General features: G+C 62.4%; 418 protein-coding genes, 5 tRNA genes, 2 rRNA genes, 1 other RNA gene, 6 pseudogenes and 1 riboswitch (1 of these 433 only partly in view). Of the genes and pseudogenes, 249 read left to right on the forward strand and 183 right to left on the reverse strand.

Annotated elements, in window-relative coordinates; all coding sequences use genetic code 11:
- On the reverse strand, positions 1-71 hold the 5' end (the start) of the coding sequence (locus ACU8HS_RS06805) for a copper homeostasis protein CutC (RefSeq protein WP_447015646.1). It extends 652 nt beyond the left edge of the window; only the first 71 of its 723 coding nucleotides appear in the window; its start codon is at positions 69-71; the stop codon falls past the left edge of the window.
- A 29-nt stretch (positions 72-100) separates the two neighbouring features.
- Positions 101-1,315, reverse strand: coding sequence for a LysR family transcriptional regulator (locus ACU8HS_RS06810; RefSeq protein ID WP_447015647.1), 1,215 nt, complete (start codon positions 1,313-1,315; stop codon positions 101-103).
- A gap of 434 nt (positions 1,316-1,749) precedes the next feature.
- On the opposite strand from ACU8HS_RS06810, the gene osmF reads away from it, so the two are divergent.
- Genes osmF through ACU8HS_RS06840 form a run of 6 tightly spaced genes read left to right on the forward strand, consistent with a single transcriptional unit; the run spans position 1,750 to position 8,498 of the window.
- The gene (gene osmF, locus ACU8HS_RS06815) at positions 1,750-2,658 is read left to right on the forward strand and encodes a glycine betaine ABC transporter substrate-binding protein OsmF (RefSeq protein ID WP_112565536.1); all 909 of its coding nucleotides are present in this window, start codon (positions 1,750-1,752) and stop codon (positions 2,656-2,658) included.
- Positions 2,659-2,714: 56 nt separating this feature from the next.
- Entirely contained in the window at positions 2,715-3,881 is a 1,167-nt protein-coding gene (locus ACU8HS_RS06820) for an ABC transporter permease (RefSeq protein WP_112753871.1), read from the forward strand.
- Positions 3,878-4,822 (forward strand): ABC transporter ATP-binding protein, encoded by a 945-nt coding sequence (locus ACU8HS_RS06825; RefSeq protein ID WP_112705865.1) that lies wholly within the window; start codon positions 3,878-3,880, stop codon positions 4,820-4,822. The genes ACU8HS_RS06820 and ACU8HS_RS06825 overlap by 4 nt, the downstream gene beginning before the upstream one ends.
- Positions 4,819-5,568, forward strand: coding sequence for an ABC transporter permease (locus ACU8HS_RS06830; protein WP_447015648.1), 750 nt, complete (start codon positions 4,819-4,821; stop codon positions 5,566-5,568). Before ACU8HS_RS06825 ends, ACU8HS_RS06830 begins: the two co-directional genes overlap by 4 nt.
- A 44-nt stretch (positions 5,569-5,612) precedes the next feature.
- Positions 5,613-6,008: a VOC family protein gene (locus tag ACU8HS_RS06835; protein WP_113500332.1), complete on the forward strand. Its 396-nt coding sequence runs from the start codon at positions 5,613-5,615 to the stop codon at positions 6,006-6,008.
- A gap of 15 nt (positions 6,009-6,023) precedes the next feature.
- Complete coding sequence (locus ACU8HS_RS06840) at positions 6,024-8,498, forward strand: glycoside hydrolase family 2 protein (RefSeq protein ID WP_447015649.1); 2,475 nt, start codon at positions 6,024-6,026, stop codon at positions 8,496-8,498.
- Between the two features lie 49 nt (positions 8,499-8,547).
- Here the strand turns inward: ACU8HS_RS06840 and ACU8HS_RS06845 are convergent, their stop codons facing one another.
- The 3 genes from ACU8HS_RS06845 to ACU8HS_RS06855 all read right to left on the reverse strand — a co-directional run bounded on the left by ACU8HS_RS06845 (position 8,548) and on the right by ACU8HS_RS06855 (position 9,764).
- The gene (locus ACU8HS_RS06845; RefSeq protein WP_112754605.1) at positions 8,548-8,913 is read right to left on the reverse strand and encodes a type II toxin-antitoxin system RelE/ParE family toxin; all 366 of its coding nucleotides are present in this window, start codon (positions 8,911-8,913) and stop codon (positions 8,548-8,550) included.
- A gap of 2 nt (positions 8,914-8,915) precedes the next feature.
- Positions 8,916-9,167: a transcriptional regulator gene (locus tag ACU8HS_RS06850; protein WP_112565726.1), complete on the reverse strand. Its 252-nt coding sequence runs from the start codon at positions 9,165-9,167 to the stop codon at positions 8,916-8,918.
- Between the two features lie 204 nt (positions 9,168-9,371).
- Positions 9,372-9,764: a PRC-barrel domain-containing protein gene (locus tag ACU8HS_RS06855; RefSeq protein ID WP_112565518.1), complete on the reverse strand. Its 393-nt coding sequence runs from the start codon at positions 9,762-9,764 to the stop codon at positions 9,372-9,374.
- Between the two features lie 251 nt (positions 9,765-10,015).
- Between ACU8HS_RS06855 and ACU8HS_RS06860 the strand changes: the two genes are divergently transcribed.
- The 3 genes from ACU8HS_RS06860 to ACU8HS_RS06870 all read left to right on the forward strand — a co-directional run bounded on the left by ACU8HS_RS06860 (position 10,016) and on the right by ACU8HS_RS06870 (position 14,404).
- The gene (locus ACU8HS_RS06860; RefSeq protein WP_112706401.1) at positions 10,016-11,716 is read left to right on the forward strand and encodes a long-chain fatty acid--CoA ligase; all 1,701 of its coding nucleotides are present in this window, start codon (positions 10,016-10,018) and stop codon (positions 11,714-11,716) included.
- 140 nt (positions 11,717-11,856) lie between these two features.
- Positions 11,857-13,482, forward strand: coding sequence for a glucose-6-phosphate isomerase (gene pgi / locus ACU8HS_RS06865; protein ID WP_447015650.1), 1,626 nt, complete (start codon positions 11,857-11,859; stop codon positions 13,480-13,482).
- 118 nt (positions 13,483-13,600) lie between these two features.
- Complete coding sequence (locus ACU8HS_RS06870; RefSeq protein ID WP_113412508.1) at positions 13,601-14,404, forward strand: alpha/beta fold hydrolase; 804 nt, start codon at positions 13,601-13,603, stop codon at positions 14,402-14,404.
- Positions 14,405-14,407: 3 nt separating this feature from the next.
- Here ACU8HS_RS06870 and ACU8HS_RS06875 read toward each other — a convergent pair whose 3' ends face one another.
- From ACU8HS_RS06875 to ACU8HS_RS06885, 3 genes are all read right to left on the reverse strand, one after another.
- Positions 14,408-15,334: a carbohydrate kinase family protein gene (locus ACU8HS_RS06875; protein WP_112754597.1), complete on the reverse strand. Its 927-nt coding sequence runs from the start codon at positions 15,332-15,334 to the stop codon at positions 14,408-14,410.
- A gap of 62 nt (positions 15,335-15,396) precedes the next feature.
- The gene (locus ACU8HS_RS06880; protein WP_112565504.1) at positions 15,397-16,092 is read right to left on the reverse strand and encodes an orotate phosphoribosyltransferase; all 696 of its coding nucleotides are present in this window, start codon (positions 16,090-16,092) and stop codon (positions 15,397-15,399) included.
- 76 nt (positions 16,093-16,168) lie between these two features.
- Entirely contained in the window at positions 16,169-16,822 is a 654-nt protein-coding gene (locus ACU8HS_RS06885; protein WP_112754220.1) for a TetR/AcrR family transcriptional regulator, read from the reverse strand.
- Positions 16,823-16,921: 99 nt separating this feature from the next.
- Here ACU8HS_RS06885 and ACU8HS_RS06890 point away from each other — a divergent pair, with 99 nt between their 5' ends.
- A complete protein-coding gene (locus tag ACU8HS_RS06890) occupies positions 16,922-17,404 on the forward strand; it encodes an anthrone oxygenase family protein (RefSeq protein WP_112565501.1) in 483 nt (160 codons plus the stop codon).
- A gap of 84 nt (positions 17,405-17,488) precedes the next feature.
- Here ACU8HS_RS06890 and ACU8HS_RS06895 read toward each other — a convergent pair whose 3' ends face one another.
- The 7 genes from ACU8HS_RS06895 to ACU8HS_RS06925 form a co-directional block, all read right to left on the reverse strand.
- Positions 17,489-18,025 carry a glyoxalase superfamily protein gene (locus ACU8HS_RS06895; RefSeq protein WP_112565497.1) on the reverse strand — a complete coding sequence of 179 codons (537 nt, stop codon included), beginning with the start codon at positions 18,023-18,025 and terminating at the stop codon, positions 17,489-17,491.
- Between the two features lie 185 nt (positions 18,026-18,210).
- Positions 18,211-19,389 (reverse strand): GGDEF domain-containing protein, encoded by a 1,179-nt coding sequence (locus ACU8HS_RS06900; RefSeq protein ID WP_112753891.1) that lies wholly within the window; start codon positions 19,387-19,389, stop codon positions 18,211-18,213.
- Positions 19,390-19,623: 234 nt separating this feature from the next.
- Positions 19,624-20,664 carry a dihydroorotase gene (pyrC, locus tag ACU8HS_RS06905; protein WP_112706406.1) on the reverse strand — a complete coding sequence of 347 codons (1,041 nt, stop codon included), beginning with the start codon at positions 20,662-20,664 and terminating at the stop codon, positions 19,624-19,626.
- A gap of 63 nt (positions 20,665-20,727) precedes the next feature.
- On the reverse strand, positions 20,728-21,360 hold the full coding sequence (locus tag ACU8HS_RS06910) for a nucleoside triphosphate hydrolase (RefSeq protein ID WP_112565489.1): 633 nt from the start codon (positions 21,358-21,360) through the stop codon (positions 20,728-20,730).
- Positions 21,357-22,139, reverse strand: coding sequence for an ATP-binding cassette domain-containing protein (locus ACU8HS_RS06915; RefSeq protein WP_112565486.1), 783 nt, complete (start codon positions 22,137-22,139; stop codon positions 21,357-21,359). Before ACU8HS_RS06915 ends, ACU8HS_RS06910 begins: the two co-directional genes overlap by 4 nt.
- Entirely contained in the window at positions 22,139-23,215 is a 1,077-nt protein-coding gene (locus tag ACU8HS_RS06920; RefSeq protein ID WP_112565483.1) for an ABC transporter permease, read from the reverse strand. Before ACU8HS_RS06920 ends, ACU8HS_RS06915 begins: the two co-directional genes overlap by 1 nt.
- A gap of 155 nt (positions 23,216-23,370) precedes the next feature.
- Complete coding sequence (locus ACU8HS_RS06925) at positions 23,371-24,390, reverse strand: sugar ABC transporter substrate-binding protein (protein WP_112565480.1); 1,020 nt, start codon at positions 24,388-24,390, stop codon at positions 23,371-23,373.
- 233 nt (positions 24,391-24,623) lie between these two features.
- Here ACU8HS_RS06925 and ACU8HS_RS06930 point away from each other — a divergent pair, with 233 nt between their 5' ends.
- Positions 24,624-25,871: an ROK family transcriptional regulator gene (locus ACU8HS_RS06930; RefSeq protein ID WP_112754595.1), complete on the forward strand. Its 1,248-nt coding sequence runs from the start codon at positions 24,624-24,626 to the stop codon at positions 25,869-25,871.
- Positions 25,855-26,331 carry an RbsD/FucU domain-containing protein gene (locus ACU8HS_RS06935; protein ID WP_112565474.1) on the forward strand — a complete coding sequence of 159 codons (477 nt, stop codon included), beginning with the start codon at positions 25,855-25,857 and terminating at the stop codon, positions 26,329-26,331. Before ACU8HS_RS06930 ends, ACU8HS_RS06935 begins: the two co-directional genes overlap by 17 nt.
- 9 nt (positions 26,332-26,340) lie before the next feature.
- On the opposite strand, the gene ACU8HS_RS06940 is transcribed toward ACU8HS_RS06935, so the two are convergent.
- The 4 genes from ACU8HS_RS06940 to ACU8HS_RS06955 form a co-directional block, all read right to left on the reverse strand.
- Positions 26,341-27,378, reverse strand: coding sequence for a 4-hydroxyproline epimerase (locus ACU8HS_RS06940; protein WP_112565471.1), 1,038 nt, complete (start codon positions 27,376-27,378; stop codon positions 26,341-26,343).
- Positions 27,379-27,440: 62 nt separating this feature from the next.
- Positions 27,441-28,691 carry an NAD(P)/FAD-dependent oxidoreductase gene (locus ACU8HS_RS06945; RefSeq protein WP_447015651.1) on the reverse strand — a complete coding sequence of 417 codons (1,251 nt, stop codon included), beginning with the start codon at positions 28,689-28,691 and terminating at the stop codon, positions 27,441-27,443.
- A gap of 77 nt (positions 28,692-28,768) precedes the next feature.
- Positions 28,769-30,046 carry an alpha/beta hydrolase gene (locus ACU8HS_RS06950; protein WP_113412509.1) on the reverse strand — a complete coding sequence of 426 codons (1,278 nt, stop codon included), beginning with the start codon at positions 30,044-30,046 and terminating at the stop codon, positions 28,769-28,771.
- Positions 30,047-30,430: 384 nt separating this feature from the next.
- Positions 30,431-31,261: an SDR family oxidoreductase gene (locus ACU8HS_RS06955; protein ID WP_113412676.1), complete on the reverse strand. Its 831-nt coding sequence runs from the start codon at positions 31,259-31,261 to the stop codon at positions 30,431-30,433.
- A gap of 102 nt (positions 31,262-31,363) precedes the next feature.
- Here ACU8HS_RS06955 and ACU8HS_RS06960 point away from each other — a divergent pair, with 102 nt between their 5' ends.
- On the forward strand, positions 31,364-32,275 hold the full coding sequence (locus ACU8HS_RS06960; protein ID WP_447015652.1) for a LysR family transcriptional regulator: 912 nt from the start codon (positions 31,364-31,366) through the stop codon (positions 32,273-32,275).
- A 34-nt stretch (positions 32,276-32,309) separates the two neighbouring features.
- On the opposite strand, the gene ACU8HS_RS06965 is transcribed toward ACU8HS_RS06960, so the two are convergent.
- The 6 genes from ACU8HS_RS06965 to ACU8HS_RS06990 form a co-directional block, all read right to left on the reverse strand.
- Positions 32,310-33,191: an aldo/keto reductase gene (locus ACU8HS_RS06965; RefSeq protein WP_112706411.1), complete on the reverse strand. Its 882-nt coding sequence runs from the start codon at positions 33,189-33,191 to the stop codon at positions 32,310-32,312.
- A gap of 333 nt (positions 33,192-33,524) precedes the next feature.
- Positions 33,525-34,175 carry a TetR family transcriptional regulator gene (locus ACU8HS_RS06970; RefSeq protein WP_377313841.1) on the reverse strand — a complete coding sequence of 217 codons (651 nt, stop codon included), beginning with the start codon at positions 34,173-34,175 and terminating at the stop codon, positions 33,525-33,527.
- A 16-nt stretch (positions 34,176-34,191) separates the two neighbouring features.
- Positions 34,192-34,857: a class I SAM-dependent methyltransferase gene (locus ACU8HS_RS06975; protein WP_447015653.1), complete on the reverse strand. Its 666-nt coding sequence runs from the start codon at positions 34,855-34,857 to the stop codon at positions 34,192-34,194.
- A 372-nt stretch (positions 34,858-35,229) separates the two neighbouring features.
- Positions 35,230-35,502 carry a hypothetical protein gene (locus ACU8HS_RS06980; RefSeq protein WP_447015654.1) on the reverse strand — a complete coding sequence of 91 codons (273 nt, stop codon included), beginning with the start codon at positions 35,500-35,502 and terminating at the stop codon, positions 35,230-35,232.
- A 155-nt stretch (positions 35,503-35,657) separates the two neighbouring features.
- Positions 35,658-36,029, reverse strand: coding sequence for a cell surface protein (locus tag ACU8HS_RS06985; protein ID WP_112565448.1), 372 nt, complete (start codon positions 36,027-36,029; stop codon positions 35,658-35,660).
- A 202-nt stretch (positions 36,030-36,231) separates the two neighbouring features.
- A complete protein-coding gene (locus ACU8HS_RS06990; RefSeq protein ID WP_112565445.1) occupies positions 36,232-36,546 on the reverse strand; it encodes a hypothetical protein in 315 nt (104 codons plus the stop codon).
- Positions 36,547-36,711: 165 nt separating this feature from the next.
- Here ACU8HS_RS06990 and ACU8HS_RS06995 point away from each other — a divergent pair, with 165 nt between their 5' ends.
- On the forward strand, positions 36,712-36,924 hold the full coding sequence (locus ACU8HS_RS06995) for a hypothetical protein (RefSeq protein WP_447015655.1): 213 nt from the start codon (positions 36,712-36,714) through the stop codon (positions 36,922-36,924).
- Here the strand turns inward: ACU8HS_RS06995 and ACU8HS_RS07000 are convergent.
- Both ACU8HS_RS07000 and ACU8HS_RS07005 read right to left on the reverse strand, forming a co-directional pair.
- Positions 36,891-37,079: a hypothetical protein gene (locus ACU8HS_RS07000; RefSeq protein WP_447015656.1), complete on the reverse strand. Its 189-nt coding sequence runs from the start codon at positions 37,077-37,079 to the stop codon at positions 36,891-36,893. The genes ACU8HS_RS06995 and ACU8HS_RS07000 overlap by 34 nt on opposite strands.
- Before the next feature lie 66 nt (positions 37,080-37,145).
- Complete coding sequence (locus tag ACU8HS_RS07005) at positions 37,146-37,625, reverse strand: hypothetical protein (RefSeq protein WP_447015657.1); 480 nt, start codon at positions 37,623-37,625, stop codon at positions 37,146-37,148.
- 449 nt (positions 37,626-38,074) lie between these two features.
- On the opposite strand from ACU8HS_RS07005, the gene ACU8HS_RS07010 reads away from it, so the two are divergent.
- The 10 genes from ACU8HS_RS07010 (at position 38,075) to ACU8HS_RS07055 (ending at position 48,684) form a co-directional block, all read left to right on the forward strand.
- Positions 38,075-38,452, forward strand: coding sequence for a hypothetical protein (locus ACU8HS_RS07010; RefSeq protein WP_447015658.1), 378 nt, complete (start codon positions 38,075-38,077; stop codon positions 38,450-38,452).
- A gap of 306 nt (positions 38,453-38,758) precedes the next feature.
- Positions 38,759-39,382: a recombinase family protein gene (locus ACU8HS_RS07015; RefSeq protein WP_447015659.1), complete on the forward strand. Its 624-nt coding sequence runs from the start codon at positions 38,759-38,761 to the stop codon at positions 39,380-39,382.
- Between the two features lie 468 nt (positions 39,383-39,850).
- Positions 39,851-40,216 carry a hypothetical protein gene (locus ACU8HS_RS07020; RefSeq protein ID WP_447015660.1) on the forward strand — a complete coding sequence of 122 codons (366 nt, stop codon included), beginning with the start codon at positions 39,851-39,853 and terminating at the stop codon, positions 40,214-40,216.
- 730 nt (positions 40,217-40,946) lie between these two features.
- Positions 40,947-41,261, forward strand: coding sequence for a hypothetical protein (locus ACU8HS_RS07025; protein WP_447015661.1), 315 nt, complete (start codon positions 40,947-40,949; stop codon positions 41,259-41,261).
- Positions 41,258-41,917, forward strand: coding sequence for a hypothetical protein (locus tag ACU8HS_RS07030; RefSeq protein WP_447015662.1), 660 nt, complete (start codon positions 41,258-41,260; stop codon positions 41,915-41,917). The genes ACU8HS_RS07025 and ACU8HS_RS07030 overlap by 4 nt, the downstream gene beginning before the upstream one ends.
- Before the next feature lie 2 nt (positions 41,918-41,919).
- Positions 41,920-42,486, forward strand: a complete 567-nt coding sequence (locus ACU8HS_RS07035; RefSeq protein WP_447015663.1) for a hypothetical protein — start codon at positions 41,920-41,922, stop codon at positions 42,484-42,486.
- A gap of 236 nt (positions 42,487-42,722) precedes the next feature.
- Positions 42,723-43,133: a hypothetical protein gene (locus ACU8HS_RS07040; RefSeq protein ID WP_113425273.1), complete on the forward strand. Its 411-nt coding sequence runs from the start codon at positions 42,723-42,725 to the stop codon at positions 43,131-43,133.
- A 465-nt stretch (positions 43,134-43,598) separates the two neighbouring features.
- On the forward strand, positions 43,599-44,108 hold the full coding sequence (locus ACU8HS_RS07045) for a ribonuclease H family protein (RefSeq protein ID WP_447015664.1): 510 nt from the start codon (positions 43,599-43,601) through the stop codon (positions 44,106-44,108).
- A 117-nt stretch (positions 44,109-44,225) separates the two neighbouring features.
- The gene (locus tag ACU8HS_RS07050; protein ID WP_447015665.1) at positions 44,226-44,750 is read left to right on the forward strand and encodes an RNase H family protein; all 525 of its coding nucleotides are present in this window, start codon (positions 44,226-44,228) and stop codon (positions 44,748-44,750) included.
- Between the two features lie 94 nt (positions 44,751-44,844).
- Entirely contained in the window at positions 44,845-48,684 is a 3,840-nt protein-coding gene (locus tag ACU8HS_RS07055) for a phage tail tip lysozyme (RefSeq protein ID WP_447015666.1), read from the forward strand.
- A 55-nt stretch (positions 48,685-48,739) separates the two neighbouring features.
- Here ACU8HS_RS07055 and ACU8HS_RS07060 read toward each other — a convergent pair whose 3' ends face one another.
- The 5 genes from ACU8HS_RS07060 to ACU8HS_RS07080 form a co-directional block, all read right to left on the reverse strand.
- Positions 48,740-49,192, reverse strand: a complete 453-nt coding sequence (locus ACU8HS_RS07060; protein WP_447015667.1) for a hypothetical protein — start codon at positions 49,190-49,192, stop codon at positions 48,740-48,742.
- 17 nt (positions 49,193-49,209) lie between these two features.
- Positions 49,210-50,562, reverse strand: a complete 1,353-nt coding sequence (locus tag ACU8HS_RS07065; RefSeq protein WP_447015668.1) for a tyrosine-type recombinase/integrase — start codon at positions 50,560-50,562, stop codon at positions 49,210-49,212.
- Positions 50,563-50,661: 99 nt separating this feature from the next.
- A tRNA-Arg gene (locus ACU8HS_RS07070) sits at positions 50,662-50,738 on the reverse strand.
- Between the two features lie 123 nt (positions 50,739-50,861).
- Positions 50,862-52,382 carry an ATP-binding protein gene (locus ACU8HS_RS07075; protein WP_447015669.1) on the reverse strand — a complete coding sequence of 507 codons (1,521 nt, stop codon included), beginning with the start codon at positions 52,380-52,382 and terminating at the stop codon, positions 50,862-50,864.
- Between the two features lie 153 nt (positions 52,383-52,535).
- Positions 52,536-54,527: a methyl-accepting chemotaxis protein gene (locus ACU8HS_RS07080; RefSeq protein WP_447015670.1), complete on the reverse strand. Its 1,992-nt coding sequence runs from the start codon at positions 54,525-54,527 to the stop codon at positions 52,536-52,538.
- A gap of 452 nt (positions 54,528-54,979) precedes the next feature.
- Here ACU8HS_RS07080 and rpmH point away from each other — a divergent pair, with 452 nt between their 5' ends.
- From rpmH to yihA, 4 genes are all read left to right on the forward strand, one after another.
- Positions 54,980-55,114 carry a 50S ribosomal protein L34 gene (rpmH, locus tag ACU8HS_RS07085; RefSeq protein WP_016552555.1) on the forward strand — a complete coding sequence of 45 codons (135 nt, stop codon included), beginning with the start codon at positions 54,980-54,982 and terminating at the stop codon, positions 55,112-55,114.
- Positions 55,115-55,136: 22 nt separating this feature from the next.
- Positions 55,137-55,538 carry a ribonuclease P protein component gene (gene rnpA, locus ACU8HS_RS07090; RefSeq protein ID WP_112705064.1) on the forward strand — a complete coding sequence of 134 codons (402 nt, stop codon included), beginning with the start codon at positions 55,137-55,139 and terminating at the stop codon, positions 55,536-55,538.
- Positions 55,538-57,328 carry a membrane protein insertase YidC gene (gene yidC / locus ACU8HS_RS07095; protein ID WP_112705065.1) on the forward strand — a complete coding sequence of 597 codons (1,791 nt, stop codon included), beginning with the start codon at positions 55,538-55,540 and terminating at the stop codon, positions 57,326-57,328. Before rnpA ends, yidC begins: the two co-directional genes overlap by 1 nt.
- Positions 57,329-57,457: 129 nt before the next feature.
- A complete protein-coding gene (yihA, locus tag ACU8HS_RS07100; protein ID WP_447015671.1) occupies positions 57,458-58,111 on the forward strand; it encodes a ribosome biogenesis GTP-binding protein YihA/YsxC in 654 nt (217 codons plus the stop codon).
- Positions 58,112-58,250: 139 nt separating this feature from the next.
- Here the strand turns inward: yihA and ACU8HS_RS07105 are convergent, their stop codons facing one another.
- From ACU8HS_RS07105 to ACU8HS_RS07115, 3 genes are all read right to left on the reverse strand, one after another.
- Entirely contained in the window at positions 58,251-58,808 is a 558-nt protein-coding gene (locus tag ACU8HS_RS07105) for a fasciclin domain-containing protein (protein ID WP_112753913.1), read from the reverse strand.
- A gap of 108 nt (positions 58,809-58,916) precedes the next feature.
- Positions 58,917-59,636: an anti-sigma factor domain-containing protein gene (locus ACU8HS_RS07110; RefSeq protein WP_112705067.1), complete on the reverse strand. Its 720-nt coding sequence runs from the start codon at positions 59,634-59,636 to the stop codon at positions 58,917-58,919.
- On the reverse strand, positions 59,633-60,169 hold the full coding sequence (locus ACU8HS_RS07115; protein ID WP_112758101.1) for a sigma-70 family RNA polymerase sigma factor: 537 nt from the start codon (positions 60,167-60,169) through the stop codon (positions 59,633-59,635). Before ACU8HS_RS07115 ends, ACU8HS_RS07110 begins: the two co-directional genes overlap by 4 nt.
- A gap of 156 nt (positions 60,170-60,325) precedes the next feature.
- Between ACU8HS_RS07115 and argB the strand changes: the two genes are divergently transcribed.
- Complete coding sequence (argB, locus tag ACU8HS_RS07120; RefSeq protein ID WP_037100983.1) at positions 60,326-61,213, forward strand: acetylglutamate kinase; 888 nt, start codon at positions 60,326-60,328, stop codon at positions 61,211-61,213.
- A 26-nt stretch (positions 61,214-61,239) separates the two neighbouring features.
- On the opposite strand, the gene ACU8HS_RS07125 is transcribed toward argB, so the two are convergent.
- On the reverse strand, positions 61,240-62,085 hold the full coding sequence (locus ACU8HS_RS07125; RefSeq protein ID WP_447015672.1) for an oxidoreductase: 846 nt from the start codon (positions 62,083-62,085) through the stop codon (positions 61,240-61,242).
- 121 nt (positions 62,086-62,206) lie between these two features.
- Between ACU8HS_RS07125 and ACU8HS_RS07130 the strand changes: the two genes are divergently transcribed.
- Complete coding sequence (locus ACU8HS_RS07130) at positions 62,207-63,124, forward strand: LysR family transcriptional regulator (RefSeq protein ID WP_447015673.1); 918 nt, start codon at positions 62,207-62,209, stop codon at positions 63,122-63,124.
- Here the strand turns inward: ACU8HS_RS07130 and ACU8HS_RS07135 are convergent.
- Entirely contained in the window at positions 63,109-63,879 is a 771-nt protein-coding gene (locus ACU8HS_RS07135) for an isocitrate lyase/PEP mutase family protein (protein ID WP_377313580.1), read from the reverse strand. The two genes, ACU8HS_RS07130 and ACU8HS_RS07135, sit on opposite strands and share 16 nt — an antisense overlap.
- Positions 63,876-64,946 carry a bifunctional transcriptional activator/DNA repair enzyme AdaA gene (locus ACU8HS_RS07140; RefSeq protein ID WP_447015674.1) on the reverse strand — a complete coding sequence of 357 codons (1,071 nt, stop codon included), beginning with the start codon at positions 64,944-64,946 and terminating at the stop codon, positions 63,876-63,878. The genes ACU8HS_RS07135 and ACU8HS_RS07140 overlap by 4 nt, the downstream gene beginning before the upstream one ends.
- 103 nt (positions 64,947-65,049) lie before the next feature.
- Here ACU8HS_RS07140 and ACU8HS_RS07145 point away from each other — a divergent pair, with 103 nt between their 5' ends.
- Together ACU8HS_RS07145 and ACU8HS_RS07150 are read left to right on the forward strand one after the other, a co-directional pair.
- Positions 65,050-65,757 (forward strand): pyrimidine 5'-nucleotidase, encoded by a 708-nt coding sequence (locus ACU8HS_RS07145; RefSeq protein WP_447015675.1) that lies wholly within the window; start codon positions 65,050-65,052, stop codon positions 65,755-65,757.
- A gap of 102 nt (positions 65,758-65,859) precedes the next feature.
- Positions 65,860-66,474: an EF-hand domain-containing protein gene (locus ACU8HS_RS07150; RefSeq protein ID WP_112565409.1), complete on the forward strand. Its 615-nt coding sequence runs from the start codon at positions 65,860-65,862 to the stop codon at positions 66,472-66,474.
- Positions 66,475-66,568: 94 nt separating this feature from the next.
- On the opposite strand, the gene ACU8HS_RS07155 is transcribed toward ACU8HS_RS07150, so the two are convergent.
- Positions 66,569-67,435, reverse strand: coding sequence for an LOG family protein (locus ACU8HS_RS07155; RefSeq protein ID WP_112565407.1), 867 nt, complete (start codon positions 67,433-67,435; stop codon positions 66,569-66,571).
- Positions 67,436-67,630: 195 nt separating this feature from the next.
- Between ACU8HS_RS07155 and dapD the strand changes: the two genes are divergently transcribed.
- The 3 genes from dapD to ACU8HS_RS07170 all read left to right on the forward strand — a co-directional run bounded on the left by dapD (position 67,631) and on the right by ACU8HS_RS07170 (position 70,383).
- Entirely contained in the window at positions 67,631-68,488 is an 858-nt protein-coding gene (dapD, locus tag ACU8HS_RS07160; RefSeq protein ID WP_112565405.1) for a 2,3,4,5-tetrahydropyridine-2,6-dicarboxylate N-succinyltransferase, read from the forward strand.
- Positions 68,489-68,590: 102 nt separating this feature from the next.
- A complete protein-coding gene (gene dapE / locus ACU8HS_RS07165; protein WP_112565403.1) occupies positions 68,591-69,784 on the forward strand; it encodes a succinyl-diaminopimelate desuccinylase in 1,194 nt (397 codons plus the stop codon).
- Between the two features lie 2 nt (positions 69,785-69,786).
- Positions 69,787-70,383 (forward strand): hypothetical protein, encoded by a 597-nt coding sequence (locus ACU8HS_RS07170; protein WP_112565401.1) that lies wholly within the window; start codon positions 69,787-69,789, stop codon positions 70,381-70,383.
- A gap of 1 nt (position 70,384) precedes the next feature.
- On the opposite strand, the gene truA is transcribed toward ACU8HS_RS07170, so the two are convergent.
- From truA to ACU8HS_RS07190, 4 genes are all read right to left on the reverse strand, one after another.
- Positions 70,385-71,182, reverse strand: a complete 798-nt coding sequence (truA, locus tag ACU8HS_RS07175; RefSeq protein WP_447015676.1) for a tRNA pseudouridine(38-40) synthase TruA — start codon at positions 71,180-71,182, stop codon at positions 70,385-70,387.
- Complete coding sequence (fmt, locus tag ACU8HS_RS07180; protein ID WP_447015677.1) at positions 71,182-72,117, reverse strand: methionyl-tRNA formyltransferase; 936 nt, start codon at positions 72,115-72,117, stop codon at positions 71,182-71,184. Before fmt ends, truA begins: the two co-directional genes overlap by 1 nt.
- A 96-nt stretch (positions 72,118-72,213) precedes the next feature.
- Entirely contained in the window at positions 72,214-72,729 is a 516-nt protein-coding gene (def, locus tag ACU8HS_RS07185) for a peptide deformylase (protein ID WP_112565395.1), read from the reverse strand.
- A gap of 96 nt (positions 72,730-72,825) precedes the next feature.
- Positions 72,826-74,325, reverse strand: a complete 1,500-nt coding sequence (locus ACU8HS_RS07190; RefSeq protein ID WP_112753937.1) for a globin-coupled sensor protein — start codon at positions 74,323-74,325, stop codon at positions 72,826-72,828.
- A gap of 194 nt (positions 74,326-74,519) precedes the next feature.
- Here ACU8HS_RS07190 and ACU8HS_RS07195 point away from each other — a divergent pair, with 194 nt between their 5' ends.
- The 3 genes from ACU8HS_RS07195 (at position 74,520) to ACU8HS_RS07205 (ending at position 79,260) form a co-directional block, all read left to right on the forward strand.
- Positions 74,520-75,740 carry a DNA recombination protein RmuC gene (locus tag ACU8HS_RS07195; RefSeq protein ID WP_112565391.1) on the forward strand — a complete coding sequence of 407 codons (1,221 nt, stop codon included), beginning with the start codon at positions 74,520-74,522 and terminating at the stop codon, positions 75,738-75,740.
- A gap of 43 nt (positions 75,741-75,783) precedes the next feature.
- A complete protein-coding gene (locus ACU8HS_RS07200) occupies positions 75,784-76,683 on the forward strand; it encodes a ribokinase (protein ID WP_112565389.1) in 900 nt (299 codons plus the stop codon).
- A gap of 237 nt (positions 76,684-76,920) precedes the next feature.
- A complete protein-coding gene (locus tag ACU8HS_RS07205) occupies positions 76,921-79,260 on the forward strand; it encodes a methyl-accepting chemotaxis protein (protein ID WP_112753939.1) in 2,340 nt (779 codons plus the stop codon).
- Positions 79,261-79,334: 74 nt separating this feature from the next.
- Here ACU8HS_RS07205 and ptsN read toward each other — a convergent pair whose 3' ends face one another.
- The 6 genes from ptsN to lptC form a co-directional block, all read right to left on the reverse strand.
- Positions 79,335-79,799: a PTS IIA-like nitrogen regulatory protein PtsN gene (ptsN, locus tag ACU8HS_RS07210; RefSeq protein WP_112565385.1), complete on the reverse strand. Its 465-nt coding sequence runs from the start codon at positions 79,797-79,799 to the stop codon at positions 79,335-79,337.
- A gap of 71 nt (positions 79,800-79,870) precedes the next feature.
- On the reverse strand, positions 79,871-80,452 hold the full coding sequence (gene hpf / locus ACU8HS_RS07215) for a ribosome hibernation-promoting factor, HPF/YfiA family (RefSeq protein WP_112565383.1): 582 nt from the start codon (positions 80,450-80,452) through the stop codon (positions 79,871-79,873).
- Between the two features lie 322 nt (positions 80,453-80,774).
- A complete protein-coding gene (gene rpoN / locus ACU8HS_RS07220) occupies positions 80,775-82,322 on the reverse strand; it encodes an RNA polymerase factor sigma-54 (protein ID WP_112753941.1) in 1,548 nt (515 codons plus the stop codon).
- A 156-nt stretch (positions 82,323-82,478) separates the two neighbouring features.
- On the reverse strand, positions 82,479-83,282 hold the full coding sequence (gene lptB / locus ACU8HS_RS07225) for an LPS export ABC transporter ATP-binding protein (RefSeq protein ID WP_112705079.1): 804 nt from the start codon (positions 83,280-83,282) through the stop codon (positions 82,479-82,481).
- A 16-nt stretch (positions 83,283-83,298) separates the two neighbouring features.
- Complete coding sequence (locus tag ACU8HS_RS07230; RefSeq protein WP_112705080.1) at positions 83,299-83,931, reverse strand: LptA/OstA family protein; 633 nt, start codon at positions 83,929-83,931, stop codon at positions 83,299-83,301.
- Positions 83,932-83,944: 13 nt separating this feature from the next.
- Positions 83,945-84,610, reverse strand: a complete 666-nt coding sequence (gene lptC / locus ACU8HS_RS07235) for an LPS export ABC transporter periplasmic protein LptC (protein WP_112565375.1) — start codon at positions 84,608-84,610, stop codon at positions 83,945-83,947.
- Between the two features lie 221 nt (positions 84,611-84,831).
- Between lptC and sppA the strand changes: the two genes are divergently transcribed.
- From sppA to ACU8HS_RS07250, 3 genes are all read left to right on the forward strand, one after another.
- Positions 84,832-85,782 (forward strand): signal peptide peptidase SppA, encoded by a 951-nt coding sequence (gene sppA, locus ACU8HS_RS07240; RefSeq protein WP_112705081.1) that lies wholly within the window; start codon positions 84,832-84,834, stop codon positions 85,780-85,782.
- Positions 85,783-85,812: 30 nt separating this feature from the next.
- Positions 85,813-86,112, forward strand: coding sequence for an integration host factor subunit beta (locus tag ACU8HS_RS07245; protein ID WP_003544934.1), 300 nt, complete (start codon positions 85,813-85,815; stop codon positions 86,110-86,112).
- A gap of 100 nt (positions 86,113-86,212) precedes the next feature.
- Positions 86,213-86,545, forward strand: coding sequence for a LapA family protein (locus tag ACU8HS_RS07250; protein ID WP_112565371.1), 333 nt, complete (start codon positions 86,213-86,215; stop codon positions 86,543-86,545).
- Between the two features lie 6 nt (positions 86,546-86,551).
- Here the strand turns inward: ACU8HS_RS07250 and ACU8HS_RS07255 are convergent, their stop codons facing one another.
- Together ACU8HS_RS07255 and ACU8HS_RS07260 are read right to left on the reverse strand one after the other, a co-directional pair.
- Positions 86,552-86,995 carry an N-acetyltransferase family protein gene (locus ACU8HS_RS07255; RefSeq protein ID WP_447015887.1) on the reverse strand — a complete coding sequence of 148 codons (444 nt, stop codon included), beginning with the start codon at positions 86,993-86,995 and terminating at the stop codon, positions 86,552-86,554.
- Positions 86,996-87,027: 32 nt separating this feature from the next.
- On the reverse strand, positions 87,028-87,480 hold the full coding sequence (locus tag ACU8HS_RS07260) for a CoxG family protein (protein ID WP_447015678.1): 453 nt from the start codon (positions 87,478-87,480) through the stop codon (positions 87,028-87,030).
- A gap of 115 nt (positions 87,481-87,595) precedes the next feature.
- Between ACU8HS_RS07260 and ACU8HS_RS07265 the strand changes: the two genes are divergently transcribed.
- The 5 genes from ACU8HS_RS07265 (at position 87,596) to ACU8HS_RS07285 (ending at position 93,324) form a co-directional block, all read left to right on the forward strand.
- Positions 87,596-88,693 (forward strand): class I SAM-dependent methyltransferase, encoded by a 1,098-nt coding sequence (locus ACU8HS_RS07265; RefSeq protein WP_447015679.1) that lies wholly within the window; start codon positions 87,596-87,598, stop codon positions 88,691-88,693.
- On the forward strand, positions 88,690-89,547 hold the full coding sequence (locus ACU8HS_RS07270) for a TrmH family RNA methyltransferase (RefSeq protein WP_447015680.1): 858 nt from the start codon (positions 88,690-88,692) through the stop codon (positions 89,545-89,547). Before ACU8HS_RS07265 ends, ACU8HS_RS07270 begins: the two co-directional genes overlap by 4 nt.
- Entirely contained in the window at positions 89,544-90,050 is a 507-nt protein-coding gene (gene lspA / locus ACU8HS_RS07275) for a signal peptidase II (RefSeq protein ID WP_112705085.1), read from the forward strand. Before ACU8HS_RS07270 ends, lspA begins: the two co-directional genes overlap by 4 nt.
- A 55-nt stretch (positions 90,051-90,105) precedes the next feature.
- On the forward strand, positions 90,106-92,340 hold the full coding sequence (locus tag ACU8HS_RS07280; protein WP_447015681.1) for an ATP-binding response regulator: 2,235 nt from the start codon (positions 90,106-90,108) through the stop codon (positions 92,338-92,340).
- A 108-nt stretch (positions 92,341-92,448) separates the two neighbouring features.
- Positions 92,449-93,324, forward strand: a complete 876-nt coding sequence (locus ACU8HS_RS07285; RefSeq protein WP_447015682.1) for a GNAT family N-acetyltransferase — start codon at positions 92,449-92,451, stop codon at positions 93,322-93,324.
- A 101-nt stretch (positions 93,325-93,425) separates the two neighbouring features.
- Here ACU8HS_RS07285 and ACU8HS_RS07290 read toward each other — a convergent pair whose 3' ends face one another.
- Entirely contained in the window at positions 93,426-95,711 is a 2,286-nt protein-coding gene (locus ACU8HS_RS07290) for an NADP-dependent malic enzyme (protein ID WP_112565357.1), read from the reverse strand.
- Between the two features lie 113 nt (positions 95,712-95,824).
- On the opposite strand from ACU8HS_RS07290, the gene mutS reads away from it, so the two are divergent.
- From mutS to murJ, 4 genes are all read left to right on the forward strand, one after another.
- Complete coding sequence (gene mutS, locus ACU8HS_RS07295; protein WP_377313604.1) at positions 95,825-98,551, forward strand: DNA mismatch repair protein MutS; 2,727 nt, start codon at positions 95,825-95,827, stop codon at positions 98,549-98,551.
- 13 nt (positions 98,552-98,564) lie between these two features.
- On the forward strand, positions 98,565-98,840 hold the full coding sequence (locus ACU8HS_RS07300) for a hypothetical protein (RefSeq protein ID WP_112565353.1): 276 nt from the start codon (positions 98,565-98,567) through the stop codon (positions 98,838-98,840).
- Positions 98,841-98,954: 114 nt separating this feature from the next.
- A complete protein-coding gene (locus ACU8HS_RS07305; RefSeq protein WP_112565351.1) occupies positions 98,955-101,846 on the forward strand; it encodes a [protein-PII] uridylyltransferase in 2,892 nt (963 codons plus the stop codon).
- Positions 101,843-103,423 (forward strand): murein biosynthesis integral membrane protein MurJ, encoded by a 1,581-nt coding sequence (murJ, locus tag ACU8HS_RS07310; RefSeq protein WP_113412534.1) that lies wholly within the window; start codon positions 101,843-101,845, stop codon positions 103,421-103,423. Before ACU8HS_RS07305 ends, murJ begins: the two co-directional genes overlap by 4 nt.
- 44 nt (positions 103,424-103,467) lie before the next feature.
- Here murJ and ACU8HS_RS07315 read toward each other — a convergent pair whose 3' ends face one another.
- Positions 103,468-103,896 carry a YcbK family protein gene (locus ACU8HS_RS07315; RefSeq protein ID WP_112565347.1) on the reverse strand — a complete coding sequence of 143 codons (429 nt, stop codon included), beginning with the start codon at positions 103,894-103,896 and terminating at the stop codon, positions 103,468-103,470.
- Between the two features lie 186 nt (positions 103,897-104,082).
- On the opposite strand from ACU8HS_RS07315, the gene ACU8HS_RS07320 reads away from it, so the two are divergent.
- From ACU8HS_RS07320 to trmB, 16 genes are all read left to right on the forward strand, one after another.
- Positions 104,083-104,487, forward strand: a complete 405-nt coding sequence (locus tag ACU8HS_RS07320; protein ID WP_112753957.1) for a VOC family protein — start codon at positions 104,083-104,085, stop codon at positions 104,485-104,487.
- A gap of 90 nt (positions 104,488-104,577) precedes the next feature.
- Positions 104,578-105,642, forward strand: coding sequence for a tryptophan--tRNA ligase (gene trpS / locus ACU8HS_RS07325; protein ID WP_112565343.1), 1,065 nt, complete (start codon positions 104,578-104,580; stop codon positions 105,640-105,642).
- Between the two features lie 138 nt (positions 105,643-105,780).
- Complete coding sequence (locus tag ACU8HS_RS07330) at positions 105,781-106,272, forward strand: universal stress protein (protein WP_112565341.1); 492 nt, start codon at positions 105,781-105,783, stop codon at positions 106,270-106,272.
- A gap of 107 nt (positions 106,273-106,379) precedes the next feature.
- Positions 106,380-106,946 (forward strand): NifU family protein, encoded by a 567-nt coding sequence (locus ACU8HS_RS07335; protein WP_112541816.1) that lies wholly within the window; start codon positions 106,380-106,382, stop codon positions 106,944-106,946.
- 88 nt (positions 106,947-107,034) lie between these two features.
- Positions 107,035-107,694: a tRNA (adenosine(37)-N6)-threonylcarbamoyltransferase complex dimerization subunit type 1 TsaB gene (tsaB, locus tag ACU8HS_RS07340; RefSeq protein WP_112565339.1), complete on the forward strand. Its 660-nt coding sequence runs from the start codon at positions 107,035-107,037 to the stop codon at positions 107,692-107,694.
- A complete protein-coding gene (locus tag ACU8HS_RS07345; protein WP_377313612.1) occupies positions 107,691-108,191 on the forward strand; it encodes a GNAT family N-acetyltransferase in 501 nt (166 codons plus the stop codon). The genes tsaB and ACU8HS_RS07345 overlap by 4 nt, the downstream gene beginning before the upstream one ends.
- 34 nt (positions 108,192-108,225) lie before the next feature.
- Positions 108,226-108,654: a Fur family transcriptional regulator gene (locus ACU8HS_RS07350; protein ID WP_112565337.1), complete on the forward strand. Its 429-nt coding sequence runs from the start codon at positions 108,226-108,228 to the stop codon at positions 108,652-108,654.
- A 27-nt stretch (positions 108,655-108,681) separates the two neighbouring features.
- A complete protein-coding gene (locus ACU8HS_RS07355) occupies positions 108,682-109,479 on the forward strand; it encodes a lysophospholipid acyltransferase family protein (RefSeq protein ID WP_112565335.1) in 798 nt (265 codons plus the stop codon).
- A 48-nt stretch (positions 109,480-109,527) separates the two neighbouring features.
- Complete coding sequence (gene miaB, locus ACU8HS_RS07360) at positions 109,528-110,937, forward strand: tRNA (N6-isopentenyl adenosine(37)-C2)-methylthiotransferase MiaB (protein WP_112565333.1); 1,410 nt, start codon at positions 109,528-109,530, stop codon at positions 110,935-110,937.
- 18 nt (positions 110,938-110,955) lie between these two features.
- Positions 110,956-112,008 (forward strand): PhoH family protein, encoded by a 1,053-nt coding sequence (locus ACU8HS_RS07365; RefSeq protein WP_112565331.1) that lies wholly within the window; start codon positions 110,956-110,958, stop codon positions 112,006-112,008.
- On the forward strand, positions 112,008-112,523 hold the full coding sequence (gene ybeY / locus ACU8HS_RS07370; RefSeq protein ID WP_112565330.1) for an rRNA maturation RNase YbeY: 516 nt from the start codon (positions 112,008-112,010) through the stop codon (positions 112,521-112,523). The genes ACU8HS_RS07365 and ybeY overlap by 1 nt, the downstream gene beginning before the upstream one ends.
- Complete coding sequence (locus tag ACU8HS_RS07375) at positions 112,520-113,656, forward strand: hemolysin family protein (RefSeq protein ID WP_112565328.1); 1,137 nt, start codon at positions 112,520-112,522, stop codon at positions 113,654-113,656. The genes ybeY and ACU8HS_RS07375 overlap by 4 nt, the downstream gene beginning before the upstream one ends.
- Before the next feature lie 166 nt (positions 113,657-113,822).
- Positions 113,823-115,427, forward strand: coding sequence for an apolipoprotein N-acyltransferase (gene lnt / locus ACU8HS_RS07380; RefSeq protein WP_113412537.1), 1,605 nt, complete (start codon positions 113,823-113,825; stop codon positions 115,425-115,427).
- A gap of 153 nt (positions 115,428-115,580) precedes the next feature.
- Positions 115,581-116,000, forward strand: coding sequence for a helix-turn-helix domain-containing protein (locus ACU8HS_RS07385; protein WP_007814904.1), 420 nt, complete (start codon positions 115,581-115,583; stop codon positions 115,998-116,000).
- Between the two features lie 180 nt (positions 116,001-116,180).
- Complete coding sequence (gene metK, locus ACU8HS_RS07390) at positions 116,181-117,434, forward strand: methionine adenosyltransferase (RefSeq protein WP_112565326.1); 1,254 nt, start codon at positions 116,181-116,183, stop codon at positions 117,432-117,434.
- Entirely contained in the window at positions 117,431-118,132 is a 702-nt protein-coding gene (gene trmB, locus ACU8HS_RS07395; protein WP_113412538.1) for a tRNA (guanine(46)-N(7))-methyltransferase TrmB, read from the forward strand. Before metK ends, trmB begins: the two co-directional genes overlap by 4 nt.
- Positions 118,133-118,295: 163 nt before the next feature.
- On the opposite strand, the gene ACU8HS_RS07400 is transcribed toward trmB, so the two are convergent.
- Together ACU8HS_RS07400 and ACU8HS_RS07405 are read right to left on the reverse strand one after the other, a co-directional pair.
- Entirely contained in the window at positions 118,296-118,553 is a 258-nt protein-coding gene (locus tag ACU8HS_RS07400) for a BQ00720 family protein (protein WP_112565322.1), read from the reverse strand.
- A gap of 47 nt (positions 118,554-118,600) precedes the next feature.
- Positions 118,601-119,026, reverse strand: coding sequence for an Hsp20 family protein (locus ACU8HS_RS07405; RefSeq protein WP_113412539.1), 426 nt, complete (start codon positions 119,024-119,026; stop codon positions 118,601-118,603).
- A gap of 283 nt (positions 119,027-119,309) precedes the next feature.
- Between ACU8HS_RS07405 and ACU8HS_RS07410 the strand changes: the two genes are divergently transcribed.
- Positions 119,310-120,254 (forward strand): nucleoside hydrolase, encoded by a 945-nt coding sequence (locus ACU8HS_RS07410; RefSeq protein WP_112705098.1) that lies wholly within the window; start codon positions 119,310-119,312, stop codon positions 120,252-120,254.
- Positions 120,255-120,328: 74 nt separating this feature from the next.
- Here the strand turns inward: ACU8HS_RS07410 and grpE are convergent, their stop codons facing one another.
- Together grpE and hrcA are read right to left on the reverse strand one after the other, a co-directional pair.
- Entirely contained in the window at positions 120,329-120,964 is a 636-nt protein-coding gene (gene grpE / locus ACU8HS_RS07415) for a nucleotide exchange factor GrpE (protein WP_112565316.1), read from the reverse strand.
- A gap of 111 nt (positions 120,965-121,075) precedes the next feature.
- The gene (gene hrcA / locus ACU8HS_RS07420; RefSeq protein WP_447015683.1) at positions 121,076-122,164 is read right to left on the reverse strand and encodes a heat-inducible transcriptional repressor HrcA; all 1,089 of its coding nucleotides are present in this window, start codon (positions 122,162-122,164) and stop codon (positions 121,076-121,078) included.
- Between the two features lie 178 nt (positions 122,165-122,342).
- Here hrcA and rph point away from each other — a divergent pair, with 178 nt between their 5' ends.
- The 4 genes from rph to hemW all read left to right on the forward strand — a co-directional run bounded on the left by rph (position 122,343) and on the right by hemW (position 125,416).
- A complete protein-coding gene (rph, locus tag ACU8HS_RS07425) occupies positions 122,343-123,059 on the forward strand; it encodes a ribonuclease PH (RefSeq protein WP_113412678.1) in 717 nt (238 codons plus the stop codon).
- Positions 123,060-123,133: 74 nt separating this feature from the next.
- Positions 123,134-123,550: a VOC family protein gene (locus tag ACU8HS_RS07430; protein ID WP_112565312.1), complete on the forward strand. Its 417-nt coding sequence runs from the start codon at positions 123,134-123,136 to the stop codon at positions 123,548-123,550.
- Between the two features lie 9 nt (positions 123,551-123,559).
- A complete protein-coding gene (gene rdgB, locus ACU8HS_RS07435; RefSeq protein WP_112758259.1) occupies positions 123,560-124,204 on the forward strand; it encodes an RdgB/HAM1 family non-canonical purine NTP pyrophosphatase in 645 nt (214 codons plus the stop codon).
- 15 nt (positions 124,205-124,219) lie between these two features.
- Positions 124,220-125,416, forward strand: coding sequence for a radical SAM family heme chaperone HemW (hemW, locus tag ACU8HS_RS07440; protein ID WP_447015684.1), 1,197 nt, complete (start codon positions 124,220-124,222; stop codon positions 125,414-125,416).
- A 6-nt stretch (positions 125,417-125,422) separates the two neighbouring features.
- On the opposite strand, the pseudogene ACU8HS_RS07445 reads toward hemW, so the two are convergent.
- From ACU8HS_RS07445 to mutM, 6 genes and pseudogenes are all read right to left on the reverse strand, one after another.
- Positions 125,423-125,616: pseudogene (locus ACU8HS_RS07445) on the reverse strand (EamA family transporter); the annotation flags it as partial.
- A 204-nt stretch (positions 125,617-125,820) separates the two neighbouring features.
- On the reverse strand, positions 125,821-126,903 hold the full coding sequence (locus ACU8HS_RS07450; protein ID WP_447015685.1) for a saccharopine dehydrogenase C-terminal domain-containing protein: 1,083 nt from the start codon (positions 126,901-126,903) through the stop codon (positions 125,821-125,823).
- 422 nt (positions 126,904-127,325) lie between these two features.
- Entirely contained in the window at positions 127,326-128,879 is a 1,554-nt protein-coding gene (gene dnaA / locus ACU8HS_RS07455) for a chromosomal replication initiator protein DnaA (RefSeq protein ID WP_377313627.1), read from the reverse strand.
- 860 nt (positions 128,880-129,739) lie between these two features.
- Positions 129,740-130,018 (reverse strand): 30S ribosomal protein S20, encoded by a 279-nt coding sequence (gene rpsT / locus ACU8HS_RS07460; RefSeq protein WP_007814867.1) that lies wholly within the window; start codon positions 130,016-130,018, stop codon positions 129,740-129,742.
- Positions 130,019-130,212: 194 nt separating this feature from the next.
- On the reverse strand, positions 130,213-130,986 hold the full coding sequence (locus ACU8HS_RS07465; protein ID WP_447015686.1) for an enoyl-CoA hydratase: 774 nt from the start codon (positions 130,984-130,986) through the stop codon (positions 130,213-130,215).
- A gap of 9 nt (positions 130,987-130,995) precedes the next feature.
- Positions 130,996-131,886 carry a bifunctional DNA-formamidopyrimidine glycosylase/DNA-(apurinic or apyrimidinic site) lyase gene (gene mutM, locus ACU8HS_RS07470; RefSeq protein WP_447015687.1) on the reverse strand — a complete coding sequence of 297 codons (891 nt, stop codon included), beginning with the start codon at positions 131,884-131,886 and terminating at the stop codon, positions 130,996-130,998.
- A gap of 153 nt (positions 131,887-132,039) precedes the next feature.
- On the opposite strand from mutM, the gene ubiE reads away from it, so the two are divergent.
- The 8 genes from ubiE (at position 132,040) to ACU8HS_RS07510 (ending at position 141,921) form a co-directional block, all read left to right on the forward strand.
- Complete coding sequence (ubiE, locus tag ACU8HS_RS07475) at positions 132,040-132,816, forward strand: bifunctional demethylmenaquinone methyltransferase/2-methoxy-6-polyprenyl-1,4-benzoquinol methylase UbiE (protein ID WP_113412544.1); 777 nt, start codon at positions 132,040-132,042, stop codon at positions 132,814-132,816.
- 5 nt (positions 132,817-132,821) lie between these two features.
- Positions 132,822-134,396 (forward strand): 2-polyprenylphenol 6-hydroxylase, encoded by a 1,575-nt coding sequence (ubiB, locus tag ACU8HS_RS07480; protein WP_112565297.1) that lies wholly within the window; start codon positions 132,822-132,824, stop codon positions 134,394-134,396.
- A gap of 91 nt (positions 134,397-134,487) precedes the next feature.
- The gene (locus tag ACU8HS_RS07485; RefSeq protein ID WP_112565295.1) at positions 134,488-136,071 is read left to right on the forward strand and encodes an aromatic amino acid lyase; all 1,584 of its coding nucleotides are present in this window, start codon (positions 134,488-134,490) and stop codon (positions 136,069-136,071) included.
- 28 nt (positions 136,072-136,099) lie between these two features.
- Positions 136,100-137,467, forward strand: coding sequence for a dihydroorotase (locus ACU8HS_RS07490; RefSeq protein WP_447015688.1), 1,368 nt, complete (start codon positions 136,100-136,102; stop codon positions 137,465-137,467).
- Positions 137,464-138,711, forward strand: coding sequence for a Zn-dependent hydrolase (locus tag ACU8HS_RS07495; RefSeq protein WP_112565291.1), 1,248 nt, complete (start codon positions 137,464-137,466; stop codon positions 138,709-138,711). The genes ACU8HS_RS07490 and ACU8HS_RS07495 overlap by 4 nt, the downstream gene beginning before the upstream one ends.
- Before the next feature lie 70 nt (positions 138,712-138,781).
- A complete protein-coding gene (locus ACU8HS_RS07500; protein ID WP_447015689.1) occupies positions 138,782-139,879 on the forward strand; it encodes a DUF917 domain-containing protein in 1,098 nt (365 codons plus the stop codon).
- A gap of 3 nt (positions 139,880-139,882) precedes the next feature.
- Positions 139,883-140,212, forward strand: coding sequence for a TfoX/Sxy family protein (locus ACU8HS_RS07505; RefSeq protein WP_112565287.1), 330 nt, complete (start codon positions 139,883-139,885; stop codon positions 140,210-140,212).
- Between the two features lie 47 nt (positions 140,213-140,259).
- Positions 140,260-141,921, forward strand: a complete 1,662-nt coding sequence (locus tag ACU8HS_RS07510; RefSeq protein ID WP_447015690.1) for a urocanate hydratase — start codon at positions 140,260-140,262, stop codon at positions 141,919-141,921.
- 9 nt (positions 141,922-141,930) lie between these two features.
- Here ACU8HS_RS07510 and ACU8HS_RS07515 read toward each other — a convergent pair whose 3' ends face one another.
- A complete protein-coding gene (locus ACU8HS_RS07515; protein ID WP_447015691.1) occupies positions 141,931-142,332 on the reverse strand; it encodes a GFA family protein in 402 nt (133 codons plus the stop codon).
- A 58-nt stretch (positions 142,333-142,390) separates the two neighbouring features.
- Entirely contained in the window at positions 142,391-143,644 is a 1,254-nt protein-coding gene (locus tag ACU8HS_RS07520) for an MFS transporter (protein ID WP_447015692.1), read from the reverse strand.
- Between the two features lie 91 nt (positions 143,645-143,735).
- Between ACU8HS_RS07520 and ACU8HS_RS07525 the strand changes: the two genes are divergently transcribed.
- Positions 143,736-144,611 (forward strand): LysR family transcriptional regulator, encoded by an 876-nt coding sequence (locus ACU8HS_RS07525; RefSeq protein WP_447015693.1) that lies wholly within the window; start codon positions 143,736-143,738, stop codon positions 144,609-144,611.
- Here ACU8HS_RS07525 and ACU8HS_RS07530 read toward each other — a convergent pair.
- A complete protein-coding gene (locus ACU8HS_RS07530) occupies positions 144,608-145,513 on the reverse strand; it encodes a LysR family transcriptional regulator (RefSeq protein ID WP_112565279.1) in 906 nt (301 codons plus the stop codon). The genes ACU8HS_RS07525 and ACU8HS_RS07530 overlap by 4 nt on opposite strands.
- A gap of 142 nt (positions 145,514-145,655) precedes the next feature.
- On the opposite strand from ACU8HS_RS07530, the gene ACU8HS_RS07535 reads away from it, so the two are divergent.
- Entirely contained in the window at positions 145,656-146,420 is a 765-nt protein-coding gene (locus ACU8HS_RS07535) for an SDR family oxidoreductase (protein ID WP_447015694.1), read from the forward strand.
- A gap of 46 nt (positions 146,421-146,466) precedes the next feature.
- Here ACU8HS_RS07535 and ACU8HS_RS07540 read toward each other — a convergent pair whose 3' ends face one another.
- A complete protein-coding gene (locus ACU8HS_RS07540) occupies positions 146,467-147,330 on the reverse strand; it encodes an NmrA family NAD(P)-binding protein (protein WP_447015695.1) in 864 nt (287 codons plus the stop codon).
- A 248-nt stretch (positions 147,331-147,578) separates the two neighbouring features.
- On the opposite strand from ACU8HS_RS07540, the gene ACU8HS_RS07545 reads away from it, so the two are divergent.
- Entirely contained in the window at positions 147,579-148,499 is a 921-nt protein-coding gene (locus ACU8HS_RS07545; protein WP_113500290.1) for a DMT family transporter, read from the forward strand.
- 72 nt (positions 148,500-148,571) lie between these two features.
- Complete coding sequence (gene coaBC, locus ACU8HS_RS07550) at positions 148,572-149,783, forward strand: bifunctional phosphopantothenoylcysteine decarboxylase/phosphopantothenate--cysteine ligase CoaBC (RefSeq protein ID WP_447015696.1); 1,212 nt, start codon at positions 148,572-148,574, stop codon at positions 149,781-149,783.
- On the opposite strand, the gene ACU8HS_RS07555 is transcribed toward coaBC, so the two are convergent.
- On the reverse strand, positions 149,770-150,582 hold the full coding sequence (locus tag ACU8HS_RS07555) for a class II glutamine amidotransferase (protein ID WP_447015697.1): 813 nt from the start codon (positions 150,580-150,582) through the stop codon (positions 149,770-149,772). The genes coaBC and ACU8HS_RS07555 overlap by 14 nt on opposite strands.
- 546 nt (positions 150,583-151,128) lie before the next feature.
- Here ACU8HS_RS07555 and ACU8HS_RS07560 point away from each other — a divergent pair.
- The 6 genes from ACU8HS_RS07560 (at position 151,129) to ACU8HS_RS07585 (ending at position 157,261) form a co-directional block, all read left to right on the forward strand.
- Positions 151,129-151,806, forward strand: a complete 678-nt coding sequence (locus tag ACU8HS_RS07560) for a FadR/GntR family transcriptional regulator (protein WP_112565268.1) — start codon at positions 151,129-151,131, stop codon at positions 151,804-151,806.
- Positions 151,803-153,095, forward strand: a complete 1,293-nt coding sequence (locus tag ACU8HS_RS07565) for a CynX/NimT family MFS transporter (RefSeq protein ID WP_447015698.1) — start codon at positions 151,803-151,805, stop codon at positions 153,093-153,095. The genes ACU8HS_RS07560 and ACU8HS_RS07565 overlap by 4 nt, the downstream gene beginning before the upstream one ends.
- A 99-nt stretch (positions 153,096-153,194) precedes the next feature.
- Positions 153,195-154,733, forward strand: coding sequence for a S10 family peptidase (locus tag ACU8HS_RS07570; protein WP_447015699.1), 1,539 nt, complete (start codon positions 153,195-153,197; stop codon positions 154,731-154,733).
- Between the two features lie 48 nt (positions 154,734-154,781).
- A complete protein-coding gene (otsB, locus tag ACU8HS_RS07575) occupies positions 154,782-155,579 on the forward strand; it encodes a trehalose-phosphatase (protein ID WP_447015700.1) in 798 nt (265 codons plus the stop codon).
- Positions 155,580-155,617: 38 nt separating this feature from the next.
- Positions 155,618-156,991, forward strand: a complete 1,374-nt coding sequence (otsA, locus tag ACU8HS_RS07580; protein WP_112755355.1) for an alpha,alpha-trehalose-phosphate synthase (UDP-forming) — start codon at positions 155,618-155,620, stop codon at positions 156,989-156,991.
- Between the two features lie 60 nt (positions 156,992-157,051).
- Complete coding sequence (locus tag ACU8HS_RS07585; RefSeq protein ID WP_112565258.1) at positions 157,052-157,261, forward strand: TOBE domain-containing protein; 210 nt, start codon at positions 157,052-157,054, stop codon at positions 157,259-157,261.
- Positions 157,262-157,264: 3 nt separating this feature from the next.
- Here the strand turns inward: ACU8HS_RS07585 and tsaA are convergent, their stop codons facing one another.
- Positions 157,265-157,774: a tRNA (N6-threonylcarbamoyladenosine(37)-N6)-methyltransferase TrmO gene (gene tsaA / locus ACU8HS_RS07590; RefSeq protein WP_112755353.1), complete on the reverse strand. Its 510-nt coding sequence runs from the start codon at positions 157,772-157,774 to the stop codon at positions 157,265-157,267.
- 217 nt (positions 157,775-157,991) lie between these two features.
- Positions 157,992-158,699 carry a glutathione S-transferase family protein gene (locus ACU8HS_RS07595; protein WP_112755351.1) on the reverse strand — a complete coding sequence of 236 codons (708 nt, stop codon included), beginning with the start codon at positions 158,697-158,699 and terminating at the stop codon, positions 157,992-157,994.
- 113 nt (positions 158,700-158,812) lie between these two features.
- Between ACU8HS_RS07595 and ACU8HS_RS07600 the strand changes: the two genes are divergently transcribed.
- The gene (locus ACU8HS_RS07600) at positions 158,813-159,706 is read left to right on the forward strand and encodes a LysR substrate-binding domain-containing protein (protein ID WP_112755349.1); all 894 of its coding nucleotides are present in this window, start codon (positions 158,813-158,815) and stop codon (positions 159,704-159,706) included.
- On the opposite strand, the gene ACU8HS_RS07605 is transcribed toward ACU8HS_RS07600, so the two are convergent.
- Positions 159,707-161,290 carry a peptide chain release factor 3 gene (locus tag ACU8HS_RS07605; RefSeq protein WP_112565250.1) on the reverse strand — a complete coding sequence of 528 codons (1,584 nt, stop codon included), beginning with the start codon at positions 161,288-161,290 and terminating at the stop codon, positions 159,707-159,709. It abuts the gene before it with no gap.
- A 90-nt stretch (positions 161,291-161,380) separates the two neighbouring features.
- Here ACU8HS_RS07605 and dut point away from each other — a divergent pair, with 90 nt between their 5' ends.
- Complete coding sequence (gene dut, locus ACU8HS_RS07610; protein ID WP_447015701.1) at positions 161,381-161,851, forward strand: dUTP diphosphatase; 471 nt, start codon at positions 161,381-161,383, stop codon at positions 161,849-161,851.
- Between the two features lie 74 nt (positions 161,852-161,925).
- Here dut and ACU8HS_RS07615 read toward each other — a convergent pair whose 3' ends face one another.
- Positions 161,926-162,393, reverse strand: coding sequence for an Lrp/AsnC family transcriptional regulator (locus tag ACU8HS_RS07615; RefSeq protein WP_447015702.1), 468 nt, complete (start codon positions 162,391-162,393; stop codon positions 161,926-161,928).
- A gap of 96 nt (positions 162,394-162,489) precedes the next feature.
- Here ACU8HS_RS07615 and ACU8HS_RS07620 point away from each other — a divergent pair, with 96 nt between their 5' ends.
- Positions 162,490-163,404 (forward strand): DMT family transporter, encoded by a 915-nt coding sequence (locus tag ACU8HS_RS07620; RefSeq protein WP_113412559.1) that lies wholly within the window; start codon positions 162,490-162,492, stop codon positions 163,402-163,404.
- Between the two features lie 3 nt (positions 163,405-163,407).
- Here ACU8HS_RS07620 and ACU8HS_RS07625 read toward each other — a convergent pair whose 3' ends face one another.
- Positions 163,408-163,926, reverse strand: a complete 519-nt coding sequence (locus ACU8HS_RS07625; protein WP_112565243.1) for a Dps family protein — start codon at positions 163,924-163,926, stop codon at positions 163,408-163,410.
- Positions 163,927-164,158: 232 nt separating this feature from the next.
- Here ACU8HS_RS07625 and ACU8HS_RS07630 point away from each other — a divergent pair, with 232 nt between their 5' ends.
- Complete coding sequence (locus ACU8HS_RS07630) at positions 164,159-164,776, forward strand: LysE family translocator (RefSeq protein WP_112705126.1); 618 nt, start codon at positions 164,159-164,161, stop codon at positions 164,774-164,776.
- Positions 164,777-164,918: 142 nt separating this feature from the next.
- Positions 164,919-165,881 (forward strand): cysteine synthase A, encoded by a 963-nt coding sequence (gene cysK, locus ACU8HS_RS07635; protein WP_112565240.1) that lies wholly within the window; start codon positions 164,919-164,921, stop codon positions 165,879-165,881.
- Between the two features lie 179 nt (positions 165,882-166,060).
- Here cysK and ACU8HS_RS07640 read toward each other — a convergent pair whose 3' ends face one another.
- The 5 genes from ACU8HS_RS07640 to rsmI form a co-directional block, all read right to left on the reverse strand.
- Entirely contained in the window at positions 166,061-167,593 is a 1,533-nt protein-coding gene (locus tag ACU8HS_RS07640; RefSeq protein WP_447015703.1) for a YifB family Mg chelatase-like AAA ATPase, read from the reverse strand.
- Between the two features lie 248 nt (positions 167,594-167,841).
- On the reverse strand, positions 167,842-168,789 hold the full coding sequence (gene gshB, locus ACU8HS_RS07645; RefSeq protein WP_112565237.1) for a glutathione synthase: 948 nt from the start codon (positions 168,787-168,789) through the stop codon (positions 167,842-167,844).
- Between the two features lie 96 nt (positions 168,790-168,885).
- Positions 168,886-169,389 carry a cupin domain-containing protein gene (locus ACU8HS_RS07650; protein ID WP_112565235.1) on the reverse strand — a complete coding sequence of 168 codons (504 nt, stop codon included), beginning with the start codon at positions 169,387-169,389 and terminating at the stop codon, positions 168,886-168,888.
- A 134-nt stretch (positions 169,390-169,523) separates the two neighbouring features.
- Positions 169,524-169,892, reverse strand: a complete 369-nt coding sequence (locus ACU8HS_RS07655) for a YraN family protein (RefSeq protein ID WP_112565233.1) — start codon at positions 169,890-169,892, stop codon at positions 169,524-169,526.
- Positions 169,885-170,799: a 16S rRNA (cytidine(1402)-2'-O)-methyltransferase gene (gene rsmI, locus ACU8HS_RS07660; protein WP_112565231.1), complete on the reverse strand. Its 915-nt coding sequence runs from the start codon at positions 170,797-170,799 to the stop codon at positions 169,885-169,887. Before rsmI ends, ACU8HS_RS07655 begins: the two co-directional genes overlap by 8 nt.
- Positions 170,800-171,046: 247 nt before the next feature.
- Between rsmI and dnaN the strand changes: the two genes are divergently transcribed.
- The 7 genes from dnaN to ACU8HS_RS07695 all read left to right on the forward strand — a co-directional run bounded on the left by dnaN (position 171,047) and on the right by ACU8HS_RS07695 (position 176,004).
- Positions 171,047-172,165, forward strand: a complete 1,119-nt coding sequence (gene dnaN, locus ACU8HS_RS07665) for a DNA polymerase III subunit beta (RefSeq protein ID WP_112565229.1) — start codon at positions 171,047-171,049, stop codon at positions 172,163-172,165.
- 111 nt (positions 172,166-172,276) lie between these two features.
- Positions 172,277-172,870, forward strand: a complete 594-nt coding sequence (gene pmtA, locus ACU8HS_RS07670; RefSeq protein ID WP_112565227.1) for a phospholipid N-methyltransferase PmtA — start codon at positions 172,277-172,279, stop codon at positions 172,868-172,870.
- Positions 172,871-173,452, forward strand: a complete 582-nt coding sequence (locus ACU8HS_RS07675) for a histidine phosphatase family protein (RefSeq protein WP_447015704.1) — start codon at positions 172,871-172,873, stop codon at positions 173,450-173,452.
- Between the two features lie 6 nt (positions 173,453-173,458).
- Complete coding sequence (gene pyrF, locus ACU8HS_RS07680; RefSeq protein ID WP_112565223.1) at positions 173,459-174,166, forward strand: orotidine-5'-phosphate decarboxylase; 708 nt, start codon at positions 173,459-173,461, stop codon at positions 174,164-174,166.
- A gap of 23 nt (positions 174,167-174,189) precedes the next feature.
- On the forward strand, positions 174,190-174,477 hold the full coding sequence (locus ACU8HS_RS07685; protein WP_112565691.1) for a DUF1330 domain-containing protein: 288 nt from the start codon (positions 174,190-174,192) through the stop codon (positions 174,475-174,477).
- 110 nt (positions 174,478-174,587) lie between these two features.
- Positions 174,588-175,568: a complex I NDUFA9 subunit family protein gene (locus tag ACU8HS_RS07690; protein WP_112754014.1), complete on the forward strand. Its 981-nt coding sequence runs from the start codon at positions 174,588-174,590 to the stop codon at positions 175,566-175,568.
- 283 nt (positions 175,569-175,851) lie between these two features.
- The gene (locus ACU8HS_RS07695) at positions 175,852-176,004 is read left to right on the forward strand and encodes a hypothetical protein (protein WP_165911864.1); all 153 of its coding nucleotides are present in this window, start codon (positions 175,852-175,854) and stop codon (positions 176,002-176,004) included.
- Positions 176,005-176,090: 86 nt separating this feature from the next.
- On the opposite strand, the gene ACU8HS_RS07700 is transcribed toward ACU8HS_RS07695, so the two are convergent.
- Complete coding sequence (locus tag ACU8HS_RS07700; protein WP_112565219.1) at positions 176,091-176,888, reverse strand: undecaprenyl-diphosphate phosphatase; 798 nt, start codon at positions 176,886-176,888, stop codon at positions 176,091-176,093.
- A gap of 276 nt (positions 176,889-177,164) precedes the next feature.
- On the opposite strand from ACU8HS_RS07700, the gene ACU8HS_RS07705 reads away from it, so the two are divergent.
- The 9 genes from ACU8HS_RS07705 (at position 177,165) to ACU8HS_RS07745 (ending at position 187,415) form a co-directional block, all read left to right on the forward strand.
- A complete protein-coding gene (locus tag ACU8HS_RS07705; RefSeq protein WP_112565217.1) occupies positions 177,165-177,857 on the forward strand; it encodes a glutathione S-transferase family protein in 693 nt (230 codons plus the stop codon).
- Positions 177,858-177,869: 12 nt separating this feature from the next.
- Positions 177,870-179,030 carry a tRNA epoxyqueuosine(34) reductase QueG gene (queG, locus tag ACU8HS_RS07710; protein ID WP_112565215.1) on the forward strand — a complete coding sequence of 387 codons (1,161 nt, stop codon included), beginning with the start codon at positions 177,870-177,872 and terminating at the stop codon, positions 179,028-179,030.
- Complete coding sequence (locus ACU8HS_RS07715) at positions 179,030-179,899, forward strand: SDR family oxidoreductase (protein WP_112565213.1); 870 nt, start codon at positions 179,030-179,032, stop codon at positions 179,897-179,899. Before queG ends, ACU8HS_RS07715 begins: the two co-directional genes overlap by 1 nt.
- Positions 179,900-180,308: 409 nt before the next feature.
- Positions 180,309-180,671, forward strand: coding sequence for a septal ring lytic transglycosylase RlpA family protein (locus tag ACU8HS_RS07720; protein WP_112565211.1), 363 nt, complete (start codon positions 180,309-180,311; stop codon positions 180,669-180,671).
- A gap of 170 nt (positions 180,672-180,841) precedes the next feature.
- Positions 180,842-182,131 carry an RsmB/NOP family class I SAM-dependent RNA methyltransferase gene (locus ACU8HS_RS07725; protein WP_112705747.1) on the forward strand — a complete coding sequence of 430 codons (1,290 nt, stop codon included), beginning with the start codon at positions 180,842-180,844 and terminating at the stop codon, positions 182,129-182,131.
- A gap of 212 nt (positions 182,132-182,343) precedes the next feature.
- Entirely contained in the window at positions 182,344-183,621 is a 1,278-nt protein-coding gene (locus ACU8HS_RS07730) for an imelysin family protein (protein ID WP_112755335.1), read from the forward strand.
- Between the two features lie 47 nt (positions 183,622-183,668).
- Positions 183,669-185,207 carry a di-heme oxidoreductase family protein gene (locus ACU8HS_RS07735; protein ID WP_447015705.1) on the forward strand — a complete coding sequence of 513 codons (1,539 nt, stop codon included), beginning with the start codon at positions 183,669-183,671 and terminating at the stop codon, positions 185,205-185,207.
- Positions 185,207-186,310, forward strand: coding sequence for an imelysin family protein (locus ACU8HS_RS07740; RefSeq protein WP_377313681.1), 1,104 nt, complete (start codon positions 185,207-185,209; stop codon positions 186,308-186,310). The genes ACU8HS_RS07735 and ACU8HS_RS07740 overlap by 1 nt, the downstream gene beginning before the upstream one ends.
- A 4-nt stretch (positions 186,311-186,314) precedes the next feature.
- Positions 186,315-187,415: a DUF1513 domain-containing protein gene (locus ACU8HS_RS07745; protein WP_447015706.1), complete on the forward strand. Its 1,101-nt coding sequence runs from the start codon at positions 186,315-186,317 to the stop codon at positions 187,413-187,415.
- Here the strand turns inward: ACU8HS_RS07745 and ACU8HS_RS07750 are convergent.
- Both ACU8HS_RS07750 and ACU8HS_RS07755 read right to left on the reverse strand, forming a co-directional pair.
- Complete coding sequence (locus tag ACU8HS_RS07750) at positions 187,394-188,473, reverse strand: DUF2252 family protein (RefSeq protein WP_447015707.1); 1,080 nt, start codon at positions 188,471-188,473, stop codon at positions 187,394-187,396. The genes ACU8HS_RS07745 and ACU8HS_RS07750 overlap by 22 nt on opposite strands.
- A 129-nt stretch (positions 188,474-188,602) precedes the next feature.
- A complete protein-coding gene (locus tag ACU8HS_RS07755) occupies positions 188,603-189,649 on the reverse strand; it encodes an aldo/keto reductase (RefSeq protein ID WP_447015708.1) in 1,047 nt (348 codons plus the stop codon).
- Between the two features lie 118 nt (positions 189,650-189,767).
- Here ACU8HS_RS07755 and ACU8HS_RS07760 point away from each other — a divergent pair, with 118 nt between their 5' ends.
- The 11 genes from ACU8HS_RS07760 to ybaK all read left to right on the forward strand — a co-directional run bounded on the left by ACU8HS_RS07760 (position 189,768) and on the right by ybaK (position 199,122).
- Positions 189,768-190,370 carry a TetR/AcrR family transcriptional regulator gene (locus ACU8HS_RS07760; protein ID WP_112754036.1) on the forward strand — a complete coding sequence of 201 codons (603 nt, stop codon included), beginning with the start codon at positions 189,768-189,770 and terminating at the stop codon, positions 190,368-190,370.
- 102 nt (positions 190,371-190,472) lie between these two features.
- A complete protein-coding gene (locus ACU8HS_RS07765; protein ID WP_112565194.1) occupies positions 190,473-190,922 on the forward strand; it encodes a PaaI family thioesterase in 450 nt (149 codons plus the stop codon).
- Positions 190,919-191,557: a 5'-methylthioadenosine/S-adenosylhomocysteine nucleosidase gene (locus tag ACU8HS_RS07770; protein WP_112754038.1), complete on the forward strand. Its 639-nt coding sequence runs from the start codon at positions 190,919-190,921 to the stop codon at positions 191,555-191,557. The genes ACU8HS_RS07765 and ACU8HS_RS07770 overlap by 4 nt, the downstream gene beginning before the upstream one ends.
- Positions 191,558-191,649: 92 nt before the next feature.
- On the forward strand, positions 191,650-193,212 hold the full coding sequence (guaA, locus tag ACU8HS_RS07775; protein WP_112565190.1) for a glutamine-hydrolyzing GMP synthase: 1,563 nt from the start codon (positions 191,650-191,652) through the stop codon (positions 193,210-193,212).
- 377 nt (positions 193,213-193,589) lie between these two features.
- Complete coding sequence (locus tag ACU8HS_RS07780; protein WP_447015709.1) at positions 193,590-194,309, forward strand: AAA family ATPase; 720 nt, start codon at positions 193,590-193,592, stop codon at positions 194,307-194,309.
- Positions 194,310-194,560: 251 nt separating this feature from the next.
- Positions 194,561-195,082 carry a 2'-5' RNA ligase family protein gene (locus tag ACU8HS_RS07785; RefSeq protein WP_447015710.1) on the forward strand — a complete coding sequence of 174 codons (522 nt, stop codon included), beginning with the start codon at positions 194,561-194,563 and terminating at the stop codon, positions 195,080-195,082.
- 69 nt (positions 195,083-195,151) lie between these two features.
- The gene (locus tag ACU8HS_RS07790; RefSeq protein ID WP_447015711.1) at positions 195,152-196,213 is read left to right on the forward strand and encodes a succinylglutamate desuccinylase/aspartoacylase family protein; all 1,062 of its coding nucleotides are present in this window, start codon (positions 195,152-195,154) and stop codon (positions 196,211-196,213) included.
- Between the two features lie 104 nt (positions 196,214-196,317).
- Positions 196,318-197,448: a TIGR03364 family FAD-dependent oxidoreductase gene (locus ACU8HS_RS07795; RefSeq protein ID WP_447015712.1), complete on the forward strand. Its 1,131-nt coding sequence runs from the start codon at positions 196,318-196,320 to the stop codon at positions 197,446-197,448.
- Entirely contained in the window at positions 197,445-198,224 is a 780-nt protein-coding gene (phnX, locus tag ACU8HS_RS07800) for a phosphonoacetaldehyde hydrolase (RefSeq protein ID WP_447015713.1), read from the forward strand. The genes ACU8HS_RS07795 and phnX overlap by 4 nt, the downstream gene beginning before the upstream one ends.
- 70 nt (positions 198,225-198,294) lie before the next feature.
- Positions 198,295-198,645 (forward strand): ArsC family reductase, encoded by a 351-nt coding sequence (locus ACU8HS_RS07805; protein WP_447015714.1) that lies wholly within the window; start codon positions 198,295-198,297, stop codon positions 198,643-198,645.
- Between the two features lie 3 nt (positions 198,646-198,648).
- On the forward strand, positions 198,649-199,122 hold the full coding sequence (gene ybaK / locus ACU8HS_RS07810; RefSeq protein ID WP_112755224.1) for a Cys-tRNA(Pro) deacylase: 474 nt from the start codon (positions 198,649-198,651) through the stop codon (positions 199,120-199,122).
- Here ybaK and ACU8HS_RS07815 read toward each other — a convergent pair whose 3' ends face one another.
- The gene (locus ACU8HS_RS07815) at positions 199,123-199,566 is read right to left on the reverse strand and encodes a MarR family winged helix-turn-helix transcriptional regulator (protein ID WP_112565176.1); all 444 of its coding nucleotides are present in this window, start codon (positions 199,564-199,566) and stop codon (positions 199,123-199,125) included.
- 107 nt (positions 199,567-199,673) lie between these two features.
- Between ACU8HS_RS07815 and ACU8HS_RS07820 the strand changes: the two genes are divergently transcribed.
- A complete protein-coding gene (locus ACU8HS_RS07820) occupies positions 199,674-200,357 on the forward strand; it encodes a glutathione S-transferase family protein (protein ID WP_447015715.1) in 684 nt (227 codons plus the stop codon).
- 132 nt (positions 200,358-200,489) lie between these two features.
- Positions 200,490-201,743, forward strand: a complete 1,254-nt coding sequence (locus ACU8HS_RS07825) for an aminopeptidase (RefSeq protein ID WP_112565172.1) — start codon at positions 200,490-200,492, stop codon at positions 201,741-201,743.
- Here ACU8HS_RS07825 and ACU8HS_RS07830 read toward each other — a convergent pair.
- Positions 201,691-202,614, reverse strand: a complete 924-nt coding sequence (locus ACU8HS_RS07830; protein ID WP_447015716.1) for an EamA family transporter — start codon at positions 202,612-202,614, stop codon at positions 201,691-201,693. The two genes, ACU8HS_RS07825 and ACU8HS_RS07830, sit on opposite strands and share 53 nt — an antisense overlap.
- Positions 202,615-202,695: 81 nt before the next feature.
- Here ACU8HS_RS07830 and ACU8HS_RS07835 point away from each other — a divergent pair, with 81 nt between their 5' ends.
- Positions 202,696-203,193: a MarR family transcriptional regulator gene (locus ACU8HS_RS07835; protein WP_112565168.1), complete on the forward strand. Its 498-nt coding sequence runs from the start codon at positions 202,696-202,698 to the stop codon at positions 203,191-203,193.
- Here ACU8HS_RS07835 and ACU8HS_RS07840 read toward each other — a convergent pair whose 3' ends face one another.
- Both ACU8HS_RS07840 and xseA read right to left on the reverse strand, forming a co-directional pair.
- Positions 203,194-203,784: an NAD(P)H-dependent oxidoreductase gene (locus ACU8HS_RS07840; RefSeq protein ID WP_112705727.1), complete on the reverse strand. Its 591-nt coding sequence runs from the start codon at positions 203,782-203,784 to the stop codon at positions 203,194-203,196.
- 2 nt (positions 203,785-203,786) lie between these two features.
- Positions 203,787-205,367 carry an exodeoxyribonuclease VII large subunit gene (xseA, locus tag ACU8HS_RS07845; protein ID WP_447015717.1) on the reverse strand — a complete coding sequence of 527 codons (1,581 nt, stop codon included), beginning with the start codon at positions 205,365-205,367 and terminating at the stop codon, positions 203,787-203,789.
- A 577-nt stretch (positions 205,368-205,944) separates the two neighbouring features.
- On the opposite strand from xseA, the gene ACU8HS_RS07850 reads away from it, so the two are divergent.
- Positions 205,945-206,187: a hypothetical protein gene (locus tag ACU8HS_RS07850; protein ID WP_112755215.1), complete on the forward strand. Its 243-nt coding sequence runs from the start codon at positions 205,945-205,947 to the stop codon at positions 206,185-206,187.
- 9 nt (positions 206,188-206,196) lie between these two features.
- Here ACU8HS_RS07850 and ACU8HS_RS07855 read toward each other — a convergent pair whose 3' ends face one another.
- Entirely contained in the window at positions 206,197-208,044 is a 1,848-nt protein-coding gene (locus ACU8HS_RS07855; RefSeq protein ID WP_447015888.1) for a hypothetical protein, read from the reverse strand.
- Between the two features lie 156 nt (positions 208,045-208,200).
- Between ACU8HS_RS07855 and ACU8HS_RS07860 the strand changes: the two genes are divergently transcribed.
- Positions 208,201-209,196 carry a glycosyltransferase gene (locus ACU8HS_RS07860; RefSeq protein ID WP_113499006.1) on the forward strand — a complete coding sequence of 332 codons (996 nt, stop codon included), beginning with the start codon at positions 208,201-208,203 and terminating at the stop codon, positions 209,194-209,196.
- The gene (locus tag ACU8HS_RS07865; protein ID WP_112565158.1) at positions 209,193-209,576 is read left to right on the forward strand and encodes a GtrA family protein; all 384 of its coding nucleotides are present in this window, start codon (positions 209,193-209,195) and stop codon (positions 209,574-209,576) included. Before ACU8HS_RS07860 ends, ACU8HS_RS07865 begins: the two co-directional genes overlap by 4 nt.
- Positions 209,577-209,579: 3 nt before the next feature.
- Here the strand turns inward: ACU8HS_RS07865 and ACU8HS_RS07870 are convergent, their stop codons facing one another.
- Positions 209,580-210,566: a Gfo/Idh/MocA family protein gene (locus ACU8HS_RS07870; RefSeq protein WP_112565156.1), complete on the reverse strand. Its 987-nt coding sequence runs from the start codon at positions 210,564-210,566 to the stop codon at positions 209,580-209,582.
- 180 nt (positions 210,567-210,746) lie between these two features.
- Here ACU8HS_RS07870 and ACU8HS_RS07875 point away from each other — a divergent pair, with 180 nt between their 5' ends.
- Together ACU8HS_RS07875 and ACU8HS_RS07880 are read left to right on the forward strand one after the other, a co-directional pair.
- Positions 210,747-211,694: an aldo/keto reductase gene (locus tag ACU8HS_RS07875; RefSeq protein ID WP_447015718.1), complete on the forward strand. Its 948-nt coding sequence runs from the start codon at positions 210,747-210,749 to the stop codon at positions 211,692-211,694.
- A gap of 14 nt (positions 211,695-211,708) precedes the next feature.
- Positions 211,709-212,152: a GNAT family N-acetyltransferase gene (locus tag ACU8HS_RS07880; RefSeq protein ID WP_113412582.1), complete on the forward strand. Its 444-nt coding sequence runs from the start codon at positions 211,709-211,711 to the stop codon at positions 212,150-212,152.
- On the opposite strand, the gene ACU8HS_RS07885 is transcribed toward ACU8HS_RS07880, so the two are convergent.
- Positions 212,142-212,759, reverse strand: coding sequence for a hypothetical protein (locus tag ACU8HS_RS07885; protein ID WP_112565150.1), 618 nt, complete (start codon positions 212,757-212,759; stop codon positions 212,142-212,144). The genes ACU8HS_RS07880 and ACU8HS_RS07885 overlap by 11 nt on opposite strands.
- A gap of 144 nt (positions 212,760-212,903) precedes the next feature.
- On the opposite strand from ACU8HS_RS07885, the gene ACU8HS_RS07890 reads away from it, so the two are divergent.
- Positions 212,904-213,404 carry a YciE/YciF ferroxidase family protein gene (locus ACU8HS_RS07890; protein ID WP_112705720.1) on the forward strand — a complete coding sequence of 167 codons (501 nt, stop codon included), beginning with the start codon at positions 212,904-212,906 and terminating at the stop codon, positions 213,402-213,404.
- A gap of 104 nt (positions 213,405-213,508) precedes the next feature.
- Positions 213,509-213,868 carry a nuclear transport factor 2 family protein gene (locus ACU8HS_RS07895; RefSeq protein ID WP_112565146.1) on the forward strand — a complete coding sequence of 120 codons (360 nt, stop codon included), beginning with the start codon at positions 213,509-213,511 and terminating at the stop codon, positions 213,866-213,868.
- Between the two features lie 63 nt (positions 213,869-213,931).
- Here the strand turns inward: ACU8HS_RS07895 and pheT are convergent, their stop codons facing one another.
- The 5 genes from pheT to infC all read right to left on the reverse strand — a co-directional run bounded on the left by pheT (position 213,932) and on the right by infC (position 219,086).
- Positions 213,932-216,355 (reverse strand): phenylalanine--tRNA ligase subunit beta, encoded by a 2,424-nt coding sequence (gene pheT, locus ACU8HS_RS07900; protein WP_113412584.1) that lies wholly within the window; start codon positions 216,353-216,355, stop codon positions 213,932-213,934.
- Positions 216,356-216,370: 15 nt separating this feature from the next.
- A complete protein-coding gene (gene pheS, locus ACU8HS_RS07905; RefSeq protein WP_112565142.1) occupies positions 216,371-217,453 on the reverse strand; it encodes a phenylalanine--tRNA ligase subunit alpha in 1,083 nt (360 codons plus the stop codon).
- Between the two features lie 147 nt (positions 217,454-217,600).
- Positions 217,601-218,005 carry a 50S ribosomal protein L20 gene (rplT, locus tag ACU8HS_RS07910; protein ID WP_007813309.1) on the reverse strand — a complete coding sequence of 135 codons (405 nt, stop codon included), beginning with the start codon at positions 218,003-218,005 and terminating at the stop codon, positions 217,601-217,603.
- Between the two features lie 39 nt (positions 218,006-218,044).
- A complete protein-coding gene (rpmI, locus tag ACU8HS_RS07915; RefSeq protein ID WP_011423646.1) occupies positions 218,045-218,248 on the reverse strand; it encodes a 50S ribosomal protein L35 in 204 nt (67 codons plus the stop codon).
- 301 nt (positions 218,249-218,549) lie between these two features.
- Positions 218,550-219,086: a translation initiation factor IF-3 gene (infC, locus tag ACU8HS_RS07920; RefSeq protein ID WP_112565682.1), complete on the reverse strand. Its 537-nt coding sequence runs from the start codon at positions 219,084-219,086 to the stop codon at positions 218,550-218,552.
- A 180-nt stretch (positions 219,087-219,266) separates the two neighbouring features.
- Between infC and ACU8HS_RS07925 the strand changes: the two genes are divergently transcribed.
- On the forward strand, positions 219,267-220,064 hold the full coding sequence (locus ACU8HS_RS07925; protein WP_113412585.1) for an alpha/beta fold hydrolase: 798 nt from the start codon (positions 219,267-219,269) through the stop codon (positions 220,062-220,064).
- A 212-nt stretch (positions 220,065-220,276) separates the two neighbouring features.
- The gene (locus ACU8HS_RS07930) at positions 220,277-220,876 is read left to right on the forward strand and encodes a transglutaminase-like cysteine peptidase (protein ID WP_113412586.1); all 600 of its coding nucleotides are present in this window, start codon (positions 220,277-220,279) and stop codon (positions 220,874-220,876) included.
- Positions 220,877-220,969: 93 nt separating this feature from the next.
- On the opposite strand, the gene mbfA is transcribed toward ACU8HS_RS07930, so the two are convergent.
- Positions 220,970-221,953, reverse strand: a complete 984-nt coding sequence (gene mbfA / locus ACU8HS_RS07935; RefSeq protein ID WP_447015719.1) for an iron exporter MbfA — start codon at positions 221,951-221,953, stop codon at positions 220,970-220,972.
- A 188-nt stretch (positions 221,954-222,141) separates the two neighbouring features.
- On the opposite strand from mbfA, the gene ACU8HS_RS07940 reads away from it, so the two are divergent.
- Entirely contained in the window at positions 222,142-222,609 is a 468-nt protein-coding gene (locus ACU8HS_RS07940; RefSeq protein ID WP_112565135.1) for a truncated hemoglobin, read from the forward strand.
- A gap of 3 nt (positions 222,610-222,612) precedes the next feature.
- On the opposite strand, the gene ACU8HS_RS07945 is transcribed toward ACU8HS_RS07940, so the two are convergent.
- From ACU8HS_RS07945 to ACU8HS_RS07955, 3 genes are all read right to left on the reverse strand, one after another.
- Positions 222,613-223,506, reverse strand: coding sequence for an EamA family transporter (locus tag ACU8HS_RS07945; protein WP_447015720.1), 894 nt, complete (start codon positions 223,504-223,506; stop codon positions 222,613-222,615).
- A gap of 93 nt (positions 223,507-223,599) precedes the next feature.
- Positions 223,600-224,154, reverse strand: a complete 555-nt coding sequence (gene recX / locus ACU8HS_RS07950; RefSeq protein ID WP_447015721.1) for a recombination regulator RecX — start codon at positions 224,152-224,154, stop codon at positions 223,600-223,602.
- A gap of 9 nt (positions 224,155-224,163) precedes the next feature.
- Complete coding sequence (locus tag ACU8HS_RS07955; protein ID WP_112565131.1) at positions 224,164-225,189, reverse strand: histone deacetylase family protein; 1,026 nt, start codon at positions 225,187-225,189, stop codon at positions 224,164-224,166.
- A gap of 153 nt (positions 225,190-225,342) precedes the next feature.
- Here ACU8HS_RS07955 and ACU8HS_RS07960 point away from each other — a divergent pair, with 153 nt between their 5' ends.
- The gene (locus ACU8HS_RS07960; protein ID WP_377313730.1) at positions 225,343-225,969 is read left to right on the forward strand and encodes an HAD-IA family hydrolase; all 627 of its coding nucleotides are present in this window, start codon (positions 225,343-225,345) and stop codon (positions 225,967-225,969) included.
- On the opposite strand, the gene ACU8HS_RS07965 is transcribed toward ACU8HS_RS07960, so the two are convergent.
- Positions 225,951-226,469 carry a GNAT family N-acetyltransferase gene (locus ACU8HS_RS07965; RefSeq protein ID WP_112565127.1) on the reverse strand — a complete coding sequence of 173 codons (519 nt, stop codon included), beginning with the start codon at positions 226,467-226,469 and terminating at the stop codon, positions 225,951-225,953. The two genes, ACU8HS_RS07960 and ACU8HS_RS07965, sit on opposite strands and share 19 nt — an antisense overlap.
- Before the next feature lie 132 nt (positions 226,470-226,601).
- Complete coding sequence (locus ACU8HS_RS07970; RefSeq protein ID WP_113412590.1) at positions 226,602-227,171, reverse strand: helix-turn-helix domain-containing protein; 570 nt, start codon at positions 227,169-227,171, stop codon at positions 226,602-226,604.
- 130 nt (positions 227,172-227,301) lie between these two features.
- Here ACU8HS_RS07970 and tenA point away from each other — a divergent pair, with 130 nt between their 5' ends.
- Complete coding sequence (gene tenA, locus ACU8HS_RS07975; protein ID WP_112565123.1) at positions 227,302-228,000, forward strand: thiaminase II; 699 nt, start codon at positions 227,302-227,304, stop codon at positions 227,998-228,000.
- A gap of 76 nt (positions 228,001-228,076) precedes the next feature.
- Positions 228,077-229,909, forward strand: coding sequence for a translation elongation factor 4 (gene lepA, locus ACU8HS_RS07980; RefSeq protein WP_447015722.1), 1,833 nt, complete (start codon positions 228,077-228,079; stop codon positions 229,907-229,909).
- 5 nt (positions 229,910-229,914) lie between these two features.
- Here the strand turns inward: lepA and ACU8HS_RS07985 are convergent, their stop codons facing one another.
- Positions 229,915-230,961: a helix-turn-helix domain-containing protein gene (locus tag ACU8HS_RS07985; protein WP_113412683.1), complete on the reverse strand. Its 1,047-nt coding sequence runs from the start codon at positions 230,959-230,961 to the stop codon at positions 229,915-229,917.
- Between the two features lie 158 nt (positions 230,962-231,119).
- Here ACU8HS_RS07985 and ACU8HS_RS07990 point away from each other — a divergent pair, with 158 nt between their 5' ends.
- The gene (locus tag ACU8HS_RS07990; RefSeq protein WP_113412592.1) at positions 231,120-232,196 is read left to right on the forward strand and encodes a methyltransferase domain-containing protein; all 1,077 of its coding nucleotides are present in this window, start codon (positions 231,120-231,122) and stop codon (positions 232,194-232,196) included.
- Positions 232,197-232,232: 36 nt separating this feature from the next.
- Here the strand turns inward: ACU8HS_RS07990 and ACU8HS_RS07995 are convergent, their stop codons facing one another.
- Positions 232,233-233,282 carry a GH25 family lysozyme gene (locus ACU8HS_RS07995; protein ID WP_113412593.1) on the reverse strand — a complete coding sequence of 350 codons (1,050 nt, stop codon included), beginning with the start codon at positions 233,280-233,282 and terminating at the stop codon, positions 232,233-232,235.
- Between the two features lie 184 nt (positions 233,283-233,466).
- Here ACU8HS_RS07995 and ACU8HS_RS08000 point away from each other — a divergent pair, with 184 nt between their 5' ends.
- On the forward strand, positions 233,467-233,760 hold the full coding sequence (locus ACU8HS_RS08000) for a SelT/SelW/SelH family protein (protein ID WP_112565116.1): 294 nt from the start codon (positions 233,467-233,469) through the stop codon (positions 233,758-233,760).
- Positions 233,761-233,763: 3 nt separating this feature from the next.
- On the opposite strand, the gene ACU8HS_RS08005 is transcribed toward ACU8HS_RS08000, so the two are convergent.
- Positions 233,764-234,171, reverse strand: coding sequence for a BA14K family protein (locus ACU8HS_RS08005; protein ID WP_112565114.1), 408 nt, complete (start codon positions 234,169-234,171; stop codon positions 233,764-233,766).
- 166 nt (positions 234,172-234,337) lie between these two features.
- Here ACU8HS_RS08005 and ACU8HS_RS08010 point away from each other — a divergent pair.
- From ACU8HS_RS08010 to ACU8HS_RS08055, 10 genes are all read left to right on the forward strand, one after another.
- A tRNA-Leu gene (locus ACU8HS_RS08010) sits at positions 234,338-234,422 on the forward strand.
- 113 nt (positions 234,423-234,535) lie between these two features.
- Positions 234,536-234,688, forward strand: coding sequence for a hypothetical protein (locus tag ACU8HS_RS08015; RefSeq protein WP_377313742.1), 153 nt, complete (start codon positions 234,536-234,538; stop codon positions 234,686-234,688).
- 320 nt (positions 234,689-235,008) lie between these two features.
- Entirely contained in the window at positions 235,009-235,782 is a 774-nt protein-coding gene (gene rfbF, locus ACU8HS_RS08020) for a glucose-1-phosphate cytidylyltransferase (RefSeq protein WP_112565673.1), read from the forward strand.
- Positions 235,773-236,837, forward strand: coding sequence for a CDP-glucose 4,6-dehydratase (gene rfbG / locus ACU8HS_RS08025; RefSeq protein ID WP_447015889.1), 1,065 nt, complete (start codon positions 235,773-235,775; stop codon positions 236,835-236,837). The genes rfbF and rfbG overlap by 10 nt, the downstream gene beginning before the upstream one ends.
- Entirely contained in the window at positions 236,834-238,069 is a 1,236-nt protein-coding gene (locus ACU8HS_RS08030) for a methyltransferase domain-containing protein (protein WP_447015723.1), read from the forward strand. The genes rfbG and ACU8HS_RS08030 overlap by 4 nt, the downstream gene beginning before the upstream one ends.
- On the forward strand, positions 238,066-238,617 hold the full coding sequence (gene rfbC, locus ACU8HS_RS08035; RefSeq protein ID WP_113412596.1) for a dTDP-4-dehydrorhamnose 3,5-epimerase: 552 nt from the start codon (positions 238,066-238,068) through the stop codon (positions 238,615-238,617). The genes ACU8HS_RS08030 and rfbC overlap by 4 nt, the downstream gene beginning before the upstream one ends.
- Positions 238,605-239,852 (forward strand): glycosyltransferase family 2 protein, encoded by a 1,248-nt coding sequence (locus tag ACU8HS_RS08040; RefSeq protein ID WP_112565105.1) that lies wholly within the window; start codon positions 238,605-238,607, stop codon positions 239,850-239,852. Before rfbC ends, ACU8HS_RS08040 begins: the two co-directional genes overlap by 13 nt.
- 30 nt (positions 239,853-239,882) lie before the next feature.
- Positions 239,883-240,374 (forward strand): acyltransferase, encoded by a 492-nt coding sequence (locus ACU8HS_RS08045; RefSeq protein WP_112565103.1) that lies wholly within the window; start codon positions 239,883-239,885, stop codon positions 240,372-240,374.
- Positions 240,375-241,211, forward strand: coding sequence for an NAD-dependent epimerase/dehydratase family protein (locus ACU8HS_RS08050; RefSeq protein ID WP_113412597.1), 837 nt, complete (start codon positions 240,375-240,377; stop codon positions 241,209-241,211).
- 10 nt (positions 241,212-241,221) lie between these two features.
- On the forward strand, positions 241,222-241,875 hold the full coding sequence (locus ACU8HS_RS08055; protein WP_377313749.1) for a hypothetical protein: 654 nt from the start codon (positions 241,222-241,224) through the stop codon (positions 241,873-241,875).
- 21 nt (positions 241,876-241,896) lie between these two features.
- Here ACU8HS_RS08055 and ACU8HS_RS08060 read toward each other — a convergent pair whose 3' ends face one another.
- Entirely contained in the window at positions 241,897-242,223 is a 327-nt protein-coding gene (locus ACU8HS_RS08060) for a hypothetical protein (RefSeq protein WP_112565667.1), read from the reverse strand.
- A 69-nt stretch (positions 242,224-242,292) separates the two neighbouring features.
- The gene (locus ACU8HS_RS08065) at positions 242,293-243,909 is read right to left on the reverse strand and encodes a GumC family protein (RefSeq protein WP_113412598.1); all 1,617 of its coding nucleotides are present in this window, start codon (positions 243,907-243,909) and stop codon (positions 242,293-242,295) included.
- Between the two features lie 128 nt (positions 243,910-244,037).
- On the opposite strand from ACU8HS_RS08065, the gene ACU8HS_RS08070 reads away from it, so the two are divergent.
- The 12 genes and pseudogenes from ACU8HS_RS08070 (at position 244,038) to ACU8HS_RS08125 (ending at position 259,357) form a co-directional block, all read left to right on the forward strand.
- Complete coding sequence (locus ACU8HS_RS08070) at positions 244,038-245,093, forward strand: glycoside hydrolase family 5 protein (protein WP_113412684.1); 1,056 nt, start codon at positions 244,038-244,040, stop codon at positions 245,091-245,093.
- A gap of 1 nt (position 245,094) precedes the next feature.
- Entirely contained in the window at positions 245,095-246,366 is a 1,272-nt protein-coding gene (locus ACU8HS_RS08075; RefSeq protein ID WP_113412599.1) for a hypothetical protein, read from the forward strand.
- A gap of 55 nt (positions 246,367-246,421) precedes the next feature.
- A complete protein-coding gene (locus tag ACU8HS_RS08080) occupies positions 246,422-247,447 on the forward strand; it encodes an acyltransferase family protein (protein ID WP_113412600.1) in 1,026 nt (341 codons plus the stop codon).
- 202 nt (positions 247,448-247,649) lie between these two features.
- A complete protein-coding gene (purU, locus tag ACU8HS_RS08085) occupies positions 247,650-248,534 on the forward strand; it encodes a formyltetrahydrofolate deformylase (RefSeq protein WP_112565093.1) in 885 nt (294 codons plus the stop codon).
- 201 nt (positions 248,535-248,735) lie between these two features.
- Positions 248,736-251,600, forward strand: a pseudogene (locus ACU8HS_RS08090) (aminotransferase); the annotation flags it as partial.
- A 519-nt stretch (positions 251,601-252,119) separates the two neighbouring features.
- A complete protein-coding gene (locus ACU8HS_RS08095; protein WP_112565089.1) occupies positions 252,120-252,314 on the forward strand; it encodes a hypothetical protein in 195 nt (64 codons plus the stop codon).
- 141 nt (positions 252,315-252,455) lie between these two features.
- Positions 252,456-253,451 carry a P1 family peptidase gene (locus tag ACU8HS_RS08100; RefSeq protein ID WP_113412602.1) on the forward strand — a complete coding sequence of 332 codons (996 nt, stop codon included), beginning with the start codon at positions 252,456-252,458 and terminating at the stop codon, positions 253,449-253,451.
- Between the two features lie 44 nt (positions 253,452-253,495).
- The gene (locus ACU8HS_RS08105; RefSeq protein WP_113412603.1) at positions 253,496-254,416 is read left to right on the forward strand and encodes a LysR family transcriptional regulator; all 921 of its coding nucleotides are present in this window, start codon (positions 253,496-253,498) and stop codon (positions 254,414-254,416) included.
- A gap of 149 nt (positions 254,417-254,565) precedes the next feature.
- Positions 254,566-256,080 carry an ABC transporter substrate-binding protein gene (locus ACU8HS_RS08110; protein ID WP_447015724.1) on the forward strand — a complete coding sequence of 505 codons (1,515 nt, stop codon included), beginning with the start codon at positions 254,566-254,568 and terminating at the stop codon, positions 256,078-256,080.
- A gap of 42 nt (positions 256,081-256,122) precedes the next feature.
- Positions 256,123-257,070, forward strand: coding sequence for an ABC transporter permease (locus ACU8HS_RS08115; protein ID WP_113412605.1), 948 nt, complete (start codon positions 256,123-256,125; stop codon positions 257,068-257,070).
- Positions 257,070-257,933 (forward strand): ABC transporter permease, encoded by an 864-nt coding sequence (locus ACU8HS_RS08120; RefSeq protein ID WP_113412686.1) that lies wholly within the window; start codon positions 257,070-257,072, stop codon positions 257,931-257,933. Before ACU8HS_RS08115 ends, ACU8HS_RS08120 begins: the two co-directional genes overlap by 1 nt.
- Positions 257,934-257,968: 35 nt before the next feature.
- Positions 257,969-259,357 (forward strand): amidase, encoded by a 1,389-nt coding sequence (locus tag ACU8HS_RS08125; RefSeq protein WP_447015725.1) that lies wholly within the window; start codon positions 257,969-257,971, stop codon positions 259,355-259,357.
- A gap of 15 nt (positions 259,358-259,372) precedes the next feature.
- On the opposite strand, the gene ACU8HS_RS08130 is transcribed toward ACU8HS_RS08125, so the two are convergent.
- The 3 genes from ACU8HS_RS08130 to ACU8HS_RS08140 all read right to left on the reverse strand — a co-directional run bounded on the left by ACU8HS_RS08130 (position 259,373) and on the right by ACU8HS_RS08140 (position 262,170).
- Entirely contained in the window at positions 259,373-260,227 is an 855-nt protein-coding gene (locus ACU8HS_RS08130; RefSeq protein WP_113499039.1) for a C40 family peptidase, read from the reverse strand.
- A gap of 22 nt (positions 260,228-260,249) precedes the next feature.
- A complete protein-coding gene (locus tag ACU8HS_RS08135) occupies positions 260,250-260,600 on the reverse strand; it encodes a MarR family transcriptional regulator (RefSeq protein WP_112565077.1) in 351 nt (116 codons plus the stop codon).
- Between the two features lie 178 nt (positions 260,601-260,778).
- The gene (locus tag ACU8HS_RS08140) at positions 260,779-262,170 is read right to left on the reverse strand and encodes a leucyl aminopeptidase family protein (protein WP_112754111.1); all 1,392 of its coding nucleotides are present in this window, start codon (positions 262,168-262,170) and stop codon (positions 260,779-260,781) included.
- A 140-nt stretch (positions 262,171-262,310) separates the two neighbouring features.
- Here ACU8HS_RS08140 and ACU8HS_RS08145 point away from each other — a divergent pair, with 140 nt between their 5' ends.
- Complete coding sequence (locus ACU8HS_RS08145; protein ID WP_447015726.1) at positions 262,311-263,144, forward strand: tetratricopeptide repeat protein; 834 nt, start codon at positions 262,311-262,313, stop codon at positions 263,142-263,144.
- Position 263,145: 1 nt separating this feature from the next.
- Here the strand turns inward: ACU8HS_RS08145 and ACU8HS_RS08150 are convergent, their stop codons facing one another.
- The 10 genes from ACU8HS_RS08150 to ACU8HS_RS08195 form a co-directional block, all read right to left on the reverse strand.
- A complete protein-coding gene (locus ACU8HS_RS08150; RefSeq protein WP_112565070.1) occupies positions 263,146-263,781 on the reverse strand; it encodes a LysE family translocator in 636 nt (211 codons plus the stop codon).
- A 73-nt stretch (positions 263,782-263,854) separates the two neighbouring features.
- Positions 263,855-263,934, reverse strand: a riboswitch (ZMP/ZTP riboswitch).
- A gap of 32 nt (positions 263,935-263,966) precedes the next feature.
- Positions 263,967-264,950: a type II secretion system F family protein gene (locus ACU8HS_RS08155; RefSeq protein WP_112565068.1), complete on the reverse strand. Its 984-nt coding sequence runs from the start codon at positions 264,948-264,950 to the stop codon at positions 263,967-263,969.
- 15 nt (positions 264,951-264,965) lie between these two features.
- Positions 264,966-265,973, reverse strand: coding sequence for a type II secretion system F family protein (locus tag ACU8HS_RS08160; protein WP_112565066.1), 1,008 nt, complete (start codon positions 265,971-265,973; stop codon positions 264,966-264,968).
- 1 nt (position 265,974) lies between these two features.
- A complete protein-coding gene (locus ACU8HS_RS08165) occupies positions 265,975-267,459 on the reverse strand; it encodes a CpaF family protein (protein ID WP_112565064.1) in 1,485 nt (494 codons plus the stop codon).
- Between the two features lie 23 nt (positions 267,460-267,482).
- Entirely contained in the window at positions 267,483-268,760 is a 1,278-nt protein-coding gene (locus ACU8HS_RS08170; RefSeq protein ID WP_112755160.1) for an AAA family ATPase, read from the reverse strand.
- 17 nt (positions 268,761-268,777) lie between these two features.
- Positions 268,778-269,530, reverse strand: coding sequence for a CpaD family pilus assembly protein (locus ACU8HS_RS08175; RefSeq protein ID WP_113412609.1), 753 nt, complete (start codon positions 269,528-269,530; stop codon positions 268,778-268,780).
- Entirely contained in the window at positions 269,527-271,026 is a 1,500-nt protein-coding gene (locus tag ACU8HS_RS08180) for a type II and III secretion system protein family protein (protein ID WP_447015727.1), read from the reverse strand. The genes ACU8HS_RS08175 and ACU8HS_RS08180 overlap by 4 nt, the downstream gene beginning before the upstream one ends.
- A 5-nt stretch (positions 271,027-271,031) precedes the next feature.
- Positions 271,032-271,847 carry a Flp pilus assembly protein CpaB gene (cpaB, locus tag ACU8HS_RS08185; RefSeq protein ID WP_112705694.1) on the reverse strand — a complete coding sequence of 272 codons (816 nt, stop codon included), beginning with the start codon at positions 271,845-271,847 and terminating at the stop codon, positions 271,032-271,034.
- 110 nt (positions 271,848-271,957) lie between these two features.
- Positions 271,958-272,470, reverse strand: coding sequence for an A24 family peptidase (locus ACU8HS_RS08190; RefSeq protein ID WP_447015728.1), 513 nt, complete (start codon positions 272,468-272,470; stop codon positions 271,958-271,960).
- A 114-nt stretch (positions 272,471-272,584) separates the two neighbouring features.
- Positions 272,585-272,782 carry a Flp family type IVb pilin gene (locus ACU8HS_RS08195; protein WP_447015729.1) on the reverse strand — a complete coding sequence of 66 codons (198 nt, stop codon included), beginning with the start codon at positions 272,780-272,782 and terminating at the stop codon, positions 272,585-272,587.
- Between the two features lie 393 nt (positions 272,783-273,175).
- Between ACU8HS_RS08195 and ACU8HS_RS08200 the strand changes: the two genes are divergently transcribed.
- The 7 genes from ACU8HS_RS08200 (at position 273,176) to ACU8HS_RS08230 (ending at position 278,665) form a co-directional block, all read left to right on the forward strand.
- Positions 273,176-273,577, forward strand: a complete 402-nt coding sequence (locus ACU8HS_RS08200) for a pilus assembly protein N-terminal domain-containing protein (protein ID WP_112705693.1) — start codon at positions 273,176-273,178, stop codon at positions 273,575-273,577.
- A gap of 111 nt (positions 273,578-273,688) precedes the next feature.
- The gene (locus tag ACU8HS_RS08205) at positions 273,689-274,321 is read left to right on the forward strand and encodes a TadE/TadG family type IV pilus assembly protein (RefSeq protein ID WP_112705692.1); all 633 of its coding nucleotides are present in this window, start codon (positions 273,689-273,691) and stop codon (positions 274,319-274,321) included.
- Positions 274,321-274,902 (forward strand): TadE/TadG family type IV pilus assembly protein, encoded by a 582-nt coding sequence (locus ACU8HS_RS08210; protein WP_112565049.1) that lies wholly within the window; start codon positions 274,321-274,323, stop codon positions 274,900-274,902. Before ACU8HS_RS08205 ends, ACU8HS_RS08210 begins: the two co-directional genes overlap by 1 nt.
- Positions 274,903-275,045: 143 nt before the next feature.
- Entirely contained in the window at positions 275,046-276,266 is a 1,221-nt protein-coding gene (locus tag ACU8HS_RS08215) for a phosphopentomutase (protein WP_447015730.1), read from the forward strand.
- Positions 276,263-277,231: an adenosine deaminase gene (locus tag ACU8HS_RS08220; RefSeq protein ID WP_112565045.1), complete on the forward strand. Its 969-nt coding sequence runs from the start codon at positions 276,263-276,265 to the stop codon at positions 277,229-277,231. Before ACU8HS_RS08215 ends, ACU8HS_RS08220 begins: the two co-directional genes overlap by 4 nt.
- Positions 277,232-277,340: 109 nt before the next feature.
- Entirely contained in the window at positions 277,341-277,970 is a 630-nt protein-coding gene (upp, locus tag ACU8HS_RS08225) for a uracil phosphoribosyltransferase (RefSeq protein ID WP_112565653.1), read from the forward strand.
- 125 nt (positions 277,971-278,095) lie between these two features.
- Complete coding sequence (locus ACU8HS_RS08230) at positions 278,096-278,665, forward strand: TIGR02281 family clan AA aspartic protease (protein ID WP_447015731.1); 570 nt, start codon at positions 278,096-278,098, stop codon at positions 278,663-278,665.
- Between the two features lie 5 nt (positions 278,666-278,670).
- On the opposite strand, the gene deoA is transcribed toward ACU8HS_RS08230, so the two are convergent.
- The 9 genes from deoA to ACU8HS_RS08275 form a co-directional block, all read right to left on the reverse strand.
- The gene (gene deoA, locus ACU8HS_RS08235; RefSeq protein ID WP_447015732.1) at positions 278,671-279,978 is read right to left on the reverse strand and encodes a thymidine phosphorylase; all 1,308 of its coding nucleotides are present in this window, start codon (positions 279,976-279,978) and stop codon (positions 278,671-278,673) included.
- 1 nt (position 279,979) lies between these two features.
- Positions 279,980-280,756: a deoxyribose-phosphate aldolase gene (gene deoC, locus ACU8HS_RS08240; RefSeq protein WP_112754245.1), complete on the reverse strand. Its 777-nt coding sequence runs from the start codon at positions 280,754-280,756 to the stop codon at positions 279,980-279,982.
- Positions 280,757-280,777: 21 nt separating this feature from the next.
- On the reverse strand, positions 280,778-281,572 hold the full coding sequence (locus ACU8HS_RS08245) for a purine-nucleoside phosphorylase (RefSeq protein WP_447015733.1): 795 nt from the start codon (positions 281,570-281,572) through the stop codon (positions 280,778-280,780).
- Positions 281,569-281,958: a cytidine deaminase gene (locus ACU8HS_RS08250; protein ID WP_112565037.1), complete on the reverse strand. Its 390-nt coding sequence runs from the start codon at positions 281,956-281,958 to the stop codon at positions 281,569-281,571. Before ACU8HS_RS08250 ends, ACU8HS_RS08245 begins: the two co-directional genes overlap by 4 nt.
- A gap of 1 nt (position 281,959) precedes the next feature.
- On the reverse strand, positions 281,960-282,931 hold the full coding sequence (locus ACU8HS_RS08255; RefSeq protein WP_447015734.1) for an ABC transporter permease: 972 nt from the start codon (positions 282,929-282,931) through the stop codon (positions 281,960-281,962).
- 10 nt (positions 282,932-282,941) lie between these two features.
- Entirely contained in the window at positions 282,942-284,045 is a 1,104-nt protein-coding gene (locus ACU8HS_RS08260) for an ABC transporter permease (protein WP_447015735.1), read from the reverse strand.
- 7 nt (positions 284,046-284,052) lie between these two features.
- Complete coding sequence (locus ACU8HS_RS08265; RefSeq protein WP_447015736.1) at positions 284,053-285,564, reverse strand: ABC transporter ATP-binding protein; 1,512 nt, start codon at positions 285,562-285,564, stop codon at positions 284,053-284,055.
- A gap of 72 nt (positions 285,565-285,636) precedes the next feature.
- Positions 285,637-286,629: a BMP family lipoprotein gene (locus ACU8HS_RS08270; RefSeq protein ID WP_112565032.1), complete on the reverse strand. Its 993-nt coding sequence runs from the start codon at positions 286,627-286,629 to the stop codon at positions 285,637-285,639.
- Positions 286,630-286,946: 317 nt separating this feature from the next.
- Positions 286,947-287,264, reverse strand: a complete 318-nt coding sequence (locus tag ACU8HS_RS08275; protein WP_112705687.1) for a hypothetical protein — start codon at positions 287,262-287,264, stop codon at positions 286,947-286,949.
- Positions 287,265-287,488: 224 nt separating this feature from the next.
- Between ACU8HS_RS08275 and ACU8HS_RS08280 the strand changes: the two genes are divergently transcribed.
- Together ACU8HS_RS08280 and ACU8HS_RS08285 are read left to right on the forward strand one after the other, a co-directional pair.
- Positions 287,489-287,578 (forward strand) — tRNA-Ser (locus ACU8HS_RS08280).
- 241 nt (positions 287,579-287,819) lie between these two features.
- On the forward strand, positions 287,820-288,026 hold the full coding sequence (locus ACU8HS_RS08285; RefSeq protein WP_113412617.1) for a hypothetical protein: 207 nt from the start codon (positions 287,820-287,822) through the stop codon (positions 288,024-288,026).
- Positions 288,027-288,154: 128 nt separating this feature from the next.
- Here the strand turns inward: ACU8HS_RS08285 and pncB are convergent, their stop codons facing one another.
- On the reverse strand, positions 288,155-289,459 hold the full coding sequence (pncB, locus tag ACU8HS_RS08290) for a nicotinate phosphoribosyltransferase (RefSeq protein ID WP_112565023.1): 1,305 nt from the start codon (positions 289,457-289,459) through the stop codon (positions 288,155-288,157).
- A gap of 163 nt (positions 289,460-289,622) precedes the next feature.
- A pseudogene (locus ACU8HS_RS08295) lies at positions 289,623-289,850 on the reverse strand (hypothetical protein); the annotation flags it as partial.
- 251 nt (positions 289,851-290,101) lie between these two features.
- Between ACU8HS_RS08295 and ACU8HS_RS08300 the strand changes: the two are divergent.
- Positions 290,102-290,272, forward strand: a complete 171-nt coding sequence (locus tag ACU8HS_RS08300; protein WP_377313794.1) for a hypothetical protein — start codon at positions 290,102-290,104, stop codon at positions 290,270-290,272.
- A 94-nt stretch (positions 290,273-290,366) separates the two neighbouring features.
- Here the strand turns inward: ACU8HS_RS08300 and ACU8HS_RS08305 are convergent, their stop codons facing one another.
- From ACU8HS_RS08305 to ACU8HS_RS08330, 6 genes are all read right to left on the reverse strand, one after another.
- Complete coding sequence (locus ACU8HS_RS08305; RefSeq protein WP_447015737.1) at positions 290,367-291,326, reverse strand: 2-hydroxyacid dehydrogenase; 960 nt, start codon at positions 291,324-291,326, stop codon at positions 290,367-290,369.
- Between the two features lie 8 nt (positions 291,327-291,334).
- Positions 291,335-292,963 (reverse strand): ABC transporter ATP-binding protein, encoded by a 1,629-nt coding sequence (locus tag ACU8HS_RS08310; protein ID WP_447015738.1) that lies wholly within the window; start codon positions 292,961-292,963, stop codon positions 291,335-291,337.
- A complete protein-coding gene (locus ACU8HS_RS08315; protein ID WP_112565013.1) occupies positions 292,960-294,108 on the reverse strand; it encodes an ABC transporter permease in 1,149 nt (382 codons plus the stop codon). Before ACU8HS_RS08315 ends, ACU8HS_RS08310 begins: the two co-directional genes overlap by 4 nt.
- Complete coding sequence (locus ACU8HS_RS08320) at positions 294,108-295,193, reverse strand: microcin C ABC transporter permease YejB (RefSeq protein ID WP_112565011.1); 1,086 nt, start codon at positions 295,191-295,193, stop codon at positions 294,108-294,110. Before ACU8HS_RS08320 ends, ACU8HS_RS08315 begins: the two co-directional genes overlap by 1 nt.
- Before the next feature lie 242 nt (positions 295,194-295,435).
- Positions 295,436-297,271: an extracellular solute-binding protein gene (locus ACU8HS_RS08325; RefSeq protein WP_447015739.1), complete on the reverse strand. Its 1,836-nt coding sequence runs from the start codon at positions 297,269-297,271 to the stop codon at positions 295,436-295,438.
- A gap of 120 nt (positions 297,272-297,391) precedes the next feature.
- Complete coding sequence (locus ACU8HS_RS08330) at positions 297,392-298,021, reverse strand: TetR/AcrR family transcriptional regulator (protein WP_112565007.1); 630 nt, start codon at positions 298,019-298,021, stop codon at positions 297,392-297,394.
- A 42-nt stretch (positions 298,022-298,063) separates the two neighbouring features.
- Here ACU8HS_RS08330 and ACU8HS_RS08335 point away from each other — a divergent pair, with 42 nt between their 5' ends.
- From ACU8HS_RS08335 to ACU8HS_RS08375, 9 genes are all read left to right on the forward strand, one after another.
- A complete protein-coding gene (locus ACU8HS_RS08335) occupies positions 298,064-298,636 on the forward strand; it encodes a hydrolase (protein ID WP_112565005.1) in 573 nt (190 codons plus the stop codon).
- A gap of 133 nt (positions 298,637-298,769) precedes the next feature.
- Entirely contained in the window at positions 298,770-299,861 is a 1,092-nt protein-coding gene (gene mepA, locus ACU8HS_RS08340) for a penicillin-insensitive murein endopeptidase (protein ID WP_447015740.1), read from the forward strand.
- A gap of 104 nt (positions 299,862-299,965) precedes the next feature.
- Entirely contained in the window at positions 299,966-300,346 is a 381-nt protein-coding gene (locus ACU8HS_RS08345; RefSeq protein ID WP_112565001.1) for a methylglyoxal synthase, read from the forward strand.
- A 27-nt stretch (positions 300,347-300,373) separates the two neighbouring features.
- A complete protein-coding gene (locus ACU8HS_RS08350) occupies positions 300,374-301,390 on the forward strand; it encodes a glucokinase (RefSeq protein ID WP_112564999.1) in 1,017 nt (338 codons plus the stop codon).
- Positions 301,391-301,486: 96 nt separating this feature from the next.
- Entirely contained in the window at positions 301,487-303,274 is a 1,788-nt protein-coding gene (locus ACU8HS_RS08355) for an ABC transporter ATP-binding protein (protein WP_112564997.1), read from the forward strand.
- Positions 303,275-303,292: 18 nt separating this feature from the next.
- Positions 303,293-304,117, forward strand: coding sequence for a 4-hydroxy-tetrahydrodipicolinate reductase (gene dapB / locus ACU8HS_RS08360; RefSeq protein WP_447015741.1), 825 nt, complete (start codon positions 303,293-303,295; stop codon positions 304,115-304,117).
- A gap of 22 nt (positions 304,118-304,139) precedes the next feature.
- A complete protein-coding gene (locus tag ACU8HS_RS08365) occupies positions 304,140-304,775 on the forward strand; it encodes a 2,3-bisphosphoglycerate-dependent phosphoglycerate mutase (RefSeq protein ID WP_112564993.1) in 636 nt (211 codons plus the stop codon).
- Between the two features lie 353 nt (positions 304,776-305,128).
- The gene (locus ACU8HS_RS08370; RefSeq protein ID WP_447015742.1) at positions 305,129-306,958 is read left to right on the forward strand and encodes an ATP-dependent nuclease; all 1,830 of its coding nucleotides are present in this window, start codon (positions 305,129-305,131) and stop codon (positions 306,956-306,958) included.
- Positions 306,951-308,735, forward strand: a complete 1,785-nt coding sequence (locus ACU8HS_RS08375) for an ATP-dependent helicase (RefSeq protein ID WP_447015743.1) — start codon at positions 306,951-306,953, stop codon at positions 308,733-308,735. The genes ACU8HS_RS08370 and ACU8HS_RS08375 overlap by 8 nt, the downstream gene beginning before the upstream one ends.
- A gap of 323 nt (positions 308,736-309,058) precedes the next feature.
- On the opposite strand, the gene phnF is transcribed toward ACU8HS_RS08375, so the two are convergent.
- Positions 309,059-309,796 carry a phosphonate metabolism transcriptional regulator PhnF gene (gene phnF / locus ACU8HS_RS08380; protein ID WP_447015744.1) on the reverse strand — a complete coding sequence of 246 codons (738 nt, stop codon included), beginning with the start codon at positions 309,794-309,796 and terminating at the stop codon, positions 309,059-309,061.
- Positions 309,797-309,931: 135 nt separating this feature from the next.
- On the opposite strand from phnF, the gene phnG reads away from it, so the two are divergent.
- The 15 genes from phnG to ACU8HS_RS08455 all read left to right on the forward strand — a co-directional run bounded on the left by phnG (position 309,932) and on the right by ACU8HS_RS08455 (position 322,649).
- Complete coding sequence (gene phnG / locus ACU8HS_RS08385) at positions 309,932-310,408, forward strand: phosphonate C-P lyase system protein PhnG (protein ID WP_447015745.1); 477 nt, start codon at positions 309,932-309,934, stop codon at positions 310,406-310,408.
- Positions 310,408-311,016 carry a phosphonate C-P lyase system protein PhnH gene (phnH, locus tag ACU8HS_RS08390; protein ID WP_113412625.1) on the forward strand — a complete coding sequence of 203 codons (609 nt, stop codon included), beginning with the start codon at positions 310,408-310,410 and terminating at the stop codon, positions 311,014-311,016. The genes phnG and phnH overlap by 1 nt, the downstream gene beginning before the upstream one ends.
- A gap of 4 nt (positions 311,017-311,020) precedes the next feature.
- A complete protein-coding gene (locus ACU8HS_RS08395) occupies positions 311,021-312,127 on the forward strand; it encodes a carbon-phosphorus lyase complex subunit PhnI (protein WP_112754151.1) in 1,107 nt (368 codons plus the stop codon).
- Positions 312,124-312,999 (forward strand): alpha-D-ribose 1-methylphosphonate 5-phosphate C-P-lyase PhnJ, encoded by an 876-nt coding sequence (locus ACU8HS_RS08400; RefSeq protein ID WP_112564985.1) that lies wholly within the window; start codon positions 312,124-312,126, stop codon positions 312,997-312,999. Before ACU8HS_RS08395 ends, ACU8HS_RS08400 begins: the two co-directional genes overlap by 4 nt.
- Entirely contained in the window at positions 312,996-313,772 is a 777-nt protein-coding gene (gene phnK / locus ACU8HS_RS08405) for a phosphonate C-P lyase system protein PhnK (protein WP_112705677.1), read from the forward strand. Before ACU8HS_RS08400 ends, phnK begins: the two co-directional genes overlap by 4 nt.
- A gap of 4 nt (positions 313,773-313,776) precedes the next feature.
- Positions 313,777-314,487: a phosphonate C-P lyase system protein PhnL gene (phnL, locus tag ACU8HS_RS08410; protein ID WP_112755123.1), complete on the forward strand. Its 711-nt coding sequence runs from the start codon at positions 313,777-313,779 to the stop codon at positions 314,485-314,487.
- Positions 314,484-315,101: a DapH/DapD/GlmU-related protein gene (locus ACU8HS_RS08415; RefSeq protein ID WP_112754157.1), complete on the forward strand. Its 618-nt coding sequence runs from the start codon at positions 314,484-314,486 to the stop codon at positions 315,099-315,101. Before phnL ends, ACU8HS_RS08415 begins: the two co-directional genes overlap by 4 nt.
- Positions 315,102-315,219: 118 nt before the next feature.
- Positions 315,220-316,065 carry a phosphonate ABC transporter ATP-binding protein gene (phnC, locus tag ACU8HS_RS08420; RefSeq protein WP_447015890.1) on the forward strand — a complete coding sequence of 282 codons (846 nt, stop codon included), beginning with the start codon at positions 315,220-315,222 and terminating at the stop codon, positions 316,063-316,065.
- 86 nt (positions 316,066-316,151) lie between these two features.
- Positions 316,152-317,060 (forward strand): phosphonate ABC transporter substrate-binding protein, encoded by a 909-nt coding sequence (gene phnD, locus ACU8HS_RS08425; RefSeq protein ID WP_112564975.1) that lies wholly within the window; start codon positions 316,152-316,154, stop codon positions 317,058-317,060.
- Between the two features lie 164 nt (positions 317,061-317,224).
- A complete protein-coding gene (gene phnE, locus ACU8HS_RS08430; protein ID WP_112564973.1) occupies positions 317,225-318,190 on the forward strand; it encodes a phosphonate ABC transporter, permease protein PhnE in 966 nt (321 codons plus the stop codon).
- Positions 318,191-318,197: 7 nt separating this feature from the next.
- A complete protein-coding gene (phnE, locus tag ACU8HS_RS08435; protein WP_447015746.1) occupies positions 318,198-319,544 on the forward strand; it encodes a phosphonate ABC transporter, permease protein PhnE in 1,347 nt (448 codons plus the stop codon).
- A 138-nt stretch (positions 319,545-319,682) separates the two neighbouring features.
- Positions 319,683-320,378 (forward strand): DUF1045 domain-containing protein, encoded by a 696-nt coding sequence (locus tag ACU8HS_RS08440; protein ID WP_112564969.1) that lies wholly within the window; start codon positions 319,683-319,685, stop codon positions 320,376-320,378.
- Positions 320,379-320,390: 12 nt separating this feature from the next.
- Positions 320,391-321,530, forward strand: coding sequence for an alpha-D-ribose 1-methylphosphonate 5-triphosphate diphosphatase (locus tag ACU8HS_RS08445; RefSeq protein ID WP_112564967.1), 1,140 nt, complete (start codon positions 320,391-320,393; stop codon positions 321,528-321,530).
- A complete protein-coding gene (phnN, locus tag ACU8HS_RS08450; protein ID WP_112755376.1) occupies positions 321,530-322,126 on the forward strand; it encodes a phosphonate metabolism protein/1,5-bisphosphokinase (PRPP-forming) PhnN in 597 nt (198 codons plus the stop codon). The genes ACU8HS_RS08445 and phnN overlap by 1 nt, the downstream gene beginning before the upstream one ends.
- A gap of 19 nt (positions 322,127-322,145) precedes the next feature.
- Positions 322,146-322,649 (forward strand): GrpB family protein, encoded by a 504-nt coding sequence (locus ACU8HS_RS08455; RefSeq protein WP_112755119.1) that lies wholly within the window; start codon positions 322,146-322,148, stop codon positions 322,647-322,649.
- A gap of 18 nt (positions 322,650-322,667) precedes the next feature.
- On the opposite strand, the gene ACU8HS_RS08460 is transcribed toward ACU8HS_RS08455, so the two are convergent.
- Positions 322,668-325,007, reverse strand: a complete 2,340-nt coding sequence (locus tag ACU8HS_RS08460; RefSeq protein ID WP_447015747.1) for a DNA translocase FtsK — start codon at positions 325,005-325,007, stop codon at positions 322,668-322,670.
- A 387-nt stretch (positions 325,008-325,394) separates the two neighbouring features.
- Positions 325,395-328,394, reverse strand: a complete 3,000-nt coding sequence (gene polA / locus ACU8HS_RS08465) for a DNA polymerase I (RefSeq protein WP_447015748.1) — start codon at positions 328,392-328,394, stop codon at positions 325,395-325,397.
- A 425-nt stretch (positions 328,395-328,819) separates the two neighbouring features.
- Between polA and ACU8HS_RS08470 the strand changes: the two genes are divergently transcribed.
- Positions 328,820-329,236 carry a MarR family transcriptional regulator gene (locus tag ACU8HS_RS08470; protein ID WP_112564958.1) on the forward strand — a complete coding sequence of 139 codons (417 nt, stop codon included), beginning with the start codon at positions 328,820-328,822 and terminating at the stop codon, positions 329,234-329,236.
- A 27-nt stretch (positions 329,237-329,263) separates the two neighbouring features.
- Here ACU8HS_RS08470 and ACU8HS_RS08475 read toward each other — a convergent pair whose 3' ends face one another.
- Positions 329,264-330,331, reverse strand: coding sequence for an MHYT domain-containing protein (locus tag ACU8HS_RS08475; protein WP_447015749.1), 1,068 nt, complete (start codon positions 330,329-330,331; stop codon positions 329,264-329,266).
- 186 nt (positions 330,332-330,517) lie between these two features.
- Here ACU8HS_RS08475 and ACU8HS_RS08480 point away from each other — a divergent pair, with 186 nt between their 5' ends.
- The 7 genes and pseudogenes from ACU8HS_RS08480 to ACU8HS_RS08510 all read left to right on the forward strand — a co-directional run bounded on the left by ACU8HS_RS08480 (position 330,518) and on the right by ACU8HS_RS08510 (position 340,727).
- Entirely contained in the window at positions 330,518-331,906 is a 1,389-nt protein-coding gene (locus tag ACU8HS_RS08480; RefSeq protein WP_113412633.1) for a dipeptidase, read from the forward strand.
- A 471-nt stretch (positions 331,907-332,377) separates the two neighbouring features.
- A pseudogene (locus ACU8HS_RS08485) lies at positions 332,378-333,565 on the forward strand (IS3 family transposase).
- A gap of 137 nt (positions 333,566-333,702) precedes the next feature.
- Positions 333,703-334,068: pseudogene (locus ACU8HS_RS08490) on the forward strand (SH3 domain-containing protein); the annotation flags it as partial.
- 470 nt (positions 334,069-334,538) lie between these two features.
- Positions 334,539-336,854, forward strand: a complete 2,316-nt coding sequence (locus tag ACU8HS_RS08495; protein ID WP_447015750.1) for a transglycosylase domain-containing protein — start codon at positions 334,539-334,541, stop codon at positions 336,852-336,854.
- Between the two features lie 312 nt (positions 336,855-337,166).
- Positions 337,167-339,077 carry a molecular chaperone DnaK gene (gene dnaK / locus ACU8HS_RS08500; protein ID WP_112564948.1) on the forward strand — a complete coding sequence of 637 codons (1,911 nt, stop codon included), beginning with the start codon at positions 337,167-337,169 and terminating at the stop codon, positions 339,075-339,077.
- 82 nt (positions 339,078-339,159) lie between these two features.
- On the forward strand, positions 339,160-340,302 hold the full coding sequence (gene dnaJ / locus ACU8HS_RS08505; RefSeq protein WP_112564946.1) for a molecular chaperone DnaJ: 1,143 nt from the start codon (positions 339,160-339,162) through the stop codon (positions 340,300-340,302).
- Positions 340,303-340,520: 218 nt separating this feature from the next.
- The gene (locus ACU8HS_RS08510; protein ID WP_007813896.1) at positions 340,521-340,727 is read left to right on the forward strand and encodes a hypothetical protein; all 207 of its coding nucleotides are present in this window, start codon (positions 340,521-340,523) and stop codon (positions 340,725-340,727) included.
- A gap of 36 nt (positions 340,728-340,763) precedes the next feature.
- Here the strand turns inward: ACU8HS_RS08510 and ACU8HS_RS08515 are convergent, their stop codons facing one another.
- A complete protein-coding gene (locus ACU8HS_RS08515) occupies positions 340,764-341,129 on the reverse strand; it encodes a helix-turn-helix domain-containing protein (RefSeq protein ID WP_112564944.1) in 366 nt (121 codons plus the stop codon).
- Positions 341,130-341,408: 279 nt separating this feature from the next.
- Here ACU8HS_RS08515 and ACU8HS_RS08520 point away from each other — a divergent pair, with 279 nt between their 5' ends.
- The 4 genes from ACU8HS_RS08520 (at position 341,409) to ACU8HS_RS08535 (ending at position 344,101) form a co-directional block, all read left to right on the forward strand.
- Entirely contained in the window at positions 341,409-341,609 is a 201-nt protein-coding gene (locus tag ACU8HS_RS08520) for a hypothetical protein (protein WP_112564942.1), read from the forward strand.
- A gap of 76 nt (positions 341,610-341,685) precedes the next feature.
- Entirely contained in the window at positions 341,686-342,810 is a 1,125-nt protein-coding gene (gene recF, locus ACU8HS_RS08525; RefSeq protein ID WP_112754183.1) for a DNA replication/repair protein RecF, read from the forward strand.
- Positions 342,807-343,631 carry a molybdopterin-synthase adenylyltransferase MoeB gene (locus ACU8HS_RS08530; RefSeq protein ID WP_113412636.1) on the forward strand — a complete coding sequence of 275 codons (825 nt, stop codon included), beginning with the start codon at positions 342,807-342,809 and terminating at the stop codon, positions 343,629-343,631. Before recF ends, ACU8HS_RS08530 begins: the two co-directional genes overlap by 4 nt.
- The gene (locus ACU8HS_RS08535) at positions 343,628-344,101 is read left to right on the forward strand and encodes a GNAT family N-acetyltransferase (RefSeq protein WP_112705660.1); all 474 of its coding nucleotides are present in this window, start codon (positions 343,628-343,630) and stop codon (positions 344,099-344,101) included. Before ACU8HS_RS08530 ends, ACU8HS_RS08535 begins: the two co-directional genes overlap by 4 nt.
- Before the next feature lie 18 nt (positions 344,102-344,119).
- On the opposite strand, the gene ACU8HS_RS08540 is transcribed toward ACU8HS_RS08535, so the two are convergent.
- On the reverse strand, positions 344,120-345,121 hold the full coding sequence (locus ACU8HS_RS08540; protein WP_113412637.1) for a 2-hydroxyacid dehydrogenase: 1,002 nt from the start codon (positions 345,119-345,121) through the stop codon (positions 344,120-344,122).
- A 177-nt stretch (positions 345,122-345,298) separates the two neighbouring features.
- Here ACU8HS_RS08540 and ACU8HS_RS08545 point away from each other — a divergent pair, with 177 nt between their 5' ends.
- On the forward strand, positions 345,299-345,841 hold the full coding sequence (locus ACU8HS_RS08545) for an SH3 domain-containing protein (RefSeq protein WP_112754191.1): 543 nt from the start codon (positions 345,299-345,301) through the stop codon (positions 345,839-345,841).
- Here ACU8HS_RS08545 and ACU8HS_RS08550 read toward each other — a convergent pair.
- Positions 345,834-346,826, reverse strand: a complete 993-nt coding sequence (locus tag ACU8HS_RS08550; RefSeq protein ID WP_112705657.1) for an adenosine kinase — start codon at positions 346,824-346,826, stop codon at positions 345,834-345,836. The genes ACU8HS_RS08545 and ACU8HS_RS08550 overlap by 8 nt on opposite strands.
- Positions 346,827-347,288: 462 nt before the next feature.
- On the opposite strand from ACU8HS_RS08550, the gene ACU8HS_RS08555 reads away from it, so the two are divergent.
- On the forward strand, positions 347,289-348,236 hold the full coding sequence (locus tag ACU8HS_RS08555; protein WP_112754251.1) for an AEC family transporter: 948 nt from the start codon (positions 347,289-347,291) through the stop codon (positions 348,234-348,236).
- 54 nt (positions 348,237-348,290) lie between these two features.
- On the opposite strand, the gene ACU8HS_RS08560 is transcribed toward ACU8HS_RS08555, so the two are convergent.
- Positions 348,291-348,863: a c-type cytochrome gene (locus tag ACU8HS_RS08560; RefSeq protein WP_112754194.1), complete on the reverse strand. Its 573-nt coding sequence runs from the start codon at positions 348,861-348,863 to the stop codon at positions 348,291-348,293.
- Positions 348,864-349,017: 154 nt separating this feature from the next.
- Here ACU8HS_RS08560 and ACU8HS_RS08565 point away from each other — a divergent pair, with 154 nt between their 5' ends.
- Together ACU8HS_RS08565 and ACU8HS_RS08570 are read left to right on the forward strand one after the other, a co-directional pair.
- Positions 349,018-349,773: a 3-deoxy-manno-octulosonate cytidylyltransferase gene (locus tag ACU8HS_RS08565; RefSeq protein WP_113412638.1), complete on the forward strand. Its 756-nt coding sequence runs from the start codon at positions 349,018-349,020 to the stop codon at positions 349,771-349,773.
- Positions 349,774-349,785: 12 nt separating this feature from the next.
- Positions 349,786-350,640, forward strand: a complete 855-nt coding sequence (locus tag ACU8HS_RS08570) for a prephenate dehydratase (protein ID WP_112564921.1) — start codon at positions 349,786-349,788, stop codon at positions 350,638-350,640.
- A gap of 52 nt (positions 350,641-350,692) precedes the next feature.
- Here ACU8HS_RS08570 and ACU8HS_RS08575 read toward each other — a convergent pair whose 3' ends face one another.
- From ACU8HS_RS08575 to ACU8HS_RS08595, 5 genes are all read right to left on the reverse strand, one after another.
- Positions 350,693-351,061, reverse strand: a complete 369-nt coding sequence (locus tag ACU8HS_RS08575) for a VOC family protein (RefSeq protein ID WP_112564919.1) — start codon at positions 351,059-351,061, stop codon at positions 350,693-350,695.
- A gap of 139 nt (positions 351,062-351,200) precedes the next feature.
- Complete coding sequence (locus ACU8HS_RS08580; protein WP_162702879.1) at positions 351,201-351,422, reverse strand: hypothetical protein; 222 nt, start codon at positions 351,420-351,422, stop codon at positions 351,201-351,203.
- A 70-nt stretch (positions 351,423-351,492) separates the two neighbouring features.
- The gene (locus ACU8HS_RS08585) at positions 351,493-352,185 is read right to left on the reverse strand and encodes a helix-turn-helix transcriptional regulator (RefSeq protein WP_112564917.1); all 693 of its coding nucleotides are present in this window, start codon (positions 352,183-352,185) and stop codon (positions 351,493-351,495) included.
- Positions 352,186-352,243: 58 nt separating this feature from the next.
- Positions 352,244-353,203, reverse strand: coding sequence for an NAD(+) diphosphatase (gene nudC / locus ACU8HS_RS08590; RefSeq protein ID WP_112705655.1), 960 nt, complete (start codon positions 353,201-353,203; stop codon positions 352,244-352,246).
- Positions 353,200-353,610 carry an HIT family protein gene (locus tag ACU8HS_RS08595; protein ID WP_112755099.1) on the reverse strand — a complete coding sequence of 137 codons (411 nt, stop codon included), beginning with the start codon at positions 353,608-353,610 and terminating at the stop codon, positions 353,200-353,202. Before ACU8HS_RS08595 ends, nudC begins: the two co-directional genes overlap by 4 nt.
- 89 nt (positions 353,611-353,699) lie before the next feature.
- On the opposite strand from ACU8HS_RS08595, the gene ffs reads away from it, so the two are divergent.
- From ffs to ACU8HS_RS08615, 4 genes are all read left to right on the forward strand, one after another.
- Positions 353,700-353,797, forward strand: an RNA gene (gene ffs / locus ACU8HS_RS08600) — signal recognition particle sRNA small type.
- 43 nt (positions 353,798-353,840) lie between these two features.
- Positions 353,841-355,709, forward strand: coding sequence for a DNA polymerase III subunit gamma/tau (locus tag ACU8HS_RS08605; RefSeq protein ID WP_112755097.1), 1,869 nt, complete (start codon positions 353,841-353,843; stop codon positions 355,707-355,709).
- Positions 355,710-355,728: 19 nt separating this feature from the next.
- Complete coding sequence (locus ACU8HS_RS08610; protein ID WP_112564909.1) at positions 355,729-356,052, forward strand: YbaB/EbfC family nucleoid-associated protein; 324 nt, start codon at positions 355,729-355,731, stop codon at positions 356,050-356,052.
- 51 nt (positions 356,053-356,103) lie between these two features.
- Positions 356,104-356,715: a LysE family translocator gene (locus tag ACU8HS_RS08615; RefSeq protein WP_112565637.1), complete on the forward strand. Its 612-nt coding sequence runs from the start codon at positions 356,104-356,106 to the stop codon at positions 356,713-356,715.
- 3 nt (positions 356,716-356,718) lie between these two features.
- Here the strand turns inward: ACU8HS_RS08615 and ACU8HS_RS08620 are convergent, their stop codons facing one another.
- Entirely contained in the window at positions 356,719-357,336 is a 618-nt protein-coding gene (locus tag ACU8HS_RS08620) for an MOSC domain-containing protein (protein ID WP_447015751.1), read from the reverse strand.
- 57 nt (positions 357,337-357,393) lie between these two features.
- Between ACU8HS_RS08620 and recR the strand changes: the two genes are divergently transcribed.
- Positions 357,394-357,999 carry a recombination mediator RecR gene (gene recR, locus ACU8HS_RS08625; RefSeq protein ID WP_112564905.1) on the forward strand — a complete coding sequence of 202 codons (606 nt, stop codon included), beginning with the start codon at positions 357,394-357,396 and terminating at the stop codon, positions 357,997-357,999.
- A 99-nt stretch (positions 358,000-358,098) separates the two neighbouring features.
- A complete protein-coding gene (locus ACU8HS_RS08630) occupies positions 358,099-359,355 on the forward strand; it encodes a lytic murein transglycosylase (protein ID WP_112755093.1) in 1,257 nt (418 codons plus the stop codon).
- A 27-nt stretch (positions 359,356-359,382) separates the two neighbouring features.
- On the opposite strand, the gene ACU8HS_RS08635 is transcribed toward ACU8HS_RS08630, so the two are convergent.
- Positions 359,383-361,014 carry an MFS transporter gene (locus ACU8HS_RS08635; protein ID WP_447015752.1) on the reverse strand — a complete coding sequence of 544 codons (1,632 nt, stop codon included), beginning with the start codon at positions 361,012-361,014 and terminating at the stop codon, positions 359,383-359,385.
- Between the two features lie 244 nt (positions 361,015-361,258).
- Between ACU8HS_RS08635 and rimP the strand changes: the two genes are divergently transcribed.
- The 10 genes from rimP to ACU8HS_RS08685 all read left to right on the forward strand — a co-directional run bounded on the left by rimP (position 361,259) and on the right by ACU8HS_RS08685 (position 373,505).
- A complete protein-coding gene (rimP, locus tag ACU8HS_RS08640) occupies positions 361,259-361,864 on the forward strand; it encodes a ribosome maturation factor RimP (RefSeq protein ID WP_112564901.1) in 606 nt (201 codons plus the stop codon).
- Positions 361,865-361,924: 60 nt separating this feature from the next.
- Complete coding sequence (gene nusA, locus ACU8HS_RS08645) at positions 361,925-363,529, forward strand: transcription termination factor NusA (RefSeq protein WP_112564898.1); 1,605 nt, start codon at positions 361,925-361,927, stop codon at positions 363,527-363,529.
- Positions 363,529-364,215, forward strand: a complete 687-nt coding sequence (locus ACU8HS_RS08650; protein ID WP_113412643.1) for an RNA-binding protein — start codon at positions 363,529-363,531, stop codon at positions 364,213-364,215. The genes nusA and ACU8HS_RS08650 overlap by 1 nt, the downstream gene beginning before the upstream one ends.
- 102 nt (positions 364,216-364,317) lie before the next feature.
- Positions 364,318-367,089 carry a translation initiation factor IF-2 gene (infB, locus tag ACU8HS_RS08655; protein WP_112564894.1) on the forward strand — a complete coding sequence of 924 codons (2,772 nt, stop codon included), beginning with the start codon at positions 364,318-364,320 and terminating at the stop codon, positions 367,087-367,089.
- Between the two features lie 75 nt (positions 367,090-367,164).
- Positions 367,165-367,566, forward strand: a complete 402-nt coding sequence (gene rbfA / locus ACU8HS_RS08660) for a 30S ribosome-binding factor RbfA (protein WP_112705648.1) — start codon at positions 367,165-367,167, stop codon at positions 367,564-367,566.
- Between the two features lie 12 nt (positions 367,567-367,578).
- Positions 367,579-368,511, forward strand: a complete 933-nt coding sequence (gene truB / locus ACU8HS_RS08665; RefSeq protein WP_112705647.1) for a tRNA pseudouridine(55) synthase TruB — start codon at positions 367,579-367,581, stop codon at positions 368,509-368,511.
- An 85-nt stretch (positions 368,512-368,596) separates the two neighbouring features.
- Complete coding sequence (locus ACU8HS_RS08670) at positions 368,597-369,448, forward strand: alpha/beta fold hydrolase (RefSeq protein WP_113412644.1); 852 nt, start codon at positions 368,597-368,599, stop codon at positions 369,446-369,448.
- A gap of 152 nt (positions 369,449-369,600) precedes the next feature.
- Positions 369,601-369,870, forward strand: coding sequence for a 30S ribosomal protein S15 (gene rpsO / locus ACU8HS_RS08675; protein WP_112564886.1), 270 nt, complete (start codon positions 369,601-369,603; stop codon positions 369,868-369,870).
- Positions 369,871-370,205: 335 nt separating this feature from the next.
- Positions 370,206-372,356 carry a polyribonucleotide nucleotidyltransferase gene (gene pnp, locus ACU8HS_RS08680; protein ID WP_112564884.1) on the forward strand — a complete coding sequence of 717 codons (2,151 nt, stop codon included), beginning with the start codon at positions 370,206-370,208 and terminating at the stop codon, positions 372,354-372,356.
- A 132-nt stretch (positions 372,357-372,488) separates the two neighbouring features.
- Entirely contained in the window at positions 372,489-373,505 is a 1,017-nt protein-coding gene (locus tag ACU8HS_RS08685; RefSeq protein ID WP_112755086.1) for a class I SAM-dependent methyltransferase, read from the forward strand.
- A 45-nt stretch (positions 373,506-373,550) separates the two neighbouring features.
- On the opposite strand, the gene fabI is transcribed toward ACU8HS_RS08685, so the two are convergent.
- Genes fabI through fabA form a run of 3 tightly spaced genes read right to left on the reverse strand, consistent with a single transcriptional unit; the run spans position 373,551 to position 376,156 of the window.
- The gene (fabI, locus tag ACU8HS_RS08690) at positions 373,551-374,357 is read right to left on the reverse strand and encodes an enoyl-ACP reductase FabI (RefSeq protein WP_112564880.1); all 807 of its coding nucleotides are present in this window, start codon (positions 374,355-374,357) and stop codon (positions 373,551-373,553) included.
- 4 nt (positions 374,358-374,361) lie between these two features.
- Positions 374,362-375,594: a beta-ketoacyl-ACP synthase I gene (gene fabB / locus ACU8HS_RS08695; protein WP_112756245.1), complete on the reverse strand. Its 1,233-nt coding sequence runs from the start codon at positions 375,592-375,594 to the stop codon at positions 374,362-374,364.
- Between the two features lie 46 nt (positions 375,595-375,640).
- Positions 375,641-376,156, reverse strand: a complete 516-nt coding sequence (gene fabA, locus ACU8HS_RS08700; RefSeq protein WP_112564876.1) for a 3-hydroxyacyl-[acyl-carrier-protein] dehydratase FabA — start codon at positions 376,154-376,156, stop codon at positions 375,641-375,643.
- A 302-nt stretch (positions 376,157-376,458) separates the two neighbouring features.
- Between fabA and irrA the strand changes: the two genes are divergently transcribed.
- Entirely contained in the window at positions 376,459-376,878 is a 420-nt protein-coding gene (gene irrA / locus ACU8HS_RS08705) for an iron response transcriptional regulator IrrA (protein WP_112705644.1), read from the forward strand.
- 4 nt (positions 376,879-376,882) lie between these two features.
- On the opposite strand, the gene ACU8HS_RS08710 is transcribed toward irrA, so the two are convergent.
- Complete coding sequence (locus tag ACU8HS_RS08710; RefSeq protein WP_112705643.1) at positions 376,883-377,518, reverse strand: trimeric intracellular cation channel family protein; 636 nt, start codon at positions 377,516-377,518, stop codon at positions 376,883-376,885.
- A gap of 113 nt (positions 377,519-377,631) precedes the next feature.
- Here ACU8HS_RS08710 and ACU8HS_RS08715 point away from each other — a divergent pair, with 113 nt between their 5' ends.
- Complete coding sequence (locus ACU8HS_RS08715; RefSeq protein WP_112564871.1) at positions 377,632-378,105, forward strand: hypothetical protein; 474 nt, start codon at positions 377,632-377,634, stop codon at positions 378,103-378,105.
- A gap of 3 nt (positions 378,106-378,108) precedes the next feature.
- Here the strand turns inward: ACU8HS_RS08715 and ACU8HS_RS08720 are convergent, their stop codons facing one another.
- The 4 genes from ACU8HS_RS08720 to ACU8HS_RS08735 all read right to left on the reverse strand — a co-directional run bounded on the left by ACU8HS_RS08720 (position 378,109) and on the right by ACU8HS_RS08735 (position 380,444).
- The gene (locus ACU8HS_RS08720; protein WP_447015753.1) at positions 378,109-378,897 is read right to left on the reverse strand and encodes a YdcF family protein; all 789 of its coding nucleotides are present in this window, start codon (positions 378,895-378,897) and stop codon (positions 378,109-378,111) included.
- Between the two features lie 67 nt (positions 378,898-378,964).
- Positions 378,965-379,687, reverse strand: coding sequence for a YoaK family protein (locus ACU8HS_RS08725; protein WP_112564867.1), 723 nt, complete (start codon positions 379,685-379,687; stop codon positions 378,965-378,967).
- A gap of 152 nt (positions 379,688-379,839) precedes the next feature.
- Positions 379,840-379,915, reverse strand: a tRNA-Ala gene (locus ACU8HS_RS08730).
- A gap of 148 nt (positions 379,916-380,063) precedes the next feature.
- Positions 380,064-380,444, reverse strand: coding sequence for a TIGR02300 family protein (locus ACU8HS_RS08735; protein WP_112564865.1), 381 nt, complete (start codon positions 380,442-380,444; stop codon positions 380,064-380,066).
- Positions 380,445-380,720: 276 nt separating this feature from the next.
- On the opposite strand from ACU8HS_RS08735, the gene aroA reads away from it, so the two are divergent.
- The 4 genes from aroA (at position 380,721) to rpsA (ending at position 385,247) form a co-directional block, all read left to right on the forward strand.
- Complete coding sequence (aroA, locus tag ACU8HS_RS08740; protein ID WP_447015754.1) at positions 380,721-382,073, forward strand: 3-phosphoshikimate 1-carboxyvinyltransferase; 1,353 nt, start codon at positions 380,721-380,723, stop codon at positions 382,071-382,073.
- A gap of 1 nt (position 382,074) precedes the next feature.
- Positions 382,075-382,716, forward strand: coding sequence for an FMN-binding negative transcriptional regulator (locus tag ACU8HS_RS08745; protein WP_447015755.1), 642 nt, complete (start codon positions 382,075-382,077; stop codon positions 382,714-382,716).
- A gap of 4 nt (positions 382,717-382,720) precedes the next feature.
- Complete coding sequence (gene cmk / locus ACU8HS_RS08750) at positions 382,721-383,365, forward strand: (d)CMP kinase (RefSeq protein WP_112565630.1); 645 nt, start codon at positions 382,721-382,723, stop codon at positions 383,363-383,365.
- A 178-nt stretch (positions 383,366-383,543) separates the two neighbouring features.
- Positions 383,544-385,247, forward strand: coding sequence for a 30S ribosomal protein S1 (rpsA, locus tag ACU8HS_RS08755; protein ID WP_112564859.1), 1,704 nt, complete (start codon positions 383,544-383,546; stop codon positions 385,245-385,247).
- A 78-nt stretch (positions 385,248-385,325) separates the two neighbouring features.
- Here rpsA and ACU8HS_RS08760 read toward each other — a convergent pair whose 3' ends face one another.
- The 3 genes from ACU8HS_RS08760 to ACU8HS_RS08770 all read right to left on the reverse strand — a co-directional run bounded on the left by ACU8HS_RS08760 (position 385,326) and on the right by ACU8HS_RS08770 (position 388,031).
- Entirely contained in the window at positions 385,326-386,864 is a 1,539-nt protein-coding gene (locus ACU8HS_RS08760) for a hypothetical protein (RefSeq protein WP_447015756.1), read from the reverse strand.
- Between the two features lie 224 nt (positions 386,865-387,088).
- Positions 387,089-387,715, reverse strand: a complete 627-nt coding sequence (locus ACU8HS_RS08765) for a ribonuclease D (protein WP_112564857.1) — start codon at positions 387,713-387,715, stop codon at positions 387,089-387,091.
- A gap of 109 nt (positions 387,716-387,824) precedes the next feature.
- Positions 387,825-388,031: a SlyX family protein gene (locus ACU8HS_RS08770; RefSeq protein WP_112564855.1), complete on the reverse strand. Its 207-nt coding sequence runs from the start codon at positions 388,029-388,031 to the stop codon at positions 387,825-387,827.
- A gap of 170 nt (positions 388,032-388,201) precedes the next feature.
- Here ACU8HS_RS08770 and uxaC point away from each other — a divergent pair, with 170 nt between their 5' ends.
- On the forward strand, positions 388,202-389,617 hold the full coding sequence (gene uxaC, locus ACU8HS_RS08775; RefSeq protein ID WP_447015757.1) for a glucuronate isomerase: 1,416 nt from the start codon (positions 388,202-388,204) through the stop codon (positions 389,615-389,617).
- Positions 389,614-391,071, forward strand: coding sequence for a mannitol dehydrogenase family protein (locus tag ACU8HS_RS08780; RefSeq protein WP_447015758.1), 1,458 nt, complete (start codon positions 389,614-389,616; stop codon positions 391,069-391,071). The genes uxaC and ACU8HS_RS08780 overlap by 4 nt, the downstream gene beginning before the upstream one ends.
- Before the next feature lie 88 nt (positions 391,072-391,159).
- On the opposite strand, the gene ACU8HS_RS08785 is transcribed toward ACU8HS_RS08780, so the two are convergent.
- The 7 genes from ACU8HS_RS08785 to ACU8HS_RS08815 all read right to left on the reverse strand — a co-directional run bounded on the left by ACU8HS_RS08785 (position 391,160) and on the right by ACU8HS_RS08815 (position 399,891).
- On the reverse strand, positions 391,160-393,610 hold the full coding sequence (locus ACU8HS_RS08785; protein WP_447015759.1) for a GcvT family protein: 2,451 nt from the start codon (positions 393,608-393,610) through the stop codon (positions 391,160-391,162).
- Positions 393,611-394,486: a phosphotransferase gene (locus ACU8HS_RS08790; protein ID WP_447015760.1), complete on the reverse strand. Its 876-nt coding sequence runs from the start codon at positions 394,484-394,486 to the stop codon at positions 393,611-393,613. It lies immediately after the preceding gene.
- Positions 394,487-394,555: 69 nt separating this feature from the next.
- Complete coding sequence (locus ACU8HS_RS08795) at positions 394,556-395,632, reverse strand: ABC transporter ATP-binding protein (protein WP_447015761.1); 1,077 nt, start codon at positions 395,630-395,632, stop codon at positions 394,556-394,558.
- A gap of 16 nt (positions 395,633-395,648) precedes the next feature.
- Positions 395,649-396,722: a Gfo/Idh/MocA family protein gene (locus tag ACU8HS_RS08800; protein ID WP_447015762.1), complete on the reverse strand. Its 1,074-nt coding sequence runs from the start codon at positions 396,720-396,722 to the stop codon at positions 395,649-395,651.
- Positions 396,723-396,758: 36 nt separating this feature from the next.
- Positions 396,759-397,637, reverse strand: coding sequence for a carbohydrate ABC transporter permease (locus ACU8HS_RS08805; protein WP_018114858.1), 879 nt, complete (start codon positions 397,635-397,637; stop codon positions 396,759-396,761).
- 1 nt (position 397,638) lies between these two features.
- Entirely contained in the window at positions 397,639-398,598 is a 960-nt protein-coding gene (locus ACU8HS_RS08810; RefSeq protein ID WP_162703010.1) for a carbohydrate ABC transporter permease, read from the reverse strand.
- 6 nt (positions 398,599-398,604) lie between these two features.
- Positions 398,605-399,891, reverse strand: a complete 1,287-nt coding sequence (locus ACU8HS_RS08815) for an ABC transporter substrate-binding protein (RefSeq protein ID WP_112564841.1) — start codon at positions 399,889-399,891, stop codon at positions 398,605-398,607.
- Positions 399,892-400,098: 207 nt separating this feature from the next.
- Between ACU8HS_RS08815 and ACU8HS_RS08820 the strand changes: the two genes are divergently transcribed.
- The 5 genes from ACU8HS_RS08820 (at position 400,099) to ACU8HS_RS08840 (ending at position 405,402) form a co-directional block, all read left to right on the forward strand.
- A complete protein-coding gene (locus tag ACU8HS_RS08820) occupies positions 400,099-400,773 on the forward strand; it encodes a TetR family transcriptional regulator (RefSeq protein ID WP_112564839.1) in 675 nt (224 codons plus the stop codon).
- A 133-nt stretch (positions 400,774-400,906) separates the two neighbouring features.
- Positions 400,907-402,055, forward strand: a complete 1,149-nt coding sequence (locus tag ACU8HS_RS08825) for a Gfo/Idh/MocA family protein (RefSeq protein ID WP_112564837.1) — start codon at positions 400,907-400,909, stop codon at positions 402,053-402,055.
- Between the two features lie 3 nt (positions 402,056-402,058).
- Positions 402,059-403,222 carry a dihydrodipicolinate synthase family protein gene (locus ACU8HS_RS08830; protein ID WP_447015763.1) on the forward strand — a complete coding sequence of 388 codons (1,164 nt, stop codon included), beginning with the start codon at positions 402,059-402,061 and terminating at the stop codon, positions 403,220-403,222.
- A gap of 29 nt (positions 403,223-403,251) precedes the next feature.
- On the forward strand, positions 403,252-404,082 hold the full coding sequence (locus tag ACU8HS_RS08835) for a sugar phosphate isomerase/epimerase family protein (protein WP_447015764.1): 831 nt from the start codon (positions 403,252-403,254) through the stop codon (positions 404,080-404,082).
- A gap of 45 nt (positions 404,083-404,127) precedes the next feature.
- Entirely contained in the window at positions 404,128-405,402 is a 1,275-nt protein-coding gene (locus ACU8HS_RS08840; RefSeq protein ID WP_447015765.1) for a Gfo/Idh/MocA family protein, read from the forward strand.
- Positions 405,403-405,408: 6 nt separating this feature from the next.
- Here ACU8HS_RS08840 and ACU8HS_RS08845 read toward each other — a convergent pair whose 3' ends face one another.
- Genes ACU8HS_RS08845 through ACU8HS_RS08855 form a run of 3 tightly spaced genes read right to left on the reverse strand, consistent with a single transcriptional unit; the run spans position 405,409 to position 409,310 of the window.
- Positions 405,409-406,419: a hydroxyacid dehydrogenase gene (locus tag ACU8HS_RS08845; protein ID WP_447015766.1), complete on the reverse strand. Its 1,011-nt coding sequence runs from the start codon at positions 406,417-406,419 to the stop codon at positions 405,409-405,411.
- Positions 406,416-408,272, reverse strand: coding sequence for a DUF2264 domain-containing protein (locus tag ACU8HS_RS08850; RefSeq protein WP_447015767.1), 1,857 nt, complete (start codon positions 408,270-408,272; stop codon positions 406,416-406,418). Before ACU8HS_RS08850 ends, ACU8HS_RS08845 begins: the two co-directional genes overlap by 4 nt.
- Before the next feature lie 9 nt (positions 408,273-408,281).
- Positions 408,282-409,310, reverse strand: coding sequence for a LacI family DNA-binding transcriptional regulator (locus ACU8HS_RS08855; protein ID WP_112756247.1), 1,029 nt, complete (start codon positions 409,308-409,310; stop codon positions 408,282-408,284).
- Positions 409,311-409,467: 157 nt separating this feature from the next.
- On the opposite strand from ACU8HS_RS08855, the gene ACU8HS_RS08860 reads away from it, so the two are divergent.
- Positions 409,468-410,751, forward strand: a complete 1,284-nt coding sequence (locus tag ACU8HS_RS08860; RefSeq protein ID WP_447015768.1) for an ABC transporter substrate-binding protein — start codon at positions 409,468-409,470, stop codon at positions 410,749-410,751.
- A gap of 81 nt (positions 410,752-410,832) precedes the next feature.
- Here the strand turns inward: ACU8HS_RS08860 and ACU8HS_RS08865 are convergent, their stop codons facing one another.
- From ACU8HS_RS08865 to ACU8HS_RS08885, 5 genes and pseudogenes are all read right to left on the reverse strand, one after another.
- A complete protein-coding gene (locus ACU8HS_RS08865) occupies positions 410,833-411,792 on the reverse strand; it encodes a glycoside hydrolase family 26 protein (protein WP_447015769.1) in 960 nt (319 codons plus the stop codon).
- Positions 411,793-411,799: 7 nt separating this feature from the next.
- A pseudogene (locus tag ACU8HS_RS08870) lies at positions 411,800-412,323 on the reverse strand (DUF995 domain-containing protein); the annotation flags it as partial.
- A 10-nt stretch (positions 412,324-412,333) separates the two neighbouring features.
- Positions 412,334-414,217: a glycosyltransferase family 2 protein gene (locus ACU8HS_RS08875; protein ID WP_447015770.1), complete on the reverse strand. Its 1,884-nt coding sequence runs from the start codon at positions 414,215-414,217 to the stop codon at positions 412,334-412,336.
- Complete coding sequence (galE, locus tag ACU8HS_RS08880; RefSeq protein WP_112759059.1) at positions 414,214-415,197, reverse strand: UDP-glucose 4-epimerase GalE; 984 nt, start codon at positions 415,195-415,197, stop codon at positions 414,214-414,216. The genes ACU8HS_RS08875 and galE overlap by 4 nt, the downstream gene beginning before the upstream one ends.
- A 1-nt stretch (position 415,198) precedes the next feature.
- A complete protein-coding gene (locus ACU8HS_RS08885) occupies positions 415,199-416,221 on the reverse strand; it encodes a UDP-glucuronic acid decarboxylase family protein (protein ID WP_447015771.1) in 1,023 nt (340 codons plus the stop codon).
- 374 nt (positions 416,222-416,595) lie between these two features.
- Here ACU8HS_RS08885 and ACU8HS_RS08890 point away from each other — a divergent pair, with 374 nt between their 5' ends.
- Positions 416,596-416,916 carry a hypothetical protein gene (locus ACU8HS_RS08890; protein WP_162763326.1) on the forward strand — a complete coding sequence of 107 codons (321 nt, stop codon included), beginning with the start codon at positions 416,596-416,598 and terminating at the stop codon, positions 416,914-416,916.
- Positions 416,917-416,920: 4 nt separating this feature from the next.
- On the opposite strand, the gene ACU8HS_RS08895 is transcribed toward ACU8HS_RS08890, so the two are convergent.
- Positions 416,921-417,703: a response regulator transcription factor gene (locus ACU8HS_RS08895; protein WP_112564816.1), complete on the reverse strand. Its 783-nt coding sequence runs from the start codon at positions 417,701-417,703 to the stop codon at positions 416,921-416,923.
- 858 nt (positions 417,704-418,561) lie between these two features.
- Here ACU8HS_RS08895 and ACU8HS_RS08900 point away from each other — a divergent pair.
- From ACU8HS_RS08900 to ACU8HS_RS08925, 6 genes are all read left to right on the forward strand, one after another.
- Positions 418,562-419,563: a fibrinogen-binding protein gene (locus ACU8HS_RS08900; protein WP_447015772.1), complete on the forward strand. Its 1,002-nt coding sequence runs from the start codon at positions 418,562-418,564 to the stop codon at positions 419,561-419,563.
- A 137-nt stretch (positions 419,564-419,700) separates the two neighbouring features.
- Positions 419,701-421,758 (forward strand): hypothetical protein, encoded by a 2,058-nt coding sequence (locus ACU8HS_RS08905; RefSeq protein ID WP_447015773.1) that lies wholly within the window; start codon positions 419,701-419,703, stop codon positions 421,756-421,758.
- A gap of 25 nt (positions 421,759-421,783) precedes the next feature.
- Positions 421,784-424,066 (forward strand): type I secretion system permease/ATPase, encoded by a 2,283-nt coding sequence (locus ACU8HS_RS08910; protein WP_447015774.1) that lies wholly within the window; start codon positions 421,784-421,786, stop codon positions 424,064-424,066.
- A gap of 5 nt (positions 424,067-424,071) precedes the next feature.
- Entirely contained in the window at positions 424,072-425,418 is a 1,347-nt protein-coding gene (locus tag ACU8HS_RS08915; protein WP_377313911.1) for an HlyD family type I secretion periplasmic adaptor subunit, read from the forward strand.
- An 80-nt stretch (positions 425,419-425,498) separates the two neighbouring features.
- Positions 425,499-425,987: a hypothetical protein gene (locus tag ACU8HS_RS08920; protein WP_112572599.1), complete on the forward strand. Its 489-nt coding sequence runs from the start codon at positions 425,499-425,501 to the stop codon at positions 425,985-425,987.
- A gap of 137 nt (positions 425,988-426,124) precedes the next feature.
- The gene (locus tag ACU8HS_RS08925) at positions 426,125-427,771 is read left to right on the forward strand and encodes a GNAT family N-acetyltransferase (protein ID WP_447015775.1); all 1,647 of its coding nucleotides are present in this window, start codon (positions 426,125-426,127) and stop codon (positions 427,769-427,771) included.
- Between the two features lie 71 nt (positions 427,772-427,842).
- Here the strand turns inward: ACU8HS_RS08925 and ACU8HS_RS08930 are convergent, their stop codons facing one another.
- From ACU8HS_RS08930 to ACU8HS_RS08960, 7 genes are all read right to left on the reverse strand, one after another.
- A complete protein-coding gene (locus ACU8HS_RS08930; protein ID WP_447015776.1) occupies positions 427,843-428,619 on the reverse strand; it encodes an anti-sigma factor family protein in 777 nt (258 codons plus the stop codon).
- Positions 428,616-429,143, reverse strand: a complete 528-nt coding sequence (locus tag ACU8HS_RS08935; protein ID WP_447015777.1) for an RNA polymerase sigma factor — start codon at positions 429,141-429,143, stop codon at positions 428,616-428,618. The genes ACU8HS_RS08930 and ACU8HS_RS08935 overlap by 4 nt, the downstream gene beginning before the upstream one ends.
- A 59-nt stretch (positions 429,144-429,202) precedes the next feature.
- A complete protein-coding gene (locus ACU8HS_RS08940) occupies positions 429,203-430,654 on the reverse strand; it encodes a YVTN family beta-propeller repeat protein (RefSeq protein WP_112572606.1) in 1,452 nt (483 codons plus the stop codon).
- A gap of 12 nt (positions 430,655-430,666) precedes the next feature.
- Positions 430,667-431,152, reverse strand: coding sequence for a DUF305 domain-containing protein (locus ACU8HS_RS08945; RefSeq protein ID WP_112572608.1), 486 nt, complete (start codon positions 431,150-431,152; stop codon positions 430,667-430,669).
- Positions 431,153-431,520: 368 nt separating this feature from the next.
- Positions 431,521-431,597: transfer RNA gene (locus ACU8HS_RS08950), tRNA-Met, on the reverse strand.
- Between the two features lie 286 nt (positions 431,598-431,883).
- Positions 431,884-431,998, reverse strand: a 5S ribosomal RNA gene (gene rrf / locus ACU8HS_RS08955).
- Between the two features lie 219 nt (positions 431,999-432,217).
- Positions 432,218-435,017: ribosomal RNA gene (locus tag ACU8HS_RS08960) — 23S ribosomal RNA — on the reverse strand.
- Between the last annotated feature and the right edge of the window lie 392 nt (positions 435,018-435,409).

The raw sequence follows: 435,409 nt of genomic DNA on the forward strand, positions 1-435,409 counted from the left end.
CCGGCACCGCCCTCGATTGCCGCCGCAAGGCCCTGGGCGTTGTCGACGCATACTTCCAGCAAAACCGTCATGTCCGAATCCTTCCCGTTTCTCCGCCTGTTTAAGCGAAGGCGGAGCTTTGCGCGACAGGGGCCGGGACAATTTTCGCAACGGTCGCGATCAGCAGGTCGCAAGCGTCAGCGGCGGCTTTCCGATGGTTGAAGGCGACGTGGTAGGACATGGGCATCGGTTCCGTGAGTTCGACGATGCGCACCCGGTCGGCGAGCGGCATGGCGCTGACGCGGCCGAGGAAGGAGACGTAACCGTGATTGGCGACGAGATCGACGATGACGGGCAGCGAATCCGCCGCGGTAATGTCGCGGTCGCGGAAGCGGCGGTGCAGGGTGCGGTCGTAACCGAAGGCCATGGCGGCATGGCCGATGCCGGTGCGCGGGCTCGGCGTGCAGATCGGATGGCCGGCGATCAGATCGGCGGCGGTCTCTTCCGTGCTGCCGGGCGGGGCGATCGCCACCATGTCGGTGCGCAGCAATTCGCGGTGGCGGAAGCTTTCCAGGCCGAAGACGGAATCGAGGATGGCGACGTCGATGCGGCCGGACTTCAGCGCCTCGCGCAGGTCGTCGGCGGTCATGGAGACCAGCGACAAGGCGTTCTTGTTGCGGCCGGTATTCCATTCGGCGACAAGGCTGCCGAGGCAGCGCGCCACCCAGCTTTCCGAGCCTGTCGGGATGATGGCGCCGATGCGCAGCGAGCGGGCGGTGCGCTGGTAGCGCTCGTCGGCGGCGGATTTCAGCTCGTTCCAGGCAAGGCTGATGGTCGAAAAGACCGTGTAGGCGAAGCGGCCCTCCTCCGTCAGCGCCGAGCCCTGTGCCTGGCGCTCGAAGAGGCGGTGGCGCAGGAATTTCTCAAGATTGGCGATCTGCAGCGAAAGCTGCGGCTGACCGAGGCGCAGGCGGCGGGCGGCTCTGTTGATGCTGCCCTGGTCGGCGACTTCCAGATAGCGCTCCATCGTCACCAGCTTGACGGGGATGCGCGCGGCCCATCGTCCGTAAGCCTCCGCTTCATGATAGCCAAGCCTGCTAGCGAGCTGTTGCATCGCAGCCAGGATCGGTGCCAGCCCTTCCTCCACCCTGCCGCCGGCCAGCAGGACGACCAGTTCGCCGGAGGAGCGCTCGACGAGTTTCAGGGCAAGCTCCGTCTCCAGGTTGTCGATTGCCGCCGATACGGTCGAGACGGAGATGTCGAAGCGGCGCGCCGTCTGGCGCATGGAGCCGGAAGAGAGGACATGGCTTGCGATGAAGAGGGCGCCGAGATGCAAGTCTTTCTCCGGAAAGGATTGAAAAGGCGCAGGATATGACGTGTTCGCGAAAAAAGATATCCCTGCCCGCGCGGGTGCAGGCTATCGTCCGGTCAACCAAGAAATCCGGACGGCGAAAGAACCGAGAATAAGCAACCGGAACACCGTGGAAACACGCAAGGGGACAAAAACAAATCGCGCCGGCCTTGGAAAAGGGAATGCAATTCCGCGCAACGGTCTGCATCCACAGCCATAATCGCGCCGCGACAGCGAATACTGGAGGGGGCTGCTTCGATTTTCGGGCATCGAATTTTCGGGTACGCACACTATTTCCATGACGCACGTATTTCCGGCATGATGGCCCGACGCCGACCTGCCGGCCATGTTTTCATGCGCGCAGGCTTCGCGTCCGGGGCTTTCGCGACGTTTATCGGTGTTCAACCAAGGGGATAATCATGCTTAAGAAACTCGCACTTGCCGCCTCGCTTGCCGCCTTTGCGGCCGGCGCCGCGCACGCCGCGGACGTCGTCGTTTCGTCGAAGATCGATACCGAAGGCACGCTGCTCGGCAATGTCATCGCGCTCGCGCTCGAAGCCAACGGCATCAAGACGCAGGACCGGATCGCGCTCGGCGCCACACCCGTCGTGCGCAAGGCGATCACCGCAGGCGAAATCGACATCTATCCGGAATATACCGGCAATGCCGGCTTCTTCTTCAACAAGGCCGACGACGCCGCCTGGAAGAACCTCGACCAGGGCTACGAGATGGCCAAGAAGCTGGACTATGACGCCAACAAGATCGTCTGGCTGACGCCCTCGCCCGCCAACAACACCTGGGCGCTTGCGGTGCGCAACGACGTTGCCGGCCCGAACAAGCTGAAAACCATGTCCGATTTCGGCAAGTGGGTTTCGGGCGGCGGTGCCGCCAAGCTTGCGGCCTCGGCCGAATTCGTCAATTCCGCCGGCGCCCTGCCCGCCTTCCAGACGACCTACGGCTTCACGCTGAAGCCGGATCAGGAAGTCGTGCTGTCGGGCGGCGATACGGCGGCCACGATCAAGGCTGCGGCCGACCAGACCAACGGCGTCAACACCGCCATGGTCTACGGCACGGACGGCGCCATCGAAGCGGCCGAACTGACGGTTCTCGAAGACGACAAGAGCGTGCAGCAGGTCTATGCGCCGACGCCGATCATCCGCGAGGCGGTGCTGCAGGCAAACCCGAAAATCCAGGAAATCCTGGCGCCGATCTTCCAGAGCCTGACGGCGGACGAGCTGCGCAAGCTCAACGCCAAGATCCAGGTGGACGGCGAGCCGGCGAAATCGGTTGCCGAAGCCTATCTCAAGGAAAAGGGCTTCCTGAAGTAAGGACCTGATCCCCCGCCCGCTTCACGGGCGGGGCTTTCTCCCACAGGGTTGGATCGATGGAAGAAACCTTAGCGGTCCGCAGGCTGGACCGGCTCGGCGTGGTACTGGTGGCAGGCGGGATTGCGGCAACGGCGCTTCTGCCCTTCATCTATGTCAAGGCAAACCGTATCGCCGCCGGCAAGCCGATGCTGCTGACGCAGCTTCTTCCGCAGCCTTCCGTTCTCATCCTGCTGGTCCTTCTGGCCGTCACGGCGCTGGCAACGCTCTTCCTGCGCAGCGCCCTCGTCCGGCTCGCGCTCGGCACGCTCAGCCTTGCCGCGCTGATTGCGGCCATCGGGCTCACGGCGACCGCCGCGACACCCGCCGGCAGCACCGTGGCGCGCATGACGCCCGGCGGCAGTTTCTGGGTTCTGTTCGGCGTCATCGGCCTCATCATATCGGACGCGCTGGTGAAGATCCGGCTGACGCCGTGGATGCGGGTTGGCGTGCTCGCGGCCTATACGGGCCTGCTCGGCCTCTGCCTTTCCTCCGGCCTGCTCGACAGCCTGTCGATCCTGCGGGAATTTTCCACCCGCTCGGCGCAGTTCTGGACCGAGGCGGCGTCGCATCTGTTGCTGGCCTTCGGCTCGCTTGCCATCGCCATCGTTCTCGGCCTGCCGCTCGGCATCCTGTGTTTCTGGGTGCCGAAGCTGCGCGCCGTCGTGCTGCAGACGCTGAGCCTGATCCAGACCATTCCGAGTCTGGCGCTCTTCGGCATATTGATGCTGCCGCTCGGCTATCTCGCCGCGAACGTGCCGCTGGCTGCCGATATCGGCATTCGCGGCATCGGCACGGCGCCGGCGCTGATTGCGCTCGTGCTCTATTCGCTGCTGCCGATCGTCGCCAACACCGTCGTCGGGCTTGAGGGCGTCGATCCTTCGGTGCGCGATGCGGCGGCCGGCATGGGGCTGACACGCCGGCAGGTGCTGACCGGCATCGACCTGCCGCTCGCCTTCCCGGTCATCCTCACCGGCATCCGCATCGTGCTGGTGCAGGCGATCGGCATGGTGACGATCGCCGCGCTGATCGGCGGCGGCGGCTTCGGCATCTTCATCTTCCAGGGGCTCGGCCAGACGGCCATGGACCTCGTGCTTCTCGGCGCCGTGCCGACCGTTTTCTTCGCCTTCTCCTCGGCCGTCATCCTCGATGCGGTCATCGAAAGCATCCAGGGACCAGCCGCATGAGCATGATCGAGATCAGGAACGTCACCAAGCGCTACGGCCCGGCCACCGTCGTCGACAATGTCTCGATGCGCGTCGAGAAGGGCTCGATCACCGTCATCGTCGGCACGTCGGGTTCGGGCAAATCGACGCTGATGCGGATGATCAACCGGCTGGTGCCGATCACCGAGGGGCAGATCTTCGTCAACGGGCAGGACATCATGGACGTGCCGGCGACGGAGCTTCGCCGCAAGATCGGCTATGCCATCCAGGGCCACGGCCTCTTTCCGCACCGCACGGTGGCGCAGAATATCGCCACCGTGCCGCAGCTGCTCGGCTGGGACGCAGCCCGGACCGACAGACGCGTGACGGAACTGCTCGGCCTCTTCAACCTCGACCCGGCGACTTTCGCGGAGAAATATCCGCACCAGCTTTCGGGCGGCCAGCAGCAGCGCGTCGGCGTCGCCCGGGCGCTGGCGGCCGAACCGGAACTGCTTTTGATGGACGAGCCTTTCGGCGCGCTCGATCCCGTCATCCGCGGCAAGGCGCAGGACGACCTCCTGGCGATCCAGAAACAGTTCGGCACCACCGTCATCCTCGTCACGCACGACATGGACGAGGCTTTCCATCTCGGCAACCAGATCGCGGTGATGAGCGGCGGCAAGCTGTTGCAGTGCTCGACGCCGGAAAAAATCCTGACGGAGCCGGCCGATCCCTTCGTACAGCAATTGACCGGTACATCCGACCGGGCGCTGAAACTGATGTCGCTGACGCCGCTGAAGGACAGTATGCAGCCCGCCAAGCCGGGCCTGCCCTATGCGCTGGCGCAGTCGCTCAGCCTGCGCGACGCGCTTGCCGAAATGATCTGGCAGGGTGTGGAGGAGGCGGCCGTGCAGGATGCCGACAAGGCGCCGGTCGGCTCGATCTCGATGGAGCGGCTGATCGAACTGGGCCGCAAGGCATGAAGTTTCTGCTCGCCAACCTGTTTCGCGCGCTGGCGCTCACGGCGCTGCTCGTCCTGATCTTCAGGACCGAGTGGCTCTCCTTCATGCTGGTGCCGCTGACCAACAACAACGCCCCGCCGGTCTATACGCAGAACAGCCTGGCGTCGCTGGCGCTCGGCCATCTGGAACTGGTCTTCATTTCGATCGTCGGCAGCGCGGTGCTTGCCGTGCTCGGCGGCATCTTCGTCACCCGGCCGAGCGGGGCGGACTTCCTGCCGCTGTCGCGCGCCATTGCCAATGCCGGGCAGACCTTTCCGCCGGTCGCGGTGCTGGCGCTTGCCGTTCCCGCCACCGGTTTCGGCGCCGCACCGACGCTGATCGCGCTCTTCCTCTACGGGCTGCTGCCGATCTTCGAAAATACGGTCGCGGGCCTGAAACAGGTATCGCCGCAGGTGCTGGACGCGGCCGACGGCATGGGCATGAACGGCAGGCAACGCCTCTTCCAGGTGGAACTGCCGCTGGCATTGCCGCTGATCCTCGAAGGGCTGAAGGTGGCGACCGTCATCAATATCGGCACGGCGACGATCGGCTCCACGGTTGCGGCAAAGGGTCTCGGCGAGGTCATTATTGCCGGCCTGATTTCCGACAATACCGCCTTCATCCTGCAGGGCGGGCTGATCGTCGGCCTGATGGCGGTGCTGATCTACGATGTCGTCGGCATGCTCGAAGGCGCGATCACGCGCAGAATGGGCTTGCGTCCGGCTTGAGAGGGCGGCTACCAAGGCAGCGGGAGAAACAACGGGAGACCGCCTTGGCCAAGATGATCCATTCCATGATCCGCGTGCTGGACGAGGCGCGCTCGGTCGATTTCTACGGCAAGGTGTTCGGGCTCAAGGTTGCCGACCGGGTGGATTTCGAGACCTTCACGCTGATCTACATGAGCAACGAGGAGACCGGTTTCGAGCTGGAACTGACGGTCAACAAGGGCCGGACCGAGCCCTACAATCTCGGCGACGCCTACGGGCATCTGGCCGTTTCCGTTCAGGAAGTGCATGTCGAGCACAAGAGGCTGACCGATCTCGGCCTCAACCCCGGCAAGCTCGTGGAACTCAACCGCGACGGCAAACTCTTCGGGCTGTTCTTCTTCATCACCGATCCCGACGGTTACAAGATCGAAGTGCTGCAGCGCCACGGTCGTTTCCAATAAACACAAGAGGTTGAGATGATTGGGAGGAGAGACCTTCACAACGGCTGGACGCTTGCCTGTAACGATACAGGAAGAGACAACCTGCCGGCTTCCATTCCGGCAACGGTGCCCGGCTGCGTGCATCTGGACCTGCTGGCGAACCGGCTGATCCCCGATCCCTATCTCGATATCAACGAGATCACCAATGACTGGATCGGCAAGACGGAATGGGTCTACCGGCTGGATTTCGAGGCCGGGCCAGATGCCCTCCCCGATGCTGGCCCCGATGCCGGCAAAATGCAGGAACTGGTCTTCGACGGGATCGACACGATCGCCACGATCCGCCTGAACGGCGAGGAGATCGGCCGCAGCTTCAACATGCACCGCACCTACCGCTTCGATGTCTCGGCGCTGCTGCGGGCAGGCGCAAACGAGCTCAGCGTCACCTTCCACTCTGCCTATGCCTACGGTGCGGAGATGGAAAAACATTATGGCTACCGGCCCAACAACTATCCGGGGCCGGGCAACCTGATGCGCAAGATGGCCTGCAATTTCGGCTGGGACTGGGGTCCGACGCTGGTGACGGCGGGGCTGTGGAAGCCGGTGCGGCTGGAAAGCTGGGACCGGGCGCGGCTGGCCGAGACCCGTGTTTCGGCGACACTTGCCGGCGGCGACGGGCTCGTCAGGGTGCAGGCGCGGCTGGCAAGACATGGCGAGGCCGTACCGGCAAGAATCACGGCCGAGATCGGCGGCGTGAGGCGCACGGTCACGGTCGACGCGGATGCGGAAGAGGTTTCGTTCGAGGTCCGCGTGCCCTCGCCGCAGCTCTGGTGGCCGCATCATCTCGGCGCCCAGCCGCTTTATCCGCTGGAGATCCGGCTGGAGGACGAGAGCGGCGATGTTCTCGACCGCTATGCGAGAGAGATCGGCTTCCGCTCGCTGCGGCTCGATACTTCGCCGGACGAGCATGGCTCGGCCTTCACCTTCGTCATCAACGACGTGCCGATCTTCGCCTGCGGCGCCAACTGGATCCCGGACGACTGTTTCCCCTCGCGGGTGACGGCGGAGCGTTATGCGGCGCGGATCGACGAGGCGAAGGCTGCCAATATCAACCTGCTGCGCGTCTGGGGCGGCGGCATTTTCGAGCGCGACGAATTCTACGAGACCTGCGACCGGGCCGGCATGCTCGTCTGGCAGGATTTCCTCTTTGCCTGCGCCGCCTATCCGGAAGAGGAGCCGCTGCGCAGCGAGATCGTCGCCGAGGTGCGCGACAATGTCATCAGGCTGATGCCGCACCCGTCGCTCATCATCTGGAACGGCAATAACGAGAATATCTGGGGCTTCGACGAATGGGGCTGGCGGCCGATCATCAAGGCGGGCGTCAGCTGGGGGCTCGGCTATTATCTCGATGTGCTGCCGAAGCTCTGCGCCGAGCTCGATCCCGACCGGCCCTATTATCCCGGCAGCCCCTATTCCGGCTCGATGCAGATCGAGCCGAACGACGACCGGCACGGCTGCAAACATATCTGGGACGTGTGGAACGAGGTCGGCTATGAGGTCTACCGCAACTACATCCCGCGCTTCTGCTCCGAATTCGGCTGGCAGGCGCCGCCGGCTTGGGCGACGCTGCAGGAAAGCGTGCATGACGAACCGCTGACGCCGGAATCGCGCGGCGTCTTCCATCACCAGAAGGCGACGCAGGGCAACGACAAGCTGATCAAGGGGCTTGCCGGCCACCTGCCCGTGCCGCGGACGATGGACGACTGGCATTTCGCCACCCAGCTCAACCAGGCCCGCGCCATCCGCTTCGCCGTCGAGCACATGCGCTCGCACCGCGCCATCTGCAAGGGCGCCGTCGTCTGGCAGTTCAACGATTGCTGGCCTGTTACCTCCTGGGCCGCGCTCGATTCCGCCGGCCGGCGCAAGCCGCTCTGGTATGCGATGCAGCAGGCCTTCCACCCGCGCCTGCTGACGATCCAGCCGCGCGGCGACGGGCTTGCGGCGGTGGCGGTCAACGAGCAGACGCTGTTCTGGCGCTCGAAGATCAGCGGCAGGCGGATGCGGCTCGACGGCACGGTGCTTTCGGAATTCGAATTCTGGCGGCTGCTCTGCGACCGGTTCGAGGCGAAGGAATTCCCGCTGCCGGAGGATATCGCGACGGCCGGCGTGGCGAATGAAGAGGTCGTCGTCGTGCAGATGCTCGACAAGCGCGCCTTTCATTATTTCGTCGAGGATATCGAGCTGAAGCTTCCCGCCCCGTCGCTCGACATTTCGCTGGCGAAATCGGCCGGCGGCTATGACGTGACCGTCAGCGCAAAGAGTTTCCTCAAGGATCTCTGCCTGATGGCGGACCGGCTGGACCCTGCGGCGGTGGTGGATTCCATGCTGGTGACGCTGCTGCCGGGCGAAAGCCATGTTTTCCGCGTGACGACGGAGAAGCAGCTTTCGGCCGAGGATATCGTGGTCGGAACGGTCCTGCGCTGCGCCAACGATCTCGCCGGCAGAAACTGAAAGGCCCCGCTCTGGCGGGGCCTCTGGCGGAATTCAGATATGCGCCTCTTCAGGTCTCGTCGGCCTTTTCCTGCCTGGCCATCAGCGCGGCCAGGTCGTGCTTCAACCGCACCGGCAAATCCATGCGCTCGTGAAGGATGCTCATGATACCAAGATCGCCGTCATCCAACTCGCGAAAGAAGATGTAATGGCGTTCGTAACGGCTGAAATAGGCTTCGCGCCTGATATCCGGCGGAGCAGCAAGCCTCTGCGGCAAACGCCGCCAGAGGAGGCGATTGCCGCAAAGCCGCTCCAGGTGAGCATGGAGGCCAAGAATGTAGGTGTCAGCCTGCGCCTCACTCCATGCGCTGCTGGTATCCTGCCATATCTTATCCTGCGCTGCGTCGGCGCGCGGATAGAACCGATAGCCCGCCATGCTCAGCGGCGTTTGTTGCGGCGAATAACGTCCTCGGCCGACACGGCGACAAATTCGCTGTCATCGGCACGCATGGCGGGGCCGAGCTCCTTTTGCAGGGCCTCCCATGCCTCATCCCGTGTCTGCAAGTCGTTGCGGATCAGGGCGCGAATATACTCGCTGGCGTTTTCATACAGCCCGTCGTCTCCGATCTGCTGTTGAACATGGTCCTGGAGTTGCCCGCTGACCTTCACGTGAATGCTGCCGGATGCCATTGGCATATACCCTTCGTTCGTCTCATACTGTGGGTTGGGTAGCATATATTGTCAATATTCATCACGCGGCGGGCATCCAATCCGGCCCCTCCATGCGGCGCGCGTTCCGCGTCGCGGCCGGGCGCTGCGCCAACGACCTCGTCAGCTCAACCTGAAAGGCCCCGCTCTGGCGGGGCCTCTGCCGGCTCGTCCTAGCGGAAAACGTTACATCCAGTAGGGCGGCACGCCGTAATAGTCATGGACCCGGCGGCCGCTGCCGTTGTACCAGGTGTCGTCGTCATCCGCGTAGCTCGGCGCGCCTTCGATCTGCTCCCTGGTGAGATCGATGCGGTAGCCGTCCAGCTGGGTATCGTAGGTCAGCTTTTCCCACGGTAGCGGATAGTGGTCGCTGCCGATGCCGAGGAAGCCGCCAAAGCTCAGGACCGCATAAGCGACGCGGCCGTCCTGCTTGCCGAGGATGAGGCGTTCGATGGAACCGATATGCCTGCCATCGGCGCCATAGACGCGGGTGCCTTCAACGCGGTCGCTGGCGATCAGCGTCGGCGTATCCTTCACATTCGGGTCACGGCGGGTGGCGTCAGTATCCTGATCGAGCATTGTGCACCTCCTGTTCGTCTTTTCCTCCTGGGTTGATCCACACTGAGGAAACGTGCCCTCCGCTTCAAAGTTCCCTTCTTCCTGCCGGCTTCACGCGGCGGTGGCGATATTGACGTTTACGTCAAGGTTATTGTAGCCTCAATCCGCTTGAACCGATCAAGCAATGGCATAAGCTGCCCTGACGGGGGATGGAGGAATCTTCCGATCGATGCCGGTGCGACCCGGCGCGGCGGCCGAATGGGAGAGAGAATATGAACAGCATTTCCGTCCACCCTGGCGGTGCGACATCGGAAAAACCATGGCTTGCCACCTATCCGGACGTCGTTCCGGCCGAAATTCCCCCACTGGAATATGCGTCGCTGCCGGAACTTCTCGAAAAGAACTGCGCGCGCTTTGCCGAGCGGAAAGCCTTTTCCAGCATGGGCAAATCCATGACCTACCGCGAGCTCGAAAGCCAGACCCGCAAGGTCGCCGCCTGGCTGCAGAGCCTCGGGTTGCAGAAGGGCGATCGTGTCGCCGTGATGATGCCGAACGTGCTGCAGAACCCGGTCGCGGTCTACGGCATCCTGCGCGCCGGGCTCGTGGTGGTGAACGTCAACCCGCTCTATACGCCGCGCGAGCTTGAGCACCAGCTCAACGATTCCGGCGCCAAGGCGATCTTCGTCCTGGAAAATTTCGCGCGCACGGTCGAGCAGGTCATCAACAGGACGGACCTGCGCCATGTCGTCGTCACCTCTCTCGGGGAAATGCTCGGGCTCAAGGGGCATCTCGTCAATTTCATCGTCCGGCGGGTGAAGAAGCTCGTTCCCTCCTGGTCGATCCCGCAGCACAGGAGCTTCCGACAGGTGCTGGCGGAAGGGGCGGGCAAGGTGCTTGCGCCGGTGCCGCTTGCCGGCAGCGACATCGCCTTCCTGCAATATACGGGCGGCACGACGGGGGTCGCCAAGGGCGCGGTGCTGACGCACCAGAACCTGCTTGCCAACAAGATGCAGCTGCAGCTCTGGCTGAAATCCTGCTTCGACAAGAGGAAGCAGCCCGAGGTTCTGAACTTCCTCTGCGCGCTGCCGCTCTACCACATTTTCGCGCTGACGGTGAATTCGCTGATGGGCATGTCGCTCGGCGCCCATAACGTACTGATCGCCAACCCGCGCGACATTCCGGGACTGGTGAAGGAATTCCAGAAGTCCGATATCCATATTTTCCCCGGCCTCAACACGCTGTTCAACGCGCTGCTCAACAATGCCGATTTCGCCAAGACCGATTTCTCCTCGCTGGTCATGTCGCTCGGTGGCGGCATGGCCGTGCAGAGGCCGGTGGCCGAGCGCTGGCTGAAGGTGACGGGCTCGCACATTACCGAAGGGTACGGGCTGTCGGAGACATCGCCCGTTGCCACCGCCAACCGTTTCGATTCGCCCGAATTCACCGGCTCGATCGGCCTTCCCCTTCCCTCGACGGAACTCGACATCCGCGACGAGGCCGGCAATTCGCTGCCGCTGGGCGAGATCGGCGAAATCTGCATCCGCGGCCCGCAGGTCATGGCCGGCTACTGGAACAAGCCGGCGGAGACGGCGCAGGCGATGACATCGGACGGTTATTTCCGCAGCGGCGACATGGGCTTCATGGACGAGCGCGGCTACACCAAGATCGTCGACCGCAAGAAGGACATGATCCTCGTTTCCGGCTTCAACGTCTATCCGAACGAGATCGAGGAAGTGGCCGCCATGCATCCCGGCATTCTCGAAGCGGCAGCGATCGGCGTGCCGGACGGGCATTCCGGCGAGGCGGTGAAGCTCTTCGTCGTGCGCAAGGACCCGGCCCTGACCGAAGCCGACGTGAAGGCCCATTGCGCGGCCAATCTTACCAATTACAAACGGCCGCGCTTCATCGAATTCCGCACCGAACTGCCGAAGACCCCCGTCGGCAAGATCCTGCGCAAGGATCTGCGCGGCTGAATTTGACGGTCTCGTGAAATTGAGGGCCATCCGCTTGTCGCGGGTGGCTTTTTTCATATCTGGACAGGGGGCTGAACTTGATTTGACTGCCGGAAAGAGAATAGTTTCCGCAACCCTCTGCGCCTCCAAAGGAGCCTTCCATGAATGCCATCGTCGAACAACTGAAGAGCACCGCGGCTGCCACCAAGGCCACCGATCTGCGTGCCGCCTTCGCAGCCGATCCGCAGCGCTTCTCGCGCTTTTCCGTATCGCTTGACGACCTTTTGATGGATTATTCCAAGACGGCCGTGAACGACGAAATCCTGAAGCTTCTGGTGAAGCTCGCCGAAGAAGGCGGCGTCGAAAAGAAGCGCGAGGAAATGTTCTCCGGCAAGGCGATCAATTTTACCGAAAACCGCGCCGTGCTGCACACGGCGCTGCGCAACCGTTCCAACACGCCTGTGCTGGTCGACGGCAAGGACGTGATGCCTGACGTCAACGCCGTTCTCGCCGCCATGGGCAAGTTTGCCGACGGTGTGCGCTCGGGCGCGCTGAAGGGCGCCACCGGCAAGACGATCACCGATGTCATCAATATCGGCATCGGCGGCTCGGATCTCGGCCCGGTCATGGCGACACTGGCGCTGGCACCTTTCCATGACGGCCCGCGCGCCCATTTCGTCTCCAATATCGACGGCGCCCACATCGCCGATATCCTGAAGCTGGTAAAGCCGGAAACGACGCTCTTCATCGTCGCCTCCAAGACCTTTACCACCGTCGAGACGATGACCAACGCCCAGACGGCGCGCAAGTTCATTGCCGGCGCGCTGGGCGAAGCGGCCGTCCAGCACCACTTCGCCGCCGTTTCGACCGCGCTCGACAAGGTTGCCGCCTTCGGCATCGAAAGCGAACGCGTCTTCGGCTTCTGGGACTGGGTCGGCGGACGCTACTCGATCTGGTCGGCGATCGGCCTGCCGCTGATGATCGCCGTCGGGCCGGAGAATTTCGGCAAGTTCCTCGATGGCGCCCATGCCGTCGACAACCATTTCCGCAAGGCGCCGATCACCGAAAACCTGCCGATGCTGCTCGGCCTCATCGGCTTCTACCACCGCAATGTGCTGGGCTATCCGACGCGCGCCATCCTGCCCTATGACCAGCGCCTGTCGCGCTTCCCGGCCTACCTGCAGCAGCTCGACATGGAATCGAACGGCAAGGGCGTGACGATCGACGGCACGCCGGTCGAGGGCAATTCCGGCCCGGTTGCCTGGGGCGAACCCGGCACCAACGGCCAGCACGCCTTCTACCAGCTGATCCACCAGGGCACGAGCATCATCCCGGCCGAATTCATGATCGCCGCCAACGGTTTCGAGCCGGAGCTGCGTCATCAGCATCAGCTCTTGATGTCGAACGTTCTCGCCCAGTCGGAAGCGCTCATGAAGGGCCGCACCTTCGCCGAAGCCAAGAAGCAGCTGACCGACAAGGGCATGGACGACAAGCAGGCCGATTTCATAGCCCCGCACCGCGTCTTCACCGGCAACCGCCCGTCGATCACCTTCGTCTACGACAAGCTGACACCCTATGCGCTCGGCCGCCTGATCGCGCTTTACGAGCACCGCGTCTTCGTCGAAGGCGTGCTCTTCCGCATCAACTCCTTCGACCAGTGGGGCGTGGAGCTCGGCAAGGAACTGGCAACCGGCCTGCTGCCGGTCGTCGAAGGCAAGGAAAGCGCTGCCGGCCACGATTCCTCGACGCAAGGGCTGGTCGCGGCGCTGGCAAAGCTCGCCAGGTAATTCCGGCGGTCGCGCCGCTGTCGAAGCCCATCCGTCCTGCGGGTGGGCTTTTTTGTTCGACCCTGTCGAATCGCAGCGCATGTCGTCGTCTACAGAGAGAGTGACAGCGGAGGAGCCGATGACTGCCAAGGATGACGAACTGGTGACATTCGAAGCCGAGGGCGCGCTGCCCCTGCCGGCCCCGGACGAGCAGGGCTTCGTCGAGAACGAAGGCGCGCGCATCTGGTATGCGAGCTATGGCGGCGGCCCTGTCGTGATCCTGCTGCATGGCGGGCTCGGTAATAGCGGCAACTGGGGCTATCAGGTTCCCGACCTCATCGAGGCCGGCCACCGGGTCGTTGTCATCGACAGCCGCGGGCACGGGCGCAGCACGCGTGACGCCCGCCCCTACAGCTATCACCTCATGGCTTCCGACGTGGTGGCCGTGATGGATCATGCCGGGATCGGGGAAGCGGCCCTGGTCGGCTGGAGCGACGGCGCCTGCACGTCGCTGGTGCTTGCCGACCAGCAGCCGGAGCGCGTCTGCTGCGTCTTCTTCTTCGCCTGCAACATGGACCCCGGCGGCACCCGGGAATTCAAGGCGACGCCGGTGATCGACCGCTGCTTCAGCCGCCACAGGAAGGATTATCAGGCGCTGTCGGCGACGCCTGACCAGTTCGAGGCCTTCGTCACCGACGTTTCGAAGATGATGGCGACGGAACCGAATTATACGGCCGAGCAGCTGGCCGGCATCAAGGTGCCTGTCACCATCGCGCTTGGCGAGCATGACGAATTCATCTTGCCCGACCATGCCGATTATCTGGCACGGACGATCCCGGAGGCGGAATTCGTGTCCCTGCCGGGTGTCAGCCATTTCGCGCCGCTGCAGCAACCGGACCTCTTCAATCGCGCGGTCCGGGCCTTTCTCAAGCGGATCGAATAGGGCTCAGAGGCCGATCTCTTTCGCCCAGGGCGGGTTGGCGCCGGCGCGGGAGACGGTGACGGCGGCCGCCTTGGCGCCGAGCGCGAGCGCGTTGCGCAGCGCCTGTTCGTCGAGATTGGCGACCTCAGCCTTGGTCAGCAGATTGTCCATCTTCAGCGAGGCCAGCACGCCGGCGTCGAATGTGTCGCCGGCGCCGACCGTATCGACGACGGTGACGCGCTCGCTCGGGACCGTGACCTTGCGCGCGCTGGTGTAGCCGGTCGCACCTTCCGCACCCTTGGTGATGACGACGAGCTTGGCGCCGTGTTTCAGCCAGTGGGCGGCCAGCGCGTCATGATCGCCCTCAAGGCCGAACCATTCGAGATCCTCGTCGGAGAATTTCACGATGTCGGACTTGGCGGCCATGCGCTCGATGCGGGCCATATGCCGGGCCTTGTCCTTGATGAAGCCGGGGCGGATGTTCGGGTCGAGCGAGATGACGCGGCTTGCGGCCTCGCGGTCGAGCAGGGCTTCGTAGGTTTCGCCGCAGGGGCTCGGGATCAGGCTGATGGCGCCGAAATGCAGGGCCTCGCAATCGTCGCCAAGGACGGGAAGGTCATCGGTGGTAATCATGCGGCCGGCGGTGCCTTCGTCGTAGAAAGCATAGGTCGCCTGACCGTTGACCAGCTTAACGAAGGCGATCGTCGAGGGGCGCTGCGTGATGGCGCAGGGGCTGTAATCGACATTGCTCGCCTTCAGCGTATCGAGCAGGATCTCGCCCATCATGTCATCGGCAATGCCGGTGAAGAAGGCCGTCGGGATGCCGAGACGCCCGAGCGCGATCGCGGTGTTGAAGATCGCGCCGCCGGCATAGGGCGCGAAGCCCTTTTCGCCTGATGTCGTCTCCCTCGGCAGCATGTCGATCAGAGCTTCGCCGCAGCACAAAATCATCGAATTCCTCCCAACAGGACTTGCGCGTTCTTCAATCGATTAAGCGAGCTTTTGTCAATTGGCTAGAGCGAAAGCTCACTTACACCACCATTTCGCGCCGACCAGGCGAGCGGCGCATCGAGGAAGGCCTCGACTTCCTGCAGCGTCTTGTCGTCGAACAGCTTCTTCTCCTTGGCGATCGCCAGAACCTCGCGCCAGGTGGCGATATGATGGAACTGGAGCTTGCCATTGGCAAAGCGCTGATGGGCCTCCGGGAAGATGCCGTAGAAGAACAGCGCCATGCCGTGATCGACGATGCCGCCGGCGGCCCGGATGGCATCGATGAAGGTGAACATGCTGCCGCCGGCCGTCGTCAGGTCCTCGATGACCAGCACACGCGCGCCTTCCTTCATGTCGCCTTCGATCTGCGCATTGCGGCCATGGCCCTTCGGCTTCTTGCGGACATAGATCATCGGCAGCCCGAGACGATCGGCAAGCAGAGCGGCAAAGGGAATGCCCGCCGTCTCGCCGCCGGCGATGCAATCGAACTGCTCGAAGCCGGCATCGCGCAGCAGGGTGCTGGCGGCAAAATCCATCACCGCGGAGCGCACGCGCGGGAAGGAGAGCAGCTTGCGGCAGTCGATATAGACCGGGCTCATGATGCCGGAGGCATATTTATAGGGGCTCTCGGCGTTGAAATGCACCGCCTTGATCTCCCAGAGCATCTTTGCCAGCAGCTCTGCCATGACGGCGCGGTCGGGAAACGTGGTCTGGATCATGCGGGCTCTCTCCTTCGGCTGACGTTCCAGCGGCAATAGCAGCAAGAGCGGCCGGTTTCCAGACTGAAGAGTGCCGTCAGCCGAGCAGGCGGCCGATATCGGCAAGCTGCATCCTGCGGAAGAGCGCGATTGCGCGGGCGCCCTCCTCCTCATCCAGCGAAACCGCGTAACGGACGGCGGCCGCCAGAAGCTGCATCGTCAGCCGGGCAATCGCCAGAAGCGCGGCCTCGCCGCGATCCGGCCAGAGCTTTCTTAGCACCGAAAACAGCGCCTGGGCATGGAATTCCATGTCTTCGGCATCGACCTGCTGCAGCAGCTTGTCCGTATGGGTCGCGTGCCAGATATCGCGCATGACGGGCTCGCGGCGGAAGAAGGCGTAATATTCGTCGGCAATGGCACCGAGAGCCGTGCGCAGACTGTCTTCGTCCGTCACCTTGGCCAGCTCGTCGGCCACGCATTGCCGGCCCTGCTCGTTGAAACGTTCGGCGAGCGTGCGGATGATGGAGGCCTTGTCCGGGAAATACTGGTAGAGGGCACCGAAGGAAAGTTCCGCCTTTTCAACGATCTCGCTCATCTTCAGGGCATCGCTGCCGTTCCTTTCGATGAGATCGGCGGCGACCGACAGAATTTTTTCGAAGCGCTCGCGGCCGCGCTGCTGGCTGGGAATGCGGCGCGGCTGGCCGGCCGCCACCTGCCGGCGCCTGTGCCTTGCAACCGTCTCTTGCGCCATCGTCCCGCCCTGCCTCGCCATTGACAGGGAAAATAAGAGAGTTTATCTCATTTTGCAAATGAGAGAATTTCTCTTGTTTTCTCGGGGAGGAGTTTCGACATGCAGTTCGTTCTCGTCATATGCCTCGTTGCCGCGGCCATCGGCAGCGGCCTTGTCGCCGGCATCTTTTTTGCCTTCTCCACCTTCATCATGACCGCCTTTTCGCGCATCCCGGCCGAACAGGGCATTGCGGCGATGAATTCCATCAACGTCACCATCGTGCGCTCGCCCTTCATGCTGCTCTTCGTGCCGGTGGCGATCCTCTGCATGGCGATATCCGTGCTGGCTTTCATGAACTGGCGCGGCGGCGCCTCCGCGACGATGCTGGCCGGCGCGGCGCTCTATCTCGTCGCCTCCTTCCTCTCCACCATCGTCTTCAACGTGCCGATGAACGATGCGCTGGCGAAAGTGGGCGGCAACGGGCCGGAGGCGGTCCAGCTCTGGACGTCCTATCTGCGGGACTGGACATGGTGGAACCATGTGCGCACGATCGCCTCGCTGCTGGCCTCGGTCGCATTCGTGCGGGCGCTGATGCTGGTTTAAAAAGGGCGGAGGGAATGCCTCCGCCCGTCGCTTTTTCACGCAATTCCCGACGCAAAACCGCGTCGGACTTTTGCGGGAATTGCTTCAGCCCTGCTGGCAGAAGGTGATGCGGTTGTTGAACGGGTCGATCACGCCCATTTCGAGGCCCCAGGGCGCCTCTTCGACGCCCGGCTTCATGTATCGGTAGTCCTTCGCGGCGAGTTCGGCCTGATAGGCCCTGACATCCTTCACCCGCACGAAGGCGCGGGCGCCGGGGCTGGCGTCGCCGGAATGTTCGCTGAGATGCAGCTGCATCCTGTCGCGGGAGACCTGGCAATAAAGCGGGAAGTTCTCGCCGAACCGATGTTCCCAATCGAGCGTGAAGCCGAGGAAGCCGCAATAAAATTCCATCGCTTTCTCGACCGAGAAGATGCGGAAGATCGGTACCGGCGGTTCTATGCCGATTGCGGAGCTTGCGCCTTCGGCCTCATCCAGCTTGGCCGAGAGGATATTCCACTGTTCCAGGCCGAATTGCCGGGCGACGATCTCCAGGGTCTGGCTGTGGGTCAGGGAAATATCGCGGTCGGCAAGCGCCTGCCGCAGGGTTTTTGCCATAAGCTTGGCATCGCGAAAATCGCGCATGGTTCATCCTTCCGTTGGCGGCAAACAGGAAGATCAGTGCCCGCGTCTGCTGACCCGTTCGCCATCGATTGCCAGAAGCAAGGATGTGAAACTGGATTTGGATGCATTCACCATCATGCTTGCGCATCGCGGGGCGGCTGGCCGCATCCGGCCGGATACCAGCTTACGAAAGCTCGGCAGGGGGATCAAGAGGCCGAGCGCACGACGCCCGCCGGCACGGAGTGAAGGTGGCTGGCGAGCTCGACGCGGTTGCGGCCGCCGCGTTTGGCGACATAGAGCGCCTTGTCGGCCTCGTTCAGCATGGCATCGAAATCGAGCGGCTTGGAGCGGCCGGGGGCGACGCCGACACTGACGGTGCATTTCAGCACCTCGTCCTCGATATAGATGTCGCGATCCTCGAAGGCCTTGCGGATGCGCTCGGCGGCAAGCTCGGCGCGGCCCGGCATGATTTCCTTCAGCACCAGCGCGAATTCCTCGCCGCCGAGGCGGGCGGCGGTATCGCCGTTGCGGCAATTGGCCGAGAGTTCGCCGGCGAAGACCTTCAGGACATGGTCGCCGGCGGCGTGGCCGTAACGGTCGTTGACGGATTTGAAATGGTCGATGTCGAAGACGATGACGGCGGTGGAGGCGCCCATGGCGCGGGTGCCGTGCCGGTCGAACAGGGCACGGCGGTTGAGAAGCCCGGTCAGCGGATCGGTGATGGCATCGATGCGATGGCGCGCGGCAAGCCGCCACTGATGCAGCGCCAGAGACAGGGCGCCGATACCGGTCATGCCGGCAATGCACATGGCAAGGCTCAGATCCTCCGCCCAGTTCTTGGGCGCGGCACCCAGCACCAGCCTGCCGTCGGAGATCAGCACGGCGGCGCAGAGCACGAAGGAAATCGCCGTCAGCGTGTAGAGCGCGGTGATGCCGGTCAGGGGCGCCGGCGCCTCGGCCCGGCCGAGCCAATATTGCCGTGCGGTGGCAAAGAGCAGGAAGGCGATGGCGAGGTTATCAGCCATGAAGGCCAGGCCATCCAGCCCGACGATCATCGACGGGACGGCCGAGGCCATGGCGAGAAATGCGCGGATGACGATGCCCCAGAGCGGCAGGCGGTTGGTGCGGAACTGGTAGCCCGCGCCCCAGATGGTGGCGAAACCGCCATGCAGCAGCACGAAATTGGCCGCGCCGAGCAGGCGCCCCGGCTGTTCGACATAGAAGACATAGGTGAAGATGCCGCTGACGACGAGAACGAGGCCGACCGTGCAGGTGAGAAGAAACGTCTCTGCCCGCCGGGCGAGCCAGCTCCCCAGGGCCGTTAAGGTAAGGCATGTCGCTGAAACGCCGAGCGCCAGCAACAGGGAATTGTAATCAAGCATCATGCTTCGAAATCTCCGCGGCTTCTGCCGCGCCGGCAACGTTCTGAAATCTATCTTGTCAGTGCTGACGAATGTCTTACGCATTCCGTTAAAAAATCATCGATTGCGCACCCGGACGTTACAAAACCGACATCCGGGCAGCAACTACAAGCAGTATAATCTTCAGATCCGCAACGTCTCTTCCCGATCAGGCATGTCCTCATCGCAAAACCGCTCGGCAGTTTTGCGCGACATGCCTTAGTCCCTGACCTGCCAATGCAGCGGGAACATGGGATCGAAGACCGTGACCGGGCCGGCGCCGGTTTCGATCCTGGCGGGGAAAACGACAGGTGCGTCCTGCCGGTCCAGCGTGATGCGCTCCTCGTTCGGCTGCAGCCCGTACCAGGCCGGGCCGTTCAGGGAGGCGAAGGCTTCCAGCCTGTCGAGCGCGCCGTCCTGCTCGAAGACATGGGCAAGGCAGCTCATCGTATTGATCGAAGTATAAATGCCGGCGCAGCCGCAGGCGCATTCCTTCAGCGGATCGACATGCGGGGCGGAATCCGTGCCGAGGAAGAACCTGGCATCGCCGCTTGTCGCCGCAGCGCGCAGCGCCAGCCGGTGGTTTTCGCGCTTGGCGACCGGCAGGCAATAATAATGCGGGCGGATGCCGCCGACGAGGATGGCGTTGCGGTTGATGATCAGGTGATGGGTGGTGATGGAGCCGGCGAGATTGGACTTGGCCGACCTGATATAGTCGATGCCGTCAGCCGTCGTGACATGTTCCATCGTCACCTTCAGCTCCGGCAGGCGCTTGCGCAAGGGATCGAGCACGGTTTCGATGAAGACGGCCTCGCGGTCGAAAATATCGACATCGGGCGTCGTCACCTCGCCGTGAACGCAGAGCGGCAGGCCGATCCTTGCCATGCGCTCCAGCACCGGCATGGCCTTTTCCATGTCGCGCACGCCGCCGTGGGAATTGGTGGTGGCGCCGGCCGGATAGAGTTTTACCGCGGTGATGAGGCCGCTCCTGCTGCCCTCTTCCACATCGTCGGCGCTCGTATGCTCGGTGAGATAGAGCGTCATCAGCGGCTGGAAGCGGTGGCCCGACGGCAGCGCCTTCAGGATGCGGTCGCGATAGGCGGCCGCGTCCGCCGTCGTGACGACCGGCGGCACGAGGTTCGGCATGATGATGGCGCGTGCGAAGGTGCGGCTCGTATCGCCGATCACGCCTTCCAGCATGGCGCCGTCGCGCAGATGCAGATGCCAGTCGTCGGGACGGCGGATGGTGATCGATTGCATGGGGGCCTCCGAAGCGATGCGGTTGCGCCTCGATAGCACCAAGAGCCGCCCGGAAACAACTGTTCAGGCGAGCGCGATTTCCAAGGTCATGTCGGCGGGGCGGCGGTTTTCGAGGATCAGGCGGCCGTTCGGCAGGTCGTTGCCGTAGACCTTGGCGCTCGCCTCTTCCTCGGTGAGCTTGTAGCCGCGCCAGCGGTCCCAGAGGCGCTCTTCCAGCACCTCCATCGGCGGGGCGAGCATGATCGTGTAATCGAAGATGCCGTCGAGTTCGGCCCATTTGCCCTGGGTGAACAGCAGATAGTTGCCTTCGATGATGATGAAGCGGTCGTTGGGATCGATCGGCCGGGCAGACGCGATGGCCAGCTCGCGCGAGCGGTCGAAGACGGGGACGAGCACTTCCTGATCGGCCGGTCGCACCGCCCTGACGATATCGAGAAAGCCGCGCACGTCGAAGGTTTCCGGAATGCCCTTGCGGGCGAGCAGCCCGCGTTCGATGAGGATCGCGTTGTCCATGTGGAAACCGTCCATGGGCAGCACGGCAGCGCTCTCTCCCTGCGCCTTCAGGGCATTGGCGACGTTTTCGGCCATGGTGGACTTGCCGGCGCCGGGCGGGCCGGCGATCGCGATCAGGAAGCGGCTGGAGTTGCCGGCGCGGTTCAGGACCTCGCCGACAATATCGTCTATCCTTGCATTCATGCAGCAACGGGCTCCGCAGGGGCCGCCTTGGCACCGGTCATGAAGGCGACCGCATCGGACATGGTGTATTCCTTGGGATTGATGACCGTCAAGCGGCGCCCAAGGCGGTGAATGTGGATGCGGTCGGCCACTTCGAAAACATGCGGCATATTGTGCGAGATCAGCACGATCGGAATGCCGCGGGCACGCACGTCGAGGATGAGTTCCAGCACGCGGCGGCTTTCCTTGACGCCAAGGGCCGCCGTCGGCTCGTCGAGGATGATGACCTTGGAACCGAACGCCGCCGCACGCGCGACCGCCACGCCCTGGCGCTGGCCGCCGGACAGCGTTTCCACCGCCTGGTTGATGTTCTGGATGGTCATCAGGCCGAGGTCCGAGAGCTTCTGGCGGGCGATCTTTTCCATGGCGCCATGGTCGAGCTTGCGGAAGAACTTGCCCATGAAGCCCTGTTTGCGGATCTCGCGGCCGAGGAACATGTTGTCGGCGATCGAGAGCGCCGGCGACAGAGCGAGATTCTGGTAGACCGTCTCGATGCCGGCCTTGCGGGCCTCCATCGGCGAGTGGAAGTGGACCGGCTGGCCTTCCAGCCTGATCTCGCCTTCGTCCGGCCGGATGGCGCCCGAGATCGCCTTGATCAGCGAGGACTTGCCGGCGCCGTTGTCGCCGATGACGGCCAGGATCTCGCCGGGATAGAGGTCGAAATCGGCGTGGTCGAGGGCGGTGACGCGGCCGTAACGCTTGACGATACCACGCGCCATGAGAAGAGGTTCGGTAGCCATCAGCCTGCTGCCTTTCTGATCCACTGGTCGATTGCGACGGCGGCGATGATGAGGACGCCGATCAAGAGATAGGTCCACTGCACGTCCGTGCCGAGCAGGCGAAGCCCGAGCGAGAAGACACCGACGATGAGCGCGCCGAACATCATGCCGAGGATGGAGCCGCGGCCGCCGAACAGCGATATGCCGCCGATCACCACCGCGGTGATGGATTCGATATTGGCGAACTGGCCGGCGGTCGGAGAGACCGAACCGATGCGGCCGATCAGCGCCCAGCCTGCCAGAGCGCAGATGAGGCCGGAAAGCACATAGACCGACTTCAGCATGCGCTTGACGTTGACGCCCGAAAGCTCGGCAGCGTCCGGATCGTCGCCGACGGCATAGAGATGGCGACCCCAGGCGGTGTGGTTCAGCACGTACCAGAGCAGCGCGACCAGCAGCACCATGGCGATGACGCCGTAGGTGAAGACCGCGCCGCCGATGCGGAACGTATTGCCGAAGAACTGCAGCAGCGGCGCCGTCGTCTCGATGTCCTGGGCACGGATCGTCTCGTTGGCCGAATAGAGGAAATTGGTTGCCAGAACGATCTGCCACATGCCGAGCGTGACGATGAAGGGCGGCAGCTTCATGCGGGCGATCAGCCAGCCGTTGATATAGCCGCAGAGCGCGCCGACGGCGAAGCCGCAAAGGATGGCAAGCTCCGCCGGAAAGCCGTAACGGAAGACGAACTGGCCCATGACGACCGACGACAGGACCATGATGGCGCCGACCGAAAGGTCGATACCGGCGGTCATGATGACCAGCGTCTGGGCGGCGCCGACGATGCCGGTAATCGCCACCTGCTGCAGAATGAGCGTCAGCGAGAAGGCAGAGAAAAATTTGGTCCCGAGCAGCACGCCGAAGATGATGAGCGAAAGCAGGAGCACGATCAGCGATACGGCCGAGGGGCTCGAATGCAGGAAATGCCGGAAGCGCTGGACGACACTCTTTTCATCCGTATCGAACGAAGCGACTTCCGTGGAACTGTCCTTGAGGACCTTTTCGAATTCTTGATGCGGTGCGGCTGTTGGCTCGCTCATGGAAACTCCTCCGCGTATCCCCACTCCCGATGGGTGCCCGCCTTCTTCGCGGGCGGACAGGATTAAGCTGCACCCAATCGGGCGCAGTGTCAAAGACCGGCAGGGTGGCGAGGACGACATGCGTCCCCGCCCTTGTTGTCAGGAAATGCGGGGCATCAGCCCCAGCACTTGGCGAGACCGTCCTTGGTGTCGATCGACTTCACGCCGGAAACCGGCTTGTCGGTGACGAGGGTGACGCCGGTGTCGAAGAAGTTCTTGCCTTCGGTCGGCTTCGGCTTTTCGCCGCTGTCGGCGAACTTCTTGATCGCTTCGATGCCGAGGGCGGCCATCTGCAGCGGATATTGCTGCGAGGTCGCACCGATGACGCCGTCCGCAACGTTCTTGACGCCCGGGCAACCGCCGTCAACCGATACGATCAGAACGTCCTTCTCGCGGCCGACGGCCTTGAGCGCTTCATAGGCGCCGGCAGCAGCCGGCTCGTTGATGGTGTGGACGACGTTGATGGTCGGGTCCTTCTGGAGAAGGTTTTCCATCGCGGTGCGACCGCCCTCTTCGTTGCCGTTGGTGACGTCATGGCCGACGACGCGCTTGTCGTCTTCGTCACCGATCTTGTTCGGGTCCTTCGGGTCGATGCCGAAGCCCATCATGAAGCCCTGGTCGCGCAGCACGTCGACGGAAGGCTGCGACGGCGTCAGGTCGAGGAAGGCAACCCTGGCGTCTGCCGCCTTGTCGCCGAGCGTTTCCTTGGCCCACTGGCCGATCAGCTTGCCGGCGAGAAGGTTGTCGGTCGCAAAGGTCATGTCGGCTGCGTCGATCGGCTCGAGCGGGGTGTCGAGAGCGATGACGAGCAGGCCGGCATCACGCGCCTTCTTGATGTTCGGGACGATGCCCTTCGTGTCGGAAGCGGCAATCAGGATGCCCTTGGCGCCGTCGGCGATGCAGGTTTCGATTGCGGCAACCTGGCTTTCGCTGTCACCGTCGATCTTGCCGGCATAGGACTTCAGCGTCACGCCGAGTTCCTTGGCCTTGGCGGTCGCGCCTTCCTTCATCTTCACGAAGAAGGGGTTGGTATCGGTCTTGGTGATCAGGCAGGCGGAAACGTCAGCCGCCATCGCCGGAGCGGAAAAGGCGACACCAAGCGCGAGAGCGCCGAAAGCGAGAACTGATTTCTTCATGAACTCCTCCCAGAGATTGGCCGGCCCGCCCCCAGGCGGCACCGGAATTCATGCACGGCGGGACTTCAGGATGTGCGTTCAGCCTCCTCCCGAAGCCGTCCCGTGCCGTTGACGCTGGCAATTAAGAGCGAAAGAAAACGGCTTGTCAATAAATAAATCCAATTGAATTATTAATTCGATATGGCATGCTGAGACAAAATCGGGCATAGGCCGTTGATTGGGAGGAGTGGCCAATGTCGTCCTTGGAAGGTCCGGGTTCAATGCCGGCCCCACCGCCAATTCTGAATCCGTCGGGAGGCGCGAACCAGATCAGGGTGCGCGCCTATAACGAACGGCTCGTGCTGTCGCTGGTACGCCTTTACGGCGCGCTGTCGAAGGCCGATATCGCGCGCCGCAGCGGGCTTTCGGCCCAGACGGTCTCCGTCATCATGCGGGCGCTTGAAAAGGAGGGCCTGCTGTCGCGCGGCGAGCCGATCCGCGGCCGCGTCGGCCAGCCGTCCATTCCGATGCGGCTCAACCCGGATGCCGTCTATTCCTTCGGCGTGAAGATCGGTCGGCGAAGCGCCGACCTCGTGCTGATGGATTTCGTCGGCCGCATCCGGCTGCAGCTGCACCGCACCTACGCCTATCCGCTGCCCCACGAGATCCTGTCCTTCGTGACCGAGGCGATCCGGGAACTGGAGGGAAAACTCGACGAGCGCGAGCGCAGCCGTATTGCCGGCCTCGGCATCGCCGCCCCCTTCGAACTGTGGAACTGGGCCGACGAGGTGGGCGCGCCGGAAGGGGCCATGGAGGTCTGGCGCGATTTCGACCTGCAGGCGGAGATCGCCGCGCAGGTCTCCTACCAGGTCTTCCTGCAGAACGACGCGACCAGCGCCTGCGGGGCGGAACTGGTCTTCGGCATCGGCCCGTCCTATCCGGATTTCGTCTATTTCTTCATCGGCTCCTTCATCGGCGGCGGCATCGTGCTGAATTCGTCGATCTTTTCCGGCAAGACCGGCACGGCCGGCGCAATCGGCCCCCTGCCGGTGCGCGGCAAGAACGGCGAGACGCTGCAGCTTCTGGAGATCGCCTCGATCTTCGTGCTGGAGAACATGCTGCGCGAGCGCGGCATCGACCCGCAGCCGCTGTGGTATTCGGCCGACGACTGGGTCGATTTCGGCGAGCCGATGGAGGCCTGGATCCAGGATACGGCCAGGGCGCTGGCGCAGGCGATCGTGGCGGCCGCCTCGATCATCGACTTCAGCGCCGCCGTGATCGACGGCGGTTTCCCGGACTGGGTGCGCCGGCGCATCGTGCAGGCAACGATCCACGAGGCCGAAAAGCTCGACCTGCAGGGCGTCGTCATGCCCGATATCGTCGAGGGCGCGGTCGGCGCGCAGGCCCGCGCCATCGGCGGCGCCAGCCTGCCGATCTTCGCGCGTTATCTCACCGACCAGAATGTGCTTTTCAAGGAGATCGACAATGCTGAAAGGGCTTGACCCGCTGCTCGGCCCCGAACTGCTGGCAACCTTGCGCGGCATGGGCCATGGCGACGAGATCGCCATCGTCGACGGCAATTATCCGGGCGTCGAACATGCGCGCCGGCTGATCCGGCTCGACGGACACCATCTCATCCCGGTTCTCGATGCCGTGCTCAGCGTGCTGCCGATCGACGACTTCGTGAACGAGGCGATCTTCCGCTCGACCGTGAAGGCAGAGCGCGACCGGCTCGACCCGGTGCACGAGGAAATGATCGCCTGCTGCGCCAGGCACGAGCCGGAGCGGGAGGTCTTCCCGCTTGTCGGGCAGGATTTCTACGGCCGGGTGCGCGCGGCCCATGCGGTCATCCAGACCGGCGAGCCGCGGCTTTACGCCAATATCATCCTGCGCAAGGGCGTGATCTATCCTTCGGCGGCAGACGAGCCCGCCAAGGCCGAAGTCGATCCCTTCGTCTACTAAAGCCCGTCGTCAGATCTCGCCGGCCGACGGCCCCCAGACATCCGTCAGGGCAAAGCCGAGGGGATGCGGATCGAAGGGGTCGAGGGCGACCTGCGACAGGCCGAAGGTGAAGCCGCGGCCCGTGATCGTCGGGATGACGGCGGGCCGGCCGGCCACTTCCGTTACCGCCTGCAGGCCGACCTCGAATTCCGAGCCGATGATCGATTTCGACTTGAAGACATCGCCGACCCTGGCTTTTCCACGGGCATGGAGCGTCGCAAGGTTGGCCGAATTGCCGGTGCCGCAGGGCGAACGGTCGGCGCGGCCGGGCCACATGGTGGTGCAGGTGCGCACGGTGCCGTCTGCCTCGATATCGCGGAACATGACGTAGGCGACCCCCGAGATCGCCGGAATTTCGGGGTGGACGACGGGAATGCCGCGGTTGATGAGTTCCTTCAGCACCATGCCGGCCTGCACGAGGGCTGCGGCATTGGCCTTCTCGATCGTCAGGCCGATCTGGCCGACATCGACCAGCGCGTAGAAGATGCCGCCATAGCAGATGTCGGCCTTGATCTTGCCCCAGTGCGGCGTGTCGATCTCGACGTCCAGCTCGTGGACGAAGGACGGCACCATGGTGAGCCTGACCTTCTCGCAGCGGCCGTCGCGGCAGGTGGCCGTCGCCTTGACGAGGCCGGCGGCCGTTTCCAGCGTGACGACGGTTTCCGGTTCCTTCATCTCGACGATGCCGGATTCCAGCAGGGCGGTCGTCACACAGATCGAGTTGGAGCCGGAGCTTGCATGCGCCTGATCGGGCTGCAGGATGATGAAGGCGGCGTCGGCATCGGGATGTTTCGGCGGCAGGAGCAGGTTGACCGAGCCGATCGGCGCGCCGCGCGGCTCGAGGCAGAGGAAGCGGCGAAGCTCCTGGCCCTTGGGGTCGGTGTTCAGCCAGTGAAGCTGGGCGGCGACCGTCTCGCCGGGGATCTTCGGCACGCCGCCGATCGCCACCTTGCCGATTTCACCCTCGGCATGAACATCCAGAAGCTGGATCGTACGCTTCCATCTCATCTTTCAAACTCCAAAATCGGACGTGACACGCGAAAGGGACAGAGCACCCGGACATCGGCGCCCTAGAATCTGTCGATGCGGAACGGCTTGATATCAACCGGCGTCCTGTCGCCGGCCACCATATGCGCGATCAGCCGCGCTGTCGTTGCCGAATAGGTCAGGCCAAGGTGGCCGTGGCCGGTGGCATAGAAGACGCCGGGCATTTTCGAGGACGGCGAGATGATCGGGATCGTATCGGGCAGCGCCGGGCGATGGCCCATCCATTCGCTGGTGTCCTGAACCTTGAGACCGGGAAGGATGCGCTGGGCATGGCGCACGAGCACGCGCGGGCGGCGGAAATCGGGGGCGGCGGTCAGGCCGGCGAGCTCGACATTGCCGCCAACACGGATGCCGCCCGCCGTCGGCGTGACCATGAAGGCGCGATGCGGCCAGATGACCGAATAACGCATGGAAATGCCGGGCTGCATGATCTGCGTATGATAGCCGCGCTCGGTTTCGAGCGGGATCGGCTCGCCGAGCCTTTCTGCGAGAAAGCGCGTGTGAACGCCGGCGGCGAGGACGATATTGTCCGCCTCGACGCGGCCGCCATTTTCGAGAAGGACCGATGTCTTGCCGTCAGCCTTGCGCTCCACCGTCTTGGCCTGACCGGAAACGAAGGTCGCACCGGCAGCCCTGGCGGCATCGGCAAGTTTGACGACAAGCCTGTAGGGATCGCGGATCGACTTGTTGTCCGGCAGCAGCACCGCCCTGGCGATTTTCGGCGACAGCGTGGGCTCGTAATGCTGGATCGCGCCGTTGCTCAGCACTTCGAATTCCATGCCGTAGCGCCGCATCAGTTCGAGATGGCCGCGATCGGCGTCGAACTCGGCCTCGGTCTCGTAGATCGCCAGGCAGCCCTCTTCGGTCATCATTTCGGGCGCGCCGGCGGCATCGAGCATCGCGCGGAAATCGGCAAGCGCGATTTTGGAAAGGCTCATGCCCGCATCCTCGATTTCCCGCAGGCGCGCGGGGCGGCCGGCGGCGAGGAAACGCAGGAACCAGGGCAGGATCTTCGGCGCGTAGGACGGGCGCAGCCAGACCGGGCCTTCCGGATCGATCAGCCAGCGCGGCAGCTTCTTCCAGGTCGAAGGACCGGAACCGGCCGCGAAATCGAGCGCGATGCTCGCCACATTGCCGTAGGACGTTCCCCTGCCCGGCTCGCCCTTGTCGATCAGCGTTACCTGAAAACCGCGCCGCTGCAGCTCGAAAGCAATCGAAGCACCGACCACACCGGCGCCGACAACGGCCACCGTCCCATTCGTTTCATTCGCCATGTCTTGCCCACCGCACGGCAGAGTCGATCGCCGTTCACGACGTGATATATCACAACGGGACGAATGCCTATGATTTTTTACTGCGTGTCTTGCGGCAATCCGGCGCCGACGCTGTCGCCCATGGAACCGACGGTATTGTTCATCGACTGGCCGAGGCGGCGAACCTGGCTGTCATAGTTGCGGCGGGTGCGGGGATCGAAGACGGCAATCGGCGTGCTGACGGCGAGGCTGACGGCGCTGCCGGCCGTCTGGGCCGCCCCCATGGCGACCGCGCCGACCGCTTCGCCGAGCCCGACTTCGGAATCGGTAATGGTCTGGCCGGCAATCAGCCGGTCGCCGATGAGCTTCACCACTTCGGGGCTTTCGGCAAACTTGCCGTGGTTCAGGCGGTCGCCAGTCTTCAGCTTGGTGAGGTCGAGCACGGTGATGCCGGCGGCTTCCAGCTTGCTGCGATAGGGCTCGGCGGAGGGATCGATCTGGCCGAGGCGATCGACATTGCCGGATATGCGGCGCGAAAGCGCCAGCGCCCGGTCGTCCTGCGAGACGAAGATGGTGAAATGCGGCTTGTCCTTGCCGAGGCTCTGAAACTGGCGGCCGAAGACGTCGACATCGAGATCCGGAGAGGCAAGGATGACATTGTTGATCTTGGAGGCGACGTGGCCATCGCGGATCGCCATCTGGCGCAGGGCCTCGACCGTCAGCCAGGTGCCCATGGAATGGGCCATGACGGTGATATCGCCGACGGCCGGATTGCTGGCCGTGCGCCGCAGAAGCTCTTCCAGCGCGTCGCGCGAATAGTTGGTGCTTTCCTTGTCGTAGTTATAGTCGAAGATGCTGGCGCGCGAGGGCCAGGTGAAGACGACCGGCGCGACATCGGCATGGGAATCATGGACGATCTGCGCAAAACGGTAGACCGCATCCTCGTAGCGATTGTTGAAGCCATGCACGAAGATGAGGACGCGCCGGCTCTTCGGCATATGCGTTTTCAGCCAGGTCTCGCCGGCCTTCTCCCCCTCCAGCGGATCGACCGCGACGGTGACGAAATCCTTGAGGGGATCGGCAGGCAGGCGGCGGGGCCATTGCACCTGCCCGACCTTGCGGTTGGCATCCGGCGGAATGGAGACATCGACGGCATCGACCATCAGGCCGGTGCCGCGCTCGCCGGAGAACAGCACGGCCGGATTTTCGTCAGCGGCGCGGGTGGTCGCCACCAGGAGGTCGACGCGCGACGTCCCCGGCGGAACCGTGCCGGCGGCCTGCATGACGCCGATCGGCCGCCCGCAGGCAGCCAGGCCGACACACAGGACGAGCAGGGTCGCAAGGGCCTTGCGCGAAACGCCGTATCCGCCGCTCATGACATCTCCGCAGGTTCAGGCGCCTCGCGCCAAGCCACCGATATGCGCCAACCACGCCTCTCCAGATAGGACAGGCCTGCGGAACGAGTCAATTTCACGAAGGTTTCAGGAGAAATATGCCCCGGAAAAGAAAAGAGCCCGACGCGGGAGGAGGTGCGTCGGGCTCTTGATCCTGACTGACAACTGGGAGGAGGAGTGTTGTCAGTCCGATGAAAGGGAGCGCTGGGAGGAGGAGTGCGCTGCCTTCGTGATTATTAATAGCCAATTCATTTGATGGAGAATAGCGAAATTACCGCAATGCAGCAATGCATTGGGCGCAATGCTTGCCTCACTGCCGTCACGCACGCGCCTCATTTTGCGGCATCTTTGATCAATTGATCAAATTTATTCCGCAAATTGCCCGCGCATGAAATCGACATAGGCCTGGTCGTCCATGCTGCGGCGCGCCTTCACGAAGCCGCGCGCGTCGTCGCCGACAAGATAACGCAGCTGGTCCCTACCGTCGGTCGCGGCCTCGTGGATCACCCTGGCGACGTCGGAGGATGTCATCATCCTTGCGGCGATCATTGCGCCGAAGGACCGCTGGGCGCGCTGCAGCAACTCGTTGTAATCGGGAAGGCCTGCCGGATCGACCGCAAAGTCGGCGCCGGCGCGCTCCTGGAAACCGGTCTGCGCGACGCCGCCGTGGGGGATCACCGACTTCACGCCGATGCCAAGCGCCAGAAGTTCGTAGGAAAGAGCCTCGGTGAAGCCCTCCAGCGCGAATTTGGAGGCGCAGTAGATCGACAGGGTCGGCAGCGTGAAGAGGCCGGCGCCGGAGCTGACATTGATGACGAGACCGGCCTTGTTTGCCCGGAAATGCGGCAGGATCGCTCGGGTCACGTCCATGACGCCGAAGACGTTGACGTCAAATTGTTGCTGGATCTTTTCGCGTGACGTCGCCTCGAAGATGCCGCTCTGGCCGTAACCGGCATTGTTGACGAGCAGATCGATGCGCCCGAACCTGTCGATGCCGGCCTTGATCGCGCTGTCGATGCTGTCGCGATCCTGGACATCGAGCCTGACGACGAGGAGATCGGCAAGCGCCGTCAGCTCGGTTTCTTTTTCAGGGCTGCGCATGGTGGCGATGACATTCCAGCCATTGGCATGGAAGAGCCTGGACGCCGCCTTGCCGATGCCTGACGACGCGCCGGTGATGAGAACTGTCTTTTTCATGATGTGCCTCGGGTTGATATTGGTCCCGGAGGCTAGATAGTTGCGGACCATTGTCCTTATAATCCGCATATTTGCGGATGACCTGTTGCAGGGTTTGGGACAATGCAGAAAGCCGGCCTGATGGAACTCAACGCTGTGGTCGCGGTTGCGGCGGCCCGGAATTTTCGGGCAGCAGCGAGCGAACTCGGCATATCGACCTCCGCGCTCAGCCATGCGGTGGCAGCGCTGGAGAGCCGGATCGGCGTGCGGCTCTTCAACCGCACCACCCGCAGCGTTTCACTGACCGAGGCGGGTGAACAATTTCTGGGAAGGATCGGCCCCGCGCTGAAAGATATTTCGGCGGCGATGGAGGCGGCAACACAGGCGCGCGCGACACCGGCCGGCACACTGCGCATCAATACGTCGGAGGGCGGCGCGCGGCAGATCCTGATGCCGATCGTGCTGGAATATGTCAGGCGCTTTCCCGACGTGCATGTCGATATCGTCAGCGAGGGACGCATGGTCGATATCGTCGCCGACAGTTTCGATGTCGGCATAAGGCTGATCGAGACCGTGCCGCAGGACATGATCGCCGTGCCGCTCAGGGCCGAAGAACGATTCCTCGTCGTCGGCGCTCCCTCCTATTTCGCAGGGCACGGAAAGCCGCAGACGCCGCACGACCTTCTCCATCACGCCTGCCTGCGGCTGCGGCTGCCGAGCGGTGCGGTCTATCGCTGGGAATTCGAGCGGCATGGGCAGGAAATCCGCCTCGACGTGAAGGGTCCGATGACGCTGCAGAGCATGGACCTGATGCTGGAAGCGGCCGTCGGCGGCGCCGGGCTTGCCTATATGACGCGACAGAACGTGCAGGCGGAGCTCGCCGCCGGCCGCCTCGTCACCGTGCTGGAAGACTGGACGCCGCCCTTTCCGGGGCTTTGTCTTTATTATTCCGGCCACCGGCACGTGCCGCCGACACTGCGCGCCTTTCTGGACCTTGCGCGGGAAATGACGCGAAAGGAAAACGGCCGCAGCTGAGCCGCGGCCGTCTGCCTGTCTCAGGCTCTGGAGATCAGGCGGCCTTGAAGAGCTTCTTGCCTTCGGCATCGAGGGCTTTGAACTCATCGTCCGACAGGGTGATGTTCACGGCCGCGACGTTTTCTTCCAGATGCTTGACCTTGGACGTGCCAGGGATCGGCAGCATGACCGGGCTGCGCTTCAGAACCCAGTCGAGCGCGATCTGGCTGGGCGCCGCGTTATGTTTCTTGGCGATCGTGTCGAGCAGCGAGCCCGGCTTGGCGAGATCGCCGGCGGCCAGCGGATACCAGGGGATGAAGCCGATATTGTGCTTGGCGCAATAGTCGAGCACATCCTCGCTGGTACGGTCGACGAGGTTGTAGCGGTTCTGGACGGTGGCGACCTTGAAGACCTTGGAGGCGGCCTCGATATCGGCGACCGAGACTTCGCTGAGGCCCGCATGGCGGATCAGGCCGGAATCGAGCAGCGACTTGATCGTGTCGAACTGTTCCTTGGCCGGAACCTTCGGGTCGATGCGGTGCAGCTGCCAGAGATCGATCTGTTCGACGCCGAGATTGCGCAGGCTCTTGTGCACCTGCTGGATCAGATATTCCGGACGGCCGAGCGGCAGCCAGATATTCGGGCCGTGGCGCGTGAGGCCGCCCTTGGTGGCGACGACGAGGCCCTTCTTATAGGGATGGAGCGCTTCCTTGATCAGCCATTCGGAAACGTCGGGACCGTAGGAATCGGCCGTATCGATGAAGTTGATGCCGAGTTCCGGGAGGCGCTTCAGCGTTTTGATCGACTCGGCGTGATCGGCCGGATTGCCCCAGATGCCGTCGCCGGTGACGCGCATGGCGCCGAAACCGAGACGGTTGACCTCCATATCGCCACCAATCTTGAAAGTACCGGATTTCGCTGCATTGTAGTCGGTCATCGTCTTTTCCTCTCTTGGTCAATAAAATCACTCAAAATCGGTGGAGCTGGGGACCCGCTCCCGGGCGTCGCATTCGGTCTGCGAAGAGCAGGGCTTCTCGCGAACGAGGCAGACCGGACCACGCCCGGACAGAAGATGGGCAGGCGGGTTGCCGGATGCAATGAGCTCATGCATGGCCGCGGCCGTCTTTTGATGGTGTCGCCGCCCGTCGAGGCGGCATCGGGACTATGGGTGCTGCGGCCCCTGCGCATATAGGGCATCGCCGCCTGCGTGACAGCTGCGGCTGCGAAAACATTCACCGCGGACTGACGCCGGCGACCAGGGCGCGACCGGCTAGCGGCGGGCCTTCGCCTCTTCGCCGAATTCGGCCAGCATCTTCCAGAGTTCGCCGAAGATCTCGCGGGCGAAGGCTTCCATGGAAACGCCCTCCATCGAAACGGTTCGCGCGCGCTCCTGCCAGAGTTCGCCGCCAAGGCGCAGCGCGCCGATGACGACGGCCGCAAGCAGGCGCATGTGCGTGCGCACCTGCGGGTCGCCGCCCTTGCGGGCGATCAGGGCCTCGGTCAGTTTCTGCTCCAGCTTGGCATATTTGAGCTGGTCTCGGGCCTTGAGGGCCGGCGTGCGATGGATGAGCTCGGCAAGCGCCATCGCCCGCTCGTCGGCAGACGCGGCTGCGGTGGCGATCAAGGCTTCCTCGACCGCCCTGACGGAGGATTCACCTGACGGCCGAGCGGCAATGGCCGCCATCAGGCGGTCGGCGAAAGAATCCTGCCAGGCGAAGACCACTTCTTCCTTCGACGGGAAATAATCGAAGAAGCTGCGCTTCGAGACGTCTGCCGCCTCGGTAATGTCCTCGATCGTGGTCGCCTCGAAGCCGCGCTCCAGGAAGAGGCCCATGGCCGCCTGCTCGATGCGCTCGCGGGTCTGGCGACGCTTGCGCTCGCGCCTGCCCTCGGCGGCTTCAGGCTGTGGCTTCCCGGTCATTTCCATCAGGTGTCATTCAGTCATCCGCTTCGGAGAAAGCGGCGATCTCCATATCCATTGCGCCGGCGCGATATTTGAAGCGCTCGCGCGAGAGTTCCAGCGGCTTGCGCCGCGAAATCCGGTAGACGGAGGCCGGCGGCAGGTTGCGGACCGTGCCGCCGATGCGCGTCGCCTTCAGGCCAAGACGGTCGAGGATCGGACGCGGCACGGGACAGCGCGGGCCATAGGTGAACTGGTAGAAGGCGCCGCCGGCCCGCATATAGACGAAGGCTCCGGCAAGGATCGAGGCGATCTTGCGCGGCGACATCGACAGCAGCGGCAGGCCGCTGATGACGGCACCGACAGGTTCGCCCTCGAAAATATCGGCCTGCGCCAGATGGGCGGCATCCATCTGCAGGACGCGCGCATCGGGGAAACGCTTCTGCAGCGAGCCGATGAATTCGGGACCGTATTCGATAAGGGTCAGATCGCACTCGCTGATGCCGCGCGCCAGCAGCGCACGGGTGAAGACGCCGGTGCCAGGGCCGAGCTCGATGATCGGACCGTCGAGCGCCGCGATCTCGCTTGTCATGATCCGGGCGAGCGAATCGCCTGAGGGCGCAATGGCGGCAACCCTCAGCGGATTGTTCAGCCAGGAGCGGAAAAAATGCAGGAAATCGGAGCATGCGGTCTTTGCGATCATGATTATCCCACCTGTCTGAAATGCGATTGACTATTGATGCGACGATCGCCCGCAGCATGGCAATTCCAAGGCAGACCCGTCAATCCGCCGTCTCTGCGCATCGTTTTCTCCACAGGGATTTCGTGCATTTTTGTATCTAATGCATTTTTGCATTTAGTGCAACATATGTTCCATTCAAGGCTGCGCCGTTCGCAAGGCCGTTCCAGCCGCAAAGGGCGGGGCTGCCTGCGCAAGCTGCGGCAGGCCCGGCAGATGCGACGGGCCTGCCGCTTGCGGCCACACAGAAACATGCCGGAACGAAAAGGCAGCCATCACGGCTGCCCTCTTTCTCGGTAGGGACGCCCGTCCCCTCGCCTGTGCCTGCATGTCGGCTCAGTAGTTGCAGCTCGAGCTGCTGGTCGGATTGAAGCGCAGGCCGCAATCCATGTTGAGCGGCTTCTTGCGGCTATACTGGTAGGATTCGGAGCGGCCGGAGGCGCCATCGACCGAGCCCGTGGTGCGCGGTTCGTTGCGGGCGTTCGTGCTCTTCTGCTGCTTGACGACCTGCTGCTGCGCCGGGGCTGCGTTGGCGGTTGCGAAAGCCGAAACGCTGACGATTGCGCCAAAGGCGACGGCCACGAGGCCATTCTTCACGATATTCTTCATTTCTTGTCTCCTTGGGAGGATGGCTGGAATTTACGCCAAGGAGCTAGGAAGCGGATTTGTCATATTCTACCGCGCTGCAACAGCACTCACGAATACGTGAGTTTGGGTTGCGCACAAGGAAAAGGCGGCTTTTGACCGCCTTTTTCTTTGCCGGCTCAATAGCCGTTATCGCAGGGCATGCTGCCGGGGCCGATCGAACCGCTAAACGTAGGGTTGCACATAGGCTGGGGCTCCGGCCGGTTCACGGGTTGGCGGACAATCGAGCCCGTGGTGCCGGCCTCGACGCCGAACGCGGCAAGCGGATACCAATAGCCGTCGGAGTGGCGGCGGGTCCCGGGACGTTCCGTGCGGAAGCCATGATAGCCATGCCAATAGCCGGCATGTGCCTTATATTGCACCATTTCCACGTTCGGCGGGACCGGAATCCGGACCTGCTGAACGGGCGCCGCCAGCGCGGGAACGGTAGACGAGAGGGCGAGAAGAGCGCTGAGCGCAAAGGCGGACGGGGCTAGATTAAGCATTTTCATGATAAACCCTCCTTACTGGATTTACGTATGAAAAATGCGTTCTATGCGCGCGAAGTTCCACGATCACACGCGATATCCTACACTCGTGATTGCAGGCGATCCGGCGTGACCGAAAGACACAAAAAATCAAAATTTGCGATTTCTGCGCAAGCCGCAGAGGGCAAGGCTGCGACAATTCGGCAGATGTGCGAATTCACCGTTCTCAATTGGCGTACAAAGGACGGTATCCCTGGCCTGCGATGCAGGAGAGATATTGGCGGTGGGCGGCGCCGCTCGCATTCGTCTCCCGCTCCACGGCATCGCGGTGGCCGGTCAGCTGCGCGCGCAGGTCATACTGCTTGTTGGACTCGTTATACATGGCGTTGGCATCGGACACGCAGAGGCCGTGGGCGATGTCGGGCGGATTGACGGGAGAGGCGACCGCCACGAGCACCGGCGCATTGGCACGGTCGATACAGCCGGCAAGGGCCGCCATCATGACAACGAGACCTGCCGCACCCATCATTCCCGTCTTCATGCAATCCTCCGGCTTCCCGCCTGACACATCCATCGCTTCCGCAGATAGACGCCGAAGGTTGCGCGAAACTAGGCACGGGGACGCGAGGCCATGTTATCGTCTTGCCCGGCAGGCCGGCCTCAGCGCGGACGGCCGGCCGCGGCACACTTGCACCGGAGCTTCGCAATGGCAGCTGTTCAGCAAGAAGAGCCTTCGACCGAGATCCCCACCCATCCCGAGGAAATCAAGTCGGTATTCGACCTGCGCGTGGGGAAGAGCATCGCCTTGCACGCCAGTTTCAGAACAACGCCGGCGGGCGTGATCAGCTCTGGAATTGCGCTCGCCGCCATGACGCTCGCCCTGGGCTACCTCGCATCGTCGATGCGGCGCGGCAGGTAAAGCATTTCCGGCGAGGGTTGCCGCGACAGATTGTCCTTGCCAGCCCTGAAAGCGGCTATGTCGGCCTCATACTTGCGCTCGCGCCGCCGCTTGCGCCAGTAGGCCCAAATCTCCAGCACAATAAAGCGAAGCATTTCCCGCCCCATCGCTGCCATTAGAGTTTCCAAGACGCACCCCGAGATGTTGACCATTTTTCGGGCTGCCAGGCCCGACCGCTACCCTCAAACCGGATCAGGTCGGCGCGGGTCATTGCGCTGATGAATGCCTTTGCCGGCTCTAAAAGCCTCCATATCGACCCCATACTTCTCCTCACGCCGCTTCTCGCTCCAGTTCGTCCAAGCGATGTTGACGCCGAGAACGACGAGCCCTTTCACAAGCGCGCCAAGTGCAGCTTTCAACAGGCAATCCAAGACGATACCCAGTGGTCGAAGTGATGCACCCCGACAACTATCTGGGGAATGGATTGCGGCAACACCAGGGTTTGATTGAAAGAAAAAGAATGGGAAGCTGTCGAAGGTAGATACCGGCTTCCCTGCCCAATCGTTGAACGAACCACCAGCCACCTTATTTGATGACGGCAGCCATCGAGACAGGACCGTGATGCGTAGATTGTGCATATGCCCTATGAAGAAGGAACGCTGATCGTCTTCGATCTTGTTAGCCACATGGCAGCCGTCAGTTTTCGTGATCCGCTGCAACAACTAATGCATCGTCGCATGGTCCGGTAACGTGTTTCCGTGAAGGTGAAATGAATGCGCCCTGCCCGCGGAAAAACTCTAGGCAGTTCCCAAGAACTCCGTCCCATTCCAGTATCGAAAGTGGGACCGAATGCGCGGATAGCTGTTTAACTAAGATATCGGCTTTAAACGAAAAGACGAGGGAAGTGGCGCACCCGAAGAGCGCGTCGGGAATGGAATGCGCCCTTCAAGAAACCGATAATATCCCGGATATTTCAATGCCTTACTGCCAATCCGGCCTTCGATCCAATTTGCTCGTGTGGACTTCATACGGCTCCAAATGTGGACCGCAATTCAAAGATAATCCGACAGAGTGATTAGATCAATCTCCACCACCTGTAAGAATCGGCATATATGTGCGTGACGACGCCATGAGGGAAGCCCAAGCAAGCATTTACATCGTAGGAGGGATCATGGGGGAAGCGTCTGACGCATATAAGCTAGCAACGGAAGCCGGACGGGAGGCCACCAAGCAGCTTCTTGTGGTCACGGGCGGGATGCTGGCGGGCTATCTCGCCTTCATGGGACGACCTGAAACCGCCAAAATCCTTGACGTGGCTTGGGCAAAGTTTGTCATAGCGACACTGTTCTTGAGCCTATTCCTTGGGGCATTATCGCTAGGCTTGGGCTATCTGATGCACGCCGCCCGATCTCGGTTTCTCCAGCAAGGAAACTCCAGAGACCAGACCGCAGAGCGTCGTTGGGAGCGGGCCGCTGTCGTGACAACCTTGGGGGCGTTCTTTTTGCTGTTTTTCGCCATCCTGACGATTGTCGTGACAGCATATTGCTAGCCACAAGCACGTTTCTATTTGACGGAAAAATTCGAGGCCCCAACCTCGACAGGTGAGGAAGCGCAATACCCCCCCGTGGCCCCTTCCGTCCCACCGTCCGTAGACCGCATGGTGCCGCCCTTTAGCCCCTGCCGCTCCCGGCCCATCGGTTCCACATTCATTCTACTTTCGCGCCACGATCCTTTGTTCATTTGGGTATACCCATGCGGAACCATTTGCAGACTGGTTCGATATTGCCTCATTGACAACCCATAGCGAACCGAATATCAAAGAACCATCCAAATCGAACCGATGGAGGGTTTCAGCATGTTTGTCCGCGCATATCTTAGAGCCTCGACAGCCGAGCAGGACGCCAGCCGCGCAAGGGCGGACCTTGAGAGGTTTGCCGATGAGAAGGGCTTGAAGATCGCCGCCACCTATATCGAGAATGAGAGCGGGGCCAGCCTCAAGCGCCCTGAACTGTTCCGCCTTCTGGCCGACTGCAAGCCGGGGGACGTGATCTTGACCGAACAAGTTGACCGCTTGAGCCGCCTGAACGCGGAGGACTGGGAACGCCTCAAGGCCGAGATCGCCGCCAAGCGGGTTCGCGTGGTCGCCCTAGACCTACCAACGTCGCACCAGTTGGCGCAGTCCGGGGGCGATGAGTTTTCCGCCCGTATGCTGGACGCCATCAACGGCATGATGCTCGACATGCTGGCCGCTATCGCCCGCAAGGACTATGAGGACCGCCGCAGAAGGCAAAAGCAGGGGATTGCCAAGGCGAAGACGGAAGGCGTCTATCGTGGGCGGCAGGAGGACGTGAAGCGCAACGCGGGTATCGTGAAGATGCTCCAGAACGGGCAAAGCTGGAGCAGCATAGTTGCGGCGACAGGTTGTTCACGCTCGACACTCTCACGGCTGGCGAAGCGGGTTAGCGCGGGGGAGGCATAACCATGACGATTGCGGAAATCATCATGTCCGGCCTTTGCTATGTCACTATCGGCGGAATGACGCTGGCCGGAATATGGGGCGTCTACGACACGTTCTTCCGGTGGCAGGGTCTGGCCCCGCCCATAGCACCCTCCGCACCACCTGTCTCACCCTCTACAGGCTCCGCCCTCGGATCACTTCCGGGGGCTTTTTCATGCCCTCACACTCCCCGAATGTCTTTGTAACAATTCGTGATCGACATAGAAACCGTCCCACTATCGGCACCATCCGTTGTCCGTATGTCGCCCCTTCCGATGCCTCCCTTGGCTTTCCCATTCCCACTATCGGAAGGGTTTCGACAGGGGGTGAAAATCGTCCCATTATCGGGACTAAATAATTGTTTTCAAACATGAAAGTTCCATCCATGCTCCGGCTGTCCAATCGAAACGAACAGGGGAATAGGCCCCTACAGCAAAAGGAACCACGGATATGCAGAACCAGATTTTGAACCACTTCGCCACCATCGCCAGCGGTGCAACCGCCGCTGACCGGGCCTATAATATCTCCACCTTGGCCGAATTTCTGAACACGTCCATCCGCGCCGTATTGGAAGCCGGGGAAGACGAGAACACAACGGCGGAGACGGTGGACGCCCTGGCAACTTCGGTTGAGTTTCTAATGTGCGCCCTTCGGAGCGCCGCTTGGGGCCACAGCGAGGCAGACCGGGAGCTTTCACAGCCGATTGAATGGGCGGCGTCCAAGCTGGAGGAGGCGTTCAAGATCGGCGGGGGACGGTTGCCCGTTCCGAGTGATGTTGTTGAAGGACTGGCTTGCGAGGTTCTGGCGCTGAACTGACACACACCCGCCCGACGCCGTTCAAGGGTCTTGAAGCCTCCGGTTCGCCTCCGGGGGCTTCTCTTTTGTCCTGTGAATGGCCGGAGGGAAGGCGGATGGTCCCGGTATCTTCATTCCCTGAAAATTTTCTGGTCACAGATTTGGTCACAAATTCACGCCTTGTTCGGACGTAACCGTTTGAAAATCAATGCTTCGCAAAAGACATAAATATGAATTTGTATAGCAGAAACAAAGGCTTGATAAAGTTTCCGTATTGACGGATTTCGTATCCGCGTCTATAACCCGGCTCATGAGGTGTTCAGCCTCTCCGGTGCGGCGGCACTCTCCGCCGAAATGAAGCCCGCTGGCGGTAGTCGCAAGGAGGTTCTCCGGCACTATCAGCACCAAGCCAGCATAACCCCCACAGCACCGGCGGCAAGCCGGACGGTCCCCGTGACGTGTTCACGGGCCGGAGACGCATGTTTTCCCTTCGATCCCTGACGAGGCTCCGGGCGGGGAAGACGTGTCTCCAACAGGTTCCCGCGCCGGGGACTTGGGTTCTTTGACATCGTGAATAGGGAAACTCGCCAAGGCCCGAAAGGGGACCGGGCGGGGCCGGGAAAGCTCGCCGGTTAGCAAGGTGTCTTGCGAAGATGAAACAGAGCAGAAATGCACCACAGGCAGCAATGCCTAAGTTTTAATCTTCCCGTCCCTGTGTCCGTAGGGGCGGATACGAGAAAAGGAAAACACCATGTCGAACAATGACACAAACTCCATTGATCGCGATGCCCTTATGCTGATTGCCGGGACTTCAATCGCCCATATCGCAGACGCAATAGAGACGCACAGGTTCACCGATGAGGCCCTACGCTCCGACCCCAATGGAGCCGCGTTCGGCACCCTTCTTGCTCTTGCCGAGGACCTACACCGCGCCGCTCGCGATCTGGCAAACGGCGACGATCTTTCGTCCCCGGAAGTCCTCGCCTCGCTTCAAAACGCGGCGGAAGGTGTCTCCCTGATTTCCAGCTTCGCCACGGCACGGGCCAGAAAGAGGAACCTCCATTGACGGCTCGCATTTGCGCCGCTCCCCATTGCCAGAACCCGACTTCCTCCAAGTTCTCCCCGCATTGCCGACGCCATAAGTCCATGCTCCGCCGACACGGCGCGGTGAACCAAACCGGCATCGGAAAGGGCGAACTTAATCCCTACCTTGCCCGCGTCCGGGAGAGGATCGACAAGAACCCGACAAGCCCCCTATGGCCCGCGCTGGAAAACGCATGGGCCACTATCGTCTCCGACGCGAACGCTGTCGCGGAGAAGCGTGTCGGCAACCGCTATGAACGTTCCGCCGCCCGCGAAATCCTCAACATCAACGCGGACGCTCCGGCTCGGGAGATCGTCGTCACCGCCCTCGCCATGTTCATCATGTGGCGGGAACGCCCCGGACGATTTGCCGACGACAGGGCCTTCCGAATGCAGCTTGCCCGCCGCGTGAGGGCGCTTTCCACGCGCCACCGGGGGAGCCGCTATGTCCACGCCACCGGGCAGCAACAGGCGATCTATCGGGAAATGACGCCGAAAGCGGGAGCGATCCTTGGGCATAAGCTGGCGCTGGCTTTCGGAAGCCCCGGTATTCAGTTGGCCGAATTGGAGGAACGGGAACGCCGAGCCGCCGAGGAGGAGAAACAAACCATCATCAACGCGATAAAGGAACTGAAATAACCATGAATAGGACCGAAATGGCGGCTCCATCCGAAGACATTGTTGCCGCGCTTGCCGCTTCCGATAGCTATTCCTCACCGCTCGCACCGCGCACCTCTCAAAAAGGTCATGCCTTGTTTAATGCCCTCAAGGGCGGCAAGAAGGCAAAGCCGAACGTGACCGCCGCCGTGAAACTGGCCGAGGAACTGGAAGCGCACCTCATAGCCATCCAGCGCCAATGCCCCGCCCAACAGAAGCCATTCGTGGAACCGCAGCACCGGGCTTCTAGAGGAGAAGACGACGACCTCCCCAGTCTCCTCGGGTCCGCGTCACGGGATGCACGTTATCTCAAGCAATTGACCTCCGGCGGATGGGGAATGTCTCGCAACGTTGTCGAGCCCCTACGTGTCGTCCGGGAGCTTCGGCCAAAGCTGGCGACCATCCAAGCCCGTTGGCCGGAATTGCAGGTCGAGGAGGAAGCCATTCGCTTGACGCCCGTTGTCCGGGATAAGGAGGCGGAACAGGCCGCAGAGGAGGCTTTCCGGCGGCTCAAGGATGCTGTGAAGGCAATGCCGGGGGCTGTCCTGTGACGGCCTATCACGACCAACGGGCGGCGGAGGGAAAAGACGTTCCTCCCAAGGAAATCCGGGGTTACTATGCTTTTTTCCGGCCCTTTGAACCAGCGCCGCCATATCCTTCGCCCTTCATTTCCCCGCTCGGGAAACAGGTCATGGGCCTTTTGGAACGCCTTCGGGAAGGCCGCAAGGGATCACCAACGCGACAGGTCAGTGCGCCGCGAAAGGCCCGAACGCGCCGGGAAGGGGAAATGACGCTGACCGAGTTTGGCGCTCATATCGGCGTCGGCCCTCGGGAGCTACGGAAGAAGCTCCTCTCCTTGGGGCTCCTCCAAACGGAAATTGAGGTTCGGGAGCGGACAAACCGAGGACCAGAAATCCGGCATATCTCACGTCTCACCCCGTCAGCCATCAAGGAGGGTTTGGGGAGGCGTCTGGAACCGCGTTCCGGTCCTGCATATGACGTGCTGACCCGCAAGGGACAACAATGGGCGGATGAACGGCTTTGCCGACAGGAAGGACAGAAGTCCAATCAGCGGCACCTAGTCCGTGATCGTGTCTGCCTCCTGTTGGGTCAGGGCATGAAGCAGTCGGAGATTTCCCGCATCATGGGTATCAGCAGACAAGCGATTTCGCGTCACGCCAAGCGGCTTGCGGCGTAATTTGTCAACCAAAGTCGGTCTTCGCTATAATAAGAAAACCACGATTGTTGCTCACGCGGGCTGACACCAAGGATGATGACCTATTAGGGTTATGTCGGATGTTCTGGCTGACCTTGGAACAAGGTCCATCAGAAGCGGAAGACACGGGGACTAATCGCTCTACTTGATCCGACGAGGACGGACGGCGAGAAGCCGAACGGCCAAGACACCCTCTTATTGGCTTCGCCAAGGTGTTCTCGCCAACGTCCTTCATAACCTTGTTGTCTTCGGGCGGAGCGCCGCCCTCCGTCGTCTTTCATTTTCGTGTCGCATCCGCTGGAGGGTCTCGAAACACCTTCCTCCCCATGCTCCGCATCATCGCCCGAAGGTTCCACGAGACATGGCGTTCCGTCCTCATGTCTTCCTTCGCTGTCTTCCGGCCATTGGCTCCGCCCGATGCCGCTTCACTCCAACCGAAAGGCCCCCATGAACAATCCACAGAACCAACCGCATATCCTGATTTACACCGATGGCTCTTGCCACGGAAACCCCGGTCCCGGTGGGTATGCCGCCACCCTCCGCCGCATCACCGCCGAGGGCAACGAATTGAAGTGCCACAAGGTCAGCGGTTTTGACCCGACCGAAACCACCAATGTCCGAATGGAAATGACAGCCGTGGCGTCGGCGCTCGAATACCTGAAACCGGATGAGCCACAGCCCATAATCATCCGCAGCGATAATAGCATGATTCCGGACGGCATGACCAAATGGCTCCCCGGATGGATCGCCAAAGGGTGGCGCAAGGGCGACGGAAAGCCCGTCCTGAACCGGGACCTATGGGAGCGGATCATTGCCGCTGCCGAGGGCAAGGCGATCACTTGGGAATGGGTCCGGGGCCATGCCGGTGATCCGATGAACGAGGAAGTAGACCGGCTTGCCGATCAACAGAAGGAATTGGCGCGGCGGAAAGCTGCCGAAATCATGTTCGCGGATTGATCGGCCCCGACCGCATCCGAACCTTTCTTCCCACCGCCCCTGTTCGTACCACGGCAGGGGCGTTTCATTTCCACATTCTCTAACATCGGCCATCGCGCCGTGAAAGGACACACTGGCATGAATAGCCTTGCGCACTCACCACGCATTACGATCCACACGGGCTCCGCTTGCCTCGACAATCCCGGTCCCGGCGGATGGGGCGCAATTGTCTGCTACTGGCACGGCGACACCCTCTATGAACGGCTTGAGCTATCGGGCGGCGGATATTCCACGACAAACAACCGCATGGAATTGTCGGCGGCGCTTACCGCTCTCGCCTATGTCACCGACATGGCGGCGCTGGCCGGGGCCGCTGGCATAACGGGGGAACGGGGTGCGTTCGACACCGCCGCCCCCATGGTCCTCTACAGCGACAGCGAATATGTCGTCGGCGGCTTCTCCGAGCCGGACGCGGGAGCGGAAAGCCCGGAATTGCCCCGGCACGAACGGGAGGCAGGTGAAAACCGCGACCTATGGGAAGAACTTGACGCCATTGTAGCGGTTGCGCCCATCACATTCCAACGGGTGCGCGGTCATATCGGGGACCTCCAGAACAAAGCGGCGGTTGCCATCGCCCGCGCCGCCATTCCCGCCGCCCCGTGACCCGCACATATCGCCTTCCCAACCTAACCACCATCACGGCCCCTGTTCGTACCACGGCAGGGGCGTTTTCATTTCCAGCATATAGGAGAACTGAATGAACGACCGCGCCCGCTATGCAATGGGCTTCTTCATCAAGCGTGGTTGGTCGCCGCACCAAGCCGCAGGGATCGTTGGAAACCTCATGGCGGAAAGCGGTCTTCGACCAACTGGTGCCGTAGGCGACAAGGGCACCGCTTTCGGAATCGCCCAGTGGCGCAACGAACGCCTCGCCAATCTCAAGAATTTCGCCGCCCGACAGGGCACCGACTGGACGGACTTCGACACCCAGTTGGCTTTCGTGGATCACGAACTCAATAGCTCCGAACGTTCAGCCGGGGATCGCATCCGCGCCGCAGCCACGGTTCAGGAAGCCAATGACGGAATGATTATGTTCGAGCGTCCGCAGGGCTCCAATCGCGGTGCCCGCTTCGCCCACAACTACACAGGCCGTCTGAATTACGCCCATCAGGCCCTCTCGGGGTTCGATGGCGGGACCTATTACTCCCAAACGGCGGCTCAAGACCTTCCCGAAATCAGGACGACCGAGAACGATGTCGTCATGGCACCGTCTCCGCAGACTTATGTGGAGCGGAATGCCAACCCTGAACCACAGGGGTACGGCTTCATGGAGGGCGTCGGGGCCAACCTACAGAGCTTCGGCATCACCTCCCATCTGGATCGCTGGATGGGCGAGAGCGGAGCCGACCCCAACTTCATCATGGGCGAGGACCGGGCTCAACACCTGACCAAGACCTACCCCTCCCAGTACCACGATTTCCTCCTTTCCTCGGGCTCCGAGTTCAACCTTCGCAGCCGGGAGGATTGGGTCAAGGAAGACATGACCCGTCAGGCCCGCATGGGAGCCACAGGAGGGGTCTCTAACGTGGCCCAAGGGCTGACGGCCGGATTGGTCGATCCCGTCCCGCTCGCCATCGGCGTGGCAACAGGCGGTCTAGGAAGTGCGGCAGTCGGCGGAGGCCGGGTGGCCCAAATGCTCTACGGGGCTGTCTCGGGAGCGGCCATGAACGCCACCATAGACTACGCCTCCAAGGGGATCACCGACAATCCCTATGCGGACCCGCTTATGTCCGGTGCCATGGGGGCGGTATTTGGTTCTATCGGGGGCGCACTCACACGCGGTAAGCCCTTCTCCCGCGACTGGGACGCCCTGATTGAGCATCAAGCCGCCATTCGGCAAGCGGCGATAGATGGAAGCACCCCGGAAGAAGTGTTGCGAAAATGGGCGAAGTCCCGCTCCAATTTTCTGGCTTCCGTTCGCGCCGGAGAAGCTGCCGTCCCTATTTCGACAGGGGGCCACGTTGGGGCCGCTCGAAACCCACGGGCCGGAGATGACCTCATCGGAACGGACGCCGCATATGCGATTGAAATGAGGGACGAAAGCGTACCCCGTGGATACGGCGGCATTCTCCGGCAAGATGTTACCGGGCAAATGACCACCTCTAATAACCCTCTGGTGCGTATTATCGGGGCGAACCTCTTTGAAGAAACGGCGGGCTTCACAGACTACAGCGTTGTCCCCGATAGCGTTAACTCTCGGTTTACTTCCACAAACCGAATGATGACCGGAAACTTCAATGCCGAGTACCTTCCGGCCCGGTCTTCTTACATCAAGGAGGGTGGACTGGCAAAACTAAATATTATGGAACAAGCGCGACGGGGGGAGGAGTTCGATGCCGCTGTGACGGACTATATACTTTCAGCCAGTCAGTCCGTCGATGCAAATCCCCATGTGGTCAAAGCCGCCGCCGCGTTCCGAAGGGGCATGGCGGAGTTCGCAAAGCAGATGAACGAAGTGGGGCTTTGGCAGGGACCAGCGGACCCGAATTATGTCCCGTTGATTGCCGACCACAATTTTATCTCGCATCTGGATACGCTCATCGGACCAGAGACGATGGAGAAATTCTTCAAAGCAGCGATCAAAGACCACTCGCCCCACATATCCGATGAAATCGCCGCCAAAATGGCGAAAGGGTATTGGGCCAACATCCGCGCCGCAGGTTATGGGATCGAAGACAACTTTTCGAAATCTCTTCACCTGAATGACAAGGAGGGCTTCAAGAAGGCGTTCCATGAGACTTTGGACGCCCGCAACCTTCTGACTGACAATGAACTTGAAGAGGTGTTTTCCCTCTTGTCCGGGATGATGGACGGGGCGAAGCAATCCGAAGGGGAGGCATCCCACGGAATATCGCGGCTCAAAAGGCGAACCTTGATGAATTACAACTTCAAGGCATCCGTCACACTGGACGATGGCTCTACAATGGAGCTTCGCCCCCGCGACCTATTCGAGAAGAATGCAGGTGTAATCTTCCACCGCTATTCCCGCAGCATGTCGGGCCGGATCGAATTTGCCCGCACCAAGATTTTCAACCCGGATAACGGGGAGATTATCGTGAATGGGATCAAATCCGAAGGGGACCTTGACCGGTTAATCAACATGGTCCGGGAGAGCTATCGGAAAATGCCGGGAACGCTGGCCGACCACAGAGACGATATGAACAACGCGATTGAGAATATCGTGTTCGGCTGGAAGAAGATCAATGGTATTCCGGTTTATGGCTCCGAGAGTGCGGCGGCGCAATGGGTGAGAAGGATCAAGGATAGCCAGTTCATCCGCCTAATGTCCAACATGGGCCTCAATCAGGTTCAGGAAACGTGGAAGCAACTGTCCCTCATCGGGTTCCGTGCTTCTGTATCGCAACTCCCTTCCATTCGGGAAATGGTGCGGGGCGTTGCGTCGGGGCAATATAGTCCCTCGAAGTTGGCTCAAGAAATAGAGGCCATGACAGGCATAGGCATGGACAACCTATGGAGCCGTCATGCGCTTCGCGTGGAAGACGACCGCATAGGCGCAAGTCAGGGCGGGGCCTTCACTCGTGGGCTGGATAATGCGTTGGAAATGGGGAAACAGGTAACTGCCAAGATTTCCTTGCACCAACAAATACAAGCCTTCCAACAGCGATGGACCGCAAAGTCCATCATTCAGAAGATGGCTAACATGGCCCGGAAAGCACGGACGGCGGAGGGGGAGTTTGACCTTGACAGGCTCAACCGTCGCGAACGTGACCGGCTGGCATCAACCGGGATGGGGGATGACGACCTAAAGGCGCTGTTCAAGAACCTCCTTGAACACGGGGAGTTCGACGGGGATAAGGTGGTGGGGATCAACACCACAGCTTGGGACCCCGCCACTGTCAGCAAAACCCGCGTCTTCCTCAACAGGTATACAGACCGCATCATTCAACAGAATGACTTTGGAGCTCTTTCCAAGTGGATGAGCAAACCTGTTCTGTCCCTGTTCACCCAGTTCAGGACATTTGTGTTCGGGGCATGGGCGAAGTCGACGCTTTGGTCAATAAATCACGGGGTGTTTTCCGATCCTCGAATGGTGGTCATGGTGCTTGGGGAGCTTGCTATGGGGGTTGCTACCTACATAGTCCGTCAATCGGGCCAGTTAGCGACGGAAGACGGGGCCGAGAAGTTTTGGGAGGAGTACACGGACCCCTACAACCTCCTCAAGAACGGGTGGTCGCGCACGGCAACAGCCTCGGTTCTCCCAATGTTTGCCGATAGCCTCCTTTTGTTCGGACCCGGACGGGTGGAGATTAGCGGGACCGAGTACAATTTCGGCCCGCAGTTCGGCAACGCCCGTTCTTCGGGGTCCCCGACCGATGCCTTCCTCGGGTCTCCCGCTGTTGACCAGATCAAGAGCCTAGCGCAATTCAGCAAGGGGGCGCTTGGATCGGCGCTTTCGGGGGAACCCATGACACAGGGGGCGATTAAAGCAGGGGTACGCGCCTTGCCACTTCCGGGAAATTGGATGCCGTTGTCAGTGGGCCTTTCGGCGCGGATAGAGGATTTGCCGGAGAAGTGAAAAATGGGGCTCCGCAGGGGCAACTTGCGGAGCCCATAACTACACCGAGAATAGATTATCCATATAGTTCCGCGTTAAGCCGTTGCATGGCACCCGACATAGACTTGTGTTCGCTGATGAAGGCAAACCTCCCGGAAGACATTGAACGATAAAGCCTATAAAATGCCTTTTCTCTTCCGAAAAAGCCCGTACCTTGGAACGTTTTGACAATGCGAAACTCAACACGGGCGTCCGCGCTATACACAGGGACCCACCCGCCCGCCAGCGCCAATCCGAGGTATTCACGCCTCTCGTCTGGACTATGCGGGAAAAACTCAAGGGCGAATGAGGATAGAAATGTCCGTTTCCCCCGTTTCAGCCATAACGAGGCTATCATGTCTTCCACGGCATAGGCTTCAACAATGGTCAGGGGCAGCGCACGTTCCACCTGCATAACGTCATCAAACGACACCGCTTGAGATTGGACGTATGCTTCCAAGTCGTGTGGGATTTGTCCATTAAGCAGCATTTGTTCCTCCGAATTTTCTATATCCCGAGAGCCGCCCTCACGGCCTTCGCCGCCGCTTCTAGCCGCGCATCCGGGCCACCATACCGCTCGCTCATGCCACCCTTGGAATGACCTAGAACGAGATTGCGGTCAAACTCCTCGACCCCTGCCCTGATTAGCCGGTCTTCCATCGTATGCCGCAGGGAATGGACGGTGATCTTAGGATCAGCCGTCACCTTGCGGATATGCTTCATGAGCGCGTTAGAGGCGTGGGTGGCGTCCTTTTTCCCTTTGCCCCTGCCACCCTTGGTTTTCAGGACACCGGCATATTGGACAAAGAGATAGGGGCCTCCGCCCGCAGCCTCTACGGCTTCTCTGGCGGCTTTCAGGGCATCGCCTATCAACGGCACCCGCCGCGCCGACCCTTGGTTCTTGACCCGACGATGCTCCCGGAAGCCTACGTCTAGGAAGGGGATCGGGGCGTCTAGCTTCACGTCCTCGACCAGCAGCGCGGCAACCTCCGCCAACCGGCATCCGGTTCCCTCAAGCATCCGCCATAGTTGCCACAGATCGGCCCCCGCGTGGGTTGATATGGTGCCATTGATCGCCGGAAGCATGTCCTCCGGGATCGGGTGCCGCTCATCCACCGCAAGGGTTTCCATCTTGATCGGAAGACCATTGAAGGGGTTGCCGACATTGCTCATGTCGTTCTCCCGGAGACCGAGGTTCACCATGGACCGGATGTCGGCAATATACCGCTTCACCGTTCCGGGCTTCATATCCAGATCACGGAGCATATGGTCCCGGACCTCACGGGCATCTTCACGGGTCAGCTTGTCGAGCGGCCTACCGGCCTCGACCGCATGGGCCAGAATGTCCATGACACGTTCAAGCCGGAGTGTCCGCTTGCTCTCGTTTATATCGCCCTTGACCTTTTCCTTGAGATAGAGCCGCTTCGCGTCCTCGACAGTCGGGACAGGCCGGGGAAGGTTCCCCCCGTTCGCCACCAGATTGATCGCCCGATGTTCCACAGGATCAGCGACACCCCGCGACAGGGCGCTGTCACGAATCACGTCAGCGGCTTCGGGATCGGCTCCGGTCAACGCACGGCCACCGACATAGACCTTCATGTCAGCCAGTTCAGCGGCCCTTAGTTCGGCCATGCGGTGCAACTCAAGTGGCGTCGGGGTTTCTCCGGCGCTCCGCCCTCTCGCTTCCTCGATCATCCGCTCATAAAGCGCATCGACCTTCATGTAATTTTTGAGGGCTTCGCGTTCCGTCTCGCCCAAGAGACGCTTGAACTCATTCCTTCCGATGATCGCGGCAACGTCTTTCGGCACCCTGCGTCGGTAGTGAAATGTTCCCGCCTTGGTTCTGATAACACGCTTCAAAGTTAACCCCATTGCGTACCTTCCGTGGACCCGAATGTGGACCGGAAAGATTGCGAAAGGCTTGAAACTATTGGGATTTAAGGATTTTCTTGAAGGAAATGGCGCACCCGAAGAGATTCGAACTCCTGACCCCCAGATTCGTAGTCTGGTGCTCTATCCAGCTGAGCTACGGGTGCGCTTGCAGAAGCGGCCGTGCCGCTTGCGTGGGCGGTTCTCTAAAGGGTCCTTTCGGACAATGCAAGAGCAATCTGAAAAAAATCGCGACTTTGGTCCAGCAAAGCTCCCTTGCGGAAATTGCATCACTTTTCGGCGTGGGAACGGCTGCGGTAATCTTCGAGCGAAACCGGGCGATCGGGAATTTCGATGCGGAACTGGGTGCCGACCGACGGCTTTTCCACAAGCGCGATCGTGCCGCCATGCGCCAGCACCAGCTCGCGGGCGATGGTGAGGCCAAGGCCGGTGCCGCCGGAGCGGGCCGAGCCGCGGAAGGCGGCAAACAGGTTCTGGCGCGCCTTCAGCGGCATGCCGGGGCCTGTATCGTCTATCGTGATGCTGACCACGCTGCCGACGCGCTGGGCTGATACGGTGATGCGCCTGACGATGCCGGCCCCCTGCTCGCCCGGCGAGGTGAGCGCCTGCAGGGCGTTGCGGCAGAGGTTGTGGATGATCCGGAACAGCTGTTCGCTGTCGGCATCGACTTCCAGCTCCGGCGCTATCTGCTCGACGAATTCGACGCCGGTCTGCGGGTCGATGGCGAGGATATCCTTCACCTCCTGGATCAGCTCATAGAGGCGGATGCGGCGGCGGCGCGGCGGCGATTCGGTTGCCTTGCCGTAGGAGAGGACTTCGGTCGTATAGCCCACGGCGCGGTCGATCGTGCGCAGGAGCTTCGGCGCGAAGCTCTTGACCATGGGATCGTCGACATCGACGAGGCGGTCGGACATCAGCTGGGCGGAGGCCAGGATATTGCGCATGTCGTGGTTGATCTTGGAGACCGCGAGGCCGAGAGCCGCAAGGTTCTTTTGCTGCTTCAGCGTCTTCTGCAGCTCCAGCTGCATGGAGGTGAGATTGCGGCCGGCAACGGCCAGTTCGTCGCGGCCGCCATCGCCGACATAGACGTTCAGCGGGTTTTCCGGATCGGAGGCAAACTGCTGCATGCTGCCCGTCAGCCTGCGGATCGGGCGGATGAGAATGCGGTTAATGGAGAAGAAGATCAGCGTCGCGGTAAAGAGCGAGATCAGCACCGACAGAAGCAGCACGTTGCGGGCATAGACGAACATCGCCTTGCGCAGGGGCCGGTCCTTCATCACCACCTCGACGCCGGTCCTGGTCTCGCCCACCGCCCCATAGACGCGGATCATGCGGTTGCCGCCGAAGATCATCGTGTCCAGCGCATCGCGCATCGCCGTCAGCGGCGGGATATTGCCGAGATCGTAGGAATCGTCGACCGAGGTCGGCATTTCGCTCATGGCAAGCAGGCGGGAGGTGCCGTCCTTGCGCAGCACGATCGCCTTGGTGCCGGTTGCCTCCAGCGTCTCCTTCTGCAGGGCGCGCGGCAGTTCCACCGGCTGCAGGCCATCGATGACGATTGCGGCAGCCGCGGCCGTATTCAGCCGGTCTTCGAGCCAGCGCACGCGCATGCTGGCGATCGAAGGGAAGAAGATCAGGATTTCCGCCAGCATGATGAAGAAGACGGTGAGCCAGAGCAGCTTGCCGGACAGGCGGCTGAACATGCCGGCACGCGGATAAGAAGCCCTGGCAGCCTCACCGGCCGCGATATTTTCCGCTTTGGAAGTCTCGCCCTGGTCTTGAACCGGCATCTCGTCTTGTCCGTGCGGCGAAAGGCCGCCATCAGAATAAGCTCTTATATTAGACCACAATGCCCCGCTTTCAAATCTTTGCGAGGAGCGGCAAGTCGTCACAAACGAAAACGCCGCCCGCAGGCGGCGTTCCGGATGCGTTCATGACGGCTGTCAGAATTCTTCCCAGCTCTGCTCCGCAACTGCGGCATTGCCGCCGAAGGCGCGGGCGACGCGGCCGATCGCACGGCGCGCCGGAGAGGCGACCGGCTGGTGATGCTGCTGGCGGGCAACGGCAACGGGCGCCTCGTTGGAAAGCTTGAAGCGGGCGATGAGGCGCACGAGGCCATCGGCTTCGGCCGAGAGCTTGTGGGTGGCAGCCGAGGTTTCTTCGACCATCGCTGCGTTCTGCTGGGTCACCTGGTCCATCTGGTTGACGGCGGTGTTGACTTCCTTGAGGCCGGTCGACTGTTCCTTTGCGGCCGTCGCGATCGAATGGATATGGTCGTTGATGGCGATGACCCGTGTCTCGATCTCGGCAAGCGCCTCGCCCGTCGCCTGCACCAGCTTGACGCCGACCTGCACTTCATCGCCGGACTTGGTGATCAGCGCCTTGATGTCCTTGGCGGCGGTCGCCGAGCGCTGGGCAAGCTCGCGCACTTCCTGGGCGACGACGGCAAAGCCCTTGCCGGCCTCGCCGGCGCGGGCCGCCTCGACGCCGGCGTTCAGCGCCAGAAGGTTGGTCTGGAAGGCGATTTCGTCGATGACGTTGATGATCTGGCTGATTTCGCGCGAGGCCTGCTCGATGCGGCCCATGGCATCGACGGCGTTGCGGACCACGACGCCGGAGCGGCCGGCATTTTCCTTCGCCTCGGAAACCATGACGGTCGCTTCCTGGGCGCGTTCGGTCGAATTGTGGACGACGGCCGTGATCTCGTCGAGCGCGGCGGAGGTCTGCTCGAGCGCGGCGGCCTGCTGTTCCGTGCGTTTGGAGAGATCGTCGCTGGCGTTGCGCAGTTCGTTGGTATTGCCGTTGATCGCTTCGGTCGTCTCGCGCACCTCGCGCATGGTCGTCTGCAGCGTGACGAAGGTGCTGTTGACGTTTTTCTGCAGTTCGGCGAAGGCGCCCTGGAACTCGCCGCGCATGGTCTGCGTCAGGTCGCCCTCGGCAAGGCTTGCGATGACGCGGCGGGTTTCGTCGACGCCGGCATCGACGCTCGACAGAAGCGTGTTGATGTTGCCGGCGAACTGATTGAGGCTTTCGTCCTCATAATCCTTGTTGATGCGATGACTGAAATCGCCGGCGGCAGCGGCGGCGACGACGACGGACATGCTGGACTGCAGGTCGTCGCTCTTGGCGCGCATTGCCGCTTCCTGGGCGTTCATGCGCTGGATGGCAAGGCCGTTCTCCTTGAAGACGGCAACGGCGGCGGCCATTTCGCCGATTTCGTCCTTGCGGCCGGCATAGGGAACCTCGACCTGGAAATTGCCGTCCGCGACTTCCTTGATGGCGTGCGTCACCTTCTTGATCGGCCGGCTGAGATGGCTGGTGCCGATATAGAAGCCCATGCCGACGCCGGCTGCGATGCCGATGCCGGTGATGCTGAGCACCAGCATCAGGATCCAGCTGCGGAAATCTTCGATCTCGTCGTTGACCGCCGTCAGTTCGGCCTTGTCGGTGGTGACGATCGCGTCGATCTCGGCCTGGAAGGCCTTGCGGTTGGCGCGGTTGGCGTCGTTGTTGCCCTGTTCGTTGGCGGCCTGGGGACCGACCTGCGTGCCGAGGCGGGCCGTCTCGGTGCGGAAGGTGCGGAATTCCTTGGCGCGGTCCACGAGCTTGACGAAGGACGCCTTCTGGCTGTCGGGAACCAGCGGCGCCCAACCGGCGATGACCTTGTCGATCTCGTCCAGATCGGCCATCAGGCCCTTGGCGAAGGCCGGCGTATCCTCGATCGTCTTTGCCGCATAGATGCCGCGCGATTCCATCACGACGGCCGTGACGAAGCGGTTGAGGCGCTCGCCGGCATAGGCGCGGGCGGCGGCATGTTCGTATGCCGTCAGGTTCTCATTGTATTCGCGCATCGCAGAGAGCGCGGTGGCGCCGATCAGAAGCGCGACGCCGCCCATGACGGAAACCAGAAGATTGATCTTGCCGCGAATTTTCAACGCACGCTCCCTCGCTTTGCACGGGGCCGGAAAGCAAATTCCCAGCCGACAGGCAGAAGATCGGGTAAATTCGTTAATGTTGTATTTCGAATATTAACAATAGCGACTACAAAAAATTACCCATATTTACTGTAGCCGCCGGCCCTTTTCGCCAATGACCGAGCATCTTCAAGGAATAAAAGTTGCGGCTGAAAGCTTTTGCGAACCGCGGGGCGAACTATACAACCAGATAGGGAGAAGGTGCATTCGTTAACACCGGAATGCGAAATCTTGCCATCCCGCTCTGTGAATCATCGAATCTGGCTACGTTAATTGACTTTGGAAAGCTTCATCCGTATAAGCCGCCGCACGTCCGGTCATTCAAGGTCTTTTGCGACCTCGCCCGTTCGAAAAACAACGCTCCTTGCATCATGCAAACTCAAGAAGGGCCGCACTCCGCGGTGTTTAAATAAATGAAGCGTACCTATCAGCCCTCGAAGCTTGTCCGCAAGCGCCGCCACGGTTTCCGTGCGCGTATGGCCACCAAGGGCGGCCGTAAGGTCATCGTTGCCCGCCGCGCACGCGGCCGCAAGCGTCTTTCGGCCTAAGGCCGGAATTGCCCGATAGAATATGACGGGCGGCTTGAAGACCAAAGAAGACAAAAAGATTGTCGGGCGGCTGAAGAGCCGCCCGCAATTTCTTGCAGTCCGCGAAGGCGAAAAGCGCCGCGGCCCCCTCTTCCTTCTCGAGGTCCTGAACCGCAGGCAAGAGGACAGCGAAGCCCGGGTCGGCTTCACCGTTACCAAAAAACATGGCAACTCGGTCGAAAGAAACCGCATGCGGCGGCGCCTGAAAGAGGCGGTGCGGCTTCATGCAGGGTTTGCAATGCAGCCCGGACACGACTATGTGGTTGTCGCCCGCAGGGACGTATTGACGGCGTCCTTCGAAGAACTGGCCGCGGAACTGAAAGCCCGCGTGGAAACCAGGCCGAAACACCGGCGCCCGAAAGACGAGCGCCCCAGGAACGTATGATGGAAAACAACCGCAATTACTTCATTGCGATCGCTCTCTCGGTGCTGATCGTCCTTGGCTGGCAGTTCCTCTACATGAACCCGCGCATCGAGGCCCAGCGCAAGGCTCAGGAAGCCCAGAAGGCACAGCAGCAGACCGAGCAGACGCAGCAGCCGGCAGCCGGCAGCCAGGGCGCCCAGACGAGCGGCGCTGCCCCGACAGGTCAGGCCGCGGCGACCGCCACTCTCGAAGAAGCACTTGCGAAGACGCCGCGCGTTGCCATCGACACGGCCGCGCTTTCCGGCTCCATCAACCTTGCCGGCGCCCGCCTCGACGACCTGAAGCTCAAGGCCTATCACGAGACCGTCGACGACTCGAGCCCGATCATCACGCTCTTCTCGCCGGCTGAGACCAAGGACGGCTATTTTACCGAGCTCGGTTACATCGGCAGCGACACGACAGGCGCCGTTCCCGGCCCGTCCACCGTCTGGACCGCCCCGGAAGGCGCAAAGCTCACCGAAAAGACTCCTGTCACCCTGACCTATACCAACGACAAGGGCATCACCTTCGCCCGCACGATCTCCGTCGACGAACACTACATGTTCACGGTCACGGACAAGATCGAGAATGCCGGCCAGGCGCCTGTCTCGCTCTCCTCCTACGGCCGCGTGACGCGTTACAACAAGCCGACGACGCCCTCCGTCTACGTTCTGCACGAAGGTTTCATCGGCGTGATCGGCGACGACGGCCTGATCGAAAGCAAATATACCGCCGTCGAGAAGGAAGCGGTCACTCCGGCGAAGTCCACCGGCGGCTGGCTCGGCATTACCGACAAATACTGGGCGGCGACGATCATCCCGCCGCAGCAGGCCGCCTATGAGGCACGTTTCTCACACTTTACCGACGGTCAGCCGCGCTACCAGGCCGACTATAAGAACGACGCATTCACGGTGGCGCCCGGCCAGTCCGTCGAAGTGAAGAACATGGTGTTTGCCGGCGCCAAGGAAGTTCCCGTCATCGACGGCTACGAGGCGAGCTACAACATTCCGCGCTTCGACCGCCTGATCGACTGGGGCTGGTTCTATTTCATCACCAAGCCGATGTTCAAGCTGATGGACTTCTTCTTCCGCTACTTCGGCAATTTCGGCGTGGCGATCCTGTGCACGACCATCGTCGTCAAGGCGCTGTTCTTCCCGCTCGCCAGCAAGCAGTACGCCTCGATGGCGAACATGAAGCGCGTGCAGCCGAAGATGGAAGAGCTGAAGGCCAAGTTCGGCGACGACCGCATGGGGCTGCAGCAGGCGATGATGCAGCTCTACAAGGAAGAGAAGATCAACCCGATCGCCGGCTGCTGGCCGGTGGCGCTGCAGATCCCGATCTTCTTCTCGCTCTACAAGGTGATCTACATCACCATCGAGATGCGCCACGCCCCCTTCTTCGGCTGGATCAAGGACCTTTCCGCGCCCGATCCGACGACGATCGTCAACCTGTTCGGCCTGCTGCCCTTCGAGGCGCCGACCCTGCTGCATCTCGGCGTCTGGCCGCTCATCATGGGCATCACCATGTTCGTGCAGATGCGCATGAACCCGACCCCGCCCGACCCGACGCAGGCGATGATCTTCAACTGGATGCCGCTGGTCTTCACCTTCATGCTGGCGAGCTTCCCGGCCGGCCTCGTGATCTACTGGGCCTGGAACAACACGCTCTCGGTGATCCAGCAATCGGTGATCATGAAGCGCCACGGCGTGAAGATCGAGCTCTTCGACAATCTGAAGGGCCTGTTCAAGCGAAAACCGGCGCCATCGAAATAGTCGAAAAGCCCTGCTTCGGCGGGGCTTTTTGTTTCGGGCCGCGCAAACGCGCAGGCGCGCGAACCTTGACATTGCATCCCAAAAACATGAAGCCGGTTTCATCCCGAACCCGGAGATCGCAGAATTCATATGACTGAAATCGCAAAGCCGCTCTTCGGCCACCCCTGGATCTTCATCCGCGGCGTGCCTTCCCTGAAGTTCCTTCCGCCGGAAGGGCCGCTGGAAGTGGCGTTCGCCGGCCGCTCGAATGTCGGCAAATCGTCGCTGATCAACGCGCTGGTCGGTCAGAAGGGCCTGGCGCGCACCTCCAATACGCCGGGACGCACGCAAGAGCTCAACTATTTCGTTCCGGACGGTTATTCCGGCGAAGGCAGCGACCTGCCGCCGATGGCGCTGGTCGACATGCCGGGCTACGGCTATGCGCAGGCGCCCAAGGAGCAGGTGGACAACTGGACGAAGCTCGTCTTCGACTATCTGCGCGGCCGCGCGACGCTGAAGCGCGTCTATGTGCTGATCGACAGCCGTCACGGTATCAAGAAGAACGACGAAGAGGTGCTGACGCTGCTCGACAAGGCGGCCGTCTCCTATCAGATCGTGCTGACCAAGACGGACAAGATCAAGGCCCCGGCCGTGCCGAAACTCGTTGCCGAAACATCGGAGAAGATCCGCAAGCGGCCGGCCGCCTATCCGGCCGTGCTTTCCACCTCCTCGGAAAAGAACGAGGGACTGGACGACCTGCGGCAGGCGATTGCCGAAACGGTCGGAATAGCCAACTGGAAATAAGAGAGGCGCCGCAAGGACGCCTCCCAGAGCATTTCCGGCGAAAACGGAGCGCCTTCAACGCTCCGGCTCATTGTTTTCTCCGCAATTCCGGACGCAAGACCGGTTCGCGCTTTTGCTGGAATTGCTTTAGGCGCCGCCCTTACATCCTGGGCAGCAACACCTCGTCGACGACGTGGATGACGCCGTTCGACTGTTTGACGTCGGCAATGGTGACGTGGGCAACGCCGCCGTTTTCATCCGTCAGCGTGATCTTGCCCATGCTTTCCTTCGCTTTGAGCACGCAGCCGCCGACCGTCTTGATATCATGCTCGCCGCCGTCCTCCTTGATCATCCTGGCGACGGTCTTCGACATGGCGTCGGCGGCAACGACATGGCAGGTCAGGATCTTGACGAGCTTGTCCTTGTTTTCCGGCTTCAGGAGCGTGTCGACAGTGCCTTTCGGCAAGGCGGCGAAGGCCTCGTTGGTCGGGGCAAAGACAGTGAACGGCCCCTTGCCTTCCAGCGTGCCGACCAGGCCGGCGGCCTTCACGGCAGCAACCAGCGTGGTATGATCCTTGGAATTGACGGCATTTTCCACGATGTTCCTGTTCGCATACATCGCGGCACCGCCGACCATCGGGTTCTTTGCCTGAGCGGCGAAAGCGATTGCGGAAAGGGCGGCGGTGAGCGCGGCTGCGCGCAATGCGGACTTGATCATGATCTTCTCCTCTGCACCCGGTCGCAGCCGCCGGCTTCATGCCCTGCGCCGCCCGGATATCAGCAACTACGGAAGAGGCTGCAGAAGAGTTTCAGGAGAATGACCTGTTTACGGCCGGTGGATGGAACCGCTGGCGATGACGGGGCCGCTCGGCTGATGCGTGGGCGAGCCGCCGAAGGGCTCCAAGCTGACGGCCAGCGTCGCGCCATCGGAAATCTGGCCGCGCATGTCGCCCGGTATCAGCAGTTCGCCATTCATGCCCGGCTGGAAAACCCCGAGGGAGCGGGGCGTGCCGCTGCCCGGCACGAGCCAGAGTTCCAGGGATTTCTCCTCCGGCTTGCCGGCCGCGACCGGCACGATCTTCAACCGGCCGCTCTGCATCTCGTAGGAGGCCGCAAGATTGACCTGATTGTTCGGTCCCGAGAGCTCGGCGACCAGCGGCGGCGATGCCGGAGGCTGGGGCACAAGACCGGAGGCAAAGGCGATGACGCCCAGGGTGACGGCAAGCGAGGCAAATGTCAGCGAGCGCCAGAAGCCGGCGGAATTCCAGAGCCCATGCGAAAAGCGCGGCGCAGTTTCCGCATCGGCGAAGAGGCGCGCCTCGATCTGCTTGAAGGTCTCGCGGCTTGGCTGAGCCGCGCCATATTCGTCGTTGAAGCTGGAGAGGTTGACCTCCCAGCGGCTGACGATGGCGGCAAACTGCCGATCGCGGCGCATGCGCTCCTCGACGATCCTGCGATCCTGGAGAGAGAGGACGCCCAGCACATATTCGCCGGCCAGAACCTCGTCGCGGGAGCGGTCTCCCTTGCTTTTGTCGGGCGATGTCATCGTTCCATGCACTCTCTCAGTTTCAGCAGGCTGCGTCTTAGCCATGTCCGCATCGTATTCAGCGGGACACCAAACTGACCGGCCAGTTCCTGATAGCTCAGCCCTTCGACATAAGCTCTTTTCACCGCGACCGCACGATCAGCTTCCAACTCTTCCATGCAGGTGTCAATCCGCCTTCCTTCATCCTTAATCACGACTTGTGCTTCGGGGTCGGGAGCGGCGTCGGCAAGGCCGAGCGCTTCGTCGATTTCGTCGGCGACCGGCTTGCGCGCCCGCAACGCATCGATCGCCTGATTGCGGGCAATGGCCGCAAGCCAGGCGGCCGATGTCGCGGAGCCGGCGGTGAAGGCACCGGCACGCTGCCATATCTTGATGTAGACCTCCTGCAACACTTCTTCCGCCTCGTTCCTGTTTCCAAGGATACGCAGGCAGATCGCCAGAAGTTTCGGACTGGTCTGGTTATAGAGCGCGGCAAAGGCCTTGCGGTCGCCAAGCGCCACGCGGCCGATCAGATCTGCAAAATCCCCAGTCATGTCGCCCTCGAATGAACGATTTCCGGTTCGATAGTTTCAATATGAGCTGGCAGGTTCCCAGGTCGGCCTTAGATACGGAAAACTATTGCGTCCCGGATTATTCCCTCTGTCAAAAACTTGAGATAAAAGGCCGCGATCAATTCCGCGGGGTCCCCCATGAACGAGTCCGAAAGCGAAATCCAGGCACGTCTTCTCGCACAGGCGCTGCCCTTCATGCAGCGCTACGAAAACAAGACCATCGTCGTGAAATACGGCGGCCATGCCATGGGCAATCCCGAACTCGGCAAGGCTTTTGCGAGCGATATCGCGCTGCTCAAGCAGTCGGGCGTCAATCCGATCGTTGTGCATGGCGGCGGCCCGCAGATCGGCGCGATGCTGACGAAGATGGGTATCGAATCCAAGTTCGAGGGCGGGTTGCGCGTCACCGACCAGAAGACGGTCGAGATCGTCGAAATGGTGCTTGCCGGCTCGATCAACAAGGAAATCGTCGCGCTGATCAACCAGACCGGCGAATGGGCGATCGGCCTCTGCGGCAAGGACGGCAACATGGTCTTTGCCGAAAAGGCGCGCAAGACCGTCAAGGATCCCGATTCCAACATCGAGCGCGTGCTCGATCTCGGCTTCGTCGGCGAGGTGGTCGAAGTCGACCGTACGCTGCTCGACCTTCTCGCCCGTTCCGAGATGATCCCGGTCATCGCACCGGTTGCCCCGGGCCGCGACGGCGCGACCTACAATATCAACGCCGACACGTTTGCCGGCGCCATTGCCGGCGCGCTGAACGCCACCCGCCTTCTGTTCCTGACGGACGTGCCCGGCGTGCTCGACAAGCAGGGCAAACTCATCAAGGAACTGTCCGTCGCCGAAGCGCATGCGCTGATTGCCGACGGCACGATTTCCGGCGGCATGATCCCGAAGGTGGAAACCTGCATCGACGCCATCAAGGCGGGCGTGCAGGGCGTCGTCATCCTGAACGGCAAGACGGCCCATTCCGTGCTGCTCGAAATCTTCACCGAGCACGGCGTCGGCACGCTGATCGTTCCCTGACGAAAAGGCGCCCTCCGGCGCCTTTTTTATGCCTCGGCAAAACCAGTCGAAAGCGTCAGACTTTCCCAGGCGTCGATTTCAGCGCTCAAGCCCCTCAGCTTGTCGCGGACAAGGGCCAGCGCGTCGGCGCCGAGCAGCAGATGGACCGGCGGGTTTTCGGCCTCGACAAGCGCCATCACGGCAGCGGCGGCCTTGCGGGGATCGCCGGCCTGCCGGCCGCTCTTTTCCTCGCGCGCCCTGCGGATGGGATCAAAGAGCGCATCGTAATCGGCAATGCTCCTGCCGGTGCGGATCATCGAGCGGCCGGCCCAGTCCGTGCGGAACGAGCCGGGAGCCACCGCCGTCACCGCGATGCCAAAATCCTTGACTTCCTTCGCCAGGACCTCGCTGATGCCTTCCAGCGCAAACTTGCTGCCGCAGTAATAGGCAATGCCCGGCATGGTGATGAAGCCGCCCATCGAGGTGATGTTGATGATGCGGCCTGCCCGCCGCCGGCGCATGAACGGCAGGACGGCCTTCATCATGGCGACGGTGCCGAAGACATTGACCTCGAATTGCCGGCGCATTTCCTCGATCGGCGATTCCTCCAGGGTTCCTTCATGCCCATAGCCGGCATTGTTGATGAGAACGTCCACCGGCCCGACCGTCTTCTCGATGCCGGCAACGGCCGGTTCGATCGCCCCGATATCGGCGACGTCCAGGCGAACCGCCGTTGCCCGCGCCGGCGCCAGGCTCTCGAACGCGGCGGCGGCTTCCTCGTTCCTCACCGTTCCCGCCACGCGGTGGCCCTTCTCCAGTGCGGCCTGCGCAAAGGCACGGCCAAAGCCCGAGCTGACACCGGTAATGAGAAACTGCTTTTCGGTTGAACGCATCGTGCACTCCTGTCCTGATGCGGCCGCGACAGACAGGGCGGCCCGGCCCGTCATGTGGCAGGGGCGGGAGCGCTATTTCCAATATATTGCGCAGGCGAATGCGATATCTTAAAAGTATAGCATGGAGCTTCGTCACCTTCGCTATTTCCTTGCGGTCGCAGAAGAGCTCAATTTCACGCGCGCAGCCCGCAAGGTCGGCATCGGCCAGCCGCCGCTCAGCAATCAGATACGCGATCTTGAAAACGAGATCGGCGCCGCCCTCTTCCGGCGCCTGTCGAACGGTGCGGAACTGACGGCGGCAGGCGAGGCCTTCCTGCCGGAAGCCCGGGCGATCCTGGCTCAGGCCGAACAGGCCAAACAATCCGCCATGCGCGCGGCACGCGGCCAGAGCGGGCGCCTGCGGGTCGGCTTCACCAGTTCGGCGGTGTTCAATCCGGTCGTACCTGCCATCGTCAACGCCTTCCGCGAAAAATATGCGGCCGTTCAATTCGGCCTCGAGGAATCGCCCACCGCACGATTGCTGGAGAGGCTCGAAGGGGAAGAACTCGACGCCGTCTTTATCCGCCCCGGCAGCGGCGACGAACCGCAAGTCCGGTGCCAGCTGCTGGCCGAGGAGCCCATGGTCATCGTGCTGCCGGCAAGGCATCGGCTGTCGGAGGCGCAGACATTGCGCCTTGACGAACTGGCCGGAGAGCGGTTCGTGCTCTTTCCGCGCGAGGCCGGCGCCGGCTTTTTCGACGACATCATCGCCGCGTGCCGGCGGGCCGGATTTGAGCCCGTGCTCGGCCAGTCGGCGCCGCAGATCACCGCCATCGCCAGCCTGGTCGCCGTCGGCCTCGGCGTCTCGGTCGTGCCGAAGGACATGGCGGAGATCAAGGTGCCCGGCGTTCGCTACGTCACGATTTCAGGCGAAGCGCCGACGGCGCGGCTGGCGCTCGCCACAAGACGTGACGAGCGCTCTCCCATCGTGCGCAATTTCCTGGCGCAGGCTTTCGCCACGCAGAAAAGCTTGGCCGGCAACGATCAGTTGGCCGAATAGATCGCCGCGGCGGCTTCCTTCAGCTTTTCCATCATGGCCCGGTAGGGGCCGGGACCATAGCTGATGCGCGAAACGCCGAGCCTTGCAAGCGCAGCCGGATCGGGCGCGCCGGCCTTCATCATGATGTTGACCGGCAGCGCGGATGCGGCGCAGATCCGTTCGATCAATGCCGGTTCGATCAGGCCCGGCACGAAGAAGCCGCTGGCGCCGGCCGCCGCGTAGGCCCTGCCGCGCTCGATCGCCTCATCCACCAATCCGGCATGCCTGGAGCCGTCTCCTTCCTGAAGGAAGAGATCGGTGCGGGCGTTGATGAAGAAATCGATGCCGCGCGCCCTGGCCATTTCCCGGATGGCGCGGATGCGTGCCGCCTGCGCTTCGACAGGATGAAGGCCGGTTTCGCCGACGCGCTGGTCCTCGAAATTGATGCCTACGGCGCCGACCTCGATGAGCTTTGCGACATTGGCCGCCGCACCGGCCGGCTCCGTCGAATAACCGCCTTCGAAATCGACCGAAAGCGGCAGCTCGTTGGCGGCGGTGATCGAGCGGGCCGTCTCGATCAGCACCTCCATCGGCAGCTTCTGGCCGTCGCCATAACCATTGGCGGCGGCGACGGACCAGCTTCCGGTCGCAAGCGCCCTGGCACCGGCCTCCGTCACCGCCCTGGCCGTTCCGGCATCCCAGATATTGTATAGAATGACGGGCGCTCCCTTTCGGTGCAGCGTGCCGAAAAGCTCGGCCTTCTCGTTCTGGTTCATGCTGTCCTCTCCATCTTCTGCGCCATGATCTTTTCCTCGTGCCGAAGCAGCCATTGCTTGCGCCAGAGCCCGCCGCCATAACCGGTCAGCGATCCGTCCGCGCCGAGGATGCGATGGCAGGGCACGATGATGGCGAGCTGGTTGGCGCCGTTGGCCCGGCCGACGGCACGCACGACCTCGGGCCTTTGCATCTCCCTTGCGAGATCGCCATAGGCGCGCGTCTGGCCGGCGGGGATTTCGATGAGCTTTGCCCAGACATGCCTTTCGAAGGGCGTGCCGCCAAGCGCCAGCGGCGTCCTGAAAGTGGTCAGCCGCCCCTCGAAATAGTCCCTGATTTCCGCCTCTACCTGATCGATCGCCGGCGTGCGGCCGATCGCGACCGAGGAGCGGACGCGCTTCTGCAGGGCTTCGAGTTCGGTCGGCAGGGCCTTGCGGTCGTGAAATTCGAGGAGATGCAGATGGGTCCTGTCGGCGACCGCGATCATCGGGCCGAGCGGCGTGTCGAACCAGTCGGCAAAGAGCAGTTCGCGGTTCTGCGAGAGCGCCGGCGCCTTGCCGACAAGGCGCTGGAAGGCCGCCCGGAAGCCGCTCGAGGAACCATAGCCTGCGTCGATCTGCGCATCGATGACGCGCGCGCCGTCGGCCAGTTGCCGGGCAGCCTCGCCGAGCCTGCGGTAGCGGACGATATCGCGGAAGGTCATGCCGAGCGCCCGCTTGAAGGCGCGACGCACGGTCGAGGGATCGTAGCCGCGGCGCACCAGTTCGTCCTCGGTCCAGCGCACATCCGGCTCGCCGTCGAGCCTTGCCAGGAGTTCGTCGACGATCGGCTCGCGGCCCGGCTGCTCCAGCGGCCGGCAGCGCTGGCAGGGACGGAAGCCGGAATGCATGCAGGCGGCGATCGTATCGAAGAAGATGGTGTTTTCCCGCTTCGGCTTGCGCGCCGGGCAGGTCAGGCGGCAGAAGATACCTGTCGTCTTCACGCAGACATAGGCCTGGCCCTCGTAATCGGCGCTGCGGGCGATCAGGGCATCGTAGAGCGTATCATCGTCGGGGCGTTCGAAAAGCATGTTCGCTTTCTAGCACTCCGCGCTTCGGTCGTCCGCCGAAAATCGGGCGTCTATTTTCTCTTCGTGATTTTCTTGGCGCTGCAGCCGTGCCATAAGGTCGGCCATGACAAAGATCGACCGCACGCCCAGCAAGAATGATTTCGAGCATGTGACCGAATGGGTCTTCGACCTCGACAACACGCTCTACCCGCATCACATCAATCTCTTCGCGCAGATCGACAAGAACATGACGGCCTATGTCGCGGCGCTGTTGCAGATGGAGCACGACGAGGCGCGCAAGCTGCAGAAGCAATATTATCTCGAACATGGGACGACGCTGCAGGGCCTGATGATCCATCACGGGATCGATCCCAACGACTTCCTCGAAAAGGCGCATGCGATCGACTATTCGGCGCTGACCCCGCAGCCGGAGCTCGCCGAAGCCATCAAGGCGCTGCCGGGGCGCAAGTTCATCTTCACCAACGGCAGCGTCCAGCATGCGCAGGCAACGGCCGGCGCGCTCGGCATTCTCGACAATTTCGACGATATTTTCGATATCGTCGCGGCCGATTACCTGCCGAAGCCGGCGCAGGCAACCTATGACAAGTTCACGGCGCTGAAGAAGGTCAAGACCGACAAGGCCGCCATGTTCGAGGATCTGCCGCGCAACCTCACGGTGCCGAAGGCGCTCGGCATGCAGACCGTCCTGCTGGTGCCGCGCAACCTGGAGGAAACGGTCGTCGAGTGGTGGGAGAAGACGAGCGGCGAGGACGATCACATCGACTTCGTCACCGACGATCTCGCTGATTTCCTGAAGAAGATTACCGCCTAGCTTACTAAAGTTTCATCCATCTTACAGATGTTTAACTGGGCCGTGGCGCGGTTCGGCCCTACCTTTCGTAGCGAGGGACATCCTACGAAAGGACGCACTGACATGTACCGCAACAAGCTTATCCTGACGGCGCTTTCCTCTGTTCTCCTGCTCGGCGCAGCCGCCGGCGCGAGCTTCGCCGCCCCCGGCGACCGGCCCGACCGTCCGGGGCATCACGGCAGGATGGAGCATGGCATGATGGGCGGACCGCGCGGCGCTGCCTTCCGCGAAATCGCCTTTGTGCGCATGCTGAAACAGTTCGATGCCAACAAGGACGGACAGGTTTCCAAGCAGGAGGCGACCGACGGCATGGAGAAGATCTTTGCCGCTATCGACACCAACCATGACGGTTCCCTCACTCCGGGCGAAATCCGCGATTACCGCCAGGCCCAGTTCAAGGCCCGCCGCGAAGCCGTCTCGGCCCAAAAGGGCGATGCCGATGAGAACGCCGCCGCGGCGACCGCCGACGACAGGGATCACGGCCGCCACGGCCGTCATGGAATGCGCATGCGCATCATGGGCGCTTCGCTGATGATGCATCGCATCGACACCGACGAGAACGGCCAGATCAGCAAGCAGGAGGCGGAAACCGCCTTCAACAAGTTCTTCGACCGGATGGACCGCAACAAGGACGGCGTGATCTCGATCGACGACATGCCGGACCGGCCCTTCCTCTAAGGACCGTCCGGCTTCACCTTCGATATCGCGAGGGTTTGCCCGTCACCCGGAGCCCTCTTCCCGCCCGCGGGGAGAGGGCCTTTCGCTGCGCGCTCTATTCGCGGTGCTCGTAAAAGTCCTGGACGATCTTCCAGGCCTCGTCGGCGGTATCGACAAAGCTGATCAGGTTGACGTCTTCGGGCGCGATCGTTCCGAATTCGGCAAGCGCATCGAAATTGATGATGCTGCGCCAGAATTTCGAGCCGAAGAGCAGCAGCGGGATGCGCTCCATGCGGCCGGTCTGGATCAGCGTCAGGCATTCGAAGAATTCGTCCAGCGTGCCGAAGCCGCCGGGGAAGACCGCAACCGCCTTGGCGCGCACCATGAAATGCATCTTGCGGATTGCGAAATAGTGGAAGTTGAAGCTGAGCTCGGGCGTCACATAGGCATTCGGCGCCTGCTCGTGCGGCAGCACGATATTGAGGCCGATCGAGGGCGCGCCCTCATCCGCTGCCCCCCGGTTTCCCGCCTCCATCACGCCCGGACCGCCGCCGGTGACGACGACATATTCGTGGAAATCGAAGCCGGCCGCATAACGCGAGCACAGGCGGGCGAACTTGCGGGCCTCGTCGTAATAGACCGATGCGGCTTCCAGGTTCGCGCGCTGTGTCTCGTTGCGGGCGGCCCAGGCGCTCTGGCCGGGGGCGGGAATGCGAGCCCCGCCGAACATGACGACCGTCGACTTGATGCCGCGCTCGGCCATCATCATCTCGACTTTCAAGAGTTCGAGCTGCAGGCGGATCGGGCGCAGTTCCTCACGGCAGAGGAAATCCTCGTCCACATAGGCAAGACGATAGGCCGGCGAGAGGGTCTGCGGCGTCTTTGGAACCGCTTCCGCGCGCTGCCTGTCGCTCGAACTGCTCTTCAACGGGTCCCAGACACCGTCCTTGCGCCGCGCGCCGCCGTTTCTTGCCTTTGCCATGTCGAAATGCCTTTCAGTATCACCGGCCACAAGTGACCGGATATGTCGCTATAACGCCTTGAATCCAGATATGATCTTGTCCGAAAAATCATTCCATTTTACGGGCGCATGCTGTAGATCGGGTGACGACCCGCCAACCGCAATTCCGGAGACTCCGCCGTCTCCACGATAAAGATCGAAGTTTAAGGAATTCTCATGAGCGCCACCGACCTCGCATCCCTCGAAAAGACCATCGAAACCGCCTTCGACAATCGCGACAATGTGAACATGTCGACGAAGGGCGAAGTGCGCGATGCGGTCGAGGCAGCGCTCAACCTGCTGGACGCAGGCAAGGCGCGCGTGGCCGAGCGCGGTGCCGACGGCGCCTGGAAGGTCAATCAGTGGCTGAAGAAGGCCGTATTGCTCTCCTTCCGTCTCAACGACATGGAAGTGGTCAAGGGCGGTCCCGGCCAGTCGACGTGGTGGGACAAGGTTCCCTCGAAATTCGAAGGCTGGGGCGAGAGCCAGTTTCGCGCCGCCGGCTTCCGCGCCGTGCCGAACGCGGTGGTGCGCCGCTCGGCCTATATCGCTCCGAACGCCATCCTGATGCCGTCCTTCGTCAATCTCGGCGCCTATGTCGGCGAAGGCACGATGGTCGATACCTGGGCGACGGTCGGCTCCTGCGCGCAGATCGGCAAGCACGTGCATCTTTCCGGCGGCGTCGGCATCGGCGGCGTTCTGGAGCCGATGCAGGCCGGCCCGACGATCATCGAGGACAATTGCTTCATCGGCGCGCGTTCCGAAGTCGTCGAAGGCTGCATCATCCGCGAAGGCTCGGTGCTCGGCATGGGCGTCTTCATCGGCAAGTCGACCAAGATCGTCGACCGCGCCACCGGCGAGATCACCTATGGCGAAGTGCCGCCCTATTCCGTCGTCGTGGCGGGCTCGCTGCCATCCGACAAGACGATGGCAAACGGCCTGGCCGCGCCGAACCTCTATTGCGCCGTGATCGTCAAGCGCGTCGACGAGCAGACCCGTTCCAAGACGGGCATCAACGAGCTGCTCAGAGATTGATGACAGCCCGAATTTGATTCGGTAAACAAGCGGCGTCTTTTGGGCGAGGCGGCGCTGCGCCTTGCCACGCCTTTGCCATTCCCACCGGATAATTCCACCGTCATGACCGCTACGAATCCTGTCGCCAACCTTCAGACCCTGATCCGCTGCCCGTCCGTGACGCCGGCGGAAGGCGGCGCGCTTTCCGCGCTGGAAGCCATGCTTTCGCCGCTCGGTTTCACGGTCGAGCGGATGGTGGCGACGGAAGCCGGCACGCCCGACGTGGAAAATCTCTATGCCCGGCTCGGCACCGAAGGGCCGCACCTGATGTTTGCCGGCCATACCGACGTCGTGCCCGTCGGCGACGAAGCGGCCTGGACGCATCCGCCCTTTGCCGCCGAGATCGCCGGTGGCGAGCTGTTCGGCCGCGGCGCAGTCGACATGAAGGGCGGCATTGCCTGTTTTGCCGCAGCCGTTGCCCGCCATGTCGAAAAGCACGGGCCGCCGAAAGGGTCGATCTCCTTCCTGATCACCGGCGACGAGGAAGGCCCGTCCATCAACGGCACGATCAAGCTCCTGCAATGGGCTGCCGGACGCGGCGAGACCTGGGATGCCTGCGTCGTCGGCGAGCCCACCAATCCGAACAGGCTCGGCGACATGATCAAGATCGGCCGGCGCGGTTCGCTCTCGGGAAAGATCGTCGTGCACGGCGTGCAGGGCCATGCGGCCTATCCGCATCTTGCCGACAATCCCGTGCGCGGCATGCTGCAACTGACCCAGGCGCTCATGGACCCGCCCTTCGATGCCGGCACCGACAATTTCCAGCCGTCCAATCTCGAAGTGACGACGATCGATGTCGGCAACCCGGCAACGAACGTCATTCCGGCCAGGGCTTCGGCAAGCTTCAACATCCGCTTCAACGATACCTGGACGGCCGACACGCTGCGGGCCGAGATCGTCAGGCGCCTCGATGCCGCCGCTGCCGGCGGCACCTTGCGGCCGGGCCGCGCGCCGGTCAGATACGAGATCGTCTGGGCCGACCGGCCAAGCCATGTCTTCCTGACGCGCAACAATGCGCTGATCGCCTCCCTGTCCTCGGCGGTCGAGAGCGTCACGGGCGCAGCGCCGGCGCTATCGACCACCGGCGGCACCTCGGACGCGCGTTTCATCAAGGATTATTGCCCGGTCGTGGAATTCGGCCTTGTCGGCCAGACCATGCACATGGTCGACGAGCGGGTTGCCGTTGCGGATCTGGAAACGCTGACGGCGATCTACGAGACTTTCATCGAACGATGGTTTGAGAGTACCGGGGTTTGAGAATGCCGGGCTTCAGAGAGGTTCAATATTATCTCGCCGGCATCTGGCTGCTGATCAAACTCGATCCGCGCGGCTTCCGCTTCCTCGATATATCCGATCGTGGCGTCAACCGTTCCTTCTGGGCGATCGTCTGGTGCCTGCCGCCGACCGGTATTTACTGGCTGTCGTGGCGCAATGCCTTCCTCCGCTCGATGCCGCCGGAGACGAATGTCGGGTTTCCGTTCTATTTCCGGCTTGGGCTCGTCGAGCTTGCGAACTGGTTCGTGCCGCTCGTCTTTGCAGGGCTCTTGCTGCTCGCCTTCCGCATGGGCGAGCGCTTCGCGCCTGTTGTCGTCAGCGTCAACTGGCTGGGCGTGCCGCTTGCCTATATCAACGGGCTGCTGCTGGCGCTCGCCTTTTTCCTGCCGGGCTCCGTCGGCATCGTATCGCTGCTGCTGCTGGTCTTCATGCTGGCGCAGGTCTTCGTGCTGGCGCGCATTCTCCGGATGATCTGCCACGGCCATGCCCTGATGGTCGGCGCCCTGACGCTGGTGCTGCTGGTGCCCTCGATGATGCTGTCGGAATACCTGCAGAATTTTCTCGGCATCTATCCGGCATGAATCAGGAAAAATCGTCCTCGTCATCGGCAGGCCTGCGGCGATCGGTGATTACATCGGGATAATCGACCTGCATGAAATAGAGCCCGTCCGGCGGCGCCACGGGGCCGCAGGCCTTGCGGTCGCGCGCATCGAGTGCTGCGCGCACATCGGCGGGCGTCCACTTGCCCTCGCCTGCCAGTTTCAACGTTCCGGCAAAAGAGCGGATCTGGTTGTGCAGGAAGCTCTGGGCCGTCGCACGGATCTCGATGAGCTCGCCGTTGCGGGTCACGTCCAGCCGGTCGAGCGTGCGCACCGGGCTGTTGGCCTGACAGTGGGCCGAACGGAAGGTCGAAAAATCGTGCTTGCCGACAAGCGTCTGGGCGGCGGCATGCATCACTTCGTGATCCAGCGCCTTCGGCACCCACCAGGCCTTGCCCGCTTCCAGCGCCAGCGGCGCGCGGCGGCTGACGATGCGGTAGAGATAGTGCCGGCGCAGCGCCGAAAAGCGGGCATCGAAGAACTCGCTCGCCACTTCGACATCGAGGATCGCCACCTTTTCACCGGCAAGCTTCAGATGGGCGTTCAGCGCATTCTGCAGCTTGAAGGGCAGCCAGTCCTTCGAAAGGTCGGCATGGATGACCTGACCCATAGCATGAACGCCGGAATCGGTGCGTCCGGCACCGCGGATGGAAACGGTATCGCCCGATGCCGAAAAGATCGCCTGTTCGATCGCGCCCTGTACCGAGGGTCCGTTGTCCTGCCGCTGCCAGCCGACATAGGGGCCGCCGTCATATTCGACGATCATGCGGTATCGCGGCATCAGGCGAGCCTCGTGCCCGCGGCAAGCGGGGTGCCGCGCAGGAAGTCGGCCGATGCAAGCGGCTTGCCGCCAGCCTTCTGAAGCCTGGTGAGGCGAACGGCACCGGTGCCGCAGGCAACGACGAGATCGTCCGACAGAAGCGTGCCGGCAGCGCCCTCGCCCGGCGCAGGCTCGCAGCCGAGCACCTTGACGCGCTCCGCCCTGCCGTTGCTCTCGAGCTCGAACCAGGCGCCGGGGAAGGGTGCCAGACCGCGAATATGATTGTGGACGTCCCTGGCGTTGCGGCTGAAATCGATGCGGGTTTCGGCCTTGTCGATCTTGGCGGCATAGAGCACGCCTTCCGCCGGCTGCGGCGTCAGCGGCAGATCGCCCATTTCCAGCTTGACCATGGCCTCGGCCATCGCCTTGGCGCCCACATGCATCAGGCGGTCGTGCAATTCGCCTGCCGTCATGTTCGGGCCGATCTCGACTTCGCGGGTCAGCGCCACATCGCCGGTATCGAGGCCCTTGTCCATTTTCATGACCATCATGCCGGTCTTTTCGTCGCCGGCCATGATCGCCCGCTGGATGGGGGCCGCGCCGCGCCAGCGCGGCAGCAGCGAGGCGTGGCCGTTATAGCAGCCGTAACGCGTGCCGGTCAGGATAGCCTCGGGCAGCAGCAGCCCGTAGGCGACGACGACGCCGACATCGGCGCCGAGCGCCCGGAACCGCTCACGCTCATCCGGATCCTTGAAATTGACCGGGGTAAAGACCGGCAGGCCAAGCAGTTCGGCCGCCTGATGCACGGGAGACTTCTGCAGGTCGAGGCCGCGCCGCCCGCCCGGCCGTGGCGGCTGGGTATAGACGGCGACGATCCGATGGCCGGCCTCGACGAGCAGGCGCAGCGTCGGGACGGAAAAGTCGGGCGTTCCCATGAACACGATACGAAGAGACATTCTATCTCGCCAATTGAGGATCAGCCGTCTTCAAACGGGTTTACGAGCCTGAGATCAAGCCCCTCGAATTCTTCCGCAGCGCCGCCGTCGGCCCGTTCAGAGCGCCTTGGATTTGGCCGCCTTGGTGAACTTCTTGATTACCATCTCACGCTTCAGCCGCGAGATATGATCGATGAAGAGCACGCCGTTCAGGTGATCGATCTCGTGCTGGAGACAGGTCGCGAGAAGCCCGTCGGCCTCGACGCTCTGTTCCTTGCCGTCGCGGTCCAGATAGTTGACCGTGACTTTGGCGGGGCGTTCGACCTCCGCATAATAGTCGGGAATGGACAGGCAGCCTTCCTCGTAGACGGAACGTTCGTCGGAGGAGCTGACGATCTCCGGATTGATGAAGACGAGCGGCTGCTTCTCCTCGCCTTCCTTCGAAAGATCGATGACGAGCATGCGGCGGGCAACGCCGATCTGGATCGCGGCAAGGCCGATGCCCGGCGCGTCATACATCGTCTCCAGCATGTCGTCGGACAGGCGCTGGAGATCGGCATCGACCCGCTCGATCGGCTTGGAAACCTGGCGGAGGACGGGATCGGGAAGAATGATGAGTGGCTTGATGGTCATGGCGTTCCCATAACGCATCTTTTCACACTAGGGAATCATCCGCCGGGCAGGGATTGCGGTTTTTTGCAGCCTGCCCAGGGATTTTGGGAGGATTATTCAGGCCGCGCGGCGAGCCGCACCGGTGGCGGGCCGGCTTTCGGCGCGGGCACGGAAACGCTGCAGCAGCTCGATGAGGTTCTCCACCTCGTCCTTCAGCCTGCGGGTCTCGGCCGACGTGCGCTCCACCATGCCGGAATTCTGCTGGGTGATGGTGTCCATGTTGCGGATCGCGACGCTGACCTCGTTCACGCCGGTCGCCTGATCGCGGGCGGCGGCGGCGATATCGGCAACGAAACTGTTGATGATATCGATGCGGCTGATCATGTCGCTCAGCGCCTCGCCGGTGCTGCTGACGATGTTGACGCCTTCGTTCACCTGCGTCGAGCTTTCGGAAATCAGGTTCTTGATCTCCTTGGCCGCATCTGCCGTGCGCTGGGCCAGCTGGCGGACTTCCTGCGCGACGACGGCAAAGCCCTTGCCGGCATCACCGGCGCGTGCCGCCTCGACGCCGGCATTGAGCGCCAGCAGGTTGGTCTGGAAGGCGATCTCATCGATGACGCCGATGATCTTGGCGATCTCGGTGGAGGACTTCTCGATGCCGGCCATCGCCGAAACGGCGCTGGTGACGAGTTCGCCGGAATTCTTGGCCTTCTCCTGCGTTTCGCGCACGGCGCCGGAGGCCTTCTCGGCATTGGCGGCGGTCTGGCTGACGCTGACGGAGAGCTGCTGCAGGGCGGCCGAGCTTTCCTCGACGCCGGCGGCCTGCTGGGCGGTGCGCAGGGCGAGATCGTCGCTGGCCTTGGAGATCACATCGGCGCCGCCGAGAATGTGGCTGGACGTGGTGCGCACGGAGGTGAAGGAATCGCGCAGCGCGCCGACGGCCCTGTTGTAATCCTCGGCCATCGCCTTGAAATCGCCGGGCAGGTCGGAGGGAAGCGTGGCTTCGAGATCGCCGCGCGACAGGGCTTCGAGGCCGCGGCGCAGATGTTCCAGCGCCAGCGCCTGATCGGCTGCCGCGCGGGCACGCTCCTCTTCCAGCACGCGGCGCTTTTCCTCGAGCGCATCGAGATAGACCGAGATCGAATAGTCCATGTCGAGCATCGCCGCCTTGATGACGGCGGTCAGCTTTTCGGCGAGCGCCTTTCCGTGCTGGCGCGCGAAGAGCGAGGGCCACTGCTTCTCCATCAGGCCGCGGACAAGCTCGGACATGACGAGCGCATAACCGCCGATATACCAGCGCGGCTCCAGGCCGATGCGGGCATGGGTGCGGCCGATGGCCGTGACGCCGTTCACATAGCTCTGGTCGAAATTGCCGCCGGACAGATTGCCCCAATGTTCCTGCTGGCGCTTCTTGGCGTGGCTCATATGGGCCTTGTCGGAAAAGAAGCCCGCGACGGCCGGCGTCTTGGCAAGCTTGCCGTAGAACTTGTCCAGGGCGCCTCCGAGCAGTTCCGAGATCGTCGGCCGCAACTCCCGCAGGTTCTTGCGTGCCTCATCGTCAAGCTCAATGAAGTCAAGGCGCTGCCTAAGGGCGTTATCGGTCTGTTGGGAAGTCATGGGGATCTCTTGTCTGGCGCGAATGCGGAGGGAAATTTCCACGCCAGATTTGGCGAATATGGTTTAGCAATCGTTAAGTGCGGCCGCTAATTTTTCTTCCGTTACAGCGAGGTAGCGCGACGGCCTGCAACAGGCCGTGGTGGATTGTTCACGGTTTGATCTGGATATCCGCGCAGTTTTTGTTATGGTGCGGCATGACCACGACAGCCGACTCACTCACCATTTCCCTGCCCATGCTGAGCCCGGGCGTGCTTGCGCTTGCCGGCGGAGCACTTGCCGTCATCATTCTCGCGACGATCGTGTTTGCGCTGCGCAATGCCGGCATTCGCCGCGAGGAGGCGGAAGAGGCCAATCTGCGCGCCGCCGAAAGCGACGCACGCATGGCCGAGCTTCTGAAAATCCAGGCGGAAATGCAGGGGCGCATTTCGACGATGGCGGAGGTTTTCGGCGCGCGGCAGGCCGAGCTCAACCAGGCGATCAACCAGCGGCTCGACGGCATGTCGCAGCGCATGAGCTCGACATTGACCGAGCAGACGAAATCGACGCATGACAACCTGCAGAAGCTGCAGGAGCGCCTGGCCGTCATCGATGCGGCCCAAAGCAATATTCAGACGCTCGCCAAGGATGTCGTCGGGCTGCAGGCGATCCTTTCCAACAAACAGACGCGCGGCGCCTTCGGCCAGTCCCGCATGGAAACGATCGTCGCCGACGGATTGCCGATGGGCGCCTATGCCTTCCAGCAGACGCTTTCGAACGGCTCGCGGCCGGACTGCACGATCCGGATGCCGAACGGCGCCCCGCCGCTGGTGATCGACGCCAAATTTCCGCTGGAGGCCTGGAATGCGATCCGCGACGCCGGCAGCGCCGATGCCGGCAAGCTTGCCGCCCAGCAATTCCGCCGCGACATGGACATCCACATCAAGGATATTTCCGACAAATACCTCATCCAGGGCGAAACGCAGGACACGGCCTTCCTCTTCGTTCCCTCGGAATCGATCTTCGCGGAAATCCACGAGAATTTCGAAGCGATCGTGCAGAAGGCGCACCGCGCGCGCGTCGTCATCGTTTCGCCTTCGCTGCTGATGCTGTCGATCCAGGTGATCCAGGCCGTATTGAAGGACCAGCGCATGCGGGCGCAAGCGCATGTCATTCAGGGCGAGGTCGCCCTTCTGATGGACGACCTTGGCCGGCTCGACGAGCGCGTGCGCAAACTGCAGGGCCATTTCTCGCAGACGCAGCGCGACGTGGACCAGATCATCACTTCGGCGGACAAGCTGACCAAGCGCGGCGCGAAGATCGAGGCGCTGGAATTCGAGGGCGGCGACGGCAGGCCGGCCCGCGAGAACGAGGCCCCGCCTAAATCCGTCGAAAGCCGGACCGGGTTGCTGAAGCTCAGGGTGGTTGACGAAGAGTGATCGCTTCGGCAGTGTCGCGGCCCGAAGCAAGGGACGACATTCCATGATTACAGTTTTCGGCTCCATCAACATGGACCTCATCGCGACCACCGAGCGCCTGCCGAAACCGGGCGAAACGGTTGCCGGCAACAGCTTTGCAACGGCGGCCGGCGGCAAGGGCGCCAATCAGGCGCTCGCCGCGCGGCGGGCAGGCCGCTATGTCCACATGGCGGGTGCTGTCGGCAAGGATGCCTTTGCCGAAGGCGCGCTCGAGCTTCTTGACGGGGCCGGCACCGATCTTTCCCGTGTCAGCCGCGTCGAGGGGCCGACAGGCACGGCTCTCATTCTGGTGGGCGGCGACGGCGAGAACATGATCGCCGTCATTCCGGGCGCGAACGGCAAGGTCAGCGGCGACAATGCCGAGGCAGCCGTCAACGCCATGGACCAAGGCGATATTCTCATGCTGCAACTCGAGGTTCCCGTCGAAGCGGTCGAGCGCGCGCTGGCCGCCTCCCGCGCCAGGGGCATTACCAGCATTCTCAATCTCGCGCCGCTTATCCCGGACGCACCGCGCCTCGGGCGGCTGGCCGATATCGTGATTGCCAACGAGACCGAATTCGAGCGGCTCGCGGGACAGGAGAACATGAGCGCCGGCGATCGCGAAGCGGCACTGGAGCGGCTGCACGCGCAGACAGGCCAGACCTTGATCGTCACGCTCGGCGGCGACGGTGTCATCGCGATTCGCGACGGCCAGATATCCCGCGCACAGGGCCTTGTCATCGAACCTGTCGATACTGTCGGCGCCGGCGATACGTTCTGCGGTTACTTCGCCGCGAGCCTCGACGAGGGACTGGATTTCGGCTCGGCCCTGCGCCGCGCCGCCGTCGCCGGCTCGCTTGCCTGCCTGAAACCGGGCGCGCAACCGTCTATCCCGCTCGCCGCCGAAGTCGCAGACAGAATATAATCCAGTCTAACCGCGAACAGTCCATGAAACACCACCCTTAGCTTTGGGGTGGTGTGCCGGTTTTGCTGCCGAAACATAGCAAATTTCATTCAAATTTAAGAGATTTCCGGCGATCATTCTTGAGATCGCCCTCGTCCATCTTCGAGGCGCCTCAACCCGTGGCTGTTCCATGACGGAACGTGTCTTACCCGCTGTGCCGAAGAATGGCCCTTCGGCGCGTCCCTGCCCGAGGAACACATGTTCATTTTCAGAATGAAATCGCTTGCGGCGAAACTGATTGTCATTACCGGTGCCGCCATCGCGCTGGTGCTTGTTGTTTCGAACCTTTTCCTCATCGACCAGACCCGCAGCCGCGTTCAGACCCTCACGCTGGACCAGGCCAATTCGGAAGCCAAGTCGATCGCCAACGAGATCGCTGCCAATGTGGGCGAGCTTGCGAGCGCAGCCCGCACCATGTCGGGTGTCGTCGGACGAGGACATGAGAGCAAGCTGCTCGACCGCAAGGGCATCATCAACATTCTGAAGGCCAATCTCGAACAGAACGCCTTCGCCTTCGGCAGCTGGTTCTGCGAGCAGCTTGGCGCCTTCGACGGCAAGACCACCGAGATCGCCAACAACAACGACGAGGGCACCAACAAGGTCGGCGCCTTCACGCCCTACTGGTCGAAGACCAAGACCGGCGACATCCAGTTCTCGACCTTCGACAACGACTATACCGCCGAATGGTGGAAGCTCGCCGCCGACAGCGGCAAGGGCGCCATCACCGCGCCTTATCTTGCCGAAGGCACCGATGTGCCGACGCTGTTGACCTCGATCGCCTATCCGGTCATGTCGGGCGGCAAGATGATCGGTGTGGAAGGCGTCGACATTTCGCTGAAATCGCTGACCGACAAGGTTCAGGCGCTGCGTCCCTTCGGTACGGGCCGGGTGACGCTGATCGCCCAGAACGGCAACTGGATCGTCGCTCCGCTTCCGGATCTGATGTCGAAGCCCTATGGCGACAGCCCCGGTGCCGCGGACGTGAAGGCTGCGCTTTCTTCCAAGCAGATCGGCCTCGTCAAGAACCTCAGCTTCGACGGGCTCGATCCGTTCGACCGCGTCATCTATCCCTTCTCGGTTCCCGGCCTGAACGCCACCTGGGTCGTGCTCGTCGACGTCCCGCACGCGGCGATGAACGCGCCGGTTCAGGACCAGACCGCGATGATGATCGTCAACGGCATCATCGTGCTCGGCGCCGTGCTGCTCGCCCTCTACTTCGCCGTCCGTTCGCTGGTTCAGCGCCCGCTCGGCGGCCTCGTTTCCAGCGTCAAGGCGCTCAGCGACGGCAAATATGACGAAGCGGTCGCCGGCCAGAACCGCGCCGACGAAATCGGCTCGGTCGCCAAGGCGCTCGAAGGCTTCCGCTTCGCGCTGGCCGATACGCAGCGCCTCGAAGCCGAAGCCGACAACCAGCGCCTTGCCGCCGAAGCCGAACGCGGCCGTTCGGAATCGGAGCGCCAGCAGTCGGTCAGCCTGCAGCGCCACATCGTCTCGATCGTCGGCGCCGGCCTCTCGGAACTGTCGCAGGGCAATCTCAGCCACCGCATCACCGAGGATTTCCCCGGCGAATACGGCAAGCTGAAGCAGGACTTCAACGCCGCGCTCGCGAGCCTTGAGGAAACGATCAACACGATGAACCTCAGCGTCGCTAACATCGGCTCCGGCACGGGCGAAATCAGCAACAGCGCCTCCGACCTCGCCAAGCGGACCGAGCAGCAGGCGGCGAGCCTGGAAGAAACCGCGGCGGCGCTCAACGAGCTGACCGCACAGGTCAATTCCAGCGCCGAAAACGCCCGCACGGCGGCCGACAACGTCAATCTTGCCTGCGAGGACGCCGAGAAGTCGGGCGAGGTCGTCAAGAAGGCGATCGCCTCCATGCACGGCATCGAACAATCCTCGACCGAGGTGTCGCGCATTATCGGCGTCATCGACGAGATCGCCTTCCAGACCAACCTCTTGGCGCTCAACGCCGGTGTCGAGGCCGCGCGTGCCGGTGAAGCCGGCAAGGGCTTTGCGGTCGTCGCCCAGGAAGTGCGCGAACTCGCCCAGCGTTCGGCCAACGCCGCCAAGGAGATCAAGACGCTCATCAATACCTCGGCCGTGCAGGTCAAGGAAGGCGTCGATCTCGTCGGTCGCGCCGGCGATACGCTGCACAAGATCGCCGAGCAGGTGATGAGCATCAACGGCCTCATCCGCCAGATCTCGGCATCGGCCAGCGAACAGGCCGTCGGGCTGAAGGAAATCAACCAGGCCATGAACCAGATGGATCAGGTCACGCAGCAGAACGCGGCGATGGTGGAAGAAGCCACCGCAGCCAGCGTCACGCTGAATGACGAGGCCCAGACGCTGAAGGCGCTGGTCGCCCGCTTCCGCGTCTCCGGCCAGGGCAGTGCCGCTGCGCTGCGCTCCACCGCGCAGCAGATGCGCGCACCGGCAGCCGCTCCGGCGGCGCGGCCCGCCGCGCCCGCACCGCGCCGGGCCGTTGCCCAGTCGCGCGGCTCGGCCGCCGTCGCTCAGGACAATTGGGAAGAGTTCTGATTGCCGGTCGCATGACATGACAAAGGCGCCTGATCTCCCAGGCACCTTTTTTCATTGCGGACAGCCGCCAAGCCTCAAGCGGCGTTCGACGTCTGCTCCTCGTTGAGGAAGGCGTAGATCGCCGAGGCGGACTCGGTCGCGCGCAGCTTGGCGACCAGATCGTGGTCGCGCAGCACGCGGGCGATGCGCGAAAGCGCCTTCAGGTGATCGGCGCCGGCGCCTTCCGGCGCCAGAAGCAGGAAGACCAGATCGACCGGCTGATCGTCCAGCGCTTCGAAATCGACCGGCTGTTCCAGCCGGGCGAAGATGCCGACGATGGAGTGAATATTGGTGAGCTTGCCGTGGGGGATGGCGATGCCGTTGCCGACGCCGGTCGAACCCAGGCGCTCGCGCTGCAGGATGACGTCGAAGATTTCCCGCTCGGAAAGCCCCGTGATCCTGGAGGCTTTTGCTGCCAATTCCTGAAGCAACTGTTTCTTGGAATTTACCCTGAGGGCGGGAATGATCGCATCCTGGTGCAGCAAATCTGCCAATGCCATTTCTTTTTCCTTCTGTCGCCGAATTCAGGCAGCGGAGGAAGCGGCGGTTGCGCCGCCTCCCCGTTCTGACTTCAGCCTTTGATATTGGCCGAATCGATCCAGCCAATATTTCCGTCGTGACGACGGTAAACGATGTTGAGCTGTTCCTTGCCGGGGCTGCGGAACAGGAGGAGCGGCTCGTCGGTCATGTCGAGCGCCATGACTGCGGTTGCGACGGACATCGTCTTGAGCTGCTTGGTGCTTTCGGCAACGATGGCCGGAGCGAAATCGTCCGGGACCTCGTCTTCGTGATCGGGAACCGCGTCCATGACGGTGTAGGCGACTTCCGCGAAGCCGTTACCGTTCAGGTGATTTCCGGCGTGGTGATCCTTGAGCTTCCGCTTATAGCGGCGCAGGCGCTTCTCGATCCGCTCGGATGCCGCATCGAAGGCAAGCTGCGGGTCCATGGCCTCGCCTGCCGCATGCAGCACGACGCCGCTGTCGAGATGAAGCTTGCAATCGGCGGAAAAGCGAGAACTCGACTTTTCCACGATCACCTGACCGGAATATCCCCCGTCGAAGTATTTCGTGACGGCCAAACCGATTTGGTCCTCGATCTTTTGACGGAAGGAGTCACCAATTTCCATATGTTTACCGGATACACGCACACTCATGGAGTTTCCCTTCTTATGTAGTTTGCGAGTATCAGTTTACGCCAAGCCTCAACCTCATCCAAGCACTTCGCGCAATCTCAAGCAAGATCGGCTGAAGTCCGCGCGTCCCTGGTGCCCTGAGGATGATGGGGATAATGTCCGGACGCCCTTCGCCGCTCCGATTGCGGCGGGCTTCTAGCGACAGCACCCCGGAAAGTCAAGAGCCCGGCGAGGCGACGACAAGCATACGCGGAAAACGTGCAATGAAAATCCCCATAAATTGGGATGTTTAAGCGACCCGCAACTCAAGGCACCGGCCGACGATTCGCGCCTGCGTTGCGCCTCAGAAACCGGCGACCTTGGCCAGCGCACGCTTTTCCCTGCGGCGCTGGACGGAAGAGGCGATGTTCATCGCCTCCCGGTATTTGGCGACGGTGCGACGGGCGAGGTCGATCCCGCCCTGCTTGAGCATATCGACGATGTCGTCGTCGGAAAGCACCGCATCGGGGCTCTCCTGCAGGATGAGCGTGCGGATCTTGTGGCGAACGGCTTCGGCGGAGTGACTGTCGCCACCCTCGACGGCGCTGATCGAAACCGTGAAGAAATATTTCAGCTCGAAAAGGCCGCGCGGCGTCAGCATATATTTGTTCGAGGTGACACGGCTGACGGTCGATTCATGCATCTTGATCGCTTCGGCCACCGTCTTCAGGTTCAGCGGCCGCAGATGATCGACGCCGTGCACGAGAAAGGCATCCTGCTGGCGCACGATCTCGCTTGCGACCTTCATGATGGTCTTGGCCCGCTGGTCCAGGCTGCGCGTCAGCCAGTTGGCGCTCTGCAGGCACTCGGAGAGGAAGGCGTGATCCTCGCCGTTCTTCGCCACGCGCGAAAAATAGGACTGGTTGACGAGCACCCGCGGCAGCGTATCCGGATTGAGTTCGACCAGCCAGGCCCCGTCCGATGAAGGGCGGACCACGACGTCGGGCATGATCGCCTCGGAAACGCCGGCCTCGAAACCGCTGCCCGGCTTCGGATTGAGCTGGCGGATTTCGGCGAGCATGTCGAGAAGGTCTTCCTCATCGACACCGCAGAGGCGCTTCAGGGTGACGAAGTCTCGCCGCGCCAGCAATTCGAGATTTTCCACCAGTGCCCGCATGGCGGGATCGAAACGATCCTTCTGGCGAAGCTGGATCGCCAGGCATTCGGCAAGGCTGCGGGCAAAGACGCCAGGCGGATCGAGGGTCTGCAGCGCCGAGAGCACGCGCTCGACATCCTCCGCATCGGTGCCGAGACGTTCGCCGGCCTCGGCGACATCGGCCTGCAGATAGCCGGCATCGTCGAGCTGATCGACCAGATTCTGGGCAATCAGGCGGTCGGCCATGTCAGGCAATATAAAGGGTATCTGTTGGGCAAGATGGTCGCGCAGCGAGATCTGGCCGGCGACGAAATCATCGAGATCGTAATTGTCGGCGCCTTCGGCGCTGCCCGGCATCGATTTCCACTGGCTGACGAGCTCCGGCGCATCGAGGCGCTGCGGCGCGCCGTCATCGGGAAAGACATTGGTGTAGTTGGCGTCAAGTTCGTCGCTCAGCCGGCTCGGGCTGCCATTGTCGTACCAGTCGCCGGTCAGCGTTTCGCCACGACCCTCGTATTCGCCCTCGCCCGCCTCGTCCGCCTGCTGGGAATACGGTTCTTCCGCAGGCTCGCCGCGCTCGCCGGCCTCGCCCTCGCCCGACGGAAATTCCAGAAGAGGGTTCTTCTCCACTTCCTGGGCAATGAACTGGGCGAGCTCGACATGCGTCATCTGCAGCAACTGAATGGATTGCATCAGTTGCGGTGTCATCACCAGGGACTGGTTCTGTCGCAGGAAAAGATTGGCAGACAGGGCCATGGCGGACGCGAAACTCCCTCGATTCCTCCAGGAGACCGCGTCCGAGCAAGGCTTCAGGCCACGGAAATCCGAGTTGGCCCAAAAATTGCTTTTTTATCCTATTTGGTCAAGCGGAACCTATGCCGCGACAGTAATTTTCTGTCGTCCGGGACTGGTTCAGAGACTGAAATTGTCGCCCAGATAGAGCCGGCGCACTTCCGGATTGTTGACGATATCGTTCGCACGTCCATGGGTCAGCACTTCGCCGGCATGGATAATATAGGCCCGGTCGATCAGCCCCAGCGTCTCGCGCACGTTGTGGTCGGTGACAAGAACGCCGATGCCGCGTGCAGTCAAATGATGCACGAGGTTCTGAATATCGGCAACCGAGATCGGATCGACACCGGCAAAGGGCTCGTCGAGCAGCATGAAAGTCGGGTCGGTCGCCAGCGCGCGAGCGATTTCCAGGCGGCGGCGCTCGCCACCGGAGAGAGCCACGGCCGCGCTCTTGCGCAGCTTGGCGATGTGAAATTCCTCAAGCAGTTCGTCGAGCTTGCGCTCGCGCGTTGCCCTGTCCTTTTCGTGAACCTCGAGGACGGCGCGGATATTCTCCTCGACCGTCAGGCCGCGAAAAATCGAGGCTTCCTGCGGCAGGTAGCCGACACCGAGGCGGGAGCGACGATACATGGGCATCGTCGTCACGTCGTTGCCGTCGATTTCGATCGTTCCCTCGTCAACAGGCACGAGGCCGGTGATCATGTAGAAACAGGTCGTCTTGCCGGCGCCGTTCGGTCCCAGCAGGCCGACCGCCTCACCGCGCCGCACGACGAGCGAAACGCCGTTGACGACACGACGCGTCGCATAGGTCTTGGTCAGACCGCGGGCAATCAGCGTTCCCTGATAACGGGCCTTGTCGACGGGAGCGGCCGCAGCTTCCGTCGCGGCCCCGCCGGACTTGGTTGATAAGGAGAATAATTTCACGTGAAAGGCCGACTTCTCAGTTCTGCTTTGGCTGCTGACTCGGCTGCGATTTCGGATCGAGCTGAATCTGGACACGACCACCGCAGCTTTCAAGCTCTGCCTGGCCGGTCGCCATGTGAACCGTGAGCTGGCAGCCGGTGAAGACGTTGGGGCCATCGGTCAGCACGACCTTCTTGCCCGTGAGGATAAAGACCTGCGAGGTCATATCGAAATTGCCGTCATCGGCCGTTGCCGTCTGGGTGCCGGAGGTCAGGTAGACCTTGTCCGTCACCAGGATCTTGTCGATATCGGCGCTGCCGGAGGCGAGCGAGTTCGATTGCTCGGCCGCCGGCTGGGCGGCAGGTGTCGTGGCGCCGGCCGCTTGCGGCTGCTTTGCCTTGTCCTTGTAATAGACCGTCATCTTGCCGGCCTGCAGGGTGGTCGTGCCCTGGACGACCTTGACGTCGCCGGTAAAGAGCGCGGTATGTTCCTGGTCGTGGATTTCCAGCTTGTTGCTTTCAATCTGGATCGGCTGATCGCTGGAAAGCTTCATGCCAGGCATCGTCGTCGACTGGGCGGCCGCCCCCGCGACCGACAGGACGAAGGCAAGCGCGCCGGTAATGAAAGCTACGCCGTTCTTGCGAGTTGAAATGCGACAATCTTTTGTCATGTGACCCGGCTCTTTAGGTGCCCTGTTTATGGATGGTGGATGAATCAACATTCATGCGAACATTCCCCTCGAATGTGATCACGCGCCCCTTATCCGTTATATTGAGGGTCTGCGCAACAATCGAAGCATTGTCCTTGGTAATTCTGACGGGATCGTCCGTCGACATGTTTCCGCCCTTGATATCGAGATGGGCGGACTGAAAATTCGCAACGAGGCCGCTGCTCAAAACGAGCGTGAAGGGCGCGGTCATGTGCAACTTGTCGGTGGCGCGGTTGAAGTCCGCCGTCGCCGCCGTGACGCGCGCGATCAGGCCGTCATTCATCGGCACGGCAGCCTTGATCGTCTCCAGCGTGATGAAGTCAGGATTGCGGATATCCTGCAGCGCGCGTTCGGCGAGCATCGAATAATTGATGCCATCGGAGTTGCGGCCGGCGATCGCCGGCTTTTCCATCACGACCTTGCCGTTCTCGATCTTGGCGCCTTCGATCTTGATGGTCTCCGGCAGGTAGGTGCGGATCACCGAGACCGCAATGAAGATGAGGGAAATAATCAGGGCTGCGACCGGCAGCAAAAACTTCAGGCGGCGAACACGCGCGGAATGGAACCGGGCAAGGCCATAGGCGCTGTCCTTTGGCCCAGCATATGCGGGCTTCCCGTTGTTCCTGATCGTATCGAGCATATGCCTGGTCCGTGTGTGATGATCGTGCCGCTTATATAGCAATGCCGGGCGCCAATCACAGTTCGTTTCGCATTATTACATTGGCTTGCCAATATGGATTTTTTTCTGCAACAAGCAACTAAACCGAAAATAGCAGGTTTCCGGGCATTTTCCGGAAGGAGCTTGCGCCTTATCTCCCAGCGGCGGAATACCGCCGCCGGGCTTCGTTTCTGGAGGTTGGAATGGACAGCTCGATCATCGCAGACCGTCGGCTGCTGCGCCGCAGGCTGGGCTTCTGGCGCCTTGTCGCGGTCGTTCTGCTCGTTGCGCTCGGCTTTGCGCTTTACAATTTTGCCTTCGACGGAAGCAGCACCGCGCGCCCCCATATCGCCCATGTGACGATATCGGGGCTGATCACCGACGACGACGAGCTGCTCGAGCGGCTGGAAAAGATCAAGGACAACGACCAGGTCAAGGCGGTCGTCATTTCGATCTCCTCGCCCGGCGGAACGACCTATGGCGGCGAAAAGATCTTCAAGGCGATCCGGGCGATCGCGGAAAAGAAACCCGTCGTCTCCGATGTCAGGACGCTTGCGGCATCCGCCGGCTACATGATCGCGACGGCGGGCGATACGATCATCGCCGGCGAAAGCTCGATCACCGGCTCGATCGGCGTCATCTTCCAGTATCCGCAGGTCCAGCCGCTGCTCGACAAGCTGGGCGTCTCGCTGCAGGAGATCAAATCCTCCCCGCTCAAGGCCGAGCCCTCGCCGTTCCACAACACGAGCGAGGAAGCCAAGGCCATGATCCGCAACATGGTTCTCGACAGCTACGACTGGTTCGTCAACCTCGTCGCCGACAGACGCAAGTTGCCGCACGACGAGGTGCTGAAGCTTGCCGACGGCACGATTTACACGGGCCGGCAGGCGCTCAAGGTCAAACTCATCGACGCGATCGGCGGAGAACCGGAAATCCGCGCCTACCTGACGTCGCGAAATGTCGGCGACAAGCTGCCCATGGTCGATTGGGACAAGAAGCGCAACACGTCCTTCCTGCTCGCAGGGGCTGTTTCGCGGTTGATTACGATCCTCGGTTATGGTGATCTTGTCAAAGGCCAGGATCTGAACGGCATCCTACCCCCAAAGTTGCTCCTTGACGGGTTGCTTTCAGTTTGGCAGGTTGGCCAGGATTGAATAAGAAATCAATAATTTAAGGGGGCGACCGTGATCAAGTCCGAACTGGTGCAGATTGTTGCGGCACGCAATCCGCATCTCTACCACCGCGATGTGGAAAATATCGTCAACGCGGTCCTCGACGAGATCACCGATGCGCTTGCCGCCGGCAACCGCGTCGAGCTGCGCGGCTTCGGCGCGTTTTCGGTCAAGAACCGTCCCTCCCGTTCCGGCCGCAACCCGCGCACGGGCGACACCGTCTTCGTCGAGGAGAAGTGGGTTCCCTTCTTCAAGACCGGCAAGGAACTGCGCGAGCGCCTGAACCCCGGACAGGCCGACGAAGAGGATTGATCCTCTCAAACGGGCATCAAGCCGCACTTGAACTTCGCCGCCGCACCTCTATTCTGGCGTCCATGAAGCTTGCCTTCGCCAAACCGGCGCGGAGAACGAAATGGCCAAGAAGATCGTCAACCTTTTGATTTTGCTGCCGCTTGGCGTCATCCTGATCATCTTCTGCGTTGCCAACCGGCAGAGCGTGACACTTGCCTTCAATCCGTTCCGGCCCGAGGACCAGGTTCTTTCGCTGGCCGCACCCTTCTTCGTCTTCCTGCTGATTGCCTTCATCATCGGCATGCTGGTGGGCTCGGCCGTGACCTGGTTCAACCAGGGCAAACACCGCAAACGCGCCCGCGTGGAAGCCCGGGAAGCGATCCGCTGGCAGAGCGAGGCGGACCGCCACAAGACGCGCGCCGAAGAAATCGCCGGACAGCTGCCCTCGCGGTGATTGCCGCTATCGTGCGGTGGCGGACGGAAAACTCAGCTCTTCATAGTCGCCTTCGCTCGACGTGCCTCTGCCGATGACGTGGAAGCCGTGCGCCAGATAGAAGGCTTTGGCGAGGCGATTGTTGACCAGGCATTTCAGCCGATAGGCGTGAAGCGGCCAGCCGGGCAGCGATCGCAGCAAAGCGCTCCCTGCCCCTTTGCCCTGAAATTCGGGCAGGATATAGAGCATGTGGATGAAGTCATCCGCCTCCCAGATCGAGAGAAAGCCGGCTATCTTCCCGTCAGGCGCCTCGCAGACGGAGACGACTTCGCCATTGGTGTGGGCGGCAAAATCCTCCCGATGAAATTTGCCGGGATCGACCCAGATGAAGGTCTGCTGCCGGACGGACAGATAGATTTCCGCAAGCGCCATCGCATCTTCGGCGCGGCTCGGCCGGATCTTCCAGTTCATGGACGTCGCGTGAAAGGAATTGTGCATGGTGCCTAGCCTGCGGCCTTTCCAACAACGGCGGCGTTGAAATTTCCCCAGAAGCGGCGGGCGAGTTTCTCAAGCGTGGCGCGGATCAATCTGCCGCCGATCTCGGCAAGCCGGCCGCCGGTATCGCCGTCGGCCTCATACCGCAGCAGCGTGTGAAGGCCCTCATCCACCAGGGTGACATCGGCCTCGCCCCTGGCAAAGCCGGCAATGCCGCCCCGCCCTTCGGCAGCGATCGTGTAGCTGCGGGGCGCATCGACATTCGAAAGCCGAATCTCGCCTTCGAACGTCACCGAAAACAGGCCGAAACCGACTTTGACGGTTGCCAGGAACTGCGTGGACGACAGCTTTTCGACGCTCTGGCAACCGGGAATGCATTGCCTGACAATATCGGGATCGTTCATGGCAGCCCAGACGACATCGCGCGGCGCGGCGATGCGTTCCTCCCCGATCAGGTCCATCCGCAGTTTCCCATTTCCATAGCCCGACCATATCATGATGGGAAAGCGCTTTGCCAAGGTCGGACGGGATGCTATTTGCACTGGCTCAACCGAATTCAAGACGCGGAAGACCACGTTGAAACAGAGAGAACGCCGGCCCGGCGCGAAGATGGCGGCAGGCCCTTCGGGCGGACGCCGCGCCGATGCGCGGCCGGCAAGGCCGGAAAAGACGGCCGCCAAACCTGCCCCCGCGCGGGAAGCGCGCCCGCCGGCGGCGGTTCCCGCCGCAATCGAGCGCCCGCTCACGGTGCGCAGCGGCGAGCGGCCGGCCGAACGCGTGCCTGTCATCCTGGAATCGACGGGTGCGGGCGATTTCCATCTGATCGACAGCGGCAACGGCCAGAAACTCGAACAATATGGCCCCTATCGCATCGTGCGTCCCGAGGGACAGGCGCTGTGGCAGCCCTCGCTGCCTGCCCATGCCTGGGAAAAGGTCGATGCGGTCTTTACCGGCGATACGGATGAAGAAGGCACCGGCCGCTGGCGCTTTCCCAAGGAAGCGCATGGCGAAAGCTGGCCGCTCAACCTGCTCGGCGTCGATTTCTACGGCCGCTTCACCTCCTTTCGCCATGTCGGCGTCTTCCCGGAGCAGATCGTCCACTGGAGCTGGATGAAGGATCAGGTGGAAAGTGCCGGCCGGCCGCTGAAGGTGCTGAACCTCTTCGGCTACACGGGCGTCGCCTCGCTGGTGGCGGCTGCCGCCGGCGCCGAGGTCACGCATGTGGACGCCTCGAAGAAGGCGATCGGCTGGGCACGCGAAAACCAGGCGCTCGGCCGCATGGAAAAACTGCCGATCCGCTGGATCTGCGAGGATGCGATGAAGTTCATCCTGCGCGAGGAACGCCGCGGCAGCCAATACGACATCATCCTCACCGACCCGCCGAAATTCGGCCGGGGGCCGAACGGCGAGGTCTGGCACCTTTTCGAGCACCTGCCGCTGATGCTGGACATCTGCCGCGAGATCCTGTCGCCGAAGGCGGTCGGCCTCGTGCTGACGGCCTATTCGATCCGGGCGAGTTTCTATTCCATTCACGAGCTGATGCGCGAGACGATGCGCGGGGCCGGCGGCGTGGTCGAATCCGGCGAACTCGTCATCCGCGAGGCTGGCCTCGACGGCAAGACATCGGGCCGGGCGCTCTCCACTTCCCTCTTTTCCCGCTGGGTGCCGAAATGAACGAATTCCACGATCGCGGCCCGCGCAGGGTCGGGCAGGTGAAGGAAGTCACCTCGCTTGCCAACCCGATCATCAAAGACATCAAGGCGCTGACCAACAAGAAGTCGCGCGAGGAGAGCGGCACCTTCATGGCCGAGGGCCTGAAGCTCGTCATCGATGCGATCGAGCTCGGCTGGACGATCCGCACGCTCGTCTACGCCAAGGCCGCCAAGGGCAAGCCGCTCGTCGAACAGATGGCGGCAAAGACCGTCGCCTCCGGCGGCCTCGTGCTCGAAGTCAGCGAGAAGGTGATTTCTTCCATCACCCGGCGCGACAATCCGCAGATGGTGGTCGGCATTTTCGAAACGCGCTGGGCGAAGCTCCGGGATGTCAGGCCGAAGGAGGGCGAGACCTGGGTGGCGCTCGACCGCGTGCGCGATCCCGGCAATCTCGGCACGATCATCCGCACCGCCGATGCCGCCGGCGCCTCCGGCGTCATCCTGGTCGGCGAGACGACGGATCCCTTTTCGCTGGAAACGGTGCGGGCCACCATGGGATCGGTCTTTGCCGTTCCTGTTGCCCACGCGACAGCGGAGGAATTCATCGCCTGGAAAAAACAGGCCGGCGTCTCGATCGTTGCCACCCATCTTGCCGGCTCCGTCGACTATCGCACGATCGACTACAGGAGGAAGCCTATCGTGCTTCTGATGGGCAACGAACAGTCCGGCCTGCCGGAGCAGCTGGCGAAGGAGGCGGATTCGCTTGCCCGCATTCCCCAGCAGGGGCGCGCCGATTCCCTCAATCTCGCCGTCGCCACCGCCGTCATGCTTTTCGAGGCACGCCGCCATCTCCTCTCACTTTCCGAGGGCAAATGACCGACCAGACGACCGCACGCCCGGCGCTCTTCTCGCGACCACTGCCGATCCTGATCTTCATCCTGATCGCCGTTATCCTCGACCAGATCGTCAAGATCGCCGTCGACCGCTACCTGCCGCTGCAGGAAGCCGTTCCCGTCATTCCGATGCTGGCGCTCTACCGCACCTACAATCTCGGCGTGGCTTTCTCGATGCTGTCGGGCATGGACGGCTGGTTCATCGTCGGCATGCGACTGATCATCGTCGCCTTCGTACTCTATCTCTGGCACCGCACGGCCAAGGACCGGTGGCTGGCGCATCTCGGCTACGCGCTGATCATTGCCGGCGCGATCGGCAACCTGATCGACCGTTTCGCCTACGGGCATGTGATCGACTATATCCTCTTCCATACGGAAACCTGGTCATTCGCCGTCTTCAATCTGGCCGACAGTTTCATCACCGTCGGCGCCGGCTGCGTCATTCTCGACGAGATGCTGCAGAAGCCGAAAAAGCCGGATCGCTAAACTTTTAGCGGATTCCTGAAAACATTCGGAACGGGCAATATGTTAGCTGAACTGCATGCAAAGTTTGGCGCAGTTGCAGGAACGATTGTCCGCCGCATTCGGCGGCGCCGCCGTCAGGGCCTATCGCGGCCGGGCGGCGGGTGAACTGTCGTCACCGGCAGCCTTTCGTTTCCAGCATCCCCCGCTCTTCCACTGGCTCGGCGGATCGGGCCTTCTTGCGGCGATCCTGCTGCTGCTGCTTTCCTATTGGGGCGGTCCGCTGATGACCGGCCTCGGCCTCATCCTGATCGCGGCCATCGCAGGTCTTGTCGGCGTTGTTTTCCGCCGCGCAGGCAGGGCCGGCGGGCGCGGCCCGCAGACGCCCGAACGTGTCGATGCGACCGGGCTGCTCGGCACGGTCCATGACGTGCTCGGGGATATCGTCGTCACCCGCATGATGGACCGGCGCATCATCGGCGCCAACGAGACCTTCCGCCAGCTGACCGGACGCGCCAAGCCCGAAGGCCAGACCTGCGAGGAGATCGGCCTTGCTTTCCGCCCCGGCCCGCAGCCGCACCGTTACGATGTGGAGATTTCGACACCGGCCGGACAGCGCATCTTCCTCTGGCACGACGTCGTGACCCGCGATCCGGCAAACGGGCGTTTGCTGCTGCAGAGCATTGCGCGCGATGTGACCGAAGAGCGGCTTGCTGCCGAAAGCCGGGAGGAAGCCCGGCAGAAGGCCGAATATAACAGCGCTGCCAAGTCGCGGCTGCTCGCCACGGTCAGCCATGAAATCCGCACGCCTCTGTCCGGGATTCTCGGCATGGCGCATCTGATCTCGGAAACGAAGCTGACGCAGGAACAGCAGAACTATCTGACCAGCATCCGTCAGTCCGGCCATGCGCTGACGCAGCTGGTGGAGGATCTGCTCGATTTCTCGACCATCGAGGTCGGCCGTTTCCAGCTGCGGCCGCGCTCGGAATCCTTGCGCAAGCTCGTCGAGAGCGTCGTGGAAATGCTGGCTCATCGCGCTCACGAGAAGGGCATCGAGATCGGCGCGACGGTATCCTGCGACGTGCCGGAGCTGATGAGCTTCGATCCGGCACGGCTGCGGCAGGTGCTTTTCAACGTCATCGGCAATGCCGTCAAGTTCACGCAGGTCGGCGGCGTCTTCATCCGCATCTCCAGAGCCGCAGGCGAACTTTTGATATCAGTGACCGATACCGGGCCTGGCATGACGGCGGAGGAGCAGGCGCGCATATTCGGAGAATTCGAACAGGGCGGCTCGCTTGCCCAGAAGAGCAACGGTACCGGCCTCGGCCTGGCGATTTCGGCGCGCATCATGCGCGAATTCGGCGGCTCGCTGAGCGTTGCCAGCGAGAAAGGCAAGGGCAGCCAGTTCACCATCCGCTTCCCCGTCGAATTTGCCGAAGAGGATACGGCCACGCGCAATGCCTTGCTGGCCGGCAACAGCATCGTGCTGCTCGCTCCGGCAGGCGCCGCACGCACGGCGATTGCCGAGACGATCACCACGCTCGGCGGGCGCTGCCATCTCGTCGCCACCGGCGAGGCGGCCCGCGAAAGCCTGCTGTCGCTCGCCCGCAGCGGCGACCGGCCGACCGATATCATCGTCGATCACCGCATGTCCGAGGAATTCTCGCTGCACATCGCCGACCGCACGGAGATCGCCGCACTCGGGCTGCGCAAGGTGCTGCTCGTCAACCCGGAAGAGCGCAACTCCTATTCGCTCGATCTCTTCGATGCGTGGCTGATCCGGCCGCTGCGCGAGCAGTCGCTGATCGACGTGCTGCGCGGGCGCATGCGCGGCATGGAAAAGCGCGACGCGCTGAACGACAATCAGCCGGGTATCGGCCTTTCGGTTGCGGAACGCGCCGCGACAGGCGACGGGCTCTCCATCCTGCTCGGCGAGGACGACCCCATCAATGCCATGCTGGTGCGCGTCATGCTGGAAAAGGGCGGTCATTCGGTCCGGCATGTCGAGGATTTCGAATCTCTGCTGGACAGCGCCCTCGGCGACGACCGGCCGGACATCATCATCAGCGACCTGTCCATGCCCGGCGGCAACGGCAGCGACATGCTCGGACGCCTTCGCGGACACGAACGACGGCTCGATCTTCAGCCGGTCCCGGTCATCGTTCTGACCGCCGACAAGAGCGACGAATCGCGGCGACAGGTCTTGCTCAACGGCGCCAATCGCGTCATGGTGAAACCGGTGGATCCGGTCAGGCTGCTCACCGAAGTACAGGCGGTTGTTGCTCTTTCAGCCCGCCGGGCTCAGGCACGCTGAAGCTGGAAAAATCGGCACGTTTCTTGCGTGCACAAATTTGCTATGTCACTTTCCTGTCGTACATAAGTGTTTTATGGCGTGTGATAGGCCGGAGACGGGAGAATCGCCATGTCTGTTGACATCCTCAATTGTGACGCCGCGGCCGAGGCCGCTCGGCCATCGACGGCTGCCGCGCCGAAGGAAGGCGACGTTCTCGGCCGCATCGGCAATCTGGAAACCCGCCTTGCCCGCAGCGCGCGTGAGATCGACGCCGCGCAGGCCGTGCGCTACCGCGTTTTCGTCGAGGAAATGAAGGCTCAGCTGCCGGCGGACGCCATGCGCCGCGAGCGGGACTTCGATGCCTATGACGCCTTCTGCGACCATCTTCTCGTTCTCGACCGCTCGATCGAAGGCGATGCGGAAGACCAGATCGTCGGCACCTATCGCCTGCTCCGCCAGGACGTGGCCATGGCCAATGGCGGTTTTTACTCGGCTTCTGAATTTGCAATCGACGACCTGATCGCCCGCCATCCCGACAAACGCTTCATGGAACTCGGCCGCTCCTGCGTGCTGCCGGAATACCGCACCAAGCGCATCGTCGAACTGCTCTGGCAGGGCAATTGGGCCTATGCGCTGAAGCACGGCATGAGCGCGATGTTCGGCTGCGCCTCCTTTCCCGGCGTTCAGCCGGAAAGCCATGCGCTGGCACTTTCCTTCCTCTATCACAGCGTGCTCGCCAAGGACGAATGGGCCGTCGGCGCCCTGCCGCATCTGGCGCGCGACATGGACCTGATGCCGGCCGAAGGCGTCAATCCGAAGAAGGCGCTGATGGCCTTGCCGCCGCTCATCAAGGGCTATCTGCGCCTCGGCGCGATGGTCGGCTCCAGCGCCGTCGTCGACCAGGCTTTCAACACGACCGACGTGCTGATCGTGCTGCCGATAGCGAGCATTTCCGACCGGTACCTCAACTACTACGGTGCGGACGCAGGACGGTTCGCAAGCTGATATGGCTGACGCCTCATGCGTGAGGACGTCGAATAGCCGGCTATTAGAATTCGGAGATTTAGGGGGCGGACCACATCGCGGTCCGCCCCCTTATTTATCGATCAGGAACCGGCAGAATAGGCCGCAATCGCAGCCATATTGACGATATCGCTGTCCTTGGCGCCCATCGAGGTGATCTGCACCGCCTTGTCGAGACCGACGAGGATGGGGCCGATGACCGTGGAGCCGCCGAGTTCCTGCAGCATCTTGGTCGAGATCGATGCCGAGTGGAATGCCGGCATGACGAGGACGTTTGCCGGGCCGGACAGGCGGCAGAAGGGATATTGCTCCATCGCCTTGCGGTTCAGGGCGACGTCGGCAGCCATTTCGCCGTCATATTCGAAATCGACGCGGCGCTTGTCGAGGATTTTTACGGCTTCGCGGACACGCTCGGAGCGCTCGCCGGAGGGATGGCCGAAGGTGGAATAGGCAAGCATCGCAACGCGCGGCTGATAGCCCATGCGGCGCGCAAGGCCGGCCGCCTCCTCGGCAATATCGGCAAGCTCCTCGGCCGTCGGCATATCGTGAACCGCCGTGTCGGCAACAAAGACCGTGCGGCCACGGCAAAGCGCAATCGACACGCCGATAACGCGATGGCCGGGCTTTTCGTCGATGCAGCGGCGCACGTCCTCGAGCGCGGTCGAATAGTTGCGGGTAATGCCTGTCACCATGCCGTCGGCATCGCCGAGCGCCACCATGGTGGCCGCGAAATGGTTGCGGTCGTTATGGATCAGGCGCTGCACATCGCGGTGCAGGTAGCCTTTGCGCTGCAGGCGCGCATAGAGATAGTCGATATAGGCATCGACGCGATTGGAGATACGCGCGTTGACGATTTCGAGGCCCGGACGGTTGAGGTCGATGCCGGCGCGCTCCGCCGTTGCGCGGATCAGATCCTCGCGGCCGAGCAGGACGGCGGTGCCGAGCTGCTGGTTGGCGTAGGACATGGCGGCGCGCAGCACCTGTTCCTCTTCGGCCTCGGCGAAGACGACGCGTTTCGGATGACGGCGCACGCGCTCGTAGAGGCTCGCAAGCGTGGAGGCGATCGGATCGCGGCGGGCCGACAGTTCGCGCTTGTAGCCGGCCATGTCGGTGATGATCTTGCGGGCGACGCCGCTTTCGATCGCCGCTTCGGCGACGGCGGCGGGAATGGCGGAGATCAGGCGCGGATCGAAGGGAACCGGAATGATATATTGGGCGCCGAAACGCGGACGGTTGCCCTGGTAGGCGGCCGCGACATCGTCAGGCACGTCTTCGCGCGCCAGGCTTGCCAGTGCCTTGACGGCGGCGATCTTCATCGCGTCGTTGATGGTCGTGGCGCGGACGTCGAGCGCGCCGCGGAAAATATAGGGAAAGCCGAGCACGTTGTTGACCTGGTTCGGATAGTCCGAACGGCCGGTCGCCATGATGGCATCGTCCCGGATGCGGGCCACTTCTTCCGGCGTGATTTCCGGATCGGGATTGGCCATGGCGAAGATGATCGGCCGCTCGGCCATGGAACGGATCATCTCCTCGGAGAAGGCGCCCTTCTGCGACAGGCCGAAAACGACGTCGGCCCCCTTCATCGCCTCTTCCAGCGTGCGCGTATCGGTCTTTGCCGCATGCGCCGATTTCCACTGGTTCATGCCCTCCGTGCGGCCCTGGTAGATGACGCCCTTGGTATCGCAGAGGATGATGTTTTCGGGCGCAAAACCCATCGACTTGATAAGCTCGACGCAGGCGATGGCGGCCGCACCCGCGCCGTTGCAGACGAGCTTGGTGGTCTTGAGATCGCGGCCGGTCAGTTCCAGCGCGTTGATGAGGCCGGCGGCGGCAATGATCGCGGTCCCGTGCTGGTCGTCATGGAAGACCGGGATATCCATCAGCTCGCGCAGGCGGCTTTCGATGACGAAACAGTCCGGCGCCTTGATGTCTTCCAGATTGATGCCGCCGAAGGACGGGCCAAGGAAGCGCACGCAGTTGATGAACTCGTCGACATTTTCCGTATCGACTTCAAGGTCGATGGAATCGACATCGGCAAAACGCTTGAAGAGGACCGACTTGCCTTCCATGACCGGCTTGGAAGCCAGCGCGCCGAGATTGCCGAGACCGAGAATGGCCGTGCCGTTGGAGATGACGGCAACCATGTTGCCCCGGGTCGTATAGTCGTAGGCCGTGGCCGGATCGGTGGCGATGGCCTTGACCGGCACCGCGACACCCGGCGAATAGGCCAGCGAGAGGTCGCGCTGGGTCGCCATCGGCTTGGTCGGGTTGATCTCCAGCTTGCCGGGCCGACCCATCGCGTGAAATTCGAGCGCTTCCGTATCGGTAACAGACGTCGCCGGCCGTTCTTTCTTCTCCATGCGGGACATGCCTCCTCCAAACGTCTGTGGGTGACGTTTTCCTCTTCCCCAATTGCTGTTGTCATCTATAGCGGCGCGCGGATAGGGTTGGCACCTGTTTTTTTGGGAAAAACTGCACCTCCGTGAACGCACGAATAGACAGCAGAAACGAAGCCTTCTCGGCAGCCGAACTCGCGACTGAGGAAAGCCGCGCCTCGGCAACGCCGATGATGGAACAATATATCGAGATCAAGGCGAACAATCCGGATTCGCTGCTCTTCTATCGCATGGGCGATTTTTACGAGCTGTTCTTCGAGGATGCGCTTGAGGCTTCGCGCGCGCTCGGCATCACGCTCACCAGGCGCGGCCAGCATATGGGGCAGGATATCGCCATGTGCGGCGTGCCTGTTCACGCGGCCGACGATTACCTGCAGAAGCTGATCGCGCTCGGCTATCGCGTTGCCGTCTGCGAGCAGGTGGAAGACCCGGCGGAAGCCAAGAAACGCGGATCGAAATCCGTCGTCAAACGCGACGTCATTCGCCTCGTCACGCCGGGCACCATTACCGAGGAGAAGCTGCTTTCGCCTTCGGAATCGAACTACCTGATGACGCTTTCGCGCATCCGCGGCTCTTCGGAACCGGCGCTGGCGCTCGCCTGGATCGATATTTCCACCGGCGTCTTCCGGCTGGCGGAAACCGACGCCTCGCGGCTGCTTGCCGATATCCTGCGCATCGATCCGCGCGAACTCATCGTGCCGGATACGCTGTTTTATGACGGCGAGTTGAAACCGGTCTTCGACGTGCTCGGCCGCACCGCCGTTCCACAGCCGGCTGTACTTTTCGACAGCGCGACCGCAGAAACCCGCATCGCCCGCTATTTCGACGTTTCCACGCTCGACGGTTTCGGAAGTTTTTCGCGCGCCGAGCTGGCGGCAGCGGCGGCGGCCATCGCCTATGTGGAGAAGACGCAGATTGCCGAGCGGCCGCCGCTTGGCCGGCCGGAACGGGAGAGCGGCGCCTCCACGCTGTTCATCGATCCGGCGACACGCGCCAATCTGGAACTCGTGCGCACGCTGTCCGGCGATCGCAACGGCGCTCTTTTGAGGGCGATCGACCGGACGACCACCGGCGGCGGGGCGCGGCTGCTTGCCGAGCGGCTGATGTCGCCGCTCACCGATCCCGCCCGCGTCAACGAGCGGTTGGATTCGATCGGCTTCCTGATGCAGGAGCCGTCGCTCTGCGGCGAGTTGCGCGACGTGCTGAAACATGTGCCGGACATGCCGCGGGCGCTCTCCCGCCTGGCGCTTGACCGCGGCGGCCCGCGCGACCTCTGGGCGATCCGCCAGGGACTTGGCGCTGCCGCGCATATGGCGGATCTTCTGGCGGGCGCGATGCTGCCGGCGGAGCTGGAACAGGCACGCACGGGGCTGCAGGCGCTCCCTTCCGAACTCGAAGCCCTGCTTGCGGAAAACCTTGCCGAGGAATTGCCGCTCCTGAAACGCGATGGCGGTTTCCTGCGCGACGGAGCCAATGCCGACCTCGACGAGGTGCGCGCACTGCGCGACCAGTCGCGCCGCGTCATTGCCGGCCTGCAGCTGCAATATGCCGAAGAGACCGGCATCAAGTCGCTGAAGATCAAGCACAACAATATCCTCGGCTACTTCATCGAAGTCACCGCCGGCAATGCGGGGCCGATGACCGATACGGCCGAGGCCAAGGCCCGCTTCATCCATCGCCAGACGATGGCAAATGCAATGCGTTTCACCACGACGGAGCTTGCCGACCTCGAAAGCCGGATCGCCAACGCCGCCGACCGGGCGCTGCAGATCGAGCTCGAAGCCTTTGACCGGATGAGGGAAGCGATCGTTGCCGAGGCCGAGGCCATCAAGGCCGGCGCGCGCGCGCTCGCCGTCATCGACGTGGCGGCAGGCCTGGCACGTCTTGCCGAAGAGCAGGCCTATTGCCGGCCGCTGGTCGACGGGTCGAAGATGTTTGCGATCGAGGGCGGACGCCACCCTGTCGTCGAGCAGGCGCTGCGACGCCAGTCCATCGGTCCCTTCGTCGCCAACAATTGCGACCTTTCGCCCGTCTCCGACGGCAAGGACGGGGCGATCTGGCTGCTGACCGGCCCCAATATGGGCGGCAAATCGACTTTCCTGCGCCAGAACGCGCTGATCGCCATCCTTGCCCAGATGGGCTCCTTCGTGCCGGCAACATCGGCGCATATCGGCATCGTCGACCGGCTGTTCTCGCGCGTCGGCGCATCGGACGATCTGGCACGCGGGCGGTCCACCTTCATGGTGGAGATGGTCGAAACCGCAGCGATCCTCAATCAGGCGACCGATCGTTCCCTCGTCATCCTGGACGAGATCGGTCGTGGCACGGCGACGTTCGACGGTCTTTCCATCGCCTGGGCGGCCGTCGAGCACCTGCACGAGGCCAACCGCTGCCGCGGGCTCTTCGCGACACATTTCCACGAGCTGACCGTGCTTTCGGAAAAACTTGCGCGGCTATCGAATGCGACGATGCGGGTGAAGGAATGGGACGGGGACGTCATTTTCCTGCACGAGGTCGGACCCGGCGCCGCCGACCGGTCCTACGGCATCCAGGTGGCGCGGCTTGCCGGCCTGCCGGCCTCGGTGGTGGCCCGCGCCCGCGATGTGCTCACGCGCCTTGAAGACGCCGATCGCAAGAACCCGGCAAGCCAGCTGATCGACGATCTGCCGCTGTTCCAGGTCGCGGTGCGCCGCGAAGAAACATCCCGCGGGCCGTCCAAGGTCGAGGAAGCCCTGAAGGCGATGAGCCTCGACGATATGACGCCGCGCGAGGCGCTCGATGCGCTTTACGATCTCAAGAAGAAGATGAAGTAGGAGCAGCAGCCCCGTGTTCATGGAAAAACTGCTTCAGGAAACGCAGCGCCTCTCCGTCATCGTCTCGATGCTCGAGATCATGAAACAGTCGGACGGCAATCTGGAGGCGCGCGGCTGGAATACGCCGATCGGCATGGCCAAGATTACCGGCTCGTGCCTGAAGATCGGAGAGCTCAGCGGTGCTATCATTGACGCCGGATACCGCGAATGCGACAGGGCGACGCTGAACGGGATCATGAGCGAGACGCGGCAGGTTCTCGATACGCTTCTGACGCAGGCCTCTGCCTGAGAACTTGCGGCAAAGCGTCTTTCGCGAGCGGCTTGCCAACACCATTTCGCCAAATTTAAAGGTTCATGCAATATGAACGCCTGGGTCATCAGGCGGGCAAAGAGGCTATAGCGCATGCAGATGAAAACAGAGGTGCGCCACGAGCAGGCGGCCCGGTCCGGACAGGAAACGGGCCAGCCGATGGCGACGCACGGCATCGATTTCTCCGAAATCCTCGATGTGGAACTGCTGCAGGGGCAGTGCGACGCCATTGCCGAAGCCAACCGCAATCGCCCCGACGTGCTGCGCGGCGATCTTCTGGCCGTTCTGAAGAAGGCAAGCGTCGAAGGCCGCCGGAAAGCGCGCGACCTGCTTGACGCGCAAGGCGGCGGGCTTGACTGCGCGCACCGCATTTCCTGGCTTCAGGACCAGATCATCGCCGTTCTCTATCGTTTCGCCACCGCCCACGTCTTCCCGAAGCAGAAGGACAGGTTCGCCGTCACTGCCGTCGGGGGCTACGGGCGCGACACGCTGGCGCCGGGCTCCGATATCGACCTGCTCTTCCTTTTCCTGCCGAGGCCGACGGAAGAGGCCCACAAGGCCGTCGAGTTCATGCTCTATATGCTGTGGGACATGGGCTTCAAGGTCGGTCACGCGACGCGGACCGTCGAGGAATGCATCGCGCTTTCCAAATCCGACATGACGATCCGCACCGCCATCCTGGAAATGCGCTACATCTGCGGCCTGAAATCATTGGAAACGGAGCTGGAAGCCCGCTTCGACAAGGAAATCGTCACCGGCACCGGGCCGGAATTCATCGCGGCCAAGCTTGCCGAACGCGACGAGCGCCACCGCAAGGCCGGCGACACGCGTTACCTTGTCGAACCGAACGTCAAGGAAGGCAAGGGCGGTCTTCGCGACCTGCATACGCTCTTCTGGATTTCGAAATATTACTATCACGTCCGCGACCCGGCCGATCTGGTACCGCTCGGCGTGCTGTCGAAGCAGGAATACCGGCTTCTCGAAAAGGCCGACGACTTTCTCTGGGCCGTGCGCTGCCACATGCATTTCCTGACCGGGAAGGCCGAGGAGCGCCTTTCCTTCGATATCCAGCGCGAGATCGCCGAGGCGCTCGGCTACCATTCGCGCCCAGGCCTTTCGGCCGTCGAACGCTTCATGAAGCACTATTTCCTGGTCGCCAAGGATGTCGGCGATCTCACCCGCATCCTCTGCGCCGCACTGGAGGACCAGCAGGCGAAATCGATCCCCGGCCTGACGGGCGTCATCAGCCGTTTCACGCATCGCAGCCGCAAGATCCCCGGCAGCGTCGAATTCGTCGAAGATCGCGGCCGTATCGCGCTCGCCAATCCCGATGTCTTCAAGCGCGATCCGGTCAGCATTATCAGGCTGTTTCATGTGGCCGACATCAACGGGCTGGAATTCCATCCCGACGCGCTGAAGCGGGTGACGCGCTCGCTCGGCCTCATCAACAACGATCTGCGCGACAATGACGAGGCCAACCGGCTTTTCCTGTCGATCCTGACCTCCAAGCGCGACCCGGCGCTGATCCTGCGCCGCATGAACGAGGCCGGCGTGCTTGGCCGCTTCATTCCCGAATTCGGCAAGATCGTCGCAATGATGCAGTTCAACATGTATCATCACTATACGGTCGACGAGCATCTGATCCGCGCCATCGACGTCCTCTCCGAAATCGACAAGGGCAAGGCGGAGGAACTGCATCCGCTTTCCAACAAGCTGATGCCGCATATCGAGGACCGCGAGGCTCTCTATGTCGCGGTATTGCTGCACGATATCGCCAAGGGCCGGCAGGAAGACCATTCGATCGCCGGCGCACGCGTCGCCCGCAAGCTCTGCGCCCGTTTCGGCCTGTCGCAAAAACAGACCGAAATCGTCGTCTGGCTGATCGAGGAGCACCTGACCATGTCGATGGTCGCCCAGACCCGCGACCTGACGGACCGCAAGACGATCACCGACTTTGCCGACCGCGTTCAATCGCTCGACCGGCTGAAGATGCTGCTGATCCTGACGATCTGCGACATCCGCGCCGTCGGGCCGGGCGTCTGGAACGGCTGGAAGGGCCAGTTGCTGCGCACACTTTATTATGAGACGGAACTGCTGCTTGCCGGCGGCTTCTCCGAAGTGTCGCGCAAGGAGCGCGCTCAGGCTGCCGCCGAGGCGCTGTATGCAGCACTCTCCGACTGGCCGCAGAAGGACCGGCGCACCTACACGAAGCTGCACTACCAGCCTTACCTGCTTTCCGTGCCGCTGGAAGACCAGGTCCGCCACGCGCATTTCATCCGGCAGGCGGACAAGGCCGGCCAGGCGCTGGCAACCTCGGTGCGCACCGACAGCTTTCACGCCATTACCGAAATCACCGTCCTGTCGCCCGACCACCCTCGCCTTCTCGCCGTCATTGCCGGCGCATGTGCGGCGGCCGGCGCCAACATCGTCGATGCACAGATCTTCACGACGTCGGATGGCCGCGCGCTCGATACGATCCATGTCAGCCGTGAATTTCCGAACGACGAGGACGAGCTTCGTCGCGCCGCCACGATCGGCAGGATGATCGAGGACGTGCTGTCCGGCCGCAAGCGGCTGCCCGAGGTGATCGCGACCCGCGCGAAGAACCGCAAGAAGAGCAAGGCCTTCATCATTCCGCCGTCGGTCACGATCACCAACAGCCTGTCGAACAAGTTCACGGTCATCGAGGTGGAATGCCTCGACCGGCCGGGTCTGCTCTCGGAAATGACGGCGGTGCTTTCCGACCTGTCGCTCGACATTCAGTCCGCCCGCATCACCACCTTCGGTGAGAAGGTCATCGATACGTTCTATGTCACCGATCTCGTCGGCCAGAAGATTTCCGGCGACAGCAAGCGTGCCAATATCACCGCCCGCATGAAGGCGGTCATGGCGGAAGAGCAGGACGAACTGCGCGAGCGCATGCCGTCGGGCATCATCGCCCCTGCTGCGACATCAGCCGAAAAGAAAGCCGGTTCCCCCGTATGAGCCTCGTCAAGAAATTCGCCACGGTCGGCGGCGCCACGCTTGGAAGCCGCATCTTCGGTTTTGCCCGCGAAACGCTGATGGCTGCGGCACTCGGCACCGGACCGATGGCCGACGTCTTCTATGCCGCCTTCCGTTTCCCGAACCTCTTCCGCCGGCTCTTTGCCGAAGGCGCCTTCAACGCCGCCTTCGTGCCGCTTTTTGCCAAGGAGATCGAGGCGAACGGCACAGACGGCGCCAAGCGCTTTTCGGAGGAAGTGTTCGGCGTTCTGTTTTCCGTCTTGCTGCTCATCACCATCGTGATGGAATTCAGCATGCCGCTCTTGGTGCGCTTCGTCATCGCGCCGGGCTTTGCCGACGATCCCGAGAAGTTCGGCATCACCATTCGCATGGCGGCGGTGATGTTCCCCTATCTCATGTGCATGTCGCTGACGGCGATGATGAGCGGCATGCTGAACTCGCTGCATCACTTCTTCGCCGCAGCCGTCGCACCCGTCTTTCTCAACGTCGTGATGATCGGCGCGCTGTTCTACGCGCTTTATACCGGCGCCGAACCGCTGGCGACGGCCTGGTATCTTTCCTGGGGCGTGCTGGTCGCCGGTATCCTGCAGCTTGCCGTCGTCTATCTCGGGGTTCTTCATGCCGGCATGAGCATCGGCTTCCGCTTTCCGAAGATGACGCCGAACGTCAAGCGGCTGCTGATCCTTGCGGTTCCGGCCGCCGTTACCGGCGGCATCACGCAGATCAACCAGCTCATCGGCCAGGCGATCGCCTCCTCCCGCGATGGCGCCATTGCCGCCCTGCAATATGCCGACCGCATCTACCAGCTGCCGCTCGGCGTCGTCGGCGTTGCCGTCGGCGTCGTGCTGCTGCCCGAGCTTGCCCGCGCGCTCAAGGGCGGCGCATTGCGCGAGGCGGCCTTCCTGCAGAATCGCTCGATCGAGTTCGTGCTGTTCCTGACGATCCCCGCCGCCTTCGCGCTCTGGATCCTGTCGGACGAGATCATCCGCGTGCTCTACGAGCGCGGCGCCTTCCATCAGGAAAACACTGTCATCGTCGGTTCGATCCTGGCCATTTACGGCATCGGCCTGCCGGCTTTCGTACTGATCAAGGCGCTGCAGCCTGGCTTTTACGCGCGTGAGGACACCAAGACGCCGATGCGTTTTTCGGCAATCGCGGTTGCCGCCAACTGCGCCACCGCGCTGACGCTCTTTCCCCATATGGGCGCGCCCGGCATTGCAGTGGCGGAAGCCACGGCCGGCTGGATCAGCACCGTGCTGCTCTTCACCACGCTGCTGCGTCGCGGCCATCTGACATGGGAATGGGCGCTCGCCAGACGCGCCGCGCTGCTGGTCGTCGCCTCGGCGGTGATGGGGGCGGTCATCATCTATCTCAAGCAGCACTGGGCGCCCTGGCTTGCCTCGGGCGCACCGCTGCTGACCAAGGTCGGCACGATCGGCCTGCTGATTGCGATCTCGATGGTCGTCTATTTCGCAACCGCCTTCCTCATCGGCGGCGCCGATCTCGGCATGATCCGTCGTAACCTCAACCGCAAGCCGGCACCCGCGAAGGACGCGTAACGCCCTTTTCACGCAAAGCCGCTGCGCATTTTGCCGGGATCGTTTCAGCAATCCACCCATCGTCGCTGCGGACCGACATCGACATGGACAATGCCGTTGCAATAGGTGCCGATCCCGCCGATGCCGGGCGCGGTCTTGGCCGCGGCAACGATCGTCCGTTCCGGCACGCCGGGAACCCGGATATCCGCCGCCAGGCATTTTCCATGCATGGAGCCATGGCGGCGGGGATGCGGCCGGAAGCCGGATGTTATCATCGGCAGTCGTCCGGTCTTTGCCGCAATATGCGACAGGACCGCCCGCAATCGCGCCGGGAAGCAGCCGGCGCGAACGCTGACGGTCTGGACCGTATAGGCAAGGCGCGTCTCGTGTTTTGGAAGGTTGTTGATCTGCCGTCGGCCATCTTGACCGACGGCGGTGGTTGCTGATTGTAGGGCAAAAAGGCCTGCCACAGCGAGCAAACTGGCGTTCTGCATGGTCCCTCCGATCGGTTACCCGACGGCTCAATGCGGCCGTCACGCCAGTCGAAGGATTTTCAGTTCAAAGAAAGCTTTTCTGTGAAATTTTATACTCAATTTTAGCTAAACCAGCTGATCAGTTTGACGTAAAACAGGGCATACACCCACAGTAAACCGGAATAAACTTGCTTTCGCGGAGGTTTTATGACGCAATCCCTGTTCCTCGTCACCCTCGTCGTCGACGACTATGACCGCGCCAAAGCCTTTTATTGTGAGGCGCTCGGCTTCGAATGCCTACAAGACGAAGTGCAGCCGGAAGGCAAGCGCTGGGTCGTCGTCAAGCCCAGAGGCGGAGATGGAGCGGCCTTTCTGCTGGCGCAGGCGGCCAATGAGGCGCAGCGCGCTGCCATCGGCAAGCAGACGGGCGGGCGTGTCGGCTTCTTTCTCAAGACCGACGATTTCGCGCGCGACCATGCCGCCATGCTTGCCGCCGGCGTGCGTTTTCTTGAGGAGCCACGGCGCGAAGTTTACGGCACCGTTGCGGTCTTTGCGGATCCTTACGGCAACACCTTCGATCTCATTCAACATGCGGCGCCCGCGGGCTCTTGATTGCGGCCGTGCGCCCGTGCATAAGCGCCCGCGTTAGCAACATGGGCCTTCGGCCCTGAGGCCCTCCACCAGCCTAATCGAGGACACATCATGGGCGAATTCAAGAAGCTCGTATTTTCCGGCGTTCAGCCGACGGGCAACCTGCATCTCGGCAACTATCTTGGCGCGATCCGCCGCTTCGTGCAACTCCAGGACGGCAACGACTGCATCTACTGCGTCGTCGACCTGCATGCGCTGACGGCGCAGCTCGTCCACGAGGACATGCTGTCGCAGACGCGCTCGATCGCCGCCGCCTTCATCGCCTCCGGCATCGATGCCGAAAAGCATATCGTCTTCAATCAGTCCGCCGTGCCGCAGCACGCCGAACTCGCCTGGATCTTCAACTGCGTCGCCCGTATCGGCTGGATGAACCGCATGACGCAGTTCAAGGACAAGGCCGGCAAGGACCGCGAGCAGGCTTCGCTCGGCCTCTACGCCTATCCGAGCCTGATGGCTGCCGATATTCTCGTCTACCGCGCCACGCATGTGCCTGTCGGCGAAGACCAGAAGCAGCACCTCGAGCTGACGCGCGACATCGCGATGAAGTTCAACCTCGATTATGCCTCGCATATCCGCCGGACGAATTACGGGATCGACATTACCGTCGGCGACGAGCCGGTGCATGCCTATTTCCCGATGGTCGAACCGCTGATCGGCGGGCCGGCGCCGCGCGTCATGTCGCTGCGCGACGGCACCAAGAAGATGTCGAAGTCCGATCCGTCTGACCTTTCGCGCATCAACCTGATGGATGACGAGGACGCGATCTCCAAGAAGATCCGCAAGGCCAAGACCGATCCCGACGGTTTGCCGAGCGAAGTGGCAGGCCTGGAAAGCCGGCCGGAGGCCGAAAACCTCGTTTCGATCTATGCGGCGCTTGCCGACAAGACGAAGGAGCAGGTGCTCTCGGAATTCGGCGGCCAGCAGTTCTCTGTCTTCAAGCCGGCTCTGGTCGATCTCGCCGTTCAGGTGCTCTCGCCGATCACGGGCGAAATGCGCCGCCTGATGAACGATACGAGCCATATCGACGCGATCCTGCGCAGCGGCAACGAGCGCGCGAGGGCGCGGGCCGAGGTGACGATGCGCGAACTGCGCGAGATCATCGGCTTCCTCTACTAGACCCATCGACAGGTCAGAGCGCCACGTGTCCAGATGGACGCATGGCGCTCCATCTTTTTGAATCGACGCATCAGGCTTTGGCTCCCGCGCAAAACGGGGGCTTGCAAATTTTCCGCTGCGGGTGTCAGAGTCCGCGCCATGGTATCGAAGCGACTCTCACGGCTCGAAGGTCATCGCCGCAAATTCATGGCGGTGATCGACGGGACACCCGAATGCCAACGCGCCGTCCACTATGCCGGGCGGCGTGCGAAGAATTCCAATGGCGGACTTATCCTTCTCTATGTGATCCCCGAGGGCGATTTCCAGCAATGGCTCGGCGTCGAGGAGATCATGCGGGCGGAGGCCCGCGAGGAGGCGGAAGCCAGCGTCGCCAAGGCGGCCCAGATCGTGCGCGAGACGATCGGCATCGAACCCGAGATCGTCATCCGCGAAGGCAATTCGGCCGAGCAGATCAATGCCGTCATCGAGGAGGACCGGGACGTCGCCATCCTCGTGCTTGCCGCAAGCTCGGCCAAGGAGGGGCCGGGACCGCTGGTTTCTTCCATTGCCGGACGCGCGGCCGCCTTTCCGATTCCCGTCACCGTGCTTCCCGACACGCTGACGAATGAGGAAATCGACGCCCTCTGTTAGGCCATTTCTTGAGTATCAATCTCTTGAATCGGCCGGAGAATGGGCTTATTTTCTTTTGAAGAATTCTAAAGACGGCAGAGGCTGACGCCCGCCGCATGGAGAGCGAGATGTTCATTCAGACCGAAGCCACGCCGAACCCCGCCACGCAGAAGTTCCTTCCCGGCAAGGTGGTGATGGAAAACGGCACGGCCGAATTCCGCAATGCCGACGAAGCCCAGGCTTCGCCGCTCGCTGCCCGCCTGTTTGAAATCCCCGGCGTGACCGGCGTCTATTTCGGCTACGACTTCATCTCCGTCTCCAAGGACAATGCCGAATGGCAGCATCTGAAGCCGGCTATTCTCGGCTCGATCATGGAGCACTTCATGTCCGGCAAGCCGGTCATGGGCGACGCCTCGATCCTCTCGGAAGATGTCGATGCCGGCGACGAGTTCTTCGACGAAGGCGACGAATCGATCGTGCTGACCATCAAGGAACTCTTGGAGACCCGCGTGCGCCCGGCCGTTGCCCAGGATGGCGGCGACATTACCTTCCGCGGCTTCAAGGACGGCAAGGTCTACCTCAACATGAAGGGTTCCTGCTCGGGATGCCCGTCTTCGACGGCAACGCTGAAGCACGGCGTCCAGAACCTGCTGCGCCATTTCGTTCCGGAAGTGCAGGAAGTGATTGCCGCTTAAGAAGCTCTGCGGCGCCGGGCCGTTCATCTCGCGTTCGGCCGGGCGGATTTATGAATAGGCGACAATAGTTTATTCGGAAATTGATGGCATGATCGTTCTGGCGCTCGACACGGCAGGTGTGGATTGCGCTGCCGCCATTTATGATAGCGGCAGGAATACGGTGCTGGGGGAGGCATCGGACATGATCGGCAAGGGGCATGCTGAACATCTGATGGGAATCGTGGACCGCGCGCTGGATCGGGCCGGTGTTACGCTATCGGATGTCGACCGCCTTGCCGTCACCGTCGGCCCCGGCTCTTTCACCGGCATCCGCGTCGGCGTTGCCGCCGCGCGTGGCTTTGCCCTCTCGCTCGGTATTCCCGCTGTCGGCATTTCCACGCTCGAGGTCATGGCGGCGGCCCAGCGCGCAAAGACGCCTGGCCGCGCCGTTCTGGCGGCGATGGATGCCAAGCGGGACGAGATCTACCTCCAGTCTTTCGCGGCCGACGGCACGGCGCTGGATGAGGCGCGTGCCGTCAGCACCGCCGACGCGCAGGCTTTTGCGGCGGATTTCGACGGCGAAATCACCGGCTCGGCAACGCCGATCCTGAAGCCTGCTGCGAGCGGCGAACACGCCAACGCCTTCCCGATCTCCGTCGTGGCGCGTCTCGGTGCCGCCGCAAATCCGGATGCCGGAAAGCCCAAGCCCCTTTATCTGCGCGGACCCGATGCCAAACCGCAGGCCGGGTATGCGGTTGCAAGAGTATGACGATGCTGGAAGCCTATCTGACGCTGAAACCGGAATTTGAAATCGTCGCGATGGAACCGGAGGATTGCCTCGACGTTTCCATCCTGCACGGAGAGCGCTTCGCGCGCCCGTGGGGCGACGGCGAATTCCACAGCCTGCTTTCCCAGAATACGGTCTTCGGCTTCGTTGCCCGCCAGACCAACGCTATTCTGAAAAAGACCCTGCCGGGCTTCATCCTAGCCCGCCAGGTCGCCGGCGAGGCGGAAATCCTGACAATTGCCGTGCAGGCGAAGGTCGCGCGCTCGGGCCTCGGCTGGCGGCTGATGCAGGCCGCCATGCGCGAAGCGCGCCTGCGCGGCGGCGAGAGCATGTTCCTGGAAGTCGACAACGGCAATACGGCCGCCCTCGGCCTCTACCGCAAACTCGGCTTCGAGCAGGCCGGCGAGCGCAAGGGCTATTATAAGGATGCCAACGGGGCTACCTCCACGGCGCTTGTCATGAAGCGCGTTCTTCGGTAGTTCCCTTCCCGGCAGGAATAACGAGAAGGCAGCCATGACTGAGGTAGCCAAGACCCTTGAGGAGCTTTGCGCTGAACGCGGCATGCGCATGACCGAGCAGCGCCGGGTGATTGCGCGTATTCTCGAGGACTCCGAAGACCATCCCGATGTCGAGGAACTCTACCGCCGCTCCGTCAAGGTCGACGCCAAGATCTCGATTTCGACGGTCTATCGGACCGTGAAACTGTTCGAGGATGCCGGCATTATCGCCCGGCACGATTTCCGCGACGGCCGCTCCCGGTACGAGACGGTGCCCGAAGAGCATCACGACCATCTGATCGACCTGAAGAGCGGCGTCGTCATCGAGTTCCGTTCGCCGGAAATCGAAGCGCTGCAGGAGCGGATCGCCAGGGAGCACGGCTTCAAGCTCGTGGATCACCGGCTCGAACTCTACGGCATCCCGCTGAAGAAAGACGAAATCTGATATTATGGCAGTCGGGGAGCGCCGCATTTGATCGTCTGGCTGCGCATCGCCTTCGCCTTTTTCGTCATCGTCGTCACCAGCATCCTGCTCATGCCGCTGCAGGTGCTTGCGCTCACGTTTGACTGGAAGCTGCGTCGCACCCTGCCCCGCCACTGGCATCGCATCATCTGCTACTGCCTCGGCATCCGCATCCGCGTGCGCGGCAGGCTCGAGAACCGCCGGCCGCTGATGCTTTGTTCCAACCATTCCTCTTGGATGGACATCATGGTCATGTCGGCGGTGGCCGACGTCGCCTTCATTGCCAAGATCGAGGTGCGCGACTGGCCGATCTTCGGCACGCTCGCCAAGCTGCAGAAGAGCGTGTTCGTGGTGCGCGAGGAAAAGCGCCGCACCGGCGACCAGGCAAGCGAGATTGCCGGCCGCATGGCCGACGGCGAGATCGTCGTCCTGTTCCCCGAGGGCACGACGTCCGACGGCAACCGGCTGCTGGAGGTCAAATCGTCGCTCTTCGGCGCGGCCGCCATGGCCGTGCCGCACTCGCCGACCGGCGCTGTCATGGTTCAGCCGGTGGCGATCGCCTACACGCGGGTCCACGGCATCGCCATGGGCCGCTACCACCGCCCGCTTGCGGCCTGGCCCGGCGATCTCGAGCTTCTGCCGCATCTGATCGATATCCTGAAATGCGGCGCGATCGACGCCGAAGTCTCCTTCGGCGAAGCTGTGGAATATGGCGAGAAGACCAACCGCAAGGCGGTCAGTTCGACGATTTCGGCCCGTATTCGCAACCTTCTGAACAGCAGCCTGCGCGGCCGCGATATCGGCTGAGCGGAGAGTCCCTTTTCTCTGGCGCCAAAAACCACTAAATAGCGCGCCATGACCCAGGACAGCGCCCTTCTTCAGGCCCCGGAGGCTTCTCTCCGCGATGGCTCCAACAGCCGCAAGGTTTTCATCAAGACCTATGGCTGCCAGATGAACGTCTATGACTCGACGCGCATGAGCGATGCTCTTGCCCGCGACGGCTACGAGCCGACCGAGGACATGGAAGAGGCCGATCTCGTCCTGCTCAATACCTGCCATATCCGCGAGAAGGCGGCCGAGAAGGTCTATTCCGCGCTCGGGCGCCTGCGCGAGATGAAAAAGCGCAAAGCCGCCGACGGTCGCGAAATGATGATCGGTGTCACCGGCTGCGTGGCGCAGGCCGAAGGCGAGGAAATCCTGCGCCGTGCGCCGGCGGTCGATGTCGTCATCGGCCCGCAGACCTATCACCGCCTGCCGGATGCGCTGCGCCGCGCCAAGGAAGGCCATCGGGTCGTCGATACGGAATATGCGCTCGAAGACAAGTTCGAGCACCTGCCGATCGCCGAGGCGCCGAAGATCCGCGCCCGTGGCGTGACCTCGTTCCTGACCGTGCAGGAAGGCTGCGACAAGTTCTGCACGTTCTGCGTCGTGCCCTATACGCGCGGCTCGGAAGTCTCGCGGCCCGTCTCGCAGATCGTCGAGGAGGCGATGAAGCTCGTTGCCGCCGGTGTCCGCGAAATCACGCTGCTCGGCCAGAACGTCAATGCCTGGCACGGCGCCGGCCCGAAGGGCGAAGAGTGGAGCCTTGGCGACCTGCTCTACCGGCTTGCCGAGATACCCGGCCTTGCGCGGCTTCGTTATACGACGAGCCATCCGCGCGACATGGACGACCGGCTGATCGAGGCGCATCGCGACCTTCGCACGCTGATGCCTTATCTGCACCTGCCGGTCCAGGCCGGATCGGACCGCATCCTCAAGGCCATGAACCGGCGTCACACGGCCGGCGAATATCTTTCGCTGATTGAGCGCATCCGCAAGGCCCGTCCCGATATCGCCCTTTCCGGCGACTTCATTACCGGCTTTCCGGGGGAGACAGACCGAGAATTTGAGGATACACTAAAACTCGTTGAGGAGGTGCGGTACGCGCAGGCCTTCTCGTTCAAATATTCGACGCGGCCGGGCACGCCCGGTGCGGAATTGAAGGACCAGGTGCCGGAAGACATCAAGGCAGAACGGCTGGAACGCCTGCAGGCGCTGCTTCTCAAGCAGACGCAGGAATTCAACGAGTCCTGCATCGGCAAGGAAATCGATCTTCTCCTGGAAAAGCCGGGCCGCATGCCGGGCCAGCTCATCGGCCGGTCGCCGTGGCTCCAGTCCGTGAATGTTGATGCAAAAGCATCGCAAATCGGTGACATTATTAAAGTGCGAATCACAGGAACCGGAACCAACAGCCTGTTTGCCGAACGCGCAGAGGCTGAGGTCTAACCCAGGGAGCTCGACCGCTTGAACGGACAGGAATTGGTTTCTTCTTCACCGCGCCACCCACGCATAGCGAGCGACGCCAATCACTTCGTCCTGACGTTCGAGAACAACCGGTTCGCCAGCGAACTTTTCGGACAGTTCGATCAGAATCTGAAGCTTCTGGAACAGCGGCTCCATATCGATGCGCGTGCGCGCGGCAACTCCGTCGTCATCACCGGCGACGTGCTGGCCACCAACCAGGCGCGGCGCACACTCGATTACCTCTATGAAAAACTCCAGAAAGGCGGCAGTGTGGAGCGTTCAGACGTGGAAGGCGCAATTCGCATGGCGGTTGCCGCCGACGACCAGCTCACGCTGCCGACGATGGAGAAAAAAGCCAAGTTGACGATGGCGCAGATTTCAACGCGCAAAAAGACGATCATCGCGCGTACGCCGACACAGGATGCCTATATGCGGGCGCTCGAGCGCTCGGAGATGGTGTTCGGCGTCGGCCCGGCCGGTACCGGCAAGACCTATCTCGCCGTCGCCCACGCCGCCCAGCTTCTGGAGCGCGGCGCGGTCGAGAAGATCATCCTGTCGCGCCCGGCCGTCGAAGCCGGGGAGCGCCTCGGCTTCCTGCCCGGCGACATGAAGGAAAAGGTCGATCCTTACCTGCGCCCGCTTTACGACGCGCTCTACGACATGATCCCCGGCGACAAGGTCGAGCGGGCGATCACCGCCGGCGTCATCGAAATCGCGCCGCTCGCCTTCATGCGCGGCCGTACGCTTGCCAATGCCGCCGTCATCCTCGACGAGGCGCAGAACACCACGTCGATGCAGATGAAGATGTTTCTGACGCGCCTCGGCGAGAATTCGCGCATGATCATCACCGGCGACCCGAGCCAGATCGACCTGCCGCGCGGCGTCAAATCCGGTCTCGTCGAGGCACTGCATCTCCTGAACGACGTCGAGGGCATCTCGATGGTGCGCTTCAAGGATGTCGACGTCGTGCGCCATCCGCTCGTCGGTCGCATCGTCAAGGCTTACGACGCGACCTATGCAGCCGCAGACGAAGAGGCCAGCCGGCAGGACTGATGGCCGAGCTCGACATACAGATCAGTATCGAGGACGCGGGCTGGCCCGCCGAGGACGTCTTGCATGCCCTTGGCGAACGCGTGCTGGGTGCGGCTGCCGTCTACCTGCGGGAAGAGGAAGATCAGCCCTTCCCGAAGATGCCGCCGGAAGTTTCGCTGGTTTTTACCGACGATGCCTCCATTCAGGACATCAACGCGGAATGGCGCGGCAAGGACAAGCCGACCAACGTGCTGTCCTTCCCGGCCTTTCCGGTCAAACCCGGCAAAATGCCCGGCCCGATGCTCGGCGACATCATCATCGCCAGGGAGACGGTGGAACGCGAGGCGCAAGAGCTCGAAAAGAGCTTTGACGACCATCTGACCCATCTTATGGTACATGGTTTCTTGCATCTGCTCGGCTACGACCATATTAATAATGACGAGGCCGAAATTATGGAGGGGCTGGAGACTCGCATTCTGGCAGTACTCGGCCTATCTGACCCCTACGAGGGTCAAGACCTTAAAATGGAACCATGAGCGACTTTTCAACGAAGCCGGCGTCAGACGCCAAGGACTCCGACCAATCCTCCTCTTCCGACGAGGGTGGCAGTAGTCGACACCGACCGCAATCCTTCTGGTCACGCGCCGCGCGCATATTGAGACCGCAACAAGGCTCGCGTCTGCGCGAAGACATAGCCGACGCGCTGATGACCGACCCGGCGGCAGCCGATGCCTTTTCGCCCGACGAGCGGGCGATGCTCCACAACATCCTGCGCTTCCGCGAAGTGCGCGTTGCAGACGTGATGGTGCCGCGCGCCGATATCGAGGCGGTCGACCAGAACATCACGATCGGCGAACTGATGATCCTCTTCGAGGAAAGCGGCCGCTCGCGCATGCCGGTCTATGCCGAAACGCTCGACGATCCGCGCGGCATGGTCCATATCCGCGACCTTCTTTCCTATGTCGCCAAGCAGGCGCGCAACAAGCGCCGCAGCGGCACAAAGCCCGCCGCGGGCGCACCGACCATCGAGGTGTCTCCGGAAAATATCCAGAAGGCGCCGCGCTCGGCCAAGCCGAATTTCGACCTCGGACGCGTCGACCTGCAGAAGACGCTCGCCGAAACCGGCATCATCCGGCAGATCCTCTTCGTGCCGCCTTCCATGCTGGCATCCGATCTTCTGCGCCGCATGCAGGTGAACCGCACGCAGATGGCGCTGGTCATCGACGAATATGGCGGCACGGACGGCCTTGCTTCGCATGAAGACATTGTCGAGATGGTGATCGGCGATATCGACGACGAGCATGACGATGAAGAAGTCATGTTCAAGCGCGTTTCGGAAGACGTTTTCGTTGCCGACGCCCGTGTCGAGCTTGAGGAAATTGCCGAAGCCATCGGCCCGGATTTCGACATCAGCGAGCAGATCGACGAAGTCGATACGCTGGGCGGGCTGATCTTCTCGGCACTGGGGCGTATTCCCGTGCGCGGCGAAGTGGTCCAGGCCCTGCCGGATTTCGAGTTTCACATCCTCGACGCCGATCCGCGCCGCATCAAGCGGCTGCGCATCACCCGCAAGCGCCAGGCAATCCGCCGCCGCGCCAAGGCGGACGGTGACGGGCCGCCCGTCGGCGAGGGAGGCGACGACCGGCCGGCGGAATCGACCGCGAACTGAACCTTTCCGAGACTGCCGTGCGCGCACGGCGTTCCAGCTCTCGAATTGCCGCATCAGCTTTTCCAAACGTCGATTTCGATTTTCGGGCCGATGCTGCAAGACGACAAGCGCGCGCTTTTTTGAAAGACTGCGATTGGATTGATTCGCGGCTTTGATGGGAGTGCGCATGGAGCGGCTTGCGGACAGGATTATCCTCGTCTGGGGTTTCAAACGGGTAGCGCTTGCGATCGCGGCGGGCGCCTTTGGCGTCCTGGCGCTGCCTCCCTTCGGCTTCTTCGCCGCGATGTTCGTTTCCTTCACGCTGCTCGTCTGGCTGATCGACGGGGCGGCCGCCTCGCCGGAAAGCAGCCTTCCCGGCAGGCTCTGGCCGGCATTTGCCACGGGCTGGCTGTTCGGCTTCGGCTATTTCGTTGCCGGGCTCTGGTGGCTTGGGCATGCGCTGCTGATCGATTCGGAGGAATTTGCCTGGGCTTTGCCGCTCGCGATCCTCGGGCTTCCGGCCTGCCTTGCCATATTCTACGGCCTGGCCGCAGCGCTTGCCCGCATCTTCTGGTCCGACGGCATGGGACGGATCGCAGCGCTTGCCGCGAGCTTCGGCCTGCTGGAGTGGACACGCAGCTTCATCCTCACCGGCTTTCCGTGGAACGCCATCGGTTATGCCATGATGCCCGTGCCTGTCATGATGCAGTCCGCGCATGTGATCGGCACGATGGGGGTGACGGCTCTTTCGGTCTTCGTCTTTGCCGCCCCTGCCCTCATCGGAACCCGGCAGGGCGCGAAACTCGGCGTCAGCCTCGCGGCGGTGCTATTTGCGGCACATCTCGGCTACGGCGCCTATATCCTCTATCTCGCGCCGAAGCCCGAGGCCCTGCCCGAGGACAAACGGCCCGTGGTTCGCCTCGTCCAGCCGTCAATCGACCAGACCGCCAAGATGGACAATGATGCGGATCGCGAGGCGATCTTCGAGACACATCTCAAGCTTTCGACCGAACCTCCCAGGGACGGCGGCAGGAAGCCCGATATCATCGTCTGGCCGGAAACCGCGATCCCCTTCATCCTCACCGACAACAAGGATGCGCTGACGCGGATTGCCGATACGCTCGACGACAACCAGATCCTGATCGCGGGTGCCGTGCGCGCTGAAGAACTCGGCCCCGGCTATCCCACCCGCTACTACAATTCGATCTATGTGATCGACGGGCGGGGGCAGATCGTCGCCGCCTCCGACAAGGTGCATCTCGTTCCCTTCGGCGAATATCTTCCCTTCGAAGACATGCTCAACGAGCTCGGAATCCAGAACGTGGTCGAAATGCCAGGCGGCTTTTCGGCTGCCGCCAGCCGTCATCTGCTCGAGCTTCCGAACGGGCTGAAATTCTATCCGCTCGTCTGCTACGAGATCATTTTCCCGGACGAGATGACCGGCGACATCGGCCAGGCAAACGCCATCCTCAACATCACGAATGACAGCTGGTTCGGCTCGACGCCGGGTCCCTACCAGCATTTTCAGCAGGCGCGCGTACGCGCGGTTGAAACCGGTCTGCCGCTGATTCGCGACGCGAATAGCGGAATTTCTGCGGTTGTAGACGCGCGCGGCGAAATCGTTTCAGGTCTTAAATTGGACGAAATTGGCTTTATTGATACAACTCTCGATGGATTTGAAAAAAGCAAAGGAAGCCCATATCCCCGCCAGGCTTACTTCTGGTTGACTGAAACGTTGCTGGTGATTATAGCGCTAATTTCACGCAGGGGTTTTATTTTCAGGTTGAATTGACCAAAAACCCCTAAAATTGCATAGTGGTAGCAATCGGCGTTAGTAACGTATGCTTCAACGTGGGTTCTCGCGACTTGCAACGTAGCGTTACGGAATGAGGTCAGGGCATGCCGGTTAGAACAGAGTTGAATTTTTCTTTGCTAGGGCACGACCATGATTGAAAATAAGAAGAAGCCGAATCCTATCGACATCCATGTCGGTAGCCGCATTCGACTTCGCCGTACCATGTTGGGTATGAGTCAGGAGAAGCTCGGCGAAAGCCTCGGCATCACCTTTCAGCAGATCCAGAAATACGAGAAGGGTACCAACCGCGTTGGAGCCAGCCGCCTCCAGAACATTTCAAGCATCCTCAACGTCCCCGTTTCCTTCTTCTTCGAAGACGCTCCAGGCGAACATTCCGGTGCCTTGACCGGCATGTCGGAAGCCTCGAGTTCGAACTATGTCGTCGATTTCCTTTCTTCCTCCGAAGGACTCCAGCTCAACCGCGCCTTTGTGAAGATCACCGATCCCAAAGTTCGCCGCAAGGTCGTCGAACTGGTGAAGGCACTGGCGGCGGAAGCCGACTCCGACTGAGCGTCCCCCCACGCTCCGAAAGCTTAAGGCGGCTCAAAAGGCCGCCTTTTTGCGTTTTTGGGGCAAAATTTGTCATTTCACCGCAGATATAAAGATATATTTATGTCCTTCTGTGCTTGTCATTCAGGCGCGAACTGAGTACCTACTAGGCTGCTTTTGTTCTTTGAGGGGAATCCCGGAATGCGCGCGAACTATCTCTTTACCAGTGAATCTGTTGCCGAAGGTCACCCGGATAAGGTGTGTGACCGCATCTCCGACGAGATCGTCGATCTGGTCTACCGCGAAGCGGCAAAGACCGGCATCAATCCGTGGGGCGTGCGCATTGCCTGCGAAACCCTCGCGACGACCAACCGCGTCGTCATTGCCGGCGAAGTTCGCCTGCCGCCGAGCCTGATGAAGAAGGACAAGGACGGCAAGGACGTCATCAACCCGTCGAAGTTCAAGGCTGCCGCTCGCCGCGCCATCAAGGATATCGGCTACGAGCAGGACGGCTTCCACTGGAAGAAGGCCAAGATCGACGTGCTCCTGCATTCGCAGTCGGCCGACATCGCCCAGGGCGTGGACAGCGCCGCCGACCAGCAGGGCGACGAAGGTGCCGGCGACCAGGGCATCATGTTCGGCTACGCCTGCAAGGAAACGCCTGACCTCATGCCGGCGCCGATCTACTATTCCCACAAGATCCTGCAGCTGCTCGCTGCCGCCCGCAAGCGGGGCGAAGGCGAAGTCGCCAAGCTCGGCCCCGACGCCAAGAGCCAAGTGACGGTCCGCTATGTCGACGGCAAGCCGGCCGAAGCCACCTCGATCGTTCTTTCCACCCAGCATCTCGACGACAGCTGGGATTCGAAGAAGGTTCGCAGCGTCGTCGAACCCTATATCCGCGAAGCGCTCGGCGACCTGAAGATCGCCGACGATTGCAAGTGGTACATCAACCCCACCGGCAAGTTCGTCATCGGCGGTCCGGACGGTGACGCCGGTCTTACCGGCCGCAAGATCATCGTCGACACCTATGGCGGCGCGGCTCCGCATGGCGGCGGCGCATTCTCCGGCAAGGACACGACCAAGGTCGACCGTTCGGCTGCCTATGCTGCCCGCTATCTCGCCAAGAACGTCGTCGCCGCCGGCCTTGCCGACCGCTGCACGATCCAGCTTTCCTACGCTATCGGCGTTGCCCAGCCGCTGTCGATCTATGTCGACCTGCACGGCACCGGCAAGGGTGTTTCCGAGGACCAGGTCGAAGCCGCGATCCGCCAGAACATGGACCTGTCGCCGTCGGGCATCCGTCGCCACCTCGACCTCAACAAGCCGATCTACGCCAAGACCTCGGCCTACGGCCATTTCGGCCGCAAGGCAGGCCGTGACGGCTCGTTCTCCTGGGAGCGTACGGACCTCGTGAAGGCGCTCAAGGACGCCGTCAAGACCAAGGCTGCTGCATGACGGATATGGAACGCCGGGGCCGGGCGACCGAAGCCTTTTTCGGTCGCCGCAAGGGAAAGGCCCTGCGCGAGCAGCAGGCCGAAAGGCTCGCCACCCTGCTTCCGGCATTCATCGTCGATCTCTCGGCGGCTCCCCCGGAGCCGCTGAAAGCGCTTTTCCCCGATCCGGTCGAAAAGATGCGGCTGGAGATCGGCTTCGGCGGCGGCGAGCATCTCATCCACCGCGCGCTGGAGGCGCCTTCGACAGGTTTTATCGGCGTCGAGCCCTTCATCAATTCCATGCAGAAGCTGCTCGCACGCGTCGACGAGACTGGTGCGCGCAACGTGCGCGTCTATAATGACGACGCCACGCAGCTTCTCGACTGGCTTCCCGATCACTGCCTCGACCAGATCGACCTGCTCTATCCGGATCCATGGCCGAAACGGAAGCACTGGAAGCGGCGCTTCGTCTCCAAGACCAATCTCGACCGTTTTCACCGGGTGCTGAAGCCGGGCGGGCTCTTCTGCTTCGCCTCCGATATCGACACCTATGTGAACTGGACCCTGCTGAAGTGCCGCGATCACGGCGGCTTCGAATGGACGGCACAGAATGCCGCCGACTGGCTGACGCCCTATCAGGGCTGGCCGAGCACCCGCTACGAAGCCAAGGCCCGCCGCGAAGGACGCTCCTCGGCCTATCTCACTTTCACGCGCGTCTGACCCTTCGACAGGGTTGCCGTTGCATGGAATTTTTCGGGAATAGGGAAATGCCGCAAGGCAGCTGACGCATGGGCAAGGGACCGACATCAGTCCCTTGCATTGCCCATTACGATCTTCACACACGCATTCCGGCGGCCGGCCGTGCCCGGCAGGCCGGTTTCGATCAATGGAGGCTGACCGTTTTCAGCTCGTCTTCAGCTGCCTTGAAGAAGGTGCTGGAGCGATTGTCCGTCAGCAGGATCGGCGTACCGTCGGCGCCGAACAATGCCCAGAGATCAACGCTCGGATCGATATCCGGCGCCTCGGGGAAGCACTTGGCAACCTCTTCGGTGCGTATTTTGCGGATATAGGCGACCTCGCCATTGCCGATTCCGGCAAGTTCGGACTTGGTCAAACGCGACGTGGCTTCTTTCATCAACATTCCTGTTCCTCCGAGAGAAGGGACCAACGGTTCAACAAACCGTTGTGCTACTGTGAAACCGAAATGTTAATTTTCTTGACCATGCGCGCCGGTTCCGGGCGAATTAGATCAACCGAGAGCAGGCCGTTCTTGAGGCTTGCGCCCAGAACCTGCATGCCGTCGGCGAGAACGAATGTGCGCTGGAACTGTCTGGCGGCGATGCCGCGGTAGAGGTAGTCGCGCTCGCCGTGATCGACCTGTCGGCCGCGGATGAGAAGCTGGTTCTCCTCGGTTGACACATCGAGCTCTTCTTCGCTGAAACCGGCGACGGCAAGCGTGATGCGAAGCCGCTCGGGCGCGTCGTGGCCTGCGGCGATACGTTCGATATTATAGGGCGGATAACCGTCGCTCGCCTTGGAAATCCGCTCGAGCGTCTTTTCCATGGCATCGAAGCCCAGAAGCAGCGGGCTGGCGAAAGGGGTGATGCGGCTCATCTTCCAAAGTCCTTGATGCAAGCGACCTCTCCGGACCTTACATGCAGCATCCGGGTACCGCTAATATGGGGACGACGGTTGCCTGCTGCAAGGCACAATGGTCGTCGGTCACAGCCCCCCGGCATTTTAGGGTAAATACCGGCGAGGTGACTTCCTTGACAAAGGAAGCAAGGCCCCGCATCAAAACGTGCCCCGACGCGATGTGCTGATTTGCGACGGGAGCATGAAGACAATAAGAAGGTGCATGCGAGAGCGACGCGCACCAGAGGATGGAACTATCGGGATGGCAGAACCGAGAAAGATCATTATCGATACCGACCCCGGCCAGGACGATGCCGCCGCGATCATGCTGGCTTTCGGCAGTCCGCAAGAGCTTGAAATATTGGGCATCACCACTGTCGCCGGGAACGTGCCGCTGTCTCTGACAAGCCGCAATGCGCGCATCATCTGCGAGCTTTGCGGACGGACCGATGTGAAGATCTTTGCCGGGGCCGACCGGCCAATCGCCCGTGCGCTGGTCACCGCCGAGCATGTGCATGGCAAGACAGGTCTCGATGGCCCGACCCTTCCTGAGCCGACGATGCCGCTGCAGGCGCAGCATTCGGTCGACTTCATCATCGAAACGCTGCGGCGCGAGCCGGAAGGCACGGTTACACTCTGCACGCTGGGACCGCTGACCAATATCGGCCTGGCCTTCCAGAAGGCGCCCGACATCGTGGCGCGCATCCGCGAACTCGTCATGATGGGCGGAGGCTTCTTCGAGGGCGGCAACATCACGCCGGCCGCCGAATTCAACATCTACGTCGATCCGGAAGCCGCCGATATCGTGTTCCGCTCGGGCGTCCCCGTTGTCATGATGCCGCTCGACGTGACGCACCAGCTCCTGACCCGGAAAGACCGCGTGAAGCGCATGGCCGATCTCGGCACCGCGCCGGCCAAGGCGATGGTGGAGATGCTGGAATTCTTCGAGCGCTTCGACATCGAAAAATACGGCTCGGACGGCGGTCCGCTGCACGACCCGACGACGGTCGCCTACCTGTTGAAACCCGAACTCTTCAAGGGGCGGGACTGCAACGTGGAGATCGAGGTGAAATCCGAACTCACCGTCGGCATGACGGTGGTCGACTGGTGGCATGTGACCGACCGCAAGCGCAATGCGAAGGTGATGCGCCATGTCGATGCGGACGGCTTCTTCGACCTGCTGATCGAGCGCTTCGCGCGGATATGATCCGCCGGACCATGCAGACCGCATGAAAACGGCCGCTCCCGCGGCCTTTTTCAACTGTTGTGGTCCGTGCCGTCTCAGGCGTCCTTCTCGTCCAGCACCGAATTGGCCTCGGCCTCGACGAGTTTCGGGCCGCCCTTGGCGACGCCGACCATGGCCGGGCGCAGCACGCGCTCGCCGATGGTGAAACCGGCCTGCACGACCTGGACGACCGTGTTGTTCGGCACTTCGGTATTGGGCACCTCGAACATCGCCTGATGGAAGTTCGGATCGAATTTCTGACCGACCGGCTCCAGCTTGCGAACGCCGTGGCGCTCGAGAGCCGACAGCATGGAGCGCTCGGTCATCTCGACACCTTCGATCAGCGTCGTCAGGCCGGCATCGGCCGCAGCCTTGGCTTCGGGCGGAATAGCATCGATCGCGCGGCGCAGGTTGTCCGAGACGGCCAGCATGTCGCGGGCGAAGCCGGCGACGGAATAGGACTTGGCGTCCTTGACCTCACGCTCGGTGCGGCGGCGCAGGTTGTCCATTTCGGCGGCGAGGCGCAAGTAGCGGTCGCGCAGCTCTGCATTTTCGGCCTTCAGAAGCTCAAGCGGATCGGGCTCGCTTGCAGCAGCTTCCTTCACGGCTTCATTTTCGACGTTTGCGGCAGCGTCGGCTGCGGCTTGCGCCACAGTTGCGTCAGGTCCGTTCTGCGTCGTTTCATCGGTCATGACGGTCTCCGGTTGGTGTCTTCTCAGATGCGCCCGATATCGATGTTTGGCCGGAAAAAATCAAGTCTGCGTGACGAAGAAGCGAAAATTCGAGCGGTTTTGCGAAGTATTTCAGAGGCTACTGCGCGAAAGGCGCGAAACGAGCTGGGCGGTATAATCCACCATCGGGACGATCCGGGAATAATTGAGCCGGGTCGGGCCTATGACGCCGACCGCGCCAACGATACGGTCATCCTCATCGCGATAGGGCGCGACGATCAACGAAGAGCCCGACAGCGAGAACAGCTTGTTTTCCGAGCCGATGAAGATGCGCACGCCCGGTCCGCTTTCAGCCAGGTTCAGGAGCTCGATCAGGCTGTCCTTCTTCTCGAGGTCGTCGAACAGCAGGCGCAGCCGGTCGAGATCTTCGGCGCCGCCCACGCCCTCCAGCAGGTTTGCGCGGCCGCGGATGATGAGCTGTGCCGGCTTGGTCTCGTCCGGGCTGCCGGCCCATACGGCAACGCCACGCTCCACGAGGTCGCGCGAGAGCGCATCGAGCTCGTGGCGAACTTCATCCTTCAGCCGGCTCAATTGCAGGCGGAATTCCGGCAGCGTCTGGCCGGCCATATGCGCATTGAGGAAATTGGCGGCCTCGGTGAGCTGCGAAGAGCTGACGCCTGCGGGCAGTTCGATGATGCGGTTTTCCACCTGATCGTGATCGCCGACAAGGACGGCCAGCGCCTTCGTCGGTTCCAGCCGGATGAACTCGACATGTTTGAGAACCGGGTCGCTCTTGGAGGTGATGACGAGGCCGGCACCGCGGGAAATGCCCGAGAGCATGCGGCTTGCCTCGTTCATCATCGATTCCACCGGATTGTCGCGGCTTCCGGCCCGCACCTGGCGATCGATGCTGGCGCGTTCCTCCGCCGAGAGGTCGCCGACCTGCATGAAGGCATCGACGAAGAAGCGCAGCCCGATCTGGGTCGGCAGGCGGCCGGCGCTGACATGCGGAGAATAGATGAGGCCGAGCTCTTCCAGATCGCTCATGACGTTGCGAACGGAGGCGGGCGAAAGGGACATGGGAAGCAGGCGTGACAGATTGCGGGAGCCGAGGGGTTCGCCATGCTCCAGATAGCCTTCGACGATGCGCCGGAAGATTTCCTTCGACCGTTCATCCAGCGCAGCTACAGCATCCGAGATTGATGTCGACCTGTAGCTCATGAACTTTTTGCACCCGCACTGAATGATATACCGGAAATATAGCCAATCTGCCCCCCGTGGCAAAAGGGAATTTGCAAATGCACGCAGCCAATCGTAGAAGCGGGCGACGATACAATACATGCATGATATTGGCCGGAAACCGCTCACGCTTTTCGGCATCATGTTTCAGGAGAAGAGAATGCGGCCCTCAGGCAGAAAAACCGACCAGATGCGCAAGGTCTCCTTCGAGCGCAATTTCTCCAAGCATGCGGAAGGCTCCTGCCTGGTGAAATTCGGCGACACGCACGTGCTCTGCACGGCAAGCCTTGAAGACAAGACCCCGCCATGGCTGCGCAACACCGGCAAAGGCTGGGTCACGGCCGAATACGGCATGCTGCCGCGCGCCACGGGCGAGCGCATGAAGCGCGAGGCGGCTGCCGGCAAGCAGGGCGGCCGCACGCAGGAAATCCAGCGCCTCATCGGCCGCTCGCTGCGCGCCGTGGTCGATCTTGCCGCGCTCGGCGAACGCCAGATTACGCTCGACTGCGATGTCATCCAGGCCGATGGCGGCACGCGCACGGCCTCGATCACCGGCGGCTGGATTGCGCTTTACGACTGCCTGCGCTGGATGGAAACGCGCAACATGATCAAGGCCGACCGCGTGCTCAAGGATCATGTCGCGGCGATCTCCTGCGGCATCTTCGCCAATCAGCCGGTCATCGATCTCGACTATCTGGAGGATTCCTCGGCCGAGACCGATGCCAACTTCGTCATGACGGGCGCCGGCGGCATCGTGGAAATCCAGGGCACTGCGGAAGGCGCGCCTTTCACCGAGGAGGAATTCTCCTCGCTGATGGGTCTTGCCAAGGCAGGCATTGGCGAACTGGTGGACCTGCAGAAGCAGGCGATCGCCTGAGACTTCCATTCGGGCTTGGCCAGTGAATTTCCTTGTCCCTGCTTCCGGGGGCGAGGCCGGACAAGGGGCGGGCAATGGCGCAACCCATCGAAGGCATTCTCGAAACGGCGCTCTACGCAACCGATCTCGACGCGGCCGAAACCTTCTATGGGGCTGTGCTCGGCCTTGAGAAGATCGCGCGCTCGGGCAACCGCCATGTGTTCTTCCGCTGCGGACCGGGCGTGCTCCTGATCTTCAACCCGCAGGAAACGGTGAAGCCGCCGGCGCCTGATAGCCTGCAGGTTCCGCCGCACGGCACGACCGGAAAGGGCCATGCCTGCTTCAGGGTTTCGGGTGACAATCTCGATGCGATGGCGCAAAAGCTGAAAGCTGCCGGTATCGCCGTCGAATCCGAGGTTCACTGGCCGCAGGGCGGCCGATCGATTTATTTCCGCGATCCCGACGGCAACAGCCTGGAATGCGCGGAAGCCAGAATCTGGGGCATGAAGTAAGGATATTTTATGCGTAAGCTCGAAACCAAAACCATCGTCGTCGCCAGTCACAATCAGGGCAAGATCCGCGAAATCCAGGATCTGATCGGGCCGCTCGGCTTTACGGCAAAATCGGCCGCCGAACTCAACTTCATCGAGCCCAAGGAAACCGGAACGACCTTCGAGGAAAATGCCACGATCAAGGCGCTCGCCTCAGCCAAGGCCTCCGGCCTGCCGGCGCTTTCCGACGATTCCGGCCTTGTCGTCGACGCCCTCGGAGGCGATCCGGGCGTCTACACGGCCGACTGGGCGGAAACCGGCAACGGCACGCGCGATTTCAACATGGCGATGGAAAAGGTCGAGAAGGCGCTGGAGAAGGCCGGCGCGGCGAAGCCCCAGCAGCGCACCGCCAGGTTCGTCAGCGTGCTCTGCCTTGCCTGGCCGGATGGCCATACCGAGCTTTTCCGCGGCGAAGTGGAAGGTGCGGTCGTCTGGCCGCCCCGCGGGACGCAGGGTTTCGGTTACGATCCGGTCTTCCAGCCGGAAGGTTATGACGTGACTTTCGGCGAGATGAGCGCTGAAGAAAAGCACGGCTGGACTATCGGCAAGCCGCAGGCCCTGTCGCACCGCGCGCGCGCCTTCAAGCTCTTTGTCGAAACCTGCCTGGAAGCATAGGGCCACGCGTTGAACATGATCAATTCGCCTGCGCTGACGCGCGATGCAAAACTTCTGCCCGATACCGGCGAACCCGGTTTCGGGGTCTATGTGCATTGGCCTTTCTGCGCGGCGAAGTGTCCCTATTGCGATTTCAACAGCCATGTCCGGCATCAGCCGGTCGATCAGGAGCGCTATGTCGCCGCTTTCCTGAAGGAGATCGCGAACGCCCGCCAGATGAGCGGGCCGAAGACGGTGAGCAGCATCTTCCTCGGGGGCGGCACGCCTTCGCTGATGAAGCCGGAAACGGTCGATGCGATCATGAACGGCATTTCGCGGCACTGGCATGTGCCCGACGGTATCGAGATCACCATGGAGGCCAACCCCTCCAGCGTCGAGGCCGAACGCTTCCGCGGCTATCGCGCCGCCGGTGTCAACCGCGTCTCGCTCGGCGTGCAGGCGCTGAACGACCGCGATCTCAAGTTCCTCGGCCGGCTGCATGACGTTGCCGATGCGCTGAAGGCGATCCGGCTGGCGCGCGACATCTTCCCGCGCATGTCCTTCGACCTGATCTATGCCAGGCCGAACCAGACGGTGGAAGAATGGGAGCGCGAACTGAAGGAGGCGATCTCCTATGCCGTCGACCATCTTTCGCTCTACCAGCTCACCATCGAGGAAGGCACGCCCTTCTACGGCCTCCACAAGGCCGGAAAACTGATCGTACCCGACGGCGACCAGTCCGCCGCACTCTATGAGGCGACACAGGAGATCACCGGGCGCGAAAGGCTGCCCGCCTATGAAGTATCCAACCACGCGCGGCCGGGTGCGGAGAGCCGCCACAACCTTACCTACTGGCGCTATGGCGACTATGCCGGCATCGGCCCCGGTGCGCACGGACGCCTGACGCGCGGCGCAGACAAGATCGCGACCGCGACGGAGCGCAAGCCGGAAACGTGGCTGGACCTCGTCGAGCGCGACGGGCACGGTATCATCGAGCAAGAACGCCTCGGCTCCGACGAGCAGGCCGATGAGCTGCTGCTGATGGGGCTGCGCCTGAAGGAAGGCGTCGATCTGGCCCGCTGGCAGCAGCTTTCCGGCCGCGATCCCGATCCGAAGCGCGAGCAATTTTTACTGGAGCACGGTTTCATCGAGCGGATCGGCAATTCTCGCCTGCGCTGCACGCCGGCAGGCATGCTGATCCTCGATTCCGTCGTCGCAGACCTCGCCTGCTGAGCGAGATCAGGCCGCGCACCTTTTTCTGAAATTGACGAGCCTTCCGTCGATCGCCGCAAGGCCGACCGCGACCAATCCCATGCCGATCAGATGCCTGAGCTGCAATTGCCCGCCGAGGCGGCAGCGCCGAGCAGGATGGCATTGACGGGGATCAGGAAGGTCACGAGCGTCAGATTGGTGGCGCCGGCGATCACGGCGACGCTCGGCGCCGATCCTTCGCCTGATCTGCTTGCCGGATATCGGCTCATCCACGACGTCCAGCGGCGCGACTGGCAGCTCTGGCTGGCCGCGGCCGGCGGTCGCCGCCTTCCGGCGCTGGCTGCTTTCGGAAGCGAAAAGCGGACGCCTCTCTTGTCCTGTGCGGCTTCAGACGCAAAGCCGCTTCGTCCTTCGCCGAAATTGCGTCAGTCCCTGCTCGTGGCCCCGGCCTTGAACAGGCTGCCCGTCGGCGTCTTCAGGAACATGTCCAGCGGAATGTGTTCCTGATGCAGGAAGCCATCCGAGGGCAGCAGACCGTCGCGGACCATTTCTATGACCGCAACCACCGATGCCGAAGTGGTCCAGGCGATCGCCGTGCGCCGGGCGCCGGCGATTTCGATCGGATAATAGGCGCGCACGAACTCCTTCCGGCGCAAGGAGCCGTTGACGGTGCCTTCTGCCGCGACATGCACATAAACGACATCGTCGTCGACCGGCGGCTTGGCATTGGTCAGGATCTCGCCGGCAAGCCGGCGGCGGTCGCGCATCAGAAGCTCATGGAAGAAGAAATTCATCAGCTCCATGTGGCCGGGGTAACGCATGGTCTTGTAGTCGAGGTTGTCGACCTTGCCGAGCATGGTATCGCACATGGTGCCGAGGCCGCCCGACGTCGTGAAGGCCTCCAGCTTGACGCCGCCGACATAGATCGTCTCATGCCATTCCATCGGCGAGACCAGCTTGCGCACACCGCCCTCGATGACCTCGCAGTCATTCAGATATTCATTGACCACGCCCTCCGGCGACCAATTGAAGGCATAGCCCAGAAGTCCGGTCGGGTTCTGCGGCAAGGCGCCGACGCGCATGCGGATCGAGCGGCAGCGGTCGAAACCATCGGCGAGGCTGGCACCGACGATGCCGACGAAGCCAGGTGCGAGACCGCATTGCGGCGCCATCAGGCCGCGGGCGGTCCTGGAAAGCTCGATGATGAAATTGGTGGTCGGCACATCCTCGGTCAGATCGAAATAATGGATGCCGGCCAGGTGCGCGGCGCGGGCCAGCTCGATATTCAGATGATAGGGCAGGCAGGACAGGACCGCCTCGACGCTCGACAGCAGTTCGCCGATGACGCTGACGTCGGTGATATCGCCGGCCCGGCATCTGAAGGGCAGGTCGCCCGCGGGCAGTTGCGCATCTACGCCGACGACCTCGAAGCCGCCCTCGTGCAAAAGCGTTGCCGCCAGCCGCCCGACCTTGCCCAGGCCGATCACGGCAATCCGTTTGAAACTCATTGCTGTCCTCCCGAACGCCGGCGTTCCTCGCCGACGCATTTTTCTCACGTGGAGGCTGTATAGAGCCTTTCCTGGTTGGATTGAAGCATTCTGTTGGCTCAAACGGAGGCGGATGGTCGACCGGCCGGCGCGCGTCGTAGCCCAGATCTACGGCCAAGCCGGCCGGTCGATCAGGCGGCCCGTTTCAGCCAACCCCGGTGGTTTGCAAACCAGCCGGGGCCGGGCATCTTTGCGCCAGGATCAAAGGCGATCGGCTCGGACGTACCTTGGGGTATGCCCTTCGCCAATCGCCTTTGCCCTGACACAAACCTGCTCCGGCAGAATGCTGCAATCCAACCAGGAAAGGCTCTGGAATAAAACGCTTATAAAAGAAAACAGCCGGGATTGCTCCCGGCTGCCGGAACGCGGTGACTGTGCACCGCTTATTCGTTGATGAGGCGCTTCAGAAGCTCGATCTCATGCGAAAGCTTCGTATCTCCCGCGATCAGCTCCTCGATCTTGCGCACGGCGTGCAGGACCGTCGTATGGTCGCGTCCGCCGAAGCGGCGGCCGATTTCCGGGAAGGAGCGCGGCGTCAGCGTCTTCGACAGATACATGGCGATCTGGCGAGGCTTGACGATGACGCGCGTGCGGCGGTTCGAAACCAGCTCCTGGCGCGACACGTTGTAGTGACGCGCGACGATGCGCTGGATGTCCTCGATGCGTACGCGGCGCGGCTCGCCGGAGCCGACGAGATGGGCCAGAAGCTCATCCACGCGCTCGATCGAGAGGTTCGGCTCGAAGGAACGGCGGAAGATCAGCTGGTTGAAGGCGCCTTCCAGTTCGCGGCCGCTCGCCGTGATGTTGCGGGCGACATGCTGCAGCAGCTCGGCCGGAATTTCCAGCGACGGATCTTCCAGACGGGCAGCCGCCAGACGGCGCTTGAGGATTTCGAGACGCATCTCGTAATCGGGAGCGTCAAGCTCGATCGCCACGCCGCCCTGCAGACGCGAACGGACGCGCGGGTCGAGGGATTCCAGCTCCCACGGCGCGCGGTCGGCTGCGACGACGACCTGCTTGGCGCTGTCGAGCAGCATGTTCAGCAGGTGGCAGAACTCGTGCTGGATCATCTTGCCCTGCAGGAACTGCATGTCGTCGATGATCAGAAGGTCGATGTTGCGCAGCGAGTCCTTCAGCGTCAGCGCATCATTGTCGCGGATCGCGGTCGCGAAACGCCACATGAAGTATTCGGCCGTCAGATAAACGACGCGCAGGCCACGCGGGTTCTGCACGGCGGCATTCGCGATCGCCTGCAGCAAATGGGTCTTGCCGAGGCCGACGGTCGCGTGGACGAAGAGAGGGTTGAAGCGCACGGCGCCCTGACCGGCTTCCGCAATGGTCTTTGCGGCGGCGAGCGCCACGCGGTTGGAGCTGCCCTCAACGAAAGTGTCGAAGGTGAAGCGGGAATCCAGCGGAGAGCCGAAGAGCGGCGAACCTGCGCTCGCCGGACGGGCCGCGGAGGCGGTCGAAACCGCCTGCTGAACGATCTGCCCCGCCGGCTGGGCCGATGCCGGGCGGCGAAGCTGGGTGGGCTGGGCGACCGGCTCGACGGCGACCGCCTCGTCCAGTGCCTTCGCGCCGGTGCGCGTTGCCGTGCGCACCAGGATCTCGACCTTCAGGATTTCGGGATCTTCCGCCTGGAACAGGCCGACAATGAGATCGAGATAGCGATTGTTGATCCACGACTTCAGAAAGGTCGTGGGAACGGTGAGACGAACGACACTCTTAGAAACCGAATGAAGCTTGAGCCGCGCAAACCAGCTTGCATAGACGTCGGGACCGACTTGTGCCTTCAGACGCGCACTGACGCGATCGAAGAGAACGCCATGCTTCATCTCGCCCTTATCTTCCGTTGCGCTCAGGTGAATGGAACCGAAAGACTGCGATGCAGCTTCCCCGTTATCCAGTGCACCCGTCGTCATCGAATTCATCTGCATAATGCCGCCTTTCATTTCCTCGGGCGGTCATTCGCTGACAGCCGCCCGATCATTCCCCGCTTTGACACTGCCAACGGCATCCTCATGAGCCGCCCGCATGCCGGTTCACTCAAACGCTGTCCCTCAATCGGGACCGACACGAAGAGCCTGCGGTGGCCGCGCTCATGCGACTACCGTCATAAACTCTCCATGTCAGGCTGGCGGCCGATCCTCGTTTTTCGCCCGCAAGCCCGAACGCAATGTTACACTTCCCCCTGCCCTTCTCCTGGCCTCGCGCAATACGTGTGGCTTCGGAGAGCACAAAACGTCCCTTCCCGTGACAGCCACGTCACGGTACAATGCCGTCAAGTGCGTGAGAAAACGGATGCTGTACGCTCCGTAACAAACGACACAGAGCCATCATCCTGCCGACGTGGCAGTTTGGACTGACTTCTGCAGATGATGTCCGCGCCCTTTGCTGGAAGCCATTTAGGCAGGATCAAAAGCCAAGATCAACGATGAATTTTACGCAAAATTAAGAAGCGGCCATTGACTCCGGCGGCCCTTTTTGGGCGTCACACCAGCGTCAAAAAAGAATCGCTTTTGAATCAAGGAGATTCCCCGACTGGGCTATTTTGGACACGCATAAAAAGAAAAAAGAAAAAATCTTCTTGACTCAATTGAGGCTGCAGGCTGCGTGACCAGAGTCGCAAGCTTCAAAAAGATCCTTGCGTAACCTATTGTTTTAAAACAATTTTTCCTGTCATGCCTCTGACACGAAAACGTCGCCCGATTAACCATATCCTGGGCAGGCGGCGGAATCGAAAAAGCCCGGTAAAATTACCGGGCTAATCATAACGAGCAATTCGTTAATGAGATATTTATGCGTTGGCGGACGCCGAAAGAGCCTTCACACGGGCAGCGAGGCGCGAGACCTTGCGGGATGCCGTATTGGCGTGCAGGACGCCCTTGCTTGCGGCGCGTGCCAGTTCCGGCTCGGCGGCGATGAAGGCTTCCTTTGCCTTGGCGGCATCGCCTGCGGCGAGTGCCTCTTCGACCTGGCGAACGTAGGTACGAACGCGCGAACGGCGAGCCTTGTTGACTGCGGTGCGGCGTGCGATCTTGCGGGTCGCCTTTTTCGCCGAAGTTGTATTGGCCATGGATGCCTCTCTCAAGAATTCGAACAAAACTCCGCCATTGCCGCGCTGGCCCTGCGGCCACTCAATTCAGCAATACGGGAGCATTAGCGGAAAACCTGAGCGGCTTTCCGAACCGTGGGCGGGCATATAACGCTAAAGCCGCGCCACGTCAACGCGCATTTTCAAGGAAAAGACCCTTTCCGGATGCCGCCCGCTCACCTGTTCCTGAAGGCCGGTTTGCGCTTCTCGATGAAGGCGGCCATGCCCTCTTTCTGGTCTTCGGTCGCAAACAGGCTCTGGAAGAGCCGGCGCTCGAAACGCAGGCCTTCCTCCAGCGTCGTCTCGAAGGCGCGGCTGACGGCTTCCTTCGCCATCAGGACCGAGGGGCGCGACAGCGATGCAATCCTGGCTGCTGCTTCCAGCGCCTCGTCGAGCAGCCGGTCCGGCGCCACCACACGCGAAACGAGTCCCGCGCGTTCGGCCTCCGCCGCATCCATCATCCGGCCGGTCAGGATCAGGTCCATCGCCTTGGCCTTGCCGACCGCCCGCGTCAGGCGCTGCGAGCCGCCAATGCCGGGAATGACGCCAAGCGTGATTTCCGGCTGGCCGAATTTCGCCGTCTCCGAGGCGATGATGAAATCGCAGAGCATGGCAAGCTCGCATCCGCCGCCGAGCGCAAAGCCGCTGACGGCGGCGATAACAGGCTTGCGGGCCTTGGCGATCTCGTCCCAGCCGCTGATGAAATCGCTCTTATAGACTTCGGCGAAATCGAGCGGCTGCATTTCCTTGATGTCGGCGCCGGCAGCAAAGGCGCGCTCTGAACCGGTCAGCACGATTGCGCCGATCGCTTCATCTTCGTGAAAGGCCGCATAGGCCTGCTTCAATTCCTTGAGCATGGTCGAATTCAGCGCATTCAGCGCCTGCGGCCGGTTCAGCGTGATGAGGCCGACATTGCCGCGGGTTTCGACGAGAAGGGTTTCATAGGCCATGGCGCTCTCCTATTTCTGGCAGGCGGCGCAATAGAAGGTGGACCGGCCAGCCTGCACGATGCGCGAGACCGTACCGCCGCAACCCGGCGTGCGGCAAGCTAGACCTTCGCGATCGTAGACGGAAAAGGAATGCTGGAAGTAGCCGAGCGAGCCATCGGTCTGGATATGGTCGCGCAGCGACGATCCGCCGGCAGCGATCGCATCGGCGATGACATCGCGGATCGAGGTGACAAGCAGGTTCAACGCCTCCTTCGGCCTGCCGGCCTTCGTCACCAGCGTGCCGGCTGCGCGCGCGGGCGAAAGATGCGCCCGCCACAAGGCTTCGCAGACATAGATATTGCCGAGACCGGCGATGTTTTTCTGGTCCAGCAGCGCGCTCTTCAGCGGCTGCGCCTTGCCGTCGAAGCGCGCCGCAAGATAGGCGGCCGAAAGCTCGTTGCCGGTCGGCTCCGGTCCCAGGCCGAACAGAAAGGGGTTGACGTCGAGTTCGGACCGCTCGGCAATATCCATGAAACCGAAGCGGCGCGGGTCATTGTAGATGACGCGGCACGGGCCGCCCTCCCCGTCCAGGTGGAAGACGGCATGATCGTGCTTCTCGTCCTTGGACCGCTGGTGGTGAAAATCGCCGGGCGTGGCCGCAAGCGCTCCCTGCTCGATCCGGAAGGAGCCGGACATGCCGAGATGGGAAATGATCGTCTTGCCGCTGTCCAGATCAATCAGCAGGTACTTGGCCCGCCGCCCGAGGCCGATGATGGTACGGCCGGAAACCTCGCGCTCGAAATCCTGCGGGAAAGGAAAACGCAGGTCGCCGCGGCGCAATTCCAGCCTTTCGATGCGTGCGCCCTCCATTGCCGGCGTCAGGCCGCGCTTCACCGTTTCGACTTCTGGCAATTCCGGCATCTTAACCCATCTATATCTAACGTGTTTCAACCGCCTGCGATGTGCGCTATAGCGCCAACGTGCCGCGGGCGGACCGCGGTCCACAGATAGCGCCGCGCCCTTGCTTTCGCTATGGTCGCCGCGCCGAATTCTTGATGTGAACGGAGTAGCTTGATGTCAGACAGCCGGACTTCCGCCGATGGCGGCATGGAAACGTCCTACGGCTTCCGCGAGGTGCCGACCGGTGAGAAGCAGGGCCTCGTCAACGAGGTCTTCCACAAGGTCGCCAAGCGCTACGACATCATGAACGACGTCATGTCCATGGGCATGCACCGCGCCTGGAAAGACGCGATGATCGCAGCACTGAACCCGCGCAAGGAGCCGGGCTACAAGGTGCTCGACGTTGCCGGCGGCACGGGCGATATCGCCTTCCGCATCGTCGAAGCCTCCAACCGCCAGGCGCATGCGACGGTGCTTGATATCAACGGCTCGATGCTCGCCGTCGGCGCAGAGCGGGCCAGCAAGAAGAAGCTTTCGGACAATCTCACTTTCGTCGAGGCGAATGCCGAGGACCTTCCTTTCGAGGCCGGCAGTTTCGACGCCTATACGATCGCCTTCGGCATCCGCAACGTGCCGCGGATCGAGGTCGCGCTGTCGGAAGCCTACCGCGTGCTGAAGCGCGGCGGCCGGCTGCTCGTTCTGGAATTTTCGGAAGTGGAGCTGCCGCTTCTCGACAAGGTCTACGATGCCTGGTCGTTCAACGCCATTCCGAAATTCGGCAAGGCGATCACCGGCGATGCCGAGCCCTACCAGTATCTCGTGGAATCGATCCGCAAATTCCCGAACCAGGAGAATTTCGCGGCGATGATCCGCACCGCCGGCTTCTCGCGCGTCAGCTACACCAACTATACCGGCGGCATAGCGGCGCTGCATTCCGGCTGGAAGCTCTGATCCGCATGAGTGCTTTCGGGGCATATTTCAGGCTCGTGAGGGTCGGCTGGATCCTGGTGCGCGAAGGCGTCATTTCGGCGCTGCCTTCAGAAGGGCTGCCGCCCTCGGTCAGTCTTGCAAAATCCTTCGTCGGCATCTTTGCGCGCAATCGCAGCAAACATCAGAAGCGCAGCGACCGGCTGGCGAAGGCCGTCGAGCGGCTGGGGCCATCCTATGTGAAGATCGGTCAGTTCCTGGCGACACGCCCCGATGTCGTCGGCGTCGAATTCGCCGACGACCTGTCGCAGCTTCAGGACCGGATGGCCTTCTTTCCGGCCGCCGCCGCCAAGGCCAATATCGAGGGATCGCTCGGGCGGCCGATCACGGATCTCTATGCAAGCTTCGGCGATCCGATTGCGGCAGCTTCCATCGCGCAGGTGCATCCGGCCGAGGTCGATACGCCGCAGGGACGCAAGAGGGTTGCCGTCAAGGTCGTGCGGCCGGGTGTGCGGGCGCGCTTTGCCCATGATATCGAGGCGATGTATCTCGTTGCCCATATGCAGGAACGCTTCATGCCGGCGAGCCGGCGCCTGCGGCCGGTCGAGGTGACGAGGACGCTGGAGCAGACGACCAAGGTGGAGATGGACCTGCGCCTGGAGGCCGCGGCACTTTCGGAGATTGCCGAGAATACCGAAAAGGACCCCGGCTTCCGCGTGCCGAAAGTGGACTGGGAGCGCACCGGCCGCGACGTCATCACCATGGAGTGGATCGACGGCGTCAAAATGTCCGACGTCGAGGGCCTGCGCGCCGCCGGCCACGACCTCAACGAGCTTGCCGATACGCTGATCCAGTCGTTTCTGCGCCACACGCTGCGCGACGGCTTCTTCCATGCGGACATGCATCCGGGCAATCTCTTCGTCGACGCCGAGGGCATGATCGTCGCTGTCGACATGGGCATCGTCGGGCGTCTTGGAAAGAAGGAACGGCGCTTCCTTGCCGAGATCCTCTACGGCTTCATCACCCGTGACTATATCCGGGTGGCGGAGGTGCATTTCGAGGCGGGTTATGTGCCCGGCCACCACAATACCGAGAGCTTCGCCCAGGCGATTCGGGCGATCGGCGAGCCGATCCACGGGCAGCCGGCCGAGACGATTTCCATGGGCAAGCTCTTGACGCTGCTGTTCGAAGTGACCGAACTCTTCGACATGCAGACGCGGCCCGAGCTTGTGATGCTGCAGAAGACCATGGTCGTCGTCGAAGGCGTCTCGCGCATGCTCAATCCGCGCTTCAACATGTGGAAGGCGTCCGAGCCCGTCGTCGGCGACTGGATCAAGAACAATCTCGGCCCCAAACGCATCGTCACCGATCTCAAGGACGGGCTGAAAGCGGCGGTGAAACTTGCCGAGGCAGCGCCCGAAATTGCCGCCCAGACCGAGAGGTTCCACCATCAGCTTGTGCATATGAGCGAACACGGGCTGCGCTTCGACGAGCAGACGGCGGAAGCGATCGGCAAGTCGGAAGCGCGCCACAACCGCTCGGCCAAAGTGGCCCTCTGGATCATCGCGCTCACCCTTCTCTATATTGCCTGGGTAGTGAGCTGACGAGACGCACCAAAAGCATGATGTGTTCGGCATTTGGGATATCCCGCCAGACGTGAGGCTCGCTTAGTCTCGCCTCCATGGAGATGAGCACATGAAGCACGAACGTCCCGGAATCGAACTTAGCGGCCAGCCCTTAAGCTTTGCCGAGATGGTCCGGATCGGCTCCGGCAAGGTCGGGATTTCAGCCTCCGAAATCGGCATGCAGCGTGTGAAGATTGCGCGCACGATCGTCGAAGATGCCATCGAAGCCGGCATGCCGGTTTACGGCTCGACCACCGGTGTCGGCGCCATGAAGGATGTCGAATGGTCGCCTGAAGATCTCGACGCTTTCAACCTCGGCCTCGTGCGTGCGCATCATTTCGGCACCGGCACGCCCTTTTCCTGCAATGTCGTGCGCAATGCGATGGCGATGCGCGTCAACACGGCGCTGACCGGCCAGGTCGGCTGCACGCCGGATCTGATCGACGCCTATATGCGCATGCTGAAGGCGGATCTTATTCCGGTCGTGCGGCGCACCGGTTCCATCGGCTGCGCCGATATCGGCCTGATGGGCCAGATCGGCGCCGTTCTGACCGGTGTCGGCGAGGCGATCTATCGCGGCGAGCGGATGCAGGCGGCGGAGGCTTTCCGGGCGGCCGGCATGGAACCGGTGAAGATGGCGCCGCGCGACAGCCTCGCCTCGCTCAGCGTCAACGCCGTGAGCTTTGCCGCCGCCGCCGAGACGACGCGCAATGCCGCCGCCTCGATCCGCGTGCTGCTGGCAACCGGCATGATGGCTTCCGGCGCGCTTGGCGCATCGCGCGATCCCTGGCGGGCCGTGCGCCATGTCGGTACGGCGCGCGAAGCGCTGATCGGCTCCTGGCTCTGCAACGCGTCGGACGAATGGGAATGGCCGGTCGCCACCCACGTTCAGGATGCGCTCAGCCTGCGCATGATCGCCCAGGTCTTCGGCGCCGTCATCGAGAACCTGCTGTCCACCGGCCACAAGATCCTGGCCGCCACCGGCCGCTCCGACGACAATCCCGTCGTCGTCGAGGGCCGCGTGATGACGTCAGGCGGCTCACTGCCCCTCGACGTGACGATCCTGCTGGAATCGGCGGCGCTGTGCATGGCGCATGCGGCACGCAATGCCTTCAACCGCTGCGTCCTGCTCGGCAACGGCCAGCGGCGCGATCTGCCGGTCAACCTTGTGCCGCCCGGCCGCATCGCCACCGGCTTCGGCCCGATCATCAAGCTTGCCGGCGAGATCTTCTCGCGCGTGCTCTCCATGTCGAACCCGGTTTCGGCGCAGTCGCTGGTCGTTGCGGCCGGGCTTGAGGATGAGGCGGCCTTCCTGCCGCTCGTCATCGAACGGTTCGACCGGCAGATGCGGGCGCTGAAGCGACTGGCGGCCCTTGAGGCCCTGCTTTCGGCACAGGCGATCGATATTATCGGCGATACGCCGAAGGGTGTGGCCGGCATGCTCTATGCGGTCGTTCGCAAACATGCGGCCTTCTACACGGTCGACCGGCCGCTTTCGGCCGAGGTTGAGGCAATCGAGGAGGAACTCGGCTCGGATGAGTTTCTCTCCAGGCTGATCGAGCAGGTGCCGATCGCTTCCTTCGACGATTTCTTCGCGCTCGGTTCGCTGGAGCGCGTCGAGGATCGGCTGACGCAGGAAAGCGTCGTCATCTGAATTTCCGACTTACCGAGGGAGAAGCGGCATGGATTTCGATCTCGTCCTGCAGGGCACGGTGGTGCTGCCGGAGCGTATCGTCGAAGGCGGCTACGTCGCCGTTCGTGACGGAAAGATCGCGGAGATCGGCATCGGCGCGCCGCCGGCGGCCAGGGAACGGCATCTGCTCGGCAAGGCGCTGATCCTGCCGGGCGCGATCGATGCGCAGGTTCATTCGCTTTCGCAGAAGGACCAGGAGGATTTCATCTGGTCCACGCGCTCGGCCGCTGCCGGCGGTGTCACCACCATCGTCGACATGCCCTATGACGAAGGCAATCTCGTCTGCTCGGCCGCAGCCGTGAAGCGGAAGGTCGATCATGCCGGCCCGCAGGCACGGGTCGATTTTGCGCTCTACGGCACCGTCGATCCCGAGGAAGGCGCGGCGCGCATCGCCGAAATGGTGGAGGCCGGTGTGGCCGCCTTCAAATTCTCGACCTTCGGCACCGACCCCAAGCGCTTCCCGCGCATCCCGCCCGCCCTGCTCGACGCCTGCTTTGCGGCGATTGCGCCGACAGGACTGACGGCCGGCGTGCACAACGAGGATGACGAGGCGGTCCGCACCTATATGGAGCAGGTGAAGGCGAGCGGCGTAACCGATTGGCGCGCCCACGGCCTGTCGCGCCCGCCGATCACCGAACTGCTTGCCATGCACACGATCTTCGAAACCGGCGCCAATACGGGCTGCCCGTCCCATGTGGTGCATTGTTCGCTCGGGCGCGGCTACGACATCGCACGGGCCTACCGCCGCGACGGCTTCGAAGCGACGGTCGAATGCTGCATCCATTACCTGACGCTCGACGAGGAAAACGATGTGAAACGCCTTGGCGGCAAGGCGAAGATCAATCCGCCGGTGCGCTCGCGCGCCGAAGTCGAGACGCTGTGGCGCAAGGTTGCGGAAGGCAATGTCTGGCTGGTCTCGACCGATCACGTCAGCTGGTCGGAAAACCGCAAGACCAATCCGGACATGCTGGCCAATGCATCGGGCGTACCCGGTCTCGAAGTCATGGTACCGCTTTTCGTCAAAGGCGCCCTGGAACGTGGCATTCCGCTGACCTGGGCGGCGAAGCTGATGGCGGAAAATCCGGCTAAGCATTTCCGCCTCGACCATATCAAGGGCGCGCTCACACCCGGCAAGGATGCCGATATCGTCGTGCTGGAGCCGAAGGAGACGGTCTATGACGCTTCGGCCAGCGACAACAATGTCGTCGGCTGGAGCCCCTATAACGGCATCCGCCTGCCCTGGACGGTTTCGGCCGTCTGGCTGCGCGGAGACAAGATCACCGAAGGGGCACGAGTGCTGGCCGCGCCCGGCGCCGGCCGCTTCGTGCGCCCGCTTGCGCGACAGGTGCTGGCATGAGCCGCAACCTGCCCGTCAATCCCGGCCGGATATCCGCCGATATCGAAGCGCTCTCGGCCATTACCGAGCCCGGCCATCCCTGGACGCGGCGGGCGTTTTCGCCGCTCTTCCTCGAAGGCCGCGCCTATCTGGAGGCGCGCATGCAGGCGATCGGCCTGGAGACCCGCATCGATGCGTCGGGCAATCTGATCGGCCGGCGCGCGGGCGCAAAACCGGGCAGCGGCATCATCATGCTCGGCTCGCATTCCGACACGGTGCCCGACGGCGGACGCTTCGACGGCATTGCCGGCATTGCCGCGGCCCTCGAAGTTGCGCGGTCGCTGCGCGAACAGGAAATCCACCTCGACCACGATCTGGAAATCGTCGATTTCCTGGCCGAGGAGGTCAGCATTTTCGGCGTTTCCTGCATCGGCAGCCGCGGCATGACGGGACAATTGCCGCAGGCATGGCTCTCCCGCACCGTCGACGGCCGCGAGCTTGGCGAAGCGATATCGGAGGTCGGCGGATCGCCGGGTGTACTGGTGCACGAGAACAGGCCCGATATTGCCGGCTTTCTGGAACTGCATATCGAGCAGGGTCCGGTGCTTGAAAACGAGCGGAAGGATATCGGCATCGTCACTGCGATATCGGGCATTACCCGTATCGAAATCACGATCGAGGGCCGCGCCGATCATGCCGGCACGACACCGATGGATTCACGCTCCGATGCGCTGGTCGCCGCTTCGCAGCTGGTGCTCGATATCCGCAATGCCGCAAGCGAGCTTGCCAAGACGCCCGGCCATTTTGCGGCAACGGTCGGCGAGTTCCGCATCGAGCCGAACGCGGCCAATGTCGTGCCGTCGCGTGTCGTGCTGCTGGTCGACGGACGTGCCGAAATCCGCGCCGATATGGAAGCCTTCTGCCATTGGCTGGATGGACACGCGGAAATGCTCGCCCTGGCCTTCGGCGTGACGATCGCGCCGTTGAACCGCATCTCCGACAATTTCCCGACACCGAGCGACAAGGGGCTGCTCCAGACGCTGGAGCGGGCCTGCGAGACGGTCGGCGCCAAACACCGCTTCATGGCGTCCGGCGCCGGCCACGATACCGCCTGGATCGCCCGCGTGGCGCCGGCCGCGATGATCTTCGTGCCCTGCAAGGAAGGCCGCAGCCATTCGCCGGATGAATGGGCCGAGAATGACGACATAGCGCTCGGCGCCGCCGTGCTTTTCGAGGCGGTGCGCGAGATGGACAAGAGAGTTTAGGTTGGCCGCATGAACTCCTGCGAAAAGCGCTTCACACTTTTCGGGATCATGCAGAGGAAGGAGAAGGGCGATGGGACGCATACTGGTTGAGAAGGACGTGGAAGCCGCCGTCAAGGGCGGCTCCGTCTATGCCGCCGGCGGCGGCGGCTGGGCCGATCACGGCCGTATGCTCGGCTATGCCGCCGTCAATGTCGGCAAGCCGGAGCTCGTCTCCATCGAGGAGCTTGGCGACGACGACTGGATCGCGACGGCGGCGGCGATCGGCGCGCCGGCCTCCACCACACCCTGGGAAATGCAGGGCATCGACTATGTGAAGGCCGTGCAGCTGCTGCAGGAGGCGCTCGGCGACAGGCTCTCCGGCCTCATCATCGGTCAGAACGGCAAGTCCTCGACGCTGAACGGCTGGCTGCCTTCGGCGATCCTCGGCACCAAGGTGGTCGATGCGGTCGGCGATATCCGCGCCCATCCGACCGGCGACATGGGCTCGATCGGCATGGCCGGTTCGCCGGAACAGATGATCCAGACGGCGGTCGGCGGCAATCGCGCCGAGAACCGCTATATCGAGCTGGTCGTGAAGGGTGCGACGGCGAAGATCTCGCCGGTGCTGCGGGCAGCGGCCGACCAGTCCGGCGGCTTCATTGCCAGCTGCCGCAATCCGCTGCGCGCCTCCTATGTCCGCAGGAATGCCGCGCTCGGCGGCATTTCGATGGCCCTGAAGCTCGGCGAGGCGATCATCGAAGCTGAGAAAAGAGGCGGATCGGCCGTTATCGACGCGATCTGCAAGACGACAGGCGGCCATATCCTGGCCGAAGGTACGATCACGAAGAAGGATGTGGTCTATACCAAGGAAGCTTTCGATATCGGCACGATCACGGTCGGCGCCGGCGACAAGGCCGTCACCCTGCATGTGATGAACGAATATATGGCGGTCGACGATGCCGGCGGCACGCGGGTCGCGACCTTCCCGGCCGTCATCACCACGCTTTCCGAGGAGGGCGAGCCGCTGTCCGTCGGCCAGCTCAAGGGCGGCATGCATGTCTTCATCCTGCATGTGCCGAAGGAGATCATACCGCTCTCGGCCAGCGTGCTCGATCCGACCGTCTATCCACCTGTCGAAAAGGCAATGGGCATCGAGATAGCACGCTATGCACTGGAGGCGAGGGCCTGAACCATGGCGCGCGATCGCGGCCTGGAAGAGCTGATGCGCGAGGAACTCGGCGACCGGCCGGGCCTCGGCGAAAAGTCCATGTTCGGCGGCTGGGCCTTCATGCTCAACGGCAACCTGCTCTGCTGCGCACGCCATGACGGCATGCTGCTGCGTCTCGGCAAGGGCAATGACGGCTGGGCGCTGGCGCAGCCGGGCGTGATCCAGATGCTGTCGGGCGAGCGGATCATGCATGGCTGGGTGCGGGCCAATGCCGATGTCTATGGCGACGATGCCCTGCGGCGGCGGCTCATCGATGCCGCACTCGCCTATGTGGGACCGATGCCGGCCAAGTGAATCAACCGGTGCGCCTGCGCCGATGACAAAACGACGAGGAACCCAAGATGCCCAAGGCCAATCCACGCCATCCGAAATTTCCCATTCCCGGCGGGCCGGAGCTGCGCGCCAGGGGCTGGCGGCAGGAAGCGCTGCTGCGGCTTCTGGAAAACGTGCTCTCGGTCGGCGAGGACCCCGACAATCTCGTCGTCTACGCCGCCCTCGGCAAGGCGGCGCGCAACTGGGCGGCGCATCGCGGCATCGTCAAGGCGTTGACCGAAATGGACGAGGACCAGACGCTCATCATCCAGTCCGGCAAGCCGATCGGTCTCGTGAAGACCCATGCCAAGGCACCGCTCGTCATCATGGCGAACTGCAATATCGTCGGGCAATGGGCGAAGGCCGAAGTGTTCTACGAGCTGCAGCGCAAGGGCCTGATCTGCTGGGGCGGACTGACGGCCGGCGCCTGGCAATATATCGGCAGCCAGGGTGTCATCCAGGGCACCTATGAGATCTTCATGCGCATTGCCGAGCGCCGGTTCGGCGGCGATCTCTCCGGCCGTTTCGTGCTGACGGCGGGGCTCGGCGGCATGGGTGGGGCGCAGCCGCTGGCGGGACGGATGGCGGGTGCGGCGATCCTTTGCGTCGATATCGATCCGGAACGCGCCCGCAAGCGCCAGCAGATCGGCTACCTGCAGGAGATCGCGCCCGATCTCGACAGCGCATTGGCGATGATCGATGCCGCGGTCAAGGAAAAGCGGGCGCGCTCCGTCGGTCTCGTCGGCAATGCGGCCGAGGTCTATCCGGAAATTGTCCGGCGCGGCATCGTGCCCGATGTCGTCACCGACCAGACCTCGGCGCATGACCTCGTCTATGGCTATGTGCCGAAGGGCATGAGCATCGATCAGGTGAAGGGCCTGCGCGACGACGGCCAGGGCCAGCTGATGGCGGCCAGCCGCGCCTCGATCGTCGAGCATGTCACCGCGATGCTGGAATTCCAGAAACGGGGCTCCGAGGTCTTCGACAACGGCAATCTCATCCGCACACAGGCCCGCGAGGGCGGCGTTGCCAATGCCTTCGACATTCCGATTTTCACCGAAGCCTATCTGCGCCCGCTCTTTGCCCGCGCCATCGGCCCGTTCCGGTGGATGGCGCTCTCGGGCGAGGAGAGCGATATCGCCCGCATCGACGACCTGCTCATGGACATGTTTCCCGACAACAAGATCATCACCAACTGGATCCGGCTGGCGCGCGAGCATATTCCCTTCGAAGGGCTGCCGGCGCGCATTGCCTGGCTCGGCCACGGCGAGCGCACGGCGCTGGCGCGACGGGTCAACGAACTGGTCGCCAATGGCGAGCTCAAGGGTCCGGTCGCTTTTTCGCGCGACCATCTCGATGCCGGTGCGATGGCGCATCCGAACATCATGACGGAGCGCATGAAGGACGGTTCCGACGCCATTGCCGACTGGCCGCTCCTCGATGCGATGATGCTCTGCTCCTCGATGGCCGATCTCGTGGTCGTCCATTCCGGCGGCGGCGGTTATGCCGGCTACATGACGAGCTGCGGCGTCACCGTCGTTGCCGACGGCTCTGAGGCCGCCGACGAACGGCTCGACCATGCGCTGACCAACGATACGGCGCTCGGCGTCATGCGTTATGCCGACGCCGGTTATGACGAGGCGCTGGACGAGGTGGCGAAGAAGGACGTGCCCTATATCCGGCTTGGCTGAGGGCCGCCGTCACAGATGCCGCGTTTCGGCAGGTGCGGCGTCATACCGATCCTGCATGCCGTCAAAATAGGCGACGGGAGCTGCGGCAAGCTCCTCCGCGCTGGCGTCGTCAAGGCAATTGACGGCGACGGCGATGAAGGGGCCGATCGTCTCGTTGTCGTTGCGTGCAAAGGAAGCCACGCCGCAGCTCCCGCAGAAAAGATGATGGATGGAGCCGGAGCCGAACAGATATTCGCGCAACCCGTCCCTGCCCGACAGCAGCCTGAAATCCTGCGGCTGGACGACCGCGAGCCAGCTGCGTTTCTTGCGGCAGATGGAGCAGTTGCACTTGAACGTGCCCGCCGAAAGATCAAGCCCGGCCTCGTAGGCAACGGCGCCGCAATGGCAGCTTCCATGGTAGGTCTTTTTCACGACGGTCCTCCGGCCTTTATTTAACTCATAGGTTAAATTAATCGACGGAGGCGAGAAGTCAAGCGCGGCGGCGGGCGAGGCGGCGCGCGGTCAACGCGGACAGGAGAGCGAGCGTCATCATGGCCAGCGTGAAGATCACCACCGCCGACCACCCCTCCATCGCCCAGAACCAGCCGCCGGCGGAGCCCATGACGCTGGAGCCGATATAATAGGCGAGCATATAGAGCGAGGAGGCGTGCCCCTTGGTGCCGTCCGCGAGCCTGCCGACGAGGCCGCTTGCCACCGAATGCGTCATGAAGAAGCCGCTGGTCAGCACGACGATACCGAGGATGATGAGCGGCAGCGAGGCAAAGAGCGTCAGCGCGCCGCCTGTGGCGGTGATGACGATGCCGGCGAGGAGCACGGTGAAATGGCCGAGCCGGTCTCCCAGAAGGCCGCCAACCGAGGAAGCGCCGATGCCGAACAGGTAGACGGTAAAGATCAGGCCGAGTTCGGTCTGGTTCAGTTCGTAAGGGGCCGCCACGAGGCGGAAGCCGGCATAATTATAGATCGTCACGAAGGAGCCCATCGCAAAAAAGGCGATGGCGAAGATGAAGGGCAGCGCCGGGTTGCCGAGATGCCCCATCCATGCCTTCAGGTGAAACCGCGGATCGAAGCCGGCGCGGCGGGCGAAGTTGCGCGACGGCGGCAGGAGCGCGATAAAACCGATCGCCGCCGCAAGACCGATGGCGCCGATCAGGAACAAAGCCGGCCGCCAGGAGAGATATTCGGCGAAGATGCCCGTCAGAACCCGGCCTGACATGCCGCCGAAGGCCGTGCCCCCGACATAGAGGCCCATCGTGGCGCCGAGGCCGCGCGGTTCGATTTCCTCCGCGAGATAGGCCATGGCGACGGCCGGAACGCCGCCGAGCACGAAGCCCTGCAGCGCGCGGATGACCAGCAGCAGATGCCAATTCGGCGCAAAGGCGGTGGCAATCGTCAATACGGCCGCACCGACCAGCGAGATCGACATGAGGCTGCGGCGGCCGAGCCCTTCCGAAACGGCGGCGGCGCAGACGATGGCGATCGCCAGAAAACCGGTGGAGAGCGACAAAGCCAGCGAACTTTCGGCGGGGCTGACGGCGAACTCCCGCGAAAAGCTCGGCAGGAGCGGCTGCACGCAGTAGAGCAGCGAGAAAGTGGCAAAACCTGAAAGGAAGAGGGCGAGGCTGGCGCGCCGATAGGCGCCGCTGCCGCGCGTCAGATAGTCTTCGGGCTGTCTTTTGTCGGTCGCCGGCAGGCCGGCAACGTCCTGGATCGCGGAGTCGGACATTTTCAATTCCTTCCTGCCTCCGATCTAGTCAGGACGGCTCCATTTGTCCAATATATGAAACTGGCGATCCTGATAGGTTTTGGAGATGGCGATGGAGCTGCGGCATCTGCGATATTTTCTGGCGGTGGCCGAAGAAGGCAATTTCACGCGGGCGGCCGCGCGCCTCGGCATCGGCCAGCCGCCGCTCAGCCAGCAGATCCGTGATCTGGAGACAGAAATCGGAGCGATGCTTTTCCATCGCGTGCCGCACGGGGCGGAGCTGACGAAAGCCGGCGCGGCCTTCCTGCCTGAAGCGAAAGCGTCGCTTGCGGCGGCGGAGAAGGCGCGGCTGGCGGCGCAGAGCGCCAATCGCGGAGAGACCGGCAGGCTGTCGCTCGGCTTCACAGCCTCTTCCGCCTTCAACCCGATCGTCAGTACGACGATCCGGCGCTTTCAGGCCCGCTGGCCGGATGTGCTGTTGTCGCTGACGGAGATGAATACGCTCGGGCTGGTGCAGAAGCTGGAGCGCGGGGAGCTGGACGCGACCTTCATGCGACCCGGCCTTGACGATCCCGATGGCATCAGGCTGAAGCGCCTGCCCGACGAGCCGATGGTGGTTGCGCTTCCGGCCAGCCATGCGCTGGCAAGGCAGAAGACGTTGCCGCTCGCCTCGCTGGCGAAGGAACCTTTCATCCTCTTCCCGCGTCTCGTCGGCCTCAGCCTCTATGACGACGTGGTGCGCGCCTGCCGCGAGGCGGGCTTCGAACTGACGGTCGCGCAGGAGGCGCCGCAAATCTCCTCGGTCGTCAATCTCGTCGCCGCCGATCTCGGCGTCTCGATCGTGCCGGCCTCGATTTCGCAGATCAAGCTCGCCGGCGTCGCCTACCGGCCGATCCAGGGACCACCGGCGGTGGCGCGTCTGGCACTTGCCGTGCTGCGCAGCCAGCGCTCTCCCGTGACCGAGAATCTCATGGGTCTTCTGAACTAACCCTCCGGATCCCAATAGGGCGGGTCGCCGAACGTCTTTTTCAGATGGTCGGCGATGGCGCGCAGCTTGGCGGAAGGATTTCGGCCTTCGGGATGGGCCATGTAGATGAATTCGGGCTCCGGCCTGGCGCCGACATCGATCTCGACGAGGCGGCCGTCGCGAATGGCGGGACCGGCGATGAAGGTCGGCAGAAGCGCGATGCCGAGGCCTTCGATCGCCGCGTCATGCAGCATGTCGCCGTTGTTGATGCCGAGACCCAGCTTCGCCCGGATGATGACCGTGCCCTCCTGCGCCTGGAAGCGCCAGTCGGCGACGCCGCGATTGGTATAGAAGATGCCGCGATGACCGTTGAGATCGGACAGGGAGCCGGGTTTGCCGTGCCGCTCGATATAGTCGGGCGACGCCACGAGCAGCCGCCGGCTGCGGGCGAGCTTCCAGGCAACAAGCCGCGTATCGGCAATGGCGCCATGGCGGATGATGGCATCGTAACCGTCCGAGGCCGGATCGACACGCCGGTCATCCATATCGAGCGTCAGCGCAATTTGCGGATGCGCCTTCAAAAACGGATAGAGGGCGGGGCCGAGATGCAAGCGGCCAAAGGTAACGGGAGCGGCGATACGCAACGGACCGGAGAGCGTGCCGCGACGCTCGGCCATATCGGCCTGCGCATCCTCCATCTCGCGGACGATGCGCCCGGCGCGCTCCAGAAAGGCAGCTCCATCCTCCGTCAGCGTTAGCTTGCGCGTGGTGCGATGGACGAGCATGGCACCCAGCGTCTTTTCCAGTTCCGCCAGCCTTTCGCTGACGACGGATTTCGACAGCCGCAGCCGCCGGGCGGCCTCGCTGACCGAACCGGCCTCCACCACGGCGACGAAAGCCGCAATCCCCTCAATCTTCATCATGGCCTGGCTTCATCATCGTTCGGCTTTTCCGAATTCGAGCTCCGCAATCAGGACACTAATCCGAACGAAAGAACAATGCCATCTTCCCCTCATCGAAACCGGCCGGCAAGGCCGATCCAACCCAGATCGAGGAGATGAAACAATGAACCGTCTGTCCAACAAGGTCGCAATCGTCACCGGCGCAAGCTCGGGCATCGGTCGCGTGACCGCCAGGCTTTTCGCCGCCGAAGGCGCCAAGGCCGTCGTCGGCGCCCGCCGCCAGGCCGAACTCGATAGCCTGGTTGCCGAAATCAGGGCTGCCGGCGGTGATGCGGTTGCCGTTGCCGGCGACGTCCGCTCGGAAGACTATCACAAGGCGCTGGTCGCGGCCGCCGTTGAACGTTACGGCAAGCTCGACATCGCCTTCAACAATGCCGGCACGATCGGCGAGGCTGGTCCGAGCACGGACGTTTCGGAAACGGGTTTTGCCGACACGCTGGCGATCAACCTGACGGCCTCCTTCCTTGCCGCCAAACATCAGATCGCCGAGATGGCCAGGCATGGCAGCGGCTCGGTGATCTTCACCTCGACCTTTGTCGGCTACAGTTTTTCCTTCCCGGGCGTGGCCGCCTATGCCGCCAGCAAGTCCGGTCTCATCGGGCTCACACAAGCGCTCGCGGCCGAATACGGTCCGCAGAACATCCGCGTCAATGCCGTCCTGCCGGGTGCCGTCGATACGGACATGTATCGCGAAATGAACGACACGCCGGACAAGCAGGCCTTCATCACGAACCTGCATGCGCTGAAGCGTGTCGCGACCCCGGAAGAACTTGCGCGCTCCGTGCTCTATCTCGCATCCGACGATGCAAGCTTCGTCACCGGCACGGCCTTACTGGTCGACGGCGGCATTTCGATCACGCGCACCTGAAAGCAACGCGTATGGGGCCGCGGCTCACTGACTGCGGCCCTCGCATTCACACGCCCGCGACGAGGCGGCGGATTGCCGTCTCGATTGTCGTCGCGCCTTTCAGCGATTTCTCGCGACCGCCCTCGAATTCGATCCAGCCTTCGTTGAAACCGTCGAGCATGCGCATGCGGGGTTGCGGGTTCTTCATGCCCTGGGCACGGAACAGCTCTTCCCAACGTTCCCGCGGCACGACCTCGGCTTTCACCTCCTTGCCGAGCGCCCTGGCGAAGGCGGCGGCAATCATGGCCGGACTGATACGCTCCGGCGCTTCCAGCTCGACCGCGCTTACCCCCTGCCAGTCCTTGCGCAGCATCTGCGCGCCGAGCGCGCCGATATCGTCAACGGCAACCATCGGCACGGCGCGGTCGAGCGGCTGCAGGAAACTCGGTATCACACCGCTTTCGCGCGCCGGCGCCACATCCCAGGCAGCGTTCTCCATGAACCAGGCGGCGCGCAGGAAAGCCACCGGGATAGAAAGAGCTGCAAGCTCTTTCTCGACAATGCCGAGCTGGCTCAGGAGGTTCGGCTGGCTCGCCTGGGCGCCGACCGTCGACAGGCAGACCAGTTTTCCAGGCCGTGCCGTCTCGAGCGCGGTCTTCAGCGTCGCCAGCATGTCCTTCACTTCAGGAAAGCCGGGCGTCGGGTCGAAAAGCGGCGGGATGACGAGGAAGACGGCATCCGCGTCCGTGAAGGCGGCGGTCAGCGATGCGGCGTCGAACATGTCGGCGACGGCGATCTCGCAGCCACGCGCTTTCCAGCCGGCGGCCTTTTCGGGATTTCTGACGACGGCACGGACCTCGGCACCATCCTTCAGCAGATGATCGGCAACGGCCGCGCCGACCTGGCCCGTCACTCCGGTTACAGCAAACATTGAGGCAACTCCTTTGTTGATCGGCCCCACTATGTCGCCGCGGTATCTTTGACTGAAGTGCGCTTTCGTCACTTGATTGATGATCTCAGAGCAACAATGACGTCCTTTGTCCCAAAGCCGCCCCGGCCATGTCGCAGAGAGGCCCTTGTGTCGGCGGCCGATAGGGCATATCGGGCTAGGCAACATCCTTTCGCGGCCGCTCCCATCCCCTTCCTGCCGGAGCGCGGCTCATCTCTTCGGAGCATCACATGCTGATCGGCATCCTCTGCGGTCTCGCCACCTGCGCGCTGTGGGGGCTCAGCTTCGTCGCCCCGCGCGTCGTCGTGCCCTATACGACGATCGATCTGACGGTCGCGCGCTACGGACTCTTTGCCGCCGTCAGCCTGATCCTGATGGTCAATCCGCGCTTCCGCCCGGTGGGCTTGCGGCGCTCGCTGCTCCTGACCGGCATCGCCCTCGGCGGCTTCGGCTATGTCGGTTATTTCATGAGCATTTCCTATGCCGTGCGCTATGCGGGCACGGCCATTCCGCCGCTCGTCATCGGCACGATGCCGGTGCTGCTTGCCATCATCGCCAATTTCAAGGACCGCTCGATCGGATGGAGCGCGCTGGCGCTGCCGCTGATCCTGATTGCCGCCGGCATCGGCTGGGTGAATGTCTCGATCTTCGCCAGCACGCCCGCCGGCGACCAGACCGGCATCCTGCTCGGCATCGCCGCCGCGCTGATCGGGCTGGCGCTGTGGGTTGTCTACGGCCTCATCAGCGCGGCGGTCATGCAGTCTGCGGAGGCTCCGAGCGCCATGCACTGGACTGCCCTGCAGGGGATCGGCGCCGGCATCGGCGCCGTCATCCTCCTGCCCTTCACCTCGATCTGGGAAAATATCAGCTTCACCGGCGAAGAGACCTTTCATTTCGTCCTCTGGGTGGCGGTGATGGGTATTGCCGGCTCCTGGCTTGCCACGCTTTCCTGGATGATTGCCGCGCGCCTTCTGCCGCTGGCGCTCGCCGCTCAGCTTATCGTGGCGGAGACCGTCTTCGGTCTTTTCTACGGCTTCCTGTTCGAGCAGCGCATGCCGACCGTGCCCGAAGCCGGCGGTGCGATCCTGCAGCTGGCCGGCGTCGGCATGGCGATCGCGATCTTCACGCCGAGGCGGGTCAAGGCGACCTGAATGCCGGCGATTGCATGTTTTCCGCCAAAGGCTTAGGGTCCTTCTCGGTCAAAAGAAGCGACGGGAAAGACCATGGCTCTCAGCGGCAAACGCATCCTCCTCCTCATCTCGGGCGGCATCGCGGCCTATAAGAGCCTCGATCTGATCCGCCGCCTGCGCGAACGCGGTGCTTCCGTGCGCCCGGTCATGACAAAGGGGGCGCAGGAATTCGTCACTCCGCTTGCCGTCGGCGCCCTTGCGGCCGACCACGTCTTCACGGATCTCTTCTCCCGGCAGGACGAGCAGGATGTCGGCCATATCCGGCTGGCACGGGATTGCGATCTGGTGCTGATCGCGCCGGCTACCGCCGACCTGATGGCGAAGATGGCGCATGGCCTTGCCGACGACCTGGTTTCCACCGTGCTGCTCGCCACCGACCGCACGGTGCTTGCCGCCCCCGCGATGAACCCGAAAATGTGGGCGCATCCGGCAACGAAACGCAATGTCGAAACGTTGCGGCGCGATGGCATCCGCTTCATCGGCCCCATGGCCGGCGAGATGGCGGAAAGCGGCGAAGCCGGCACCGGCCGCATGGCCGAACCGATCGACATTGTGGCGGCGGCCGAAGCGCTGCTCGACGACGGCCCGAAGCCGCTTGCGGGCAAGCGGGCAATCGTCACGTCAGGCCCGACCCATGAGCCGATCGATCCGGTGCGCTACATTGCCAACCGCTCCTCCGGCCGGCAGGGACACGCCATTGCGAGCGCCCTTGCGCGGCTTGGCGCCAATGTGACGCTGGTGTCCGGTCCGGTAACGATCCCCGATCCCGTCGGCGTCAGGATGGTGCATGTCGAACGGGCCGAAGAGATGCGCGACGCCGTACTGGCCGCCCTTCCCGCCGATGTCGCGGTGATGGTGGCAGCGGTCGCCGACTGGCGTGTCGCCTCGGCCGCCGACCAGAAAATCAAGAAGCATCCCGGCGAATCCATCCCGACACTGGCGCTGACGGAGAACCCCGATATCCTCAAGACCGTCGGCCATCACACGACGCGGCCGACGCTGGTGATCGGCTTTGCGGCGGAGACGCAGGACGTCGAGGCCAATGCCAGGGTGAAACTGGAGCGCAAGGGCGCCGACCTCATCGTTGCCAATGACGTCTCGCCATCAACCGGCATCATGGGGGGCACGCGCAACAGCGTGAAGCTCATCCGCCGCGACGGCATCGAGCAGTGGCCCGATCTTTCCAAGGACGAGGTCGCCGAGCGACTGGCGGCGCTGATCGCCGAGCAGCTTATGCGAGGATAGAAACTGGCTCCGGCCTCTTGGCCGGACGTTTTTCCGGCTGGAAGGCGGCAATCTCGAGGCCGTCGGCGCTGACAGTCACCGCACTGCCGTCAGGGATTTCCTGCCAGGCATCGCCATCATCGTTCAGCGGCTCGGAAACGAGGCAATATCCCTTGGCCAGCGGCGAGGCATAGAGCGTCGGCGCCCGGCGGTCGGTGGCATAGCGGATCGCATAGAGGGACTTGCCGTCCGAGAAGGCGGCCGTGAAACGCAGCAGCGCGGAACCGAGAATTTTCTCCGCCAGACCTTCGACGAAGGCGATCGTCTCGGCGATCGCGGCAATCGGTGCGTCCCGCAGGCCGAACTGGAGGGCGAGCAGGAACATGAGCTCGGAATCCGTCGTGCCGCTGCGGGCGTTGAACAGGTCGTCGCCGAGCATGGATTCCATCGGCCGGCGCAGACGCTCGAAGCCGGAAATCTGTCCGTTGTGCATGAAGGACCAGGTTTCATGCGTGAAAGGATGGCAATTGTCACGCCGCGTACCGCCGCCGGTCGCGGCCCGCACATGGGCGAGGAAGAGCGGCGAGCGGATCTGTCGCGCCAGGCTCTTGAGGTTGCAATCGGACCAGGCCGGCAGGATATCGCGGTAGCGGCCGGGTTCCGGCCGGTCGCCATACCAGGCGATGCCGAAGCCGTCACCGTTCGTTGCCGTCTTGGCGCGGGTGGCGCAATGGGACTGCTCGATCAGGGAATGGGCGGGCGAGGATACCAGCTCCTCCAGGTAGAGGGGTTCTCCGCGATAGGCTGCCCAGCGACACATGCTCTTGCTCCGGCCCGCCGCCTGCTGCGGCAGGAATGCTGAAAACGTCTTCGATTGTCTGACGCTACGGCTAATAACGACTTAACAGCCACCCGATTTGCAAGGCGAAGATGACGAATTCTTGACGATGCTCAAGATCACTTTCCGCAAAAGCGATAGGGATTTGCGTGATCACCGCGGCAGAAAACCAGGCAATTGAACGATTTGGTCAGACGCCGGCTAAAAAACAGCCATGCGATTTTTTCTTGCATCTCAGGGGAAACGGCCTACCTTTAGATCATTATCAACGTAACGAAAGGAAGGTGATCCAATGTCTAATGAGTTTTCGGACCTCGTAACGGGCATGGAAGTGGTGATGAAAGCGAGGCAGCCCTCGCTCTAAACCCCACCTTCCTGGGGCCGCATCAGACGGTCCGGCCGGTTACAGGCCAAACCTCATGGAAAGGGTCGCGAGAGCGGCCCTTTTTTAATGCCGCCTTCACGCGTTGACGATCAGCAGAAATGGCTCTATTCATAAAGTCATCAGATGATTTTATGAATAGAGCCATGCAACCTCTCAGCAAAACCAATCTTGCCGACACGGCCATCGAGGCGATCCGCAGCGAAATCCTGGCCAAGCGCTGGGCCATCGGCGAGAAGCTGCCGAACGAGGCCACGCTTTCGGCCATGCTCTCGGTCAGCCGCGGCACGGTGCGCGAGGCCGTGCGCGTTCTCGTCGCGCAGGGCCTGCTGGAAACGCGGCAGGGCTCGGGCACCTATGTGCTTTCGACCGCCGACAGCAGCCGGCCGCTCACCATGGCGCGCCGCGCCAGCCTCAGAGATCAGTTCGAGGCGCGCTGCGCGCTCGATGTCGAAGGCGCGCGGCTTGCGGCCGTCCGCAAAACGCCGGACACCATCGCCAAACTTCGCGCCTTGCTTGCCGAACGCGGCAATTACGAAGGCGGCGATCCGGCAGGCTTCATCGAACGCGACCTTGCCTTCCACAAGGCGGTCATCGCCGCCTCCGGCAACCGGGCGATGATCGAGATCTACGATTTCTTCTCCGTCTCGATCGCACAAACCATTGCCGCCACACTCGACAAGGCGATTCCCGAGCCTGACATGCAGGCGCATCAGGCGATCGTCGACGCCATAGAGACCGGCAGCCCCGAAAAGGCCGATGCTGCGGTGCGCGGCTTTATGGCACCCATCCTTTCCGCTCTCGACCGGATGCTTCTTTCATGACGATACCCATACAGGATGCCACGCACTCGTTCGACGCGATCGACGAGACGATGATCGATGCCGAAATCGACAGCGTGCCTTTACCTCTGCCGCCGCGCAAGCAGGGTGCTGCGGCGCGCTTCCTGCTCGGTGCAAGCCTCGTGCTGATCGCCTTCAACCTGCGGCCGGTATTTTCCAGCGCTTCCGCCCTGCTGCCGGAGATCCGGGCCGAACTCGGCCTGTCACCGCTCGGCGCCAGTCTGCTGACCACCCTGCCCGTCGTTTGCCTGGGCGCCTTCTCGCCGCTTGCTCCGTGGCTCGCCCAGCGCATCGGTTCCGAGCGGACGCTGCTGGGCGTGCTCCTGCTCTTGACGCTCGGCACGGCGCTGCGCGGCCTTTCCTTCATCCCGCTGCTGTTTTTCGGGACGGCGCTTGCCGGTGCTGCGATCGCCGTCGGCAACGTGTTGTTGCCCGGACTGGTGAAGCGCGACTTCGCCGCGAACGCGGCTCTGATGACCGGTCTCTACACGATGGCGCTCTGCGCGGGCGCTGCCGGCGCCGCCGGCCTGACACTGCCGATCGAACATGCGCTCGGCGGCTCGCTGGAAGGCGCACTCGCCGTCTGGGCGCTGCCTGCCCTCGTTGTCGGGCTGGTCTGGCTGCCGCAGGTTTTTGCAAGCAGCCAACAGGCGCGGCACAGCGGCTTCCGTGTCGAGGGCCTGTGGCGCGACAGGCTCGCCTGGCAGGTCACGCTGTTCATGGGCCTGCAATCGGCGCTTGCCTATTGTGTCTTTGGCTGGCTGGTGCCGATCCTGCGCGAACGCGGTCTCGACGGCGTCGTGGCCGGCGGCATCGTTTCGGTCTCCGTCATGGTGCAGGCCGCCGCCTGTCTCGTCGTGCCGCATGTCGCGGTACGCGGCAGGGATCAGCGCCTCACCAACGCGGCGCTCTGCGCCGTCGCCGTCATCGCGCTTCTCGGCCTGCTCTTTGCGCCCCTTTCCACGGTCTGGCTCTGGGCCGTGCTGCAGGGTATCGGTCAGGGCGGGCTGATTGCCGCGGCGATGACGACCATCGTGCTGCGTTCGCGCGATCCGCATGTCGCCGCTCATCTTTCCGGCATGGCGCAATGCGTGGGCTACCTGCTCGCCGCCATCGGCCCGTTCATCGTCGGCCTGATCCGTGGCTGGACGGGCAGTTTCGCCTGGTGCGCGGTGCTTTTCGTCGCGCTCGGACTTGGCGCGGCCTTCAACGGCTGGCGGGCCGGCCGTGCCCTGTACGTGAACGCCCGCACCATCGAGAAGGGCGAATGAGCCGGGCTCACTTGCCCATCACCATCTCTTGATCTCCATCGAAGGCAGGCGGCTGCTACCCTATCTCAGCCGCATTCCGACCCGCCGGAGGAGATTGACTTGCGCTTGCGATCCCTGCTTTTCATTGCTTCGCTGACTGCCGCACTCGCGCCGGCCCTGGCTTTCGCGCAGGGGGCCGCGGAACGCCGCGCCCCCGCCCAGCAGAGCGCCGTGCGCGAGGGGGTGCTCAAGCTGCTGCCTGCAGATTCCGTGACCGCGCATGAATTGACGACGGCGGAGGGCCGGAGGATCGCCTACACGGCGACCGCGGGCACGCTCGACCTCTTCGGACAGGATGGCGGGCAGAACGCTGCGATCTTCTATACCGCCTACATTGCCAGGGATGCGGGGCCGGACCGACCGATCACCTTCGCTTTCAATGGCGGACCGGGGGCTGCCTCGGCCTTTCTGCATCTCGGCCTCGTCGGCCCCAAAGTTCTGGATTTCGGGCCGGACGGACGCGACGGCGCCAATGCGAAGCTTGTCGACAACCCGCATAGCTGGCTCGATTTTACCGACCTCGTGCTGATCGACCCGATCGGCACCGGCTGGAGCCGTACCGTGAAGGCGGACGACGCCTCGAACTATTACAATGTCGGCTCCGACGCGCAGACGATGGCGAAGGCGATCGCCCTCTATGTCGCCCACAACAACCGCGCCAATTCGCCGAAATACCTGCTCGGCGAAAGCTATGGCGGCTTTCGCGCCGCCAAGGTCGCCTCGGCGCTGCAGCAGAGCCAGGGCATCATCATCGCCGGCACCGTCATGCTTTCGCCGCTGCTTGAAGGTCAGCTGATGTTCAATGCCGACCAGTTCGCCCTCGGTGCCGCATTGGAATTGCCCTCATTGGCAGCCGCCGAAGCCGACCGGCACAAGAGCTTCAGCGAATCCGGCCAGCGCGTTGCCGAGCGTTTCGCGCTTGGCGAATATCTGACGACGCTTGCCGGCCCCGCACCGGCGGGCGATGCGGCAACGGCCTTCTACAACAAGGTCTCCGCTCTGACGGGCATCCCGCAGGACATCGTCACCCGCAATCGCGGTTTTCTCGGCGATGCCTATGCCAAACATTCCGGCAACGAGGCGGGCAAGGTGATGAGCCCTTACGATGCCGCCTTCGCGACGCCCGACCCCTATCCGGAATCCGATTACGACCGGGGCGACGACGCGATCCTTGACGGCTTTACCCGCGCCTATGGCGGCGCTTTTGCCGACTATGCCCGTAACGAGCTCGGGTTCAAGACGGAGATGACCTATACGCTGCTCGAAAGCGATGTCAGCCGTCGCTGGGAATGGGGCAGCGGCCGCGGCGGCGGTTCGCGTTTCCAGGCGAGCGCCACCGACGACATCCGGCAGATGCTCGCCTCCAACCCGTCCTTCCACCTGCTGATCGCGCATGGCTACAGCGATCTCGTGACGCCCTACGGCGTCAGCCGCTATGTGGTCGATCACCTGCCGCCGTCCCTTGCGGAAAATCGCGTGTCGCTGAAGCTCTATCGCGGCGGGCATATGTTCTACACGACCGCTGGCCAGCGCGCCGCTTTCACGGCGGATGCGAAGGCCTTTTATGCCGGGCATCCGGCCGGCACGCCGGCGGATTGAACGCGACGAAGGGTTGCCGGAGGAGCGTGCTGACCTAGTTTCCCCGGCATGACGAACAGCAATCGGCTATCAGAAGCTCCGCTATCCGGCGGCGCTTCCCGACAGGACGAGACCTTCTCCACGCTCTCTTCTTATCTTCCGAACGGTGCCCTCTTCCTCGATATAGACGGCACGCTCCTCGATCTTGCGCCGACGCCGGACGAGATCATCGTGCCGCCATCGCTGCCTGCACAGCTTGACGCGCTGTCGCGCAGGCTCGGTGGCGCGCTGGCTCTGGTGACGGGGCGCGGACTTTCCTATGCCGACCGCCTCTTCGCGCCTTTCCAGTTTCCGACCGCCGGACTGCACGGAGCCGAGCGGCGCAGCCCTGACGGCAGCATCTCCAGGGTGGAGCCGACGGGCGAGTTCGAGAGGCTGAAAACCGAACTGCGGGCAAAAACGGCAGGCTGGGCCGGCATTCTCATCGAGGACAAGGGCGCGGCCGTCGCCGCCCATTTCCGGCTTGCGCCGGCGCGACAGGCGGAACTGATCGAACTGATGCAGCGTTTGGCGGATCGCGCAGGGCCGGAATGGACACTGCAGCACGGCAAGATGGTTCTCGAAATCCGGCCTGCCGGAGCCAACAAGGGGGACGCGCTCGAACGCTTTCTCGAAAACCCGCCCTTTTTCGGCCGCCGCCCGATCGCCATCGGCGACGACCTGACCGATGAGGCGATGTTCGGCACGGCGAACCGGCTTGGCGGCTATTCGATCCGCGTCGGCGCCCCTTCGCGCGAAACCGCCGCGCGCGGCATTCTGCCTTCGGCGGGGGCGGTCCGCGAAATCGTTGCCCGTTTTGCCGGCTGATTGCGTTGCTGCCATTATTTCAGTGAAAGGAATTTGCCATGAGCCGCCTCGTCGTCGTTTCAAACCGGGTGCCTGTTCCGGAAAAGAAAGGGGCTGCGTCTGCCGGCGGGCTTGCCGTGGCGCTGGAGGCAGCCCTTGAGAAGCGCGGTGGCGTCTGGATGGGCTGGTCGGGCAAGGTGGATGACGACGGAGAGCCCGGCCCGCTTGCGATCGAAGAACGCGGCAACATCACCTATGCGCTGACCGACCTGACATCCAGGGATGTCGACGAATATTACTTCGGCTTCGCCAACCGCATGCTCTGGCCGATCTGCCACTACCGCCTGGATCTTGCCGAATATGGGCGCACGGAGATGGCCGGCTATTTCCGCGTCAACCGCTTCTTCGCCCATCGGCTGGCGCCGCTGGTCAAGCCTGACGACCTCATCTGGGTGCACGACTATCACCTGATCCCGCTTGCCGCCGAGCTTCGGCAGATGGGGCTGAAGAACAGGATCGGCTTTTTCCTGCATATTCCCTGGCCGCCGGCCGACGTGCTCTTCGCCATGCCTGTCCACGAGGAGATCATGCGCGGGCTCGCCGCCTACGATCTCGTCGGCTTCCAGACCGATCACGACCTGGAAAATTTCGCGGGCTGCCTGCGACGCGAGGGGATGGGCGACATGGCCGGCGAAGGGCGTTTCACGGCCGGCGAGCGCAGGTTCCGCGGCGGAGCCTATCCGATCGCCATCGAGACGGCCGCGTTTGCGGAATTCGCCCGGAGGGCCGGCAGCCACAGCATGGTGCTGAAGGCACAGCAGAGCATCGAAAACCGCAGCCTCATCATCGGCGTCGACCGGCTGGACTATTCCAAGGGCATTACCCAGCGCATCGACGCGTTCGAACATTTCGTCACCAACAACCCGGCGCATCAGCGCAAAGTCACCTATCTGCAGATCACGCCGAAATCCCGTTCCGAAGTTCCCGAATACGAGGCGATGCAGCGCATGGTCGCCGAACAGGCCGGCCGCGTGAACGGCGCGCTCGGCACGGTCGACTGGGTGCCGATCCGCTATATCAACCGCTCCGTCAGCCGGCCTGTGCTGGCCGGCCTCTATCGGCTCGCCAAGGTTGGGCTCGTGACGCCGCTGCGCGACGGCATGAACCTTGTCGCCAAGGAATATGTCGCCGCGCAGAATCCCGATGATCCGGGCGTGCTGGTCCTTTCCCGCTTTGCCGGAGCGGCGCGCGAACTGAACGGCGCCCTGCTCGTCAATCCCTATGACATTGTCGGCACGTCCAATGCGCTGGCGCGCGGCCTCAATATGCCGCTCGAGGAGCGTCGCGAGCGCTGGCGGCGGATGATGGACCATCTTCTGGCGCACGACGTCTCGCGCTGGTGCGACGACTTCCTCAACGATCTCGCCGCCTGAAGGTTTGACGGACGCGCCCGCCGGCGGATAATCTCGCCGATACGCAAACGGAGGATTTCCATGAAGATCAGTGCACGCAACCGCCTGAAGGGCAGGGTCGTGGATGTGGTGAAGGGCGCGACGACAGCCCATGTCCGCATCGACATCGGCAACGGCGCCATCGTCACCGCCTCGATCACCAACGAGGCCGTGGACGAACTCGGCCTCAAGGCCGGCGCCGAAGCCTATGCGGTCGTCAAGGCTTCCGACGTGATGGTGGCCGTCGACTGAGCCTCATGGCATGGACGTATCGCCGATCTGGAAATCGCCCGGCTGCGGCGGGGCGATGGGCGTGAAGAGCGCCCGGTCCGGTTTCAGGTCGAGGAGCGGCGTGCCGTCGAGGCAATCCAGGCCGCGCACCAAGACCGCGCTGCCCTCGACCGCTTCCAGCTTGACGATGGACGTGCCGATCGGATTGGGCCGAACCGGCGAGCGTAGCGAAAAGGTGCCGTGCGTCTTGCCGTTACGGGCCGGGCTCTGCAAGAGCAGATCACGCCGCGACTGGTGCAGCCAATAGAGCACCTCCAGGCGTTCGAAAGCTGCAATGCCCTGCAGGGCCGGCACCCAGGGATCAAAGATTTCGATACGGCACAGCGGCCCGTCATGCCGCCCCTGACGCGGCGTTTCCATGCGCGACGTCCAGGGTGTGAAAATGCGGCCGATGAAAACCAGGCCGGCATCGCTGTGATCGGGCGGATTTTCGAGGGCGACCTCGTTTTCGCGAATCTCGTTTTCTCTCACCATCGGCTGCTCTCCCTTCAGGAACGGCACTATGGCACGACGTTATAGCAGTTGGAATACAGCGCTTCGGCTCTCAGGCCGGTGGCGGGTTTTCCGGCCAGTCCGTCGTCATCTCGGCCTGGACCGGTCGATCGAGATAAGTCGGGAGCGCCACATCGGTTTTCGCCCCCCTCACGCCGGATAAGATGCCGCCCCGACCGGGCAGGGCGGCACGACACCATCAAGCGGCCCGGCGCAGCAGGCCGAGGGCTTCATCCAGATCGATTTCGCCGAGGAAGCGCCCGATACTTTCCGCCTTTTCCTGATGTTCGATCGCATGCGCGAAGCGAACGGCGGGTTCCTGCTGCATGCGTTGATAGAGTTCGTTCACGGCAGGAAAGAGCCCGATATCGACGGCTTTGTGGAATTCGTTCCAGCGGGCGATACCGGTGAAATAGGCATCGGCGATGCCCGGCCCGTCCCCCAGCAGCCATTTGCGGCCGGCAAGCAGACGCTCCAGCATGTGATGGGCCTTCTCCACCTTGGCCTTGCCATAGGCCACGAGAACCTGCTTTTCGGTGGGTTCCAGTTCATGCTCGGCCGTATGCCAGAGCGCACTGAAGGCATTGAAGAAGCTGGTGTTCAGATAGGCGAGCATCTGGTTCAGACGGTCGAACTCCGCCGTGCCCTGCGCAAAGCCCAGGCCTTTGTCGATCGAGCGTGCGCCGATGCAGTTCAGGATCGCCATGCTTTCGCTGATCAGCCGGCCATCGGGCAGCAATAACGACGGCGTTTCGCCGACCACGTTGATATGCCGGTAATCTTGACCGGAGACGACCTCGGGCATCTGAACGCGGCAGAGACGGTACGGCAGACCGGACCATTCCAGCGCGACGATGGAACCGAAGGAGCAGCCTTCCGGCACGCCGTAAAAGAGTGTGAGTGACATTGTCGGGGGTCCTTGCATCAAGAATTTGTTGACCCGGCCAATATGACTTTGTGGACGATCTGATGATAGACAGTAATAATGCACCTCAAAGTCCACAGATATGGAAGCCGAACGTGACCGTCTTCAACCTCAACGACCTCCATCTCTTCGTACAGGCGGTGGAAGGCGGCAGCTTCACGGAGGCAGGCCGCCGCCTCGGCATTCCGAAATCGACGGTCAGCAAGCGGGTGGCGGAACTTGAAAAGAGGCTTGGCGTGCGGCTGATCCAGCGCACGTCACGCAGCTTTGCCCTGACGGAGATCGGCAAGGACGTGTTCGACCACGCGCAGGCCTCGATCATCGAAGCGGAAATGGCCGAGAGTATCGTGCGCAACCGGCTGGGAGAGCCGAGCGGCACCGTCCGGCTGACGGCAGCAGTGCCGACGGCGCAATTCATGCTCGCCGAGCATCTGGCCGAACTGACAGTGCGCTATCCAAAACTCAAGGTGTCGCTGCATGTGACGGACCGTTTCGTCGATATCGTCCAGGAAGGCTTCGATCTTGCGCTGCGCAGCCACCGTTTCCCGCTTGCAGATTCGACGCTCGTGCAGCGCCGGATCGCGGTTCATCCGTTCCTGCTCGTCGCTTCGCCGGACTATATAGCGCAATATGGGAAGCCCGAGCGGGTCGAGGATATCGCCGACCACAGGGCGGTCATGCCGAGCCTGTCCGACGAGCGGTGGCGCCTTGTCTCGCAGGACGGCGCCGAGGCCGTGGTGGCGCCTCGCCCCGTCGCGGCGGCAGACGAGCCGATGGTTCTGCTGAAAGCGGCCGCGGCCGGCATGGGCATGACCATTCTGCCGACATCGGTCTGCAACGACGCCCTGAAGGACGGAAGGCTGCTGCGGCTGCTGCCCGACTGGACGGCCGGCAGCGTCACCACGACGATCCTCATGCCGCACCGGCGCGGGCAGTTGCCTTCCGTGCGCGCCGTCGTCGAATTTCTGGCCGAGCGGCTGGCGGGATGATCAGGCCGCCTTGGCGGCGTGATATTCCTTGATCGCCGCCATCTTGATGGCCGGATAACGCTCCGCCTCGTAACGCAGCGAGAAACCGTCCTGGGCCAGGAAGACCGGGTCGCCGTCGAGATCGCGGGCGATATCGCCACGCTTGACGGTCAGGAACTTGTCAAGTTCCGCAGCCTGGTCGGAGGAGACCCAGCGGCAGACGGAGAAGCGGGACATTTCGAAGGAAACGGGCAGGCCGTATTCGGCCATCAGCCGCTCCTTCAGGACGTCGAGCTGCAGCGCGCCGACGACGCCGACGATGGCGGGCGAACCGTCTTCCGGCTGGAAGAGCTGGACCACGCCTTCTTCCGCCATCTGCTGCAGGGCTTCCTTCAGCTTCTTGGCCTTCATGGCATCTTCCAGGCGCACGCGGCGCAGGATTTCCGGCGAGAAGTTCGGCACACCCTGGAAAACCAGGCTTTCACCTTCCGTCAGCGTATCGCCGATGCGCAGCGTGCCGTGGTTCGGAATGCCGACCACGTCGCCGGCAAAGGCGGTATCGGCCAGCTGGCGCTGCGAGGCGAAGAAGAACTGCGGGGCGGTCAGGCCAAGCTGCTTGCCGGTGCGCGCAAGGCGGGCCTTCATGCCGCGCTCCAGCTTGCCCGAGCAGATGCGGGCAAAGGCGATGCGGTCGCGATGGTTGGGATCCATGTTCGCCTGGATCTTGAAGACGAAGGCGGTCATCTTGTCTTCGGCGGCATGCACGGTTCTGACATCGGCCACCTGGTCGCGCGGCGGCGGCGCAAAGGCACCGAGCGCATTGATGAGGTCGCGAACGCCGAAATTGCGCAGCGCAGAGCCGAAGAAAACCGGAGTCATATGGCCTTCGAGGAACGATTCCCGATCGAAGGGACGGCAGGCTTCGATGGCCAGTTCCACCTCTTCGATGAAGGCGTCGCGCTCGTTTTCCGGCAGGCGGTCGGCCACGCTCTGCGGGCCGTTGACCGGCGTGACGGCAACCTCGGTATCGGAGCCCCGAACCGTATTTTCCTTCAGATGATAGGAGCCGCAAAAGGTCTTCGAGCGGCCGATCGGCCACGTGACCGGGGCCGTGTCCAGCGCCAGCTTCTCCTCGACTTCATCGAGGATTTCGAAGGGATCGCGGCTTTCGCGGTCCATCTTGTTGATGAAGGTGATGATCGGAATGTCGCGCATGCGGCAGACTTCGAACAATTTCAGCGTGCGCGGCTCGATACCCTTGGCGGCGTCGATGACCATGACGGCGGCATCCACCGCCGTCAGCGTGCGGTAGGTATCGTCGGCGAAGTCTTCGTGACCGGGCGTGTCGAGAATGTTGAAGACATTGCCTTCATATTCGAAGGTCATGACCGAGGTGACGACCGAGATGCCGCGTTCGCGCTCGATCTTCATCCAGTCCGAGCGGGTCTGCATGCGGTCCTTCTTCGCCTTCACTTCACCGGCGAGCTGGATGGCGCCGCCGAACAGCAGCAGCTTTTCGGTGAGCGTCGTCTTACCCGCGTCCGGGTGCGCGATAATAGCGAATGTGCGGCGGCGGGAGACCGCCTCGGCGAGACTTTCGGCCATGATGTGAATCCTGTGGAATTGCCGCGTATCTAGCGATTAAAGCGCGCCATTGCAATTGACCTTGCGGCATTGGGCACGAAGTAATGCCGCATGACCGTTCACACAGACACCCGCCCGAGCCTCAATCTGATCCGCCTGCCGAACGGCGAAGGCCTCGATCTGCCCGCCTATGAAACGCGCGGTGCCGCCGGCATGGATCTGCGCGCGGCGATCGACGCGGACAAGCCGCTGATGCTGGCGTCCGGCAAACGCGCGCTCGTTCCGACCGGCTTCGTCTTCGAAATCCCCGAGGGTTTCGAAGGCCAGGTGCGCCCGCGCTCCGGCCTTGCCGCCAAGAACGGCGTCACCTGCCTCAATGCACCCGGCACCGTCGACTGCGACTATCGCGGCGAAGTGAAGGTTATCCTCGTCAATCACGGCGAGGAGGATTTCACCATCACGCGCGGCATGCGTATCGCGCAGATGGTGATTGCGCCCTTCGTTCAGGCCCGGATCACAGAAGCCCTGGAGACGACCGAAACCGAACGCGGCGCCGGCGGCTTCGGTTCGACTGGCGTATGAACGCCACCGAGCCGGCCGGACTTACGTTTCGACCGGATTATTTCAGCGGCCGATGCCTGGGCGGATTTCTGAGACTATCTTTTCCGGATCAATGGCGGCAGGCGGCGCTTGACCGGCGAGGACTTGATCATCGACGTATTGGTCTCCGCCCTCTCGGCGACCTTGTCGAGGATGTTGTCCAGTTCCGCCATAGAGCGAACGACGAGGCGGGCGATGAAACAATCGTCCCCCGTGACCTTGTCGCATTCAATGAACTCCGGCGTGTCCTGAATAATGCGCTCGACGATGTGAAGCTGACCGGGCAGCGGGCGCACCCGCACGATCGCCTGAAGCGGGTAGCCGATCGCCGCCGGATCGAGATCGATGGTGAAAAGCGTCACGACGCCGCGATCCTCGAGCCGGCGCAGACGCTCCGCCGCGCTCGGCGAGGAAAGCCCCACTGCCTGGGCGAGCTCTTTTAGGGAAATACGAGAATTTCCCGCCAATGCCTCTATCATTGCGCGGTCAATATCGTCGACTGCCTGCATCTCGTTAGCCAACATGGCGAAAACTCCTAACAAGATTAGGTTTATCCAGCCGTTCCCTTTCTTATTCTATAGATATTGCTGCGCTGCCGCAATACAATTTCCCGCTAACGGATGGAGAGCGCGATGCAGAGTGAAATCAGAAGAGGCACGGCGGAGATGACGGCAGCAATGCTGATCTCGGGAACGATCGGCTGGTTCGTCGTGATGTCAGGCCAGCCGGTCAGCGGCGTGGTCTTCTGGCGCTGCTTCTTCGGCGCGCTGACCCTGCTTGTCGTCTGCACGGCGCTCGGCCTGCTCAGGCCCGGTATCATCAGCCTGCGTTCGCTCGCTATCGCTGTCCTCGGCGGCATCGCCATTGTTGCCAACTGGCTTCTGCTGTTCGCTTCCTATTCGCATGCGTCGATCTCGATCGCGACGACCGTCTACAATACCCAGCCTTTCATGCTGCTTGCGCTCGGCGCACTCTTTCTCGGCGAGAAGATCACCGGCACAAAGCTCTTCTGGCTTGGGCTTTCCTTTGCCGGCATGGCGGCGATCGTCGAGGCGAAACCGCAGGCCGACGCCGTCTCCGGCAGTTACGGTCTCGGCATTCTGTTGGCGCTCGGCGCTGCCTTCTTCTATGCGCTGGCCGCGCTGGCTGCCAAATGGCTGCGCGGCACGCCACCGCACCTGATCGCGCTGATCCAGGTTTCGACCGGCATCCTCATGCTGACGCCCATGACCGATTTTACGGATCTTCCGGCCGATACGGGCTCCTGGCTGATCCTGATCGCCGTCGGCGTCATCCATACCGGGCTGATGTATGTGCTGCTCTATGGCGCGATCCAGAAGCTGCCGACGCATCTGACGGGCGCGCTCTCCTTCATCTACCCTGTTGCCGCCATCCTGGTCGACCGCCTCGCTTTCGGCCACGCGCTGCAGCCGATGCAGATTGCCGGGGCGGCAATCATTCTGCTTGCCGCCGCCGGCATGAATCTCGGCTGGTCGCCGGCGAGACTGATGCGCCTGCCGGCGGCGAGAGGCTGAACGTTACTTGGCCTGGCGCGTCGTTTCGAACAGGAACCAGGTGCGGCGTTCGCTCTGGTCGATCCAGTTCTCGATCAGGCTGGCGGTCGCGACGTCATTGTGCTCGTCGCAGACTGCATGCACCTCGCGCAGGATGGAGACGAGGTGAAGATTGTCTTCGCGCAGCTCCGAGAGCATGTCCTCGGGCGTGACATAATCGGCATCATTGTCCGGAATGCGCTGCTGGCGGGCGATCTGGCCGATCGAACGCAGCGTCGTGCCGCCGATCTTGCGGGCACGCTCGGCAACCTCGTCCGTCATGTCGAAGATCTGCTCCGCCTGCTCGTCAAGCAACAGATGGTAGTCGCGAAAATGCGGGCCGGACATGTGCCAGTGGAAGTTCTTGGTCTTCACGTAGAGCGCAAAAACATCGGCAAGCAATGCCGTCAGCGCGGCCGAGATGTCGGTGATCGCATTGGTCGGCAGGTCGGAGGGGGTCTTGAGCGGCGAACGTCTGCGGGCTTCGGCTGAGGTAGGCGACATGCATTCTCTCCTTGGTGATGAAAATCGTTTGCGCCGACGGCCTGGGGGAAGCCGCGGCGGGCCGTGTCTGCGGCCGCGTGCAAGGGGAAAATAGCAAGGCAACATCGCTTTCCAAGTAGATCATCGTTCAACCGACCTATTCTTTATGGTTATGGACGGATCAGCGTCAGGCGATTGATGCAGGCTGCGGCAAGCGCCTATAGGAAGGCCAGGCAACCGCTTGGAGCTGAAGATGAGCCTTACCGCCCTGATCGCCTATGCCGGCGCCCTGTTCATCGCCGCCGCCATTCCCGGACCGGGGATCACGGCGATCGTCGCGCGTGCGCTCGGCTCGAACTTCCGCGAGACTTTCTTCATGGGCCTCGGCCTCGTGCTCGGCGACATGACCTATCTTACCGCCGTTATCCTGGGCCTTGCCTTCGTGGCGCAGACCTTCACCGAGATCTTCCTCGTCATCAAAATCGCCGGCGCGCTTTATCTCGGTTACATCGCCTGGAAGCTCTGGACCGCCGGCCTGCTGCCGCAGGATATCGCCGCGAAGAAATCCGGCAGTGCCGGCATGTCCTTCCTGTCCGGCCTGCTGGTGACGCTCGGCAATCCGAAGACCATGCTCTTTTACGTGGCTCTGGTGCCGACGCTGATCGATCTCAACAGCATCGGCATGCGCGAATATCTGATGCTGCTCGCCGTCACCTTCGCGGTGCTGATGATCGTGCTCATTCCCTATATGCTGCTTGCCTCGCGCGCCCGCACGATGCTGAAGCAACCGCGCGCCCTGCAGGCGCTGAACCGGGTCGCCGCCAGTATCCTGGCGGGCACGGCCGCCTTCATCGCCACGCGTGCAGCCTGAAATAAACATTCGGCAACGGACGGTTTTCAAAGGATTTTTTCTCTGGCTCGAGCGGTGGGCGGATGAAGCCACTCTGGTCTCACCGCCGGTTTGACCCTATTGTTTCCACAGATTTCAGAATGGATTTCAAAGGGAGAGCACCATGTCGCACAAACCGGGCCGCGGCCGCATCTATTCCTCTATTACCGATACAATCGGCGACACGCCGCTCGTTCGCCTCGACAAGCTTGCCAAGGAGAAGGGCGCGGTCGCCAACATCCTCGCCAAGCTGGAGTTCTTCAATCCGATCGCCTCGGTGAAGGACCGTATCGGCGTCGCGATGATCGAGAGCCTGGAGACGCAGGGCAAGATCTCGCCCGGCAAGACCGTGCTGATCGAACCGACATCGGGCAATACGGGCATTGCGCTTGCCTTCGCGGCTGCCGCCAAGGGCTACAGGCTGATCCTCACCATGCCCGAGACGATGTCCGTCGAGCGCCGGAAGATGCTGGCGCTGCTCGGCGCCGAACTGGTGCTGACGGAAGGCGCCAAGGGCATGAAGGGCGCGATCGCCAAGGCCGAAGAACTTGCCGCCTCGCTTCCTGACGCCGTCATCCCGCAGCAGTTCGAAAACCCGGCCAATCCGGAAATCCACCGCAAGACGACGGCCGAGGAAATCTGGAACGACACGGACGGCAAGGTCGATATTTTCGTTGCCGGCATCGGCACGGGCGGCACGATCACCGGCGTCGGCCAGGTGCTGAAGAGCCGCAAGCCGGATATTCGGGTCGTTGCCGTCGAGCCGGCCGACTCGCCGGTCCTGTCAGGCGGCACGCCCGGCCCGCACAAGATCCAGGGTATCGGCGCCGGCTTTGCGCCGAAGATCCTCGACACCAGCATCTATGACGAGGTCGTCACCGTCAGTAATGACGAGGCCTTCCAGCAGGCCCGGCTGGTCGCCAGGCTCGAAGGCGTGCCGGTCGGAATTTCCTCGGGTGCTGCGCTGACGGCCGCAATCGAAGTGGGCCGCCGCCCGGAAAATGCCGGCAAGACCATCGTCGTCATTATTCCGTCCTTTGCGGAACGGTATCTCTCGACGGCGTTGTTTGAGGGGTTGGGAAGCTAAGCGAATAGCGAATAGCGAATAGCGAATAGCGAATAGCGAATAGCGAATAGCGAATAGCGAATAGCGAATAGCGAATAGCGAATAGCGAATAGCGAATAGCGAAAGGTGGATGTCCCGTCGGTGCCGGGCAAGCTTTTTCTATTCGCTATTCGCTATTCGCCACTCTCTATTCGCCCATATCACGCCGCTGCCGTCAGCCTTTCGCCGGCAACGCGATAGGAGATCGCTTCCGCCAGATGAATACGGCCAACCGTATCCTTGCCATCGAGATCGGCGAGCGTACGGGCGACTTTCAGGACGCGGTGATAGCCACGCGCCGAGAACTTCATCTTGTCTGCGGCATCGCGCAGCAACTGCAATCCTGCGGCATCCGGCTCGGCGAATTTCTCGATCATCGAGGTGGAGCATCCGGCATTGGTGGAAATAGCCGCAGCACCTGCCGAAGCGTAACGTTCGCGCTGGATCGCACGGGCGCGGGCGACACGCCGGGCAACATCGGCGCTCGCCTCGGCCGCCGTCGGCCGGATGAGGTCGGCGGCGGAAACGGCCGGCACATCGATGCGGATATCGATGCGGTCCATCAGCGGTCCGGAAATGCGGGCCTGATAATCGCTCATGCAGCGCGGGCCGCGGGCGCAGGTGTGGCCGGGTTCGCCCGCCATGCCGCAGCGGCACGGGTTCATCGCCGCGACAAGCTGGATCCTCGCCGGATAGGAAACCCGGTGGTTGGCGCGCGCGATGACGCATTCGCCGCTTTCCAGCGGCTGGCGCAAAGCATCGAGCACCTGCGGCGCAAATTCGGGAAACTCGTCAAGAAAAAGCACGCCGTGATGGGCAAGCGAAGCTTCGCCAGGGCGGGCGCGCAGGCCGCCGCCGATGAGGGCTGCCATGGTCGCCGAATGGTGCGGCGTGCGGAAAGGCCGGCGGTCCGAGAGCTTGCCGCCCGAGAGCTGACCGGCAATGGAATGGATCATCGAGACTTCCAGCAGTTCGGCCGCCGAGAGCGGCGGCAGGATGGAAGGCAGCCTTGATGCCAGCATCGACTTGCCGGAACCGGGCGGCCCGACCATCAACAGGTTGTGGCCGCCGGCAGCCGCCACTTCCAGCGCCCGTTTGGCGCTTTCCTGCCCCTTGATTTCAGCGAGATCGGGAAGGTTTGCGGCGCTGGGACGGATGGACGGTTCCGGGCGCGACAGGATCTGGGTGCCACGGAAATGGTTGGCCAGCGCGATCAGGCTGCGCGGCGCCAGGATATCGACCTCGGATCCCGCCCAGGCGGCTTCCGCGCCGCTTTCGGCCGGGCAGATCAGTCCTTTTCCGGTGGCATTGGCGCCGATAGCGGCCGGCAGGGCGCCGGCGATGGCGGCGATCGTGCCGTCGAGGTTGAGTTCGCCGACGACGACATAGTCGGCCAGGGCATCCGCCGGAATGGCGCCGAGCGCCGCCATCAACCCGAGCGCGATGGGAAGATCGAAATGGCTGCCCTCTTTGGGAAGGTCGGCAGGCGCAAGGTTGACCGTCACACGTTTTGCCGGCAGCGCCAGCCCCGAGGCGTGCAAGGCCGCCTGCACCCGCTCGCGGCTCTCCGCAACCGCCTTGTCCGGAAGGCCGACGATCTGCATCCCCATTTTGCCGGGGGCGACCATGACCTGGACCTCCACCGGGACACCTTCAATCCCCTGAAATGCAACCGTGCTGACGCGCGCGACCATGCCCCTGCCCCGTAATCTTCATGCCCCGCCTATGAAGGCGGTCACAATCTTGCATGGAATCCGGAATAAAACAAGAACGATAAGCGAACAGATTCAGCCTTCCGCTGCAATCGAATTGCGGCCGGTTGCAAAGTCGGAACGAAGGCGATCAAAGACGGAACAGGCTGAGCATTTTCTTCGATCCTCGGACCGCGCAAATGCTCTCTCCCTGTTTCAGCCAAGCGCTACGGACGCTTGCCGGACCTGTCCTAGCCGCGTTTGCGCTCGATCGCATCCCACAGCAGGCTTGCGATATCCGCGCCGCCGAACTTCTTCACCTCGCGGATGCCGGTCGGCGAAGTGACGTTGATCTCGGTCATGTAATCGCCGATCACGTCGATGCCGACAAGCAGGAAGCCACGTTCACGCAGGGCCGGACCGATGCGCTCGCAGATTTCCTTTTCGCGCGCCGTCAGTTCGGTCGGCTCGGCACGGCCGCCGACATGCATGTTGGAGCGGCTGTCATGCTCGGCCGGGACGCGATTGATGGCGCCGGCAAACTCCCCGTCGACGAGGATGATGCGCTTGTCGCCCTTGCGCACGTCGGGCAAATATTGCTGGGCAATGAAAGGTTCGCGGAAAAGCTGGCCGAACATTTCGAGCAGCGACGACAGGTTGCGGTCGTCCCTGGTGGAATGGAAGACGCCGGCGCCGCCGTTGCCGTAGAGCGGTTTCAGGATGATATCGCCCATCTCGTCGCGGAAGCGGCGGATTTCGCCGGGGTCCTTGGTGATCAGCGTCTTCGGCATCAGGTCGGAAAATTCGGTGACGAAGATCTTCTCCGGCGAGTTGCGCACCCAGGCCGGATCGTTGACGACGAGCGTCTTCGGATGGATGCGTTCCAGAAGATGAGTCGAGGTGATGTAGGCCATGTCGAAGGGCGGGTCCTGGCGCAAGAGGACGACATCCATCGTCGAGAGGTCGATGCGCTCCGGCGCGCCGAGCTCAAAATGGTCGCCCTTGACGTCGCGCAGCACCATCGGCTCCACGGACGCATAGAGCGTGCCGTCGCGAAAGCTCAGGCGCTCAGGTGTGTAATGGAAGAGCCTGTAGCCGCGCGCCTGCGCTTCGAGGCTCATGGCGAAGGTCGAATCGCCCGCGATATTGATGCCGGAGACATGGTCCATCTGGACCGCTACGTTCTTGATCTTGGCCATTTCCGTCCCTTGAGCTGATGCCGCCCAGATGTAGGTCGGTCAGGCCTCAAACGCAACGGCAATCAATGGCTTCCGGCATCTGCGCGGGCGCTATTTTCAGGCGGCGATGCCGGCGCTGCCGTTGCTGCGCAAGAGGTTGCGCAGGCGGTAGGCGATGGCGAGCGGCTTCGGGAAGGGCTTGCGCAGGAAGGCAACCTTGCGGACATAATCGTCCACCCGCCAGTTCGCCCAGGTGCCGCCGGCAAAGAAGGCGACATCGCCTGCCTGCAGCGTGCGCTCAAGGCCGTCCTCGGTCGTAACGTGCACCTCGCCTTCGAGGATCATGACCGTCTCGTCCCAGCCGAAACGCCAGCGGAATTCGCCTGCCGTGCAATCCCAGATCGCCGTGAGCGCTGCCTCGTCGTGGCCGCGGGAATGTTCTGCCGTGCGCGCCTGCGGATTGCCGCTGATGATCCAGTCCGGGTTGATGGGCGTCGACTTCAGCACCATGTCGTCGCTGGCGTGCGCGACGAACGTTTGACCTGTCGGTTTCAGCGCAGCATAAGGCACGGATCGCGCAGCCATTGCGACAGCGCTTGCGAGCATCATCTTCCAGGCCATCTGTATCCCCCAGTTTGCTACCCCTAGCTGAGGCGTGGATAACAAAAGAGTCATAAAAGCCCGTTCAAGCAGACGCTAAAATTTTAACGAAGCCTTGCGCGCGAGCCTCCAGGCGTGTGCGGAATCTCGCGATCCTAAAAGGCATTCGGGAAATGGCGCGGCAGTTTTCCCGGCAATATCGCAATGATATCATAGCGTTGCGACAGAAGAGCATAGTCACGCTGGCGCGCGAGCCAAAGATCGCTCGCCGCCCGGATCCGATTTTGAGACGTGTAGGAGACGGCATCCACCGCGCCCATTTCATCCGCGCGCGCCTTGACCTCGACGAAGACGGCAAGATCGCCCTTGCGGGCGATGATATCGATCTCGCCGAGTTTCGTCCTGTAGCGCAGGGCGAGGATGCGGTAGCCCTTCAGCACCAGGAAAAGGGCGGCGATATATTCCGCCGCCGAGCCGCGGCGCAGCGCCTTTTTCCTGCGGAGCGTGGCCTCGCCGTCAGCCATCCGCGGCCTTCATGTCGAGAAGTTTCTGATAGAGCACCTTGCGCGGCAGACCGGTCAGGCGGGCGGCCTCCGTCGCCGCCCTGGCGGTCGGCAGCGCTTTTGAAAGATCGGCGAGAACCGCCTCGACGTCGGTCTCGCTCGCCGGCTCGTCCTTCGGCGGGCCGATGACGAGCACGATTTCGCCCTTCACATTGTCATGCTCTTCGTAATGGGCGGCGAGTTCGGCAAGCGTGCCGCGGCGGAATTCCTCGTAGGTCTTCGTCAGTTCCCGGCAGACCGACGCCTGGCGGCCGCCGCCGAGCACTTCGGCTGCGGCCAGAAGCGTTGCGCCGATACGATGCGGCGATTCAAAGAAGAGCAGCGTGGCCGGCGCATTGGCGAATTCCGCGAGGCGGTCGCGACGCGCCTTGTCCTTGGTCGGCAGGAAACCGGCAAAGAGAAAGGCGTCGTTCGGCAGACCGGAACCGACAAGGGCGGCAAGCGGCGCGGAGGCGCCGGGAATGGGGACGACACGATACCCTGCCTCGATTGCCTGCTGCGCCAGCCGATAGCCGGGGTCGGAAACGAGCGGCGTGCCGGCGTCGGAGACGAGCGCCACCGACTTGCCGGCCTCCAGCGCCTGCAGCAGACGCGGGCCGGCCTCGTCGGCATTGTGTTCATGATAGGCGAAAGGGCGGTTCTGGATGCCGTAGCGGTCGAGCAGGACGCGGGTGACGCGGGTGTCCTCGCAGGCCAGGACGTCGGCGCCGGCGAGCGTTTCCAGCGCCCGAAGCGTGATGTCGCCGAGATTGCCGATCGGCGTGGCGACGAGATAGAGGGCCGCCTCCAGCGGGCGCGCCGGCACCGCGATATTGTGCAGACGAAAGCCGCGCCGGGCGCCGGTTTCCGCTGTCGTCTCTTGCGTCATGTCACTCGCTTTCGTCCCGCCGGCCCCTTCCCTTTATGGGCGAGCGGCGCCGCTTCGACAAGGGGCCGCGATTTCTGTGAGCATTGCATTACAAAACGGCATTTGCAGGCCCCTGGACCGCCATGCCTCTTGCATTCGCTGGCAAAGTTCTGCCATTTTGCCCGTCCACTCCCCTTTGCCGAAGGGGAAAGCAGTGACGCGGCGCTTCCTGCGCCCCGGTAGTAAAGGTCGAAAGCGGTAGCATCCCATGCGTATTACTATTGAGCGGTCAAACCTTTTGAAGTCGCTGAACCACGTCCACCGCGTGGTCGAACGCCGCAACACCATCCCGATCCTGTCCAACGTGCTCCTGAAGGCCGACGGGCAGAACCTCGACATGAAGGCGACCGACCTCGACCTGGAAATTACCGAAGCGACGCCTGCCAATGTCGAGCAGGCGGGCGCCACCACCGTTCCGGCCCATCTTCTTTACGATATCGTGCGCAAGCTTCCCGATGGCGCCGAGGTGCTGCTCGCCACCACGCAGGACGGCGGCTCGATGAACGTGCAGTCGGGCCGCTCGAAATTCTCGCTGCAGTGCCTGCCGGAATCCGATTTCCCGGACCTGACCGCCGGTACCTTCACGCATTCCTTCAAGCTGACGGCAAGCGACCTGAAGATGCTGATCGACCGCACGCAGTTTGCCATCTCGACCGAAGAAACCCGCTACTATCTCAACGGCATCTTCTTCCACACGATCGAAAGCAAGGGCGACTTGAAGCTGCGGGCCGTTGCGACCGACGGCCATCGCCTCGCCCGCGCCGACGTGGATGCGCCTTCGGGCTCGGAAGGCATGCCGGGCATCATCATTCCGCGCAAGACGGTCGGCGAACTGCAGAAGCTCGTCGATACGCCTGACGCCATCGTCACCGTCGAAGTCTCCGACGCCAAGATCCGCCTTACGATCGGCTCCATCGTCATGACCTCGAAGCTGATCGACGGCACCTTCCCGGATTATCAGCGCGTCATCCCGTCCAATAACGACAAGGAAATGCGCGTCGACTGCACGAGCTTCGCCCAGGCCGTCGACCGCGTCTCCACCATTTCGTCTGAGCGCGGCCGCGCCGTGAAGCTCGCGCTCTCCGACGGCCAGCTGCTGCTGACCGTCAACAATCCGGATTCCGGCAGCGCCACGGAAGAAGTCGCCGTCGGCTACGATACGGATCCGATGGAAATCGGCTTCAACGCCAAGTACCTGCTCGACATCACCGCGCAGCTTTCCGGCGACGAGGCGATCTTCCTGCTGGCCGATGCCGGTTCGCCGACACTCGTGCGCGACACGGCCGGTGACGACGCTCTCTATGTCCTGATGCCGATGCGCGTGTAAACGCGCGTCGTTTTCCTGCCTGAAACTTTCCTGATCGCGACATCTCCCCTTGTTTTTGTTCGATCCTCCTGCAATTAAGGGAGAGTTGAACGGCAGGCATGGGAGGATGGCATGGCATTGCGGCTCAAGGAACGGCTCGGCAGGAAATTTGACGAGGAGATCCGCTTCTTCAAGGGCATGATGCAGGGGCCGAAGACCGTCGGCTCCATCGTTCCGACATCCTCGATCACCGCCCGCAAGATGGCGAGTGTCGCAAATCCGCAATCGGGCCTGCCGGTGCTCGAACTCGGTCCCGGCACGGGCGCAATCACAAAGGCGATCCTTGCGCATGGCGTGAAGCCGGAAAAGCTCGTCGCCATCGAATATTCGACGGACTTTTACCAGCACCTGGTGCAGCTTTATCCCGGCGTCACCTTCATCAACGGCGACGCCTTCGATCTCGACAAAACGTTGGGATCGCTGAAGGACCAGAAGTTCGACAGCGTCATTTCAGGCATACCGCTGCTGAACTTCCCCATGCAGGCGCGCATCGCGCTCCTGGAAAGCCTGCTCGACCGCATGCCGGCCGGCCGGCCGATGGTGCAGATCTCCTACGGGCCGGTCTCGCCGATCGTCGCCAATGCCGATCGCTACAGCATTCATCATTTTGATTTCATCGTGCGCAATATTCCTCCAGCCCAACTCTGGATCTATAGGCGCGCATAAATGTTTGGACTTTATATTACGCATCCTCAGGTCAAGATCGACCCTGAGGTTCCCGTTCCCAAATGGGGGCTTTCCGACCTCGGCGCGGAACGCGCCCGCAAGGCCGCTTCCGGCGACTGGACCAAGCGGCTTGCCCGCATCGTCTCCAGCGACGAGACGAAGGCGATCGAGACGGCGGAAATCCTTGCCGCGGCATCGGGCACGAAAATCGAGATCGTGCACGGCATGCATGAGAACGACCGCTCCGCCACGGGCTTCCTGCCGCCGGACAAGTTCGAAGAGGCGGCCAACTGGTTTTTCGCCCATCCGCAGGAGAGCTTCAGGGGCTGGGAGCGGGCCGCCGATGCACAGGCCCGCATCGTCTCCGCGGTCGAGACCATCCTTTCCTCGCATGACCGGAATGCGCCGATCGCCTTTGTCGGCCACGGCGGCGTCGGGACCTTGCTCAAGTGCCATCTGATGGGCGCGCCGATCGCGCGCGATCGCGACCAGCCTGGCGGCGGCGGCAATCTCTATGCTTTCGGTCTTGCGGACCGGCGCTTATCATGCGACTGGACACCCATCGAAGACTGGCGGGGATGATTTGAGATGGACGCACGCGAGCGGTTGATCGTCGGGCTGGATGTTCCAACGATTGGCGAAGCGGAAAGACTGGTTTCCACGCTCGGCGACGACATTCTCTTCTACAAGATCGGCTACCAGCTCGTCTTTGCCGGCGGGCTGGAATTTGCCCGTGAGCTTGCCGCCAGCGGCAAGAAGATCTTCCTCGACATGAAGCTGCTCGATATCGACAACACGGTCGCATCCGGCGTCGAGAACATCGCCAAGATGGGCATGTCGATGCTGACGCTGCATGCCTATCCGAAAGCGATGAAGGCGGCGGTCGAAGCGGCGAAGGGCTCCGGGCTCTGCCTGCTCGGCGTGACCGTACTGACCTCGATGGATGCCGAAGACCTTGTCGAGGCCGGCTATCAGCTCGATCCGAAAACGCTGGTTGCACGCCGGGCCGAACAGGCACGCGCAGCCGGCATGGGCGGCATCGTCTGCTCGGCCGAGGAATCGGCCGCTGTCCGCGAAATTATCGGCCCTGATATGGCCATCGTCACGCCCGGCATCCGTCCGGCGGGCGCGGAGAAGGGCGACCAGAAGCGGGTGATGACGCCTTCCGATGCGCTGAAAGCCGGCTCCACCCATCTCGTCGTCGCCCGCCCGATCGTCAAGGCGCCGGAGCCGCGGGAAGCGGCGCGGGCAATCCTCAATGAAATGGTCGCCGCGCTGTGGCCGGCAAACCGCTGACAGATCCGCTGAAGGAGACAAGAATGGCCAAGGCATATTGGATCGCCCGCGTCGATGTACGCGACCTCGAGCGCTACAAGGACTATGTCGCAACCGCCAAGCCCGCCTTCGAAAAATATGGCGCGAACTTCCTCGCCCGCGGCGGCGCGATCACCGAGCTCGAAGGCAAGGCGCGCGCCCGCAATGTCGTCATCGAATTTCCCTCGATGCAGCATGCCGTCGACTGCTATAATTCGCCGGAATACCAGGCCGCCGCCAAAATCCGCCAGGAAGTTGCCGATGCGGAAATGGTCGTGGTCGAAGGCGTCTGAGCCAGTTTCGAACGGGTGAAAACTGCGGCGCGATGGCCCTTTTCGTCGCGGCGGTATTCGGCTAAGACGAGAACAATCACAGCATTCCAAAGCCTTTCGAGGAGCCTGCCATGACCCTTGCCAACCTGCCCCCGCTCGTCACCGTGTTCGGAGGGTCCGGCTTCATCGGCAGACATGTCGTGCGGGTGCTCGCCAAGCGCGGTTATCGCATCCGCGTTGCGGTGCGCCGCCCCGATCTCGCCGGCTTTCTGCAGCCGCTCGGCAATGTCGGCCAGATCTCGTTTGTCCAGGCGAACCTGCGCTACCGCAACTCCATCGACCGCGCCGTCGAAGGTTCGGACCACGTCATCAACTGCGTCGGCATCCTCTTCGAGAGCGGCCGCAACACGTTCGACGCCGTGCAGGAATTCGGCGGCCGCGCAGTGGCAGAAGCTGCCCGCAACGCCGGCGCAACGCTGACCCACCTCTCCGCCATCGGCGCAAATTCCAGCTCGCCGTCCAGCTATGGCCGCACCAAGGGCCGCGCGGAAGCCGCCATCCTGTCGATCAAGCCGGACGCGGTGATCTTCCGCCCGTCCGTCGTCTTCGGTCCGGAAGACAGTTTCTTCAACAAGTTCGCCGACATGGCGCGCATGTTCCCGATCCTGCCGCTCGTCGGCGGCGGCAAGACGAAGTTCCAGCCGGTCTATGTCGAAGACATCGCCGAGGCCGTTGCGCGGGCCGTGGACGGCAAGGTCGAAACGGGCAAGATCTACGAACTCGGCGGCCCCGAAGTGCTGACCTTCCGCGAATGTCTCGAGACCATGCTGAAGGTCACGGCCCGCAAGAATCCGCTCGTTTCGCTGCCCTTCGGCATCGCATCGCTGATCGGCAGCATCGCCTCGCTCGTACCGTTCGTCACGCCGCCGATCACCCCGGATCAGGTCAAGCTCCTGAAGCAGGACAACGTCGTTTCGAGGGAAGCCGAAGCCGAGGGCCGCACACTCAAGGGTCTTGGCATCACGCCGACCATGGCGACGTCGGTGCTCGACTCCTATCTCGTGCAATACCGCCCGCACGGCCAGTATACCGGCTCCGGCAAGGCTGCCTGACAATCGATAGCCGACAGTTCAAGCGCCGCTCGCGACACTTCGCGGGCGGCGTTTTCTGTTCCATCAGGTGCAAATCTGGCGCAAGCCTGGCGTGTTATGACCTGTTTCATATTGTGAGACGTTGCATAAAAGACGCATAGGAAATTTAGTGGAATTAACATCAAATTTAGCAGGAACGTTTATTGCTATTTGCCATTCCACTGACTAAACACCCCCGCGCGTCTTCAGATAGACTCAAAGCGCCTCGCAGGCGTGCGGCAATCACTGTGAAAGGCTATTTCTGATGGGTAAGTCAATCGCGCTTCTTTTTGCGTGTGCGGCACTGGTAATCCTCGCAGGCTCCTTCATTGCGCCGGGCTCCGTCGCAGCGGTGAAGGGCGGTTGCTCGCCGGCTTACGGCGTCGATCCCTGCTCGACAGCTTCCATTACCCATTAACAGCAAAGCCGGTTCCTTCGAACCGGCTTTGGTTTTTATCCCGGTGCGGGCGGCGCATATGCGATCGCTCGCGGGGGGGCGCCGATTCAGGCAATCATGCCGGCCATTGCCATGCCGAGCAGAACAACACCCAGGATGATGCGATAGATCGCAAACACCGTGAAACGGTTGCTCCTGATATAGGCGAGCAGCCATTTGACAGCGACGAAAGCGACAATCGTGGAAACGACGAAGGCAATGCCGAGGGCAGTCCAGTCCTCGTTTGCCGCGCCGCCGTCCTTGAAGGTCTCCAGAAGCGAAAAGGCGCTGGCCGCATACATGGTCGGAATGCCGACGAGGAAGGCGAATTCGGTTGCGGCAGCGCGGTTGCCCGTGCCGGCCAGCATGGCGACGAAGATGGTGGCGCCGGAGCGGGAGGTTCCCGGAAAGACGCCGGCAACGACCTGGGCAATCCCCACCAGAATGGCGACGAGCCAGGTAATATGCGCGCTCGGCGGGCGGCGGGCAGCGGCCCATTCGGCAAAGATCATCCAGAAGCCGCCGATGATAAGCGCCCAGGCGACAGGCGTGGCGTTTTCAGGCAGTTCGAACCCGAGCTTCTTGACGACAAGGCCAAGGATCGCCGTGATCAGAAAGGCGACGATCAGCTTGAAGGCATAATCGCGGTTCTGCGGATCGCGCCAGCCGAGCAACAGATCGAGCAGGCGACGCCAGTAAATGATCGTGACGGCCAAGATGGCGCCGGCCTGGATGACGATGTTGAACGTGTCGCTACGCGCACCGAGCCATTGCTCGGCAATAATGAGGTGGCCGGTACTCGAAATCGGCAGGAACTCGGTAATCCCTTCTATTATGCCCAGAATTATAGAGCTTACGTAGTCCATAAAGTGTCTCCGGTTTGGGGTTCGGTCGGACTGAAAGGCGTTCAGGCTTATATTGCACTGCACAATCATCATTCGCCAGTGCGGGAGGCAAGAAAAGGCGAGCGGGGGTTGCGATGATTCAGGCAGCCATGTTTTGTCCCTTGTCAGGCAGTGTCGCCCGATTCGCTTGTATTGGCGGGGCCAAGCTCCTATAGCTTCAACTCATGAGTCATGACTAGGGCGGTATAAGTGGCGCGCCCTTAAGCCCATGCACAGCAATCAACACACCGAGTATCGATGCCCACGCTTTATCATCATCCCATGTCGTCCGCATCCCGCTTCGTCAGGCTCATCCTGGCGGAATACGGCTATCAGGCGGAACTGATCGAGGAACAGACCTGGGAGAAGCGCCGCGACTTCCTGGCGCTCAATCCGGCCGGCACGCTGCCGGTCTATGTCGACGACAGCATGCGGGCGCTCTGCGGTGCAACCGTCATTTCCGAATATCTCGACGAGACGCACGGCGTCTTGAAGCGTGACCGCCGGCTGCTTGCCGAAGACCCCTTCCAGCGGGCGGAAATCCGCCGCCTGACGGAATGGTTCATGCAGAAGATGGAAAACGACGTCACCAAGCCCTTGGCGCGCGAACGCGTCTACAAGCTGCAGATGACGGCGGATCAGGGCGGCGGCGCGCCGGATTCCAAGATATTGCGCACGGCGCGCGCCAATATCCGCCAGCATATGCGTTACCTCACCTGGCTGGCCGGTTCGCGCCAGTGGCTTGCCGGCGAGCGGATGAGTTACGCCGACCTTGCGGCGGCTGCCTCCATCTCGATCCTCGACTATCTCGGCGAAATCGACTGGTCGGAATCGCCGCTCGCCAAGGACTGGTACCAGCGGCTGAAATCGCGTCCCTCGTTCCGCCCGCTCCTGACCGAGCGTGTGCGCGGCCTGACGCCGGTTTCCCATTACGCCGATCTGGATTTCTGACGAGGGCTTTTCATGCCCGACACGAAAACCGACGATATGAAGGAGCGCAAGCGCCGCGACAATTTGACCGGCTTCCTGAAGGCGGAATCGCGCGCGCTCGGCTTCGATCTCTGCCGCATCACCCGTCCGGATGCGATTCCGGAAGCCAGGGAACGGCTCGGCCAGTTCATCGATGCCGGCCGGCACGGCACGATGGAATGGATGGCGGAGACGCGCGAGCGGCGCGGCGATCCGCGAACGCTCTGGAGCGACGTGCGCTCCATCGTCGTCTTCGGCCTCAATTACGGGCCGGACGAAGATCCGCGCGGCATTCTCGACAAGAAGGACAAGGCGGCGATTTCCGTCTATGCCCGCAACCGCGACTATCACGATCTCATCAAGGGCAGGCTGAAGGAGATCGCCACACGTTTCGCCGCCAGGGCGGGCGCCGATGTGAAGGTCTTCGTCGATACCGCACCGGTCATGGAAAAGCCGCTTGCAGCGGCGGCCGGTCTCGGCTGGCAGGGCAAACATACCAATCTCCTGAGCCGCGAGCACGGTTCCTGGCTGTTCCTCGGCTCGATGTTCACGACTGCCGATCTCAATATGGACATGCCGGAGACGGATCATTGCGGCTCCTGCCGGGCGTGCCTCGACGCCTGCCCGACCGCTGCCTTTCCGGCACCCTATCAAATCGATGCGCGCCGCTGCATTTCCTATCTGACCATCGAGCACAAGGGGCCGATCGATCCCGAATTCCGGCCACTGATCGGCAACCGCATCTATGGCTGCGACGATTGCCTTGCCGCCTGCCCATGGAACAAGTTCGCAAGCGAAGCCTCGGAAATGAAGCTGAAGGCGCGCGAGGACCTGAAGGAGCCCTCCATCGCCTTCCTTCTGACGCTCGACGATCCGACCTTCCGGACCTTCTTCAGCGGCTCGCCGGTCAAGCGGATCGGCCGGGACCGCTTCATCCGCAACGTGCTGATCGCCGCCGGCAATTCCGGCGAACGGAACCTCATAGAACGATGTCGCCTGCTTGCGGCCGATGCCTCGCCCGTCGTTCGCGGCATGGCGGTCTGGGCGCTGTCGCGGCTCATGGAGGCTGGCGAATTCGAAGCCTTTGCCGCACAAAGGGAACGTGAGTCGGACGAAGACGTCCTGAAGGAATGGCGATTGACGGGAGTTCGGTGATGCATGTGATGATCTTTGGCTGCGGTTATTCCGGTAGCGCCATCGCCAGGGCGTTCGGCGAGCGTGGCGCGCGCATTTCCGGCACGACGCGCTCCGAGGAAAAAGCCGAAGAATTACGGAAAGCCGGGATCGACGCCTTCCTCTTCGATGGCGCGACCTTGAGCGATCGGCTGCGGGCAGCCATGGCGGATGTCACCCATCTCGTACAGTCGATCGCGCCGCGCGACGCCGATCCGCTGCTGGCGCTGCTTGGCCAGGATGGCGCGGCGCTTCTGCCAAAGCTGCAATGGATCGGCTATCTCTCGACGGTCGGCGTCTATGGCGATCACAAGGGCGCTTCGGTGACGGAAGAGACGCCCTGCGTGCCCGTCTCCGGCCGCTCGAAGGAGCGGCTGGAAGCCGAGGAGGGCTGGCTGGCACTGGGGGCCGCGCGCGGCGTGCCGACCGCCATATTGCGTCTCTCCGGCATTTACGGTCCGGGGCGTAACGCCTTCGTCAATCTGGATCGCGGGACGGCGCGGCGCATCATCAAGAAGGACCAGGTCTTCAACCGCATCCGCGTGGAGGATATCGGCGCGTCGGCGCGCTTCCTGTCGGAACACGGGCTTGGCGGCATCTATAACGTCACGGACGATCAGCCCGGTCCGCCGCAGGACGTCATCGTCGAAGCAGCCCGGCTGATGGGTGTAGAGCCCCCGCCGGAACAGGCCTTCGAGACGGCCGAGATGACACCGATGGCCCGTTCCTTCTATGGCGAAAACAAGCGGGTTTCGAATGCCAAACTGAAGGCTGCGGGCTTCCGTTTCGCCTTCCCCAACTACCCGATGTCGCTCGCGCAACTCTGGCAAAACGGCCGCTGGAAGGGTTGAACAAACCCCTCCGTTCGGGTGGGAAGGCTATAACCCGTAAAGAGTAGAAAATTCCTACTTTCTAATTTTCGCGAGCCGATTTTCGCTCCGCATTATGGTTAACGGCCTCTAAATTTGCGCAAATATGGCGTCAAATATGGCAGGCGGAGCAAAAAATTTTTGTGATCTGAAACGGCCATCAAATGCTTACCGTTTCCCCGAAAAAATCGTTCTGATTTTAGCTGATTTCATTATGTTTTTTCCACATATCGGCAAAGCGGTGTCCTGCTACCGCAATGTTATCGGAATCACGAATATTACACTCCGTAACATTCCGTGATCTCTCGCGGCACTTTTTCGCCACTTTTGGCCGGATTTAAGCCCCGCCGCCCGCAAAGGCGTGAGTTCAATAGTTGAGGGACAATCCGTTTTGAGGAAAATCTGCCGTTCTCTAATCACTGTCGCAGCGATTTCAGCCTGTTCTTTCACCCTGCCGGCGGAAGGCTTTGCTGCTAACGGATGTGGCGGTGCTTCGTGGTACGCACTTCGCTCCAAAACTGCTTCCGGGGAACGCATGAACCCGGCCATCTATACTGCCGCACACCGCTCTCTGGCGTTCGGCACCAAGGTGAAGGTCACCAACCGCAACAACGGCCGCAGCGTTGTCGTCCGCATCAACGATCGCGGTCCGTTTATCCGCGGTCGCGTGCTGGATCTGTCGCGCGCTGCCGCGCAGAATATCGGCATGGTGTCCTCGGGCACTGCGAAGGTCTGCTACGAAGTCGTCAGCTGAGGCCACGTCCTCGGCGAAATCGCTGCGCCGGATGCGGCGCTTGCTCTTGCCGTCAATCGCGGGTACCACGCGGTTGAGACTTGTGAACAATCCGCCCGGCCGGCCAGGTTTCTGGGGGGCTCGTTTTTTGCGCGGATCGCTCACCAGCCAAGGCAACAGGAGAAGTTTGAATGCGTTTGGGCGGCCGCCTCGAAGGGGCGATTTCGGTTCTGGCTGATATCGATACCCGCAAAAGGCCTGTCGCCGATGCGCTGAAGGACTGGGGCCTTGCCCACCGTTTCGCCGGTTCCGGCGACCGGGCGGCAATCGGCAACATTGTCTACGACGCGCTGCGCATGCGGCTCTCCCATGCCTATCTCATGGACGACGACAGCGCCGTCGCCATCGCCCATGCCGTCATGTTCCGCCAGTGGGGATTCACACCCCAATCGCTGGCTGCGGAACTTGCCGACGACAAGTTTGCGCCGACACCGCTTTCGGCCGACGCGCTCGCAGCGTTCTCAAGCCGCTCTCTCTCCGATGCACCCCTGCATGTGCAGGGCGATATTCCGGAATGGGTGCAATCCTCCTTCGAACAGGCTTTCGGCGAAAACTGGCTTTCCGAGGCGCAGGCGCTTGCCGGGCGCCCGACGCTCGACCTGCGCGCCAACATCCTGAAGGCCACCCGCGAAAAGGCCGTCAAGGCGCTCGAACGCGCCGGCGCGAACGAGGCGAAAATCGCACGCTACGGCATCCGGATTCCCGCCGGCGAAGGTGCCTCACGCCTTCCCAACGTCACGGCCGAGCTTTCGTTCCAGAAGGGCTGGTTCGAAGTTCAGGACGAGGGGTCGCAGATTGTTGCCGACCTCGTGCTGCCGAAGGACGGCGAGCAGGTGCTGGATTACTGTGCCGGCGGCGGCGGCAAGACACTCGCCATGGCTGCCGCCATGCACAACAAGGGCCAGGTTCACGCCTTTGACGCCGATCGCAAACGGCTTGCGCCGATCATCGAGCGGCTGAAGCGCGCCGGCACACGCAACGTCCAGGTCCATGACGATGCCAGAGGCTTGTCGAACCTGCGCGACCGCTGCGACAAGGTTCTGGTCGATGCGCCCTGCACCGGCACCGGTACATGGCGCCGCCGGCCCGACACGAAATGGCGGCTGACCGCCAAGAACCTCGACGAGCGCACGGCCCAGCAGCAGGATGCGCTGAAGCAGGCAAGCCGCTTCGTGCGCCCCGGCGGCGAACTGATCTACGTCACCTGCTCCGTGCTGCCGCAGGAGAACGAGGAACAGGTGCGGCGCTTTGCTGCCGGCAACAGCGATTTCGAGATCGTCAGCGCCCTGCCCGCCTGGGACAGTCTGTTCGGCAAAGAGGGGGCGCGCCCGCGTTCCTCCGATGGCAAGACGATCACGCTGACGCCGGCCTCGACGGATACGGACGGCTTCTTCTTCTGCCGTCTCAAGAGGAACGGCTGAACTATACAGTGTTCTTGCGCCGCGGCAGACGGTGCGAGCGAATAACGCAGCCGCTCATCCTGAATCTACGGACAAACGCCGTTTAAACGGCAGGGTTGATCTTGGAAATCCATCCTTAAAACCATTCCAAACTAGAGTGTTTGACACCAGTTTGCTTTTGCGCGAAGAGACGGTTGCCGGATTCAGACGGAAATCCGTCACAGGAGAGGATTATGAAGCTCAACCGCACGTTCCGCGCAGCCGCGCTGGCGATCGCCCCCGCCGCCCTGCTCGCCCTTCCCGCACATGCGCAAACCGACGCAGCCGCTGTCGTGAAGCACTATGCCGAAATCGCCCATGCCAAATACGAGGACTCGCTGACGACAGCCAAGGCGCTCGACGCAGCCATCGACGCCTTCCTGAAGACGCCGAACGATACGACGCTGCAGGCTGCAAAGGATGCCTGGATCAAGGCACGCGTTCCCTACCAGCAGACGGAAGTCTACCGTTTCGGCAACCCGATCGTCGACGACTGGGAAGGCAAGGTCAACGCATGGCCGCTCGATGAAGGCCTGATCGATTACGTCGATCCCTCCTACGGCACGGAAAGCGACGAGAATTCGCTCTATGTCGCCAACGTCATTGCCAACAAGACGATCAAGATCGACGGCAAGGACGTGGATGCGTCCAAGCTGACGCCGGAATTCCTCTCAGGCACGCTGGCCGAGGCCGGCGGCATCGAAGCCAATGTCGCGACCGGCTACCACGCGATCGAATTCCTGCTCTGGGGCCAGGACCTGCATGGCACGGGACCGGGCGCGGGCGAACGCCCTGCCAGCGACTACGACCTGAAGAACTGCACGCACGGCAATTGCGACCGCCGCGCCGAATATCTGAAGTCCGCCTCCACGCTGCTGGTTTCCGACCTGCAGGAAATGACCGACGACTGGGCGCCGGGCGGCGAAGCGACCAAGCATGTCGAGGCCGATCCGAAGGCTGGCCTCGTTGCCATCCTGACCGGCATGGGCTCGCTCTCCTACGGCGAACTGGCCGGCGAGCGCATGAAGCTCGGCCTGCTGCTGCACGATCCGGAAGAAGAGCATGATTGCTTCTCCGACAATACCTACAACTCGCATCTGAACGACGCGATCGGCATCGCTGCCGCCTATACGGGCGAATATACCCGCGTCGACGGCACCAAGATGACCGGCCCGTCGCTGCACGATCTCGTTGCCGCCAAGGACAAGGCGCTCGATGCCGAGATGACCGGCAAGCTCAACGCAACGCTGGACGCCATGCACGCCATGGCCAAGCGCGGCGAAACGGTCGAGAAATACGACCAGATGATCGGCGAGGGCAACAAGGAAGGCAACGCCGTCGTCCAGGCCGCCATCGACGGCCTCATCGACCAGACGAAGTCGATCCAGCGCGTTATTGCGGCACTTGACCTCGGCACGGTCGAGCTTGAAGGTTCCGACAGCCTGGATAATCCTAACGCCGTCTTCAAATAAGCAAAAAGGCGGGCCGTTCCGAACCCGGAGCGGCCCGGACCCTTGAAATGTCGCATAACCCGGCCCGTCGTCTTCTTGTCAGCGCGACTTTCTGCGCTTTGCTGGCCGGGCTTCCTGTCGCCTTTGCCGGCACATTCGATCTTGCGACCAGACGGACCGATCTTTCCGACGCCGACCTGAAGCGCGTCGCCGACATTGTCAGGCCGACGCATGATTTCAGCAAGGCCGAGCCCTATGAGGCCATGCAGGCGGGAGCTGCGACCTCCATCGATCCGGTCACGGAAGACAGTTTCTCGCATATCTCCGCCAATATCCCCTTCGAGGAAGAACAGAACTTCCGGCTCGGCAATGCGCTGTTCCGCAAGCTCTGGGTTTCGGCGCCGTCCTCCACGCAGGCATCGGACGGTCTTGGGCCGCTTTTCAACGCACGCTCCTGCATGAGCTGCCATCTCAACGATGGCCGCGGCAAACCGCCGGAAGGCGGACCGAGCGCCACTTCGATGTTCCTGCGCCTGGCCCGTGCGGCGAAGACGCCCGAGGAGGAAAAGGCGCTCGCGGACGCCGACATCGTTACTTTCCCCGACCCGGTCTATGGCCATCAGCTTCAGGATCTTGCCGTTCCCGGGCTTGCCGCGGAGGGCAAGGTTGCCGTCACCTACAGCGAAGAGACGGTGACGCTCAATGGCGGCGAAACGGCGAGCCTTCGCAGGCCGAGCTATTCCGCCAGGAATCTCGCCTACGGTCCGCTCGATCCCGGCACGACCATCTCGGCGCGGGTTGCGCCCGCGATGATCGGGCTCGGGCTGATCCAGGCGATCCCGGAGGCCGATATTCTCGCCCATGCCGACCCTGACGATCACGACCACGACGGCATTTCCGGAAAGGCGGCGATCGTGCGCGATCACCGCAGCGGCCGGATCGCGCTCGGCCGTTTCGGCTGGAAGGCGCAGAACGCCACCGTGCGCGACCAGAGCGCAGACGCCTTTTCCAACGATATCGGCATTTCGACGCCCGACGCGCCCGATGCGCATGGCGACTGCACCGCGGCTGAGGCAAAATGCCTCGCCATGCCCGATGGCGTGCAGAAACGCCTCGGCAACGAGGAAGCGCCCGGCCCGGTGCTCGATCTCGTCACCTTCTATTCGGAGAACCTCGCCGTACCGGCGCGCCGCAAGGCAAGCTTCGCCGCCACGCTGCGCGGCAAGCAGCTTTTCTACGATGCCGGCTGCATCTCCTGCCACGTCCCGAAATTCGTTACCCGTCGCGACACCGCTGAAAAGGCGCAATCCTTCCAGCTCATCTGGCCCTATTCCGACTTCCTGCTGCACGACATGGGAGACGGTCTGGCCGACGGGCAGCAGGTCGGACTTGCAAGCGGACGTGAATGGCGCACGCCGCCGCTATGGGGTATAGGACTGACCCGGACTGTCAGCGGACACAGCTTCTTCCTGCATGACGGCCGTGCCAGAAACCTCACCGAAGCAATCCTCTGGCATGGCGGCGAAGCTGAAAAGGCCCGTAACGCATTCTCCTCGCTGTCAAAAGACGATAGAGAGGCCCTGATTACATTCCTGGAGTCACTCTGATGCGCCCCTGGCACACCCTGCTTTGCCTCGCCTTGACCGGCTTTGCCACATCGGCTGCCGCCCAGAGCGCAGCACCGCCCGCTTCGGGCCTCAACGAGGATGCCGTGCCCTCCGTCATGCAGCGGGCCGTCGACGAGGTTATCCGCCCCGGCTACCGCAATATGCAGCAGTCTTCCGCGCGCCTGACCACGGCGATGAACGACCTCTGCGCGTCGGGCACGCAGCAGACGCTCGACCGCGCCAAATCCGCCTTTGACGATACGATCCGCTACTGGTCGACCATCGAGATCGTGCAGACCGGCCCTGTCATCCAGGACAATCTCTTCGAGCACATCCTCTTCTATCCCGACCGCAAGGGCGTCGGCCTCAAGCAGGTTCAGGCGCTGATCGCCAAGGCCGATCCGAAGGACGCGACCGTCGACGCCATCGCCGGCAAGAGTGTCGCCCTGCAGGGCCTGACCGCGCTGGAATATGTGCTTTACGGCAACGGTTCCGACGATCTCATCAAGCAGAAGGGCGGCTTCCGCTGCCTCTACGGCCAAGCGGTCGCCGGCAATATCCAGCGCGAGGCCGGCGAAGTCGTCGCCGCCTGGGAGAAGCCTGACGGCGTGCAGGCAAGCTGGAAACATCCCGGCCCGCAGAGCGACGATTTCATGGACAACAAGGAAGCCGTCACGGCGCTGCTCGGCATTCTCGTCCACGGCGCCGAGAATGTCCGGGACCAGCGGCTGGAGCAGTTCTACAAGGGAAAGGATACGCCCGCGCGCCCGCGCATGGCGATCTACTGGCGTTCGAAGAATACCTGGAAATCGATGGCCGCGAACCTCGAGGGGATCCGTACGCTCTGGCAGAAGGCCGGCATGGCCGAGTTGTTGCCGCCCGAGAAGAAGGCGGTTGCCGATTCGATCGACACCAAGCTGAAGACGATCATCGACAGCGTCTCCAAGCTGACCCCCGATATCGAAGTCGCCGTCAGCGATGCGGAAAAGGCCAAGCTGGATACGCTGCTGACCGAAAGCCGCGACCTCATCACCACGATCAGCGACCAGTATGGCGCAGCCATCGGCCTTTCGGCCGGCTTCTCCTTCTCGGACGGGGATTGAGGCGATGTGGCACAGCGGCGCCATCGACCGGCGCGGCTTCGTCAAGACCGCCGGCATCGGCTTTCTGGCGGCTCTGAAGCCCCAGGCGCTGCTGGCCCTTGGCCGGGCCGATGCCGTCTATGCTTCCGGCATCCGCAGGGCCGACGGGTCCTTTGCGGTGGCGACCGTCACGGAACGGGGCGAGATCGTCGACCAGGTGGCGCTGCCCGCCCGCGCCCATGGCATGGCCTATAGCCTTGCGACCGGCCGTACGGTGGCCTTCGCCCGTCGGCCCGGCACGTTCGCGATGATCTTCGATCCCTGGAACAAGGGCGAGCCCGTCGTCATCACTTCGCCGGAGGGCCGGCATTTCTACGGCCATGGCGCCTTCTCGCCGGACGGGCGGCTGCTCTATGCCAGCGAGAACGATTTCGACAATAACAGGGGCATGATCGGCCTCTATGATGCGACGAACCGTTTCGCACGTATCGGCGAATACGAAACCTTTGGCGTCGGCCCGCACGACATGACGGTTTCCGACGACGGGCGCATGCTCATCGTCGCCAATGGCGGTATCGAGACCCATCCGGATTTCGGCCGTACCAAGCTTAATCTCGGCAATATGCAGCCGTCACTGGCGCTTATCGATGCGGCAAGCGGCACGCTGATCGAAAAACACACGCTGCCGCCGCAATGGTCGTCCGTCTCGACACGCCATGTGGATGTCGATGCCAGTGGCCGCATCTGGTTTGCCTGCCAGTATGAAGGCCACCGCAAGGACCTGCCGCCGCTCATCGGCCATTTTGCGAGAGGCGAGGATCTCGCTTTCATCGACCTGCCCGAGGAGACGACGCGACGGCTTGCCAACTATGTCGGGGCAATCGCGGTCAACCGGAAGGAAGGCCTGGTCGGCGTCACGTCGCCGATCGGCGGTGCGTCCGTCACCATCGACGCAAAAACGGGAAAGGTGCTGCGCGAGGACAGCGTTCGGGATGCGGCCGGCATTGCGCCCGCTCCCGGCGGTTTTGCCGTTTCATCCTACGATGGCGAATTCCAGTCGGCTCACAGCGATGTCGCCTGGGACCAGCATATCGTGCGGATCGCTCAGCCGGCGCCGGCTCGGTAGGTCTTCCACTCCCGTTCGGTGGCTTCGGCGGCTGCCCGGGCCGCCGCATGGAGCCAACCCTCATCGCGGGAGCGAAGGTCGCTGCGGATCGTCGCAGCGTTTGCCGCGTCATCCGAATGGCAATTGGCGATCTCGAAGCCCATCAGCTCGAGCATTGCGCCGTTCAACAGGGTCTTCGCATCGGTCTTGATCTCGATCTTGCGGCTATTGGGCGAAAGTCTGCGAACGAGAATGCGGCCGACCACCGCAAAATGGGGATCGGGGCTGCGCATCCGCCCGGCGGCGATGATGCCGGTTCTGATGACGTGATCTCCTGACCTTGCCAGTGACCAGACCGAGGGCACAAGCGCCTTGGCTTCACGCAGCACGGGGCCGCCGCGCCACTCCGGCACATAGGCGGCGAAACGCGGCCGGCCGAGACTTCCCGTCCCCTTCGTCACCGGCACGGGTGTTACGTTTCCCGAGCCCTTCGGCAGGGCGTTTTTCAGGGCCTCGACAAAACGGCCGGGAGCCGGCTTTTTGCCGGGCTTGCGGCTCTCCCATTTCTTCCAGAATTCCTTCCGCTCGTCTTCCGAAAGCAGCAGTTTGTCGCGCAGCCAGGGATGGTCGCGCTCCAGCACGACGGGGTTCGGATGCTCAAGGCCGCGCACATATCCGGCCAGAACGAGTTCAGCGATCGCCCTGCCGGAAATCCCGTCGTCCGGCAGAGCCAGGATGGCGCTGGCCACCAGCCGGACGAGATCCAGCCCGTAGGGCATGATCGCCGCATCGTCGAAATCGTTGGCGCCCCAGACGAGCCGCCCCTCGATATCCCGCCAGGTGCCGAAATTCTCCATATGGGTATCGCCGATCGACAGCACCTGCGGCATGCCGGCAAGCTCCGGCCTGACCTCGTAGACGATCTCCGCCCAGCGCCAGTAGGTGGCCCGCAGGAAGGCGAACGAACTCTCGCGCATCTTCCGGTGTTTCTCGGCAATATCCTCCTGCACGAGTTCGCCCTGCAGCTCGTGTGCCAGCCAGGTCTCGTAATTGCTCATCGATGGAGAAAATGCCTTCATGCGTCCGCTCTCAGGTTTGATCGATCATAGTCCTGCAGAGCCTTAACCAGAAGAAGTTTCAGGGCATGTTCAAGAGGGGCGCGCGCCGAACAGATCCGGCTGGCGCGCCCGTGAGCAGAGGCCGGGATATCAGGCCACGCCTTGCGCCGGAGCGTCGAACAGGTCGAGCTTGCCGCCGGTGAAACCATCCCGGTTTTCAGGATTGCCCAGCAGCGTGTAGGGGAAGACCGGCGGGAGTGCGCTTACCGTGTCGAGGCGGGAAATCTGCTCGGACGACAGCCTCACGTTCACGGCCGAGAGATTGTTTTTAAGCTGCTCGACGGTGCGCGGCCCGATGATCGGCAGCGACCCCTTGGCTGCGACCCAGGCAATGGCGATTTCCGCCGGCGTTGCCTCGACCTCCGCCGCAACGGCGATCAGGGTATCGAGGATGGCGGTGCGCTGCGCAGAATTTTCCGCCTGGAATACGCGGCCGCCGAGGCCCTCCGCACGGCCCTTTTCACCCTGCCGGTATTTGCCGGTCAGCATGCCGCCGCCAAGCGGCGACCAGGCCACGACGCCAAGGCCGAGCGCCTGGCCCGCCGGAAGCAGTTCCTGCTCGGTGGAACGCTCGACGAGGCTGTGCTCGACCTGGATACCGGCAATGGGGGCCACGCCGCGCAATTCGGCGATGGTTGCTGCGCGGGCCACGCGCCATGCCGGGAAATCGGAAAGGCCCGCATAGAGGATCTTGCCGGCGCGGACGAGATCGTCAAAGCCGCGAACGAGTTCGTCGACGGGGGTCACGCCATCGGACATATGCGCCCAAAGGAGATCGATGCGATCGGTCTTCAGTCGCTTCAGGCTGGCCTCCACGGACGAAATCATCGACTTGCGGCTGTTACCCGTTGCCAGAATGCCGGAGCCAGGATCGGTCTGCATGGTGAATTTCGTCGCCAGCACGAAGTCATCGCGCTTTCCGGCCAGCAGATCGCCGAGGATCTCTTCCGACTGGCCGAACTGATAGCCATTGGCCGTGTCGATGAAATTGCCGCCGGCCTCCGCGTAGATCTCGAAGATACGGCGGGCTTCGTCGGGTTCGCCGCCATGCCCCCAGCGCGTGCCGAAATTACCGGCCCCCAGCACCAGTTCGGAGACGCGCAGGCCCGTATGTTTGCCGAAAAGTTTGTAACGCATGGTGTGTGTCCTTCCGTTCCTTTTTAATTGCGATCGCAATTAATGCGTTGCGAGCTTTTAATTGACTTTGATTGTGAGTGCAATTAAAAATTTTCATGACCGTATCCGGAGATCAGACATGCGTGTTTCCAAGGAAAAGGCGGCGGAGAACCGCGGCGCCTTGCTGCAGGCGGCCAGCCGGCTGTTCCGCAAGCGCGGCATCGATGGCGTCGGAGTGGCAGATATCGCCAGGGAGGCCGGGCTGACCCACGGCGCGCTCTACGCACATTTCCCTTCCAAGGACGCGCTGGCGGCCGAAGCCTTCACGCACGGGTTCGAAGGCAACATGGCCGATACGCGAGAGTGGGCGGGCGGGCGAGACCCGTCATTCCAGGACTATGTCGAGGGACTGATCTCGCCCGACATGCGCGACAAGGTGGAGACGGGTTGCCCGATGACCGCATCGGCCAGCGAGGTCGGCCGGCAGGGCTGCGCCGTCAGCGAGAGCTTCGCGAAGGCCTTCGAGGAGATGGCTGCGATGCTCGAAGGATCGCTTTCGGATACCGTCCCAGCGCCTCAGAGGCGGCGGCTCGCGATTGCCGCCGTCGTTGGGCAGATCGGCGCGCTCGCCGTCTCGCGCGCCGTGATCAAATCGGACCCGTCGCTGGCCGACGAAGTGCTGCAGGCCGTTCGCGAAACGATCGGGGCGGCTCACAGGGCAGAATCGGTCCATCGCGAGTAGATTGCGCCCTGATGGCGGTGAAGACAAAATCATCGTGAGCCGGATTGCAACCTTGTCGAATCCGGCCGGCCATGCCACTTTCGCGGTCGCGAGAGGGCTGCGATGAACGATACCGACAGAGGCGATTTCCGGGAGCGGATCCGCCAGAACTTTGCACGACAGGCGGCCATGCACACCATCGGCGCGGAGTTGACGCGCGTCGAGCACGGCATGGTGGAAATCGAGCTTCCCTTCGACGTCAAACTGACACAGCAGCACGGCATTTTGCACGCGGGCATCATTTCCGCAGCGCTCGATTCGGCCTGCGGTTTTGCCGCCTACAGCGTTATCGACGCCGAAGCCTCGATCCTGACGATCGAGTTCAAGGTCAACCTCATGTCGCCGGGGCGCGGCGAGCGCTTCCTCTTCAGGGGCGAGATCACCAAGCCCGGCTCCAACATCATCGTCGCCGACGGGCGAGCTTATGCGATCAGCGACGGGCCGGCCAAGCTCATCGCGTCCATGACCGGAACGATGATGGTCATTCGCGGAAGAGAGGGAATTACGGGATGAAATTCGAACTGAAGTCCGTCGCAGGCAAGTCCATCCTGTTCGTCATGGCCGCAGAGGCGGAATACGGCCCGTTCCTGCGTTCGCGCATCGAGCCGCTGATGACGGGCGTCGGCCCGGTCGAAGCGGCAATCGCGATCACCAAGTCGCTTTCCCGTCTCGACGCTTCCGACGAACTGCCCGATCTCGTCGTCTCGCTCGGTTCGGCCGGTTCGGCACGCCTGCAGCAGACCGAGGTCTATCAGGTCACGTCGGTCTCCTATCGCGACATGGACGCCTCGCCGCTCGGCTTCGAGAAAGGCAAGACGCCCTTCCTCGACCTGCCGGCCGAACTGGAGCTGCCGCTGCGCATTCCCGGCATTCCCGAAGCCACGCTTTCGACCGGCGGCAACGTCGTCTCGGGTGCGGCCTACGCCAATATCGCCGCCGACATGGTGGATATGGAAACCTATGCGGTGCTGCGCGCCTGCCAGGGCTACAAACTGCCGCTGATCGGCCTTCGCGGCATTTCGGACGGCGCAGTCGAGCTGCAGCATATTTCCGGCTGGACCGAATATCTGCATATCGTCGACCGCAAGCTCTCCTACGCCGTCGACAGCCTGTTTACCGCCCTGGAAGACGGTGTTTTCTGGTTCTAGGCGCTGAAAAGAGGGACAATCGGGACAATAAAACCCGGCCGCGGCCGATTTCCCGCATTGCAAGAAGAGGCGCTTTTCATTAAAGGCTCGCCATGACCCAGACAGCACATCCCGACAGCGTTCTCATCGTCGATTTCGGCAGCCAGGTGACCCAGCTCATCGCGCGACGCGTGCGTGAAGCCGGGGTCTATTGCGAGATCGTTCCCTTCCAGTCCGCCGAAGAGGGCTTCAAGCGCCTCCAGCCGAAAGCCGTGATCCTGTCCGGCAGCCCGGCCTCGACGGTCGACGAAGGCTCGCCGCGGGCGCCGCAGATCATCTTCGACAGCGGCCTTCCGGTGTTCGGCATCTGTTATGGCCAGCAGACGATGTGCATGCAGCTTGGCGGCATGGTGGAAAGCGGCCATCACCGCGAATTCGGCCGCGCCTTCCTTGAGGTCGACGAGGACTGCGCTCTCTTCGAAGGCCTGTGGTCCAAGGGATCGCGCCATCAGGTCTGGATGAGCCATGGCGACCGGGTGACGAAACTGCCCGAGGGCTTCGAGGTTATTGCGACCTCCTCCAACGCGCCCTACGCTTTCATCGCCGACGAGAAGCGCAAATATTACGGCGTGCAGTTTCATCCCGAGGTCGTGCATACGCCCGACGGCGCCAAGCTGATTGCAAATTTCATCCACAATATCGCCGGCATCAAGGGCGACTGGACGATGTCGGCCTACCGTCAGAAGGCGGTTGAAGACATTCGCCGCCAGGTCGGCGACAAGCGCGTCATCTGCGCGCTGTCCGGCGGCGTGGATTCGTCGGTCGCAGCCCTGCTCATCCATGAGGCCGTCGGCGACCAGTTGACCTGCATCCTCGTCGACCACGGCCTGATGCGCAAGGACGAGGCGGCCGGTGTCGTCGCCATGTTCCGCGAGCACTACAATCTGCACCTGATCCACGTCGATGCCTCCGATCGCTTCATCGGCGAGCTCGAAGGCGTTTCCGACCCGGAAACCAAGCGCAAGATCATTGGCCGCCTGTTCATCGAAACCTTCGAGGAGGAGGCCAGGAAACTCGGCGGCGCCGATTTCCTCGGCCAGGGCACGCTCTATCCCGACGTGATCGAGTCGGTCTCCTTCACCGGCGGCCCTTCCGTCACCATCAAGTCGCACCATAATGTCGGCGGCCTGCCGGAGCGCATGAAGATGCAGCTCGTCGAGCCGCTGCGCGAACTCTTCAAGGACGAAGTGCGCGTGCTCGGCAAGGAGCTCGGCCTGCCCGACAGCTTCATCGGCCGCCACCCCTTCCCGGGTCCGGGCCTTGCCATCCGCTGCCCCGGCGGCATTACCCGCGAGAAGCTCGAGATCCTGCGCGAAGCCGATGCGATCTATCTCGACGAAATCCGCAAGGCCGGCCTCTACGACGCGATCTGGCAGGCTTTCGCCGTGCTGCTGCCCGTCCAGACCGTCGGCGTCATGGGCGACGGCCGCACCTACGAATTCGTCTGCGCATTGCGCGCGGTCACGTCGGTCGACGGCATGACGGCGGATTTCTATCACTACGACATGGAATTCCTCGGCCGCGCCGCCACCCGCATCATCAACGAAGTCCGCGGCATCAACCGCGTCGTTTATGACGTAACGAGCAAGCCGCCCGGCACGATCGAGTGGGAATGACGGGCAAGTCACCGTCATGACGAACTCCGTGCCGCCGGCGTAACAAGGCTCGTCCGAGGCACGGAAGGCAAGCTGCGGGCGACCTTTGCCGGCCGGCCGGCGTGTTTCATCGGCATGGCGGCCAGGGCCATATCATCGAGAGCGGCTGCCACGGCGGCCCAGCATTCGGGCAGCGCGACGGCGAGCGCGCAGCGGTTGGCGCGTGCCCTCTTCGATCGCCCCAGAAAAAATCAACCTCGGACAGCATGATAAAACAGCGCCACGCAAGGTTGCTGCCTGACCTTTTCGTCTCATCACTGCGAAAGCTGCTGTTCCTTAAAGCCCGAGACGCGCCTCTCCCAGGGATGACCGCCGCAACCTTCAACCCGAGGTAATCGATGCCAACACTTACATTTGCGAATACGAAAGGAGGGGCCGGCAAGACGACGGTCGCCCTCGTTCTTGCCACAGAACTGGCTCGCCGTGGCCATCGCGTTTCCGTTCTCGACGCAGACCCTCAGCAATGGGCCACGCGCTGGCGCCAGCTGACCGGTGAGGCGGCCGAATTCGCTGTCATCTCCAACGTCACCGAGGACACGATCGAACAGCAGATCAAGGACCTCAAGAAGCGCGGCGGCTACATCATCGTCGACCTGCCGGCCGGCATGAGCCCGCTGATGGCCAAGGCCATCGGCTTTTCCGATCACGTGATGGTTCCGGTGCAGGGCTGCGCCATGGATGCCGTCGGCGGCGCACAGGTGCTCGATATCATGAAGCAGCTTGCCGCCCAGCACGATATCCGCATTCCGCACTCGGTTGTGCTTACCCGGATCAGCTCGATCATCACCACGCGCGCATTGCTTGCCGTCAAGGGCCTGCTGGCAATGCAGCAGGTGAATGTGGTCGATACCGCACTGGTCGAACGGGCCGCCTATCGCGACATGTTCGTCTCCGGCGGCAGCCTCTACACGATGGACCCGGGCCGCGTCAGCAATCTCGACAAGGCGCAGGACAATGCCCGCCTGCTGGCAGACGACATTCTCCGCCTCGTGCCGCCGAAGGCAGCGCGCGCCAAGTCGCCCAAGAAGACGGCCGAGCCGGTCAAGGACGCCGCCTGAGGCATTCTGGTTCATCCGACATTCGCAAACGGCTGCTTTTCGGCAGCCGTTTCTCTTTGATTATTTTACGGCAAATGTTCCCGTTTTGTTCTTGACGGGGCGAATGGCCCTGATAAGTTCCTCCTTGTACGACAAGGAGGCGGACGATGTAGTCCGTAGTTCAGATGCCTCATTTTCCGCTCGACCCGAATGGTTCAGATTCCCGAGAGAATTCCGGCCTCGTCGGCAAACGTCACGACAGGCTGTTCTTCATGCTCCGGCCAACCAGGGAGGCGGCATCCGAAGCGCTGGAGATCGCCCAGGCCTATCGCCACGCCCGTTCACTGTCTGCACCGTCGCGACCGCGCGAACTGCTGCACGTCACGCTGAACGGCATCGGCGCTTACCGCAGGCTGCCGCAGGATATCGTGTTCGGCGCCGAACAGGTGGCGGCGACGGTGCGCGCACGTCCGTTCGAACTTGTGCTCGACGAGGTCATGAGCTTCCGCCATCCAGGCGAACCGCAGGCCTTTGTCATCTGCGGCAGGCAGGAAAACGAGGCGCTGCTGGATCTTCGCCGCCAGATACAGGAGGGCCTGTACGAGGCGGGATTGCCCTATAATCTCGGCGGCCATCTGACGCCGCACATGACGCTGCTCTACGATCGCAAGACCGTTCTGCCCGAAAAGCTCGACCGGCCGGTCAGCTGGACCGTCCGGGAATTCCTGCTGATTCACAGCGTCTACGGAAAGGGCGAGCATAACGTGGTCGGCCGTTGGCCGCTGCTTGCCTGAGCTGCGCTTGCGCGACGGGCGAAGATTCGCATAAGACTCCGACCCCAATGCCTCAATGCGGAGAAGACAGTGGACGTTTCAGAGATCATCATCCCAGGCGATACGCCCGGCATCGAATGGCGGTTGCCGGTCATCCGTTTCAAGGGAAGCGATCCTGCGGCGCCCAAGGTCTATATCCAGGCGGCGCTGCACGCCAACGAACTGCCGGGAACGGCACTGGCGCATTTCCTCTGCGGGATGCTGCGGCAGGCCGAAAGCGCGGGGCGCATCGCCGGCGACATCACGCTCGTACCTCAGGCCAACCCGATCGGGACGGCGCAGTCGCATTTCGGCGAGCTGCAAGGCAGGTTCGATCTCGGCTCGCGGACCAACTTCAACCGCGACTTTCCGCTGATCTCCGTCCTGGACCGGCCGGAGCTGGTTGACGAACTTGATAAGTATCCGGCTACCGATCGCCTGAAGCGGGAGCTGATCCATATGGCGCTCGGCGCCGATCTGGTGCTCGACCTGCATTGCGACGATGAATCGCTGCAATATGCCTATATCGACGAAGCCTTCTGGCCGGAAGCGGCGGACCTTGCCGGCGCGCTCGACATGCAGGCGGTACTGCTTTCGGACGGCGAGAGCTCCGCCTTCGAGGAAGCCGTCGGCTTCGCCTGGAAATACGAGGCGCCGGGCGAGCGCAAGGCGAAGCTTCCGGGCAAGCTCTCGGTCACGGTGGAGCTGCGCGGATGGCGCGATGTCTATTCGGGCACGGCCGAGAAAGATGCCCGGGGCCTGCTGCAATTCCTGATCGGGCGTGGCGTCGTCATCGGCGAAGCCACCGCAGCCGCCACCTTTTCCGGGCCGGCCGTGCCGCTCGACAATGTCGAGATCCTGCGCGCGCCTGAGGGCGGCACCGTGCTGTTCCATCGCACTATCGGTGAACGCGTCCAGGAAGGAGAGCTTCTGGCGACAATCGTTACCCGGCCCGGCTTTGTCGAGGGCGACATCGACATCCACGCGCCGCAGGACGGGCTGCTGCTGACGCGCATCTCCGACCGGCTGGTGCGCCGGCGCGGCGACCTGATGAAAATTGCCGCCGACCGGCCGAGCAAGGCAGCGCGAAAGGCCGGCACGCTGGAAGACTGAAGCGGCGTTCTTTTCCACATGCTGATGTAAGGCTGCGCGCAACTGTCACACGGGCTTCAAGAAAATCCGCCAAGCCGTTGCAGACATGTTGCGAAGGAGCTTTCATGCCGCATTACGACATTGCGATCGTCGGCGCGGGGATCGTCGGGCTGGCGCATGCGCTGGCGGCGGCAAAGCGCGGCAAGCGGGTCGTCGTTGTTGACCGCGACGCACAGGCAAACGGCGCGTCGGTACGCAATTTCGGCTTTGTGACGGTGACCGGCCAGCAGGCCGGCGACTGCTGGGAGAAGGCGCGCCAGGCCCGCGATATCTGGGCCGAAATCGTCGACGACGCCGGCATCGACGTCCTGCAGCGCGGGCTGCTGCTGGCCGCAAGGCTCGACGAATCCGAAGCCGTGATCGATGCCTTCCTGCGCACGGAGATGGGCGAAGGCTGCGAAAGGCTGACGCTCGACGAAGCGCGGCGGCTCGTGCCGGCCCTGCGGCCGGAGGCGGGGCGCTTCACGCTCTACAGTCCGCACGAATTGCGGGTCGAATCCCGCACGGCCATTCCCCTGCTCGCCCGCTATCTCGAAGTCAAATACGGCATCGACTTCCGCCGCTCGACAGCCGTGCGCGCCGTGGAGCCGCCGCGCGTGGAAACCTCGACCGGAGTGATCCAGGCGGAGACGGTGATCGTCTGCCCCGGCGATGATTTCAAGAGCCTGTTTGCGGACCGGATCGCCGCCTACAACGTCACCCGCTGCAAGCTGCAGATGATGCGTGTGGTCCCGGCCCAGCGCGTTTCGCTCAGCACCGCCGTCATGTCCGATCTCGGGCTTGGGCGCTATCTCGGTTATGCCGAACTGCCGGAAGCGACGGCGCTGAAGGCGCGGCTCGACCGCGAATTCAAGCCGGAGCGGGAAAACGGCATCCATCTGATCGTCACGCAGTCGGAAGACGGCTCGCTGATCGTGGGCGACAGCCATCACTACTCCGAAACGCCCGATCCTTTCGGCCTGGAGCGGGTGGACCGGCTGACGCTCGACGAAATGGACGCCGTGCTCAATCTTCCGGGGCGCTTCATCACCGAGCGCTGGGTCGGCACCTATGCGTCTGCCCCGGACCGCTGGCGGTTTACCGACAGGCCTTCCGACGCGCTGCGCATCGTCATCGTCACTGCAGGCTGCGGCGCCTCGACCGCCTTCGGCATCGGCGAGGAAACCATCGAAGATCTTTACGGGAGCGCAGCATGATGCAGTTCAAGGCAGTGGTCTTCGACTGGGCCGGCACAGTCATCGATTTCGGTTCCTTTGCACCGATGGGCGCCTTTGTGGAAACCTTCGGCAAGTTCGGCGTCGAGGTGACGATCGCCGATGCCCGCAAGCCGATGGGGCTTCCCAAGCGCGCGCATATCGCAGCGATGCTGGCCGAGCCGCATATCGCCGCCCGCTGGCAGGCCGCGCAGGGGACAGCTGCCGACGAGGCGGCCATCGACCGCGTCTACGAGCTTTTCGTGCCGCTGAACGAAGCTGTCGTGACCGACTATTGCACGCTGGTGCCGGGCGCGACCAAAACCATCGAATATCTGCGCGAACGGCGGATGAAGATCGGCTCGACCACCGGTTATACGCGCTCGATCATGGAGCGGGTTCTGCCGCTCGCTGCCGAACAGGGTTATACACCCGACAATCTGATCTGCGCCGACGATCTGCCGCTTGGCCGGCCGACGCCGATCGGCATGTATAAGTGCTTTCTCGACCTGATGGTCTATCCGGCCTGCGCCGTGCTGAAGGTGGACGATACCGAACCCGGCATTGCCGAAGGTGCCGCTGCCGGCTGCGTAACCGTCGGTGTGACGCTCTCCGGCAACGAGGCGGGCCTGACGCCCGAAGAGCTGGATGCGTTGTCGCCGGAGGCACGCGCCGACCTGCACAGGCGGATCGGCGAGAAGCTGATCGCCGCCGGTGCCGATTACATCATCGAGACCGTGGCCGACCTGCCGGCGCTCATCGAAGAGCTTGAGGGATAAGCGCCAGACGGCGTTTGCAGCGCTCATCCGGCATGATATCTCCCTGCCGAAACAGGGAGATCGAACCGGCATGGCCATCACCATCTACGGGATCAAGAATTGCGACACGATGAAGAAGGCCCGCAGCTGGCTGGACAGCCACGGCGTCGCCTACGCGTTTCATGACTACAAGGCCGTCGGCATCGATCGGGCGCATCTGGAACGCTGGACCGACGAGGCCCGCTGGGAAACAGTGCTGAACCGCGCCGGCACGACCTTCCGCAGCCTGCCGGACGCGGCGCGCGAAAACCTTGACCGCGAGAAGGCGATCGCCCTGATGCTCGACCAGCCTTCGATGATCAAGCGGCCGGTGCTGGAAGCGGACGGCAAGCTGCTGATCGGCTTCAAGCCGGAGAATTACGCGCAGACGTTCAAGGGCTGAGCCATGTCGAAGACCACCCGCGCCACCCAGGTTCTCACGCAGGCCGGAATCGCCTTCACGGTCCATACCTATGACTATGATCCGAACGCCGAGCGTGTCGGGCTGCAGGCGGCCGAGGCGCTCGGCGAGGAGCCGCATCGCGTCCTGAAGACGCTGATGGCGGAAGTGGACGGGAAGCCGGTCTGCGTTGTCGTACCGTCCGACCGCGAGGTCAGCATGAAAAAGCTTGCCAGCGCCTTTCGCGGCAAATCGGCCAATATGATGAAGCCGGCCGACGCGGAGCGGCTGACGGGCTATCATGTCGGCGGCATCAGCCCCTTCGGGCAGAAGAAGACCGTTCCCACCGCGATCGAAGAAACCGCGCTTGCCGAGGCACTGGTCTACATCAATGGCGGGCAGCGCGGGTTGCAGGTTCGGCTGGACCCGAAGGACGCGCTGAAGGTGCTGAAGGCGGCCGGCGCGCCCTTGATCGCCTGATCAAAGGAAACGCGCGAGCAAGGCCGTTATGGTATTCGCCTCACGCTCTGTAAGCCTGCAGCCGATATTCGCCTCGATGGATTTCGCGTAGACCGCCCACATGCGCTCTCGCAACCGACGCCCGGCATCGGTGATCACCACCCAGCGGCCGCGTGCATCCTCGTCGAATGTCTCGCGGCGGACCAGGCCCTCCTTTTCCAGCCGGTCCACCAGACGCGACAGGTTATATTGCGCAAGCAGCGTCCGTTCCTCGATCTCATAGGGACGCAATCGCCCGTCCTGCGAGCGCGCCAGCTCCCAGAGGACATCATACCAGGAAAGCGGCGGCATTTTTGCCGTCTTGAGATCGGCCTCGATCGCGGCGAGCAGACGGTCGCGGGCGCGCATGACGTGTATCCATGCGCTGGTGGCGGCATCGCTCGGTCTTGGGTGCTCATCGGACATAGATGCAATTACATTTAACTTGATCGGCGACGCAACGGCTATTATATGCAGTTGCATCTACTTTATCATCCATCTATCGGCCGCATGGCGCGGCCCCGGAGATCGCCATGAGCAAGCTTACCCTGATCAGCCACCACCTTTGCCCCTATGTGCAGCGGGCCGCGATCGCGCTTCTTGAAAAGCAGGTGCCTTTCGAGCGCATCAATATCGACCTCGCCAACAAGCCGGACTGGTTCCTGAAAATCTCGCCACTCGGCAAAGTCCCGCTGCTGCGGATCGAGCAAGCGGACGGCAGCGAGGCCGTGCTGTTCGAAAGCAGTGTTATCTGCGAATATCTGGAGGAAACGCAGCCGGGTGCGGCCCTGCATCCCGCCGATCCGCTGGCGCGCGCCCGCCACCGCGGCTGGATGGAATTCGGCTCGTCGGTGCTTTCCGATCTCTGGGGTTATGAAACGGCCGAGGATGCGCAGCAGCTCGAGACCAAGCGCAAGGCCCTCGCCGCCAAGTTCGAGACGGTTGAAGCGGCACTGGCCGACGGACCGTATTTTTCCGGTGCCAGCTTCAGCCTCGTCGATGCCGTCTTTGCGCCCGTGTTCCGCTATTTCGATCTTTTCGACACGCTTGGCGACAGCGGCATATTCGACGGGCTGGAGCGAGTGCAGCGCTGGCGCAAGGCGCTCTGCGAGCGCGCAAGCGTCAAGGGGGCCGTCGGCGACGACTATTCTTCCCGGCTGAGGGAATTCCTCAGACAGCACAATTCCATCCTGCTCAGGCAGTCCGTCACAGCCTGAAAGAGGCATGTTTCAACGCGGCCGGACATCTGTCCGGCCGCATCATTTCGGCTGCGGCGCGCTTCATTTTCGCCGCAAACGGGTCTAAGTCTTCCAGCCTCCCACCGTCGATGACAGAAGGCAGGTTGAACCATGACTTTCATGCCCCAGAGCCAGAACACCGTTGATCCCGCCAGACTCGAGAAGCTCGCGGAAGTCGCCATCAAGGTCGGCCTGCAGCTGCAGCAAGGGCAGGATCTCGTCATCACCGCCCCGGTCGTGGCGCTGCCGCTCGTACGGCTGATTACCAAACACGCCTATCTCTCGGGCGCCGGCCTCGTTTCCACCTTCTATTCCGACGAGGAGACGACGCTTGCCCGCTACCAGTACGGCAGCGACGAAAGCTTCGACCGGGCTTCCGGCTGGCTCTATGACGGCATGGCGAAAGCCTATGAAAACGGTGCCGCCCGTCTTGCCGTTGCCGGCGACAACCCGATGCTGCTGGCCGAGCAGGACCCCAGCAAGGTCGGCCGCGCCAACCGCGCCAATTCCACGGCTTACAAGCCGGCGCTGGAGAAGATCTCCAATTTCGATATCAACTGGAACATCGTCTCCTACCCCAATCCCTCCTGGGCGAAGGTCGTCTTCCCCGACGATCCCGAGGCAATCGCCGTCGCCAAACTCGCCAAGGCGATCTTTGCGGCATCGCGCGTCGACGTGCCCGATCCCATCGCCGCCTGGGCCGAGCACAATGCCAATCTCGCCAAGCGCTCGTCCTGGCTGAACGGCGAGCGTTTCGCCTCGCTGCATTTCACCGGTCCGGGCACCGACCTGACCGTCGGCCTGGCGGACGGCCACGAGTGGCACGGCGGCTCCTCGACGGCCAAGAACGGCGTTACCTGCAATCCGAACATCCCGACCGAGGAAGTCTTCACCACGCCGCATGCGCTGCGCGTCGAAGGCCATGTGTCCAGCACCAAGCCGCTCTCGCATCAGGGCACGTTGATCGACAATATCCGGGTTCATTTCGAGGGCGGCCGCATCGTCGAAGCCAAGGCCTCGCGCGGCGAGCAGGTGCTGAACAAGGTGCTCGATACGGACGAGGGCGCGCGCCGGCTGGGCGAAGTGGCGCTGGTGCCGCATTCCTCGCCGATTTCGGCAAGCGGCATCCTCTTCTACAACACGCTGTTCGACGAGAACGCCTCCTGCCACATCGCGCTCGGCCAGTGCTATTCGAAATGCTTCCTCGACGGCGCTTCGCTGAGCCAGGAGCAGATCAGGGCGCAGGGCGGCAATTCCAGCCTGATCCATATCGACTGGATGATCGGCTCCGACAAGGTCGATATCGACGGCATCAAGCCTGACGGCTCGCGGGTGCCGGTGATGCGCCAGGGCGAGTGGGCATAGGAACGCTCGCCTTCGGCATCAGGCTGCGCTGGCTGAGCCAGACGCTGAACAGCACCATGGCAAAGCCCGAGATCTGGGTTGGCGTCAGGCTCTGGCCGAGCGCCAGCCAGCCAAGCAGCGTCGCGACGAGCGGGCTCAGAAAGCCGAGCGAGGCCGCGGCCGAAGGCTCTATGCGCGAGAGGCCGCGGAACCACAAAATATAGGTGAAGGCAGCTCCGACGAGGCCGAGCCAGGCGATGCCGAGGATATTGGCTGGCGTCGGCATGGGAAGCGCCGGCTCCAGGAAAAAGGCCGCAGGCACGAGCAGGATGCCGCCTGCGGTCAATTGCCAGGACGTAAAGGTCAGGCTGGACACGGGCGGCTGCCAGTGGCGGGTCAGCACGGTGCCGAAAGCCATGGAGACCGCGCCGGCAAGACCTGCGGCAACGCCGACGGGATCGAGTGCCGCTTTCGGCGTCAGCACCAGCAGCGCCACACCTGCCATGCCGATCAGACCGGCGGCAACGGCCATGAAGCGGATCGGCTTGCCGAGGAAGAGGCGCGAAAGCGCAATGACGATCAGCGGCTGCACGGCGCCGACCGTCGCAGCCACGCCGCCGGGCAGGCGATAGGCCGAAACGAAGAGCATGGCCCAGAAAAACGAAAAATTCAGCGCGCCGAGAATGAAGGCGCGGCCCCACCAGCTGCCCGCCGGCAATTTGCGCACAATCAGCAGCAGAAGCAGCCCGGCCGGCAGCGCGCGCAGCATCGCTGATGTCAGCGGATAACCTTGCGGCAGAAAGGACGTCGTAACGAAATAGGTGCTGCCCCAGATGGCCGGCGCAATCGCAGTCGTCATCACGTCGGCGGCATGGCGTGAATTTGTCTTCATATCAAGAATCTCTACGCCAAGATAAATTCAGGATAGCGGATTTTATCTTGACGTCAAGATATCTGCTGGTATCGATGCGACATGGACAAGAGCGGGGAAGATCACGTCGACAGAATCCTGGCGCAATGGCGGCGCGAGCGGCCGGAGCTGGATGTCGAACCCATGGGCATCTTCGGCCGGCTGAAGCGGCTGACGACGCATATCGCCCGCGAGGTGGAAGCGGTTCTGCTCGAACACGGTCTCTCCTCCTCCGCCTTCGACGTGCTGGCCACGCTTCGCCGCTCCGGCGCGCCCTACCGGCTTTCGCCCGGAGAACTGCTCGGCATGACGATGGTCAGTTCCGGTACGATGACGAACCGGATCGATCAGCTGGAAAAGGCCGGCTTCGTGGAACGGCTGTTCAATCCCGAAGACCGGCGCAGCGTGCTGATTGCGCTGACCGAGAAGGGTTTGGCGACTGTCGAAGAGGCGGTCGGCGCGCATGTCGCCAACCAGCAGCGGCTGACGCGCAACCTGACGGCCGAGGACAAGGCAGCGCTCGACCGGCTGCTCAAGAAATTCCTGTCTGATTTCGAATAGTCAGACGGCCGCGAGCGCCCTGCGGATGCGTTCCAGGTGCGCCCTGCGTCTGGCTTGCGTCGCACGGTCCATGTCATGCAGGCTCATCATGCGGAAGACGAGTTTCTTCGAACAGAAATTGGCGATGCCACGCTTCAGCAGCCGACGGACGGGATTGCCCATATAGAAATGCACCAGCCACCAGGGCGAGCCCGTCGTCGTCAGTGCGTAGAGAAGCCTGATATTGGTGAGCTGCGGCACGATGCGGCCGCCGGCGGCATCGTGGGTGAAGGCCACGCCCGGCGCAAAGACGCGATCGAAGAAACCCTTCAGGATGGCCGGAAAATTGAACCACCATTGCGGGAAAACCAGAACCAGGCCGTCAGCCGCTTTCAATCGGGCGACGATGCCGGCGACGGCGGACGTATCGTAGGGCAGATCGAAATAGCCGTTCCTTTCGGCCTCGGACAGGCGCGGATCGAAATCTTCGGCATAGAGATCCAGAAGATCGACGGTATGGCCGGAGGCTTCGAGCGCCTCGCGGGCGGTACGCGCCACAGAAGCGGCAAAGCTTTCCGAGAGCGGATGGGCGAGGACCAGCAGGATCCGCATTGCTAGAACAGGCTTCCCTGCTTCGGCGGCTCGCCGGCCCTGGCGGCGCGCCTCCTGGTTCCCGATGGCGCAGCGCCGCCCTCTGTCGTCATGGCGCCGACACGCCCGTCGGCAAATTCAATGGCGATGCCCATGCCGGCGGAGAGCGCCGATGCCTGCGAAACCGGCCTGTTCTCCTCGTCGCGGATGACGGCATAGCCGCGCTTCAGCACGTTTTTGTAGGAGAGAGACTGAAGAACGCGATCCTGCGCGGAAAGCTCGGCGCGGGCACGCGTCAGCTGGTGGCGGATCGCCGTATCGGCATGACGCGAGAGATTGCCGAGGCGTTCACGACCGCGGTCGGTCTGCGTTTTCAGTCGGGCCGGCAGAGAGGCTAAAATGGCCTCGGCGCGTTCGATACGCGATTTCGAACGATCGAGCAGGCGCTCGACCGTTCGCTCGGCCCGGGCCATGCGTTCGTTCAGAAGCTGCCGGCGTTCGGTGATGCGGTTGGAGAGGACGTCCGGGCGCAGATGCGAGGCGACACGCTCGAAACCGCGGCGCTTGTTGATGGTGTTGAGTTCCAGCCCGCGGCCCAGGCCGGTCGCGGCCTCGTCGAAACGGCGGCGGGGTAGCGCCAGCAGCTGATCGAGCGACGGCAGGGCGCGCATCAGGGCACGGACGGACTGGCGGCGCTGATCCATCTGGCGGCTGACGGCGCCTTGCAGGCGCGCGGTAAGGCCAGCCACCTGCGCATCAAGCTCGGCCTTGACGGGCACGGCCATTTCGGCGGCACCCGTCGGCGTCGGGGCGCGGACATCGGCGGCGTAATCGATCAGGGTCCAGTCCGTCTCGTGACCGACAGCCGAGATCAACGGAATCCGGCTATCGGCTGCGGCGCGCACGACGATTTCGTCGTTGAAACTCCAGAGATCTTCGAGGCTACCGCCGCCGCGGGCGACGATCAGCACATCGGGGCGCGGGATGGCGCCGCCGGGCTCCAGTGCGTTGAAGCCATGGATGGCGTTCGCCACTTCCTCACCGGAGCCCTCCCCCTGCACCTTGACCGGCCAGACGACGACGTGAACCGGGAAACGATCGGAGATGCGATGCAGGATATCGCGGATGACGGCGCCGGTCGGCGAGGTCACGACGCCGATCACCTTTGGCATGAACGGCAAGCGCTTCTTGCGCGCGGGATCGAAAAGGCCCTCGGCGCCGAGCCGGCGCTTGCGCTCCTCGATCAGCGCCATCAGCGCGCCGGCACCGGCCGGCTCCAGCGTCTCGATGACGATCTGGTATTTGGAGGAGCCGGGGAAAGTCGTGACCTTGCCGGTCGCGATCACCTCCATGCCCTCTTCCGGGCGGAATTTCAGGCGGGAAAAAGTGCCCTTCCAGATGACCGCGTCGATACGCGCGCGGTCGTCCTTCAGCGAGAAATAGGCATGGCCCGAGGAATGCGGGCCGCGATAGCCGGAAATCTCGCCGCGCACACGCACCTGATCGAAGGCTGTCTCGACGGTCCGCTTGATGGAACCGGAAAGCTCCGAGACCGAATATTCCGCAAGATTGGTGGGCGAATCGCCGTCAAGGACATTGCTCATCCCCCCTTTTTATTTTGAACACCGCCAAACGGAAAGGTCGGGGCCGGAGAAGGCCGGCTTTTTGTTCAAAAATCGGTGAGAGACCCAAGAAATAGGGATATCGCTCCTCCAAAAAAAATCTTAGTATCATTCACGTTCGTAGGGAGTGGCGAACACCGACCCGAAAAATGAGCATGCTGGTGACAGTGAAAATTCCCCGTCGATGAATGGCGCGGGAGGGATCGCTTCCCGTATTGTCGCTCTTGCTCAACCGCACAGGTATCGGCTCGCCCTCTTTCCGAAAACCGGTCGATCAGGCGCGATCGAAGTGTCAGCGTGATGCTGCTTCGTTCCAACGCCGATGGTGCAGCCGGAGAGTTCCGTTTACGTAAGCGCAAAAGTAACGGAACTTTTCAGCCTGTAACAGAGTTGATCCGTATCGACACAGGTGCCCGGCGCGAGCCGGAGGAAATGCCGTCAGGTGAACGCATCCGTAACCATGGCCGCAAGTGCAGCTTTCGTTAAGGGTGGCAAATAAACTTTTGTTAGCGGAGGACCCCTAGGCTCCTCGCAAACGACCTGAAGAAGAGGTGACGACATGATCATCCTGACAGCAACCACATTGGGCCTCACCGTCGGCCTCATGCGCTCGGCCGGTGTTATCGCAATCGTCGCCATGTTGATCGGCCTGACCTTTGCTGCCGCTGCCATCGCCTCCGGCGGCGCCGTGTCATTCCTGGCACTTCTCTACACGATCATCGGTTACAATGCCGGCCTGCTGCTTTATCTCGGCGGCCTGTTCACCACCGATCGTCTGCGGGCCGTACGCGTCCACTCCTGAAAACAAGCGTCAGTTCGACGTCATACGGTAGCGGAAAAACTGGACGCCGCTGTCGGCGGCCTTCGGCAGCGGGTCGAGATAGGCCGGGACATTGCCCTTGCCAAGCTGCGCATAAAGCCCGTCGGGCTTCAATCTGGCGATCTCGCTGGTCTGCAGATCATCCGGGCAGAAGGCAAGTATCGTGACGCCCGCCCCCTTCAGAAACGCTTCCGCCTCCTGCGGCTCCGCCAGGCCGATATGCATCTCGGTCAACATGCCACCCTGGTTGCGGTGATAGGGGGCCGACAGAACACGGTTGGCGGTGTAGCGCAGGATCGGCACGCCCATTTCCGACGGCGCGGAAACAAGTCCCGCAGGCAGGCCGGCAAGCGGAGCGAGCGCCTGCCTGGAGGAACATGAAGGACTTTCGGCCTCTTGCGCATTCTTCGTCTTGTTGACCTGCATTTCGACGAGCGCGCCGCCGACGGCCCACACGGCCGGCACGCTTGCCAGAACCGTCAGGATATAGACGAGGGCAGCCGCGGCATTTTCGCTGTCGCCGTTCGACATGCGGCGCACGTCGATGATGAGCAGGGCAAGCGGCAGGATGGACAAGAGGTTTGAGAAGACGGCGCCCCGGACCTGGACCAGAGCGACGGCCCAGCTGACGCTCAGAAGCGCCAGAAGCACGAGGTGGAGCTGCACGCGATCTCCCTGCAGGGCGCGGAAAATGCAGACGGCGATCGCGAACAGGCCAGGCGCATAAAATGCGCCGACCGAAAAGGGATCTCTGCGGCTGAGCGCGAGAACGGATTGCGCTTCCGAGACATTGCGCAGCCAGAGCTCGACCAGCATGGGATCGAGATCGGCGAGCGGGTTGTGCAGGCATTCAGGCGCAATGACCAGGGCCGACCCGAAGATGGCAGTGCCGACGACCGCAAGCACGGCCAAACGCAAGCCGCGGCCGAGACGGCTGGCAAGGATCGCGGAGGCGAGCAGCAGTCCGCCGCCGATCGTCGCCAGGCTGTAGAAGCCGAGCGAGAGATTGTCGCAAGTCACCGCCGAATAGCGCTGCGGCGGCACTGTCGCGAAGAAGAGGATGCTGATGGTGACGGCAAGACTGAGCCCGAAAGCCTTGGCAGCGGCGGCAAACGGTTCGCCTTCCCAGACCCAGAGCAGCGCCACGACCAGGCAATAGATGGCAACGAAGGGCGTGGTTTCCGCGCCGATGGCGATTGCCACTGCGGCCGACGCGCCAGCAACGGCATAGTTCCACGCGCGCTGCTTTTCATCGAAGAGCATTGCCACCATGGTCGCGACCAGCGCAAGCTGGGCGTTGTGATGATCGATGGCGCCGGGCGCAAAGCGATTGCCGGTATAGATCGCCATGCCGGCAAAACAGAAGGACAGGTGCATGCCGGCAAGGCCGCCGACACGCCGGCCGGCAAGGCCCATGGCAAGCATGGCGGGGAAAACGAGCGACAGCGGCCAGACCACGAGTGCCGCAGCTTCCGCGCCGTCATGGCCGAGGAAGAGGCCGAAGACGCGGATCAGCGTGGCAATCGGCAGGTCGATCAGCCGCGACCAGTGCATCAGCGTACCCTCGCCCAGGCCGAGCCGATACTGCATCAGATCGAACCAGCCCTGCCCGTTCAGGAAATCCCTGACCTCCACGAGGCGCATGCCGTCGTCATTGTCGGGGCCGACATAATCGACCGGCCCGCCGGCATATTTCATGACGGTGATGATGCCGATCAGGACAAGGGTGTAGATGAGGGCCGATGGCAGAAGATGCACCAGCATCTGCCGGATGCTGCCGATGAGACCGGACCTCGCCGATGCGGATTGCGCCTTGGCGATCGGCTGCACTGCGTTCATCATGATAGCCAGGTCGTTTACGTGATGGGCAACCTTAGCCCTGGCTTGTCAAGAAAGTGTAAACCACGGCGAGTGACGGCTCCTGTTTCTCATAGGGGCTTGTTAACGCTGCATGGCGTAAGTTCGCCGTGGTTTCTTTGTGACGAGTGTAACCCCATGGCGCGATCGCTCAGCGAAAGTCCTGATATTGCCGTTCTGCTGCCCTGCTACAACGAAGCGGCGACGATCGGTTCTGTCGTCAGAGGTTTCCGGGCAGCGCTGCCCGACGCGCATATCCATGTCTACGACAACAATTCCACCGACGGCACGGCGCTGCATGCCATGCTTGCCGGCGCGCATGTCGTGCGGGAGCGGCGCCAGGGCAAGGGCCATGTGGTGCGGCGCATGTTCGCCGATATCGACGCCGACATCTACATCATCGCCGACGGCGACGGGACCTATGCGCCGGAGGATGCCGAAGAGCTGGTGCGGACGCTGCTGACCGAACGGGCCGACATGGTGGTCGGGACCCGGCGCGGCGTGCATGACGATGCCGGCCGGCAGGGTCACGCCCTCGGCAACCGGCTGTTCAACATCCTCTACCGCGCGATCTTCGGGCCTGACTTTACCGATATCTTCTCCGGCTACCGCGCCTTCTCGCGCCGCTTCGTCAAAAGCTTCCCGGCGGTTTCCGGCGGCTTCGAGATCGAGACGGAAATGTCGGTGCATGCGTCGCGGCTGAAATTGCCTGTCAGCGAGCTGGAATTGCACTACGGCAGGCGCCCGGAAGGTTCGCATTCCAAGCTCTCGACCTTCCGCGATGGCAGCAAGATCCTCTGGATGTTTGCCATGCTGATGAAGGAGACGCGGCCCTTTGCTTTCTTCGGCACGATCAGCGCCCTCTTCATGCTGGCAAGCCTCGGCTTCATGGGGCCGGTGCTGGCGGAATATTTCGCGACCGGCCTCGTCAGCCGCATGCCGACCTGGGTGCTCTCGACAGCGCTCGCAATGATCTCCATCATGCTGTTTACGGCCGGCGTCATTCTGGACTCCGTTGCACGGGCGCGGGCCGAGCAATTGCGCATCCACTATATGAGCCTGGCAGCGCCGGTCTCAGCAAGGGATAAGAGCGCGCCAATGACGCTAGATGGCAAAAAGGCCGATGCCGCATGAAGAAGCTCATTCGCTTCGCGATCGCCGGTGGACTGGGCTTCATCGTCGATGCGAGCGTGCTTGCTGCCCTTCTGCACCTGACGCCGCTCGGTCCCTTCATTGCCCGGCTGATTGCCATTGCGCTGGCGATGGCGACGACATGGGCCTTCAACCGGACCTTCACCTTCGACCGGTCAGGCCGGTCGCTGGCGGCGGAAGGCTTCCGCTACGGCTCGGTCGGGGTGACGGCGGCCCTTGTCAATTACGGGCTCTATTCGGCGCTGCTCCTGTCGCTGCCGGCGCTGCAGCCGCTGATCGCAATGGTGCTCGCGACCGCAGCGTCGATGTTCTTCAGCTTCTTCGGCTATTCCCGCTTCGTCTTCCGCGGCAAAGCCGAATAGGGTTCAGACGGCTTCCCAGCCATCCTGCTCGCTGGCGCGATAGATGGCATCGATGACCTTCTGGTTGAGCCTGGAATCTTCCAGCGTGACGATTTCTTCCTTCTCGCCAGCCGCGGCGCGGGCAAAAGCCTCCGCCTGGCACCTGTACTGGCGGCTGTCCTGGAAGCGGATGATGCGGGATTCGTTGTGGCCGCGATTGGTCACTTCGATTTCCTCGGGTCCCCAGCGATTGGCGTTGAAGGGCGACTTGACCTCGATATAGCCGTCCGTGCCGTGGAAGACCATGATCTGGCGGCCGGCCATCTGCGTGGAGACGTAGAAGCTCAGCTCGAAATCACCGAAATCGGCCTTCACGCTGGAATAGATATCGGTGCCGAATTCCGCGTCACGCTCGGTGATGGCCTGCACCCAGGACGGTTCCTTGCCGGTGGAAAAGCGCGTGCTGATGACCGGATAGACGCCGATATCGGGCAGGCCGCCGCCGCCCAGTTCCGGAATGTTGCGCATGTTGCCGGGGTCGCGGTTGTAATAGGTGAAAGCGCCTTGGACATGGCGAAGCTCGCCGATCGCCCCCTCCTGCAGCAGCGAGCGGACCTTGCGCCAGACCGGCGCATAGGTGACCATGAAGGCTTCGCTGATGACGACCTTGTTGCGGTCGCGAGCGGCGATAAGATCATCGATCTCGGATGCCTTCAGCGCGATCGGCTTTTCGCAGAGCACATGCTTGCCGGCGTCCGCTGCCTTGATCGACCATTCGACATGCTGGGAGGTCGGCAGCGGAATATAGACGGCATCGATCGTATCGGATGCCAGCATTTCCTCGTAGGAACCGAAGGCGTGCGGCACGGAGAAGCGGTCCGCCATGTCCCGGGCGCGCGCAAAATCGCGGCTGGCAATTGCCGTGATGACGCAGTTTTCGGCGTCCTGGATGGCGGGAACGACGTTATCGCGGCCGATCTTGGCCGTTGAAAGAATACCGAAACGCAACATGAGACATCCTCCTGAACTCGATCGGGCGCACCTTATTCAGCCGCCTCATGCGGCGCAATGGCGCGACGGCCGATCACGGAAGTTTGGTTTCCTTCGAAGGCGCTCCGCGCTAGGTTACTCGCGAACGGCGTTCTGCCGTTTCCTCTGATTTCAATCACTTCAATATTTTGGGAGAGCGCCATGCAGATGCGCCGGCTTGGAAAAACAGGTCTTTCGGTCTCGCCGATCGTTTTCGGCGGCAATGTCTTCGGCTGGACGGCCGACGAGAAAACGTCCTTCGAGATCCTGGACGCCTTCTTCGATGCCGGTCTCAACACCATCGATACGGCCGACGTCTATTCCGCCTGGGTGCCGGGCAACAAAGGCGGCGATTCCGAAGAGATCATCGGCAAGTGGCTGAAGAAGGCAAAGCTCTCGCGCGACAAGGCCGTCATCATCACCAAGGTCGGTTCGGACATGGGCCAGGGCAAGACGCTGAAGGCGAACTATATCCTGAAGGCGGTGGAGGATTCGCTGCGCCGGCTGCAGACCGATTATATCGACCTCTACCTGTCGCACTGGCCGGATGCCGATACGCCGCACGAGGAATCGCTTGGCGCCTATGCCAAGCTTCTCGAACAGGGCAAGATCCGCTCCGTCGGCTGCTCGAACTACGACGCGGCCCAGTTGCAGGCCTCTTTCGACGCCGCCGACAAGGCGGGCCTGCCGCGCTATCAGGCGCTGCAGCCGGAATATAATCTCTACGAACGTTCGAGCTTCGAAGGCCCGCTTGCCGATCTCTGTATCAAGGAGGACATCGGCGTTATCACCTATTTCAGCCTCGCCGCCGGCTTCCTCTCCGGCAAATACCGCAGCAAGGCGGATACGGAAGGCCGCGCCCGTGAAGGCCGCGTTGCGCAATATCTCGACGACAAGGGCATGCGCATTCTTGCCGCCCTCGACAAGATCTCGGCCGAGACCGGCGCCAGGCCGGCGGAAATCTCGCTTGCCTGGCTCCTGCGCAAGAAGGGCGTGACGGCGCCGATCGCCAGTGCTACGAGCCTCTCCCAACTCGAAAGCCTGGTGAAATCCGCAACGCTCAAGCTTTCCGACGAGGCAATGGCGCTGCTTGATCAGGCAGGCGCCTGAAACGAGGTGACGGCATGACCGCGACGATCCGCGATGCGAGACCCGAGGACGAGACGCGCTGGCGCGCGCTCTGGGCAGACTATCTCGCCTTTTACGAAGTCACCGTCGATGCCGACATCACCGATTCCACCTGGCGCCGGGTTTTCGATCCGGCGTCGGCAATCTTCATGCGGGTTGCCGAACTCGATGGCGAGGTCGTGGGCTTCGCACTGTGCCTCACCCATGAAGGCACATGGATCCGTGGCAAGGACTGCTATCTCGAAGACCTCTTCGTATCCAAGAATGTGCGCGGCAAGGGCGTCGGCCGGGCCTTGATGGACGACCTCGTGGCGCTCTGCGCAAAGAACGGCTGGTCGCGGCTCTATTGGCATACGAACGAGCAGAACAAGACAGCCCGCTCGCTTTACGACACCTACGTCAAGAGCGACGGCCACATCCGCTACCGCATCAATTTCTAAGCGGCGGAAAGCCCTCATACCATTCGGAATGATCCCCTTCCCAGTTCGCCATGCCCGGCTTGGTCAGGATACCGCGCGGGCGCACGTAGCTCTGGATCACCCGCTTCGGGCGTTCATGCCACTGGATGTTGAAGGCCCATAGCTTCGGGAAGAAGCAGAGCGAGGCATAGGGCAGGTGGTCGTGGATCCACCAGGCAAGCCGCTGCCAGTCGCTTTCATCGCTGTAGTGATCGACCATCCACGGCACGGCAATACAGGCGGCGGCCCCCATGCAGCCGTCGAAATCCCTGGCGTCCCAGATGTGATGGGCGGCCGTGGCGGCGTTGGTCGAGCAGTTCAGCCCGTTCTCATTGCCGAAGCGGTTGACGGCAGGCGAGCGATAGCCGGAGCGGATATGCAGGCGCCCGAAGGTCGCTTCCAGCGGCTCCAGCAATTCCTCGCACAGGCGCCGGCCGGTTTCGATGGCGAGATCGGGATCGTCCGGGATATTCGGGATACGGTAGAAATCGGCGATTTCCGAGTGAAGGAAATCGCGAAGGAAGAAGTTCTTCGACAGCCGCACCCGGCCAAGATCCTCGAGCCCCTTCATCGATCCCGGTTTCTTCATATGCGCGCTCCTCCCGATTCCCGACGGCAGCATCGCCCGGACGATGCAGGGGGTCCACCCGAAAAATGCGGGAACAATTAGCCCGGTGCCAACTTCTAGGAAATGTCGCCCAAGGGCGCAAATCCCCAAGAAAGGAACGGAACCATGGCCAAGGAAAAGACGCTGGAAGATCTGTTTTACGATACGCTCAAGGACATCTATTTCGCCGAGCGCCAGATATTGCGCGCCCTGCCGAAGATGGCGCGTGCCGCCCAGTCCCAGGAGTTGAAAGCGGGTTTCGAAAAACACCGCGAGGAAACCGAGGGTCATGTCGAGCGGCTGCAGCAGGTCTTCGAAATCATCGGCAAACGCGCACAGGGCAAGACCTGCGAGGCGATCCAGGGCATCATCGCCGAAGGCGAGGAAATCATCGAGGAATTCAAGGGCACGCCCGCCATCGATGCCGGCCTGATTTCCTCGGCCCAGGCCGTCGAGCATTATGAGATCGCCCGCTACGGAACGCTGAAGACCTGGGCGCAGACGCTCGGCTTCAAGGAGGCGGTCACGCTTCTCGACCAGACGCTGCAGGAAGAAGGCAAGACCGACCAGATCCTGACGAAGCTTGCGACATCCGCGGCAAACCAGAAGGCTTCACGCGCAGCCTGAAGCCACAGCAAGAGCAGCCCTCGGCGGCTGCTCTTGCTGCTGCAATCTTGCCTTCGTTCGCCGCCCCGCTATCATTTTCCGGGAATGTGAGGCGAGGTATCGATATGGCCGACAGGCAGGCAATCGAAGCAACGGTTCATCTCTATGTCGAGGGCATGGCCTTCGCCAATGAAGCGGCCCTGAAGAAGGCTTTTCATCCGAAAAGCTCCGTTATCGGACACTACCGGAATGCGGTGGAATGGCTCTCGCGCGACGAATTCATCGCCGCAATCCTGGAGGAAGGGGCCGCGCCACCCGGCACCCAGCCTTATATGGACATAGACAGCATCGACATAGCAGGCGATGCGGCAACGGTGAAAGTGACCGACGAGTTCGCCGGCATGCGCTTCACCGACTATCTTTCGCTGCTGAAGATCGACGGTCGCTGGACGATCGTCAGCAAGCTCTACCATCTCCACATATGAAAAGACCGGCAGCCTGCGCCGCCGGTCCTCCGATCTTTGTTATCCGGATCAGCTCCTCCCGGATCAGCTTCTGAGGACGCCGCCGGTGAATTTGGCGACGCTGGCGACGATCTTCTGCGTCAGCGCCTCGAAATCCTCGTCGGTCAGCGTGCGCTCGGCCGGCTGGATCTGCACCTCGATCGCAACGGACTTCTTGCCCTCGCCCACGGATGCGCCTTCGAAAATGTCGAAAACGTTGACGCCCGTGATCAGCTTGCGGTCGACGCCGCTGGCAGCCTTGATGATGGCACCCGCCTCCACCGTCCTGTCGACGACGAAGGCGAAGTCGCGCCTGACCGCCTGGAAGGGCGAAAGGTCGAGCGCCGGCTTGGTGCGGGTCGCCTTCTTCTTCGGCTCGGCCATGGCGTCGAGATAGACTTCGAAGCCGCAGAGCGCACCGGAGACATCGAGCTTTTCAAGCGTGGTCGGGTGGAACTCGCCGAAATAGCCGAGGATCACCTTCGGCCCCATCTTGATCGTGCCGGAACGGCCAGGGTGATACCAGTCAGGCCCGCCCTGCTCGATCTGGATATTGCCCATCGGCAGGCCGCAGGCTTCGATCACGGCCAGCGCATCGGCCTTGGCGTCGAAGACGTCGACCGGCTTGCCGCCGCCCTTTGACGCATTCGACCACATGCGGCCAGCGCCTGCCAGCGAAGCGGTGCCGCGGCGGATGCCGCCGGCGACCCGGCGCTGGCCTTCCGGCCTGTCGTTCTCGTAGGTGCCGGAGACTTCGAAGATCGCCACGTCGCCATAACCCTTGTCGGCATTGCGCTGGGCAGCCGTCAGCAGGCCCGGCAGCAGAGAGGGACGCATGTCCGACATTTCGGCGGCGATCGGGTTGGCGAGCTTGAGGGCCGGAGAACCGCCGCCGAAGAGCTTCGCCTGATCTTCGGGGATGAAGGACCAGGTAACGGCTTCCAGCATGCCGCGCGAGGCGAGCGCGCGCTTGGCGGCCCGCGTGCGGATCTGCAGCGTGGTCAGAATGCGGCCGTTGACGGCGGCATGGCTTTCGAGCGGCGCCGGCTTGATATTGTCGACGCCATGAATGCGCATGATCTCCTCGACGAGATCGGCCTTGCCGTCCACATCGGGACGCCAGGAGGGAACGGCCACGGAGACGCGTTCGCCGGAGCCGGAAACCTTGAAGCCGAGGCGGGTCAGGATCGTGTTGCTTTCTTCCGTCGAGACGTCGAGGCCGGTCAGGCGCTTGACCTCCGAATAAGGGAAATCGACGATCTTTGGTTCGTAACCCTTGTAGCCGACGACCTCGGCCCTGGCGGGCGTGCCGCCGCAAAGTTCCAGAACCAGTTCTGTCGTGCGCTCGAGGCCGGGAACCATATATTCCGGATCGACGCCGCGTTCGAAGCGGTAGCGGGCATCGGTGATGATGCCGAGCGTGCGGCCGGACTTGGCGATGTTCATCGGATCCCAGAGAGCGGATTCGATCAGCACATCGACGGTGTTTTCATCACAGCCGGAATGTTCGCCACCCATGATGCCGCCGATCGATTCAATACCCTTCTCGTCGGCGATGACGACGTTGTTCGGGCCGAGCTTGTATTCGCGCTGGTCGAGCGCCAGCACGGTCTCGCCCTCTCTCGCCCGGCGGACGGTCAGGTTGCCCTTGACCTTGGCGGCGTCGAAGACGTGCATCGGCCGGCCCTGATCGAAGGTCATATAGTTGGTGATATCGACGAGCGCGTTGATGGGACGCAGGCCGATGGCAAGAAGCCGCTGCTGCATCCAGCGCGGGCTCGGGCCGTTCCTGACGCCGCGCACGAGCCTGAGGCCGAAGCCCGGGCAGAGCCTGGCATCGTCGAGATCGAGCGTCAGTTTCACCGGCGTTTCACCTTCGATGGCGAAGGACGGCGCGGGGCGCGTCTTCAGCGTGCCGAGGCCGGAGGCTGCGAGATCGCGGGCGATGCCGTAGATCGAGGTACAGTCCGGACGGTTCGGCGTCAGGTTGATCTCGATGACCGGATCGTCGAGATGGGCGTAGGCCGCATAACTCGTGCCGACGGGCGCATCGTCCGGAAGGTCGATGATGCCGTCGTGATTGTCGGAGATCTGCAGTTCCTTTTCCGAGCACATCATGCCGCGGCTTTCGACACCGCGGATATTGCCGACGGAGAGCGTCACGTCGATGCCGGGAACATAGGTGCCGGGAGCGGCGAAAGCACCGACGAGGCCGGCGCGCGCATTCGGCGCGCCGCAGACGACCTGCACCGGAGCGCCCTGACCGATATCGACCATCAGCACCTTCAGGCGATCGGCCTGCGGATGCTTTTCGGCGGAGAGAACCTTGGCGATGACGAAGGGCCTGAAGGCGGCCTTGTCGTCGACATCTTCCACCTCCAGCCCGACCTCCGTCAGGCGCGTGCAGATTTCGTCGAGCGTGGCATCCGTTTCCAGATGATCCTTCAGCCAGGAGAGCGTGAATTTCATAGGTCCAATCCTCCCTTAAACGCTCAGGCCGCCGAACAGCGTCGGCATGTCGAGCGGGCGGAAGCCGTAGTGGTTCATCCAGCGCACGTCGGCGTTGAAGAAGTCGCGCAGGTCCGGCATGCCGTATTTCAGCATGGCGATGCGATCGAGGCCCATGCCCCAGGCAAAGCCCTGATATTCATCCGGATCGAGGCCGCCGTAACGCAGCACGTTCGGGTGGACCATGCCGCAGCCCAAGATTTCCATCCAGTCCGTGCCTTCGCCGAACTTGACGATCGGGCCGGAGCGGTCGCACTGGATATCGACCTCGAAAGAGGGTTCCGTGAAGGGGAAGAAGGACGGGCGGAAGCGCATCGTCACGCTGTCGACCTCGAAGAAGGCCTTGCAGAATTCTTCCAGCACCCAGCGGATATTGGCGACATTGGCCTTCTTGTCGATGACGAGGCCTTCGACCTGATGGAACATCGGCGAATGCGTGGCATCGGAATCCTGGCGATAGGTCTTGCCGGGAATGATGATGCGGATCGGCGGCTTCTGCGCTTCCATCGTACGCACCTGCACCGGAGAGGTATGTGTGCGCAGCACCTTGCGCTCGCCCTTCTCGTCCGGATTGAAGAAGAAGGTGTCGTGCATCTCGCGGGCCGGATGCCCCTCGGGGAAATTCAGAGCCGTGAAATTGTAATAGTCGGTCTCGATATCGGGACCTTCGGCGATCGAAAAGCCCATGTCGCCGAAGATCGCGGTGATTTCGTCGACGATCTGGCTGATCGGATGGATACGGCCGCGCTCGGCCGGCGAGGAGCGCACCGGCAGGCTGACATCGACCGTTTCGGCCTTCAGGCGGGCGTTGACGGCCGCTTCCTTCAGCACCGACTTGCGCTCGGCAAGGGCGTCGGTCACCTCGTTCTTCAGCGCGTTGATCGCCGCACCCCGGGTCTGGCGCTCTTCCGGCGTCATGGCGCCGAGCGTCTTCAGGAGTTCGGAGACGGAGCCCTTCTTGCCGAGTGCCGAAACGCGGAACGCTTCGAGCGCAGGCTCGTCATTGGCGGCGGCAATTTCGGCAAGCAGAGAGGATTTAAGCTGGTCGATATCTGACATTGTCTTCTTTCCGTCCAGATCAGGCGGCGTTCGAAAGGCGGGCTGGAGAGGCCGCGCCAGCAGTACAAAGAAAGAAAAACCCGCGCTAGCCCAAACCAGCGCGGGTTTCCCAAAATTCATTAAAGCATAGAGCCTGGGAAGCGCTGGTTACCGAACCGCGCCTTCAAACTCGTTAGCCGTGCCGGTTTCCTTGAGGTACTCAAGGGCCTTCTTGGCGGCAGCAACCAGGGCGCCGAATGCTTCCGGCTCATGGATTGCCATGTCGGAGAGAACCTTGCGGTCGACTTCGATGCCAGCCTTGTTCAGACCGTCGATGAAGCGGCCGTAGGTCAGGCCGAATTCGCGGACGGCAGCGTTGATACGCTGGATCCAGAGGGCGCGGAAGTTGCGCTTGTTAACCTTACGGTCGCGATATGCGTACTGCTTGGCGCGATCGACGGCAGCCTTGGCGGTACGGATGGTGTTCTTGCGGCGGCCGTAGAAACCCTTGGCCTGCTTCAGAACCTTCTTGTGCTTGGCGTGGGCGGTGACGCCTCTTTTTACACGTGCCATTTCATGATCTCCTTAATCTAACGCGTTACCGGAATAGTCTCAGAGACCGTTCGGCAGATAGTTCTTCACGACCTTGCGGCCATCGGGTTCTGCCAGAACCATGGTGCCGCGTGCATCGCGAATGAACTTGTTCGTGCGCTTGATCATGCCATGGCGCTTGCCAGCGGCAGCCGCCTTGACCTTGCCGGAGGCGGTGATCTTGAACCGCTTCTTGGCAGCAGACTTCGTCTTCATCTTGGGCATTTTGCTACTCCGTTTCTGTCCTCCCTGCGCGCTTCATCAAAGAAGCCCTTCTGCGCAAGCCCGGATTTCCGGTCTTCGCCAAAGGCGCGGGAGCGTTTGTTGTTGATCTGCGGGCGAGGCGACGAGACCTGCCCGCAAGCATTCGAAACTGCCACGGCATGCCCTGCCGGTCAGTTCGGACGCGCGCTTATAACCGCAGCGTCATGAAAGTGCAACGGGGCGGATCGAGGATTCTTGCCGCTGCCGGAAAACACGAAAGCCGCCCTGGCGGACGGCTTTGAGCGAAAGGATGCGGCACCGGTCACTTCGGCGCCAGCACCATCATCATCTGGCGGCCTTCGAGCTTGGGCTCGGCCTCGACCTTGGCAATCTCGGTCGTGTCGGCCTTGACCTGCTGCAGAAGCTTCATGCCGAGTTCCTGGTGGGCCATTTCACGGCCACGGAACTTCAGCGTCACCTTCACCTTGTCGCCTTCGTCGAAGAAGCGACCCATCGCCTTCATCTTCACCTCATAATCATGGGTGTCGATGTTCGGGCGCATCTTGATTTCTTTGACTTCGACGATCTTCTGCTTCTTGCGCGCCTCGGCAGCCTTCTTCTGGTTGGCATATTTCAGCTTGCCCAGATCGAGGATCTTGCACACCGGCGGTTCGGCATTGGGGGAAATTTCGACGAGGTCGAGGCCGGCTTCTTCCGCCATTCTCAAGGCCTGGTCCGTGGGCACGACGCCCATATTCTGTCCGTCAGCCGCAATCAGCTGAACTTTGGGAATGCGGATCTCCCGGTTCGAGCGCGGTCCATCCTTTACGGGCGCGTCGGCTTTAAAGGGTCTGCGAATGGTCGTATTCTCCTCGCGTTGTTTCGGAACGTTGCAGCTTCGTGTCCCAATCCAAAGGGGGCACAAACGGGTCACGTCATCGCTGCAGCAGATTCAATAACACCCTTTAGCGGAAAAATCACCTGCTGTCAGCCTGTCAAGAATCTGTTTTATAGGCCAAAACAACAGGAGTTCCGCCCGATGTCCGACCAGATGCCCGCTCTTCAGCCCCAGTTCCTCAATGTCGGCGAAGGCGAGGCAGCGCGGCAGATCGCCATGCTGGTGCGGCCGGCGCGGCCGGGCAGCGATCTTCCGGCCCTCGTTTGGCTATCCGGCTACCGATCGGACATGAGCGGCAGCAAGGCCGTCGAGATCGACCGGCTGGCGCAAGAGCTGGGTGCGGCCTGCATCCGTCTCGACTATTCCGGCCACGGGCTTTCCGGCGGTGCCTTCACCGACGGCACGATCTCGCGCTGGCTGGAAGAGGCCCTTGCGGTGATCGGCGACGCCGCCCCTGAACGGATGATCCTTATCGGTTCCTCGATGGGCGGCTGGATCGCGCTCAGGGCGGCGCAGGAGCTTGCAAAGGCCGGCGGGCCGAAGCTTGACGGCATGGTGCTGATCGCCCCGGCGCCGGATTTCACCAGCGACCTGATCGAGCCGAACCTCAAGAAGAAGGAACGCGCCTCGCTGGAAGAGCGCGGCTATTTCGAGGAACGCTCCCAGTACAGCCCGGAACCCAACATCTATACCCGCGCCCTGATCGAGGACGGCCGGAAGAACCGGGTCCTGACCGGCATTATCGAAACCGGCTGCCCGATCCACATCCTGCAGGGCATGAAGGATGCCGACGTGCCCTATCTGCACGCGATGAAGCTCGTGGAACATCTTCCGGCGGATGATGTGGTGCTCACCTTCATTCGCGATGGCGACCACCGGCTGTCGCGCCCGCAGGATATCGAGCGGCTGCGCAGCGCCGTCAAAGGCCTCATCCGATAGACTGAAGCCAGTTCTCCACCAAAGAATAGGCAATTGCCCGAATAGAGAGAGAGTTGGTTGAGCAAGTTATGCTCAGCTATCCCTAAGGTTATGTTGCATTTTAACCATGTCTACGAGTTGCACGGCCCTCCCAAGAAGTAACGATTGACTCCTTTCGGCCCTCTCCGTTAACTGTTTGTTAATAAATGAAGGGCGATGCAGGGAAGTAGGGCGTGCGGATCAAGGGTTTCCTCGTGGCCATGATGGCCGTGTTTGCAATGGCGCCGGCCGCTATTCCGGCTCCCAGCAAAAATGCCTCCATGGTGACCGGCAATGCGACATCACAGCCAGTCGGTCACTACGATTTCTGTCAGACACACCGCAGCGAATGCGGCGCCAACCGCAATACCGGACCGGTTTCCATGACCGGCGGCAAGTGGGCCGCTGTTCGCGCCGTCAACGCGACCGTCAACCGCAGCATCACGCCGATGACCGACAAGGAAATCTACGGCAAGGACGAGGTCTGGGCCTATCCGACCACGGCCGGCGACTGCGAGGATTTCGCGCTTCTGAAGCGCCGTATCCTCATCCAGCGCGGCTTCTCGCCCGCCGATCTCCTGTTGACCGTCGTTCGCAAGCCGGACGGCGAAGGCCATGCGGTTCTGACGCTGCGCACGGCCGAAGGCGATTTCGTGCTCGACAACCTGGCTTCCGACGTCAAGCCCTGGTTTGCGACGCCCTACAGCTTCATCAAGCGCCAGTCGAGCTTCAACGCCGGCCGCTGGGTGACGATCGAGAACGGCCGCGACGTCCTGGTCGGCGCGCTGAGATAACAAGTTTTGAGGGGACTGTGGGAAAGGCCGGCGAAAGTCGGCCTTTTTCATATGGGCAGCATGCCTGCGCCGCGGTCTCTCCCGTTTGCGGGATCAGGCATTGCCGATAAAGATGCCGGCTGCCAGCACGAGGCTGCCGCCGAGGACCACCTGGAAGGCGGCGCGCAGGAAGGGCGTCTCCATATATTTGTTCTGGATGAAGGCGATCGCCCAGAGTTCGAAAAAGACGATGACGGCGGCAGTGATGGTCGCCGTCCAGAAATACGGGATGAGATAGGGCAGCGCGTGGCCAAGGCCGCCGAGCGCCGTCATGATGCCGCAGGCAAGGCCGCGCTTGATCGGAGAGCCGCGACCGGAGATCTTGCCGTCGTCATGGGCGGCCTCCGTAAAGCCCATCGAAATGCCGGCACCGACCGAAGCCGACAGGCCGACCAGAAAGGTCTGCCAGGTATCCTGCGTGGCGAAGGCGGCGGCAAAGATCGGCGCGAGCGTCGAGACCGAGCCGTCCATGAGGCCGGCGAGACCCGGCTGCACATAGGTCAACACGAAGCGGCGCCGGGCCGTCTCGTCCTCTTCCCTCTTCACATCGTCAGGCGTGTGCTTGTCGCCCAGCATCCGGGCAATGTCCTCGTGGCCCTGCTCGGCAAGCGCGAGATCGCCGAGCAACTGGCGGGTCGAGGCGTCGGAGGTCTGCTTGACCGCCTCGACATAGAAGCGATAGGCCTGTTCCTCCATCGCCTCCGCCTCCTGCCTGATCGCGTCGAGGGAAAGGTTGGCACGCAGCCAGTCCGGCTTGCGCTCGTAGAAGCCCTGGACATGTTCGCGACGGATCAAGGGAATGCGCTCGCCGAAACGCTGGCGGTGGATTTCGATCAGCGACTTGCGGTGCGTGTCCTCCACCTCCGCCATATCTTCGAACACCTTGGCCGAGGCAGGGAATTCCTGTCGCAGATGTTCCGCGTAGGCGAGATAGATGCGGGCGTCGTCTTCTTCCGAGGCGATGGCAAGCGCCAGGATTTCCTGCTCGGAGAGGGAGCGGAAGGAACGTTTCGGTGATCTGAAAAACCGGGCCAACATGCGTAGTCTCCAATAACTTAGAATTATTCTAAATCTAAAGTGGCGATCCGCATGGGTCAAGATCAAAGCCCGGCAGGATTGACAGAATGCCGCGATCGGGTGATCGCGGCTTTGCTGCGGCAGCGCGCCGACCTATATGAGGGTTGCCATTTTAAGGGCTGCCAATTGCAGCCGCGCCGGGGTTAACGATGAAGAACGAGATACAGGGACGGGCCGCGCATGTTGCCGCGATCCGCGAAAAGGCCGAGGCCGAGATGAAAGAGATCGGCGTGGATGAGGCCTTCATTTCGAGGCTGGTCGAGACCTTTTACGGGCGGGTGCTCAGGCATCCCGAGCTTGGACCGGTTTTCGATGCGCGCCTTTCCGGCCGCTGGCCGGAACATATGGAGAAGATGAAGAGCTTCTGGTCGGCCGTCGCCTTCCGCAGCGGCGCCTATGGCGGCAAACCGGTCCAGGCGCATCTCGGCGTTGCGAACATGACGCCGGAGCTTTTCCCAAAATGGCTTTCGCTGTTTTCCGCAACGCTCGACGACGTGGCGCCGACGCCGGAAGCGAAGGACTGGTTCATGGCGACCGCGGAACGGATCGCCAAGAGCCTGACGCTGTCGCTCTTCTACAATCCGGCGCTCGACGATCCCGCAAAGAAGACGGGCTGACGCTCACTGCCTCGCCGAAAAGGTGGCGCCGGCGCTTGCGGCGACGACGAGCGCCGTCCCGGCCATCTGCAGAAGCGTCATCGGCTGGGCCAGGATGACGAAACCCGCGAGCGCCGCGATGGCCGGTTCGAGGCTCATGAGAATGCCGAACGAGGCCGTCGGCATGCGCCGCAAGGCGATCAGCTCCAGCGTGTAGGGCAGCAGCGGCACGAGAATGGCAAGGCCCGCCATCTCGACCAGGCCAAAGGCATCAAGTTTCGGCACGGCACCGGCAAAGCCGAAGGGCGTGGCAACCAGGGCCGCGACCATGAGCGACATGGAAAGCCCTTCCAGCCCCTTGAAACTGGCGCCGATCCTTTTCGTCAGGACGATATAGATCGCCCAGCCCGTTCCCGCGCCGAAGGCGAAGAGAACGCCGAGGGGATCACCCACCCAGCCTTCTCCGTCATGCGCGAGGGCCAGCACGCCCAGCGCGGCAACGAGCGGCCAGAGCAGGCGCCGGCTCAATCCATAACCGGCGGTTGCCACGGCGAGCGGGCCGAGAAAATCAATCGCCACGGCAAGGCCGAGCGGAATGCGCTCGATCGCGGAGAAGAAACTCATGGTCATCAGCGCCGTCGTCGCGCCAAGAACCGGGGCGCTTGTCCATTGAGCGCGGCTATAGCTTGACAGGCGCGGGCGCACGGCAATCGCCAGGATGATCGCCGCAAAGGCAAGACGCAGCCATGTGGCGCCGACGGGTCCATATGTGGCGATGGCGGAGGATGACAGCGCCGCGCCGAACTGGATGGACGACATGGACATCAGGCACATCAGACCGCCCGCCGCCACGCCGCCGAATGCGGTTGATGCCTGCGCGGTCAGCGTTGCCGCTCCGGCATTGGTCCTGTCTTCCATCTGCGCCTCCGATTGTGCGCCGTTCATACGAGGGCGGCGCGTGCGCGACAAATTCAAACTTCTGATCGCGGCAGCAAAAGGCCTGATGCGATATCAGAGGCGCCCGGCAAGGATGATCTCTTCGGCATCCTCGAAACTCATCTCGAAGACTTTTCTGCCGATCTCGAAGCTGAAACCGTTGCGCGCGAAGGCGGAAAGTTCCTTTGCCTTGCGCTTCTCGTCAAGCTCGACGCGGCGAAAGGGGCCGAAGGCGCGCTTGCGGGCGAAGATCGCCGCGGCGTAGAGATCGTCGGCCTCTGCGAGCGCAGCCTCCACCTTGTCGCCGGAGACACCCTTGACCGCGAGCTTCTGGGCGATGGCACGCTTCGACTTGCCGCTGCGCAGGGCGGATCGCGTGCTGATTTCGGCATAGGCGCTGTCGTCGATCGCCTTGTTGTCATAGGCGAATTTGACGGCAAAATCGGCAACGGCCTTCAGCTGCGCCGCGCTGATATCGTCGAACTTCTCCTTCGCCTTGCGGGTGATGGCGTCAAAGAGCTGCTTTTCCGTCATCATCCGCCGCTCGAGGCGATAGATGGTCGAATTGCGCGCCCAGCTCAGCATGCGGGGCGTCGGGATATCGGATGGCACGACGGTCTCTTCGCTCATCGGCAGCAGTCAGGCTTCCAGGCCCTTGAGCATATTGGCGACGTTGAGGCCGATTTCCGGCACGCCGTAACCGCCCTCCATGCAGGTGACGACCGGCAGGCCGGCAGCGGAGATCATCTCGCCCATGCGGATGAAATCCTCCGATCTCAGCTTGAAGAAGGAGATCGGATCGCGCTCGAACGTATCGACGCCGAGCGCCACGACGATCGCTTCCGCGCCAAAGGCCCGGATGCGGGAGAGCGCGTCGGCAAGGGCGGCCGACCAGACATCGAAACTCGTGCCCCGCGCCATCGGGTAATTGCGGTTGGCGCCCTCGCCCTGACCTTCGCCGACTTCATCGGCATGGCCGAGGAAATAGGGAAAGGCATGAACGGGATCGCCATGCAGCGAGGCGGTGAAGACATCGCCGCGGCGATAGAAGAGATCCTGCGTGCCGTTGCCGTGGTGGAAATCGACATCGAGCACGGCGACCTTCCTGGCGCCGTGATCGAGCAGGCGCTGGGCCGCCACGCCGGAATTGTTGATGAAGCAATAGCCGCCGAAAAGATCGATGCCGGCGTGATGGCCGGGCGGGCGGCAGAGCGCGAAGGCAAGGCGGTTGCCGGCATTCAGCCAGTCCGCGCCCGTCATCGCGCAGCGCATGGAGGCAACAGCCGCCTCATAGGAACCCTTGGTGATGGAAGTATCGGCGGCATTGGCATAATGGCCGATCGCGCCGACGATATTCTCGGGCACGCGCTGGCTGGTGCGGCGGACCGGAAAGGAATTGGCGATCGCTTCGCCCGTGTATCCCGCCGCCACCCAGCGGTCCCAGACCGTCGCCAGGAATTCCAGATAGGCCGGATCATGCACCTTGCGCGCCGTTTCAAGGCCATGCGCTTCGGGAGCGACGACATCCGTAAAACCCGCCGCCTTCACCGCGGCCAGTATCCATTCGGCCCGGAACGGCGCCTCGAAGGGCGTCACGAGCTGGCCGTCGTGCAGCTCCGTCTTCGCATCGCGCAGCTTGTGGTCTTCGGAATAGATGACGCGCACGAGTGTCCTCCGCAAATCAGTCTGTCATGTTCAAGCCTTACACAGGCCCGGCGGAAGAAAAAAGCGCTGAACGCGCCTTGATCGCCGCAACGGGCGACGCCACGTTCAGGCCGATTTCAGAATGCTTCCCTTTTCGTTACGAGACCGAACCCCATGAAAATCCTGATGGTCGATGTCGACGGCGTGCTGGTCCACGGACGCCCGGCGGACGGTCTGCCGCACTTCACCTATATCGAGCGCGACCTCGGCCTGGCACCGTCCCTGCTGCAGCAGGAATTCTTCAAACCCTACTGGGTCGACATCGTGACCGGCCAGGAGCCGATCGAGCCCCGCCTGACGGAGGTTCTCGGCCGCATCGCCCCGCATCTTGGCGCCCAGACCCTGCTCGACTACTGGTTCGAAAACGATTCCCGCCTCGACAGACAACTGCTCGACGACCTCGCCCGCCTGAAGGACGGGGGCACGCTGCTTTATCTTGCCACCAACCAGGAACATCAGCGCGCCGCTTACCTGCGCGACGTGCTGGGGCTCGGGCAGCTCTTCGACGGCATGTTCTATTCGGCCGCACTCGGCGCGCGAAAACCTTTCCGCGACTTCTTCCGGCTTGCGACGGAGGCTGTCGGCGCCGTCCCGCAAGATATCGGCTTCATCGACGATGCCGAGGAAAATATCGCGGCGGCCAGGGCGTTCGGCTGGAAAGCCCAGCATTGGACGCCGGCATCCCGACTGGCCGATGCCATCGACGTCTTTACGCAGGACGATCAGGCGACCCGCTTGTAGAAGAACGTCGTGGCGCAAAGCCCGCCTTCCGGCCACAGCGCATAATCGGGGATGATACCGACGCGCTCCCAGCCGAGGCGCGGATAGATGGCTTCGGCATCGCTGCCGGTTGCCGTGTCGAGGACAAGGATCGTCTTGCCGCGACGGGCCGCCTCCCGCTCGGCCATCTGCATCAGCAGGCGCGCGAGGCCGCGGCCGCGGGCGGAGCGATGGACGAGCAGCTTCTTCAGATCGCCGCGATGCGGCTGGTTCGGCATCTGGGCGGCACCGACCTGCACCGTGCCGACGATCCTGCCGTCCATCTCGGCGCCGAAGAGCAGCGTGCCGCCGTCAGCCACGGCTTCGGCAACACTTCGCCAATAGGGTTCGGCATCCGCCGGCGCATAAGGCTGCATGAAGCCGACGGAAGCGCCGCCATTGACGCAATCGGCGAGCACTTCGCAAAGGTCGGGAATGGCGGCCTGGGCTTCGGTTGAGGAGAGAAGGCGGATCGTCGGCATAAATATCCCTCGGTAAACAAGCGCGTGAACGAGAGCATTTCCGGCGAGGATCGAATCGCCTGAAATGCCCTATCTCTTTGTTTTCAAGCAATTCCGGACGCAAAACCGTTTCACGCCTTTGCCGGAACTGCTCTAGCGGGTGCCGTGATCCAGCACGACGCAATAGCGTGCCGGAGCGTGACCCGGATTGTGAAAGACATGGCCGTCGCCGACCGGCATGAAGAGGCAATCGCCGGGCTTGAGGCGATAGACCGTTTCGCCGACGGTCATTTCCAGCTCGCCATCGAAGAGCCAGACATGCTGCGTCATGCCGCGGCTTGCGGCGTGCGGCGGAAAGCTGACCCGCGCGCCGGCCGGAAACTCGACATCGACGATATCGACGCCGGAAGCCGTGCCCGGCGGCGAGACGGCGCGGCGCATATAGCCGGTTTCCGGATCGCGCCAGACCTGCTGATCCTGGCGGCGCGACAGCGGCGCGGCCTCGTGCCCCTCCTCGGCGAAGAACTCCGACAGCGACAGGCCGAGCGCTGCGCAGACCCTTGCCAGAAGCGAAGCCGTCGGGCTCGCTTCGGCGCGTTCGATGCGCGAGATCATGGCGCGGCTGACGCCGGAGGCCACGGCGAGATCATCCAGCGTAAGGCTCTTTTCCAGCCGGAGCGTGCGAATGCGGATGCCGATCGCCTGTTCGAGTTCCTGTTCCATTATCCGAACCCAAAATTCTACTATAAGAGAAATACAGGATCCGATGATGGAATCAAGCCCCCGCGAGCCGCCTTGCTTTCACCATGGCGCCGCCGATATATGGCATCGGCATTCAGGAACGGAGAGCGATATGGACGGCATGACGCAGGGAACTGAAACGACGGAAAGCTTCACGGCGGCCGCCTGGGAGCGGATCAAGCCCATCATGGCCGAGATCGAGCGGTTGCCGCTGCTGGAACGGCTTTCGGACGGTACGCTGCCGCCGGAGATTTTCCGTCACTACATCCTGCAGGATGCGATCTACCTGAAGCACTATGCCCGCTGCCTGGCGATCGTCGCCGCCAAGGCACCCGACAATGCCCAGGTTCTGCGCTTCCTCGGCTCGGCACAGAAGGCGATCACCGTCGAGCAGGGCCTGCATGCCGGCTTCCTCACCCAGTTCGGCATTTCGAGCGCCGACGTGACGGGTGCCGAGCCCTCGCCTTCCTGCTTTGCCTATACGAATTTCCTGCTGGCAACGGCCTATCACAGCTCCTATGCGGTGGCGCTGTCGGCCATTCTGCCCTGCTTCTGGATCTACTGGCATGTCGGCGAAGGCATCAAGAGCCGGCCGGCGATCGAGGGCAATATCTTCCAGGCCTGGATCAACACCTATGGCGATCCGCAGTTCGCCGCAGGTGCCCGCGAGGTGATCGCGCTGACCGATATCGCCGCCCGCGCCGCCTCGCCGGCAGAGCGCCGGCAGATGATGGACGCTTTCGTGCGCGCCTCCCAATATGAATGGATGTTCTGGGATTCGGCCTGGAGGCTGGAGACGTGGCCGGTCTGAGCCGCGCCCGGCAGTCCGCAAAATAGGGTAAACCCCGGTATAATTACCGCTTTGCGGGCGGTGAGCGCGCTGCTATATGGCGCGCATGAGCACCAATTCGACGACTCCGCTATCCCATATCCGCAACTTCTCGATCGTGGCCCATATCGACCACGGCAAATCGACGCTTGCCGACCGCCTGATCCAGACGACCGGCGGACTTGCCGAGCGCGAGATGTCCGAGCAGGTGCTCGACAATATGGATATCGAGCGCGAGCGCGGCATCACCATCAAGGCCCAGACCGTTCGCCTGCACTACAAGGCGAATAACGGCGAGACCTATGTGCTGAACCTCATCGACACGCCCGGACACGTGGACTTCGCCTATGAAGTCTCGCGCTCGCTGTCGGCCTGCGAAGGTTCGCTGCTCGTCGTCGATGCGTCGCAGGGCGTGGAAGCCCAGACGCTCGCCAACGTCTATCAGGCGATCGACAACAACCACGAGCTCATCACCGTTCTCAACAAGATCGACCTGCCGGCGGCCGAACCCGACCGCATCAAGGAGCAGATCGAGGAAGTGATCGGCATCGATGCGTCCGAAGCCGTGCTGATTTCGGCCAAGACCGGCCTCGGCATTCCCGACGTGCTCGAAGCGATCGTCCACAAGCTGCCGGCGCCGAAGAGCCCGGGCGGCGAGAAGGCGCCGCTGAAGGCGCTGCTCGTCGACAGCTGGTACGACACCTATCTCGGCGTCATGGTCCTGGTGCGCGTCATCGACGGCGTGCTGTCCAAGGGCCAGACAATCCGCATGATGGGCACGGACGCCAAATACCAGGTGGAACGCGTCGGCGTGCTGACGCCGAAGATGGTCAATGTGGACAGCCTCGGCCCCGGCGAGATCGGCTTCATCACCGCCTCGATCAAGGAAGTGGCCGACACCCGCGTCGGCGATACGATCACCGAGGACAAGCGCCCGACGGCGCAGGCCCTGCCGGGCTTCAAGCCGGCGCAGCCGGTCGTCTTCTGCGGCCTGTTTCCGGTCGATGCGGCCGATTTCGAAGACCTGCGTGCGGCGATGGGCAAGCTTCGCCTCAACGACGCATCCTTCTCCTTCGAAATGGAATCGTCTGCCGCACTCGGCTTCGGCTTCCGCTGCGGCTTCCTCGGCCTCCTGCATCTCGAAATCATCCAGGAGCGCCTGGAGCGCGAGTTCGATCTCGACCTCATCGCAACCGCACCATCGGTCGTCTACCAGCTGACCATGACCGACGGCAGCGAGCGTGAGCTGCACAACCCGGCCGATATGCCCGATGTCGTCAAGATCGCTGAAATCCGCGAACCGTGGATCAAGGCGACGATCATGACGCCGGACGATTATCTCGGCGGCATCCTGAAGCTCTGCCAGGACCGGCGCGGCATCCAGACCGAGCTGACCTATGTCGGCACCCGCGCGATGGTGACTTACGAGCTGCCGCTCAACGAAGTGGTCTTCGACTTCTACGACCGCCTGAAATCGATCTCCAAGGGCTATGCCTCCTTCGACTATCATCTGGAAGGCTACCGCGAAGGCAATCTCGTGAAGATGTCGATCCTCGTCAACGGCGAGCCGGTCGACGCGCTTTCGATGCTGGTCCACCGCGCCGCCGCCGAAAAGCGCGGCCGCGACATGTGCGAGCGGCTGAAGGAGCTGATTCCGAAGCACATGTTCAAGATCCCGATCCAGGCCGCGATCGGCAGCAACGTCATCGCCCGCGAAACGATCTCGGCGCTGCGCAAGGACGTGACGGCCAAGTGCTACGGCGGCGACGCCACCCGCAAGCGCAAACTTCTGGAAAAGCAGAAGGAAGGCAAGAAGCGCATGCGCCAGTTCGGCAAGGTGGAGATCCCGCAGGAAGCCTTCATCGCCGCGCTCAAGATGGGCGACGAGTAAGCCCTTCAGCCTTTTGCCGGCCGGGCATAATCGGGCATGCGAAACCGGCGCCGATAGGTGCCGGGCGCCAGGCCCGTCATGCGTTTGAAGAGCCGGCGGAAAAAGGCCGGCTCCTCATAGCCGACCTGCCAGCTGATTTCGTCGACTGGCATATCGGTGCGCTCCAGCCGCCGTTTGGCGTCCTCCACTCTCAAGCGCTGTATGTAGGCGATCGGGCTGACACCGGTCGCCTGGGTGAAGCGACGCTTGAAGGTTCGCTCCGTCAGGCCGGCGCGGCGAACCATCTCTTCGATGGGATTGGCGACCGAAAAATGGCTGGAGATCCATTCCTGCGCAGTCTGGATGGCGGTATCGCCGTGGTCCCTGCGCCCCTCGAAGACGATGTAGGGGGCGAGCCCGTCCTGGTGCCATTGCAGCGCAAAGAAGCGGGCGATCGCCTGCGCCGCCGAAGCGCCGGCATGGCGTGCAATCAGGTAAAGAACAAGGTCATGCCAGGTCATCGAGGCACCGGAACTGATCAACTCCTCGCGCCTGCCGCAGACGACGAGTACGCGCTCCGGATGGACGGGCACCTGCGGAAAACTTGCCCGGAAGGCATCGGCGTAACCGAAATGCACGGTGGCATCCATGCCGTCGAAGAGCCCGGTTTCGGCCAACAGGAAGAGCCCTGAACAGGCCGAACAGATCAGCGCGCCGCGGGCATGCATGGCACGGACCCATGCGATCAGCTCAGGATAGCGCCCCTTTCTCCACCCGTCCGCCGGCAACAGGACGGAGGGGACGATGATGATATCGGTGTGGTCGAGCGATGCGATGCTGCGCTGGACGGTGATCGGCACCCGGCTCGCAAGCTCCAGCGGCTCGGCAGTGACGCCGACGATTTCCACGCGAAAAGGCGGGCCGCCGCGGATGACATCGCTCGCCGCCGGCAGGACGGCGAAGGCGTTCATGACATCGAAAATGCCGCCGAGCGTCGAGACCACCGCCTCGGGGATGGCCACGAGGCTCACATGAAGAGATTCGGATGCTGCTGGATCGGCACCGGTTTGCATCTGATCCCCCGGAAGAAACGGCCGCGTCATTCGCCCTTCTGCCTACACCGACGCGCAGATTGGCGCAAATGGCCCGCTTGTGGTCCATACCGCTCTGCCGCCCGGCCTTGCCTCCTGTCATTCATTTCGCATTCCGAATATTTCGACAGGAGAAGAAAATGGATCAGATAAGGCACGGGACGATCGATGCAGCCAGGCTCGACCTCATCGTCTCACGGGCAATCGGCGACCTCTCTGCCGGCTATGGCGGCGTGATGGTCAGCATCGGGCACCGGCTCGGCCTCTACAAGGCGATGGCAAAGGCCGGTCCCGTCAGTTCGCGCCAGCTTGCGACGCTCACGGGATGCGCAGAGCGCTACATCCGTGAATGGCTGGGCTCGCAGGTTGCGGGCGGCTATGTGATCTACGACAGCGCCAGCCACAGCTACGAACTGCCGGCGGAAAACGCGATGGTGCTGGCACAGGAGGACAGCCCGGTCTTCCTGGCGGCAGCCTGGGCAATCCCGGCGTCGATGTGGGCCGACGAGGACAAGGCGCTGGATGCCTTTCGCACAGGAGCCGGCATCCCCTGGGGCGACCATGACGGGCGGCTTTATTGCGGTGTCGCCTCGCTCTATCGCAATGCCTATAAGGCAAGCCTCGTCTCCGAATGGCTGCCGGCGCTCGATGGCGTGGTCGAAAAGCTGAAGGCCGGCGCTCTGGTCGCCGATGTCGGCTGCGGCCACGGGCATTCGACGGCACTGATGGCCGCGGCCTTTCCAGCCTCGCGTTTTCATGGCTTCGATTCGCATGCGCAATCGCTCGAAGAAGCTCGGCAGGTTGCAGCCAAGGCAGGCGGGACGCGGAAGGTCACGTTCGAGACGGCGCGGGCGGATACCTATCCGGGCTCAGGCTACGATCTCATCTGCTTCTTCGACTGCCTGCACGATATGGGCGACCCGTTGGCCGTCGCAAAACACGCGGCCAAGACGATTGCCCGCGACGGGACGGTCATGCTGGTCGAGCCATACGCAAAGGACGCCGTCGGCGACAATATTTCACCGGTCGCACGCATGTACTACGCCGCCTCGACGACGATCTGCTGCGCCCACGCGATCTCCGACGGCGGCCATATCGTGCTCGGCGCGCAGGCGGGGGAGAAACGGCTGGCTGACATCTTCCGCAAGGCAGGCTTCACACGGTTCCGCCGGGCAATGGCCACACCGTTCAACCTGGTGCTCGAGGCACGGCTCTGACGCCTGCGCTGAAACGCGGTTCAGATTCCGATTTCCCTAAAGCCCCGCCACCCAGCGGTGCCATTCTTCCTCGCTGCCGCGGAAGACATTGAGGTCGATGCGGCCTTCGACGCCGTGCGACAGGCCCGAGCCGGAATATTGCCAGAAGAGCCACTTGCGGCCCGGATAGACTTTCGACGGATGCTGGGCGACCGCGCGCAGCCAGAAATGATAGTTCGGGAAGGCGCCCTCGAGATTGTCGGCATAGAAATCCGGGGCCGTGTAGATGATCGGGCGCTTGCCATAGTAGCGCTCGATCTTCTCCATGAAGACCTGCATCTTTTCCAGCACGCGGGCGCGCGAGAGCTTTACCTTGCAGCTCGATTCGCCGTTCCACTCCACGTCGATGACCGGCGGCAGCGCATCGGGATCACGCGGCACGTTGCGGATGAACCAGTCGGCCTGTTCGCCGGCCGTGCGGCACCAGTAGAAGAAGTGATAGGCGCCGCGCTTGATGCCGGCTTCCTTGGCGCGACGCCAGTTGGTCCTGAACATCGGGTCCAGATGGTCGCCGCCATCCGTGGCCTTGATGAAGGCGAAGTTTGCGCCGCGGGTCCTGAGCGTCTCCCAGTCGATATCCCCCTGCCAGCGCGAGACATCGACGCCGTGGACAGCCAGCTTGCGCGGCGAGATCTTGCCGAAGTTGATCGGCTTGGCATCACGGAAGCCGTAACCGTAGACGCGCGAGCGGCCGCGCGTCGGCGGCTCGATGGCCGGTGCGGCCGCCATGGCGAATTCCACCGGACGTTCGCTCGGGACCGGCATTCCGGGCTGCGAGACGGCGGAAGGCGTCATTGCCGAGAAGGCGCGCGGCTCCGGCACAGGCGCGTCCCAGGCGAGGCTTGCCTGCGGCATCGTATCGTCCGTTTCGGCCGCAGCCACCGCGGCCTGCGGCACGGATGCCGGTGGCGGGGTTACGGAAGCGGTGATGTCCTTCGACAGTTTCGGAGTGACGCCGGCCGAAAGACTTTCCGGACCGGAAGCCGACGAGCAGCCCGCCAGAGCGAGGCAGGCAAGAAGGATCGCTGGGACAGCCGTGGAACGCATGAGCACCGTGACGCAAGACAACAACCGGGGCGCTTCACCCATACGCGAAGACACCAATCAGGAATAGCTAACGGAAAATTATCAAAAAAGACTGAATCCGAACTTTCCGCCCGCCGATTCGGCCGCCGAAGCATTGCGGCGCCTTCCGCAAGCCTCTAAGTCCAGCAGGAAAAGGGAGCCTGCCATGACCGACAAAGCCCGTGTGACCATCCTCTACTGTACGCAATGCAACTGGCTGCTGCGCGCCGGCTGGATGGCGCAGGAACTGCTGCAGACCTTTACCGACAGCCTTGGCGAAGTGGCGCTCATTCCCGGCACCGGCGGCAATTTCGAGATCCGCGTCAATGGCGAGCTCATCTGGGAGCGCAAGCGCGACGGCGGCTTTCCGGGGCCGAAGGAATTGAAACAGCGGGTGCGCGACATCATCGAGCCCGACCGCGATCTCGGCCATGCCGACCGCGCCTCGCTGGAGAGCTGACGCTCAGCGATAGGGCGAACGGCAGGTCTTGTAGATGCCTTCGAAGGTCAGGAAACGATCCGTGCGCGGATTGTAGGACCGGTATTCGTTGCGGCACCATTCCACATGGCGGGCCTGGTTCTCCGCCGAGGGCTGCACGCGCTGCAGCGGCGGCGGATCGTAGGTCAGCCTCGGCGGCAAGGTTCCCGGCGGCTGATAGTATTTCGGGCCGGCCGCATTCGGCGGGCGGAAATTCGGCTGGACATAGGCCGGGCGGTGCCATTGCTGCGGACCGAAACCGAAGCAGCCTCGATAGTCGCAAATCGTCGATTGCGTATTGACAGGTCCAAGCGACGGCGAGGCGGCACTGGCGCCGGCCAGCGGCACCGCGGCGAGCAGGCCGGCAAGGAGAACGGGGCGAAGGTCGAACATGGCACGTTCCTTTCCACTATCCCTATATAGGTGGAAAATCGCGCTGAGCCATCCACCGGCCAGCGGGGAGCGAGCGCGGCCTCATGAAGCTTTTTCACAGACTGTCAGGAAAACTTCAAAAACCCTGTTGACAGCAAAGAGCCACCCCCTTACATGGCTCTCCGTCGCCCAGATGGCGGAATTGGTAGACGCGCAGGTTTCAGGTACCTGTGCCGCGAGGCGTGGAGGTTCGAGTCCTCTTCTGGGCACCATTTCCTTTCTCGAAAGAGCTTGTTCTTCAATAGCTTCTGTCGAGAACCGCCCCGGAGCGGGCTTGCTTCAGAATCGCCACATTAATGCCAACTTGCTCCATTTCGATGGCTCCATGCGGATTCAGGTCTACATCATCGCTTTTCTTCTGAGCGCCATCATGTGGGGCGTGACCTTCGATGCTGCGCGCAACGCCTATCGGGCTGCGCATACGGCCGGCCTGATGCCCAACCTGCATATCCAGAAGAAGATCGACCGGATCCTTTGAATTCCGCGTTCCCCGAGAACGCTTTTCTTACCCCTAAAAAATCATAGGCGCACGACGCGGATACGCGGCGTTGCCAAACAGCAAGCAATTCCAAGACACTATCGATAAGCCGCCCTGCCGGGCCGGCGATGAGCGGCCGGCCGGCGGCTGTTTTCGCGCTGCCTGAAGCAAGCCTCGCACAAGAACGAAATCGGATACCGGCTTCACGATGAAGTGACTGCCGTGCCGCTCCTTGGAGATCGTTGCCCGCATACCGGACATATTTGCAAGGCGATGCCGGCGGCCGTGAATTTTATTCGAGAGCTTGGAGTTCGCTTGAAATGAAAGTCGTAATTCTGGCGGGTGGTCTTGGTTCGCGCCTCGCCGAAGAGACCAGCGTGCGGCCCAAGCCCCTGGTCGAGATCGGCGAAAAGCCGATCCTCTGGCATATCATGAACATATACGCCCATCACGGCCTGAAGGACTTCATCATCTGTGCCGGCTACAAGGGCTATATGCTGAAGGAATATTTCGTAAACCTGTTCCTGCACCACAGCGACATCACGGTCGACCTTGCGACCAACGCGATCGAATACCACAAGAGTTCCAAGCCGGACTGGCGCGTGACGGTCGTCGATACCGGCACGAACTCCATGACCGGCGGCCGCCTCAAGCGCGTGCGCAATCACCTCAATCCCGACGAGCCTTTCTGCATGACCTATGGCGACGGTGTCGGCAATATCGACATCGCCTCGGAAATCGCCTTCCACCGCAGCCACGGACTCAAGGCAACCATGTGCGCGGTAACGCCGCCCGGCCGCTTCGGCGCCACCAATATCGAAGACGACGTGGTCACCGCCTTTATCGAGAAGCCGAAGGGCGACGGTCAGCGCGTCAATGGCGGCTTCTTCGTGCTCGATCCTTCCGTCATCGATCTCATCGAGGGCGACGACACTATCTGGGAAGCTGGCCCGCTGGAATGGCTGGCGGCGAACAAGCAGCTGGCCGCCTTCCGCCACAACGGCTTCTGGCAGCCGATGGATACGCTTCGCGAGCGCCAGCAGCTCGAAGAACTCTGGAGTTCCGGAAAGGCGCCGTGGAAAATATGGGCCTGACGAATTTCTGGAATGGCAGGCGTGTGTTCCTGACGGGGCACACGGGGTTCAAGGGATCCTGGCTCTCGCTGTGGCTGGAGAAGCTCGGGGCGGAGGTGACGGCGATTTCGCTGCAGCCCGAGACCGATCCCTCTCTCTATGTCCGGCTTTCGCCCTGGAACGGGCAGAACCACCATATCGCCGATATCCGGGATACGGCCGCGTTCAAGCAGCTTCTCGTCGATAGCAAGCCCGAGATCGTCATCCACATGGCAGCTCAGGCGCTCGTGCGGCGCTCCTACGAAAGCCCTTCGGAAACCTTTGCCACCAATGTCACGGGGACGGCCAATGTCCTCGATGCGGTGCGCGAGGCGGCCTCGGTCAAGACGGTGATCGTCGTCACGTCCGACAAGGTCTATGCGAACAACGGCAGCGGCATCCCCTTCGTCGAAACGGATACGCTCGGCGGCAAGGATCCCTATTCCAATTCGAAAGCCTGCACGGAACTCGTCGTGCAGAGCTACCGCGACAGTTTCTTCAAGGATCGTGACATCCGGGTCGCGACGGTGCGCGCCGGCAATGTCATCGGCGGCGGCGACTGGTCCAAGGACCGGCTGATTCCGGATTTCATCCGCGCCTTCGAAAGCAGCCAACCGATCCAGCTCCGCTACCCGCAGGCGATCCGCCCCTGGCAGCATGTGCTGGAACCGCTCGGCGGCTATCTGGCCTTCGCCGAGGCCCTGACGCTTTCGGACGGCGGTGAACTGCCCGATGCGCTCAATTTCGGGCCGGACCCGCAAAGCTTCGCCACGGTTTCGAAACTTGCCGAAGCGCTCGGCCTTGCCCATGGCGTCAACGACGTCTGGGAGCAGGCACCGGGCAAGCACCTGCCGGAAGCGCCGGCACTGACGCTGAGCTCCGCCTTAGCCCTTTCCGCCCTTGGCTGGCGCCCGCGCCTCAGCCTGCAGCAGACAATCGACTGGACCGCCGCCTGGTACAAGGCCAACCGCGAAGGCGCCGACATGCGCGCCTTCTCGCTCAGCCAGATCGCGGCCTATGAGGAAGCAAGATCATGACAGCGCATAATTGCCGGTTCTGCGGCGCTCCCCTGAAGCACAGTTTCGTGGACCTCGGCTCGACGCCGCTTGCCAATGCCTATCTGACGCAGGAGCAGCTCGGGCAGCCGGAACCCTCCTATCCGCTGCGCGCCTTCGTCTGCTCCGAATGCTGGCTGGTGCAGGCCGACGCCTTCGTGCCGCCGGAAGACATCTTCAGCCACTACGCCTATTTCTCCTCCTATAGCGACAGCTGGGTGGAACATGCCCGCCAGTTCACGATCATGGCGCGCCAGCGCTTCGGCCTGAACGAGACGTCGCAGGTCATCGAAGTGGCGAGCAACGACGGCTACCTGCTCAAGCATTTCGTCGCCGCCGGCGTGCCGGTGCTCGGCATCGAGCCCGCCGAAAACGTCGCCGATGTGGCGCGCCAGGCCGGCGTGCCGACGGAGGCGCGCTTCTTCGGCAAGGAGACCGCCGCCGACCTCGTTTCCCGCGGCCTTGCCGCCGATATCGTCATCGGCAACAACGTGCTGGCGCATGTTCCCGACATCAACGATTTCGTCGGCGGGCTCTCGGCCGTGCTGAAGCCGGATGGGGTCGTCAGCGTCGAATTTCCGCATCTCTTGCGGCTGATCGAGAACATCCAGTTCGACACCGTCTATCACGAACATTTCTACTATCTGTCGCTGCTCGCCGTCGAAAAGGTCTTTGCCGCCCACGGCCTGAAGGTTTTCGACGTGGAAGAGCTGCCGACCCATGGCGGCAGCCTGCGCGTGCTGGCCTGCCGCACCGGGTCCACCGCCCATCCCCTCTGCCCCGGTGTCGCCAAGGTGCGCGCCGACGAGGCGGCCGCCGGCTTCGACCGGGTCGCAACCTACGAAGCCTTCCAGAGCCGTGTCGCGCCGATCAAGGACGGTCTGCTTGCCTTCCTCAAGCAAGCCAAGCGCGAGGGCAAGACGGTCGCGGCCTACGGCGCCGCCGCCAAGGGCAACACGCTCCTGAATTTCTGCGGCGTCGGCACCGATCTCATCGCCTATGTCGTCGATCGCAATCCGCACAAACAGGGGCATTTCCTGCCGGGCAGCAAACTGCCGATCCACGCGCCCGAGAAGCTCGACGAGACGAAGCCGGACTACGTCCTCATCCTGCCGTGGAACATCAAGAACGAGGTCGTGGCGGCCAATGGCAGGGTCGGTGCCTGGGGCGGGCGCTTCGCCGTCGCCGTGCCTGAACTGACGGTGATCGGATGAGGTTCCTCCCGACCGCGGTCTCGGGCGCCTTCGTCGTCGAAGTCGATGCCTATTGCGACGAGCGCGGCATGTTCGCGCGGACCTTCGATGCCAGGAGCTTTGCCGATCACGGTCTTGCGCCCGTCTACCCGCAGTGCAACGTCTCGCAGAGCCACAAGCGCGGCACCTTGCGCGGCATGCATTACCAGGCCCACCCACGGCCGGAGAACAAGCTGGTGCGCGCCACGCGCGGCAGGGTCTTCGACGTCGCGCTCGACCTGCGGCGCGATTCGCCGACCTACCTGAAATCGGCCGCCGTCGAACTCGACGCGGAAAAACACAACGCCTTCTACATCCCGGCCGGCTGCGCACACGGCTTCCTGACGCTCGAAGACGATTGCCGGCTCTTCTACCAGATGTCGGAGATCTATGTGCCGGAACTCACGCGCGGAGTTCGCTGGAACGACCCGGCATTTTCCATCCAGTGGCCCTTCGAACCCGTCATCATGAACGATCGCGACGCCACCTACGACCTTTACGACAGCGGAGAAAAATCGTGGACGCCATAAAACTCAGCATCTGCCTGCCCACATTCAATCGCGCTGTGTTCCTGGACAAGGCGCTACGCTATTTCGTCACCGACTACAAAATTCCCTACAAGTACGAGATCGTCATCTCGGACAACGCCTCGACCGACAATACGCGCGAAGTCGTGGACCGCTATATCGAAAAGGGACTGCCGATCCGCTACTTCCGCCGCGAGGAGAACCTCGGCTACGAGCCGAACCTCTCCAGCGCCTTCCGCCACGCGCGCGGCGAGTACAATATCTACCTGGCCGACGACGACATGCTGATCATCGGCGGCATCGTCAATACGATCAAATATCTCGACGCCAATCCCGACGTCACCGCCTGCTACGCCCCGTGGTATCTGCATGACGAAGTGCAGAAGGTGGACCAGACCCTGTTCTACGACGTGAAGGCGGACACGAAATACGAGCGGCGCAACTTCCTCGGGGTCTTCGCCTTCCTGGTCGAGAGCCACGTGTTTCCGGAAATCGGCATCTATCGCGCATCGGCCCTGCGTTCGGCATGGGTGCCGCGCTATTTCTCCTATTGGGCCTTCTCGCATCTCGCCCACTATCTCGACCAGGGCGCCATCGCCTTCCGCAAGACGCCCTTCTATCGGGCGGTGACTGTATCGACCATTCCGCGCGACCGTCCGCAGGCCGGCAACGACGAACTGCTGACGGCCTGGGACCGCTATCGCGGCGGCCTGGAATATATGGTCAATCTCGGCGTCAAGCGCGGCAAGCTGCCTTTCGACCAGCAGTCCGTCGTTCAGTACGAGGCCATGATCAAGCACTTTACCTTCAACCGGATGGCGGTCGCCCTGCGCTTCTGGTTCGCCAAGAAGGAATATCTGAAATCATACGAGCTTTATTCGCGGCTCTGCTTTGCCGGTTTCGGCAACCATCCGGACGTGGCCGGCGTAAGGGGCCAGCTGCCGCTGATGGCGGCGGTGCAGACCCTGGCCTGGGCGACGAATTCGGCCGCGGAAGTCAACCGGCTCGTTCTTCACGGCATGACCGATCCGGCATCGATCGAGGGATTGCTGCGGGAACTGGGGCTGCGGGCCAATATCGAAGTCGTCCACAATGCCGGCGATATGCCGGACGGCGCCGCCGAGCGGGCCGCGGTCTTCGTCGCCAACAAGGCGGATCGGGATATCTACCTGAAGCAGGGCTATCCACAGAACCTCGTCTTCTGCGAAGAGGATCTCATCGAGCCGCTGGCGATGTGATTGCACCGATCTGCCCGACGAGGAAATCTCATGCCATTGATCGCTGATCCGACGAGCCGCATTTCGCCTCTGGCCGATATCGAGGAGAGCCAGCGGGGAACCCGCTATGTCATCGGCGCCGGCTCGGTGCTCGACAGTTTCGTCAAGATCAAGCCTGCCGGCGGCAGCGGCGAGCTGCTGATCGGCGAGCGCGTCGTCATCAATTCCGGCTGCGTCCTCTACACGGGAAACGGCATCACCATCGGCGACGATTGCGCGATCGCCGCCAATTGCGTCTTTGCCCCCGTCAATCACGAATATAGCCGGCGGGACATGCTGATCCGCGACCAGCGGTTCAAACCTTCGCGCGGCGGAATCGTGATCGGCAAGGATGTCTGGATCGGCGCCGGATGCGTGCTTCTCGACGGCGCCGTGGTGGAGGATGGAGCGGTGATCGGCGCCATGTCGCTCGTGCGCGGCCGTGTCGAGGCCTATTCGATCAATATCGGCACGCCGTTGCGGCAGATCGGCTGGAGACAGTGAATGGGCGCTGAGAGCAATACCGCCACGATCATCGGCGCCGGCGGTTTTATCGGGCAGGCCCTGACGCGGCGCCTGCAGGCCATGGGCTGGACCTGCCGGTTGCCCTCACGGGACACGGGCTGGCCCCAGCATGGCGTTTCGCACGGCCATATCTTCTATTGCGCCGGGTTGACCGCCGATTTCGCCCGGCGGCCGGCCGATACGATCGAAGCGCATGTGAGCCTCGTCTCCCGCGTGCTGCAATCAAAGGCCTACGATTCGCTCGTCTACCTGTCGTCCACGCGGCTCTACGACGGACTTGCCCCCGGCAGCCGGGCGTTCGAAGACCTTTCCTTTTCGGTCTCGCCACGCGAGCCGCGCCATCTCTACGACCTCTCGAAACTGATGGGCGAAGCCGCATGCCTGGCGCTCGGGCCGGGACGGGCGCGCATCGCGCGGCTCGCCTCCGTCTATGACGATCACGGCAGCGACAACGGCTTTCTGCCGCAGCTTCTGACCAGGATTGCCGCGACCGCACGCGGCGAGGAAATCCGGCTTGCCTCCTCGCCGGCCTTCTCGCGCGATTACGTGCATATGGATGATGTCGTGGACGGCCTCATCCATATCGCCGTCTCCGGCAAGGCCGATATCTACAACGTCGCTTCCGGCCGAAATCTCCGGAACGACGCCCTGGCCGCTCTCATCGGGGAAACGAGCGGACGCCACATCCGTTTCGATTCCGAGACAGTCCCTGCCGCTCCACCCGATATCGACGTGACGCGCATGGCGGTGGAATTCGGCTGGCGGCCGGGCTCCGTGGCCGACAAACTTTCACCAATCCTGTCCGCACTCGACTGAAGGAACGAAAATGGAGATCCTCAATCTGGAAGCGAGCAGGCTTGCGGCCTATTGCTGCGAGCAGATCCGCAGGCTTATCCCTTTCGGCGACGAAACCGAATTCGGCCTTGTCGAGAAACACCTGCCTGAAGCGCTGCGAAGGCTCGACCATTGCATCTCGAATGTCGCCGTCTGGAAAGCTGGCCGCTTCGACATTCTGCATTCGTCGCAGTATTGCATTTTTCTCTATTATCTCGCCAATACGATCTGGAAACACGAAAAGGCCGCGGCGCTCTGCACCAAGCTGTTCCTGCTGAACAAGCAGCTGAACGCGATCGACCTGTTCTACGAGATCGAGATGCCGGAAGTTTTCTTCATCGGCCATTCGGTCGGGATCGTGCTCGCCAAGGCGACCTACGGCAACCACCTCGTGCTCTATCAGAACTCCACCGTCGGCAAGAACCACGGCGTTGCCCCGGTCATCGAGGATGGCGTCATCCTCTATCCCAACACCGCGGTGATCGGCGGCAGCCTGGTGCGGGAGCGCAGCATCATCTCGCAGGGCGTCAGCGTCATCAATCGCGAGACGGAGCGCGGGAAGATCGTCTATCAGGGACCGGAAAACAGGCTCGCCTTCCGCGACAGCAAGCGAGACATCCTCTCCGACTTCTTCCGCAACGTCTGACCGGAAGGCCCCCTGCCGCTTTCAGCGCACCGGCTGGTAGTGGCCGCGCAGCGGCACGCGGCTGTCCATGGTCACGAAGCCGTCCCGCTCGCAGACATACATCAGGGTCGGCATGCCGCCGGAGCGGAAGATCTGGTCGAAGCGGCGGCGGACCTGGACCGTTTCGGTATGGCAGTCGTAGGATTCTTCCACCTTCTTGTCCGGCTGCGCCTTCACGCCGGGAAGATCCTTATAGGGATAGAGCGGCTGTACCGCCTGCCTGCCAGAACTCTGCCAGTCGATGGCGGAAGCGGGCGCAGCCGAGGCGCCGGCAACAAGCGACAGCAGAAGAACCGCGACGATGCGCATGACAACCTCTTTCGCGGGCATCTTCACCTGGCGCCCGTCTCCACGATGTAGGAAGATCGACGGCCGCCATCAAGCGGAGGCAGGCACGGGCTTGCGGAAATAGCTTCTGACGGTTGGATGGGAAAAGAGGCCGGCCAGGATGGCGAAGCCCGCACCGACGGCAAAACCGGCGAGCAAACCGCCGATCAGGCCGGCGACCATGATGATTTTCTTGCTCGGTCCATCCGCCTTGACGGGAACTTCGGCGGGCGAAACGACACGGATATTGCTCTGGGCGAGGTTCTGTTCCTCGCTGGTCTCGCCGGAGCGTTTCAGCACGGCCTCGTAAAGCTCACGCGCCGCGGTCGCCTTGCGCTGCAGTTCGTTCAGCTGCACCTGCTTGTCCGAGGTCGTGGCCTGCAGCGCTTTCTGCACCGCCAGTTCCTTGGCGATATCGTCTTCGGCCTTCTTGGCCTGTTCGTATTCGGCCCTTGCCGAGGTCGCGACCCGCTGCAATTCGCCCTTGATTTCCGCCCCGATGCTGTCGAGCGAAGAGCGCGCGGCCTGAAGGCGCGGATGGCGCGACCCCATCTGGCTCTGCAGGCTGCCGACGACGGCGGCCTGGGCGGCATATTGCTGCCGCAGGCTGACGAGCGGCGACGTGCCCGCCGCACCATCCGTCTGGCTGCCGGCGACGACGTCCTCGACCCGCAGGTTCGCAGCCGCATCGGCGCGCGCCTTGGCCTGAATGGTCTTTTCCTGGGCGGTGACGAGCAGCGTGTTCAGGGACGAAAGGCGCTGGTCGGAAATCAGGTTGCCTTCGGTGGCCGCCATGTCGTTGTCGGCGCGGAAGGTTTCGACCGCCTGTTCCGCCTCCTGCACCTTGGCGCGCAGATCGTCGAGGCGACCGTCGAGCGCCGACGAGGTGGTCTCGTAGAGGCCGCTCGACGCGCTGATTTCCTCCTGCATGAAGGAGGTAACGACCTGATTTGCGAGCCTTGCGGACTTTTCCGGATCGTGCGTGGTCGCGGCAAGCGAGACGACGTAGGTGTTGTTCTCGCGCGTGATCAGCAGCGCCTTCTGAAGGGTGCCGATGATGGCCGCGCCATCCGTCCTGCCGCCGGTAAATTCCGGGTCCTGGTCGAGCTTCATGGCGTCGGCCACGCGACGCAATACGTTGCCCGAGGTCAGCAGCTGAACCTGGCTGTCGATCAGCGTCGAGACCATCTCCGGCGAGACGGTCGCGTTTTGCGCGCCGCCGTCGGCAAGACCGATCTGGCGCGGATCGAAATAGAGGGCGGCAACGGCGGTGAACTTCTGCGGGATACGAGGCGCGATCACCGCGCCGGCGGCCGCGCCGAGGAGGCAGAGACCGGCAACAACGAGGCGCCTACTCCAGACGGCGGCAACCGCGGACCTGATGTCGAGCAACGGTCCGGCGGCATCCACCGCCTGCCCGACCACAGGTTCAGGTGCCGCCGGCGGTTCGGAGACCGGCGGAATATCCGGACGTTGCGGCTCGAAAGGCCTGCTTTGCGTCGCTGCCGGGCGAACCGGAAGGGGGTCCGGAGGTGGCGGCGGAGGGACAAAATCGGTCGGCCGGATGATCGGGCTGCGCGCACGCGCGCCTTCAGGCGCAGGCTGAGACGACTCATAACTGCGCCAGGCAGGCAAGCGGCTCACCCTGTTCCCGTCATACTGATTCATATCACCGCATCCGCCCGGCGAGAAAGGATGGCCGAGACGCAGCGACTTTAGAAATTCTTAGCTAACGGACCGTTAAGATGCCGGGCATCGAAGCCGACGTGGCGATCTGCCGCGACCCGAGGATAGCCATGAAACGGAAAAGACTGCTGCACAGGCTGCTGGCTGGCGCCGTTATGGGCATATCGTCCGCCACCCATGCCGCTGACGCGCCGCTTTGCTATTACGGCGTCAACCTCTCCGGCGCCGAATATGGCGAGCGCGGCGGGCTCTACGGCACGAATTACACCTATCCTTCGCAAGAGACGATCGGCTATTTCGCCGGGAAGGGCATGACGATCATCCGCCTGCCCTTCCGCTGGGAGCGGCTGCAGCCGACGCTTGGCGCGCGGCTCGACGATGACGAATTACAGCGCCTGAAGAATACGGTGGCACTGGTGCGCAGGCACAAGATGAGCGTGCTGCTCGATCCGCACAATTTCGGCTATTACGACAAGGATCAGGTCGGCAAGCCGCCGGCGACGAACGCGGCCTTTGCCGATTTCTGGGCGCGGCTTTCCGTCGAATTCGCCAATCAGGACGGCGTCCTCTTCGGGCTGATGAACGAGCCGCACGACATTCCCGCAACCGATTGGCTGAAAGCCGCCAATGCCGCGATCCGCGGCATCAGGGCGGTCGGGGCGCGCAATCTCATCCTGGTTCCCGGCACGGCCTGGAGCGGAGCGGCAAGCTGGCAGACGGACGTGATCGGCGGCGCCAACGGAAGCGTCATGCTCGGCGTGCATGATCCGCTCGATTTCTACGCCTACGAGTTCCATCAGTATCTCGATGCCGATTCCTCCGGCACGCACGATACCTGCGAAGGCGCAAAGGCGGCGACCGACGCCATCGCCAATGTGACCGCCTGGCTGAAGGCGAACGGCAAACGCGGCTTTCTCGGCGAATTCGGCGCGTCGGCGAACGCGGACTGCCTCGATGGCCTGAAGGCGATGCTGACCACCATGTCGGACAACAGCGATGCGTGGATCGGCTTTTCCTACTGGGCGGCCGGAGAATGGTGGCCGCCCACCGAACCGTTCAACGTGCAGCCGCGCGACACGCCCGAGCGCCCCCAGATGCGTCTGCTCGAGCAGATGGTGCCCAAACCGGCTGCCGCCTGCACGGCGGTGAAGCCTGCGGGGCAGTGACATGGCGGCAATCGGCGAGACAGGCACGAGATTGCAGACGATGGCCGAAACCGCGAGCGCGGCTTCGCGTCTCGATTACCCGATCCTGATCCTCGGGCTGCTTTCCGTTCTCTACAACGGCATCCTGGCCTTCATAAACCATAACGTCACGCCGCTTTCGATGACGCATGTGGCGGCGAGCGAAGGCCTGATCATGGCGAGCGCCATCGTCTACATCCTGCACAAGGGGATCTACGAGGAGGACCTCGCGGCCTTTCTGTTCATGCTCTTCACGCTGATCGTGACGATCTATGTCAGTGCGCTCAACCGCATGGCCTTTATCGACCATTTCCGTAATGTGCTGATCATCTTCTGCTTCACCGGGCTTGGAGGCTGGTGCAACGAGCGGACGCTGAAGCTGATCTTCCGGGTGGCCTGTTTCATGGTGCTGCTGTTCCTGATCTTCGAGATCATCAGCGTGCCCTTCTATGTCAGCATCGTGCACCCTTCGGACTATTTCGCCAATACGCGCGGGCTGAAGCCGCTCAGCTTCAACACGACCGGCCTGTTCCAGAACGCGCTCGGCTTTCCCGGCCGTTTCTCCTTCGGCATCATCGACCACCGTTCGTCGTCGATCTTCCTGGAGCAGGTATCGCTTGCCAATTTCTGCGGCGTGATCGCGATCTACCTGATTTCGATGTGGGACCGGCTGACGCGGATCGACCGGACGCTTTCCATCGCAACCGCATTGCTGATCCTGACCACGAACGACACGCGCACGATGCTGATCTTCTCCATCTGCTGCATCGGCGGCTATTTCGTCTTTCCGAAAATCCCCAAGGTTCTCAATCTGGCGCTGATGCCGCTCATCGTTTTCGCCGGTTTCCTCGTCTACATGAAGGACCCGACCGCGATCGGCGACAATTTCACCGGGCGCATCAATCTGACGATGAAGAAGCTGATGGATCTCGATCCGCTGGCGGTTCTCGGGCTTTCGGTCGACAAGGTCGCCGAATTCGCCGATAGCGGCTATGTCTATCTCGTCTACGGCGCGACGATCTTCGGCGTCATCGCCTTCTGGCTCTTCGTCTGCCTGTTTCCGGCAGGCACGAGTGCGGCGCAACGGCGCTGCGCCCATTCACTTTCTCTTTTCATTTTTCTGAATATGATGATCGGGGGAACGGCGATCTTCTCGATGAAAATCGCCGGCCTCCTCTGGCTTGTCATCGGGTTCATGCGTTTCCGCGACACGCCACGCATCCGGCAGGGTCGTCCGGCAAATGTAATGAGTTGACGAAGCGGTCTGCCCGAAGGGCGGTCTGCGGGAGCCCGTGGGAGCAAGACGTCAGATGCTTGTCCAGCTGCAATATCTGCGCGCCATCGCGGCGTTGCTGGTCGTCTATTTCCACGCGATCCTGCAGCTTGCCAAGGTCAATCCGGCCATCGACGCGACCGCGTTCACCTATGGCGAAACGGGCGTCGATATCTTCTTCGTGCTCAGCGGTTTCGTGATGTGGCTGACGACCAGCGGGCGCGCCACGACGGCGGTCGATTTCGCCCGCAAGCGCATCAGAAGGATCGTGCCGCTCTACTGGCTGGCGACGCTGTTTTCGGCACTTGTCGCGCTTGTCGCGCCGTCGCTTTTGAAATCGACCGCCTTCGACCTGCCGCATCTCATGGCCTCGATGCTGTTCCTGCCATGGATCAACCCGGTCGATACGACGATGATCGTGCCCGTCATCGTGCCCGGCTGGACGCTGAACTACGAGATGTTTTTCTATTTCGTCTTTGCGCTGCTGCTGCCGATCCGCGAGGACTATCGGCTGCCGGCGCTCTTCGGGGCCTTTCTGGCCATCCTGATCGTCTGCCATCTGCTGCCGGAAACGACCGCCACCAAATTTTACGGGGAACCGATCATCCTCGAATTCCTGGCCGGCGCAGCACTCGGCTGGCTCTATGGCCAGAAGCTTCTGCTGCCGCCGCGCTGGGCCTGGGTTCTGCTTGCCGTCGCCTTCGTCTTCCTGTTCGTCAACGAGGCTTTGGTGCGGCCCGAGGACCGTTATTATGGCTGGGGCATACCGGCACTCTTCATCGTCTACAGCGCCATCTCCATCGACTTCTCGAAGCTGCCCGTCGTCGGCTGGCTCAACTATCTCGGCGACGCCTCCTACGAGATCTATATCACCCACGCCTTCACGCTGGCTTTCCTCCGGATCGTCGCCAACCGCTTCCCGATCGGCGCGCTTCAGCAGCCCGTCGTCTTCGTGATCCTGTGCCTCGTGCTCTCCTGCATCGTGGGCGCGATCATCCACGAAATCGTCACGCCGCGCAGGAAAGTCCGGATTGCCAGCCGGCCGGCCGCCGACCTTGGATGAGCGGAAGGCGAGGACGGGACTTCGAACGGCGCAGGCAGAACGGAATTGCGCGCGGTCTGTCATAAGCTTGCGGCCATGAAAGCAAATGCGGCAGGCATGAAAGTTCGGCTTGCAATTTATTGCAGAAATGAAAGCTTGCCGGCCTGTTCGTGACCGGGGCTTTCATTTAAGCACGACGGCGGCCGCAAGGAGGGAAGAGGGCATGACGGACTATGTATTGACGGTAAGCTGCAAGTCGACACGCGGCGTGGTGGCGGCCATTTCCACCTATCTCGCCGAAAAGGGCTGCAACATCATCGACAGCTCGCAGTTCGACGATCTCGATACCGGCAAGTTCTTCATGCGCGTCAGCTTCATTTCCGAAGAGGGTGCGACCCTTGCGGAAATCCGCGAGGGCTTCAAGCCTATCTACGAGAGATTCGGCATGGATGCGCAGGTGCACGACGGCAGCGAGCGCATGAAGGTGCTGCTGATGGTCTCGCGCTTCGGCCATTGTCTCAACGACCTGCTCTACCGCTGGAAGATCGGCGCGCTGCCGATCGATATCGTCGGCGTCGTCTCCAACCATTTCGACTACCAGAAGGTCGTCGTCAATCACGACATTCCCTTCCACCACATCAAGGTGACGAAGGAGAACAAGCCGCAGGCCGAAGCCCAGCTCATGGACCTTGTGGAGCAGACCGGAACCGAACTTGTCGTGCTTGCCCGCTACATGCAGGTTCTGTCGGACGCGATGTGCCGGAAGATGTCGGGCCGCATCATCAACATCCACCATTCCTTCCTGCCGAGCTTCAAGGGCGCCAACCCCTACAAGCAGGCCTACGAGCGCGGCGTGAAGCTCATTGGCGCCACGGCGCACTATGTGACGGCCGATCTGGACGAAGGCCCGATCATCGAGCAGGACACGGCGCGCATCACTCATGCGCAGAGCGCCGAGGATTATGTCTCGATCGGCCGCGACGTCGAAAGCCAGGTGCTGGCGCGCGCCATCCATGCGCATATCCACCGCCGCGTCTTCCTCAACGGCAACCGCACGATCGTCTTCCCGGCAAGCCCCGGAAGCTACGCCTCCGAACGCATGGGTTGAGGCAGGCGGCGCATTCGCTCCAAATCCGCGGCCAGAGCGCCGTGCGTCCGTTCGGACGCACAAGGGACGCTCCAATTCTTTTGACCTGCACATCGGGCTTTGCGAAAATCGATTGCGGTTTTCGGGCCGATGTTGTCGCGCAATCTTCCGTTGCCTGTCGGCAAGTGCTTGATTATCTGTTTTAACAGGTAATCGAATCATGCCGCGGACATCCTGCTTTCTCACTACGGGCTTTCCGGCACGCTGTCCGAACTCGGCAGCCAGCAGGACCGCAACTACCGGCTGGACACGGAAGACGGCCGCTACGTGCTGAAGATCTGCCATGCCGCCTACCGGACCGAAGAGCTCGAAGCGCAGAATGCGGCGATCCATCATTTGCGCGCCAAGGCGGATGCGCCGCGCGTTCCAAACGTGATGTCCTCCACCGACGGGCGGGAGATCGTTTCCGTCAGCGTGCGGGAGCAGGCCTATCAGGTTCGCCTGCTGGAATATCTCGATGGCGAAGGCCTGACACAGCGTGCCTATCTGGCGCCCGCTTCGGTTGCAGCGCTCGGCGCGCTCTGCGCGCGGCTGGCGGCGGCCCTTGCCGATTTTACCCATCCCGGACTCGACCGCAGCCTGCAATGGGACCTGCGCCGCGCCGGACCGGTGGCCGTGCAGCTGCTTTCCTCCATTACCGACAGCGCGGCCCGCGACAGGATCGCCAAGACGATGGTCATGGCGGTGCGCCGCATCCAGCCGCTTGCGCCGGCGCTGCGGCTCCAGGCCGTTCACCACGACGTAACGGGCGACAATGTCGTCAGCCACCCGGATGCGCACGGCCGGCCTGTCCCCGACGGGGTGATCGACTTCGGCGACATCATCCGCGGCTGGCTGGTCGGCGACCTTGCCGTGACCTGCGCCTCGCTGCTGCATCAGGCCGATGGCGATCCGTTTAACATCCTGCCGGCGGTGAAGGCCTATCACGAAATCTATCCGCTGAGCGAGGACGAGCTGAAGGCGCTCTGGCCGCTTATCGTGGCGCGCGCCGTCATCCTCGTCGCCAGCGGCGAGCAGCAGATCGCGATCGATCCCGACAACGACTATGTCAGGGGAAACCTGGAGGGCGAACGGCGGATCTTCGATACGGCAATGTCGGTGCCGTTCGAACTGATGGAGGCGGCGATCCTGAAGGCGGCCGGTTTCGATATTGCCGGCGTCGATACGGCGGACTGGCAGCCGCTCCTGCCGGAAATCGATCCGGCCTCCATCGCCTATGTCGATCTTGGCGTGCAGAGCCCGCATTTTTCCGGCGGCAACTGGCTGGCGAGCGACATGGACTGGCGGCTTCTGGCCCGCGCGGCGGCGGAAACGGGGATCGCGGCGACGCGCTACGGCGAACATCGCCTGTCCCGCGCCGGCCTGCACCACGCAAAAGCCCAGGCGACCTATGCCCTGCACATGGATATCTGCCTTGCCGCAGGCAGCACCGTTGCCGCGCCCTTTGCCGGCCGGATCACCTGGTACGACCAGCATCTGGTGCTCACGGGCGCCGATATGAAGCTGCATGTCGACGGTATCGCACTTTCGGTCGAGGACGGCAGCGAGGTCGCCGCCGGCGAGCGGCTCGGCACGGTCTCCGGCGAGACATCCTCGCTCGGCGGCTTGCGCCTGCAGCTCGGCAGTGTCGCCGGATTCGAGCCGCCGCTCTTTGCCACACCGCAGCAGGCCGGGGCCTGGTCCGCGCTCTGCCCCTCGCCTTCGGCGCTGCTCGGGCCGGGCGCCGATGCGCCGAAACCCGAAACGGCGACGCTTCTGGAACGGCGGCAGGCGCATTTCGCAAGCCCGCAGAAGAACTATTACGCAGATCCGCCGCAGATCGAGCGCGGCTGGAAGGAGCATCTTTTCGATGTCGAGGCGCGCGCCTATCTCGACATGGTCAACAATGTCACGATCCTCGGCCACGGGCATCCGCGCATGGCGGAAGCGATCGGCCAGCAATGGCTGCTGTTGAATACCAATTCGCGCTTCCACTACGCCGCCGTCGCGGAATTCTCCGAGAGCCTGGCGTCGCTGGCGCCCGACGGCATGGATGCCGTGTTCCTGGTCAACAGCGGCTCGGAAGCCAACGACCTGGCGCTGCGGCTTGCCTGGGCACATAGCGGCCATCGCAACATGCTCTGCCTGCTGGAGGCCTATCACGGCTGGTCGGTGGCAAGCGACGCGGTCTCCACCTCCATCGCCGACAATCCGCGGGCTTTGACGACGCGGCCGGACTGGGTTCACCCCGTCGTTGCGCCCAATACCTATCGCGGCCAGTTCCGCGGGCCGGAATCGACGGCGGACTATCTCGCCGCTCTCAGCCCGGTGCTGGAGGCCATCGACGCCGAAGGCGAGGGCCTCGCCGGTTTCATCGCCGAATCGGTCTACGGCAATGCCGGCGGCATTCCGTTGCCCGACGGTTATCTGGCGGAGGTCTACCGGCAGGTGCGCGAGCGCGGCGGCCTCTGCATCGCCGACGAGGTACAGGTCGGCTACGGGCGGCTCGGCCATTATTTCTGGGGCTTCGAGCAGCAGGGCGTCGTGCCCGATATCATCACCATCGCCAAAGGCATGGGCGACGGCCACCCGCTCGGCGCCGTCATCACGACGAAGGAGATCGCCGCCTCGCTGGAGAAGGAAGGCACCTTCTTTTCCTCCGCCGGCGGCAGCCCCGTCAGCTGCGTTGCCGGCATGACCGTTCTCGACGTGATGGCCGAGGAGCGGCTGCAGGACAACGCGCGCGAGGTCGGCGACCATCTGAAGGCGCGGCTGGCGGCCCTCATCGACGCCTACCCGATCGTCGGCGCCGTTCACGGCATCGGCCTCTATCTCGGCCTCGAATTCGTACGCGACAGAGTGACGCTGGCGCCGGCGACCGAGGAGACGGCGGCGATCTGCGACCGGCTCCTAGAACTCGGCATCATCATGCAGCCGACCGGCGATCACCTGAACGTGCTGAAGATCAAGCCGCCGCTCTGCCTTAGCGAACAAAGCGCCGATTTCTTCGTCGACACGCTGGAAAAGGTGCTTCGGGAAGGCTGGTAGGCGGGGCTTGCGCCGTTAATCCTTTCGGTCTTTTCGAGGCTTTCCGATTTTTAACGAAATGCACCATTGCCGGAATCGGATCGGCTTCCTATGTCTGCTTCGGCGATGTCGAAGTGTCTCGATCCGTCACATTGATTGCACGAAGGCGTGATAGGATTCTTCCTGCAAATTGAAATGTGATGGAATGAAATTTTTCGGATCGTCGAGATTTTGACACGTTTCGGAATATGTTTCTTACAGGCCATCGGCTATTCTCTACCAAGTTAGTAGATAATAAGATGGTCCCTAACCGGTCCCGGGCTCTACCGGGGCCAAACAAGTGCAACGCCAACGCAAGGAACGAGACATGATTGATTTCGAAATTCTCGCCGTACTGCCTGGGCGATCTGTGCTTGGCAATGACCGTCCGGGCGCCCTCTCCCGCCCGAACTGTCGAATGTGACGTTCGTCCCCCTTTCAACGGTACCAGACAAGTCAATTCGCCATAGCCAGCGCATCCGCGCGGCAGGAGTTCTATGCATGAAAAAAGAAGTCATCGAATATGCAGGCGTCCCGGTCGGGATCGTCGTTCCGGATGAAGACCGGCTGAAATTCATCGCCGTCAAATTCCATGTCCATGATCTCGACGAGCAGCATTTCAGCTCGCCCGCCGAGGTGAAGCTGGCCATACACGACCTGATGACCCGCCGGCACCCGAAGCCCATCCATGCCTGACGCGGAACGCGGCTTCGAGACCAATAAGGGATTTCCGACCGGCCCGGCAAAACGGGCCGGTCTTGTTTTTTCGCCCATCTTGTCTTTTGGAGGCATTTGATCTCCTATCGGCGCGCTTCCCTTCAAGACTGGAGCCAGCGCTTGTCCGATCTTCTCAATCTGCTCACCGATATCGAAGGTGTCTCCGTCGGCCACGCGAGCGACCTTTCGCTTGGCTCCGGCGTTACCGCCATCCTCTTCGACGAGCCGGCGATTGCGTCCGGCAGCGTGCTTGGCGGCGCGCCGGGCGGACGCGATACGGCACTGCTCGACCCGTCCATGGTGGTCGATGCCGTCGATGCCTTCGTGCTCTCGGGCGGCTCTGCCTTCGGTCTCGACGCGGCAGGCGGCGTGCAGGCGGGATTGCGGGAAATGGGGCGCGGGTTCCAGCTCGGCCCGGTGCGTATCCCGATCGTACCGCAAGCGATCCTGATGGACCTCCTGAACGGCGGCGACAAGGACTGGGGCCTGCACTCGCCCTATCGCGACATGGGCTACGACGCCGTGAAGGCCGCCCGCAAGGGCGCGTTCGATCTCGGCACCGTCGGTGCGGGCACGGGTGCGACGACCGCGACCTTCAAGGGCGGGCTCGGCTCGGCGAGCGCCGTCAGCAGCGCCGGGCACCGAATCGCGGCCATCGCCGCGGTCAACGCCGTCGGCTCGGCGACGATCGGCGAAGGCCCGCATTTCTGGGCCGCCCCCTTCGAACAGGATGGCGAGTTTGGCGGGTTCGGCATGCCCGACCAGGCGGACCACAGCCTGCGGCTGAAGGGTGTGAAGACCACCGCCACGACGATCGGCGCCGTCGTCACCGACGCAACGCTCATCAAGGCAGAGGCGCACCGGCTCTCCATCGCCGCCCATGACGGGCTGGCGCGCGCCGTGCTGCCGGCCCACCTGCCGCTCGACGGCGATACGATTTTTGCGGCCTCCACGGGGCGGCAGAAGCGCAACGATATGGCAAGCCTGATGGAATTGTGCCATCTGGCCGGGATCGTCATGGCGCGGGCGATCGCGCGCGGCGTCTACGAGGCGACGGCGCTTCCTGTGCCGGGTGCCCTGCCTGCCTGGCGCGACCACTATGCGGCCATGCGCTAATTGCCTAGACTAGGTCAAAACAGCCTGACGGCGGAGAGCGGTACATGCAGATTCGGGCGCTGATGTATTTCGACGAGCTGGTGCGAACCAACTCCATGCGCCAGGCAGCCGAAAACCTGAATGTCGCGCCGACGGCCATCAGCCGGCAGATCGAAAACCTCGAATACCATTTCGGTGCCCCGCTCGTGGAACGCAGCGCCCGCGGCGTCAAGCTGACGGCAGCGGGCGAGCTGCTGGCGGCGCGCGCCGGGCGGACGCTGCGCGAACTCGACCATGTGCAGCAGTTGATCGAGGACCTGAAAGGCCTGCAGCGCGGCCGTGTCAGCATCTACGCCAACGGCGCGACCGTCGCCAACCTGCTTGCGCCCGCACTGGCCGAATTCAGCCTGAAATATCCGAAGCTGCGCTTTGCCGTGACGATCACCAGTGCGCGCGCCGCCGTCGAAGCCGTCAACAGCGCGGAGGCCGACATTGCGGTGACGCTGTTTGCGCCGCCGATATCCGGCACCAAGGTGCGGCTGCGCTCGGAGATCACCTATGATCTCATCACGGCGCCGGGCCATCCGGCAGCGACACGCGCGGATATCGCGCTGAAAGAACTGGCCGACTACGCGCTGGCGCTGCCCGACCAATCCTTCGGCTTCCGCCAGGCCTTCGACGCGCTGTTCGAGAAGGAAGGGCTGAGCCTCGATCCGGTCTTCGTGACGAGTTCGCTCGAGATGCTGAAGGAACTGGTCCTCAGCGGTGCGGCCGTGACGCTGCTTCCGGCGCTGACCGTCCGCCGCGAGATCGAAGCCGGGCAGCTCCTGGCCATTCCGCTTGCCGGCAAGAGCGGCATTCGCACGCATGTGGATCTGTGCGTCGCACCCGACCGGCAGCTTTCCTTTGCCGCCACCAAGCTGCTCGACTTTATCGAGCGCTTCATGCGCGAGCGGGCAAGCGGCAGGGCCGGCGGCAAAGAGTAAAGTCCCCGGGCTTGCATTGCGCCAGGAATTGCTGTGTAGCTTTTTCGGCTACACTGAGCACACAAAATCGTCATTGTGTGTGCACTGGCATAGTGTCACTCTACGCGAAAAGGGGGCCGCCAAGCAGCGGATCCGGACAGGGGAACAGGATGATCAAGCTATCGCTCGCCGTGAGGCGTCTTTCCATGGGCGCCGCGCTTTCTGCCGGCATCGCGATGCTGGCGCTGACGCCGGCGCAGGCCGCCAAGACCAGCCTCAGTCTCGGCATGAGCGTCGAGCCGGCCGGCCTCGACCCGACGATCGCCGCCCCCGTCGCCATCGGCCAGGTCACGTGGCAGAACATTTTCGAAGGCCTTGTCAGCATCGACGAGACCGGCAAGTTACGGCCGCAGCTCGCCAGGAGCTGGGAGATTTCCCCTGACGGGCTGACCTATACGTTCAAGCTGCAGGCCGGCGTGACGTTCCACGACGGCGAAGCCTTCGATTCCGCTGCCGCCAAGTTCGCCCTCGACCGTGCCCGCGGCAAGGATTCCGTCAATCCGCAGAAGCGTTTCTTTGCCTCCATCGCCTCGATAGACACGCCTGACGCCGAGACGCTGGTGCTGCATCTGTCCGCGCCGACCGGCAGCCTGATCTACTGGCTCGGCTGGCCGGCTTCCGTCATGGTCGGACCGAAATCGGCCGACAACGACAAGACGACGCCCGTCGGCACCGGCCCGTTCAAATTCTCGGCCTGGGCCAAGGGCGACCATGTGGAACTCGTCAGGAATCCCGACTACTGGAACAAGGACGGCGCGGCCAAGCTCGACAAAGTCACCTTCCGCTTCATCAGCGATCCGCAGGCACAGGCAGCCGCGCTGAAATCCGGCGATCTCGACGCCTTTCCGGAATTCGCGGCACCGGAACTGATGAGCTCGTTCGACGGCGACGCGCGCCTGACGACCCGGATCGGCAATACCGAGCTCAAGGTCGTGGCCGGCATGAACAATGCCCGCAAGCCTTTCGACGACAAACGCGTGCGCCAGGCGCTGATGATGGCGATCGACCGCCAGACCGTGATCGACGGCGCCTGGTCCGGCCTCGGCACGGCGATCGGCAGCCACTACACGCCGAACGATCCGGGCTACCAGGACATGACGGGTGTGCTGCCCTACAATGTCGAAAAGGCGAAGGCCCTGCTTGCGGAGGCCGGCTATCCGAACGGCTTCACCTTCACGATCAAATCGCCGCAGATGGCCTATGCGCCGCGCAGCGCACAGGTAATGCAGGCGATGTTGGCCGAAATCGGCGTGACGATGAATATCGAACCGACGGAATTCCCGGCGAAATGGGTGAAGGACGTCATGACGAGCCGCGACTACGACATGACCATCGTTGCCCATGCCGAACCGATGGACATCGATATCTATTCGCGCGATCCCTATTACTTCAACTACAAGAACCCCGTCTTCAACGACCTGATGAAGAAGGTGCAGGAGACCACCGATCCGTCCGCGCAGGCGAAGATCTACGGCGAGGCGCAGAAGATCCTGGCCGAGGACGTGCCGGCGCTCTACCTTTTCGTCATGCCCAAGCTCGGCGTCTGGGACAAGAAGCTGAAGGGCCTGTGGGAGAACGAGCCGATCCCGTCGAACGTTCTCAGCAACGTTTCCTGGGAAGAGTAGAGATCACGTGCGAGCGGCGGCTGACAGGGTGACGAAGACCAGATGATCGCACTGCTTACCCGCCGCCTCGCCGGCCTCGTCCTCACTCTTCTCGTCGTGTCGCTGGTGATCTTCGCCGTCATGGACCTCTTGCCCGGCGATCCGGCCTCGATCATGCTCGGCACCTCGGCAAGCCCCGAGACCCTGGCGGCACTGCGGCACGAACTCGGCCTCGACCAGCCGCTCCTGCTGCGCTACGGGCATTGGCTTGCCGGCGTTTTCTCGGGCAATCTCGGGCAGTCCTACACCTACGGGGTTCCGGTCGGCGGATTGATCGTCGAACGGCTGGCAGTGACGCTGCCGCTCGCGCTGATGGCGATCCTGCTCTCGGTGCTGATCGCACTGCCGCTCGGCGTATCGGCGGCGGCGCGGCGCGGCGGGATCGTCGATGCCGTCGCCACCGTCTTCTCGCAAATCAGCATCGCCGTGCCGGCCTTCTGGGTTGCGCTGCTGCTCGTCATCCTGTTTTCCACGACGCTCGGCCTCATGCCGGCGGGCGGCTTTCCGGGATGGGAGGGAGGTTTTCTGCCGGCCCTGCAGGCCCTGCTCATGCCGGCCGTGGCGCTTGCCCTGCCGCAGGCCGGGGTGCTGACGCGGGTGTCGCGGTCGGCCGTGCTCGACACGATGCATGAGGATTTCGCGCGCACGGCCGTCGCCAAGGGACTGGCGAGCAGGACCGTGCTCTGGCGGCATATCGTGCCGAACGCGCTGGTGCCTATCCTCACCATCCTCGGGCTGCAATTCACCTTCCTCGTCGCCGGCGCCGTCCTGGTCGAAAACGTCTTCAACCTGCCGGGGCTCGGGCGGCTTGCCTTCCAGGCCCTGTCGCAACGCGACATCGTCGTGATGCAGGATGTCGTGCTGTTCTTCGCGGCGCTCGTCATCGTCATGAACTTCATCGTCGATCTCTCCTATCTCGCGATCGACCCGCGCATGCGGAAGGCGGCATGATGGCACCCATCGTCTCCTCTTCCGCCATTTCGCAACGCCGAAGCTTCCGGTTCAGCCGGCGAAAGAACCTCGTCGCCGGGATTGTCATCGTCGGCTTTCTGGCCGCCATCGCCTTGCTTTCTCTTGTCTGGACGCCACTGCCGCCGGCCCGGATGCAGATCATCCACAAGCTGCAGCCGCCGCTGGCCTTCGGCCTGCTCGGCACCGACCAGTTCGGCCGCGACGTTCTCTCCATGCTGATGGTCGGCTGCTGGAATTCGCTGTCGATCGCCGTCACCGCGGTTGCCGTCGGCGGCGCGCTCGGCTCGATCGCGGGCGTGTCGGCAGCCGCGATCCGCGGCCCCTACGAGGCGCTCCTGATGCGCGCCTGCGACGTGATCTTCGCGCTGCCGCCGATCCTGTCTGCCATGATCCTCGGCGCTTTTCTCGGACCGGGGCGCCTTACCGCGATCACGGCCATTGCCGTCTTCATGGTGCCGGTCTTTGCGCGGGTGACGCTCGCCACTTCGCTGCAGGCATGGAGCCGCGACTATGTCCTGGCAGCGCAGGCGATCGGCAACAGCCGCTTCACGATTTCCGTGCGGCATGTGCTGCCGAACATCGTGAGCCAGATCATCGTGCATGCGGCGATCCAGCTTGGGCTTGCGATCCTCACCGAGGCCGGCCTGTCCTTTCTCGGCCTCGGCATGGCGCCGCCGGCGCCGACCTGGGGACGCATGCTGGCCGACGCCCAGACTTTCCTTTCGCTCGCCCCGTGGCTGGCAATCCTGCCCGGCCTTGCCATCGCGCTGACCGTCTTCGGCTTCAACATGCTGGGCGACGGCTTGCGCGACCTTCTCGACCCGCGCGAGGCGAGCCGGTGATGTCCTCCCAAGACGAACGCCCGAAAGACCAGACCATGCCAGATACCGCTTTCACCATCCGCGAACTCAGGCGACGCTTCGCCGACAAGAGCCTCTCGCCGCTCGACTACTGGCTTGCCCTGGAAAGGCGCATCGACAGCTGGGAACCGGCGATCTCGGCCCTTTACCTCTACGACCCCGAGGCCGCACGCGCGCAGGCGAAGGCGGCGACCGAGCGCTGGGCGAAGGGCAAAACGCTCGGTCCGCTGGACGGCATACCCGTCACGCTGAAGGAACTGATCGCCACCAAGGGCCAGCCGGTGCCGCTCGGCACGAAGGCGGTGGAGCTGAAACCGGCGGAGGCGGATGCGCCGGCGGCGGCGCGGCTGCGCGAGGACGGCGCGATCATCTTCGCCAAGACGACCTGCCCCGACTACGGCATGCTCTCATCGGGCCTTTCGAGCTTCCATCACCTCAGCCGCAATCCCTGGGACGTCACCCGGAACCCCGGCGGCTCGAGCGCCGGGGCCGCTGCCGCCGCCGCCGCCGGCTACGGGCCGTTGCATATCGGCACCGATATCGGCGGTTCGGTGCGCCTGCCGGCGGGCTGGACGGGGATCTTCGGTTTCAAACCGAGCCAGGGGCGCATTCCCGTCGATCCCTATTATGTCGGCCGGTGCGCGGGACCGATGACCCGCAGCGTCGAGGATGCCGCCTATGCGATGGCGACCCTGTCGCGCCCCGACTGGCGGGACGGCACCAGCCTGCCGCCCAACGATTTCGACTGGATGGATCTCGGCATCGATCTCAACGGAATGCGGATCGGGCTGATGCTCGACGCCGGCTGCGGCCTTGCGGTCGATGAGGAGGTGGGGATCGCCGTCGAGCAGGCCGCGCTGCTTTTCGAGAAGGCGGGAGCGACGATCGTCCCGGCCGGACCGGTGCTGACGCGCGCCATGCTGGACGGGCTCGACAATTTCTGGCGCGCCCGCTTCTGGGGCGACATTGCCGGGCTCGACGAGGAGCGCCGCGCGAGCATCCTTCCCTATATCTACGAATGGGCAAAGGGCGGCGCCGATGTCAGCGGGGTCGATGCCGTCAGGGGCTTCAACCAGACGATCGAGATGCGCAAGGCCTGCGGGCGGCTGTTCACCGAAGTGGATGCGGTCCTGTCGCCGACCAACCCGATCGTGTCCTATCCGGCCGAGTGGGCCTCGCCGACCAACGATCCCGCACTGCCCTTCGAACATATCGCCTTCACGGTGCCATGGAACATGTCGGAGCAGCCGGCCTCGTCGATCAATTGCGGATTCGCCAAGGGCATGCCGATCGGCCTGCAGATCGTCGGCCCGCGCTTCGACGACATGCGCGTGCTGAAGCTTTCGAAAGCGTTCGAGGAATGGACGGGCGGCATCAGGGACTGGCCGGAACCGCCGGCAGCCTGACGATCGCAGCCAGGGTCAGAACGGCCGGCGATAGCCGGTCGGCTGCTCGTAGAGCCAGCCGATGCGCTCGACGGCGGCTGCGAAATTCTCGCGCGCGACGGTCATCGTGTTTCCGTTGGCGTGGATGATCGTATCTGCGTCTTCGAAAATGGCGACATGCCCCTTCCAGAAGACCAGATCGCCGCGGCGCACATCCGCGCGTTCGATCGGCTCGCCAAGGCCCTCCGCCTGCATGTCGGTATCGCGCGGCGCGTTTCTGCCGGTCATCCGCAGCGCCAGCTGGACGAGGCCGGAGCAATCGACGCCGAGGCCGGAACGGCCGCCCCAGAGATAGGGCACTTCCAGAAAGCGGGCGGCGATTGCGACATAATCTTCTCCGTCCAGCGCCCCGAGCGGCAGCAGGTGTTTCGAGAAGATCGCCGTGCCGTCGGCAAGCACCAGATAGCGATTGCCGCGGGCTTCCGCTTCGCCCGAAACGTGGACACGGCTGCCGATGGACAGCACCGCCCTGTAGGGTTTGCGCAGTTCCGGCTCGGGATAGAGGAAGGTGCGCTGGGCAATGACCATGTGGGTCGGCGCAGGCGCGGCTTCTGCAATTGCATCCTCCGGCACATAGCCGACATAACCGTCGGATACGGCCTTGACCCAGCACCAGCCGCCGGCGCGATCGAATATCGTGACATCCTCGCCGTGGAGCAGTTCGGTGTCGATGCCGCGGGCGAGATCGGGTTCAGGACGCAGGGCGACGACCGGGACGCAGACGCGGGCCGGCGTGCCGCTGACAAAACGCGCCGCCTCGACCTTGCCTTCAAGGCCGGCTTCCGCCAGGTCCGGGCGGTAGGCATGGAGGCGGCGATCGAGCATCGTCATGGCATTCCCTTTCAGCGGCCGTTCAGACCGGAAGCTTGCGACCCTGCTCGCGCACGAGGTCGCCGAGCTTTTCAAGATAGAGCGCGCCGCCGACGGTGCGCTTGATGATGACGTTGCGGCGGTCGGCATCGTCGCGGACGCGGTCGACGAGGCCCATTTCGCCCATCGTGTCCAGCGCGCGCGTGATGACCGGTTTCGTCACGTTCAGCGTCGCGGCCAGCCCGCGCACGGTATGCGGCGGCGGCACGAGATAGATATGCAGCAGGATCGCCATCTGGCGCAACGTCAAATCTCTGTTGTCGTGGCGAACCTGGTTCAGCGCCACGCCATGCCAGAGGCCAAGCGCCTGTGAGGCGGTCAGTTCGATCGGCACGGCCCCTCCGGAAATCGTTACGCTAACGTTTCATTTTCCGGCAGTTGGTCGGCACAGGCAAGAGGCGGCACGGAATGCCGCCTCGCAAGGTGAATAAAATTTTAACGACGAGGCTCAGCGAAGCTTTTGTCTCGCATGTCGTTGTCGCAAAACCGCTTCACACTTTTGCGCGACATGCTCAGCGTATACTGTGGCGGATATGACGGTAGAGTGCGCGGATCGCCTGCGCCTCGCCGCCACCCGGCGAATGGGCGCGCTCGTTCGGCGCCCAGCCGAAGATATCGAAATGCGCCCAGCTCTTGGCCTTGCCGACGAAGCGCTTGAGGAAAAGTGCGGCGGTGATGGCGCCGGCCATGCCGCCGGCCGGGGCATTGGTGATATCGGCGAATTTGGCGCGGATATCCTTTTCGTAGCCGGCATAGAGCGGCATGCGCCAGAGTGGATCGTCGGTTTCGAGGCTTGCTTCCATCAGGTCGTGGGCAAGGTTCTCGTCGTCGGTGAAGAAAGGTGGCAGGTCGGGGCCGAGCGCGACGCGGGCAGCACCCGTCAGCGTGGCCATGTCGATCAGCAGGTCCGGCTCTTCCTCGTCGGCATAGGCGAGCGCGTCGGCCAGGATCAGGCGGCCTTCGGCGTCGGTATTGTCGATCTGGACGGTCAGCCCCTTGCGGCTCTTGTAGATATCGCCGGGACGGAAGGCGTTCGACGAGATGGAATTCTCGACGACCGGGATGATGACGCGCAGATCGACCTTCAGCTTGGCGTCCATGATCATGAGCGCGAGGCCCATGACGTTTGCGGCACCGCCCATGTCCTTCTTCATCAGCAGCATGGAGGACGCCGGCTTGATGTCGAGGCCGCCGGTATCGAAGCAGACGCCCTTGCCGACGAGCGTAACCTTGCGGTGGCCCTTCTTGCCCCAGCGCAGCTCCAGCAGGCGCGGCGCATCGGCGCTGGCGCGACCGACGGTGTGGACCAGCGGGAAGTTTTCCTTGAGCAGGTCGTCGCCGATGATGACCGACATCTCGGCCTTGTAGTGATCGGCAAGACCGCGGAACGCCGCTTCAAGCTGCTCCGGCCCCATGTCGTTGGTCGGCGTGTTGATGAGGTCGCGGGCGAGGAAGACGCCGGCGAGCTGGCGCTTGATCTCGTTGCCGTCGGCGTCGCGCGGAATCATCAGCGTCGGGGCGGCGGATTTTTCGGACTTGTAGCGGTCGAACCGGTAGCTGCCGAGGCCGAAGCCAAGCGTCAGGCGGTTGGCCGTCAGCGGCGCGGTCTCGATGTGCCAGTCGCCGGCAGGAAGCGCGCGGGCGAGCTTGCCGGTGATGTAGGGCTGTTCCGACGGGTTGGTGCCGAGGCCGAAGAGCGCACCGCCGAGATGGCCGTCCTCCGTCGGGATCAGCAGCAGCGAGCCGCTTTCCGCCTTGTAGCCGGCTTTGCGCGCCCAATCGAGCGCGATCGGATCGATCGTGCCGGTTTCGATATGGGCGGGCGTCACAGCGAAGATCGGCAACGTCGAACCGCCCTTGGTGTTGAAGGGAGTCGGTCTCTCGATGAACTGGAAGGGGGCCATGTTTGTCCTTAGAGGCAGGGGCAGAATCGTTTCTTAACTGTCTGTTAGGGTTAACAGACTATTGCTGGAGCGAAGATTGCGTCAAAGCCTTTCCCTGTTCCGCTTTGAGGTCAGGCGCCGATTTCATTCAGGATCGCGCAATGCCCGTCTCGGCCTCCACTCCTCTCAACAAACGTATTCTGCAGGCAAGCGCCGCTATCCTCGTCGTGCTGGCGCTTGCCGGCTGTTCGACGACGGCAAAGGATCGCATGACGACCGGTTCCATCCCGAAGCTCGACAAGCCGGTCGAGCAGATGGACGCCAACGAATTGCGAGCAGCCACCGACCGTGTCGGCCAGGCCTACGAGAAGAACCCGCGCGATCCCGTCAACGGCGTCACCTATGCCAATCTGCTGCGCATGAACGGACGCGACGCGCAGGCGCTTGCCGTCATGCAGCAGGTCGCCATCGCCAATCCCGAAGACCGCACCGTGCTTGCCGCCTACGGCAAGGCACAGGCGGCCGCCGGACAGCTGCAGCAGGCGCTGGACACGATCGGCAGGGCACAGACGCCCGATCGGCCCGACTGGCGGCTGATTTCGGCGGAAGGGGCGATCCTCGACCAGATGGGCCGGCCGAACGATGCGCGCCAGCGCTATCGCGACGCGCTCGATATCCAGCCGAACGAACCGTCGGTGCTTTCCAACCTCGGCATGTCCTATCTTCTGACAGGCGATCTGCGCACGGCGGAAACCTACCTGCGCTCGGCCGCCGGCCAGCCCGCCGCCGACAGCCGCGTGCGCCAGAACCTGGCCCTCGTCGTCGGCCTGCAGGGCCGTTTTCCCGAGGCCGAGCAGATCGCGCGGCGCGAGCTTTCGCCGCAGCAGGCCGACGCCAACGTCGCCTACCTGCGCGGCATGCTTTCGCAGCAGAATTCCTGGCAGAAGCTGGCGGCAAAGGACGCGACGTCGCCTGCCGCCGCCGGTACCAACTGACCTATCTGCTGCTCAGCCCCGAGAGGATGAGGCGCAGGCCGAGGCCGGCCATGACCGCGCCTGCGGCCCTGTCGATCCAGGCCTTGGCGGCGATATAGACCTTGCGCGGCTGCCGCGCCGAAAAGGCGAGCGCGACGATCGCATACCATCCCGCCTCGACCAGGAAGACGCCGACCGGCAGCGCCAGCAGCAGCTCCACCGGCACGGCCTTGGGCAGGAGTGCGGCAAAGATGCTGGCATAGACCACGATCGTCTTGGGGTTGCTCAGCTGCGTCAGCATTGCGGTGGTGAAACTGCGCGCCGGCATGCTTCGGCCGGCAAGGTCGCCATCCGAAAGGGCCAGCGGCTGGCTGGCGCCCTTCCAGATCGCGAAGGCGATATAGACCAGATAGGCGCCGCCGGCGATCTTCAGCACGAGATAGAGCCATTCGAATTGCGACAGCAGCGCCGTCAGGCCGGCAAGGGCAAGGATGGCGAAGGTCACGCCGCCGATGCCCATGCCGAGTGCGGCCGCAAGCCCGTCAAAGCGGGAACGCGAAATGGCAATGCGCGAGACGACGACGAAACTTGGACCGGGGCTCATCGCGCCGATCATCAAAGCACTGATAATACTGATAAAAATGCCGAAGGAAGACATGGCGAAGCTCCGTTTTCACGCAATTCGCGAGGCAATGGCGGCGTCCGGCCCTGCCGGAATTGCTCAAGCGATCGAGGATTGCCCAGGCAAGCGGCAGCAATATCCGCGCTTCCCGATGGTCGTCCATCTCATTCGCCAGTTACGCGGAGGCGCACGCTAGCCGGATTCCCTTCCGGCGGCAAGCGTCAGAACCGGTCGGCCACCTGGATGCCGGCGGGGCCGAGGATGACAGCGACCAGCACCGGCAGGAAGAAGAGGATCATCGGCACGGTGAGCTTGGGCGGCAGGGCGGCCGCCTTCTTTTCCGCCTCGTTCATGCGCTCGTCGCGGCCTTCCTGCGCAAGCACGCGCAAGGCCGTCGCGACGGGCGTGCCGTAACGGTCCGCCTGGATGAGCGCCTGCGTGACCGAACGGACGAGATCGATCTGGGTGCGGGTTGCCAGGTTTTCGAGCGCCACGCGCCGATCCGGCAGGAAGGAGAGCTCGGCCGTCGTCAGCACCATTTCTTCCGCAAGCGGCGGCGACTGTTCACCGAGCTCCTCGGAGACGCGGCGCATGGCCGCTTCGATGGAAATGCCCGATTCCACGCAGATCAGCATCATGTCCAGCGCGTCCGGCCAGGCGCGCTTGATGGAGTGCTGGCGCTTGCCCATGCGGTTGGAGATATAGATGTTGGGCGCGTAGAAGCCGACATAGGCGATGCCGATGACGATGAAGAGCCGTATCGGCAGGCCCTTGTCGGCAAGGTTGCCGAGGCCGAACATCCAGAAGGCGGCGACGGCCAGGAACAGAAACGGCAGGAGAAAGCGCGCGACGAGGAAGGTGTTCAGCGCGTTTTCCGAGCGCAGGCCGGCCGCGCGCAGCTTGTTCATGGTGTTGTCGTCCACCAGCGCCTTGCGCAGGTTGAAACGCTCGACGATCTGGCGGACGGAGCGGTTGTTCTGGCTCCTGAGCGTGGCCTTGCTGCCGGCATCGGCGTTCAGGCGGGCGCGCTCGCGGGCGCGGATCTGCTCGCGCTCGGTCGAAACCGCCTTCATGCGCTTGTTGAGATCGCCACGCTCGAAAAAGGGAACGGCAAGCGTGTAGAAGGTGGCGAAGACGGCGATGGCGACAAGCACCGCCATGATCGTGGCGGGATCGGTCAATGTTGCGGCGAGTTCCTGCGACATGCTGCCCTGCCCCCGCTAGATATCGAAATTGATCATGTTGCGCATCACGAAGATGCCGATCGACATCCAGACCGCCGAAAAGCCCATGATGAAGTGGCCGCGCGGATCGGTGAACAGGATCATCATGTATTGCGGCGACGTCAGATAGACGAGCAGGGCAACGATGAACGGAAGGGAGCCGATGATGACGGCGGACGCCTTGGCCTCCATCGACAGCGCCTTGACCTTGGCCTTCATCTTCTTGCGGTCGCGCAGCACCTTGGAAAGGTTGCCGATCGCTTCCGACAGGTTGCCGCCGGCCTGCGACTGGATGGCGATGACGATCGCGAAGAAGTTGACTTCCTGCAACGGCATCTGGTTGGTCATGCGGGCACAGGCTTCGGGTATGCCGAGGCCCACCTGCTGCGCCTCGATGATACGGCGGAATTCGCTTTTGACGGGCTCGACACCCTCGGTCGCGATCAGGCGGATCGCGTCGTTCAGCGGCAGGCCGGAACGGATGGAGCGGACGATGACGTCGAGCGCGTTCGGAAATTCGTCGAGGAACTTGTTCTGGCGGCGCGAGATGAGGAAGCCGATCACCCAGCGCGGCAGACCGAGCCCGCCGACCAGGGGAACGCCGAGCATGACCGCTGTCGACGCGCCGGCAACGAAAAGCACGATCAGCAGCACCAGGGCGAAGAGCGCGCTGAAAAGATAGAAGCGGGCCGGCGTGATCGGCAATCCCGCCTGCACCAGACGGGATTTCAAGGACAGCGTTTTCCTGGTCTTCTCGTGCTGCCGCTTTTCGAGGTCCTTCAGGCTGTCCTGCACCGATTTCCGGCGCTTCGACAGTTCCTGCACACGGTCGCGGGCGGCCTTGACCTTGGAGCGGTCGACTTCGGCCGCCTTGACCCGGTTGATGCGGCTTGCCGATTTCTTGTCGTTCTCGATGCGCGAGAACAATAGGGCATAACAGACCGCCCCCGCAGCGACGGCTGCGAGAACGACGATTGCCAGCACTGTCGGATCGATGCCGAACATCTCAATCCTTCGATTTCGCTTCCAGCTCGTCGAGCGCGGCGGCGAGACGCTTTTCTTCGTTGTAATAGCGGGCGCGGTCCCAGAAATGCGGCTTGCCGACGCCGGTGGACATGTGGCGGCCGATCAGGCGGCCGCCGGCGTCCTCGCCCTCGATTTCGTAGCGCATCAGGTCCTGGGTGATGATGACGTCGCCTTCCATGCCGATGACTTCGGTGATCTGGGTGATGCGGCGCGAACCGTCGCGCAGGCGCTGCGCCTGGATGATGACATCGACCGAGGAGGAGATGATTTCGCGCACCGTCTTGGCCGGCAGGCTGAAACCGCCCATGGCGATCATCGATTCCATGCGGCTCAGGCATTCGCGCGGGTTGTTGGCGTGGATCGTGCCCATGGAGCCGTCGTGGCCGGTGTTCATGGCCTGCAGCAGGTCGAACACTTCGGGTCCGCGCACTTCGCCGACGATGATGCGTTCGGGGCGCATGCGCAGGCAGTTCTTGACGAGGTCGCGCATGGTGATCTCGCCCTCGCCTTCGATGTTCGGCGGGCGGGTTTCCAGGCGCACGACATGCGGCTGCTGGAGCTGCAGTTCGGCCGTATCCTCGCAGGTGATGACGCGCTCGTCGCGGTCGATATAGTTCGTCAGGCAGTTGAGCAGCGTGGTCTTGCCCGAACCCGTACCACCGGAGATGATGACGTTGCAGCGCACCCGGCCGATGATCTGCAGCACGGTTGCGCCTTCGGGCGTGATGGCGCCGAAGCGGACGAGCTGGTCAAGCGTCAGCTTGTCCTTCTTGAATTTGCGGATGGTAAGGGCCGGGCCGTCGATGGCGAGCGGCGGCGCAATGACGTTGACGCGCGAGCCGTCCGGCAGGCGCGCGTCGCAGATCGGGCTCGATTCATCGACGCGGCGGCCGACCTGGCTGACGATGCGCTGGCAGATCGACAGGAGCTGCGAATTGTCGCGGAAACGGATTTCGGATTCGATGGTCTTGCCGCCGACTTCGATGAAGGTCTGGCCGGCGCCGTTGACCATGATATCGGCAATGTCGTCGCGCGCCAGCAGCGGCTCGAGCGGGCCGTAGCCCAGAACGTCGTTGCAGATATCCTCGAGCAGTTCCTCCTGCTCGGAGATCGACATGGCGAAATTCTTGATGGTGATGATATCGTTGACGATATCGCGGATTTCCTCGCGCGCGCTTTCGCCGTCCAGCTTGGACAGCTGCGAGAGGTCGATCGTGTCGATCAGCGCCGAAAAGACCTGCGCCTTGGTATCGTAATATTCGTCGGTGCGTGCGGGGCGCCGGCGCTGCGGCGTCTGGATCGGCGGCGGCGCCACCTGCGGGCGGGCGGGCTCGCGCGACGGCTCCACAAGCACCGCGGGACCGGACGGGGCGGCGGGGCTGGCTGCCGGCATCGGCGGCGGCGGAGCGGCGATACCGCCGGCACCGGCCTTTCCGAAACCTTCACTTCCGCGTTTTCCGAACATCGATGCGATCCAATTCTACCCGTTCACTTGCGCTTCAGAAGGCCGAGAAGGCCGCCCTTCCTGGATTTCCGGATTGCCACGCGGCCCGTGACGATGTGGGCGATCTGCGAAAAGGTCTCCGCCGTCGGCGATTTCGGATCGACCTCGGAAATCATCCGGCCGCTGTTGGCAGCATTGCCGAAGAGGCCGATGTCGAAGGGAATGACGGCGATCGGCTCGGCTTCCAGCGGCTCGCAGAAATCGGAAACCGAGATTTCCGGCCGTTTCGGCATGCCGACCTGGTTGAGAACGAGATGCGGCGGCTTGTCGTTCGGGCGCATCTTGCGCAAGGCATCCAGCATGTTCTTGGTGTTGCGCAGGTTGGCGAGGTCGGGAACCGCGCAGATGACCACTTCGTCGGCACTCGACAGGACCGAACGGGTCCAGTCCGACCAGGCATGGGGAACGTCGAGAACTGTGACGGGCGCGCTGCGCTGCAGCACGTCCATGACGGGCTGGAAGGCCTGGCTCTCGAAATCATAGGCGCGGTCGAGAAGCGAGGGGGCGGCCAGCAGCGAGAGGTGCTCCGAACACTTGGTCAGCAGGCGATCGAGGAAAACCTCGTCGAGCCGCTCCGGCGCAAAGACGGCCTCGGCGATGCCCTGAGCCGGGTCCTGGTCGAAATCGATATTGGCCGTGCCATAGGGCAGGTCGAGATCGGCAAGGATGGTTTCGGTCGAAAACAGGTTGGAAATGCCGAAGGCGCAATTATGCGCGACGGTCGATGCGCCGACGCCGCCCTTGGCGCCGATAAAGGCAATCGAGCGGCCGAGCGGCTCGGCTTCCGGATCGACGAAGATCGTCGCCATCGCGCCCATGATATCGGGCATGGCGACAGGCTGGACCATATATTCGGAAATGCCGTTGCGGATCAGATCGCGGTAGAGACCGATATCGTTGTAGTAGCCGACGATGATGACCTTGGTCGAGGGATCGCAGACGGCGGCGAGCGGCGCCAGTTCGGCAAGCAGGCCGGCCGGGTTGGCCCTGGTTTCAAGGATGATGAGGTTCGGCGTCGGGGCGCTGGCAAACATGTTGGCCGCCGCCGCGGTGCCGCCGCTGGTGATGCGCAGGCTGACCTTGGACATGCGCCGGTCGTTGGCGCAGCGCTCCATCACCCGCTGCAGCCCCTCGCTTTCGCAGAAGGCGTGAACGGAGATGCGCGGCAGGGGGCGCATATGTTCCAGCTCGCCCATGCGGATCGCTTCCTCGGCGTGGCGCAGTTCGCTGGTGTTCTTGATCTCGTAGTCGACGGTGCTCATCGTTTCATTCCGCCTGATCAGAAACCGGTGGAGCCGGTATCCATGTCCTCGATCGTGGACGTCGTCGTCCGGTATTCCTGGATCGCCTCGTTGCGGCGCTCGGCGTCGATCGGCGTCATGCCGCGCGGCGCGACGAAATCTTCGGGATTGGCGACCTGGGCAGCGAGGTTGTTCTGCGAGGCGCAGCCGAAATTGTAATAGTTCTGGTTGGCGAAGTCGGCGGTGATGTCCTTCGGCCATTGGCCGCACTGGGTCGTTACCGCCGTCGTGCCGGTGAAGCTCAGGCGGATCGGGGCGGCGTCGAGAAGGCCGGTCGCCGCATAGGTCGTGTTGACGATCTTGCTGCTGGCAATGCCGCGCGAGGCAAGTTCGGCGCGCACCTGGCTGCGCAGGGCGCGGGCCGCTCCCGCATTCGCAGAGCCTTCAGGCGACAGGATGTAGACCGGGCCGGAGGCGCGCGACATGTAATTCTGGGCAAAACCACGGATCAGCTCGCGCTGGGCGATCGTCAGCCGGCGATCGCTGGAGGCGACGGGAAGGTCCACCGTCTGCTCGGCTTCCGTCACGACGATCGGATGGCGCTCCCGGTAATCGTCGGGAATGCCGCCGGTCGTCAGCTGGTCGCGCGGGCCAGCACAGCCGGAAAGGACGGCAGCGGCCAGGGAAGCGACCAGAAACAAAGGCTTTGCGCTGCGCAGATATCGAAGATCCGAATGGGCCATCGCCTGATCTCTGTTCGTTTTCATCGGTTCAGACCGCGCCCCGCTCATTTGTAGATAAATCCGATGGAACCGTGGAACTGCGCATCGGCGACCGGCGCCTGACGGCTGCCGTAGACCTTGTTGACGCGGTTCATGAAGAAGGCGGACGCATCATCCGTGGGGCTGAAATTGTCGTCCGGCCGATTGAGCTGATTGCGCGCCACCGGACGCACCAGATAGGGCGTCGCGATGATGACGAGTTCGGTTTCCTGACGCTCAAAACCCTTCTGGCGGAACAGCGTGCCGAGAAGCGGGATCTTCGAAACGCCGGGCGTGCCGCCCATGGTCTGGGAGACGTTGTCGCGGATGAGGCCGGCAAGGGCGATCGAACCGCCGGAGGGAAGCTCGACCGAGGTTTCGGCCGAGCGGCGCTGATAGGTGGGGGCTGCACCGGAGACCGAGGGCGCCGGCTCGGAAACGTTGGTCTTGATCTGCAGGCTGATGCGGCCGGAAGACAGCACCACCGGCTTGAAGGCAAGATTGATACCGTAATTATAGGGAACGACGGTGACGTTGCCGTTGTTGTCCGTCGTCGAATAGAGAACCTGGCCGCCGGAATTGAAGGTCGCGGCCTGGCCGGAGATCGCCGTCAGCGTCGGTTCGGCCAGCGTGCGCACGACCTTGCCCTGTTCCAGCGCGTTCAGATAGGTGGAAATATCGTATCTGCCGATCGAGTTCTTGAAGAGCGCGGCAAGGCCGCCACCGACGACGGACGTGGCACTGTCGGCGGACGGGCTGCCGAGCTGGGCGACCGTCATGCCCGAGGAATTGGTGACGAGATTGTCGAAGCCGAGCTGTTTGAGGACTTCACGGCGAACCTCGGCGATCGTCACCTTGAGCGTGACCTGGTCTTCGCCCTGGATCTGCAGGAGGTTGACGACCTGGGAGACCTGGCGGCTTTCGGCAAAGAGCGCAACGGCGCTGTCGCCGCCGGTGCCGGAGGCGGTTTCCGTGCGCGTGGTGGCCTCGCCGCCCTTCAGGAAGGCCTCGGCGAGCGATGCAGCCTGGGTTGCGTCCTGCGGCGTGCGCACGGTTCCCGTCAGCACGATATTGTCCGAGACGATCTCGACCTTGATGGCGGAGTCCGGGATGAAGCGGCGCAGGTTGGCCTCAAGGCCGGACACATCGCGTTCAATCTCGATATCGAGGCTGACGACCTCCTCGCCGCTGGCGCCGAACACGAAAATATTGGTCTGCCCGACCTTCTTGCCGAACAGGTAGATGCGCCGGGACGTGCGGGTCACGGCGTCGGCCATGCTCGGATCGGAAACGAGAATGTCGTGCGCGTCTTCCGGCAGGTCGACGACGACAGCCTTGTTGAGGCCGAGCTTCAGGCGGCGATGCGCGCCGGGGCCGCTTTGCGAAATGCGGATGAGGCTTTCCGAGCCGGCATCCGCCTGCTGCACGCCAAAGGATACCGGCGTGACGCCCGCCGCAGCCATTGCCAGAGAAAGGCAGCCGGTCAGGAAAAGCCTGGTGCGTTGTCTTGAGTTGCCCATCCGCATTTCCCTTACTCCGGCTTCGTCGAGCCGGTGGCATCCGTGACGATGGTGCCGGATTTGATGACCTGGACGATTGCGCTGCCGTTATCGCCGCTCAGGAGATAGTCCGGCGCGCCGGTATCCTGTTCCTGCGCATCGGCAACGGAGCGCAGCGCGAGCGAAAGGCGATCGGCCATCTGCTGGGCGACGGCCAGAACCTTGGTCTGGTCGGGGGTCAGCTCCAGCGTTGCCGTCGTGCCGACGGCCGCCTTGGAGCCGTCTTCCTTTTCTTCGATCTGCTGGTCGATGGCGAGAACGCGGACGTTGCTCAGCACGGTTTCGGTTATGTATTTCTCCGTGCCCTGCCCCTTGCGCACCATGATGACATCGACGCGGTCGTTGGGAAGGATGAAGCCGCCGGCGCCTGTCGCCACCGAGATTTCGGTCGCAACCGCGCGCTTGCCGGCAGGCAGCAGCGAGGACAGGATGCGGCTGTTGGAATCGGCGACCTTTTCCGGACGGATCGGCTCGCCTTCGAAAACCGGCAGGCGCACAACGGCACCCTGGAGGTCCTTGATGGCGTCCGGCCGCTCGGCTTCGGTGATGAAGCCCTGGACGACGCCATTCTGCGGCCAGGCCATCCAGTGGACGGCCTTCTCGTCCAGCCTTGCGCCGACGGGCAGATTGGCGCTGGAGACCAATACGTTGACGGTCGGTTCCTTCTCGACGACGGACTGGACCTTCGTCACGACGCCGCCGCGACCGGCCATGTTCATGGCAAGAAGACCGGCAAGGCCGGCTGCCACCACGGCGACAGCTAAGACAATAAGGCGGGCCGGTTTCATCGATCATTCCTCGGGGCACGACGCGTTCGCCCCGCAGAATGCTCAGGAATTGGTATAATTATGGTTAATGGAAGACTTAGATTTTAAGTTAACGGCCGATTAAAACGCCGTTATTTCAGGCCTTCCAGTGCGGCGACGAAGAGCGGCGAGGACGGGAAGGCCAGGAAACCGCCGATCGCGATGGCAATCCCGTAAGGTATTTTCTTTGCCATGAGGACAGAGTTCGGCACCGGCAGGCCGATGGCGAGAATGGTGCTGGATTGCGATCTCACCAAAAGAATGAGCAGGGTCAAGAGGCCGCCGATCATCCCGACATAGGCCATCAGAAAGACAAGAGAGGGATTGAAGCCGAACCAGAGTGCGGTCGCGCTCAGGAGCTTGGCGTCACCACCACCCATTACGTTGACGGCGAAAAGCGCAAAGCAGACGCAGAAGACGACGGCCGCGCCGGCAAGATGCATGCCGACAACATCCCAGCCAAGGCCCAGGAACGGGGCGAGGACGAAGAAAGAAGCGATGAGGATCAACGAGACACGGTTCGGGATCGTCATGGTGAACAGATCCGAAAACGCCGCCATGGCGAGGCAGAGGGGCAGTATCAGAAAGACTGCAGCTGCGATCATGTCACACCCGTTTATGAATACGAAAAAGGCTCACGGCCGTTAAGCTGCGAGCCTGCTCGTCTGACGGCCGGAACGATTCCGGCCGAGACCATGCGGATGCCGCGAGCGGCGCTTTTACTCCTCCGGCAATTTAGCCTTGTCAGCAGCGGACTGCATCTGTTCGCCGAGGTTGTTGAACGTGTCGCCGATCTTGCCGCCGAGCGTCGAGGCGCCGGCAACGAGGGCTACGGAAATGAGGGCGGCGATCAGGCCGTATTCGATTGCGGTCGCGCCGGATTCGTCCTTCAGAAAACGGCTAAAAAGCTTGGTCATGGTCTCTCCTAACTCCAGTTGATGTTCAGCACGTCCGCCAACTGTTTGCCGTTGATCGGATGGCCGAAAGCTAGCGAATGGCCGTTTCCATCGGCTTAAAGAAATGCGTTAACGAGGTGTGAACGAGACAACCTGCCCGGCCAGGGTAAGTAATTCCTTACCGCGTTGCTTAGACTTCTAACGAATTTCGCCAGGAAACCTGTAGCAATAGCTTCCAGCCATCCAGAAACGGCACGAATTTCCGCCACCTTCCGGTCTTACGCCCTGGCAGTGCGTGCCGGAACGATCCAATGTGTTTCACGCGCGGACATGCGATGGAGGGCTTAAAGCTTCGTTCACCATTTTTTTCCATTCTATCGGCAATCTGCATTGCGATCGTGAAAGAGGGCCAAAATGCCATCGAACGGCAAGACCGTTTTCTTTGCCTGGGTGATTGCGGCTCTTACGGCAAGCACAGCCTCAGCCCAGGAAGACATGCTGCGCGTCTATATGGACCACGCGCGCGTTTTGAAGCTCGACCGGCCGGTCAGCAAGGTCATCGTCGGCAATGCCAAGGTGGCCGATGCGACGGTCGCCGATTCCAAGACGATCGTGCTGACGGGCCGCAGTTTCGGCACGACCAATATCGTGCTGCTCGACGGCGACGGCAACGCCATCCTGGACGACCGCATCCTTGTCTCCATCGACGAGGGCAATACGGTGCGCGTCTATCGCCAGACGGAGCGCTCGGTTCTTTCCTGCACGCCCAATTGCGAGCAGCATTCGCAGCAAGGCAACGCCACGTCCGCGGACTAGCCGATATCGGCGACATCGGCGCAGATTCGTTAAAATAGCTGCACCGACCTGAAACGGAAAATCAACGAAAGCGCCTTAGTGTGGCCCGAAGAACATTTTCGGGGCCAGACCATGGCGATCAGCGAGCAGGAGACGGGCAAGGTGCGTGCGCCCCTCCGTTTATCCAGTATTCGCGCCATGGCCCGCTCACGCGACGGTTCGGCGGCGATCGAATTCGCGCTGCTGGCAATTCCCTATTTCGTCATCGTCTTCGCGATCCTGGAAACCTTCATCGCCTTTACGGCCGAGCAGCTCGTCTCGAACGCCGTCGATACGATGAGCCGCCAGATGCGCACGGGGCAGATCACCTTCGCCGACCCCACGCGCGCGAGCTACAAGACGCAGACCCAGTTCCGGCAGGCCTTCTGCGACGAGATCTCAATCATCATCCGCTGCTCGGAAACGGAAGCGGCGACCCCCAGCAAGCTCTATCTGGATGTGCAGAGCTTCCCGACCTTTGCCGCCATGCCAACGGCGATCCCGAGAATGTCTGCGGACAAATATTCCGACCTGAACGTTTCAGCCTTCAAATTCACGCCCGGCGGGCCGGGCTCGATCAACATGCTGCGCGCCTACTATCGCTGGTCCATCATCGTCGATCTCGTGCGCCCCTACATAACCGGCCTTCGCCCGGTCGGCAGTTCCATGCCGAGCGAATATCTGATCGTCTCGACCGCAGCCTTCCAGAACGAGCAGTATCCCTGATGGCGCGCCGCGGACTTCTCATACGGCTGGCTTCGACGGCGCGGCGCTTTGGCCGCGACCGGGAAGGCGTGGGCGCCATCGAGTTTGCGATCATCTTCCCGGTTCTGGTCATGCTCTATCTCGGCGCGTTCGAGATCACGATCGGGCTCAACGTCAGCAAGCGCACGACGCGTGCCGCCGGCGCGATCGCCGATATCGTCACCCAGCAGGAAAGCGTCACAAAGAGTTCTCTTACCGATATCGCCAAGGCCGCGCCGCCGATCTACTCGCCCTACAGCAGCCCGGACATGCTGGTGAAGATCACGGCAATCCAGATCGACGGCAACGCCAACCCGACCGTTCTCTGGTCCTGGGCCTCGAGCGGCGGGGCGCCCTACGCCAAAAACAGCACGGTTGCCGACGTGCCGACGGAAATGAAGAAGGCCGACAGCTTCCTCATCCGCAGCGAACTCAGCATACCCTATACGCTCTTCGTCTTTGCGCCCAATTTCATGCCGCAAGGGCTGAATACCATCACGATCAGCCGCAGCTATTTCTACCGCCAGCGGCAGAACAACAGCATTTCCTGCAGCGACTGCTGAAGCGCGTCGCGATCCCTCCGATCCGGGCGACCGCCTCACGCCCTCACCTCAAATTTGCCAAGCGGTTCCCGTCATTATATGGCTGGGGCGTCAGTCAGGTCGTTCGGCTGCAGGCCGGCGACAGCAGATATTGCGGGTGAAAAATGGCACGTGCCTTTCTCTTCGTTCTGGATTCCTTCGGCGTCGGCGGCGCGCCGGATGCGGCAGCCTATGGCGACGAGGGCGCCGACACGCTCGGCCATATCGCCGAATTCTGCGCGGCGGGTGCGGCCGACCGGGCCGGCCTGCGGTCCGGCCCGCTGACGCTGCCGAACATGTCCGCACTCGGGCTCCTGCATATTGCGCGGGCGGCCTCCGGCCAGTTTCCCGCCGGCATGCCGCTGCCGGACAAGATCTACGGCCTCTACGGCGCCGCCAACGAAACCTCGCGCGGCAAGGACACGCCTTCGGGCCATTGGGAAATCGCCGGAACGCCCGTCACCTTCGACTGGGGCTATTTTCCGAGCGAGGGCGACGCTTTTGCGCCCGAGCTGATCGAGGCGCTGTGCAAGGCGGCTGGCGTGCCCGGCATTCTCGGCAACTGCCATGCCTCGGGAACCGAGATCATCGCCCGTTACGGCGAAGAGCATATGCGCACCGGCAAGCCGATCTGCTACACCTCCTCGGATTCCGTGTTCCAGGTGGCGGCCCACGAAGTCTATTTCGGCCTCGACCGGCTGCTCAATTTCTGCCAGATCGCCCGCAGCCTGCTCGATCCCTACAATATCGGCCGCGTCATCGCCCGCCCCTTCATCGGCCAGAGCGTGGCAACCTTCCAGAGAACCGGCAACCGCCGCGATTTCTCGGTGCCGCCGCCGGAACCGACCCTGCTCGACCGGCTCGTCCAGCACGGGCGCAACGTGCATGCGGTCGGCAAGATCGGCGATATCTTCGCCCACCAGGGCGTCTCCAGGGTCATCAAGGCCAACGGCAACGACGCGCTGATGGATGCCTCGCTGGCGGCCATCGACGAGGCGGAGGACGGCGACCTCGTCTTCACCAATTTCGTCGATTTCGACATGGTCTACGGCCACCGTCGCGACGTGGCCGGTTATGCGGCCGCCCTCGAAGCCTTCGACGCGCGCCTCACCGAAGTCCACCGCAAGCTGCGGCCCGGCGACCTCGTGGTGCTGACCGCCGATCACGGCTGCGACCCGACCTGGCGCGGCACCGACCATACGCGCGAGCGCGTGCCGATCATCGCCTACGGTCCCGGTATCCGCTCGCGCTCGGTCGGCGTGCGCCGGACCTATGCCGATATCGGCGAGAGCATCGCGCGGCATCTCGGCATTCCGTCCGGCCCGCATGGAAGGAGTTTTCTGTGACATCGCATCTGAAGAAGGTCGAGCTGCATTGCCATCTGGAGGGCGCGGCCCCGCCCGGCCTGACCGCAGCCCAGGCGCGCAAATACGGCATCGACATCAGCGCGTACCTGCAGGACGGCGCCTATGTCTGGCACGATTTCGCAAGCTTCCTCGAATGCTACGACAAGGTTTCGGAGGTCTACAAGACCGAGGAAGACTATGCGCTCCTGACCGAAACCTATCTGGAAGAGCTTGCCGGCATCGGCACGATCTACAGCGAGCTGATCGTTTCGCCCGACCACGGCAAGCGCATCGGCCTTGGCGCGGACGCCTATATCGAAGGGGTCTGCGAAGGCATGCGCCGGGCCAAGGCAAAGAGCGGCATCGAGGCGCGGCTGATCGTGACCGGGGAACGGCATTTCGGCCCGGAAAGCGTGATCGGCGCCGCGGAATATGCCGCCAAGGCCGATAATCCGCTGATAACAGGTTTCAACCTTGCCGGCGAGGAGCGCATGGGCCGCGTTGCCGATTACGCCCGCGCCTTCGACATTGCCCGCGACGCAGGGCTCGGCCTCACCATCCATGCCGGCGAAGTCTGCGGCGCCTTTTCCGTTTCGGATGCGCTCGACGACGTCAGGCCCGCGCGCATCGGCCATGGCGTGCGGGCGATCGAGGATAGCGAACTCGTCAGGCGGCTTGCCGATCTCGGCACGGTGCTGGAGGTCTGCCCCGGCTCGAACATCGCGCTGAAAGTGTTTCCGGATTTCGCCGCGCATCCGCTGCGCAGGCTGCGGGATGCAGGCGTGAAGGTGACGATCAGCTCCGACGACCCGCCCTTCTTTCACACATCGCTCAAGCGCGAATACGAGCTTGCTTCGGAAGCCTTCGGCTTCAGCGACGCCGAGATCGATGCGATGACGCGCACGGGGATCGAAGCGGCCTTCGTCGACGAGGAGACCCGCAAGGCCCTGTTTGCCCGTCTTTGAGGGGCGCGAGATTGTTAATGCTCGAGGCAAATACGCCTCCGCTCTTGAAGTGGAGGCGGTTTCCGTGAAAGAAACAGCCGATAAGAACAAAGAATTGGAAGGTTTCCCCATGGACGGCGTCACAGTCATCGATCATCCGCTCGTGCAGCACAAACTCACCATCATGCGGCGCAAGGAAACCTCGACCGGCAGCTTCCGCCGGCTGCTGCGCGAAATCTCGACCCTGCTCTGCTATGAGGTGACGCGCGATCTGGAGCTGACGATCGAGACGATCGAGACGCCGATTCAGCAGATGGAAGCGCCGATCCTGGAAGGCAAGAAGCTGGTCTTCGCCTCCATCCTGCGCGCCGGCAACGGTCTCTTGGAGGGAATGCTCGACCTCGTGCCTTCCGCCCGCGTTTCGCATATCGGCGTCTACCGCGACCACGAGACGCTGCAGCCGGTCGAATATTACTTCAAGGCACCCGAGGATGTGGCCGAGCGCCTGATCATCGTCGTCGATCCGATGCTGGCGACCGGCAATTCCTCGATTGCCGCAATCGACAAGCTGAAGGAACGCGGCGCCCACAATATCCGCTTCCTCTGCCTGCTGGCGGCGCCCGAAGGCATCAGGAACTTCCGCGCCGCCCACCCCGACGTTCCGGTGTTCACGGCGGCGATCGACAGCCATCTGAACGAGAAGGGCTATATCGTGCCCGGTCTCGGCGATGCCGGCGACCGCATGTACGGCACCAAATAATTACGGTTCTCTTTACCAGTTCGAAAGACTCGACAGGCCCGGTGCTTCGTTCCGGGCCTTTTTCATGCCGCCGTTAGCAACTTTTCAGCACTTATGGCTTAGCTGCTTGAAGCATGAGGCCTCGCATGAAGCGGGGTTTATACAGGAAGGATTTCTGTTTCATGCTCATGCGCACCGTCATATTTGCCAGCATCGCGGCTGCGCTGGCGACCCAAGTGCCTTCCCTGCTCACCCGCACGACGCAGCAGCCCGGCAATGCGATCTCGGCCAATTTCGTTTCGGCCGAAGACAGCGCGCCCGACACGTCCGGGGCGATTTCCAGCGGCGGAACGATGCGGCTGCAGGCCGACGCGCAGGGCCACTATACCGGCAGTTTCAAAATCAACGGCAAGCCGGTGCAGGGGCTGATCGATACCGGCGCGACCTATGTGGCGCTCAACGAAAGCCTTGCCCGCAGGCTCGGTTTTTCCGGCAACCAGCTCGATTTCCGCTATGCGGTCAATACGGCGAACGGACAGACCAAGGCGGCGCATGTGACGCTCGACCGCGTGGAAATCGGCGGCATTCGCGTGCGCAGCGTCGAAGCCTTCGTGCTGAAGGACGAGGCGCTGAGCGGCACGCTGGTCGGCATGAGCTTCCTGCAGAAGCTCGCCTCCTATTCCGTCGCCGACGGCGCGCTCAGCCTGAAACAGTAATTCCGTCAGATCCGGCCGGCGATAACGGGGGGAAGCGCCGGCTTCTCGTCGGCAATGCGATAGTTTGCGGCAAGGGCCGCGACAGCCCTTTCGGCCGAAGCCTCGTCGGCAGCGTGAACGAGCGCGACCGGATCGCCCGCATTCACCCGCGTTCCGAGCGGCAGCAGACCGGTGAAACCGACGCTGTGGTCGATCCTGTCGGCCGGATGGCGCCGCCCGCCGCCAAGGTCGATCACGCTGACGCCGACATCGCGGGCGTCGCAGGCCGCGAGCCAGCCACCGCGCGAGGCCGGAACCGCCCGCTCGACCGGCGCCCTGCGCAGATAGGCATCGGGCCGCTCCAGAAGATCGGCCGGGCCGCCGAGCATATGCACCATGCGGGCGAAGACGTCCGCGGCGCGGCCGGAAGACAGCGCGGCCTGCGCCCTGCCTTCGGCCTCGATCAGCGAAGCGGCAAGGCCCGACCGTACCAGCATTTCGGCGGCAAAGGCCAGGACTACGGTTTCAAGGCGGGTGCCGCTCTTTCGGCCGGCGAGAAAATCGAGGCAGTTGCGCACCTCCACCGCATTACCGGCGCTGTCGGCCAGCGGCTGGTTCATGTCGGTGATCAGCGCCGATGTCTTCACGCCCGCGCCGTTTGCGACCTCCACCAGCGAATGCGCCAGCACGATTGCCTGCTCAGGATCGGCCATGAAGGCGCCGTTGCCGGTCTTGACGTCGAGCACCAGCGTCTCAAGGCCGGCGGCAAGCTTCTTCGACAGGATCGAGGCCGTAATCAGCGGGATGGAATCGACGGTCGCCGTCACGTCGCGCACGGCATAGAGCCTGCCATCGGCTGGCGCCAATGCGCCGGTCGGGCCGATGATGGCGCAGCCGGCCTCCTTCACCACCTTGCGGAAGAGGGCGGCATCCGGATTGATCGTATAGCCCGGAATGGATTCGAGCTTGTCCAGCGTGCCGCCGGTATGGCCGAGGCCCCGGCCGGAGATCATCGGCACGGCCAGGCCGCAGGCGGCGGCGATCGGGGCAAGCATCAGCGACACGTTGTCGCCCACGCCGCCGGTGGAGTGCTTGTCGGCGACCGGGCGGTCGATGCCCTGCCAGGAGAGCATGTCGCCGGAGCGCGCCATGGCGAGCGTCAGCGCCACCGTTTCGGTGCGCGACATGCCCTTGAACCAGACGGCCATGGCGAAGGCGCCGATCTGGCCTTCCGACAGGTTGCCGGCAGCCAGCGCCGCGACGAAGGCATCGATATCGCCTGACGGCAGTTCGGCGCCGTTGCGTTTCTGGCGGATGATCTCCTGCGGGATCATCTCAATAGCTCGAAACCGCTGCCGGCTTCGGCTCCGTGCCGGAAAGCACGGCCAGGATATTGTCGAGCAGGCCGGAGGCGCCGAAACGGAAGGTGGAGGGCATGGCCCAGTCCGGCGCCATGATGGTTTCGGCGAGGCTGAGATAGAGAGCAGCATCCGCGACCGTCGAGATACCGCCGGCGGGCTTGAAACCCACCTTGCGGCCGCTCTCCCTGATGGCGCGGATCATGATGTCGGCCGCTTCCAGCGTGGCGTTGACGGCGACCTTGCCGGTGGAGGTCTTGATGAAATCGGCGCCGGCCTCGATCGCCAGTTCCGAGGCGCGGCGGATGAGGGCCGCGTCCTTCAACTCGCCGGTCTCGATGATGACCTTCAGGAGAACGGGCGCCACGCATTCGGCGCGCACGGCCGCGACCATGTCGGTGACGGCCTTCTCGTTGCCGGCCATCAGCTTGCGGTAGGGTATGACGAGATCGATCTCGTCGGCGCCGTCGGCAATCGCCTCGCGCGTTTCGGCAGCGACATCGGCGATTTCCATGTCGCCGGAGGGGAAATTGACGACGGTTGCGATGCGGACCGGATGGCCCTTGCCGAGCACCGTGCGGGCATGGGCGACGAAACGCGGCCAGATGCAGATTGCAGCACTGTTGCCATAGGGCGTCTGGGCGCGGGCGCAGAGCGTATCGATCTGCTCCTTGGTGCAATCGTCCTTCAGGTTGGTCAGGTCGAGAAGGGAAAGGGCGACGGCGGCCGTTTCCCGGCTGGAATGGCTGTTCATGTTCGCGTCCTCCGCCGGCAATCAGTTTCCGGCAATCATTTCCTTGAGTATGGCGGCCAGACGGGCGCCACCGACGGGCGCCATGTCCTTGGTTTCCTCATGGCTGAGCTCGTTTCCGGTCATGCCGGCCCCATAGTTGGTGATTACGGAGGCCGCCGCAACCCTCAGCCCCAGCATTCTTGCAATGATGACTTCCGGCACGGTCGACATGCCGACGGCATCGGCGCCGAGAATGCGGGCCATGCGGATTTCGGCCGGCGTCTCGAAGCTCGGGCCGGAGAACCACATGTAGACGCCGCTCGAAAGCGGGATATCAAGCGTCTTGGCGGCATTGCGCATCGCCGCCGAAAGCTCGGCGTCATAGGCATTGGTCATGCCGACGAAACGGTTGTCGCTCTCGTGTCCGATCAGCGGGTTCATGCCGGAATAGTTGATATGATCGGTAATCTGCATGACCGAGCCGGGCGCCATCTCCTCCTTCAGCGATCCCGCCGAATTGGTGAGGATCAGGGCCTCGACGCCGAGGGCCTGCAGAACCTCGATCGGCACGCGCATGGCGTTGGCATCGCCCTTTTCGTAATAGTGGACACGGCCCGAGAGCATGATGACCGGAACCGAACCGAGATGGCCGGCGACGACGTTTCCGGCATGACCGGAGACGGCGCTGACCGGAAAGCCCGGCAGGTCCTTGTAGGGGATGCAGACGGCATCCGTGACCTGATCGACCAGTGAGCCGAGACCCGAGCCGAGCACGATGCCGTAGCGGGGCTTCATCCCGCCGAGCAAGGCAGCCAGCAGATCGACGGTCGCGCTCATCCGAGTTCGGTCTCAAACGAGAAGGGCAAAAGCTCTTCCATGGTCATGGTCTTCTTCACGCCGGCCTCGTCGCAGAGATAGATCTTCGTGTCCCTGGAGGCGAATTCCGAGATCTTCTGCCGGCAGCCGCCGCAGGGCGGGCAGAGCGGCAGTTTTTCGGCAATGACGGCCATTTCGACGATCTTCCTGGCGCCGCCCATGATCATCGCGCTGATCGCCGTCGGCTCGGCGCACCAGCCCTGCGGGAAGGAGAGGTTTTCGATATTGGCGCCGGTATAGACCTTGCCGTCCTCGGCGCGGATCGCAGCGCCCACCGGAAACTTCGAATAGGGCGCGTGCGCGAAGGCCATGGCGCCGCGGGCGGCTTCGAACAGGTCGTGAGACATATCAACGCTCCTTCGTATAGGGCACGCCGCCGGCCTTCGGCGGGATCGCGACGCCGATGAAGCCGGCGAGCAGCACACAGGTGAGGATATAGGGCAGCGCCTGGAAAACCTGAACCGGCACCTCGCCGATCAGCGGCACCTGTTTGCCCTGCATGAAATTCGCCAGCGCATCGAGAAAGCCGAAGAGCAGGCAGGCGAACATGACCGGCACCGGCTTCCACTTGGCGAAGACGAGGGCGGCGAGCGCGATATAACCCTTGCCGGCCGACATGTCCTTGATGAAGGCGGCCGACTGGGCGATCGCCAGATAGGTGCCGGAGAAGCCGCAGAGGATGCCGGCGCACATGACGGCGCGGTAGCGCAGCCAGCTCACCGAAATGCCGGCCGTATCCACCGCACCCGGATTTTCACCAACGGCGCGCAGGCGAAGGCCGAAGCGGGTGCGGTAGAGCACCCACCAGGAGAAGGGCACGGCGAGGAAGGCGAGATAGGTCAAGATATTGTTGCCGGAGATCACGCCCGCATAGAGCGGGCCGATAACAGGCACGTCTCGCATGGCCTCGGCACCAGGAAGCGTGATCGGCTGGAAGCGGGCTTCCGGCGAAAGTTGCGGCGTGCGGCCGCCCTGCTGGAACCAGGCCCCTCCGAGCACGATGGTGATACCGGCGATGAAGAAGTTGATGGCGACGCCCGAAATGATCTGGTTACCGCGATTGGTGATCGAGGCAAAGCCGTGGACGACGCTGAGCGCCACGGAGCAGGCCACACCGGCGCCGAGGCCGGCCCAGGGAGAGCCGGTGAGATAGGCGACACAGGCCGCCGCAAAGGCCGAGCCCAGCATCTTGCCTTCGAGACCGATATCGAAGATGCCAGCGCGCTCGGAAAACAGGCCGGCAAGGGCGGTAAAGATCAGCGGGATCGAGAGCCGGATGGTGGAGCTCAGAACGCTGATGAAGATTTCATAATAATCCATCGTCCGTCCCTCAGGCTCGCTTGAACTGCTGGTAGATGAGCACCATTGCCGGGCGGAACATATATTCGAGCGCACCGGCAAACAGGATCACCAGACCTTGGATGACGAGGATCATCTCGCGGGTGATGCTGGGCATTTCGAAGGAGATCCAGTCGCCGCCCTGATAGAGCACCCCGAAGAGAAGTGCTGCAAAGATAATGCCGAGTGGATGGTTTCGCCCCATCAGCGAGACAGCGATGCCAACGAAACCTGCGCCGCCGACGAAGTCCAGCTGCAGGCGAGCCGACGAGCCCATGACCGGGTTCAGCGCCATCATGCCGGCCAGAGCTCCCGACAGCATCATGGCAATAATGACGATACGGGCATAGGGAATGCCGGCGTAGGATGCGGCGGTCGGGCTGACGCCGAGTGTGCGCATCTCGAAGCCGAGCTTGGTGCGCCAGACCAAAAGCCACACGAACCAGGCGGCGAACAGCGCGATGATGAAGGAGACGTTGAGCGGCGCCGCACCGAGCTTCGAACCGAACATTTCCATCAGCCATGTCAGCTTCGGTAACTGGCCGCCCTCAAGGAAGGTGCGGGTTTCCGGCGCCATCTTGCCGGGCACTTTCAGCACATGCACCAGCATGTAGTTCATCAGCGTGGCAATGATGTAGTTGAACATGATCGTCGTAATGACAATATGGCTGCCGCGCTTTGCCTGGAGCCATGCCGGAATGAAGGCCGCGGCTGCGCCGAAAAGGGCTGCACCGACGATGGCGACCGGCATGGTCACGTACCAGGGCACGTAATTGTCGAGCGACAGCGCCACCAACGCACAGCCGAGGCCGCCAAAATAGGCCTGTCCCTCAGAGCCGATATTGAAGAGGCCGGCATGGATGGCGACAGCGACCGAGAGGCCGGTGAAGATGAAGCTTGTGGCATAAAACAGCGTGAAGCCGATGCCTTCGCCGCTGCCGAAGACGCCCTCAAAGAGCAGCGAAAGGGCGGCGAGCGGGCTTTCGCCGATCAGCCAGACGACGAAGCCGGAGATCAGGAAGGCGACGATCAGGTTCAGAAGCGGGACCAGACCGTAATTGATCCATCGCGGTAATGTTACGGAAGCAGTGCTCATCGAGGCCTCACGCGGCAATGCCGGCCATCATCAGGCCGAGGGTCTGTTCACCGGCATCGGGCGTCTTCTCGCCGACGACATGGCCGGCGAACATGACAAGGATACGGTCTGACAGGGCGCGGATTTCGTCGAGTTCGACGGAGACGAGCAGGATGGCCTTGCCCGCATCGCGCATCTCGATGATCCGGCGATGGATGAATTCGATGGCGCCGATATCGACGCCGCGGGTCGGCTGGCCGATGATCAGCATTTTCGGATCACGCTCGATCTCGCGGGCGACGACGATCTTCTGCTGGTTGCCGCCGGAAAAATTCGCCGTTTTCAGGCGCGGGTTCGGCGGGCGGATATCGTATTTCTCGATCTTCTCCATCGCATCCTTGCGGATGGCATCGAGATCGAGCAGCGGGCCGCGGCTGTATTCCGGCCGGCGGTGATAGCCGAGCACGGCATTTTCATATTCCTCGAATTTCAGGACGAGGCCCATATGGTGGCGGTCCTCGGGAATATGGGCAAGCCCGAGTTCGCGCAGACGCGCCGGATCGGCCTTGTCGATCGGCTGGCCGTCGAGCAGGATTTCGCCCGAGGCTGGCTTGCGGATGCCGGCGATCGCCTCCAGCAGCTCCGACTGGCCGTTGCCGGCAACCCCGGCAATGCCGACGATCTCGCCGGCGCGCACGTCGAAGGAGACGTTGTCGACCATGGTGACGCCGCGGTTGTCCTTGACCGTCAGGTTGCGGACGGAGAGCACGACATCGGCGGGCTTGGCCTCGCCCTTCTGGACGCGCAAGAGCACGCGGCGGCCGACCATGAGCTCGGCCAGCTCCTCCACCGTCGTTTCGGCCGTCTTACGGGTGGCGACCATTTCGCCGCGGCGCATGACGGAGACCGTATCGGTGATCGCCATGATTTCGCGCAGCTTGTGGGTGATGAGGACGACGGTCTTGCCCTCGTCGCGCAGCACGCCGAGGATACGGAACAGGTGATCGGCCTCGGCCGGCGTCAGTACGCCTGTCGGCTCGTCGAGGATCAGGATCTCGGCGCCGCGATACATGGCCTTGAGGATTTCCACGCGCTGCTGCAGGCCGACCGGAAGCTCTTCGATCAGCGCGTCCGGATTGACCTCCAGGCCGTATTCGGTCTCCAGCCGCTTGAGTTCGGCGCGCGCGGAGGCCACTCCCCTGGCGAGCAGCGCGCCGCCTTCGGCGCCGAGCATGACGTTCTCAAGCACGGTGAAATTGTCGACCAGCATGAAATGCTGGTGCACCATGCCGATGCCGGCTGCGATGGCCGCCTGGCTGTCCCGGATGGTGATGGGCTGGCCGTTGACGCGGATCTCGCCGCTGTCGGCCTGATAGAAACCGTAGATGATGGACATCAGGGTCGATTTGCCGGCACCATTTTCCCCGATAATGCCGTGGATCGAGCCCTTGGCGACGGTGAGGTTGATGTCCTTGTTGGCGTGGACGGCGCCGAATTTCTTGTCGATGCCGACAAGTTCGATAGCGGGCTGATCTGTCACAGCGGGCTCCAGATAAGAAAAGGGCGTATGGCGAAAACCCTTGTCCGCCATACGCCCGATCTCAGTTTCGACTCACTTCGGGCAGGCGTTGTCCGTGGTGTAATCGTGAACCTTGACGGTGCCGGCAATGATGTCGGCCTTGGCCTTGTCGACGGCGGCCTGCATTTCCGGCGTGATCAGCGACTTGTTGTTCTCGTCCATGGCGGCGGCAACGCCATCTTCCTTGATGCCGAGCGCCTGGACGCCAGCCGTGAACTTGTCGTTCTTGGTGTCGTTATAGGCGTTGTAGACGGCGAGATCGACGCGCTTGACCATCGAGGTCAGGACGGAGCCCGGATGCAGGTGGTTCTGGTTGGAATCGACGCCGATCGACAGTTTCTTGTTGTCGGCCGCCGTCTGCAGGACGCCGAGACCGGTGGCGCCGGCGGCCGCGTAAACGACGTCGGCACCCTGGTCGATCTGGTTCTTCGTCAGTTCGCCACCGCGAACCGGGTCGTTCCAGGCCGCACCCGTCGTGCCGGTCATGTTCTGGAAGACTTCGATATCAGACTTTACGGAACGCGCGCCCTGCTCGTAGCCGCATTCGAACTTGCGGATCAGCGGAATGTCCATGCCGCCGACGAAACCGACCTTGCCGGTCTTGGACGCCATGCCGGCAAGAACGCCGACGAGATAGGAGCCTTCCTCTTCCTTGTAGAGGACGGAGCGGACGTTCGGCTTGTCGACGACGGCATCGACGATGATGAACTTGGTGTCGGGGAATTCGGCGGCAACCTTCTCGACGGCCGAGGTCCAGGCGAAGGACACGGCAACGACCGGGTTGAAGCCGCGGCTTGCGAAGTTGCGGATCGCCTGCTCGCCCTGGGTGTCGCCGGTCGGCTCGAAGTCACGGTAGGCGATGCCGGTTTCGGCCTTGAACTTTTCAGCGCCGTTATAGGCGGCTTCGTTGAAGGACTTATCGAACTTCCCGCCGGTGCCGTAAACGAGAGCCGGCTTGATGTCGGCGGCCAGCGCCGTCGTCGACATCGCTGCCACGGCCAAGAGGGTAAGAAGGGATTTTTTCATGAGTTTGCAGCCCTGTTGTTGCTATTTGTTTGGGGTCCTCCCGCAAGCCTTTTGAAGGCATGTCTGCGGAACCACCGACCTCCCCCCGGAGGCCTGGCTGCGTGCATCCTTGCATGGCTCAACGAAAAATTCACGAGAAATTTTTCGGTTGGTAAAGATTTGCCATCATTGCCGAATTTCGGTCCTTGAGTACCGATTTCCAGGCAAACTACCTTCTAAAATGCGAATTTTCTAAGCAATGGCGCAAGCGCAGCGGCACAATCGCCCCGTTCTTTCCGTAACCGCCCGTTGCAGCCATGCCTGCGCCGCACGGGTTGTCAGGCGGTGAACCGGCCGGCCACCGGCGGCTTCCTGTAGCCGATCATCCACAGGATGAGCGACAGGACCAGCAGCACGGCAAAGGCCGGCTGCAGCATCAGCCACTGGAAGACGAAAGCGTAAAACCGCGGATGGACGTAATAGGAAACGGACGATTGCAGGGCCGACAGCGTGGAGGGGCTGACTTCCTCCCACGCATCGAACATCGGGGTCATGATGACCTGCGAGGATGCGACGGACTGGATCGAATCGATGGTCCCGGCAATGACCGCAACTGCCAGCGCAAACAGGCTGGCAAGACGCAACAAGAAACGCATCAAATCCTCCGACGACGGGTGTGCCCTGATTGTCCGGCGAGCCGCGCCATTTCCGCACGAACCCAGAGATAGGCTGGCAGCAGAGACGGCGCAATGGACGGCATGAGCGCAGTTTTATCGGAAGAAGTCAAAAAACTGTTAGATTTGGGTTGATCGGCAAAAATTCATCGGTATATATCGCGCCGTTCCGACGATTTGCTCCTCTCCGGGTGCGAAACGCAGATGGACAGGTGGCCGAGTGGTTGAAGGCGCACGCCTGGAACGCGTGTGTACGTGAAAGCGTACCGAGGGTTCGAATCCCTCTCTGTCCGCCATTTTCTGCTCCATAGCTAGTTGGAGCGCTTCGTTGTTTGCGAGGCGTTGGCTCGCAATACAAATTCGACTCACAGTTTCGGTTCTGACCGGCAATCGCCGACGAGTTATCTGGACTTTCGCGCTCTGTTCCGCCTGACGAAATCCGCGCCTTCTCCACAACACGACCATAACACGATAGCCTGGCCCAGATTTTCAGCGCGTAGCCACTTCATTGCCAACAACGCAAACGGGAGACCAGCGATGGCGATTTTCAAGGCTGAGGACGAAGCGATCGGGACGATCATCCTGGTGGAGGAACTGTTTCAAAGCTTGGTCAAATCCGGCATCGTGCCCGCATCCGTTATGGCGGATGTCGTGCGCGGCGCGGTTGCGAGGCTGGATACGACCGATCATTTCGGCGCGGGGGCGGCTGTGCGGCACTATTTCGAAAGCTGGCTTTCGAAATAGATAGTCTTTCCGGCCGCACAGGGTGCAGGGTGCGCCGAAAAACGGGCGCGGAGTTTTATGGCCGGCAGGGGGGACGAGACGCCACCGCCGCCACGGCAGCGCCTTTTTCATCTGCCCGGAGCAGCACCTCAGACCAGCACGGCCTGATCCGTGCGGTCTTCGGCGCCGAAGAATTTCAGGTAGCGCTCGACCTCGGCCGGCTCGCCGGTCGCCTTCTGCGGATTGTCGGAGAGCTTGACGGCGGGGCGGCCGTTGGCGTCGCTGACCTTGCAGACGATGGAGATCGGCAGGAAATCGGACGTGTCGGTCGGCGCGCAATCGGCAAAATCGTTGGTCAGGTTGGTGCCCCAGCCGAAGCTCATGCGCACGCGGCCTTCGAAATGCCGGTAGGTATCGATGATTGCATCGACATCGAGGCCGTCGGAAAAGATCAAAAGCTTCTGGCGCGGGTCGCGGCCCATCTTCTTCCACCAGTCGATGATCTTTTCGCCGCCTTCGATCGGCGGGGCGCTGTCCGGGCGGAAGCCGGTCCAGTCGGCCACCCATTCCGGCGCGTCGCGCAGGAAGGCGGCCGTGCCGAAAGCGTCCGGCAGCACGATGAGCAGGTTGCCGCCGTAAAGCTTGTTCCAGTCGCGCAGCACCCTGTAGGGCGCGTTCCGCAGCTGCTCGTCCGTTTCGGCAAGGGCGGCGGCCACCATCGGCAGCTCATGCGCATTGGTGCCGACGGCTTCGAGATCGGAATCCATAGCCAGCAATACATTGCTGGTGCCGGTGAAGGCCGGGCCGATGCCTTCCTTCAGCGCTTCCACGCACCAGCGCTGCCAGAGGAACGAGTGGCGGCGGCGGGTGCCGAAATCGGAAATGCGCAGGCCCGGCAGCTGGCGCAGCTTTTCCACCTTGGCCCACATCTTGGCCTTGGCGCGGGCATAGAGCACGTCCAGCGTGAAAGGCCCCATTGCCTTCATGGCCGCGCGCGAGCGCAGCTCGTTGATGATGGCGAGGGCGGGGATTTCCCACATGGTCGTTTCCTTCCACGAGCCGTGGAAATCCAGCACATATTGCCCGTCCTTCTTCGACAGCTCGTATTCCGGCAGCTGGAAATTGGAGAGCCAGGCGAGGAATTCCGGCTCGAAGATCTGGGCGCGGCCATAAAAGCTGTTACCGGCAAGCCAGATCATTTCCTTCTTGGCGAGCCTCAGCGTGCGGGCGTGGTCCAGCTGTTCGCGCAGCTCGCCCTCGTCGATCTCTTCGGCAAGGCGCACGCGCCTGGTGCGGTTGATGAGCGTGAAGGAGGCGTTCACATCCGGATAGAGCTTCCAGATCATCTGCAGCATCAGGAGCTTGTAGAAATCCGTATCGATCAGGCTGCGGATGATCGGGTCGAGTTTCCAGGTGTGATTGTAGACGCGCCTTGCGATATCGGTCCTGGCCATGAAGCTCCTGCCTGTCCGTCAATCCGGTCAGGTGCGGCCCTCTGACGGCCAGCGCACAAAACCGGCTCGTGCGCTTTCTTATCGAAAAATCGATCGGCAAAGTCCAGAAAAAACAACAGGCAATGTGGCGCCGCCAGCAAGCCCGCTACCGCGCCGGCGGGGCGGCCTCAGCCGGAGCCGGGCCATTGTTCTGCGGGGCGATGTCATCGGCCTGCTTCTCGCCCCAGATCGCGACGGGTATCCAGACGAGGAAAGCCAGCACCAGCGCGGCAACCAGCACGGCCAGGATACGATAGCCGGTGCGGCCCTGCCTTGCCCTGACCGGCGCAATGCGCTGTTCGGCGTGAAACTTGCGATCGGACCTTTCCCACCGCATTCCCGTATGAGCCATGGTCGTCTCCTTGCGGTAATCCGCGGGGCAAGGCCTGCGGAGCTTGTGCAGGAAACGAGGAGCGGCGCGGATGGTTCCGAAGGGAGGTTCTTTCGCGTCTGCGTCAACATGGCCGGTGTTGTCTGCGGCAGTTTCGCGGTAGTGCTCGCTCCCGATCGATAGCGTCAAGTCATAGCCTGGAAATATCCGAAATGTGGGATTGGGTCCCTGTAGTCTTCGTTACGTTCAAGGTCTTCGCCTTGGGAACGGCCATGTTCTTCGCCATCAAGTGGCATTTCGATCGAGCAGAGGTAGGGGATAGGCGAGCGGTCCTGCGCATGGGCGGCACGATGGCCGCAGTCTTCACTCTGGCGCTCGTCGGCGTGGGGCTCGTCGCCTTCGTCCTCAGCAGCAAGCTCGGTTTGGACTTGCGCCTCCCGTGATCCCGGTTAATCGTTGCAGCTGTTCGTCCGCCTGGGCCCGGAAACCGCCATTGGCGGCGCCTGCCGCATAGTTTCCCATTTTGCGCGACGCGCTTTAATAGCCCGCCTTGCGATCGACGACGAATTGCAGCGGCTCGCCGCGTTCGAAACGGGCGATCTGGGTTTCGACATGGCGGAAGAGCGCGTTTTCCTCCGAGATCGCCGCGTCATGCGGGGTGATGAAGACGTTTTCCAGATGCCAGAGCGGGCTGTCGGACGGCAGCGGCTCGACCTCGAAGACATCGAGCGAGGCGCCGCCGAGCACGCCGCTTTCGATGGCAGCGGCGATATCGGCTTCGACCTGGCTCCTGCCGCGGCCGGCATTGATGAAAACCGGCCTGCCGAGCGCGCCGCCCTGGCGCAGCCTGGCGAAGAAGGCCTTGTTGTAGAGGCCGGATGTTTCCGGCGTCAGCGGCAGCAGGCCGACGACGATATCGGTCTTCGACAGAAAGGTGTCGAGCTCTCGGCCGTCGAAGGTTTCGATGCCTTCGACATGTTTCTTCGAGCGCGACCAGCCGATGACGTTGAAGCCCATGACCCTGAGCTTGGCGACGGCATCCTGGCCGAGAATGCCGAGGCCCATGACGCCGACGGTGATTTCGGCCGCTTCCGGCGGCACGAGCTTGCCCCAGGCGCGGTCGCGCTGGTGGCGGTCGTGGGCGCGCTGCAGGCGCAGGTGCATCAGGCACTGCAGGACCACCCATTCGCTCATGCGCGTCGTCAGGCTGCGATCGACGAAACGGACGATCGGCAGATCGGGCAGGTCGGGAATGGAGAGGATGCTATCGACCCCGGCGCCGCCGGAAAAGAGCACCTTCAGGTTCGGCGCGCGCCTGAAAATATCGGCATCCGGTTTCCAGAGCAGGGCGTAGTCCACGCCGGTCAGGTCGAGTGCCCTGCTTTCGGGAGCGGCAGCATTGATGCTGCCGCGATCGGCAAAGGCGGTCTTGAGGATACGGGCGACGGTTTCGGGGTCGAACTTGAGATCGACGAGGATGGGCGGTCTTGCTGACATGGTCTTCTTTACTGCTGAACTGCTGGCGTCGGCACAGCCTCGATATTGAAGGCGGCGGCCATCAGCGCCCTTGTGTAATCGTCCTTCGGGGCGCGGAAGATTTCCGCCGACGGCCCCTGCTCCACCACCTTGCCGAAGCGCATGACGATGACGTCGTTGGCGAGCGCTTTCACCACCTTCAGGTCGTGGCTGATGAAGAGATAGGCGAGATCGTGCTTCTTCTGCAGGTCGCGCAGGAGATCGACCACCTGCGCCTGCACGCTCATGTCGAGCGCGGAGGTCGGCTCGTCGAGCATGACGAAACGCGGCTTCAGGACCATGGCGCGGGCAATGGCGATGCGCTGGCGCTGGCCGCCGGAAAATTCATGCGGGAAGCGCCAGCGGGTGAGCGGATCGAGGCCCACTTCCTCCAGCGCCCAGCAGACGCGCTGGTCGCGCTCTTCGGCCGAGAGCGAACGTTCATGCACCTTCAGCCCCTCGGCGACGATATCGCCGACCGACATGCGGGGGCTGAGCGAGCCATAGGGGTCCTGGAAGACGACCTGCAGCTGGTTGCGCAGCGGCCGCATATCGGTGAACGAATAGCTGGCTATATCTTTCCCGACGAAGGAGATGCGGCCCTGCGAGGAGATGAGGCGGGTCAGCGCCAGGCCGAGCGTCGTCTTGCCGGAGCCGGATTCGCCGACGACGCCGAGCGTCTGGCCGGCGCGCAGCGTCAGGTCGATGCCGTCGACGGCCTTGACGTGATCGACGACCTTGCGCATGAGGCCGGCCTTGATCGGGAACCAGACCTTGATGTCGCTGCCTTCCATGACGACGGGCTTGGACGGATCGGTCAGCGGCGGTTCGCCGCGCGGCTCGGAGGCGAGCAGGTGGCGGGTATAATCGTGCTGCGGATCGGTGAAGACCTGTTCCACCGGCCCGGTCTCGACGATCCTGCCCTTGGTCATGACGCAGACGCGGTCGGCGAATTTGCGCACAATGCCGAGATCGTGGGTGATGAAGAGCATGGACATGCCGTGCTCGCCCTTCAGCCTGCGCAGAAGTTCGAGGATCTGCGCCTGCACGGTGACGTCGAGTGCCGTGGTCGGCTCGTCGGCGATCAGGAATTCCGGGCGGTTGGCGAGCGCCATGGCGATCATCACACGCTGGCGCTGGCCGCCGGAAAGCTCGTGCGGATAGGCTTTCAGGCGCTTTTCCGGCTCGCGGATGCCGACCTGGTTCAGGAGTTCCAGCACACGGGTGCGCGCGGCCTGGCCGGTGACGCCCTGATGCAGCGCCAGGATTTCGGCAATCTGCCCCTCGATCGTGTGGAGCGGATTGAGCGAGGTCATCGGCTCCTGAAAGATCATGGTGATGTCGTTGCCGCGCACGGCGCGCATCTCGCGATCGGACGCCTTCAGGAGATCCTTGCCCTTGAAGAGGATTTCGCCGGAGGGGTGGCTGGCTGCGGGATAGGGCAGAAGCCGCAGGATGGAGTTTGCCGAGACCGACTTGCCGGACCCGGATTCGCCGACCAGCGCGACAACCTCGCCCCTGGCGATATCGAAGGAGATGCGATCGACGGCAAGCGCGGTTTCGCCGCCCTGGTGGAAGGCGACCGAGAGATCGCGGACGGAGAGCAGAGTTTCACTCATTGGAACGTCTTTCTCGGATCGAAGGCGTCGCGCACCGCCTCGCCGATGAAGATCAGCAGGGAGAGCATGATCGACATGGTGAAGAAAGCGGTCAGCCCCAACCACGGCGCCTGCAGGTTGGCCTTGCCCTGGGCGATCAGTTCGCCGAGCGAGGGGGAGCCGGGCGGCATGCCGAAGCCCAGGAAATCGAGCGAGGTCAGCGTGGTGATGGAGCCGGAGAGGATGAAGGGCAGGAAGGTCAGGGTCGCCACCATCGCGTTCGGCAGCATGTGCCGCCACATGATGGTGCGGTTGTTGACGCCGAGCGCGCGGGCGGCCCGCACATATTCGAAATTGCGGGCGCGCAGGAATTCGGCGCGCACGACGCCGACGAAGCCCACCCAGGAGAAGAGCAGCATGATGCCAAGCAGCACGAAGAAGCCGGGCGGCAGGATGGCGGCGATGATGAGCAGGATGTAGAGCACCGGCATCGACGACCAGATCTCGATGAAGCGCTGGAAGAGCAGGTCCGTCCAGCCGCCGAAATAACCCTGGATGGCGCCGGCCGTCACACCGATGAGCGCCGAGCAGATGGTGAGCGCCAGGCCGAAGAGCACGGAGATGCGGAAACCGTAGATGACGCGGGCGAGAACGTCGCGCGCCTGATCGTCGGTGCCGAGCCAGTTGAGATTGCCGAGCCGGCAGCCGGGATCGTTGACCCCTTGCGGATAGGCCGAGCAGCGCTCCTCCTTCGACATCAGCCAGAAGGGCGCGGTCGGGGCCGAATGTGGAATGTCGGAATTGACCGACCGGTAGGAATAGCGGATCGGCGGCCAGATCATCCAGCCGTTGGCATCGATCTCATCGGCAATGACGGAGGAGCGGTAGTCCGTCTCGGCCAGGAACCCGCCGAATTTCTCTTCGGGATAGTCGATGATGACGGGGAAGAGGATCTCGCCCTTGTAGGAGGCGACGATCGGCCTGTCATTGGCGATGAATTCGGCAAAGAGGCTGAGCACGAAGAGGATCATGAACAGCCAGAGCGACCAGTAACCGCGCCTGTTGGCCCTGAAATTGTTCCAGCGGCGGACATTGGTCGGCGAGAGCAGGCCCTTGCGGGGCGGGCGCAGCGGCGTTGCGGTCGCCGGATTTGCGGGAGCATCCATCAGACGTCCCTCCGCTCGAAATCGATGCGCGGGTCGATCCAGGTGTAGATCAGGTCGGAAATCAGGCCGACGAAGAGGCCGAGCAGCGAGAAGATATAGAGTGTGGCAAAGACGATCGGATAGTCGCGGTTGACGACCGAGAGGTAGCCGAGGCGGCCGAGGCCATCGAGCGAGAAGATGTTTTCGATCAGCAGCGAGCCGGTGAAAAAGGCGGAAATGAAGGCGGCGGGGAAGCTTGCGATGACGATCAGCATGGCATTGCGGAAAACGTGGCCGTAGAGCACCTGCCGTTCGTTGAGCCCCTTGGCGCGCGCAGTGATGACATATTGTTTCTTGATCTCGTCGATGAAGGAATTCTTGGTCAGCAGCGTCGTCGTGGCGAAGGAGGCGAGCGACAGCGAGATCAGCGGCAGGGTCAGGTGCCAGAAATAGTCGAGCGGCTTCTGCCACCAGGAAAGCTGGTCGAAATTATCGGAAACCAGGCCGCGCAGCGGAAACCAGTCGTAGAAGGAACCGCCGGCGAAGAGCACGATCAGCAGGATGCCGAACAGGAAGCTCGGCACGGCGTAACCGACGATGATGACGCCGGAGGTCCAGACATCGAAGGAGGAGCCGTCTTTCACCGCCTTGCGGATGCCGAGCGGAATGGAGATGGCGTAGGAGAAGATCAGGATCCAGATGCCGAGCGAGATCGAGACCGGCAGCTTCTCGGCGATCAGGTCGAGCACTGTCGTATTGCGGAAGAAGCTCTCGCCGAAATCGAAGCGGATATAGTTCCACATCATTTCGAGGAAGCGGGTGAGCGGCGGCTTGTCGAAGCCGAACTGCTTTTCCAGCTTGGCGATCAGTTCCGGATCGAGGCCCTGGGCACCGCGATATTTCGCGCCGGCGTCGTCGAACTGCTGGCCGGCATCGCCGCCGCCGGAGAGGCGCTGGTCGGTGCTGTCTGCCTGCCCGGTCAGCTGGGCGATGACCTGTTCCACCGGCCCGCCGGGCGCGAACTGCACGACGATGAAGGAGATTGCCATGATGCCGACGATCGTCGGGATCATCAGAAGCAGGCGGCGAAGGATATAGCCCCCCATCAGTACATGCCGATCCGGTGGACAGCCGCCATGCTGCGACGTTCAGATTTCGCCAATTCCCAACTTTCCTTTTGTTCGCCCTTGCAGAGCATTTCCGTTTTTCCTCGAATCGCGGAAATGCTCCATCTGCTTGTTTTCATGCAATTGCGGGCGCAAACCGCCTCACGCTTGTGCCGGAATCGCTTTACGGCCCGATTCGCGCTTAATTTGGACGCCCTCGGCCCGCGATGGCAAGGATTTCCTTATTTGCCTGCATTGGTGGACCACCAGACACCCGGCATGCCGAGCCCGTATTCGGGCAGTTCGGGCGGATGGGCGATGCTGTTCCAGTAGGCGAGGCGCGAGGTGCGCGATGTATAGCTCGGCACGACGATGTGCTTGGCAAGCAGGACACGGTCGAGCGCCTTCGTCGCCGCCACCAGCTCGTCGCGGTCCTTGGCGAAGATCACCTTCTTGATGAGCGCGTCGATGCCGGGATCGCTGATGCCGCTGTAATTCTGCGAGCCCTCGCGCCTGGCGGCGTCCGAACCCCAATATTCGGCCTGCTCGTTGCCGGGATTGATGGATTCGCCCCAGCCATTGTAGATGACGTCGAAATCACGCGAGCGCCAGCGGTTGGTAAATTGCGAGGGCTCGATGCTGCGCACCACGGCATCGATGCCGATCTTTCGCAGGTTCTGCGAGAAGGCGAGCGCGACGGGCTCGATCGTCGGCCCGTTGAGCAGGATTTCGAAGGAGAGCGGCTGGCCGGTCTTCACATTGACCATGCGGTTGCCCTTCAGCTCGTAACCCGCTTCCTTCAGCATGCCGATTGCGGTGCGAAGATTGTCGCGCAGCTTGGCCGGATCGCCGCCGACCGGGTTGGCATAGGGTTTGGTGAAAACTTCCGGCGGCACCAGATCCTTGACTTCGTTCAGGATTTCGAGTTCCCGGCCCTGAGGCAGGCCGGAGGAGGCAAGCTCGGTGCGGAAGAAGAAACTGTCGATGCGCTCGTAGGAGCCGTAGAAGATGGTGCGGCGCAGCTCCTCGAAATCGAAGGCGTAGTTCAGCGCCTCGCGCAGCTTCTCGTCGGCGAACTTGTCGCGGCGCAGATTGAAGATGAAGCCGACCATGACGCCGACCTTGCGCATTTCGCTTTCGGTCTCCTCGCGCTTGACGCGCCCGTCCTTGACGGCGGGGAAATCATAGGCCGTCGCCCAGCGCTTGGCGGCATTTTCCCACCAGTAATCGGTATTGTTGGAGCGGAAGGCCTCGAACATCACGTCGCGGTCGGCATAGTAGGTATATTCGATCGCGCCGAAATTGTTCTGGCCGACATTGACGTTGAGATCCTTGCCCCAATAGTCGTCGCGCAGCTCGTAGCGGATCTTCGCGCCCGGCGTCACCGACACCATCCTGTAGGGGCCGGAGCCCATGGGGATTTCGAGCGAGGTGCGGGAAATGTCGCGCGGCTTGCCGTCTGCGCCGTTCGCCTGCCACCAGTGCTTGGGCACGATCACCAGCTGGCCGACGATCTGCGGCAGCTCGCGGTTGTTGGGCTCGTCGAAGGTGAAGGTGACGTCGCGATCGCCCGATTTTTCGACCGATTTGACGTGGCGATAGTAGAATTCCATCTGCGGATCGTTCTTCTTGGCCTGCTCGAAGCTGAAGACCACATCATCGGGCGTCACCGGCTGGCCGTCGGCCCATCTGGCTTCCGCCCGCAGTCGGAAGGTCGCCGAGGTGATGTCGTCGGGATATTTCACGCCCTCGGCAAGGAGGCCGTAGGAGGAGGACAGCTCATCGAGCGCCGGCGTCAGCAGCGTATCGAAGACGAGGCCGAGGCCGGCGCCGGCCTCGCCGCGGGCGAGCAGCGGGTTCAGCGTATCGAAACTGCCTTCGTCGGACAGGCGCAGGGTGCCGCCCTTGGGCGCCTGCGGGTTGACATAGCCGAAATGGTCGAAGCCTGCGGGGTGCTTGAGTTCGCCGACCGTCGAAATTCCGACCCGCCATCCGTCCGCGTCCTGTGCGAAGGCCCCGAAGGCGAGAAACAGGGACGTTGCCGCAGGCAGAAGAAATTTCGACGCCCAGAATGCCATTCACCAAACCCCTTATTGTTCGTTTTTTGCGCTTATGGAGAATACGGGAAATACCGGCAAAAAACAGGAAAGAGTTCCCGTTTCATGCCGCTCGCGAAATTTTGACCTTGCCGGCTTCAGTCAGGGCATCACTTCTTCGAGGCGCTTGCGCAGCATGCGGCGCAATTCTCCGACGAGGCGCGGATCGCCCGAGCCGTCGGGGTCGGAGGCGGCGGCGACGACGATGCGCAGCAATTCCAGGACGAGCGCGGCCAGAAGATCGACATCGCGTTCCACCGACGGCTCGGCGTTCCGCAACAGCGCAGTGATGCTGGCGCGAAGCTCCGCCCGCGATTTCGCCTTGCGCTCCTTGGGCACGTCGCGGCGGGCGGCAAGGACGGGAAATTCCGGGTGATCCTCGATGAAACGGCCGAGCCGGGTGAAGATCGCGTCGCCGATCTCGGCAGCACTCCTGCCTCTCGTTTTTTCCGCAAGCTCGGCAAGCCCGCGGTTCAGATGCTGCAGGCGGTCGACATGCAGCGCCTCGGCCAGAAGCGGCTTGGTCGGGAAGAACTGGTAGAGGGAGCCGATCGAGGAATTCGCGGCCGCGGCAATCTCCGTCATGGTGGCGGCATCATAGCCCTTTTCGAGAAAGACCCTGGCTGCGGCATCGATGAGAACGGCGACGCGCTCATGGCCGCGCTGGCGTTTCGGCACGCGGGTCTGCGGCTCGGGACTTGATTTTTGTGAGGCTGTCCTCGTATTTGTCATTGTGAGGATGCCCTCATGATTTCCTTCCCCCGGAGATTTCCCATGTCCCTCTACGATCCCAAGACCACCGCACTGATTTCCATCGACCTGCAGGACTTCATCGTCAGCCGGCAGGTTGCGCCCCATCCCGCCCGGCAGGTGGTCGAGAACACCGCCGCCATTGCCCGGAAGCTGAAGTCCGAAGGCGGCACGGTGATCCTCGTCACCGTCGGATTCTCCCCGGACTATGCCGATGCTGTCAACCAGCCGGTGGACGAGCCTGCGGTTTTCCCCGAAGGCGGCCTTCCGGCGGCAGCGCTGGCGGCACCGGCCGAAATCGCAGCCCTTGCGGTCGACGTCCATATCGTCAAGCACCAGTGGAGCGCCTTCTACGGCACGGAACTGGACCTGCAGCTTCGCCGGCGCGGCATCAGGACCGTGATCCTGACCGGCATTGCCACGAATTTCGGCGTCGAGGCGACGATCCGCGACGCCTTCGCGCATAATTACGCCGTTATCGCCGTCGAGGACGCGATGAGCACCTTCACCGCCGACATGCACGCGCTGGCCTGCGAGCGCATCCTGCCGCGCCTGTCGCGCCTGCGCAAAACGACGGAGGTTCTGGCCAACGCCTGACGGCTGCGGCGATGCGTCCCCGCTGCGCCTGCCAAAACATCGATTCACCAAAATTGCTTTTCACGATAGGTTCGATCGCAGATCACTTCAGATTCGATCGGAATCACTTCGGCAGATGCGGCAAGGGAACGGCATGGCTTTCGGCTTGGTTCGGGCTTTCAAGGCCCAGACTTTCAAAACTCTCGGCAAGGTGACGCTCGCCGGCGCAATGGGCGCAAGCCTTGTCGCCGGCGATGTCGGCGCTCAACAGAAGACGCCGAGCCCCGGCAGCGCCAAGGCGATTTTCGGCGCCGTGAAACTGCCGACCCAAGGGCCGGCGCAGCCGATCGGCTTCTACGCCAAGGGCTGCATGACCGGCGCCGAAGCGCTGCCGGCGGACGGGCCGACCTGGCAGGCGATGCGGCTTTCGCGCAACCGGCGCTGGGGCAACCCGGCGATGATCGCCCTGCTCGAAAAATTCTCGCAGGATGCGCATGACAGGATCGGCTGGCCCGGCATCCTCGTCGGCGACATTGCCCAGCCACGCGGCGGGCCGATGTTCAACGGCCATGCCTCCCACCAGATCGGCCTCGATGCCGATGTCTGGCTGACCCCCATGCCTTCGCATCGCATGAGCTACGAGGAGCGGGAGAGCCTGCCCTTCACCACCATGCTGCAGAAGGACAAGTTCCTGACCGTCGATCCCAGGGTCTGGAGCCAGCAGCGGGCGCAGCTTCTGATGCTGGCGGCCAGCTACCCGCAGGTCGAGCGCATCTTCGTCAATCCGGCGATCAAGAAGAAGATGTGCGACACCTGGACGGGCGACCGCACCAATCTCGGCAAGCTCAGGCCGGAATACGGGCACGATTCGCATTTCCATATCCGCCTCAAGTGCCCGCCGGGGGCCAAGGGCTGCACGCCGCAGGCGCCGGTGGCGGCCGGCGACGGCTGCGACAAATCGCTTGCCTGGTGGTTCACCAAGGAGCCCTGGGCGGCACCGAAACCGCCCAAGCCCGGCGCGCCGCCGCCGAAGCCGCCGCGCGAAGTCATGGTCTCCGACCTGCCGAAGGCCTGCTCGGCCGTTGTCGATGCCCCGTCCGTCGCCTCCGCCGAGGCCGCGACCTATGGCGGGACCTCGGCTGCGAGCGCACTGACCGCCGCACCGGCGGCCGCGCCCGTTGCCGATACCGGCGGCGCGCTGCCCTCCGTCGGCCCTGTGCCCAACGACAAGCCGGCCGTGCAATAGGCCGAAAGGGCCGCCTGCCACTGCGGGCGGCTGTCTTTCAAATCGCAAAAGCCTGGTGTAGAAGCGGCCAAATCGATTGAATGACGCGCGCGGAGGTTCCGTTCATGGCCGGCGGCAAGTGCCTAGCATTGATTGCGCATGACCAGAAAAAGGACGACATGGCGGAATTTGCCCGCCGCAACACGAACCTCCTCGCCAGGTGGAAAATCGTCGCCACCGGCACGACCGGCGGGCGCGTGCTCGATGCCGCGCCCGACCTGGACGTGACACGGCTGAAAAGCGGCCCGCTCGGCGGTGACCAGCAGATCGGCGCCCTGATTTCCACCGGCGAAGTCGGCGCGCTCATCTTCTTCGTGGACCCGCTGACGCCGATGCCGCATGATGTGGACGTGAAGGCGCTGATGCGGCTTGCGATCGTCTACGACATTCCGATGGCGCTGAACGAGTCGACCGCCGAAAAGCTTCTCCCCACCCTTAACGCCTGATCCCTCGGGCCTAGCACGGAACCGGCCATGACCGCATCCTCTACTCCCTTGCCCTTTCCGATCCTGATCGGCGACATCGGTGGCACGAATGCCCGCTTCTCCATCCTGACGGATGCCTATGCGGAGCCGAAGCAGTTTCCCAACGTGCGCACGGCCGATTACGAGACGATCGACGAGGCGATCCAGAAGGGCGTACTCGACAAGACCTCCGTGCAGCCACGCGCGGCGATCCTTGCCGTCGCCGGCCCGATCAAGGCCGACGAGATCCCGCTGACCAATTGCCCCTGGGTGGTGCGGCCGAAGAGGATGATCGAGGGGCTTGGCCTCGTCGACGTGCTCGTCGTCAACGATTTCGAGGCGCAGGCGCTGGCGATCGCCGCCCTTTCCGACGACAATCGCGAGCGGATCGGCAGCGTCTCGGGCGACATGGTGGCCTCGCGCGTCGTTCTCGGCCCCGGCACGGGCCTCGGCGTCGGCGGCCTCGTCCATACCCAGTCGACATGGATTCCGGTTCCGGGCGAAGGCGGGCATGTCGATCTCGGGCCGCGCAGCAAGCGCGACTACGAAATCTTCCCGCATGTGGAGACCATCGAGGGCCGGATTTCGGCCGAACAGATCCTCTGCGGCCGCGGCATCGTCAACCTCTACCGCGCCATCTGCGCGGCCGACGGCGTTCAGCCTGTCATGGCCGACCCGGCCGACATTACCTCACACGCCCTTGTCGGCAGCGACAAGATCGCGGTCGAGACCGTCTCGCTGTTTGCCACCTATCTCGGCCGCGTGGCGGGCGACATGGCGCTGCTGTTCATGGCCCGCGGCGGCGTCTACCTCTCGGGCGGCATTTCCCAGAAAATCCTTCCGGCACTGAAAAAGCCGGAATTCCGGGCCGCCTTCGAAGACAAGGCACCGCATTCGGCTCTCTTGCGGACGATCCCGACCTATGTCGTCACACACCCGCTGGCCGCTCTTGCCGGGCTTTCCTCCTATGCGCGCATGCCGGCAAACTTCGGCCTTTCGACGGATGGGCGGCGTTGGCGGGCCTGAGCCCGTCTAGCCAAACCTGCTCCAACTCTTTATAGAGCCCCGCGAACATGCGTGCCGCGCCTGCGGCATGCGGCCCTTTGACAGGAAGCCACTTTTTTGGAAGCCGCCGACAGCAGAAAGCCACCCGTCAACAGCGATACCGTGACCGGCATCCTGAAACGCATCATCGCGGAAAACGGCCGGGACCATCTCTGGGGCTATGTCTTCGCGATCAGCTGCCTCGTCGTCGTGGCGCTTTCGACGGCGTTCACGGCCTGGATCATGCGGGCGATCATCGACGAGGCCTTCGCCAACCGGCGCGCCGACGTCGTCTGGATCATCTGTCTTTCGATCTTCATCGCCTTCATGCTGCGCGGCTTTGCGAGCTACGGACAGGGTGTGGCGCTGTCGCGGATCGGCAACGATATCGTCGCCCGCTACCAGCGCCGGCTCTATTCGCACCTGATGACGCTTTCCGTCGGCTTCTTCAACGAGGCGCGCTCGGCCCAGATCGCCGCGCAGGTCAGCCAGAACGTCAGCGGCATCCGCGACGTGCTGAACCTCACCATCACCTCGACGGTGCGCGATCTCTTGACCTTCGTGTCGCTGATCGGCGTCATGGTGCTGCAGGATCCGCTGCTGAGCCTTGCCGTCTTCATTCTGGCGCCGCCGCTGCTTTATGCGCTGCGCTACGTTTCCAAGCGGCTGCGTTCGGCCACGCGCGAGGCCGTCGACCTCAACAGCCACGTTCTCGGCGCCATGCAGGAGACGATCCAGGGCATTTCCATCGTGAAGGCCTTCACGATGGAAGAGGCGCTGGAAACCAAGGTCAACAAGCTGATTTCCGCCGCCGAAGGCCGGGCGAACCGCATTGCGCGGCTTTCCGAGCGCACCTCGCCGCTGACGGAAAGCTTCGCCGGCTTTGCGGTGGCGAGCGTGCTTGCCTATGCCGCCTATCGCTCGATCTATCAGGGCGTGCCGCCGGGCGCCTTCTTCTCCTTCGTCACGGCGCTGCTGCTCGCCTACGATCCGGCCCGCCGCCTTGCCCGCCTGCAGGTGCAGATGGAACGCGCCGTCGTCAACGCCCGGATGATCTACGAGCTGCTCGACATGGAACCGCGCCAGCGCGACCTGCCGGACGCCAAACCGCTTGTCATCACCGAAGCGAAGATCGAGTTCCGCAACGTCTCCTTCGCCTACGGCAACGAAAGCGTGCTCGACGGCGTGACGCTGACGGCCGAGGGCGGCAAGACGACCGCGCTCGTCGGGCCTTCGGGTGCGGGCAAATCCACCGTCATCAGCCTGATCCCGCGCTTCTACGATCCGAAGGAAGGCGAGATCCTGATCGACGGGCAGGATATCGCCCATATCACCAAGCGGTCGCTGCGCCGGCAGCTCGCCTACGTGTCGCAGCAGCCCTATCTCTTCGAAGGCACGATCCGCGACAATATCCGCTACGGCCGACCGGACGCGAGCGACGAGGATATCGAAAAGGCGGCGCGGCTTGCCTATGCGCATGACTTCATCCTGGCGCAGCCGCAGGGCTACGACACGCCCGTCGGCGAAAACGGCGTGACGCTTTCCGGCGGCCAGCGGCAGCGGCTTTCGATTGCGCGCGCGCTGGTGCGCAACGCGCCGATCCTGCTTCTCGACGAGGCGACCTCCGCACTGGATACAGAATCGGAAGCGGCCGTGCAGAAGGCGCTCGACGAGGCCATGACCGGCCGCACCGTCGTCGTCATCGCCCATCGTCTCTCGACCGTGGTGCGCGCCGACAAGATCATCGTGATGCAGCAGGGCCGCGTCGTCGAAGAAGGCAATCACGAGACGCTTGCGAAGGTCAGCGACGGACTTTACGCTCGCCTCAACAATCTGCAGAGGCCTTCGGCTTCTGATTCATACTGATCGGGATGACGGACTGACATGAGCGACGCTGCGATGAAACTGGTTGTGGTTGGGGCAGCGGGGCGCATGGGGCAGACGCTCATCCGCCTCATTCATTCCATCGAGGGCGCAACGCTGCATGCGGCGATCGAGCGGCCGGGCTCGCCCTTCGTCGGCAAGGATGCGGGCGAAATTTCCGGGCTTGGCGCCAACGGCATCATCATCGGCGACGACCCGCTGGCGGCCTTCCTGCATGCCGAGGGCGTGCTGGACTTCACCTCGCCCGCCGGGTCGGTCGAGTTTGCCGGCCTTGCCGCCCAGGCCCGCATCGTCCATGTGGTCGGCACGACCGGCTGCTCGGCAGAAGACGACGCCAGGATCGCGGCGGCCGCGCGCCACGCGCGGGTGGTCAAATCGGGCAATATGAGCCTCGGCGTCAACCTGCTCAGCGTTCTCGTGCAGCAGGCAGCCCAAGCGCTCGACCCGGCCGACTGGGATATCGAAATCCTCGAAATGCATCACAAGCGCAAGGTCGATGCGCCCTCGGGCACGGCGCTGCTGCTCGGCGAGGCCGCTGCGAAGGGCCGCGCCATCGATCTTTCCGCAAAATCGGTGCGTGTGCGCGACGGCCATACCGGCCCGCGCGAGGCGGGTGCGATCGGTTTTGCGACGCTGCGCGGCGGCTCCGTCATCGGCGAGCATTCCGTGCTCTTTGCCGGCGAAGGCGAAACCGTGACGCTCTCGCACAGCGCAACCGACCGTTCGATTTTCGCGCGCGGCGCCATCAAGGCGGCACTCTGGGCGCGCGACAAGAAACCGGGGCTCTATTCCATGCTCGACGTTCTCGGGCTTTCTTCCCATTGACCATTTTTCGGAGGCATTTTTCATGAGCGGTACCCTCGTCCTCGTTCGCCACGGCCAGAGCGACTGGAATCTCAAGAATCTCTTCACCGGCTGGAAGGATCCAGACCTGACCGAACTCGGCATCCAGGAAGCCGCGACCGGCGGCCAGGCGCTTGCCGATTACGGCATCAAGTTCGATATCGCCTTCACCTCGGCGCTGGTGCGCGCCCAGCACACGCTGAAGCTCATCCTCGACAAGGTCGGCCAGCCGAACCTTGAGACGATCCGCGACCAGGCGCTGAACGAGCGCGACTATGGCGATCTCTCCGGCCTCAACAAGGACGATGCCCGCGCCAAGTGGGGCGAGGAACAGGTGCATATCTGGCGCCGCTCCTATGACGTCCCGCCTCCGGGCGGCGAAAGCCTGCGCGACACCGGCGCCCGTGTCTGGCCCTACTACCTCACCGAAATCCTGCCGCGCGTCCTGCGTGGAGAAAAGGTGCTGGTTGCCGCGCACGGCAATTCGCTGCGCTCGCTCGTCATGGTGCTCGACAAGCTCAGCCGCGAGCAGGTTCTGTCGCTCAATCTGGCGACCGGCGTGCCGATGGTCTACAAGCTGAAGGCGGATTCGACGGTGGCGTCGAAGGAAGTGCTTGGGGATATGTCCGGGGCGCATTGAGCGCGATACGAGATGGATCAGGAGCGAGGCCGTGGATTATGTCCCCGGCCGCTTATGCGAACATGGAGCCGTCGAAGCAGCGGTTCCATGTTTTTGTAACCATGACGACCCCAATCGATCATTGGCAGCCGGGAGTGTAGAGGCAGGTTCGCGCCCCCCACGTCGGTCGTTTAACGCGGTAACGTTTAATCCCGAAAGCGGTCGTTCTCCTAGTTGCGAGTTCCTCGCAGTGAGGGGCTGCGGCGCAACGGTCCCCACGATACTGCCTCCCCGAAAAATCAACCAAAGGAAGCGCGGCCCCTACTGCGAGCAACTGATCTGCGTTATAGACCTCCCAGAGGAGAGGGGCTGCCATGTATTTGTCGCGAATAACGATTCGCAATTTTCGCAATTTTAGCGATCTCGATGTCGCACTTGGTGGCAATATCGTCATTGTCGGTGAAAACCGTGTCGGAAAAAGCAACCTTCTCTTTGGACTGCGGCTGATCTTTGACCCTTCCTTGCCAGATAGCAGCCGGCAACTAGGGCTCTCTGATTTCTGGGACGGGTTGGACTCGATCGATGCGAATGCGACGATCAGCATCTCAGTCGAGATCAAAGATTTCGAGAGTGACCCTGATGTCCTCGCCGTCCTGACCGATTTTAGGCTCGACGATGATCCAGACACCGTACGGCTGACCTATAAACTGCGCGCGTCGCCGGGGCTCGATCATGCACCGACTAGCGATGATGACTTTTCGTTTGTCTGTTTTGGCGGGGATAGCGAGGCAAAGCGTTTCGGTCACGATTTGCGGCGGCGGATCACGATGGATCTATTGCCCGCATTGCGTGACGCCGAAGGTGACCTTGCCGCGTGGCGACGCTCACCCCTTCGACCGCTGGTCGAAGACGCGTTCGTTGCGATCGACGCGGCGAAGCTTAAAGAGATCGGTGAAAAGATTGCAGAGGCAAGTAAGGCCGCAATCGAGTTCGGCGAGGTGAAAGCGCTCGAAGGCCGCATTGCGGAGTTGTTCCTTGCGATGGCGGGGTCGAAGCAGGACGTTAAACCGTCGCTAGGCTTCTCGGCTACTGACGCGGCCCGCATCAATCGTCAGATTCGCCTACTCATCGACGAGGGCCGTCGCGGCGTTGCCGACGCCAGCCTGGGGTCAGCCAATCTCATCTTCCTGACCCTCAAGCTGCTCGACCTTCAGCGGCTCATCGAGAACAACAAGCGCGACCATTCGCTGCTCGCGATCGAGGAACCGGAGGCGCACCTTCATCCCCACCTACAGCGGCTGGTGTACAAGCATCTTTTCGAAACGATCGTAGAGGGCGCGGCTGCTGGGGAGGGCAAGGACCAAGCCGACGCGGACGACGGCGAGCCGATGTCGGTTATTCTAACTACCCATTCGCCGCATATCGCCAGCGTCGCACCGCTTGAATCTCTGCTGTTACTGAGGTCCGACGCCGATCAGGGGACCAAGGGCTATTCGACTGCGGCCGCCAACTTCTCCGAATCGGAAGAAGGGGATTTGAGCCGCTATCTCGACGTCACGCGAGCCGAGATGGTATTCGCCCGTGGCGTACTTCTCGTTGAGGGTGATGCCGAACGCTTCTTAATCCCCACGTTCGCAGACGAATTGCAGATATCTCTCGACGAGAATGGAATATCGGTCTGTTCCGTCGCCGGCACCAATTTCCAGCCGTACGTTAAGTTGCTGTGCGCTCTTGGTATTCCCTTCGCTGTGATCACTGATTTTGATAAGATCAATGGCGTCCCGCGATCCTATAAACGCTGCCTGAACCTCACGCGCATAATCGACGCCGCACGCGGTGGCGCGGATACCGATGGCCTGATCGACGACATCGAGGCCATGGACAGCTACGACGACTCCTATAACAAGTTCGAAGAGTTTGGCCTGTTCGTCAACGACAGCACACTTGAGACCGAGATGTTTGGCGGAGACTATGCGAAAGCGATGATCGCGACCCTACGCGAGCATAATTTCAGCACCGAGCGGCTGGCGCTTCTCGATGCATGGGAAGCCAAGCCGGCCGACGTCGATGCCAAGATCCTGATCAAAATGATCGAGCAGATGGGCAAGGGCCGCTTTGCGCAGCGTCTCGCGTCTCGCATAGCCGGTCTGCGGGTGCCGCATTATATCGCCAAAGCTATTAACTATGTGATCCGCCTTGTCTGATCGGGCACTCTATCTGAAGGCCGCTGAAGACTTGCGGCCCAATGACAAGCAGTGGCAGGCATATGAAACGGCCGGCCACTGCGTACTGCTGGCCGGACCAGGCAGCGGCAAAACCAAGACGCTGACGGTCAAACTCGCCCGCATGCTCAGCGAGGATGTCGAGGAGCCGCGCGGCATCGCCTGCATCACGTACAATAACAAATGCGCCCGCGAGCTCGAGACGCGGCTTGATGCCCTCGGCATCGCGCCGCGGGGCCGCGTGTTCATCGGCACCGTACATAGCTTCTCGCTGACGCAGATCCTTTTGCCATATGCGAAAGTCGCTAAGCTTGGGCTGCCTGATAATTTCCAGGTGGCCACCCGTCGCCAAACGCGTACCGCACTTGAAAATGCCCATGCCAAGGTAATCAAAGGGCCGGAGAACCCGCAGACCTGGGACTTCCGGCTCGGTCAGCACAGGCGGCGGTTCCTCAATCGTGATGTCGATGCCTGGAGAACCGACAACCCGCAGCTGACCAAGCTCGTCGAAGCTTATGAAGCCGAACTGCGGCAGATGGGCGTGATCGACTTCGACGATATGCCCCTGCTCGCGCTACGCGCGCTCGTCAAGCATGCCTGGCTGCGCAAGGCCATCGCCGCCAAATATCCGATCCTAGCGGTCGATGAATATCAGGATCTCGGTCGGGCGTTGCACGCAATGGTGATGGACCTGTGCTTCAGTGCCGGCATCCGCCTGTTTGCGGTCGGCGACGTCGATCAGTCGATCTACGGCTTCAACGGCGCCAACCCCGAGTTGTTGCGCAAACTGTCTGAGCGAGACGATGTAGAAACCGTTCGGCTCGGGCTCAACTATCGCTGCGGCTCGCAGATCGTCACGGCCTCGGAATATGCCCTAGGGGAAGCGCGCGGATACCGGGCACCGGACGGTGCCCACGGAGGTACGATCTATTTCCACCCGTGTACCGGCGGCTATCCGGGGCAAGCGCGGTATCTGATGGAACAGTTGATCCCCGAGATACTTGCTAGACGCCCCGGTCTGAACCTCAGTGAGATTGCTATCCTTTATCCCGCAGCCTTTATCGGAGATGAGGTTGCCACCGCCGCGACGAGCAATGGCTATGGCGTGATCCGCACAGACGGCAACGCGCTTTATCCACGCGGTAGTCGCGTGATGCGCTGGCTCGAGCAGTGCGCGATGTGGTGCTGCGGCGGGTGGCGGTCGGCGCAGCCGCGCGTCTCTCGCGTGATCAGCGAAGGTGTCCGACTATTCCACGAACTGTTGGCGACCGATGACGACCGGCTGGAGTTTCAGCGCGATCTGATCGAAACGCTCTGGGATCGTCGCGACGGAGCCTTCAGCCTTCACGACTGGCTCGCTGCTCTGCGCGATGAGATCATTAAGCCGCGCATCGGTCGGACCCGGTCCCTGGCCGATGAGTTCGAGACGCTGAACACCTTCATCAATCGCCTCGGGCCAACCGGCGATGTCGACGATTTTCCACTCGGCGAGTTTGCTGGCATCGGTGCCGGTCTTGATCGTTTGAATTTATCTACGCTCCATAGTGCAAAAGGCCGTGAGTTTGATGTGGTAGTCCTCTTCGCCATAGAAGAGGGGCGGCTGCCGCGCAATAACGCGAGCGACGCGGATATTCGGGAGGCGCGTCGCCTTTTCTACGTGGGCTTCACGCGAGCTCGGCACGAAGTCCATCTCATGCATGGTTATGCAAATCCGTCCCGCTTCGTCACTGAGGTGAAAGATCGGCTCGCTGCGGAGTGAGGTTGCTGAAGTACCGTCCAACTGAAAATTAACACTCTTTGAAAACTCAGATCAGATCAGCGTTTAACCCATTGGTGACACGCAAAGACCGCCCCAGACCTTAACACGGTGATGTCCGTTTTCATTTTCGGTGCGACAGAAAGGTGCCTGTCCAAAACCGGACTGGCCACTGCTTCATTTTTAGTCAATATTGAGAATCGGCGCGTTACGGCAAGACTATCGACCCTATCTCTCGGCTAGGCCACAGATTATGTTTACTGCTACCATTTTTCACACGCCTTTATAAAAGCGGATCAATCTGCCGCTATCGGTCCTCGCCACTTTCAATTATCAATCGTGAACTGCACCCGATCGGCCGCAAAGCGGCTGATCGAATATTGCACCGGCACGCCGTCGAGATCGGTGTTCATTGCCTTGGTAATCAGGAGAATGGCGCCGGGCGTCAGTTCCAGATCGGCGATGTCGGCGGAATCGGCGTGGGCGGCGGTGATCTCCGTCGTGGCGCGCACATAGTCCGGTACGCCAAGGGCCGCGAAGGTCCTGGTGACGGATTCGGTCTGGCGGTAGATCTCGACGAGGCCGGGGAAGCGGGCGGCGGGAAACCAGCTCGTGCCGCGCGCGACGGGCCGCCTGTCGGCATCGCGCACCGTTTCCAGCCTAATGACCGGCGTGCCCGGCTCGATGCGCAGCCAGCGCGCCACTTCGGCATCGGCCGCCTCCTCCGCATGGCCGAGCAGGAGCGCATGCGTCTCGCGCGCCTGGCCACCCAAGCCATCGGTAAAGCGGGTGCGGCGGCTGATCGGAAAATTCAGGCGGTCCTTGCGCTCGATCAGGGTGCCGCGGCCCTGAACCGCGCGCACGATTCCTTCCTGGGCAAGTGCTGCAAGCGCGCTGCGCACCGTATGCCGGTTGACGCCGAACTGCAGCGCCAGGACGGTTTCCGGCGGCACCATGCCCGTTTCGTCATAGGCACCGCTGCCGATCGCCTCGCGGATCCTGTCGGCGATCTGCCGCCAGAGCGCCACCCCCGTCTGCCGCTGCACCTGCTTTAATCCTGCCATTACACCCCTGCCCGGTCATTTTCCGGCTCGGCCAATTTCGGGCGTGCCGTGTCACACGCTTGTCACCTCACCGATTTAGGGATAGGTATAGCTTGTATGGTTGTCTATATCAATAGACATTTCAAGGAAAAGACGATGACGGCAGCAGAGAAGACAGAGGTTGCGACACGGACGGGCGACGGGCGCAAACGCACCGTCGACCTGCTGGCGCGCGCCGAAAGACAGGAATTGCTGGCGGCGTGGGATGCGCTTGCCGAAAAACCGGTGGCGCAGCCGGTGCGCGGCCCGGAAACGGGCCTTGTCATGGTGCGCGGCCGCATCGGCGGCGGCGGCGCGCCCTTCAATCTCGGCGAGGTGACGGTGACGCGCGCCACGGTGCGCCTTGCCTCCGGCTCCGTCGGACATGCCCACGCGCTCGGCACCGACCGCGAGAAGGCCCGCCTTTCGGCGATCTTCGATGCGCTCTGGCAGGAGGAGGCCACCAAGGGCTTCGTCGAGCAGACGCTGCTGTCGCCGATCGCAAACCGGATCGCCGGGGAAGCCGGTCGCAAGGCCGGGGAAACGGCCGCGACCCGCGTCGATTTCTTCACCATGGTGCGGGGGGAAGACTGATGGGCCTCAAGACCGACGTCCTGACCGGCGGCTTCGCCGAGCCGGTTTTCCAGGCGCAAAGCGTGTTCAAGATGCTGATGGACGGTATGGCCCGGCCCGGCACGATCCAGACCGTCGCGGCCGACGTTGCGCCGCCGGCGCCGCTCGGCATCGCCGCCGGCGCGATCGGCCTGACGCTCTGCGACCATGACACGCCCGTCTGGCTTTCCGCCGGGCTTGCCAAATCGGCTGTTTCGGAATGGCTCGGCTTCCATGCCGGTGCGCCGCTGACGGCCGAAAAGGCGGAGGCGCGCTTCGCCTTCGTCGAAGCCGGGGTTGCGCTTTCCACCTTCGGCCTGTTTGCCGCCGGCACGCAGGAGTATCCCGACCGTTCGACGACTGTGGTGATCGAGCTTGCCGAGCTCGAAGGCGGCCGTCGTCTGGCGCTGATGGGACCGGGCATCCAGAGCGTGACCGAGATTGCGCCTGTCGGCCTGCCGGAAACCTTCCTGCGCCTGTGGACGGAAAACCGTGCGCTCTTCCCGCGCGGCGTCGACATCGTGCTGACGGCGGGCAGGCGGTTCCTCTGCCTGCCGCGCACCACCAAGATCACAGCAACGGAGATCTGAGCGCATGTATGTTGCCGTCAAGGGTGGCGAGGCCGCCATCGCCAATGCCCACCGCCTGCTCGCCGACCGCCGGCGCGGCGACCGTTCCGTGCCGGCAATCGGCATCGAGCAGATCGTCGAACAGCTGGCGCTCGCCGTCGACCGCGTCATGGCCGAAGCCTCGCTCTACGACCGCACGCTGGCAGCCCTTGCCGTGCGCCAGGCGCGCGGCGACATGATCGAGGCGATCTTCCTTCTGCGTGCCTACCGCACGACGCTGCCGCGCTTCGGCTATTCCAGGCCGCTCGACACCGCCAATATGCAGATCGAGCGCCGCATCTCCGCCACCTACAAGGACCTTCCGGGCGGCCAGCTGCTCGGCCCGACCTTCGACTATACGCACCGCCTGCTCGATCCGACGCTGCTTTCGGACGAGGCGGTGGAAGAGCCCGCCCAGCGCGAAGCGGAAACCGGCCGCGTCATGCGCGTCTCCGAAATCCTCGGCCAGGAAGGGCTGATCGAAAGCGACGGCGAGCTTCCCGAGGATCATGAGACGGGCGACCTGACGCGCGAGCCGATGGAATTTCCGATGACCCGCGACCTTCGCCTGCAGGCGCTGGCGCGCGGCGACGAAGGCTTCCTGCTGGCGCTCGGCTATTCGACCCAGCGCGGCTATGGCCGCAACCACCCGTTCACCGGCGAAATCCGCATCGGCGAGGTCGAGGTGGAATTCGACGTGGCCGAACTCGGCTTTGCCGTCTCGCTCGGCCCGATCCAGCTCACCGAATGCCAGATGGTCAACCAGTTCAAGGGTTCGGCCAAGGCGCCGCCGCAGTTCACCCGCGGTTATGGCCTCGTCTTCGGCCAGAGCGAGCGCAAGGCGATGGCCATGTCTCTGGTGGACCGCGCGCTGCGCGCCGAAGAGCTCGGCGAGGACATCACCGCGCCGGCACAGGACGAGGAATTCGTCATTTCCCATTCCGACAACGTGCAGGCGACGGGCTTCGTCGAGCACCTGAAGCTTCCGCATTACGTGGACTTCCAGGCCGAACTCGACCTCGTCCGCCGCATGCGCCGCGAATTCGAAGCCGCCCGCAACAGCGGCGAGACCCAGAAGGAGGCCGCCGAATGAGTGATCTCGCCACCTATAATTTCGCCTATCTGGACGAACAGACCAAGCGCATGATCCGCCGCGCCATCCTGAAGGCGATCGCCATTCCCGGCTATCAGGTGCCCTTCGCCAGCAGAGAAATGCCGATGCCCTACGGCTGGGGCACGGGCGGCGTGCAGGTGACGGCTGCGATCATCGGGCCTGACGACGTTCTCAAGGTCATCGACCAGGGTGCCGACGACACGACCAACGCCGTCTCCATCCGCGCCTTCTTCCAGAAGGTCGCCAATGTCGCCGTCACCACCCATACCAAGGATGCGACGATCATCCAGACGCGCCACCGCATCCCCGAGGAAAAGCTCGGCGAAGGCCAGGTGCTCGTCTACCAGGTGCCGATCCCGGAACCGCTGCGCTTCCTCGAACCGCGCGAGACCGAAACGCGCAAGATGCATGCGCTGGAGGAATACGGCCTGATGCATGTGAAGCTCTACGAGGACATCGCCCGCAACGGCCGCATCGCCACGACCTATGCCTATCCGGTGAAGGTCAACGGCCGTTACGTCATGGACCCGTCGCCGACGCCGAAATTCGACAATCCGAAGATGCACAGGTCGGAAGCGCTGCAGCTCTTCGGCGCCGGCCGCGAAAAGCGCATCTATGCCGTGCCGCCCTATACTGACGTCGTCAGCCTCGATTTCGAGGACCATCCTTTCGAGATCCAGCGCTTCGGCAAGCCCTGCGCACTCTGCGGCGCCGAGGACGTCTATCTCGACGAAGTGATCCTCGACGACCGGGGCGGGCGCATGTTCGTCTGCTCCGATACCGACCATTGCGAGGACCGCCGGGCACACGGACATGCCGGCGACATGCTGGCCCGGGAGGCTGCAGAATGACCGAAACACCGCTTCTCAAAGTCAACGACCTCTCGAAGTTCTACGGCAGCCGCATCGGCTGCAAAAACGTCTCCTTCGAGCTTTGGCCGGGCGAAGTGCTCGCCATCGTCGGCGAATCCGGCTCGGGCAAGACGACGCTGCTGAACTGCATCTCCACCCGGCTGATGCCGACCACCGGCAGCGTTGAATATCACATGCGCGACGGCAATTACCGCGACCTCTACCACATGAACGAGGCCGAGCGCCGCTTCCTGATGCGCACCGACTGGGGCTTCGTGCACCAGAACCCGGCCGACGGGCTGCGCATGACGGTTTCTGCCGGGGCCAATGTCGGCGAACGCCTGATGGCGATCGGTGACCGGCACTATGGCAAGATCCGCTCCTCTGCCATCGACTGGCTGGAGCGCGTCGAAATCGATGCCGGCCGTATCGACGACCAGCCGCGCGCCTTTTCCGGCGGCATGCGCCAGCGCCTGCAGATCGCCCGCAACCTCGTCACCGGCCCGCGCCTGGTCTTCATGGACGAGCCGACCGGCGGTCTCGATGTCTCGGTGCAGGCGCGCCTGCTCGATCTCGTGCGCGGACTCGTCAACGATCTCGGCCTCTCGGCCATCATCGTCACCCACGATCTCGCCGTCGCCCGCCTTCTCTCGCACCGCATGATGGTGATGAAGGACGGCCATGTCATCGAGCAGGGCCTGACCGACCGCGTGCTGGACGACCCGCGCGAGCCCTATACCCAGCTCCTCGTTTCCTCGATCCTTCAGGTTTAAGAAGATGGCAACGCCTCTCGTCGTTTCAGAAGTCGCCAAGAGCTTCACCATGCACCTGCGCGACGGCATCAAGCTGCCCGTCGTCTCCGACGTCTCCTTCTCGGTGGCATCGGGCGAATGCGTCGTGCTCGGCGGCCCTTCGGGCATCGGCAAAAGCTCGCTGCTCAAGATGATCTACGGCAATTATGCCGTCGATAGCGGCCAGATCCTCATCGACCACAAGGGCCGGATCGTCGATCTCGCCGCCGCCGACCCGCGCACCATTCTCGACGTGCGCCGCCACACGCTCGGCTATGTCAGCCAGTTCCTGCGCACCGTGCCACGCGTGGCCGCGATCGACGTGGTCGCCGAGCCGCTGCTGGCACGCGGCGAAGCCGCCGCCGGCGCCAGGGAGAAGGCCGCAGCCCTGCTTGAAAAGCTCAACCTGCCGGAAGCGCTCTGGCAGCTGCCGCCCGCCACCTTCTCCGGCGGCGAGCAGCAGCGCGTCAATATCGCCCGCGGCTTCATTACCGAGCACAGGATCCTGCTGCTCGACGAGCCGACGGCCTCGCTCGACGCGAAGAACCGCGCCGTCGTCGTCGGCATGATCGAGGAGAAGAAGAAGGCGGGCGTCGCCCTTCTCGGCATCTTCCACGACGAGGAAGTGCGCGAGGCAGCAGCCGACCGCATTCTCGACGTTCAGCAATTCTCTCCCCGAAAGGCGATCGCAGCATGAGCCGCAAGCTGGGCATCGAGCCCTATTTCCACGAGACCGCCTCCGTCTCCAAGTCGAGTTTCGGCCGCTATACGGAAGTTTCCGAACGCTGCCGCATCAGCGAGGTGGAGTTCGGCGACTATTCCTACATCATGCAGGACGGCTCCATCTGGTGCGCGACGATCGGCAAGTTCGTCAATATCGCCGCCGCCGTGCGCATCAACGCCACCAACCATCCGACCTGGCGCGCCACGCTGCACCACTTCACCTACCGCGCCGTCGACTACTGGCCGGATGCCGACATGGAGACGGAGTTCTTCGAATGGCGGCGCGCGAACCGCGTCGTGATCGGCAACGATGTCTGGATCGGCCATGGCGCGACGATCCTGCCCGGCGTGACGGTCGGCAACGGGGCCGTCATCGGGGCCGGCGCGGTCGTGTCCAAGGACGTCGCGCCCTACACGATCGTCGGTGGCGTGCCCGCCAAGCTCATCCGCGAACGCTTCCCGAAAGAGGTCGGCGAGCGCATGGACAGGCTTGCCTGGTGGGACTGGGAGCATGATCGGCTACGCGATGCGCTGGCGGATTTCCGGGCGCTTGGAGCCGAAGACTTCCTCTCGCGCTACGGTGGCTAAGCTCAATGCTGCGGTGCAGAGTTTTGTGACAGGACTTACACAAAACTGACATGCGAGCTTCACGAAGCGGGACTAATGCGATCCCAGACGCAAGGCAGAAATGCGAAGGAAGAGCATGATGTTCGAACTGAAGAATGTCACACGCCGGTTCGGAAAGAAGCTCGCTGTCGATTCCGTAACGCTGGACATTCCACAGGGCCAGATGGTCGGCATTATCGGCCGTTCCGGTGCGGGCAAGTCCACGCTTCTGCGCATGATCAACCGCCTGCAGGAACCGTCTTCCGGCACGATCCATTTCGGTGGTGTCGAGGTTTCCGGCCTTCGCGGCCAGGCGCTGCGCAACTGGCAGCGCGACTGCGCGATGATCTTCCAGCAGTTCAACCTCGTGCCGCGTCTCGACGTTCTCACCAACGTCATGCTCGGCCGCCTGAACCACCGCTCGACCGTGCTCAGCCTGCTCAACGTCTTCACCCGTGAAGAGCGCATCCAGGCGATTGCCGCGCTTGAGCGCCTCGGCATCGAGCAGACGGCGCTGCAGGCGGCCGGCACGCTTTCCGGCGGCCAGCAGCAGCGTGTCGCCATCGCCCGCGCGCTGATGCAGAACCCGAAAATGGTTCTGGCCGACGAACCGATCGCCTCGCTCGACCCGCTCAACGCCAAGATCGTCATGGACGCGCTGCGCGACATCAACGAGCGCGACGGCATCACCGTCATCACCAACCTGCACACGCTCGATACGGCCCGAAACTACTGCGAACGCATCGTCGGCATGGCGGCCGGCCGCGTCGTCTTCGACGGCAAGCCTTCCGAACTGACGAGCGACGCCGTCAAGGAAATCTACGGCACGGACAAGGACGGTGCCGGCATCGACGAGACGATGACCTCGACCGCAATCAACATCGCTCCGGAAGGAGCGGAAAACCAATCCGCCGGCACCCAACCGCTGGCGCTGGCCGGTCTGTGAGAGGGGCGGCCTCGATCGAACGCCCGCGTCAAGGGCAGATTTCTTCGTAACAAAACGACCGGCCCCGGTCATTCAGGAGAGAACCCATGTTGAAGAAAGCACTTTTTGCTGCAACGGCGATCCTGTCGCTCGCAGCCGGCGCTGCCAATGCCGCTGACCTCAAGGAATTCCGCGTCGGCATCCTCGGCGGCGAAAACGAAACCGACCGCCTGCGCAACTACGCCTGCCTTGCAGACCACCTGAAGCAGGAATTCGGCTTCGAGAAGGTTTCGCTCTTCCCGGCCGCCGACTATGACGGCGTTATCCAGGGCCTGCTCGGCGGCACGCTCGACTTCGCAGAACTCGGCGCTTCCGGTTACGCAGCCGTTTACCTCAAGGACGCCAAGGCCGTTACGCCGATCCTGACGACGCAGCAGAAGGACGGCTCGACCGGTTACTACTCGATCGGTCTCGCGCTGAAGTCCTCCGGCATCAAGACCATCAAGGACGCCAAGGGCAAGAAGCTCGGCTACGCCGATCCGGACTCCACCTCGGGCTACCTCGTTCCGCTGACGCAGATCCCGAAGGACACGGGCATGCCGAACGACAAGTTCTTCGCGTCCACGCAGTTCAACGGCGGCCACGAGAACAACCTGCTCGCAGCTTATGACGGCAAGGTCGACGTTGCCGTCGACGACTCCTCGGGCATCGGCGACTTCAAGGACGGCTACACCTCCGGTACTTTCCGCAAGGAAGTCGACAAGGGCGCAGTCGACCCGAACAAGCTCGTCGAAGTCTGGCGTTCGCCGCTGATCCCGAACGGCCCGCTCGTCGTTCGCAACGCTCTCGGCGAGGAATGGCAGAAGAAGCTCACCGACTTCTTCATGGCTCTGCCGGAGAAGGACCACAAGTGCTTCACCGCTATCGAAGGCGGTGACTACAAGGGCTACGCCCCGGTCAAGCACGACTTCTACAACGCCGTTGTCGACGTTCGCAAGGCTGCTATCGGCGGCTGATTACGCCATCCGTATACGGGGCGGCCGGCGACGGCCGCCCTTTTCTTGTGACGACAGCGCCGCGCGACAGACGCGCAAAGGACGCTGCAGCACTTTAAATTGCTGCATGATTTCATCCTTAAACCGCGCCCGATTTAAGGAATGATGCAGGAGGCGAGGCATTGATGACTATTGCCGATACACAGCCGCATGTGCCGCTGCAGAGCACGAAGGAAATCGCCACGGCCTGGGACCGGATGATCGCCCGCCGGCGTTTCTACACCGCTCTTGGCCTGGTGATCCTCATCGTCGCCTTCGTCAGCTCCGTCCGTTTTGCTGACGAGAGCAATGCCGGCCATTTCTTCGACCGCCTGCCGCATCTCTTCGATTTCCTGAGCTGGCTTATCCCCAAGGACTGGACCGACGTCTGGCGCGCGCTTTTCGACATAGCGAGCCCGAACGACAAGGGTGGCGAAGAATTCAATTTCGCCAATGGCCGCGTCTATGTCTGGGGCAGCTTCTATATCCCTGAATATTTCGAGCTGATGATCGTCACGATCAACATCGCGCTCGTCTCGACCATCGTCGCCTTCATCTTCGCCGTTCCGCTCAGCTTCTTTGCGGCGCGCAACCTGACGAAGAACTGGCCGCTTCGCATCTTTACCAAGCGCCTGATGGAATTTCTGCGCGCCTTCCCCGAGATCGTCATTGCCGGCCTGTTTTCGGCGATCCTTTCGATCGGCCCGGTGGCCGCCATCATCGCCATCACGCTCCACACGATCGGCGCGCTCGGCAAGCTTTTCTACGAAGTCGCCGAAAATATCGACATGAAGCCGGACGAAGGCATGCGGGCCGTCGGCGCAAACTGGATCGAGCGCGTGCGTTTCGCCGCCCTGCCGCAGGTCATGCCGAACTACGCCTCCTATGCGCTGCTGCGCCTCGAAATCAACGTGCGCGCATCGACGATCATCGGCGCCGTCGGCGGCGGCGGTATCGGCGAGGAGCTGAAGCTTTCCATTTCGCGCGGCTTCGGCGCCAAGACCGTGGCTCTCGTGCTGCTGCTCTTCATCACCATCGTGGCAGTGGACCAGTTCTCCGCCTGGCTGCGCCGCCGCCTTGTCGGCGAACACGCCTTCCTCCTGCAACATTGAGGCTGCCATGACGGTCATCGACGCACACCGCATGCATGAGATCGAAACGCGCTATCCGGAATATTTTCACCGCTCCTTCCGCCAGCGTTTCGGCGGCCTGCTCATCGTTCTCGCCACTATCCTCTACGGCATCTACGCCGTCTGGTTCTTCGACCTGCCGAAGCTCGTCGCCGAAGCCCATTGGGAACGCTTCGGCATCTATATGAGCCAGTGGGTCAGCTATGACGTGCAGCCGGAATTCCGCATCGAGGACGACGGCACGATCCAGACGCGCTACCCGCGCTTCTCGCCGCTCGGCGACGATCCGCACCCGGACTGGGTCAAGGCCAATGCCGACGGCAGCATCACGGTTGTCGTCAGCGGCAGCGGCCGCACGGTGACGGTCAGCAAGGGCCAGACGACGATCGTCGCCCATGGCATGACGGTGCCGGTCGACGTTTCCAGCGGCGCGCCGAAGGTCGTCGGCCCGGTGCCGGACTGGATGACCGTCTATGACGACAACGTGCTCGCCGATCTCGGTTTTGCCGGCGACGTCAGCATTTCCGCCGACCGCGTGAAGGTGCGCAAGCGCTTCATCGGCTGGGCCAATTTCGTCTTCGACACGCAGTCGCCCTTCTTCGACAAGCCCGTGAGCGAAGTGGTCAGCCTGATCGTCTCCGGCCCGCGCATCGACCCCGACCAGTCGAACCTGTCGCTGGCATTCGACAATATCTGGAACAACAGCGCCTGGCAGCATGGCGACGTCTGGACGAAGCTCTTCCAGACGATCGTCATGGCCTTCCTCGGCACGCTGCTCGGTTCGCTCGCGGCCTTCCCGCTCGCCTTCCTGGCGGCGCGCAACATCACGCCGAACAGGTTCCTCAACCAGGCCCTGAAGCGCTTCTTCGATTTCCTGCGCTCGGTCGACATGCTGATCTGGGCGCTGTTCCTGACGCGCGCCTTCGGCCCCGGCCCGCTTGCCGGTTCCGGCGCCATCTTCATCACGGAGACGGGCACGCTCGGCAAGCTCTATTCGGAGGGCCTTGAAAACATCGACAACAAGCCGCGCGAAGGCGTGAAGTCGACGGGCGCCTCGACCGTGCTGGTGCACCGCTACGGCATCATGCCGCAGATCGTCCCCGTCATCGTCAGCCAGACGCTCTACCAGTGGGAATCGAACGTGCGCGGCGCCACGATCATCGGCGCCGTCGGCGCCGGCGGTATCGGCCTCAAGCTCTGGGAAGCCATGCGCACCAATTCCAACTGGGAGAACGTCGCCTACATGGTCATCCTGATCCTGATCGTCGTCTTCCTGTTCGATACGGCATCGAACGCCCTTCGCCATCGGCTGATGGGCACCAGGGCGGGTCATTGAGCCGGTTAAAAGATGGTGATGGCGCCGCCGTCATCATCATTCTGTCATGGAAATCTTTTAGCCGGAGCGTGCTTGCGGTTCGCCGCCAAATCACTGCACATTGCGCTCCCCGTTCGGACGATCTCCAGGATAAAAGCCTTGCGCTACGCTCTCTATTTTTCGCCGTCTCAGGATGATGCCTTGACGGAAGCGGCCTCCGTCTGGCTCGGCCGCAATGCCTTTACCGGCGAGACCCATCCTGCGCCCGAACATGAGACGCTGCCGGCTGCCGAACAGTTCGAGCTGACGGCCGATCCGCGCCGCTACGGTTTCCACGCGACGATCAAGGCGCCGTTCGAACTTGCCGCCTCCGTGACCGAAAGGGACCTTATGGCGGTCGTCGAAGATTTCGCCGCCAGAACGCCGGCCTTCGACATTCCGGAACTGGTGCTCGGCCAGCTCGGCCATTTCTTCGCGCTCGTGCCGGGCACGCTCCATCAACCGCTTCAGGATTTTGCGGCAACAGTGGTAAAGTCGTTCGAGCCCTTCCGGGCCGCGCTCTCCGAGGCCGATATTCTCAGGCGCAAACCGGAAAGGCTGAGCGAGAGCCAGCGCAGCAATCTCCTGCGATGGGGCTACCCTTATGTCATGGAAGACTTCCGCTTTCACATGACGCTGACCGGCCAGGTGCCGGAAGAACGGGCCGAAGTGATGAAGGCTATCCTGGCCGAGCGTTTCGCAGGTTTCACCGGCAGGCCGCTTCGTATTTCCGGCCTTGCCGTCTTTAGCGAGGAGGCGCGCGGCGCGCCTTTCAAAGTCCACACATGGCTGCCGCTTGCTGGCGCCAGAAGCTGAGAGTTTTCCGACATGAGCAAAGAGACCGTTCTTTCAAACGCCCGCATCGTTCTCGAGGACGACATCCTCTCGGGCGCCATCCTCATCCGTGACGGCAAGATCGCCGACATTTCGGAAGGCAGCTCGGTAGCCGGCGAAGATTTCGAAGGCGATTATATCATTCCCGGCCTCGTCGAGCTTCACACCGACCATCTGGAAGGCCATTATTCGCCGCGTCCGGGCATCCGCTGGAACAAGACGGCGGCCGTCCAGGCCCATGATGCGCAGATCGTCACTTCGGGCATCACCACCGTCTTCGACTGCCTGCGCATGGGCGCGGACGAGGATGGCGGCTTCGAGCATGGCGAGATGCGCGAGATGGCCGATGCCATCCAGTCGGCCGAAGAGGAAGGCCGCCTGCGCGCCGAACACCTGATCCATCTGCGCTGCGAGGTTTCGGCCGACAACGTGCTGCAGCATTTTGCCGATTTCGAGAAGGACCCCTATGTCCGGCTCGTCTCGCTGATGGATCACGCACCCGGCCAGCGCCAGTTCCAGACGATGGATCAGTATGTCTATTACTACCAGAAGAAGCGCGGCCTGACCGATGAGGAATTCGCCCGTTTCTGCGCCCGCCGCATCGCCGAATCCGAGCGCAATTCCACGCCGCATCGCGAGGCGATCTCCAGGGTCTGCGCCGAGCGCGGCATCACCGTCGCAAGCCATGACGATGCGACCTCGGCCCATATCGACGAGGCGATCGAGAACGGCGTTCGCCTTGCCGAATTCCCGACCAGCGTCGAGGCCGCCAGACTGTCGCACGAAAACGGCATGAGCGTGCTCATGGGCGCGCCGAACATCGTGCGCGGCAAGTCGCATTCCGGCAATATCGCCGCCCGCGATCTGGCGCAGCTCGGCGTGCTCGACGTGCTCTCCTCCGACTATGTGCCGCTCAGCCTGTTGCACGCCCCCTTCATCCTTGCCGACGAGGTGGAGGGCATCACGCTGCCGAAGGCGATCGCGATGGTCACGGCAACGCCGGCGCGCACCGTCAGCCTCAACGACCGCGGCCGCATCGCAACCGGCCTGCGGGCCGATCTCGTGCGTGTCCACCGCTCCCACGGCGTGCCGGTGACGCGTTCCGTCTGGCGCGAAGGACGCCGTGTCGCATGATGATGTCGCACGAACCTCATCCGGGTGCGGGTGCCGAAAACGGCATCATGGTCGTCGTCGTCGGCCCGAGCGGCGCCGGCAAGGACACGCTGATGAACCTTGCCGCCCGGCATTTCGACCACCGCGAAGACGTGCATTTCGTCCGTCGCGTCATCACCCGCCACGGCGATGCCGGCGGGGAAGACCATCTTGCCGTTTCGGATACCGGATTCGCATCGATGGAACAGGCCGGTTCCTTTGCCGTGTGGTGGGAAGCGCATGGCCTCAAATACGGCATTCCGGCCGAGGTTTCCGTGTCGCTCGCCAAGGGGCACATCGTCGTGGCCAACGGTTCGCGTTCGGCACTGCACCGCTTTCAGGCCGCCTTCCCGCGGCTGAAGGTCATCAACGTGACGGCCCGGCCGGAAGTGTTGGCCGGCCGCCTGGAGGCGCGCGGGCGCGAGACGCACGAGGATATCATGGCCCGGCTGGCACGCGGCCCGCTGACGGTGCGCGGCGACTACGACGTCGTGGAACTCGACAATAGCGGCTCGCTGGAAGAAGCCGAGCGCAGGATGATCGATACGCTCGACGGCTTCCTGAAGGAAATCCGCTGAACCGGACGAGAGGAAGAGAATGGCCATTCAGGTTGTCGCCTATGATCCGGAATGGCGCTTCGTCTTCGAGAAGATTGTCGGCGAGCTTGCACCGCTCCTTGCCGATCTCGACCCCGTCTTTCATCATGTCGGCAGCACATCCGTTCCCGGACTGACGGCAAAGCCGAAGATCGACCTGCATGCCGCCTTTGCGGATGCGGATGCGCTTCCCGAAGCCATCAAGCGTGTCGAAACGCTCGGCACCTTCACCTTCCACGGCGACAAATACCGGCAGCAGACCTGGACCTTCACCAGCGGCAAGGGCTCGCACGGAGCGCGGCTCTATCTCTGCACCACCGACAATGCCGTGCTGCGCGACCGGATCGCCTTTCGCGACTATCTGCGCTCACATCCTGAGAGAGCGGATGCCTATGCCGCGCTCAAGCTGCGGCTGATGCGCGAGGCCAATGACGACTGGGATTATTATACCGGTGGCAAGCGAGACTTCGTGCTGGAAACACTCCGTCTCGCCTCGCTTGCCTGATTGTCGGTACCGCAGCGATTATTCGTTGTCGCCGCGGCCCGAGACGATCTCGCGTTTGCCGACATGGTTTGCCGGGCCGACGAGGCCTTCCTTTTCCATGCGCTCGACCAGCGAAGCGGCTCTGTTGTAGCCGATGCCGAGACGGCGCTGGATGTAGGAGGTCGAGCACTTCTTGTCGCGCATGACGACCTTGACGGCCTGCTGGTAGAGCTCGTCGCCATCCTCGGCGCCCATGGCGCTCTTGTCGAAGACGGCGCCGTCCTCTTCATCCTCCGCCTCCTCCTCCTCATCGGCCGTAACCGTATCGAGATATTCGGGGCGGCCCTGTGTCTTCAGGTGCGCGACGACCTTCTCGACCTCGGCGTCGGAAACGAAGGGGCCGTGGACGCGGGCAATACGACCGCCGCCCTGCATATGCAGCATGTCGCCCTGGCCGAGCAGCTGTTCTGCGCCCTGCTCGCCGAGGATCGTGCGGCTGTCGATCTTCGACGTCACCTGGAAGGAGATGCGGGTCGGGAAGTTCGCCTTGATCGTGCCGGTGATGACATCGACCGAAGGGCGCTGGGTGGCCATGATGAGATGGATGCCGGCGGCGCGCGCCATCTGTGCCAGACGCTGGATGGCGCCTTCGATCTCCTTGCCGGCGACCATCATCAGGTCGGCCATTTCGTCGACGATGACGACGATATAGGGCATGGGCGCAAGATCCAGCTCCTGCTGCTCCTCGATCGGCGCGCCGGTCTGCCGGTCGAAGCCGACCTGGACCATGATATGGATGGTCTCGCCCTTGTCGCGGGCCTGGGAGACGCGGCCGTTATAGCCGTCGATATTGCGCACGCCGAGGCGCGACATCTTGCGATAGCGCTCTTCCATCTCGCGCACCGCCCATTTCAACGCCATGACGGCCTTCTTCGGATCGGTGACGACAGGCGTCAGCAGGTGCGGAATGCCGTCATAGACGGAGAGTTCGAGCATCTTCGGATCGACCATGATGAGGCGGCACCGTTCCGGCGTCATGCGGTAGAGCAGCGACAGGATCATGGTGTTGATGGCAACCGACTTGCCGGAGCCGGTGGTGCCGGCAACGAGCAGATGCGGCATCTTGGCGAGTTCGGCGATCACCGGTTCGCCGCCGATCGTCTTGCCGAGGCCGAGCGCCAGCTTGTAGCCGCTCTTGTCGAAATCCTCGCTCTCGATCATCTCGCGGAAATAGACGGTTTCGCGCGTCACATTCGGCAGTTCGATGCCGATGACGTTGCGGCCGGGCACGACGGCGACGCGGGCCGAGAGCGCCGACATCGAGCGGGCGATATCATCGGCCAGACCGATGACGCGGGACGATTTTACGCCGGGCGCCGGTTCGAACTCATAGAGGGTGACGACCGGGCCGGGGCGGACATGGATGATCTCGCCCTTGACGCCGAAATCCTCCAGCACGCTTTCCAGGAGGCCGGCATTCTGCTCCAGCGTCTCCTGCGACATGATCTCGCCAAGCCGCTCCGGCGGCTCCTGCAGCAGGGCACGCGGCGGGAATTCATAGCCGGACGCATCGACCTTTTCGGCGATGACGCGAGCGGGCCGAACCGGGGACGGCGCGGGCGCTGCGATTTCGACACGCGAGACGGCCGCTCCTTCCTGCGGTGCCTCATCCGGCTGGACGAGAGGAGCCTGGGCAGCCGGCGTCGGCACGACCGGGACCTGGGCAACGCGGACCGCCGGGGGACGGACGGGGCGGGCCGGCGCGGGTGCAACGGGCGGCGCTGCGCGCGGTGCCACCGGTGCCGGATTATGCCGGCCGGGACGCCATTCCATGATGCGGAAGCGGGAGATGATCGATTCGGGTTCGGCCTGCGGCAAGACAATGGCCTGACCGCGCGACGGCTCGGCCTGCGTCTCCTCGAAGGCCATGACTTCCCAGAAGGCGAAATCCGAAATGGAGGAAAGCTCCGACGCGGCCCGCAATGCGGTCTCGACGGGGGCTGCGGCAACCGGCTGCGGTTGCGGCTGCGGCGCGACCGGCTCGGCCACTTCGGGCAGATAGATATCGAAGGGCACGTTCACCGTGATCGGCGCGCGCATCTGCGGCGCTGGCAGGGGGCGCGGCGCTGCCACGGCCTGCGGGGGAGGCGCGACGATTTCCTCGCGGACCGGCTTTTCCGGCGCGTGGCGCTTGCTGATCAGCGTTTCCGGCGTGCGGGTGAAGCGAACGTTCGGGGCAAGCGAGAAATTGCTCTGCCACAACGGCGGAACCGGCTTTTCGCCTTCATGTTCCAGGGGCGCATTTTCCGCGGGATGTTCGGCTTCAAGTCCGGAGGAGAAATCTCCGGCATCCGTCAAATTGGTTCTTGGAAAACGCATGCGACAGCTACTCACTCATGCCTAATAATTTCTGACATTCTTCCGGATAGAAAATGAAGGTTAATAAGTTCCTTCCAGCCGTCCCGATACGGGACGGCGTTGATGAGGAAAGCTCACTGATTTCAGGGGCTTGAGTCTGACGGAAAAATCTTTGGGGTGACGCGGCGAAGCGTCTTGGGGCGCATCGCGGCCATTCACGTTCGCCTGCAGCGCTTTAAGCTCTTGTTTTCACATGTCGTTACGGCAAAACCGCTGCACACTTTTGCGCGACATGCTTTGTTTCGCCGCATGTCGTTACCGCAAAACCGCTGCACACTTTTGCGCGACATGCTTTGTTTCGCCGCATGTCGTTATCGCAAAACCGATACACACTTTTGCGCGACATGCTTAGTGCGCTTCGTCCCAATTGGTGGCGGCACGGGCGTCGACCCGCAGCGGCACCCGCATTTCAAGCGCCGGCGAGGTGGCGTTTTCCATGACCGAAACAATGATCGGCATCGCCTTTTCGACGTCGTCGTCCTCGACCTCGAAGATCAGTTCGTCGTGCACCTGCAGGAGCATGCGGACCCGCTCGGCAAGACCGGCCTCGGCAAGCGCCGGCTCGATCTTGATCATGGCGCGGCGGATGATGTCGGCGGCAGAGCCCTGAATCGGTGCGTTGATGGCGGCGCGCTCGTTGAAGGCGCGCACCGAAGGGTTGGAGGAGCGGATTTCCGGATAGTTGATCCGGCGGCCGAAGATGGTTTCGACATAACCCTTGTCGCGGGCCATCTGCTTGCGGCTTTCCATATAGTCGCGGATGCCGGGGAACCGCTCGAAATATTTCTTGATGTAGTCGCCGGCTTCCGAGCGCTCGATGGACAGCTGGTTGGCGAGGCCGAAGGCGGAAATGCCGTAGATGATGCCGAAATTGATGGCCTTGGCGCGGCGGCGCACCTCGCCCGGCATGCCTTCGACCGGCACGCCGAACATTTCGGAAGCGGTCATGGCATGAATGTCGATGCCGTCCTCGAAGGCGCGCACGAGCTGCGGGATTTCAGCGACATGGGCGAGCACGCGCAGCTCGATCTGGCTGTAGTCGGCCGAGATCAGCTTGTGGCCGGGCGACGAAATGAAGGCGGTGCGGATCTTGCGGCCTTCGGCGGTGCGCACCGGAATGTTCTGGAGGTTCGGCTCCGAGGAGGACAGGCGACCGGTCGTCGTCGACGCCAGCGAATAGGAGGTATGCACCCGCTTCGTCTGCGGATGGATGTAACCGGGAAGGGCGTCCGTATAGGTCGACTTCAGCTTGGTGAGCTGGCGCCAGTCGACGATCTTGCGCGGCAGTTCGAAGCCGGCTGCCGCGAGATCTTCCAGCACGCTTGCCGAGGTCGACCACTGGCCGGTCTTGGTCTTGGTGCCGCCGGCCAGCCCCATCTTGCCGAAGAGGATATCGCCAAGCTGCTTGGGGGAGCCGATGTTGAACCTTTCTCCCGCAAACTGGTAGATTTCATCCTCGTACCTGGCCGCACCCTGGGCCAGCTCCCCCGACAGGCGCGACAGGATCTGGCGGTCGACCGTGATGCCGCGCTCTTCCATGCGCGCCAGAACGGGCACGAGCGGGCGCTCCAGGCGCTCGTAGACGCGCGTCAGCTGGGTGGCGGCAAGGCGCGGCTTCAGCACCATCCAGAGGCGCAGCGTCACGTCGGCGTCTTCCGCCGCATAGTGGGTGGCGCGCTCGATATCGACGAGGTCGAAGGTGACGTTTGACTTGCCGGAACCGGCAACGTCCTTGTAGGCGATCGGCGTGTGGCCGAGGAATTTTTCCGACAGCGGGTCCATGCCATGCGCGCCGGTGCCGGCGTCGAGCACATAGGATATCAGCATCGTATCGTCGAAACTCTTCGTCTCGATGCCGTAGCGCTTCATCAGCAGATAGTCGTATTTCAGGTTCTGCGCGACCTTGAGGATCGATTCGTCCTCAAGCAATGCCTTCAGCCGCGACAGCGCATCGGGCATCGGGATCTGGTTTTCCGCAAGGCCCCCACCGAGCAGGTCGCCGACGCCCGTCTTGTGTCCAACAGGCACATAGGCGGCACGGATGCGCGTGCCTGTCGGGTCGCTTGCATTGTCCGCGATCGCCAGGGAAAAGCCGACAAGCTCCGCCTGCATGGCGTCCAGCGAGGTCGTTTCCGTATCGAAGGCAACGAGGCCGGTCTCCCTTGCATCGGCGATCCATCGATCGAGGGTCGCAAGGTCGCGGATCGTCACGTAGGAGGAATGGTCGAACGGCAGGTTCGCAAAAGCCTCGGCACGCGCCCTGGCGAGATCGGCCGGGGCGAACGTGCCTTCGACAGCGGTCTTTGCCTTTGCGCGCGGCGCAACCGCGACGGCTTCGCCGCCCATGTCGGGCACTGCGCCGGCAACAGGTTCCGGCTCGGCCGCGTCCAGATCCGGGCCATGCGCGTCCGCACCCCATTCGATCTTCACGAAGGCAGGCTCGATCTCGCTGGCATCGCAATTGCAGAATTCGGCGACACGGCGCGTCAGCGTCGTGAATTCCATGGTCTTCAGGAAGCCGATCAGCTTGGGGCCGTTCTGCGGTTCGAGAACCAGCGCGTCGAGATCCAGCTCCAGCGGCACGTCGGTGCGCAGGCGCACCAGCTCACGCGAGAGCTTCGCCTTGTCGATATTGTCCAGGATCGTCTGGCGGCGCTTTTCCTGCTTGATCTCGTGGGCGCGCTCGAGAAGCGTGTCGAGATCGCCATATTCGGCGAGAAGCTGGGCCGCGGTCTTCGGGCCGATGCCTGGAATGCCGGGCACGTTGTCGACGGAATCGCCGGTCATGGCCTGCAGGTCGATCATCTTTTCCGGCGGCACCCCCCATTTCTCGATGACGTCGGGGATGCTGATCTGCTTGTCCTTCATGCTGTCGTACATGTGGACATTCGGGGTGACGAGCTGCATCAAGTCCTTGTCGGAGGAGACGATCGTCACGTCGGCGCCGACGGCTTCGGCCTGCCGGGCATAGGTGGCGATGATGTCGTCGGCCTCGAAACCTTCCGTCTCGATGCAGGGCAGGTTGAAGGCGCGCGTCGCTTCGCGGATCAGGCCGAACTGCGGCACCAGCTCTTCGGGCGGGGCGGCACGGTTCGCCTTATAGGCGTCATAGAGATCCTTGCGGAAGGTCTTCGACGAATAATCGAAAATGACGGCGAGATGGGTGGGCGTCGCGGCCACATCGGTGCTGCGTGCGTCTCTCAGCAGCTTCCAGAGCATGTTGCAGAAACCGGAGACGGCGCCGACCGGCAGGCCATCGGATTTGCGGGTTAGCGGCGGCAGCGCATGAAAGGCCCGGAAGATGAAACCAGAACCGTCGACAAGGAAAAGATGATCGCCTTTTTTCATGGCAGCATGGATAGCGCGACGACCAGACAAGGTCCATATAAACTTGGCTGCGCAAAAAGATTCCGCCTCACCAAACTGTTACCAATTTGTAATAGGCGGTTTTTTCTCTTTCCCTTGAAAAACCACATTCTCAATAACAAATCAGAGCTACCGGCGCTTGATCGCGCCGCGGGTCTGATAGCCGGCTTGTCCCCCGCCCGCATCAGGCTTGGACAAAGGCCTCATCCCCCTCTCCGGGCCTTTGTCCCCATTTTCAAGCCGCCATGGCCCTCCTCCAGGCCGTGGCGGCTTTGTTTTTCAGGAACTTGCCTCAACTCTCGAAAATTTAAGAGCTTGCCGCATATGTTTTGATGGATCGTATGCGATTTGTTGCATTGCCGACTGCCCGATTTTGAGCCTAACTTACAATCATGGGATTTAATCGAATGGACTCCGGTGCCTACCTTGCCAGCCAGCTGGCCAAGGGTTTTGCCCGCTCGCTGCATCAGCGCGCGGCGGGACTCGGTTTTTCTCCCGGCCAGTTCCCGATCCTGCTGGAGCTTTGGGCCGAAGACGGGCTGACCCAGAAGCAGCTTCTGGAGCGCGTCGACATCGAACAGGCGACGATGGCCAACACGCTCTCGCGCATGGTGCGCGACGGGCTGATCGAGCGGCGCCCGCACCCGACCGACAAACGGGCGCAACTGATCTTCCTCACCGAGAAGGCCAAGGCGATGGAGGCTGAGGCGATCGACACGGCGCGCGAGGCCGATCTTGCGCTGTTCAAGGGCTTCCGGGTCTTCGAGCGGGAGCTGATGCTCGAATATATCCGGCGCCTCATCAACAACGCCAAGGCACTCTGAACCACTGCGACGGACGCCCGCTTCCGCTCAGCGTCCTGCAGGGCCTGACGCGATCGCCGTGTCGCAGCACCTGCGGCGTGTGAGGTCGCGAACGACGAGAACATCGCAATGGCGGCCGCGATAGACGATCCGCCGCGTGACGACCTCGACAGGGATTGCCCTCTCGTCCTTGGCAATCAGCAGCATTTCCCGGTGATCGCTTTCCTGCCCGCCCTGGATGAGGGCCAGGACCGCGGAGGGAATGTTGCCGGTGAGCTCCGCAAGCTTCCAGCCGGACAGGCTGAGGAAGCGCTCGTTGGTGCTGACGATCCTGCCTTCGCGCAGAATGACGAGCCCTTCCTGCGAAACATTGGCAAGGCCGCGAAGATCGGTCAGGTGGCTTTCCAGGAAGACCGCGCCGAAGGCCATGAGGATGAGGCCGGTTGCGACGACCATGACGATCACCGCAAGCACCTCGGGCTGGAGCGCCATCGCGGGCACGTCGCGCGTCGGGTCCGGCACCAGCGTGACGCTGCTCATCGAGATGAAATGCAGCGTGCAGATCGCCAGCACGAAGCCGCCGGAGGATGCGACGGATCGTATCAGACCTTTCAGCTTGAAGAAGGCGAGAAAGGCGGCCGTCGCGAAGGCCGCGCAGGAGCAGAAGGCAACGACTGGGGTGAAGGAATCGTAGACGATCACGGCCTGGGCTTCGATCGCCTGCATGCCGGTCAGATGCATGGCCGTGATGCCAAGCGCCATCAGCACGCCGCTGAACGCAAGGGCGTATCCGGTCCTGCTTTCCGAGGCGATCCATATGGCCACCCAGGAGCCGAAAATCGACAGGAACACGGACAGAAAGGTGAGACTAAAATCGTAACTGATCGGCATGCCGCCGTCATAGGCGAGCATCGCGATGAAATGCGTTGCCCAGACGCCTATGCCGCAGGCAAAGGCTGACGTGCCGATCCAGAGTTTTCGCTGGCCGATATCGCATTCCTGGGCCCGGAAAAGCAGGAGCATGGCGGTCAGGCTGCCGACAAGGCTGACGATCACGGCGGCAATGACGAGCCGCCCGTCATGATTATCCCTGATGCAGGCAATGACAGAGAACATTCGCCACCTCGAAGCCGACCTTCGACCAATGCTATTTAGGGTTTTCCAAATAACCGCAAATTGCATCGGGTTCCGCCACTTCATCTATTGTAGCATTTGGCGCCAGGATGACATCTCGAAAATTTGACGCTCGAAACCGCAGCCAATTGAGTCTATCGTCCGGCCGAATTTCAGAAGGAGTCGGAAATGACCGAATTAAATCCAGTCCTTGCGCGCGCGGACCAGAACCTCGATTCGAGCCTCGAGAAGCTGTTCGAGTTGCTGCGCATCAAGTCGATCTCGACCGATCCGGCCTACAAGGCCGAATGCCGCAAGGCAGCCGAATGGCTGGTGGCCTATCTCAAGACGCTGGGCTTCGACGCCTCGGTTCGCGACACGCCCGGCCACCCGATGGTGGTCGCCCATCACGAAGGCGCCACGGCCGACGCACCGCATGTCCTTTTCTACGGTCACTACGACGTGCAGCCGGTCGATCCGATCGAGCTTTGGGAAAACGACCCTTTCGAGCCCGCCGTCAAGGATGCCGGCAACGGCCGCAAGATCGTGACCGGTCGCGGCACCGCCGACGACAAGGGCCAGCTGATGACCTTCGTCGAGGCCTGCCGCGCCTATAAGGAGATCAACGGCGCGCTTCCCTGCCGCGTCACCATTCTTTTCGAAGGCGAGGAAGAATCCGGTTCGCCGTCGCTGAAACCGTTCCTCGAAGCCAATGCCGCCGAACTCAAGGCCGACTACGCCCTGGTCTGCGACACCAGCATGTGGGACCGCGACACGCCGGCAATCGCGGCCGCTCTTCGCGGCCTTGTCGGCGAGGAAGTCGTGGTGACGGCTGCCGACCGCGACCTGCATTCCGGCCTCTTCGGCGGTGCCGCCGCCAACCCGATCCATATTCTCGTGGAAGCGCTTGCCGGCCTGCATGACGAGACCGGCCGCATCACGCTTGAAGGCTTCTACGACGGCGTGGAGGAAACGCCTGCGAACATCAAGGCCTCCTGGGAAGCGCTCGGCAAGTCGGCGGAAAACTTCCTCGGCGAAGTCGGCCTCTCCATCCCTTCGGGCGAAAAGGGCCGCTCGGTGCTCGAACTCACCTGGGCGCGCCCGACGGCCGAGGTCAACGGCATCTGGGGCGGCTATACCGGCGAAGGCTTCAAGACCGTCATTGCCGCAAAGGCATCGGCGAAAGTTTCCTTCCGCCTCGTCGGCACGCAGGATCCGGCAGCGATCCGGGAAAGCTTCCGCACCTACGTCCGCTCGAAGATCCCGGCCGACTGCTCCGTCGAGTTCCATCCGCATGGCGCCTCGCCGGCCATTCATCTTTCCTACGACTCGCCGGTTCTGACCAAGGCGCGCAACGCGCTTTCCGACGAATGGCCGAAGCCCGCCATCGTCATCGGCATGGGCGGCTCGATCCCGATCGTCGGCGATTTCCAGAAGATGCTCGGCATGGAATCCCTGCTGGTCGGCTTCGGCCTTTCCGACGACCGCATCCACTCGCCGAACGAGAAGTACGAACTCGCCTCCTACCACAAGGGCATCCGCTCCTGGGTGCGCATCCTTGCCGCACTGAAGGCCTGAAACGAAAAAGGCGTGCCCGCGGTCTGCGCGGCACGCCATCCGAAATCTGCAAACAAAAAGGCCGGGGCAAACCGGCCTTCCGTTATCCGCCTCATCTCAGTGCCAGTACATCCGTGGTCAAAGGAGAAGCGGATAGTGCACAGCCAGAGTGATCCCGAAAGGTTTACGGCCGGTAAACGGCCTGCTTAACCAGATCGCGGAAACGATGCGCAGATAGTGCGCACGACATTTCCGGGCTGCGATTTCTGAAGGATAATATCGGAAGCCGCCCCTTCTATTTCAAGACCCCTTGCAAAACTTCGGCCGCCGTTCAAGCTGCGTTCATCCTGGAATTCTTATAAGTCTTTGAAAGACAAGGTGAAACCTGTGCGGCATGACCTGCGCCGCCAACGCTCTATCTTTGCCGTTGACCTTGCCCCGTTGAAATAATCCATTTTGAAGTAAGCTCTGGCCCATTGAGAGGACCAGGGAATGAAGCGCAACCGTTTCACAGACGAACAGATCATCGGGATTCTGAAGGAGCACGAGGCTGGCACGCCGGTCTCGGAGCTTTGCCGCAAGCACGGAGTCAGCGATGCCAGCATCTATAAATGGAAGGCCAAGTTTGGCGGCATGGATGTGTCGGAAGCCAAGCGACTGAAGACGCTGGAGGACGAGAACACAAAGCTGAAGCGGCTTCTGGCGGATGCGATGCTCGACAATGCTGCTTTGAAAGACCTTTTGGGAAAGAAGTGGTGACGCCCGCAGCAAGGCGGAAAGCTGTCGCGCATATGATGGGTTACCACGAGATGAGCGAACGGCGGGCGTGTAAAGCCATCGGCTTTTGCCGGATGACGATCCGTTACGAAACCAGGCGCAGCGATGACTATGACCTTCGCGAGCGGATGAAGGCGCTGGCGCATGAACGCCGCCGCTTTGGATATCGACGCCTTCATGTGCTGCTCAGGCGAGGGTCACCTTGTGAACCACAAGCGGCTCTTCCGGCTCTATCGGGAGGAGAAGCTGACGGTGCGCAAGCGCGGTGGCCGCAAGCGAGCGATCGGCACACGCGCACCGATGCTGATCCCGCTTGCCCTCAATGATCGTTGGTCGCTGGACTTCGTCTCGGATCAACTCACTGACGGACGCAGGTTCCGAGTGCTTACGGTCGTGGACGATTGCACCAGGGAGTGCCTGGCACTCATCGCCGATACCTCACTTTCCGGTCTGCGGGTTGCCCGTGAGCTTGACCGGATCATCGAGGCGCGTGGCAAGCCAAAGATGATCGTCAGCGACAATGGCAGCGAGTTCACCAGCAACGCGATCCTGCAATGGACGGACCGGACCAAGGTGGAATGGCACTATATCGCGCCCGGCAAGCCGATCCAGAACGCCTTCATCGAAAGCTTCAATGGGCGGCTGCGAGATGAGCTCTTGAATGAGACCCTCTTCTCGTCACTGACGCACGCTCGATCAGCGCTTTCAAACTGGCGCAGCGATTACAACGATCATCGACCGCATTCCGGCCTCGGCTGGCTGACACCTGCCGAGTTCGCTCAGACCATCAACCCGCGACGTGATGCGGTGCTGCGCAGCCGCAATGGCTCCGCACCGCAACCCGCCGCTACCGCCCCAAACACAGCAACCCAAAACCGCTGGAGCGAACTCAAAACCGGATAAAACTTGGGGGCAAGGTCACCGTGCCGGAAAGCGTCGTATTGCGACGCCTGGCGCCGATCGTTTGTCGCGAGGAGTAAAAGGTGAAACATATTCTTCTGAAAATTGCCGCGGGCGGCCTGTTGCTGCTGGCGCCCGCCATGGCCGAAGCAGCGCAGGGCATTTCGACTGCGAATGTGAACATGCGCGCCGGTCCGAGCACGCGCTATCCTGCCGTTGCCGTCATTCCCAACGGAACGCCGCTGCAGATCCGCGGCTGCCTTGCCGATACGCCCTGGTGCGACGTGGAATTTTATGGCGGCCGCGGCTGGGTTGCCGGTCAATATGTCCAGGCGACCTATGAGCGGCGGCGGATCTATGTCGGACCGCAATATTACCGCCCGCTCGGTATTCCGACCGTGACCTTCAGCGTCGGTCCATACTGGGACCGCTATTATCGCAACCGCGACTTCTACCGGGACCGCGACCGCTGGCGCCGCGGCCCGGACTATTATTACCGCGATCGCGGTCCTTATCGTCCGTGAAGAAAAGGACCCGACGTATCTGGCGATACGCCGGGCCTGATATGGATCGGCGCGTGTTGAGGGGAGACGGCCGATCTGAACGGGACGTGAGGGGTATGTCCCGCTTCGGATAAAACTGCCGCAAAGCCTATTGGTTCCCTCGCCGGCCGGACGATGTGCGCCGCCGGCTCGCCGGCGAGGCGCATATCTACGCGCAAGGACCGGGCAGCATCCTCAGCCGGCTTCCCTCCATCCTGCCGAAGCGGTCGTGCCTGCTCTTTCGCGATGGCCGCGGCGAATGGCGCCCACCGGGGAAAGCTGCGGCCGGCGATGGAGAAAATGCAGGCAGGCAGGGGACTTGGCCGCATCGGCGTTGTTCTTAACAGCCCGTTAATTCGCCGCATTTACAGTTCAATCGGATAAAACCGTCGCCTGGTGGCGCGGTCTTATAGCAAGGGTTCAGCCACTTCACGATGGTAGCCAGACGCAGATCAGACGACAGGATCGAACCGTCCTTCAACGGCCGCGGCCGCGAGGAGGATGACGAATTTGCGCTCGATGCCGATGAGCGCATCGACGGGCGGCACGCTTCCAGGCGTCCGTCCAGGCCGCCCGCTCCCCGCCGCGCGCCGGCAAAGCGCCGCCCCGAACGGCGCGAACGCGAAGGCGGCGGCCTGTTCGCGTTCCTGCGCAGGGTCGTCTACTGGTGCATCGTGCTCGGCATCTGGGCCGGCATCGGCGTTGCCGGGCTGGTGCTCTACTATGGTTCGCGCATGCCGAGCGCCAGCACCTGGGCAATTCCGGAACGGCCGCCGAACGTCAAGATCACCGCCGTGGACGGCAGCGTGATCGCCAACCGCGGCGCGACCGGCGGCGAGGCGCTGTCGCTGGACAATATGTCGCCCTATATCCCGGAAGCGATCATCGCCATCGAGGACAGGCGCTTCTATTCGCATTTCGGCGTCGATCCTTTCGGGCTGGCGCGCGCCTTCGTCAACAATCTCACCGGCCAGCCGATCCAGGGCGGTTCGACGCTGACGCAGCAGCTCGCCAAGAACCTGTTCCTCTCGCCCGACCGCACGCTGGAGCGCAAGGTGCAGGAAGTGCTGCTCTCCTTCTGGCTGGAGCAGAAATACACCAAGGACCAGATCCTTGCGATGTACCTGAACCGCGTCTATTTCGGCTCGAACGCCTATGGCGTGGAAGCGGCGGCGCGACGCTATTTCAACAAGTCGGCGCGCGACGTGAATCTCGGCGAAGCGGCGCTGCTTGCGGGCCTCGTCAAAGCGCCGTCGCGGCTTTCACCGGCGCGCGATCCGGAAGCGGCCAATGCCCGCGCGCAGGTCGTGCTGCAGGCAATGCGCGACCAGGGCTATATCAGCGCCGACGAGATCAAGACCGCCATGTCGCAGACGCCGGCTTCTGCCCGCAGCTACTGGTCGGGCGCCGGACAATATGTCGCCGATATGGTGATGGACGAGCTGCAGGGGCTGGTCGGCGACGTGAAGGAAGACGTCATCGTCGATACGACGATCGACAGGACGCTCGAAAAGAAGGCGGAACAGTCGCTGGCCGGGGTGCTCGACAAGGAAGGCGGCAAGTTCGATGCGTCGCAGGCGGCCCTTGTCTCGATCGACGGCACGGGCGCGATCCGTGCGCTGGTCGGGGGCAGGGATTACGCGGCAAGCCAGTTCAACCGCGCCGTCAAGGCCAAACGCCAGCCAGGCTCTTCCTTCAAGCCTTTCGTCTATGCGGCCGCGCTCGAAAAGGGCCTGACGCCGGATAGCGTCTTCAACGACGCGCCGATCCGCATCGGCAACTGGACGCCCGAAAATTACGAGAAGAAATATAATGGCGAGGTAACGCTGAGGACCGCGCTCGCCAAGTCCCTGAACACGGTGGCCGCCCAGCTGGTGATGTATGACGGGCCGGACCAGGTGATCAAGCTCGCCCATCGCCTCGGCATCGAATCGGAGCTGCAGCCCAACGCCTCGATCGCGCTCGGCACCTCGGAAGTCTCGCTCATGGAGCTGACGGCCTCCTATGCCGCCTTCATGAACGGTGGCTACAAGGCGACGCCGCATGTCATCCGCAGGGTGACGACCGCCGACGGCAAGGTGCTTTACGAGAACACCTACGACAATCCGCCGCGCGTGCTGTCCGAGCAGATCGTCGCCGAAATGAACATGATGATGATGGGCGTCATCAACGGCGGCACGGGTTCGAGCGCCAAGCTTCCCGGCTGGCAGGCGGCCGGCAAGACCGGCACGACGCAGAATTCGCGCGACGCGCTGTTCGTCGGCTTTACCAGCAACCTGACGACGGGCGTATGGTTCGGCAATGACGACGGCAGGCCGATGAAGAAAGTGACCGGCGGCGGCCTTCCGGCCAAGGCCTGGAAGGAATTCATGGTGGCCGCGCACAAGGGGCTTTCGCCGGCACCGCTGTTCGGCATGGGCCAGACGTTTGGCGATCCCGCCGCCAATCCCGGCGTCGATCCCAACACTGGCCAGCCGATGGCGCAGGCGCAACCGGCGCCCGAGCAGCCTTCGACGGTCGGCAGCATCATTTCCGGCGTCTTCGGCGGCAATGACGACCTGAACCGCTATCCGCCGGCGCCCGGACAGCCGCGGGCGATGCCGGCCAATGGTAGACCCGTGCCGCCCGCCGATGTCGCCGGCGGCGGCTATGACGACATGGTGCCGCCCGGTGATGTCGGCGGGCCGCAGGCATCGTCAGGGGCGCAGCCGCACCGCACGACGCTGCTCGATCTGATCATGGGGCAATAGGGACAGTAGACAGTATTGAAAGGGATAAGATAGCTTGCGGGAGCACGTCCCGCGCAAGGCTCGGCACGCAAGATTTGCACGGTTTGACGGTGCGAAGCAGACCCTTTTCCGGCTACTGTAAAAATTGAATGCAACACATTCGTTTTGCTGGATTCCGGGCCATTTCTCGCCTTGCAGTCCAGAAAACCGCTCCTTATATACGCCGCATCACCGCAATCACGATTGCGTAATCTTAGTAGACCCATCCCGTAAGGGGCTGTCAGGGAAATGCCTTTCCGGGGTTCCGACAGCTTGCTTCAAGGAGAGAATGACATGGCAAAAGTAATTGGTATCGACCTTGGAACGACAAATTCCTGCGTCGCAGTCATGGACGGCAAGGACGCAAAGGTCATTGAGAATGCGGAAGGCGCGCGTACGACCCCTTCCATGGTGGCCTTTTCCGATGACGGCGAACGCCTCGTCGGGCAGCCGGCCAAGCGCCAGGCAGTCACCAACCCCACGAATACCCTCTTCGCCGTAAAGCGCCTGATCGGCCGCCGCTACGACGACCCGACCGTCGAAAAGGACAAGGGTCTCGTTCCTTTCTCGATCGTCAAGGGCGACAATGGCGACGCCTGGGTCGAAGCCAACGGCAAGGGCTACTCGCCCGCACAGATTTCCGCGATGATCCTTCAGAAGATGAAGGAAACCGCCGAATCCTATCTCGGTGAAAAGGTCGAAAAGGCCGTCATCACCGTTCCCGCCTACTTCAACGACGCGCAGCGCCAGGCAACCAAGGATGCCGGCCGCATCGCCGGTCTTGAAGTGCTGCGCATCATCAACGAGCCGACCGCTGCCGCGCTCGCCTACGGCCTCGACAAGAAGGACGGCAAGACGATCGCCGTCTACGACCTTGGCGGCGGTACCTTCGATATCTCGATCCTCGAAATCGGCGACGGCGTCTTCGAAGTGAAGTCCACCAACGGCGACACCTTCCTCGGCGGTGAAGACTTCGACATGCGTCTCGTCGAATATCTCGTTGCCGAGTTCAAGAAGGACAACGGCATCGACCTGAAGAACGACAAGCTCGCCCTGCAGCGCCTCAAGGAAGCTGCCGAAAAGGCAAAGATCGAGCTGTCCTCTTCGCAGCAGACCGAAATCAACCTGCCGTTCATCACGGCCGACGCTTCCGGCCCGAAGCACCTGACGCTGAAGCTGACCCGCGCCAAGCTGGAAAGCCTGGTCGACGATCTCGTTCAGCGCACGATCGCTCCGTGCAAGGCCGCCCTCAAGGATGCCGGCGTCACCGCTGCCGAAATCGACGAAGTCGTTCTCGTCGGCGGCATGAGCCGCATGCCGAAGGTGCAGGAAGTCGTCAAGCAGCTGTTCGGCAAGGAGCCGCACAAGGGCGTCAACCCGGATGAAGTCGTCGCTCTCGGCGCCGCCATCCAGGCCGGCGTTCTGCAGGGCGACGTCAAGGACGTCCTGCTTCTCGACGTGACCCCGCTGTCCCTCGGCATCGAGACGCTGGGCGGCGTCTTCACCCGTCTGATCGAGCGCAACACGACGATCCCGACGAAGAAGAGCCAGACCTTCTCGACCGCGGAAGACAACCAGCAGGCCGTCACCATCCGCGTCTCGCAGGGCGAGCGCGAAATGGCTGCCGACAACAAGCTGCTCGGCCAGTTCGACCTCGTCGGCCTGCCGCCGGCACCGCGTGGCGTTCCGCAGATCGAAGTGACCTTCGACATCGACGCCAACGGCATCGTGCAGGTTTCGGCCAAGGACAAGGGCACCGGCAAGGAACAGCAGATCCGCATCCAGGCCTCCGGCGGTCTGTCCGACGCCGACATCGAAAAGATGGTCAAGGATGCAGAGGCCCATGCTGCCGAAGACAAGAAGCGCCGCGAAGGTGTGGAAGCCAAGAACCAGGCCGAAAGCCTGATCCACTCCACGGAAAAGTCGCTCAAGGATTACGGTGACAAGGTTTCCGAAGCCGACCGCACCGCAATTTCCGATGCGATTGCCGCTCTGAAGTCCGCAACGGAAGCGACCGATGTCGATGCCGAGGACATCAAGGCCAAGACCCAGACGCTCATGGAAGTTTCCATGAAGCTCGGTCAGGCGATCTACGAAGCCCAGCAGGCCGAAGGCGGCACGACCGACGCTTCGGCTGATGATGACAATGTCGTCGATGCCGATTACGAAGAGGTCAAGGACGACGATCGCAAGAAGTCCGCTTAACCGGCGGGCTTGCGGCCTACGCTAGACGATAGACATCCGGCTGCTCACCATGGCAGCCGGAAATCCATTTCCGGGGCTTAAATTGGCAAAAGCGGACTTTTACGAAACTCTGGGTGTAGCCAAGACGGCGGATGAGAAAGAGCTGAAAAGCGCCTTCCGCAAGCTGGCAATGAAATACCATCCGGACAAGAACCCGGATGACAAGGACGCCGAACGCAAGTTCAAGGAAATCAACGAAGCCTACGAAACGCTGAAGGACCCGCAGAAGCGCGCGGCCTACGATCGTTACGGCCATGCGGCCTTCGAGCAGGGCGGCATGGGCGGTCCCGGCGGCTTCGGCGGCGGCGCCGGATTTGCCGGCGGCGGCTTCTCCGATATTTTCGAGGATATTTTCGGCGAGATGATGGGCGGCGGCCGCGGGCGGCAGCGCTCTTCGGGCGGCCGCGAACGTGGCGCCGACCTTCGCTACAATATGGAAATCTCGCTGGAGGAAGCCTTCTCCGGCAAGACGGCGCAGATCCGTGTTCCGACGTCCATCACCTGCGACGTCTGTTCCGGTTCCGGCGCCAAGCCCGGCACGCAGCCGAAAACCTGCGGCACCTGCCAGGGCTCCGGCCGTGTGCGCGCCGCACAGGGCTTCTTCTCGATCGAACGCACCTGCCCGACCTGCCACGGCCGCGGCCAGATCATTCCCGACCCGTGCCCGAAGTGCCACGGCCAGGGCCGTGTAACCGAAGAGCGCTCGCTCTCGGTCAACATCCCGGCCGGCATCGAGGACGGTACCCGCATTCGCCTGCAGGGCGAAGGCGAGGCCGGCATGCGCGGCGGCCCGGCGGGCGATCTCTATATCTTCCTGTCGGTAAAGCCGCACGAATTCTACCAGCGCGACGGGGCCGACCTCTATTGCGCCGTGCCGATCTCCATGACGACGGCCGCGCTCGGCGGCACTTTCGACGTGGCGACGCTCGACGGCACCAAATCGCGCGTCACCGTTCCCGAAGGCACGCAGGCCGGCAAGCAGTTCCGCCTGAAGGGCAAGGGCATGCCGGTACTGCGCTCCAGCCAGACGGGCGATCTCTATATCCAGATCCAGATCGAGACGCCGCAGAAGCTTTCCAAGCGCCAGCGCGAGCTGCTGCAGGAATTCGAGCAGCTCTCCTCCAAGGAGAACAATCCGGAATCGACGGGCTTCTTTGCCCGCATGAAGGAATTCTTCGAGGGCTGATCCCGGCGCTCGACCCCGGCATTTGGCAAGGCTACGAAGCCGGAGGTTCCGCCTCCGGCTTTTTCATGTGCGTTCCAATTCGGCACACCTGTTTCAAGCCGGGACGCATGCCTGCGCGCGGACGTTTTGTGTTAACGCACAGATCCGATGAGACTTGCAAGTTGGTGAAATCCATACTGTCTTTGGCGCGCAGTCCGGGACTAACAGAGGGTATCTCCATGTCGGCAACGAACTTTTCAAATTGCCTGTCCGAAGATGTCGATGCGCTGGCGGGTGCGCTCTATTCGTGGTGCGCCGAACGCAACATCAAGCTCCGCAGCCAGCAGGGCCTTTCGATCGCCAGCATCGCGATCGACCTCTATCATGCCGGACATCAGACGCAGGATGCCCTGCTCGTCGCACTGCACGAGCGCGAGCTTCACTGAGGCACCGTCAATTTCAAGGATGCGGGCTGCAGCGCCTCAAGCGGCGTTTTCGGCTGTCTCACCGCATATGAGGCTGAGGATCGTCTTGACCGCCTGCTTGCCGGCAACCGAACTCAACCTGTCATAGCTGACCGCCAGTTCATAGGCCTCGGGGCTCAGCTCGACGCGGTTGGCAAACTGGGAAATTCCCGTGCCCTCGAAAAGCTCGGAAATGTCCACGCCGAGAAAGACCGCTATCTGATGCAGCTTGCTGGCAGAGACGCGGTTCGTGCCCTTCTCGTATTTCTGGATCTGCTGGAATGTAAGGCCGAGTGCTTCGCCGAGTTCCAGTTGAGAAACACGTCGGCGCGCGCGAAGCTGTCTCACGTTGCGACCGACAATGATATCAATCGGATCTGGCACTGCTGCACTCTCTCCCCGGTAAACCCGTTATTTACCATATAGCGTCAGCTGAATATCTCAACCCGCAAGTTGCAATTTTCAACCGACTTTTTTTGGGCATTACGCTACGAAAACGGCCTGATATTCCGGGTGTTTTGCAACTTGTGTTCGTTGTCTGATGACTTGATGGCGATGTCGCGAAAAATTGAACACCCTGTAGTTGACTTCATTGCCTGGATCGATAGTTAGTCGCGCCGGAACACCTGTAATACCGGTCATTCAGGAGGCTTCGAGTACTGCATGACATCCGCCCCCACCGGGAAATCTGATGCCGACAGTATCGTCATCGATATGCGCCGCCAGAAACTGACGATGATCCTCGATTCATTGAAATCGTTGCGCGGCTCGATCGAAGACCGGCCGGATCTGCTCTATTGGATCGAAAAGGCGATCGCGGAGGCCGAGGCACAGCTCGAGGCGCCGCCGCCGCGCCGGCATTAGGGACATAAGTGGCTCTCAGCCTTGATATCCTGATGGCTTCGGCTTAGCTGTCAGCCTTGATGATTCCGGATTTCCGATGCCGCACAAGGTTGCCCTCTCCCGTCTGAAGCTGACCGACTTTCGCAATTACGCGGCGGCCTCGCTTACGCTGGACGGGCGGCATGTGGTGCTGACCGGGGACAACGGCGCCGGCAAAACCAATCTGATGGAAGCGGTCTCCTTCCTGTCGCCGGGGCGCGGGATGCGCCGCGCCGCCTATGGCGACATCACCCGCGTCGGTGCTGCCGGCGGATTTTCGATCTTTGCCGAACTGGACGGCATGGAAGGCGCTGTCGAGATCGGAACGGGGATCGATACCAGCGACGAGGCGACCACGCGCCGGCTGCGCATCAACGGGACGACGGCAAAAACGGTCGACGAGCTGGCGGACCATCTGCGCGTGCTCTGGCTGACCCCGGCAATGGACGGCCTCTTTACCGGCGGCTCGTCCGACCGCAGGCGGTTCCTCGACCGGCTTGTCCTGTCGCTCGATCCTGAGCACGGAAGGCGGGCCAGCGACTTCGAGCGCGCCATGCGCAGCCGCAACAAGCTGCTCGACGAGGGCCGGTTCGACCCTTCCTGGCTTTCCGGCATCGAGGAGCAGATGGCAAGCCTCGGCATTGCCATGGCGCTCGCCCGGCAGGAAATGCTCGGCCTGCTGACGCGCCTGATCGAGGAGAACCGCGAAACCTCCCCCTTCCCGTCCGCGTCGCTGCAGCTCTCCGGCTTCATGGACGGCCAGTTCTCGCGGCCCTCGGTCGATCTGGAAGACGAATATGCGGCAACGCTCGCCGCCAGCCGTTACCGCGATGCCGGCGCCGGGCGTACGCTGGAGGGGCCGCATCGCGCCGACCTTATCGTACACCATCGCCAGAAGCAGATGGAAGCGGCGCGCTGCTCCACCGGGGAGCAGAAGGCGCTGCTGGTTGGCCTCGTGCTTGCCCATGCGCGGCTCGTCGGCAACCTTACGGGCCATGCGCCGGTGCTGCTGCTCGACGAGATCGCCGCACATCTCGACGAGGGACGCCGCGCGGCACTCTTCGACCTCATAGACGGGCTCGGCGGCCAGGCCTTCATGACCGGAACGGACCATCAGATGTTTGCAGCACTTGCAGAGCGGGCACAGTTTTTCACGGTTGCCGACGGGAGGGTTTTCGAATGAGCGATAGCGCTTCTCCTGGCGGTCCGGGGCGTGATAGCATTCCGCGCATGGAACCCCTCAGCCCGGACGAAATCGCACGCTACCACCGCCATATCCTGCTGCCGGAAATCGGCGGGGCGGGCCAGCAGAAACTGAAGGCGGCGCGCGTGCTTGTCATCGGCGCCGGAGGGCTTGGCGCACCGATCCTGCAATATCTGGCCGCCGCCGGGGTCGGGACGCTTGGCATTGCCGACGACGACCGTGTCTCGCTCTCCAACCTGCAGCGGCAGGTGATCCACGATTCCGGCACGATCGGCGAGATGAAGACGGAAAGCGCGGCCAGTGCGATTGCGCGGCTGAACCCGCACATCAAGGTCATCCGTTTCAGCGAGCGCCTTTCGGCCGCTGCCGCGCGCCTGCACCTTAGCGGCTTCGACCTGCTGATTGACGGCTCGGACAATTTCGACACGCGCTATATGGCGGCCGACGCAGCGGAAGAAGCGCGTATTCCGCTCGTGACAGGTGCCGTCGGACGTTTCGACGGTTCGCTGACCGTGCTGAAACCCTATGAGGCTGCCGAGGACGGAACCCAGAACCCCTGCTATCGCGATCTCTTTCCCGAAGCGCCGCCGGCCGGATTGATCCCTGCCTGCGCGGAAGCGGGGATTATCGGCGCACTGACGGGCGTGATCGGCACGCTGATGGCCATGGAGGCGATCAAGCTCATCACCGGTGCCGGCGAACCGCTGATCGGGCGCCTGCTGCTCTATGACGCCCTTGCCGCCCGTTTCGATACGATCCGCTACAAGCGCCGGCGCGCGCGACAGGGCAAGACAGCGTGACACCTTTTCGCATCGACGAGAGCTTTGCCCGCTGGGGCGAGCTGCTCGATCTCATCCTCGCATCCTTCGCCTATATGGACGGCCGCATCGATCCGCCGTCGTCGGCCATTCGCCTGACGACGGAATCGCTCATGGAAAAGGCGAAGGCGGAAATCGCCTATGCCGTGGAGAATGCCGGGCTGCTCGTCGGCTGCATTTTCCTGCGCGCGGAGACGGATTGCCTCTATGTCGGCAAACTCGCGGTTCTGCCATCCGCACAAGGCACGGGCATCGGCCGGCGCCTGCTTGCTGTCGCCGAAGAGACAGCGCTCGATCTCGGCCTTCCGGCATTGCGGCTGGAGACAAGGATCGAACTTGTCGGCAATCACGCGACCTTTGCGGCCTGGGGCTTCGAGAAGACCGCGGAGAAATCCCATCCGGGCTTTTCGCGCGTGACGTTCATCGAGATGAAGAAGGTGCTGGCCGGCTAGGAATCGTTCGCGCGGCCGTCACCGGCCCGGCAGGACCCGGTTCGGCGGCCTGTGACCGTCGATGAAGGCGCGGATGTTGATGATGACCTTGTCGCCCATCTCGGCACGCCCCTCGATCGTGGCCGAGCTCATATGCGGCAGCAGCACGACCTTGCCTTCGTTGGCAAGCTTGACCAGTTTCGGATTGACCATCGGTTCGTTCTCGAAGACATCGAGCCCGGCACCGGCGATCTTTCCCTCCCGCAGGCATTTGATGAGCGCCGCCTCGTCGATCACGTCGCCGCGCGCGGTATTGACGAGATAGGCGGTCGGCTGCAGCAGCGCCAGGCGCCTTGCCGACAGAAGATGGAAGGTCGCCGGCGTGGAGGGGCAGTTGACCGAGACGATATCGACGCGGGCAAGCATCTGGTCGAGGCTTTCCCAATAGGTCGCCTCCAGCTCGTCCTCGGTCGCCGGATTGACGCGCTTGCGGTTGTGATAGTGGATCGACAGGCCGAAGGCCTTGGCGCGGCGCGCAACGGCCGTGCCGATACGGCCCATGCCGACGATGCCGATTCGTTTTCCATGAATGCGTCGTCCGAGCATCCATGTCGGAGACCAGCCCGCCCATTCGCCGGGCCCGTCGGTCAGCACACGCGCGCCTTCGCCGATCCGCCGCGGCACGGCGAGGATCAGTGCCATGGTCATGTCGGCGGTGTCCTCGGTCAACACGTTCGGCGTGTTGGTGACGGTGATGCCCTTGCGGGCGGCGGCTTCGACATCGATATGATCGGTGCCGTTTGAAAAGCTGGCGATCAGCTTCATCTGCGGCCCGGCCGCCTCGATGAGGGCGGCGTCGATGCGATCCGTCACGGTCGGCACGAGCACGTCGCAGGTTCTGACGGCCTCGACGAGTTCGGGCACGGATCGCGGCGTATCATCGATATTCAACTCGGCATCGAACAGCTCGCGCATGCGGGTTTCGACGACATCTGGCAGCTTGCGGGTTATGTAGACCTTCGGTTTTTTCTTCGTCGTCATAGCGGCTTGCGGTGCCTTGTTCAGAGGTCTTTAACCAAGTTGGGCGATCATTTCCCCGTTCCGGGCATTTTCTACCAGACCCGCACGCGAAGACAAACAAAACTCGCGAGGCGACCGGGGAATCCCGGAAAACGAGCAGGCAGGGCCTGATTCGAATTCGAGCCAACGGAAGCTTCCATGCGTCGCACTGTTTTGAACTCCTGCCTCGTTCTGGCGGTTGCCTTTGCCGTTTCGGCAGGCACAGTTGAATTTGCACAAGCGCAGACGGCCGCCAAGGGGCCGAGCGGCTTGCCGCTGCCGCGTTTCGTCACGTTGAAGTCCAAGCGCGTCAATTTGCGCATCGGGCCGGGAACGGACTATGCCGTTTCCTGGCTCTACCTGAAGTCGGGGCTGCCGGTCGAAATCATCCAGGAATACGACAACTGGCGCCGGATCCGCGATGCCGACGGCACCGAGGGCTGGGTCAATCAGTCGCTCCTGTCGGGCCAGCGCGCCGCCATCGCCGCGCCGTGGATGAAGGGCAAGGGCAAGGGTGTCTATGTGAACCTGCGCCGCGAAGCACAGCCGTCTTCCAGCATCGTCGCCAAGCTGGAACCCGGCGTGATGATCACGATCGGCGAATGCAGCGGAGAATGGTGCTTCGCAAAGACCGACGGCGCCGAAGGCTGGGTGGCGCAGTCGGAAATCTGGGGTGCCTATCCGGGCGAGGCCTTTAAATAAGGCCCGCCTCCCTTGCGGCTTCGGACAGGGACTTCATCGGCCGCGGGCCGATCTGCTGAATGACGATGCCGGCGGCAAGGCAGCCGAGCTTGCCGCAATCCTCCAGCGTGCGGCCCTTTGTGTAGCCATAGAGGAAACCTGAGGCGAAGAGATCGCCGGCGCCGGTCGTATCGACCACTTCGTCGATCTTGATCGCATCGACGTAATGGCGCTCGTTACCCTTCAGGATCACGGCACCGTCCTCGCTCATGGTCACGGCGGCAATCTTGCAATCCCTCGCGATCCTGTTCAGCGCCTCCTCGAAATCGTCGGTCTCGTACAGCGACAGGACCTCCTGGCGATTGGCGAAGACGATATCGACCTTGCCCGAACGCATCAGGTCCAGGAATTCGCCGCGGTAACGATCGACGCAGAAGCTGTCGGACAGCGTCATCGACACTTCCCGGCCGTTCTCATGGGCGATGCGGGCGCAGTCGAGGATCGCTTCCTTGGCACGCGGCGGATCCCACAGATAACCTTCGAAATAGGTCACCTTGGCCTCGGCCACGACATCGGCCTCGACATCTTCAGGCCCAAGTTCGACGCAGGCGCCGAGATAGGTGTTCATCGAGCGCTCGCCGTCATCGGTGACGAAAATCATCGAGCGGGCGGTCGGCGGAAACTTGCCCTTGGCCCTGGTCTGGTAGTGAACACCCTGAGCGCGGATATCATGCGCGAAGATCTCGCCAAGCTGGTCTTCCGCGACCTTGCCGAAGTAAGCGGCCTTGCCGCCGAGGCTTGCCACGCCTGCCGCCGTATTGCCGGCGCTGCCGCCGGACGCCTCGAGCGCCGGCCCCATGCGGGAATAGAGCAGTCCGGCACGCTCGGCATCGATAAGGTTCATCGCCGCCTTGGTGATCTTGTTGTCAATGAGGAACTGGTCGTCGCAACGGGCGATAATATCGACGATTGCGTTGCCGACTGTCAGAACATCGAATCTGGTCATGAAAGGGGAAGTCCCGGATTTGTGATAGCCGGTAATCGGTCTTAGCGAAATTTGCCGGTATTGAAAGGATAAACAGCAGATCGCCCCCGCGAGTCTTCGCAAAACTGCCGTTTAATCGTCATGCCGCTGTCACCTTGCCTGCCTAGATATAACATCGAAACACCGGCATGCAGGTATCTCGTATGGCCGGTTACGGGAGGGATGATCCCTTCACCCTTACCGGGACGATACTGACCACGGATGAACTGGCAGTTTCGCAACCGGCTATCCGGCAGGACCGGATGCGGAAAAGCGGGCTCGGCCCGCTTTTTTTGTTGCGCCGCGGAAGATATTCCGTCCCTGGCATTTGTCATGGCCGGCAATTTGCTGTCTTTTGTTTTCGCATGCCGTTTCGCAAACCCTCTGTACACCTTTGCGCGACATGTTTTAGACCTCGGCTATCCCCCCGCAGAGCAGCAGTTCATGTCAGCCATCATCTTCGACGTTCTTCCGATCTTCCTTCTCATTCTCATCGGCTGGCTGATTGTCCGCATAAGGCTGCTGACAGCGGATGTCGGCGATGCCTTGAGCGAATTCGTCTTCAAGATCGCCGTGCCGCTGCTGCTTTTCCGCACGATCGCGGAGGCCGATTTCCATGGCGCTTCGCCGTTCCGGCTCTGGGTCGTGTATTTCGCGGGTGTTGCGGTCACATGGACGGCCGGGCACATCGTCGCCACCCGTTTCTTCGGGCGCGACGAGCGCATCGGCGTGCTTGCCGGCGTGTCCTCGGCTTTCGCCAACAATATCTTCATCGGCCTGCCGCTGGTTGAACGCACCGTGGGCAGCGAGGGGCTTGTCGCCCTTTCCATCCTGCTGGCCGTGCATCTGCCGATCATGATGGTGGCCGGCACGATCATGATGGAACATGCCGAACGCAAGATTTCCGGCAAGAGCGACCGCAACATGATCCTGGTTTTGAAGCAGATCGGCGTGAACCTGCTGCACAACCCGCTGGTTATCGGCATTGCGGCGGGTGCGGCCTTTCACGTTTCCGGCTTGACCATGCCGGCGACGGTCAGCTCCGTCGTTGGCCAGATCGCCGGCACGGCCGGTCCGGCGGCGTTGATTTCGCTCGGCATGGCGCTCCAGAAATACGGCGTCTCCGGCAATGTCGGAATCGCCAGCGTGACCTCCGCCTTCAAACTATTGCTGCTGCCCGGCTGCGTGTGGGCCGCGAGCCATCTTTTCGGCCTCAGCGACGCGTGGGCGGCGGCGCTGGTTCTGACTGCGTCGGTGCCGACCGGGGTGAATGCCTGGCTGATCGCCAACCGGTTCGGCGTCGGTCACAGCCTTGCCGCCTCGACAATCACAGTGACCACGGCGCTCGGCGCCATCACCGTTTCCTTCTGGGCCTATATTCTGGGCGCCTGAGGCAACAAAAAAACCCGGCTTGCGGCCGGGCTCCTTTTCGAAAACTGTCGCGTCTTACTGCGTTGCAGTCGGCGCATTCGGATCCGGCAGCGGAGCCGGCGAATCTGCCAGCGTGTGCAGATAGAGAATGACGTTGGCGCGATCCTGATCCTTCGGCAAACCGGCGAAGCCCATGGCGGTGCCCGGAACGTCCTTCTTCGGTGCCAGCAGGAACTTGTTGAGGTTCTCAAAGGTCCAATGTTCGCTGCTGCCCTTGGAGAAGTCCTTCATGGCAGAGGAATAGGCGAAGCCTTCATGCGAAGCGATCGGGCGATTTACGACACCAAAGAGATTCGGACCGACCTTGTTCGGTCCGCCTTTGGTGCCGTCATGACAGGCCTGACACTTCTTGAATACGGTCTCACCGGCCTTGGCGTCGGCGCTGGCGAGAAGCTGCGCGATCGGAACGGCAACGGCAGCAGGTGCGCTTTCACCGCCGGCGGCGGGTGCTTCCTCGGCGACGATAGCAAAACCTTCTTTCTCCGGCGCCTCGGAGTGGAAGATCCCTTCGGACGCGATGGAGACAGACATCAGAACGAAGATCGTTCCCAGCAGCGCCCCCACGGCCGTATTGACGTATGAATTCATCTGCAATGCTCCCCTTGCAGCCGGCAGACCAGAAACCGGACCATCTTGAAATTGCGCGGAACCTATGTCTTTTGGCTATTCGTTGCAACTGTCTAAATGGTCTTGTGCGTGAGACTTTTTGCCACTTTTCAGCCCGGATTAGAAGGCCCGAACAATGACAGATTCAAAATTAGATGAGGTGCTCGTGCTGATCCCCGCGCGCATGGCCTCCACCCGCCTCCCGGGCAAACCGCTCGCCGATATCTGCGGCCTGCCGATGATCGTACAGGTCGCCAAACGGGCGCAGGAAGCGGAAATCGGCCGCGTTATCGTGGCGGTCGACGACCAGGAGGTTTTCGACACCGTGGCCGCCGCCGGCTTTGAGGTGATCATGACGAGCAAGGATCATCAAGTCGGTTCGGACCGCATCTTCGAGGCGCTGACGATCGTCGATCCGGACAAAAAGGCGAAAATCGTCGTCAACGTCCAGGGCGATCTTCCGACGATCGAGCCGGAGACCGTGCGCGCCGCATTGCGCCCGCTCGAGAACCCGGAGGTCGATATCGGAACGCTGACGACCGAGATCGACAACGAGGAGGACAAGACGGCCGCGCACATCGTCAAGGTCGTCGGCACGCCGGTTTCCGACAACCGCCTGCGCGCGCTTTATTTTACCCGCACGACCGCGCCGCATGGCGAAGGTCCGCTCTACCACCATATCGGGCTCTATGCCTATCGGCGCGAAGCACTCGAGCGCTTCGTCTCCCTTCAGCGCGGGACGCTGGAAAAGCGCGAATCACTGGAGCAGCTGCGGGCGCTCGAAGCCGGGATGCGCATCGACGTCGAGATCGTTGACACGGTTCCGCTCGGTGTCGATACTCCAGCCGACCTCGAAAAGGCGCGGCGCATTCTCTCCGCGAAGGCGAACTGACGGATTTTCCTCATGAATATCAAGACCAACAGGATCGCCTTCCAGGGCGACTTCGGCGCCAATTCGGACATGGCAAGCCGCGACATGTTCCCGACCATGGAGCCGCTGCCCTGCCAGACGTTCGAGGATGCCTTCACCGCGGTCGACAACGGCGATGCCGATATCGGCATGATCCCGATCGAAAACACGATCGCGGGCCGCGTTGCCGACATCCACCACCTGCTGCCGGAATCGCGCCTGCACATCATCGGCGAATATTTCATGCCGATTCGCTTTCAGCTCATGGTACTGCCGGGTGTGACGAAGGATGAAATCCGCACCGTGCACAGCCATATCCACGCGCTCGGCCAATGCCGCAAGATCGTGCGTGCCAATGGCTGGAAGCCGGTTATCGCCGGCGATACGGCAGGCGCCGCAAAGCTCGTCAAGGAAACCGGCGACCGCTCGATGGCCGCGCTCGCGCCGCGCCTGGCCGCCGACCTCTACGGTCTCGATATCATCGCCGAGAATGTCGAGGACACGGAAAACAACGTGACCCGCTTCGTGGTACTGTCGCGCGACGAAGAATGGGCGGAGCGCTCTGCCAGCGACGAGAAGATCGTTACCACCTTCGTCTTCAATGTCCGCAACATTCCGGCCGCCCTTTACAAGGCGCTCGGCGGCTTTGCCACCAACAACATCAACATGACGAAACTGGAAAGCTACCAGCTCGGCGGCAGATTCGTGGCGACACAGTTCTACGCCGATATCGAGGGCCACCCGAACGACGCGAACGTGCGCCGGGCGCTGGAAGAACTGCGCTTCTTCTCCGAGAAGGTTCGTATTCTCGGCGTTTACAAGGGCCATCCGATGCGAGGCGTCCTCTAGGCATCATCAGGGCCTCACCGAGGCGATCGGTGAGGCTCCGGGCATAGCCATCTTATTTATCCGGCTCACAAACGCGCAGCCGGTGCCCATCCGGATCCAGCACCACGAAGGTCGGGCCGAAATCGAGTTCGGTCAGATCCTGAGCGAAAGGCAGGCCGCGGCTGCGCCAGTCTTCATACTGTTTTGCGACGGCATTTTCTCCATCGACCATGAAGGCGACCTCGCCACGATTGCCGATGGCGGACGGCTGCGGTTCGACGCTGCTGCGGCGCCAGAGACCGAGAGTGAACCCGCCATCGAGCGGGAAGGCAACGAAATTCGGTGCTTCCACGGCGGGTTCTCGGCTCAGGATATTGCGATAGAAGGCTGCGCTTTCGGCGGGATCCTTCACATAGAGGATAATGAGATTGGGACTGGCCATTTCGGTTCTCCATTGGGGTTGAAAGATGCCCGGTCGAAAGCACATGCTGCCAGTTTATGGCAGCATGTCTCCAAAAAACGGCGCCACAGAGAGCGCCGTTTCTTACCGGGAGGAATGTTTGTGATGCCTGCTGGCGGCTTCAGCGAAAAAGGTCGTCGCCGACGCGCCAGTCCTGTCCGTCATTGAAGCCGAGATCACGCTTGTGCCATGCCGGCATCGTCTGGAGATCAAGGCGCGGACGGCGCGATGACTGTGTCACGAGCCTGTACACAAACAGGCGCACCAGACGAAAACGAAGGGTTTTTCCGGCTTCGACGGACGTACGACGGCCGGTATATTGAACGACTTGAGGCATTCCCATGATCAGTACTCCTTCCTGCTGGACTGGTACCGATAATAGCGTTGCCTGCTGACAGTTTATGGCAGTAGCGTCAATGTTCGATCGGCGTATCCTGCGTGTCGCGCCATTCCTTGAGGAGCACGGTGCGGCGGCGCGGATAACGCGTGTCGTGGATCGTCATGTCGATGATGCGATCGGTGCGGAAATGACGGAAATCCTGGCGCAGTTCGCACCAGGCCATGATGATGCGCACATGCTCGAAATAACCGAGCGCGAAGGGCCAGACACGACGCCGGGAGATACGCCCCTGCTCGTCGCCGTAATGCAGCTCGAGGATGCGCTCCAGGCGGATCGCCTTGCGGATGGCCGAAACATCCGCCTTGTCTTCATCCTGCCGTTTGCGGCCGACAAAAAGCGTGGCCGAATCGACCATTTCGCGCATGTCGGGCGGCAGCACGGCCGCGATCTTGGCCAGCGCATCGGCGCCGGCATTGGCAAGGCGCGGCTCTGCGGCGCGCGCCACCCAGCGGGAGCCGAGCACCAGCGCTTCCAGCTCCTCCTCGGAAAACATCATCGGCGGCAGCATGAAGCCGGGTTTGAGCACATATCCTATGCCGGCCTCGCCCTCGATCATGGCGCCCTGCGCCTGAAGGCTCGCAATATCGCGGTAGAGCGTGCGCAGGCTGACGCCCGTTTCTTCGGCCAGCACCGTACCCGTGACCGGTCGCCGGTAGCGCCGGAGCGTCTGAAGCAGGGTCAGCAGCCGTTCGGAACGGGCCACCATCGCTATGACCTCATGCAGGCCGGCCGGACGTCGATCATCCCCACCTTGCAGTGCCTGCCTAACGTTTCCATTCGACCCAATCGCGCATCAGGCGATGGGCAATTGCGCCCTTCGGCGGCGGCGCCTTGCCGTTGGCGCCGGGGCGCTCCAGCATTTCGACGGTTTCCTCGCGGGTGAACCAGCGGCAATCCTCGAGCTCCGTCTCGTCGCGGTGAATATCGCGCGACTTCGCCTCGGCATAACAGCCGATCATCAGGGAATGCGGCATCGGCCAGGGCTGGGAGGCATGGTAGCGGATACGGCCGGTCCTGATACCGGATTCTTCCAGCGTTTCGCGGCGGACGGCATTCTCGATGGTTTCGCCGGGCTCCAGGAAGCCCGCCAGACAGGAATACATGCCCGGCGCAAAATGCGGACTGCGGCCGAGCAGGCAGAGATCGCGCTCCTCGTCGATCGTCAGCATGATGACGACGGGGTCGGTCCGCGGGAAGATCATGTGCTCGCAGGCGGTGCAGACCCGCTTGTAGCCGCCGATGTGAATTTCCATGGCCGAGCCGCAGCGGCCGCAGAACCGGTTGTCGCTGTTCCAGCGGATGAGGCTTGCTGCCTGCGCGAATTCGCCAAGCAGCATCTCGTCGACCAGCTCGTCGCGGAAGAGCGAACGGCCGTCGACGGGCTTGTACTGGCTCGCCATATCATCGACATCGATGCCGACAGGCACGGCAAGGCGCGGTTCGCCGGTCTTGCGATAGCCAAGCAGCACGGTTTCGTCCCAGTTCGGCTTCAGTTCCTGCAGTTCATAGCGGGCAAAGAGCGGATCGAGCACCTGGCCATCATGCTTGAGCACCAGCTTGTCCTTGGCGAAGGCGAAAATATGGGTTCCTTCGCGGGCAAGCGCCTTTTCGACCGAGCCCTCGTCGCGATGCTCGCTGTCGCGGTTCAGGTCGTTGGCGGCAAAGGCGGTGAGATTGCTGGGTTCCGGATGCGGTACATCCGAATCGAAAAGCGAATGACTCATGGTGAAAGGGCTTCCCGCAGCTTTACTATGAATTCGTTTCTTGTTGCCTCCTCGTAAGGCTCGGCCTTGCCGAAACCCCAGACGGGACCCGGCCAGTTCGCATCGCCTTCGGAACGCGCAATGACATGAACATGAAGCTGGCGGACGATATTGCCAAGAGCCCCGACATTGATTTTTGTGGCGCCGGTGATCTTCTTGAGCGCTGCGGCGACGAGATCGATCTCAAAGGTCAGCAGCACCTGGTCGAGCGGGGTCAGCTCGAATATCTCCGTAATGCCGGCCCGGCGCGGCACCAGGATCAGCCAGGGCCAACGGGCGTCCTTCGACAGCCTGACGTCGCACAGGCCGATCACCAGGATGCTGGTGCTGTCACTGTCGAGCCTGGGGTCGAGCACGAAATCGCTCAAGGGCATTCTCCTCATGTTTTCCAATGGACTAGCAGTTTTTTCGGAGCTTGGCTTGCTTTTGATGACGTTTTTGCCGATATGTGCATCCGGGAGGTTGGTGGTGGACGAGCCACTCGCCAACCGGGTCAGGTCCGGAAGGAAGCAGCCCTAACGAGCCCCGGCACGGGTCATCGTGCCAGCCTCCCACCTTCTCTTCCAAGAAGCCCGGGCTTTCGGGCATAAGCAGGGCGATGAGCGACACCGAGCGACAATCACAAGATGCCGCCTCGACGGGCACCGGATACCGGGTGCTGGCACGCAAATACCGCCCCAAGGATTTTACGGACCTGATGGTCGGCCAGGAGCCGATGGTCCGTACGCTGACCAACGCTTTCGAGACGGGCCGCATCGCGCAGGCCTATATGCTGACCGGCGTTCGCGGCGTGGGCAAGACGACGACGGCGCGCATTCTGGCGCGCGCGCTGAACTACAAGACGGCCGAGATCGACAAGCCGACGATCGACCTTCGGGTGCCGGGCGAACATTGCCAGGCGATCATGGAAGGCCGCCATGTCGACGTGATCGAGATGGACGCCGCCTCGCATACCGGCATCGACGATATCCGCGAGATCATCGAGCAGGTGCGCTACCGGCCGGTTTCGGCGCGCTTCAAGGTCTATATCATCGACGAAGTGCACATGCTGTCGACAGCCGCCTTCAACGGGCTGTTGAAGACGCTCGAAGAGCCGCCGGAACATGTGAAATTCATCTTCGCGACGACGGAAATCCGCAAGGTTCCGATTACCGTTCTCTCCCGCTGCCAGCGTTTCGACCTGCGCCGCATCAGCGCCTCCGATCTCGTCGGCCTGTTCTCGACGATCGCCGCCAAGGAAGGCATCGAGGCCGAGCCGGATGCGCTGGCGATGATCGCGCGCGCTGCCGAGGGCTCGGCGCGCGACGGCCTGTCGCTGATGGACCAGGCGATCGCCCATGGCGGCGGCGTGGTGCAGGCGGAAGCCGTGCGCGGCATGCTTGGCCTTGCCGACCGCGCCCGCATCGTCGACCTTTTCCAGCATATCGTGCGCGGCGATGTCGCAAGCGCGCTCAACGAATTCCAGAGCCAGTACGAGGCGGGCGCCAACCCGGTCGTGGTGCTGACGGACCTTGCCGATTTCACGCATCTGGTGACACGGCTGAAATATGTGCCCGATGCCGCAAACGATCCCTCGCTCAGCGAAGTGGAGCGCACCAAGGCGGCCGAATTCGCGCAAGGGGTTGCCGTCACCACGCTGTCGCGCATCTGGCAGATGCTGCTCAAGGGTATTCCGGAGACGGAGAACTCTTCGCGCACGGCGGGCGCGGCCGAGATGGTGCTGATCCGGCTGGCACACGCAGCACATCTGCCCGCACCCGAAGATGCGGCGCGCCGGCTCGCAGAATTTTCCAGCGACGGCGGCGCGCCACGCCCGTCTCCGTCTGCGCCCTCGGGCAATGGCGGCGGCACGCGCGTTCCCTACCAGACGAATGTGACGGCACGGACTCCCGAGCCTGCGCCGCGGCCGCAACCTTCGGGACCGACCGCGATGCTGCGGGCCGTGCCCAACCCCGAGCCGCAGAATATCGGCCGCGTCGAGACGAAGCCGGCCGAAGCGCCGACGCCGCTCGTGCCGGTCAATTCGATCGGCGATATCGTCGACCTCGCCACCGAGAAGCGGGACGTCAAGCTGAAGGCGCTGGTGCGCAATTTCGTGCGGCCGGTGCGTATCGAGCCCGGCCGGCTGGATGTGAACCTTACCGAGGGCGCGCCGGGTACGCTGCTCAACGAGCTTGCCGTCAAGCTCAAGGAATGGACCGGAATCCACTGGATCGTCAGCACCAGCCGCGAAGAAGGCGGGCCGACGATGGTGGAGGCGGAGGCAAAAGCACAGGAACAGCGGGTCAGCGACGCACGTCAGGATCCCGACGTCGCGGCGATTCTGGCCCAGTTTCCGGGCGCCAAGATCATCGACGTGCGCGTGCGCGCACCGTCGCCGGAGGAGGAAGCGGAGGACATCAAGCCACCTGCCGCTGCCGAATCCGAAGAGGGCGATATCCTGCCCGGCGACGACATAGAATTTTGATTTCAAGAAGGAGAAGACGATGCGCGACATCATGGGCATGATGGGCAAAGTCAAGGAAATGCAGGCCAAGATGGAGCAGATGCAGGCCGAGATCGCCGAGCTGACTGCCGAAGGCAAGGCCGGCGGCGGGCTCGTCACCGTCGTCATCTCCGGCAAGGGCGAACTCAAGAGCCTGAAGATCGACCCTTCCCTTTTCAAGGAAGACGATGTCGAAATCCTCGAGGACCTGATCGTTGCCGCCCATAAGGACGCCAAGGACAAGGCCGAAGCCATCGCTGCCGAAAAGACCAAGGCGCTGACCGCCGGCCTGCCGATCCCGCCCGGCTTCAAGCTGCCGTTCTGATCTCATCGATTGATCCGGTATGACTGACCCCGGAGGGGGAAACGGGAGATGATGACGGTAACGACGCTGCTGGTTTTCGCCGGCGCCCTTTTCATTGCTGCGGGAACACCGGGACCAAGCGTTGCGGCGCTTGTTGCCCGCGTCATCTCGAAGGGTGCGCGTGACGTGCTGCCCTTCCTGTTCGGCATGTGGGCCGGGGATGCGGTCTGGCTGACCTGCGCCATTGCCGGCCTTTCGGCGATTGCCGAAAGCTTCTATCACGTCTTCGTCGTCATCAAGTGGCTCGGCGTGCTCTATCTTCTCTATCTCGCCTGGCGGATGTGGTTTGCCAAAGCCGATGTCGAGGAAGAGGAATTGCCGCAGCAGCGTTCGCGCGGCCGGATGTTTCTGACGGGTCTCGCGATTGCGCTCGGCAATCCGAAGATCATGATGTTCTACGTGGCGCTTCTGCCGTCGATCATCGACATCCCCTCAGTATCGCTCGCCGGCTGGGCCGAGCTTGTCGTTACCCTGTTCGTCGTTCTGGCCATCGTCGATTTCAGCTGGATGTTGCTTGCCGCAAAGGCACGCGCTTTGCTGAAGAGCCGGCGCGCCGTACGGATCGCCAACCGGGTGAGTGCCGGAACGATGGCGGGAGCTGCCGTCACGATTGCGATGCGCTGAACTCTATGCCTGGGCTTCCAGCAGGTCGCGCAGCTTGTAGTGAATGGGTGCGGCCAGATAGCGGCTGCGATCTGCGGCGGAAAGCCGGCGCCCGAAGGTTTCCATCATTTCCGGCATCGTGACCCGGGCGCCGGAAAAGGGTCTATGGTCGACCGGCATTCCGGCCTCGACGATTCCGTTTGATATCACGCGGCAATAGATGCCGGGGCGGGCTGCCCGGGTGTAGCGCTTGACGAATTTCGGATCGTTCATCCTTGCGGCAAACGTAGCGCAGGGTATGCGGCAAGAGGTGGCTTCGAGGATCACTTCGCCCGTCATGAAACGGTCGCCAACCGCGACATCGCGGTTATCGAGCCCTTCGATGACGAGATTCTCGCCGAAAGTGCCCGGCTCGACCGGGTGGCCGAATTGGCTCGCCCACCAGTCGAGGCTGGCAGAACCTTCCAGATAGACGGCCTGATCGACGCCGCCGTGATGTTTCCTGTTGCAGATGGCATCGCCGACGAGGCCTTCGGCATCGATCATGACGCCGCCGGCGACGGCGTGCTTGAAGATACCGGTCCTGTAGCTCTTGCCCGGCAGCCTCTCGGCGCTGCCGCGACAGACGGCGAGGATTTTCATCGGTCTGGCGATCCTTCGGCGATTCCGTTTTCGTTCCATATCAGTTAATAACGGCGCATGGCAAAGCGAGTCACCGGCCCCGAAATCGAAAAACTGATCCAGCTTCTGGCGAAAGTGCCGGGCCTTGGGCCGCGCTCGGCGCGGCGGGCGGCGCTGCATCTCATCAAGAAGAAGGACCAGCTTCTCGGTCCGCTGTCGCATGCGATGGGTGAGGCCTATGACAAGGTGAAGATCTGCTCGCGCTGCGGCAATGTCGATACGGTCGATCCCTGCACGGTCTGCACCGATGCGCAGCGCGACCAGTCCGTGATTATCGTCGTCGAAGATGTTTCCGACCTCTGGGCGCTGGAACGGGCCGGCGCGCTGAACGCCGCCTATCATGTGCTTGGCGGCACGCTCTCGCCGCTCGACGGCGTCGGGCCTGACGACCTCAATATCCGCGGGTTGATCAACCGCGTCGGCGAAGGCGGCGTCAAGGAAATCATCATCGCCGTGAATGCGACCGTCGAGGGACAGACGACGGCGCATTATATCACCGACCAGCTCGCAGACCTCAATGTGAAGATTACGCGCCTGGCGCATGGCGTGCCCGTGGGGGGCGAGCTCGACTATCTGGACGAGGGAACGCTGTCGGCAGCACTTCGGGCACGCACGGCGATCTAGGACATTTCAAGACGGGAAAATCCCTAGATCATTGTTTTTACGCATTTCCGAACGCAACGCCGCCACACGGCTTTTCCGGAATTGCTCAAAGGGGGTCACATGAACGAACGTTTCCTTGGCCGGCTTCTGTTGGCAGGCGCCGCCCTGCTGGCGCTTTACGCTCTGCCCTCCCATGCCGCCCCTTCGAAAGCCGACATCGAAACGCGATTCGAGAAATGGGTCCAGGCCGACCTCTGGCCCGATGCCAAGAAGAACGGCATATCGGAAAAAACATTCCGGGCCGCCTTTGCCGGCGTCGAACTGGACTGGAGCCTGAGCGATCTCGCCCCTCCCGGCTTTCCGCCGCCCAAGGAGCAGAAGCAGACCCAGGCCGAATTTTCCTCGCCCGGCCCCTATTTCAACGAGGATCGCCTGAAGCGGCTTGCCATGACCGGGCGCGGCTTTGCCTCGCAATATGCATCGACACTGAACCGCATTGAGAAGACCTATGGCGTGCCGGGTTCGATCGTGCTGGCGATCTGGGGGCGCGAGACCGGATTCGGTGCGGCGAAAATCCCGAATTCGGCGATCAAGGTACTGGCGACAAAAGCCTTTATGTCGACGCGCAAGGACATGTTCCGCATGGAGCTGATCGCCGCGCTGCATATTCTCGACGGCGGCGACGTGAGCCCCGCGGACTTCAAGGGGTCGTCGGCGGGAGCGCTCGGCCAGCCGCAATTCATGCCGACCAGCTACCTGAAATATGCCGTCGATTTCGATGGCGACGGTCATCGCAACATCTGGACATCGGTTCCCGACACGCTTGCCTCGATTGCCAACTTCCTCGTGAAAAAAGGCTGGCAGCGCGGCCGCGACTGGGGTTTCGAAGTGACCATCCCGCAAGCCGTCTCCTGCGCGCAGGAAGGGCCGGATCTTGCCAAGCCCCTCTCCCACTGGGCCTCGCTCGGCATCAGCCGCATTTCCGGCAAGGGCTTCCCGTCCGGCGAGCTGAAAGCACAGGCAATGATGCTCGTGCCGGCCGGGCGTGACGGACCGGAGTTCATCGTCACACCGAATTTCTACATCATCAAAGAGTACAATAATTCCGACCTTTACGCCCTTTACATCGGCAATCTCGCCGACCGCATCGCCTTCGGCGCCGGTGCCTTCCAGGGTCAATGGGGCGATGTCGGCAGGATGCTGCGCTCCGACGTCGCCGCCATGCAGCGTGCGCTCGAGCGGCAGGGCTACGATGTCGGCGGTTCGGACGGACTGCCCGGCTACAAGACGCGCCGCTCGATCGGCCAGTGGCAGGAAAAGAACGGCATGGAGCCCACCTGCTTTCCCGAAGCGGCGATGAAGGGCAGGCTGAAGTAAAGGCCGACGCCGACGATCCGCCGGACCTCAATGATGGAAATCGATCGGCGCCTTGTGAAAGACGTCGTCGACAGGCGGAATGGCCTGGCGCTCGATCATGCGGTGGACATGCGGCAGGCCTTCGCCGCGATGCAGAGCGCGCAGCCGATCGGTATTCTCGGCGTCGGCCTGGGTCCGGCGCTGGTTGTGCCGGATATATTCGACCCAGGTCGGCGTGTGGTAGGTTTCCGTCCAGAGACCGGGATTTTCCAGATCGCGCATCAAGGCCCAGTTGCGGGCGCCATCACGGATGCGAATGCGACGCCGCTCTCCCATCAGCATCATGAATTCGGCCAGGTCATCATCCGCAATCTGATAATCGACCTGGATGACGATCGGACCGCTGCGGGGGGTAATATCGAGGCCAAGGGCCGGCTCGATGAAGCGGTTCAGCGGATCGAGATTGAGCGAGGCGAAAGCCGGCATGGAGAAGCGCAGGCCGATGACGACGCCAAACAGCAGGACCACGGCCGACATCAGCAGCGCATTCGACAGGCCATAGCGGTCGGCCGCAATACCCCAGAGCCAGCTTCCGCCGGCAATGCCGCCGAAGGTGACGGTCTGGTAAAGCGACAGGGCGCGGCCAACCACCCAGCGCGGCGTCGACAGCTGGACAATGGTGTTGAAGAGCGAAAGCGCCGAAACCCAGCAGGCGCCGGCGACAAACAGCCCGGCCGAGGTGAGCAGGGCGCTTGGGCTGAGGGCCGCGACGACGGCACTGAAGGCAAAGCCCAGAAAGGCCATGCGGATGATCGCCTCGCTGGAAACCATTTCGCGCAGCCGGGCACTGGCCACGGCGCCGCCAATGGCACCGATGCCAAAGGCGCCGAGCATGAAACCGTAGGTCAACGGCCCTCCCGAGACCAGATCGAGCGCGACAACGGGCAGCAGCGCCTGGATGGAGCTCGCGCCGATGCCGAACACGAGCCCGCGCAGGAGGATCTTCTCGAGATTGGGCGACATGGAGACGTAGCGCATGCCGGCAAAAATGGCGCTGCCGAGCGTTTCGCGCGGCAGCGTCGAGGCGGGCGTGGTCGGCCGCCAGCGGAACAATGCGTAGATGAGGGCAATATAACTCAGCGCATTCACCGCAAAGGCGGCAGCCACACCGGCGGCGGCGACGATGGCGCCGCCGATCGCCGGCCCGACGCTGCGGGTGATATTGAAGCCCATGCTGTTCAGCGTGACCGCGCCCGGCAGATCGGCGCGCGGCACCATGTCGCCGACCGAGGCCTGCCAGGAGGGATTGTTGAGCGCCGTGCCGCAGCCGAGGAGAAAGGTGAAGAAGAGCAACAGGCCGGGCGTCATCCAGCCGAGCAGGGCAAAGGCCGTCAACAGGATCGAGATGACGAGCATTGCCGATTGTGCGGTCAGCATGATCCGGCGCCGGTCATAATTGTCCGCGAGCGCACCCGATACGAGCGAGAACAGCATGATCGGCAAAGCGGTCGACGTCTGCACCAGGGCCACCATATCCTCGGATGCGGTGATGCTCGTCATCATCCAGGCGGCGCCGACGGCCTGGATCAGGCCGCCGAAATTCGAGGCGATGCTTGCAAACCAGATGGTACGGTAGGTTTCGTGCCGCAAAGGCGCAAATGTCGATGAAGTGTCAGCCAAGCTTCCCCCCGCTTTGTCGTTCAGCCGCAACAGCACTATATGCGGAAGACGAGCGCCCGCCATAGGTTAGCCGATGCTTCCGGGCCTTAAGCGGCGGAATTGGCGCCGACCTTGCAATTTCGGAAAAACGGGACTATATGGCACTCAAATTCTTGATCGTACGATGAAGAGTGGGCCGCAAGGACCCGCTCTTTTTTATTAGCGCGATCACCCCGAATGCCAGAAATTGCAGGGAGCGCACCGCTTGTCGGATCTGACAAACGCAGACAACGAACGTGAGCCGCGGCTGATCACCGAGACCGGGCTTGACCAGCGCCTCGCCGACATCATCGAACCCGTGCTCGTCGACATGGGCTTCCGCCTCATTCGCGTGCGCATGCTCAATCAGAACGGGATGACGATGCAGGTCATGGCCGAGAAGAACGACGGCACGATGACCGTCGAGGACTGCGAGCAGGTTTCCATGGCGATTTCTCCGGTGCTCGATGTGGAAGATCCGATCGATAAAGAGTATCATCTGGAAGTGTCTTCGCCGGGTATCGACCGCCCTCTGGTGCGGAAATCCGATTTTACCCGCTGGCAGGGCCACCTGGTAAAGTGCGAAACGTCGATCATGATCGGCAATCGCAAGCGCTTTCGCGGCAAGATCGTCGAAGCGGACGCCGACGGGTTTACGATCGAACGCGATCAGGTTGCCTACGGCGAGGAACAGAAGGTTGTCATCCCCTTCACCGCGCTTAGCGATGCCAAACTCATTCTGACCGACGATCTGATCCGCGATGCATTGCGCGCCGACAAGCTGGCAAAGGCGCAGGCTGCGAACCAGAACGAAGCGGACGACGAAGAATAACCGATCAACGTAAACTCCAGGGACGGGAACCCGGGTAGTCAAGGACGGAGAAACAGAACAATGGCAGTCAGTGCAAACCGGCTCGAACTTCTGCAGATCGCAGATGCAGTGGCGCGCGAAAAGGTCATCGACCGCGAAATCGTGCTTGCCGCGATGGCCGATGCCATCCAGAAGGCGGCGCGTTCCCGTTACGGTACCGAATCCAACATCCGCGCCGACATCAATCCGAAGACCGGCGAAATCCGCCTGCAGCGCCTGCTCGAAGTTGTCGAGAAGGCCGAGGACTATTCCACGCAGATCCCGCTGGAGCTTGCCCGGGACCGGAACCCGGACGCCGCTATCGGCGACTTCATCGCCGATCCGCTGCCGCCGATGGATTTCGGCCGTATCGCCGCGCAGTCGGCCAAGCAGGTGATCGTGCAGAAGGTGCGCGAAGCCGAGCGTGACCGCCAGTTCGACGAATTCAAGGATCGCGTCGGCGAAATCGTCAACGGCACCGTCAAGCGTGTCGAATATGGCAACGTCATCGTCGATCTCGGCCGTGGCGAAGGCATCATCCGCCGCGACGAAATGATCCCGCGCGAAAACGTGCGCTACGGCGATCGCGTCCGCGCCTATGTCTACGACGTGCGCCGCGAACAGCGCGGCCCGCAGATCTTCCTGTCGCGCACGCATCCGCAGTTCATGGTGAAGCTCTTCACCATGGAAGTGCCGGAAATCTACGACGGCATCATCCAGGTGAAGTCGGTTGCCCGCGATCCGGGCTCGCGCGCCAAGATCGCCGTGATCTCGAACGACAGCTCGATCGATCCGGTCGGCGCCTGCGTCGGTATGCGCGGTTCGCGCGTCCAGGCCGTCGTCGGCGAGCTCCAGGGCGAAAAGATCGATATCATTCCCTGGTCGCAGGACCCGGCGACCTTCGTCGTCAACGCCCTGCAGCCGGCCGAAGTCGCCAAGGTCGTTCTCGACGAGGATGCAGAGCGCATCGAAGTGGTCGTGCCGGACGAGCAGCTTTCGCTCGCCATCGGCCGCCGCGGCCAGAACGTTCGCCTGGCCTCGCAGCTGACGGGCTGGGATATCGACATCATGACGGAAGCCGAAGAGTCCGAGCGCCGTCAGAAGGAATTCAACGAACGCACCAACCTCTTCATGGATGCGCTCGATGTCGACGAGATGGTCGGCCAGGTTCTGGCTTCGGAAGGCTTTGCCGCCGTCGAGGAACTGGCCTATGTCGATCTCGACGAAATCTCCTCGATCGACGGTTTCGACGAAGACACGGCGCAGGAAATCCAGACCCGCGCCCGCGAATATCTCGAGAAGCTCGAAGCCGAAATGGACGAGAAGCGCAAGGCGCTCGGCGTTTCCGACGAGCTGCGCCAGATCGACGGCATGACCGCCCAGATGATGGTCGCGCTCGGCGAGGACGGCATCAAGTCGATCGAGGACTTCGCAGGCTGCGCAGCCGACGACCTCGTCGGCTGGACGGAACGCAAGAACGGCGAAACCAAGAAATTCGAGGGTCTGTTCTCGAAGTTCGACGTTTCGCGCGTCGAAGCCGAACAGATGGTCGTGCAGGCTCGCCTGCTCGCCGGCTGGATCACCGAGGAAGACCTTGCGAAGGAAGCAGAAGCCGTTGAGGCCGACGCTGCCGAGCAGGACGCATAATGACGGCGACGCCGGACACATCTCCTGAGGACGACGATCTTGCAGGTTACGACGTGAACGGCCGCATGTGCATCGCATCGCGCGAAAGTGGATCGCCGGACGAGCTGATCCGCTTCGTGGCTGCCCCCGACGGGACGGTGGTGCCGGACCTGAAGCGCGAGCTGCCGGGACGCGGCTGCTGGGTGAAGATGGACCGGTCGCTGGTCGACAAGGCGGTGGCAAAGAAGCTCTTCGCCCGCGCCCTCAAGGCCGATGTGAAGGCAGCCGACGACCTCGGCGAGCGCGTGGAGCGGCTGCTTCTGCACCAGCTCCTGCAGATGATGAACATGGCGCGCAAGGCGGGCCAGCTTATCACCGGCTCGGCCAAGGTGGATGCCGCAATCCGCAGCGGAGCTGCGCTTGCCGTGTTCCATTCGACGGATGCCGCAGCCGACGGTGTCAGAAAGATAGACCAGGCCCGCAAGGCCTGGCACCTCGGAATGGAAACCGAGGAGGAAATACCTTCCTTCCGTCTCTTCTCGGAGAGCGAAATGGAAGGGGTGATGGGCCAGAATGCTTTTATCCATGCCGCAGTGCTTGCAGGGCAGGCAGGTGAGGGTGTAGTGAAGCGCGCAAAGATGCTCGAACAGTACCGTAACGGCGGTCAGTCCCGGGCAGCGGGCGGCGCTGGCCAGCAGAAACAATGATACGGTCACCGGCGGAAGCCGGCCCCCATATCATTGACCGATTGTATGTGATTGACAGGGTGTGATGGCCTCATCGTTCCCTGTCCGAAGGAACGGGAACGAATGACCGACAGCAACGACGACAAGACACTCAGCGTAACGGGGAAGAAGACCCTCACCCTGAAACCATCAGGGATGAGCCAGGGTACCGTTCGCCAGGATATGGGTCGCGGTCGCACCAAGGCGGTCGTCGTCGAGACCCGCAAGCGGCGCCCGATGCGCCCTGAAGACGAAAAGCCGATGACGCCGGCTCCCGCAGCTCCGGTGCGCGCGCCCGAACCGGCGCCGGCGCCCGTGCAGGCTCGCCCGCAGCAGCCAGCCCAGGCTCCGCGCATCCACCAGCCGGGCAGCCAGAACGACCCGCGCCCGCAGCAGACCAACCAGCGTCCGCAGCAATCCTACCAGCCGCAGCGCCAGCAGGATCGCCCGCGCCCCGTCGTTCTGAACCATCTCTCGCCCGAGGAAATGGATGCCCGCCGCCGCGCGCTCGCCGAAGCGCAGGCCCGTGACGCACAGGACGCCATCCGTCGCGCCGAGGACGAAAAGCGCCGCGCCGCCGAAGAGGCCGCACGTCAGGCCGCCGAGGCGGAGGAGGCCAAGCGCCGCGCCGCCGAGGAGGCTGCGCGCCAGGCCGAGGCGGCAGCTGCTGCCGCAACGGCAACGGTCGCGGAAGCATCCGCACCTGCCGCTCCCGTTGCCGAAGCACGCGTCGAAACTCCGCGTCCGCAACAGCCGGCACCGGCTGCACGCCGTCCGGAAGCGGCTCCGTCGCCTTCCACGGCCCGGCCCGCTGCCGGCGCACCGGCAGGCCTTCGCGGCCGCCGTGAGGAATCCGACGACGACGATCGCGGCCCCGCACGCGGTGGTCCGGTTCGCGGCCGCCCGATTCGTCCGGAGCCCGCAAAACCCGCGACAACGCGCCCGAAGGGCGAAGACGATCGCCGCCGCGGCAAGCTGACCGTAACGACCGCCGACGTGGACGACGAAGGCGGCGCACGCGGCCGTTCGCTTGCTTCCATGCGTCGCCGCCAGGAGAAGTTCCGCCGCAGCCAGATGCAGGAAACGCGCGAGAAGATTTCCCGCGAAGTCGTTCTGCCTGAGACCATCACCATTCAGGAACTGTCGCAGCGCATGTCCGAACGCGCCGTCGACGTCATCAAGTTCCTGATGAAGGAAGGCCAGATGATGAAGCCGGGCGACGTCATCGACGCCGACCTTGCAGAACTCATCGCCGGCGAATTCGGCCACACGGTCAAGCGCGTTTCCGAATCCGACGTCGAACTCGGCATCTTCAACATTGCCGACGTCGAAGGCGACCGCGTTTCGCGCCCGCCCGTCGTGACCATCATGGGCCACGTCGACCACGGCAAGACCTCGCTGCTCGACGCCATCCGCCATGCCAACGTGGTTGCCGGGGAAGCCGGCGGCATCACGCAGCATATCGGCGCCTATCAGGTGGAGCAGAACGGCCAGAAGATCACCTTCATCGACACTCCCGGCCACGCTGCCTTCACGGCCATGCGTGCCCGCGGCGCGCAGGCGACCGATATTGCGATCCTCGTCGTGGCCGCTGACGACAGCGTCATGCCGCAGACGATCGAATCGATCAATCACGCCAAGGCAGCCGGTGTTCCGATCATCGTGGCGATCAACAAGATCGACAAACACGAAGCCGATCCGCAGAAGGTGCGCAACCAGCTTCTGCAGTACGAAGTCTTCGTGGAATCGATGGGCGGTGAAACGCTCGACGTCGAAGTGTCGGCCAAGACCGGCAAGAACCTCGACAAGCTGCTCGAAGCCGTGCTGCTGCAGGCGGAAATCCTTGACCTCAAGGCCAATCCGAACCGCACCGCGGAAGGCACCGTCATCGAAGCCCAGCTCGACCGCGGCCGCGGCTCGGTCGCCACGGTTCTCGTTCAGAACGGTACGCTGAAGCCCGGCCAGATCATCGTCGCCGGCGACGTCTGGGGTCGTGTGCGCGCCCTCGTCAACGACAAGGGCGAACATATGAAGGAAGCGCCGCCGGCCATGCCCGTCGAGGTGCTCGGCCTTTCCGGCACGCCGCAGGCCGGCGACAAGTTCGCCGTCGTCGAGAACGAGAGCCGCGCCCGCGAGATCTCGGAATATCGCCAGCGTCTCGCCCGCGACAAGGCCGCCGCCCGTCATTCGGGCCAGCGCGGCTCGCTGGAACAGATGATGAGCCAGCTGCAGACGGCAGGCGTCAAGGAATTCCCGCTCGTCATCAAGGGTGACGTGCAGGGTTCGATCGAAGCGATTGCCGGCGCCCTCGAAAAGCTCGGCACCGACGAAGTGCGCGCCCGTATCGTGCATTCGGCGGTCGGCGGTGTGACGGAATCGGATATCTCGCTCGCCGAAGCCTCCGGCGCCGCCATTATCGGCTTCAACGTGCGCGCCAATTCGCAGGCTCGGACGCTCGCCGAGCGCCAGGGCATCGAAATCCGCTACTACAACATCATCTACGACCTCGTGGACGACGTGAAGGCAGCGATGTCGGGCCTGCTATCGCCGGAACGCCGCGAAACCTTCCTCGGCAATGCCGAGATCCTGGAAGTGTTCAACATCACCAAGGTCGGCAAGGTCGCCGGTTGCCGCGTCACCGAAGGCAAGGTCGAGCGTGGTGCGGGCGTGCGCCTCATCCGCGACAACGTCGTCATCCACGAAGGCAAGCTCAAGACGCTCAAGCGCTTCAAGGACGAAGTCTCGGAAGTGCCGGTCGGTCAGGAATGCGGCATGGCCTTCGAGAATTACGAAGACATCCGCGCCGGCGACACGATCGAGTGCTTCCGCGTGGAACACATTACGCGCACGCTCTGATCGGATAGAGATCGAAATCTTGGACGGGCGCCGGATGATCCAGTCCGGCGCCCGATCCGTTTGGGATAAAGAACAATGGCAACAAGACCCACATCCTCGGCTCCTTCGCAGCGCATGCTGCGCGTCGGCGAACAGGTTCGCGCAGCGATCACCCAGGTGCTGCAGCGTGGCGAAGTGCGCGACGATATCATCGAGGCGACCGTGATCTCGATTTCCGAAGTGCGCATGTCGCCGGACCTGAAGATCGCGACCGCCTATGTGACGCCGCTCGGCGTTTCCGATCACAGCGTCGTCATCGCTGCGCTGAACCGCAATGCGAAGTTCATCCGCGGCCGGCTCGGACCGCAGCTCAGGCAGATGAAATACATGCCGGAAGTGCGCTTCCGCGATGACACCAGCTTTGACAATTACAAGAAGATCGACGACCTGCTGCGTTCGCCCGAGGTGAGCCGCGATCTCGACAGTGACGACGAATAACAGAAGACACCGATGTCCAAACCACGCAAACCCAAGGGCCGGCCGATTTCCGGCTGGCTGATCCTCGACAAGCCGGTGGATTTCGGCTCGACGGAAGCCGTCTCCAAGATCAAATGGCTGTTCAAGGCGCAGAAATGCGGCCATGCCGGCACGCTCGATCCGCTTGCATCCGGCATGTTGCCGATCGCGCTCGGCGACGCCACCAAAACCGTCCCCTACGTCATGGACGGCCGCAAGATCTACGAATTTACCGTGACCTGGGGTGAGGAACGGGCAACCGACGACCTTGAGGGCGAGGTAACGCAGAGTTCCGACAGGCGCCCGAGCGAGCAGCAGATCCGCGACATCCTGCCGAACTATACCGGCACGATCAGCCAGGTGCCGCCGCAGTTCTCCGCCATCAAGATCGCCGGCGAACGCGCCTATGATCTGGCACGCGACGGCGAGGCGGTCGAGATCCCTTCGCGCGAAGTCGAAGTCCATCGCCTCACACTTCTTGCCTGCCCGGATGCCAATACGGCGCATTTCGAGGTCGAGTGCGGCAAGGGTACCTATGTACGGGCGCTGGCGCGCGATTTCGGCCGCGAACTCGGCTGTTACGGGCATATTTCCGGCCTGCGCCGCACCTTCGTCGCACCCTTTGCCGAGGAGGCGATGGTGCCGCTTGCAAAGCTTACCGCTCTTGAAGAGATTGAGGATATGGACGAGCGCCTTGCCGCGCTCGACGCGCTGTTGATCGATACCTGCGAGGCGCTGTCGGCCCTGCCCCACCTTGTCATCAGCGATGACCAGGCGCACCGCCTCAAGATGGGCAATCCGATCCTCGTACGCGGCCGCGATGCACCGGTTGCCGAAAGCGAGGCCTATGCGACGGCGCGCGGCAGGCTGATTGCGATCGGCGAGATCGGACAGGGCGAATTCCGACCCAAGCGCGTTTTCGCCTGACGGTCACAAACAGCGGCAATTGTCAGAAGACGGTGATGCGATATCTTTCCCGACGGGCCATGGCGGCCCGTCAAAGGGGAAGAATATGCGCAGAATCGCCTTGGGAATGCTGACGTTCTTTTCGCTGTTGCTGACGATTACGATCGCTCAATCCGCCGAGCGCTGGGCCGAACTTCCGGCCTTTCCTCCCATGCCGGCGCCGAAGGCGAGCGGTATGGCCGATATCAACGACATCAGGATGTATTACGCCGAATATGGCGAGGGGGACCCGATCCTCTTCATTCACGGCGGGCTTGGAAATGCCGATGTCTGGGGCCACCAGGTCGCCGATTTTGCAAAAGACCATCTCGTCATCGTTGCCGACAGCCGCGGGCATGGCCGCTCCACGCGCAGCCAGCAGCCTTTCGGCTATGACCTGATGACATCGGACTACGTGGCGTTGCTCGACTATCTGAAGGTCGGCAAGGTGACGCTGGTCGGATGGTCTGACGGCGGTATCATCGGCATCGATATGGCGATGAAGAATCCCGAGAAGCTGACGCGGGTCATCGCCCAGGCGGCCAATGTCACGACCGATGGCGTGAAGGCCGACGTCATGACCAACAAGACCTTCAACGATTATATCAACGTTGCCGGCGAATATTACAGGAAGCTGTCACCGACACCGAACGAATATGATGCCTTCGTCAACCAGATCTCGGAGATGTGGGCGACGCAGCCCGCCTGGACGGCAGCCGATCTCGGCAAGATCACGGTGCCGGTCACGCTCGCGATTGGGGACCATGACGAGGCTGTGAAGCTCGACCATACGGAAATGATGGCGAAGGAAATTCCGGGCGCAAAACTTGTCATCCTGAAGGATGCCAGCCATTTCGCCATGCTGCAGGATCCAGCGGGTTATGACGCGATGATCCGGGACGCCATGGCGGGACGCTGACAGGCCGCAATCGGGACCCCTCTTTCCATTGCCGCTTATTTGGTTTATAGGCAGCGCCAGCATAGGGGTATCCCCGATTGCATTCGCGGCCAAGGCTGGACGACATCCCGGCTTTTGGCGACTTTAATTCCTCTCATAGAAAGGATTGTCCGATGTCGATCACTGCTGAGCGCAAGGCTGCGCTGATCAAGGAATATGCGACCGCCGAAGGCGACACCGGTTCTCCGGAAGTCCAGGTTGCCATCCTGACCGAGCGCATCAACAACCTGACCGAACACTTCAAGGACCACAAGAAGGATAACCATTCCCGCCGTGGCCTGCTGACGCTCGTTTCCAGCCGCCGCTCGCTTCTTGACTACCTCAAGAAGAAGGACGAGGCCCGCTACTCCAAGCTGATCAACAGCCTGGGTATCCGCCGCTAATGATTTTCCGGCGGGCGAAGCTCTTCGCCCGCCGGATGTTTTTTCGGGGATACGTCTCCCGATGACATTTTCCAGGCGCGCGCTATGTGTGTGAATGGAAAGACGGCAGGCCCGGATGGGCCGGTTCTGCCAGACCAACCGTTGACCTGTCATGGGGCAGGATTGCCGGATGCTTTCGGCCAGAGTTTCGCAAGAGCTTTGGCCCGGTTTCCTCTAGCGGAAACCGTCCGTCCAAAGCTTCCCGTTGTCTTGCCCGTGATACGTCACACTGATTGCGGCCGACCCTGCGCTGCTCCAGACGGAGAAGGCGCGCCGGCCGCATTGAAGGACAAGACATGTTCGATACACATACCGTAGAAATCGAGTGGGCAGGCCGCCCGCTCAAGCTCGAAACCGGCAAAATCGCCCGTCAGGCTGACGGCGCGGTCCTCGCCACCTACGGCGAGACCGTCGTTCTGGCGACCGTCGTTTCCGCCAAGGCTCCGAAGCCCGGCCAGGACTTCTTCCCGCTGACGGTCAACTATCAGGAAAAGACCTACGCAGCCGGCAAGATCCCCGGCGGCTACTTCAAGCGCGAGGGCCGTCCGAGCGAAAACGAAACCCTCGTTTCCCGCCTGATCGACCGCCCGATCCGTCCGCTTTTCCCGGAAGGCTACAAGAACGACACGCAGGTCGTCGTCACCGTCGTCCAGCATGACCTCGAGAACGATCCGGACATCCTGTCCATGGTCGCGACCTCGGCCGCACTCACACTGTCCGGCATTCCCTTCATGGGTCCGGTCGGCGGCGCTCGCGTCGGCTACATCAACGGCGAATACGTGCTGAACCCGCATCTCGACGAGATGGACGAGTCGAGCCTCGACCTCGTCGTTGCCGGCACCTATGACGCCGTTCTGATGGTCGAATCCGAAGCCAAGGAACTGCCGGAAGACGTCATGCTCGGCGCCGTCATGTTCGGCCACAAGGGCTTCCAGCCGGTTCTCGACGCAATCATCAAGCTCGCCGAAGTCGCAGCCAAGGAGCCGCGCGACTTCCAGCCGGAAGACTATTCCGAACTCGAAGGCGAGATGCTGAAGCATTTCGAAGCCGAGCTGCGCGAAGCCTATAAGATCACCCAGAAGGCCGACCGTTACGCCGCTGTGGACGCCGTCAAGGCCAAGGTCAAGGCCCACTTCCTGCCGGAAGGCGTCGAGGCCAAGTACACGGCCGAGGAAGTCGGCGCGATCTTCAAGCATCTGCAGGCCAAGATCGTCCGCTGGAACATTCTCGACACCAAGAGCCGCATCGACGGCCGCGACCTGGAAACGGTTCGCCCGATCGTTGCCGAAGTCGGCCTGCTTCCGCGTACGCACGGCTCTGCCCTCTTCACCCGCGGTGAAACGCAGGCGATCGTCGTTGCCACGCTCGGCACCGGCGAAGACGAACAGTATGTCGACAGCCTGACCGGCATGTACAAGGAGCAGTTCATGCTCCACTACAACTTCCCGCCCTATTCCGTCGGCGAAACCGGCCGCATGGGTTCGCCGGGCCGCCGCGAAATCGGCCATGGCAAGCTCGCATGGCGCGCCATCCACCCGATGCTGCCGTCGGCTGAACAGTTCCCCTACACGCTGCGCGTCGTCTCGGAAATCACCGAGTCCAACGGTTCGTCCTCGATGGCAACCGTCTGCGGCACCTCGCTGGCGCTGATGGATGCCGGCGTTCCGCTCGCCAAGCCGGTTGCCGGTATCGCCATGGGCCTGATCCTCGAAGGCGACCGTTTCGCCGTTCTCTCCGACATTCTAGGTGACGAAGACCACCTCGGCGACATGGACTTCAAGGTTGCGGGTACTGCCGACGGCATCACCTCGCTGCAGATGGACATCAAGATCGCCGGTATTACCGAAGAGATCATGAGGGTCGCTCTCAGCCAGGCACAGAGCGGTCGCGCCCACATTCTCGGCGAAATGGCAAAGGCCATCACCGAGAGCCGCGGCCAGCTCGGCGAATTCGCACCGCGTATCGAAGTCATGAACATTCCGGTCGACAAGATCCGCGAAGTCATCGGCTCCGGCGGCAAGGTCATTCGTGAAATCGTCGAAAAGACCGGCGCGAAGATCAACATCGAAGACGACGGCACCGTCAAGATCGCCTCTTCTTCGGGCAAGGAAATCGAAGCGGCCCGCAAGTGGATCCATTCGATCGTCGCCGAGCCGGAAGTTGGCCAGATCTACGAAGGCACGGTCGTCAAGACCGCCGACTTCGGCGCATTCGTCAACTTCTTCGGTGCGCGTGACGGCCTCGTCCACATCTCGCAGCTCGCTTCCGAGCGCGTCGCAAAGACCCAGGACGTCGTCAAGGAAGGCGACAAGGTCTGGGTCAAGCTGCTCGGCTTCGACGAGCGCGGCAAGGTTCGCCTCTCCATGAAGGTCGTCGACCAGGCCACCGGCCAGGAAATCCCGGCTGCCGAAAAGGGCGACAAGAAGAAGGACGAAGCGGCCGAATAAGCCGCGCCTTCTCCTCTGATATCCGGGCGCGGGATTGTTCCCGCGCCCTTTTTGTATTCGACCTCTGCGCAGTTGCGGACGAAAACCGCCAGCGCATTTCCCTGGAATTGCTCCAGATGACGGGACCAGACCATGAGCCGCGAGACGCTGAAGACCCTCTTTCATCCCTTTGCCAGCGAAACCGTCACGCCTCCCGGCGAAGGCGAGCGTGTGCTCTTCCTGGGCGCCGAGGCAGGCTTTGCGCTGCCGGAAGGCTTTGCCGCCTCTCTTGCGGCCGTGCAGGGCTTCAAGCCGCTCTACAGGCAGTTGCTCGCCCAGCGTATCGAGGCCACGCCGGAGATCGAGGGCGAGGATTACGATGCCGCGCTGGTGCTCTGCACCAAACACAAGGGTGAGAACGAGGCCAATATCGCCACGGCCCTTTCCCGCGTCAAAGCCGGCGGCCTGATCCTCGTTGCAGGCGGCAAGGAAGACGGCATTCAGCCGCTGCGCAAGCGGATGGAAGGTTTCGGCCTCGAAATCGAGCACATGCCGAAATATCACGGCGTCGCCTTCTGGTTCGGACGGCCGGCCGATATCAGCGCAATCGTCGCGAAATTCGGCAAGTCGCCGGTTCGCGTCGAAGGCCGTTTCATCGCCTCGCCGGGCATGTTCTCGCATGACAGGCTCGATGCCGGCTCGCAGCTTCTCGCCTCGCGCCTGCCGACCGATTTTACGGGCGACGCGGCCGATTTCGGTGCCGGCTGGGGTTATCTTTCGGTCGAGCTGGCCGAGAAGTCTCCAAACCTTGCCCGCCTTGACCTCTACGAGGCCAATTACGAGGCGCTGGAGGCTGCCAGGGCCAATCTGGCAGAGAACTGCCCGAACGCGCCTGCGCGCTTCTTCTGGCACGACCTGGCGGGCGAGCAGGTGCGGGACAAATACGATCTCGTCATCATGAACCCGCCATTTCATGAGGGGCACGCGGCCGAACCTTCGCTCGGCCAGGCGATGATCAAGACAGCGGCCTCTGCGCTGCGCGGCGGCGGGCGGCTGATGCTGGTCGCCAATCGCGGCCTGCCCTATGAGCCGGTGCTGGCGGAGCATTTCAAGGAAAGCGGCGAAACCTGCCGCAACGCCCGCTTCAAGGTGCTGTGGGCACGGAAATAAAAAAAGGCGGCCAATGGCCGCCTTTTCCATTGAAGCTTGGTCGCGCTACTCGACGTCCGCCTTGCGCAGCGTCTCCAGCGTCGGCATCGACGTGATATTGTAGCCGGCATCGACGAAATGAATTTCTCCGGTCACGCCGGTCGACAGATCGGACAGAAGGTAGAGCGCCGAGCTGCCGACCTGATCGATGGTGACGGTCTTGCGCAGCGGCGCATTGCGCTGGTTCCATGACAGGATGGCGCGCGCATCGGAAATGCCGGCGCCAGCGAGCGTGCGGATCGGGCCTGCGGAGATGGCGTTGACGCGGATGCCGCGCGGACCGTAGTCGGCCGCCAGATAACGCACGGAGGCTTCCAGTGCGGCCTTTGCGACACCCATGACATTGTAGTTCGGAATGACGCGGGTGGAGCCGTTATAGGTCAGCGTCAGCATGGCGCCGCCATCTTCCATCAGCGGCGCGCAACGCTTGGCAATCTCCGTGAAGGAGAAACAGGAGATGACCATGGTGCGGCTGAAATTCTCGCGCGTCGTATCGGCGTAAAGGCCCTTCAGCTCGTTCTTGTCGGAAAAGCCGATGGCATGGACGATAAAATCGAGCTTGCCCCAGCGCTCCTTGATCGTGTCGATGACGGTATCGACCGAAGCAATATCCTCGACATCGCAAGGAAGCAGGAAGTCGGAGCCAAGTTCGGCGGCAAGCGGCTTGACGCGCTTGCCGAGCGCCTCGCCCTGAAAGGTGAAAGCAAGTTCCGCGCCCTGGGCTGCGAGCGCCTTCGAAATCCCCCAGGCGATCGAGTGGTTGTTTGCGACGCCCATAATGAGGCCGCGCTTACCCTGCATGATTCCCGTCATGTTGTTATCCGTTATAGCGCTGGAATACGAGCGTGGCGTTGGTGCCGCCGAAGCCGAAGGAGTTGGAAAGAGCGATGTCGATCTTGGCGTTGTCGATGCGCTTGCGGACGATCGGCACACCTTCGAATTCCGGATCGAGTTCCGTAATATGGGCGCTTTCGCCGATGAAGCCTTCCTGCATCATCAGCAGGGAGTAAATCGATTCCTGGACACCGGCAGCGCCCAGAGAGTGGCCCGTGAGCGACTTGGTGGACTGGATATGCGGCATCTTTTCGCCGAAGACTTCGCGGATGGCGCCGATTTCCTTGCTGTCGCCAACCGGCGTCGAGGTGCCGTGCGTATTGATGTAGTCGACCTCACCCTTCACGGTCGAAAGCGCCTGGCGCATGCAGCGGATCGCACCTTCGCCCGAGGGGGCAACCATGTCGTAACCGTCGGAGGTCGCGCCGTAGCCGATGATTTCGGCATAGATCTTGGCGCCGCGCGCCTTGGCATGCTCCAGCTCCTCGAGGACGAGGACGCCGGCACCGCCGGCGATGACGAAACCGTCGCGGCTGGCATCATAGGCGCGCGAGGCCGTTTCCGGCGTGTCGTTATATTTGGAAGACATGGCGCCCATGGCGTCGAAGAGGTTCGACATGGTCCAGTCGAGATCTTCGTGACCGCCGGCAAACATCATGTCCTGCTTGCCCCACTGGATCATTTCCACGGCATTGCCGATGCAATGCGCCGAGGTGGAGCAGGCAGACGAGATCGAATAGTTGACGCCGTGGATCTTGAACCAGGTGGCAAGCGTTGCCGACGCGGTGGACGACATGGCCTTCGGCACGGCGAAGGGGCCGATGCGCTTCGGGCTGTTGTTCTTGACGGTGATCTCGGCCGCCTCGATGAGCGTGCGCGTGGACGGACCGCCGGAGCCCATGATGATGCCGACGCGTTCGTTTTCGCTGTAATCCTTCTCGTCCAGGCCGGAATCGGCGATCGCCTGCTTCATAGCGACATGGTTCCAGGCGCCGCCCTGCGACAGGAAACGCATGGCGCGGCGGTCAACCAGTTCGGCGAGCTTATCGGCGCCGAGCTTGGGGCTGCCCCAAACCTGGCACTTGAAGCCGTGCTCGGCGAAATCGCTGGAGAAAGAAATGCCCGACTTTGCCTGCCGCAAGGATTCGGTAACTTCGGCCGCGTCGTTTCCGATCGAAGACACGACACCTAGACCCGTGACAACTACCCGTCTCATCTGATCAAACCTTTGTTGTTTTCGTGAGCCGCTCGAAACGCGGTTTTCAGGCCGTCTTGTCTTTCGAGAGACCGACACGAAGATCGGTCGCCTGGTAAATGGTTTCGCCATCCGCCTTCAGCCAGCCGTCGGCGGTGCCGAGCACCAGACGGCCGCGCATGACGCGCTTGAAGTCGATCCCGTATTCAATCAGCTTCGTGTGCGGGCGGACCATGCCCTTGAATTTCACTTCGCCGGTCGAAAGCGCCATGCCGCGGCCTTCTTCGCCGAGCCAGCCGAGGAAAAAGCCGGTCAGCTGCCACATGCCGTCCAGGCCAAGGCAACCCGGCATGATCGGGTTGCCTTCGAAATGGCAGGGGAAATACCAGTCGTCCGGGCGAACGTCGTATTCGGCCCGCAGATAGCCCTTGTCGAAGGCGCCGCCCGTTTCGGAAATATCCGTGATGCGGTGAACCATCAGCATGGGCGGCAAAGGCAATTGCGCATTGCCAGGCCCGAACAGTTCACCATGTGCGCAGGCGATGAGTTCTTCGTACGAGTAACTAGACTGTCTGGTTGTCATAAATCTCTGTTTCCCCCCGCGTTCTTGCGATGGATGTGTGTCTTTAGTCCAAGTTCCTCAGAAAATGAAGCGCAAGCATGGCGGCTTCTTTTTTGAGGTCCCGACCGGGCCTGAGCCAATATTTGGTGGTCGCATACAGGAAGGCCAAGGCCGCGACCAGACCTATTTGCGTCAAAAGCCCGTTTTTGCGGCCTTTTGAGCCTCCTTGTCCCCATTGAACTATTGAAACGCTTTTGCGCAAAAGTTATATCGCTTTGAGGAAACCTGATTGCTTTATGCCAGAATAACCGGAGTTGGTGTTGATGACGGGTGAGGCCCCGATCGCCATAGAGGTAAGGCTGCGCGCCGCCGGCCTGCGTCCCACTCGCCAGCGCGTCGCGCTTGGCGATCTCCTTTTTGCCAAGGGCGACAGGCATCTGACCGTCGAAGAACTGCACGAGGAAGCCGTTGCCGCCGGCGTGCCGGTTTCGCTGGCCACCGTCTACAATACGCTGCACCAGTTCACCGAAGCGGGCATGATCCGCGTTCTCGCCGTCGAGAGCGCCAAGACCTATTTCGACACCAATGTCTCCGACCACCATCACTTTTTCGTCGAAGGCGAAAACGAGGTGCTCGATATCCCGATCAGCAATCTGACCATCGACAACCTGCCGCCACCGCCCGAAGGCATGGAAATTGCCCATGTCGACGTGGTGATCCGCTTGCGGCAGAAGCAGAGCTGACCTCTCACATCACGTCATCGGGGTGCCGGCCGGGCTTGTGCTTGTAGGTCGGAAACGTCCAGCCGAACCACAGGGCGCCGCCGCGCACCGCGAAGGCGGCCGCGACGCCACATGCCGATGCGATATAAAGTTCCGCACCGAGGGCGTTGGCGCCGGTAAAGACACCGGCCCCCACCAATGCCGCCGTCACATAGATTTCGGGCCGCAGCAGCACCGAAGGCTCATTGGCCAGCAGATCGCGCAGAATGCCGCCGAAGGTCGCCGTCAGGGCGCCGGTGACGATGGCGATCGTCGGCGAGCCGGTCGCGGCCAGCCCCTTGGCGGCGCCAAGCACGCAATAGGCGGCAAGACCGACCGCATCGAGCCAGATCAGCAGGCGATAGCGCGATTCCAGCAGGTGGGCGGTGAAGAAGACGACGCCCCCTGCGAGACAGCAGATGACGATATAAAAGGGGTTCAGCACCCAGAAGACCGGTACGCGACCCAGAATAATATCGCGCACGGTGCCGCCGCCCGTCCCCGTCACGATCGCGAAGAACAGGAAGCCGATCAGATCGAGCTGCTTGCGCGAGGCGGCCAGAGCGCCGGTCGCGGCAAAGAGGGCGATGCCGGCATAATCGAGATAGACGAGCAATGACATCGAAGCCTCCAGACCGGCAGAACGGGATTTACTGAATCACTGCGGCAAGGGCGGCGCAAGGCGGCGCATGGAGAATGGAAGGCCAGAGAGCCTTTATCCATAAGAGGAAAGCCTTGAAGACGCTGCTGCCCATCCTCCTGAACGTCATATTGCTGCTGGTCATGCCGGTCGCGGCCTTCGCACAGCAATCGCTGATCTCCGACCCGGAGATCTATGAAAAGAAGCATTTTCAGCAGCAATGCACCGAAGCCTCCTTCGGCGACGGTTTTCTCATCCGTCAGGACATCAACAATGACGGACTGATGGACGCTGTCGTCAACGAGGGCGAACTCACCTGCGACGGCCAGAAGGGTCCGCAATGCAACGAAGACGGCTGCACCTACAATTTTTATCTGCAGGTGGCCGAAGGCGGATATTTCATGATCGCGACCGCGCAGATCTTCGGCTACGACTTCGTCCAGCGCTTCGGCAATATGGTGCTCGCCATGAAAATGAACCCGCGCTTCTGCGATCGTACCGGCGGCGACCCTTGCGTCGTCACCACCCGCGTGCGAGGAACCAAATTCGTCACGATCTCCAAGAAGTAGGCCTCAACCCGGAAAGAGCGCCGAGGTACGGCCGGCGAGATAGTAGCCGGCGAGGCCATACCATTCGCGAATGGCGGTCCCGAGGTTCTGGCCGTTCAGGCTCGGCTGGGTGAAATCCAGGCCGAGCGCAACATTGCCGGTCGTGCGGTAATCCGTCGGCCAGGGCACGATCTCGATACCGAGCTTGCGGAAGAGGCCGACGGAGCGCGGCATGTGGAAGGCCGAGGTAATCAGCAGGCAATCCGAAAGGCCCTGCTGGGCGAGGAATTCCTTCGTGTTGCGTGCGTTCTCGTAGGTCGTGCGCGACTGGGCCTCCTCGACGAGGCGCTCCTTGCCGACGCCGAAGAGCGGGAAGAAGCGCCTGGAAGCGACCGCGTCCCCTTCATAGGTTCCCGAGAGCGACCCGTCGCCACCCGACACAAGGATGCGGGATTGCGGGTATTTCTGCGCCAGGCGCAAGGCCTCGATAAAGCGGTCCGCACCATCGGCGAACTCGATGCCGTGACGCGCGGTGTTCACCTCGTTCTGGAACGCACCGCCGAGCACGATCATGCATTTGACGTCTTCAGGATCGGCGGCCGGCCGCGGAAAACGTTCCTCCAGTTGCTGCAGCAGATAATTGCCTGATGTCGTATACAGCGTAACGAAGAGGATAGAGACGGCCCCTGCCGCGCCGAGCGCGCTGAGCAGGCGCCAACGCAGAAGCCCGGCGACCAGGGCAAGCAGGGCGCCGAAGAAGGCCAGCGAAAAAGGCTGGGCAAGGATCCAGACAAGCTTCGACAAGACGAACAAGTTCAACTCCCGGCAAGAGAATGTCTTGCCTTCCTAGCCGATTCGAGAACGATCGGGATAATCGCCGTTATCGGAAGCGCACCTGTTGCGGCTGGGGAGACGCGATCTTCTGGTTGAAACGTCGCTGCAGCGGACGGGGGATGAAGAGGGCCACGGTCGCGAGCGCCATCGCGAAGATCGAGACCAGCCATAGCGCCTGCGCGCCCATGCGATGCGTCATGACGGCTCCGCTGATGGCGCCGAGCACCATGCCGCCCCACGGCACGATCTGGATCGTCCAGTCGAGACGCCGGTCGCCAATGATCCAGCGGCCGATGCCGCGGCCGAAGCGCGACAGGGCGCCGGTCACATAGGTCAGGCCGATCGGCAGCCCTTCAATATGCTCGACCGCCGCATTCACCATGCCCATTGCGAGAACGATCATGTAGAAACGCGTCATCAACAGGTCCTGCAGCGTCATCATCGAGGCCAGCGCAAGCATCAGGCTGACGCAGCTGAGGACGACGAAGATGCGCCGTTCGGCCCGGTGCGCAGCGACAATGCCGGCGGCATTCCCGAGCACGAAGACGATGATGGCCGACAATAGCACGGCAGCATGCCTGAGATCGCCGCTGCTCAGCGCCAGCGCTGCCCGCGTCGTATTGCCGGTCATGAAGGATACGAAATCGCCGGTCAGAAGCAGTCCGGTCGCATCCGTCATTCCGGCCAGAAAGGAAATCGAGCCGACCAGCGCCAATCCGGTCGCGGTCCTGCGGGTTCTGATGATGCGGCGGCGTCTTGCTCGTGTCATGGGTTCGGGTCCGGGAAGCGCCGAATCGGCTGACTTCGGCGACCGCTATAAAAACCCGCTTTTCGCCGCTGGCAAAGCGGCAACTGCGCCATTGCGGAAAAATGTCAGCTACACTGACCTGAAATGCCCGCTGTACTGTATCCTAGAGAATTTGGTGGAGCTAAGCGGGATCGAACCGCTGACCTCTTGCATGCCATGCAAGCGCTCTCCCAGCTGAGCTATAGCCCCATCAAGGTGGTCCGGCCTGGCCGGTCCTGGGATACTCCGGAGGGCGTTTCCTCTGGAGTGGCGGCTTCATACTTGCGGTTTTCGCAGATGGCAAGCCTAAAAAATTCGGCCCGGAATATTTTTGTCATCCGGGCCGGTATTCGTCCGATCAGACTTCGTCCTCGTCGCCGGTGACGCCGATGATGTCGCTCATGTCGTCATCTTCGTCATCTTCGTCAGCTTCGAGGAAGGTATCGTCGTCATCGCCTTCGATTTCGACATCGTCGTCGCCGATATCGGGGATATCGTCGCCGGAAGCGCCGTCATCGGCGTCTTCGAGCGAAACCAGTTCGACTTCGGTGTTTTCGGTATCGACTTCCGCGACCTCGTCCTCATCCTGGACTTCGGCGGTTGCCGAGGTTTCTTCGAAGAAGGACAGGGGGTAGGATTTACCGGTATAAGGGGAAACGATCGGATCCCGGTTCAGGTCGTAGAACTTCTTGCCGGTTTCCGGATCGGTGCGCTTGGTTCCAAGTTCCGCTTTCGCCACTATAAGCCTCGTGAGAATGGCCGAATGCGAGATTCGGCAAATGCCGTCAAACCGGCGTTCTATTCGGAATTTATAAGCCGGTCCCCTTAATCGCTACGGCTTCCCATGTCAAAGCCAAACTTCGCGTGGCTGTCCGGGCCTTTTCGCCGGCATTGCGGATGACCGTTTCGGAAGATTGTGCTAACCAGCCGCAATTGCCGCAGGACCGACCGGGAAAATGCGCCGATGCCGGATCGTCCGCGGTGCCAATATATTGCCTTTGCAGGGGATTAGCCCATGTCGCGGGGTTCTGAACAGAAGCCGGCCGTCGCCCGGAAATCGCCGGGGCTTTCCGGCATCGTCCGCATTGCGGGCGACAGGTCGATCTCGCACCGCGCGCTGATCCTCGGCGGGGTGGCATCGGGGCAAACGCGCATTCGCGGGCTTGCGGAAGGCGAGGACGTGCTCCGCACAGCCGAGGCGATGCGGGCCTTGGGCGCCGTGATCCGCAGGGATGGCGACGAATGGGTCATCGGCGGGGCAGGCAACGGCGCGTTGCTTGCGCCGGAGACGCCGCTCGATTTCGGCAATGGCGGCACCGGCGCGCGGCTGCTCATGGGGCTTGCCGGCGTCTACGATTTCGATACCGTCTTTGCCGGCGACGCTTCGCTCTCACGACAGCCGATGGGCCGCGTGCTCGACCCGCTGCGGCGGATGGGCGTGCAGGTGAAGGCCATGGAGGGTGATCGCCTGCCGGTCATGCTGCGCGGTCCGGAAACACCGGCGCCGATCCGCTATACGCTGCCCGTCGCCTCGGCGCAGGTGAAATCGGCGATCTTGCTGGCCGGTCTCAATGTTCCGGGTGTGACGACGGTTATCGAACCGGCGATCACGCGTGACCATACGGAAAAGATGCTGATCGGCTTCGGCGCAGAACTCTTGATCGAGACGGACAAGGACGGCACGCGGACAGTGCGGCTGCAGGGGCGCGGACGTCTGACCGGCCAGACCGTCGACGTGCCGGGCGATCCCTCCCTTGCGGCTTTCCCGCTTGTTGCGGCCCTGCTCGTACCCGGCTCGGACATCACCATTTCCAATGTGCTGATGAACCCGACGCGGACAGGTCTGATCCTGACGCTGCAGGACATGGGCGCCGATATCGAGATCCTCGAGCGGCGGATTGCCGGCGGCGAGGAGATCGCCGACCTGCGCGTGCGTCACTGCGAACTGACCGGTGTCACCGTCCCGGCGGAGCGGGCACTCTCAATGATCGATGACTATCCGGCCCTTTCCGTCGCCGCCGCCTTTGCCAGGGGCCGGACGGTGATGAACGGCCTGCAGGACCTGCGCAACAGGGAACCGGGCCGGCTTTCGGCGATGGCGGAAGGACTGAGGCTCAACGGCGTCGAATGCGAAGAAGGCCGGGACCGGTTTTCCGTCGCCGGCCGGCCGGATGGAAAGGGGCTCGGCAATGCCGCGCTCAAGCGGGTCAGCACATATCTCGACCATCATCTCGCCATGAGCTTCCTTGTCATGGGGCTGGCTTCGGAGCATCCTGTCGGCATCGACGACAGAAGGGCAATTGCGACCGGCTTTCCGCAGTTCCTCGACCTGATGGCGAGCCTTGGAGCAGAAATAGAACGAGCCTGACATGTACCAGCCACCCCATTTTCGCGAGGACGACCTTGATGTGCAGCATCAGCTGATCCGCGCGCATCCGCTTGGCCTGCTGATTACGGCGGGGGCTTCCGGCCTGATCGCCAATTCCGTGCCCTTTCATCTTGATGCGGCGGCATCGGAGAAGGGAACGCTGCGGCTGCATCTGGCACGGGCAAACCGGCAGTGGCAGGACATTGCCGAAGGCGCGGCGGTGCTTGCCGTCTTCCAGGGGGCCGATTCCTATATCACGCCGTCCTGGTACCAGACCAAGGCCGAGACCGGCAAAGTGGTGCCGACCTGGAACTATGCGGTCGTGCAGGCGCGCGGGCCGGCACGGGTGATCGAGGACGCCGGCTGGCTGCTTGCGCAGATCAACGCCATTACCGGCGACCATGAGGGGCCGCGTGAGCAACCCTGGTCCGTCAGCGATGCACCTGAAGATTTCATCCGCGCGCAGCTCAAGGGCATCATCGGTGTCGAAATCGAGATCACCGCAATAGAGGGTAAATGGAAGGTGAGCCAGAACCGGCCGGTTGCCGATCGCAAGGGTGTTGCCAGGGGCCTGGAACAAATGGCAGAGCAGGCGGAAATGCAGGAACTGGTGCGCCGTTACGGCGACCTCGGCACGGAATGACTTTATGACCGGCAGCTTCATCATCGCCATCGACGGCCCCGCCGCGGCGGGCAAGGGCACGCTTTCGCGCGGGATCGCGGAGCAATACGGCTTCCATCACCTCGATACCGGCCTTACCTACCGGGCGACGGCGAAGGCGCTCCTCGACGCCGGCCTGCCGCTCGACGACGAGGCTGTCGCGGAAAAGATGGCGCGCGAGGTTGAACTCGCCGGCCTCAATCGCGATATACTGTCCCGACACGAGATCGGCGAAGCCGCCTCGAAAATTGCCGTCATGCCGGCGGTTCGCCGGGCGCTGGTCGAGGCGCAGCGGCGGTTTTCCGAGAGACTGCCGGGGGCGGTTCTCGACGGGCGCGATATCGGCACCGTCGTCTGCCCCGCGGCACCGGTGAAACTTTATGTGACGGCATCGCCGGAAGTGCGCGCGAGACGCCGTTACGACGAGATCATCGGCAAGGGCGGGGCGGCGGATTTCGAAGCGATCTTCGAAGACGTCAAACGACGCGACGATCGCGACATGAACCGGGCGGACAGCCCGATGAAACCGGCAGTCGATGCGCACTTGCTTGACACGTCGGAAATGAGTATAGAGGCCGCGTTTCAGGCTGCTAAGTCGATTATCGACGCTGCCTTGAGCCGAAATGCCTAAAAATAAGCGGCTTTCCGTGCTTCAAGCACGGGACGCATTGCGAAAACAAGCCTGAAATTCCGTCCAAGCGCCGGATTGCCTTCGTGAGAGAAGGCGGACTGGGTTCAGGCCCGTTCAACACGAACCAACCGGCGCATACGTGAGCCTTGACGCTATCGAAGGCCACGCAGGAGATTTTATGTCAGTAGCAACTCCCTCTCGCGAGGATTTCGCGGCTCTTCTCGAAGAGTCCTTTGCCAAGAACGATCTGGCTGAAGGCTATGTTACCAAGGGCATCGTCACGGGCATCGAAAAGGATGTCGCCGTTGTTGACGTCGGCCTGAAGGTCGAAGGCCGCATCGCGCTCAAGGAATTCGGCGCACGTGCCAAGGACGGTTCGCTGAAGGTCGGCGACGAAGTCGAAGTTTATGTCGAGCGCATCGAAAACGCGCTGGGCGAAGCCGTTCTGTCGCGCGAGAAGGCTCGCCGCGAAGAAAGCTGGATCAAGCTCGAAGCCAAGTTCGAAGCCGGCGAGCGCGTCGAAGGCGTCATCTTCAACCAGGTCAAGGGCGGCTTCACGGTCGACCTCGACGGCGCGATCGCCTTCCTGCCGCGTTCTCAGGTCGACATCCGTCCGATCCGCGACGTCACTCCGCTGATGCACAACCCGCAGCCCTTCGAAATCCTCAAGATGGACAAGCGCCGCGGCAACATCGTGGTTTCGCGCCGTACGGTTCTGGAAGAATCCCGTGCCGAGCAGCGTTCTGAAATCGTTCAGAACCTCGAAGAAGGCCAGGTTGTTGACGGCGTCGTCAAGAACATCACCGACTACGGTGCGTTCGTCGACCTCGGCGGCATCGACGGCCTGCTGCACGTCACCGACATGGCATGGCGCCGTGTGAACCATCCGTCGGAAATCCTGAACATCGGCCAGCAGGTCAAGGTTCAGATCATCCGCATCAACCAGGAAACCCACCGCATCTCGCTCGGCATGAAGCAGCTCGAGTCCGATCCGTGGGATGGCATCCAGGCCAAGTATCCGGAAGGCAAGAAGATTTCCGGTACCGTTACGAACATCACCGACTACGGTGCGTTCGTCGAGCTGGAGCCGGGCATCGAAGGCCTGATCCACATCTCGGAAATGTCCTGGACCAAGAAGAACGTTCACCCCGGCAAGATCCTGTCCACGAGCCAGGAAGTCGAAGTCGTCGTTCTCGAAGTCGATCCGTCCAAGCGCCGTATCTCGCTCGGCCTCAAGCAGACGCTGGAAAACCCGTGGGCAGCATTCGCCCGCAGCCATCCGGCCGGCACTGAAGTTGAAGGCGAAGTCAAGAACAAGACCGAATTCGGCCTGTTCATCGGCCTCGACGGCGATGTCGACGGCATGGTGCACCTCTCCGACCTCGACTGGAACCGTCCGGGCGAGCAGGTCATCGAGGAGTACAACAAGGGCGACGTCGTCAAGGCAGTCGTTCTCGACGTCGACGTCGAGAAGGAGCGCATCTCGCTCGGCATCAAGCAGCTCGGCAAGGACTCGGTCGGCGAAGCTGCCGCTTCCGGCGACCTGCGCAAGAACGCCGTCGTTTCGGCTGAAGTCATCGCTGTCAACGACGGCGGTATCGAAGTGAAGCTCGTCAACCACGAAGACATCACTTCCTTCATCCGTCGCGCCGACCTCGCTCGCGATCGCGACGAACAGCGTCCGGAACGCTTCTCGATCGGCCAGACGGTTGACGCCCGCGTCACCAACTTCTCCAAGAAGGACCGCAAGATCATGCTGTCCATCAAGGCTCTGGAAATCGCGGAAGAGAAGGAAGCCGTTGCTCAGTTCGGTTCGTCCGACTCGGGCGCTTCGCTCGGCGATATCCTGGGTGCCGCTCTGAAGAACCGCGGCGGCGAATAATCCTTCGCCGACCGATTGACATGAAGAACCCGCCGGAGCGATCCGGCGGGTTCTTTCGTTTCGGGAGGTTGTTCCGGACTATTCCCAGCCGACCATGCGCTGATAGAGGGCATAGACCGGATCGGCGACGGTCGCCGGCGCGGTGGACGGATCGGGATCGAACATCTTCGGCTGGCGTCGCTCTTGGCGCGGAGCATCCTCCTCGCCGGTCTGCTGTTCGTCGCCGCCCTGGCCGGATTGCGCCTGCTGCTGCTGATCCTGATCCTGCGCGCCGCCGTTTTCGTGATGGCGATGCGGGGGCTCGTCGGCTTTCGTCGCCTTATATTCATCGCGGGCGAATTGATAAGGCGTCTGGGCGTAGGGGAGCCCGTCCGGCATGCGCATTGCGAGCGGGACATAGGATTGCGTCTCGACGACTGCGACGGCAACCGGTTGCGGCTGAGCGGCGATATCGCGCACGGGACGCTGCGTTTGGGCGACCGCTGCAATTTCGGCCTGGGACGGGCGCGAAGCCTGAGCGGCGCGGGCAGAGGCGGGCTCGACCACGTCTTCGGCAACAGTGCGGGCAAGGCTCTCTGTCGCCTCCGTGATGACAGCCTCGTCCAGCATCACATCGATTTCGACCGCAGCTTCGACAGGTGCATCCGTCAACAGGGCAGCGGCTTCCTGCTCGCGAATGATCGCTGCGATCATCTGCGAAACCTGTTCGGTCATGGAGCTGACGATCCCGGTCCAGCTGCGCGGGATGACCGGATCAGCCCGGACGGGGATCGGCCGCCGCTCGACGGCGGGCGCGGCCTGCTCCGGCTCGGGTACTTCCTGCTCTACCGATGCGGCCCGGGCGGCCTGGAAGCCCGCCGTCTCGCCCGGCTCAGCAGCCTCAAACGAAGCGTCCTGCACCGCTGCCGCAGGCTGAGAGCTGGTCTGCCTGTCCCCGACGGCGAGATCGCCTTTTGCGACGACAGGAGCTTCGGCCAGAACGATTTTTTCGGCGGCAGCGGGCGTCGCTGCACTTTCGGCCGGTCTTGCCGCGGGCTGACGTGCGGCGGGCGGGCTCTCTCCCTGAAGCTTGATTTCCGGCCGCTGCTCGGCGCGCGGCAGAGGCGCGGCATCGTTCTGGCGGTAGGAGCGGACAACGGCGCGGGCAGCGAGGTCTCTGTCCTTGTAGCTGACGATCTCGAGATAGGCGACGACACGGGCGGCTTCCGGTCCGGTCGGATCCTTAAGCGCCGCGGCGATCATTCTCAGCGGCAGGCTGTGCCCGTCATCGGAGAGCTGGCGCTCGACCGCATCGATCTCGGCGTCGGGCATGCGGCGGATGGCATCGGCGACACGGGCGGCGAATGCCTGATCGGATTCACCTTCGCCGCGCTGCAGGGCAATGGTGCGTCCTGTGGCGTTGATAATGTCGAGAAGCGCTTCGATCATGCGCTGGCGCGCAGCGATGAGCAGAATATTGAGCCTGCCGGCAATCGCAGCATTGAGGTCGGCCGCTTCGACCGCATTGACCGGGGTAGGGGCGACCACCGAACGGCCAAGACCACCGGCAACGATTGCCGCCGTCTGACCCTGGGAAGAAAGGCTTGCATTGGACGCTGAACGAATGGGAGACAACACAGGCATGCTCCTTTCGCAAAGTGGCTATGAAAGCAGGTCGTACAACGAGACCGTGCTCATCCGGCCCCTCGCATCCCGGCAGATCCTCCTGTCCGCATCGGCGCATTTCGCGCCGTCGAATGCATAAAAATTAAGGATAATGTTACTGAAAACCTCTTAACGAATAGCTAACGGCCGCAGATGCCCAATCTGCGGCCGCGCAGCATGTTCGACAGGAGCCGATTTCAGCTGTGTGCGAAAATATCCGCCTCTTCCCAGCCGAGAAGATCGAGCTTGGCGCGTGTCGGCAGGAATTCGAAACAGGCTGTTGCATGTTCCAGGCGGCCGTCGCGAATCAGGCGCTCGTTCAGCTTGTCGCGCAATGCATGCAGGTAGAGCACATCGGAGGCTGCGTATTCGAGCTGCGCCTGCGAGAGCGTCTCGGCAGCCCAATCGGAGGATTGCTGCGCCTTGGAGATGTCGACCTCGAGCATTTCCTTCAGATTGTCCTTCAGGCCGTGGCGATCCGTGTAGGTGCGCGTCAGGCGCGAGGCGATCTTCGTGCAGAAGACCGGCGTCGTGGTGACGCCGAACGTGTGGAAGAGAACAGCGATATCGAAGCGGCCGTAATGAAAGATCTTCTGGCGCGACGGATCGGCAAGCAGCGCCACCAGGTTCGGCGCTTCCTTCTGCCCGGCCGCAATGCGGATCACATCGGCCGAACCGTCACCCGGCGAAAGCTGCACGACGCAGAGACGGTCCCGGCGCGGCACGAGCCCCAGCGTTTCGGTATCGATTGCGATGGCGCCGGTATAGCGGGCGGCATCTGCCGCGGAAATATCGCCCTGATGATAACGGATGGTGGCGGCCATGGGATGTCTCTCGTTCAGCTCTGTCTTTCCGGGCTATAGCGCAAAGGGCGGAAGCGCGAAACCGCTTTCCGTCAGCCCGCCCGCCGCCAGCCGGCGCCGCGCGTCCGGTTCAGTAGTGCGGCGGCCTCGTGATCGGCGGCGCTTCCAGCGATTGTTCCTCCAGGCTCAGAAATCGCTCGGTCAATCGGTCAAGTTTGGCGCGTGTCTGCTCCACGACCTTCCATTGCTCGGCAAGCTGGTCGGAAAGCTCATCGATCGTCTTTGCCTGATGGGCCAGTATTTCTTCCAGCCTGGTGATACGGGCTGCGTCTGACATCGGTTTCTCCCCGTCAATCTGGTGGCATTTCCAAAGCCGAAATAGGTCGGGGCGTCAACGGTTTCGAGGGCCGGAAAAAAGGCAATCGAATGTGAACCGTTTGGTTACTAAAAGGCCTTGCCGCATCTCTTCTTGTGGGGTAGGCCCTTATCCACCAGGGAGGAAAACTGATGGATGTAGGTAACGGCTTTCTTCATCCGGACCGGCTCTTTCCCGCCGATCCGGCAACACGGACAATAGCACGCGATCTCTACGAGACGGTGCGCGGTCTTCCAATCGTCAGCCCGCACGGGCACACCGAGCCGTCCTGGTTCGCGGACGACAAGGCTTTCGAAGATGCCGCCTCGCTGCTTGTCATTCCCGACCACTATCTCTTCCGCATGCTGCACAGCACCGGCACCAGGCTTGACGAGCTCGGTGTGCCACGCCTCGACGGCAAGCCGGTTTCAAGCGGGCGGGATATCTGGCGCGCCTTCGCCGCCAAATACCATCTCTTCCGCGGGACACCCTCGAGCCTCTGGGTCGATCACGCCATGTCGGCCGTGCTCGGCTGCACCGAGCCGCTGACGGCGGACAATGCCGGTGCGCTCTATGACCACATCAACGCGCAGCTCAAGCTTCCCGAGTTTCGCCCGCGGGCGCTGCATAAGCGTTTCGGCATCGAAACAATTGCCACGACGGAAGGCGCACTTGATCCGCTTGCGCACCACCAGAAGATGGCCGCCGACGGCTGGATCGGCAAAGTGCGCACGACCTACCGGCCCGACAGCGTCACCGATCCCGATGCCGCCGGTTTCCGCGACAATCTCGTCAAGTTCGGCGAGATCACCGGCTGCGACATCACCAGATGGGACGGGCTGATCGACGCGCACCGCAAGCGGCGCGCCTATTTCCGTCAGTTCGGCGCGACGGCGACCGACCATGGCGTGCCGAGCGCCTTTACCGCCGATCTGCCGCTTGCCGAAAAGCAGGCGCTGCTCGACAAGGCGCTGAAGGGGCCGCTTTCGGCTGCAGATGCGGAGCTTTTCCGCGGCCAGATGATGACGGAAATGGCTGGCCTGTCCGCCGAGGACGGCATGGTGATGCAGATCCATGCCGGCGCGCGCCGCAACACGGACCGCGAACTATTCGAAACCCGCGGGCCGAACATGGGCGCCGACATTCCGACGCGCACCGACTGGGTCGGCGGTCTCCATGCGCTGCTTTCGAAATACGGTCATGCGCCTGGTCTGCGCATCCTGCTCTTCACGCTCGACGAGACGACTTACGCGCGCGAGCTGGCGCCGATGGCCGGCCATTGGGCCTGCCTGATGATCGGGCCGCCCTGGTGGTTCCACGACAGCCCGCTCGGCATTCGCCGCTATCTCGACCAGGTGGTGGAGACGGCCGGCTTTGCGAACCTCGCCGGTTTCAACGACGATACGCGCGCCCTGCTGTCGATTCCCGCCCGCCACGACGTCTGGCGCCGCGAGATCTGCCGCTTCCTGGCGCAGCTGGCGGCCGAGCACCGGATTTCCAGGAAGGAAGCCGAAGTCGTCGCGCGTGAACTCTCCTACGACAATGCGAAGAAGGCCTACAAGCTGTGAGCGACAGATTGCAGAACGTGACCGGCCTTGCGCCGACGGCGAAGCTTCCTGCCTATGACCGGACCGCACTGAAATCCGGCATCCTGCATCTCGGTCCGGGCGCCTTCTTCCGCGCCCATTTCGCGCCCTTCACGGATGGCGCGCTTGCTGCGGCCGGCGGCGACTGGGGCATCGAGGTGGCAAGCCTTCGCACCCCCGATGTCGCCGACAATCTCTCCGCCCAGAACGGGCTCTACACGGTGCTGATCCGCGATACGTCGGGCACGACGGCGCAGGTCATAGGCTCGATCCTGAAGGCGCATGTGGCGCCGCGCGATCCGGCCGGCCTGCTGGCGCGGCTCGAAGACCCCGGTATCCGCATCGTCAGCATGACGGTGACGGAAAAGGCCTATGGTTTCGATCCGGCGACAGGCGGCCTCGATCTCAAACACCCCGATATCGTCGCCGACCTTGCCAACCGGCACGCGCCGCGCGGTGTCATCGGCTATCTCGTCGAGGGCCTGGCGCGGCGCCGGCAGAAGGGCATACCACCCTTCACGCCGCTCAGCTGCGACAACCTGCCGAGCAATGGCGCGGTACTGAAGCGCCTGGTGCTGGAATTCACCGCCCGCATCGATCCCGACCTGCATCGCTGGATCGAAGCGAACGTGCCCTTCCCCTCCACGATGGTCGACCGCATCACGCCGGCCAGCACCGATGCGACCTACGCCGATGCCAGGCGGCTGACAGGCCACACGGACATGGCAGCAATCGAGACGGAGCCTTTCACCCAATGGGTGATCGAGGACCATTTCGCCAACGGCCGCCCGGCCTGGGAAAAGGTTCACGGTGCGCTGATGGTCGAAGAGGTTTCGGCCTATGAGAAAATGAAGCTGCGCATGCTCAACGGTGCGCATTCGCTGCTCGCCTATCTCGGTTATACAGCCGGCTATGAATTCATCCGCGACGTCATGGACGATGCCGGACTTGCGGCCCTTGCGCGCCGGCACATGAATGCGGCGGCAGCAACGCTGGATCCGGTCCCCGGAATCGATCTCGATACCTATGCCGACGAATTGATAGCGCGCTTTGCAAACAAGGCGATTGCGCACCGGACCTATCAGATCGCCATGGACGGCACACAGAAACTGCCGCAGCGCCTGCTCGAACCGGCAACGGAAGCACTTGCCAAGGGCAGCAAGGCGGAAACCTACGCGATCGCAGTGGCAGCATGGATGCGGTATGCGATAGGCGTCGATCGCAATGGCGAGCGTTACGAACTGCGCGACCCGAGGGCGGAAGAGATTGCGGCGCTGATTGCCGATGTGCCGCGCAATGGCGGGGCCGTTTCGGCGGCGCTCTTCAAGCTCCCGGGGCTGTTCCCACGGGCTCTCACCGCGAATATTGGCTGGACCGAGGATGTGGCCAACAAGCTGGAAATCCTGATCCAGGACGACAGGCTGCCGCTGTTTTGACGTTCCTCGATCGGCATTGCGCCCATAACGAGGCGCAGGCAGGCTCAACTCCGGAGCCTGCCTGCGTCATCGTTATGGACGGGAAGCTTCAGGCTTTCACACGCTTCATCTCCGGATCATAGAGCGGCTTGAGGCTGACCTTGCAGGGCACGCGCTCACGGGCGACATCCAGCTCGTAGGTGCCGGAAAGGACAAAATCCTCCGTCACGCCATTGGAGTTGCGGACATAACCGTAGCCGATCGGCTTGCCGATCGTGTAGCCAAAGCCACCGCTTGAGAGCCAGCCGACGCGCGCTCCGTCACGATAGATGGTTTCGCGGCCGAGCAGCACGATATCGGGATCATCCGGCACGAAGCAGGCAAGCATCTTCTTCACGCCGCCTTCGAGCTGGCGCTTGATCGCCTCGCGGCCCTTGAAGGGCGTGTTCCTTCGTGTCTTCACGGCCCAGCCGAGACCGGCTTCCACCGGCGTGTGGTCGGGGCCGATATCAGAACCCCAGGCACGGTAGCCTTTTTCCAGGCGGCAGCTTTCAATGGCGCGGTAGCCGGCGTTGACGAGACCGAACTGCCCATCCGCCGCCATCAGCGCGTCATAGACGGTCGTCGCATATTCGATCGGCACATGCAGCTCGTAGCCGAGCTCGCCGACATAGGTTATGCGCAGCGCCCGCACAGGGCAGCCGGCAATGCCGATCGTCTTGACGCGGCCGAAGGGGAAGGCGGCGTTGGAGACATCGCCGGTCGTGACTTTCTCCAGGATGGCGCGGGAATTCGGCCCCATCAGCGACAGGACCGTGTAGGCCGAGGTGACGTCGACCAGTTCGGCATGGAGGCCATCGGGGATATTGCGCGAGATCCAGTCGAAATCATGCGTGGCAAAGCCGGTGCCGGTGACGATGTAATATTCGTTCTCGGCGATACGAGCACAGGTGACATCACATTCGATGCCGCCCTTGTCGTTCAGCATCTGCGTGTAGATCAGCGATCCCACGGGCTTTGCAACGTCATTGGCGGCAATCCATGAGAGGGCGGCCTCGGCATCCCTGCCCTTCAGTGCGAACTTGGCAAAGGACGTCTGGTCAAAGATGACGGCTGCCTCGCGCACGGCCTTGTGCTCGCGGCCGACGGCAGTAAACCAGTTCTGGCGACCGTAAGTGTAGATGTCCCTCGGCTCTTCGTTGGCGAAGAGATCGGCAAACCAGTTCGGCCGCTCCCAGCCGAGCTTTTCACCGAAGCAGGCGCCCTGCGCCTTCAGCCGGTCATAAAGCGGCGACTTCCGGCAGGGCCGGCCGCTCGAATATTCCTCGAAGGGAAAGGCCAGCGTGTAGTGTTTGCCATAGGCCTCCAGCGTTCTCGTGCGGACCCAGTCCGTATCGAAATGCGGGCGGCCGAAGCGGCGGATATCAACCGGCCAGAGATCGTAGGGTGGTTCGCCCTTCGTTACCCATTCGGCAAGCGCCATGCCCGCCCCACCGGCAGAGGCAATGCCGAAAGCATTGAAGCCGGCGCCGACGAAGAAATTCTTCAGCTCCGGCGCCTCGCCAAGGATGAAGTTGCCGTCGGGGGTAAAACTTTCCGGGCCGTTCAGAAGCTGCTTGATGCCGGCATTCTGAAGCGCCGGGACGCGGCCGAGCGCCTGTTCCATGATCTGTTCGAAATGGTCGAAATTGCTGTCGAGCAGCGTGTAGTGGAAACCTTCGGGTATGCCGTCCAGAGCCCAGGCGATCGGATCCGGCTCATAGCCGCCCATGACCATGCCGCCGACCTCCTCCTTGTAGTAGGTCAGGCGATCGGGATCGCGCAGCGTGGGCAGATTGGAAGGCACGCCAAAGGATTCGGTGATGATATACTGGTGTTCGACCGAAACGAGCGGCACGTTGACGCCGAAGCGGGCTGCGAAGCTGCGGGTCCACTGGCCGGCGCAGACCACCACGCGCTCGCATTCGATGCGGCCTTGTGCGGTGAGGACGGCGCGGATCCTGCCTCTGTCGAGTTCGAGATCGAGAACTTCCGTATCCTCGAAGATCGAGACACCGGCCATGCGGGCGCCTTTTGCCAATGCCTGGGTGATATCGGAGGGATTGGCCTGCCCATCCGTCGGCAGGTAGGCAGCCCCGACGAGATCGTCCGTCGTCATCAGCGGCCAGAGATCGAAGGCTTCCTGCGGATTCAGGAGATGCATTTCGAGGCCGAAGGACTGGGCCGTCGTCGCCTGACGCTTGACTTCGGTCCAGCGCTCTTCATTGCAGGCAAGCCGCAAGCCGCCATTCATCTTCCAGCCGGTACCGAGGCCGGTCTCGGCCTCGAGCTTCTTGTAGAGATCGACGGAATATCCCAGAAGCTGGGTGATGTTGGCGCTGGTGCGCAACTGGCCGACAAGGCCGGCGGCGTGGAACGTGGTGCCCGATGTCAGCTTCTTGCGCTCCAAGAGCACGGTATCGGTCCAGCCGATCTTGGCCAGATGATAGGCGGTCGAGCAGCCAATGATGCCGCCGCCGATGACCACGGCCTTCGCCGTCTTCGGTAGTTGCTTCGTCATTCAATGATCCTGTTCAAATGCCCGGTAGGCGCGCTCGAAGCGGGTGAGGTTTTCAGCGGTATAGGTGGCGTAGTCGAAATCGATGGTCGAATGGATCTCGGAGATCATGCTCCACAGCGTCTCGCGCAGCAGCGAGGCGCATTTCATGGCCTGGTAACGGCGGTTGAGATCATCCGTCAGCGGTCGCTCGAAATAGGTTTCCAGCATGAGGCGTTCGGCTTCCGCCGAAAACTCACTGTTGGAGGCAAGACCGCCGAGATCGAAAAGCGGCGTATTGAAACCGGCATAGTCCCAATCGATCAGCCAGAGCCGCCTGCCGTCATCGAGGAAATTGGCGGCGAGCAGGTCATTGTGACCGAAGGCGATCTCGAAGGGACCGGCGTCTCTTTCGAGACGCTCGGCCTTGTCCAGCAGATCGTCCAGCAGCGATGCGTAGGGGCTGTTTGCGGCCTTGAGGTTCGCCACATAATCGCGGATCACATGAAAGACCCAGAAGATGATTGCCTGACCGCGGAACTGGCGCGCCATGTCGTGATGGCAGGTGCGGATCAACGGGATCAGACGGACAAGCGTTTCCGGCCTTCTGACATCGTCGGGCGACAGTGGCGTGGCATCGATATAGTCGAGCACCAGCACACCCGGCACGTGATGGATAACGGCGGGCGAGATGCCTGCCGCGTGCGCGGCGCGGCTCGCCGCAAGCTCGTTCTGCCTGTTGATATGATGGATCGGAATATCGTCGCCGAGACGCACGACCCGCTTCAGTGCGCCATCCTTCACCAGGTAATTTCTGTTGGTGAGGCCGCCGGCAATCGGGGCTATGTCGATCGGGCCTTGCCAGATGCCTAGCGCATGAATCCTCTCTTCAGGCGTCACGCGTATCCCCCTCGTAGCCCAGGACAAATGATGGGCTCGAGAGGGATCGACTGTCAAGTTGCGGTCAATTCAGATCGTCTTTCCGCTCTCATCGAAGACGTGGCAGCGCGCCGGATCGAAGGAGGCCTTAACATTGGTGCCGCGCTCGACCTTCTGCTGGCCATCGAGGGCGATGGTCAGCGCCTGATTGTCCGGCGTCGTCGCGTAAAGCATCGTGGCGCCGCCGAGATTTTCGACGAGATCGACATTGACGGTCGAAAGAACCATGCCGCCTTCCGTCAGCGCCAGATGTTCGGGGCGGATGCCGAAGGTGACGTTCTGTCCGGCCTGACCGGCAAGCCGGCGACCGATCTGAATGGAATTGCCGCAGACATTGACGGTCGAGCCGCTGTCGGTAACGGTCTCGATCCTGGCGCTCAGGAAATTCATCTTCGGGCTGCCAATGAAACCGGCGACGAAACGGTTGGCGGGATTGTTATAGAGATCGAGCGGGGCGCCGACCTGTTCGATACGGCCGGAATTCAGCACGACGATCTTGTCGGCCATGGTCATGGCTTCCACCTGATCGTGGGTGACGTAGATCATCGTGTTGCCGAGGCTGCGGTGCAGGCGGGAAATCTCGACACGCATCTGCACGCGCAGTTCCGCATCGAGGTTGGACAGCGGTTCGTCGAAGAGGAAGATGCGCGGTTCGCGCACGATGGCGCGACCGATCGCGACGCGTTGACGCTGGCCGCCCGACAGTGCCTTCGGCTTGCGTTCGAGCAGCTTCTCGATCTGCAGGATCTGTGCGGCGCGGCGCACCTTGGGCTCGATCTCGGCCTTCTTGTAGCCTGCGGTCTCGAGGCCGAAGGCGAGGTTCTTGTAAACAGACATATGCGGATAAAGCGCGTAGGACTGGAAGACCATGGCGATACCGCGCTTGGCGGGCGTCACTTCGTTCATGCGCTCGTTGTCGAGCAGCAGCGCTCCGCCGGAGATCTCCTCGAGGCCGGCGATCATGCGCAGCAGCGTGGACTTGCCGCAACCCGAAGGGCCGACGAAGACGGCGAATTCACCGGGATCGATCGTCAGGTCGATGCCGTGGATGACGTCGAGCGAGCCATAGCGCTTCTCGACCTTCTGAAGAACGACACTCGTTGCCATGTTCCGAAATCCCCTCTTATTTGGTTCTTGCACGCCAGTCGGCGTATTTCGGGCTGTCAGGACCGATCGGCAGGGCGACATCGGCACCGCTATCGGAAGATTGATAGATGGCCGTGACCAGTTCCAGTGCGCGCCGTGCATCGGCGCTCGTCACCGGAAGCGGGCCTTTGCCCATCAGGTAGTCGTGGAAGCGCAGCATCTGCGTGTTGAAACGCAGCGGCACGGGCTGCCAGTCGGCGATCACGGCGTCGATCTTCGCCTGTACTTCGGCGTCGGCGGCGATGATCTGCCAGGGGTCCTGGCCGGGCGCATAGGCCTCATGGTTGCTTTCAAAGGTGATGTTTTCGAAGTGAAGCCTGAGCCGGCTGATCTCGTTCTGCGAACCGAGCGTGCAGGAAAGCGAAACGAAAGCGCCGTTCTGCATCTGCAGGCTGACGGAGGCGCAGTCTTCGACCTCGATCTCGTTGACGCGCGTTGCCACGCGGCCGAAGACGCGGATCGCCGGACCGGCGAGATAAAAGAGCATGTCATGCAGGTGCAGCGCGTGGGTGACGAGCACACCGCCGAGCTCCGTCGCCCATTTGCCGCGCCAGGGCACGGCATAATATTCCGGCTTGCGGCGCCAGAAGGTTTCGACCGAGCCCATGTAGAACTTGCCGGCAAGACCGGCGTCGATGATGCGCTTGGCCTTTTCCACGCCATCGCCATAGCGATACTGGAAGATCGGCATCAGCGTGCCTTTGGCCGTCTTTTCGGCAGCGATGATCTCGTCGGCGCCGGCAAGCGAGCCGGTCAGCGGCTTCTCGCAGACCACGTGCTTGCCGGCGGCAAGGGCTGCGATGACCTGTTGCTTGTGGATGCCGGGCGGCGTGCAGATATCGATGATGTCGATACTGCCATCCGCCAGCAGCTCATCGAAGGAGGTCGTGCGCCGTTCGATGCCGAATTCGTCTCCGACCGTCTTCAGGCGCTCTTCGTTCAGGTCGCAGATGGCGACGACCTTGAACTTGTCCGGATGCGGCAGATAACCTTCGACGATGTGGGAGCGGCCGATACCGCAGCCGATGATCGCGACTGTCTTGATGCTCATGTCATTTAATCCTGTCTGGCTTTCCTACCCGATCCATCAGCGCTTCATGCCGGTCGTGGCGATGCCTTCGATCAGCAGGCGCTGGAAGAACAGGAAGAAGAAGAACACGGGCACGAGCGTCAGCGTCGACATGGCAAACAGTCCGCCCCAGTCCGAAGCGCTGGTGGAATCCACGAAAGTGCGCAGGCCGAGCTGGATCGTGTAGGTGTTCATGTCGTTGAGGTAGATCAGCGGACCGAAGAAATCGTCCCAGGTCCAGATGAAGGAGAAGATCGCGGCTGTGGCCAGCACCGGCAGCGACAGCGGCAGCATGATCTTCCAGTAGATGCGCCAGGCGCTGCAGCCGTCCATCATCGCCGCCTCGTCGAGTTCGCGCGGGATGCCGCGGAAGAACTGCACCATCAGGAAGATGAAAAAGGCGTCGCTTGCCAGGAATTTCGGCACGACCAGCGGCAGGATGGTATTGACCCAGCCAAGGTCGAGGAAGAGCACATATTGCGGGATCAGCGTCACGTGATAGGGGATCATCAGCGTGCCGAGCATGATCGCGAACCAGAAGTTCCGGCCGGCAAAACGCAGCCGCGCGAAGGCGAAGGCCGTCAGCGAACAGGCGATGACATTGCCGGCGACGACCAGAAGCGAGATGACGAGCGAATTCCAGAAGAACCGGCCGAAGGAAATGTCGAGGCCGGTCCAGCCGCGCACATAGGACGAGAAATCGACCGAGGACGGAATGAGCGAGGTCGACGAGAAGATCTCGTTTTCCGGCCTGACCGATGCGGACACCATCCACAGCAGCGGATAGAGCATCAGAAGCGAGGCGGCGATCAGCAGCGCGTGAATGACGAGCGTCGCCGGCAGGCTGCGTTTGGTAATGTCCGATGGCGGCCTGGCCGCGGTGACGGAAGCGGTCATCTCAGTCATCGTAATGTACCCAGTAGCGCGAGGTCAGGAAGGAGAAGGCCGTGAAGATCGCGATGATCACCACGAGGATCCAGGCGAGCGCCGAAGCGTAGCCCATGCGGAAATTGCCGAAAGCTTCCTGGTAGAGATACAGCGTGTAGAACAGCGTCGAATTGATCGGACCGCCGGTACCGCCTGAAATGATGAAGGCCGGCGTGAAGGCCTTGAAGGCATCGATCGTCTGCACGACCGCGTTGAAGAAGATCACCGGTGTCAGAAGCGGCAGGGTAATCTTGTAGAACTGGCGGAATTTCGAGGCGCCGTCGAGGCTTGCCGCCTCATACATATCCTGCGGGATCTGCCGCAATCCGGCCAGGAAGATGATCATCGGCGAACCGAACTGCCAGACCGACAGTGCGACCAGCGTATAGATCGAGTAGCTCGGATGCGAGATCCAGCTGGGACCGACGATGCCGAAATGCGCGAGCGCAGCATTGACTAGGCCGTCGCTGGCGAAAAGCTGGCGCCACAGCACGGCGATCGCGACGCTGCCGCCGAGAAGCGACGGAAGGTAGAAGATCGCGCGGTAGATCGGCAGGCCGCGCAGACCCCGGTTCAGGGCAAGCGCGACGAGCAGCGCAAAAGTCAGCTTGAAGGGCACCGACAGGACGACATAGGTCAGCGTGACGGACATGGCCGAGGCGAATTTCGGATCGGCCGTGGCGATGCGCACGTAATTGGCTGCCCCAACCCATCCCGGCGCCCGCAACATGTCGAAGTCGGTGAAGGAGAGGTAGAGCGAAATCAGGGCCGGGCCGAGCGTCAGGCCGAAGAAGCCTATCAGCCAGGGAAGCAGAAAGAGATAGCCGGGAGCATTGGCATTCCACAGCCGCCGGAAGCGTCCGTCAGCCCTTGCTCCCTGATATCTTTCCACCGTTACCGTCCCTGCGGACGTGCGCATCGCATTTGTCATGTAAGATCAACCCCGCGCGAGAATTCGCGTGATTTCATCCACGAGCTGCTTGCCGGCATCGGCAGGCGTAAGCTGGCCGAACGCGACCTGTTCGGAGATCGTGCGCAGCACGACCTGGCCTTCGCCGGCGCCGGTCGGCGGCGGGGGCGGAAGCGGGCCTGCGAGATCGCCAAGACCGCCGACATATTCGAGCGGGATCTTGCCGGTCTCATCGAGCGTGCCGGCGACAACCTCACGCATCGCCTTCGATTCCGGAATGCCGCGCTCGACATCGAGGATCTTGGCGGCATCGGGGTTCTTGACGAAGAAGTTGACGTAGTCGACAGCCTGATCGATCGCCTTCGACTGCGCGGAAACCGAGAAGAACATCGAAGGCTTGCGATAGTGACCGCCCTTCGAATCCGGCTTGATGCGCATGTAGTTGCTGAGCATCAGCTTGTCCTTGACCATCGCCTGATAACCAACGAACTGGTTGGAATGGGCGTAGTCGCAGGCAGCCTTGCCGACGGTCAGCGGGCTGGTGTCGATCGTGTCCTTGTAGAGCGCCTGAATATCGGGCGTTACGCAGGCACCGGCCTCACGGAACTTGGCCCACATGTCGAACCATTCGGACGCATCCTCGGCACCGAAAGCAATCTTCGAATCTGCCGTGTAGAGCGCCTTGCCACGCTGGCGCAGGTAGTTTTCGAAGAGCGGCTCGCCGCCGCTGCCGTCGGCAAAGCCGAAATAGCCCTTGCGCTTGCCGGCCTTGGTGATTTCGGCGCCGATCTTGCCGAACTCTTCCCAGGTGGTCTTGTTGGTCGGCACGTCGATGCCGGCCTCCTTGAAGGCGACGGTGTTGATGACCGTTGCCGCCGAGTTTGCGCCGAGGCTGACGCCGTAGAAATGGCCGTCCACCTTGCCGCCTTCGATCTGCGCCGGGTCGAAATCGTCGAGCTGCAGCTTCGAGGGCATGTAGGATTCCAGCGGGGCGAGAGCGCCGCGCCGGGCATATTCGACGATGTAGCGATAGTCCATCTGGATGACGTCGGGGGCGTTGCGGCCGGCCACCTGGGTGGCAAGGCGCGGCCAGTAATCGGCCCATCCGAGGAATTCGCCGGTGATCGAAACGCCGCTGTGCTGCGCCTTGAAAAGGTCGGAGACCTTGTTGGTGCGGTCAGCGCGCGGCTGAGAGCCCCACCAGATGAGGCGCAGGCGGTTTTCCTGGGCAAAAGCGCTGTTTCCGAGCGCCGACAGCGAAAGGAGCGTAGCACCCCCCGCCATGAAATTACGTCTGCTTACACGAAAAGTCATATTGGTTTTCCTCCTCCCAAAAGGAAGCGCCTCCACACGCTTCCGAATTAGCTATCTTGCAACAAATAACTAATTGGTTACAAGTTATGTTCAAAGCCTCCGGACTGTCAAGCGGTGTTGGTGGCGCGGTTGCGTCGGCCAATTTGAGTTTTTACATTGTCCCGCTTTAGCCATATGAGCGCAACATGGGGAAATAGGGGATATCAGATGAACGACACCGGGGAGAGCGCAAAAAAGAAAATCAAGCGCCCGCCCGCCGAGCGAACCGCCCAACGCGATCCGGAGCGCACCCGCGCGGCCATCCTGGAAGCCGCCACCCAGGAATTTGCGGAGAACGGCATGGGTGGGGCGCGTGTCGATGCCATCGCCGAGCGCGCCGGCACCAACAAGCGGATGCTCTACCACTATTTCGGCGACAAGGAGCAGCTCTATCTGCGGGTGCTGGAGGAGGCCTATGTCAGCATCCGCACGGCGGAACGCGCGCTGAATATCGGCACGCGCAGCCCCGAGGAGGGCATCGGCGAGCTTGCCCTCTTCACCTGGCGCTACTTCCTGCAGCATCCTGAATTCCTGAGCCTGCTCGGGACGGAGAACCTGCATCGCGCCCGCTGGCTGCGCCAGTCCGTGCGGCTCAAGGAGCTGCACTCGCATCTGATCGGCGAACTCTCGCAGGTGCTGGAGGAAGGCAAGAAAGCCGGTGTCTTCATCGAGACCGCCGATCCGCTGCACGTCTATCTGACCATCGCCTCGCTCGGCTATTTCTATTTGTCCAACCAGTACACGCTTTCGACGATCTTCGGCCGCGACCTGATCACGCCCGGCAATCTGGATGCGTGGGAGCGGCATATCGTCCACGTCACGCTCGCCTCGATAAAGCGCTGATTTTCAAAAAACGGAATTGTCTATTGACAGCAATATTCCTCTTCTGCCATCAAGTAACTGTTTAGTTACCGGCTCGGGAGGGCCGGGCCTGGCTGCCCGCTCCCGCCGCATAAAAGCTTCCAGGGAGGGAAAAATGGCACGTCTGGGGATCATTTTGCATGGCGTCACCGGCCGCATGGGCTACAATCAGCACCTCGTCCGGTCGATCCTCGCCTTTCGCGACCAGGGCGGCATCACGCTGAAATCAGGCGAGAAACTCGAAATCGATCCCATCATCGTCGGCCGCAACGGCGCCAAGATGGAAGAGCTTGCCCGCAAGCATAATATCAAGCGCTGGTCGACCGATCTCGACGCAGCGCTCGCCAATCCCGACGACACGATCTTCTTCGATGCCGGCACGACGCTGATGCGCGCCGAACTGCTCTCCAAGGCGCTGGACGCCGGCAAGCATGTCTATTGCGAAAAGCCGATTTCCGACGACCTGCAGGTGGCGATCGAGCTTGCCCGCAAGGCGCGCGCCTCCGGCCTCAAGCACGGCGTGGTGCAGGACAAGCTCTTCCTGCCCGGCCTGCGCAAGCTGGCGCTGCTGCGCGATTCCGGTTTCTTCGGCAAGATCCTCTCTGTGCGCGGCGAATTCGGCTACTGGGTCTTCGAAGGCGATTGGGGCGTTCCGGCCCAGCGCCCCTCCTGGAACTACAGAAAGGCCGATGGCGGCGGCATCATCCTCGATATGCTGTGCCACTGGCGCTATGTGCTCGACAATCTCTTCGGCGAGGTGAAGGCCGTTTCGTGCCTTGGTGCGACCCATATTCCGAGCCGTATCGACGAACAGGGCAAACCCTACAACTGCGATACCGACGACGCTGCCTACGCGACCTTCGAACTGGAGGGCGGGGCGATCGCGCAGATCAACTCCTCCTGGGCCGTTCGCGTGCGCCGCGACGATCTTGTGACCTTCCAGGTGGACGGCACGCACGGCTCTGCCGTTGCGGGCCTGACGAAATGCTGGAGCCAGCATCGCGTCAACACGCCGAAGCCGGTCTGGAACCCGGACCAGCCGCAGACCATCGACTTCTACAAGACCTGGGACGAGGTGCCGGATACGCAGGTTTTCGACAACGGCTTCAAGGCGCAGTGGGAAATGTTCATCCGCCATGTCGTCGAAGACGCTCCGTGGCCCTACGGGCTGGAAGCCGGAGCCAAGGGCGTGCAGCTTGCCGAACTCGGCCTGAAATCCTGGGCCGAGCGCCGCTGGCTCGATGTCCCCGCCCTGGAGTTCTGAGCCGTGACGACGATCAATCTTCCTCTCGACGGCAAAATCGTTCCCTATGCGCTGACCGGCACGCCGATCGAGCTCAAGAAGCGGGAGGCCAAGAGCTTCCCGCGCATCGCCTTTGCTGCCGCCCATGTGGTGGCCGATCCGCTTGCCGACAACGATCCGTGGCTGACGCCGGCGATCGACTGGGAGCGGACGCTTGCCTTCCGCCATCGCCTGTGGGATCTCGGCCTCGGCGTTGCCGAGGCGATGGATACGGCCCAGCGCGGCATGGGTCTCGGCTGGCCGGAAGCACGCGAGCTGATCCGTCGTGCGCTTGCCGAAGCCGGCTCCCGCAAGGACGCGCTGATTGCCTGCGGCGCCGGCACCGACCACCTGGCGCCCGGACCCGACGTGACAATCGACACGATCATTCGTGCCTATGAGGAGCAGATCGAGACGGTGGAAGCCGCGGGCGGCCGCATCATCTTGATGGCAAGCCGGGCGCTCGCTGCCGCGGCCAAGGGACCGGACGACTATATCAGGGTCTATGACCGGATCCTTCGCCAGGTCAGGGAACCCGTCATCATCCATTGGCTCGGCGAAATGTTCGACCCGGCCCTTCAGGGATATTGGGGCAACGGCGACCACCTGAAAGCAATGGAAACCTGCCTTCAGGTCATCGAATCCAATGCCGCGAAGGTCGACGGCATCAAGATCTCGCTTCTTTCCAAGGAGAAGGAAGTGACCATGCGCCGGCAGCTGCCGAAGAGCGTGCGCATGTATACGGGCGACGACTTCAACTATGCCGAACTGATCGCCGGCGACGAACAGGGCCATTCGGACGCGCTGCTCGGCATCTTCGACGCGATCGCGCCGGCCGCCTCCGCGGCGCTCGATGCGCTCGGCCGCAAGAGCAATCGCGAATTCTTCGACCTGCTCGAACCGACCGTTCCCCTGTCGCGCCACATTTTCAAGGCGCCGACCCGCTTCTACAAGACCGGCGTCGTTTTCCTCGCCTATCTCAACGGCCTGCAGGATCATTTCGCGATGATCGGCGGCCAGCAAAGCACGCGGTCTCTCACGCATCTGGCGGAACTTTTCCGCCTGGCCGACAAGGCCCGCGTCCTTGCCGATCCGGAAATGGCAACTGCCCGCATGAAGCAGGTGCTTGCCGTCCACGGCGTTCACTGAGCGCCGGTCGGCAATGGGAGGGGAATGACATGCAGGTCGAAGGACTTTCGATCAACCTCGCGACGATCCGCGAACAATGCGGCTTTGCGGAAGCCGTCGATATCTGCCTGAAACACGGCATCACCTCGATTGCGCCCTGGCGCGATCAGGTGGCCAAGGCCGGCCTCGACGAGGCGGTACGTATCGTCAAGTCGAACGGCATCAAGCTCACAGGCCTTTGCCGCGGCGGTTTCTTTCCGGCCGCAAACGCGGCGGACTGGCAGAAGAACCTCGACGACAACAGACGCGCCATCGACGAAGCGGCGGCATTTTCAGCCGATTGCCTCGTTCTCGTCGTCGGCGGGCTTCCGGGCAGTTCGAAAGATATCGTCGCAGCGCGCCAGATGGTATTCGACGGTATCGCCGCCGTGCTGCCGCATGCGCAGGCTGCGGGCGTGAAACTCGCGATCGAGCCGTTGCATCCGATGTATGCCGCCGACCGCGCCTGCGTGAACACGCTCGGCCAGGCGCTCGACATGTGCGAGCAATTGAGCGAAGACGTCGGCGTTGCCGTGGACGTCTATCACGTCTGGTGGGATCCCGATCTTGCCAACCAGATTGCCCGGGCCGGGCGGATGAAACGCATCTTTGCCCACCATATCTGCGACTGGCTGGTCCCGACCAAGGACATGCTGCTCGACCGCGGCATGATGGGCGATGGCGTTATCGATCTCAAAGGCATAAGACGGATGGTGGAAGCCGCCGGCTTCTTCGGCGCCCAGGAGGTTGAGATCTTCTCCGCCGAAAACTGGTGGAAGCGTCCTGCCGACGAGGTGATCGCCACCTGCGTCGAGCGCTTCAGGAGCTGCTGCCAAGCCTAGTTTAAAATCCAATCGTTTCATCACGTATGAAGGAGGAATCATTCGATGGAGAAACGCCGTTTTGCCCTGATCGGCACCGGTAACCGCGGCACTACGATGTGGGGCAAGGATCTCTTGGCCGGCTGGCGCGAGCATGTCGACCTGACCGCGATCGTCGAGAAGAATTCGCTGCGCGGCGAACGCGCCCGCACCATGATCGGCAGCAACGCGCCGCTCTACGAAAACATCGATTCGATGCTTTCAGAGCAGAAGCCGGACCTGGTGATCGTCTGCACGCCCGACCATACGCATGACGATATCGTGGTGCGCGCGCTGGAAGCTGGCATCGACGTCATCACCGAAAAACCGATGACGACCTCGGTCGAGAAGATTCGCCGGATTCTGGACGCGGAAAAGCGCACCGGCCGCCGGGTCGACGTTTCCTTCAACTATCGTTACGCACCGACGGCGGCCAAGATCAAGGAACTACTGAATTCCGGTGAGATCGGCCGCGTCACGTCGGTCGATTTTCACTGGTATCTCAACACCAAGCACGGCGCGGACTATTTCCGCCGCTGGCATGCCTATACGGAAAATTCCGGCAGCCTGTTCGTTCATAAGGCAACCCACCATTTCGACCTTCTGAACTGGTATCTCGACAGCGATCCCGACGCCGTGACCTCTTTTGCCGATCTGCAGAACTACGGCCGCAAGGGGCCGTTCCGCGGCCCGCGCTGCAAGCTCTGTCCGCATACGCAGGAGTGCGATTATTACCTCGATCTCGAGAAGGATCCTTTCCTCGACACGCTCTATGAGGATCCGTCGAAGATCGACGGCTATTTCCGCGACGGCTGCGTTTTCCGCGAAGATATCGACATCCCCGATACGATGGTCGTTTCCATCCGCTACCGGAACAATGTGCACGTTTCCTATTCGCTGAACACGTTCCAGCCGATCGAGGGACATCACCTCGCCTTCAACGGCACCAAGGGCCGCATCGAAATCCGCCAATATGAGGCGCAGCCCTGGGAGGAGCCGAGGGAAGATACGATCCTGCTGATCCGCAGTTTCCCGCATGGCAAGGAGGCGGTCAAGCGGATCAAGGTGCCGCACTCCTCCGGCGGCCACTATGGCGGCGACGACAGGATGCGCAACATGATCTTCAAGCCCGACATGCAGGACAGGCTCGCACAGCGCGCCGGCACCCGGGCCGGCGCCATGTCCGTGCTCTGCGGAATCGCGGCACTGACGAGTTCGCGCACCGGCAAGGTCGTCAGCATATCCGACCTCATGCCGGAACTTGCCAATGACGGTTCGCCGAATTCCCTGAAGGCGTCGTAAGAGGCCTCAGGCGGTATTTTCCAGGCTTTCGAGGGTGAGCCCGTAGAGAAGAGGCTCGCCCTTGATGAAGCGCTCGACCTCGTCCGCCGCCATTTCGCCGAGGCGGGTGCGCTCCAGGCCGACCGCGCCGGCGATATGCGGCGTCAAAAAGACGTTGGGCAGGTCGTAGAATGCCGAACCCGGTCCCGGTATTTCGGGATCGGTCACATCGATGACGGCGTCGATACGGCCGGTTTTCAGCACGGCCAGCAGCGCATTCTCATCAATCAGCGCGCCACGGGCCGTATTGATGAGCGTCGCGCCATCCTTCATCAGGCCCAGCTTCGACGCATCGATCATGTGCCGGGTAGACGGCAGCGACGGCGCGTGGACGGAGACGATATCCGATCCGCGCATGAGCTCGTCGAGCTCCACCTTCTGCGCGCCCATTGCGCGTGCCTGCTCAGCATCGACTGTCGGATCGAAGAGCAGCACCTGATAGTCGAAGGGCCTCAGCAGATCGATGACACGGCGCCCGATGCGCGAGGCGCCGATAATGCCGACCGTGCGGCGATAATTGCCGATGGCTTCCCGCTGCATCGGGTAGGTCCGATCACGATGGCGGTCGGCGACATAAAGGTCGCGAAAGCGGAAGACATGTTTGCCGGCGAAGATGATCGCGGCCAGCGTGAATTCGGCAACGGGAACGGCATTGGCCTCGGCCGCATGACTGACGGCGATGCCGGCTTCAAATATGCCGGCATCGACGATGCCCTTCACCGTTCCTGCCGCGTGAGCCACGAGCTTCAACTTCGGGGCAAGCGTCAGAACCTCATGGCCGACATAAGGCGCTCCCCAGCCGGTGATCAGGATTTCCGCCTCGGAAAGAAGGCGTTTCGCCCGCTCGTCGTCAAAGTGCTCGAGCGGCTCGGCATCCAGCAGGCGCCCGACGCCATCCAGCCGGCGAAGGATCGTCTCGGGCAGCACATGCTCCGTACGGGAAGGCTGCATGGCGAGGACGATGGCAGGACGGCTCATGGCATGTGTCCCGGCGCTTCGATGGCGCTGACGGTCACGCCCTTTTCGCTGACCAGCTTCTGGAGCGCAACGAGATCGGGAGCCTTGGGCGGCGTGGACCAAACGCCCGATACGGCAGCCGGATCGTTCAACGCGAGCGCAGCCGTGACCAGGATCGTTTCGCCAGCCGGAATCTCGCCGCGGAGCTGGGGCACGAGCGTCTTGGAAACGATCAGGTTGGTATTCGGCAGCGCCTTCTGCACAAGGCCGTTTCGCTTGATCGAGGAACCAAGATCGACGATGCCGGTGAAATCCGCTTCGCCGATCGCATGGGCCGAGCCTTCGGCCGCTGAAAGCGTATCCGCATCGAGATCGCGTTTGGCAATCGCAAAGCCGCCTTCCGCCGTCTGCAGCGGGCGCGGCGTCGCAATACGGTGAACGCGGATATGCCACGGCACCGATGGCACGAGCCAGGTTTCGACCTTCACGTCCTTGAAGGCCGACCATCTGGAATAAAGGATGTCGCCGGCGATCTTCGCTTCCTCGTTCGTCTCCCGGACACGGTAATGCAGCCCGTCGTCGCTGAAGGCGAGCGCCGAATCGAAGGCAGCCAATGCGAAAGCGCGCTCGTCGGCCTCGACGCTGAAACCGTAGCGGGCAGAATAGGCGAATTTTGCGTATTTCTCCGTGCCGAAGCGCATTTGCAGGTTTTCCTGCCCCGAAGACAGCGCCACGACATCATTGCCGGCGCGCATGACCACCATGCCGGGATGACGCTGCGGAACGACATCCGGCACCGGCTCCGGTGCCTTCTCCTGCGCGAGCCAGAAAGGATGATCCTCCGGAATGGCGAGCGGCAGGAAGGCCTTGAAGGCCCAATAGGGCGAGCCGGCAGAATTGTAGCTCTCGGACATCAGGAGGTTCGGATAGCCGAAGCCGATGGAGAGAACGCCGTCGTGGCTGGCGATCGGCTTGTCCCGCCACCAGCGCAGATGCTCCAGGCAGAGATGCTTGACCTCGCCCCAGGGCAATGCCTCGAGATCGGCGAAGGCAAGCGCCGACCAGAAACCGGCACAGGCGAAACGATAGGTAAGGCTGCGGCCGAAGGGTATTGTCGCGCCATCGGGCGCAAACCAGTGGCGGAAATCCCTGGCGAAGAGCACGGCGCGCTCGCGATAGCGCCTGGCATAGTCATCATCGACGAGCTTCGAATAGATCAGGCCGTAGAAATGCATGGCGAAGGGAATGTAGTGGTCGATGCGGCGGATATTGCCGTCGCGATACCAGCCGTCGCCGATATAGAAACCTTCGAGTTCCTCGAGATATTGCCTGGTCAGGCTGCGGTCGAAATCGGCTCCGAGACGGTCGAGCGCGATATCGACGAAGATGCGGAAGAATTTCCAGTTGTTGTCGGCATAGTCGAACTGCCGGACGTGCTTGAAATAGGCGATGACATTGTCACGGGCGCGGCTGTCGAGCGGTTCCCAGATCTTGTCGGGCACCAGCGCCAGGGCAAAACCGAGAGCGGCGAGTTCCACCATGCGCTGGTCGCGGGCGTTGACCGTGCCCCAATATTCGGGATGAGCCGGATCGCAGCCATTGGCCAGGCCTTCGGCAAAGCGGTGCCAGTGATCGAAAGCGTTCCTGCCGGCGCCGAGCGGCGCAAGACCCCAGAGCGGACGGGCAAAGCCTTCGAGATCGGCAGCGGCCCGGTCGAAATGGGCGCCGGCGCCATCGAGGCGAACGCGAGCGCTGCCCTCGGAGAAGAAGGGCAGCAGCGGGTCGAAGAGGTCGTTGACGGCACGGATCATGTCGGCGCGCGTCTTCAGCGGATTGCCTGCAAGCGGGTTTGCGCTGGCGGGATCATAGGTCATCGGCATCACTCACAGCTTGTCTGTATCGGGAACGGTGCCTCCGGCAACGGGAACGACCGCCTGGCAGATATGGCGGGCGGGAGCGGTCCTGTCGCGGTAGCGGGAGAGCATCAGGGAGACGGCCTCGCGGCCAAGTGCTGCGCGGTCGACGCGCATGGTGGAAAGCCGGGGATTGGTCATGACCGCGCAGGGCAGGTCGTCGAAGCCGACGATCGCAAAATCCTCGGGAACACGACGGCCCGCTTCGGTAACGGCTTCAAGAACGCCGACGGCAATGAAATCATTCATGCAGAAAGCTGCCGTATATCCCGGATCCTCGGCGAGCATCGCGAGCGTGCGCTCATGCGCCTCGCGGCTGGCGCTGCCCTGGAAGGTAAGCGGTACGAGCCGGCCTTCGGCACCGGGCACCGCGGCAATCGCCGCCTCGAAGCCCCGCACACGCTCGCGGATCGTGTGGCGGTGGGAGCCGGTGAGATGCATGATGCGGCGATGGCCGGCTTTCGTGAGCCGGCTCGTCGCCTCGTAGGCGCCGAAGAAATTGGAGGGCGAGACACCGTCGAGACGCAGGCGCGGATCGGTGCCGTTGACGAGCACTGTCGGCGTTCCCGTTTCTTCCAGCCAGACCCGCAGCGTATCGCTGGGATCGATGCCGACGAGGAAAAGTCCTTCGGCATCCGCCGTCTGCATATATTCGCCGACGACGTCGGGCGTGGTGCGGTCCTCACGCACGAGCCGCACCTCGAAGGGCATGCCGGCCTCGGCAGCGCCGGCACGAAGACCCTCGACGATCGATTCGTAGAAGACGCTGAGGCCGCCGGTCGCCCCGTCACTGGCAATCAGGGCAAGCCCGCCTGGAACGCTTTCCGACACGGTCTTAACCGGATAGCCGTGCTCGGCAGCGACCTTCAGGATGTGCCGCCGCACGTTTTCGCTGATGCCGGGCTCGTTGGCGAGCACCCGCGAGACCGTGGAAACGGATACACCGGCCAGACTGGCGATATCGGCCTGGCGTGGCCTTTTGCTCTTGGTCTCGTTCATTTTGATCTCATCCATACGGCAAAGATTATGCAAATCATGCAAATTTGCAAGACAATCATAATTTCTTGCAAAGAGAAATTTTTTGCGTACTCTACGCCGAGACGCCCGGAAAGACCATTGGAGGATGGCACCGGGCATTGGACAAAGGAGGAAATCAATGCAGGTCAATCGCCGTTCATTCTTGATGGGAACCGCAGGTGCCGCGGCCGGCCTCGCCTTCGGCGCCGGCAGCGCGACCCCCGCTTTTGCCGAGGACGTTTCGCTTCGTGCCATGTGGTGGGGCTCGAACGACCGCGCCAAGCGCACGCTCGATGTCGCCAAGCTCTACCAGTCCAAGACGCCTGGCGTCACAATCGTCGGTGAATCGCTGGCCGGTGACGGCTACTGGACGAAGCTTGCGACACAGATGGCCGGCCGCTCGATTGCCGACGTCTTCCAACTCGAGCCGGGCACGATTTCCGATTATTCCAAACGCGGCGCCTGCCTGGCGCTCGATCAATTCGTGCCATCGACGCTGAAGGTCGACGATTTCGGCGCCGACATGCTGAAACTGACAACAGTGGACGGCAAGCTCTACGGTGTCGGCCTCGGCCTCAATTCCTTCGCGATGTTCTATGACACGGCGGCATTCGAAAAGGCCGGCATTCCGGCGCCGACGCCCGATCTTACCTGGGAGGAATATGCCAAGCTCGCCGTGGAGCTCGGGAAATCCGGCGGCAAGCCCGGTCCTTTCGCAGCGCGTTACACCTACGTCTTCGACGCCTGGCTGCGCCAGCGCGGCAAGAGCCTCTATGCCAAGGAAAGCCCGACCCTCGGCTTCACGGTCGACGACGCCAAGGAATGGTTCGATTACTGGGATAAGCTGCGCAAGGCCGGCGGCACCGTTGCTGCCGACGTGCAGACGCTGGACCAGAACAACATCGACACGAACTGCCTCACACTTGGTAAATCGGCCATCAGCATGGCCTACTCCAACCAGATGGTCGGCTATCAGCTGGTCATCAAGAACAAGCTCGGTATTGCTATGTTGCCGCGCGAGAAGAAGGGCGGCCCGTCGGGCCACTATTATCGTCCGGGACTGATCTGGAGCGTGGGCGCCACGACCAAGCAGGGTGAAGAAGCCGCAAAGTTCATCAGCTTCTTCGTCAACGATCCGGAAGCCGGCAAGATCCTTGGCGTAGAACGCGGCGTGCCGATGTCGCCGGTGGTGCGGGAAGCCATTCTGCCGCAGCTCAACCCGACGGAGCAAGAGACGGTCAAGTACATTACCTTGCTCAAGGATCAGGTGGGTGAGTATCCGCCGCCGGTTCCGATGGGCTCCACCGAATTCGACCAGCGGGTGCTTCGTCCGACCTGCGACGAACTCGCCTTCGAACGTATCTCGGTGGCAGATGCCGCCCAGAAGCTTGTCGAGACCGGCAAGGCGACCATCAGGGGTTAATCATATCCTGCACGACGAATTGCGGCCCGCCATCGGCGGGCCTTTCCCTTTCGGCAACCCCAGCGCATTCAGCACGCCAGCTCAGTTGCTGGCATCGTCAACGACGCGCCAGTCGGGCCGGCCGAGATTGAATGGCCATGCATGCACGTCGCGGTCGTTGAAGTAGACGACTTCCTGCAGTTCGGGAAAATCGCCCTGCTTGAGCGTCGCCGTTTCCATCCACGGCTTGACGTATCCGTCACTGCCCTCATAGCCGAGCTCGGCCACCCAGACCGGCTTGTGATACCGGGCGACAAGGTCGTATCCCGGCCTCAGCGCCTCGGCAAACGTCCGCGGGCCGTTGTGAACGATCCGGTCGTAAGGCTCCAGGCCGAAAACCGATAGGCCGACAAAGTCGACATAGGTATCGCCGGGATAATAGGCATTGAGGCCAGGCTTTCCCTTCGGCGACCACATGAGTTTCGTCTTGGGCGCTTCCTGCCGCACGATATCCATCATGCGCCTGTAGGCGGCTATATAGTCGGCAGGATTCCAGCCGGACCACGAAAAGCGGCCGGAATCGTCTTCCATTTCCTGTCCCCAGCGGATGATGACCGGACTTTGCAGCTGGGCGATCATCCTGGCAATCGCCCGCATGTTCGCGTCGTATTCACCGCGGAACAGCTTCCGGCGAAGTTCAGCTGACGTCAGCCGCCAGTCCACATCCCACGACCAGGGTTCCACCGTGATCAGCAGGTTGCGGCCCCTCGCCAGCGCATAGGCGTCCGCGACACGCAGCGTTTCGAGATCGACATCTTCCCATGGAAGGAAAAGGTGCTCCGTCGTTACGTTCTGCTGCGCGCCGAAATCTCCATGCGGGTCGTAGGCGCCAAACCGGATGCCGCCGGCGTGAATGACCGGTCGTTTGTCGGCGATCGTTTGCGCAGCCGTATTCGCGGGGGCGATGGCATTCTGCGCCGCGCTTCGGTGCGACAGGTCGGCAGCGCCGAACAGAAGCAACGCGATTGCTGCCGTCGAGATTTTCTTCGCCAGGGTTTTCATGGTCTTGCCCTCCCCTTCGGCTTACCTGTTGGTCACGAGAACCTGTTTCAGCTCTTTGGCTTTCAGGCTCACCGTGTCTGCCGGAACCAGCTTCCGGAACTCATCGTCGGTTTTCGTGGAAGCGTGCCGGAACACGTACCAGTCCCCGCTCGGCTGACGCCGCTGATAGATCGTATTGCCGATCTTGCGGTGGCCGAAGCAGGTACTGGCACGTGCCGCCCCCTCATTGTTGGTCCAGGTCGCGCGCATGCACATCTGGCCGAAATCGTCGACGACCCAACGGCCTTCGGCGAAAGACTGTTTGCCGCCATTGTCGACCCAGGCGACGAAATGCCTGCCCTCGCCAAAGAAACGACCGCCGCCCGTATTCCAGATCCAGGTCTTGTTGGCGTAGATCCCGTAGAGTTCGCCGGCGCTCAGCGGCACCGGTACCGGTGCTTTCTTCTTTTCTGCGGCCAGTGCGCCCGCCGGCAGGATAAGGCTAAGGCACAGAGCCAGCACTCCTCCCGTCAATCGTGTTGTCATGCTCATTTTGTCCTCCTCACGCATTTCTGCTCTCTCCAACATCCCTTCGCTCCCGGCCAAGGTCGGCAAAACCGTGCCATTTGAGACGGAATTTCACGATCCTGGTCTTGCCGCCGCCGAGCCCCGCGCCCGCCACAGCGAATTGCGACCGGGTAAAGGTGACAAAGGGCTGGCCGTGCGAAAGCGCTTCCACGGCAACCAGCCCGTGGTTGCCGAGCTGCGCTCCGCCGACCAGGCAGGCAACGAGACCGCCCGCAGCGGCAAGGCGCAGGCCGTATGTCTGCGGCAGGAAGGGCTGACCGTTCTCGGCGGCGTGACGGACGACAACCAGGATTGCGAGCGACAGATAAATCGACAGGTTGATCGCCGCGAAGATCTGGAAGCCATGCGCAGCATCGCCATCGGCAGCAAAAGCCATGGCCGCGGCACAAATGCCTGCCAGCGCAATGTATGGTGCGATGATCCGCGCCGGCAGTTTGCGCGCGCCCTGATCACCCTTTGGGGTGATACGGAAATCGACGAAGGAACCGGTCATGTGATCGCGCAGCGCGGCGAGGCTGCCGGCAAGCGACCAGGGCCAGCGCAGCAGGATGAAAACGACACCTTCCCAGCCGAAAAGCTTCGCGTCGTGTGGCCGGAATGTGCCCGACGCGCGCCAGAAGACGGCGAATGCCGTCAGTGCGAGCGACAGCGGCAGCGAGTGCAACAGGAATGCCGGATAGGTGACGTTGACGAAGACATGCCCCGTGAGCAGGGCCGCGACCGGCAGCATGAACGTCAGGGCCATGAAGGCTGAAAACAGCGGATACCAGAGCTGCGAAAACAGGAACTGGAACTTCAGCTTCAGCGGCAGCCGGGCGACATGGCGGCGAGAATGCTGCAGGAGGATCGTCACCAGGCTGCGCGACCACTGGAATTCCTGCACGACCAGATCGACGAATGTCGCCGGCCCATCGCCATGGGCGATGGCATTGACCGCATGGACGCCACGCCAGCCACCGGCATTCATCATCAGCGTGGTCGAATGATCTTCGGCGAGCTCGGGGCCGAGCCCGCCGATCTGCCTCAAGGCCGCCGTGCGAACGGCATAGTGCGAGCCGATGCAAAGCGGCGCCCAGCCATTATTGTATCCCGCCTGCAGCGAGCCATGCAGGCTTGCTTCGGCATAGAGCCTGCCGCGGGCGGCCCAGCTTTCGGCCGCATTGGCATCACAGATGCTGGGTGCCGAGACATAGCCCACTTCGGGATCGGAGAAGGGTCGCAGGACTTCGCGAAGATAGGTCGGCGTCGGAACATGATCGGCGTCGAACTGAGCGACGAAGTCATAGCGTTCGTAGCCGAAGTGATCGTAGAAACAGGCGAGATTGCCTTCCTTGCAGCGCGTGCGGCGCGGCCAGGTGGCGCGGTGATATTCGCTCACACCCTTGCGGGTCGAGATCATGATGCCGTGCTGCCCGCACCACCTCCTCGTTTCCTCGGACGGATCTTCGTCGGCAAGCCAGACATCGAACTCGACACCCTTCTGATCGAGCATGGCAAGAAGCGTTTTGCGCAGGACGGCGAAGGGTTCCGACGGCGCCTTGGTGACCACCATGGCGACGCGGCCCTGCGGCAGGCCGGCGGACGATCCGACCTGCCTTGCGTCCAGAAAAATCAGGATGAAATAGGCCGGCACCAGAGTGATCCAGGCAAGGACGAGGGTGACGAGCAGGAATGCCGGCCATGAAACGACGTGCGTCGGCTCGAGCCACCAGAGCCAGAAGTAGGCAAGCGCTGCCAGCCAGCCGGCGATGCCAAGGCCGTAGGCGGCCCGGTTCCAGCCGGCAAAGACGGGCTCGAACATCCGGGATCCGGCTGCGGAAGACCGATATGTTCGACCGATTCCGGCTCCGGCGCTCATGCGATCACCTCCAGTCCGAAGGTCGGGCCGGCCGTGCGGATGATCGTGTCGATATCCGAAAGCGTCGGCACGAAGTCCAATTCCAGGCAAGCCCTTTTCGTATCGGCGAAAAGCACGGGCGGATCGCCGGCGCGGCGCGGCTGGCAACGGATCGGCACTTTATGGCCGGTCTTCCGCCTGACGGCCCGGAGGATCTCGCCGACCGACGTGCCGCGGCCGGAACCCAGATTGAGGCTGAGGGAATTGCCGCCAACCAGGAGGTGGCGAACGGCGGCAAGATGCGCTTCGGCGAGATCGCTGACATGGATATAATCCCTGACACAGGTGCCATCTTCCGTCGGATAGTCGGTGCCGAAAACATCGAGGCTCTCGATCCGGCCGCTTGCGGCAAGAAGCGCACGCGGGATCAGATGGGTTTCGGGATAGTGCCGCTCGGCAAGCTGGCCTTCCGGATCGGCGCCTGCGGCGTTGAAGTAACGGAGCGCGGCAAAACGGATGCCATAAGCAGCCGCATAGTCCTCCAGCGCCATTTCGAAGATCAGCTTGGTCCTGCCATAGGGACTGACCGGCTGTTGCGGCGTTTTCTCGCCGATCGGCAACATTTCCGGGATGCCGTAGGTCGCGCAGCTGCTGGAAAAGACGATCCTGTCGATATTGCAGTCGAGGCAGGCGTCCAGCAGCGACAGGCTGCCTATGACGTTGTTGCGATAATAGACGCTCGGCTTTTCGACGGATTCGCCGACATAGGCATTGGCACCGCAATGGATGACACAATCCGGCGAATAGGCGGCCATCACCTGCCGCAGCCTCGCGCCGTCGGCGATGTCGGCCTGGATCAGCGGCCCCCACCGGACGCTATCGATATGCCCGGTGGAAAGATTGTCGTAAGTGACCGGAACCATGCCGGCACGCGCAAGCGCCTTGCAGATGTGGCTGCCGATGAAGCCGGCGCCACCCGTAACCAGGATGTAGCGGGGCATCTCATAGTGCCTCCACCACTTGTCGGCAGGTCAGCAGCGCATCGAAATAGGCTATCGTGCGCTTGAGCCCGGCCTTCAACTCCGTCGTCGGCCACCAGTTCAGCGTTTCCCTGGCTTTGGAAATGTCCGGCCGGCGCTGCTGCGGATCGTCTGCCACGGCCGGCAGGTAAATGATGCGCGAGCGCGAATTGGTCAGATCGAGGACGATTTCGGCCAGATCGCGCACCGTGATCTCCGCCGGATTGCCGAGATTGATCGGACCGACACAGTGCTCACCGGCCTCGGCGAAACGCAGGAACCCATCGACGAGATCATCGACATAACAGAAGGAGCGCGTCTGCCTGCCGTCGCCGTAGATGGTGATGTCCGCGTCGGAGAGCGCCTGGACGATGAAGTTGGATACGACCCGCCCGTCATCAAGGCGCATACGCGGGCCATAGGTGTTGAAGATCCGGCCAACCTTGATATCGACGCCATATTTGCGGTGATAGTCGAAGAACAGGGTTTCGGCCGATCGCTTGCCCTCGTCGTAGCACCCGCGCGGACCAATCGGGTTGACGTTGCCGAAATAGGTTTCTCGCTGCGGATTCTCGTGCGGATCCCCATAGACTTCCGAAGTCGAGGACTGGACGACCGTTGCGCCGGTGCGGCGCGCCGCATCGAGCGTGTTGACGGCACCGAGCACATTGGTCAGCAAGGTGCCGACAGGATCACGCTGATAATCCGGCGGTGAAGCCGGCGACGCAAAATTGAAGATGACGGAGGCCTCGACATCGTAGGGCTGGCGCACGTCATGTTCCAAAAGCCTGAAACGGGTATTCGCCAGCAGATGCTCGATATTGACGCGGCGACCGGTGTGGAAATTGTCGAGACAGATGACCTCGTGGCCGCGCTCGAGAAGTCGCTCGCAAAGATGCGAACCCAGGAAGCCGGCGCCGCCGTTGACCAGCACGGTCTTTGACCGCTGTCGCGGCGATGCGGACGCAGATCCTGAATGTCCTTCGGTGGGAATGAAGCTACGCATTACAAATCCTTCCCATGTGGTGTGGTCTTTTAGACCCTTCTATACTTTAGGCTCCCCCTTCTTCCGTCTCGATAACTTCAACGTGAAGTAGTATCGATCAAATAACCACCCTGGCTATTCTTCGGATAGTTGCACCCATGGTCAAAATGATAGGAGGATATCAGGTCAGGTCAACTTGAAAACGCTAGAGCAATTCTAAATAGCTATAGTATTAAACTTTGGAATTCGCTTGATTAATCCCCCTCAACGACTATGGTGCCAAGCCTCGGTCCGACCGCTCCTGCGTCAGTCGATGAAGCCAGTTTAGGGAAGTGGCCGGGCAGTGCTGTGCGAGGGCGCGTCGCAATTGCCCTGATGATATAGGGGGTTCTTCGATGACGGCTGACGATCGCATGCATGGCAGAGCGCCATGCGGTTTCAGCTCTCTGGTTTTGGCGGCGACGGTCGTTCTCTCGGCTTTCGGACCGATGTCATGTGCGGTAGTCGATCCGGCGATCGTAGGCAGCACGGAGAAGAACGTCGTTGTGGCAAGTGCGCCACGTGCCGCGAAGGACTTCCCCGATGCCGCCGAACCAAAGACCGCGCCGGCGAAAGTGAGCGCCGCGATCTATCCCGGTTCCGCGCCGTATATCTGCTCGCCGAGCGGGTTCGGCCAGAAATCGCGCTGCTTTGCCCGCACGTCCCGGACGGACTGATGGCCTAGTGCGGCCACCTGCCGGAGAGTTCGCCGTTGTCCGACGTGTCGTTGAAGAAACGCGAGGCCGCTTCCGTGCGATTTCTCACATTCATCTTCTTGTAGATATTGCGGACGTGGACCTTCACCGTGTTTTCGGACAGGTGAAGCTTGTCGGCGATAATCTTGTTCTGCGTGCCCTTACAGATAAGGTCGAGGATCTGCACCTCGCGCGTGGTCAGGGCCGCCATGCTGTTGCGGCGAAGCTTCAGGGCATTGGCGCGCGCTGCATCGACGGACTTGGTCTGGTACAGCGAGGGCTCGAGCTGGGCCGTCGCCCGATTGGACAGACGACCTAAAAGTGCGGATGGAAAATGTTCGCCGCCCTTCATCAGCAAATCGATTGCCGCCATGAAGACATCCAGGCGCAGGTTGAGCGGCAGGACGCCATCGACGACACGCGCCTCGACAAGGCGGCTGATATAGGGCTCCATCATGTCGATGGCTTCGACGACGAGGCCGATCGATGCGTCCGGACGGTTTTCGCGAACGACCTGCAGCGCATCATGCAACTCGGCGCCGGCGACGTGATAGAAAAGGACAAGCCGCATATCCTGAATATCCTTCTCGGATATGGACTGCGCGCTCGATACGCTTACGACATCGAAATTCGGGAATTTCTTTGCGAGTGCCTCAACCATGCACTCCGAGAACAGATCCGCCTTGGCGATTACCAGGACTGTTTCCCCGTTCGGGCTCAGTCTTCTTGCCTGATCCGAATCTCCTACTTCCGACCCAACCATGAACATATACGCCTCCCCTAGCGCTACACTATACTCAAACTCGGAGCATCTACTCCCATTGGCGCGATGACGGGTACTACATGCCGACGAACATTGCCCCTAGGCATGTGGCCGCCTTATCTTTTAGGCATTTCTTAATTATGGTAATATGGATTTCAAAGGAAAGAAATGGCCCAAATGGGTTAGTTGTCAGGAACTTCTATTTATTTTTTGCCACTTTATGGTTGCATTTCCGACCAGAAACATCCTGGCGGGCGGTATTTCAACTAGATTTCGGTATAAAGCAGCATGTATTAGTTCGGGACATACGAAATCGAAGTGGTATTGCCAGACGATATTTCAAAATAAGACGGAGAACCTTCCGGGCTTAACTTCGCGGTATCGCAAACAGTCGGAGCTGCCGGTTTGCGAGGCACTGCCGCATTCGTAAACGGCTTCCGCCGGGCCTTCGAGCCGGCATGGGCTTAATTACAGTATTGAACCGGCTTTCAGATGCCTTAGCCCGAATTGATATCTATCGGGACCCGGATTTTTGCACCAATCTATGACGGTTGCCAAAATGGCGACGTGAAAATCAAGTATCGGCATGTGTTTTTGATACTTGGTCTTCTTTCGAGGGAACTCAAAAAGAAGTTGAACTGCCTTGCTCGCGCTCAAAACGAGTCCGGGATCGGATCTGTGCGCCTTTGTACTGCTTAAGCACAGTCCCAATACAGAATTTGGACAACAAATCGCAATGAACTGCAGATGAAGAGGTACCGCGTCCATCTGCCGATGTTAACGTATTGGAGCAAGCGCGAGCAAAGATCCCATTTGAGATGAGAGGGACTTCGAAAGCTGCTCCAATTTTTTGGAGGAACAGCAATGTCTTATGACCCCAAGCACGGTTCCGATGACGACACCGTGAAGGTAGGCGCGTTGGCCGACGGCCTTTCCAGCGCCATCAATTCAACCGATATCGATGACGATTCCACGGGCTATGTCGGCGGTATCGCTAACGGCGACAATCGCAACAACACCGACAACAGCACGGACGTCGACGTCAAGGCCCATATCGATCTCGACGTGAAGACCGACAACGGCGACAACCGCGACAACGAATACGACTGGAGCTACAAGTCGGACGACGACACGAACACCAAGACGACCACGATCAACGACAACGACACGACCACAACCACGAAGTCGGATTACGACTGGAGCTATGACGCCAAGTCGTACAGCGACGACGACGTCGACATCAAGACGGTCACGGATACGGAAACCACCACCAAGACCGACACCGATATCGATACCGACATCAAGACCGTCACCGATACCGACACCAAGACGACCACGGACAGCTACAACACCAGCGACAGCTTCAACAAGACGGACACGGACTTCGCCGTTATCGAGGATGTCAAGGACTTCGGGAACCTCGGCGTGGCCGGCCATGATCTTACCTTCAATATCGGCGACGACTTCTCCTTCACGCTCGACGTCAACAACATTCTCAACGATTCGCTGAACGGTGCAGGCAACGATACCGGCTTCAGCATCGTGCAGGCAAACCATCTCGCAGACCAGGATGAGGCCTGGAACGTCAAGATGGACAACGCCGGCGCTCAGAACCAGCTGAGCGCGAATGCAGGCACCGCGCATGGTGCTGACGGCGTCGACATGGACGGCAAGGGCTGGGATCTCAAGGCAGGCGACGACGTTGCAGGCACTTCGACGGCAGATGCTTCTGCAATCCTCGCCAATTCGGGCTTCCATCTGGAGCTCGTGCAGGGCGCGAACATGCTCAGCAACGCTGTGGACTCCAGCGTCATCGGCGGCAACTCGCACGCCTCCGACGTCGGCGAAGATACCAGCGGACAATAACCTCCAAGACCAAGAAAGGGCTGCACCGGCTTCGGCCGGTGCAGTTTGAATGCTTGCGTACGAATTGACGAACAGCGCGGCTCCCGCAGAAGGACGTCGCATGGCCGGTCGTTTCTTCGATAGGGAGGGCCAAGGCAATGCAAATCGAGAAATTCTCAGAAATCATCGCCCATTTCATCGGCATATTCGAAACGATGACCGAAGAGATGCGGCTGCGCACAGAATTGACCGAGGGAGCCGGTCCTGCCGAAAACAATCCGACGCTCGACGACCTGACCGCCAGAAGCCCGGCATTCGCTTCCGATCTCGCGCTCAAAGACTACGATCCCGACGTCAACTACCGCAGCGTCAGTTACGACATCGTCTATGGCGGCCCGCGCCGGTTCGGCAGTTCCTTCGAGGAAAGCCTCGACAAACTGTCCGAAATCGCCCACCGCGACGTACCGCTGCCACGTTTCGGCAGTCCGCAGGACATCAACATCGAGGACGAAGAAGAACTGCAGGTTTTCGATGGTCCCGGATCGGTGATCGGTTACACCACGCAGGTCAACGTTCTCTACGACGACGACTATCTCGACATGACCGACGGGCATCATGCCCCGCGCGATACGAGCTTCGTCACGGAAAAACTGGCCGAATTCAGTTCAAAGGTCGAGATATTCTCTCCCTTTTCCGATCTGCACAGAACCGACACCCACGAGGGGATCAAGCAGATCGCCGCGGACATGGAAGCCTATATCCAGGATAAGGAGGATTCCGGCCAGACATCGCTCGGCACGGGTGAGCCGCCGGCGGACAATCCAAATGACCAGGTGCACGATTTCGTGCTGGCGGGCGACGAGATCACCGGAACCTACATGAACGGCAAGCTCGTTTCCGAGGTTCCGGTGCTGGACGATCTTCTGCCGGACCGCGGTCTTGCCCAACCGCCCGAAGACCCGGACGAAAGCCAGACATCCGTCGAGCAGCACGACCCGGCTTCGAGCAGCCTGGAGGTCACTGCCGGCGCAAACCTCGTCGCAAACATAGCGTCCGTCGTCAACACTGCGGTGATCTCTTCCGTAACGGCTGTCATGGGCGATTATCACCAGATCGACGCCATCACGCAGGTCTACGCCTACAGCAACAATGACGACATCGCCTCGGTGTTCCAGTCCTCCGCCGATTCGAACGCGGGCGCCGGAACCGCTGCCTACAATATCGCCAGCTTCGAACGCGATGCGTACGAAGCGCCCCAGCCGCAGACAATGGTCGATGCGCAGGGCGATCCCATCTTTCCGATGGCCTGGCGTGTCAGCGTCATCGAGGGCGACGTAACCTTCGTAAACTGGATCGAGCAATATCATTTCGTCAGCGACAACGACACCATGACCGTTACGACGAGCGGGTCGCAAGCCACCGTTCTGACCGGCGGCAATACAACGCTGAATTTCTCGTCGTTCTTCGAAATGGGCCTGCAATACGACCTCATCATCGTCGGCGGCAGCGTCTACGACATCAACAGCATCACGCAGATTTCACTTCTCTACGACAACGACTGGGCGCGCGCCGAAGACGGCGCGGAGGGCGATGCCACCGTCCAGTCCGGCGACAACCTCATCTGGAATTTCGCGGCGATCCACAATGTCGGGGCCAACGACCGCTTCGAAACGATGCCCGACTACATGCACCAGGTAGAAGAGGGCATCCAGGATCGCGATCCGACAATGCCGCAGGGCTTGTCCACCGATATCAATTTCCAGGGCTATCTCGGCCTCAACGTTCTCTATATCACCGGCAACCTCTTCGACATGACGATCATCAAGCAGGTCGCGGTGCTCGGAGATTCCGACGATGTGACCCAGGCCGCGGCCGAGCTTCTGGAAAATGCCCAGGATGCCGTGGTCACGATCGATACGGGCAGCAATACCGTCGCCAACATCGCTGAAATCGTCGACTATGACAGCTTCGGCAACACAACCTATGTTGCCGGTCAGCTCTATTCCGACGCCATTCTCATTCAGGGCGGGATCATCGAGCACGACACGACCCAGCCCGAAACGGCAGGCGAAAGGCTTGCCAATGAAGTCATCGCCTTTCTCGATGACGACAGTCCCCAAGGCGCTGATAACGGCGACGCCGTCATCAATAGCGGGCAGGATCCGTCATGGTCCTCCGCCCACCCCTCGGATGTAATGCAAGCCGTGGTCGCGTGACCTGCGTATCTTGGGAGAGACCGCGATGAATCAGATCTCGAAACAGATTTTTGCCAATGGCAGCGCGCTCGACCTGGGTGGCGAGAAGCCGTCGCCGGGAGCGGCGAATTCGCAGGAGGTCCTGACGCAGGCCTGCGTTTCGGCCATCGATGACGCCGTGGATCATCTTCGCCAGTTGACGCGCACGGCGCCTTCCTGCCCGCCTGAAATCGAGGCTGTCGAGGCTGCCGCTGAGGAGAAAGTGGATGAAGTGCAAGCCGTGACGCCGACCATGCGATCCGACGGGCCGCTTTCCGGCCACGACATGCCCGCGGCCAGTGCCGCCGCAGAGCCGGAAATACGGCCGCAGTCCACCGAGGAATTGCGGGCGGCACCAGACCTTCAGGCACGGCGGGCGCCCGATGAGGCCGACGAACTCAAGGCCAAACCGGACATTCCCTTCGCCAGGACGATCGAGGGCGACACCGGTCCGGTGAAGGAAAACGAGCGCCGCCTGCGCGCTGGCGGCGGTGGCGGGGGCGGCAAGGAGCCGGACTTCGGCGGCGGCGGGGGCGGGGGCGGCGGCGGAGCCAGCGGCTTCCACAAGCGCAGCGAGCCGGTGAATTTCGCCTTGAGCCTTGCGCGCGGCATTGCCGTCATCAGGCGCAACCTCGCCATCGTGATGGTCTTTACGATCGCGATCAACGTGCTGTTGCTGGCGATCCCGCTCTACCTCTTCCAGATTTCCGACCGCGTCCTGACCAGCCGCTCCATCGACACGCTGGTGATGCTTTCGATCGTGGTGGTGGGGGCTGTCCTGATACAGGCCTTCCTGGATTCCGTCCGACGCTTCATCCTGATGCGAACCGCCGTGGAACTGGAGGTCCAGCTGGGCGCCCCGATCCTGAGCGCGGCGGCGCGCGCCTCGCTGCACGGGAACGGCAAGGACTACCAGATCCTGCAGGACCTTCAGCTTCTGCGAAGCTTCCTGACGTCAGGCACGCTGATCGCCTTCCTCGACGCGCCGCTGATGCCGCTCTTCGTGATCGTGGTCTACCTGGTGCATCCGCATCTCGGCATCATCATCATGGTCTGCTGCGCGGTGCTGTTCGTAATCGCTTTCCTGAACCAGAAATTCACAGCCAAACAGTTCGCCGAATCCAACAGCTATCTCAGCCGGGCGAACTTCCATCTCGATTCCATGTCGCGCAATTCGCAGATCATCAACGCGCTCGCGATGATTCCCGAGGCGGTGAAGATGTGGGGCCGGGAAACCGCCGGCTCGCTGAAATCGCATGTGCAGGCACAGGACCGGAACATCATCTTTACGGGGGTTTCCAAAGCCTGCCGCATGATCACGCAGATCGGGCTTCTCGGCTGGGGCGCACACCTGTCGCTGTCGGGAGAGCTGACCGGCGGCATGGTCATCGCGGCCTCGATCATTTCCGGCCGCGCGCTGGCCCCGATCGAAGGAGCCATCGAAGGCTGGCACCAGTTTAACCGATCGATCGCAGCTTACGGCCGCATCAAGAACCTGCTTTTGAACTCGCCGCTCAATTTTCCGCGGCTGCGTCTTCCCAACCCGGAAGGACGGCTGGACGTGGAACGGATCCTCTTCGTTCCGCCGCCGCAGAAGAAGGTGATCCTGAACGGCATTTCCTTCTCGCTGAAGAAGGGGGAATCGCTGGCGATCATCGGCAATTCCGGCTCCGGCAAGACGACGCTCGGCAAGATGCTGGTGGGCTCGATCCTGCCGACCTCGGGCAATGTGCGCCTCGACCTCATGGATCTGCGCAACTGGGACCAGCGGCAGTTCGGGGAAAGCATCGGCTATCTGCCGCAGGACGTGCAGCTGTTTCCGGGCACCATCAAGGCCAATATCTGCCGCATGCGCGACGACGTCGAAGACCGGCAGATCTACGAGGCGGCCGTCCTTGCCGACGTACACGAGCTGATCGCAGGCTTCCCCCAGGGCTACGAGACCGTCGTGGCTTCCGACGGGGCACCGCTTTCGGGCGGCCAGAAGCAGCGCATCGCGCTGGCCCGCGCCTTCTTCGGCGATCCGAAGTTCGTCGTGCTCGACGAGCCCAATTCCAACCTCGACACCCAGGGCGAAGCAGCGCTCGCAAAAGCACTGATCCACGCCAAGAAACAGGGGATCACGACCGTGACGATCACCCAGCGCCCGGCACTTCTGCAATGCGTGGACAAGATCATGGTGCTTAAGGACGGCACGGTCGCCATGTTCGGCGAACGTATGGAAGTGCTGCAGGCAATTTCCAAGGGCAATGGCCGCAACGGCCAGCAAGCCCCGCGTATCGAAGGGTAACGGCCATGGGCAAGAAGAAACAGGAAACAGCCGGCCCGCAGCTCGAATGGTATGGCGACGTGCCGCGGTCGATCCGCTTTCACAGCATGATCGGCCTGACGGTGCTTTTCGCTTCGTTTGGCGGTTTCGGATATTGGGCGGCAACCGCGCCGCTCGCCTCGGCGATCATCGCCCAGGGCAGCTTCGTGGCCACCGGCAACAACAAGGTGGTCCAGCACCTGGAAGGCGGCATCATCAAGGAAATGATGGTCGGTGAAGGCGCAAGCGTCAAGGAAGGCGACGTGCTGCTGACGCTCGACCAGACCGCCGCCCTGACCAACGAACGCATGTTGAACCTGAGGCGCCTGCGCCTGGAAACCGTTGTGGCGCGGCTGAGGGCAGAAGCGCAGGGGGCAAGCGAGTTCAAAATTCCCGAGATCGTCATGGCCGAGGCAAGCGATCCGGACGTCAACGCCATTATCCAGAGCCAGAACATCGTCTTCCACAGCAAACGGATCAAGCTCGAGGAACAGCTGAACCTCATCGAGAAGAACATCAAGTCGCTGGAATACCGTTTCGACGGGTACAAGGGGCAGCGCGAATCCTTCGAGCGGCAGCTGGCGCTGCTGTCGGACGAGCGGGACTCCAAGGAAAGGCTGGTCAAGGTTGGTTATATGCGCAAGACCGATCTTCTGGCCATCGAGCGCGCCATTGCCGATGCGATGGGGGATATTTCGCGCCTTAACGGCGAGCTCAACGAAAGCGAAGCGGAAATCGCCAAATTCCGCCAGGAAGCGGTCATCGCCGTCAACTCCAACAAGCAGGCAGCACTCGATGCACTGGAGACGGCCGAATCCGATCTCGACAGCGTCCGCGAACAGGCAAGGGAAGCAGCCGGCGTCCTGGAACGCACGATCATCCGTTCGCCCGTGTCGGGCACGGTCGTCCGCTCCTACTATCACACCGCCGGCGGCGTCATCACCACCGGAAAGCCGATCATGGAAATTCTGCCGGCTCATGTGCCGCTGATCCTGGAGGCGCAGGTATTGCGTACCTCCATCGACCAGCTTCACGAGGGACAGACGGCCGCAATCCGCCTCACGGCCCTCAACAGACGCACCACGCCGGTTCTCGAAGGAAAGGTTTTCTATGTTTCGGCAGACTCGGTCGAGGAAAATACCGGTCTATCGGTGAAAGACGTCTACATCGTGCGCGTGCAGATCCCGGACAGCGAAATTGCCCGCATTCACAACTTCCACCCGGTTCCCGGCATGCCGGCCGAGGTGCTGATCCAGACCTCGGAGCGCACCTTCTTCGAGTATCTGAGCAAGCCGGTTGCCGACAGCATGTCCCGCGCCTTCAAGGAACGCTGAGCGCAGAAATGACTGAGGCGTTCACCGAACTGATCTGATATAGTCCAGGTATCATCAACGTTGAGCCTAGGGAGTTCAACATGCCGGCCATGTCGGATGTTTTATTGATGGTCGGCCGGTTGAACTATGTCTGGACGAATACAGAAAGTCTGCTGATCTATATTATCGCCCACCTTCTCAAGGTCGAGAAGGAAGCGGCGGTGGTGGTGTTCCTGACGCTCAACACGACACGCGCACGCATCGATCTTGTCGAGCGCCTGGCAAAGCTTCCTTCGACGCCAGCTGCGGACCGCAAGGCCGTTCTTTCGGCCATGTCGCGCCTGAAGAAGGAATCGAAGATGCGCAACAAATACAATCACTGCATCTATTCCTTCGACGAGAAGGGCGAAATCTCCAGCACGCAGCTCATGCGGCTCGTCGAGGACGAGAAGGAAATCCGCTACGGCAAGATCGAACAGATGGACGACCGCGAGATGGAGCTTCTGGAGAAATCCATTGGCGAGATCGTCAATATCAGCAAGGCGCTCTGGACCTTCATCCACGCAAGCCCGCGAATTGTCGCGCTCTAGTTTCGGGCGGCCGAAACCGGATTCCCTGGGCTAATCCCATTTCGTCTGAAGGAATCACCCGGACGGTTTATTTGAAGATCGATGTTTCTCATTAAACTGGAATCTCCCGAATTGCGTATGGGGTATTGGGAGGGGGCATGCGCATCGATATCATTGATACCGTAGCCGGCTTCGACGCCGTCCGCGACAACTGGGATCAGGTCTACAGGGACGATCCGGACGCCCAGCATTTCCTTTCCTGGACATGGCTGAGAGACTTTCTCGGGCATCGTGGCCGCTGGTTCATCCTGGCGCTGCGCGAGCGGGAGCCGGACGCTCCTTATGTCGCATTCCTCCCCCTGAGATTGCTCACGAAACTCGATGCCCAGAGCGGGCTTTTCTACGACGAAATCGTCATGGGCGGAAACTACTCGGCCGATTATACCGGCTTCATCGTCATGCCCGGCTACGAACAGAAAGCCATTGACGGCTTTGCCGCATACCTCAAGCGACAGAACTGGACGCATCTCCGGCTGGAGCATTTCAGCGGGCCGCCGGAGCGGCGGGAAAAGATGATCCTGGCCCTGCAGGGGCCACTCGTCATGTTCCGTGACAACGCCCCGACCAGCCCGGATAATATCGACAATACGATCTGCCCGGTCGTCTTCCTGCCGGGAAGCTGGGACGACTATCTGGAGCAGAAGATGAGCAGCCAGACGCGCCAGAAGCTGCGCCGCTTCCTGCGCAAGCTCGATGGTGACGAAGGCTACCGGATTACCATGGCGACGCCCGCAACCATCGACCGGGACCTCACGATTCTCTTCGATTTCTGGCGCAAGCGATGGACGGAGCGCAAAGGACCGGAGCGGACCGAGCGGCTCATCAATTCCACCCGCGAAATGCTGATGGACTGTTTCAAGAGCGGCACGCTCGAGGTCCCGGTCTTCTGGTTCGGCGAACAGCCGCTCGGCGTGCTCGCCAACGTCATCGACCGCCCGAAGAAAACGATCCTCTTTTATATCACCGGCCGGGACGAGAACTGGAAGACGCCGTCTCCCGGCCTTGTGCTGCACGGATACTGCATCCGCCGGGCGATCGAGGCGGGCTTCCGGGCCTACGATTTTCTGCGCGGAAACGAACCGTACAAATATGTGTTCGGCGCCGACGAGCGGCGGATCAGCTATACGCTCTTCAGGACCCGCGACGGACGCAACCTCGGCGGCGTCCTGCATCCGCGCAGCGTCAACTATGTCTACAAGCAAGCGCTCGACATGTATCAGAAAGGGGAAAAGGGGAAAGCGGAGATCGTCTTCACCCAGGTTCTGCAGTCCTCGCCCGGCCATACCGGCGCCGAATTCGGCCTTGCCAACCTGCTGTTCGACCGGGGAAAGTTGACCGAGGCCCTTGCCGCCTATCAGTCGCTGCTGGAGCGCGCGGCCGAGCCGTTGCCGATTGCGCTTCGCCTTGGCGATACGCAACTGGCGCTGAAACTCTATGAGGATGCGATCGTGACCTTCCGCCGCATCGGCGAGCAGGCGCCCCATGCGGTGCAGGCGCGCTACAAGGAAGGGGTCGCCCTCATCGCAACGCGCCGCCTCGCACAAGCAGAGGCGGTTCTTGCGGCGATCCAGGATATCCATACCGACGATCCGGCTGCCGTTCCCTACAGCCAGCTTGCATCGGTGGCGCTCGAGCGTCTACGCCAGCATAATGCGGCACTGGCAGCCGACGAACAGATTCCCGAAGGCATGATGGGATTGCCACGAAAGCGCGGCGGCGAGAAACGCCGCCCCCGCATGCACTGAAACTTTCGTTTCACGCCATCGTTGCCGCAAGGCGGCATGCGCCCTTTGTGCGGCATGCATCGGCGGAAAATTCAGGCACCGGTCTCGGTCTGATGCCTGATATCGTCGGCAATCGGATGCAAACGATCGGCCGGCAGGGCGCCGACGAGACTATAGCCCATGCCGCCCGACGCCCAGCTCCAGCCCTCGACATTGCCCTGCTCATGCGGCGCCATAGGTCTATTCTGATCAACGAGCATGGGGCGCGTCAGCATGACGAGCCGCGTTCCGCGATCGTCGTCATACATCAGCATCAATCCGGCGCCATGCGCCGTCGAGATCATTCTGCCGCCCATCAGACGATAGCCCGAGTTGGAAAGGTCCGGCAGGATCGGTTTGCGGCCCATGCGCGCCGTCGCCCAGTCGACAAGCTCGGCCATATTGTCGGCGCGGATCTCGACCGGCCTCATCCTGTCAGATGCATAGGTGGCGAAACTGTCGGTTGCCTCGTTGGCCAGCGCCACCATGCCCTCGCCCGGCTGCCTGTACATGCCATGCAGCATCCAGCCGCCGGAACCGCCGGCGACAAGGAGAACGACAGCGGCCGCCGCCATACGCCAGACGGGGAGCCTGCCCTGCTTGCGCACTTCCATCAGATGGCTCAGGTTCAGCCGGCTCGGAACTGGCTCGTCTGCAACCGGGTTGAGCGCAGCCCGCAGATCGAGCCGCTGCCTGCCGTAGCCGTCAATTCGCGCAGCGATTTCGGGATGCGTCTCAAGATAGGCGGAAACCTCGGCTTCGCGCGTTTCGTCCAGCGCACCGTCAACAAATCCGTGAAGATCATCCTCGGTGATCGGTTTTACGCTCATTTTACTCTCCGAAGATGGGCCGCCGGCCCCTGTGCTGCCTTGCCCGGGTTCTCCAATATCTGCCGCAACCGCTCACGCGCTCGCGACAGGCGCGACATGACGGTGCCGATCGGGATGGCCAGCACTTCCGCCGTCTGCGAATAGGACAGATCCTCGACCGATACCAGCAGCAGCACGCTGCGCTGCTCCTCGGGAAGCTGCTCCAGCGCCAGAAGGATGTCGCGGCTCATCAGATTGTCTTCCTGCGTCGGCTGCCGGGCAAGCACGCGTTCATCCACTTTCTCGAAGGGCAGATGTTCGCCGCGGCGTGCCGTCTGTTTCAACCGATTGACCGCCAGATTATGAAGGATAGCGAAGATCCAGGTGCGCGGATCGTCGTTTCGGCGATGATGCCAATGGGCAATAACCCGCTCCAGGCAATCCTGAACGAGATCGTCGGTGGCCGTTACGTCTTTCAGCAATCCGCGCGCGTAGCGGCGGAGTGCGGGGATCATCGGTTCGACAAGCTGCAGAATGTCACTCATGAGGCTTACCTTCAGGAGCTTCGCCCGCCACCCTATCACAGGCGACGGGCGGAAGGGATTTACTTCGCTTCGATCTGGACGACTTCGCCCGGTCCCTTTTGACCCGCCAGGGCGACGACGAGATAGCGGCGCTCGGCCTTCTCGCTGCTCTGGACGATCTGCCTGATGGGACCGACGGCGTTGACGATCGCCGAGCCGGCCGGGTTCGTCATGAACGATGCCAGAGGCTGAAGATCGCCCGTACCGTCGGCCCGGGTGGAGAGCGCAAGAATGTAAGGCTTCCTGGGCTCCAGCCCCGTCACGGATGCCTGCAGCACCTGTGACAGACCCTGATCGAAAAGGGAGACGCTCGTTGGCGCAACGCCTTCCGACTTCGGCGCGCGCAGGGCAAGATGCGCCACCTGGCCGGCGATGCCGAGCGGCTGAAGGTTCTCCATGCCATCGCCCTCAGGCACTGCGTCCGGGACATAGTTGACAGCCTGCGGAGCCTGGCCGATCGGTATCGTGGCGATCACCTTGTTTGTCAGCGTATCGATCGCTGCGAGTGCGTCGGCGTTTTCGAGCCCCACATAGACGCGCGTGCCATCGCCTGATGGCCAGACACCGTGCGGAAGATTGCCGACGGGGATTGTCGCGACCTGCTCGAAATTGTCCGTGCGATAGACCTTCACCTGGTTGAGGCCGCCAACGGTAATGTATGCAAAATCGCCGTTGGCGTTGTGAACGATGTTGACATGGTTGGTGATCGGCCCGGTATCGATCGTCTTGATCAGATCGAAAGGTGCTTCGGCGTTGAAGACCTGCGTCTTGCCTATATCCTTCAGGGTGAACCAGACCTGCTTGCCATCGGGCGTCGCGGCAATATTGGGGCAGAAGGGGCTTTCCTGCTTGATGTGGCCGACGATCTGGTGATCGGCGACGGAAACGACGACGGTTTCCGGGTTGAACGAAGAGCAGACATAGCCGTATCTGCCGTCCGGCGAGAAGATCTGCATGCCCGGCCCGGCTGGTACCTTGATCTGCAGCTTCTCCTCATAGGTATGCGCATCGATGACGGAGATGTAATCCTCGCCGCGAACCGTGACCCAGACCTCGCTGCCATCGGGCGTAAAAAACGCTTCATGCGGCGAGCGCCCCACATAGGTCGTGTGTTTTACGGCATTGGTTGCCGTGTCGATGAACGTCACCGAATTCGAGCCGATCGAAACGACGGCCAGCGTCTTGTGATCCGGCGAAAAGCCCATGCCGTGAACCAGGACCTGCCCACGATAGAGCGGGCTCAGATTGCCCGGCTGCGGATCGCCGAGACGGATGACGCCGAGCAGCTTGTTGGTGGACGGATCGGTGACCGAAACCGTGTTGGAGAATTGTTCGGCCGCATAGACACGATCCTTGCTGCTGACCGGAATATCCGGATCGGAGACAGCACCCGGCGCCTGGCCGGCAAAACTTGCGGCCGGCGCCAGTATCGTGCCGGCGAGAAGGCTGAGAACGAGGAGGCTGGACTTCATGACAGGGTCCTTTCAATTGCCCATTTTCATGTTCGGATCCATCGTCGGCATCATCGACATGCCGGCGCCGGAGGGGAGAGAGTTCTGCGGGGAAACCTGGGTCGGCGCCGGAGCCGAAGGCGGAAGGGGATCGCCAAGCGACAGACGCATCGCGGCGATTTCCTGTTGCTGATCGACGATGATTTCCTGCGCGATGCGCTTGAGCTGCTCGTTGCTGCCGTAGCGCAGATAGGTCTGCGCCATGTCGATCGCGCCCTGATGATGGGGGATCATCATCTCAACGAAATCCCTGTTGACGTCGCCTGTTGGCCTGACCGCCATATCGTTCATCATCTTCGTCATCGCCGCATCGTTTTCCGCCAGGAACGGCGTCTCGTCCGTAGGCGAGGCGGGCGCGTGTTGATGCGACGCCGGATCGTCGGCAAGGGCTGAGGCGGACAGGATCACGAAGATCGTTGCTGCCCGCGGAAATAATCCCTTTCGGGGAGGCACGTTCATGGGGGCTCCCTTTCATGCAGAGCGGTTTCATGAACGTGGACAACGGAGCTGTCGTTTTATTCCGGCCGGTTTCGCTTTTCGTCCTCGGACGCGATTTTTCTTTGCAACCTGCTGGTTTCACTGAGTTGGAGACCACAAGAAGCCTGCAGGGATGCGGGCTTGTTTACCGGGTTTGGTGTTGCTGGATTGCTGGGTCAGCTCTAACAGCCGCGATCCTGTGGTTCGCGGCCAAGAGGAACCCGGGAACTGAAGGCGGGTTGATTTCTGGCAGAACTGTCGTTTTGTGGCGCGGGATGTGGGTTCCGGGTCCGGTTCCGGGAAGGCCAAAAGGCGCTGTGGCGGGGTTTTGATTGGGTTAGGGGGGAGATTGGTTGCGGGGGCAGGATTTGAACCTGCGGCCTTCAGGTTATGAGCCTGACGAGCTACCGGGCTGCTCCACCCCGCGTTACCAGGTTTTTGCCGACTGGCAAAATACCGATTGCGCAAATCCCAAGGGGATTTGTCGCGGCTACGCAAAGCGTGTGCGCTTTGCGGATCTCATCCGAGCAAATTGCGACGCAATTTGTCTCGCGTTCATGAGGCATTATAAAGCAAAAGGCCGCTATGTGAGCGGCCCTTTGATCGGCTTTGGGCCGTAGAGTTTGTGAAGAGAAGATTTTATCATTATTTCCGCATGTAGGGTTGCGAAGCTTGTTCAGCTTCGGGCACATGCGTTGAGTTGCGTTTAGCAGACCTGGCAGCGACCGACTCTCCCGCGTCTTAAGACGAAGTACCATAGGCGCTGGGGCGTTTCACGGCCGTGTTCGGAAAGGGAACGGGTGCAGCCACCCCGCCATAACCACCAGGTCAGCGAAGCGCAACTTGTGTGAGAAGCTGGTGATGTTTTCACATCTTTTTTGAACACGTCTTTACCTTCATGAGGGCGTCGGAGCAGAGCTCCGCAAGGCCAAGCGGCCGTCGCGCCTAGTGGCGCGGCCCGTCCGGAGCGAAGCGGCAGAGCCGCGACAGCGTCAGGACAGAAGGTCTGGCTCATCGAATTTCATTCGATGAGCATAGTCAATGAGAACGATCAAGCCAATCGAGCTATTAGTACCGGTAAGCTTCATGCGTTGCCGCACTTCCACACCCGGCCTATCAACGTGGTCGTCTTCCACGGCTCTGATAGGGAACACTCGTTTCCAGGTGGGTTTCCCGCTTAGATGCCTTCAGCGGTTATCCCGTCCATATATAGCTACCCTGCTATGCCCTTGGCAGGACAACAGGTCCACCAGAGATATGTCCATCCCGGTCCTCTCGTACTAGGGACAGATCCTGTCAATATTCCTACACCCACGGCAGATAGGGACCGAACTGTCTCACGACGTTCTGAACCCAGCTCACGTACCGCTTTAATTGGCGAACAGCCAAACCCTTGGGACCTGCTCCAGCCCCAGGATGCGATGAGCCGACATCGAGGTGCCAAACAACCCCGTCGATATGGACTCTTGGGGGTCATCAGCCTGTTATCCCCGGCGTACCTTTTATCCGTTGAGCGATGGCCCTTCCACGCGGGACCACCGGATCACTATGACCGACTTTCGTCTCTGCTCGACTTGTCAGTCTCGCAGTCAGGCGGGCTTATGCCATTGCACTCGACGAGCGATTTCCGACCGCTCTGAGCCCACCATCGCGCGCCTCCGTTACTCTTTCGGAGGCGACCGCCCCAGTCAAACTACCCACCATACACTGTCCCGGACCCGGATGACGGGCCGCGGTTAGACATCCATGACGATAAGGGTGGTATTTCAAGGATGGCTCCACAGAAACTGGCGTCCCTGCTTCAAAGCCTACCACCTATCCTACACATGCCGACACGAATGCCAGTGTAAAGCTATAGTAAAGGTGCACGGGGTCTTTCCGTCTGACCGCAGGAACCCCGCATCTTCACGGGGAATTCAATTTCACTGAGTCTGCGTTGGAGACAGCGGGGAAGTCGTTACGCCATTCGTGCAGGTCGGAACTTACCCGACAAGGAATTTCGCTACCTTAGGACCGTTATAGTTACGGCCGCCGTTTACTGGGGCTTCGATTCAAAGCTTGCACCTCTCCTCTTAACCTTCCAGCACCGGGCAGGCGTCAGACCCTATACGTCGTCTTGCGACTTCGCAGAGCCCTGTGTTTTTGATAAACAGTCGCTACCCCCTGGTCTGTGCCACCCCATCTTACTTGCGTAAAATGGGGTCACGCTTCTTCCGAAGTTACGCGTGCAATTTGCCGAGTTCCTTCAACGCAGTTCTCTCAAGCGCCTTGGTATACTCTACCTGACCACCAGTGTCGGTTTCGGGTACGGTCTATACGGTGGAGCTATTTCCTGGAACCGCTCCGCTGCCCTGATAATCCAATAAACCAGAACAACTTGTGCGATCCGTCACTTCCACCAGGCCCACGAATATTAACGTGGTTCCCATCGACTACGCGTGTCCGCCTCGTCTTAGGGGCCGGCTAACCCTGCTCAGATTAACTTTAAGCAGGAACCCTTGGTCTTTCGGCGAGAGGGTCTCTCACCCTCTTTATCGTTACTCATGTCAACATTCGCACTTCCGATACCTCCAGGACCCCTCACGGGTATCCCTTCATCAGCTTACGGAACGCTCCGCTACCACTCCTCTTGCGAGGAATCCTCAGCTTCGGTGCATGGCTTTAGCCCCGTTACATTTTCGGCGCAAAGACCCTTATTTAGACCAGTGAGCTGTTACGCTTTCTTTAAATGATGGCTGCTTCTAAGCCAACATCCTGGTTGTTTTGGGATCCTCACATCCTTTCCCACTTAGCCATGACTTGGGGACCTTAGCTGGAGGTTAGGGTTGTTGCCCTTTTCACGACGGACGTTAGCACCCGCCGTGTGTCTGCCTGGTAGTACTTCCCGGTATTCGGAGTTTGGTTAGGATCAGTAAGACGGTGAGTCCCCATAGCCCATCCAGTGCTCTACCCCCGGGAGTATTCGCCAGACGCTCTACCTAAATAGATTTCGCGGAGAACCAGCTATTTCCGAGTTTGATTGGCCTTTCACCCCTAGCCACAAGTCATCCCAATCTATTGCAACAGATGCGGGTTCGGTCCTCCAGTTGGTGTTACCCAACCTTCAACCTGCTCATGGCTAGATCACTCGGTTTCGGGTCTAATGCAACGAACTATATCGCCCTATTCAGACTCGCTTTCGCTTCGCCTACACCTACCGGCTTAAGCTTGCTCGTTACACTAAGTCGTTGACCCATTATACAAAAGGTACGCCGTCAGGGTTGCCCCCTCCGACTGTTTGTAGGCATCCGGTTTCAGGTACTCTTTCACTCCCCTTGTCGGGGTGCTTTTCACCTTTCCCTCACGGTACTTGTTCGCTATCGGTCATGCACGAGTACTTAGGCTTGGAGAGTGGTCTCCCCATGTTCAGACAGGATTTCTCGTGTCCCGCCCTACTCTAGGACATTAATGGTATCTACGCGTACGGGGCTGTCACCCGCTACGGCCACACTTTCCAGAGTGTTCCGCTTTAACCACCAATGCCACTGGCCTGGTCCGCGTTCGCTCGCCACTACTTGCGGAGTCTCGGTTGATGTCCTTTCCTGCAGGTACTTAGATGTTTCAGTTCCCTGCGTTCGCTTCTTACCCCTATCTATTCGAAGGTAAGATACCTTATCTCAATGCTTGGAAACCCAAGCCGACCTTGCAGTCAGTTTGGATTTTCCAAGCATTTAAGGTGGGTTGCCCCATTCGGAGATCCATGGATCAAAGCTCATTCGCAGCTCCCCACGGCTTATCGCAGCGTAACACGTCCTTCATCGCCTGTGCATGCCAAGGCATCCACCAAATGCCCTTACGACACTTAATCGTTCTCATTGCCAATGCTCATCATTTACTGGATTTGGAATGCCTATCCTCCTCGCTTGCGCTCGAAGGGGTTCCAAATCGACTATCCGGACAAACCTGAGCTTGCCGAACCAGAGGCACGGTTACCTTTTACAACCGACCATTCATGATGCCATCGACGTGTTCGGTATGGTCCCTCATAAAGATGTCACGCCGAGCGACATCCGGGCCATACCTTAAGACCAGCTTCTCGAGATAAATCCGATGACGCGCGGTCAGGCAACATCAACCAGATCGCCTGTCAGACGGGGCAAGCCCCGAACAACAAACGATCCTTCAGGCATGAGCATCAGATGCTCATCCGGATCAATCTTCTCTTCACGATATAGGCAGAACAGGCACAGACGCTGTTGC

The organism is Rhizobium sp. KDH_Rht_773_N (genome assembly GCF_052946295.1).

What these genes read in the sequence shown, in the direction of transcription:
- ACU8HS_RS08585 (WP_112564917.1), bottom strand. Translation starts at nt 352,185, where the DNA reads ATGGTGGCCCGTTCCGAACGGCTGCTGACCCTGCTTCAGACGCTCCGG.
- ACU8HS_RS08255 (WP_447015734.1), bottom strand. Translation starts at nt 282,931, where the DNA reads ATGGATTATTATGAAATCTTCATCAGCGTTCTGAGCTCCACCATCCGG.
- hemW (WP_447015684.1), top strand. Translation starts at nt 124,220, where the DNA reads ATGATCAATTCGCCTGCGCTGACGCGCGATGCAAAACTTCTGCCCGAT.
- ACU8HS_RS07725 (WP_112705747.1), top strand. Translation starts at nt 180,842, where the DNA reads ATGCGTTTGGGCGGCCGCCTCGAAGGGGCGATTTCGGTTCTGGCTGAT.
- nudC (WP_112705655.1), bottom strand. Translation starts at nt 353,203, where the DNA reads ATGAGTCATTCGCTTTTCGATTCGGATGTACCGCATCCGGAACCCAGC.
- grpE (WP_112565316.1), bottom strand. Translation starts at nt 120,964, where the DNA reads ATGACCGATGAAACGACGCAGAACGGACCTGACGCAACTGTGGCGCAA.
- ACU8HS_RS07000 (WP_447015656.1), bottom strand. Translation starts at nt 37,079, where the DNA reads ATGGCAGCGATGGGGCGGGAAATGCTTCGCTTTATTGTGCTGGAGATT.
- ACU8HS_RS07640 (WP_447015703.1), bottom strand. Translation starts at nt 167,593, where the DNA reads ATGGTCGCGCGCGTCAGCACGGTTGCATTTCAGGGGATTGAAGGTGTC.
- ACU8HS_RS08000 (WP_112565116.1), top strand. Translation starts at nt 233,467, where the DNA reads ATGACCGACAAAGCCCGTGTGACCATCCTCTACTGTACGCAATGCAAC.
- ACU8HS_RS08560 (WP_112754194.1), bottom strand. Translation starts at nt 348,863, where the DNA reads ATGAATTCATACGTCAATACGGCCGTGGGGGCGCTGCTGGGAACGATC.
- ACU8HS_RS08215 (WP_447015730.1), top strand. Translation starts at nt 275,046, where the DNA reads ATGGCACGTGCCTTTCTCTTCGTTCTGGATTCCTTCGGCGTCGGCGGC.
- ACU8HS_RS06910 (WP_112565489.1), bottom strand. Translation starts at nt 21,360, where the DNA reads ATGAATGCAAGGATAGACGATATTGTCGGCGAGGTCCTGAACCGCGCC.
- ACU8HS_RS08120 (WP_113412686.1), top strand. Translation starts at nt 257,070, where the DNA reads ATGGCACCCATCGTCTCCTCTTCCGCCATTTCGCAACGCCGAAGCTTC.
- ACU8HS_RS07255 (WP_447015887.1), bottom strand. Translation starts at nt 86,995, where the DNA reads ATGAACTGGAAGATCCGGCCGAGCCGCGCCGAAGATGCGATGGCGCTT.
- ACU8HS_RS07650 (WP_112565235.1), bottom strand. Translation starts at nt 169,389, where the DNA reads ATGGCCTGGAAGATGATGCTCGCAAGCGCTGTCGCAATGGCTGCGCGA.
- rpsT (WP_007814867.1), bottom strand. Translation starts at nt 130,018, where the DNA reads ATGGCCAATACAACTTCGGCGAAAAAGGCGACCCGCAAGATCGCACGC.
- ACU8HS_RS07150 (WP_112565409.1), top strand. Translation starts at nt 65,860, where the DNA reads ATGTACCGCAACAAGCTTATCCTGACGGCGCTTTCCTCTGTTCTCCTG.
- ACU8HS_RS08190 (WP_447015728.1), bottom strand. Translation starts at nt 272,470, where the DNA reads ATGATCGCAGCTGCAGTCTTTCTGATACTGCCCCTCTGCCTCGCCATG.
- ACU8HS_RS07450 (WP_447015685.1), bottom strand. Translation starts at nt 126,903, where the DNA reads ATGAGTTTCAAACGGATTGCCGTGATCGGCCTGGGCAAGGTCGGGCGG.
- ACU8HS_RS06870 (WP_113412508.1), top strand. Translation starts at nt 13,601, where the DNA reads ATGACTGCCAAGGATGACGAACTGGTGACATTCGAAGCCGAGGGCGCG.
- ACU8HS_RS08800 (WP_447015762.1), bottom strand. Translation starts at nt 396,722, where the DNA reads ATGAGCATCAAGACAGTCGCGATCATCGGCTGCGGTATCGGCCGCTCC.
- ACU8HS_RS07965 (WP_112565127.1), bottom strand. Translation starts at nt 226,469, where the DNA reads ATGCCGACGATCCGCCTTCTCTCCTCAACCGAAGCCCAGGCCGCCATT.
- ACU8HS_RS06845 (WP_112754605.1), bottom strand. Translation starts at nt 8,913, where the DNA reads ATGGCGGGCTATCGGTTCTATCCGCGCGCCGACGCAGCGCAGGATAAG.
- phnD (WP_112564975.1), top strand. Translation starts at nt 316,152, where the DNA reads ATGTTGAAGAAAGCACTTTTTGCTGCAACGGCGATCCTGTCGCTCGCA.
- ACU8HS_RS08470 (WP_112564958.1), top strand. Translation starts at nt 328,820, where the DNA reads ATGGACTCCGGTGCCTACCTTGCCAGCCAGCTGGCCAAGGGTTTTGCC.
- rfbC (WP_113412596.1), top strand. Translation starts at nt 238,066, where the DNA reads ATGAGGTTCCTCCCGACCGCGGTCTCGGGCGCCTTCGTCGTCGAAGTC.
- tsaA (WP_112755353.1), bottom strand. Translation starts at nt 157,774, where the DNA reads ATGGTGAGAGAAAACGAGATTCGCGAAAACGAGGTCGCCCTCGAAAAT.
- ACU8HS_RS07330 (WP_112565341.1), top strand. Translation starts at nt 105,781, where the DNA reads ATGGTATCGAAGCGACTCTCACGGCTCGAAGGTCATCGCCGCAAATTC.
- ubiB (WP_112565297.1), top strand. Translation starts at nt 132,822, where the DNA reads ATGAGTGCTTTCGGGGCATATTTCAGGCTCGTGAGGGTCGGCTGGATC.
- ACU8HS_RS07315 (WP_112565347.1), bottom strand. Translation starts at nt 103,896, where the DNA reads ATGCAGAACGCCAGTTTGCTCGCTGTGGCAGGCCTTTTTGCCCTACAA.
- ACU8HS_RS06940 (WP_112565471.1), bottom strand. Translation starts at nt 27,378, where the DNA reads ATGAGATGGAAGCGTACGATCCAGCTTCTGGATGTTCATGCCGAGGGT.
- ACU8HS_RS07865 (WP_112565158.1), top strand. Translation starts at nt 209,193, where the DNA reads ATGAAGAAGCTCATTCGCTTCGCGATCGCCGGTGGACTGGGCTTCATC.
- ACU8HS_RS07545 (WP_113500290.1), top strand. Translation starts at nt 147,579, where the DNA reads ATGCTGATCGGCATCCTCTGCGGTCTCGCCACCTGCGCGCTGTGGGGG.
- phnC (WP_447015890.1), top strand. Translation starts at nt 315,220, where the DNA reads ATGTTCGAACTGAAGAATGTCACACGCCGGTTCGGAAAGAAGCTCGCT.
- galE (WP_112759059.1), bottom strand. Translation starts at nt 415,197, where the DNA reads ATGCCCCGCTACATCCTGGTTACGGGTGGCGCCGGCTTCATCGGCAGC.
- ACU8HS_RS08395 (WP_112754151.1), top strand. Translation starts at nt 311,021, where the DNA reads ATGTATGTTGCCGTCAAGGGTGGCGAGGCCGCCATCGCCAATGCCCAC.
- ACU8HS_RS08565 (WP_113412638.1), top strand. Translation starts at nt 349,018, where the DNA reads ATGACAGATTCAAAATTAGATGAGGTGCTCGTGCTGATCCCCGCGCGC.
- deoA (WP_447015732.1), bottom strand. Translation starts at nt 279,978, where the DNA reads ATGATCCCGCAGGAGATCATCCGCCAGAAACGCAACGGCGCCGAACTG.
- ACU8HS_RS08065 (WP_113412598.1), bottom strand. Translation starts at nt 243,909, where the DNA reads ATGAATCAGTATGACGGGAACAGGGTGAGCCGCTTGCCTGCCTGGCGC.
- ACU8HS_RS08570 (WP_112564921.1), top strand. Translation starts at nt 349,786, where the DNA reads ATGAATATCAAGACCAACAGGATCGCCTTCCAGGGCGACTTCGGCGCC.
- lepA (WP_447015722.1), top strand. Translation starts at nt 228,077, where the DNA reads ATGGCGCGCATGAGCACCAATTCGACGACTCCGCTATCCCATATCCGC.
- ybaK (WP_112755224.1), top strand. Translation starts at nt 198,649, where the DNA reads ATGTCGAAGACCACCCGCGCCACCCAGGTTCTCACGCAGGCCGGAATC.
- ACU8HS_RS07500 (WP_447015689.1), top strand. Translation starts at nt 138,782, where the DNA reads ATGGGACGCATACTGGTTGAGAAGGACGTGGAAGCCGCCGTCAAGGGC.
- ACU8HS_RS07995 (WP_113412593.1), bottom strand. Translation starts at nt 233,282, where the DNA reads ATGCGTTCCACGGCTGTCCCAGCGATCCTTCTTGCCTGCCTCGCTCTG.
- ACU8HS_RS07625 (WP_112565243.1), bottom strand. Translation starts at nt 163,926, where the DNA reads ATGTCGCCTACCTCAGCCGAAGCCCGCAGACGTTCGCCGCTCAAGACC.
- tsaB (WP_112565339.1), top strand. Translation starts at nt 107,035, where the DNA reads ATGATCGTTCTGGCGCTCGACACGGCAGGTGTGGATTGCGCTGCCGCC.
- pnp (WP_112564884.1), top strand. Translation starts at nt 370,206, where the DNA reads ATGTTCGATACACATACCGTAGAAATCGAGTGGGCAGGCCGCCCGCTC.
- ACU8HS_RS08060 (WP_112565667.1), bottom strand. Translation starts at nt 242,223, where the DNA reads ATGCGCATCGTCGCGGTTCTTCTGCTGTCGCTTGTTGCCGGCGCCTCG.
- hpf (WP_112565383.1), bottom strand. Translation starts at nt 80,452, where the DNA reads ATGAGTGTGCGTGTATCCGGTAAACATATGGAAATTGGTGACTCCTTC.
- rnpA (WP_112705064.1), top strand. Translation starts at nt 55,137, where the DNA reads ATGACGGGCGGCTTGAAGACCAAAGAAGACAAAAAGATTGTCGGGCGG.
- tenA (WP_112565123.1), top strand. Translation starts at nt 227,302, where the DNA reads ATGGACGGCATGACGCAGGGAACTGAAACGACGGAAAGCTTCACGGCG.
- ACU8HS_RS08745 (WP_447015755.1), top strand. Translation starts at nt 382,075, where the DNA reads ATGTACCAGCCACCCCATTTTCGCGAGGACGACCTTGATGTGCAGCAT.
- recF (WP_112754183.1), top strand. Translation starts at nt 341,686, where the DNA reads ATGCCGCACAAGGTTGCCCTCTCCCGTCTGAAGCTGACCGACTTTCGC.
- ACU8HS_RS08305 (WP_447015737.1), bottom strand. Translation starts at nt 291,326, where the DNA reads ATGTCAGCAAGACCGCCCATCCTCGTCGATCTCAAGTTCGACCCCGAA.
- ACU8HS_RS08710 (WP_112705643.1), bottom strand. Translation starts at nt 377,518, where the DNA reads ATGTCATTGCTCGTCTATCTCGATTATGCCGGCATCGCCCTCTTTGCC.
- ACU8HS_RS07305 (WP_112565351.1), top strand. Translation starts at nt 98,955, where the DNA reads ATGCAGATGAAAACAGAGGTGCGCCACGAGCAGGCGGCCCGGTCCGGA.
- ACU8HS_RS07895 (WP_112565146.1), top strand. Translation starts at nt 213,509, where the DNA reads ATGGCCGACAGGCAGGCAATCGAAGCAACGGTTCATCTCTATGTCGAG.
- ACU8HS_RS08140 (WP_112754111.1), bottom strand. Translation starts at nt 262,170, where the DNA reads ATGGCCCCCTTCCAGTTCATCGAGAGACCGACTCCCTTCAACACCAAG.
- ACU8HS_RS07855 (WP_447015888.1), bottom strand. Translation starts at nt 208,044, where the DNA reads ATGAACGCAGTGCAGCCGATCGCCAAGGCGCAATCCGCATCGGCGAGG.
- yidC (WP_112705065.1), top strand. Translation starts at nt 55,538, where the DNA reads ATGGAAAACAACCGCAATTACTTCATTGCGATCGCTCTCTCGGTGCTG.
- dnaA (WP_377313627.1), bottom strand. Translation starts at nt 128,879, where the DNA reads ATGCAGATGAATTCGATGACGACGGGTGCACTGGATAACGGGGAAGCT.
- ACU8HS_RS07750 (WP_447015707.1), bottom strand. Translation starts at nt 188,473, where the DNA reads ATGAAGGCATTTTCTCCATCGATGAGCAATTACGAGACCTGGCTGGCA.
- ACU8HS_RS08555 (WP_112754251.1), top strand. Translation starts at nt 347,289, where the DNA reads ATGTCAGCCATCATCTTCGACGTTCTTCCGATCTTCCTTCTCATTCTC.
- otsB (WP_447015700.1), top strand. Translation starts at nt 154,782, where the DNA reads ATGACGAACAGCAATCGGCTATCAGAAGCTCCGCTATCCGGCGGCGCT.
- ACU8HS_RS08030 (WP_447015723.1), top strand. Translation starts at nt 236,834, where the DNA reads ATGACAGCGCATAATTGCCGGTTCTGCGGCGCTCCCCTGAAGCACAGT.
- ACU8HS_RS08860 (WP_447015768.1), top strand. Translation starts at nt 409,468, where the DNA reads ATGCAGGTCAATCGCCGTTCATTCTTGATGGGAACCGCAGGTGCCGCG.
- ACU8HS_RS08050 (WP_113412597.1), top strand. Translation starts at nt 240,375, where the DNA reads ATGGGCGCTGAGAGCAATACCGCCACGATCATCGGCGCCGGCGGTTTT.
- ACU8HS_RS07400 (WP_112565322.1), bottom strand. Translation starts at nt 118,553, where the DNA reads ATGTTGATGAAAGAAGCCACGTCGCGTTTGACCAAGTCCGAACTTGCC.
- ACU8HS_RS08210 (WP_112565049.1), top strand. Translation starts at nt 274,321, where the DNA reads ATGGCGCGCCGCGGACTTCTCATACGGCTGGCTTCGACGGCGCGGCGC.
- ACU8HS_RS07835 (WP_112565168.1), top strand. Translation starts at nt 202,696, where the DNA reads ATGGACAAGAGCGGGGAAGATCACGTCGACAGAATCCTGGCGCAATGG.
- infB (WP_112564894.1), top strand. Translation starts at nt 364,318, where the DNA reads ATGACCGACAGCAACGACGACAAGACACTCAGCGTAACGGGGAAGAAG.
- ACU8HS_RS07825 (WP_112565172.1), top strand. Translation starts at nt 200,490, where the DNA reads ATGACTTTCATGCCCCAGAGCCAGAACACCGTTGATCCCGCCAGACTC.
- ACU8HS_RS07970 (WP_113412590.1), bottom strand. Translation starts at nt 227,171, where the DNA reads ATGGAACAGGAACTCGAACAGGCGATCGGCATCCGCATTCGCACGCTC.
- ACU8HS_RS06980 (WP_447015654.1), bottom strand. Translation starts at nt 35,502, where the DNA reads ATGAAGAATATCGTGAAGAATGGCCTCGTGGCCGTCGCCTTTGGCGCA.
- dapD (WP_112565405.1), top strand. Translation starts at nt 67,631, where the DNA reads ATGAGCGCCACCGACCTCGCATCCCTCGAAAAGACCATCGAAACCGCC.
- ACU8HS_RS08300 (WP_377313794.1), top strand. Translation starts at nt 290,102, where the DNA reads ATGTTCTTCGCCATCAAGTGGCATTTCGATCGAGCAGAGGTAGGGGAT.
- ACU8HS_RS08630 (WP_112755093.1), top strand. Translation starts at nt 358,099, where the DNA reads ATGAACGAACGTTTCCTTGGCCGGCTTCTGTTGGCAGGCGCCGCCCTG.
- ACU8HS_RS06990 (WP_112565445.1), bottom strand. Translation starts at nt 36,546, where the DNA reads ATGAAGACGGGAATGATGGGTGCGGCAGGTCTCGTTGTCATGATGGCG.
- ACU8HS_RS08615 (WP_112565637.1), top strand. Translation starts at nt 356,104, where the DNA reads ATGACGGTAACGACGCTGCTGGTTTTCGCCGGCGCCCTTTTCATTGCT.
- ACU8HS_RS07130 (WP_447015673.1), top strand. Translation starts at nt 62,207, where the DNA reads ATGGAGCTTCGTCACCTTCGCTATTTCCTTGCGGTCGCAGAAGAGCTC.
- ACU8HS_RS07035 (WP_447015663.1), top strand. Translation starts at nt 41,920, where the DNA reads ATGAATAGGACCGAAATGGCGGCTCCATCCGAAGACATTGTTGCCGCG.
- ACU8HS_RS08550 (WP_112705657.1), bottom strand. Translation starts at nt 346,826, where the DNA reads ATGACCAGATTCGATGTTCTGACAGTCGGCAACGCAATCGTCGATATT.
- miaB (WP_112565333.1), top strand. Translation starts at nt 109,528, where the DNA reads ATGACCCAGGACAGCGCCCTTCTTCAGGCCCCGGAGGCTTCTCTCCGC.
- ACU8HS_RS07860 (WP_113499006.1), top strand. Translation starts at nt 208,201, where the DNA reads ATGGCGCGATCGCTCAGCGAAAGTCCTGATATTGCCGTTCTGCTGCCC.
- dnaN (WP_112565229.1), top strand. Translation starts at nt 171,047, where the DNA reads ATGCGTATTACTATTGAGCGGTCAAACCTTTTGAAGTCGCTGAACCAC.
- ACU8HS_RS08685 (WP_112755086.1), top strand. Translation starts at nt 372,489, where the DNA reads ATGAGCCGCGAGACGCTGAAGACCCTCTTTCATCCCTTTGCCAGCGAA.
- pheT (WP_113412584.1), bottom strand. Translation starts at nt 216,355, where the DNA reads ATGAAATTCACGCTCTCCTGGCTGAAGGATCATCTGGAAACGGATGCC.
- ACU8HS_RS07530 (WP_112565279.1), bottom strand. Translation starts at nt 145,513, where the DNA reads ATGATGAAGATTGAGGGGATTGCGGCTTTCGTCGCCGTGGTGGAGGCC.
- ACU8HS_RS07060 (WP_447015667.1), bottom strand. Translation starts at nt 49,192, where the DNA reads ATGCTGCTTAATGGACAAATCCCACACGACTTGGAAGCATACGTCCAA.
- ACU8HS_RS07690 (WP_112754014.1), top strand. Translation starts at nt 174,588, where the DNA reads ATGACCCTTGCCAACCTGCCCCCGCTCGTCACCGTGTTCGGAGGGTCC.
- ACU8HS_RS07925 (WP_113412585.1), top strand. Translation starts at nt 219,267, where the DNA reads ATGTCCGACCAGATGCCCGCTCTTCAGCCCCAGTTCCTCAATGTCGGC.
- ACU8HS_RS08910 (WP_447015774.1), top strand. Translation starts at nt 421,784, where the DNA reads ATGAATCAGATCTCGAAACAGATTTTTGCCAATGGCAGCGCGCTCGAC.
- ACU8HS_RS06925 (WP_112565480.1), bottom strand. Translation starts at nt 24,390, where the DNA reads ATGAAGAAATCAGTTCTCGCTTTCGGCGCTCTCGCGCTTGGTGTCGCC.
- ACU8HS_RS07560 (WP_112565268.1), top strand. Translation starts at nt 151,129, where the DNA reads ATGCAACCTCTCAGCAAAACCAATCTTGCCGACACGGCCATCGAGGCG.
- pyrF (WP_112565223.1), top strand. Translation starts at nt 173,459, where the DNA reads ATGGACGCACGCGAGCGGTTGATCGTCGGGCTGGATGTTCCAACGATT.
- ACU8HS_RS08770 (WP_112564855.1), bottom strand. Translation starts at nt 388,031, where the DNA reads ATGTCAGACGCAGCCCGTATCACCAGGCTGGAAGAAATACTGGCCCAT.
- ACU8HS_RS08845 (WP_447015766.1), bottom strand. Translation starts at nt 406,419, where the DNA reads ATGAGCCGTCCTGCCATCGTCCTCGCCATGCAGCCTTCCCGTACGGAG.
- ACU8HS_RS08765 (WP_112564857.1), bottom strand. Translation starts at nt 387,715, where the DNA reads ATGGCCGCCACCATCCGTTATCATCAGGGCGATATTTCCGCGGCAGAT.
- ACU8HS_RS07700 (WP_112565219.1), bottom strand. Translation starts at nt 176,888, where the DNA reads ATGGACTACGTAAGCTCTATAATTCTGGGCATAATAGAAGGGATTACC.
- ACU8HS_RS07135 (WP_377313580.1), bottom strand. Translation starts at nt 63,879, where the DNA reads ATGAACCAGAACGAGAAGGCCGAGCTTTTCGGCACGCTGCACCGAAAG.
- ACU8HS_RS08180 (WP_447015727.1), bottom strand. Translation starts at nt 271,026, where the DNA reads ATGCGGATGGGCAACTCAAGACAACGCACCAGGCTTTTCCTGACCGGC.
- ACU8HS_RS08175 (WP_113412609.1), bottom strand. Translation starts at nt 269,530, where the DNA reads ATGAGCGGGGCGCGGTCTGAACCGATGAAAACGAACAGAGATCAGGCG.
- ACU8HS_RS06920 (WP_112565483.1), bottom strand. Translation starts at nt 23,215, where the DNA reads ATGAGCGAGCCAACAGCCGCACCGCATCAAGAATTCGAAAAGGTCCTC.
- rpoN (WP_112753941.1), bottom strand. Translation starts at nt 82,322, where the DNA reads ATGGCCCTGTCTGCCAATCTTTTCCTGCGACAGAACCAGTCCCTGGTG.
- ACU8HS_RS08580 (WP_162702879.1), bottom strand. Translation starts at nt 351,422, where the DNA reads ATGGGAATGCCTCAAGTCGTTCAATATACCGGCCGTCGTACGTCCGTC.
- pgi (WP_447015650.1), top strand. Translation starts at nt 11,857, where the DNA reads ATGAATGCCATCGTCGAACAACTGAAGAGCACCGCGGCTGCCACCAAG.
- ACU8HS_RS08725 (WP_112564867.1), bottom strand. Translation starts at nt 379,687, where the DNA reads ATGACACGAGCAAGACGCCGCCGCATCATCAGAACCCGCAGGACCGCG.
- ACU8HS_RS07850 (WP_112755215.1), top strand. Translation starts at nt 205,945, where the DNA reads ATGATCATCCTGACAGCAACCACATTGGGCCTCACCGTCGGCCTCATG.
- ACU8HS_RS07890 (WP_112705720.1), top strand. Translation starts at nt 212,904, where the DNA reads ATGGCCAAGGAAAAGACGCTGGAAGATCTGTTTTACGATACGCTCAAG.
- mbfA (WP_447015719.1), bottom strand. Translation starts at nt 221,953, where the DNA reads ATGTTGGCCCGGTTTTTCAGATCACCGAAACGTTCCTTCCGCTCCCTC.
- uxaC (WP_447015757.1), top strand. Translation starts at nt 388,202, where the DNA reads ATGGATGTAGGTAACGGCTTTCTTCATCCGGACCGGCTCTTTCCCGCC.
- mepA (WP_447015740.1), top strand. Translation starts at nt 298,770, where the DNA reads ATGGCTTTCGGCTTGGTTCGGGCTTTCAAGGCCCAGACTTTCAAAACT.
- ACU8HS_RS07205 (WP_112753939.1), top strand. Translation starts at nt 76,921, where the DNA reads ATGTTCATTTTCAGAATGAAATCGCTTGCGGCGAAACTGATTGTCATT.
- ACU8HS_RS07740 (WP_377313681.1), top strand. Translation starts at nt 185,207, where the DNA reads ATGCGCCCCTGGCACACCCTGCTTTGCCTCGCCTTGACCGGCTTTGCC.
- ACU8HS_RS08945 (WP_112572608.1), bottom strand. Translation starts at nt 431,152, where the DNA reads ATGAACGTGCCTCCCCGAAAGGGATTATTTCCGCGGGCAGCAACGATC.
- phnE (WP_447015746.1), top strand. Translation starts at nt 318,198, where the DNA reads ATGACGGTCATCGACGCACACCGCATGCATGAGATCGAAACGCGCTAT.
- ACU8HS_RS08445 (WP_112564967.1), top strand. Translation starts at nt 320,391, where the DNA reads ATGAGCAAAGAGACCGTTCTTTCAAACGCCCGCATCGTTCTCGAGGAC.
- ACU8HS_RS08130 (WP_113499039.1), bottom strand. Translation starts at nt 260,227, where the DNA reads ATGACGATGCTCGATCGCCGCCTCCATGCCTACCGCCCGGACCTGGCG.
- ACU8HS_RS08805 (WP_018114858.1), bottom strand. Translation starts at nt 397,637, where the DNA reads ATGACCGCTTCCGTCACCGCGGCCAGGCCGCCATCGGACATTACCAAA.
- dapE (WP_112565403.1), top strand. Translation starts at nt 68,591, where the DNA reads ATGACCGCTACGAATCCTGTCGCCAACCTTCAGACCCTGATCCGCTGC.
- ACU8HS_RS07840 (WP_112705727.1), bottom strand. Translation starts at nt 203,784, where the DNA reads ATGCGGATCCTGCTGGTCCTCGCCCATCCGCTCTCGGAAAGCTTTGCC.
- ACU8HS_RS08250 (WP_112565037.1), bottom strand. Translation starts at nt 281,958, where the DNA reads ATGTCTCACGACCTGTTCGAAGCCGCCCGCGGCGCCATGGCCTTCGCG.
- phnK (WP_112705677.1), top strand. Translation starts at nt 312,996, where the DNA reads ATGACCGAAACACCGCTTCTCAAAGTCAACGACCTCTCGAAGTTCTAC.
- ACU8HS_RS07885 (WP_112565150.1), bottom strand. Translation starts at nt 212,759, where the DNA reads ATGAAGAAACCGGGATCGATGAAGGGGCTCGAGGATCTTGGCCGGGTG.
- ACU8HS_RS08455 (WP_112755119.1), top strand. Translation starts at nt 322,146, where the DNA reads ATGGCCATTCAGGTTGTCGCCTATGATCCGGAATGGCGCTTCGTCTTC.
- ACU8HS_RS07875 (WP_447015718.1), top strand. Translation starts at nt 210,747, where the DNA reads ATGCAGATGCGCCGGCTTGGAAAAACAGGTCTTTCGGTCTCGCCGATC.
- ACU8HS_RS07115 (WP_112758101.1), bottom strand. Translation starts at nt 60,169, where the DNA reads ATGACTGGGGATTTTGCAGATCTGATCGGCCGCGTGGCGCTTGGCGAC.
- ACU8HS_RS07705 (WP_112565217.1), top strand. Translation starts at nt 177,165, where the DNA reads ATGCCCACGCTTTATCATCATCCCATGTCGTCCGCATCCCGCTTCGTC.
- ACU8HS_RS08075 (WP_113412599.1), top strand. Translation starts at nt 245,095, where the DNA reads ATGGCGGCAATCGGCGAGACAGGCACGAGATTGCAGACGATGGCCGAA.
- osmF (WP_112565536.1), top strand. Translation starts at nt 1,750, where the DNA reads ATGCTTAAGAAACTCGCACTTGCCGCCTCGCTTGCCGCCTTTGCGGCC.
- ACU8HS_RS08620 (WP_447015751.1), bottom strand. Translation starts at nt 357,336, where the DNA reads ATGAAAATCCTCGCCGTCTGTCGCGGCAGCGCCGAGAGGCTGCCGGGC.
- rpsA (WP_112564859.1), top strand. Translation starts at nt 383,544, where the DNA reads ATGTCAGTAGCAACTCCCTCTCGCGAGGATTTCGCGGCTCTTCTCGAA.
- truA (WP_447015676.1), bottom strand. Translation starts at nt 71,182, where the DNA reads ATGCCGCGATACCGCATGATCGTCGAATATGACGGCGGCCCCTATGTC.
- polA (WP_447015748.1), bottom strand. Translation starts at nt 328,394, where the DNA reads ATGAAAAAAGGCGATCATCTTTTCCTTGTCGACGGTTCTGGTTTCATC.
- ACU8HS_RS07695 (WP_165911864.1), top strand. Translation starts at nt 175,852, where the DNA reads ATGGGTAAGTCAATCGCGCTTCTTTTTGCGTGTGCGGCACTGGTAATC.
- ACU8HS_RS07820 (WP_447015715.1), top strand. Translation starts at nt 199,674, where the DNA reads ATGAGCAAGCTTACCCTGATCAGCCACCACCTTTGCCCCTATGTGCAG.
- ACU8HS_RS08875 (WP_447015770.1), bottom strand. Translation starts at nt 414,217, where the DNA reads ATGAGCGCCGGAGCCGGAATCGGTCGAACATATCGGTCTTCCGCAGCC.
- rpmH (WP_016552555.1), top strand. Translation starts at nt 54,980, where the DNA reads ATGAAGCGTACCTATCAGCCCTCGAAGCTTGTCCGCAAGCGCCGCCAC.
- upp (WP_112565653.1), top strand. Translation starts at nt 277,341, where the DNA reads ATGGACGGCGTCACAGTCATCGATCATCCGCTCGTGCAGCACAAACTC.
- ACU8HS_RS08400 (WP_112564985.1), top strand. Translation starts at nt 312,124, where the DNA reads ATGAGTGATCTCGCCACCTATAATTTCGCCTATCTGGACGAACAGACC.
- rph (WP_113412678.1), top strand. Translation starts at nt 122,343, where the DNA reads ATGCGGCCCTCAGGCAGAAAAACCGACCAGATGCGCAAGGTCTCCTTC.
- trpS (WP_112565343.1), top strand. Translation starts at nt 104,578, where the DNA reads ATGGGCGAATTCAAGAAGCTCGTATTTTCCGGCGTTCAGCCGACGGGC.
- ACU8HS_RS08915 (WP_377313911.1), top strand. Translation starts at nt 424,072, where the DNA reads ATGGGCAAGAAGAAACAGGAAACAGCCGGCCCGCAGCTCGAATGGTAT.
- ACU8HS_RS07785 (WP_447015710.1), top strand. Translation starts at nt 194,561, where the DNA reads ATGCTCCGGCCAACCAGGGAGGCGGCATCCGAAGCGCTGGAGATCGCC.
- guaA (WP_112565190.1), top strand. Translation starts at nt 191,650, where the DNA reads ATGACCCAGACAGCACATCCCGACAGCGTTCTCATCGTCGATTTCGGC.
- ACU8HS_RS07960 (WP_377313730.1), top strand. Translation starts at nt 225,343, where the DNA reads ATGAAAATCCTGATGGTCGATGTCGACGGCGTGCTGGTCCACGGACGC.
- xseA (WP_447015717.1), bottom strand. Translation starts at nt 205,367, where the DNA reads ATGAGCAATGTCCTTGACGGCGATTCGCCCACCAATCTTGCGGAATAT.
- ACU8HS_RS08925 (WP_447015775.1), top strand. Translation starts at nt 426,125, where the DNA reads ATGCGCATCGATATCATTGATACCGTAGCCGGCTTCGACGCCGTCCGC.
- ACU8HS_RS07940 (WP_112565135.1), top strand. Translation starts at nt 222,142, where the DNA reads ATGAAGAACGAGATACAGGGACGGGCCGCGCATGTTGCCGCGATCCGC.
- ACU8HS_RS08330 (WP_112565007.1), bottom strand. Translation starts at nt 298,021, where the DNA reads ATGACAAATACGAGGACAGCCTCACAAAAATCAAGTCCCGAGCCGCAG.
- ACU8HS_RS06945 (WP_447015651.1), bottom strand. Translation starts at nt 28,691, where the DNA reads ATGGCGAATGAAACGAATGGGACGGTGGCCGTTGTCGGCGCCGGTGTG.
- ACU8HS_RS07615 (WP_447015702.1), bottom strand. Translation starts at nt 162,393, where the DNA reads ATGTTGGCTAACGAGATGCAGGCAGTCGACGATATTGACCGCGCAATG.
- ACU8HS_RS07025 (WP_447015661.1), top strand. Translation starts at nt 40,947, where the DNA reads ATGTCGAACAATGACACAAACTCCATTGATCGCGATGCCCTTATGCTG.
- ACU8HS_RS07285 (WP_447015682.1), top strand. Translation starts at nt 92,449, where the DNA reads ATGTCTGTTGACATCCTCAATTGTGACGCCGCGGCCGAGGCCGCTCGG.
- ACU8HS_RS07795 (WP_447015712.1), top strand. Translation starts at nt 196,318, where the DNA reads ATGCCGCATTACGACATTGCGATCGTCGGCGCGGGGATCGTCGGGCTG.
- ACU8HS_RS07540 (WP_447015695.1), bottom strand. Translation starts at nt 147,330, where the DNA reads ATGTTTGCTGTAACCGGAGTGACGGGCCAGGTCGGCGCGGCCGTTGCC.
- ACU8HS_RS07735 (WP_447015705.1), top strand. Translation starts at nt 183,669, where the DNA reads ATGTCGCATAACCCGGCCCGTCGTCTTCTTGTCAGCGCGACTTTCTGC.
- ACU8HS_RS08460 (WP_447015747.1), bottom strand. Translation starts at nt 325,007, where the DNA reads ATGCGTTTTCCAAGAACCAATTTGACGGATGCCGGAGATTTCTCCTCC.
- ACU8HS_RS06875 (WP_112754597.1), bottom strand. Translation starts at nt 15,334, where the DNA reads ATGATTTTGTGCTGCGGCGAAGCTCTGATCGACATGCTGCCGAGGGAG.
- rfbG (WP_447015889.1), top strand. Translation starts at nt 235,773, where the DNA reads ATGGGCCTGACGAATTTCTGGAATGGCAGGCGTGTGTTCCTGACGGGG.
- ACU8HS_RS07140 (WP_447015674.1), bottom strand. Translation starts at nt 64,946, where the DNA reads ATGCTTTTCGAACGCCCCGACGATGATACGCTCTACGATGCCCTGATC.
- ACU8HS_RS08125 (WP_447015725.1), top strand. Translation starts at nt 257,969, where the DNA reads ATGCCAGATACCGCTTTCACCATCCGCGAACTCAGGCGACGCTTCGCC.
- ACU8HS_RS07655 (WP_112565233.1), bottom strand. Translation starts at nt 169,892, where the DNA reads ATGGCTGACGGCGAGGCCACGCTCCGCAGGAAAAAGGCGCTGCGCCGC.
- ACU8HS_RS06970 (WP_377313841.1), bottom strand. Translation starts at nt 34,175, where the DNA reads ATGACCGGGAAGCCACAGCCTGAAGCCGCCGAGGGCAGGCGCGAGCGC.
- rdgB (WP_112758259.1), top strand. Translation starts at nt 123,560, where the DNA reads ATGCGTAAGCTCGAAACCAAAACCATCGTCGTCGCCAGTCACAATCAG.
- ACU8HS_RS07410 (WP_112705098.1), top strand. Translation starts at nt 119,310, where the DNA reads ATGGCAGAACCGAGAAAGATCATTATCGATACCGACCCCGGCCAGGAC.
- def (WP_112565395.1), bottom strand. Translation starts at nt 72,729, where the DNA reads ATGACCATCAAGCCACTCATCATTCTTCCCGATCCCGTCCTCCGCCAG.
- mutM (WP_447015687.1), bottom strand. Translation starts at nt 131,886, where the DNA reads ATGCCGGAATTGCCAGAAGTCGAAACGGTGAAGCGCGGCCTGACGCCG.
- ACU8HS_RS06935 (WP_112565474.1), top strand. Translation starts at nt 25,855, where the DNA reads ATGCTGAAAGGGCTTGACCCGCTGCTCGGCCCCGAACTGCTGGCAACC.
- fabA (WP_112564876.1), bottom strand. Translation starts at nt 376,156, where the DNA reads ATGACAACCAGACAGTCTAGTTACTCGTACGAAGAACTCATCGCCTGC.
- metK (WP_112565326.1), top strand. Translation starts at nt 116,181, where the DNA reads ATGCGCGCGAACTATCTCTTTACCAGTGAATCTGTTGCCGAAGGTCAC.
- yihA (WP_447015671.1), top strand. Translation starts at nt 57,458, where the DNA reads ATGACTGAAATCGCAAAGCCGCTCTTCGGCCACCCCTGGATCTTCATC.
- ACU8HS_RS08900 (WP_447015772.1), top strand. Translation starts at nt 418,562, where the DNA reads ATGTCTTATGACCCCAAGCACGGTTCCGATGACGACACCGTGAAGGTA.
- ybeY (WP_112565330.1), top strand. Translation starts at nt 112,008, where the DNA reads ATGGCCGAGCTCGACATACAGATCAGTATCGAGGACGCGGGCTGGCCC.
- ACU8HS_RS08940 (WP_112572606.1), bottom strand. Translation starts at nt 430,654, where the DNA reads ATGAAGTCCAGCCTCCTCGTTCTCAGCCTTCTCGCCGGCACGATACTG.
- ACU8HS_RS07620 (WP_113412559.1), top strand. Translation starts at nt 162,490, where the DNA reads ATGGAGAGCGCGATGCAGAGTGAAATCAGAAGAGGCACGGCGGAGATG.
- ubiE (WP_113412544.1), top strand. Translation starts at nt 132,040, where the DNA reads ATGTCAGACAGCCGGACTTCCGCCGATGGCGGCATGGAAACGTCCTAC.
- ACU8HS_RS07200 (WP_112565389.1), top strand. Translation starts at nt 75,784, where the DNA reads ATGATTACAGTTTTCGGCTCCATCAACATGGACCTCATCGCGACCACC.
- ACU8HS_RS08070 (WP_113412684.1), top strand. Translation starts at nt 244,038, where the DNA reads ATGAAACGGAAAAGACTGCTGCACAGGCTGCTGGCTGGCGCCGTTATG.
- ACU8HS_RS08365 (WP_112564993.1), top strand. Translation starts at nt 304,140, where the DNA reads ATGAGCGGTACCCTCGTCCTCGTTCGCCACGGCCAGAGCGACTGGAAT.
- ACU8HS_RS07280 (WP_447015681.1), top strand. Translation starts at nt 90,106, where the DNA reads ATGCAAAGTTTGGCGCAGTTGCAGGAACGATTGTCCGCCGCATTCGGC.
- ACU8HS_RS07815 (WP_112565176.1), bottom strand. Translation starts at nt 199,566, where the DNA reads ATGTCCGATGAGCACCCAAGACCGAGCGATGCCGCCACCAGCGCATGG.
- ACU8HS_RS08145 (WP_447015726.1), top strand. Translation starts at nt 262,311, where the DNA reads ATGCCCGTCTCGGCCTCCACTCCTCTCAACAAACGTATTCTGCAGGCA.
- ACU8HS_RS07350 (WP_112565337.1), top strand. Translation starts at nt 108,226, where the DNA reads ATGACTGAGGTAGCCAAGACCCTTGAGGAGCTTTGCGCTGAACGCGGC.
- dut (WP_447015701.1), top strand. Translation starts at nt 161,381, where the DNA reads ATGACCGTTCACACAGACACCCGCCCGAGCCTCAATCTGATCCGCCTG.
- ACU8HS_RS08935 (WP_447015777.1), bottom strand. Translation starts at nt 429,143, where the DNA reads ATGAGTGACATTCTGCAGCTTGTCGAACCGATGATCCCCGCACTCCGC.
- nusA (WP_112564898.1), top strand. Translation starts at nt 361,925, where the DNA reads ATGGCAGTCAGTGCAAACCGGCTCGAACTTCTGCAGATCGCAGATGCA.
- ACU8HS_RS08820 (WP_112564839.1), top strand. Translation starts at nt 400,099, where the DNA reads ATGAACGACACCGGGGAGAGCGCAAAAAAGAAAATCAAGCGCCCGCCC.
- ACU8HS_RS08540 (WP_113412637.1), bottom strand. Translation starts at nt 345,121, where the DNA reads ATGACGACGAAGAAAAAACCGAAGGTCTACATAACCCGCAAGCTGCCA.
- truB (WP_112705647.1), top strand. Translation starts at nt 367,579, where the DNA reads ATGTCCAAACCACGCAAACCCAAGGGCCGGCCGATTTCCGGCTGGCTG.
- ACU8HS_RS06995 (WP_447015655.1), top strand. Translation starts at nt 36,712, where the DNA reads ATGGCAGCTGTTCAGCAAGAAGAGCCTTCGACCGAGATCCCCACCCAT.
- ACU8HS_RS08785 (WP_447015759.1), bottom strand. Translation starts at nt 393,610, where the DNA reads ATGACGAAGCAACTACCGAAGACGGCGAAGGCCGTGGTCATCGGCGGC.
- ACU8HS_RS07805 (WP_447015714.1), top strand. Translation starts at nt 198,295, where the DNA reads ATGGCCATCACCATCTACGGGATCAAGAATTGCGACACGATGAAGAAG.
- ACU8HS_RS08320 (WP_112565011.1), bottom strand. Translation starts at nt 295,193, where the DNA reads ATGGGGGGCTATATCCTTCGCCGCCTGCTTCTGATGATCCCGACGATC.
- ACU8HS_RS08520 (WP_112564942.1), top strand. Translation starts at nt 341,409, where the DNA reads ATGACATCCGCCCCCACCGGGAAATCTGATGCCGACAGTATCGTCATC.
- ACU8HS_RS07565 (WP_447015698.1), top strand. Translation starts at nt 151,803, where the DNA reads ATGACGATACCCATACAGGATGCCACGCACTCGTTCGACGCGATCGAC.
- ACU8HS_RS08855 (WP_112756247.1), bottom strand. Translation starts at nt 409,310, where the DNA reads ATGAACGAGACCAAGAGCAAAAGGCCACGCCAGGCCGATATCGCCAGT.
- murJ (WP_113412534.1), top strand. Translation starts at nt 101,843, where the DNA reads ATGAGCCTCGTCAAGAAATTCGCCACGGTCGGCGGCGCCACGCTTGGA.
- ACU8HS_RS06960 (WP_447015652.1), top strand. Translation starts at nt 31,364, where the DNA reads ATGCAGAAAGCCGGCCTGATGGAACTCAACGCTGTGGTCGCGGTTGCG.
- ACU8HS_RS08170 (WP_112755160.1), bottom strand. Translation starts at nt 268,760, where the DNA reads ATGAGCACCGTCGACTACGAGATCAAGAACACCAGCGAACTGCGCCAC.
- ACU8HS_RS07765 (WP_112565194.1), top strand. Translation starts at nt 190,473, where the DNA reads ATGAACGATACCGACAGAGGCGATTTCCGGGAGCGGATCCGCCAGAAC.
- ACU8HS_RS08325 (WP_447015739.1), bottom strand. Translation starts at nt 297,271, where the DNA reads ATGGCATTCTGGGCGTCGAAATTTCTTCTGCCTGCGGCAACGTCCCTG.
- ACU8HS_RS07010 (WP_447015658.1), top strand. Translation starts at nt 38,075, where the DNA reads ATGGGGGAAGCGTCTGACGCATATAAGCTAGCAACGGAAGCCGGACGG.
- hrcA (WP_447015683.1), bottom strand. Translation starts at nt 122,164, where the DNA reads ATGAGCTACAGGTCGACATCAATCTCGGATGCTGTAGCTGCGCTGGAT.
- ACU8HS_RS07595 (WP_112755351.1), bottom strand. Translation starts at nt 158,699, where the DNA reads ATGTCACTCACACTCTTTTACGGCGTGCCGGAAGGCTGCTCCTTCGGT.
- ACU8HS_RS06900 (WP_112753891.1), bottom strand. Translation starts at nt 19,389, where the DNA reads ATGATGCTTGATTACAATTCCCTGTTGCTGGCGCTCGGCGTTTCAGCG.
- ACU8HS_RS07755 (WP_447015708.1), bottom strand. Translation starts at nt 189,649, where the DNA reads ATGCGTTACAAACTTTTCGGCAAACATACGGGCCTGCGCGTCTCCGAA.
- ACU8HS_RS08510 (WP_007813896.1), top strand. Translation starts at nt 340,521, where the DNA reads ATGTCGGCAACGAACTTTTCAAATTGCCTGTCCGAAGATGTCGATGCG.
- rbfA (WP_112705648.1), top strand. Translation starts at nt 367,165, where the DNA reads ATGGCAACAAGACCCACATCCTCGGCTCCTTCGCAGCGCATGCTGCGC.
- deoC (WP_112754245.1), bottom strand. Translation starts at nt 280,756, where the DNA reads ATGAACAGCCATTCCAGCCGGGAAACGGCCGCCGTCGCCCTTTCCCTT.
- ACU8HS_RS07345 (WP_377313612.1), top strand. Translation starts at nt 107,691, where the DNA reads ATGACGATGCTGGAAGCCTATCTGACGCTGAAACCGGAATTTGAAATC.
- phnE (WP_112564973.1), top strand. Translation starts at nt 317,225, where the DNA reads ATGACTATTGCCGATACACAGCCGCATGTGCCGCTGCAGAGCACGAAG.
- ACU8HS_RS07335 (WP_112541816.1), top strand. Translation starts at nt 106,380, where the DNA reads ATGTTCATTCAGACCGAAGCCACGCCGAACCCCGCCACGCAGAAGTTC.
- phnH (WP_113412625.1), top strand. Translation starts at nt 310,408, where the DNA reads ATGGGCCTCAAGACCGACGTCCTGACCGGCGGCTTCGCCGAGCCGGTT.
- ACU8HS_RS06950 (WP_113412509.1), bottom strand. Translation starts at nt 30,046, where the DNA reads ATGAGCGGCGGATACGGCGTTTCGCGCAAGGCCCTTGCGACCCTGCTC.
- ACU8HS_RS08160 (WP_112565066.1), bottom strand. Translation starts at nt 265,973, where the DNA reads ATGTTCGGCATCGATCCGACAGTGCTGGCAATCGTCGTTCTCGCAGCC.
- ACU8HS_RS08890 (WP_162763326.1), top strand. Translation starts at nt 416,596, where the DNA reads ATGACGGCTGACGATCGCATGCATGGCAGAGCGCCATGCGGTTTCAGC.
- ACU8HS_RS06890 (WP_112565501.1), top strand. Translation starts at nt 16,922, where the DNA reads ATGCAGTTCGTTCTCGTCATATGCCTCGTTGCCGCGGCCATCGGCAGC.
- ACU8HS_RS07110 (WP_112705067.1), bottom strand. Translation starts at nt 59,636, where the DNA reads ATGACATCGCCCGACAAAAGCAAGGGAGACCGCTCCCGCGACGAGGTT.
- ACU8HS_RS07375 (WP_112565328.1), top strand. Translation starts at nt 112,520, where the DNA reads ATGAGCGACTTTTCAACGAAGCCGGCGTCAGACGCCAAGGACTCCGAC.
- trmB (WP_113412538.1), top strand. Translation starts at nt 117,431, where the DNA reads ATGACGGATATGGAACGCCGGGGCCGGGCGACCGAAGCCTTTTTCGGT.
- ACU8HS_RS07195 (WP_112565391.1), top strand. Translation starts at nt 74,520, where the DNA reads ATGACCACGACAGCCGACTCACTCACCATTTCCCTGCCCATGCTGAGC.
- ACU8HS_RS07230 (WP_112705080.1), bottom strand. Translation starts at nt 83,931, where the DNA reads ATGACAAAAGATTGTCGCATTTCAACTCGCAAGAACGGCGTAGCTTTC.
- ACU8HS_RS08345 (WP_112565001.1), top strand. Translation starts at nt 299,966, where the DNA reads ATGGCCGGCGGCAAGTGCCTAGCATTGATTGCGCATGACCAGAAAAAG.
- ACU8HS_RS08205 (WP_112705692.1), top strand. Translation starts at nt 273,689, where the DNA reads ATGGCGATCAGCGAGCAGGAGACGGGCAAGGTGCGTGCGCCCCTCCGT.
- ACU8HS_RS08285 (WP_113412617.1), top strand. Translation starts at nt 287,820, where the DNA reads ATGGCGATTTTCAAGGCTGAGGACGAAGCGATCGGGACGATCATCCTG.
- ACU8HS_RS06975 (WP_447015653.1), bottom strand. Translation starts at nt 34,857, where the DNA reads ATGATCGCAAAGACCGCATGCTCCGATTTCCTGCATTTTTTCCGCTCC.
- pmtA (WP_112565227.1), top strand. Translation starts at nt 172,277, where the DNA reads ATGGCATTGCGGCTCAAGGAACGGCTCGGCAGGAAATTTGACGAGGAG.
- otsA (WP_112755355.1), top strand. Translation starts at nt 155,618, where the DNA reads ATGAGCCGCCTCGTCGTCGTTTCAAACCGGGTGCCTGTTCCGGAAAAG.
- ACU8HS_RS08530 (WP_113412636.1), top strand. Translation starts at nt 342,807, where the DNA reads ATGAGCGATAGCGCTTCTCCTGGCGGTCCGGGGCGTGATAGCATTCCG.
- ACU8HS_RS08335 (WP_112565005.1), top strand. Translation starts at nt 298,064, where the DNA reads ATGTCCCTCTACGATCCCAAGACCACCGCACTGATTTCCATCGACCTG.
- ACU8HS_RS07270 (WP_447015680.1), top strand. Translation starts at nt 88,690, where the DNA reads ATGAACGAATTCCACGATCGCGGCCCGCGCAGGGTCGGGCAGGTGAAG.
- cysK (WP_112565240.1), top strand. Translation starts at nt 164,919, where the DNA reads ATGTCGCACAAACCGGGCCGCGGCCGCATCTATTCCTCTATTACCGAT.
- irrA (WP_112705644.1), top strand. Translation starts at nt 376,459, where the DNA reads ATGACGGGTGAGGCCCCGATCGCCATAGAGGTAAGGCTGCGCGCCGCC.
- ACU8HS_RS07945 (WP_447015720.1), bottom strand. Translation starts at nt 223,506, where the DNA reads ATGGAAGACAGGACCAATGCCGGAGCGGCAACGCTGACCGCGCAGGCA.
- ACU8HS_RS06985 (WP_112565448.1), bottom strand. Translation starts at nt 36,029, where the DNA reads ATGAAAATGCTTAATCTAGCCCCGTCCGCCTTTGCGCTCAGCGCTCTT.
- cpaB (WP_112705694.1), bottom strand. Translation starts at nt 271,847, where the DNA reads ATGAAACCGGCCCGCCTTATTGTCTTAGCTGTCGCCGTGGTGGCAGCC.
- ACU8HS_RS07430 (WP_112565312.1), top strand. Translation starts at nt 123,134, where the DNA reads ATGGCGCAACCCATCGAAGGCATTCTCGAAACGGCGCTCTACGCAACC.
- ACU8HS_RS08115 (WP_113412605.1), top strand. Translation starts at nt 256,123, where the DNA reads ATGATCGCACTGCTTACCCGCCGCCTCGCCGGCCTCGTCCTCACTCTT.
- ACU8HS_RS06860 (WP_112706401.1), top strand. Translation starts at nt 10,016, where the DNA reads ATGAACAGCATTTCCGTCCACCCTGGCGGTGCGACATCGGAAAAACCA.
- rfbF (WP_112565673.1), top strand. Translation starts at nt 235,009, where the DNA reads ATGAAAGTCGTAATTCTGGCGGGTGGTCTTGGTTCGCGCCTCGCCGAA.
- ACU8HS_RS07870 (WP_112565156.1), bottom strand. Translation starts at nt 210,566, where the DNA reads ATGTTGCGTTTCGGTATTCTTTCAACGGCCAAGATCGGCCGCGATAAC.
- dnaK (WP_112564948.1), top strand. Translation starts at nt 337,167, where the DNA reads ATGGCAAAAGTAATTGGTATCGACCTTGGAACGACAAATTCCTGCGTC.
- dapB (WP_447015741.1), top strand. Translation starts at nt 303,293, where the DNA reads ATGAGCGACGCTGCGATGAAACTGGTTGTGGTTGGGGCAGCGGGGCGC.
- ACU8HS_RS07050 (WP_447015665.1), top strand. Translation starts at nt 44,226, where the DNA reads ATGAATAGCCTTGCGCACTCACCACGCATTACGATCCACACGGGCTCC.
- ACU8HS_RS07605 (WP_112565250.1), bottom strand. Translation starts at nt 161,290, where the DNA reads ATGGCCGAAAGTCTCGCCGAGGCGGTCTCCCGCCGCCGCACATTCGCT.
- ACU8HS_RS07125 (WP_447015672.1), bottom strand. Translation starts at nt 62,085, where the DNA reads ATGCGTTCAACCGAAAAGCAGTTTCTCATTACCGGTGTCAGCTCGGGC.
- ACU8HS_RS07535 (WP_447015694.1), top strand. Translation starts at nt 145,656, where the DNA reads ATGAACCGTCTGTCCAACAAGGTCGCAATCGTCACCGGCGCAAGCTCG.
- ACU8HS_RS08905 (WP_447015773.1), top strand. Translation starts at nt 419,701, where the DNA reads ATGCAAATCGAGAAATTCTCAGAAATCATCGCCCATTTCATCGGCATA.
- ACU8HS_RS07510 (WP_447015690.1), top strand. Translation starts at nt 140,260, where the DNA reads ATGCCCAAGGCCAATCCACGCCATCCGAAATTTCCCATTCCCGGCGGG.
- ACU8HS_RS07320 (WP_112753957.1), top strand. Translation starts at nt 104,083, where the DNA reads ATGACGCAATCCCTGTTCCTCGTCACCCTCGTCGTCGACGACTATGAC.
- phnL (WP_112755123.1), top strand. Translation starts at nt 313,777, where the DNA reads ATGGCAACGCCTCTCGTCGTTTCAGAAGTCGCCAAGAGCTTCACCATG.
- ACU8HS_RS06820 (WP_112753871.1), top strand. Translation starts at nt 2,715, where the DNA reads ATGGAAGAAACCTTAGCGGTCCGCAGGCTGGACCGGCTCGGCGTGGTA.
- pyrC (WP_112706406.1), bottom strand. Translation starts at nt 20,664, where the DNA reads ATGCAATCGATCACCATCCGCCGTCCCGACGACTGGCATCTGCATCTG.
- ACU8HS_RS08610 (WP_112564909.1), top strand. Translation starts at nt 355,729, where the DNA reads ATGCGCGACATCATGGGCATGATGGGCAAAGTCAAGGAAATGCAGGCC.
- ACU8HS_RS07145 (WP_447015675.1), top strand. Translation starts at nt 65,050, where the DNA reads ATGACAAAGATCGACCGCACGCCCAGCAAGAATGATTTCGAGCATGTG.
- ACU8HS_RS08260 (WP_447015735.1), bottom strand. Translation starts at nt 284,045, where the DNA reads ATGAGCACTGCTTCCGTAACATTACCGCGATGGATCAATTACGGTCTG.
- ACU8HS_RS08110 (WP_447015724.1), top strand. Translation starts at nt 254,566, where the DNA reads ATGATCAAGCTATCGCTCGCCGTGAGGCGTCTTTCCATGGGCGCCGCG.
- ACU8HS_RS06930 (WP_112754595.1), top strand. Translation starts at nt 24,624, where the DNA reads ATGTCGTCCTTGGAAGGTCCGGGTTCAATGCCGGCCCCACCGCCAATT.
- ACU8HS_RS07495 (WP_112565291.1), top strand. Translation starts at nt 137,464, where the DNA reads ATGAGCCGCAACCTGCCCGTCAATCCCGGCCGGATATCCGCCGATATC.
- ACU8HS_RS08865 (WP_447015769.1), bottom strand. Translation starts at nt 411,792, where the DNA reads ATGAAAACCCTGGCGAAGAAAATCTCGACGGCAGCAATCGCGTTGCTT.
- ACU8HS_RS08895 (WP_112564816.1), bottom strand. Translation starts at nt 417,703, where the DNA reads ATGTTCATGGTTGGGTCGGAAGTAGGAGATTCGGATCAGGCAAGAAGA.
- recX (WP_447015721.1), bottom strand. Translation starts at nt 224,154, where the DNA reads ATGAGCGAAGAGACCGTCGTGCCATCCGATATCCCGACGCCCCGCATG.
- coaBC (WP_447015696.1), top strand. Translation starts at nt 148,572, where the DNA reads ATGGCTCTCAGCGGCAAACGCATCCTCCTCCTCATCTCGGGCGGCATC.
- ACU8HS_RS08815 (WP_112564841.1), bottom strand. Translation starts at nt 399,891, where the DNA reads ATGACTTTTCGTGTAAGCAGACGTAATTTCATGGCGGGGGGTGCTACG.
- ACU8HS_RS08230 (WP_447015731.1), top strand. Translation starts at nt 278,096, where the DNA reads ATGAAGCGGGGTTTATACAGGAAGGATTTCTGTTTCATGCTCATGCGC.
- pncB (WP_112565023.1), bottom strand. Translation starts at nt 289,459, where the DNA reads ATGGCCAGGACCGATATCGCAAGGCGCGTCTACAATCACACCTGGAAA.
- ACU8HS_RS07045 (WP_447015664.1), top strand. Translation starts at nt 43,599, where the DNA reads ATGAACAATCCACAGAACCAACCGCATATCCTGATTTACACCGATGGC.
- ACU8HS_RS07770 (WP_112754038.1), top strand. Translation starts at nt 190,919, where the DNA reads ATGAAATTCGAACTGAAGTCCGTCGCAGGCAAGTCCATCCTGTTCGTC.
- ACU8HS_RS07250 (WP_112565371.1), top strand. Translation starts at nt 86,213, where the DNA reads ATGGCCAAGAAGATCGTCAACCTTTTGATTTTGCTGCCGCTTGGCGTC.
- purU (WP_112565093.1), top strand. Translation starts at nt 247,650, where the DNA reads ATGACGGACTATGTATTGACGGTAAGCTGCAAGTCGACACGCGGCGTG.
- ACU8HS_RS08195 (WP_447015729.1), bottom strand. Translation starts at nt 272,782, where the DNA reads ATGACCAAGCTTTTTAGCCGTTTTCTGAAGGACGAATCCGGCGCGACC.
- ACU8HS_RS06830 (WP_447015648.1), top strand. Translation starts at nt 4,819, where the DNA reads ATGAAGTTTCTGCTCGCCAACCTGTTTCGCGCGCTGGCGCTCACGGCG.
- ACU8HS_RS07760 (WP_112754036.1), top strand. Translation starts at nt 189,768, where the DNA reads ATGCGTGTTTCCAAGGAAAAGGCGGCGGAGAACCGCGGCGCCTTGCTG.
- ACU8HS_RS07260 (WP_447015678.1), bottom strand. Translation starts at nt 87,480, where the DNA reads ATGGACCTGATCGGGGAGGAACGCATCGCCGCGCCGCGCGATGTCGTC.
- ACU8HS_RS06855 (WP_112565518.1), bottom strand. Translation starts at nt 9,764, where the DNA reads ATGCTCGATCAGGATACTGACGCCACCCGCCGTGACCCGAATGTGAAG.
- ACU8HS_RS08275 (WP_112705687.1), bottom strand. Translation starts at nt 287,264, where the DNA reads ATGCGTTTCTTGTTGCGTCTTGCCAGCCTGTTTGCGCTGGCAGTTGCG.
- ACU8HS_RS08005 (WP_112565114.1), bottom strand. Translation starts at nt 234,171, where the DNA reads ATGTTCGACCTTCGCCCCGTTCTCCTTGCCGGCCTGCTCGCCGCGGTG.
- ACU8HS_RS06915 (WP_112565486.1), bottom strand. Translation starts at nt 22,139, where the DNA reads ATGGCTACCGAACCTCTTCTCATGGCGCGTGGTATCGTCAAGCGTTAC.
- ACU8HS_RS08885 (WP_447015771.1), bottom strand. Translation starts at nt 416,221, where the DNA reads ATGCGTAGCTTCATTCCCACCGAAGGACATTCAGGATCTGCGTCCGCA.
- rplT (WP_007813309.1), bottom strand. Translation starts at nt 218,005, where the DNA reads ATGGCACGTGTAAAAAGAGGCGTCACCGCCCACGCCAAGCACAAGAAG.
- ACU8HS_RS07630 (WP_112705126.1), top strand. Translation starts at nt 164,159, where the DNA reads ATGAGCCTTACCGCCCTGATCGCCTATGCCGGCGCCCTGTTCATCGCC.
- ACU8HS_RS08545 (WP_112754191.1), top strand. Translation starts at nt 345,299, where the DNA reads ATGCGTCGCACTGTTTTGAACTCCTGCCTCGTTCTGGCGGTTGCCTTT.
- ACU8HS_RS07830 (WP_447015716.1), bottom strand. Translation starts at nt 202,614, where the DNA reads ATGAAGACAAATTCACGCCATGCCGCCGACGTGATGACGACTGCGATT.
- ACU8HS_RS08575 (WP_112564919.1), bottom strand. Translation starts at nt 351,061, where the DNA reads ATGGCCAGTCCCAATCTCATTATCCTCTATGTGAAGGATCCCGCCGAA.
- ACU8HS_RS08650 (WP_113412643.1), top strand. Translation starts at nt 363,529, where the DNA reads ATGACGGCGACGCCGGACACATCTCCTGAGGACGACGATCTTGCAGGT.
- ACU8HS_RS08825 (WP_112564837.1), top strand. Translation starts at nt 400,907, where the DNA reads ATGGCACGTCTGGGGATCATTTTGCATGGCGTCACCGGCCGCATGGGC.
- recR (WP_112564905.1), top strand. Translation starts at nt 357,394, where the DNA reads ATGGCAAAGCGAGTCACCGGCCCCGAAATCGAAAAACTGATCCAGCTT.
- ACU8HS_RS07490 (WP_447015688.1), top strand. Translation starts at nt 136,100, where the DNA reads ATGGATTTCGATCTCGTCCTGCAGGGCACGGTGGTGCTGCCGGAGCGT.
- ACU8HS_RS07290 (WP_112565357.1), bottom strand. Translation starts at nt 95,711, where the DNA reads ATGTCCCGCATGGAGAAGAAAGAACGGCCGGCGACGTCTGTTACCGAT.
- ACU8HS_RS07505 (WP_112565287.1), top strand. Translation starts at nt 139,883, where the DNA reads ATGGCGCGCGATCGCGGCCTGGAAGAGCTGATGCGCGAGGAACTCGGC.
- ACU8HS_RS08315 (WP_112565013.1), bottom strand. Translation starts at nt 294,108, where the DNA reads ATGGATGCTCCCGCAAATCCGGCGACCGCAACGCCGCTGCGCCCGCCC.
- ptsN (WP_112565385.1), bottom strand. Translation starts at nt 79,799, where the DNA reads ATGGCATTGGCAGATTTGCTGCACCAGGATGCGATCATTCCCGCCCTC.
- ACU8HS_RS07880 (WP_113412582.1), top strand. Translation starts at nt 211,709, where the DNA reads ATGACCGCGACGATCCGCGATGCGAGACCCGAGGACGAGACGCGCTGG.
- ACU8HS_RS08605 (WP_112755097.1), top strand. Translation starts at nt 353,841, where the DNA reads ATGAGCGACACCGAGCGACAATCACAAGATGCCGCCTCGACGGGCACC.
- ACU8HS_RS07730 (WP_112755335.1), top strand. Translation starts at nt 182,344, where the DNA reads ATGAAGCTCAACCGCACGTTCCGCGCAGCCGCGCTGGCGATCGCCCCC.
- ACU8HS_RS08310 (WP_447015738.1), bottom strand. Translation starts at nt 292,963, where the DNA reads ATGAGTGAAACTCTGCTCTCCGTCCGCGATCTCTCGGTCGCCTTCCAC.
- ACU8HS_RS07685 (WP_112565691.1), top strand. Translation starts at nt 174,190, where the DNA reads ATGGCCAAGGCATATTGGATCGCCCGCGTCGATGTACGCGACCTCGAG.
- ACU8HS_RS08245 (WP_447015733.1), bottom strand. Translation starts at nt 281,572, where the DNA reads ATGAGCGCGACCGTCGATCTGCTGGCTGCCTTGCTCGGCGGGATGAAG.
- ACU8HS_RS07585 (WP_112565258.1), top strand. Translation starts at nt 157,052, where the DNA reads ATGAAGATCAGTGCACGCAACCGCCTGAAGGGCAGGGTCGTGGATGTG.
- ACU8HS_RS07015 (WP_447015659.1), top strand. Translation starts at nt 38,759, where the DNA reads ATGTTTGTCCGCGCATATCTTAGAGCCTCGACAGCCGAGCAGGACGCC.
- ACU8HS_RS08495 (WP_447015750.1), top strand. Translation starts at nt 334,539, where the DNA reads ATGGTAGCCAGACGCAGATCAGACGACAGGATCGAACCGTCCTTCAAC.
- ACU8HS_RS07745 (WP_447015706.1), top strand. Translation starts at nt 186,315, where the DNA reads ATGTGGCACAGCGGCGCCATCGACCGGCGCGGCTTCGTCAAGACCGCC.
- ACU8HS_RS08795 (WP_447015761.1), bottom strand. Translation starts at nt 395,632, where the DNA reads ATGGCAACGAGTGTCGTTCTTCAGAAGGTCGAGAAGCGCTATGGCTCG.
- ACU8HS_RS07385 (WP_007814904.1), top strand. Translation starts at nt 115,581, where the DNA reads ATGATTGAAAATAAGAAGAAGCCGAATCCTATCGACATCCATGTCGGT.
- ACU8HS_RS08200 (WP_112705693.1), top strand. Translation starts at nt 273,176, where the DNA reads ATGCCATCGAACGGCAAGACCGTTTTCTTTGCCTGGGTGATTGCGGCT.
- ACU8HS_RS07190 (WP_112753937.1), bottom strand. Translation starts at nt 74,325, where the DNA reads ATGACTTCCCAACAGACCGATAACGCCCTTAGGCAGCGCCTTGACTTC.
- pheS (WP_112565142.1), bottom strand. Translation starts at nt 217,453, where the DNA reads ATGTCAGATATCGACCAGCTTAAATCCTCTCTGCTTGCCGAAATTGCC.
- ACU8HS_RS06885 (WP_112754220.1), bottom strand. Translation starts at nt 16,822, where the DNA reads ATGGCGCAAGAGACGGTTGCAAGGCACAGGCGCCGGCAGGTGGCGGCC.
- phnG (WP_447015745.1), top strand. Translation starts at nt 309,932, where the DNA reads ATGACGGCAGCAGAGAAGACAGAGGTTGCGACACGGACGGGCGACGGG.
- ACU8HS_RS06825 (WP_112705865.1), top strand. Translation starts at nt 3,878, where the DNA reads ATGAGCATGATCGAGATCAGGAACGTCACCAAGCGCTACGGCCCGGCC.
- ACU8HS_RS06880 (WP_112565504.1), bottom strand. Translation starts at nt 16,092, where the DNA reads ATGATCCAGACCACGTTTCCCGACCGCGCCGTCATGGCAGAGCTGCTG.
- ACU8HS_RS08370 (WP_447015742.1), top strand. Translation starts at nt 305,129, where the DNA reads ATGTATTTGTCGCGAATAACGATTCGCAATTTTCGCAATTTTAGCGAT.
- rpsO (WP_112564886.1), top strand. Translation starts at nt 369,601, where the DNA reads ATGTCGATCACTGCTGAGCGCAAGGCTGCGCTGATCAAGGAATATGCG.
- gshB (WP_112565237.1), bottom strand. Translation starts at nt 168,789, where the DNA reads ATGGCCAAGATCAAGAACGTAGCGGTCCAGATGGACCATGTCTCCGGC.
- phnX (WP_447015713.1), top strand. Translation starts at nt 197,445, where the DNA reads ATGATGCAGTTCAAGGCAGTGGTCTTCGACTGGGCCGGCACAGTCATC.
- ACU8HS_RS08475 (WP_447015749.1), bottom strand. Translation starts at nt 330,331, where the DNA reads ATGTTCTCTGTCATTGCCTGCATCAGGGATAATCATGACGGGCGGCTC.
- ACU8HS_RS07105 (WP_112753913.1), bottom strand. Translation starts at nt 58,808, where the DNA reads ATGATCAAGTCCGCATTGCGCGCAGCCGCGCTCACCGCCGCCCTTTCC.
- ACU8HS_RS07555 (WP_447015697.1), bottom strand. Translation starts at nt 150,582, where the DNA reads ATGTGTCGCTGGGCAGCCTATCGCGGAGAACCCCTCTACCTGGAGGAG.
- ACU8HS_RS08150 (WP_112565070.1), bottom strand. Translation starts at nt 263,781, where the DNA reads ATGTCTTCCTTCGGCATTTTTATCAGTATTATCAGTGCTTTGATGATC.
- ACU8HS_RS07170 (WP_112565401.1), top strand. Translation starts at nt 69,787, where the DNA reads ATGCCGGGCTTCAGAGAGGTTCAATATTATCTCGCCGGCATCTGGCTG.
- ACU8HS_RS07525 (WP_447015693.1), top strand. Translation starts at nt 143,736, where the DNA reads ATGGAGCTGCGGCATCTGCGATATTTTCTGGCGGTGGCCGAAGAAGGC.
- ACU8HS_RS08920 (WP_112572599.1), top strand. Translation starts at nt 425,499, where the DNA reads ATGCCGGCCATGTCGGATGTTTTATTGATGGTCGGCCGGTTGAACTAT.
- lnt (WP_113412537.1), top strand. Translation starts at nt 113,823, where the DNA reads ATGGAGCGGCTTGCGGACAGGATTATCCTCGTCTGGGGTTTCAAACGG.
- ACU8HS_RS08810 (WP_162703010.1), bottom strand. Translation starts at nt 398,598, where the DNA reads ATGACAAATGCGATGCGCACGTCCGCAGGGACGGTAACGGTGGAAAGA.
- ACU8HS_RS07055 (WP_447015666.1), top strand. Translation starts at nt 44,845, where the DNA reads ATGAACGACCGCGCCCGCTATGCAATGGGCTTCTTCATCAAGCGTGGT.
- ACU8HS_RS08045 (WP_112565103.1), top strand. Translation starts at nt 239,883, where the DNA reads ATGCCATTGATCGCTGATCCGACGAGCCGCATTTCGCCTCTGGCCGAT.
- lspA (WP_112705085.1), top strand. Translation starts at nt 89,544, where the DNA reads ATGACCGACCAGACGACCGCACGCCCGGCGCTCTTCTCGCGACCACTG.
- cmk (WP_112565630.1), top strand. Translation starts at nt 382,721, where the DNA reads ATGACCGGCAGCTTCATCATCGCCATCGACGGCCCCGCCGCGGCGGGC.
- ACU8HS_RS08015 (WP_377313742.1), top strand. Translation starts at nt 234,536, where the DNA reads ATGCGGATTCAGGTCTACATCATCGCTTTTCTTCTGAGCGCCATCATG.
- sppA (WP_112705081.1), top strand. Translation starts at nt 84,832, where the DNA reads ATGGACAGCTCGATCATCGCAGACCGTCGGCTGCTGCGCCGCAGGCTG.
- ACU8HS_RS06965 (WP_112706411.1), bottom strand. Translation starts at nt 33,191, where the DNA reads ATGACCGACTACAATGCAGCGAAATCCGGTACTTTCAAGATTGGTGGC.
- ACU8HS_RS08165 (WP_112565064.1), bottom strand. Translation starts at nt 267,459, where the DNA reads ATGTTCGGAAAACGCGGAAGTGAAGGTTTCGGAAAGGCCGGTGCCGGC.
- ACU8HS_RS07990 (WP_113412592.1), top strand. Translation starts at nt 231,120, where the DNA reads ATGGATCAGATAAGGCACGGGACGATCGATGCAGCCAGGCTCGACCTC.
- ACU8HS_RS06840 (WP_447015649.1), top strand. Translation starts at nt 6,024, where the DNA reads ATGATTGGGAGGAGAGACCTTCACAACGGCTGGACGCTTGCCTGTAAC.
- rsmI (WP_112565231.1), bottom strand. Translation starts at nt 170,799, where the DNA reads ATGACGCAAGAGACGACAGCGGAAACCGGCGCCCGGCGCGGCTTTCGT.
- aroA (WP_447015754.1), top strand. Translation starts at nt 380,721, where the DNA reads ATGTCGCGGGGTTCTGAACAGAAGCCGGCCGTCGCCCGGAAATCGCCG.
- ACU8HS_RS08415 (WP_112754157.1), top strand. Translation starts at nt 314,484, where the DNA reads ATGAGCCGCAAGCTGGGCATCGAGCCCTATTTCCACGAGACCGCCTCC.
- ACU8HS_RS07040 (WP_113425273.1), top strand. Translation starts at nt 42,723, where the DNA reads ATGACGCTGACCGAGTTTGGCGCTCATATCGGCGTCGGCCCTCGGGAG.
- ACU8HS_RS08480 (WP_113412633.1), top strand. Translation starts at nt 330,518, where the DNA reads ATGACCGAATTAAATCCAGTCCTTGCGCGCGCGGACCAGAACCTCGAT.
- ACU8HS_RS07155 (WP_112565407.1), bottom strand. Translation starts at nt 67,435, where the DNA reads ATGGCAAAGGCAAGAAACGGCGGCGCGCGGCGCAAGGACGGTGTCTGG.
- ACU8HS_RS07715 (WP_112565213.1), top strand. Translation starts at nt 179,030, where the DNA reads ATGCATGTGATGATCTTTGGCTGCGGTTATTCCGGTAGCGCCATCGCC.
- ACU8HS_RS08270 (WP_112565032.1), bottom strand. Translation starts at nt 286,629, where the DNA reads ATGAAAAAATCCCTTCTTACCCTCTTGGCCGTGGCAGCGATGTCGACG.
- lptC (WP_112565375.1), bottom strand. Translation starts at nt 84,610, where the DNA reads ATGCTCGATACGATCAGGAACAACGGGAAGCCCGCATATGCTGGGCCA.
- ACU8HS_RS06895 (WP_112565497.1), bottom strand. Translation starts at nt 18,025, where the DNA reads ATGCGCGATTTTCGCGATGCCAAGCTTATGGCAAAAACCCTGCGGCAG.
- ACU8HS_RS08930 (WP_447015776.1), bottom strand. Translation starts at nt 428,619, where the DNA reads ATGAGCGTAAAACCGATCACCGAGGATGATCTTCACGGATTTGTTGAC.
- rpmI (WP_011423646.1), bottom strand. Translation starts at nt 218,248, where the DNA reads ATGCCCAAGATGAAGACGAAGTCTGCTGCCAAGAAGCGGTTCAAGATC.
- ACU8HS_RS08055 (WP_377313749.1), top strand. Translation starts at nt 241,222, where the DNA reads ATGGAGATCCTCAATCTGGAAGCGAGCAGGCTTGCGGCCTATTGCTGC.
- fabB (WP_112756245.1), bottom strand. Translation starts at nt 375,594, where the DNA reads ATGAGACGGGTAGTTGTCACGGGTCTAGGTGTCGTGTCTTCGATCGGA.
- ACU8HS_RS07985 (WP_113412683.1), bottom strand. Translation starts at nt 230,961, where the DNA reads ATGCAAACCGGTGCCGATCCAGCAGCATCCGAATCTCTTCATGTGAGC.
- ACU8HS_RS08095 (WP_112565089.1), top strand. Translation starts at nt 252,120, where the DNA reads ATGAAAAAAGAAGTCATCGAATATGCAGGCGTCCCGGTCGGGATCGTC.
- ACU8HS_RS08850 (WP_447015767.1), bottom strand. Translation starts at nt 408,272, where the DNA reads ATGACCTATGATCCCGCCAGCGCAAACCCGCTTGCAGGCAATCCGCTG.
- ACU8HS_RS07405 (WP_113412539.1), bottom strand. Translation starts at nt 119,026, where the DNA reads ATGAGCCGCATCACCCCTTTCGCCAGCCCGCTGCTTCTGGGCTTCGAT.
- fmt (WP_447015677.1), bottom strand. Translation starts at nt 72,117, where the DNA reads ATGTCTCTTCGTATCGTGTTCATGGGAACGCCCGACTTTTCCGTCCCG.
- ACU8HS_RS07675 (WP_447015704.1), top strand. Translation starts at nt 172,871, where the DNA reads ATGTTTGGACTTTATATTACGCATCCTCAGGTCAAGATCGACCCTGAG.
- ACU8HS_RS07075 (WP_447015669.1), bottom strand. Translation starts at nt 52,382, where the DNA reads ATGCCGGTTCAAGACCAGGGCGAGACTTCCAAAGCGGAAAATATCGCG.
- ACU8HS_RS07020 (WP_447015660.1), top strand. Translation starts at nt 39,851, where the DNA reads ATGCAGAACCAGATTTTGAACCACTTCGCCACCATCGCCAGCGGTGCA.
- argB (WP_037100983.1), top strand. Translation starts at nt 60,326, where the DNA reads ATGAACGAGTCCGAAAGCGAAATCCAGGCACGTCTTCTCGCACAGGCG.
- ACU8HS_RS07780 (WP_447015709.1), top strand. Translation starts at nt 193,590, where the DNA reads ATGCCAACACTTACATTTGCGAATACGAAAGGAGGGGCCGGCAAGACG.
- ACU8HS_RS08080 (WP_113412600.1), top strand. Translation starts at nt 246,422, where the DNA reads ATGCTTGTCCAGCTGCAATATCTGCGCGCCATCGCGGCGTTGCTGGTC.
- ACU8HS_RS08840 (WP_447015765.1), top strand. Translation starts at nt 404,128, where the DNA reads ATGGAGAAACGCCGTTTTGCCCTGATCGGCACCGGTAACCGCGGCACT.
- queG (WP_112565215.1), top strand. Translation starts at nt 177,870, where the DNA reads ATGCCCGACACGAAAACCGACGATATGAAGGAGCGCAAGCGCCGCGAC.
- ACU8HS_RS08105 (WP_113412603.1), top strand. Translation starts at nt 253,496, where the DNA reads ATGCAGATTCGGGCGCTGATGTATTTCGACGAGCTGGTGCGAACCAAC.
- ACU8HS_RS08835 (WP_447015764.1), top strand. Translation starts at nt 403,252, where the DNA reads ATGCAGGTCGAAGGACTTTCGATCAACCTCGCGACGATCCGCGAACAA.
- ACU8HS_RS08670 (WP_113412644.1), top strand. Translation starts at nt 368,597, where the DNA reads ATGCGCAGAATCGCCTTGGGAATGCTGACGTTCTTTTCGCTGTTGCTG.
- ACU8HS_RS08155 (WP_112565068.1), bottom strand. Translation starts at nt 264,950, where the DNA reads ATGTCGCAGGAACTCGCCGCAACATTGACCGATCCCGCCACGATCATG.
- ACU8HS_RS07520 (WP_447015692.1), bottom strand. Translation starts at nt 143,644, where the DNA reads ATGTCCGACTCCGCGATCCAGGACGTTGCCGGCCTGCCGGCGACCGAC.
- phnN (WP_112755376.1), top strand. Translation starts at nt 321,530, where the DNA reads ATGATGTCGCACGAACCTCATCCGGGTGCGGGTGCCGAAAACGGCATC.
- phnF (WP_447015744.1), bottom strand. Translation starts at nt 309,796, where the DNA reads ATGGCAGGATTAAAGCAGGTGCAGCGGCAGACGGGGGTGGCGCTCTGG.
- ACU8HS_RS07485 (WP_112565295.1), top strand. Translation starts at nt 134,488, where the DNA reads ATGAAGCACGAACGTCCCGGAATCGAACTTAGCGGCCAGCCCTTAAGC.
- ACU8HS_RS08350 (WP_112564999.1), top strand. Translation starts at nt 300,374, where the DNA reads ATGACCGCATCCTCTACTCCCTTGCCCTTTCCGATCCTGATCGGCGAC.
- ACU8HS_RS06955 (WP_113412676.1), bottom strand. Translation starts at nt 31,261, where the DNA reads ATGAAAAAGACAGTTCTCATCACCGGCGCGTCGTCAGGCATCGGCAAG.
- ACU8HS_RS07465 (WP_447015686.1), bottom strand. Translation starts at nt 130,986, where the DNA reads ATGGCCTATGAAACCCTTCTCGTCGAAACCCGCGGCAATGTCGGCCTC.
- ACU8HS_RS06850 (WP_112565726.1), bottom strand. Translation starts at nt 9,167, where the DNA reads ATGGCATCCGGCAGCATTCACGTGAAGGTCAGCGGGCAACTCCAGGAC.
- fabI (WP_112564880.1), bottom strand. Translation starts at nt 374,357, where the DNA reads ATGACGGGAATCATGCAGGGTAAGCGCGGCCTCATTATGGGCGTCGCA.